Raw genomic sequence first — 461,373 nt, forward strand, 5'->3', positions numbered from 1 at the left:
CGCAATGAGTTTGACCAGTTCATCTCGTGAGGGGGGGGTCTCAAGATAATGAATAACGGTCGGCTCTGACCCGCTGTTGCGGATCATCTCAAGGGTATTGCGTGACGTGCCGCAGTCCGGATTATGGTAAATAGTGATGTTGCTCATATCAGTATCCTCGCTCTAATTGAAAGACAGACGAAGCGCCAGTGCAGCCAGCGTGACAAACAGCACGGGGATGGTCATCACAATCCCCACCCGAAAGTAATAACCCCAGGTGATTTTGATATTTTTCTGCGACAGAACGTGGAGCCACAGCAATGTAGCCAGACTGCCGATAGGGGTAATTTTAGGCCCCAGGTCGCTGCCGATGACGTTGGCGTAAATCATCGCTTCTTTGATAACACCGGTCGCAGTGCTGCCATCAATCGACAGCGCCCCGACCAGCACGGTCGGCATATTGTTCATTACCGATGACAGGAAGGCCGTCATGAAGCCAGTACCCAGCGTTGCCGCCCATAATCCTTTCTCAGCCAGCTGATTCAGCACGGATGAAAGATAATGGGTCAGTCCGGCGTTACGTAATCCGTAGACCACCAGGTACATCCCCAGCGAGAAGATAACAATTTGCCATGGCGCACCGCGCAGCACGTTCACCGTATTAATGACGCGACCTTGTTTCGCTACGGCTAACAGGAGCAGGGCACACGTGGCCGCAACCAGACTGACCGGTACCCCCAGCGGCTCCAGTCCGAAGAACCCCACCAGAAGTAAAAACAGAACCAGCCAGCCGGTTTTAAAGGTATTCACATCGCGTATAGCGTCTTTCGGTTCTTTTAAAAGAGAAACATCGTAAACGGCGGGAATGTCCCTGCGGAAAAAAAGATGCAGCATTACCAGCGTAGCCGCAATGGCCGCCAGGTTAACCGGGACCATCACGGCGGCATAGTCGGAGAAGCCAAGCTGAAAGAAATCTGCCGAGACGATATTCACCAGGTTAGAGACAACCAACGGCAGGCTTGCCGTGTCGGCGATAAACCCTGCGGCCATGATAAACGCTAAGGTTGCCCCACGGCTGAACCCCAGCGCCAGCAGCATCGCGATAACGATAGGCGTCAGGATCAGTGCTGCACCATCATTGGCAAACAGGGCTGCCACCATTGCACCCAACAGAATTATCCAGGAGAAGAGTAACCGGCCCCGGCCATTCCCCCAACGGGCAACGTGCAGCGCGGCCCATTCAAAAAAGCCAGATTCATCGAGCAGCAGACTGATGATGATCACGGCAATAAAGGTGGCGGTGGCATTCCATACTATCTGCCAGACCACCGGAATATCCCCGGGATGAACGACGCCAGTGAGTAATACCAGGCATGCCCCCAGCGAGGCACTCCAGCCAATTCCCAGCCCTCTGGGTTGCCATATAACCAGGACGAGCGTGAGCAAAAAAATAACTCCAGCCAGTAACATCAGAGCCTCCATACATGTGATTATTCGAATGTGTTTATCATTTTCAACAGGAGGAAGTTGTGGTGCGACTGAGCTTAATACGTATGTTTTCTCGTTCACAATTCCAGGCTTTATCAATAATACCGGCAGCCCATGCTGGCATATGAGGCGACAGTCGGTAGTACACCCATTTTCCTTCGCGGCGGTCGATGACCAGCTCCGCCTCACGCAATAACGCCATGTGACGGGATATTTTCGGCTGTGACTCTGTCGTTGTCGCGCAGATATCGCAGACACACATCTCACCAGCCTCTCTGAGGAGCATCACGATAGTTGAGCGCGTATCGTCAGCCAGTAGTTTAAAAAGTTGAACCGGTTGTAACATGTTAAATCCCGTTAAACATAGCCATACAGATATGATATTTCATATGTGTATATTTTAACAGCATCGTTTAAACAACGGCAGGTTTGTATGACGCATTTACCCCTAATCGAATCTGAGTTCGTGCGGGGGGCCATTTTCCGTAAACCTGGCCAGCACCGGTGGGGTAAACAGCCATCCGAGGGGCAGGGAAGTCGCGTTCCTGTGTGAATTCTGGCGTGCCATACCCCTGCGAAAACAGCAGAATTCACGTAGCGCGATCATCTTTTATTTTCATTATTTATGAGGACAGTGCTGTACGGCTGACAGGGCTGATTTTTCTGCGCCTTCAGCACCCGAACATAGCTTTATCAGGCGGGGTAACGCCATGTTGGTTCAACACATAAAAAACTGCAGCGGATGACTGAACAGCGAAGGAATCTTTTTTATCGTCGGGGATGGGTCATAGTCCCGGGCAAACCGCGACGGCTGTTCGTCAGCCCGGCAGCACCGGACTCCCGGAAGCGGTTCATCAGACGCTGCACCTGACGTTCAATGAGATCCAGCTGAGAAGCAACATCATGGCGACGCAGGCGCTTTTCAACAACGGCCTGAATCAGCGGCAAGCGGTGAAGTTATTTATAGGACATGGTTACCAGCATCAGAAGAGTTCTCCCAGAAAGGTGGAAAATGCGCCGTATCTGGGTGACATCATAAACTAGCTAAAAAGTGACATTATCAAATGGGACTTATAACGATGGTGCGCATAATGTATATTATGTTAAATTGCATATCAGATCAGGTACCCGGCTGTGGGCTTTGCTCACGGGTACCTCGCCTTCCTTCTTTGCCGGAGCCCTTCAATCCTTTGCAGGCGTCCCCTGATGGAAACGCATCTGCCAGTGACCGACCTTTGCAGACCAAATCCAGATGGAGGTTCGCATTGTCCTGTTAACTACCATCCCCGTCGCATCCCGTTGCGTACTGGTGTAATTCAACAGTGCCACGCCATCGGCGAGCATGGTCAGTGCAAAATCACCGGCGTCAATCGCAGTCGTGCCACTTTCCGTCGCCAGTGCATCAATGACCTGCTGCCTGGTATAGCGAATGCCTGATCGGCCAGTCTCTGTAAAATCCTGATGCAGCAAAGCGTCAACCCGCTGCGCATCATGCCGAATAGCTGGGTGATGCAGTTCGATTTCCAGCGCCTGAAGGATCAACAGCCGTTCAGATAAATCAGTCAAACTACCTCCGTAAAACACGCTGAATGAATAAATAAGGGATGATTGAAACCGATCGCGCTACGTGAATTCTATGCGCTTATCAGGGGTATGGCACGCCAGAATTCACACAGGAACAGCAAAAAGGCGTACCTCCCTGCCCTCTGATCATGGTTATCTGGAGATCCATTGACTTTACTCCGGATAGGTTGAGAATGTTCTTTGCGTTCAATCCTCAGATAAAACCGGAGCTTATCATCACCCGTTCCCGTCGCATTGCCTCTGCCGCCACCGCGAAAAAAGCCAGCGCTTTCATCGTGGCTGCCGCGCTGTTACTGGCCAGTTGCTCCACCCAGCCACCAAAATCCCTGGTCACGCCGTTTCCCTCTCCGGTTAAACCGCCGGTACCGGGCCAGCCCGCGCAGAGTCAGCAGCCGATGCGTGGCGTCTGGCTGGCGACAGTATCACGCCTTGACTGGCCACCGGTCTCTTCGGTGAATGTCAGCAGTGCGGCGCTGCGTATCAGCCTGCAGCAGAAGGCACTGACCGATAAGCTGGATAAGCTGAAACGTCTTGGCATCAACACGGTATTTTTCCAGGTAAAGCCTGACGCTACCGCACTGTGGAATTCTAAAATTCTGCCGTGGTCTGATATGCTGACGGGCAATATCGGCGATTATCCCGGTTACGATCCTCTGCAGTTTATCCTCGATGAAGCGCACAGGCGCGGCATGAAAGTGCATGCCTGGTTTAATCCCTATCGCGTTTCCGTTAATACAAAATCGTCCACGGTTGCGGAGCTTAACCGGACGCTGTCGCTCCAGCCCGCCAGCGTCTTTGTGCTGCACCGCGACTGGATCCGAACGTCTGGTGACCGCTATGTGCTCGACCCGGGGATCCCGGAGGTGCGGGACTGGATCACCAGCATCGTAGCCGAGGTGGTGGCGAACTACCCGATCGACGGCGTGCAGTTCGATGACTACTTCTATGCAGAGTCTCCCGGTGCTGCGTTGAACGACAGCCAGACCTTCAGGCAATACGGTCAGGGCTTTATCAGCAAGGCCGACTGGCGGCGACACAATACACAGCAGCTGATCGAACAGGTGTCCCGTACTATCCGGCAGCTGAAACCGGGCGTTGAGTTTGGCGTCAGTCCGGCGGGTGTCTGGCGTAATCTCTCGCACGACCCGGCGGGTTCGGATACGCGCGGTGCAGCAGCCTATGATGAATCGTTTGCCGATACCCGCCGCTGGGTGCAGCAGGGACTCCTTGACTATATAGCGCCGCAGGTTTACTGGCCGTTCTCGCGCCAGGCCGCCCGGTATGACGTGCTGACAAAATGGTGGGCCGGTGTGGTCAGGCCGACGAAAACCCGCCTTTACATTGGCATTGCGCTATATAAGGTGGGCGAACCATCAAAGACTGAACCTGACTGGACGGTACAGGGCGGCGTGCCGGAATTGAAAAAGCAGCTCGATTTAAATGAGTCTCTTCCCGGCGTGAGCGGTACTATTCTGTTCCGCGAGGACTATCTTAACCGGCCGCAGACACAGGATGCGGTGCGCTATCTGCAAAGCCGCTGGGGCGAGCAACCTACGTCACGATGACAACTCTCGAAGGATCAGCGGGGTCGTGCCCCGCTGATCCTTTATCCTCGGCAAGATTCTCGCAAAAGTTTCTACCAAACTCAGGCCGGTTTGCATGCAAATCTGTTAACGAACACCGTAAAAATTCCGCATTGTTTTTAGCAAACCCCTTACTCTGAATAACGAAAGCCTGGCGCATGACAGTGCGTTTTTATCTTTCTGCGTCCATCATTGAGTGACAGTGTCACTAACAGGAAATCATTGATATGAAAGTACAAAAAATAGAACAACCTGCCACCATTAAGACAATGGAATCCTGGGGTACGGTTGAGGGGCTGCCTGGCACCGGCACCATTGCGCTATCCGGCATTCAAACAGTCATCCCGGGCAAAGAGCATATTGATACCGGTATTTTTGAGTGCGGAGCGGGCAGCTATCGCCGGGGCGTAAAGCAGGCTGAAGTGATGCATTTTCTCAGCGGCACGGGCTCCTTTACCCCGGACGGAGAAGCCACATTATCCTTTAAAGGGGGCGACAGCTTCTTCTTTGCCGCTAACACCGAAGGCACCTGGGTGGTCGATACGCCGATGCGCAAGCTGTACGTTATTTTTGATGCAGTAGTCTGATACCCCTTTATTGTGATGTCCCTCCCCTTGCCTGCTTGAGGATCAAAGGGACGTCTTATTTAAGTGATAAGATATTGTTAACATCGAAAAATTTTACCAGGTCACGCTGCATTTTACTCCAGGGACGCTGCAGAATTTGGCTCCCTGAAAATACCAGGCCAAAATCAGCAATACGCTCTTTTAACCGATCTCTATCACGGTCAGAACAAGGGCTGTCTTGTTCAATGAAATAGCGATAGTCTGCCAGGATGCTGATAAGTCTGTTAATATTGGCGTACTCTATGTTTGTCTTATACCTCTCTTCGAGTTCTAAATCGGTACACAGTGCATCATCGAAGGCTGAATTTTTGATTATTTTGACGTCATCAACGCTGTGGCCTCTCAACGCGTCGTGGCTGTATGAAAAAGAATAAAGCTCATCAAAATTACGGTCCCAGGGATGGATATGACTGTCCACAGAAAATAATTTATCGCCTTTATGCAGACTATTACAATATTTACAGCATGGGATGTGATTGTAAAAGGACAGTGCCAGATAGGGGTATCTGTTTTTAGGGTAAAAATGGTCCAGGTCAAAATGAAGTGTCGGTTTAGTACCGGGTTTATTCTTCCGCTCAATGATTTTTACAGGGTATTCATTACAGTATGGACATGTCATCTGAACGAAATTCAAACCGATATATAAAGAAGAACAAAAAACTGAGTCACGATAAAGCGCGTATTTAAAGACATTATTAAGAAGGAGATCCGAAAAAGAAGGAATTTTTAATGCATTATAATAAACCGTGTTATAATCTTCATCATCTAATATCTGATTCATTTGATTGATAATGGATTGAAATTGGGAAGGTTTGGCAATGATGATTTGCTTAAGATTATCTGAGGTAAGGATATGATTCATAAATTCCTGATGTCTTTTCGCCGCCTGTTTTCCATACTTAGCAGAATGCGAATCCTCAAACATTGTCACTTTAAACTTTTCCGCGTTTCTTTTAATGCTCTTTTCTGCTGGCTGTTTTTTCTGAGAAAGAAAATTGAGATGCGCCCAAAGGGCTTCGACGGTATCATCAAGAACTTGATCGATACTGGCGTTGGCGTTGGATAAGTGATGTTTGAGATTAATCATTTACCTTCCCCGCTGATACAGCGTCCATCTCCACACTGTCTATCCTTTTTTTAATATGATAGCTCAATAACTTATCACCGATGACCGTCAGGGACTCTTTCAGCTTATCTAACTCTTCACCTGATAACATTCTTTTGTCGAGTATTGCAATAATGGTATTCATATAACTATCAGATACGTTCCCCGTTCTTTGCGTGACCACTTCGAAGGAATGCCGATAGATGTCGTATATGTTGGCGCCGAATGTATGTTTACCGGGAACAGTAATAATATTATCATCCTTGTCTTTCGTTAAGACAGTCACGCATTGAGCAGGTAAGTCTGTGATCAACAGAGGAGAGTGCGTGGTAATGATCAACTGTATTCTACCGTATGAAAGCTGAGGCAATACGTTGATTAACTTCTCTATAAACTCTAACTGAAGTTGAGGGTGTAAATAAAGATCACCTTCATCAATGCAGATTAATATATCCTCGTCGTAACTGCTCCTTCTCTTATTTTTAATTTTATGAATTGCACACCATATTGAACTAAAGAGGTTGATATAAGCGCGCTGACCAGAACTTAACTCAGCCCAGTCTATATCAGCAGAGCTGATATAATTTATTAAGTTAGCCAGTCTTGACAGGTTTTCTTCGTTGGCTTTGTCAAAGCCCACGGTAAAATGAGCTTTATCAACCCTGTATTTCTTCATTTCTTTGAAGCCCATCACTTCCAGATCATTTTCTAGCAGTATTAAACAGGAAACAATCTGATAAAAATGCTCATCTCTGGATATGTAATGATCTGTGTCTCCGCGTTTTAAAACCACGGCAAGTTCCGCAATAAGTTTATCGACATCGATAGTTTCATTATTATCATTCATTAATATTCGATGGAATGTCTCCGTCACTATGGATTCGGTACGTTTGGCATATTCAGAATACAACGCCATCAGTAGTGTGCATTGTATAGTTAAACGCGTTAATGCTATCGGCTCCAGTTGAGAACTCCGATGAAAAATACTCCTCATCAATCTTAATATTTCTTTATGATTATCGTTATAAGTGGAGGTTTCTTTCTGCCAGAAGCGTGTATTTATTCTAACCGATACTTTCTCAGGTGCCGGATACGCCAGAGCGGCAAACCTGTCTGAAGTTAAAAACTCCAACTCCTCAATAAATTTGCCTCGGTTTTTATCACCGAAACCCCCTCGCCGTTCTGAGATCACCCTGTTATTAACCGAAACATCCTCAACATCGTCACCCAGATCGAGCCAGGACTCATCATAGATATTTGAAAAATACACCACACCGAGATCATCCAGAGTCAACCTTGAATGGGCAAGATAAACATCTAACTGGGTTTTTAACGGCGGGAAGTTATCGGAACTCTGATAAAAAAGAGAGCCCTTTTTTTCATACAGGATGAAGTACCTGCTGCAAATCTCTGCTTTCCCTTTTATCGCCAGGCACAGAAGTTCAAGCAGCGTCGTCTTCCCTGCCCCATTCGTACCCAGAATTCCGGTTACCTCCGAGACAGACTCGCCCCAAAAAGAGACGGGCAGTACGGCTTTCTTTTCGCGGGTCAGACTGTTTGTTGTCTCATCATAGTGGTACTGATAGTCACTGGATAAATTAATTGAAAAATCATCCAATTTTTTGAATCGGTCCACCCACAGAAAACAGATTTTCATATTATTGATTGTCCTTATTACTGATCATCTTCCTTACTCCTCCCCTCACTGACGGTAGCGTCAATTAAATCAGCCTTAACCCCGCCAGCACCGCAATCCCTACGCTTATTATTGCCAGCCCACAGTAGTGCAGCCGGTGGGTTTTACGGGTACTGGCCGTGACGTAATGTTGCAGCGCGTTCAGTTGCTCATTCAGAACCTGATGTTGCCGGGTTGTCGTGGCGTGATAGTCGCTTTGCCGGTCGACGAAACTGGCCACCTTCTGCCCCAGTTGTCCGATCTCTTCCAGGCTCCGGTTTAACAACCCAATCTGAATCTGGTGTTTCTCATCATTCCGTCGCCAGGAGTCTGTCAGTTGTCGGAGCAGGTTGTCATGTAATACGCTGACATCCCCATGACTCTCTTTCAGCGAACGGATCAGTTCATGTTGGTGTTTACAATATGCGTCCTGGAAATCATGCAGTTCCTGCTGATAAGTTTCCAGGTTTTCCTTAACGGTGCCGAACTCTGATTCAATACTGCGGTTAGCTTTACCAATAGTCTTATTCAGGTTAAACAGGGCATCACCGGTTATCGTCTCATAATCCTCTTTTTGCTTATCCAGTTCCTGTCTCAGCGTCACGAGAAAAAGCGCCTGGACTAAATCATCAAGCAGCCGCTCTTCGTTGGCGGTCTCAGATGCTACACTCGGGTTATTCAACGTCACGGGTCTCCTCATCCAGGGATTTTACAAACTCGAAATCATTCCTCAGTGCCTTATACATCAATAGCCAGGCCAGACGTTCGCTATGAGTGATCTGTGGCTTCATCATGTGGTGCTTAATTTCGCTTGCACGATGTTGTTTAGCCTCAAGAATAACCTCACGAAATTTTTTACTATCGCTGTAGTGGGTTTTAAACCGTGCTATCTGTTCCTCATGATGCTGCGTAAGGACCGATTTCTGACATTCCGCAGTGATTTTTTTCCTCTCCAGGATGCTTAAAATCAGTGCTATTCTGCGGGACAGCCGAAGATAACGACGCTGTTGCCGCAGTAACGCATCAACGTTCCGCTTAATTTTCTCTGCCTGCAGGCCAGCGGCTCTCTGGTTCAGAGTTTCGGTCGTCGTCCGGCAGGCTGATTGCATCGACGCTTTATCTTTCATGAAATTGTCAGAGCGAAAATATTTCTTGAAAAGATAACTATCAAGATGATTTACAACGTCATTTATTCGATTAAATGGCGGCGGTGAAGTCACAGGTATTGCATTTTCAGCGCACCAGTCGCGCCATACGGAGATGCAATGGAGTTTGTAATCAGTGATAGCGTCTTTCAGGTATTTCGTGGTTTCTGTCAGAGGTTGGGACGGCAGTCGTCGGCCGATTTCTGTGTGAAAATCATACTCACGTCCCACTGCACTTTGGTCCTGCATTGCGGTCAACTGCTGCTGTAAACGCTCCAGATCATATTTATTTTTCTTCTCCCGTTTCTGATATTTTTTTATTGGGTTTACAAGGTAAGCCAGCGCGTTATCAATCCGTGATTTCTCTGCAATATAGGCCTCATTCTCCTCAGTTATCCGCTGTTGGATCATCTGCGGCAAAGCATAGCCGGTACGCAGTCGTGAAAGTGGGTGAGAGGATTGTTGCAGCGACGTCTGGAGATCCGCCAGTATTTCCTGACGTAAGCGCAGACACTGTTGGGCATAGTCATCCTTTTCCGTGATGATGGCCTGCCAGGAATGTCCGCATTCAACAGGATAAATCAGCTGACTGATGCTATCCGGCAGCGCCAGTTCCAGCGTGTTGATCTGCCCAAGCAGGTATTGTTGCAGCGCCACTTTCCCGGGCTGAGTGTTTTTTAAGCGGTGGCAAAGCGTGGCATCGGAATAGCTCCGGGTGAGAATGATTCTGTAACGGTGGGGTTGCCAGTGCCAGTCATTAAGTAGTGCATTGCCCAGTTCTTCCGGTTTCAAAAAATAGAGCGCATCGACCCGTCCTGTCAGCAACACCACATCCGCAGAGGAAAGATAACGGCTGGCAAGATCGTTAACGTATTCCTGCTCATTTTTACTGGTCGAATGGGTACCAGGCAGATCGCGAATCAACAGCCGGTGATTAATCTGGTTTTCAAGATTAAAAAAATAGCGCGGTATAAACACGTCAATGCTGTCAAAAACACTGCAGCCCTGCTCAACCTTCTGACGCAAACGGGTAAATTCTGCCCTGGCTTGTTCATTGCCAAGTGGTTGTTTGCCCTCTCTGATATGGCTGAAATACCAGCTATCGTCTTCCGCAATGCGGTAGCGGTACGAACGCGCAGTAGACATCGTTCCAAGAAGTTGATCACCGCGAAGCAAGCTATTGAGCAGATTAAAATGTTCATCACGCACACCCAGCAGGGTGAGAATAAAGGAAGTTTTGCCCACCTGAGCGGGGCCGTAAACAATCACCGACACCTGATGCGAAGCGTTTTCGTCCGTCTGGATAAGCCTTCCTGCATCAACCCGCTGCAGAATGGCGCTGTAACTTTGTTCAGCCCAGCGATAGCGTTCGCGGCACAGATCAGGCCAGGATTTGTCGGACGTTAGCTTCATATAATTTAGCTTCTTTCTGTACGGCAGCCAGTTTTTTGATAGCAAGCGTGATAGTGCTTCTGTGACTCAGAGAGTCCTCAACACCGTAAATCCGCTTGATATTGCCCTCAATATGCTGGCGCAGATCGGCCATCGTCTCCAGATAATGTGTGACAATGGATTGTTCATTAAAGAAAGCCAGTTCATTCATCAGCCGGTCAATATAATAAAACTGAGCCTTATCACTTTCGCGAATAATCCCAGTCAACTGATAGAGACCATAAGCAAGGCTGGCCACCAGCGCGGCCTTGCCCACCAGCGCCAGCGGTGTAAAGGCACCGCCAGGGTTTTCGGCCGTCGGTTCACCCGGCGTTCCGTCTGACAAATCAGCACCAATAAAGGCCATCATCGCGGTTTTTATCGGATGATAGTTTTCACTGCTGGAAAAAAGCGTGTCTAAAAAGACCTGCGGTAATATTTCGTCAGCGAGTTGGGTGGTACAGGTCGGGTCCTGACGCATGACGATGGCGGCACGGCTGTACTCCAGCGTTAAAGCGGGTAACACGTGCATGACGGCCTGGAGCTCCGTCGGGTCTGAGGGGAGTTGCCCTCGGGGAACTTTGTGAAGTAATACGCTTATCCCCTGCGCCAGTTCCTGATTGACCACTTCTGGTGCTTGCTCTTGCACTTGATAGCCCATCTTATCTGCAAGCGTAATGGCTTTAACCGGCGTTTGCTCAATCTCTGGCAGCAGGCCAGCTCGTGACAGGATAGGATGGTTTAATGCGGTTAAGGCGCTGAAGTTTCTGCTATTAATATCCTGCTCATCAAAAGTCTGGTTCCAGGCCTGAATGACGCGCTGGCGGCGCTCTTCATCAACATCGATCCCGCGCAGGGCGAAACGACGTCCGAGGATCTTCGCATTATTTATGAAGCCCACTTCTTCTTTTTTATAGTGCTCTTTACAGCTGGCCACTGCTTTAATCAGATGCTCATGGGTCTGGCTTTTAATGGCCTTGCGTAATTTATTCTCATAAGCCGTCACCGACTTATCAAACTCGCTAAGGATATCGTCGATAATGCCATCGTGATCCTCTTGGTTACTGCACAGCAAGTGCAGATCATCAATGATCTCAGCGACATCACTTTTTATCAGGTGCATAAAACGGTCGATCGCGACAGCCTCAGAGGCATAACTACTGGCCAGATTATCGATTACAGTTTCGCGTAAGTCACTGATCCAGCGATCGCGATTGCCCGCCCCCGTTGCCACCACATTATTGCGCACAGCGCCAGAGACCGATGAAAAACGTGCCCTCGCGCTGGCTTTGAGCTGATCAATGTCCTCGTCGGTCAGCGCTTCCGTTTTCGATATCACAATCACCGGAGAATGATGATTGAAGTTTTCCCGCAGATCATCGAGTACGGTGGTTTTACCGTCATTCGCCAGCAGCGTCTGATCGGTGACAAATAATACACCGCGCGCATTGACCAGCACATGGCGCATCATCTCCTGCCACTGATGATTACGGCTGGTGATCAGCTCATAGCCAGGCAGCAAGGCCCAGGTGACGTTTTCATTAATAAATGACTGCTGCTGACTGATACGAAGTTTGGGATAAAGTAATTTCAGATGGGCTTTTTCAAAACGTTGTACGCTGCTCCAGTCGCGCAGCACGCTTTTCAACTCCTCTGCGGAAGCGGGCAGGTCTTCAACCTTTCCGCTATCGCGATTAAGGCAGACGAAAACTATTTCTGGTTCACCTGCAGCCATCTCTGCACACTGTTCTATAAACAGTGGAACCTGCTCGCCACGACCGGGATTCCCCGCAAGCCAGCGATCGTCAATATTCAGGATCTCTTTTGCCAGGGTGGTTTTACCCGCTCCCTGCGTTCCGGCGATAGCATAGATGTTGCTTTCCTGAAGCAAGGTAGTCAGTTCGACCTGGCGCAGAACATCAATGATTTTATCTGTATTTTGATGGCCATTCTGGCCTTCTGCGTGCTTTAAGGAGAGGTGAAGTGCGGATAAAAGAGCGGAGCGAAGATTTTCCAGCGTGTGAATATTCATCGACATATGAACACCATCCTTATGATGAGCTTTGGCAAATTCCTGGGCATTGATCTCTTTTAAGTTATCGGCCCGGACCGCGTTTCCTTTACGCTTTTCTCCTCACCCTTGTCTGACATCAGCATTTTCCGCATCCGGTAGTTAATAAACGGCTGACCGCGCACTCCGACCTGCTGTGCCTCAATCATCCGGAAGCCCTGCCGGCTGAAAAACGGTCTGGCGGTGATACTGGCCTCAGTGAAAATGGCCGGTAGCGCCCTGTCGGCCACCGCCTGCTCCAGCCGTTGCAGCAGCGCGGTCGCCACGCCGCAGCGCTGATGCCCGGGATGGGTAAATAACATATCCAGATGCCCGTCAAATTCCACGTTGCCAAAACCGGCAATCTCGTTATGGCGAACCGCCAGCCAGCAGCAGCTTTGCTGAAATCGCTTCTCCCAGCTTATCCGGTCTACCTGTGACCAGGCCGCTATCTGTGCAGGACGGTAATCCTGTGACGCGATCTGTCGGACGGACGCCTGAAACAGCGTAATCACGGCATTGAGGTCACTCACCTGGAATGCTCTGATAGTGATGCTCATCTTCCCCCTCATTTCCTTCTGGCCTGCGGGTCGTAATATCCTGGTCTATGATTGTAATGCCCTGACCGCTATCCATATCCTGAAGACACCTTTACCCGACTGATATCTTACCCCCTTTGCCGGGGTGCCGTCCTGATGTCAGCGATTTTTGCGTACTGGACTAAACGAGGAGACCGAATGGAAACCCGATCATTCCCGAAAAGTTGGGGTGCCGAATTTGTGGCTGCCGACACCGTGCGTTTTCGTCTCTGGGCTTCTGGCCAGAGCGAAGTCACCCTGCGACTTTCCGCGAAAGACATTGAGATGACGCCAACCGGCAACGGCTGGTTTGAAGTTGAGGTCGCTGGCGTCAAGCCCGGCGAGGAGTACCAGTATGTGCTTGCCGACGGCAAGACGGTTGCAGACCCCGCCTCCCGCGCGCAGCGTGATGATGTCGGCGGGCCGTCGCTGGTTATCGACCCTGCCCGCTATGCCTGGCAGAATACCGGCTGGGCAGGCCGTGCCTGGGAAGAAACGGTGGTATACGAGCTGCATATCGGCACCTTTACGCCGCAGGGGACGTTCCGTGCCGCTATCGATAAACTGCCGCACCTCGCCGGACTGGGTATCACCATGATCGAGGTCTTACCCCTCGCCCAGTTTGGTGGCCGTCGCGGCTGGGGCTATGACGGCGTGCTGCTGTATGCCCCTCATGCCGCGTACGGTTCGCCGGAGGACTTTAAAGCCTTTGTCGACGCCGCGCACGGCTACGGTATCTCGGTGGTGCTGGACATTGTCCTGAACCATTTTGGCCCTGAGGGCAATTATCTGCCCCTGCTGTCTCCCGACTTTTTCCATCCGGAGCGGACAACGCCCTGGGGAGCCGCGATTGCCTGGGATGTGGATGCAGTGCGCCGCTACATCGTTGAAGCGCCGCTGTACTGGCTACAGGAATACAATCTGGACGGGCTGCGCTTCGATGCCATTGACCAGATTGAGGACAGCCAGCAGCCGCACGTGCTGATCGAGATCGCGCAACGCATCCGGGCAGAGATACCGCAGCGCCCGATACATCTCACCACCGAAGATTGTCGTAACGTGATCTTCCTGCACCCCCGCGATGCCGACGGCAGTGCCCCGCTGTTTACCGGCGAGTGGAACGACGACTTTCATAATGCGGTACACGTGTTCGCCACCGGTGAAACACATGCCTATTATCAGGACTTCGCTGATCAGCCCGAAAAAGGCGTGGCCCGGGCGCTGACGGAAGGCTTTATCTATCAGGGCCAGGTATCTCCGCAGTCCGGCGAAGCGCGTGGCGTGGACAGCCGGGGGCAGCCGCCGGTGACCTTTGTCGATTTTATCCAGAACCACGATCAGGTCGGCAACCGGGCGCAGGGAGAAAGGCTGATCTCCCTGGCCGGGGCCGACCGCAGCAAAGTGATGCTCGCCATGCTGCTGCTGTCCCCGCACATTCCGCTGCTGTTTATGGGGGAAGAGTACGGTGAGACCCATCCTTTCCTGTTCTTCACCGACTTCCACGGCGACCTGGCCCGGGCGGTACGCGAAGGCCGGGCCAGGGAGTTTGCCGGCCACGCCGGGCATGAAGGTGAAAGCGTGCCCGACCCGAATGCGGAGCAAACCTTTATTGCCTCCAGGCTCGACTGGCACAAACCGGAAACCCCGGAAGGTCAGGCGTGGATGGCACTGACCCGCCAGCTGCTGACGCTGCGTCAGCAGTATATTGTGCCGCTGCTGGCCCGCGCGGACGGCCATAGCGGAAACGTGGTGAAAACGGCACCCGGCTTCCTCGCCGTCAGCTGGACGTTCCCGCAGGGGACGCTGTCGATGGCGGTGAATATCGCTGCCACTCCGCAGCCGCTGCCCGATTTGCCCGGCGAGACGATCTTTGCCTGGCCGGATCGGGGCGGGGATCTGCCGCCGCATTCCATTCTTGTTCGCCTTCTACCGGGAGATGCAACGTGACTATACCTGTCGCCACTTACCGTATTCAGTTTCGCAACGGCATGACCTTTGACCGGGCGGCGGCCCTGGTGCCGTACCTGCAGCAGTTGGGTATCTCGCATCTGTATGCCTCGCCAATCTTTACCGCCACCCGCGGTTCCACGCACGGTTACGATGTGACCGACGCCAACGAGATTGAGCCGTCCATCGGCGGCCGGGCGGGCTTCGACCGCATGGTCAGCGCGCTGAAACAGGCGGGGATTGGCCTGATCCTCGATATTGTGCCCAACCACATGGCCGCCTCGCTGGAAAATGCCTGGTGGCATGACGTGGTTGAACACGGCGAAAAAAGCCGTTATGCCCGGCATTTTGATATCGACTGGTCGCGCCGTCTGACGCTGCCTTTCCTCGGTGATGATTTTGAAACCGTGCTGGACAACGGGGATATTGCGGTTAAAGCCGACCCGGTGACGGGCAGGCCCGCCCTCGCCTGCTATGACGCCTTTTACCCGCTAACGCCTGACAGCTGGCAGGGCCGCGAGGCGGACGTGCTGGCCATCACCGATAAAGCAGACATCATCGCGCTGCACCAGCAGCAGCCGTGGCGGCTGATGTGCTGGCGGGACGCCGCACAGGATCTCTCCTACCGGCGCTTCTTTGAAATCACCGGTCTGGTGGGGGTTCGCGTGGAAGACGAAGGGGTCTTCGAAGATACCCACCGTCTGATCCTTGAGCTGGTGCATTCCGGCGCGGTTGACGGCCTGCGGGTGGATCATGTCGACGGGCTGGCCGATCCACAGGGCTATCTTGACCGTCTGCGTCAGCAGGCCGGAGCGGACTGTTATATCACCGTGGAAAAAATCCTCGGCGAGGATGAACACCTGCCTGACGACTGGCCGGTCTCGGGCACCACGGGCTATGAATTTATGGCCGCGCTCTCCGATGCGCTGGTTGACGGCAGTCAGCTGGCTAACCTGCGTAAAATCTATAATGAGGTGGTCGATCGCCCGGTGAATATGACCGCCGAGCTGCGCGCTGCCAAGCTGCTGATGGCCGATAAGAACTTCGCCGGAGAGTTCTCCACCCTGCTCTCTCTCGCCGTCGATCTGGCCGGGACTGAACGCGCCACGCCAGATGAAAATGCCCTGCGTCAGGCGCTGCGCGAACTGCTGGTTGCCTTTCCGGTGTACCGGACTTACGGTACGGCCAGCGGCATGCCGGACGCCGATCGTCAAAGGCTGCACACCGTGGCCAGCAGAGTCAAAAGCAGCGCCAGCGCGCCCGATCCTGCGGCGCTGGATTTTCTTCTGCGTATCCTGACCGGCGAAGTCTCTGACGCATCCCGCCAGCAGGCCACAACGTTCCGTACCCGCTTCCAGCAGCTGACAGGGCCGCTGATGGCAAAATCCGTCGAAGATACGCTGTTCTTCCGGCAGCACATGTCGCTGGCGCTGAATGAAGTGGGTGCTGAACCGCTGCCGCGTTCGTTCTCTCCGGCGCGTTTTCACCGGGAAATGGCCACACGTCTGGAGCGCCAGCCGGATGCACTCTCCGGCACCACGACTCATGATACTAAGCGCGGAGAGGATGCCCGTGCGCGGCTGTATACGCTGTCGGAAGCGCCGGAACACTGGGCGGCCTGCGTAACGCGCTGGCGCGAGATGAATCAGGAAAAAGTGGCCCATCTGGATGACGGCCCGGCACCCCGGCCCGCCGTCGAGTGGATGCTCTATCAGGCGCTGGCCGGCGTCTGGCCCGCCACGCTGCAACCGGGGGACACGGCGGGTCTGGCCGCGCTGGAAGAACGCTTTCTCACCTACGTGCAGAAGGCGCTGCGGGAGGCCAAACAGCGCACCAACTGGACCGCCGTGAACGACGATTATGAGAATGCGGTGCTCGACTATGCCGCTCACCTGCTCGCGCCGTCAAATCAGGCTTTTCTGCGTGACTTTACCGCCGCGCTTCAGCCATTTATTCGCGCCGGGCTGATCAACAGCCTGACCCAGACCGTGGTCAAGCTGACCGCGCCGGGCGTGCCGGATATCTACCAGGGCAGTGAGACGCTGGACTTCAGCCTGATCGATCCCGACAACCGTCGTGAACCTGACTTTGCCGCGCTGCAACAGATGCTGGCAGAGCACCGGATCCCGCCCGATACCTCTGCGCCGCGCTGGCTGAACGGTCAGCTTAACCAGCATGTGATCGCCAGCCTGCTGCGTTTACGTCAGGCCCGCCCTCAGCTGTTTCGACGGGGAAATTACCTGCCGCTGCACGCGGAAGGCCAGGGCGAAGAGCACATCATCGCCTTTGCCCGCTGTGACAGCGCGGACGCGCTGATCGTGGTCGCTCCCCGTCTGATGCTCAGTCTCAGCGGGAAGCCGGCGACCGCTGGCGATGGCACAATCGCGCTGGATGCGCCTCTCGCCCGGCGTCGTTACCGTAATATTCTTAACGGGGAAGTCACTTTCCTGACGGACCACCTCAGCCTGCCGCCGGACAGTCAGGGCGTACCGCTGATACTGGCCAGTGAATAATGATTTTGAACCATGGACGTCATGCCTTACCGCTGGCGAATCATTCTGCAACAGGATAAAAGAACACCATGTCAGATAATCAACCTTTTGCAATAGAACCGGGACTAAGCCACCAGCTGGGGGCCAACTTTGATGGTGAAGGGGTGAACTTTGCCCTGTTCACCGCGCACGCCGAGCGCGTGGAGCTGTGCCTGTACGATGAGAGCGGTACGCAGGAAATTGCCAGACTGACGCTGCCTGAGTACACCCATGAGGTGTGGCATGGCTATGTACCAGGCCTGCGGCCGGGGGCGCTGTACGGCTACCGGGTTTATGGCCCGTACGATCCGGAAAACGGACACCGGTTTAACCCGAACAAGCTGCTGATTGATCCCTATGCGCGCGAGCTGTCGGGCGACATCGAGTGGAACGAAGCCCACTTTGCCTATGACCTGTACGATGATGATAAAGATCTGACCTTTGATACGCGTGACAGCGCGCCGTTTACGCCCAAATGCCGCGTTATCGACCCGGATGAATTTCACTGGCATGATGAAAACCGCCCTGTCATCCCCTGGTCCCACACGGTGATTTATGAAACCCACCTGAAAGGGTTTACCCAGCTGAATACGGCGGTGCCGGAGGCGCTGCGGGGTACCTATGAAGGCATGGGGCATCCGGCGTCCGTGGAGTATATAAAGAGCCTCGGCGTTACCTCGGTCGAACTGTTGCCCGTTCACTGGTTCCCGGACGATCAGCACCTGCTGGACAAAGGGTTGAAAAATTTCTGGGGGTACAACACCCTGGCCTTCTTCTCACCCGCGTCGCGCTATTTCGGCCCCAACGGTATTCAGGGGTTCCGTGATATGGTGCGCGCCTTCCACGATGCCGGGATCGAGGTGATCCTTGATGTGGTTTACAACCACACCGCTGAGGGTAATGAGCTGGGTCCTACGCTCTCCTTTAAGGGCATCGATAACTTCTCTTATTACCGCACCCTGCCCGATCAGCACCGTTACTATATTAACGACACCGGCACCGGTAATACCGTCAACACCTCCCACCCGCGCGTACTGCAGATGGTGATGGACTCCCTGCGTTACTGGGCGCAATCGATGCATATCGATGGTTTTCGCTTCGACCTGGGTACCATTCTCGGCCGTGAACCGGGCGGCTTCGATCCGCGCGGCGGCTTTTTTGACGCCATCATGCAGGATCCGGTGCTGTCCAAACTGAAGCTGATCGGAGAACCCTGGGATATTGGTCCGGGTGGCTATCAGGTGGGCGCTTTCCCGCCGGGCTGGGCCGAGTGGAACGACAAGTATCGTGATACGGTGCGGGAATACTGGAAGGGAGACAACGTGTCGACCGAATTTGCCGCGCGCCTGCTGGGGTCGGGCGATCTGTACGATCAGCGCGGCCGGCGGCCCTGGGAGAGCGTGAACTTTATTACCGCACATGACGGCTTTACGCTGAATGATCTGGTCTCTTACAACGAAAAGCATAACGATGCCAACGGTGAGGACAATAACGACGGGCATAATGATAACCGGTCATATAACTATGGCGCGGAAGGCCCTACGGAGGATGAAGGCATTAATGCGGTGCGTGAACGTCAGAAACGTAATTTTCTCGCCACCCTGCTGTTCTCTCACGGTACACCAATGCTGCTGGCCGGGGATGAGTTTGGCCGCAGCCAGGTCGGCAATAACAATGGTTACTGTCAGGATAACGAAATCTCGTGGATCCACTGGGACGCGGTGCCGGAAAGTGGTGAAGCGCTGCGCGAGTTTACCCGACAGGTGATTGCGCTGCGCGCTGCACAACCGCTGCTGCGCCGTGAAAGCTGGCGTGATGATATGGAGATCAAGTGGTTCAACGCAGGCGGTGGTTTTCAGCAGCCAGAGCAGTGGGATGAAGGGTCAACGCTCGGGGTCTATATTGGCCGGGCGGATCTGGCCGACCAGGAAGGGATATGGCATGACGTGCTGATGCTGTTTAACCCGTATGAGGGCAATGTGCCCTTCCTGATCCCACAGTTTGGTGAAGGTGGCTGGGTGCTGGAACTCAGCACCTCAGACCGGGCTAAGCCCGGTAAAATCATCACCAAAGAGAAGAACGTCGAACTGGAAGGGCGCAGCATTGCCCTGTACCGCAGGCCATAACGCGTCAGTCGTTTCAATGCACAGGTCAGCTTAGCGGCTGACCTGATGCCCGATCACCCCGCCGATAGCCGCCCCACCCAGGGTACCCCAGGTACTGCCCCCGGTCAGAACAGCCCCGCCCACTGCGCCCACACCCGCACCGATGGCCGTATTTCTGCCACGGTGAGACATGCCACAGGCCGTGACCGAAAGCGTAATCAGTAATACCATGGCTATTGTACCGCTGCGTTTTAAAAGCATCAAAAACCTCGCCACCATCATAGTGATGGAATGCAAAAAAGTGAGTCTTATTGGTTTTTTACCCTTCCCCGGGTAACAACGGGCGTCCTTCGCAGCAGAATATAATCGTTACCCTGGAAATCCGGCAGGTAAATATTCTTATAAAATAGCGCTATTTTTCAGGCCGCACCGTTCTGCTTTACGTGACGTCACCGCGCTGATGTTCACCAACCCTGCCAGACGCAACAAAATGAAGCGTGTTTCACCTGGCTATCTTCGCTGTGAAACAGCTCACGCTCTGATATGAAACCGGTTGCAGAAATGGATCGCACTGATAGCATGAAATCGGTTTCACCCTCTGTTACATCTCTCTCTACCCATATAAAAAGGTCGAAATAAATGGCAGTTATCAGGGATTACAATAAGTTAGCAACTGATATACTTCACGAGGTCGGTGGCGAAAATAATATTAACACCTTCTCACGCTGTGCCACCCGCCTGCGGCTGGTGTTAAATGAAACGCCGGATGGCGCGAAAGAAAAAGTGCAGCGTCTGCCCGGCGTTATCGCCGTAGTGGAGAGCGGTGGCCAGTTTCAGGTGGTCATCGGTACGCACGTGGCCGACGTCTTTAATGCCCTCTCTTCGCTGATTGGCGAGCAGCACGGCGGCGGGCAGGCGAAACAGAAAACGCGCTGGCTGGATGCCGTGATTGGCACCATGTCGGCGGTCTTTGCCCCGATTGTTTATATTCTGGCGGCAGCGGGGATCCTGCAGGGAATATTAATCGTCATCGCCCTGATTGATGCGGATATTAAAACCACCGGCACCTTTGCCATCTTCAACTTTATGTCATGGACGCCCTTCGCTTTCCTGCCGGTGTTTATCGCCATTACCGCCGCACGACACTTTAAATGCAATCCGTTTATTGCCGTGCTCTGCTGCTGTGCCCTGATCAACCCGGAGTGGACCGCGATGGCAGGCCGCATCGCCGGGGGAGAAACCATCAGCTTCCTGTTTATTCCGCTGGCAAAAACCGTCTATACCTCCTCGGTGCTGCCACCGCTGTTCCTCGTCTGGGCGCTGTCATGGCTTGAAAAGCGCGTTGAACGACGGCTGCCCGAGGTAGTCAGCGCGCTGTTTACGCCGCTGATTTGCTTTGTGATCATCGTACCGCTCACGCTTATCGTCATTGGCCCCCTCACCACCTGGGCGGCGATGGGCGTGGCCAGCGGTTATAACGCGCTGTTCGCCTTTGCCCCGGCCGTGGCCGCCGCCGTGATTGGTGGGGTATGGCAGATCATTGTCATTTTTGGTGTTCACTGGGGGATCACCCCGGTGATTATGGCCAACTTCGATACCCAGGGTTATGACTCTTTCCAGGCCTATCAGACCATTGCGGTGATCGGACAGATGGCTGCGGTGTTCGGGGTCTTCCTGAAAACGCGCAACAAAGCGCTCAAGGCGACCTCGCTGTCGGCAGGCGTGACCGCGATTTTCGGTATTACTGAACCGGCAATATACGGGGTGACGCTGCGCTTTAAAAAGCCCTTTATCTGTGGCTGTATTGGCGGGGCGATCGGCGCGGTCGTCGCCAGCCTGTTTGGCTCACTTTACTATGCCTACGCCGCCCTGCCGGGCCTGTTCACCCTGGTCAATGCCATCAGCCCGGATGCGCCCATGTCGTTTATCGGTGAACTGGCAGGCAGTGCGACGGCCATTATCCTGACCATTGTGATGGTACAGTTTGTGGGCTTCGACGATCCGGTGGCTGAAGAGACACTGGCCGAAACGACGACGTCCCCGTCCCCGGCTCCGGCTCCGGCCGCCGCCGTTCCGGCCCAGGCCCGCAGCCTGGAGCTGATGAGCCCGCTGCCGGGTACGGTAATGTCACTGGAAAGCGTTGCCGACGAAACGTTCGCAGGCAAACTGCTGGGCGACGGCATCGCCATTCGTCCCAGTGAAGGCCAGGTGGTGGCACCGTGCGACGCCGTGGTCGCCACGCTGATCGACTCTCACCATGCAATTGGCTTACTCTGCGATAACGGCGCTGAGCTGCTGATCCACGTCGGGCTGAATACCGTTGCGCTGGAGGGCAGGCACTTCCGCCCGCTGGTGAAAGAAGGCGACAGAGTGACTGCCGGCACGCCGCTGCTGGCCTTCGACAGGGCTGAAATTGAAGCGGAGGGCTACGATCTGACCACGCCCGTCCTGGTGGTGAACAGCGATGAATTCCGGCTAAAAAAACACCAGTCGCAGGGCGAAATAGAACCGCTGATGCCGCTGATGAGCCTTTCCTGATGACTTCACGGCAGAGCGCACCCGCTCTGCCGTTTCCTGCCCCCTGCCGGACGCGTCGCGCACGCTTTCTGCTCCTCCCCCTTTATTTTCTCTCACCCTCAGATTTACCATGATCGCGTAAAAGAAAATGCTTATGATAATGATTACCATTGAACTTTAGCTGAGCCGCCCTGTCCCTCCGCGCTTCTCGCCGCCGGAGGACATGATAAAAACGGCCATGCTGCATACCCACCTTATTGAAGGGATTTTTTTATGCCTCTCCGCTCCAGGCTTTCTTCGCCCCGTGAAAGCCGTACCCCGTTGCGCGCTCCGGGTCGCCAGACAGCCCTGTCCGTTTCACTGCTGGCGCTGACGATCCACGCCCTGCTTACACCGGCTCAGGCCCGCGAGACTCCGCTGTCAGAGGACCTGGTGGTCGATGCTGCCGTGGACGACACGGCAACGGAGAATCAGCAGGACTATGCGGTGCAGACCACCCGGGCAGGGACAAAAATGCTGCTCACGCCGCGCGACGTGCCACAGTCATTAAGCGTCGTCACTGAGCAGCGGATGCTGGACCAGAATCTGCAAACCGTGGGCGAGGTGCTGGATAACGCCACCGGGATCGCCTCGCAACTGGTGGACAGCGAACGTTCCAGCTATTTCTCACGCGGTTTCCAGATCACCAACTACACCTTTGATGATATCCCGACGTCGGCGGCAGATAACTGGAACTACGGTGATGCCGGGGAAGACACCGCCATCTATGACCGCATCGAAGTCGTGCGCGGCGCCACCGGGCTAATGAGCGGTGCGGGCAGCCCTTCGGCGTCGGTCAATATGGTACGCAAACATGCGGACAGCAAGACGGTGACCGGCAATCTCAGCGCCAGCTATGGCCGCTGGAATACCCAGCGGTACGTGGCCGACCTCTCTGCCCCGCTGAACGAAGCAGGCACCGTACGTGGCCGCGTTATCGCGGGTTACCAGGATCAGGACGGCTGGCTGGATCGCTACCATAAAAGCAAAAAGTTCCTCTACGGCGTGCTGGATGCCGATGTGACCGACAACACCACGGTCTCGCTCGGCTACGACTATCAGGAGAGCAACACCGGCAACCCGACCTGGGGCGGATTGCCGACCTGGTACAGCAACGGTTCGCGCACCCACTACAACCGCAACCTCAATCCGTCGGCCGACTGGACGCGTTACAGCCTCGATTCGCGTAAGATTTTTGCCAACGTCAAACATGACTTTGATAACGGCTGGACCTTCCGCGTCAATGCCACGCATGCTGAGCAGACTTTTGCTGACAAGCTGCTCTATGTGATGGAGTTCCCCGATTCGGGGACCGGCACAGGAGTCAGCGGCTATGGCAGTCTGGATCGCGGTAAGCGCACGCAGGAATCGATTGATACCTATGCCAGCGGTCCGTTTGAACTGCTGGGGCGTCATCATGAGTTGATGGCCGGCGTCAGCTACAGCCGCCAGCATAACCAGACCTACAGCGTGGACGGTGCGCTGGATTATGCGCAGATGGGCAGTTTTGATAACAACTGGAACGGCAAGGTTCAGGAGCCGGAATGGGGTGACTGGTATCTGAATGCCGATGACGTGATCCGCCAGAAATCGGCCTACACCGCCGCCCGCTTCTCGCTGGCCGACCCGCTGTCGATGATCCTCGGTGCACGTTACACCCAGTGGAGCACCGTTGGCAGCAGTGGCAACATGAACAAAAATAACATCACGCCATACGGCGGCCTGGTGTACGACATTGATGATACCTGGTCCGCTTACGCCAGCTACACCTCTGTCTTCCAGCCGCAGACCTACCGTGGCACTGATGGAGCCTATCTGTCGCCAGTGACCGGAAAAAACTATGAAACCGGCCTGAAGTCTGACTGGTTTGATGGGCGTCTGACCGCCACCTTTGCGGTATTCCGTATTGAGCAGGAGAACGTGGGTCAGGAACTCAGCGGCACCTTTGTGAATGGTTCCAGCGAGCAGGCGTATGTTGCGGCTAAAGGCGCGGTGAGTAAAGGCGCGGAGTTTGAGCTGAACGGTGCCGTCACCGACAACCTGCAAATGACCTTCGGGGCAACGCGCTATGTGGCGCGAGATACCTCCGGCCGCTTCAACAGCAATATGCCGCAGACCTCATTTAAACTCTTCTCCCGCTACCGTTTACCAATGTTGCAGGACCTGACCCTCGGCGGCGGGCTTAACTGGCAGAACCGCACCTTCCAGGACGCCACTGGCCCGGATGGAGAAGTCCAGCGCGTTTACCAGGGAAGCTATCCACTGGCCAGCCTGTTTGCCCGCTATGAGGTCACGAAACAGCTGGCGGTGCAGGCGAACGTCGATAACCTGTTTGACCGCTCTTATTACTCATGGGGCAGCGATTATGTGGTTTACGGCGAACCGCGTAGCTACTCGGTCAACCTGTCGTACGCCTTCTGATAAAAAAGCCCCGGCACGATGCCGGGGCTGATCATGCAGACAGCGCGATGACTGCTGTAATCCCTTTTCTCGTTTACCAGGCCGCGCCTTATCAGCGTGGTAACAATCGATGCGCTGAATCCTTATAACCGACGTGAACACAGTGTGACAGGATGGTGTTATCCGCGCCAATGCGCCCTGTCACCGTCATTAAGGAGTGCCTGTGTCTGCTATCGAATCCCTGGCTGAAGCCACTGAATTTTATGTTAACTCCCCGGAACACTTCGCTCCGCTGCCGCGACCGTCACAACCTGCGCATATCATTACCAGTGATGCTGAAGCGATTGCTGTCGCGGAACGGCTGGCGCAACAGTTTGCACCGGGCGCTGCCCGCCGCGACCGTGACGGTATTTTACCGGTGGCCGAGCTGGACGCGTTCTCCCAAAGCGGCCTGTGGGGCATCAATATCCCACGGGAATACGGTGGCGCAGGTGTTTCCTATGCAACGGTCGCGAAGGTGATTGCCATTATCTCCGCTGCGGACTCGGCGCTGGGGCAGATCCCGCAAAACCATCTGGCGGGGGTGGCTCATCTGCTGGAGGACGGTACGGAAAGCCAGAAGCAGACGCTGCTGGCCGGCGTCTTGTCCGGATTACGCTGGGGCAACGCCTTCTCAGAAAAAGGCACCGCCACGGTGGCCGATTTCAAAACAACGGTGCGCCAGCATAACGGTGAACTGGTAGTGAATGGCGAGAAGTTCTACGCCAAGGGCGCGTTGCTGGCGCATCTGGTGCATACCGTGGCAATAGATGAAGAAGGTCGCGCCAATCTGGTGGTGCTGGATCGCGATGCAGCGGGTCTGACAGTGATCAATAACTGGTCGAGCTTCGGCCAGCGCACTACTGCGTCCGGCACCGTGCTGCTGGACAATGTTCATGCACCGCAGGAACGACTGATTCCCGTCTGGCAGGCATTTGAACGCCCTACTGCCGCGGGCCCGATTTCACAAATTATTCAGGCGGCGGTGGATACCGGCATCGCACGCGGCACGCTGGCCGATACGCTGGCCTTTGTGCGCGAGAAATCACGCCCGTGGATCGACAGCGGCCAGGAACGCGCCAGCGATGATCCCTTTACCATTGCTGCCATCGGCGACCTGCAAATCCGTCTGCATGCCGCCGAAGCGCTGCTGTGGCACGCCGGAGAGCTGATCGATGTTGCTATCACCACACCCAGTGAAGAAACGGTGGCCGCCGCTACCGTCGCCACAGCCGAAGCCAAAGTGCTGTCCACCGAGATCGCCATTCTTGCAGGTAACAAGCTGTTTGAACTGGCCGGCACGCGCTCCACGCTGGCGGAATATCAGCTTGATCGCCACTGGCGCAATGCCCGCACGCACACGCTGCACGATCCAGTGCGCTGGAAGTATTTCCATGTCGGGAACTACTATCTGAACGGCGTTAACCCACCGCGCCATGCGTGGAGTTAATGCAGAAAAAAGCCCGCATCAGCGGGCTTGATGATCAGACGGCGCGTTTCTGACGCAGGGCATTAAGATGTTGCTGTATCCCCTCCTCAAGACAAAACACGCAATTCAGATGTGAGCAGTCTTCCAGTATCTGGAACCGCAGATGAGTGTTGCCATGCTGTTTAGCAAATACCGCCATCGCCTGCGCACTGAACGTTCGCCATCGTCCGGTCTGCATGTGTGGATGTTTCGCGCACGGATGGTATTATCCCTGCGCCGCTAAAAAGTTCAATGGAGTCAAGCATGTCCACACTGCGTTTACTGGTATCTGATTCGTACGACCCCTGGTTCAATCTGGCGGTAGAGGAGTGCATTTTCCGTCAGATGCCGGCGACTCAGCGAGTGCTGTTTTTGTGGCGCAATGCCGAGACAGTCGTCATTGGCCGTTCGCAGAACCCGTGGAAAGAGTGCAATACGCGGCGCATGGAAGAAGATGGCATCCGTCTGGCGCGACGCAGCAGCGGCGGTGGCGCGGTGTTTCATGACCTCGGCAACTGCTGTTTTACTTTTATGGCCGGGAAACCGGAATACGACAAAAGCGTGTCGACCGGGATTATTCTGCGGGCACTGGCGTCACTGGGTATTCAGGCTGAAGCCTCAGGCCGTAATGACCTGGTGGTGAATACGGCCGACGGGGTGCGTAAAATTTCCGGTTCTGCTTACCATGAAACCCACGATCGCGGTTTCCACCACGGCACCATCCTGCTTGATGCCGATCTCTCCCGCCTGGCCGATTACCTCAACCCGGATGTGAAGAAACTGCAGGCCAAAGGCATTACCTCCGTACGTTCGCGCGTGGCGAATCTGGAAGAGCTGGTGCCGGGGATTACCTTTGAAGCGATTTGCAGCGCGGTAACGGCGGCCTTCTTCGACCATTTTGGCGAAGCATGCCAGCCCGAGCATATCTCCCCGACGTCCCTGCCCGACCTGCCCGGCTTCGAGGCGCAGTTCGCCAAACAGAGCAGCTGGCAGTGGAATTTCGGCCAGGCCCCGCAGTTTCAGCATCTGCTGGATCACCGCTTCAGCTGGGGCGGTGTGGAGATCCACGTTGACGTGGAGCGCGGTAAAATCAGCCGCTGCCAGATTTTCAGCGACAGTTTGAACCTGACACCGTTAGAACAACTGGCAGAGCAGCTGCCCGGCACCGAATATCGGCCGGAGGCGCTGGCAGCCCGGGTGGCACGGCTGAGGGAGCCGTTTCCTCAGCAGGCGTTGGAACTGACGGAGCTGGAGTTGTGGCTGGCAGAAAGTGTGCGATGATGAGGCGTCTGGTTAAGATTTTAAGGGCAAGGTCAAGGACGTTGACCTTACCCAGGCCAGCACCACGCTTCTCAACGTTAAACGCCCATCACCACCACGCACTGCCCGGCACGGACCGTCGTCCCGGGCTCTACCCTGACTTCCTCGATCACACCATCGCACGGTGCCAGCAGCGGTATCTCCATTTTCATCGCTTCAATAATCACCAGCACATCCCCTTTCGTGACACTGTCACCAACACGGCCTTTCACCTGCCACAGATTGCCGGCGATCGCGCTTTCCACGGCCAGCAGCCCGGCGGCTAACGGGGCGTCCTCGCTCAACCCGGCGGCGGCCTCCTGGCTGTCAAAATGCGCCTGGCCGCTGGCGATCCAGCGTTCACGTTCGGCGTTGAACGCCGCGCGCTGATGCTGACGGAAATCGCTGATGCCTGTCGCTTCTGCCATCAGAAACTGCTGGTAGTCTGACAGGGCCAGTTCGGTCTGCTCAATGCGTAACGGATAGCGCCCCAGCGGGAAATCGCGGCGAATGCGCAGCAGCTCCTCTGCGGAAACCGGGTAAAACCGGATCTGGTCGAAGAAGCGCAGCAGCCACGGCTTGCCGCCGAAGTCGGCCACCTCACGGTAGCGGTTCCACATCTGCAGCGTGCGTCCGACAAACTGGTAGCCTCCCGGCCCTTCCATCCCGTACACGCACAGATACGCCCCACCAATCCCTACCGAGTTTTCCGCCGTCCAGGTGCGTGCCGGGTTATATTTGGTGGTCACCAGCCGGTGGCGCGGGTCAAGGGGAGTGGCGACCGGCGCGCCAAGATAGACATCGCCCAGCCCCATCACCAGATAGCTGGCGGCAAACACCGTGTCGAAGACCGTGTCGATATCCGGCAGATCGTTAATGCGGCGGATAAACTCCAGATTACTCGGGCACCATGGGGCATCCCGGCGCACCGTGGTCATATATTTATCAATCGCCTGCTGGCAGGCGGGATCGTCCCACGACAGCGGCAGCCAGACGACCCGTGACGGTACGCGCAGATCCTGCAGACCGGTTACCTTCTGCCACAGCCCGTCGATAATGCCGAGCAGTTCCTCCTGCGGCAGACGATCGGGTTGATAGTGGATTTGCAGTGACCGGATACCCGGCGTCAGGTCAATAACAGCCGGATGATTCAGGGCTTCCAGCGCCTGCATCAGCGCGTGGCCGCGAAAGCGCAGCACCAGATCCAGCTCCGGCGCGCCGATTTCCAGCAGCAGGTGGGTATCGCCGGACAGGCGTGCCACCAGGCGAGCATCCTTTTCCCCCCGATCCAGCACCACCGGCGAGGTCAGCGCCGCCGGCTGCCACGCGGGTTCTGACGGAATAAGATCGTCCAGCTCCGCCTGACGCCCGGCGTAAAGCTGCCGGGCAGTGGCGATATCGACCGGCACAAAGCGCAGCCTGTCGCCAGCCTTAAGCTGGCCAATCTGCCACAGGTCGGCTTCGATCACCGTCACCGGGCAGACAAACCCGCCGAGGCTCGGGCCGTCCGGGCCGAGGATCACCGGCATGTCGCCGGTAAAGTCCACCGCGCCCACCGCATAGGGATTGTCATGAATATTGGACGGATGCAGCCCGGCCTCGCCGCCGCTGTCGCGGACCCACTCGGGTTTCGGGCCGATCAGGCGCACCCCGGTGCGGCTAGAGTTAAAGTGAACCTCCCAGTCGGTCGCAAAAAAGGTACTGATGTAATCCGCGGTGAAATACTCCGGTGACGCGTGGGGGCCGTAGATCACCCGCAGTATCCGGCATGCCGGCAAATGTGGCACCAGCGCCGGTGGCAGCGTAACGCCAGCACCGGAGTCAGTCAGGGTAGTGAGGTGCAGGATGTCCCCGGTGCGCAGTGCCCGCCCCGCATGGCCGCCAAACTGACCCAGGGTAAAGGTGCTTTTACTGCCGAGGTAGTCCGGTACCACAATTCCACCGCGCAGGCAGAGATAGCTGCGCACCCCGGCGTCTTCCATACTGCCCAGCGTTAAGGTTGCGCCCGCCGGAATGGCGAACGTGCAGTTCATCGGCAGGGTTTTCCCCTCGAGCATCAGCGTCACCGGCGCGCCGCAGACCACCGCCACGCTGGCGGTATTGAAGCGCAGCGTCGGGCCAGTCAGCGTGATCTCCAGCGCGGCGGCGTCGGGGGGGTTATTCAGCAGGCGGTTGCCAAAGCGCAGCGCCCGGTCATCCATCGGGCCGGACGGCGGCACGCCCACGGCCCAGTAGCCGAGACGACCGGGATAATCCTGTACCGTTGTCTGCGTCCCGGCATTCAGCACCTCGACCGTGGTAGCCTGGTAGCTTAACCCGTCAAGGAAACGCGTCCAGGGTTCGCCGCGGGCAAAGGGCGCTGAGTGGAGGATCTGCCGCAGATACTGACGATTGACCTCCACCCCGTACAGCCGCGTTTCACTGAGTGCGTCATCCAGCGCGGCCATCGCCAGCTCACGGGTAGCGCAGCAGGTGATGATTTTCGCCAGCAGGGGGTCGAAGAACGGCGGGATTTCGCAGCCGGACTCTACCCAGGTATCGATGCGCAGCCGTCTGCCGTCGGCGGGCGGAAAACTGACGTCGGTCAGCAGCCCCGGTGAGGGCTGGAACTGGCGACCGGGATCTTCGGCATAGACCCGGGCCTGAATGGCATGACCCTTAGGTGACAACGTCACTTCCAGCCCCGCCAGCGGCGGCAGTTCCCCCGCGGCCAGGGCAATCATCCAGCGTACCAGATCCACGCCCCACACCTGTTCCGTGACGCCGTGCTCCACCTGCAGGCGGGTATTCACCTCCAGGAACCAGAACTGCTCTGCGGCCGCGTCGTAAACGAACTCTACCGTTCCGGCGCTGCGGTAGCGGACGGCTTTGCCCAGCGTGATGGCGGCGGCACAGAGGGCCTCCGCCATGCCATCGGGCAGGTTCGGGGCGGGGGTTTCTTCCATCACCTTCTGATTGCGCCGCTGCACCGAGCAGTCGCGTACGCCCAGGGCTATCACCTCGCCCTGCCCGTCGCCAAAAATCTGCACTTCAAGATGGCGGGCGCGCGCAATGTATTTTTCAATAAATACCCCGGCATCGCTGAAGTTGTTCTGGCCCAGACGCTTTACCGCGTCAAAGGCCTGCAGCAGGCTGTCGTCATCATGGCAGACGCGCATACCGATGCCGCCGCCGCCGGCGGTACTTTTCAGCATCACCGGATACCCCACCACGCGGGCCGCTGCCAGCGCAGCATCCACGTCATCCAGCAGGTCCGTCCCTTCCAGCAGCGGCACCTGCTGCTGTTTCGCCAGCGCCCGGGCGGTATGCTTCAGGCCAAACAGGCGCAGCTGTTCGGCCGTCGGGCCGATAAAGGCGATGCCCGCCGCTTCACAGGCGTCGGCAAACGCGGCGTTTTCCGAAAGAAAACCGTACCCCGGATGGATGGCCTCTGCGCCACTCTCCCGCGCGGCGGCGATAATCTTTTCCACGTCCAGATAGGTCTGCGCCGCCGGGCCTTCTCCCAGACTGATGGCGCTGCCGGCCTCGCGGATGTGCAGGCTGCTGGCATCCGATTCGGAAAATACGGCAATCCCCGTCACATCCATCTCACGCAGGGTACGTAAAATACGGCACGCAATCGCGCCACGGTTAGCAATCAGCAGTTTTTTGAACATCAGGAAGACTCACACCAGGGCGGGCCGTCCCGCCAGAATCATGGCCGCCTGAGGTCGTCCTCAGGGGATAACAGCGTTTAATCAGCCGATCAGTTCCACACCAGCACTTCGGCAGCGGTCGGGTTCCAGCCGTTGCAGGGATTATTGAGCTGAGGACAGTTGGAGATCAGCACAATGACATCGCATTCAGCGCGCAGCTCGACGTACTTACCGGCGGCGGAAATACCGTCTTCGAAAGTCAGCCCCCCCTCCGGCGTTACCGGTACGTTCATAAAGAAGTTGATGTTGGCGGTAATATCCCGCTTATTCAGCCGCCCGTCGTGCAGGCAGGCGCAGAGAAAATTGTCGCGGCAGCTGTGCATATGCCGGGTCCCGGCGTGGTAACGCACGGTGTTGCTTTCCTGAGAACAGGCACCGCCAAGCGTGTCGTGACGGCCACAGGTATCGGCAACAAGGGTCAGCAGCGGGTTGCCCAGATTGGAATAGAGCACGCTGCCGGTCGTCAGGTAGGCATTGTTCTGGCGGCGCAGGGTACGCTGGGCGTCATAGCGCTCACGCGGGCTGGCCGCGCTGTAGAACAGCGTATCCACCGCCTGGTTACCCTCCAGATCGTGCAGCCGGACGGTCTGGCCTTTTTTCACCTCAAACAGAAAAGGTTCCCCGGCCGGGATGGTGTGGCGATATACCGCCTCAGCGGGCTGTTTTTCACTGGCAGTTAATGTCATCGGGGGGCTCCTTAAAGGGCAAAGCGCGTGATGTTGTCGAAGGCGCGCTGGTTTTCCGAGCGGGACGTTTTGCACCCTGCGGTCACCGCATCGCTGGCATCGTGCAGGCTTATCTGCACCGAGCACGGGCGGTATGCCGGGTTCGGATCCATCGGGTGTGGCAGCGCGGTCAGTACCACCAGCACGTCCATCGGGGCATACAGTTCTACCGTGCTGCCCGGCGCGGAGTGACCGTCGTGGAAGGTGAAGGCGCCCTGCGCATCAACGGTGACCTTGCTGAACAGATTGAGCACCATGTGCAGATCCTCCAGACCGAGGTTCCATTTGCCCATTTCCACCAGCAGGTTATCCAGCCCGTTGCGATGGAAGTCGTTGCGCCGCTCCTGATAGCGCCCCTGGCCGTATTTTTCTGCCGTTTCACTGGCGTTCAGCACGCCGCCGAAGCTGTCATGCCAGCCGCAGGTATCGGTGACAATCGCCGCCAGCACGCGGCCCATATCAGAATAGAGACAGTGCCCGGCCGTCAGTCTGGCGGTGTGCTGCCCTTTCAGCGTGTCCGGCAGATTCAGCCGTTCGCTTTTCTCATGGGCGTTAAACAGCATCAGGCTGACGTTGGCCCCGCCGTCGGTATCAGTGAGGCGCAGAAGCTGGCCTTTTTTTATCACCAGCGAGGTGTGACCGCCGCCGGGTAACGTTTCTTCACAGGGATGGGTCATGGGATATCTCCTGATTCAGGGAAAGGGTCGCCAGTGCCGGGTGTGGGATCACCGTACCGGGCGACTGACGCTGCCGCAGTCGGGTTTCATTCAGCGGCAGATCGTAGGTAATGCGGGCCCCCCAGGCGTTCGGCTCGTGCGGGTCAATACGCACTTTGTCGAACACCAGCAGCCGGGTACCGAGGTTGAACCCCTCTGACAGGTCGTGGGTGACCATAAACACCGTCAGCTGAGTTTCCTGCCACAGCGACAGCAGCAGCGCATGCATATCTTTGCGGATGCCGGGGTCGAGCGCGCCGAAGGGTTCGTCCAGCAGCAGGATGCGCGGGCGCATAATAAATGCCTGCGCAATCGCCAGCCGCTGCTGCATCCCGCCGGACAGCTGGGCAGGGTATTTTTCCAGAGCGTGACCTAATCCCACGCGCACCAGCATCTCCGCCGCCTGCTCGCGCGCCGCTTTTTTGCGCCGGCCAAAAAGACGCCCGATCAGCGGTGCCTGCGACAGTTCCAGACCGATGGCGACGTTATCCAGCACGTTCAGATGCGGAAACACCGAGTAGCGCTGGAAGACCACGCCCCGGCTGGGGTCCGGTTCGGCCTTCAGCGGCTGCCCCTCCAGCAGAAGGCGGCCACGGCTGGGTTTTTCCTGCCCCAGCAGCAGGCGCAGAAAGGTGGATTTACCGCAGCCGGAGGCACCGACAAGGGTACAGAACTCCCCTTCACGGATGCTCAGATTGAGGTTTTCCAGCACCACGTGGTTGCCGTACTCCTGCCACAGCTGTCTGACTTCGATAAAACTCATGATTTTTCTCCCTGAGCCCAGGGGAAGCACAGCCGGTTAAGGCGGCGCAGCCCGAGATCCATCAGCCAGGCCAGCAGCGTGATCCAGATGACGTACGGCAGGATCACGTCCATCGCCATATAGCGGCGCACCAGAAAGATGCGGTATCCCAGTCCGGCGGTGGCAGAGATCGCTTCGGCGGAGATCAGAAACAGCCAGGCGGAGCCCAGCAGCAGGCGCAGCGAGGTCAGCAGCCGGGTCAGTAACTGCGGTAACACCACCCGCAGTACCACCGTCCAACTGCTGGCACCGAGGGTCTGTGCCTTGATCAGGATCTCTGCCGGGATCTCCCGCGCCCGCTGCTCCAGGTCACGTGCCAGCACCGGCGTGATGCCAATGACGATCAGCATGATTTTCGACAGCTCATCCAGTCCGAAGACGATAAACAGCACCGGGAGAATGGCCAGCGGCGGCACCATGGAAACCACCGTCATAAACGACGACAGCGGCGATCGCCACAGCGGAAAAACCCCGGAGGCAATGCCGAAGACCAGCCCCAGAACGGAAGCGATCCCCAGCCCGATCAACAGCCGGCCCAGGCTGACGGCAGTATCCATCCACAGCAGATAGTCGCCGCTGCGTTTATCCGGTGTGAACGCCATACGCTGTACCGCATCAATCATCTGCCCCAGCCCGGGCAGCAGCTTGTCGTGCGGATTGGCGTCCAGCCGCACTGCCGAGCCGATAAAGTACGCCGCGATGACCAGCACGAACGGCAGCAGGACCAGCATCACGTGCATGCCCCGGTCAGGGTGTCGGTTAATTTGCCGCATGGTGCAGGCTCCTCAGGGATGAATTACAGGGTGCCGGCCGCCGCCATTTTCAGGTAGCTGTCGTCAAAGCGCAGTTTGATGTTGCCGCTGTCGCCCTGCGTAACGTTGCCGGGGAAGCTCATGCCGATAAAGTCAGCGCTCTGTGCGCCGTCACCCAGCAGCCCTTTTTCAAAAGAGAAGTCCGCCACGCGCTGCATGGTTTTCACCAGCGCTGCGCCACTGACAAACGCAAGATTATCGGCCGGGGTGTAAAACAGGTGGGTGGTTTTTAACTGCGCCTGGTAGCCGCTGAGGTCAGTGCCGGAGGCAGAGGCCATGGCACTGAGCGCGGCATGATCGCCCGCTTTCATTTGCGCCATCATTTCATACCACGCGCCGGTCAGGGCTTTACCGAGGGCCGGGTTATCTTTCAGCACCGCGCTGTTGACCACCATCATGTCGATCAGCTCGCCGGGCACCTGGGAAGACTCAAAGACCTCGGTGGTATCGGGGGTGTTTTTGATTACTGACAGCTGTGGATTCCAGGCCACGGCGGCCTGCACGCTGTTGGTAGCAAAGGCAGAGACAATATCGGCATCCGAGGTGTTTACCACGGTGACATCTTTTTCCTGCAACCCGGCTTTTTCCAGCCCGCGCACCAGCAGATAGTGGGACACCGACAGCGCCGGCAGGTAGACTTTCATCCCTTTCAGATCCTTCAGGGTTTTACCTTTTCCCTTCAGTACCACGCCGTCGTTGCCTTCGGAATAGCTGCCGAGGATCAGCGCGGTAGAGTCCACGCCCCCGGCCGCCGGAATGGTCAGCGCATCCATATTGGTCATGGTACAGCCGTCAAACTGGCCGGCGGTGTACTGGTTAATGGATTCGATATAGTCGTTAAGCTGGGTGACGTGAATTTTAATGCCGTATCTGGCCGCCCATTTGTCGATGATGCCGGCGCTGGCAATCTGGCCCCAGGGCATCCATCCGGCATAAATGGTCCAGCAGACGTTAAATTCTTTTTTTGCGGCGGCCTGGGAAGGCAGGCTGACCAGCGCCGTCGCGCTGAGAAGGCAAATGCTGAGGATGCGGGCAAGTTTCATTGTAACCTCGGTGTTGGCGGAAAATACGGGGCAGCGCGACACCAGAGGTGTTGCTGTCTCCCGGGCTTTTATCCCGCCGTGTAACCCCAACCGAGGTCGCCAGCTCTCGGACCAGTCATCCACCGTGTGGACCGGAACCCTAGCCTGCTATTGTGATCAGTTATCGGTGTAACGCTGCTGCTGTCAGTAACAGAGCAAAAGTTGTGCCAGAATGCTTTTAGCAGTAAAACAGTGAGTTACCGTTAACGCTTTGCGTAAAACGATCGTCGATGGGGCATCATTTTCTGGCAGAGTGCATCAGAAGTGTGCAGTGTGGAAATAAACGCCCGTCTCATCTTACCTGCAGGCCGGAGAACCATGACACAGTCTCAACAGTTACGAAAAAAAGCGCTGATTGCCGGTGCCGTCGGCAACTTTATTGAGTGGTATGAATTCGCGGTTTACGGTTTTCTTGCCACGGTCATTGCCCGCAACTTTTTCACCCTGCAGGGCGAATCAGCCCTGACGGGCATTATCCTGACCTGGGCCGCCTTCGCCATTGCCTTTTTCTTCCGCCCGCTGGGCGCGATGGTGTTTGGCCGTATCGGTGACAGGATAGGCCGCAAGCCCACGCTGGTGGCGGTGCTGATCCTGATGACGCTGACCACCGCGGCGATTGGTCTGGTACCGGTTTATGCCTCTATCGGCCTGGCCGCCCCGCTGATCCTCACTCTGCTGCGCATTCTTCAGGGGCTGTTTGCCGGCGGGGAGTACGGCGGTGCGGTTTCCCTGATGACCGAGTTCGCCCCGAAAGGCAAACGCGGCCTGTATGGCGCCTGGCAGTCGCTGACTGTCGCCTTTGGCCTGCTGGCCGGGGCGGCGATGGTCGCGGTGCTGACAGCGACCCTGAGCGACGAGGCGCTGCATAGCTGGGGCTGGCGAATACCTTTTCTGACGGCGCTGCCGCTGGGCCTGGTGGCCCTGTGGCTGCGTATGCAGCTGGAAGAAACCCCGACCTTTAATCAGGCAAAAGCGCAGCCTGATGCGCCGCGCGGTGGGCTGGTGTTCCGGGTGATCCTGCTGGGCATTGGCCGGGTGATGGTCTGGTCGGCGGCGGGGTATACCTATCTGGTGGTGATGCCGACCTACTTACAGTCGGTGCTGCACACCGGGCTGAACCAGGCGCTGGTGATTGCCGTGCTCTCGAATGTGGGCTTTGCCCTCACCATCCTGCCTGCGGGGATGCTCAGCGACCGCCTCGGCCGCCGTAACGTGATGGTATTTGCCAGCGTGATGCTGCTGATCTTTGCCTGGCCGCTGCTGAAGGTGCTGCAGATGCCCGACATCAGTTTGCTGGTGAAGTGCCTGGTGGTGATGTTTGCGGGAGGGCTGGTGGGCCTGCTGGCTGGCCCGGGGCCCGCCATGTTGTCTGAGATGTTCCCCACGCACGTTCGCTATACCGGGCTGGGGCTGGCCTATTCCCTTTCTAACGCCCTGTTCTCTGGCTGCGCAGGGTTAATTATCAGCGGGCTGATCAAACAAACCGGTAATAATGATATTCCGGCGTTTTACGTGATGGCGACCGCCGTTGTCAGCATCGCCGCCCTGATGACGCTGCGGGCTGACGACCACCGCCGGTCGCTGGATGAGTGATGGCAGCCGTTCGTTCAGGCAGGCTCTGGCGAACGGCAACATCATTACACCTTTAACCGCCACCGGAGTGCCGTTAACAGCAGAGCGCTGCCAAGGGTGCAGGCGGCCATGCCGAGCACCCGCAGCGGATGATAGGGAAACCACAAGAAAAAGAGGACGCTGAGAATGGATACACAGACCACACTGCCCCAGCGCCAGGGAACAAAAGCCATTATCAGCAATGCCGGGCAGGCAAGGTAATAAAAATAAAAAGAGACAAACATTAATCCCACGCTGCGGTGAGAAACGATCTGATAATGGCTGGCATACCCCATATGTAATGTCTGATAGCCCGCCACCATTAGCACCGCACAGGCAATAAACAGCCCCACCCTGATCGCATGACGTTTCATGACGTAATCCATTTTTCATTCACTGCCGTCAACGCCAGCCGCTGACAGACACCGTGCCGGATTATGCCGGACTTTACCCGGCGAGATCACGCCTGTTTTTTTAACTCAGCGCCGCCGCCGGGACAATATGCTGCCCCGGCGGTGCGTTCAGCGCAGAGGCCAGCAGCGCCCGGGCAATATTTTCCGCCGGGTTAAGCCGCAGGCTTTTGGGCAGGACAGGCCCCGCCACGCTCAGTATGCGCATCATCAGCGATTCCACCGGACGAGGCGCCTGACGCTCACCGCCAATCAGGCCCGGCCGGACCAGCGTCAGCGAGGCAAACCCCAACCGGGCCAGATCGCGCTCCAGCTCCCCCTTAACCCGGTTGTAGAAAAAGCGCGAGTCCACACGGGCGCCAGCCGCAGAGTTCAGCACGCAGGTCGCGGTGCCCTGCGCTCTGACCCGCCGGGCGAAGGCCAGCGGATAGTGATAGTCGACGCGTGTAAACGCTTCACGGCTTTTAGCCTGCTTCATAGTGGTGCCGAGCGTACAAATCATCGCATCAACCTGCCACCAGTCCGCCGCCTCGGGTAAATGGTCGAAATCCACGACCGGGGCCAGCAGCCTGGGATGTGCCGGCAGCGTGCGCCGCACCGGGGCCACCACCGAGCTGACCCGGGCGTCCGCCAGCGCCAGCCGCAACAGGTGCCCGCCCACCAGTCCACTGGCCCCGACCAGCAGCAGTTTCATCTCAGGCTCTCCCGGCGAACTGGCCAATCGCCTGCACCACCGGGGTGCTGCCATCGGTCAGTTCGATGATTTTGTGCGTCACCTGCGGCTGTCCGACCAGGGTTGCCAGGGCGGCAGCAACGTTATCACGAGAAATGTTGCCATAGGGGATGGCCAGTCCGGCGGTGACGTTGCCGTTGCCGGCATCGTCCACCAGCGTGCCGGGGCGCAGGATCACCCAGTCCAGATCGCTGGCAGCCAGATGCACATCGGCCTGCTTCTTCACCGCCATATAGTTTTCAAAGGTGTCCGACCCGGCTTTACCCCGCCCGGCTTCCGGGAAGGCAGACACCAGCAGAAAACGTGCAACACCGGCCTGTGCGGCCGCGGCGACCGCCAGCTCCAGCCCTTTGCCATCGATAGCATTGGTGGTTTCCATACCGCCTTTACCGCCCGCACCGGCGGTGAAGACCACACAGTCGCAGCCGCGCATCAGCCCGGCAAAGTCAGCCACGCTGAGGGCCGTCAGGTCTCCCTGCACGGTATCCGCGCCCAGACTTTTCAGTTGCTCACCCTGTTCGCTATGACGATGAAGCCCCACCGGCTGATGGCCCTGCTCTGCCAGCTGGCTCACCAGACGGCGGCCAATCTGGCCTGCTGCACCAATAATAAATACCTTACTCATCACGATCTCCGGAAAATGAACTTGTCTTACATCTTAGCTTATTCACTGTGACCCGCCTCGCAGTTCGGGGCAATGTAAGCTGGAATGTATCGGCGATCGGCGCTCTGGGTGCCGCAGGATGGAGTGGTGATCGGATTTGATGGCACCGGGGGCACAGGATCTCGCCACCGCTGTCGATAGTTGAGCCGAGGTCGCAGGAGATTAGACGCGAGGCAGTGAGCCTGCTGCTGAAGAAGATGAATGACCCACTGAGTACAGCGCAGAAAACCACCCTACAGTGGCGCTATGTGACTTCCAGATAACAGATGACAAATAAGGCGACGCCGAAACCCGTCCGGCGCCGCTGAGGCAGGTCAGAGGTGTTTTTTCAGCAGTTCGGCCAGCGCCGTCATGCCCCTGATGATTTTTTCATCACCGTGGGTGGAGTAGCTGAAGCGGGCAAAGTTGTCGCGCTGCACGGTCGGGAAGAAGGTGGCACCCGGCACCCAGACCACTTTCGCCTCTGGCACCGCATGCTCCAGCATAAATTTCGCCGTATCAAAACCTTCCGGGAACTCCATCCAGGTAAACAAGCCACCGTCAGGATCGGTCCAGCTGATCCCCTGCGGGAATTCGCTTCTGACCACCGACAGCATGGTTTCTTTCTTACGCAGATACTGCGCCTTGATGGTCTGGATATGATCGTCGATATTGTGCCTTTCCAGATACATCGAGACTGCAGCCATGTTCAGGGTGCTGCACTGCGTATCCGCCGCCAGCTTCAGCAGGCCCAGCTTCTCGGTGATTTCAGCAGAGGCCACTGACCAGCCAAGGCGCAGGCCCGGGGCGAGGATTTTGGAGAAGCTGCCGAAGTAAATCACCCGTCCTTGCGTATCCATGCTTTTCAGCGTGGGCACTTTATCCCCCTGATAGCGGACTTCGCGGTACGGCGAGTCTTCCAGAATAATAAAGTCATACTGGTTGGCCAGCTGGATCAGATGCTGTCGACGCGCCAGCGACAGCGTTATTCCGGTTGGGTTATGGAAGTCCGGGACGGTATACAGCAGCTTAATGCGCTGCCCCTGTTTCAGCTTCTGCTCCAGTACGTCGGTCATCAGCCCCTGCTCGTCCATCGGGATCGCCAGATAGCCCGGCTGGCAGGTATTAAAGGCGATTAACGCGCCAAGAAAGGTCGGGGCTTCGGTGGCGATCAGGTCACCGGGGTTGATCAGCAGCCTGGCCGCCAGATCGAGCCCCTGCTGGCTGCCCTGCAGGATCAGCACCTGATCTTCTTCACAGACGATACCGTCCGCGGCCATACGCTGCGCGATTTGCTGGCGCAGCTTCGGCATCCCGGTGGAATGAGTATATTGCAGCGAGACTTCGCCAGGGCCTGCAAGCAGCTCGCCAAAAATAGCCTGAAGTTCCCGCGCCGGAAACAGGCTGGAATCCGGATAACCGCCGCCGAAGGAAATAATCGTGGGATCTGCACCGAACTGCAGCAGTTGCCTGATGGCCGAAGGCTTCACACCCTCCATTCTGTCCGCGTAACGCGTGGTCATGTTCCGTATTCTCTTTAAGGGTATTGGGCTGGAATAACGTTATGAGAAATCAGTATAAGCTGTCAATTAATTAACTTTTTATTTCAGTTTGATGGAGTTTTTTAACGCCGTTTCTCTAAAAGATAACCGCAGTTCTCGTTCTTCTGCCTGCGTCACCATGGCAGGCCGCCAGCCGCTGAAAGCCTTTTATTTCGCCTGACGCGACCAGAGAAATCGCGGACATCAGGGTGTTTTTTGTGAGCTACGTCACACCCATTTTATTCAACTATTTTGAACGTTAATGGCAATTTATTCCGCTATCAGTTGATTATTAGCAGGCGTAGTATTTATCACATCAAGGCGACACGCCTTACCTTATAAAAATACCCTGAGGAATACATTATGAAAACCATCAAAACTTTCGTCGCTGTTGCTGCTCTGTCTCTGATCTCTTTCGGCAGCTTTGCCCAGAGCGTGACTGCGACGGCCTCTACGCTGTCCGCAGCAGAAGCGCAGATTGCCGCGCAGGCTCAGCAGGCTGGTAGCAGCTACAAAATCACCGAAGCCAACTTTAACAACGGCGTGCACATGACCGCTGAACTGATTAAATAAGTGGCATTCTGATTTAAAAAAAAGCCCCGAAAGGGGCTTTTTTATTGACGTTAAAAAGACAGCGTCACGACTCCGATGCCACCAGTTTTTGCAATACCTTCAGCTGCACCACCGCCTCCTGCATCGCATCCATACCGCTGGTCATCTCATTCAGCTTATCAAGATTGTCACTGATGCTTTTTCGTTCATGCGCCGTCTGACTGCTCATCGCCGCGATGGCGTTGGCCGCATCAATGCTCTCCTGCGCCATCTGGCGGGCGCTTTCCACAGTGTCGACCGCGACCTTACGAATGTTCAGGATCGTGCTGACCGCGTCGCGGATGCTGTGCGACGTTGCCTCTGCCTGATCTTTCGAAGACTGCGCCAGCCGCCGAACTTCGCTGGCGACCACCGCAAAACCGCGACCGGCCTCTCCGGCGCGGGCAGCCTCTACCGCCGCGTTGAGCGCGAGAATATTAGTCTGGAAGGCGATATTACTGATGCCGCTGTTGATGGTGGTGATCCCGGCGGAGATGGTTTCTAACTCATCCAGCCCGGCACTGAGCTGATGCTGGGCCTGCTGGCTGTGTAAGGCCGCGTCGCTGATGGAGCGGATATTACTCTCCGCCGCCGTCAGCGCCTCGCTCTGACTGCGGGTCGCGTTCTCCAGCAGTGGCAGCGACTGCATCAGGGGATCCAGCTTTTGCTGGTATGCCACAACCTGATTAACAATCCGGGTTTGCAGGGCATTCAGCGCCTCCCAGCGACGCAGCGCCCGCTGGGCGTAATGGCTGGCGTAAGCGGCATACTGCACCGGAAAATCCTGCATCGCATCGCAGGGCTGGTTGAAAAAGGCCAGCGCCGAGAGCGTCTGATTGATCGGCACCCCGAGAATTTCACCAAAGCTGGAGAACCCGGCCGACGGGATAGCCGTAAAAAAGTGTGCCTGCGGCAGACGGGCCTGATTGCCGACCCGGCGCAGCACGCAGTCGTTCAGCAGCAGCGCCGCCGGCTGGCCGTAGCGCCCGGTAAATGCCTCCCAGTCCGTGCGGGTGGCGGCGGCAAAGTCGGTCTCCTGCAGCAGGTGCAGACGGTCGCCAAATTCCAGATCGCAGAAAAACTGCAGCCGGTCAGAATGGAAGGTTGCCACTGAGCGGATAAAGTACTCCTCCCCGACTTTCACCGCAAACGTCAGCCCTGCAAGACGGGCCTGCAAACCGGACGGTGTGCACTGCAGGTGCGAACAGAGCGCTTCAATCACATTATGCTGGCGACCGCTGGCGTCGAATAGTGACGTGACGGTACGTGCCACCGGATCCGCGTCGGCCACCAGCCAGCTCTGCGCCGTGGGCGCAAAGTTCTGGCTTTTAAATGGCGCAAAGGACTTGCCTTCCGCCATCTGGCAAAAGACGATCACTGCCTTGCCCTGCAGGATCCGCCCTCCACTGCCGATCCAGGTGCCGTCAAAGTCCAGCGTGCCGCCGGCAGAACCGCCAATTGCCAGGCACGGAAAACGTCCGCTGGCATACCAGGCCTGCATCAGAAAGCCTTCGGAGGCGGATAAGCCGTCACAGAAAATCAGCGCAAAGGTGCGCCCGGCCGACAACGGCATTTTGACGGTCATCCGTTCCAGCTCACGCTGGATAGCATCCACGCGCTGCCGGGCCGTCCGGGTATCCTGCACGTGCAGGTCGATCTCATGCACTTCATGACGGGCGACCAGGCTCTCCGGCAGCCACAGCCAGCTTCCCTGCTGACCTGCGCCATCGCAATAGGTACTGTGCCCGCGGCCGCTGCACAGTGCACCGTTTGAAGAAAGGGTCAGCACGCTGCGGCGCGAACTGTTCAGGCTCTGCCAGGCCTGGCTTACGCGGCTGAATTCAGCCTCAGGGGGAACAAAACTCAGCAGCAGCCCGGCGCTGTGGCGGCTTAAACCCAGCGCGTTCATGCTGGCGGGCGGCCGGCGGGCGTCAAAGACACCGGCACGCGGCTGACGACCGCTCCGTTTTAGCCGGGCGGCTGTGTTCCAGAAAGAAGAATGACTCATTATTGCCTACTCAGGGACGAAAGAGGGGTGACTGGTCTGTGCAATCCATTAGCGATGAAGCGGCCGGAGGAGAAGAGGCCCCCCGCCGCTGTGCACTGGTTATCGGCACGGGCAGCGAAAGCCTTAACAGGGGTTGAGCACCCGAACCGCCCCCGTGCCGGCCCGCTGTTTTTATTGTTCTTTTCGGTACCTCAATAACGCCATCAGGAATGGCCAGTGCCAGCCTTTCCCTTCCTTTTCCAGGCGAAGCTAGCCAGGGAATGGCAGCCAGTACGTTAAAGAATATGTCCCCCCTGTCGAGATCAATCGGCTCAGGAGAGGCGCAGCATGAGGCCATGCTTTATCAGGTCGCCAGACGGACTTTTCTGCACCAGAATAAACAGGGAGATGTGAAATGACGGCGGAGAATGATGATGAGAATAACGATCCTGTTACTGCTTACCTGCCTTTTACCCCAGACACACGCGGCGGCGGACAGCAGCTGCACGCAACGGTGTTACGTTGAAAACAGCCGCTGCGACCGTGACAGCGGCAGCGGCTGCAGCAGCACCCTGCAGCGCTGCCTGCAGACGTGCGGCCGCTAGCGACAGCACCTCAGACGTGATCCCGGCTTAACGGGATCACCAGCGGCGTGCCGTAGAACGGATCGTCAATAATACGGCAGTTGAGGTCAAAAACGGTTTTTACCAGCGCCTCGCTGAGGATCGCCTGCGGTGCGCCTTGAGCCACCACGCCCCGCTGGTGGACGGCGATCAGATGGTCGGCGTAGCGGCAGGCCAGGTTCAGATCGTGCAGCACCATGACGATGGTTTTATTCTGCTGCCGGTTAAGGTCGCGCAGCAGATCCAGCACCTCAATCTGATGGGCCAGATCGAGAAAGGTTGTGGGCTCATCCAGCAGCAGAATGCCGGTGTTCTGCGCCAGCGTCATGGCAATCCAGACCCGCTGCCGCTGCCCGCCAGAGAGCGCTTCAACCGGGCGGTCTGCCAGTGCGGTGGTGCCCGTCCGCTGCAGGGCGGCGTCCACTTCCGCCTCATCCTGCGCTGACCACTGCTGCAGCCAGTTCTGCCACGGGTAACGCCCCAGGCTCACCAGCTGGCGCACGTTAATCCCTTCCGGGGCCACCGGATTCTGCGGCAGGATCGCCAGTTCCTGCGCCACGTTGACTGTGGATTTCTGCTGGATGTCTCCCCCGTTGACCCATACCGAGCCGCTGTGAGGTTTAAGCAGGCGGGCAAATGCGCGCAGCAGCGTGCTTTTACCGCTGCCGTTACTGCCGATCAACACCGTCACTTTGCCCTTTGGCAGCGTAATGTCCAGATCGTCAATAATGGTCTGATTCTGGTAACTCAGGGTCAGACTGCGGGCGGCAATGGCCGTCATAACTCAGTTTCCTTAGTGACGCTGTGCGATCAGCAGATATAAAAAGAATGGCGTGCCAAGCACGGCGACAAAAATGCCCGCGGGCAGATCGGCCGGCAGAAAAAGCACCCGTCCGATCAGGTCAGCCAGCATCAGCACCATGGCACCCACCAGGGCGCTCATCAGCGCCTGTCCGGTAAACCCCGGGGAAACCAGCCGTTTGCCAATGTGCGGAGCAATCAGCCCGACAAACGCCATCGCTCCGCCCCAGGCAATCGCCACGCCGGCCAGCGCCACGCTTACCAGCAGCAGCCCGCCGCGCTGCCACTCAACGCGCACGCCAATCCCCCCCGCCAGGCCCGGATCCAGCTGCTGCACGATCGCCTGTCGTGCCAGCCAGACCAGCAGCGGCAGGATCGCCAGCAGCCACTGTGCCAGCGCTGTCGCCTGTGACCAGGTGGCACCGTAGACGCTGCCCGTCAGCCAGAGGTACGCCGACAGCGTGGTGGTCAGCGGGCTGAAGACCAGCACCAGCGTGGTCACCGCCCCCAGCAGCGCCGAGATACCCACGCCGATCAGCACCAGACGCAGCGGTGAAGCGCCCCGCTTCCAGGCCAGCAGCCAGACGCAGCTGGTTGCCAGCCCGGCTCCGGCCATGACCGCCAGCGGCAGCAGGCCGTCGCCCCACGTCAGGCTGAAAAAGGCCAGATAGAGCACGGCGGCGGTGCCGGCACCGCTGGTGATGCCCAGCAGGTCGGGCGAGGCCAGCGGATTGCGGATAATACTTTGCAGGATCAGCCCTGATACCGCCAGCGCCCCGCCCACCAGTCCCGCCAGCACGATACGCGGCAGGCGCAGCTGCTGAATAATAAACGTCATACCGCCCGGATCGTCGCTGAAAAGCAGCCGCAGGACGGTTAAAGGTGACATTGTCACCTTACCCTGAGTCAGTGACAGCAGCATGACCAGCAGCAGTGCGCCCGTCGCCAGCAGCACACGCCCTGCGGTACTCAGGTTGATCTGCCGGGAGAAACCGCCGCGCCGGAAGGTGATCACTTTATCCATATCGTCCTCCGCGCCGTGCCAGCCAGATAAAGAATGGCGCGCCGAACAGTGCGGTCATCACGCCGACCGGCACCTCCTGCGGCAGGATCACCACCCGCGCCAGCATGTCGGCCAGCAGCAGCAGCAGTGCCCCGCCCACCGCACAGCCCGGCAGCAGCCAGCGGTGGTCAATGGAAAGGGTTCTGCGCACCATATGCGGTACCACCAGTCCAATAAAGCCAATGCTGCCGGCCAGCGCAACGGCACAGCCGGCCAGCACCACAATCAGCCCTGCCAGCAGCAGCCGGATGCGTCCGGCGTGCTGTCCCAGCGCGGTGGCGATGTCGTCTCCGGCGTTCATCACATTCAGCTGCCCGGCAAACAGCAGTGCCACCGCCAGCCCCAGCCCACTGAGCGTCAGAACGGGCCAGACTGCAGACAGCTCACGTTCGGTCAGCGATCCGGCCAGCCAGAACAGCACCGTATCCAGGCCCTGCTGATCGATGACCAGCAGGGCCTGGCTGAAGGCGGTAAACAGGGCGGTGATCGACGCCCCCGCCAGCACAATGCGCAGTGGATTTAAGCTGCCGCGCCCGGCCGTACCGATGGTCCACACCAGCGTGCCTGCCAGCGCCGCGCCGGTAAAGGCGCACCACAGTAAGCTGTTCAGGGAGGCAACGGAAAACAGCGAGCTGCCGAGAATAATCAGGAAAGTCGCGCCGGCATTGATACCAAACAGGCCGGGTGACGCAAGCGGGTTACGCGTCAGCGCCTGCATCAGCGCGCCGGCTACCGCCAGGCTGGCCCCCACGGCCAGCGCCATCAGGGTGCGCGGCAGACGGGAAGTGGTGACGAGGATATGCTGCAGGTTCATGGCATCATGGCGGACCAGTGCGCCCCAGACCTGCGGCAGAGAGATCCAGCTGGCCCCGGTCATCAGACTGAGCACCACCGCGACGGCCAGCAACAGCGTCAGCAGGCCGAGTTTCAGCGCGGGGCTCATGCTGCCGGCTCCGTGAGTAGCAGACGTTCAATGTCGTCCAGCACCGCACTCGCGGCGATTATCCCCCCTGAGAGCACCCAGGTCACGCTGTCCACCTGCCACACCCGGTGATGCTGTGGTGCCTGCATTTGCTGCCACAGCGGATGCCTGACCAGACTTTGGTAGTTTTCCCGCACCACGGCTTTTTCCGCGTGCAGCATCACGAAGAACAGGTCGGCGTTGACCACCGGCAGGCTCTCGCGTCCGCTCAGTTTGATCGACACACCCGTTCCCTGCCGGGCGGCTTCATTCCAGGTGAAACCCAGTTCGCTGAGGATCGTGCCGGGAAAACTCTGCGGCAGATAGCTGCGCAGGTGGTCAGCCCGGATATCCAGCACTGAAACAGTCAGCGGCCAGCGTGCGGCAAAATGCTGCGCCAGCAGGCCGCGCAGCCGGGTGACACGCTGCGTGAAGCGGGTCAGCAGATCCCGGGCACCCTGCTGACGATTGACCGCCGCACCCACGGCGCGGACGGTCTCTCTGAATTCAAACACATTATCCAGCATGACCAGCGGCGCGATCTGTTTCAGCAGCGGTGCCAGTGCCTGATGGCGAAAGCGGGAGGCAATAATCACGTCCGGCCGCAGCAGCACGATATCTTCCAGGCTGGGCTGGGTTTCGAGACCCACATGCGGCACATTCTGCAGTGCCGTACGCAGATAGCGGTAAGTGGGTTTTTCACTCCAGGAGTCCACGACCGCGCAGGGGATCACCCCTAGGGCCACCGCGGCGTCGGTGGCCCCCTGGAACAGCGTGATCACCCTGAGCGACGCAGGTGCGGCGCGGGCCGGGGCCAGAAAACAGGCGGCAATAACCCCTGCCCCCAGCCGCAGCAGATAGCGTCGTTCAGGACAGGGTAACACCTCAGAAATCAACGTTGTAGCCCAGCGTCACCGTGCGTCCACGACCGGAGAAATAGCGGTCAGGCTCCACCAGCGCGCTCTGCGAATAATAGGTCATGTACTGTTTATCAAACAGGTTGGAAACCGCCAGGTTAAGCTGTCCCCGCGGCAGCTTGTAGCCCACGGCAGCATCAACCAGCGCGTAGCCGGTAAAGTCTTTATCTTCCTCATCAAACTCACGACTCAGCGCCCAGTTGGCCTGAATAAACGAGGTCCACTGAGGTGACCAGTTGGCAGACCAGCTGGCAATAATGCGGTCGGGAGAGACGTTCAGGCCGTCGAGTTTCGCATCCAGGCTGCCGTTATCATCGCTGTCATAGCGGCCGCGCATGTGGGAGTAGCTCAATTTCAGACGGTGATCGTCGTTCACCGCATAGCCCAGCGTACCTTCAAACCCATCTATCTTCGTTTTCTCACGGCGCGTGACATACATATCCCCGACGCGGTCAACGCGGCTGCCCAGTTTAGACTTTGACTCGTAGTAGCTGAGTTCAAAGTCAAACGGCTGCTGATCCACGCGGAAGCCGTATTCGGTATTCTCCGTCACAATCGGCTGCAGATTCAGGAAGGTGCCGGCGCTCATGCCAGGCTGATTGATACCGCGCAGTACGCGGCCCACGTCCGGCATGGCAAAGCCCTGCGAATAGTTGGCAAACAGGCTCAGCGGCGCTACCGGCGTCCAGACAGCACCGACGTTGTACAGCGTTTTATCAAAGTCCGGCTTGCCCCCTTCCACCGTGACGCTGTTAGCGCTGGCAATGGTCTGGTAACTGTCGATGTCCAGGCGGGCATACTCATAGCGCACGCCGCCCGACAGCTTGAGCGATTCGACGGGTGTCACTTCCAACTGTAAGAACGGTGACAGGTCGGTGTATTTGATTTCCGGGACATAGGTACGCCCGGTTCCCCACAGATCCTGCTTCGACTGGTCAAACAGGGTATCGAAGCCCAGCGTTACCTTCAGATAGTCGTCCCAGATATCCGCTTTGGTCAGCGCCATCTTGGTACCGTACTTGGTGGTGACCGCACGCGACTGATCGTACAGCGTACCGACAGGCGCAATGCTGGGATCCTGGAATGAACCGGACAGCGCAGAACCGAACAGGGCTTCATAATGCTGATAATACGCCAGCGCCGTCAGCTGCATGCCGGCCAGGTTGTAGTTGTCATAGGTCACCGCGGTGTTCCACACGCTGTTATGCGGCGCATCGCCTTCCGGGGTACCCTTGATCGAGGTGGTGGGAATGCCGCGATCGCGATCCCCTGTGACGCTCAGATAATTATTCTTACCTTTAAGCTGGTAATAGCTGGCACTGAGCTGGATACGCTGATCGTCGTCCAGCCAGTAGCCCACCTTCCCCAGCAGGTCATAGGCGCGTGAATCCATCAGGTCACCCTGGGTGTTATCTACGCCGACCGGACGGTTGTTACCGTCAAGGTACAGGCCCTGATCCTCATAGCTCGCCGAGAACAGGTAGTCGAGATACTCTTCCCGGCCATTCACGCTGTAGGTGGACTTATAGCTCATGGTATCGCCCTTCAGCTGCGAGGTGGGCGATGAGGTTTCGATACCAAAATGCTGATTCAGCGCCCCCGGCTCCGGTCGTTTGGTGATCAGATTGATCACCCCACCTGCCGCGCCGATGCCGTTACTGGCGTTCGCGCCGTGGATCACCTCAATGCGTTCAATCATTGAGGCATCAATGGTATGCATTTCCCGCCCGGTGGGACGCAGCGGGTTTGACTGCGGAATGCCGTCAATCATCACCAGCGGCGTGCGGCCGCGCAGGGTTTCACCGCTGCCGCTCATTTTCTGCCGGCTGGGTGAGAAAGAGGGCAACAGGTTGCTGAGGATCTGCGAGGTGTCAGAGGTGATCTGTCTCTGCTGCTCAATCTGCTGCTTTGTAATGATGGTGACGACCTGCGGCGAATCTTTTTTCTCACTGGCGGTACGGCTGGCACTGACCACCATATCCGCTCCATCGCCCGCCGTCTCTTCTGCATACAAAGGCCCTGCCAGCAGCAGTGGCATCAGCGAATATAGCGCCCTGACTTTCATCTCACGATCCTTTTACCTGGGGAAAACCCGCCCTTCGGGCAGGCTAAATGCGCCTGACGGCACCAGTGAAAATGCGAATGGGATTATTATCATTATCATTTACGGTAACAACCGGAATAATTAGACATTTTTCCTTACGCCTTGCTTACACTGTGAAAGAGAATCGATGCTCCCCTGCACAACCCACTGAATTAAAATAATAAAAAGAGATTCAGCACGCCTTTCTCACTGCCCGGTTCTTGTCTTTCTTTTGCTTTAAAATGTGATCAAGATCACATGTTACCGTCTCAAAATTAGCGTAACAGGGTCTACACGCGCCGGTAAAACAGGCTTATTCCTGACAAAAGCGGCGATTAATGAGTTCAACTCATGACGTCTATATGCCCGGCGCACTCAATTCGCCTGCTGAAATGGCCTAAGATGGAAGCTCACAACACGAGGAAGACGTCATGATTGAGATTATTAAAAGCGGCAGTAAACCTGCTGTCACAGGCCCGGCTGACTATTTTACCGGCACGGTCAGCATCGATGCCCCTTTTAACGCCAGCGCACCGGCCCGTACAGGCGGTGCAACCGTGACATTTTCCGCCGGTGCGCGTACCGCCTGGCACACCCACCCGCTTGGGCAGACACTGATTGTCACGGCAGGTCAGGGCTGGGTGCAGGAATGGGGCAAAGAAGCCCAGGTGATTGCCTGCGGAGATATTGTCTGGATCCGTCCCGACGTTAAGCACTGGCACGGGGCCGGAGCCGATGCCGCGATGACCCATATTGCCATTGCCGAAGCACAGGAGGGCAAAGTGGTGGACTGGCTGGAACACGTCAGCGAGGCGCAATATCCGGGTTAATGCTGCTTTTGCGCCGGGACCCGGCCCCTGCCGCCGGATCCTTTAGCGTCCTGACTTATGAATTTTTCGCATCAGTGAAGGGGAAGGATTACACTGACCCTATTTAGCGAACGGCGTGCCGGGGTAAAGCGTGTTAAAAGAAAACTTTAACGATCTCATCTCTCTGATGGTGGTCGCGCAGGAACGCAGCTTTACCAAGGCCGCAGCCCGGCTGGGCGTATCGCAGTCGGCCCTCAGCCATTCGATCCGCGCGCTGGAGGAGCGTCTGCAGCTTCGTTTACTGACGCGTACCACGCGCAGCGTTGCCCCAACCGAAGCGGGCGAAAAGTTAATTAACGCTATCGCTCCCCGCATGAACGATATCGAATCCGAACTGATCGCCCTGACAGACAGGCGGGCTGTCCCGGCCGGCAACCTCCGCCTGACGGCCGGTGAACATGCCGTCACCACCACCCTGTGGCCCGCCCTGCAGCCCTTTTTAGCGCATTATCCCGACGTCAACGTCGAAATCGCTGTGGATAATACGCTGACCGATATTGTCAGCGGCCGTTTCGATGCCGGGGTCCGCCTGGGTGAACAGGTGGCGAAGGACATGATTGCGGTGCGCATTGGCCCCGACTGGAGTATGGCGGTGGTCGGTTCGCCGGGATATTTTGCGCGACACGGCCGCCCGCAGACGCCACAGGAACTGCAACACCATCGCTGTATTAATATACGTCTGCCCACCCTGGGCGGCCTGTATGCCTGGGAATTTAAGCAGGGCCAGCGCGAAATTCGGGTGCGGGTCGACAGTCAGCTGATCGTGAACAGCATCGAAACACGCATTGCCGCAGCCATCGCCGGCCTGGGACTGGCCTGTGTCCCGGAGGACAGTGTAGAGGCGGCGCTGGCCGGCGGCAGTCTGGAGCGGGTGCTGGTTGACTGGAGCGAGCCGTTTACCGGGTATTATTTATATTATCCCAGCCGTAAGCAGCATACGGCGGCTTTTTCCCGCCTGCTCGAGGCTCTGCGTTATCCACCTCAGGAATAAGCCCTTCCCCCTGCCCGCCTCAGACCAGATAGCGGTTAAACCAGGCGATTGTCCTCTCCCACGCCAGGTCAGCAGCGGCTTTGTCGTATCGCGGCGTCGAATCATTGTGGAAGCCGTGATCCACGCCTTTATACACGTAGCCTTCATACACTTTATGATGCGCCTTCAGCGCGGCCTCATACGCAGGCCAGCCTTCATTAATGCGCGTGTCCCGTTTCGCATAGTGCAGCAGCAGCGGAGCCTTAATTTTTGGCACATCTTCCACTTTCGGCTGACGCCCATAGAACGGCACGGCGGCCGCTAATTCAGGCCAGGCCACCGCTGCCGCATTCGCCACCCCGCCACCATAACAGAAGCCGGTGATGCCTACTTTGCCGCTGGCCTCAGGGAACTGCATCATAAATTCGATCGCAGCGAAAAAGTCATTCATCAGCTTTTCCGGGTCAATCTGCTGCTGCAGCTCACGCCCTTTTTCATCGTTGCCGGGGTAGCCGCCCACGGAGCTTAATCCGTCAGGAGCCAGGGCGATAAATCCGGCTTTCGCCACCCGCCGGGCCACGTCTTCGATATAGGGATTCAGGCCGCGGTTTTCATGCACCACCACCACGGCAGGCACCCGCCCGCTGACCCTCGCCGGACGCACCAGGTAGCCTTTTACGCTGCCGTGGCCCTGGGGTGACGGGTAGTGAATATACGCCGCATGGATATCAGGATCGGTAAATTCAACCTGCTGTGCCAGGGCATAATTCGGCGTCAGCAGTGTACCGAGCGCCGCCGCCGACAGGCCGCCAACGACAAATTTCGCCGCCATATCCAGGAACTCACGCTTGCTGATTTTTCCATGGACGTAGTAATCAAAATAGTTGAGCAGTTCAGGTGGGAAGTCTTTTGCCGTCATACGTGTCATGCGTCAGGCTCCGTACGGTGCAGGTCAGAGGGGCCGTCCTCTTCGGGGCAGCCCGGAAACCGGGAGAACCTTGACAGGCCACCCTGTGTTAAAGGTAGGCCCGGCACGGCTCGGCCGCAACGCTAATCGTCAGCGGCTGCGGAATAAACCGCGCGGCCAGCAGGTCGTCAGCCTGCCGCTGCTGCTCCGACAGCAGCGCCGGCGTGACAGGCTGGAAGCCCGAGGCCTGGTTGCGGATGGCCGCCAGCCAGCGATCCACACCCGGAGAGCCCGGTAAATGCTGATGGATAATCCCGGCGGCCTGCTGGCGGTGCCCGGCTATCCAGCGGTCGTTCTCTGCCAGCACTGACAACAGGACGTCTACCTGCGGCGCCGACTGATGCCGCCAGCGCTCCCGGCACCAGAGCAGGGAACGGTTTCGCACCGCCCCGGCGGGCGGCACAAGACAGCGTACTTTTTTTGCATCCTGCGCGGCAGTGAGCCAGGGATCGATAGCGGCCCACAGATCGACACTTCCCTCGCGCAGCGCGCGCGCAGCATCGCTGCCGTTAAGATCGACCAGGGTGATATCCTCCAGCGTCAGATCGTGCTGCAACAGCAGCCCGGCCAGAAACGGTTCGGTCACGGTTCCCCGCATCCCGGCGATACGGGCCCCCCGCAGCGCCTGCAGGCTGCGGTGCGCCCCGTCTTTCATCGCCAGCAGCGCGCAGGGTTCAGCCCGGTCAGGCGATGCCGCCAGATAAGCGATATCCAGGCCACGACTGTGGGCCAGAACGGGCAGCGTTGAGCCGGTACCGACCACATCCAGTGCCTGCCCGGCCAGCAGAACAGCGCCATCACCGGCGTGATCATAATCTGTCCATGCCACGCCGCCGTGTGCGGCCAGCGCGGCTTCCAGCACCCCGCGATGGCGCAAAATAAACAGGGGGAGAAGATGAGGGTGACTGCCAATACGTAAGGTCATCCGTGGTTGCCCTCCTCACCCTGCGCCTGCACGAGGTCAGCACCGCCGGGCCTGCGGTAAAATCCGTCGATGTCCATGAAGCCTTCCTTCTTTTGTCAGAGGTCAATGACAGCAATAACAAAGCCGCCCTGACAGAACAAAGAAGAAATTGGAGAATGTTCAGCGTGAAATCGCATTTAACCCTCTGACAGCGCCGCCAATCGCCCTGGGCAGGGGTTTATTTTACGCAGCCGATGAGTACAGCGGCCCCTTTAGGGGTACACTTGGGCCTGTTTTTCGCTGTGGAAAGTAACGTTTATTCCCTGAAGAGGTGACCTGCTGTGAGTCAATTACCCGTTGTGACCATACACTACTGTTCCCAGTGCAACTGGATGCTGCGCGCCAGCTGGATGGCGCAGGAACTGCTGCATACGTTCAGTACTGACCTCGGTGCGGTCACGCTGATCCCCGGTACCGGTGGGGTATACGAAATCACCGTAAACCAGCAGGTGATCTGGAATCGTAAAACGGACAACGGTTTCCCGGATGCCGCGGAAATTAAGCGCCGCCTGCGCGCCGTCTGTTTCCCGGAGCGCGACCTTGGGCACATTGACCAGCACGCGAAGCCCGCGGAATAAAGCATAAAACGGGATGACCGGCGTCGGTCATCCCGTGTCAGCGGCTGGCGGCTTTCCCCCCTCAGAAGTCGACGTTCACCCCCAGCTGGAAGTTGCGCCCCGGCATCACCGCCAGCGCACGATCGTTGGCATCGCGGGCGGTGACGTCCGTCAGATCGCGGCTGCTGAGGTAATCCCGGTACTGGCGATCGGTCAGGTTATACACGCCGCCACTCAGCTTAACGTTTTTCGCCACCCTGACCCACGCCGTCATATCCAGCATGCCGTAACCCGGCACGCGGGTATATTCTGTGGTGCTGTCGGCCAGCGCGGTGCCGCTGTTCTGATAGCTGTTGCGGCTGGTGCTCTGCGCCTGCTTGCCTTTGACAAAGGTGGCGGTCAGTGCCGTACCGAAGCGCTGTGCCGGGTCATCCCACGCCACGCCCACGACGGCTTTCATCGGGGCTACGCTGTCGAGGTCGACATACCGGTCGCCGTCATAGCGGGACTTTGCCTGGCCTTTGCTGTAGCCCAGCGCAAAGGTGGTGCTCAGGCCATTCACCTCTTCAAACCAGCTACCATAGTTAATTTTGGTGCTGACTTCCCCGCCCCAGATATAGGCTTTATCGCGGTTTTCCGCCTGATAGATGGTGGCAATATTCGCCGGGACATTGACGAACTTGTCCGGTGCGCCCGCGCGGGTGTAACGGGTGGAGGCAATAAAGTTTTTATAGGTGTTGTAGAACATAGCCCCGTGCAGCGTAACGCCTTCCGTGGCCTGGCCTTTGATGCCCCACTCAACGTTATTGCTGGTTTCGGTATCCAGATCGGTATTGCCTAACAGCGCATACTGGCGGTTACCTAAATAGCTGGAACCGAGGTTCCACGAGCCGTAGAGCTGGCTGGCGTTCGGGAACTGCGCACCGCGCCTGTACTGCACGTACGTCATCAACTGCGGGGTAATGTCGTAGTTAAAACTGATGGACGGTAACAGCTGAGTGTCGCTGTTGGTTTTACCGTACAACTTCTCTGCGTCTTCCGGCGTCAGCACGTCAGTGCCGGCGGCCATATTCCCCAGGTTCTGTGGTTTCGTTTCCTGATGCGCGACGCGCACGCCCGGCACCACCGAGAATGCATGACCATCAAGGTCAAACAGAATACTGTCCTGCACAAAGGCACCCAGCACCAGGGTGCGGCTGTCGCCCTCGGGCTTGGTGGTCATGCCCGTACCGCTCTGTGCCGGTGACTGGCTGAACGGACGTTCCGTTTCCGAGAGGCGTCCGTTGATCCCGGCCAGCAGATCGTGACGGCCCAGGTTTTTTGTCAGCTGTGCCTCATAGCCCCAGGTGTTGACATTGTAGTCAGAGTAAACGCGCTGCATCGCGCCACCGGTCGCTAACGGCATCAGCGTGTTGTCGTGCGCTTCCGTATGCTGGTAGTAAATCTTATTGCTCAGGCTGTCGATCCACGCGCTGGCAGGCGTCCACTCATCTTTCAGACTCATGCCCCAGCGCCGGGTATTGCTCTGCTGGCTGGCAGTGCCGTCAATAGCCGTGCCGCTATTGTTCCAGCTGTCGTAATGGGTGTGATTCACTTTGCTGTAGAAGTCGACCGTACCGGTGAGCTTATGCTCGTCGTTCGGCTGCCAGATGCCCGAGGTTAACAGCGCATCGGAGTGCCAGTTGGCCGGGTAAGCGTCAAACTCATCGCTGTTATTACGCGTCTGCTGGCCATCACGGCGGCTGTACACCACCAGGCCACGCAGCGTGTCATCTCCGGCAGCGGCGGTAATGCCGTTATGCCAGCTGCGGCTGGCGGAGTCATAATCGCTCTGGAAGCCGAAGGCCGTGTGCTTATCCGGGGTGAGATAATCATCAGCAGATTTGGGCAGGAAGGAGACGGTGCCGCCCAGCGCGGTATTGGCGCGCTGTGTGGCCGTGGCACCGGATTCGATCTCAACGCGACCGTAGAGATACGGGTCAATGTAGTCACGCCCGATCCCGAAGGTATTAACCCCGGCACGGCTGGCATAGCTGCGCCCGGTGGCCTCAGGCTGAGGGATCCCGTCGACGTCGAGGGCAACGCGGTTGCCTTCCAGCCCGCGAATGTTATAGCCGGTGTAACCACCGCGATCGAAGCCACTTTTCCCGGTGGAAGAACCACCACTGCTGCCTACCGCACCGATCAGCGGCTGGTAGCGCATGATGGAGCCAAAATCATTGCCACCGCGCTGCTGCATCTCTGCGGCACTGAGGGTCACCGAACTGCCGGCCACATTTTTTACCACGGGCGACAGCACGGTCATCACCGCGTCGTCGTCAGGCGTTGTGGCTGCATTCTGCTGCCGGGCTTTGGCGGTCACCGCGTTACGGTCGCTATCGGCGGCTGCGCTGCCGGAGAGGGTCACGCTGAGCAGGGTCCCTGCCACGAGTGAGGTGTGCAGTAATCCCTGAGGGGATGAAAACTTAATCATGCGAAATACCTGCGATGTTTTTATTGGTATTCGCTCAACAACAGCTTCAGAAATATCAACGAACAAGGCCCTGCAGGCAGGGCAAAAAGCGTTATAATTTGCGACATCATATACAAATGATAATCATTATCAATCATAATATGACAAAAAAAGTCAATTTATTGCAACATAATACCCGCTGTCTCTGATGCTGAAATAAAACAGGCACCCCATCCGGGGTGCCTTTTGGCGATGTGGTCGGACGAAAAAGCGATCAGGACTCCGCGAAGTCCGTCAGCACCTGACCTTCCATGCGGTAGCGTACCCACTCATCCTGGGGCGCAGCACCGATGCTTTTATAGAAGTCGATGGCCGGCTGATTCCAGTCCAGCACGCTCCATTCCAGACGACCACAGCCGCGGGATACCGCCAGCTGCGCAATGTGCCGCAGCAGCATTTTTCCGGCTTTCTGTCCGCGAAAGCGTGGGCTGATGTAGAGATCTTCCAGGTAGATACCGTTTTTTCCCAGCCAGGTTGAGTAGCTGGTAAAAAACACGGCATACCCGGCGGGTTCGCCATCCACCTCACACATCAGCGCCTCAGTGTGCGATTCGGGCGCGAAGAGTGAATGCTCAATATCCTGCTGGCTGGCCACCACTTCGTGCAGCGCTTTTTCATACTCGGCCAGCTCGGCGATCATCGCGAGGATCAGTTTAGCGTCCTGATGCTCTGCGCGGCGGATAACGATAGTCATGATGATTCCCTTTAGGTGACGGTTGATAACCGTCAGCATAACCGCTTCATCCCGCTGACTGAAGTGGAAATCCCCTAGCCCGCCTGGCGTAAATGTTCACGTGCCAGGCTGTAACGGTTAGGCCGGGCCGGGATAGCCAGCCGATCGCGCAGGGTGACATGGGTATCATCCTTGTGCCAGTAACCACGGGCTTCAAGGAGGGGCAGCACATGGCGCACCACATCCTCCAGCGCTTCATTCAGCACCGGACCGCAGAGGATAAATCCGCTGGCGCCGCCCTGTTCCACCCAGCGAATAAAGGTTTCTGCCACCTGCTCCGGCGTGCCAAAGAACTCCCCCTTCGGCAGCGTGGTGCGGAACGCCACTTCGCGCAGCGTCAGCTGCTCTTCTGCCGCCAGGCGCTTTATCTGATCGGTGGTGGAACGGAAACTGTTTTCTCCCAGCGTACCCAGTTCCGGGAACGGGCCGTCCGGATCGTACTGGCTGAAGTCATGATGGTCGAAGAAGCGGCCAAGATAGTTCAGCGCCTGCTCCAGCGACAGCAGTGACAGAAGATAGCGGTATTTTTCTTCTGCTTCTGCCGCCGTTGCGCCAACGATCGGATTGATCCCGGGGAAAATCCCTACCGGGGAGCGGCCCTGCTGCTGCACCTGCCGGTTAAGCTCAGTGGCATAGGTTCGGGCCTCTTCCAGCGTGCGCGCATTGGTAAACACCGCATCCGCCGAGGCGGCGGCCAGCCGGATACCTGATGCCGACGCGCCGGCCTGGAAGATCACTGGCTGGCCCTGCGCAGAGCGCTGGATATTCAGCGGGCCTTCCACTGAAAAATGTGCGCCCTGGTGATTCAGCTTATGCAGTTTGCTGGCGTCGAAGAACTCGCCGCTCTGCCGATCGCGAATGAACGCCCCCTCTTCCCAGGAGTCCCACAGTCCCTGTACGACTTCAATATACTCACGGGCGATCTCATAGCGCTGGCTGTGCTCAGGGTGATCTTTACCAAAGTTACGTGCCGAACCGGCCAGCGGGGAGGTCACCACATTCCAGCCCGCACGCCCGTTGCTTAACAGATCGAGCGATGCCAGCTGGCGCGCGACGGTGAACGGATCGCTGTAAGAGGTCGAGATGGTGCCCGCCAGACCAATACGTCGGGTCACCGCTGCCAGCGATGATAGCAACGCAATCGGCTCGAAGCGGTTGAGGAAATGCGGCAGGGACTTTTCATTGATATGCAGGCCGTCGGCGACGAAGAGAAAGTCCAGTCCTGCCTCTTCTGCCTGATGGGCTAACTGGTGATACCAGCTGACGTTAACGCTGGCATCGGCAGGCACGCTGCGGTGACGCCAGGCGTTCATAAAGCCGCCTGCGCCCTGTAGCATCAGGCCGAGCTTGATCCGCTGTGGGGTTTTCTGGCTCATGGTTCTCTCCCTGTGATGGTGAATATGCCCCCAGATTTTCATAAAACCGCGGCGGAATTAAATACCAATATCCCCTTTGCAATGCCGCATTTTGACTATCCGGCCGGCCTTTTCGAAACCCGGATAGATTCCGGCGGCAGGTTTACATTTTCCTCGCCCGTGCGGCCCGGTATGATGTGGCGCTTTGGTTAACCCGATGTTATTTGACCGCTACTACTCTGGAAGTCCTGCGTTATGATCGTACGTCCCCATCAACACTGGTTCCCGCGCCTGTTCTCCTGGCACGGGGCGGTGTTATCGAAAATTCTGTTCCGCCTCAGCCTTAACCTGTTGATGGCTATCTTCGCCGTGATTTGTTACCAGTGGTATGAAACCCTCGGCGTGCGCCTGACCACCGCCCCGTTCAGCCTGCTGGGGGTCGCCATTGCCATCTTCCTCGGCTTTCGTAACAGCGCCAGCTATGCCCGTTTTGTTGAAGCCCGCACGCTGTGGGGCGGCCTGCTGATCGCCCAGCGCTCGCTGCTGCGCCAGGCCCGTGGCGCACTGCGCCGTGACCCCGCCGCCGTGCGTGAACTTGGCGGCCTGCTGATGGCGTTCAGCTGGAGCCTGAAGCACCAGCTGCGCGGCACCGACGCCCGCGAGGATATCCTGCGCCTGGCCCCCAAAAGCGTACAGGACGAGGTGCTGGCCAGTCCGTTTCGCGCCAACCGTCTGCTGCTGTGTATGGGGAGCTGGCTGGCAGACCGCCGTGACGAAGGCGCAATTCCTGACCTGCTGTATAACGGCATGGATGGCAACCTGAACGATCTGGCGCATATTCTCGGAGGCTGTGAGCGTATCAGCACCACGCCAATCCCCTTCGCCTACAGTCTGATTGTGCACCGTACGGTTTATCTGTTCTGCACCCTGCTGCCGTTTGCTCTGGTGGCCGATCTGCACTACATGACGCCGCTGGTGTCGGTGTTTATCTCTTACACCTTCCTGTCGCTGGAGTCGCTGGCGGAAGAGCTGGAAGATCCGTTTGGCACCGCGCCGAACGATCTGCCGCTGGACGCCATCTGTAACACCATTGAACGCATCCTCAGCGAGATGAACGACCTCACCCCACTGCCGCCGGCACACCAGCCGGACGCCAAATTTAATCTGACCTGATGGCTGACGGGCGAACCGCAGCCGCAGGTTCGCCCGCCCGCCTCCTGCCGATTGATGGGAACCCATCATCAAAGCCGTTCCGCCTGTTCCTGCTGCTGACTATAGTGAAATCATCACCCTACCCCTTATGTCAGGAGCGTTCATGTTTCCTTCGCAGTTACCCCAACCCCGTACCCTTGATGCCAAAACCGTGCCTGTCCTGCGCTGGGGAATTATCGGCCCGGGATGGATCGCCGAACGGTTTGCCAGAGCCCTGAAAACAGGCACCGCACAGCAGCTGGTGGCGGTCGCCTCTCGCTCACAGGAACGGGCTGACGCCTTCGCCCGCAGGATGGCTATCCCACAGGCTTTTGGCAGTGCCGCAGAGCTGCTGGCCCGGCCGGACATTGATGCGGTGTATATCGCCACGCCACACAACCATCACTACCCGGACGGACTGCAGGCGTTACAGGCCGGTAAACACGTGCTGATTGAAAAACCGCTGGCGCTTAACGCCACCGAAGGCCGGGCGCTGGCCGCCCTGGCACAGCAGAAAGGCCTGCTGTGTATGGAAGCGATGTGGTGTGACTTTCTGCCGAAATATGACGTCATCAGCCAGCTGCTGGAAGACGGTGCGCTCGGCGATTTGCATACCCTGCTGGCCGATCACGGGGAGTATTTCACCCCCGATCACCGTATTTTTAACGCCGATCTCGCCGGTGGCCCGATGCTGGATCTGGGCAGCTATCTGATTAGCTTCAGCGTGAAGGTGGCGGGTGCGCCTGCCGCCATTTATGCCACCGGACAGCCAGTGCCTGGCGGGGTGAACGGACAGGCTTCAATGCTGCTGACGCACGCTAACGGAATGCATTCGGTGCTGAATACCACGCTGTTCAGCAATACACCGGGTGGTGCGGTGATTGCCGGGCGCGATGCCTCGCTGAATATTGCCGGATCTTTCTATGCCCCAGGGCCGTTTACGCTGACCGCCAGCCAGGGAGGAAAAGTGCTGCACTTCGACGAGCCGCGTAACCGTTACGATCAGCTGTTTCATGAGGCGGTGCATTTTGCCTGGTGCGTCGGCCAGGGCAAAACCGAATCATCGGTGCGTCCGCTGTCGGCATCGCTGAGCACGTTAACGGCCATGGATGAAGTACGTCGTCAGATAGGCCAGGTGTTTAACGAGGAAAAATAACCTTTCTCCCCCAGCCCGACGGCTGTACCACGACAAAGGGCAGGACACTTTCAGGGGGCCTGCACGGGCCCCCTGCTGATGTTATATCGCCTGCACCTGACAGAAACTGCCTGTTTCCAGCGACTTCACCGCGGCTTCAGCTATCGCCTGCGCCTGCAGTCCGTCCTGCAGGCCGGGAACCGATACTGCCTCGCCGTTCAGTGAGCGCACAAAGGCATCCAGATGCAGATAATAGGTTTCTTTCACCCGGCTAAACCAGTCAGCGTACAGGGCCGGACGGGTAATCCCCTCGGTGGTATAGAGCGTGGCTCCCTGCGGGCTTTGTGCGCCGGATTCCGACATGCCTTTTGACCCCAGCAGGGTAATGCGTTCTTCATAGCCATAACCGGTACGGCGGGTGTTATCCAGCTGTGCCAGTGCCCCGCTGGCCATCTTCATGATCAGCACTGAGGTGTCCACATCGCCAAATGCGCTGATCTCAGGCATCGCCAGCGCCGACCCCAGTGCACCGATGGTGTCGACCTCGTCTCCGGTCAGCCAGCGCAGCAAATCGAAAAAATGGATGGCCTGATCACGCATCTGCCCTCCGGAAGTTTGCAGGTAACTCAGCGGCGGCAGCTCAGAGGCGCGGCAGACCATCTGGATCAGCTCGGCTTTACCCAGCAGGCCCTGCTGCAGATACTGCTTTAACTGATTATGGCTGGGATCAAACCGCCGGTTAAACCCGACGGTGACCGGCACCGGATAGCGGGAGACGTCATCCACCACCCGCCGCGCTTTATCCAGTGACAGGTCAATCGGTTTTTCACAATATACCGCCTTGCCGGCGGCAGCGGCGGCGGTCAGGAACGCCGCATGGGACGGTGTCGAGGTGGCAATCAGCACGCTGTCGATGGCATCACTGTTGATGGCATCCAGCACGGTACCCACCCGCGCGCCGTAACGCGCAGCAACCTCACCGGCGCGGGCGCTGTCCTGGTCAGCCACCATCACCAGTTCAACATCCGGGTGGGCAGCGAGATTTTTTGCATGAACCTGACCGATAAATCCTGTGCCCAGCAGGGCAAACCTACGTTTCTGTGCCATGGTTGCGACGCCTGTTTTGGTTAAATGTTAACGTTTCGTTGCCAGGATAACGTTAACGAATATACTTGCTGAAACGACATTTTGATGGGAAGCCATCATACGGAGTGAAGGGTGAAGAAGATCACGCTGGAAGCGGTGGCAAAGCAGGCGGGCGTCGGCATTGCCACCGTTGACCGGGTTATTAATGAACGGGGCGGCGTGTCTCCGGCCACCACACGCCGGGTGCTGCAGGCAGCAAAAGAGGCAGGCCTGAAGCGCGAGCTGCCTGATGCGCATCGCCAGCCCTGGCAGATTGAACTGCTGCTCAGTAGCAGCGATGCCTTTTTCTTCAGTCAGCTTTCTCAGGATTTCAGCCGGCTCGCCGGGCAGCTGGGCTATGGTCATGTCACCCTGCACCGCACCCTGATCCCTGAAGCCGAGCCGGAAATGCTGGCGGCACATATTGTCCGGGCGGCGGACAGCCGCGATGGCATTATTGTGTTTGCTCATGAACATCCGGCGATTTTTTCCGCGCTGCAGCAGTGCCAGGAACGGCAGGTGCCGGTGATCACCCTGGTGACTGACCTTCCGGGCGCGGCGCGGCTGTGCCACGTCGGGATCAACCAGATTCAGGCGGGACGCACGGCGGGGTTACTGATGGGCAATATGCTTAATGCGCCCGGTGAGATCATTATTATCAGCGGACGCTTCGATTATCTGGCACACCGGCAGCGGGTCGAGGGATTCAGCGCGGTGATTGCCGACAGGTTTCCCCATCTGCGGGTCCACAAGGTGCTGGCTGCCCGGGATGACCGCCACCAGGTCAGTCGTCTGCTGGAAGAGCAGCTTTATCATCACCAGACGATTCAGGGTATTTACAACACCGGGCTGGGTAACCGTGAAATCGCTGAGGTGCTCGCCCGGCACCGTCTGCTGAACACGTCCCGCTTTATTACCCATGAGCTTTATCCCACCACCCGCACACTGCTGGCGGATCACGCTGTGGTGCTGACGCTGGATCAAAATACGCGTGAACATGCCCGCCGGGCAATGACGCTGATGTTAAACCGGCTGGAACGGGAGATGATGCCCACACAATATCAGGACGGGAAAGTCGAGTTGATGTTATATACGCGGGAAAATATGTCCCCCGGGCCGGAACAGGCAGTCCGGGGATCGCATCAGCCCCCCTGAATGATCCGCGGCATCCGCCTGCTGCGAACTATCCACAGGCGTTGTCGTGCAGGGTTAACTTTTATTCATCCATCCTGCGCGACACCATCATGGGCTGTCTTTCCGCAAGCCGGTGCTGGCTCAGAACGACCCCGCGCACTGTTTTTATTAATGCCACAAAGTTACCCTTGCCGCTGCTGACATTGCCCTATTATCCGGTGTTCATTCCGCCATTGAACAATAAACCGGCTATTTCAGGAGCATACTATGCCTGCGAATTCGGCTTCAGCACCCCTTTCCGCCCCAGACGTTGCCTTCCCGCCCGGCTTATTTGCAGCGGTGGTGATACTGGCCGCCGTTTCGCCGGGTGTATTAATGATGGCGCCTGCGGTCGCCACGCAGTTACACAGTCAGTGGCAGCTTTCGACACTCCAAATCGGCCACCTGTTTTCCTGTGAACTGGGCGGCATGAGTGCGGCCACGCTCCCTGCCTGGTGGTGGAGCGGAAGAATCAACTGGCGGAAAATTGCCCTTCTCGCTGGCGTGGTGTTTATTCTGGGTAATCTGTTGTCGGCGCTGACCCTCCGCACCGACCTGCTGATGATCTGCCGCTTTATCGCCTCTCTGGCCGGTGGCACCCTGATGATCCTGAGCATCACCTGTGCCGCCGCCGCCGCCAACACCGGTCGGATTTATGCTTACTGGGTGCTGGGCCAGTTGCTGCTGGGCACCGTCGGCCTGCTTGCCCTGCCGCCACTGTTTAGCCATTTTGGTCTGGCGGTGGTCTACCTGCTGCTGGCCTTCCTGATGCTGTGCAGTCTGCCGCTGCTGCGCTATCTGCCCGCCGGGTTTCACCCCCCGTCGGTCAGCGCCGCAGCACAAATAGCACCCTCAAGGAGGCGTAAACTGTGCGCGATCCTCGCCGTGCTGCTGTTTTACGTCAGCCTGAGTGCCGTGTGGACGTTTATCGGCGAGATTGCCGTCCGCGCCAGCCTGTCAGCGCTGCAGAGCGGGGACATCCTGGCGGTCGCGACGGTGGTGGGCATTATTGGTGCTGTCGGGGCGGCGATGATGGCTGCCCGTTTCCGCCCCGGCACGTTGTTGTGGGTCGGCTATGTCCTGCTGGTACTGGCGATTATGCTGCTGGTCCGGCATCCCATGGCGATCCGCTTCGTGCTTGCCGCCATCATCTTTAAGTTTACCTGGACCTTTCTGGCACCGTTCACGATGGCACACGTTGCCGCGCTGGATAACGATGGAAAGCTGATGAATAACATCAATCTGGTGATTGGCGGCGGTATGGCGCTGGGCCCGTCGCTCGGGGCCACCCTGTTAACCTCTTTCGGCGGGATGGACGCGCTGCTGACGGGTGCACTGGCCAGCGCCGTGCTCTCCGGGCTGCTGCTCGTTGACTTCAGCTGAGGAAATCCCCGCCATCAGGCCCCCCAGCCGCACTCTGCGCCGCGTTCAGGGCGCGGAACAGGGTCAGTAGCGTAACAATCTCGCCCTCCTCAGCCTGAACGCGAGGGTCAACCAGCAGACAAAGTGAGCTGGTGCGACGCTGGCCGCTGCTCAGTGGCAGTGGCTGCAACTCACCGCTTTCGAGCCACGGCGCGATCTGTGACGCCGGCAGCCAGCCATACCCGACCTGATGCAGCACCGCCTCGACAGCGGCCTCAATGCTGGTAAACGTCCAGTTTTCTGCAACAGCCTGCGGGCCATCCTGCTGCCGGTGGCGGTCAAGAATTTCTACCAGCGGAAAACGGGCAAGCGTGCTGTGGGCCAGCGGAGCAGCCAGCGCCAGCAGCGGGTGCTCGCGCTGGGCAACAGCAACAAAGTCAATATCCAGCAGGTTTTCTGCCGGACGCTGGCCACAGCTTTCACGCGTCAGGATCAGTATATCCGCCTGCCGCTGCTGCAACTGCTGTGCACTCTCTCCGCGCAAGACCTCCGTCAGGTGTACCTGGGTTGCCGGGTGGCGTTGCTGAAACTGACGCAGGACTCCAAACAGCACTCCCCGGGGAAAGATACTGTCAACCACAAGGTCAATTCGCGCCCGGCTTCCCGCCTTTAGCGAGGCGGCGCGATTCTCCAACTGAGCAAAACCATCGAGCAAGGGCCGCGCCTGGGCCAGCAGGATTTGACCTTCGGGCGTGAGGACGGCCCGACGCCCCTGCGGCATCAGCAGAGCAATACCCAGCCGCTCCTGCATCAGTCCCAGCTGATAACTGATCGCCGACTGGCTCCGATTCACCCTTTCGGCGGCGCGCGCAAAGCTGCCGCAGGCGATTACTTCCTGCAACAGCTGCCACTGCTCAAGGCTGGTTTTACTTAACATAGACATTATTCATCGAATTTTTAAATTAATATGTCGCAAAATTACCGTTATTAATCGAAAAAATCCAGAGCTACAGTAGGGGCTGACAACATTAAGGAGAAACATCATGACCCGTTTTAATCAGCATGACCTGAGTCAGTTCGTGGGCAAACATCTGGTTTATACCTATGACAATGGCTGGGATTACGAAATTTATGTGAAAAATGCCCATACGGTGGACTACCGCATTCACAGCGGCATGGTGGGAAATCGCTGGGTGAAAGATCAGCAGGCCTTTATCGTCCGCATTGCCGCCGCGGTTTATAAAATCTCATGGCATGAACCGACCGGAACCAGCGTGAGTCTGGTGGTGAACCTGAGCGATAAAATTTTCCATGGCACTATCTTCTTCCCGCGCTGGGTGATGAATAACCCACAGCAGACCGTCTGCTTCCAGAACGATCATATTGCGCAGATGGAGGCCTATCGCGATGCAGGACCAGTCTGGCCGGTTGAAGTGATTGATGAGTTTGCCACGTTAACGCTGATCCGCGACTGTGGAGAGAATAACGAGGAGGTGATTAACTGTGCAGCCAGTGAGTTACCGGCAGATTTCCCGGCGGGATTATAGCAGAAGGGGCGGCCCCGTCAGGGCCGCCCCTTGTCACCGTTATTGACAGTATCGCGGCTTATTTAGCGAGGATATTGTTCACGGCGGCAGCGTGGCCGGTTTTGTCTTTGGCATTCGAGATCACCTGAATCACGGTGAACTTGTTATCTGCCGCAGACAGCAGGGTGGCCTGCTGGACGTTATTGCCATCCATCTTATCGGTAGCTTCGATATGATAGACTTCCAGGCCTTTAACGTTTTCTGTCTTTTCGCTGAGGACCTTATAGTCTGGCGAAGCCTGCTTCTGCTTGTCTTTGATGGATTTCATGCCATTAATGAAATCGGCATCTGTTGCGCCGCGACCGGCCACCGGAATGTCATCTTCACCGATCAACATAACGCGTTTCTGCGCCTTATTGACGTACATTTTGCCCGGGCCGCCGCCTGGAACAGGCTGTACTTCATAGCCTTGCAGATTGAAAGCAAGATGGTCGCCCAACAGTGAGACTTTCTGCGATGCGGCCGCATCTGCAGTGGTCGTTTTCGCTTCTGCCGCCACAGCAATATTTGCAGCACTGCTTAAAGCAACAGCCATACAGAGTGAACCAGCCAGAGTCATTGATTTAGTAAATTTCATTTAATCGACCTTCCATCTTCAAATTAAGTTTTATTGTATTGATATTACCGACAGTGAAACCATCAGATTACTCTCGAAAGAGTCAGGCTATTTGCCCAGCATTTCCCGAAGGCATAATCCTGCGCCAATTAAAAATAAAATTAACGGCCAGTAACGTACAGGAACAAAAAAGAATTTGTGCGTTATCTCTGCCTGATACATCGGACGACTGTCCGTCATCCTGGCGATGAGCAGCAAAACCGATTCTTTTTTAAGGAGATACACAAAAATGGATGACAGTAGCGCAGACAAAATGAAGGTCACGCCTGTCGTCCAGGAGTGGGCTGAATAATAACCGACCGACCATAAAGCATCAAACAGCCATTGACAGATGACGTAGGCAATGGAAATAAACACAGCAATAAAAAAACCGACGCCACTCCAGATCATAATAAAATTTGCCTTAAATAGCCAACCATCCTCACGGTGAATACTGAGTCTATTATATTCTCTCTAAATTGCCATAAAAAAGGGCAGCCCAGGGCTGCCCTTTTATTCTCCGTGACAGAATTACATCTGTACCAGATTTTTGATTTTCACATCAGGATTTACATCCGCGGCATAATCCACGCCGTCCAGGCCGAAGCCGAACAGATGCATAAACTCGGCTTTGTAACCGGCAAAATCAGAGACATCGTTCAGTGTTTCATCGGTCACGCTCTGCCACAGACGGGCCACTTCATCCTGCACTTCCGGCTGCAGCTCTTTGTAATCTGCACGCAGACGTCCGGTGTCATCCAGGATCGGCGAAGCGTTATAGAGACTGTCTTTAAACAAGCCGTAGACCTGCTCAATGCAGCCTTCATGGGTGCCTTTCTCTTTCATCACCTTGAACAGCAGTGACAGGTATAAAGGCATGACAGGGATAGCTGAGCTGGCCTGAGTGACCACTGCTTTCAGCACGGAAACGCGTGCGTCGCCATTGCCGTGAGCAGCCAGGGTATCGCGAATCTTCAGAACACGCTTGTCCAGATCCTTCTTGGCTTCACCGATAGAACCATTCCAGTAGATATCATGGGTGATTTTTTCGCCCAGATAGGTGAAGGCCGTGGTTTTAGCACCGTCAGCCAGCACACCAGCTTCCAGCAGGGCGTCAATCCACATCTGCCAGTCTTCACCGCCCATCACCGCCACCGTACCGTCGATCTCTTCCTGGCTGGCAGGCTCAAGCGCAACGTCGGTCAGGGTTTCTTTATCGGTGTTCAGACCGCGGGTCACCAGCGGCTTACCGATGGGCTTCAGGGTGGAGTTAAAGACTTCACCGGTTTTTGGATGGATGCGGCGGGGCGCAGCCAGGCTGTAGACGACCAGGTCAACCTGACCCAAATCTTCTTTGATCAGTTCAATGGTTTTCTGCTTCACGGCGTCAGAATAGGCATCACCGTTGATGCTTTTCGCATACAGGCCTTTTTCTGTGGCAAATTCTTCAAAGGCCGCAGAGTTGTACCAGCCTGCGGTTGCCGGCTTGGTTTCTTCACCCGGGCGCTCAAAGAACACGCCCAGCGTGTCAGCGCCACAGCCGAACGCAGCAGAGATGCGTGCCGCCAGGCCGTAACCTGTAGAGGCACCAATCACCAGCACTTTCTTCGGGCCGGAGGCGATCGCGCCCTGAGCGGTGACGTACTCGATCTGTTTTGCTACGTTCGCTTTACAGCCCTCTGGATGGGCAGTAACACAGATGAAGCCACGGATACGTGGTTTAATAATCATATTGACCTCAGTATATGAAACGCTAATGACCCGTCATGCTGTGGGTCGTCATTTTTCATGAAATAAGGGCGCTAGAATACCGTTTCTCTCGGTTCAGGCAAAGCCCGGAAACGCGCTTATCACACTGCGTTAGCGTTATCGCCGGCATTTGCTCAGAGATTAAGCGCCTTTTCAGCCTGCATCAGATACTCTGCCCTCTCCTTTTCCGGCACCATGCCGCCGCCCGTGGCCCACACCAGGTGGGTTGCCCCGGCCAACGTACCCATCCCCTGCTCCGCCAGCCGCTGTGGATGGGCGCTGAGACGCCAGGGGCCGCTCATCCCGGCCAGTGCAGAGGGTTCCAGCGCCAGTGATTCATGCTGCTGCATCAGCCCCAGCAGCGCATACATCTCCTGATCACTGACCGTATAAAAAGCACTGATCAATCGCTGCATCGCACGCCCCACAAAACCCGAAGCGCGCCCCACCGCCAGACCATCGGCGGCGGTCAGGTTATCAATACCCAAATCCTGAACGGCTATCCCGTCATGCAGACCGGTGTGGACCCCCAGCAGCATGCAGGGAGAGTGCGTCGGTTCAGCGAAAATGCAGTGTACGTGGTCACCAAAGGCCAGCTTGAGGCCGAACGCGACCCCGCCAGGGCCACCGCCCACCCCGCAGGGGAGATAAACATACAGCGGATGATCGGCATCGACCGTAATCTTCCGTGCCGCAAACTGCTGTTTCAATCGCTCTCCGGCCACTGCGTAGCCCAGAAACAGGTTGCGCGAATTCTCATCATCAATAAAGAAACAGTGTGGGTCGGCGGCCGCCTGGCGACGTCCTTCTGCCACCGCGACACCGTAATCCTGCTGATACTCCACCACCCTGACGCCACGGTCACGCAGCATCTGTTTCTTCCAGGCTCTGGCGTCGGCAGACATATGTACCGTGACATCAAACCCAAGACTGGCGCTGATGATACCGATTGAGAGCCCAAGATTACCGGTGGAGCCGACGGCGATGCGCTGCTGGCTGAAAAGCTGGCGACACGCCGGGCCGGACAGGCGGAGGTAATCGCCAGCGGTGGTCAGCAACCCGGCATCGAGAGCCAGTTTTTCAGCATGGGCCAGTACCTCATAGATCCCCCCGCGGGCTTTAATCGACCCCGAAACGGGCAGATGGCTGTCTTTCTTCAGCCAGAGCCTGCCCGCCAGGGTGTGCCCGTAACGTTTATCCAGAACAGGTTGCAACTGGGGTAGCGCGCAGAGATCAGACTCAATTATCCCCTGCCATGGCCGGGTTTCCGGAAAGGTTTCCATCAGCCAGGGAGCAAAACGCAGGAGCCGCGCACTGGCATCCGCCACTTCCTCACGGGTCAAGCCTACATGAGGGTAGGCCTCTTTTAGCGATGTGGCTCCGGGGTTAAACCAGGTAACCGGTTGTAATGAGCAAAGCTCATTAAGTAGTGGAAAATCCCGCCTGAGCCTTTCAACATCCATTAACATGGTGACTTCTCCTGTCATGGTTCACTAAGCGTACGTTTGCAGGCTGCGGGTCGCTCAACGCCCGCCAAAAGCCAAAGTTTGATCTCTTTCAAATTTTTGAAAAATATAAGAAAAATTCTGATATGCATTTTATCTGCATAATTACCGCCTGCCAACTGTCACCATAGCAGGTCGCTGCGGGGACAGCTGCTAACTATGCAATCAGGCTGTCAAAATCCTTCCACGCACCAGCATTTCACAATATTTTAAAAACTTTGAAACCTTTTTTTGATGTTAAATTATCCGCGACTTAGTGAGATGTACTGAGTCATCCACGGTATTACAGTATTTATAACTAAGCGCCACCCGCCCGCGACGTCATACGCCACACGGACAGGCGCTAAACAAAAAAGGTTTGTTATGGAAAAGCTCTCTTACGTTTCTGAAGGCAGCAAAACGGCCTGGTCAACTTACTTACAACAGATCGATCGTGTCGCACCCTATCTGGGTGATCTGTCGCGCTGGGTGGATACCCTGCGTCACCCTAAACGTGCCCTGATTGTCGATATCCCCCTGCAGATGGACGATGGCAGCATCCGCCACTTTGAAGGTTTCCGCGTACAGCACAACCTGTCGCGTGGGCCAGGCAAAGGCGGCGTGCGTTATCACCCTAACGTCGATCTTAACGAAGTGATGGCCCTGTCTGCCTGGATGACCATCAAATGTGCGGCCGTTAACCTGCCCTACGGTGGAGCGAAAGGCGGCATCCGTGTCGATCCGTTCAGCCTGTCAGAAGGTGAGCTTGAACGTCTGACTCGCCGTTATACCAGTGAGATTGGCCTGATTATTGGCCCACAGAAAGATATTCCGGCACCGGACGTCGGCACCAATTCTAAAGTGATGGCGTGGATGATGGACACCTATTCCATGAACCAGGGCACCACGATCACCGGCGTGGTCACCGGTAAACCCATTCACCTGGGCGGATCGCTGGGCCGTGAAAAAGCCACCGGGCGCGGGGTGTTTATTACCGGCCGTGAAGTGGCGCGCCGCAGCGGCATTGAGATTGAAGGTGCCAAAGTCGCCGTTCAGGGCTTTGGTAACGTCGGCAGTGAAGCCGCCCGCCTGTTTAATGATGCGGGCGCGCGCGTGGTGGTGATCCAGGATCATACGGCCACCCTGTTTAATCCGGCCGGTATTGACCTGGTCGCACTGAGCGAATGGCAACTGGCCAACAAAAAGATTGCCGGCTTCAGCGGTGCAGAAGTGATCGACGATGAGGCCTTCTGGGACGTGGAGATGGATATTCTGATCCCGGCGGCGCTGGAAGGTCAGATCACCCGTCAGCGTGCAGAAAAACTGCACTGCCGGCTGGTGCTGGAAGGGGCGAATGGCCCAACCTTCCCGGAAGCCGACGATGTGCTGGCCTCACGCGGCATCACCGTGGTGCCGGACGTGGTCTGTAACGCCGGCGGCGTCACCGTCAGTTACTTTGAGTGGGTTCAGGATATGGCCAGCTTCTTCTGGAGCGAGGGTGAAATCAACGAACGCATGGATAAGATCATGACGGAAGCGATGGTACATGTGTGGGAAAAATCGCGGGAGAAATCCTGCAGTCTGCGTACCGCGGCCTACATTGTGGCCTGTGAACGCATTCTGATGGCGCGTAAAGATCGCGGTATTTATCCTGGCTGATGCCTCTGCGGGGTGGAACGATCTGCCCCGCTACCCGTACTTATCTGCTTCCTTTCATCCTCTGATAGAACCTATCAAAACCCTCACCTGCTGCCAGCAACCCTTTCATAACTTTGATCCCCTTCAAAGAATTAATGTTTCATTCACATTTTAAATGGAATTTAAATTCCCTTTACCTTACTGTCATCAGCATTGTTAGCGTTAAAAGCGCCTTTTTGTGCGCAACAACCAATCAGCAATGATATTAACCTATCATTACCATTGATAGAAATGAGTGAGTCTGCTGAGAAAGATCGTGATTCCGCTCAGGTATAACGGAGGAAATTAACGTTGTGGCCGGGGAGGATCGCTGAAGCACACGCTGGCGGCTTGACGCACGCGGGATACATTGAAGTAGGGTTGGCAGGATGACTGGCAGGCAACAGATGTTGCCTGCCCTTTTTTTCAGGCTTTGGTGATGCCCGCTTCGGCTTCAGCCTGCTGGTAACGTTGTATGAAGGCTTCGTTCTCCTCCACCAGGCGCAGCGCCGCTTCAATCAGCTCATTCTGCACCAGGGTCGTGGCACCCTCGCTGGTTTTCCAGTGAATGTACATCACACACAGCGCGGCAACCTGCAGTTTATCCCCTTCGTCATTGCTGCCATCAAAGCCATATTCCGCCAGCGACCAGTGGTAAACCGGCACGACAAAGGGCATATCACCGCTTTCGTCCAGCTCCGGCAGCGTCGTGAACAGTGCCACCATCTCCGGCGTCGCCTCATAGTTCTGACGGCCGATGGCATCCATCTGGCGGCCGTGGGCGCGGGTTTTATTCGCCTGTTTCTGCTTAAGTTTGGCGCGTTTGTTACGTTTATCCTGTTTTGTGCTCACACGTTTCTCTGTCTGTAAGAATGATGGCGGCAGGATAGCATATCCGGTCAGGATTTCCCGATCATCAGCGACACCAGGCCTGCAGCAATGAGCGGCCCGACGGGCACCCCACGGAATAAAGAGACGCCTATGATCGTCCCAATCAACAGGCCACCCACGACCGTAGGCTGACTGCTCATCAGTGTCACGCCGCGTCCGCCAACCCAGGAAACGAAAATACCGACGGCAATAGCCAGCAATGACTTCCAGTTCAGGAAAGAGTGCATCAGGGTGGTTGCGGGCAGCGTTCCGCTGGCGATGGGAGCCATCACCCCGATGGTCAGGATAATAATGCCGACGGTTACCCCCTGCTTCTCAATCCAGGGAAACGTCTGTTGTAGCGGCGTCATGCGGATAGCCACCAGCACCAGCAGCGCAATAGTGACCGTCATATTGTGGCTGAAGTAGCTCAGAGCGGCGAGGAATAGCAGTATGGCGAGGGACAGATCGAACATTATCATCTTCCTGATATCAGTGACATAGCATCTTGTGTTAACAGCATAAGCATTTTCCGTAGCGACTCTACTGTTTTTTCCCTCTTTGTCGCAATCCTATACTGCCGCCCGGCCGGTGCGCGTTTTACAGTACCGCCTCCAGCGCAGCCTGCAGACTGACCTGAGGGACGGTAAGTACCGCCAGCGTGCTGTTAACACGTTTCTCCGCGCCGCTCATGGAGGCCTGCGCCAGCACGATGCAACCCAGCGCGCACTCCGGGCGCTGCTGAATATAGTCGGCGATCTGTTGATGGTACCCCTCAATATCTCCCGCGTTAAACCAGGCCCAGGCGCGGGGAACCAGCTCAACATAAAGCCGGTCGCCTGGTATAAAGGCGCTAAACAGATCGGTGGTAGCCGCCAGGGTCGACTGGGCGGTACATAACACCAGGATGGTACCGTGATAGCGCGAGGCCACTTTCGCCAGCGTCGCATCCACCCGTAGCACCGGCTTGCTGAACGCCGCCTCCCAGACCGCCACACCCAGCGTAGTACAGGTGACAATCACCGCATCGGCCTGCTGACACAGCTCTTCAATGGCGCGGCGCGTGGCGGCAATAATGTCTGGCGTGACGCCCTGCTCATCCTGCGTCTGCGCAAACAGATCGGCCTCAACGCGGTGCAGCAGCTGCACATCATCGTAATCCAGCGTGTTCAGTGCCTGTTCGAAGACCTCAATATTACTCCGGGCGGCGTGCAGGCAGGCAATAATGGTCATATCCATCTCTCTGAAGGGGGCAGAAGGTTACTTTGGCAAAAATCACAGAAATTACCAGCGTAACCGTCAACAACTGAACAAAAGTTGCAACGGTTACGCACAAAACCGGTGCACTGCATCATTACAGCGCTGCATCCTGCTGCAACCTTCGTTTCACCCTGCCCGCTGCGCGGTCTGCAACGCCCTTATACCCGTCATCAGAGAGTGGTATGGAAATTGCTTTATTTCCGGGAAAGAGGCGAAGGAGAATCAGATGAAAGCAATCATTATTGGCGCCGGCATCGGTGGGATGTGTACCGCGATCGCACTAAAACGCTGCGGAATCGACAGCGAAGTGTACGAAGCCGTTAAAGAGATCAAACCGGTCGGTGCAGCGATCTCCATCTGGCCTAACGGTGTCAAATGCCTGAATTACCTGGGGATGAAAGAGGCGTTGCGCGCGATTGGCGGGCCAATGCACACCATGGCCTATAAGGATGCTTACAGCGCAGAAACCCTGACGCAGTTCAGTCTGGATCCGCTGGTGCAGGCTGCAGGTGAGCGCCCCTACCCGGTAGCACGTGCTGAACTGCAGGGCATGCTGCTGGATACCTGGGGGCGTGAGCAGGTGCAGTTTGCCAAACGCGTGAGTCACGTGGAGCAGTGTGCAGAAGGTGTCACGGCCTTTTTTGACGACGGTACCCAGGCTCAGGGCGATTTACTGATCGCCTGCGACGGCACCCATTCGGTGATCCGCCAGTCAGTTCTGGGCTACGTTGCCGAACGCCGCTATGCCGGTTACGTCAACTGGAACGGGCTGGTCGAGATTGATGAATCCCTGGCCCCCGGCAATCAGTGGACGACCTTTGTCGGAGAAGGCAAGCGCGTGTCGCTGATGCCCATTGCCGGGAATCGGTTTTACTTCTTCTTTGACGTACCTTTGCCGAAAGGGTTAGCTGAAGATCGCCGCACCCTGCGTGACGACCTGACCCGCTACTTTTCCGGCTGGGCCGCGCCGGTGCAGCAGCTGATTGCCCGGCTTAACCCCGACACCACTAACCGCGTGGAGATCCACGATATCGAACCCTTTACCCGGCTGGTGAAGGGCCGCATCGCGCTGCTGGGCGATGCGGCCCACAGTACCACCCCGGATATCGGTCAGGGTGGCTGTGCGGCCATGGAGGATGCGGTGGTGCTGGCAATGACCTTACAGAGCCACTCGCTGGGCATAGAGGATGCCCTGCTGCGCTACCAGCACAGACGCGCAGACCGGGTCAAAGACCTGGTGCTGAAAGCGCGTAAGCGCTGCGATGTCACCCATGCCAAAGATCCTGCCGTGACCGCCGAGTGGTATGCCGGTCTGAAACAGGAGTCCGGAGAGCGGATCCTGAGCGGGATGAGTGAAACCATCCAGGGTGGCCCGCTGGCGTAACCCTGGTGGCCCACTGCCGGGGGCCTTACTCCCCGTTGCCAATCTGCCAGATAAACGTCGGATCTGTCCCGTTAACCTCCCAGTCTCCGACGTTGCGCATTTTATAAATCACCGGGTTATGGGATGCCACGGTGCGCGCGTTACGCCAGTGGCGATCCAGCGCCTTACTGGTGCGGGTGTCCGACGCGCCCAGCGCGTTAAACAGCTCACTGGCCGCCCGTGGGATCAGCTCGCTGGCAATCACCTGCGCCTGCGCTGACGCCAGTTCAGCCCGCACGTTGGCCTGGCGGATTAGCGCCTCATCAGCGCTGTCATGCACCTCGTAAGCATACTGAAGGGCGTGAGTGGCCTGCTGTGCGCTGGCTTCCACCGCATACGCCCAGCTGGAGATCTGCCCGACCACCTGCAAAACCTGTACGTCGTGTTTCACCTGCGTGGCATTGCCGTGGCTGTAGATCCGTCTGCGGCTGGCAACGCCTGCGGCCGCATCACGCTTCACCGCCCGGCCAATCCCGGCCAGGGTGGCCAGTAAAACATGCTGATAAAACGCAGTCTGATAACGAAAACGTTCGCTGAAGTCATACACGTGGGCCTGCTCCACTTGCGCCTGGCGGAAACGGGTTGTTCCGCTGCCGGTCAGCCGCTGGCCGAAGCCGTCCCAGTCATCCTCACGCTCGACCTCCTGCTGATGGGTGCTGACCAGCGCGATCACATCACGGCCATTGTCTTCCCGCTGCGCGTAAACGTCGATCCAGTCCGCATACAGGGTGCCGGTGCTGTAAAACTTCTCACCGGACAGTTGCCAGCCGCTGTCCGTCGGTGACACGCGGGTCACCACCTCTCCCAGTCTGAGGTTGCCGATCTCCGTCCAGCCACTGCCCACCAGCTCTCCGTCGGCAAAGCGGCGAAACCAGCGTTGCCGCCCTTCGCCGTCCGGCTGATTCAGCCGGTCTTCGACAAAGGCGAAATGGGCCCGCAGCGCCTGCGGCAGATTGGAGTCGGCTTCGGCCAGTTCCGTCAGCAGCTGGAAAAGCTGCGGTAGCGTGGCGCCGAAGCCCCCCTGCGCCTGGGGGATCCGCAGCGTGCCAAACCCGGCTTCCTTCAGCCAGCGGACAGGCTCCAGTGGCAGAGTACGGTTCACTTCACGTGCCACCGCGCCAGCGGCAATGCGGTCAAATACCGGGCGGAAACGGGCGGCAAGGGTCGGGTAATCAGGGGGCAGTTCAGACATGGGCATCTCCATTTTCAGCGGGGTCATCGATGTCCTGCCGGGTCGGCTCGAAGCGGACCGCCAGCAGGAAAATAATCGGAATAATGGCGGCCAGCGAGACAATCCAGAACATATTGGTGCCAAAGGCGGCCTGTAAAATCGGCAGAATAAACAAAGCCAGCGCACTGCCAACGCCGGACAGCGAGCGGCCAAAGCCGACGCCGGTGGCACGAATATGGGTCGGGTAAGAGAGTGCCGGATAGATCATCATCTGCGCCCCCGGGCCAAAGCCCTCGGCAAACAGCCACAGGCCGAGCATCAGAATGGCAAACCCCACGCCGGCGGCGGCCGTCGGGTGCCCCACCAGCGCCAGCGAAATCAGGGCAATAAACTGCAGGCCAAAACCGGCAATGGCCACGTGACGCGACGGATACTTCCACGCCAGCCGCATCCCCAGCAGGCCGCCGGTAAAGGCAAACAGCGCATTCAACCCCAGCGACGCCGACAGGGTTTCAAATACACCCGCACCAAGAAACCGGGCGAGGATCGACGGCAGGAAAAACGCAATCGCGGTGTATTCAAACGAGATACAGATATTCATTACGGCAGTGACCAGCGTGCGTTCGCGGTACGGTTTCTGGAACAGCACGCGAAAACTGACCCTGGGGGGCGTGGGTTTTACCGGTGCCTGCCCGTCCGGTTCAGCCGCGTGGGCGGTAATGCCGTAGGCATCGCGCAGAATGCGTGCTGCCCCCTTCAGGTCTCCCTGATTAGCGGCCCACAGCGGCGATTCATTCATAAATTTGCTGCGTACCGCAATGATCAGTAGCGCAGGAACCGCGCCAAACAGCAGCGAGGCGCGCCACAACCAGTCAGCGTGTTCTGCAGGCAGCAGAAAGTAGAGCGCAAAAATAATGAAGAAGCAGGCGGATGACGCGGCGTACCACATCGGACACCATGCCGCCAGCCGCGCGGCTTTGTTGCCCTTCCCGCTAAATTTTGAGAATTCGGCCAAGTAGGCCATGGCGACAGGCAGATCGATGCCGACGCCAATCCCCATCAGGAACCGTGCCCCGATCAATACCCAGACGTTGGGTGCCAGCCCGGCGGCAATAGCAGAGACCACGAAAAACAGCATATCGGCCATAAACACCGAGTAGCGACCGTATTTATCGGTCAGCCAGCCGCCCAGCAGGTTGCCGGCGATAGTGCCGATCATGATCGATGAAGTGACCAGCCCGGTAATGACTGGCGTCAGACCGAACTCTTTCACCACATCGTCAATACCGTATGACAGTGTGGTCAGATCGTAGGCGTCGAGAAATACGCCGCCCAGCGCCAGAAAAACAATCCAGCGCGCATAACTGTTTTTACGCGTGCTGGAATTAATTAACCTGGCGACATCACTGACGGATCGAACCGGTGTTGAATCGGATGGCGGTAATGTCATGCCATCGTCAATATTTAATGTACTCATATTATCCCCGCTCCCTATTATTTTAATGACAGACAACACAACGTTTATAAAGAGAATGGTGAGTCATAACAAACAAGGAAAAATGATTTCATTGTGCAGTAACGTCATAAGCCTTTAGCGCTGAATTTAACCAACCTTGTCATTAAATAACGTAAATCCCCCTCTATCACTGACATAGGGGGAATATAAATAGCACGACACTGAAATAAATAAGCCGGATAAAAGCTGAAAAACCCCGCATCACCCGCGAAAACATAACCCCTTGAATTAAAATAATTTACAGTGTTGTCATTTTAATGATACGGGAACCAGCACCCCCTGAACTAGCGGATCGCGGGTTTCTTTCAACCACTGCTGAACACGTGGGTCGGCAAACGCTTTTTTTAATTTGATAATATTTTCATCATTTAAATAAGGCGTACCAATCACCAACTGTGAGGCAAACGTCTGCGGCGCCGGCGGGAATAATATGCCTTTACTGCGGGAAACTTTCCCGGCATCAAACTGTGCCACATAACCAATAGCGGCATCCACCGAATTTAAGGCGCGCGGCATGGTTAACAGATCGAGTTCTTTAAAAGTGAAGTGATGCGGATTCTCTTTTATATCTTTCAATTTTGCCGTTCGCGGCTCGACCGCCGGATTAAGACCAATCAGTCCGATACGCTGCAACAGCCACAGCGCCTGGGCCTGGTTAGCGCCGTCGTTCGGCACGACAATGACCGCTCCGTCGGGTAAATCGGCGACTGATGCGTAGCGATCCGAGTAAATGCCAAATGCCCACTGGAACAGCGGCAGGGTTGGGGTCAGAGCGAATTTATTGGCCTCCACCACCTGCTTCAGCCACCACTGATGCTGATAAACTGTGGCGGCGTACTGGCCTTCAGCCACTGCCCGGTCGGCCTGCACCGGATCCTGTAGTCCGACCGCTTCCAGCCTGATGCCATAATCCGGGGCGATATGCTGGCCCACATAGTCGATCAGGCGCTGTTCTCCGGCCATCGCCGGTTCATAGTGAACTTTTAGCGTGGAGCCAAAGGTCACGCTGTGCCGCTGCTGGAAGGTGAAATACCCGACGCCCGCGCCGATCAGCACCATAGCCAGTATCCCTGCCGGCCAGCGCCAGGCTTTCTTCTTTTTCAGTTCAAAATCCGGCTGCGTCATGATGCGTCTTTCCCCTGCCCGTGTTGAAGTGCGGCAACCACGCGGTCGCCAGTAAACTGAATGAGCTGAATCGTGCCGATCAGCACCAGGATGGTGGCGACCATGATGTGGTTGTCGAAACGCTGGTAGCCATAGACCACCGCCAGATAGCCGATGCCACCCGCGCCAATCGTGCCGGCAATCGCGGAATATTCGATCATTGAGATCACGTTGAGGGTAATGGCGGCAACAATCGCGGGCAGCGCTTCACTCAGCTGCGCGCCCGCGATCACCTGCCAGCGTGAGCCGCCGGAAACCAGCCCGACCGCCGTGACGTCAGCGGGCAGCTCTCGCAGCGCATTTTCCACCAGCCGGGCAAAGAAGGGCGTACCGGCAACAATCATCGGGATCACGGCCGCCGGAATACCGATAGTGGTACCGGTCAGCCAGAAGGTGAATGGAATGATCGCGGCCATCAGTACCAGGAATGGCAGAGAACGGCCGATATTCACCAGCCAGCTCAGGCTGCGGTTCAGCCCCGGCTGCGGGAACAGCCCGCCACGAGAGGTATTGAACAACACCACACCCAGCGTTCCGCCCAGGCTGATGACAAACAGCATCACGATGCCGACCATCAGCCAGGTTTCGCCGTAGGCAGGCAGCATCAGCAGATGGATCTCGTTCCAGGGGGTGTCCTGGCTGGTGACATCAATGGCTTTCATCCGGCCTCCTGTAAGCGGGGACGCTCCGCAATGATCTGTGCCCGGATGCCCATGACGGCCAGCGCGTCGATCAGCACCTGCGGGTTCAGCGGGCGCTGGTTAAAGCGCACCGCGATCTGCATCCGTCCCGCCAGCTGCCCTGACACCTCTTCCAGGTGTGCCGCCAGCAGATCCACCTGCAGGTCATAGTGCACGCTCAGTTGGCTGATCCAGTCGGTGGCCAGCGGTGGCGCGCAGGTCAGCCCCAACAGCAGGTCGCCGCGCCCCTGAAGCGGGCGCAGTGGAAACAGCTGGGCGGAAAGCGAAGAGTCTGGGGTACTGAGCAACTGGTGCAGCGGCCCGTGCTGCACCAGCCGGCCGTCGCGGATTTCCGCCACCGCATCGGCGGTGCTGCGCACCACATCCATTTCATGGGTGATTAACACGATCGCCAGACCAAACTGCTGACGTAACTGTTTCAGCAGCTGCAGGATCGCCCCGGTTGCCTCAGGATCCAGCCCTGACGTCGCTTCATCGGCCAGCAGCACGGCGGGCTTCAGCGCCAGGGCGCGCGCAATGCCAACGCGCTGACGCTGGCCGCCCGAGAGCTGCGCCGGATAATGATGTGCTTTGTCCGACAGCCCGACGCTGTCCAGCAGCTCGCCAACATGCCGCTGGATCTGCCCCGGCACCACGCCCAGCCACGCCAGCGGCAGGGCCACATTCTGCCAGGCTGTTTTGCGCTGCAGCAGCGCCGATGACTGAAATACCGTGCCGATAGCGCGCCTTTCCCGCCGCAGTGCAGCACCGGACAGGCGCGACAGATCCTCACCGTTGACGCGGATGCTGCCGGCGTCCGGACGCTCCAGCAGGCTGATACATCTGGCCAGCGTCGACTTCCCGGCTCCGCTCGGCCCTACCACCGCCGTGATGGATGCGGCGGGCACCGTCAGCGAAATCCCCTTCAGCACCTCCGTTCTGCGGCCGTCGGCTCCCTGATAGTGCTTATGCAGCCCGTCAATCTCTATCATGGCGTCACCCCGTCTTTCGCGGTTGTGGGTGATTCGGTACGACGATAAGTCGCTCCGGGGTGCGGTACTTCCAGCCGCGGGCCACGGCCGAACAGCTTTTCGCGCAGGGTCCCCGACTGATACTCTTTTTTATAGACGCCGCGCTTTTGCAGCTCGGGGATCAGATGTGCCACCACGTCACTGAAGGTTTCATGCGTCACCGCGTAGGCCAGGTTAAAACCGTCAACGTCGGTCTCGTCAACCCAGCTTTGCAGCTCATCGGCCACGGTCTGCGCGCTGCCCACCAGCAGCGGACCAAACCCACCGATCCCCACCCAGTCAGCCAGCGCCTGCACCGTCCACTGGCGGTCGGGATCGGCCGTAGAGAAGGTTTCAACCGCCGACTGAATGGCATTGGTATGCAGATGCTTCAGAACCTGATCGGGCTGGTACTGGCCGAAGTCAATGCCGGTCCAGCCGGAGATCAGCGCCAGCGCCCCCTCATAGCTGACGTAGCGTTTGTACTCCTGCCATTTGGCCTGCGCCGCTTTATCCGTCTCATCGACAATCACCGTCTGCAGGTTAAAGATCAGGATGCTGCGCGGGTCACGCCCGGCCGCTGCGGCACGCTGACGAATATCTGCCACGGTTTTTTTCAGCAGAACCTTTGACGGCGCGGCGACAAATACACATTCGGCGTGTCCGGCGGCAAACTGTTTACCCCGGCTGGAGGCCCCGGCCTGATACAGCACCGGCGTGCGCTGAGGCGAGGGTTCGCACAGGTGAATGCCCGGCACCTGGAAAAACGTGCCCTGATGGTTCACCGGGTGGATCTTCGTCGGGTCGCTGAAGATGCGACGCTCGCGGTCGCGCAGGATCGCCCCGTCCTCCCAGCTGCCCTCCAGCAGTTTGTACACCACCTGCAGGTATTCGTCCGCGTAGTCGTAGCGGGCGTCGTGATCGGTCTGCGACTGATGGCCGATATTGCGTGCGCCGCTCTCCAGATAGGAAGTGACAATATTCCAGCCAATGCGCCCGCGGGTGAGGTGATCGAGCGTCGACAGCCGGCGGGCAAAGGGATAGGGGTGCTCAAACGACAGTGAGGCGGTCAGACCGAATCCGAGGTGTTCGGTGACCATCGCCATCGGCGTGATCAACGCCAGGGGATCATTGACCGGGACCTGGGTCGCATTGCGGATCGCGGCGGCGTTATCGCCATTCAGCACGTCATAGACGCCCAGCACATCGGCAATAAACAGGCCGTCGAACCTGCCTCGCTCCAGCAGCCGGGCCAGATCGGTCCAGTAGCTGAGGTCTTTGTACTCCCAGGAGCGATCGCGCGGATGCGCCCACAGGCCCGGCGACTGGTGGCCGACGCAGTTCATATCAAAAGCATTGAGGCGAATTTCACGTTGTGAAGACATAGTACGCTCCGAATTTTACACGGCCGGATCCAGCCCGTCCGCTGCAGGAAATGTTTTATCAGGGGATTAACGTGGCGTTATGGCATCAGGCGGGACATCGCTCCGCCTCTGACCCCAGCAGCTGCCGGGCGACGCTTTCGGCATGCTCGGCCACCTGCGGCAGTCCCATCAGCTCACCAAAATAAGCACGGGCGGCAGGGCCGGCGACATAGAGATGAGGATTGACCCGGCCATCGGCCCGCAGCGTTTGCGACCGGGCATTGACCTGAATGCCCAGCCCCAGCGGATCGGCCCGCACCACGCCTGCGGAGGCCAGCTGGTGCAGCAGCGCATCGCTGTGCAGCAGCCCGCCGTGTGCCGGGCCGGTGGTGATGATCAGGCGGTCAACCGTCAGGCGTTGTACCTCCCCCGCGCGCGGCTGCAGGTGCAGTTCGATTTCGTCCCCGGCGGCCGCGACGGACGTCAGGCGTGCGGCCAGTACGCGCAACTGACCGCACTGCTGCTGCTGGGCCAGCACGGCGCTGACCTGCGGCGCGATGCGGTAACGATGGACATCCCACCACGGACGCAGGTGGCGCAGAAAGCGCTGCTGTTCCTGCAGCGGCAGTGACTGCCAGATGCGCTGACCGTTCAGACGGATATCATCCAGCACCAGCTGCCACGGCAGGCCCTGGCCTGCGGCATCAGCGACCTCGCGGCGAATGCGGCGCAGCCACGCCAGCACAGTGACCGGGTCGCTGTGAGTATATTCCAGCGGCACGGGGTCAAAGGGACCACTAAGATTGGGGCGTGGCAGCAGACCACGGCGGGAGAACGCCACCACCGGCCCCTGGTGTCCGTGACGGTGTAACGTTGCCACCACGTCTGACATACTCAGCCCGCTGCCCATGATCGCCACCCGTTCCCCGGGGCCGATGCCGGCAAGAGCATCCTGCCGCCACGGGTCAGCAATCAGGCCCGCATGGCCTTCCAGCGCCAGGGCCACTGCCCGTGGCAGAGCCGGGGGCGGATGACTGATCGCCAGCACTACCGCGTCTGCATGAAGTCGTTTTCCCAGGGCCGTGTGCACCACCCCGTGCTCCAGTGCCACGGCGCGGTCGCAGAGATGGTGCAGCCGCACCGGCGAGTGCAGCTGCTCACGGGCAAAGCGTTCCGCGACATACGCGCCAAACTGCCCGCGCTGCGGATAGACGCTGCCATCCTGCCAGCGCGCTTCCGGGTCAGACTGACAGGCCGGAGAAGCACGGAACCAGCGGTCAAAATCGCCCTTTTCTGCCGCCGACAGCTGCATACGGTCGGCGGGCACGTTGATGCGGTGCGACGGGTCACGGGTACCGTAAGCCACGCCGCGCGCCAGCTGAGAACGCGGTTCAATCACCGTCACCGTCAGCCCGGCGTGACCGAGCCTGGCCAGATGGATGGCCACCGCGGTGCCGGTAAAGCCGCCGCCGACGATAACGATATGACGTTCAGCCATGATGCTGCTCCCGCTGCTGTTGCTGCTCCAGCTCGCGCACCAGTGGGATCACCTCGCGGCCAAAGAATTCAACCTCTTCCTGAAAATGCAGAAAGCCCAGCAGCATCAGGCTGACGCCAGACGCTTTCAGTGCGACAATGCGCCGGGCAATCTGTAACGGCGTACCGATAAGATTGGTTTTAAATCCGTCGTTATACTGCACCAGATCCTCCAGCGTCGATTTCGCCCAGTTACCTTCCCCTTCCGGCGAGGCACTGCCGGCATTTTTGACTTCGTCCCGGAACCCTTTTACCGCATCCGGGTTGGCCTGGTCGAGGATCTGTTGCAGTACCTGCTGCGCTTCCTGCTCGCTGTCACGGGCAATCACAAAGCCGTTAACACCCACTTTCACCTGATGCCGGTTCTCTGCAGCCTTCTGGCGGATATCTTCCACCTGCAGACGAATGCCCTCCGGCGTATTGCCGTTGGTGAAGTACCAGTCGGACACGCGCGCCGCCATATCCCGCGCCGCACGGGAGCTGCCGCCCTGGAAGATTTCGGGCTGTGGATCCAGCGGTTTGGGTTTCAGGGAATAGTCGCGGTAGCGATAGAAATCCCCGGCGAAGTTAAACACGTCCTCCTGCCAGATGCCGCGCAGGCAGCGGATAAACTCTTCTGAGCGCCGGTAGCGCTCGTCATGATCCAGCCACGGCTCGCCAATCGCGTTGAACTCGCCGCGAAACCAGCCGCTGACAATATTGACGGCGATGCGCGCCCCGGACAGGTGGCTGATGGTGGCAATCTGTTTGGCGGCCAGCGTCGGATTCCAGGGCCCCGGCAGCAGCGCCGCAATCACCTTCAGTTTTTCCGTTGCCCCCAGCAGCGCCTGTGAAAAACTGACCGACTCATGCTGGTTATCCGCCCCGTAGCCTGCGGTAAAGCGGATCTGCGTCAGGGCATAGTCGAACCCGGCTTTTTCAGCTATCTGCGCCAGCTTACGGTTGTATTCAAAGTCCCAGCCGGTGCGCTGAGGGATATGGCTGATCACCAGGCCGCCAGAAACGTTCGGCACCCAGTAGGCAAATTGTATCGGTTGTTGGCTCATCGTCTCTTCCTCAGCGGCTACGTGCCGGGTTAACCGGACGGCGGTCGCCACCGATGGTTTCACCAAACGGCCCGGTATTGATCGTACGCTGGCGCGGATCGCGGTTCGACGCCAGCGGCAGCAGCGGCATCACCAGCTCGGCAAAGCGGTGGGCCTCTTCCAGGTGCGGATAACCCGACAGAATAAAGTTATCAATCCCCAGCGCCTGGTATTCACGGATGCGATCCGCGACCTGCTGCGGGCTGCCCACCAGCGCCGTTCCGGCGCCGCCGCGCACCAGGCCCACGCCAGCCCACAGGTTGGGGCCAATACGCAGACTGTCGCGGGAACCGCTGTGCAGCGCACTCATTCGCGCCTGCCCGGTAGAGTCCATACGGGCAAAAATGGTCTGTGCCGCCGCAATCGTCTCCTCATCAAGGTGGGCAATCAGACGGTCGGCAGCCGCCCACGCCTCCTCTTCAGTTTCCCGCACAATGACATGCAGCCGGATGCCGTAACTGAGCTGACGGCCACGCTGTTCGGCACGCTGGCGCACCACCGCCAGTTTTTCCGCTACCTGCGCCACCGGCTCCCCCCAGGTGAGGTAGGTATCAATCTGCTCTGCCGCCACGTCGATGGCCTCATCGGATGAACCGCCAAAATAGAGCGGCGGCCCGTCCGGCTGCACCGGTGGGAAGAGGATCTCGGCCCCCTCGACGCGAATATGCTCACCGTGGAAGTCGACTTTCTCCCCTTTCAGCAGGCGGGTATAGACCTCAAGAAACTCACGCGTTACCTGATAGCGATCGGCATGACTGAGGAAGATGCCGTCCCCTTTATTTTCCACCGGGTCTCCCCCTGTCACCACGTTGATCAGCAGCCGCCCTTCGGAAAGGCGATCGAGGGTGGCAGCCATGCGGGCGGCCAGGCTTGGCGGCTGCAGGCCAGGGCGAACGGCAACCAGATAGCGCAGGCGTTTGGTGATCGGCGCCAGCGCGGCGGCGACCAGCCAGGCATCTTCACAGCTTTTACCGGTGGGGATCAGCACCCCGTAATAGCCGAGGTTGTCGGCGGCCAGCGCCACCTGCTGCAGATAGGGCAGATCGACCGGGCGCCCCCCCTCCGTGGTGCCGAGATAGCGACCGTCCCCGTGGGTCGGAAGAAACCAGAATACGTTGATATTGTCCTGTGCTGACTCGCTCATTATCCGCTTCCTATATAACTATATCTGAATTTATTCGATAGATGGTTTCTCTTTGGTTATAAAGACATTAGCAGGAAGCATGCCAACCATTTTTTTCTTTAAAATCATTATAAATCAATAGATTGAATTTCATTGTGGCTGACCATTGCTGCTGCATAAGCAGCAGGGGCTGACAGGATGCTGTTGCATTTGCAGCAAACAGAGCGTTCGCCCTCTCGCCACGGGTGCGTTGCCAGGATACGCTTTTCGTCCCTTATACTCCGTGCAGGAAGGACACCATGGCGCATCCCGGCCCGTTACTGATTGACCCGGCTTCTCTGGCTTTTCAGAGCGTACTGGATCGGCTGGCACCGACCGATGCCACCGTGCTGATCGTCGGTGAAACCGGCACGGGCAAAGAAGTTGTCGCCCGTTATCTGCATCATCACAGCCTGCGTCGCGGACAGCCGTTCGTCGCCGTCAACTGCGGCGCGCTGACCGAAAGCCTGGCGGAGTCGGAACTGTTCGGACATGAAAAAGGGGCGTTTACCGGCGCGGCTGACCGCCATCAGGGCTGGTTTGAGGCCGCAGAGGGCGGCACGCTGCTGCTTGATGAGATCGGCGAGCTCAGTCTGCCGTTACAGGTAAAGCTGCTGCGCGTTTTACAGGAACGTGAAGTCACCCGCGTGGGCTCCCGCCGCCCGGTGAAGGTCAATGTGCGGGTCATTGCCGCCACGCACGTCGACCTGGCCCATGCGATCCGTGAACGCCGCTTTCGTGAAGATCTCTTCTACCGCCTTAACGTGGCCGCCGTCACCCTGCCGCCGCTGCGCCAGCGGCGCGAGGACATTCCCGTGCTGACTGACCACTTCCTGACGCTCTATGCCCGCCGTCTGGGCCGGCCGCAGCTGCGGCTCAGTGAAGAGAGTCTGGCCACGCTGATGGAGTATGCCTGGCCGGGCAACATCCGCGAGCTGGAAAACACGCTGCATAATGCCGTCCTGCTGAGTAAGGAGTCGTTGATCTCGCCGCATCAGCTCAGGCTCAACCCCGCCATTGCTGAACGGCAGCCTGCGGGAGAGCGGGCGCTGGATACGTTTATTCTGCAGCAGTTGCAGAGCGACGGCGGGCCGCTGTATCAGCGGATGGTCGACGCACTGGTGCGTAACGCCTTCGCGCTGTGCGGTGAGAATCAGCTGCAGACGGCAGCCCTGCTGGGGATCAGCAGGAACACGCTGCGCACGCATCTTGGCCATCTGGGATTGATAAAAGCCCGGCGCAGCCTGGCCACACCGGGACGGCGTCCCCCCCTGCGCGATGTCGTGCAGGATCGTGAACTGCGTATCGGCTATCAGAAGTTTGGCAACCTTGGCGTCCTGAAAGCCCGGCAGACCCTTGAAATGACCTTCGCCCATCGCGGCGTCAGCGTGCTGTGGAGTGAGTTCCCGGCCGGGCCACAGCTGCTCCATGCCCTGGATAATGGCGAGATCGACTTCGGCACCACCGGCGAAGTGCCGCCGGTATTCGCCCAGGCGGGAAACAGTCCGCTGCGGTATGTGGCCTGGGAACCTGCCGCCCCGCAAAGCGTGGCCCTGCTGGTGGCGCAGAACAGCCCGGTACGAACGCTGGCTGACTTAGGGGGGAAGCGTATTGCGGTAAACAAAGGGTCAAACGTGCACTACCTGCTGGTGCAGATGCTGGATGAGGCCGGGATGACGCTGAATGACGTGCGCGTCGTTTACGCTCCTCCCAAATATCCCCTGACGCCCAGCGATTACCATGCGGTCGATGCCTGGATGATGTGGGATCCACTGCTCAGTGATGCCGAGCAGGATGGCCAGCTGCGGGTGATTGCCGACGGCCGGGGACGGGTGAATAACCACCAGTTTTATCTGGCGCACCGCGACTTTGCCGCCCACTCAGCCGATTTGCTGCACCCGCTGCTGGCCGCACTGGCCGATACCGGAAATTATATTGATGCAAACCGTGCGGAAGCCGCCGCGCTGCTGGCTGCCGAACTCGGGCTGTCGCCGCAGGCGCTCTCTCATGCGCTGCTCCGCCGCAGCCATCAGACCCGGCGCATGGATCTGACCGTGATCCGCGCCCAGCAGACCATTGCTGACCGTTTTTTCGCGCTGCGCTTACTGCCCAGAGCCATTAACGTCAGGGAGGCCGTCTGGTATGAACCCGGCGTGACATAACCGGGGAGCATTTTAGGCTGATCTGCTGAGACAAAATGACCACTTCTGCGTGTGCCCTGCGGGAACAGGGCCATCCGACCGCAGCGAGTTGTTAAAAATCAGAAAGATAACGTAAAGGCGGGTTCGCTGTTAACATCAAATAAACTGATGAATCCGAAGCAGGAAGAGAACACGATTATCCATAACACAGCGGTTAATTCCTAAATAACTGTCGCGCCTCTGTTTACATTTGGAATTACCTTTACGCTGGAGTAAAGTTTATTCGTCGTTACATCCCGGGCAGTCTTGCACCGTGATATGTTCGCGCATTAAAACACCATGGGATCTTTCCCTATAGCAGACTTATAAATTGGCTGTGAACGGCCTCTCTTTGTTTTTATTTTATTTTGGTTATTTTAATTTTACATCCTTGCTATTAATTGATTCCTGGACACATAAAAATCCACGGAGGTTGGCGGTGAAAAACTCAATCCTGTCGATTACCTATCTGCGGGCGGTTGCCTGTATGCTGGTTGTCGTCTGTCATGCGGAAAGTTTTGCAGGAAAATTAAGTCCGGACTTTTTTTCCGGCTTATTTGGCTATGGGGGGGCAATCGGAAAACTCGGCGTCTACCTGTTCTTTATGATTAGCGGTTATCTGATGGCCTGCGTACACTGGGAGGACTTCGGCCAGGGAAAAATGGGGCTGTTTGTCAAAAAACGCCTGGTACGGATCTTACCGATGTATTACTTATTTACGCTGGCCACTATTATGGCCTGGGTCGTCAATCCGGGATGGTTCCCGGCAACGGTATTAACGCCGCTGGATGATATTCTGTCGCTGTTATTTATACCGTCAGTGTATATAAAAGAGCTGGGCACGCTGACCCCGGTATTATCCGTAGGCTGGACATTGTGTTATGAAATGCTGTTCTACCTGATCTTTGCTATTGGCATGATGTTCCGCCGCCGCAGTGGGATGACCTTTATTTTCGTCACTATTTTCGTCTTAATAGCGCTGGGTGCATCCGGTCGTTCGCAGCAGCCTTATTTCCAGTTTTATACCGACAATATCATGCTTTACTTCCTCAGCGGCATTGCCTGCTTTATGCTGCAAAAACGTCTGCGTCAGCGCTATGCCCACAGCGCCCTGTCGCTGACGCTGATTGTCGCGCTGCTGACGGTATCCACGCTGTGGTTACAGGGCTTTCTGCAGTTACTGGTTCTGACGCTCTCCTTCTTTATGCTGACCGGCCTGGAGTTTGCCTCACAGCGACAGACAAGCCTGACGCGGCTGATGACCGGCATTGGCCTGGCGTCGTATTCCATCTATCTCTGCCACCGCCTGTTTATGGGGGCGCTGGAGAAGGTGTTGCACGTCCTGCTGCCTTCGGCCAGTACCGCCACGCAGTATCTGGCGATGCTGGTGTTAACGGCAGCGTCGGCGGTGGTCGGCTATCTGATTTACTGGCTGATTGAAAAACGCGCCACCCTGGCCTTGCGCTTTAAGGCCAGCTAGTACGAAAACCCCCGTGGCCGGATTATCCGGCCACGGGGATGGCTTATCGTCCTACCCGTCGCTGACTGTTAAACAACGCCACCGCACTGAACACCGCCAGCAGCATCAGATAGTAGCTGGGGGCCAGGCTGGAGCCGGTCATGCTGATCAGCAGCGTGCAGATCAGCGGCGCGAAACCACCAAAAATCGTCACTGCCACGTTATAGCTGATTGCCATGCCGCTGGCCCGCGTGCTCATCGGGAACAGATCGGCCATCATCGACGGCACGGTTGAGAAATACACCGACTTCAACAGCGCCATCCAGCCCACCAGCAGGATTAGCGTGGTCGGCGTGGTGTTATTGGCCACCATTCTGAAGGCCGGATAGATGGTCAGCGCCAGCAGGATCAGCGATCCCCACATCAGCGGTACCCGCCCCACTTTTTCCGCCCACAGCCCCATCAGCGGCGTGACCACCGTCAAAATGATCCCGGCTACCAGCGTCGCGGTAAAGGCGGCTGAACCCGGGAGATGCAGGGTTTTCGTCGCATAGGTGGGCACATAGTTCAGCATGTAGTTCACGCCGGTCGAAATCACCATCAATCCCATCGCCAGCAGCAGCAGTGTTTTCTGCCGGCCCATCAGATCCTTCAGCGGCGCGTGGGACTTCGGCTGGGCGACAAAACTGGCAGGCTCATGGACGTGGCGGCGAATATATAAACCGACCGGGCCAATCAGCAGGCCAAAGGCAAAGGGAATGCGCCATCCCCAGTCCTGGATCTGCGCTTCCGTCAGCCAGGCGGTCAGGCCAAGGCCAAACGCCGAGGCCATCAGCGTGCTGGCCCCCTGGGTGGCAAACTGCCAGCTGGCGATAAATGCCCGGCGCTGCGGAAAATGTTCGACCAGGAAGGCCGTCGAGCTGCCAAACTCTCCCCCGGCTGAGAACCCCTGGATCAGGCGCGCCAGCAGAATTAATACCGGTGCCAGCAGGCCGATGCTGGCATAGGACGGCATCACGGTAATCATCAGCCCGCCCAGCATCATCAGGCTGATCGACATCAGCAGCGCTTTTTTGCGCCCCACCCGGTCTGCATAGGCGCCGAGCACCACGGCACCCAGCGGACGGATCAGGAAGGAGACACCAAAACTGCCGAAGGTCAGCAGCAGCGACACCGACGGGTCCTGTGTCGGGAAAAACGCATGGGCGATATAGCTGGCGAAGAAGCCGTACACGGCAATATCAAACCACTCCAGCGCGTTACCGATGCAGGTGGCAAACAGGGTTTTATACAGGTTCGGGGTCACCGCCTGCGGGGACTGTACGATCGGGCTCACTGGCCTTCCCCCTGTGCGCGGTGCGCACGATGACGGGCCAGCAGCGCAGTGCCCTGCTCGCCTAAATCCCAGAACAGTCGGGTCATGATCTGTAATCCTTCCCGGGCGATGGACTTGAGCATATGTTCGTCAACCGCGTGCTGCCCGCAGGCCGGATAGGAGTGCGGGATCCACAGCGTTGGCAGGCCCAGGGTGTGGGCAAAAACATCATTCGGCAGCGAGCCACCCAGGTTAGGCAGCAGCGCCGGTTTTTTCCCGCTGGTTTTGGCGATGACCGCCAGCGCCCAGTCAACCAGCGGATCGCGCGGGTCCAGCCGCGTGGCCGGTGAGCCGCGCAGCACCTCAACGGATACCTGCGGGAACCCGTGGGCATCGAGGTGTTCACGCAGATGCGTGGCAATATTTTCCCAGTCGGTCCCCACCACAAAGCGCAGCTGGCATACCGCCGTGGCACTGCCGGGAATGGCGTTCATCGGTCGGGCCGGATTGCCGGTCAGGAAAGAGAGCACCTCCAGCGTGTTCCAGCCGTACAGCCGCTCGGTTGGCGTCAGCCCTGCCTCACCCCAGTTGGGATCAATCTGCGGGCCATTTTCATCACCCACTTCGATATCACTCAGGATGGATTTCACTGCCGCACTGATGGCGGGCGGCTTCAGCGCGGCCACCTGCAGCTGCCCCTGCTGACTGACCAGGCAGGCCAGCGCATTCGCCAGCTGAGTACCGGGATTAGTCAGCAGTCCCCCCCAGTTGCCGGAGTGATAATCCCGGTCGCGGGCGTGGATGCTGAGGCGGAAGTTGACCGCCCCGCGTGAGCCGAGGAACAGCGTCGGGCGCACCGCGTTGAGGCGGGGACCGTCGGAGGCCATAAAGATATCGGCCTTTAACCGCTCGCCGTGGCGCTGACACAGTTCCGCCAGGCCGGGCGAGCTGATCTCTTCGCCCATTTCAAACAGGAATTTGCAGTTAAAACCCAGACGTCCGCCGCGTGCGGCCACCACCTGCTCCAGCGCAGCGATATTGACCGAATGCTGGCCTTTGTTGTCCGCGCTGCCCCGGGCGTACCAGCGGTCGCCCTCCTCCACCAGTGCCCACGGGGTCAGACCGCTGCGCCAGTTTTCATCGTCGCCAAACACCACGTCGCCGTGGCCGTAACACAGCACCGTCGGCAGCGCGGGGTCTTCGCTGCGGGTGGCCAGCAGAAACGGACGGCGCGGGGCCTGGACATTCTCAATCTGTTCGGTGGTAAACCCCAGCGCCTGCATCGCCGGTACCATCTCCTCCTCCAGGTAGGCCTGGATCACCTCGTCACGATCCTCCCGCTGGCTCTCACTGCGCATCGCCACCCGGCGTGCCAGTACCCGTTTGAATTCGCCACTGTCAAAGTACGCCGTGGCCTGCGCTACCGCCTGTTCACCTGTCATTGTGTCTGTCCATTTTTATGATGTGTGTTTTTTGTCTTTGCCACTCCGTTTTAAGCTAGAATCCTGCCTTGCCACAATTATCAAATAATCAAACTGGCTTTGCCGTAAAAGCAACGCTCCGCTGCACGATAAGTGAACATGCACCCCGAGGAGGCAGACTGATGCACAGCAGTGAGATCCGCTATTTCCTTGCCGTCGCCAACAGCGGCTCGCTCAGTGCCGCCAGCCAGCAGCTGTTTGTGGCAGTCTCCGCTATCAGCCGGCAGATCCAGCGGCTGGAAGCGCGGGTCGGCGCACCGCTGTTTGAGCGGCACGCGCGCGGGATGGTGCTGAATGATGCCGGGCAGATTTTCGAAAACCACGTGCGTAAAAGCATGATGGATATGGAACATGCGATTGCGGAGATCAAAGGACTGAAGGCCATCAGGCGCACCGCCCTGCGCGTCGCCTGTACCGACGGCATGGCGTTCAGCCTGTTGCCGGTGCTGTTCACACAGTTTCGGCTGCTGCACCCGGGCGTCAGCTTTCATCTGACGGTGGGCAGCGCGCTGGAGGTGGCGGAGATCATGCGCCGGGGGGAGTGCGACGTGGCCTTTCAGTTCAGCCTGTACCCGGAGCGCGGAGTGGAAGTGGTCGCCGCCTGGCCCGCACCGGTACTGCTGGTGATGCGGCAGGATCATCCGCTGGCGCAGCAGCAGGTGCAGCTGAGTGACCTCAACGCTTATCCGCTGGCGCTGCCGGATGCCGGAACCACGGTACGCCAGCTGTTCGACCTCTCCTGCCGCATGAGCGGCACCTTTGTTGAACCGGCGCTGACCTGCAATAACTTCAGCACGCTGTATACCTTCCTGCTGCAGACCCCGGCGGCGATCACCATTTGCAGCCAGTTTACGGTGATGTATCAGGCGGTGGAGCATGGGCTGGTGCTGAAGTCGGTTGGCGCCGACCAGCTCAGTCAGCGTTCGTTACAGGTACAGACCGCCATTGGCCGTAAGCCGGGTCCGGCGCTGTCGCTCTTTCTGGAGTTTGTCCGGCAGGAATTAAAGCAAAAAGATGACAGCATCAGGGCGATCTTCGCGTTTTGACAGGGCACGCGGCGGGCGGGAAAAGGTCGCCCCCGACGGGGGCAACCCGGTTTTTTATTTCATCTCCACCTGATAGAAGATGTGTTTGCCAAACGGATCCACTTCGTAGCCGGTTACCTCTTTACGCACCGGTTCGAAAATGGTCGAGTGAGCAATCATCACCGCCGGGGCCTGGTCATGCATGATCTGCTGCGCTTCGCGATACATCACGACGCGCTTGTCATGATCCTGCTCGGCGCGGGCGGCGGTGATCAGCTTATCAAACGGCGCATAGCACCACTTAGACGAGTTGGAGCCGCCGTTAGCAGAGGTGCAGCTGAACAGCGGACCGAAGAAGTTATCCGGGTCCCCTGTCGCCGTGGTCCAGCCCATCAGCGCGGCCTGATGCTCGCCGTTTTTCACCCTTGAGAGATATTCACCCCATTCGAAGCTGACAATGTTGGCTTTAATCCCCACCTTCGCCCAGTCGGCCTGGATCATCTCTGCCATGCGGCGCGCGTTCGGATTATAGGGACGCTGTACCGGCATCGCCCACAGATCGATGGTGGTACCCGGGGCGATGCCCGCCTCTTTCAGCAGCGCTTTGGCCTGTTCTGGCGCGTAATCATAGTCTTTCAGATCCTGATCCGCGCTCCACACGCCCGGCGGCAGCAGGTTTTTGGCCGCCGTGCCGGTGCCCTGGAAGACCGCTTCAATAATCGCGGGCTTGTTAATGGCCATGCTCAGGGCCTGGCGCACTTTGACGTTGTTAAGCGGTGCTTTCTGGGTGTTAAACGCCAGGAAACCGGTATTCAGCCCGGCCTTATGCATCATGGTGATGTTTGGGTTGGCCTCAAGGCGCTTGAGATCGGCGGGATTCGGGAACGGCATCACCTGACATTCGTTCTTTTCCAGCTTGGCCGCACGCACCGAGGCATCCGGCGTGATGGTGAAGATCAGACGGTCGAGCTTCGCTTTCCCCTGCCAGTATCCCGGGAAGGCGCGGAACAGAATGCGGGAATCTTTTTGATACTGGGCCAGTTCAAACGGCCCGGTGCCAATCGGTTCCCGGTCGACTTTTTCCGGCGTGCCGGCTTTCAGCATGGCATCGGCATATTCTGCCGAGAGGATCGAGGCAAAGTACCAGCCCAGGTCGGCAAGGAACGGCGCTTCGGCATGAGCCAGGGTAAAGCGCACGGTGTGATCGTCGATTTTATCGATGCCTTTCAGCAGGGTGCCAAACTCCAGGCTTTCAAAGTTGGTGTAGCTGCCGTTCGAGACCTTGTGATACGGATTGGCCGGATCTTTCTGGCGCATAAACGAGAAGATCACATCGTCAGCGTTAAAGTCTCGCGTCGGCGTGTAGTTTTTATTACTGTGGAACTTCACGCCCTTGCGCAGGTGGAAGGTGTAGACGGTGCCATCGGGGCTGATCTCCCAGCTTTCCGCCAGTGACGGGATCAGTGTGGTGGTACCGGGCGTAAAGTCGACCAGGCGGTTGTAAATGGGTACCGCGCTGGCATCGACGCTGGTGCCGGAGGTGTACAACTGCGGGTTAAAGTTTTCTGGCGATCCCTCAGAGCAGAACACCAGCGTCTTCGCTGAAACCGCTGACGCGACGGTCAGCGCCAGAGCCGCCAGTACCGTGCGTAATACCGCTTTCTTCATCTCCATCCTCGCTTTTTATTTGACATTATCAGGGGGTGGTGCGTAAACCTGTAAATAACCCATTCATGAATAACATGATTTCGCACATTACCGAAATCATGCTGCCCGAGACAAATAAGGAAAGCTTATGACAGATTCACTGGCACGCCAGCTTACTCAACGTTTTTATCGCTACCTGGCCGTTACCAGCCAGAGTGATGCGGCGGCCACCGTCCTGCCCAGCACCCCGGAACAGCATGAGATGGCCCGGCTGCTGGCTGACGAACTGCGCCAGCTTGGCCTGCAGAAGGTGGTTATCGATGAGTTTGCCACGGTAACGGCGGTGAAGCCCGGCAATCGCCCCGGCGCCCCACGCATCGGTTTTATCACCCATATTGATACCGTTGATGTTGGCCTCTCCCCGCATATCCATCCCCAGACCCTGCGCTATGAAGGGGAAGACCTGTGCCTGAATGCTGCGCAGGATATCTGGCTGCGCCGGACGCAACACCCGGAAATCGAGGCCTATCACGGCCAGGATATTATCTTCAGCGATGGTACCAGCGTGCTGGGAGCCGATAACAAAGCCGCCGTCACGGTGGTGATGACGCTGATGGAGAACCTGACCGACGCCCAGCCCCACGGCGATATCGTGGTGGCCTTTGTTCCGGACGAAGAGATTGGCCTGCGCGGCGCGAAGGCGCTGGATCTGAAAAGCCGCTTTGACGTGGACTTCGCCTATACCATCGACTGCTGCGAACTGGGGGAAGTGGTGTATGAGAACTTTAACGCCGCCGCCGCAGAGATTACGCTGACCGGCGTGACGGCGCATCCGATGTCGGGCAAGGGGGTACTGGTCAATCCGCTGCTGATGGCCTGGGATTTTATCAGTCACTTTGACCGTCAGCAGACCCCGGAGCATACCGCCGGACGCGAAGGCTATACCTGGTTTAATGATATGCAGGCCAATGCCAGCGAGGCGCACCTGAAAGCCTCCATTCGTGATTTCGATCTGGCCGGCTTTGAGCAGCGTAAACAGCAGATGCATCAGGTGGCGGAGATCATTCGCCAGGCCTATCCGACCGGCAAGGTCGCCGTGTCGATTTCAGATACCTACAGCAACATCAGCAATGCGATCGGCGACGACAAGCGCCCGATTGACCTGATCTTTGCCGCCATGAAGGCACTGGAAATTGAACCGAAGGTGATCCCGATGCGCGGCGGCACGGATGGTGCAGCGCTGTCGGCGAAAGGTTTACTCACGCCGAACTTCTTTACCGGAGCACACAATTTCCACTCGAAGTTTGAGTTCCTGCCGGTGCCGTCGTTCGTGAAATCCTACCTGCTGGCGGAAAAAATCTGCCTGCTGGCAGCGGAGTAATCGTTAGCAGATTGACTGAAAAGTACCTCCTGCCGTAGGGCTGAAAATCCTCAGTCATTTTTTTGGCTGACAGTTCGCTTTCCGATCTGAGGCCAGTTTGAACACGCCGGATTGGCAAAGTCCGCATCCCTGCGGGCCCCGGCACGCGACGCCCTGTCGCGTGACGCCGGGCTTACCTCAAACTGACCCCATCCCGGCACCAGGGTTGCACGCTGCCGGTGTTAAAACCGGCAACCCGATGTGCCGTTAACGACCGTTACGTCGCTGAGCGACGCTGACCCACCTCACTCCTCATAAACATACACACGCAGACGATGCCCGTCCGGGTCGCAGGCGGTAAAGGTATAGCCGAAATCCAGCGTTGCCGGCGGGTCGGGGATCTCAACACCCCCTTCCTGCCACTGGTTGAAGAGATTATCCACTTCGTCACGACTCTCTGCGGTAAACACAATCTCCGACTGGCTGGTTCCGGCACTCACCGGTGGCGTCACCCCGGAGGCGATCCACAGCCCGAGACGACCGCCAGACGGCAGGATAAACATCGCAAAAGTGGGTGATAATTCGACGGCATCAACGTTCAGTATCCGCTGGTAAAAGGCCGCGCTGTTAGCCGGGCTGGCAACATACAGAATGGTAAAGTCGAGTGCTTTCATTGGCGTATTTCCGTTTCAGTGATTGAACGGTCACAGCCTAAGCGAGGGGAATGACAGTTTCTGTCAGTAGCCAAATCCCTGTGGGGGAATATTATGCCGTTCACGCCACTCTTTCATCAGCTGCGCACGCGCAGGCTGATAACGCTGCGGCATGAGCTGAAGTTGGGTTATACGGTCAACGCGGAAATGGCGGTAATCCGCCCGCGATTCACACCAGCCAACAAGCAGTTGCACGGACTCAAAAAAGCCCACGGCGAGCGGCCAGACTCTGCGCTTTGAGCATGTCCCCTTCAGGTCCCTGTATTCAATATCAATCACATATTGCTCACTGATGGCCTGCCGCAATGCGGCAACGTCAATGTCGATGGCGGGTGCCTGCGCATTTGACCCTACCATCAGCGTCGACAACTCCAGCTGTGAACGCAGATCCCCCGGCAGTACGGCAGCGATCTTGCTCAGCGCGGAGTGCGCTGCCGTCGCCAGTTCATCGTCGGCACGGCGCGTCACCCAGCGTGAACCGAGGACAAGGGCGGCAATTTCCTGGGGGTTGAACATTAACGGTGGCAGCGTATAACCCGGTCGCAGTACGTAGCCCAGACCCGGCTCGCCGACAATATCGGCCCCCTGCTGCTGTAGCGTGGCGATATCCCGGTAAAGCGTTCGCGTGCTGATATTAAATTTGCTGGCAAGCTGCAGTGCCGTGACGGGGAAGCGGTGGTTACGCAGGACTTGCAGAATATCGAGCAGACGTTGGGCGCGTGACATAACGTATCGGTATACCTGATGAGGAAGAGACAGTCCGTCTGGCGCCTTCCTGAAAAAGGAAGGGCTCAGGGCGGGCCAGGTGTTTATCCGGCCCGCCGGAGCGACTTACTTCACCGCTACATCAATACCCGGGAAGAACTTCGCGGCCAGTTTGGTCACGGTACCATCGTTTTGTATCTTAACGATAGCGGCATCCAGCGCTGCTTTCAATTTGGCATCGTCTTTACGCAGACCAAATCCAATGCCGACACCGAGTACCAGCGGATCTTCCACGGCCTTACCGGCGAAACTAAATGCTTTCCCCTGCGGTTTTTCCAGGAAGCCAGACTGACCGGCAGCCGACATCACCAGGGTTCCGTCCAGGCGTCCCGCGACCATGTCGTTGTAAACCTGGTTCTGATCCTGATACGGTGTCACCGTCACACCCTGCGGCTCCCAGTGTTTTTTCGCATAGGTTTCCTGCACGGAACCCTGCAAGACCCCGATGTTCTTGCCCTTCAGGCTCTCCACGGTGGGCAGCAGCCCCGACCCTTTTTTGGCAATCAGCATGTTGGGGATGCGGTAAATCGGCTGAGTAAAGCCGATGCTTTTCATGCGGGCTTCAGTGATGTTCATCGCCGAGTTGATGGCGTCGAATTTCTTCGCCGCCAGTGCCGGGATCAGGGCGTCAAAACTGCTTTCCACCCAGCTGCACTTGAAATTGCCCACCTGGCAAATCGCTTTGCCCAGCTCGATGTCAAAGCCTTCCAGCTCGCCTGAGGCGTTGCGGCTTTCAAAGGGCGGATACTGTGACTCCAGACCGTAGCGCAGCGTATCCTGCGCCAGCGCTGACACCGACGACAGCAACCCGACTGCCACAAACAACGCATTCAGTTTTTTCATTCATTTACCCTCAAGGTGATGCTGTTAGCAAGGCTTGACCTGACAGAGTGCGCGTGCGCCTGCCTGCAAGGTGGCTTCGTCTTTTGCGAAAGAGAGACGGATCAATTTGTTGTCTGTCCCATCGGTATAGAACGCTGACAGCGGAATAGTCGCCACGCCGTGATCAACGATCAGCCGTTTTACCATTTCACTGTCAGACTCGTCACTGAAATCTGCATAGCTGGCCAGCATAAAGAACGATCCCGCCGACGGCAGCAGCGTAAACGGTGAGTCCTGCAGCAGGCAGGCCAGCTGATCACGCTTACGCTGATAAAAGTCGCCCAGCCCCAGGTAGTGCGCCGGTTGCTGAAGATACTCAGCAAAGGCCACCTGCATCGGCGTATCGGCCGAGAACATCATAAACTGATGCACTTTCACCACCTCCTCCATCAGCGCTGCCGGGGCCAGCAGATAACCGATGCGCCAGCCGGTAACGTGAAAGGTTTTCCCGAAGGAGGAGACGATCACACTGCGCTGCGCCAGCTCCGGATGGGTGGCCATGCCGTGATGCTGACGGCCGTCAAACAGGATATGTTCGTATACCTCATCCGACAGCACGACGATATCGGTATGGCGCGTCAGCGCCGCCAGACGGTGCAGATCTTCCGCGCCCAGTACCTGGGCGCTGGGGTTGTGCGGCGTATTGATGATGATCATGCGGGTCTTCGGCGTAATGGCGGCCGCCACCTCATCCCAGTTAATGGCAAATTCCGGCACCTGCAATTTCAGGCCGACCGGGATTGCGCCCTGCAAACGCACGATCGGCGCGTAGCTGTCGAACGCCGGTTCAAAGAAGATCACTTCATCCCCCGGATGCACCAGCCCGGCGATGGCCGAATAAAGCCCTTCACTGGCACTGGCGGTGATCAGAACTTCACTGGCGGCATCATATTTTTGCCCGTAGAGCGTACCGACTTTGGCCGCCAGCACCTCTCTCAGCGCGGGCAGCCCGGTCATGGTCGCATACTGGTTATGCCCCTGCTGCATGGCTCGGGTTACCCCCTCTACCAGCAGCGGATCGCACGGAAAGTTCGGCGCGCCCTGTGAGAGGTTAATGGCGTTATGCAGCGCGGAGAGCTGGCCTATTACTGAAAAAATCGTGGTGCCAACATCCGGGAGTTTAGAACGCTGCTGCACCGCAGAAGTGAGGGTCATGGCGACTCCAGTCGGGAAAAGAGTGATGATGCCAGTTCTACGTGGCGGCACTTGAGGCGACAAGCGAATTGTTGTCATAATAGCTATGACTTTTTCTCATTGCTCAGAGAACCCGATGTCTCAGCGTCCGCTGCCGTTAAATGCTATCCATGCTTTTATTGTGACCGCCCGTCACCTTAATCTGACGCACGCCGCCGGCGAGTTGTGCATCACTCAGGGAGCGGTGAGCCGCAAAATCGCCGCGCTGGAGGCCTGGCTGGGGTTCCCGCTGTTTGACCGCCACGCGCGCGGCCTGCACCTGACGCCGCAGGGGGCCAGCCTGCTGCCCGCGTTGCAGAGTGGTTATCAGCAGATGCACGATGCCGCACAGCAGGCCAGCAGGCAGCACACCACCATCCGACTGAAAGCACCCACCTGTGCCATGCGCTGGCTGGTACCGAAACTGGTCGCACTGGAAAAAGCGCGCCCTGAGCTGCACGTTTCGCTGACCACCACCGTGGATCACCACAGTCAGTTAGCGCATTTTGATGCGGCGATCCTCTACGGCAGCAGCCCGCGCAACAGCGTACTGCTGTTCGAAGAGGCGCTGACGCCGGTGATGGCACTGTCGCTGCTGCCTGCCAGGCCGGCGATCGACACGTTGTCCGGGATGACATTTCTGCATCCCACCGCCGACAGCCGCGACTGGCAACTGTGGTTACAGGCGCAGCAACGCACGCTGGTGATGAAGCGGAATCAGCATTTTTCCACGATGGATCTGGCGATCAGCGCGGCCATTCAGGGATTTGGCGTGACGGTGGCCGATGTGACGTTAATTGCTGAGGATCTGAGAATGCGACGTCTGGTGGCACCCTTTGCGGGCAGTGTGAAAACGGGCGCGGTCTACAGTCTGATCCGACGCCCGTCTGCTCTGTCGCCACCGCTGCTGGATGAGCTGGTGGCATGGTTAAGTCAACCGTCTTAGAAGGAGACCCATTCGTCAGCGGCGCCAGCCTTCGGCGCACCCGAGCTTCTCAGCGGACTTTTCAGCGCCGCTGGCCGGGCAGCCGCATGACCCGCAGGCGCACTGCTGGCTGTCAGGCGGAATTTGGCCACCGACAGCGTCAGCTCTTCCGTCTGGCGTTCCAGCGCACTGGCTGCCGCCGAAACCTGCTCAACCAGCGAGGCGTTCTGCTGGGTGACGCTGTCCATTTCGGAAATCGCCGTTCCGACCTGAGAAATCCCCTTGCTCTGCTCTTCCGAGGCGGAGGCAATCTGCTTCATGATCTCCGTGACTTCTGCCACCGACTGCAAAATATCGTCCATGGTACTGCCCGCATCACCAACCAGCTTAGATCCGGTATCCACGCGGGAGACGGAGTCGGCAATCAGCGTTTCAATCTCTTTTGCCGCCCCGGCACTGCGCTGCGCCAGATTACGGACTTCACTGGCAACCACGGCAAAACCACGCCCCTGCTCTCCCGCACGGGCCGCTTCCACCGCCGCATTCAGCGCCAGGATATTGGTCTGAAAAGCGATGCTGTTAATGACCGTGGTAATTTCAGCGATTTTCTTCGAACTGCCGGCAATGCCCTGCATGGTGCTGACCACTTCACTGACCAGTTTGCCGCCCTTACTGGCGGTTAAAGAGGCATTATCTGCCAGCGAACTGGCCTGGCGGGCGTTATCGGCGTTGAATTTCACCGTCGCAGTCAGTTGCTCCATGCTGGCTGCCGTCTGCTCCAGGGCCGAGGCCTGCTCTTCCGTACGCGAGGAGAGATCGTTATTACCGGAGGAAATTTCTGCGGCACCGCGATGGATATTTTCAGTCCCGCTGCGGATTGAACTGACCGCATCACGCAGGCTGTCCTGCATTGCCCGCAGCAGCGGAACCAGCTTCCCGACGCAGTTGCGGCCGAAATCATTGACGGGCTGGGTCAGGTCACCATCGGCAATCACGCGGAAGTGTTCCCGAATGGTGGCCAGCGGACGCACCAGCATCACCACCAGATAACGATCGGTAAACAGCAGGATCAGCAGTCCGGCAATCACCGCCATCACCAGTACCGCTTTGGTGGTATGGGTCAGATGATCGACCGTGATGCGCGTGGCATCGAGCTTATCGGCAGCGGCGGTATTAAATTTTTCCACACTGGCACCGAAATCGCGGCTGAGGGCTGGCGTCACGCTGGCAGCGTGGCGACGATAGTCATCCGGCGATCCCTGCTGTGCCAGACGCACCTGGGGCGCAACCCCCTCATCCAGCAGCTTCTGCCAGCTGGCAATCGCACTGGCGGCATACTGCGCATCCAGCGGGCCCGGTGACTGTTGTTTGAAATCGGCCAGCAGCGTGGTCATGTTATCCAGCGCTTTCTGCACCGACGCCATGTCCTCCGGTTTTTTGGATTCTGTGGCACGGGATAAACGCGTGATAACGCGGAAATACTGGTCGTTACCTTTGCTTAAGGTGCTCATCTGACCGACCAGATGGCGATCGACGGCATTGCCCTCGCTCAGCTGGTTCAGGGAATAAACGCTGTACAAGCCTACAGCGCCCCAGAGCAGGCAGAAAATGCCCAAAATCCACAATAATACTGCGCGGATTGTATAATTTTTTAAGAATTTCATAGTGACTCCGTGACCTGGTGATACCGATTAAAATGTTGTTATCTGAGGGCTATCACCCTTAGTTATCGGCACGGAAGCAGAGGAAACTCAAAAAATTAACACGACTTATATTGCAGCATTTTTGCCCTTAGTTTTCCCAGGGTAAATCATAACTTATTGCTATGATGCGGTTTTATTGCAGTTTAGGGCATTTTAAATACAGCAGAATATATTAAGTATCAGGCTGGTAATGCGGCGCTATTCATGGCGCAGATGGACAAATGCCTTCATCAGCAGACGAAACACCTGCATTCTGCGTCGCATAAAGCGTTTTTCAATGGCGATCCCCGCCTGGCCATTCTGACCGAAACGCAGGGTGATATCCTGCCGGGGGCGCCAGGCAGGCCAGTCCGTTTCGCCGCTAATCTGGGGTGAAAATACCGTCACATCCCGCGCAAAACGCAGCCAGTATTCACTGACACGCCATGAAAAATCCCGGTCTGCCGCGGTGAACGGGCGGGCACTCTCCGTCGGTTCCATCTGCGCCAGCGTATTCAGGACATAGGGAATTTCATTGCCGTGCCAGGTCCCGTGCGCGTAAAGATCGCGCGCGTTCTCTGATACGTAATCAAAGTAATAGCGCCAGGTTGGTGTGCCTGTGCGGTGCTGGGCCAGCGCCGCCACATAGCCCAGAGTGGTAAAGGTCATATCCCGGGCCACCTGTCGCCCGAGCTCCGCATCATCCCACACGTCACGGTACAGTAACTTGATCAGCCGCAGCGCCAGCGGATGCTTCGTACGCATATCCGCGATCACCTTTGCTGCATCCACGCCAAAAAAGGCCAGCACGCTTGCTTCATCACTGTTGCTGCCAATCATCAGCGGCAGCCGCTGCTGTTGGCCGGAAGCGAAGACGCTGAGCATCGGCTGCGGCAGAACGCAGTCCCCGTGGATCGCCACCGGCCCCAGGGTGAGCGAGCGCGCCAGCGGCCAGAACGCATCTGCTGGCAGGGCGCGCAGTTGCTCCGCGCTGGCATCCTGCAGATCGAAATGACGGGCCAGCGCTTCGCCTTTTTGCAGGGCTTCTGCCCGGGAGACGTCCGGGACGCTGTAGGCACTCTGTACAATCCCCTTATGGAACAGTCCTTTTGCCATCGGTGAAGCAAACAGGGACAGTACGCTGCGGGCACCGCTGGATTCGCCCATCAGCGTGACGTTTTTCGGGTTTCCACCAAAGGCCCGAATGTTGCGCTGTATCCACTGCAGGGCAGCGATCTGATCGAGCAGCGCAAAGTTATTCACCACCTCGCCGTCAGCATACTCGCGGTCCAGCGCCGGATGCGCAAAGAACCCCAGATGCCCCAGACGGTAGTTTAGTGTGACAACCACGGCGCCGCGTGCCGCCAGGGGTGCCCCCAGATAGGGCGTTAACCCGCCGGATCCCACGGTGTAGCCTCCACCGTGGATCCACACCATGACCGGCAGCGGTGTGGATGGCTCTGCGTCCGGCGTCCAGACGTTCAGATACAGGCAATCCTCGCTGAAACCCCCGGGGTCCCCCCCGCCTACCGCCAGACAATATTCCAGGCTCTGCCAGCTGGCAGGCCCCCACGCTGTCGCTTCTTTTTCCCCTTCCCAGGGCGTGACTGGTTTTGGCGCTTTCCAGCGTTGTTCACCCACGGGGGGCGCGGCGTAAGGAATGCCCTTAAAGACGAAGACGTTCTCCTCCCTCTTCCCGCGCAGGCAGCCTTCTGCCGTCATAATCCGTAATGTCTGTTCGTTTTTCATGGGGGCTTCCGTATGATATCCGCGGTAATTATTTGCAGACTAAGAGAGAAAGTCCATCATGCCGTGTCATTTGCAGATTATGCTGATACAAGCACCGTTTGAACGGGTGCGATGATCGCCAGCTGCTGGCGGCAGAGTTCCGCCCTGACCTGCAAGGATCACATTATGTTTACCGCTATAAATAATGGTTTTTCCCGTCTCTGTGACCATCCGGACCTGGGCCGGCTGGTATTGCGCGTGTCACTCGGCGCACTGCTGCTGTTTCACGGTGTATTTAAAATTGAGCACGGGGTCGGCTGGATCGCCCGACTGCTGCATGCACAGGGTTTGCCCGGTTTTATTGCCTATGGCGCTTACATTGGGGAAGTACTGGCACCGGCGATGATTATTGTCGGGCTGATGACGCGCCCGGCGGCGTTTATTATTGCCGTAAATCTGGTGGTGGCGACGCTGCTGGTGAAAAGCGGTGCGGTGTGGGATCGCACCGGGGTCGGAGCCTGGGCGCTGGAAGGAGAAGCACTTTACCTCTTTGGCGCGCTGGCGGTGATGTTTCTTGGCGCAGGCCGCTTTACGCTGGTCAGTAACAGTAGTTTGCAATAGGACGGGCTGACCGGGAAAAAGGCCAGCCACAGACGCTGCAGGGGGCGACCTTTTTATTCGGTCGCCCGGTGCACCCAAATGCTTCTTCAGCTTACCCGCTGGTAGCCGTAGCGGTATTTTGCCACCAGCATCAGCGTAGTCAGCACGGCCGGGATGGCCAGGAAGGAGAAGACGTCGGTGATATTCCAGCCAAGCGACAGCATTTGCGCCCCGGCAAAGGCACTGAGGATGGCGCCGATGCGCCCCACGCCATGCATCCAGCTGGATCCGGTGGCCCGCGCATGGGTCGGATAGTAGCTGGCTGACAGCGCATTCATCCCGGTATTGGCTCCGTTGAGACAAAAACCGCTGCAGAACGCCACCCCGCCCAGCACCCAGACTTCAGCGGGCGCATAACCGATACAGACGGTAGCTATCGCACCGGTGAAATAGATCGCCGCCAGCGCCAGGTTGGCATTAAAACGGTCCATCATCCAGCCCGCAAACAGCGAACCCACCGTGCCGCCCGCCTGATACATGGCGGTCACCAGCGCGGCCTGTGTCACCGTCATGCCCACGTCTTTCACCAGCGATGGCAGCCACGAGCCAATCAGGTAGACCAGGAACAGCCCCATAAAATAGCTGCCCCACAGCATCAGGCTGCCAAACAGATAGCGCCGCGACACCACGATCTTGACGGCCCCTTCACTGCTCGCGGCCTCACTGCGGATGAACACGCTATTTTCATCCACGTGTCCCGGGTGCATGTTCTCCACGATCTGGCGGATCCGGGCTGTCGGGTGGTTGCGGGCAATCATAAAGCGCACAGACTCGGGTAAACCACGCAGCAGCAGCGGTACCAGCATCAACGGCAGCACGCCGCCCATGATCAGCACCGCGTGCCAGCCATAGTTGGGGATCAGCCATGAGGCCGCGAAGCCCCCGGTGGCGGCACCAAAGGTAAAGCCACAGAACACGACGGTGATGAGAAAAGCGCGGCGGCGCTCAGGGGAGTATTCCGCCACCAGCGTGCCGACGTTCGGCATCGCCGCCCCCAGCCCCAGCCCGGTGAGGAAGCGGAAAAGCATCATCTGATCCAGGTTTTGCGAGAACGCCGTGGCCAGCGTCCATAAGCCGAAGAAAAAGACGCTGCTGATAATAATGACGCGACGACCGAAGCGGTCGGCCAGGGGGCCGGCCACCATGGCCCCCAGCGCCAGGCCAATCAGCGCCGCACTGATCACTGCGCCAAGCTGATGGTTGCTTACCCCCCAGGCACTTTTCAGCGCAGGGGCAATAAAGCCCATCAGGGCGATATCCATACCATCCATGGCAACAACGGCAAAACTCAGGGCGATAATGCGTTTCTGATAACGACTCAATGTGCCCTGATTAATCAACGTACGGATATCGATGGCTGCGGTACTGTCCACTTCGCGCTCCATAACAGGCAGTATTAACCCCTGGCGGATAACGATTAGCGCAAAGGTTGGTAGAAAAAGTGTCGGTTATCATAACGGATTGTTATGCAATACTCCTGGGAAAATATGCCTGTCTTGCGCAAAACCCTGCCCCAGGTAAGCCCCCTTTTCTCCGGGAGTTTTCCCCCTTTTGGGTGGGGGATTAATAATCACTGCGTATGGTGCGCATCAGTTATTCCTACCAGAAGTAATGGATACGCCTTAAAACACGCTAAATGTTAATCAAATTTTGCAATAAGGTTAACAAAACAATCACTGAGATCTTGCCAGTCTGTCCGGGCCGTTATTACTCTGCTGTATGGACAAAAAATATCAGTTTAATCAGCGTATTCGGCTGCGCCATTTACATACCTTCGTCGCCGTTGCGCAACAGGGGACGCTGGGGCGTGCCGCTGAAACCCTGTCTCTCAGTCAGCCCGCACTATCGAAAACCCTGAACGAGCTGGAAGAGCTGGCTGGCGTGCGGCTGTTCGAACGCGGCCGTCTGGGCGCGCAGCTGACCACCATGGGAGAACAGTTTCTCACCCACGCGGTGCGTATTCTGGATGCGTTAAACCACGCCGGACAGTCGTTTACGCTGCCGCAGGAAAAATCGCCGGAAGTGATGCGCCTCGGGGTGCTGACCACAGTGGCGCTCGGCATGTTGCCTTCCATTCTTCATCGTTTTCATCAGCAGCAGCCGCAGGCCATTATTCAGGTCGCGACCTTACACAACAATGTCCTGATTGCGGCGATCAAAGCGGGGGAATTTGACGTCGGTATTGGCCGTATGGCCGATCCCGGGCTGATGACCGGGCTGACCTATGAACTGCTGTTCCTGGAGTCATTGCGCCTGGTCGTGCGGCCGGATCATCCGCTTTTAAGTGACAACGTCACGCTGTCGAAGGCCCTCGCCTGGCCGGTGGTGATCTCTCCCGAAGGCACGGCACCGCGCCGTCTCGCGGAGGCGATGCTGAAAGAGCAGGGCTGCGTGCTGCCGGGCACACTGGTGGAAACCTCTTCGACCTCACTGGCCCGTCAACTGGCACTGCGTTATGACTATGTCTGGTTCGTGCCGTCGGGGGCCATCAAAGAGGACTTACTGCACCATTCGCTTGCCGCGCTGCCGGTTGCTTCACACGGGCCGGGGGAAGCTATCGGGATCATGACCCGCTCAGGCGAGAAGCTGACCCTCAGTGCCGAGATCCTGCTGGCGACCATCCGTAAATCACACGCCGGATAATCTCTCAGCGGCTACGTTTGGCATGGCGCTCACGATTTTCCTGCCGGGCCTGCTCGTTTTTTCGCAGGCCCACATAACATGCTCCGCTGCCTCCGTCCTGCGGCGCGGCACAGCAAAAGGCCTGCACCTCCTCAAACTGCGGCAGCCAGCGCATCAGATAGCTGCGTATCACATTGGCATGTGAGCGGTCATCCCGCCCTTTACCATGAACGATCAGCAGATTCCTCAGTCCCTCATGGGAGGTCTGGCGTATAAACAGATAGAGAGACTGGCGGCACTGCTCGACGGAGTGGCGGAGTAAATTCAGGGTCGCCTCCGGCGGATATTTCCCCTGAGACAGTTTGTCCAGGACGCCTTGCTGGATCCCTTCTGCTCTGAATTCCAGCGGCACCGTCAACGGCACGATATCCAGCAGGCCAGTGGTCAGCGGATTATCCCACTGGATATCCGTCGATACGGCCGTTTTCGACGTCGGGGGTTTCAGCCACAGCGTGCTGTCACAGTCTTTCAGCGGCCTGACGTCCTCCATCGCTTGTAGAAACAGTGATTGCTCATCAAGTTTGATGGTCATCATTCGCCCTCTTTCTCTTCACGTATATGGCGCAGAAACGGTGTCGTTGCCGGAGTGAGTTTAGCAAAAAAGTGCCTTTATCATCAGCTCCCCCTACAGGCACAGATCGGTAAGAGCACTTTATTGATTTGATTAAAAAAGTGAGAGTACGTTTAATTCTTCCCTGAAAAATACGAATCTTCCGATCGCGAGGTTATTTTTTACACAAATTTCACAACAGTTTAATTAATAAATAACGTCCACATATTTATTGTGCCTAAAACAAGTCAGATGAGTTCCCTTGACCCGGTGAAAAGTGCTAAATTGATGTCAGTCAATTATCATCGAGCGTACACTATGATTCCGGAAAAGCGAATTATCACAAGACGCATACAATCGGGTGGCTGCGCCATTCACTGCCAGGATTGCAGCATCAGTCAGCTTTGTATCCCCTTCACGCTTAACGAGCACGAGCTGGACCAGCTCGATAACATCATTGAGCGTAAAAAACCGATTCAAAAAGGGCAAACCCTGTTTAAAGCCGGTGACGAATTACGTTCCCTTTATGCGATTCGCTCCGGAACCATAAAAAGTTACACCATCACCGAACAGGGTGATGAGCAGATTACCGGCTTCCATCTGGCGGGCGACCTGGTCGGTTTTGACGCCATCAGCGGCAGTCAACACCCCAGCTTTGCTCAGGCACTGGAAACGGCGATGGTCTGTGAAATTCCCTTTGAAACCCTCGACGATCTCTCAGGCAAAATGCCCAGTCTGCGTCAGCAGATGATGCGTCTGATGAGCGGTGAGATTAAAGGCGACCAGGAAATGATCCTGTTGCTGTCGAAGAAAAATGCGGAAGAGCGTCTGGCCGCCTTTATCTATGGCCTGTCACGTCGCTTTGGTCAGCGCGGATTCTCACAGCGAGAGTTTCGTCTGACCATGACCCGTGGTGATATCGGTAATTACCTGGGGTTAACGGTGGAAACCATTAGTCGCCTGCTGGGCCGCTTCCAGAAAAGTGGGATGCTGGCAGTAAAAGGCAAATATATCACCATCGAAAATCATGAAATCCTTTCAGAGCTTGCGGGCCAGAGCCACACTGCCGCCTGATGGCTGCCGGATCAATATTTCTTATTTTATTGATCCGGCAACAACTTTTTCCTTTCTTCCTTTAGAGCGATTGGGCTATCTTTAAACTGACACGCTCAGTGTAAGGAGAAACCGTTATGGCTCAGTATCAAAACATTCTGGTAGCAATCGATCCGCAACAGGACGACCAGCCCGCTCTTCGCCGCGCTGTCTACCTTAATCAGCGTCTTGGCGGTAAAATTACCTGTTTCCTCCCCATTTACGACTTCTCCTACGAGATGACCACGCTGTTATCGCCTGATGAGCGGGTGACCATGCGGAAAGGGGTCATCAGTCAACGTACAGAGTGGATCCGCGAACAGGCACAGGCTTATCTCGCCGCCGGTGTTCAGATTGATATTAAAGTGATCTGGCACAATCGCCCTTTCGAAGCGATCATCCTGGAAGTGCTGAACAACAAACACGATCTGGTTATCAAGATGGCTCACCAGCACGACCGGTTGCAGTCGGTGGTGTTTACCCCGACAGACTGGCACCTGCTGCGCAAATGCCCGTGCCCCGTTTGGATGGTTAAGGATCAGGTGTGGCCAGAGGGAGGCAAAGCCGTGGTGGCGGTTAACCTGGCCAGTGAAGAACCCCATCACGATCCGTTAAACAGTAAACTGGTGAAAGAGACCCTGGCGCTGGCCGAGCGGGTCAACCATACAGAAGTCCATCTTGTCGGCGCCTATCCTGTCACCCCAATCAATATTGCAATTGAACTCCCGGACTTTGACCCCAGCGTGTACAACGACGCCATCCGGGGACAGCATCTGGTCGCGATGAAAGCACTTCGTCAGTCGTTCTCCATCGATGAAAAGTTTACCCACGTTGAAAAAGGGCTGCCTGAAGAGGTGATTCCTGAACTGGCTGCACATCTTGACGCCGGCGTTGTCGTGCTGGGTACCATCGGCCGTACTGGCCTGTCGGCGGCATTTTTAGGTAATACGGCCGAACAGGTTATCGATCACCTGCGCTGCGATCTGCTGGCCATTAAGCCTGACGGGTTTGTCTCCCCCGTTGAGCTTGACGATGATGAAGAGGATTAACCTGCCGTCCTGATGGGGCAAACCTGCCAGACAGGCTCGCCCCTTTTCTTCCTTCCCTCCCCCTTATGATGCCGTCACCTCTGTCACATCCTTTTTCAGGAACCACAGGATCACGGCCGTCAGCAGTGACCCCGCCGCAATCGCCAGCAGATAGGCCGCCAGGTTGGCGATCACGTTAGGAATAAACATGACAAAAATCCCGCCGTGAGGCGCGCGTGATGCACAGCCCATTGCCATTGACAATGCCCCGGCCAGGCCTGAACCCGCCACAATAGCCGGGATCACCCGCAGCGGATCCGATACGGCGTAGGGAATGGCCCCTTCGGTGATAAATGACAGCCCGAGGATCCACGTCACCTTTCCGGTTTCACGTTCGCTGCGGCTGAATTTATGCCGGAAAAGCACGGTAGCCAGGGCAATTCCCAGCGGGGGCACCATCCCCGCGGCCATACAGGCGGCGATCGGGCCATAGATGCCGCTGGACATCAGGCCGATGGCAAACATGCAGACGGTTTTATTTAGCGGGCCGCCCATATCAAAGGCGACCATCATGCCAAACAGCAGGCCGAGGATAGCGGAGTTAGTCTGCCCCAGAGCATTGAGGAAAGTGGTCAGCCAGCCCAGCAGCAGCTTAATCGGCTCTCCGATCAGCCAGACCATTAACACTCCAGTGATCAGTACGCTGAGCAGCGGCACAATCAGAATTGGTTTCAGACCGGCCACCGCCTGCGGCAGGCGGATATGGCGGACGATCAGCAGCGTCACATAGCCCGCAATAAATCCGGCCAGAAGCGCACCGAGAAAGCCCGAACCGGTATGGATGGCCATCATCCCGCCCACCGCCCCGGAGACAATGCCCATTTTACCGCTGATCGACTGGCTGATCCCCAGGGATAAAATCGGCAGCATCAGCGCAAAGGCCGATCCGCCGCCAATATCAGATAACATTTTTGCGATGGGGCTGAAATGCGCATCACCCGGCGTGGCAGCGGTAATGCCAAAGGAGAAGCTGAGGGCAATCAGGATCCCCCCCGCAACGACAAACGGGATCATCAGATTGACGCCGGTGATCAGATGCACATAGAACGTGGCGTACCAGCGCGTGCCATGGGTCACCGGCACTACATCCCCCTCCTGTGTGGGCGCGGCCTGCCGGTGTGGAATCAGTTCGCCGGTGGTGATCGCGTTCAGCAGGCCTTCGGCGTCTCTGGCCGCACGGGCAACCGGGACCTCAACAATGTTTTTATCCTGAAAACGCGCCATATCCACTTTTTTATCGGCGGCGATCAGAACAATATCTGCGGCAGCAATATCATCCGGGCTGAGAATATATTTGCTTTCAATGGCACCCTGCGTTTCAACTCGCAGGGACAGACCCAGTTTTCTGGCGGCTTTTTTTAAATTACTTTCGGCCAGATAAGTATGGGCCACCCCGGTAGGACAGGCGGTGATGGCGATAATATTCATGGGTATTCTCCGGTAACAAGTAAATAACTCACGGTTCCGGCCGGAGTCTTATCTAACCAGAGGGTGAAAGGGAAAACACTACCAAACCCTGTCCCGGGATCGGGACAAACCCTGTACTACGAGGCAGCAATATTTGCTGTCTTGAATCTTCACTCAATGCTGAAAAGCGTGGCAGAAAATAAGCGCTGACCTGGGCGTGACGAATAATGATCGTTAACATTCCTTGGGAAAATCGCTACACTCTCGCCACCTTTTGATTCTGCTCTGGGTTGACTGTTTGGTCTCATTGTATCGCCTGTCGCAGCGCCGGATACCTGCACTGATCGCTATGTTAGCGGTCCTGTTGCTGTTTATTGCTCCGGATATCTCTCAAACGCTGGAGCATCAGCGGATGTCTGCGTCGGTGGCCTCAGTGAACCCTGCGCTGATGACCATGCATGATATGCCCATGGGCACCCTGTCCCATGACGGTATGCCCCTCCTGCACGCTCACCCGTCCTCCGCTGAACAGGGAGTGCCTTTGGTAATGCCCGGTGGCGGGGGAATGATGGATGATTTCGCCTGCGGCTACTGCCAGCTACTGGTGCATTTACCCTTACTGCTGTACCTGTTTATTCCGTTAATCTGGCTGCTGTTTCGCCTGGCCTCACCGGCACCCGCAGCGCGATACAGTTCCTGGTTTGCGTCCGCTTTTTTCCCCGGCCTGTCACAGCCACGTGCCCCACCCGGCTGCTGTTCGTCGTGATAACGGCGTGCAGAACGTCATCCGCAGTGCCCGTTACGGTTGCGCACAGGGGGATCATTTCCTCTCTGTCAGGCAGTCCACGGGCTGCGCTACAATACCCACCTGCAAACCGCCGAAACCCGGATTAATCCATCAGGCGGGTGGGGATGGGCAAAAAGCGAAGATTACATTTCAGGAAATCGTACAGGAGTACACACCATGTCATTATTCCCTCCCGGCAAGAAACGCCGGAATTTCTTTATCGCCCAGGCCTGTCTGTGGGTCTGCGTGGCGATTGTGATGACCAAAGCGATCATTGGTGGAGCCATCGAAGAGTACAACATGCCCTTCTCGACGTGGCCGGTTGAACTGTATGTCTCTGAGTTCTTCATGATCATGATCTACAGTTCCGTTTTCACCCTGCTGCTCTCTATCCCACTGTGGTACTGGTTTATCGGCGAGCAGGAGCCTGAAAACAAGAAAGGCTGATCACCGTCGGCGATCAGCCTTGTCATGGGCGACCTTTTCTTCCGGTCGCCCTGTTTTTTCACCCTGTCAGCGCAATTATAACGCCTTCAGAATCGCTTCTACGGTCGCTTTCGCATCACCGAACAGCATCTGCGTATTCTCTTTAAAGAACAGTGGGTTCTGTACGCCAGCATAGCCGGTATTCATTGAACGCTTAAACACCACCACATTCTGCGCTTTCCACACTTCCAGCACCGGCATACCGGCGATAGGGCTGCGGGGATCTTCCTGCGCCGCCGGGTTGACAGTGTCATTCGCGCCGATGACCAGCACCGTATCGGTATCGCTGAAATCGTCGTTGATCTCATCCATTTCCAGCACGATGTCATACGGTACTTTGGCTTCCGCCAGCAGCACGTTCATATGGCCAGGCAGACGCCCGGCCACCGGGTGGATACCGAAACGCACCTTAATGCCGCGCTCACGCAGTCTGGCGGTAATTTCAGCCACCGGATACTGCGCCTGCGCCACCGCCATACCATAGCCCGGCGTGATAATCACTGAAGTGGAGTTTTTCAGCAGTTCTGCGGTGCCTGCGGCGTCGATTTCGCGATAATCCCCCATCTCCTCGCTTTCACCGGTCGAACTGCTGTCAGTGCCAAAACCTCCGGCAATGACGCTGAAGAACGAACGGTTCATCGCCTTACACATAATGTAGGAGAGAATGGCACCGCTGGAGCCGACCAGTGCCCCGGTGACAATCAGCAGATCATTGCTGAGCATAAAGCCCGCGGCCGCGGCTGCCCAACCGGAGTAAGAGTTCAGCATAGACACCACTACCGGCATATCCGCACCGCCTATGGATGCCACCAGATGCCAGCCAAAGGCCAGCGCGATCAGCGTCATCACGATCAGGGCAAACGTCTGCGTCCCCACGCTGTCGGTACGCACAAAGATGATCAGCAACGCGAATGAGACCACCAGAGCCAGCAGGTTCAGCCTGTGGCGATGCGGCAGCGCCAGCGGTTTTGATGAAATTTTGCCGCACAGCTTGCCAAACGCCACGATAGAACCGGTAAAGGTCACCGCCCCGATAAAGATGCCAATAAAGATTTCAGTCAGGTGAATATTTTCCATCACCGGCAGCAGTCCCGGGCCGTGGTCAAGATAGCTGTTAAAGCCTACCAGCACCGCCGCCAGCCCGACAAAGCTGTGCAGCATCGCGACCAGCTCGGGCATTTCGGTCATTTCTACTTTTTTCGCCAGACGAATACCGATAGCACCGCCAATCACCATAGCCAGCAGGATCCAGGCGACGTTGCCGGTCTCCGGGCCAAAGATGGTGACGACCAGCGCCAGCGCCATTCCACTGATGCCAAAAATATTCCCCTGCTTCGAGGTTTCATGCTTAGACAACCCGGCAAGGCTGCAAATAAACAGGATCGCAGCAATGATATAGGCTGCAGTCACTAATCCGCCAGACATGGACTACCTCTCAGTTTTTACGGAACATTTTCAGCATACGCTGGGTGACGGTGAAGCCGCCGAAGATATTGATGCTGGCAATCAGCACGGCCACAAAGGACAGGAAGCTGACCCAGCCGCCATGGCCAATCTGCAACACTGCGCCGACGACGATAATGCCGGAGATAGCATTAGTCACCGACATCAGCGGCGTATGCAGCGCATGGCTGACATTCCACACCACGTAGTAACCGACGACGCAGGAGAGCGCAAACACGGTAAAGTGCGACAGGAACTCAGGCGGAGCCACATTAGCCAGCCAGCCAAACAGCACAATGGCCAGCACGATCAGGCCATATTTGCGTAGCGGCGACACAGGCTTCTCTGCCGGTTTTTCCACCGGCCCAGCCGCTTTGGCCGCCTTTGGCGCAGCAGACACCTGAATCGGCGGCGCAGGCCAGGTGATTTCGCCATCGCGGATCACCGTCACGCCACGAATCACCACATCATCAAAGTCGATGGTGATCTCGCCGTTTTTTTCTTTACACAGCAGCTTCATCAGGTTGACCAGGTTGGTGCCATAAAGCTGTGAAGACTGGGTTGGCAGACGGCTTGGCAAATCGGTATAACCAATGATTTTTACGCCGTTGGGGCTGGTGGTAATGGTATCCGCGACAGTCAGCTCACAGTTACCGCCGTTTTGTGCCGCCAGATCGACGATCACACTCCCCGGTTTCATGGATGCCACCATCTCGGCCGTAATCAGCGTCGGCGCAGGTTTCCCCGGGATCAGCGCGGTGGTGACAATAATATCGACCTCCTCCGCCTGGGCGGCAAAGAGTGCCATCTCAGCCTTAATAAAGGCCTCTGACATCACCTTGGCATAACCGTCGCCGCTGCCTGCCTCTTCCTCAAAGTCCAGCTCAAGGAATTCGGCACCCATACTCTGCACCTGTTCTTTGACTTCTGGGCGGGTATCAAAGGCTCGCACGATGGCCCCCAGACTGCGTCCGGCACCAATGGCGGCGAGACCGGCCACGCCCGCACCGATCACCATGACTTTCGCCGGCGGCACTTTACCGGCGGCGGTAATCTGCCCGGTGAAGAAACGGCCAAACTCATGCGCCGCTTCAACGATCGCACGATAACCGGCGATATTCGCCATGGAACTCAGCGCATCCAGAGACTGGGCACGGGAGATACGCGGCACGGCATCCATGGACATCACGGTGACGTTACGCGCCGCCAGCTTAGCCAGCAGCTCGGGATTTTGTGCCGGCCAGATAAAGCTGACCAGGGTGCTTCCGGCGCGTGTCAGCGCGATTTCTTCGTCGGTTGGCGCGTTGACCTTCAGAATAATGTCGGACTGCCAGACCGTCACCGGGTCGGTGATGGTGGCTCCGGCAGCCTCAAACGCTGCATCTTCAAAACTGGCCAGCTTACCTGCGCCGCTTTCCACAGCTACGCTGAAGCCCAGGGCAATGAGCTGCTCTACCGTTTTCGGTGTGGCAGCCGCACGGGCTTCGTTAGGTAACCGCTCTTTGGTGATACCAATAAGCATAATCTTCCCTTTCTTCAGAGAGTACGAAGGTGTGTTCTCCTGTTTCCGGCCTTTATGGCCGAAACACAGCCTGTTTCAAACTGCTAATAACCTACTGAATATACGTAATTCGATCCAGCCGCAGAGGGGGCGTTCGACGACTAACCTATAAAAATTCAGTTCTTACCCCTGCAAGCGATATATTGAGCCTGAATCAAGGGGTTTCGAGCGCATAACGTGCTACGGTAAAATTTAACAATTTAAGATTTTTCACAGTAAAAAACATTGATTAACAAAGCGTTAACGTTATAACTGTTAGCATTTACCACCTTAAGTGGTAAATAAAAGAATAGCGACACGATTCAGCCAGATTTCTTACTTATTCTGAAATCAGGAATGGGGCTGGCGCGCATTCCACACAAAATGGCTGAGACAGCGAACATTATTACATGTAATAATCATCCGCTAATCTGTTACACATCAAGAGTCCAGCACGTTTTCGTACTCATTTTTTGCGTAAGGCGAAGGATTAATTTTTATGAAGCTGAAGAACACCATTCTGGCATCAGCCCTGTTATCACTCACGGCGCTCTCCGCTCATGCAGCACAGGAACTGACGCCGGAGAAAGCCGCTGCGCTGAAACCGTTTGATCGGATCACCATTAACGGACGTTTCAATGCCCTGTATGAGGCCAGTGACGCCGTATCGAAACGTGCTGATGCGCTGGGAGCCGCCTCCTACTACATTCAGGGTATCAATGATACTAACGGCAATGGCGGCAACTGGAATGTGACCGCTGACCTCTATCGTGCCGATGCCCCTGCTGCGCCAAAAAACAAAGATCGCATTATCAACGGCGTGCGCGAGCTGACCAAATCAGAAGCCTTCACCCTTGAGCCTTACGATACCGTCAGCGCGAGCGGCTTCTTCCGTAGCCAGCCTGACGTGAATGACGCCATCACCCGGGCAGCAAAAGAGAAAGGCGCGGCCTCCTTCTTTATCGTGCGTCAGATTGACACGAACAGCGGTGGCAATCAGATGATCACCGCCTATATCTATAAGTCAGATGCGCCTAAACGTCAGGTCCAGTCTCCTGACCTGATCCCGGCCGACTCTGAAGCCGGTAAAGCGGCGCTGGCGGCGGGCGGTGCGGCGGCGAAGAACGTCGAAATTCCGGGCGTCGCCTCCAATGAGTCACCGAGCAAAAATGTCGGACGCTTCTACGAGACGCAGAGTTCCACCGGGAAACGTTATACGGTGACGACGCCTGACGGCAAAAGCGTGCAGGAAGTGAATGCGATTACGGCCGCGCAGATGCAGCCGTATGATAGCGTGACCTTCACCGGCCACTTCAGCACGCCGACGGAGGTTTCTGAAGAAGTAGGCCGCCGTGCGATTGCCAAAGGCGCCAAGTACTATCATGTCACCCGTCAGTGGTCCAGCCAGAACGGCGGCAACCTGACCGTGTCGGCCGATCTCTTCAAGTAAGTCTTTTTTCAGGGCAGCGCATTGCTGCCCTGTCATTCTGAATAATCCCCGTCTGAATTTGCATAGTAAGTCATTGCATCCTGCCGCCGCTGTCCGTAAAATCCCCCGCCACTTTCAGGCGTTTCGTTGCCTTTTTTGACCTGACATCCTGAGTTAAATCCAACATGGTCGTTACAACTGGTATTTTATTCTGTAACCGGAGTTTTTTTTGGACAAAAAGTTAGGTCTCACCGCGCTGACGGCGCTGGTACTCAGCTCAATGCTTGGTGCGGGGGTATTCAGCCTGCCGCAAAATATGGCGGCGGTCGCCAGCCCGGCCGCACTGCTGACTGGCTGGGCGATCACCGGTGTCGGGATTGTCCTGCTGGCACTGGCCATGCTGCTACTCAGTCGCTTAAAGCCCGAACTGGATGGGGGCATTTTCACCTATGCTCAGGCGGGGTTTGGTGAGCTGATTGGTTTTTGCTCAGCGTGGGGATACTGGCTTTGCGCGGTGATCGCCAACGTCTCCTACCTGGTCATTGTCTTTTCGGCCATGAGCTTTTTCACCGATTCGCCGGGCCACGTGATTTTTGGTGACGGCAATACCTGGCAGGCTATTCTTGCGGCCTCGGTGCTGCTGTGGCTGGTGCACGGCCTGGTGCTGCGCGGCGTTCAGACGGCAGCCAGTATTAATCTGGTCGCTACGCTGGGTAAACTGCTGCCGCTGGGGTTGTTCGTCCTGCTGGCCATTGCCGCTTTCCACTACGACCGCTTCTCCTTTGATTTCACCGGTCTGGCGCTGGGTAAACCCGTCTGGCAACAGGTGAAAGACACCATGCTTATCACCCTGTGGGTGTTTATCGGGATTGAGGGGGCGGTGGTGGTTTCCTCCCGCGCCAGAAACCGCCGTGACGTTGGCCGTGCCACGCTGCTCGCGGTCAGCGCCGCGCTGGTGATTTACCTGCTGGTCACCCTGCTGTCACTCGGTATTGTCCCGCGTGCCGAACTTGCAGAAATGCGTAACCCCTCGATGGCCGGTCTGATGACCTCGCTGATTGGCCACTGGGGTAATCTGATCATTGTCGGTGGGCTGATTCTCTCCGTCTGCGGCGCCTATCTCAGCTGGACGATTATGGCGGCAGAAGTCCCGCTGGTGGCCGCGCTGCATGGGGCATTCCCTCGCGCACTGAGCCGTCAGAATGAACGCGGTGCCCCTGCGGCCTCGCTGTGGCTGACCAACGGCTGCGTGCAGGTGTGTCTGATCCTGATCTGGCTGACGGGTTCTGATTACAATACGTTGCTGACGATCGCCTCTGAAATGATCCTCGTGCCGTACCTGCTGGTGGGGGCCTATCTGTTTAAAGTGGCGCGCCATTTACATAAACCGGGCGCCATGATGATTGCGGTGGGGGCCAGCGTCTATGGGCTGTGGCTGCTGTATGCTTCCGGGCCTGTGCATCTGCTGCTGTCGGTGGTGCTGTACACGCCGGGTATGGCGCTGTTCGTCTTTGCCCGGCGCGGAGGGCGCGGCGAAACGGCCCTGCTGAAAAGGGAAAAAATAATGATGGTCATGCTGGGGGTGGCCGCGCTTCCCGCCGTATGGATACTGGTCCGCTGAGGATCAATGTGCCAGCAGCGGGAGCATGACGCTCAGTCGTTCGTCCCGCTGCTCAAGATCGACCGGCCGGGCGTACTCCTGACGGATCGCGATAAGCTGGGTTTCTGACAGGGGATAAGGCAGCTGGATATCAAACGCTTCAATCTGCTGCTGATGCGCCAGGGTAATCAACCGGGCAATATTTATCTCATCGCTGACCTGAGTCGAAATAATTTGCAGCGCCAGATCTTTTAACGGGGCTTCAGACGCCTGGGGTTCGCTGGAGGGTTTGCGGGTAATCATACCAAAAAAGGGGATCACCCCATAAATAGCGTCGACGAAGCTCCAGCGTTTCTTACAGGACGCGGACAGGAATTCGATGTAGTTGAGGCAGATGCGATCACTGTACTGTGCTGAAGCCAGCTTCTCTTCTGACACTCTCTTCTCCTTATCCATTCGACTTAAGCCCCCCCTTGCAGCGGGTTGAAGGGTACGCCTTCGCAGGCGGGGAATATAATGACATATCCGGCCAGGATTGTACTACATTCCCCCTACTATTTAACGCGGATTAATGGTCGTTATGCTCAGGAAAGGATAAGCTGTCGTTCTCTTTAGCCAGATAATCAGCCCAATGAACAAAATTGTATTTGTTGAAGACGATCAGGATGTCGGTGAACTGATTGCTGCCTATCTGGGGCGGCATGACATTGATGTTATTGTTGAAAATCGTGGCGATCGCGCAGAAGAAACCATCGCTGCGGCTAACCCCGATCTGGTGATGCTGGACATCATGCTGCCCGGTAAGGACGGCATGACGCTGTGCCGGGATTTACGCACGCGCCACAGCTGGACAGGGCCGATTGTGCTGCTCACCTCGCTCGACAGCGACATGAACCATATCCTGTCGCTGGAAATGGGCGCAAACGACTATATTCTCAAAACCACGCCACCGGCGGTACTGCTGGCGCGTCTGCGTTTGCATCTGCGTCAGGCAGGGGTCAGCGGACAAAATGAAGAGATTGCGCCAGGTATTGCCGGGCAGAAGGCCCTGCGCTTCGGTACCCTGAGTATCGATCCGATTAACCGTCAGGTGACGCTGTCAGAGGAGATCGTTGCCCTGTCGACGGCAGATTTCGACCTGCTGTGGGAGCTGGCCACCCACGCCGGCTCTATTCTCAACCGCGACGCGCTGCTGAAAACGCTGCGCGGCGTCACCTATGACGGAATGGATCGCAGCATCGACGTGGCCATCTCCCGCCTGCGTAAAAAGCTGCTCGACAGTGCCACAGAGCCTTACCGGATTAAAACCATCCGTAATAAAGGCTACCTGTTCGCGCCACACGCCTGGGATGCGCAATGAAAAAACTGTTTATTCAGTTTTACCTGCTGCTGTTCGTCTGCTTCCTGGTGATGGCCATGCTGGTCGGACTGGTTTATAAATTCACCGCCGAACGTGCCGGCAGACAGTCGATGGACGATTTAATGAAAAGCTCGCTGTATCTGATGCGCAGCGAGTTGCGTGAAATTCCGCCGCGCGACTGGAATAAAACCATTGATAATCTCGACCTCAATCTGTCGTTTAAGCTGCACATTGAGCCGATGAGTAAATATCAGCTTGATCCCGGAACGCTGCATCGCCTGCGCTCGGGCGAAATCGTGGCGCTGGATGATGAATATACCTTCCTGCAGCATATTCCCCGCAGCCACTACGTTCTGGCAGTGGGGCCCATCCCCTATCTGTTTTATCTGCATGAAATGCGCATTCTCGACATTGCCCTGCTGGCCTTTATCGGTATTTCGCTGGCCCTGCCGGTGTTTATCTGGATGCGTCCGCACTGGCAGGACATGCTAAAGCTGGAAAACGCCGCACAGCGTTTCGGTCAGGGGCATCTGGATGAGCGCATTCATTTTGACAGTGCCTCCAGCCTGTTACGCCTGGGCGTGGCCTTTAATCAGATGGCCGATAACATTAATACGCTGGTGGCCAGTAAAAAACAGCTTATCGACGGGATCGCTCACGAACTGCGCACTCCGCTGGTCCGGCTGCGCTATCGTCTGGAGATGAGTGATAATCTTACCGTGGCAGAATCTGCCGCGCTGAACCGGGATATCGGCCAGCTGGAATCGCTGATCGAAGAACTGCTGACCTATGCCCGCCTTGACCGGCCGCAGGTTAATCTCAATTTACAAACGCTGGATCTCGCCCGCTGGTTAGACGAACGGCTGGAGGATATCCGCTCCGTTCATCCGGAATTTGATATTGTCCTGGAAACGCCGCAACGCGAAAATATCGGCGTGGCCGACACCCGCCTGATGGAGCGCGTGCTGGATAATCTGGTCAATAATGCCCTGCGTTACGCCAGTCAGCGGCTGCGGGCCAGCCTGTGGTTTGACGGCGAGATGGCCTGTCTGCAGGTGGAAGATGACGGCCCGGGTATTCCCCTGGATGAACGTCAGCGCGTATTTGAGCCTTTTGTTCGCCTCGACCCCAGCCGCGATCGTGCCACGGGCGGCTGCGGGCTGGGACTGGCGATTGTCCACTCGATAGCCCAGGCCTTTGGCGGCTATGTCACCATCGACAGCAGCCCGCTTGGGGGGGCCAGCGTGCGTTTCTGCTGGCCGGTGACCCCTGATCTCCACTCTTAATCCGTTAATAAGGAATTCTATGTCTTCTGCCTATGCCAACCTGACACGTACCTTCCAGCGCCTCTCCCGCTTTGGCCATCTTTCTGCTATTGCCGGATGGGATATGATGACCATGATGCCTGCCGGCGGCAGTCAGGCACGCGGGGAAGCCCTGGCCGAACTGAGCGTGCTGCGTCATGAGATCCTGACGGCAAAAGAGGTGGGTCTCTGGCTGCAACAGGCACAGCAGGAAGATCTGGATGATGTGGCACAGGCTAACCTGTTTGAGATGCAACGTGCCTGGCAGCAGGCTTCCCTGCTGCCTGCGTCACTGGTTGAAGCCAAATCCATTGCCGGATCGCGCTGTGAACATGCCTGGCGCACACAGCGTCCGGCAAATGACTGGACGGGGTTTGCCGCCAATCTGAAAGAGGTGGTCAAACTCAGCCGCGAGGAAGCGGAGATCCGCGCTCAGGCCAGTGGCCATTCCCGCTATGATGCCCTGCTGGACGTATTCGAGCCCGGTATGACCAGCGATAAGCTGGATAAAACCTTTGGCGACCTTAAGCAGTGGTTGCCTGACCTGCTGCAAAAGATCGTGGATCAGCAGGCGGGCGAAAAAGTTGACCGCCCGGCCGGCCCCTTCCCGCTGGCCTCGCAGCAGGCGCTCGGTCTGGCCATTATGCAGCAGCTGGGCTTTGACTTTAATGCCGGTCGTCTGGATATCAGCGCCCATCCCTTTTGCGGTGGTGTGCCGCAGGATGTGCGTATTACCACCCGCTACAAAGAAGACGAGTTCATCAGCGCCATGATGGGGGTGATCCATGAAACCGGTCATGCCCGTTATGAGCAAAATCTGCCGAAGCAGTGGGCTGATCAGCCCGTGTCGCTGGCACGCTCAACGGCAATCCATGAGTCGCAGAGCCTGTTCTTTGAAAAACAGCTGGGCCGCAGCCCGGCGTTCCTCAGCCTGATCCGCCCCCAGGTACAGCAGTTGTTCGGCGACAGCCCGGCGCTGAAGGAAGACAACTTCATTGCGCTGAATCAGCGTGTTAAACCCGAACTGATCCGCGTTGATGCGGATGAAGTGAGTTATCCGGCGCATATCATTCTGCGTTATGAAATTGAACGTGCTCTGATTGCCGGCGAGATAGAGGTGGACGATATTCCGGCGCTGTGGGATGAGAAAATGCTGGCGTTGCTGGGTCTGGACACCCGGGGTAATTATCGCGACGGCTGTATGCAGGACATTCACTGGACTGATGGTGCGTTCGGCTACTTCCCGACGTATACGCTGGGGGCAATGTATGCAGCACAGCTGTTCCAGGCCCTGAAGCGCGCTATTCCTCAGGTGGACGAGCAGATCCGCCAGGGCGATCTGCAGCCGGTGTTTCACTGGTTGCAGCAAAATATCTGGCAGCATGGCAGCCGTTTCAGCACCCGTCAGCTGATGGAAAATGCCACCGGAGAAGATCTGAATCCGCACTATTTCCGCCAGCATCTGGAAAGCCGCTACCTGAAATAACCGGGAATTTACCCCACCCCCTGTGCAGCCCGCACAGGGGGAGACACCCTCCTCTGCTCGCTTGTACAATCGGTTACACGCCGATACCAATCACTCACGGAAAGCCCTCACTGATTCCCTTATAGTCTTTTCACCGGCCCCAGAGTGGGCTGACACCTGAACTAAACACCTTGAGGGTTTTGCAATGAAAAAATTATTTGCTCTGGTTGTCGCTGCTACAATGGGTCTGTCTTCTGTTGCTTTCGCTGCTGATACAACGGCTGCACCTGCTGCTACCGCTGCACCGTCTGCTGCTACCACCACGACAACGGCTCCGGCTCCAGCGAAAGCCTCTGTTAAACACACCAGACATGTGAAAACGCATAAAAAAGCTGCTGCCCAGAAAGCTCAGGCCGCTAAAAAACATCACAAAGCGAAAAAAGCAGCCGACCAGAAAGCTCAGGCGGCTAAAAAGCACCACAAAGCCGCTAAAAAACCTGTCGCACAGAATGCACAGGCCGCTAAAAAGCACCACAAAGCGGCCACCAAGCCGGTAGCACAGAAAGCTCAGGCCGCTAAAAAGCATCACAAAGCGGCCACCAAACCAGCTGCACAGAAAGCTCAGGCCGCTAAAAAGCACCACAAAGCCGCTAAAAAACCTGTTGCACAGAAAGCGCAGGCTGCTAAAAAACACCACAAAGCTGTAAAGAAAACCGCACCTAAAGCGTAAGACAGACGGACGGGGTGCCCGCCATCCCTCGCACATGAATTAACTTAAACACCCGGTCTTACCGGGTGTTTCTTTAAGGAGTTTCGGATGATGGTGCGTCGCTATTTATTCGAAATCATTCTGACTGTTATGATTATCTGTGGGCTGATTGCCGCCAGTTTTTACTTATAATGGTGGCGTGTAGTGTGCTGATATTTCATATTAATCTCCCTTTTCCAGCACTATCCGTCTATAGTTACGTCTCTAAGATAAATACTGATATCCACGCTTTTTCAGCCTGAGAAAAATATGCGTCTGACCGCTGTGTTATTGATGGGTTGCCTGGCTTTTTCGTTTTACACACACGCTGATGATGATGAGCGGAGCGCCGCCGACACGAAAACGTTGTTCTTCGGTCAGGACGATCGCCTGCCGGTCCGTGATACCGCCTCCGCCCCCTGGGAAGCGATTGGTCAACTGGAAACCGCCAGCGGTAACCTGTGCAGTGCCACGCTGATCGCCCCTCACCTGGCTCTGACGGCGGGACACTGCCTGCTGGCCCCGCCAGGCAAACTGGACAAAGCCGTGGCGCTGCGTTTTATTTCCAGCGAAAAGGCGGGTTGGCGTTACGAGATCCATGACATTGAAGCCCGGGTTGACCCGGCTCTGGGGAAAAAACTGAAAGCTGACGGTGATGGCTGGATCGTCCCCGCTTCTGCGGCCCCCTACGATTTCGGTCTTATCATTCTGCGTAACCCGCCATCGGGTATTACGCCTGTACCGCTGTTTTCCGGTTCGCGAAAAGATCTCACTGCCGCGTTAAAAATTGCAGAGCGACGGGTGACACAAGCGGGTTATCCGGAAGATCATCTTGATACGCTCTACTCTCACAGCGACTGCCTGATCACCGGCTGGGCACAAAAAACCGTCCTGTCGCATCAGTGCGATACCCTGCCTGGCGACAGTGGTTCCCCGCTGCTGTTAAAAGTGGATGGCGAGTGGCAGTTGATTGCGGTGCAAAGTTCGGCCCCCGCAGCCAAAGACCGCTATCTGGCGGACAACCGCGCTATCGCGGTGACCGCGTTCCGGGACAGTCTGGAAGCGCTGGCACAGTAAAAGACGCAGGCGGTTGCCGCCGCACTGGTGGCACCATACCGCCCGGACAATCCCCTGTGACTGACCGGGCCGGATAATGATGACGCAACAGACATCCGTCAACGTTGCCTCCCCGTTCCTCCGGGCAGGCAAAATTTACTGTATCACCTGTTCCATCGCCTGCAGGATGCGTTTTTCTGAGATGGGATAAGGCGTCCCCAGTTGCTGAGCGAAGAAGCTGACACGCAGCTCTTCAATCATCCAGCGGATGTCCTGAACCTCTTCATCATCCTTACGCTCTGGCGGCAGTTTGTTAAACCACTGCGTCCAGGCCTGCTGCACGGACTCCACTTTAAGCATCCGCGCCCTGTCGCTGTGCGGATCGACTGCCAGCTTCTCCATCCTGCGTTCAATCGCCTGCAGGTAACGCAGCGTGTCACCCAGCCGTTTCCAGCCGTTGCCGGTGACAAAGCCGCGATAGACCAGACCGCTCATCTGCGCTTTGATATCCGACAGCGCCAGCGCCATGGTCATATCTACGCGCCCTTTCAGACGCTTATTGATAGCAAAGACTGACGTCAGGATCTGCTCGACCTTTTTGGCGATCTCCACCACCGTATCATTGAGCTCCGCACGCACTTTATCCTGCAGCTGTGTGTAGCCCTGTTCCTGCCAGGTAGGGCCACCAGCCTCAGCGATCAGTTTATCGACGCCACAGGCAATACAGTCATCAATCAGATCCAGTACTTTGCCGTAGGGGTTAAAATAGAGCCCCAGCTTGGCTTTATTCGGTAACTTTTCGTGCAGGTATTTAATCGGCGAGGGAATATTCAGCAGCAACAGGCGTCGTTGCCCGCGCCACATCGCCTTTTGCTGTTCATGCTGAGAGTCGAACAGGCGGATCGCCACGCTGTCCTTCTCATCCACCAGAGCGGGCCAGGCTTTCACGCTGTAACTGCCACGCTTCTGCTCAAAGTGATCGGGCAGGTCGCCAAAGCTCCAGAGATGGAGCCCGCTCTGCTCCAGACCGTCATCTGCCACCTGGGACAGCGTTTCCTGTACCTTACCTTTCAGCTGCAGTTTTAACGCCGAAAGGTCTTTGCCTTCTGCCAGCCTGCGATTATTTTCATCGACGATACGGAAGGTCATTTTAAGATGATCGGGCACCTGTTCCCACTGCCAGGCATCACGATCCAGTGTCACGCCTGACATCCGGCGGAATTCACGCTCCAGGGCATCAAGCAGTGGCAACGCCAGCGGCGTCACACGACCGAGAAAAGCATCCGCATAATTGGGCGCAGGAACAAAGTTACGGCGTAACGGTTTCGGCAGCGATTTGATCAGGGCAATCACCAGTTCACGACGCACGCCCGGGATCTGCCATTCAAAACCTTTTTCCTCGACCTGGTTGAGCAGCGGCAGCGGCACGTATACCGTCACCCCGTCAGCGTCAGCCCCCGGTTCAAACTGGTAGCTCAGGCGCAGCTTGAGATTGCCCTGATGCCAGAAGTTGGGGTAATCAAGCTTGCTGACGTTCTCCGCGCCCTGCTTAATCAGCATTTCACGGGCAAAGTTCAGGCGCTCAGGCTCTTCACGACTGGCGGTTTTCCACCAGTTATCAAAATGCCGGGCGGAGATCACCTCGGCGCCAATGCGCCGATCGTAAAACTCAAACAGCGTTTCATCATCGACCAGAATATCGCGCCGGCGTGACTTATGTTCCAGCTCCTCAACCTCTGCACGCAGTTTCAGGTTGGCCCTGAAGAATGCGTGACGGGTCTGCCAGTCACCCTCAACCAGCGCATGGCGAATAAACAGCTCACGCGACAGCACCGGGTCAATCGGGCCATAGTTCACCTTACGTGCCGCCACGATCGGCAGACCGTAAAGCGTCACTTTTTCAGTGGCCATCACCGCCCCCTGGGCTTTCTCCCAGTGAGGCTCACTGTAACTGCGCTTGAGCAGGTGCTGTGCGACCGGCTCGATCCATTCCGGTTCGATACGGGCGGCAATGCGCCCCCAGAGGCGGCTGGTTTCTACCAGTTCAGCCACCATCGTCCACTTCGGCGGCTTTTTAAACAGACCTGATCCCGGGAAAATGGCAAAACGAGCGTTACGCGCGCCGGTAAACTCCTGCTTGTCGGCATCTTTCTGTCCGATATGCGACAGTAAACCGGTGAGCAGCGCCGTATGGATCTCCCGTATTTCAGCCGGTTCACTGTTGACCGGCAGGCCCAGTTCCCGAACCACCTGGCGCAGCTGCGTGTAAATATCCTGCCATTCACGTACCCGCAGGTAGTTCAGGTAGTCCGTTTTACATAAGCGACGGAAGTGGCTGGATGACAGCGCTTTTTGCTGTTCCTGCACGTAATTCCACAGGTTCACAAAGGCAATAAAGTCCGAGTCTTTATCGGCAAAGCGCTGATGCTTCTCGTCCGAGGCCTGCTTTTTCTCTGCAGGACGTTCGCGCGGATCCTGAATAGACAGCGCGGCGGTGATGATCATCACCTCACGCACACAGCCATATTTCTGCGCTTCCAGCACCATTTTCGCCAGGCGGGGGTCAACGGGCAGCTGCGCCAGCGACCGTCCTGAGGGCGTCAGTTCATAGTGCTGGTTTTCCCGCAGGGTGATGGCCCCCAGTTCTTCCAGCAGGCGCACGCCATCCTGGATATTACGCGGGTCGGGCGCTTCGACAAACGGGAAGGCAGCAATGTCGCCCAACCCCAGCGCGGTCATCTGTAAGATCACCGATGCCAGGTTGGTACGCAAAATTTCCGGGTCGGTAAACGCCGGCCGGCTGAGGAAATCATTCTCGTCATACAGGCGGATACAGATGCCTTCTGAAACGCGGCCGCAGCGTCCTTTACGCTGGTTAGCGGAGGCCTGAGAGATTGGCTCAATCGGCAGCCGCTGCACCTTCGTACGGAAGCTGTAGCGGCTGATACGCGCCGTACCCGGGTCGATTACATATTTGATGCCTGGTACGGTCAGCGAGGTTTCTGCCACGTTGGTCGCCAGCACGATGCGCCGCCCGACGTGAGACTGAAACACACGGTTCTGCTCGGCGTTGGACAGGCGGGCATAGAGCGGCAGCACTTCCGTATGCGGCAGGTCGCGCTTCATCAGTGCATCTGCCGTATCGCGGATTTCCCGCTCACCGCTCATAAAGATCAGAATATCGCCGCGGCTTTCCTGGCCCAGTTCATCCACCGCATCGAAAATAGCCTGCAGCTGATCGCGGTCGGTATCTTCAGCATCTTCCACCACCGGGCGGTAGCGCACTTCGACCGGATAGGTACGCCCGGATACTTCAATTACGGGCGCATTATGGAAATGGCGTGAAAAACGCTGCGGATCGATCGTCGCCGAGGTAATAATCACTTTCAGATCGGGACGCCGGGGCAGCAACTCGCGCAGGTACCCCAGCAGGAAATCGATGTTCAGGCTGCGTTCATGCGCTTCGTCGATAATGATGGTGTCGTACTGCATCAGCAGGCGATCCTGCTGGATCTCCGCCAGCAGGATACCGTCGGTCATCAGTTTGACCTGGGTGGTCTCACCGACCTGATCGTTAAAGCGCACCTTATAGCCGACGCAGCCGCCTAACGAGGTTTCCAGTTCGGCCGCAATGCGATCGGCAACGGTTCGCGCCGCCAGGCGTCGGGGTTGCGTATGGCCAATCAGCCCACGGATACCCCGCCCCAGCTCCATACAGATCTTCGGCAGCTGAGTGGTTTTACCGGAACCGGTTTCCCCGGCCACAATCACCACCTGGTGATCGCGTATCGCCTCTGCGATGTCCTGCTTCTTCTGGCTGACAGGCAGATTTTCCGGATAGCGGATAGTCGGCGTAGCGGCACGGCGGGCGTTGATGCGCTGCTCTGCCGCTGCGATATCCCCTTCCAGCGTCTCGATAAGTGCCTGGAGGGACGCGGGGTTTTTTATTTTTTTTGCCCCGTGCAGGCGGCGCTGCAGACGCTGGCGGTCGCGCAGCATCAGCGTATCCAGCCGGGTAAAGAGCGGCGTCAGGGCAGAATGTGGCATGTCAGACATGGTAGTAAAACTCGCTTTGTCGCCGTTAAAAGGGGCAACATGGATTAAACAGGGGATCAGAATTTTGCGTAGTGTAGCACAGACAACCACTTAGCGTTTTATCTGCCCCCGGCGTCTTATTCAATATTTTCGAACATTGATATCGAAAACTCGCACTTACACTGTCCGGCATTTATCCGTAGAGTGTCTTCCATTGAGCGGAACGTTATCCGCATGACACAACAGGAAAAACGCCATGAGCAAAGTATTAGTACTGAAATCAAGTATTCTTGCCGGTTATTCACAGTCTGGTCAGCTGGCCGACCACCTGGTTTCTGAATGGAAAGCCGCTCATCCGGGCGATGACGTCACCGAACGCGATCTGGCCGCCAACCCAATTCCGGTGCTGGATGGCGAGCTGGTCGGCGCACTGCGTCCTTCCGATGCAGCCCTGACCCCTCGTCAGCAGGAAGCGCTGGATCTGTCTAACGAACTGATTGCTGAACTGCAGGCGCACGATACCATCGTGATCACCGCCCCGATGTACAACTTCAACATCCCGACGCAGCTGAAGAACTACTTTGACCTGGTTGCCCGTGCCGGCGTAACGTTCCGCTATACTGAGCAGGGACCAGAAGGCCTGATCAAAGGGAAAAAAGTCGTGGTTCTGTCTAGCCGTGGCGGGATCCACAAAGATACCCCAAGCGATCTGCTGACCCCTTACCTGACCCTGTTCCTGGGCTTCCTGGGGATGAGCGACGTGCAGTTCGTGTTCGCTGAAGGGATTGGCTACGGTCCGGAAGTGGCTGCCAAAGCGGCCAGCGATGCAAAAGAAGTGATTTCTCAGATTGTCACTGCCTGATAGCGTTCGAACAGGTTGAGCTTACCCTCCTCAACCTGCGTGGTGGCACTGTGTCGGTGCCACCGCTACTTCTGTAACCACTGACCGTTGATTCCCCGTACATACTCCCCTGTTTTCGCCCGCTCTATCAGCTTTTTACCGGCAATACCGGCCACTTCGCGCGTGCTGAGGTTATTTTGCTGCGCCAGTCGTTGATACTGATGTTCACGTCCTTCATTAATTTGCTTCACCAGCGTCAGGGTTTCCGCATCCTGCTGTACGGCGGCAATATAGCCATTCAGCGTTTCCCCTACCCGCCCCTGTTGCCGCGCCTGATCGAGCGTCAGCGCCATCGCCGCTGATGACATCAGCAGACAACCCAGCAGTATGCCGCAGTAAAGTCGTTTCATGGTGGCACTCTCCTCAGAACAACCCGCTCTGGTTTTTTAATAACGCTTCCACGTCTTTATCCACCTTGATATGAATTTCATGTTCAATTTTGACATTCATATTGATGGTGATCGGTTCTTTCGGCGCGGCCAACTCAATGCGGGGGATACACCCACAGAGCAGGATCGCAACGCTGGCGATCCACAGGTTAGTCAGGGCTTTCATCACTGGTTTCCTTTTGCGACGGCAGGGTGGCATTCTGTTCCACCCACGATTGCAGGTTATCGCCAAAGCGCAGGCTCCGCCAGAGCTGGAACAGATTTTCCTGCTGCGTGTAATTGAGCGAAACCCGCTGATTTCTTTGATTGAAACGGCTGGTGCCATCCACTTTGGCGGCCATATTCATCACCCCGAGATTATCGAGGTCAAGGGTGGCCCAACTGCGGGAAATTTCCATATAGCGCAGCCAGTCGATAGCCAACCCGGCGGCCATATTATTGCTGCTGATGGCATCAGCCATGTCTTTATCCATACGCACAGTCAGCGGCCCGTTGTTGGCCACCCAGCCATCTTTAATCAGCCAGCGGGAGTTGTTCAGCCACAGCGGCAGCGCACCGTTGATATGACCGGACATCGCTACCTGCTTCAGCTTCATGGCGGTGACCAGCTCCGACAGGCTGAGGTGCGTTACCTTAATGGTCGCGACTTCTGTCTGCGGCATCTGCAGGCTGGCAAGACTGAGTGTGCCCCCTAACAGATCCAGGCTGACGTCGCTTAACGTTAGCGGATAACGCTCGCTCCAGGGATACCAGCCCTGCAGATCTGCCGCAATATTCTGCATGGCAAACTGGTTTTTAATCTCCCGGATACGCAGCGATACCGGGCCACGGGCCCCAAAATACCAGCGATGATCTTCAAGGCGGAAAGGCAATGAGAAATCGACGCCATCAAATTCATTGTCCGGCAGCAGTGCGCTACCGTTGCTGACCAGCCAGTGCCCACCCGCTTTCAGCCCCTGATCGCTCGCGGCTGAGAACGCCACCTGGGCTTTCAGCGTCCCTCCCTGAATGGCCAGCTTGAGGTCAGGGCTGATCAGCGGCTGAAATACCGTCAACGGTTGCTCCGGCCACCACATCTGGCCGCGCAAGCGGTCGCCATCCCAGCGACCGTTCACCTGCACCGGGCCTATCCGCTTCGCCTGCAGGCTGCCACGGAACAGGAACCACGCGGGATCGCGCCCCTTCACCACCAGCTTCAGTGTCGAGGGAGGCAGGTAGCCTCCACCACCAAAGCGGGTGTCTTTCGCTTTAAGTTTAAGCTGTCCGTTAAAGGAGGGCGCATCCGGATCTCGCTGCCAGCGGATCGGCGTGTCCAGCGACAGCCTCGGAGCAGACATGGTGACGCTGCCGTAGGCCAGCCGATCGAAGCCGGTGGACAACGACGAGAGTTCAATTAACCGATCCTGCCAGCGCCCGTGACCTTTGACATCCCATCTGGCCGCCAGCGGCATCAGATAGCCATCGCCCCAGTAACGCCACAGCCACTGGCCTTTATCCGGCCAGAATGCCTTGGCACGTCCGTCCAGGTGCAGGCGAAAACGTCCCGTTTCTGCATCATGAGCGCTGAGAATGGCCTGCAGGCGGCCCTCGATCCCGGCAGAGGAGATCGAAACGCCCGCCAGCGGCCAGCGAGCCTCATCCACCTCCAGCGTGGACAGCAGTCGCCCTTTCATCCGCAGTAACGCACCCGGCCGCATCAGCACCTGCGGGTCGAGCAGCGGCCCCTGAAGCTCCCCGGGCAGGCCGGCAAAAAATTGCAGTCTGTCCAGTTTGCTCTCCCCAGTCAGACGAAACGGCAGCTGGCTGTTGACCCAGTCCAGACGACCGGGGCCCAGAGAGAGCACCACATTGCCTTTGCCCCCGCGACCCTGAGTCAGCATATTGAAGCGGCCCGCCACTTCCGTTGCCGCCAGCCCCTGCGTCCAGCCGTCGGCCGTTAAGGCGAAACCGCCAGAGAGCGGCTGTCCGGCCCATGGCCAGTTCCACCGCCCCTCACGGACTGAAACTCGTTCGCGGGTAATATGCCAGGGCAACGTCAGCAGCGGCTCAGGCTGTCTGCTGGCCGTTACCACCAACGATCCCTGCTGCTGCTGCCAGCTTAATTTAAAATGCAATGGGTCCGGCACGGCAGTCAGCGCCAGATCGCCCTCCAGCGCCCCGTTTTCAGGCACCGTATCGGGGATCGCTGGCAGGGTCAGCGTACCGCTCAGTCTGACGGGTTCAGGCACGCCAGGGGCCTGCAGGGTAACCGTGTTCAGCGCCAGCTGCTGCCCGTTAAGTTCGGCATCCAGCGACAGATTTTTACCCTGATAACGCAGGTGCTGCCGACGGGGATCCAGTTCGAGCTGGAGCTGACCGGCCCAGGTCTGCCAGGGGTCAATGCTTAACTGGCCGACGGTGACACGGGCGGCAGGTAGCAACTGCTGCCACTGCGCCAGCGTGCGCGGTGCGCTGTCGTCGTCTGCAGTTGCCAGCTCGCTGGCACAGGCCGAGCGTAGGGTCGCCGTATCAACGGCAAGCTGCCAGCGACCCTGGCGATAGCCGAGCGTCACACCCTGCACATCGGCCAGTTCACAGTCGCCGGCGTAGTAATGGATACCCGGCAGATGCAGCGCACCCTTGCGCCAGCGGGGATTACCATCAAGCGAGATGGTGGTATTGGCAGGCAGCCAGATGCCCGCCAGACGGGGAAGCCACTGGCTGACGGTCAGATAAGTACCGATCAGCAGCAGGGCTGTGACGATCAGTACCGCAAGCGTAATTTTCCAGCCCCGGTTCATGGCTGCCACATCCTGTTCACTCCGTGATTATCCTGTGAATGATGGCACGGAAAGCCAGCAGGGTGAAGTTTTTCACCATTAATCAATCGATTCGCTGTTTTTTACATCAGCTAACCGCTCAGCCCCTCCCGCAGGGGAGATAAGTTGTTACACTGCTGTATTACTTACGCACGGCTAAAGGAAAACGGCGATGAAACTTGCGGTATATAGCACCAAGCAGTATGACCGGAAATACCTCACACAGGTCAATGAAGATTACGGCTTTGAACTGGAGTTTTTCGACTTTCTGCTGAGCGATCATACGGCGAAAAATGCCGTAGGCTGCGATGGCGTCTGTATTTTCGTCAACGATGACGGCAGCCGTGCAGTCCTTGAGGAGCTGGCTGAACTCGGCGTTAAGTTTATTGCCCTGCGCTGTGCCGGTTTCAATAATGTCGATCTTGATGCGGCGCGCGAGCTGGGCATCCAGGTGGTCAGGGTGCCGGCTTACTCGCCTGAAGCCGTGGCCGAACATGCAGTGGGAATGATGATGACCCTGAACCGGCGTATTCACCGTGCCTACCAACGCACCCGCGATGCGAACTTTTCCCTCGAGGGTCTGATTGGTTTCAATATGCACGGCCGCACCGCCGGGGTCATTGGTACCGGTAAAATTGGTATTGCCGCCATGCGCATCCTGAAAGGTTTCGGCATGAAACTGCTGGCCTTCGATCCCTACCCCAGCCCACAGGCGCTGGAGCTGGGCGCGGAGTACGTGGATATCAAAACCCTGTTCAGCCAGTCCGATGTCATTACCCTGCACTGCCCGCTGACCGAAGATAATCATCACCTGCTGAACAGCGCAGCGTTTGCCCAGATGAAAGATGGCGTAATGGTGATCAACACCAGCCGGGGTGCCCTGATTGATTCACAGGCGGCAATAGACGCGCTGAAGCAACAGAAGATTGGTTCCCTGGGGATGGACGTTTATGAAAATGAACGTGATTTATTCTTTGAGGATAAGTCTAACGATGTGATCCAGGATGATATTTTCCGCCGCCTGTCCGCCTGCCATAACGTGCTGTTTACCGGGCATCAGGCCTTTCTGACGGCAGAAGCCCTGACCAGTATTTCGCAGACGACCCTGGAAAACCTGCGTCTGCTGGAAAAAGGGGAAGTCTGCGATAACGTGGTCAACGCGGGTTAATCCTTAACCACGCACTGATACCGACGTCAAACTCAGCGATGGATCGCATGCCGACCGGTCAATCCGGTCGGCAGCGGCGCCTCAGACACCGATAAGCTGCGTTACGTCACTCAGCGTGCGCAACTGCCGTTCATCAGCGCACTTTCACCGCAGCGACGCCCGTTTGCCATCTGGCACATTCCGACTGAACTGCCGTCCAACTGACGGGATAATGCCAGCGTACCGCCGGCGTTTGAACAGGCGCTCTCTGCCAGGTCAGCCATGACCACCCGGGTCGGCACATGGGCCGCTGTGGCCTGCTGAGGCGGTTCATTATCACTGTCACTGCTACAGGCTGAGAGTAATAAAGCGGCTGCCGCCAGCAGAAATGTCGCTGCTTTCATCTGGTAAACTCCGGGTAGTGGGCGCTGAAATGCGAAAGCCAGCATATGCTACGTTCCCTGTCAGGTCGATAGTTGTCACGCTTTTTTACAAAATGGTCTTCAACGAAATATCAATAGCCTGCCGTCTTATTTTATAACTAGCTGTTTGAGTGAAGAGAATAAGCGCGGTGAGGGGCCGTTTTATGATTATCGATTTGTTATTACGCATCGCCCTGGCGGGGGCACTGGGCGGCCTGATCGGGCTTGAACGCCAGCTGCGTGCAAAAGAAGCGGGGCTGAGAACCCATATTCTGGTCGGTATTGGCAGTGCCATGTTTATGATCGTCTCGAAGTATGGTTTCGACGACATTCTTGCCCAACATCACGTCGGCCTCGATCCCAGCCGTATCGCCGCTCAGGTCGTCAGCGGTATGGGGTTCCTCGGGGCCGGGACAATTATTATTCAGAAACAGGTGGTGAAAGGCCTGACCACCGCCGCCGGGCTGTGGGTCACGGCCGCCATTGGCCTGGTGATAGGCAGCGGCATGTATGAAATCGGCGTCTATGGCACACTGCTGGCGCTGCTGGTGCTGGAAACGTTCCGCCGCATCAGCTACTGGCTGATTGGCCGTCACCATACGCTGATTTTTCACCTGAAGGCAAAGAGTGTGCCGCTGGTGCTGATGGCATTACAGCATCAGCAGGTGCGCACGGGCCAGGTCTCGGTGGTCAACCGGGATGCCGAAAGTGGGCTGTGTGAGATGATGGTAGATGTGACATTGTCACGCAAACGCGAACCCCATGAGCTCTATGATGCGCTGCTGGAAATCAAAGGGGTGCAGTCAGTAGAAATGCACTGAAGCCTGAAAAGATCATGTCAGCCAGGCAGAATCGTGCCAGGCTGGGAACAATACGTTTGGGTTCGGATGGACACGACGTCATCTGCACCGTTTTTAACTTTGTTACAGGAGAGAAAAATGTCTGATAAATCGATTATGGTGGTGGCCACCTTTGCTGCGGCAACCGGTAAAGGCAATGAACTGTATGACGTGCTGAACCGCTGCGTGGCCCCGAGCCGTCTTGAGGAAGGCAACGTGCATTATGATTTGTACCGCAGCGTGGAAAACAGTGACCTGTTCCTGTTTCACGAAACCTGGAAAAGCGCTGATGCCATTGAGCTGCACGAATCGCAGCCTCATTTTCAGGCCCTGCTGGCAGGTGTAAAAGATCTGCTGGCCGCACCGCCCGTGATCACCAAAATGTAAACGGTGGTGATGTGGGTCGATCGTGACAAACGATCGACCCTTTACTGCCCTTCTTTCCCTTCAGCGGTTTATTTCAGTAAACGCGCCCGGCACGATTTCCCTTTGATCTTCACATCTTTCAGCTGCCCCATCACCTGACGCGCCTGTGACTGACGGATGGCAACATATGCCTGTGTGGGCCCGATATCAATCTTGCCGACCTGATCGCCGGTCAGCCCGCCGTCACCGGTCAGGGCACCGAGAATGTCACCCGGTCGGATTTTCGCTTTACGACCGCCGTCCAGACTCACCGTCACCATCTCTGCCGGCAGCGCTTTCGCTGCAACAGATTTCAGTTCAGCAACGTTACGCCAGACCAGCTTCTGCTGCAGATAGTCTTCCAGCGCATGGGCGCGAACCATCTCATCCTGGGCGACGAAACTGACCGCACACCCTTCCTGGCCGGCGCGGGCAGTACGTCCAATACGATGGACGTGCACCTCCGGGTCAAAGGAGAGCTGATAGTTGACCACCATCGCCAGCGACTTGATATCCAGCCCGCGGGCGGCCACATCGGTGGCGACCAGTACGCGGCAGCTGCCGTTGGCAAAACGGATCAGAACCTGATCGCGGTCGCGTTGTTCAAGGTCGCCGTGCAGCGCCAGGGCGCTGATACTGCCGGACTCCAGCGCATACGCGATATCGTCACATTCCCGTTTGGTGTTACAGAACACCACGCAGGATGCGGGCTGACGGTCACTCAGCAGGCCCGTCAGCGCAGTCAGTTTTTCCCGCGGGCCAGCCTCGTAGAAGGTTTGTTCGATAGACGGTAAATCGGAGACATCGCCGGTTTCGACGGTCAGCGGATCGCGCTGAATGCTCTGGCTGATCTGGGCGATACCCTGCGGCCAGGTGGCGGAAAACAGCAGCGTCTGGCGGGCCTGCGGACAGTGGCGAATAATACTGTCGATATCGTCGCGGAAGCCCATCTCCAGCATGCGGTCGGCTTCATCCAGCACCAGCATATTGATGCCATCCAGCTTCAGGGTTTCACGCTTCAGATGGTCAAGAATACGCCCGGGCGTGCCGACAACAATCTGTGGGGCATGCACCAGCGAATCACGCTGCGCGCCGACCGGCTGGCCCCCGCACAGGGTGAGGATTTTGATGTTGGCGGTAAAACGCGCCAGACGGCGCAGCTCTTTAGCGACCTGGTCGGCCAGTTCGCGGGTCGGGCACAGCACCAGCGCCTGAGTGACGTACTGGCTGGCATCCACGCGATGCATGACACCCAGACCAAAGGCGGCGGTTTTACCACTGCCGGTTTTCGCCTGCGCGCGCACATCCCGCCCCGCAAGAATAGCAGGTAGCGATTCAGCCTGAACAGGCGTCATGTCGAGGTAGCCCAGTTCGGTAAGATTTTCGATCTGGCTGGCGGGAAGTTGGGTCAGGGTAGAAAAAGCAGTCACGGAAGAACTCTCTGATAAAACGGACAGGATTATTGGCGCTGATTGTAGCAGATAACCGCAGGGGACGGGGAGAAAAGCGCTGGCGATAACGTCGCGCAGCGCTGTGTATTTTGTAGTCCGACTAAGATAAAACCAACGCGATTAACAGCCAGAAGATCAGACAGGCTGCCACCATCGCAATCCAGGTATTTCTCCGGTTCCATTTCATATGTATTCCTTCTCCTTCGTTTCGTTCTTAGCCGTCATGTCGACATATTCACGGCATAAGACGAAAGTCTCGGCGGCAATTATAGTAAAGCCTGGCCCTGAATGTCGCCTGTTTATTCGTATTCCGGGCGTAAGTTAAGGCTCAGGGAGTTTTCCTGACGGGCAGGCGCTCTGAGAAGAAAAAATTAGCACTGACGCTTACGGTGTTAACGGCATCCGGGCAGGAAACTTGAGGGATTTAATCAATTTCATCCTCGGATAAGGTTGCGGGGAGTAATATTTAGCGAGAGGGTGCCAACAGCGGAACCCCGTCCTGTCAGCGGATGTGACAGGACGGGTGACTGACAGGATTAACGATCGTTGAACGGATCTTTTTTATCGTCGTCGCTGTCATCCCGCGTGCGCGGAATTTCACCGTGCTCGTTGGGATTATCCCTGGCCGGATGCGGATCTTTTTCCGGTTTGGTTTTTGATTTATCCTCTGACATTACGCCCTCCTCTTGCCTGGATAGAGTAAGCGTAGTTGATAGCGCGCCGCTCTTCAATTAACGCAGGTCTATGAATGCCTGCGTCAGCGATTACAGGTTAGCAACATCTATATAGAGCGATTTATCTATATTGGTCGACGAGACGGTAGCTTCAGTAAAGGCATACTCTGCTCTGTCACCACTGCGATCCAGCGGCAGGGCCTCGAAATCGAACAGTTCCCTGTCGGCTAACTGGCTTGGGCTGATGTTCTGGATCGACTTAAAGACGCTGTCGACCCGACCCGGCGTTTTTTTATCCCACTCGGTCAGCATAGCTTTGATCGCCTGCCGCTGAAGATTCTCCTGAGAACCGCACAAATTGCAGGGAATGATCGGAAAATCTTTATATTCTGCCCAGGCAATCAGATCTTTTTCCCGGCAGTAGGTCAGCGGACGAATAACGACGTTACGTCCATCGTCAGAACGCAGCTTGGGCGGCATCGCTTTCATTTTCGCGCCGTGGAACATATTGAGGAACAGCGTCTCAACAATGTCATCCATATGGTGGCCAAGGGCGATTTTGGTCGCGCCAATTTTCTCGGCAAACGAGTACAGCGTGCCACGCCGCAGACGTGAACATAAACCACAGGTGGTTTTTCCTTCCGGGATCTTTTCCTTCACCACGGAATAGGTATCTTTATCCACAATGTAATAAGGGATATCCAGGCTGTCGAGATAGGCGGGTAAAATATGTTCCGGGAAGCCAGGCTGTTTCTGATCCAGATTAACCGCAATCACCTCGAATTTGATCGGGGCCACTTTTTGCAGGGCGAGCAAAATATCCAACATGGCGAACGAGTCCTTGCCTCCGCTCATGCAGGCCATCACAACGTCATTCTCTTCAATCATGTTGTAATCAGTGATGGCAAGGCCAACATTTCTTCTTAGACGCTTCTGGAGCTTATTCATCTCCAGGGTTTCTTTTCGTACATCGACTTGATTCATAAATACTTCTCTGGACCCTGATGGCTTTAGAACGACGTAATTCTGATTACAGTTTAAGGGGGGACATTATACGGAAGTTTCCCAGCCCGGGAAACATGAGAAATAGCGGGAAAATCTCGCTGTCCGGCGCAGGCGGGTGATGTTCTCTTCCCGCCGTTAAGCCAAACCGGGCCGGGTCACCGCTTACTGATAAGGTGGCGGATCAATAATCGGATGGGGATCGGGCGGCGGCGGATCGGGTAATGGCTGAGGTACCGGCGTCGGGCCCGGTACGGGAACGGGGTCGCTTAGTGGTTCTGACAGGCGAATCGACGTTTTCAGGTCAGTTAACATGTCTTCCTCCTCATACGTTGTAGGAATAGTAAGCGTAGGACATCTGACGGCGCTGGCAAACGCGCAAAAAAAAGCCGGCTGATAGCCGGCGTCGTGCGAATCAAATGTGCTATGCATTAATTCAAAAAAGGAAGTAAGACAATATGGAGCGCAACGCCCATCGCTTGACGTTGCATTCACCTGCGAGAAAGAGTTTGCCCTGATCGACGCCAGCATTTATTGACGTCGATCAGCTTTCATCGCGTTATTGCGCCCCGCTCCCTGACTCATTCTTATTAATCACAACCATTTACGTTTACGTAACCACCAGGCAACGCCGATGACCAGCAGCATCAGTAACATACAGAAAGCGGGAAAACCGTAGCGCCATTCACCGCCTGGAATCCCCCCCAGATTGACGCCAAACAGCCCGGTAAGAAAGGTCGTCGGCAGGAACACCATCGCCAGCAGGGACATAGTATAGGTTCTGCGGTTCATGGCCTCGGCCATTACGGTGGTAATTTCATCGGCCAGCACGCCGGTGCGTGCCACGCTGGCATCCAGATCGTCCAGCCCGCGCCCTAAACGATCGGCGATATCCTGCATCCGGCGGCGATCGTCGTCACTCATCCACGGCAGGCGCTCGCTGGCAATACGGGAAAACACGTCACGCTGGGGGGCCATATAGCGGCGCATGATAATGAGCTGTTTACGGATCAGGGCCAGTTCACCGCGCGGCGGCACCTGCTGATCCACGACCGCATCTTCCAGATCGATAATTTTGTCATGCAGTTCCTCAATAAACTCGCTGGTATGGTCGGTCAGCGCATCACAGACATCCACCAGCCAGCTGCCGCCATCCACCGGGCCAATCCCGTTCTTCAGGTCGGTGAGCACTTCATCAATGGCAAACACCTTGCGCTGCCGGGTGGAAACGATCAGCTTTTCGTTGATGAATACGCGGATCACCACCAGCTGCTCCGGCCGCGATTCGCTATTGAGATTAATACTGCGCAGCGTAATCATCGTGCCGTCGCTCAGGCGGTTAACGCGCGGGCGCATACTGTCTCCGCCCAGCGCGTCACGCACCGAGTCAGGCAGAAGTGGGGTCGAGGCCAGCCAGTCCGCGCTTTCACTGTGGGTATAATTCAGGTGCAGCCAGCATGGCTTGTCACAGGTCAGCACATCGCTGTCGTCAATCGGGATTAACCCGCCCTTCCCATCCAACTGACACGAAATGATCGCATCAGAGACCTGCAATGATTTACCCGCAATGACGTCCACGTTTGTATCACCCTTAGCCTAATCAATGCGATACAGTCTAGCCTGAAGGAGGCCAGTTGCAAAACGTCCCCTCTCCAAAAGCTGCAGGCCCTCAGTCATCAGGCGTGCCATCAAAAAGTCGATCCCCGTCACGAAAAAAAGTTATTCCCTTCCTCCCCCCTTGCTAACTGGCTGAGAACAGGGAAATATCGCTGCAGCATAAACAGGATTGCTACTGATTCTCAGGCAAAACCTAAACCGCTTTAATGCGCCTTTCTGGCGATGTTGAAGCGGTTTAGGTTTTTTTTTGGCCTGAATTCACTAACAGGCCACAGACAACGATGTCGGAACCAGGAGCATACGATGACGTACCAGCTTTTATCAGAAGAGATCCTGCAGGGAGTGGGCGGCAAAGAGAACGTCACTTCCGTCATGCACTGCGCTACCCGCCTGCGCTTTAAACTGAAAGACAGCCGTAAAGCCAACACTGCCGCGCTGAAGGCCAATGCGGGTGTGATTATGGTGGTGGAAAGCGGTGGTCAATATCAGGTGGTGATTGGCAACCATGTCAGCGACGTGTATCAGGCACTGATGTCCAATGCCGGCCTGAGCGAGGGGAGCGAAGGCTCCCTCAATACGGAGGAAAAGGGGTCACTCTTCGCCCGCTTTATTGACATCGTTTCCGGGATTTTCACCCCGTTTGTCGGTGTGATGGCGGCGTCCGGTATTCTGAAGGGACTGCTGGCACTGGCGCTGGCCTGCGGAGTGATGACAGACACGACCGGCACCTATATTACCCTCTCGGCGGCCGGAGACGCGGTGTTCTACTTCCTGCCGATTCTGCTCGGCTACACCGCCGGGAAGAAATTTGGTGGTAACGCATTCACCACGATGATTATCGGTGCTGCTCTGGTTCACCCGATGATGATGGCGGCGTTTACCGCTTCTCAGGCAGGCAGTCCTCCGCTGCACTTTTTCGGCATCCCGATGATCCTGATTAACTACAGCTCTTCCGTTATCCCGATTATCTTCGCCGCCTGGTTCTCCTGCCTGATCGAGCGTGTGGTGCATAACCGCCTGCCGGGTGCAGTGCGAAACTTCACCACGCCGCTGATTTGTCTGGCTATCGTCGTTCCAATCACCTTTATGCTGATTGGCCCGGTCGCGACCTGGGTAAGTCAGATGCTGGCGGCGGGTTATCTTCATGCCTACAGCTTCAGCCCGACCTTCGCCGGGGCCTTTATGGGCGCTTTCTGGCAGGTCTGTGTGATCTTCGGCCTGCACTGGGGTCTGGTGCCGATCATGCTCAACAATCTTGCCGTTCACGGGGCAGATACCCTGCTCCCGCTGCTGATGCCGGCGGTACTGGGCCAGGCCGGAGCAACGCTTGGCGTGCTGTTGCGTACCCGGGATGTCAGGCTGAAAGGGATTGCAGCATCCGCCTTTAGCGCCAGCCTGTTCGGGATTACCGAACCTGCGGTGTACGGCGTTACCCTGCCGAACCGTCGTCCGTTTATCTTTGGCTGCATCGGCGGCGCGCTGGGTGCCGCTGTGCTCGGCTTCTTCCACACCACCAGCTATTCATTTGGCCTGCCCTCGGTGTTTACCTTCAGCCAGGTGGTGCCGAAAACCGGTTTTGATGCCAGCGTTGTCGCCGCTATCGTCGGCGCGCTGATTGCCTTTATCTTCGCGGCCCTCGCTACCGCGCTGTTTGGGCTGTCGGTGGTGAAAGAGACGGAGGCAGTGACACCGGATCTTCCCGCTGCTGCCGTCAGTCCCGATCTGCTGCATAAGCAGACGCTGTCCAGCCCGATGAGCGGTGCTGTCGTGGCGCTGGAACAGGTGCCGGATGAAACGTTTGCCAGCGGGCTGTTGGGAAAAGGCATGGGGATCCAGCCGACTGAAGGCCGTGTACTTTCTCCGGTCAACGGTACCGTGGCATCCCTGTTCCGCACCCGCCACGCCATTGGTCTGGAAGCGGAAGACGGTGCTGAAATCCTGATCCATGTCGGCATCGACACCGTCAAACTCGATGGCCTGCATTTTACGGCTCATGTCAGCCAGGGCGACAGCGTTCGCGTCGGTGACCTGCTGCTGGAATTCGATATCCCGGCCATCCGTGCGGCGGGCTATGACCTCACCACGCCGGTACTGATCAGCAACAGCGACGACTACATTGATGTGCTGCCCGCCAGCTCACGGCACGACGTGGCCGCTGGCGAGCCGCTGCTGACGCTGATTAAATAATCATTTATAAGGAGAGCACAATGACACAACGTTTCCCTCAACATTTCCTCTGGGGCGGCGCCGTTGCCGCAAACCAGGTCGAAGGCGCATGGCAAACCGATGGCAAGGGTGTTTCCACCTCAGATTTACAGCCTCAGGGTATTTTTGGTCAGCGTGTCACGCGTCAGGAGGGTGATTTTGGTATCAAGGATGTGGCCATTGATTTCTATCACCGCTATCCGGAAGATATCCGCTTATTCGCCGAAATGGGCTTTACCGTACTGCGGACCTCCATTGCCTGGACGCGCATTTTCCCCGAAGGGGATGAAACGCAGCCGAACGAGGCCGGACTGGCCTTTTATGATCGCCTGTTTGACGAGATGGCGAAATACAATATCGCGCCGCTGGTTACTCTTTCCCATTACGAAATGCCGTATGGACTGATTAAAAAATACGGCGGCTGGGGCAATCGTAAAACCATCGACTGCTTCGTACACTATGCCGAAACGGTCTTCGCCCGCTATAAAGATAAAGTGAAGCACTGGCTGACCTTTAATGAGATCAATATGTCGCTTCACGCGCCGTTTACCGGCGTGGGTCTGCCGGAAGACAGCGATAAACAGGCGGTCTATCAGGCCATCCACCACCAGCTGGTGGGCAGTGCGCGTGCGGTGAAGGCCTGCCACCGGATTATTCCGGATGCCAAAATCGGCAATATGCTGCTGGGGGCCATGCTCTATCCGCTCAGTCCACTTCCGGCTGACCTGCTGGAGACGCAAAAGCAGAACCGTGACTGGCTGTTCTTTGGCGATGTCCAGACGCGCGGCTACTATCCCGCCTATATGACGCGCTACTTTAAAGAAAACGGCATCCAGCTGGAGATAACGGAGCAGGACAAACAGGACCTGCGTGAGCCGATCGACTTTATCTCCTTCAGCTACTATATGACCGGCTGTGTGACCACCAATGAAGAACAGAATCATAAAGCGCGGGCCAACATTCTGAATATGGTGCCGAATCCGCATCTGGCCAGTTCAGAGTGGGGCTGGCAGATTGATCCGGAAGGGCTGCGTTTTCTGATGAACGAGCTGTACGACCGCTACCAGAAACCGCTGTTTATTGTGGAGAACGGTCTGGGAGCCCAGGATACCGTCGAGGCTGACGGCAGTATCAATGATGATTACCGCATTGCTTACCTGAACGATCATCTGGTGCAGGTCCGTGAAGCGATTGAAGACGGTGTTGAAGTACTGGGTTACACCTGCTGGGGCCCGATTGATTTGGTGAGCGCGTCGAAGGCCGAGTTCTCCAAGCGATACGGCTTTATCTATGTCGACCGTGATGATCAGGGAAATGGCACCCTTGCGCGCAGCCGTAAGAAGAGTTTCTTCTGGTATCAGAACGTGATTAAAACGCACGGCGAATCACTGAAGTAATTCGCCCGGGATCATCCCCTGCCGTTGAGAAGGGGATGATCCCGCCGCCGTTATAAATCCAGCGCGGTCAGATCAATATAGTGCGCCAGGTCACGCGTTTCCGCCCGGGGCAGATAGGGTAACTCCCCCAGCAGAGGGGCCGGAATTTTATCCCGCAGCACATCAATAATTTCGGCATAGTGCGCCAGGCCGGGGTTAATCCGGTTAGCCACCCAGCCTAAAAGTGGCAGCCCGTCATTGATCACCGCCTGAGCCGTTAGCAGCGCATGGCTGATGCAGCCAAGCTTAATACCGACCACCAGCACCACCGGCAGCTGTTCCTGTACCGCCCAGTCAGACAGCGGGCGCAAATCGTTCATCAGGCTTCGCCAGCCGCCCGTGCCCTCCACCACAATATAATCAGCCTGATCGTTCAGGGCATGCAGTCCGTGGCTCATTGTTGCGTGGCTGATCGGGGTAATACTGGTACTGATTTCGTCATCGAGCAACGTGATGGGATTAATCGCCTCATAGGGCAACTGTACTGATGAAGAGCGCTGAAGCACCAGAGCATCCTTATTTCGTGGTCCCTCTTCCGTTTGCTGGCTGCTTTTCGCGACCGGCTTGTAGCCTACGGCGTGTTTACTGTTTGTCGCCAGCTTTTGTAATAACGCACGCGATACCACCGTTTTTCCTACTTCAGTATCGGTTCCAGTGACAAATAAACGTTTCAACATGGTATGACTCCGACAGGCACAGCCTGGCCTCATTGATAATTTTCATACTCGGTAAATGAGCGAAAATTGTAGGGGAGTGCCGCAGGTCGGAGATTGCGTTAGCGCAATGTTTAGTGGATTTATCAGCCTTGTAGCAATTTGATTAATAATGACCCGTTATAGAGCGCATCTTTCACCAGTGCCGCCCCCGGCATGGTGCCAAGGTTAATAAAGGCGGTGGGCTCCACACTGACCTGTTTGCTGTAACTGGGTAAGGACTGTTGGCGAATACAGGTCGCAATGGCCGGATAAAGGATAGTTTGCGCGCGGTTAAGCGGCGACCCGATGAGAATTTTTTGCGGATGGAACAGGTTAACCATCACCGCCACAATACGGCCTACGCTATTACCTACGCCGGAAATGACATCGCAGGCCAGTTGATCCCCTGCCAGCGCGGCATCACAGAGCGCATCGATGGTAAGCGGCTGATTATGCAGCGTGGAACTCATGGACGCCTGCATCCGCTGTGTGACCAGTTCCAGCATACTGTCTGTGCTGGCTACCGTTTCCAGGCATCCGTGATTACCGCAGTAGCAGCGCTTGCCCCACGGATCGACCTGGGTATGGCCGATCTCCACCAGCGTGCTGCTGCCACCGTGCAACAGACGTCCACCGGTGATCACCCCGGCCCCTACGTTATGGTCAATCACCACCTGGAGAACATCACGGGCATCCTGCGAGGCACCAAACAGCGATTCGGCCATCGTCCAGGCACAGATATCATGCTGTATGTAGACCGGCAGACCGGTATGGCTGGCCAGCGAGGGCCCGAGAGGCATATCGTCAACATCATAATAAGGCATGCGGTGTACGATCCCGGTCTGGCTGTTCATAATGCCAGGCAGCGTGATAGCAATCGCAGTCAGGCGTTCCAGTTTATGCTGATGATGGATAAAGAACTGGTCGATCTGCCGGATGATACGGGTCAGCAGCGGAAGGGCATCTTCTGCAGGCAGGGAAAACTGCTGCTCTACCACCATTTTACTGCTGAGGTCACGCAGGGCGAGTGTGATGTCACCAGCGCCAATACGTACGGAGAGAAAATGCCAGGCCTGTGTGTCGAGCAACAGTCCGACGGCCGGGCGTCCACGGCTTCCTGGCTCCTGGAACTCCGTCTCCTGAACCAGGTGAGCTTCCAGCATCTCACGCACGATTTTTGTGATACTGGCCGGGGCCAGCTGCGCTTTTTTTGACAGCTCAATACGCGAGATGGGGCCAAACCGATCAATCAGTCTGTACACCGCTCCGGCATTAGTCTGTTTAATCTGGTCAATATGGCCAGGCTGACTGTCCGCAATCACACCCTACTCCCGCTTAATACCGTCAAAAAAGGCCTTTGTCACTCTTCTCAACCGGCCGACAGTCGTCAGAGGATGACGATGAGGGCCGCCCGAGCGGCGCTTATTTTCGCGCTTCAAAATAAAGCATCCGGCTCATGGTGAAACACTTATCAGATGGCGTCAAATATTTGATTCGATATGTGATTTGCCGCACATAAACCCTGTCTGGCTGCTCATGTTTTCCGCTATTTTTGTTGTGGGAACGGCAATAAGAGTTTCATCATCGACGCGACCACCGCCGGCATCTCCCGCTGCCGGGACCACACCAGCCACACTTCAGATTGCGCATCCTGTTCGGTCAGCGGTATCCACACCACGTCACTCAGGCGCACGCGGCGAAATGAAGCGGGAAGAATTGAGACCCCCAGTCCGGTTGAAACCAGTCCAATAATGGTCATCGCTTCGCCCACTTCCTGAGCGATATCGGGCTGGATCTGGTAACGCCCCAGCAGGGCCAGAATTTCGCCATACAGCGCCGTCCCCACCTGCGGGTCAAAGAACACAAAGGGCTCCTGCGCCAGCTCGCTCAGTGCGATACCCGGCCTGTCGGCCAGACGGTGGGCGCGATGAACCAGCGCGTACATCGGCTCGCGCAACAGCAGCTGATGATCGAGGTTTTCCGGCAACAGCGTGTTGCGCATGACGCCCAGGTCAAGACGTCCTTCGCTGAGCGGGGCCAGTTGCTGGCGGGTGTTGATCTCCTGCATCTGGATATGTACTGCCGGGAAGCGCTGGCGAAAGGTGAATAACGCATCGGAGACCACGGTGATAAACGGGGCCGAGGAGGTGAAGCCAATACGCAGCTCCCCTTCATCTCCGCGATGCAGCCGGGAGGCTTTATCCGCAGCCTGTTCGACCTGCTGCAGGATATGACGGGCATCCTGCAGAAACTGCTGTCCGGCGGCCGTCAGTTGCACGCTGCGGTTGGTTCGGGCCAGCAGGCGAGCGCCGGTTTCCTTTTCCAGATTCTGAATTTGCTGACTGAGTGGGGGCTGAGAAATATTCAGCCGCTGGGCAGCCCGGCCGAAATGCAGTTCTTCCGCCACGGCGACAAAATAGCGCAGATGGCGCAGCTCTATATTCATAGGTTTAACATATCATTCGAGATTATTAATATATTAGACATCATAATCTCAGTTTCTTACCCTTTACAACGTCATCCCCCATGAACTTGCTAAGGAACCGTTGTGAACCGCTCATTGCCTGCCGTCAGACCGCCCGCTTCCGCTGACCGGGCCACTCCCGCCCTCCCCGGCCAGCCAGCCGCCGATAAGAATCTCATGATCAAACGCGGAACCCCTCAGTTTATGCGCGTCACGCTGGCGCTGTTCTCCGCCGGTCTGGCGACCTTCGCCCTGCTCTACTGCGTACAGCCAATCCTTCCCGTGCTGTCGCAGGAGTTTGGCGTCTCACCGGCGGCCAGCAGCATTTCCCTGTCGGTTTCAACGGGGATGCTGGCACTGGGTCTGCTGATCACCGGCCCGTTATCCGATGCGGTCGGACGTAAGTCGGTTATGGTCACCGCACTGATGCTGGCAGCGATTTTCACCCTGCTTTCTGCCACCATGACCAGCTGGCACGGCATTCTGCTGATACGTGCACTGATTGGACTCTCCTTAAGCGGCGTGGCCGCTGTGGGCATGACCTACCTGAGCGAAGAGATCCACCCGAGCGTGGTGGCGTTCTCCATGGGTCTGTACATCAGCGGGAACTCGATTGGCGGCATGAGCGGTCGATTACTCAGCGGGGTGATTACCGACTTTACCAGCTGGCGGATTGCGGTGATGGCGATCGGCTGCTGCGCGCTGGCCTCCGCGCTGATGTTCTGGAAAATTCTGCCGCCCTCCCGCCATTTTCGCGCGGCGTCGCTCAGGCCCCGCAGCCTGCTGATCAACTTTCGCCTGCACTGGCGTGACAGCGGATTACCGCTGCTGTTTGCCGAAGGTTTTCTGCTGATGGGGGCGTTTGTCACCCTGTTTAATTATATTGGCTACCGGCTGCTTTCCCCACCCTATTCATTAAACCAGGCAGTCGTCGGGTTGCTGTCGGTCGTTTATCTCACCGGATCATGGAGCTCACCGAAGGCGGGGGCGATGACGGCAAAATATGGCCGCGCACCGGTTCTGCTGTTTTCAACCGCGCTGATGCTGACCGGATTACTGGTGACGCTGGCGACGAGCCTCTGGCTGATCCTGCCGGGCATGATGCTGTTTACCGCCGGCTTTTTCGCGGCGCATGCCGTCGCCAGCGGCTGGATAGGTGTTCGGGCGCGCCGGGCCAAAGGCCAGGCGTCCTCACTCTATCTGTTCAGCTATTATCTGGGTTCCAGCGTGGCGGGAACGCTTGGTGGCGTGTTCTGGCATGACTTCGGCTGGCACGGCATTACCGCTTTTATCTCCATAATGCTGATCCTGGCGCTGCTGGCAGGCACCCGCCTGCACGGTAAAAAACTCTGATCCCATTCACCGTAGCGGTTCGGGAGGACAGGCTCTCCCGACAATCTCCGCTAAAAAGTCCATCACCCTGATCGCCGCCGCTGAACGCCTGACTTCCGGGTAAGCGGCCAGCCAGATATCCCTGGCGGGGCCGGGTGACACGACCGGCAGAGAAACTAGCGCAGCATCGGCCTCGCCCATGAAACAGGGCAGCACCACGGCCCCCAGGCCCGTCCGGGCAGCCTGCTGCTGTGCCATCAGATCGCTGGCACGAAATACCACGGTGCGGCCTGCCAGCAGGGTGTTCAGCCATTGTTGCTGGGTCACGTAGTCGAGCCGATCCTCATAGGCGATAAACGTCCAGTGCTCCGGTGAAATGGCACTGAACGCGGGGGCCGCATACAGTCCAAAGCGCATCGTGCCAATACGCCTGATGAGCAGATCAGGATCTTCAGGCCGCGTCAGACGAACGGCAATGTCGGCTTCGCCCTTATCCAGCTGTGCATGATGGGACACACCGGACAGAGACAATGTTATCCCCGGGTGCTGCTCCGTAAAACGCGCCATTTCAGGGGCAATCAGCCGGGCGGCGACGGCGGGTGACGCACTGACCCTGACCACTGTCTTTGTCGTCGCAGCCAGAGATAGAGCCTGAAGCTTCACCCGGTCGGCCATCCTGTTCATGTCCCCGGCAACGGCGGCGATCATCTGACCGTGTGCGGTCAGGGTGGTACGCCGCGGCAGCCTTTCCGTCAGCCGCAGTCCGAGGTCTTTTTCCAGCGAGGCGATACGGCGGCTCACCGTGGCATGGTCAACGTTCAGCACTTTTGCCGCTGCCGACATTGATCCATGACGAACCAGGGCCAGAAAATACGCCAGATCCTGCCAGTCCATCTCCGACTCCTGGTGCAAAAATTCACGTATATGGAAGTTTTATACGCGTATTTTCGCATGATAAACAGTTTTACACTGCTCTTTCGCAAATTGTGAGGAAGAGAATATGCCCATCGCTATCAGTATCAGTCAGCCCGGAGGCCCGGGGGTATTAACGCCAATCGAGGTGTTTCCGGCAGACCCGGGGCCGGATGAGGTGCAGATCCGCCACGCCGTCATTGGCGTCAACTTTGTTGATATTTATTACCGCTCCGGCCTTTATCCCCTGCCGTCCTCTCCTGCGATACCCGGTTTTGAGGGCGCTGGCGTGGTCGTTGCCAGCGGGCGTAACGTTAAGGGGTTTTCTCCCGGCGATCGCGTTGCCTATACCGGTAATCCCATGGGCGCATATTGTGAATGCAGAAATATTCCTGCCGGGCGGCTGATTAAGATCCCGGCGGGAGTGGATATGCGTACCGCAGGCAGCTCAATGTTGCGTGGCCTGACGGCACATATGCTGCTGCATAAAGTCTGGCACGTACAACCGGGCGAGTGGCTTCTGGTTCATGCCGCTGCCGGAGGGCTGGGTCAGTTGGTCACACGCTGGGCAACCCTGAAAGGCGCACGGGTCATCGGTACCACCAGCTCGCCAGCCAGAGCCGCGCACGTGTCGGCCGCCGGGGCGGTCAGTGTGCTGCTGCATACGGATCCCAACTGGGTCAGTAAGCTACGTGAAATCACCGGGGGGCCCGGCGTACATTTTGCCGTGGACGGTATCGGCGGAAATATGCTTTCCGCAACGCTCGGCGTGGTGCGCCCCTTTGGTATGGTGGCCAGTATGGGCCAGCCGGCGGGCCCGATCCCCCCGGTAGCGGTGGAAGAATTAGGTTTCAGCCGATCCATCGCCCTGATGCGCCCCAGTTCGATAGCCTACGCTGACGATGCGGATCTGTACCGGCAGGGAGCCGACGATCTGATGACCGCCCTGCAAAACGGGCTGGTCAATCCTGTCGGTGCCGAGTACGCCCTGACGGAGGCGGAACAGGCCCATGCCAGCCTCGAAGCAGGCCATACGACAGGCAGCGTTATCCTGACGGTCTGACAGGCGCATCATTTTACCGGGTAGTGCCCGCCGGCAGTACTACCCTTTTCACCTCTACGGGCTTCCCCTGGTGGTAATGAAGGTTCTTTTGCTGCTGACGCAAAAAACGCGGTTGCTGATGTTCATCTCCGGTTTCTCCTGCTATAGTCATTAGTATGTTGTAACTAATGGAGGTCTCATGACTCGTTACGATGCCGTTGATCAACTTCATCACTGTGTTGGTCAGTTGGAACAGGAGCTGGCGGTATTGCAGCAGCAGATCCTCGCCCTGCGGTTACTGGCCGCCCGGGTGTTTGAACTGCCAGGAGTGGAGAAAGGAAAAGAGCACGACCCGCTGACCCAGGTGGCCGTGACACAGCTGACCGGCGCGAAGGCGCTTGAACGGACCCTGACGCATTACGGCCGTCTTTTTATGCAACACCAGTCGGAGAAACTGAGTACCAAAGCCGCTGTGCGCCTGCCTGGTGCCGTCTGTCTTGAGGCCGATGCCGATCAGGCTGACCTGCTGCACCAGCAGGTGGCGACGATCAATCAGCTAAAACAGCGGCTGGAGCACATTATCACCGTGGAATCTGGCCTGCCCGCCGAAGAGCGTTTTGAGTTTGTCCACCGCCATCTGCGCGGGCTGATCACGCTGAATGCCTACCGCTCGCTGACCCTGCTGGATGCGCCGGACTCCGTGCGCTTTGGCTGGGCCAACAAGCATATTATCAAGAATGTCAGTCGCGACGAGATGCTGGCAACGCTGCAAAAAAGTCTTAAGGCCGGACGCGCTGTTGCCCCGTGGACGCGCGAGCAGTGGGCAGAACGCATCGCTGAAGAAATAGACGCGGTGAAATCGCTGCCCGCCGGGGCGGCGCTGAAGATCAAACGGCCGGTGAAGGTTCAGCCGATTGCGCGGGTGTGGAACAGCCGGGATCGAAAACAGACGCAGCTGGCCTGCCCTTCTCCCCTGCTGGTACTGTGCCCGGACGCCAATAGCGTACCGAAGCTGGGGGAACTGTTAAATTATGACGCCGCCAGGGTGACGCATCGCTATAAACCCGATGCCCAGCCGTTATTTTTGCTGATCCCGCGCTTGCATCTGTATACCGATCGGCTGGTGTAACATGAAAAAAAGCGGGACGACCGATAAGCCTGTCGTCCCGCCGGCGCAGAGTGGATATCCGGTGTTACACCTTCATACTGCCGACCATGGCTTCCGGGCGCACCCAGGCATCAAACTCCTCTTCCGTCAGATAGCCAAGCTTCAGCGCCGATGCTTTCAGCGTCAGCCCCTCTTTATGCGCTTTCTTGGCAATTTCTGCCGCTTTATCGTAGCCGATATGGGTATTCAGCGCCGTCACCAGCATCAGTGACTCATTCAGCAACTGACTGATGCGGTCACGATTTGGCTCAATACCGATAGCGCAATGGTGGTTAAAGCTGTCCATACCGTCAGCCAGCAGACGCACCGACTGCAGGAAGTTATGGATCACCATCGGGCGGTAGACGTTCAGCTCGAAGTTACCGGATGCGCCACCGATATTCACTGCCACGTCGTTACCCATCACCTGACAGCAGAGCATGGTCATGGCTTCACACTGGGTCGGGTTGACTTTACCCGGCATGATCGAACTGCCCGGCTCGTTTTCCGGAATGGCAATCTCGCCGATGCCGCAGCGTGGGCCGGACGACAGCCAGCGCACGTCGTTGGCGATTTTCATCAGCGAGGCTGCCAGGCCTTTCAGCGCACCGTGGGCGTGCACCAGCGCGTCGCAGGTCGCCAGGGCTTCAAATTTGTTCGGCGCGGTGACAAAGGGTTGTTTTGTCAGCTCAGCCAGCTCTTTTGCCACGCGGACGGCATATTCCGGGTGCGTATTCAGTCCGGTACCCACGGCGGTGCCGCCCAGCGCCAGTTCAGCGACGTGGGGAATGCTCTGCTCAATGTGCTTCAGATTGTGGTTCAGCATGGCCACCCAGCCGGAGATCTCCTGGCCCAGAGTCAGCGGTGTGGCATCCTGCAGATGGGTACGGCCAATTTTCACGATGTCTTTATAGGCTTCTGCTTTTTCATTCAGCGTTTTATGCAGTTTTTTCAGTTCGGGGAGCAGGTGTTCCTGTACCGCAACCACTGCCGCCACATGCATGGCGGTCGGGAAGACGTCATTCGAACTCTGGCTTTTATTGACGTCATCGTTCGGATGCACCAGGCGCGACATGCCGCGTTCACCACCGAGGATCTCGCTGGCACGGTTAGCCAGCACCTCGTTCATGTTCATATTCGTTTGCGTACCGGAACCGGTCTGCCAGATGGCCAGCGGAAACTCCCCCTGATGCCTGTCGGCCAGCACTTCATCGGCGGCCTTGATAATGGCCCCGCTGCGATCGTCCGGTAACAATCCGAGGTCATTATTCACTTTGGCCGCCGCACGCTTGGTCAGCGCCAGAGCATACACCAGCTCAACCGGCATTTTTTCTGTGGAGATTCGGAAGTGTTCCAGCGAACGCTGCGTTTGCGCTCCCCAGAGTTTGTCGGCAGGGACATCAATCGGTCCCATTGAATCTTTTTCAACGCGGTTGGCAGCCATTCCTGTCTCCTTTAGTACAACGTATAATATGGGGCGCGCTTTGCCCGTCACAGCGGTCAGAAGCGCGGCAATAGTCTGACACAGAGAGGGATACGATTATGCGACTCATTCGCGTTTATTGCATCCCGATTGTCCTTCCAGTGTAGTTTTCTGCTTTAATACTGCCAGTAACCGCTGAATGGCAAGGGAGAAAGAATGCAAAAGTTAATCAATTCGGTGCAACATTACGCCTGGGGCAGTAAAACGGCGCTGACTTCGCTTTACGGTATCGCTAATCCGACACAGCAACCGATGGCGGAATTATGGATGGGGGCGCATCCTAAGAGCTCGTCTCAGGTGATGGTGGAGGGCCAGCCGCGCGCACTGAGCGATCTGATTGATACTGACAAAGCGGGTCTGTTAGGTGAAAGCGTTGCCCGGCGTTTTGGTGAGCTGCCCTTTTTATTTAAAGTGCTGTGCGCCGATCAGCCGCTGTCAATTCAGGTGCATCCCAGTAAAACCGCTGCTGAAGCCGGTTATGCCCGCGAAAATGCCGCCGGCATTCCGCTGGATGCCGCCACGCGCAACTACAAAGACGCCAATCATAAACCTGAACTGGTTTACGCCCTGACGCCGTTTAAAGCCATTAACGGCTTTCGTCCCCTGTCAGAGATTGTCTCGCTGCTGCAGCCGTTAGCCGGGGCGCATCAGGCGATTGCCCACTTTCTGAATCATCCCGATACGGCCTCCCTTTCCGCGCTGTTTGCTGCCCTGCTCTCGCTGGCGGGAGAAGAGAAATCGCTGGCGCTGGATATCCTGCAGACCACCGTCGCCAGCCAGCACGGCGAGCCCTGGCAGACGATTGCCGACATCGCCAGTGTGTATCCCGATGACAGCGGTCTGTTCGCCCCCCTGCTGCTGAATGTCATCACCCTACAGCCTGCTGAAGCGATGTTTCTTTTCGCTGAAACACCGCACGCTTACCTGCACGGCGTGGCGCTGGAGGTCATGGCTAACTCGGATAATGTGCTGCGCGCCGGGCTGACACCGAAATACATTGATATACCGGAGCTGCTGGCCAATCTGCGATTCGACTCCCGCCCCGCCGATACGCTGCTGACCACACCGCAGCAGGAGGGTGCCTCGCAGCACTTCCCCATCCCGGTGGAGGATTTTTCTTTTTCCATTCATGCACTCGATAGCCAGCCGCTCACCGTCAGCCAGCAGAGCGCCGCGATTATCTTCTGTATCGACGGGCAGGCGACACTGAACTGTGGCGGGCAGACGCTGCTATTACAAGCGGGTGAATCCGCCTTTATCAGTGCCCGCGAGCCATCGCTTACCCTGAGCGGAAAGGGTCGCGTGGCCCGGGTATTTAACGAACTGCCGAATTGCGGCTGACGCCGCTGGCCATAATTGCTAATATTATTCCCGAATTATTAAAAAAACGCCGTCAGGCGTTTTTTATCGCCGAAAGGTAACCTGCAGGACCTGCACAGGTTTGCGGTGTTTGTGAACAGTAAAAGGATGCGATTACAGATGAAAAAAACAAAGGTTGCTGTGGGTGTGGTTATCGCTCTTGGCGTAGTCTGGACTGCAGGTGCCTGGTTTACCGGCAAGCAGTTAGAAAAAAACATGGATCATTTTGTTCAACAGGCTAACGCACAGATTCAGAATAGCGCACCGGAAAGCCGGCTGAAATTGAGCTATCAGGATTTTCAGCGTGGCATCTTTAGCAGCCATGCGCGCTTTGTGTTGCAGTCAAGCTCACAAACGGAAGATAACTCCCTGCTGAAACCGGGACAGAGCATTATCTTCAGCGAAAATATCGATCACGGTCCTTTCCCTCTGGCTCAATTGAAAAAATTCAATCTGATCCCGAGTATGGCCTCTGTTCACACCGAGCTTGAAAACACCGAGGCGGTGAAGAAGCTGTTTGAAATTACCAAAGGGAAATCCATTATTCAGGCTGAAACCCGCATTGGTTACGGCGGCAGCACTGACTCCGCTATCACCCTGCTGCCTGCAGACTATAGCAAGCCTGAAGCGGGTGAGCGTTTTGCCTTCGATGGTGGCACCCTGAACATCAGCGCGGATGGGGAAGGCAATAAAGTCGACTTCAGCAGTGACATCAACAGCCTGGTGATGTCCTCCCGGAATGAGCTGGATATGCCGGTTCTGGTCACGCTTAACGGCCTGAAGGTCGATGCCAACACCCACCTCAGCCCGGAAGGTGTGCGCATAGGCGATCAGACGATTAATCTGACAAAGCTGACTGCGGCGGTTGACGGTAAAGAAGCGATGGTAGCCGAAGGGCTGAAAGGGAAATCAAACTTTGATTCCACTAACAACCGCGTTTCAGGTCTGATTGACTACACCCTTGACGGACTTAAGCTGCAGGGCCAGAGCTTTGGTCAGGGCAAGCTGGCGATTAAGCTGGACGGGTTTGATGGTAAGGCGTTGAAAACCTTCTCTGAAACCTATAACCGTCAGGTGCAGGCACTGACCAGCGACCCGGCGCTGCAGGAGAACCCAGAGTTGTATCAGCAGCGCGTCTCCGAACTGCTGACGCAAAACGTGGCACTGCTGTTGAAGGGGTCGCCTTCCGTCAGCATCGCGCCGTTTAGCTGGAAAAATGACAAAGGTGAAAGTAGCTTCAACCTGAATGCCCAGTTCAAAGATCCGGCCGCCACCACGGCTCCCGCGCAGAATCTGGGTCAGCAGGTGGACAGCGTGCTGAAATCGCTGGATACCACGCTGACCATCTCCATGCCGATGGCCACTGAAATGATGACTCACGTCGCCATGTCAGAAGGTTACAAGCAGGAAGATGCCGCGAAGCTGGCCGATCAGCAGGTGAAAGGTCTGGCTGCGATGGGACAGATGTTTAAACTGACCACGCAGAAGGATAACAACATCACCACCGGCCTGCAGTACAGCACCGGACAGGTCACCATGAACGGTGAAAAAATGCCGCTGGAACAGTTCCTCTCCCGCTATATGCTGGGTGGCGGTATTGCACCGGAAGGTATGCCGCAGTAAACCGCGTTAATGAACGGGCCGCTTCTGCGGCCCGTTTCTTTTACAGTGCCTGGGGGTCAGATTCTAACAGCACCCCGGTACCAAAATCTGGCAGCGAATGCTGGCGCAGATAATCCGCAAAGGATACCCGCGAATTCTCTTTTTCCCATGCTGCCTGTAGCTGACCGAGCAAATCGGTTGATTTCGCCGTCTGTTGCGGCGTGGTCGTATCCGACGCCAGCCAGCCTTTCACATACTTTTGCTCACGGGTTGAGGTTGTCGCTGACTGATCCAGCATGGCCGACACCAGAGCGCCCTGACGATACTGCACATCAGTGGTGCTTTCCGCTTTGTCATCAATCTGAGTAAAGAGGTAATTCTGCGAGTTTCTGTCCGTCGTCAGATTGAGCGACGATCCGGCCGTTAACGGTTTATGGTAGCTGGCCGTCAGATGCGACTGTTGTTTCTGCGTAAAATGACGATTCTGATCGCTGGTGCCCGTGATCGTCGTGGCCTGAGATACGCTGTAAGAGAACGTGTTAACCTCGTTCACCCGCATCGGGTTAGGGGTGGCCGGCGCTTGCGTCACGGAAGCCTTAAAGTCTGCCAGACCGGTCAGCATAGTTTTATCTGAACGCGTCAGTGAGATAAAGAGGGTCTGCTGACTGTTTCTTGAGGGAGAGGCACTGTCGCTGTAATGCGTATTCAGCGCAGTAAACGCATCCCTGAACATGGTCATCAACGTACTGTTACCTGCTCCGCGACTTTGCGCACGGTCAAACTGCGTCAGATACTGACTGAGCGCGCGCTGTTGCTGGCTCTCGCTGCCGTGAAGCTCACGTTTGCTCATGTCCACGCTGATATCAACAGTGCCCAGGCTGCCGGTCGATTTTACCGAACGGGTCTGGCTGTCTGCGTGGAAATCCAGCGTCAGTTTATTCTCGCCCGAGACGGACGCATGCAGATCCACTGATGTCAGTACCGAGGTGTTAAATTTCGTCAGCGCACTGAGATCCAGCTTTGGCGGCTGAGCCGTCAGGCCATCCAGGGCTTTCTGGAAACTGTCAGACAGTTTTTCCAGTGCAGCCCGCTCAGCCTCGGTGAGCGTTCCCTCTTTCACGGCGATCTGCATACCGGATCCCTTGCTACCGGGCGTCAGTTCGACCAGCGCACCGCTGGCCGTTTTGACACTCAGGGTACCCTGACTCTCACTGGTAGCGGGGGCAACAAACAGGCGCCCGGGGGAATAGACCGGTGCGGCAGGCGTGGTCTGCCCCAGCGTGACGGCCGTCGAAGAGGGCGTCGTCGTCGCCTGAGGGGGTTCTGCCCCAGAAGCGGTTCTGGTGAGCGTCGTCGTATTGAGCAACGACGTGTTTAACGATAAGTTTCCAACCGATGAAATAACAGTCATTGTGCACAATCCCTTTGTTTACGCCAGCGCGTCACAGTTGATGAGGTACTTCTTTGACTATTTTCGGTAAAACATCAGAAAACTTTAATGATTGATGCCTCAGACAGGGAAGGAACCGGAGGTGACAAACGCTACGCCATTAACTGTGGCGATAAAATGATGTGCTGGGGCGCATCATCCGGGTGAGCTATTTTTTGCAAAAGCCGCGCCGCCGCACTGCGGCCAATATCCCGCGCGGTGCTGCTGACGAAGGTCAGTGCCGGATCATTCAGCGCGGCATCGGCGACATCGCTAAAGCCCACCAGCGCCATCTGCCGGTCGTAATAGCTTCCCACCGCGTCTTTACTGATAGTGCGCCCGCTGCGCTGCACGCCTAAATAGCAGCCGAGCGTGACGGCGGCGTTATGACACAGGATGGCGGTAATGCCCGGATACTGCAGCAGCAACTGCTCCGCCTGCGCCGGGATCTCACGCGGATGGGCACATCCTTCAATAATCCACTCACTGCGAAAAGGCAGCCCGAACTGCAACAGCGTGGCGCAGTATCCGCCAATGCGTTCTGCACGGGTTAATGACGCGCCAGAGCCGCCCAGCAGCGCAATGCAGCGGTGCCCGCGAGCGATCAGGTACTCCGTCGCCATTTTTGCCGCCGCATGATTATCCGGCCGCACCGAATCAATCTGTTCCAGACTGCTGGCGCGCGATGCACAGAGAACGGCGATATTTTTCTCCTGCGCTTTGCGGATCAGTGGGCCGGTATCGCCGCCGCCGCCGCCCAGAACAATGCCTTCCACGCCCTGCTCCACCAGCGAATCAAAACAGCGCTCAAGATGCTGGCCCTGCGCACCACTTTGCGTCAGAAACAGTACTTTTCCCTGCTGCTCCAGCGTCTCACTCAGCCCGGCGGTCATTTCAGCGTAAAACGGGTGGCAGATATCGCGCACGATCAAACCCACGACGCCGCTTCCACCGCCGCGCAGCATGCTGGCTGAACGATTACGCACAAACCCCAGCGCTTCAGCCGCGCGGTTAACGCGCTCGGTCGTAACGGCAGAGATCCGCCCCTTACCGGACAGCGCCAGCGAAACCGTCGTCACCGACACGCCGGCTTCGGCGGCTACATCATGAATGGTGATTTTCTTCTGAGACATCATTTTCTCATGGAATGGGTTCAGCCGTGTGCGAACAGCAGGAACGCTAAAGGTAAAACGTGACAGGCCGATTGTCGCAGAGAAAAGGTTCCCTCGCCAGAACCCTGTGATCTGTCACTCGTTTTTAAAAGGTAAAACGTTTTATCTTATTTTACCTCAGCAGCCGCTGAGCATGAATTCGCCAGGAGAGCGTATGTCCGCCACACGTCAGAAAATTACGGTTTGGGAATTTTTTCAGAGCCTCGGGAAAACCTTTATGCTCCCCGTTGCCCTGTTATCATTTTGCGGCATCATGCTGGGTATCGGTAGCTCCTTAAGCAGCCACGATGTTATCACGCTGATCCCCTTCCTCGGCGAACCGCTACTGCAGCTGGTGTTCACCTGGATGAGCAAAATCGGTTCATTTGCCTTCAGCTATCTGCCCGTGATGTTTGCCGTCGCTATTCCTTTGGGGATGGCGCGTAATAATAAAGGGGTGGCGGCGTTCTCCGGCTTTGTCGGCTTCGCCGTGATGAACCTGGCGGTTAACTTCTGGCTGACGGCCAAAGGCATTCTGCCCACCACCGATGCGGCTGTCCTTAAAGCCAATAACATTCAAAATATTATTGGTATCCAGTCCATCGATACAGGCATTCTCGGCGCGGTGATCGCCGGGGTCGTGGTGTTTTACCTGCACGAACGCTTCCACGATATTCGCCTGCCGGATGCCCTCGCCTTCTTTGGCGGCACGCGATTTGTGCCCATTATCACCACGCTGGTGATGGGCCTCGCCGGACTGGCGATCCCGCTGATCTGGCCGTGGTTTGCCAAAGCGATTGCCGGCCTGGGCTGGGTGATCAATAGTGCGGGGGATTTCGGCCCGATGATCTTCGGCACCGGCGAACGCCTGCTGCTGCCCTTTGGCTTACAGCATATTCTGGTGGCGATCATCCGCTTTACCGATGCGGGCGGCACGCTGGACGTGTGCGGTCACAGCGTCAGCGGTGCCCTTACCATCTTCCAGGCACAGCTTTCCTGTCCAACCCCGGGCGGCTTCGCTGAGAGCGCCACGCGCTTCCTGTCCCAGGGGAAAATGCCGGCCTTTCTCGGAGGGTTACCCGGTGCCGCGCTGGCCATGTATCACTGTGCCCGCCCGGAAAATCGCCATAAAATTAAGGGGCTGCTGATTTCCGGCGTGGTCGCCTGCGTGGTCGGCGGAACCACCGAACCGATTGAATTTCTGTTCCTGTTTGTGGCACCGGTTCTCTATCTGATCCACGCCCTGTTAACCGGTCTGGGCTTTACCCTGATGGCGGTATTAGGGGTCACGATAGGCAATACTGACGGCAATATTATCGACTTCGTGGTGTTTGGTGTTCTGCACGGGCTGCAAACCAAATGGTACTGGGTTCCCGTGGTCGCGGCTGTCTGGTTTGCCGGCTATTACCTGATCTTCCGCCTGGCCATTACCCGCTTCAATATCAAAACGCCAGGACGTGAAATTGACACCGTTAACGTCAGCAGCCCGGCACGTGAGGTCAGCGGTAAGTCGGGGTATAACACCCCTGCCATTCTGGCGGCACTCGGCGGGATCGACAACATTACGTCACTGGATAACTGCCTGACGCGCCTGCGGTTATCAGTGAAGGATATGAGCCTGGTTGACGATGCCGCGCTGAAGGCCCATCGGGTAATCGGTGTCATCCACCTCAGCCAGCACAATCTGCAGGTAGTGATTGGCCCGCAGGTTCAGTCGGTAAAAGATGAAATTGCCACGCTGATGCCGGCCGCTTCCGCATAAACCGGGAACCGTGCTGCGGCACAGACTGAGGATGACACAATGTTTGATTTTGACCGGGTGATCGATCGCCATGGCAGTTGGTCCACCCAGTGGGATTTCGTTGCTGACCGCTTTGGTCATGACGATCTGCTGCCCTTCACCATTTCCGATATGGATATTCCCACCGCCCCGGCGGTGATAGCGGCGCTGCAGCAGCGTGTGGCGCACGGTATTTTCGGCTACAGCCGCTGGCAGCATAGTGATTTTCTCGAGGCTATTAGCGGCTGGTACCAGCAGCGTTTTGCAGAAAAGGTCGATCCCCGGCAGATCGTTTACGGCCCGTCGGTGATTTATATGGTGGCACAGATGATCCGCCACTGGTCGCAGCCCGGTGACGGGGTGCTGATCCATACCCCGGCCTATGATGCCTTTTATAAGGTGATTGAGGGCAATCAGCGTCGGGTAATGGCGCTGCCGCTCAACCGCTCACAGGGCCTGTGGCAGTGTGATATGGCCGCACTGGACGCGTTACTCGCCGATCCGCAGTGCAAAATTCTGTTGTTGTGCAGCCCGCACAATCCAACCGGCAAAGTCTGGCATCACCGCGAGCTGGAACAGATGGCGCAGCTTTGTGCACGCTACCAGGTGCGGGTGATCAGCGATGAGATCCACATGGATATGGTGATGGGCGATGCGCAACACGTACCCTGGAGCCGCGTGGGTCAGGGACGCTGGGCGCTGTTTACCTCGGCATCAAAAAGTTTCAACGTTCCGGGCCTGACCGGGGCCTATGGCCTTATTAGCGATGAGGTGGATCGGGACGCGTGGTTTCAGGCACTGAAAAACGCCGATGGTCTCTCCTCCCCGGCGCTGCTGGCCGTTGCGGCGCATATTGCCGCTTACCGGCACGGCGCAGAATGGCTGGACGCGCTGCGCATCTATCTGCGGGATAATCTGCACCATGTAGCCCGCCGTCTGAATGCGGCCTTCCCCGCGCTGAACTGGCAGCCGCCGCAGGCCACTTACCTGGCCTGGATCGATCTGAACCCGCTGCATATTGATGAACAGCGGCTGCAGCAGGTACTGACGGAGCAGTACAAAGTTGCCATTATGCCCGGATCGACCTATGGGCCGCAGTGCAGGGGCTGGCTGCGCTTTAACGTCGGCTGTCCCCGCAGTAAGGTCGATGAGGGCCTCAACCGGCTGATTGCGGCACTGCAGTGCTGTTCAGCGTGCGATTAAGCAGCAGTTAACATCGGCAAACCCCGCTTGTTGCGCAATTTAGTGGCATTGTTGCGCAATAAGTTTTTATAATGCTCCGCACTTTATTAAAAAAACAGAGAGTGCCGACATGATCGATTCCCAGCTTCCCCTCACCGACATTCATCGCCATCTTGACGGCAATATCCGCGCACAGACCATTCTTGATTTAGGCCGTGAGTTTAACCTCGCGCTGCCCGCCACCACGCTGGATACGCTGCGCCCGCACGTGCAGGTGATTGACGCCGAGCCGGACCTGGTCAGCTTCCTCAATAAGCTGGACTGGGGGGTCAAAGTGTTGGGTTCCCTTGATGCCTGCCGCCGCGTTGCGCAGGAAAACGTTGAAGACGCCGCCCGCGCCGGTATTCACTATACCGAGCTGCGCTTTTCGCCGGGCTATATGGCCATGACCCACAACCTGCCGATTGCCGGCGTGGTGGAAGCGGTGATTGACGGCATTAAAGCCGGCTGCAGCAATCACAATATTGACGTGCGTCTGATCGGTATCATGAGCCGCACCTTCGGCGAAGAGGCCTGCCTGGATGAGCTGAACGGCCTGCTGGCGCACCGCGACAGCATCACTGCCCTGGACCTGGCAGGCGATGAGCTGGGCTTCCCCGGCAGCCAGTTCCTCAGCCACTTCACCCGCGCCCGCGATGCCGGACTGCGCATTACGGTTCACGCCGGAGAGGCCGCCGGTGCTGAGAGTATCTGGCAGGCCATTCGTGAACTGGGTGCGGAGCGTATCGGTCACGGGGTGAAAGCGGTGGAAGATCCGGCGCTGATGGACTTTATGGCGAAGCACGGCATTGGCGTTGAATCCTGCCTGACCTCGAACATTCAGACCAGCACCGTGGCCTCACTGGCGCGTCACCCGCTGAAAACCTTCCTGGATCACGGTATTCTTGCCACCATTAACACGGACGATCCGGCGGTTCAGGGGATTGAGATTGGTCATGAATATGCTGTTGCCGCCCCCGCTGCCGGGCTGAGCCTGGCGCAGATGCGGGTGGCGCAGGAAAACGGCCTGAAGATTGCCTTCCTCAGTGATGCTGAGCGCGCCGCCGTTCGGGCACGCGTCGCAGCCTGATATCCACCCGGGCGGGTGATATCCCGCCCCAGGCGGTATGGACATCGGTCAAACCCGGGCGAGCTAAAGCGTTGCCCCTTTTGACAGGAGCCCACGGATGTCGCAGGGGCTGACCTTGATGTGTGGTCAGCCCGTTAACGGCTTATTTCAGCGACATCGTCTGGCGTTTTTCAGCCGACTGCAGACCCAACTCGATCAACTCCATCACCTGAATCGCCTCTTCTGCTTTCACCGGGTTTTCCCCGACGCCGTTCACCGCATCGCGGATCGCCGCGTAGTAAGCCGGATAGTTGCCAGGAATGGTCAGCAGCGTCTTCTCCACCATACCGTCCCCCTCGGCCAGCGTCAGGACGCCGTCGCGCATATCATAGCCCCAGTCTTCCTGCGGCGGCCGCGCCCCGGACTTCAGGCGGTCTTCCTGCGGATCCAGACCGTATTTCACGAAGCTGCCGCGCGTGCCGTGTATCTGATAGCGCGCCGACTCCGCGGCCACCAGCATACTGCCGTGCAGCACCACGCGCCGCTGCGGATAGATCAGGGTGGCGTGGAAATAGTCGGTGGTCACGGCTCCGGGACGCAAATCGGCCGTATCCAGGTTGATCGCCACCGGAGAGCCAAACAGCTGCAAAGCCTGGTCAATGACGTGCGGCCCCAGATCGTACCAGATGCCGCTGCCCGGCCCCTGCTGCTCGCGCCAGCGCTGCTGTACCTGTGGACGGAAACGGTCGAAGTGCGATTCAAAATAGCGCACCTCACCCAGCGTCCCTTCCGCCAGCAGTGATTTGACCGTGAGGAAGTCGCTGTCCCAGCGGCGGTTGTGAAACACCGACAGCAGCAGACCTTTGGCTTTCGCCAGCGCATCCAGTTCGCGTGCCTGTGACAGTGTCACGGTAAACGGTTTATCCACCACCACATGCTTACCGGCCATCAGGGCAGCCCGGGCTAATGGGAAATGGGTATCATTTGGGGTAGGGATAACAATCAGTTGCAGCGTGGGATCGTCAAACAGCGCCTGGGGATCGGACACGACCTGTACCGACGGCCAGTCCGCATGAACCTTGCCCGCATCGCTGCTGGAAATGGCCGACAGCACCATTTCAGATGTCCCGGCAATTAATGGCGCATGGAAGGTTTTGCTGGCAAAGCCGTAGCCGACCAGCCCGACACGAATTTTATCACTCATTTTAATCCCTCTCGTGGTTACCCGTTGATTTAAGACGATCAACGGGGCAACCACAAGGAGGATTTGCCCGAAAAGCTATTCGTTGGCACGGCGAGGCAAATGCCACGTCTCCTGCGCCACCAGCGCATCGTGCGCATCAAGGCTGCGGCGGCGGAAGTCGCTGGGGCTGACTCCGGCACGCTTGCGAAACACACGGGAGAAGTAAAGCTGATCGTCATAGCCCACTTCGCGGCCGATACTGGCAATCGGCTCCTGAGTGGTCTGCAGCAGCAGCTTGGCGCGGATCACGCGCTGATCTTCCCGCCAGCGCAGCAGGTTGACGCCCATCTGCTCGCGAAAGAGATGCGCCAGCCGCGATGGTGACAGGCAGACGTGCCTGGCGACCTCTTCAATTTTCACCTCCGCAGCCAGATTGTTGGTGACGTACTGGCAGGCCTCCACCACGCGGGCGTCGCGGACCTGCTGCTGGCTGCGCGGATCTTCCTGCACCGCCCGCAGCAGCAAACGTTCCAGCAGATTCATCGCCAGTTCTTCAGCAAACGGACGGCCGGAGTTATGCGTGTGTTCAATATTGGCAAACAGGCGGTCAAACTCCCCGCGCAGCGACTCCGGCAGGCGCAGGCGCCCCACGCCCTGCGCTTCATCCTGCCACTCCAGCCAGTCGCTCCAGTAGGCGCGGGGGCGGAAATAGACCCAGCGGTGATACCAGCAGTCACTGTCCGGCAAACGGCCGTAGTAATGCGGCGTTTTCGGCTGAAACAGCAGCAGATCGCCAGGCTCACAGTCGAACGCCGCCTCACCGTCAAACACCCGCCCGCGGCCTTTGATGGTCAGGTTAAGAATGTAGCCTTTCATGCCGTGCGGGCGATCGATAAAGAAATCGAGCGGCCCTGCCGCATTAATCGGCGTCAGCCCGGCCACCAGCCAGGCGCTGAAGGGATACCCGGGAAGTAACGGGTTGGACTGCGCCACCGGCGCCAGACGATGATACATAACGCCTCCTGTCAGACCGCTTTCGCTTTTTGTTTGTACCGGTCAAAAATAACCGCTGCTAACAATATCAGACCGCGGACAACGTACTGTGAGAAAGGCGATATATTCAATAAATTCATCGCATTTTCCACGGTGCCAAGGATCAGTACCCCGGCGATAACATACGAAATTTTACCGATCCCGCCCTTCAGGGAAACGCCTCCCAGCACACAGGCTGAGATCACGATCAGCTCGTAGCCCAGGGAGGTCATCGGCTGGCCGCTGGTCATTCTTGAAGCCAGAATAATCCCGGCCGCAGCGGAAACCAGCCCGGAGAGAATAAAGATAATAATCCGCGTGCGCACCACCGGCACCCCGGCCAGACGTGCTGCTTCTTCATTGCCACCTATCGCCAGCGTGTTACGGCCAAAGGTGGTTTTATTCAGCAGGAAGGCGAACAGCGCCAGGGTAATAATGGTCAGCCACACGGGAGCCGGCACGCCCAGCCAGCTGGCATAGCCGAGCGCAAAGAAGCGCTCATCTTCGATCCCTACCGCTTTACCGTCTGAGAAAATATAGGCCAGCCCGCGGACGATCTGCATGGTCGCCAGCGTGGTGATCAGCGCATTGATCTTCAGTTTAGCGATGACAAAGCCATTGACGAAGCCGCAGGCAACCCCCAGCACCAGACCGGCAGCAATGCCGATCCACAGGCTCTCCGTCATATTGATCACCACGGCACACACCACGCCGGCGCAGGCAATGACCGAGGCCACCGACAGGTCAAAATCTCCCGAGGCCAGGCAGAACAGCATGCCGCAGGCGACCATGCCAGACATCGACATCGCCAGCCCCAGACCTTTCATATTGATCAGTGAACCGAAGTTCGGTACGAATACCGTACAGGCGATAAACAGGGCAGCAAACACCACCAGCATGCCAAAGTTGTCCCAGATTCGGCCCAGGCTGAAGCGGGACGGCGCAGCGGGTGTAACGGATGAGGTCGTTGACATAGGTTTCTCCTGCATATTCAGGCCACGTGTGTGGCGGGTTTGGCGGTTTTCGGCATCGCCAGACTCAGCGTCAGGGCTTCCGTGGCGTCGTTGTGATCCAGCTCTCCGGCTATTTCACCCTCGCGCATCACCAGAATGCGGTCGGCCAGCCCCATGACTTCGGGCAGGTCGCTGGAGGCAAACAGCACTGCAATCCCCTGCTCTGCCAGGGCATAAATCAGCTGATAAATTTCGTTTTTCGCCCCGACATCAATACCGCGCGTCGGTTCGTCCAGCAGGATCACCTTCATCTCTTCTGACAGCCAGCGGCCAAGGATCGCTTTCTGCTGGTTGCCACCGGAAAGGTTCATGATCAGCTGGTCCGCGGAGGGGGTTTTGATATTCAGGGAACGGATATGCACGCCAGCGTTGCTGGCTTCCCAGCCGTTGTTAATCAGGCACCCCGCCTTCAGATTATTCCGCCTGGCGCTGATATTGATGTTGTCACGCACGGAGTGTACCGGGATGATGCCGTCTGCCTTACGATCTTCAGGGCAGAGCATGATGCCAGCGCGAATGGCTTCTATCGGCTCTTTGATGCTGATTTTTTTCCCGTCCAGCCACAGCTCGCCGCCGATCAGGCGCGTGGCACCAAACAGCCCTTTCATCAGCTCACTGCGTCCGGCACCGACCAGGCCAAACAGCCCGACGATTTCTCCGGCACGCACGCTGAAGGACACCGGGCTGCGTACGCCTTTGGCGTGCACGTTGTTGAGCTGCAGTCGGATCTCGCCCTGTTCGCGGGGGCGGTAACCGTAGATATCACCGATTTCACGGCCGACCATGGCCTGAACCAGCTCGTCGTTGCCGGTGGTCGCCATATCGGTGAAGGTGCGCACATAGCGGCCATCTTTAAACACCGTGATCGCATCACTGAGGGCAAAGATCTCCTCCATGCGGTGGGAGACATACAGCACCACGCGCCCCTCAGCGCGCAGCTGGCGGATAACGCGGAACAGCTGGTCAATCTCACGTGCTGACAGTGAACTGGTCGGTTCATCAAAGGCGATCACCTGAGCATTACGGGTCAGCGCCTTGGCGATCTCCACCATCTGCCACTGGCCCAGAGAGAGGTATTTCAGAGGCATGTCCGGGTCAATATCCATCCCCAGCGCTTTCAGCTGGCGGCTGGCCTCCGCACGCAGGCGGGAACGATTGACCAGTCCCGCGCGCTGCGGCAACTGACCTAAAAAGATATTTTCTGCCACCGACATTTCCGGCACCAGATGCAGTTCCTGATAAATAATCGCCACCCCGGCGTTGAGCGCATCGGTGGTGTGCTGGAAGTTTACCGGCTGCCCCTGCAGGCGAATTTCGCCGCCGCTGGCCTGATAGCTTCCGCTGAGAATTTTCAACAGTGTCGATTTACCCGCGCCATTTTCCCCCATCAGGGCATGGACCTGGCCGGCATAACAGTCGAAGCTGATGTCCTGAAGTGCCTTCACGCCAGGAAAGGTTTTGCTGATGCCGTGAAAGCTCAGATACGGCGTTTGTGAAGTCATGGTGTCTCCTGCGACATAGGCCATCACTGCGGGCGGACCGGAAAAAAGGGCCGCCCCGATAAATAGGCTGGCATCGCCTTTCGGGCGGACCGGAAAAAAGGCCCGCCCCTGCGCCAGTGCCTTACATCAGGCCTTTTTTCGCCAGTTCAGCTTTGAAGTTATCGCGGGTAATCAGCACCACGTCGGTCACTTCGGTGAATTTGGCTGGCTCAACATCTTTCGTTACCCAGTCATGCAGCATCTGAATGCTGCGGTAGCCGTGGACATCCGGGCTGGGCAGCAGAGAGCCGTAGAAGCCGGTTGCCTGGCCCTTCGACAGTTCGCTGACCGCATCCACGCCGTTGATACCGATGCCGATCACGTTCGGCGCTTTAAAGCCCTGACCTTCGGTGGCCCGCACGCCGCCCAGCACGGTGTTATCGTTCATGCCCACAATCAGCCAGTTTTTGACTTCCGGATGCTGCACTAACAGTGAGTTACCGGCATCGAAGGCACCGGGGATATCGTTTGATTTGGTAGGAACCTGATAGATCTGTTTTTCCGGGAATCCGGCCGCTTTCAGTGCGTCAATTGACCCCCCGGTACGACGGCGGGCGGTGTCCAGCTCATTGGCGGTGATCGCCATCACGGCGGTGGTTTTCACATCCCAGCCGCGTTTCTGCATCTCTTTGTACAGCTCCTGGCCCTGACGCTCGCCGATTTTGGTCGCCGCCATCATCACCAGCGGCACGGTGTCCATCGGTTTGCCTTTCGCAGTGACGAACTGGTCATCGACCGCGATCACTTTCAGGCCATAGCTGCGGGCTTTGGCTACAATCGCCGAACCGAGTTTGGGATCCGGCGTACAGATAACAAACCCTTTCGCCCCGCTGGCGGCCAGACTGTCGATGGCATTCAGGGTTTTTTCACCGTCCGGCACCGCGATTTTGATCACTTCAAAGCCAAGATCTTTACCGGCCTTGTCGGCAAACTTCCATTCCGTCTGGAACCAGGGTTCTTCCGGCTGTTTCACGAGGAAACCGAGTTTCATGGTTTCCGCCATAGCGGATTGTGACATAACGGCAGCAAGGCCAATCGCGGCCAGCGCTTTAGTGAATTTGTGCATGAGGCTCTCCGGCTCAGTGCCCGCCTGGGGCGGGATTGTGTAAACGGTAACAATCGGTTGTTGAAAAAATTAAAAGCATTTAAACAAGACCTTACCTGAGCACTGACGTCTTAACAGTGGCGGTAGTCCGCTAGTTTTACCTGCAAGTGCGTGAAAATTTGTAGAGCGCTATCACACGCTGAAATTACAGTTGTTTTGTCCATCTTTTCAGCCAATTTAACCGATACGCAACATTTGAACCCCATCACACTCCCACCCCTGATGACAGAAAAGTGCATATATGCAGCCAGCCGCACCTAACCACTCTGCCGCCATGTTTCCAGGATAGAGGAACATTACTTAAGCCTGTTCTGAACATAACGGAGAGCAACTATGCACAAGGGTGCGATTACCCTCGGTCTGGATTTCGGCAGCGATTCGGTGCGTGCGCTGGCCGTGGAGTGCGCCAGCGGCCGCGAACTGTATAAGCAGGTGGTGGCCTATCCGCGCTGGAAAGCCGGACGCTTCTGCGATGCGGCACATAACCTGTTTCGCCATCATCCTCAGGACTATATTGACGCGCTGGAGCAGGCGATACGTGACGTTGTCACTCAACTTACCCCTGAACAGCGGTTAAATGTGGTGGGCATCGGCGTGGATTCGACAGGATCCACCCCTGCCCCTGTAGACCGTGAAGGACGGGTACTTGCCCTGCGCCCGGAATTTGCCGAAAACCCCAACGCGATGTTCGTGCTGTGGAAAGATCACACCGCCATTGAGGAGGCTGAAGCTATTACCCGCCTGTGTCACAGCGGTGACTATCAGGACTACTCACGCTTTATCGGCGGCATTTATTCCTCAGAATGGTTCTGGGCCAAAATTCTGCATATCAGTCGCCAGGATGCGGCGGTACGCGAGGCAGCGGTCTCGTGGGTGGAGTTGTGTGACTGGGTGCCGGCGCTGTTAAGCGGTACCACCGCCCCTGCGGACATGAAACGCGGCCGCTGTGCAGCTGGCCATAAGTCACTCTGGCATCCGGTCTGGCAGGGGTTACCTGAAGCCCGGTTCCTGAATGCTCTCGACCCGCTGCTGACCACCGATCTCGACTACCCGATGTTTACCGATACCTGGACCGCCGATATTCCGGTCGGGCAGCTCAGTGCCGAGTGGGCGGCGCGTCTCGGTCTGCCCGGCAGCGTGACCCTATCCGGCGGGGCATTTGACTGCCATATGGGGGCCGTCGGTGCCGGAGCCCAGCCCTATACGCTGGTGAAAGTGATCGGGACGTCGACCTGCGACATTCTGATTGCTGATGCCGATCGCGTAGCCGATCGTGCGATTAAAGGGATCTGTGGTCAGGTGGATGGCAGCGTCGTACCCGGAATGATTGGCCTGGAGGCCGGACAGTCGGCATTTGGCGATATGTATGCCTGGTTTGGCCGTCTGTTGAGCTGGCCGCTGGTGCAGGCGGCACAGCAGCAGCCAGCGCTGAAAGCCGAACTTGAGGCCATACAGCACGGCATGCTGGAACAGTTAACCGCCGCCTGGGCCGCCGATCCGCAGCTCGATCATCTGCCGGTGGTCCTCGACTGGTTTAACGGCCGCCGCACGCCTTTTGCCAACCAGCGCCTGAAAGGAGTGATCACCGATCTTAACCTTGGCACCGATGCCCCGACGCTGTTTGGGGGCTTTATTGCGGCCACGGCGTTTGGTGCCCGCGCCATTATGGAGTGCTTTGAACAGCAGGATATCCCGGTACAGCAGATCCTCGCTCTGGGCGGAATTGCCCGCAAGTCACCGACCATTATGCAGGTGTGCTGTGACGTGATGAACCGTCCGCTGGACATTGTTGCCTCCGACGAATGCTGTGCGCTGGGGGCCGCCATCTTTGCCGCCGTGGCCGCTGGTGTCTATGCCGATATCCCGTCGGCACAGGCGCAGATGGCCAGCCCGCTGGATCAGACGCTGCAGCCGGATCCGGTTCGCGTCGCCCGCTTCCAGCAGCTTTATCAGCGTTATCTTCAATGGTGTGAGCTGGCGGAACCGCAGTTTGCCCCACAACCTTCATCAGTCAGTTAAGGAATCGCTTTATGACACAGTTAAACGCCCGCAGCGTATGGTTTGTGATTGGTACCCAGCATCTGTACGGTGCGGAGACGCTGCGCCAGGTCGAACAGCATGGACAGCAGGTGGTGGAAGGCCTGAACCGGGCGGGTAAACTGCCCTTCTCTTTACAGCTTAAACCGCTGGTTAAAACACCGGATGAGGCACTGTCGCTGTGCCGCGAGGCGAATCACGATCAGAGCTGCCTGGGCATTATCACCTGGCTGCACACCTTCTCCCCGGCAAAAATGTGGATTGGCGGCCTGTCGATTCTGAATAAGCCACTGCTGCAGTTCCATACTCAGTTCAATGCGGAGATCCCATGGGACAGCATGGATATGGACTTTATGAACCTGAACCAGACTGCACACGGCGGCCGTGAGTTTGGCTTTATTGGCGCGCGTATGCGTCTGCCGCATCAGGTGGTGACCGGCCACTGGCAGGATGAACGCTCACAGCAGCGCATCGGACAGTGGATGCGCGGTGCCGCCGCCCTGCAGGCCAGCCAGCAGCTGAAAGTGGCCCGTTTCGGTGACAACATGCGCGAAGTGGCAGTGACAGAAGGCGATAAAGTCGCGGCACAGATCCAGTTTGGCTACGCGGTGAATGGCTGGGGTGTAGGCGATTTGGTCGAGGTGATCAACCAGGTCAGCGACGGCGATGTCAGTGCACTGATTGATGAATACGAAAGCAGCTATGAATTTAGCGCAGCGGCGGCCGTGAACGGTGACAAACGGCAGAACGTGCTGGACGCCGCCCGGATTGAACTGGGGATCAAGCGTTTCCTGGAAAGCGAAGGCTGCCGGGCATTCACCACCAATTTCCAGACGCTGCACGGTATGACACAGTTGCCGGGGCTGGCGGTACAGCGCCTGATGCAGCAGGGATACGGCTTTGCCGGTGAGGGAGACTGGAAAACCGCGGCACTGCTGCACATCTTCAAACAGATGGCGGGGGATCTCCCGGGGGGTACCTCGTTTATGGAGGATTACACCTACCACTTCGCGCCGGGCAATGACCTGGTGCTGGGTTCACATATGCTGGAGGTCTGCCCGACCATCGCCCGTGAAGCCAAACCGCTGCTCGACGTGCAGGCGCTGGGCATCGGCGGCAAGGCCGATCCGGCTCGTCTGATCTTCTCCGCCCCGGCCGGACGTGCAGTTAACGCCAGCGTGATTGATATGGGTGACCGTTTCCGCCTGCTGGTTAACGTGGTGGACGCTATCGAACAGCCGCAGGCGCTGCCGAAACTGCCGGTGGCCCGCGCCCTGTGGCGGGCACAGCCGTCGCTGGCGACAGCATCTGAAGCGTGGATTCTGGGCGGTGGTGCGCATCATACCGTCTTCAGCCAGGCACTGACCGTCGACGATATGCGGCTGTACGCCGAGCTCACCGGGATAGAGGCGCTGGTAATCGATGAAGAAACCACGCTGCACGGTTTCCGTGATGCGCTGCGCTGGAATGAAGCTTACTACCGTCTGAATCAACGCTAACCGCTAACGCCCCCTGACGGGGGCGTTTTCTCCTCTTACTCTGGGTTACCCTGCCCCCAACGCCACTGGCTGACTTCCGGCATGTCTTCACCGTGTTCCCGCACATAATCATGGTGATACGCCAGACGGGCCTGCAAGGTGTCGATAACGTGACCCTGAGTGGCGGCCAGATGGGGAACATGTGTGATGGCCGCCAGCGCCAGATGATAGCGATCCAGTTTATTAAGCACGGTCATATCAAACGGTGTGGTGGTGGTGCCCTCCTCGCTGAATCCCTGTACGTGAAAATTCTGATGATTTCGCCGCTGATACGTCAGCCGGTGGATCAGGCTGGGATATCCGTGAAAAGCAAAGATGATTGGTTTATCCGCCGTGAACAGCGCTTCAAACGCCGGTTCCGGTTTACCGTGCGGGTGCTGCTCCTGGGTCTGCAGTGCCATCAGATCTACCACGTTCACCACGCGGACGTTCAGCTCAGGAACCAGATCGCGTAACAGTTGCACGGCCGCCAGCGTTTCAATGGTGGGAACATCCCCGGCGCAGGCCATCACCACGTCAGGGCTGGTATCGTCATCCGTATTGCCCGCCCAGGACCATATCCCCATTCCGGCTTCGCAATGTTTTGCCGCGCTGTCGCGATCCAGCCACTGCGGCGAGGGCTGCTTACCTGCGACAATGACGTTGATGCGATCCCAGGTTTTCAGACAGTGATCGCCCACCCACAGCAGGGTATTGGCATCCGGCGGTAAATAGACCCGGACGATGTCGGCTTTCTTATTCGCCACGTGATCGATAAAGCCCGGATCCTGGTGACTGTAGCCATTATGATCCTGACGCCACACGTGTGATGAGAGCAGATAATTCAGCGAGGCGATCGGTGCCCGCCAGGGAAGCTTGCGTGACACCTTCAGCCATTTTGCATGCTGGTTAAACATTGAATCGATAATGTGAATAAAGGCTTCGTAACAGTTGAACAGCCCGTGCCGGCCGCTCAGCAGATACCCTTCCAGCCACCCCTGGCAAAGATGCTCACTGAGGACTTCCAGTACCCGACCATCCGGGGCCAGCTGCTCGTCATAGGGTTCGCGTTCGCCCATCCAGCGGCGTGCGGTCACCTCAAACACCGGACTCAGCCGGTTAGAGGCGGTTTCATCCGGCCCAAAAATCAGGAAATTATTGGGATTTTTCTGCACAATCTCGCGCAGATAATGACCCAGCTGCTCCGTCGCCTGCCCCTGTATCGCGCCGGGGGTGGACACGTCCAGCGAGAACGCGCGAATATCAGGCGTGTTTAAGGGCTGCCTCAGCCTGCCGCCGTTCGCCCAGGGACTGGCTCCCATGCGCCAGTCGCCCTGCGGGGCAAGGGCCTGCAGTTCAGGGCGTAAACGTCCGCTGGCATCAAACAGCTTTTCCGGCTGATAACTTTTCAGCCACTGTTCAAGGATGCGTCGATGTTCATCGTTTTCACGACAGCCTGAGACCGGCACCTGGTGAGCCCGCCAGAAATCTTCCACTTTCTTACCGTCGACACTTTTGGGCCCGGTCCATCCCTTCGGGCTACGTAACAGAATCATCGGCCAGCGTGGCACTCCGGCCGGCGGTTTTTCCTGACGGTACTGCCGCTGGATCGCCGCAATCTCGTCGAAGGCCTGATCCAGCACCATCGCCATCTGCGTGTGCATCAATGCCGGATCACTGCCTGTCACCACGCGCGGTGCATAGCCCATGGCCCGGTAGAGGTGGACCAGTTCTTCATCGCTGGTGCGTCCGGACAGGGTAGGATTGGCAATCTTATAGCCGTTCACGTGCAGTATCGGCAGTACCGCCCCGTCACGCTGTGGATTAAGGAATTTCAGGCTTTGCCAGCTGGCAGAGAGCGGCCCGGTTTCCGCCTCCCCATCGCCAATAATGCACGGAACAATCAGCTCGGGATGGTCGAATGCGGCACCGAAGGCGTGCGCCAGCGAGTAGCCCAGCTCTCCGCCTTCGTTAATCGAACCCGGGGTTTCTGCCGCCGCATGGCTGGGTATCCCTCCCGGAAAGGAAAACTGCTTGAACAGCCGTTTCATGCCGGCGATGTCCTGGCTCACGTCAGGATAAATTTCGCTGTAGCTGCCTTCCAGCCAGGTGTTAGCCACCATCCCAGGCCCCCCGTGTCCCGGCCCGCAGACATAGAGTAAGTTCAGCTTGCGCTGGCGAATGATGCGGTTGAGATGGACATAGATAAAATTCAGACCGGGTGTCGTCCCCCAGTGGCCCAGCAGTCTTGGCTTGATGTGCTCCGGCTTCAGCGGTTCGCGCAGAAGCGGGTTATCCATTAAATAAATCTGGCCTACAGAAAGGTAATTGGCTGCCCGCCAGTAGCGATCGATTAATATGCATTCGCTGTCAGTGAGAGAGTCTGCCACGCGATATTCTCCTCTTGATTCGCTGATTCCTGTGTTGTTATTCCTGCGTTGTCTGTCATGGGGGCGGGTTCGCCAGGGTGATTAGTCCGCCGTTTTCAACTGCTCACCTAAGGCTTTTTCGCAGCCCGCCGGCGTGTTAGCCTGGCGACGCTGTTCCGGCGAGAGCGCCAGCCAGCCGTCAACGACCTTCCCGGCCACCTCGCTGTCAAAATCGGTTTTATTCAGCGAGGAAGAAGAGTGACTGCGCATGTGCATATCGTTGAGCTGTTGCAGGTAGGCGTCACGGGAAGCGTCCGGCTGGGCAGACGCGGTGGTACACAGCAGGCTGACATAGCGGGCCTCCTCAGAGGGGGTGCCTGTCTCAGCCGCGATGGCTGTGCCCGCTATCATCAGTGTGGATAAAAGCAGAATGATTTTCATAATGGCTCCTTACCTAAAAGAGTAAGGATAGAAGAGATAAACCGCTTTTGCTGGCCGTCCGCTCCGGGCAACAGTTGCGCCGCCGCCGGGGGAACGGAGCGAGCCGGCCCCAAGGCCGGCTCGCTCCGTCTGACATCAGACCAGCCGCTTGACCGGCGCATTTTGCTGGCGATCCCACATCACCGTCAGCAGGCGCTGCAGCGCAATAAACGCAAACAGCAGCACGCCAATGGCAATTTTGGTCCACCAGGAACTCAGGGTGCCGTCAAAGTTAATCCACGTCTGGATCAGCCCCTGAATCAGCACACCGAACAGCGTACCCAGTACGGTGCCGACCCCGCCAGACAACAGCGTACCGCCGATCACCACCGAGGCGATGGCATCCAGCTCCACGCCCATTCCTGCCAGCGCATAGCCTGCAGAGGTGTAGATGGAGAACACAATACCGGCCAGCGTCGCCAGCCCTGAAGAGAGCATATAGATACGCACCGTGGTACTGCGGGTGGAGATGCCCATCAGGCGGGCAGAGGTCGCATTCCCACCGATGGCATACACCTGATTACCAAAACGGCTGCGGTGCGCCAGTAAAATGCCCAGTGCCACGACCGCCAGCATAATCACCGCCAGCAGACTCAGCCGCCCGCCGCCGGGAATTTTCCACGCCATCGATGACAGCGTGGTATACAGCGGGTGGTCGATAGGTAAGGAGCTTTCCGCTACCAGATAACTGCAGCCGCGCAGGAAGAACATACCGGCCAGGGTAATAATAAATGCCGGGATCTTCAGCGCATCGATCAGCCAGCCCATAAAGGCCCCGAACGCCGTGCCCAGGGTCATCACCAGGGCAAATGCCAGCCAGGGGTCAACGTGGAAGTCGCCAATCAGACGCGCCAGAAACACCCCGGTAAAGGCAATGACCGCGCCCACCGACAGATCGATGCCGCCGGAGAGGATCACAAAGGTCATCCCGACGGCGATAATGCCCAGAAAGGCATTATCCGTCAGAATATTGGCAATCACCCGCGTGGATGCAAAGCCAGGATACTGGCTGAGGCAGAACAGATAACCTGCGACAAACACCAGCAGGGTGATCATTAACGGCAGATGGCGTTTAATCACGGCGATGCCCTCGTTTGAACAGTTGAATAAAGCGTGGAGACTGCAGCAACAGAACCAGCATCACGACCACCGCCTTCACCACCTGATTCAGTTCGGGGGGGAAACCGGAGAGTAAAATCCCGGTGTTCATGGCCTGGATAATCAGCGCGCCGATCAACGACAGCATCAGGTTAAAACGCCCCCCCATCAGCGACGCCCCGCCGATAACCACGGCAAGGATGGCATCCAGCTCCAGCCACAGCCCGGCATTGTTGGCGTCGGCACCGCGAATATCTGCAGCGACGATCAGCCCGGCCACTGCCGCGCACAGTCCGCTTAATACGTACGTGCTCATCACCACCAGCCAGCCATTGACGCCCGCATTGCGTGCTGCGCGCAGGTTGATGCCGACCGCCTCGATAAACATGCCCAGCGCGGTTTTACGCGTCAGCAGCCACACCAGCAGTGCCAGCGCGAGGGTGATCCATACCGGTACTGGCAACAGCAGGAGCGTCCCGCTGCCCAGACGTGCCAGGGCATCGCTGTCGAAGGTGACAATCTGCCCCTGAGTAATCAGCTGCGCAATACCGCGCCCCGCCACCATCAGGATCAGCGTGGCCACAAAGGGCTGGATTTTCAGCAGTGCCACCAGCACGCCGTTCCACAGCCCGCAGAGGATGCCGCTACCGAGCGTCACCAGGATGATCACCGGCAGGCTGTGCCCGGCAACGGTCAGGGTGGCGGCAGTAGCCCCGGCAATGGCCATCACCGCCCCTACCGACAGGTCAATCCCCCCGGTGGCAATCACCAGCGTCATACCAATCGCCAGAATCGCCACCGGGGCCGCGCGGTTCAGAATATCAATCGGGCTACCGAACAGACGTCCATCCTGCAAGTGGATGGCAAAGAAGTTATTCGCCACCAGGCTGTCAATCAGCAGCACCAGCAGCAGTGCGCCAATCTGCGGTAAACCGGGCGGTAGTTTTCGTTTTAACATCGGTGATTTCCCCGCCATCAGATGCGATTCAGGCATGTTGTTCTCCCCCTGCGGCTATCGCATTCACGATCGCCGCGACGGAGAGCTGTTCCAGTGGTATTTCAGCCACCTGCTGCCGATCGCGCAGGATCACCACGCGATCGGCATAGCCGACCAGTTCCTCCAGCTCTGAGGAGATCACCAGCAGCGCCAGACCGTCGGCGCACAGGGTTTCAATCAGGCGGATGATCTCGGCGTGGGCCCCGACGTCGATACCGCGTGTCGGCTCATCCAGGATCAGGAACTGGGGCTTTGTCACCAGCCAGCGCGACAGCAGGACTTTTTGCTGATTGCCGCCGGAAAGGAGTTCCACCGGCTGTTCTGCATCCGGGGTACGGATGCCGAGGCTTTTGATAAAGCGGTCTGCCACCTGCTGCTGTTCTCGCTTCGGGATCGGACGCAGCCAGCCGCGCTGGGCCTGCAACGCCAGAATGATATTTTCCCGCACGGAAGCGGCACCGATAATACCGTCCGTTTTACGATCTTCCGGACAGAAGCCCATCCCCAGCCGCGAGGCCTGGGCAGGTGAGCGAATGGTCTGAGGCTTTCCCTTGATGAAGGCACGGCCGCTGTCGGCCCGTTTAATGCCAAACAGCAGTTCTGCGGTCTCCGTACGCCCGGAACCCAGCAGGCCCGCCAGTCCGACGGCCTCACCGGGGCGCACACTGAGGCTGAAGGGTTCAATCGTCCCTTTCTTGCCATAGTCTTTAAATTCCACCACCGGCTGATGGCTTTTCAACGTGCTGCCCGCGCGTTGCAGTGCGGTTTCCAGCAGTTCACGTCCCAGCATCAGTTTAATCAGTTCGATCTGTGGCAGGCTTTGCGTGTCGCGCGTGGCGATAAACTGCCCGTTGCGCAGCACGGTAATGCGGTCCGTCACGCGGTAAACCTGGTCGAGGAAGTGAGTGACAAAAATCAGCCCCATGCCTTTGGCCTTCAGCTGTTCCATCAGCGTGAACAGCATGGTGACTTCGCTGGCATCGAGACTGGCGGTCGGTTCGTCAAGGATCAGTACTTTTGCCGACAGATCGACCGCCCGGCAGATAGCAATGATTTGCTGCATGGCCACCGAGTACTGTCCCAGTGGTCGGGTGACATCCATTTCAAAACCGTAATCTGCCAGCAGTTTTACCGCCCGCTTATTCAGAGTCTTACGATCAATCAGGCCAAAACGCTTAGGCTCACGGCCAATAAACAGATTGTCAGCAACAGACATATTCGGCAGCAGATTCACTTCCTGATACACCGTGCCAATGCCCAGCTGCTGCGCCTCGGCCGTATTGCGCGGATGAATATTCTGTCCGCCGAGCATCAGGGTACCGCCATCACGCTGATAAACGCCGGTCAGCACCTTGATCAGCGTGGATTTCCCCGCCCCGTTCTCCCCAAGTAATGCCATTATTTCGCCAGCGCGCAGGTCAAACGAGACATTGTCCAGCGCCCGGACGCCGGGAAAGGATTTGCTGACGTTGCTGATGGTCAGCAACGCAGGCGTAGAGGTTTCGATGGTCATACGCGTGCCTCAGACAAATAGGTAACCGCCCCGGGCGGGGCGGCGCGGGGATCAGTAACCCATTCCTTTTTTGGTATCTAGCTGCGCCTGCGCATCGGCTGGCAGGAACAGTCGGGTTTCCGTTTTGATAATTTTTGGCGGCATGGTGCCGTCTTTTTTCAGTTTTTCCAGTGCATCAAACGCCGGGCCAGCCATATTTGGCGTCAGTTCCACGTTGGCGTTAGCTTCTCCGGCCAGCATTGCTTTATAGATATCCGGCACGCCATCAATGGATCCGGTTAAAATATCTTTACCCGGTTTAAGTCCGGCCTCTTTTATCGCCTGAATAGCCCCGATCGCCATATCATCGTTATGTGCGTAAACCATACAAATATTCTTGCCGTTGTTTTCCGCCTTAATAAAACTTTCCATCACTTCTTTACCCTTGCTGCGGGTAAAGTCACCGGACTGTGAGCGAATGACTTTAATATTGGGTGTATTGGCAATGGCTTCCGCAAACCCTTTTTTACGATCGATAGCCACACTGGCCCCGACGGTTCCCTGCAGTTCCACCACGTTACAGGGTTTGCCGGCCTGATGTTTCACCAGCCAGTCGCCAATAAGCTTGCCTTCATAGACGTTATCCGCTGTCACCACGGCCTGGTAGAGGGATTTGTCTTTGACCACGATGGCGCGATCCAGCAGGAAGACCGGAATTTTGGCGTCTTTAGCTTCAGAGAGCACCGGTTCCCACCCTGTCTGAACGACAGGTGCGATGAATATCGCATCGACCCCTTGCGCGATAAACGAGCGCACTGCTTTGATTTGGTTCTCTTGTTTTTGCTGGCCGTCCGCGATTTTCAGCGTAATACCCCGTTTCTGAGCTTCACTTTTTGCCACGCTGGTTTCTGCTGCGCGCCAGCCTGATTCCGAGCCAACCTGTGAGAATCCGACGGTCATTGATTCGGCCAGCGCAGGTGCAGACAGGCTGGCTCCGATAAGGGTGGATAAGAGTAAACGCTTCCACATGATCATTTTTCCTCTGATGGGATTTTATCGTATAGGGTTAAGAGCCACATAAGCCTGGCCTATTCGCAGGAAAACATTTACGACAATGCTCACAAAATTCAATAATTCAAAGAGGTTACGCTACCCTCACAGGCTGTGAGCACAATTGGTGATATGGAAAAAACGCGTATTTACAGTAAAAACCAGGTTAAATAAGTGTAATAAACATAAGCGTTTGCGGCAGAACCATTTGGAAGCGATTACAGCACTGCGTGAAGTTCTGTCGTCGGGACTGGATAGGTAACCGGCCAGGGAAAACTACGAATATGTGATCTATCGCACATTCTAAAATGTCGCGACCTGTCGCGCTCCCTTAAGCTTAAGGGAGTAATACCTTTGAGAATCATCTGAACCCTGCAGAATAGAAAGCGGGCAACGCGAGTGCGCATTCTGCGTCGGGTTGCCGGCAGCAATCAGTGTTTATCTCTGCCGCTAACTCATACTGAATTTTCTTATTTTTACAGGACGGGATGAAAACAAAGTGGCATCTTTTACCCTGCATCATATACTGCCTGCTCTTTATTTCTAACTGGATGGCTGCAATGACCGTTCAAGACTATCTGTTAAAATTTCGTAAAGTTAATTCGCTGGAAAGTCTGGAAAAACTTTTTGACCATTTGAATTATTCTCTCACCAGTGATGCTGACATTATCCTGATGTACCGGGCAGCCGATCATCGTCGTGCTGAACTTGCCTCTGGCGGCCGCCTGTTCGATCTGGGTTGCGTGCCCAAAACCGTCTGGCACTTCGTGGTCTGATCTTAAGCGTCATCGCCCTGATGACCTGCAGTGTGATAATCCGTATACTCCTCTCCCTCATGCGTGTGGCCCCGTGCGATGCGCCTTGCCCTTTCGGTTGAAAAAGGACACTTCGTGCCTGTTGATTCTAAACCACGTATCGCCGGCTGGCTGCTGGTCCCGCTGGCCTGGCTGATTATTGCCTTACTGGCGTCGGCACTGGTCATGACGATGTATATCGGCGCACTGGCCGGACCGGCCATCCGAAATATATCCTGGCACTCCCCGGAGCCTGCGCTGCTGCAGTGGGGGGCGTCTTTGCTCACGTCCGCGATCATGCTGGTCTATACGGCGTGGATAACCTGGCTTTTCTGCCAGCGCTCAAGGCGTCTGCCGCGGCATTATCTCATCTGGCTGTTGCTGAATGTCGTCCTGGCGCTGAAGGCCTTTGTCTTCTCTCCGGTGGCCGATCAGCTGGCGATGCGCAATTTGCTGTTCGCGCTGCTGGCCGCCAGCGTTCTGGTGCCCTATTTCAAGCGTTCTCAGCGGGTTAAAAACACCTTTGTCGCGCCCTGATGTTGAAAAAAGCGTCAAAAATTTAATCGTGAGTGCGCTATTAAAAAACCGCTAAGACTGGGCGGTTGTGGTCAGGGCTGCAATGCCGGATAATAGACCGCTTTCACTATTTTTCAGGCGTATCAATGACCGAATACCTGCTTCTTTTTATTGGCACCGTGCTGGTGAATAACTTCGTGTTAGTGAAGTTTCTCGGCCTGTGTCCCTTTATGGGCGTTTCCAAAAAACTGGAAACGGCAATTGGCATGGGACTCGCCACGACGTTTGTCATTACGCTCGCCTCTATCTGTGCGTGGCTGGTTAACCATCTGATCCTGCTGCCGCTGGATCTGGTTTACCTGCGCACCATGGCCTATATCCTGGTGATCGCCGTCGTCGTGCAGTTCACCGAGATGGTCGTGCGAAAAACCAGCCCCGACCTCTATCGCCTGCTGGGCATCTTCCTGCCGCTGATCACCACCAACTGTGCGGTGCTCGGCGTGCCGCTGTTAAGTGTCAATCTTAACCATACCTTCCTGCAGGCCGCCCTTTACGGTTTCAGTGCGTCACTCGGTTTTTCGCTGGTGATGGTGCTGTTTGCCGGTATTCGCGAACGTCTGGTGCTGGCCGATGTTCCCGCGCCGTTTAAAGGGTCGTCGATTGCCCTGGTGACTGCCGGTCTGATGGCACTGGCCTTTATGGGCTTTACCGGACTGGTCAAGTTCTGATGAGTGCGATCTGGATTGCCGTTGCCGTATTAAGCGCGCTCAGCCTGATTTTTGGTGGCCTGCTGGGCTATGCCTCCCGCCGTTTCAAGGTGGAAGAAGATCCGATTGTTGAGCAGATTGACGCCATACTGCCGCAGAGCCAGTGTGGCCAGTGCGGCTATCCCGGCTGCCGCCCCTATGCAGATGCCGTGGGTAACAATGGCGAGATGATCAATAAATGCGCCCCCGGCGGAGAGCAGACCATGCTCAAACTGGCGGCGTTGCTCAACGTCGATCCCCAGCCGCTGGGCGACGAAATGCCGGGCGAACCCGAGCGTAAGGTGGCCTGGATTGATGAAGCCAACTGTATTGGCTGCACCAAATGCATCCAGGCCTGCCCGGTCGATGCTATCGTCGGGGCCACGCGCGCGATGCATACGGTATTAAGCGATGTCTGCACCGGCTGCGATCTGTGCGTTGCCCCCTGCCCGACCGACTGCATTGAGATGCGTCCGGTTGCTCCCACAACTGCCAACTGGAAATGGGACCTGAACACCATTCCGGTGCGGGTCATTCCTGTAGATAGCCATGTTTAACCTGCTTAATTTCTTAAAAAAAGACCGCCTCTGGGATTTTAAAGGGGGGATCCACCCGCCGGAAATGAAAACCCAGTCAAACGGTACGCCGCTGCGCGAACTGCCGCTGCCGGCACAGTTTATTCTGCCCCTGAAGCAGCATATCGGCCCGGAAGGCGAACTGGCCGTGCGCCCGGGAGATCGCGTTCTGCGTGGTCAGGCGCTGACCTTTGGCAGCGGCAGGATGCTGCCGATCCACGCGCCCACCTCCGGTACGGTAACGAAAATCGCACCACATATGACGGCTCACCCGTCGGCACTGGCCGAGATGTGTCTGTTTATGACGCCGGACGGAGAGGATCGCTGGGTTGAGAAGCGTCCACTCAGTGATTATCGCAGCGTTGAGCGCAGCGAGCTGGTGGAGAAGGTTCATCAGGCCGGCGTCGCGGGCCTGGGCGGGGCCGGTTTCCCGACCGCCACCAAGCTGAAGGGCGGCCTGCGCGGCGTGAATACGCTGATTATCAATGCAGCTGAGTGTGAACCCTACATCACGGCCGATGACCGACTGATGCAGGACTGCGCCCGGGAAGTGCTGGAAGGCAGCCGCATTCTGGCGTTTATTCTGCAGGCAGAGCAGGTGCTCATTGGTATCGAAGACAACAAACCTCAGGCGATTGCCGCGCTGAAACAGGCGCTGGGCAGTGATACTGACCTGCAGATCCGCGTCATCCCGACCAAATACCCGTCGGGCGGGGCCAAACAGCTGACCAAAATTCTCACCGGTAAGGAAGTGCCACACGGCGGTCGCTCAACCGATATCGGCGTGCTGATGCAGAACGTCGGCACGGCATTTGCCGTTAAGCGTGCGGTGATTGACGGCGAAGCGCTGACCGAACGCGTGGTCACGCTGACCGGCGGTGCCGTGGCGCGCCCCGGAAACGTCTGGGCACGCCTGGGTACGCCGATCAGCCATCTGCTGCAGCAGGCAGAGTTCAGCCCCGGCGCTGAACAGATGGTGGTGATGGGCGGGCCGCTCATGGGCTTTACTCTGCCGACGCTGGATGTGCCGGTAGTGAAAATCACCAACTGTATTCTGGCCCCCGCCGCCAGTGAAATGGGCCAGGACGAACCTGAACAGAACTGCATTCGCTGCAGTGCCTGCGCGGATGCCTGTCCGGCCGCCCTGCTTCCTCAGCAGCTTTACTGGTACAGTCGCGGAGGCGATCACGAGAAAGCGCGTGAACATAATATTGCCGACTGCATTGAGTGCGGTGCCTGTGCCTATGTCTGTCCGAGTAATATCCCGCTGGTGCAGTACTACCGCCAGGAGAAAGCAGAGATTCAGGCCATCGATCTGGAGGCGGAACGCACCGCACTGGCTAAAGGGCGTTTTGAAGCGCGCCAGCTGCGCCTTGAGCGCGAAAAAGCGGCGCGCGATGCCAGACATCAGCAGGCTAAACGCAGCGTTGCTGCCAGCGATGCTGATGCGATTGCCGCTGCACGTGAAAGGGTAAAAGCGAAGCAGGCGGATCCGTCCGCCGCAGAAACCGCCGATCGCGCTGTCAGACAGGCGGAGCGTGAAGCCCGTCGGGCGGAAGCGCGCGTGCATCAGGCCGAGCAGCAGGCGGTGAATGAACCGGTTACCCGACAGGCCACCGACCCGCGTCAGGCGGCGGTGGAAGCCGCTATCGCCCGTGCCAAAGCGAAGAAAGCCGCACAGGCCAGCGCCAGCGCACCAGCCGAATCCGATACGTCGCCTGCCGAACCGCCGGTCGACGTCCGCAAGGCCGCGGTAGAAGCCGCCATCGCCCGTGCCAAAGCGAAGAAAGCCGCGCAGGCCAGCGCCAGCGCACCGGACGAAACCAACGCGTCGCCTGCCGAACCGCCGGTCGACGCGCGCAAGGCCGCAGTCGAAGCCGCTATCGCCCGCGCCAAAGCGAAGAAAGCGGCGCAGGCCAGCGCCACCGCACCGGCCGAAACCAACGCGTCGCCTGCCGAACCGCCGGTCGACGCGCGCAAGGCCGCAGTCGAAGCCGCTATCGCCCGTGCCAAAGCGAAGAAAGCGGCGCAGGCCAGCGCCAGTGCACCCGACGAATCCGATACGTCGCCTGCCGAACCGCCGGTCGACGCGCGCAAAGCCGCAGTGGAAGCTGCCATCGCCCGCGCCAAAGCGAAGAAAGCCGCACAGGCCAGCGCCACTGCACCCGACGAATCCGATACGTCGCCTGCCGAACCGCCGGTCGACGCGCGCAAGGCCGCGGTGGAAGCTGCCATCGCCCGCGCTAAAGCGAAGAAAGCCGCGCAGGCCAGCGGCAGTGCACCCGACGAATCCGATACGTCGCCTGCCGAACCGCCGGTCGACGCCCGCAAGGCCGCGGTGGAAGCCGCCATCGCCCGCGCCAAAGCGAAGAAAGCCGCGCAGCGCCGGGAAACCGACGATGATAATGATGAAGCGCCCGCCGCTTCAGACGATGCACGTAAAGCAGCGGTGGCCGCGGCCATTGCGCGCGTAAAAGCGCGTCAATCGCAGCAGCCTTCAGCTCAAGAGGATTAAATGGCTTTTCGTATTGCAAGTTCACCCTACACGCACAACCGCCGCAGTACCGGCACCATTATGCTGCTGGTACTCCTCGCTGCCGTGCCCGGCATGGCTGCTCAGTGGTACTATTTCGGTTGGGGCAACCTGATTCAGGTGCTGATTGCCGCCGTGGCCGCCGTGGGTGCGGAGGCCGCTATCCTGCGGCTGCGTAAGCTACCGCTGGCTGAAACACTGAAGGACAACTCGGCGTTGCTGACCGCCCTGCTGCTGGGCATCAGCATTCCCTCCCTGGCCCCGTGGTGGTTGGTGGTGATCGGCACGCTGTTTGCGGTGATTATTTCAAAACACCTTTACGGCGGCCTGGGGCAGAATCCGTTTAACCCGGCGATGGTCGGGTATGTGGTCCTGCTGATCTCCTTCCCGGTGCAGATGACCAGCTGGCTGCCGCCAGACAGCTTGCAGGGCATCACGCCCGGCTTCGGCGACACTCTGAGCATAATCTTCCATTTCCATACGCTGGACGGTCACACCATGCAGCAGCTGCAGGTAGGCATTGACGGCATCAGCCAGGCGACGCCGCTGGATACCTTCAAAACCGGCCTGCGTGCCGGACACAGCGCAGAGCAACTGCTGGCCCAGCCTATTTACAGCGGCGTGCTGGCCGGGCTGGGCTGGCAGTGGGTCAACGTGGGTTTTCTGCTGGGCGGGGCCTTCCTGCTAATGACGCGCAGTATCCGCTGGCATATTCCGGTCAGCATGCTTGTTTCCCTGGCATTCTGCGCCACGCTGGGCTGGCTGATTTCGCCCCAGAGTTTAGTATCGCCGGTGATCCACCTGCTTTCCGGGGCAACGATGCTGGGCGCATTCTTTATTGCCACCGATCCGGTGACCGCATCCACCACCAATAAAGGTCGCCTGCTCTACGGTGCACTGATTGGCCTGCTGGTCTGGCTGATCCGCAGCTTTGGCGGCTACCCGGATGGCGTGGCGTTTGCCGTGCTGCTGGCTAACATCTGCGTGCCGTTGATTGACTACTACACGCAGCCGCGCGTCTACGGCCACCGGAAGGATAAATAATGCTGGATGCCATTCGTAAAAACGGTGTCACGCTGGCCGTTTTCGCCGCCATCACTACCGGCCTGACGGCCATAGTGAATACCGTCACCAAACCGACGATTGCTCATCAGACCGCGCTTCAGCAAAAAGTCCTGCTGGACCAGGTGGTGCCGCCGGAGCTGTACGATAACGCCATTCAGCAGGAGTGCTACCTGGTCAGCAACCCTGCACTGGGTAACGGCAGTCCTCACCGCCTGTACCTGGCACGTAAAGGGGATAAGCCGGTGGCCGTAGCGATGGAAACGACGGCCCCTGACGGTTATTCGGGAAATATCCAGATGATTGTAGGCGCCAGTTTTACCGGGACGGTATACGGCACCCGGGTGGTGGAACACCACGAGACACCCGGCCTGGGCGATAAAATTGATCTGCGTGTTTCTGACTGGATCAACAGCTTCAACGGCAAACGGGTCAAAGGCCCTGACGACGGTCAGTTTGCCGTGAAGAAAGACGGCGGCGAATTTGATCAGTTTACCGGGGCCACCATTACTCCGCGAGCGGTGGTGAATGCGGTGAAGCGCACAACGCTGTATATTGAAACCTTACCGGGGCAGCTGTCCTCGCTGCCAACCTGTGGAGATGACAATGAGTGAAGCAAAAACCCTGCTGGTCGGCGGGCTGTGGAAGAATAACTCTGCGCTGGTGCAACTGCTGGGGCTCTGCCCGCTGCTGGCGGTGACGTCTACCGCCACCAATGCCCTGGGTCTGGGTCTGGCGACCACGCTGGTGCTGACCTGTACTAACAGCGCCATCTCTCTGTCGCGCCGCTGGGTGCCGTCTGAAATCCGCATTCCTATTTATGTGATGATTATTGCCGCGGTGGTGAGCTGTGTGCAGATGTTGATCAATGCCTATGCCTACGGCCTGTATCAGTCACTCGGCATCTTTATTCCACTGATTGTGACCAACTGTATCGTGGTGGGCCGCGCAGAGGCGGTGGCATCGAAAAGCAGCGTACCGCTTTCGGCGCTGGACGGCATGGCCATCGGTCTGGGGGCCACCAGCGTGATGGTGGTGCTGGGTTCGATTCGCGAAATTATTGGCAACGGCACGATATTTAACGGCGCCGATCTGCTGCTTGGCCCCTGGGCGAAAGCCATGCGTATTGAAGTGGTTCACTTTGACTCGCCGATGCTGCTGGCCATGCTGCCGCCCGGGGCCTTTATCGGGCTGGGGATGCTGCTGGCGGCCAAATATCTGATTGATAATAAAATGAAACAACGTGCCGCCCTGAAAGCCGAAAGAGAGGCGCAGGCGCTACCGGATGGGAAAACAGGTGTACTGTGAATAAGGATAAGCGTCAGGAGATTTTAACCCGGTTGCGGGACAATAACCCGCATCCCACGACAGAGCTGATGTTCACCTCGCCGTTCGAGCTGTTAATTTCTGTTCTGCTCTCCGCACAGGCCACAGACGTCAGCGTCAATAAGGCCACGGCAAAGCTTTACCCCGTGGCCAATACCCCTGCGGCCCTTCTTGCGCTGGGTGTGGATGGGCTGAAAACCTATATCAAGACCATCGGCCTGTTTAACAGCAAGGCGGAGAACGTGATTAAGACCTGCCGGATTCTGCTGGAGCAGCACGGCGGCGAAGTGCCGGAAAACCGTGAGGCGCTGGAAGCCCTGCCCGGCGTGGGGCGGAAAACCGCTAACGTGGTGCTGAATACCGCCTTTGGCTGGCCGACTATCGCCGTTGACACGCATATTTTTCGCGTCTGCAACCGTACCCGTTTTGCCCCGGGTAAGAACGTGGAGCAGGTGGAGGAAAAACTGCTTAAAGTGGTGCCAAAAGAGTTCAAAGTTGACTGTCACCACTGGTTTATCCTGCACGGCCGCTACACCTGTATTGCACGTAAACCGCGCTGTGGCTCCTGCCTGATTGAAGATTTATGCGAATATGATGCTAAAGTAGAGGAGTAGGCGCTAAGACATACCTGCACAAGCCCTTAAAAAAAATACTTTTATCCTCTTTATGACGGCACGTCGCGGTCATTATTCAGAATAGAGAGTTTGCTATGCAACATATTATTGAAGGTTTTCTTAACTTCCAGAAAGACATTTTCCCACACCAGAAAGAGTTATTCCGCAGCCTTGCGTCAAGTCAGAATCCTAAAGCGTTGTTTATCTCCTGCTCCGACAGCCGTCTGGTGCCAGAACTGGTGACCCAGCAGGATCCGGGACAGCTCTTCGTGATCCGTAATGCCGGTAACATCGTTCCTTCCTTTGGCCCTGAGCCTGGCGGCGTTTCCGCCACCATCGAATACGCCGTGGTAGCACTGGGTGTGACGGATATTGTGATTTGCGGCCACTCTAACTGTGGCGCGATGAAGGCGATTGCCACCTGCCAGTGCCTCGATCCCATGCCTGCCGTTGCTCACTGGCTGCACTATGCCGATGCCGCAAAAGCCGTGGTCGATAAAAAGACCTACAGCAGCGAAGAGGAAAAAGTGAATGCGATGGTGCAGGAGAATGTCATTGCGCAGTTGAACAACATCAAGACCCACCCTTCCGTCGCCGTGGGCCTGCGTAACAATGCGCTGCGGCTGCATGGCTGGGTGTACGACATTGAAAGCGGGGCTATCCGGGCGCTGGATAAAGACAGTAAAGAGTTTGTGCTGTTGTCAGAAAATCCAAACGTCTGCTTCGAATAATTCTGCCATTACGGGGCGACCAAAAAAACCGGTCGCCCCGACGTAACAGGAAATGGCAGGGGCTGAACTGACGTTCCGGTCAGCCCGCCTGTCATTAACGAGGTAACTGATAATACGCTGCTTCTGACAGTGGCAGCGGGGCTTTGCCACGGATCGCGTCAGAAATTTTCTCGGCAATCATCACCGTCGGAGCATTCAGGTTACCGGTGGTGATCTGCGGCATAATGGACGCATCCACCACGCGAAGATGGTGCATCCCATGGACACGCCCTTCTGCATCAACAACGGCCATCTCATCCGTCCCCATGGCACAGCTGCCGCACGGGTGATAGGCAGTTTCCGCATGTTCACGGATAAACGCATCAATCTCTTCATCGCTCTGCACGTTAATACCCGGCTGTAGCTCCTCACCGCAGTATTCTGCCAGCGCAGGCTGACGCATAATTTCACGTGTCAGACGCACCGCATTACGGAACTCTACCCAGTCGCGCTCTTCAGACATATAGTTGAAGAAGATTGACGGCGCCGCGTACGGGTGTTTAGAGGTCAGCTTGATGCGGCCCCGGCTCATCGAGCGCATGGGCCCCACGTGTGCCTGGAAACCGTGCTGTTTCACCGGGCTGCTGCCGTTGTAGTTGATTGCTACAGGCAGGAAGTGATACTGCAAATCGGGCCAGTCGGGCTGGTCATCGCTACGGATAAATCCGCCCGCTTCAAACTGATTGCTGGCACCCACGCCGGTTCCGTTAAACAGCCACTCGGCACCGATCGCCGGCTGGTTCCACCACTGCAGGGCCGGATACAGACTGACCGGCTTCTTACAACCGTACTGCATATACACTTCCAGATGATCCTGCAGGTTACGGCCGACGCCCGGCAGCGCGTGAACGACATCAATATCCAGCTCGCGCAGCCACTCTTCCGGGCCCACGCCGGAGCGTTGCAGGATCTGCGGAGAGTTGATGGCACCGGCGCACAGCAGCACTTCCCGGCGCGCCTGAGCCTCTTCCTGCCGGCCGTTGCGCAGCCAGGTGACCCCGGTGGCGGTTTTACCCTCAAACAGGATGCGGTCGGTCTGTGCGTGGGTGACGATAGTCAGGTTCTGACGCTGCTTCGCCACATCCAGATAGCCGCGTGCGGTGCTGGAACGGCGGCCTTTCGCCGTCACCGTCCGATCCATCGGGCCAAAACCGTCCTGGCGGTAGCCGTTCAGGTCGTCGGTTTCATGGTGTCCGGCCTGCTTCGCCGCATCAATGAACGCCCGATACAGCGGATTATTTCCCGCTTTCGGGGTGGTCACGCTGAGATAGCCTTCTCCCCCGTGCCAGTCGTTTTCGCCAATGTCCCGTTTTTCCGCACGACGGAAATACGGCAGGCAGTTCAGATAGGACCAGTTTTCCAGACCCGGCTTACTGGCCCAGTTATCGTAGTCCATCGCATTACCGCGAATGTAGCACATGCCGTTGATCAGCGAAGAACCGCCCAGCCCTTTACCGCGACCACACTCCATGCGGCGGTTGTCCATGTGCGGTTCAGGATCGGTTTCAAATGCCCAGTTATAGCGTTTACCCTGGAGTGGATAAGCCAAAGCGGCTGGCATTTGGGTACGGAAGTCCCAGCGGTGATCTTTACCGCCTGCTTCCAGTAACAGTACCGATACGTCAGCATCCTCAGTCAGTCGGGTTGCCAGCACGTTGCCTGCGGAACCCGCCCCAATAATGATATAGTCAAATTTCTGCATTAAACCTCCGGAAAACGGCCGCGACGCAAACGCCGCGGCGAAAAATCAGAATGCGGATGGATAGTCGCCCATCTCAATCAGAACAGATTTTGTTCGGGTATAGTGATGCAGTGTTTCCAGGCCATTTTCCCGACCGACACCGGACTGCTTATAGCCACCAACCGGCATCGGTGCCGGTGATTCACCCCAGCTGTTGACCCAGCAGATCCCGGCTTCGAGTTGATGGATCACCCGATGTGCGCGGTTCAGTGAGGTCGTGAATACGCCGGCAGCCAGGCCATACTCGGTATCATTGGCGCGACGGATCACTTCCTCTTCATCGTCGAATGCCAGGATACTCATCACCGGACCAAAAATCTCTTCCCGCACGATACGCATGTCGTCGGTGCAGTCGGTGAACACCGTTGGCTCAACGTAGCAACCTTTCGCCAGTGGGCCTTCGGTGATGCGTGAACCGCCAGCCAGCAGGCGCGCGCCTTCCTGCTTACCCACTTCCAGGTAAGAGACGACTTTCTGGCAATGCTCTTCACTGACCAGCGGGCCAAAGTTCACCGCCGGGTCAGTCGGATCGCCACAGTGAATGCCCGCCATTTTTTCCTGCAGGCGCTGTTCAAAGGCCGGCAGTAGCGAACGCTGCACAAAAACGCGCGTACCGTTGGTACACACCTGGCCGCTGCTGTAGAAGTTCGCCATCATCGCACCATCGACCGCGCGTTCCAGCTCGGCATCGTCAAACACCACCAGCGGGGACTTACCCCCCAGTTCCATGGTCACAGACTTCAGGTTCGCCAGGGCCGCATCGGCCATCACGCGCTTACCGGTGTTCACTTCCCCGGTGAAGGAGACTTTAGCAATGCCGCTGTGCTGGCTCAGGCCCTGACCGACGGCCCCTGCGCCCTGCACCACGTTAAATACGCCATCCGGCAGGCCTGCCTCAGTAAAGATTTTAGCCAGTTCCAGCACGCTCAACGGCGTCACTTCACTCGGCTTAAAGATCATCGCGTTACCTGTCGCCAGCGCCGGAGCACTTTTCCACATCGCAATCTGGATCGGATAGTTCCAGGCGCCGATGCCCGCGCAGACGCCCAGCGGTTCGCGACGGGTGTAAACCAGCGCGGTATCACGCAGTGGAATTGACTCCCCTTCAACGGCGACCGCCAGACCGGCGTAATACTCCAGCACGTCGGCCCCGGTGACGATATCGACCACAGAGGTTTCACTGATGGGTTTACCCGTGTCCGCCGTTTCCAGCTCTGCCAGCGCCTGGTTGCGCTCACGCAGCAGGGCAACCGCTTTCAGTAATACGCGGCTGCGCTCTACCGGCGTATAGCTGCGCCAGATGCGCTGGCCGGCCTGGGCAGAGGCGACGGCGTCATCAATATCCTGCGGGCTGGCAGCGGTGATTTCAGCCAGCACGTCGCCGTTGGCAGGATTGACGGTGGTGAACAGTTCGCCATTACCCGGCACTTCGCGTCCGTTGATGTATAAACCGTGGCGTTTCATATCGGCCATGTCTCCTCCTTTCAGGGGGTGGGTGCGCTGTTCAGCCACAGCGCAAGATTTTGATAACAAAGCGTGCGGGCCTGCTCCAGGCCCTGTTCCATCGGCTGCGGGGCCAGCGTCATACGCAGCCACACGCCATCGATCACTGCCGCAAGGCTTGCGCCGGCGGCACGGGCCTGATGCTCAGGCAGAACACGACGGAAATGCACCGTCAGATTGGAATAAAGGCGGCGGTCATTCATCCGCTGCAGGCGGTGCAGATTAGGCTGATGCAGGCTGTTAGCCCAGAATACCAGCCAGGTTTTCAACACCGGTGCGGCTATCTGCGTGACATCAAAATTCGCATCGATGATAGCCCGGATTTGTGCAGCCGGATCAGGCGTCGCTTTATGCCGGTGATGCTCTAATGCTACATAGAGATCGGACATAATCTGGCGCATACAGGCATCAAGCAGACCGTGTTTATCACCAAAATAGTGACTGACGATCCCGGTGGAGACGCCGGCCTCTTTCGCTATCACGGCCAGACTGGCCTCTGCCAGCCCAACCCGGTCAATCACGGTCAGCGTTGCGTTAATCAGCTGCGCCTGACGAATTGCCTTCATTCCTATTTTTGGCATCGCTTCATTGGTTTTAACTATTGAATGAGACCTAGTGTAGTGTTTTTATATTGAACGTTCAATCAATAAAAAAATAAGACGCTAAAATGGTTCATTTACAACGAGAATTATCATCCTTTATGTGATTTTAATCACATAAAGCGCTTTTATCTGCATTCACTGCGTCTGCGCCCGGGTAATAACCTGATAAATCACTCTATTTTTTTATAAAAGCAGCCCATACAACTAACAATTCACCAAAAAGCAGAATTTATAATTGCACCGCAATGAGTCAGGACGATCCTCCTCATTCCGTGCAAATTCACCACAATGTTAAATATATTTATCTGCTAAAAAAATAAAAAATAGCATCTATCACTATAAGTTTAGCAAAACCCTGCTATTAAGGCTGTTATTGTCACCGACAGCGATATTGAAAAAATGCTTGCCTCAGCGCCAACAATCAGCGAAATTATTCGGCGTTTTTCCCTTTCTTATAACTATAAGGTGAGCGCACGTCCCGCGTTACACCGACTTATTTCCTGTCTCGAAACAGGTCCTGAATTCAGAGGTACTAGTGTCAACTGCAAACAAAAAACCTGAGGCTGCAAGCCTCAACGCGTTTAAGCAACCGCGGTCGTTTTATCTGATCTTCTCCATTGAGTTATGGGAGCGTTTCGGTTACTACGGTCTGCAGGGAATTATGGCCGTCTACCTGGTGAAAATGCTGGGGATGTCCGAAGCGCAGTCGATCACCCTGTTCGCCTCGTTCAGCGCACTGGTCTATGGTCTGGTGGCCGTCGGGGGCTGGCTGGGTGATAAGGTGCTGGGCACGAAGCGCGTTATCGTACTGGGTACCCTGGTGCTGGCGCTGGGTTATGCCCTGGTGGCCTGGTCGGGTCATGATGTCAGTCTGGTCTACATCGGTATGGCCACGATTGCGGTCGGTAACGGCCTGTTCAAGGCGAACCCGTCTTCTCTGCTGTCGACCTGTTACGATAAAGATGACCCTCGCCTTGATGGTGCATTTACCATGTACTATATGGCGATCAATATCGGTTCCTTCTTCTCGATGCTGGCCACACCATGGCTGGCGGCAGAGTTTGGCTGGAGCACCGCTTTTGCGCTGTCGTTCGTCGGGATGCTGATCACCCTGGTGAACTTTATGTTCTTCCGCAAATGGGTTAAAAATCACGGTTCTAAAGCGGACTTTGCCCCGCTGAATATTGGCAAGCTGCTGGCAACGCTGGCCGGGATTGTGGTGATGATTACCCTGGCGACCTGGCTGCTGCACAATCAGGACATTGCCCGTCTGGTGCTGGCGGTGATCGCTATCGGTATCGTGCTGGTGTTTGCCAAAGAAACGTTTGCCCTGCACGGCCACGCACGCCGTAAGATGATTGTGGCCTTTGTGCTGATGGTGCAGGCGATTGTATTCTTCGTGCTGTATATGCAAATGCCTACGTCGCTGAACTTCTTCGCCATCCGTAACGTTGAGCACACTATTCTGGGTATTACCTTCCAGCCCGAGCAGTTCCAGGCCCTTAACCCATTCTGGATTATGATTTTCAGCCCGCTGCTGGCGGCGCTGTATAACAAAATGGGTGACCGCATGCCAATGCCACATAAATTTGCGCTGGGCATGCTGCTGTGCTCTGGTGCCTTCCTCGTGTTGCCGTTGGGGGCGTCACTGGCTAATCAGATGGGTATCGTGTCGGTCAGCTGGCTGATCCTCAGCTACGCGCTGCAGAGCGTGGGAGAGCTGATGATTTCCGGGCTTGGCCTGGCCATGGTGGCCCAGCTGGTTCCTCAGCGTCTGATGGGCTTTATTATGGGCTCATGGTTCCTCACCACTGCAGGTGCTGCGATGGTGGCCGGTAAGGTGGCGAACCTGATGGCCGTTCCGGAAAACATTACCGATCCGCTGCAGTCCCTGCACGTTTATGGTGACGTCTTCCTGAAAATTGGTATTGTCACCGGCGTGATCGCCGTGCTGATGATGCTGACCGCACCGATGCTGAACCGGATGACGCAGGGCGAAGCCGCTGCGCCAGAGAAAGCCAGCGTCTGACCACTGCGGGCAGAATGAAAAAAGGGCGACAGTGATGTCGCCCTTTTTTTATCATGAGGAAACAGAACGCGCGTTATCGGCGTATTCTACGGCGGTCCCGGCGGCAGGAAGCAACTGCCGCAGTCGCAGGATACGCTGCGGTGTCACCGTCCAGTAACGCTCAGTCCGCCCTTGGCCGGCCGGCTGCCAGACGATTTCGGCCTGTCCCTGGATATGCAGTGCTGCCCCCTGATGAAAGTCCATAATCAGCAGTGCACAGCGGGGCTCCAGCAGCAGGTTCCCCAGGGTATTCATGTAGCGATTTCCTGCATAATCCGGGATGAACAGTGTTCCCTCCCGGAGCGCAATAAACCCCGGCATACCTCCCCGGTGTGAGATGTCTGCCCCACCCGTCTCCTGCTGGCGGGGCGCATAGCTGGCTACAAAGAAGGTATCGGCTGCGGCGATCAGATAACGGGCATCTGCATCCAGCACCGCCAACGGCTCCACCAGTACCTCCCGGCGGCATGACTCTGACGGCAGTAAGCGCCGCTGAATATACTGTGGGCAGTTGCCAAAACTCTCCTGCACGCGCAGCACCACCCGGTCGTCACTGAGGGTGTCCACCACCCCGTTGACCCGGTTACGGCGGCGGCTGGCCAGGTCGATTCCCAACCCCCCTACGGCCATGCCCGGCCGGAGTACAGGTAGCCAGGGCAGCGCCCCGACGGCCTCACGTTGCAGGCAGAGGTCATGTGCATTCGGGGTGGTTAACAGCCCCGGCCCGCCGTGGATCACGCCGGCAACCGGGTAGCCGCTGTCATCCAGCACGCTAAGATAAAAGGTCTCCAGTCCCTGAAAAAACAGGCGGTGCTGTGCCGGCATCTGCGGGTATACCGCGGCGTTGACTCCCGCGTAGCCAGCCTGCTGCTGCGCCAGCCTTTCCCCCGGATGAAACATATTATCCCTCCGCAGGCAGGGGCAGCGGCGGTAAGCCAACAAACCCCGGCAGAGCCTCAACCTGCCGCAGCCAGGCCCGGATCGCCGGCCAGTTCTGCAGGCTTATCCCCCCCTCCGGCGCACAGGCAACGTAGGCATAGCAGGCTACGTCGGCAAGCGTTGCCCGCTGCCCCACCAGCCACTGACGATCGCTGAGGTGCGACGCCAGCTGGGGCAAAAACTTCATTGCCACATCGTGAGCGCTGGCATAGTTTTCCGCTGTGCTGAACTGCCTGATCAGGCGCGCAGACGCCACGCCATAGCGGATTTCTCCCGCCGCTTTAGCCAGCCACTGATGAACCTGAACCTCTTCTGCCAGATCCTGCGGCAGCCAGCCGCTGTCCGGCGCATAGCGTTTCACCAGCCAGAGCAGAATCGCGTTGCTGTCGCTAATGACCGTACCGTTATCCACCAGCACCGGCACCTGTCCGAGCGGATTCAGCGCCAGAAAATCCGGGCTTTTTCTCACCCTGGCATCGGCCTCAACCCAGTCGGCTTTCAGCCCCAGCAGACTGAGCAACAGCCGCACCCGGTGGACGTGCCCGGACAGTCCGGTGCCATACAATGTTAATGAATGCATTATTACCTCCTGTTTTTAGTCAGCATACTCTTGCTGAAAACGAGGTAAACAGGCAAAAATAGCAATTCATAATTTCAATTTCTGGAAGAATCATGGACAGGCTGGATGAGATGGCGGTTTTTGTGGCGATTGTGCAACAGGGGAGCCTGGCCGCCGCCGCGCGAGTGCTGCGGCGCTCTCCCCCCGCCATCACTCGCGCGCTGACCGCGCTGGAACACCGCCTCGGCGTTATGCTGGTCGAACGAACGACCCGCCGGCTTTCGCCGACCGCCGCCGGGCTGGCACTCTTTGAGAGCGCAAAGAGCCTGCTGGAGGATTATCAGCAGGTCATGCTGACCACCACGCGCAATACGCTCAGTGGTAAAGTGTGCCTGACCGCGCCGGTACAGTTTGGCCGCCAGCATATCGCCCCGCTGGTCATGACGTTTCTCGAGCGGTACCCGGATATTGAGATTGAGCTGCTACTCAGCGACAGCTACCAGGATCTGATTGAACAGGGGCTGGATATGGCGATACGTATCGGGCAACTGCGTGATTCATCGCTTGTCGCCACCGAGGTGGGACAGGTTTACCGCATGCTGGTCGCCAGCCCGGCCTACCTCATGAGGCACGGCCACCCGCAGCGCCCCGCCATGCTGACTCAGCATCACCTTATTGCCGGAAACACCCCCTCTGTGCAGAGAGAGTGGCGCTTCGGTTCTGATTCACAACAGGAAAGGGTACGCATTACACCAAGACTGAGCGTGAATGAAGTGGAAACACAGTTGATGACCGCCCGTGCGGGTCAGGGCATTGCGCGACTGCTCTCGTACCAGGTCTATGAAGACCTGCGGCGTGGAACGCTGTGCGAAGTGCTGACGGATTATCGCCCTCCTCCGGTACCGGTACAGCTGGTGGCGCAGAATGTGAAGTATATGCCGGCAAAAGTGCGGGCGTTCTGGGATCTCGCCCGTGCCACCCTACCTGAGCTGGAAAGCCTGCGGGAACAGACTTTGCGCCCGGTTAAATAATCAGCAAAAAACCTGTTCCGGATGGCGCAGTTGCGCTGACTTTTCGCGCCCGGGGCAGTAAGCTAAAGACACTGTCAGTCCATGTAAGGAGCAAGCCATGAAGCTGTTCTGTAAACCGGGTGCCTGTTCACTGTCACCCCATATTGTCCTGCGCGAATCCGGTTTTGATTTCACCCTGGTGACGGTTGATACCCAATCGAAGAAAACAGAACAGGATGAAGACTACCTGCTGATTAACCCCAAAGGACAGGTGCCTGCACTGCAGTTGGATGATGGCTCAGTGCTGACCGAAGGGGTGGCGATTGTTCAGTACCTTGCCGATCTGAAACCCGATCGCCAGCTGCTGGCCCCTTCCGGTAGCCTGACACGTTACCATACTCTGGAGTGGCTGAACTTTATTGCCACGGAACTGCACAAAGGGTTCAGCCCGCTGTTTCGCCCCACGACGCCGGAGGAATATAAGGCTATAGCCCGGGAGCAACTCGAGCAGAAATTCCACTACGTGAATACCGAATTAAAAGAGAAGCAGTGGCTGATGGGGTTGCGATTTACGGTGGCGGATGCCTATCTCTTTACCGTTACGCGCTGGGCACACACGCTCAGGCTGAACCTGAGTGAACTGGAGGCATTAAACGCATGGTTTGAGCGGGTTGCCGCGCGTCCCGCCGTTGCGGCTGCACTGAGTGCCGAAGGGCTGAACTGAGGGGTAACGGGCAGGCCTGAAACACACCTGCCCGTGGTCAGAGCGGCTGATTTACAGTTTTTCTGCGGCAAAAAACTGTTGCGGTTCGGCAATGGCCTGCTGTGCCGCCACCAGCTGCAGTTCGTATTCGCCCATCTGGTGAGTCTTCAACATCACTTCATACACGGCGGCGGTCACGTGCTCCAGTGCCTGCTGCAGAGACAGCCCGTGCAACAGATCCACCAGCAGCAGGCCGCTGGTCAGGTCACCCACGCCCACCGGTTGACGCACGCCAAAGTCAATCAGCGGACGGGCAATATGCCAGGCCTCATCCGCCGTCACCAGCAGCATCTCAAAGCGGTCGCTGCGATAGCCCGCACGTGCCAGATGTTTCACCAGCACCACTTTCGGCCCTCTGGCAATCAGCTCACGCGCGGCGGCAATCGCCTGTGCCACATCGCCCACCTGGCGACCACTGAGCATTTCCAGCTCCAGCAGATTTGGCGCAATAATGTCACTGGCCGGTAAGGAAGCGTGGGCATGAAACTCTGCCACGCCGGGCGCCACGATACAGCCCTTTTCAGGGTGACCCATTACCGGGTCGCAGAAGTACCAGGCATCCGGGTTAGCGGCTTTAACCATACGCACGATCTCAAGGATCGCCTCTCCCTGTTCGGCCGACCCCAGATAACCACTTAATACCGCATCACAGGTCTTCAGGCGGTCAATATCACCAATGCCTCGCGCAATCTCTGTGAGATGGCTGGCCGGCATCACCGCACCTGCCCACTGGCCGTACTGCGTATGGTTGGAGAACTGTACAGTGTTCAGCGGCCAGACGTTTGCGCCCAGCCGACGCATCGGAAATTCTGCCGCGCTGTTTCCGGCATGGCCAAATACCGTATGCGACTGGATGGAGAGAATGTTTTTCATCGTGCTAACCGACCTTCCTTGCCATTAAAAAAGCCGGCGTTAACCGGCTCCGGGACGGGGCTTAACCTCGCCCACTCATTTTTATTTCCAGCTGATTAAGCTGTAGTTCTTTTTACCACGGCGCAGCAATGTGTATTTGCCGTAGAGGCGATCGCCGTCACTGAACGCATATTCTGCATTGGTTTGCAGACTACCGTTAATGCTGACCGATTTGGCGTCGATCAACTTACGTGCCTGGCCGCGGGAGGGTGCAAGTTCAGAGTCTACCAGCGCCTGCTGAAGATCCTGACCGCTTTCCAGCTCAACGCCTGGCATACCGTCCTGCGCCAGTTGTGCCAGGTCCTGTTCAGTCAGGTCACTCAGCGCCCCCGAGAACAGGCTCTGGGTGATGCGCTGTGCCGCCACCAGACCGTCATCGCCGTGGACCAGTCGCGTGACCATTTCGGCCAGTACATACTGTGCGCGTGGGGCTTTGCCACTGTTTTTGTCTTCCTCTTCCAGCGCATTGATCTCGTCCAGGCTCAGGAAGGTGAAAAACTTCAGGAAGCGGTAAACATCCGCATCGGCGGTATTGATCCAGAACTGGTAGAACTTGTAAGGACTGGTTTTTTTCGCGTCCAGCCAGACGGCGCCGCCTTCGGTTTTACCAAACTTGGTGCCGTCAGACTTGGTGATCAGCGGCACTGTCAGGCCAAATACCTGGTTCTGATGCATACGGCGCGTCAGGTCAATACCGGAGGTAATGTTCCCCCACTGGTCAGAACCGCCAATCTGCAGAACGACGTCATGACGCTCATTCAGGCAGGCGAAATCATAACCCTGCAGCAGATTATAAGAAAACTCAGTGAAGGAGATCCCCTGATCGTCACGATTCAGACGCTGCTTCACCGCTTCTTTATTGATCATCTGGTTGACCGAGAAGTGCTTACCAATATCACGCAGGAAGGTGAGCACGTTCATGCTGCCAAACCAGTCGTAGTTATTGGCGGCAATGGCACTGTTGCTGCCACAGTCAAAATCGAGGAAGGGAGCCACCTGATGGCGAATTTTTTCCACCCATTCATTCACGGTGTCGCTGGTATTCAGCTTACGTTCGGCCGCTTTAAAGCTCGGGTCACCAATGAGTCCGGTCGCGCCACCCACCAAAGCCACTGGCTTGTGTCCGGCATCCTGAAAACGTTTCAGGCAGAGTAACGGCACCAGATGCCCCAAGTGCAAGCTGTCGGCAGTCGGATCGAAGCCACAATAGAGAGCGATTGGGCCCTGTGCCAGCCGTTCTGCTAACGCCTCTTCATCCGTTACCTGGGCGACAAGGCCCCGCTCTTGCAATTGTTTGATCAGGTTACTGCTGGCCATCTAAGACTCCATGTGAAAAGTCTGCACCTATGCTGGTACACAGCTTTCCGCTGAAACGCGGAGAAAAAATAAGGGGTATAGAATAAAGGGCCGGACGGCTCCGATCCAGCCATTCAGGGCATTATTTCCTGTATCAGGGTGCCAGACGATCAATTTTCCACGCGTCACCTTCGCGCTGGTAGAAAAAACGATCGTGCAGGCGGTGCGCCCCACCCTGCCAGAACTCCATGGAGTCCACTTTTATCCGGAAGCCGCCCCAGAAACTCGGCAGTGGGATTTCACCCTGCTGGAACTTCTGCTTAAGCTCGAGGAATTTGCCTTCAAGAATACCGCGTGCAGAGATGCGGCTGGACTGTTTTGACACCCAGGCACCCAGTTGACTGTCACGTGGGCGGCTGTGGAAGTATTTCAGTACCTCCAGCGTAGAGAGACGCTCAACACTGCCCAGCACCATGACCTGGCGCTCCAGCATATGCCACGGGAACAACAGGCTGATTCGGGGATTTTTTTCCAGCTGCTGTGCCTTACGGCTGCCGAGATTGGTGTAAAACACCAGGCCCTGGGAGTCGAAGTGTTTCAACAGCACAATACGCTGATACGGTTGCCCCTGCTCATCCACCGTTGCCACGCTCATGGCCGTCGGGTCAGGTAACTGTGCTTCAACCGCCTGGTTGAGCCAGTGTTCAAATAGTGTCAGCGGGTCAGCGGGAAGATCCTTACGGCGCAGGCCGCCCCGGGTATATTCACGCCGCAGGTGGGCAATTTGTTGCAGATGGTCGCTGTCTGTCATCGCTCTGGCTTCTGATGGGTGGGGATAAGGCATTGTGCGCCGTACCCCACAATTGTTCAATGGGTTAACTCGCTGGCTGCTGGAGCTGGCAGTCGTTGATAATGACCTTGTCATTGCGTTCAATAAAGGCGCTGTCACCTTTCGACCAGAACACGTAATGACCATCCCCATAACGCGCGCCGGACGCCGCTGGCAATTGCTTCAGCACCAGCGGCTGCCCATCGAGGATCAGTTTCACTTCACTTTTGCTGTTATCCAACTGAACCGTTAATGGCAGCGTGCCACAGGTATAGTGCAGCGTGCTGACCTGCTCCTCTGACCCTGTCTGAAAATGGCTGCACCCTGACAATGCCACCATCATTCCTGCGATATACCACTTTTTCATTGTTCATTCCTTGTAAGTTACGTCGGTCTGCCAAGGTTAAAACGTCACTTCAGGGGATGCAATCAGCGCAGGGGACGATTTGCCGGGAATATTGCCCCGATGACACTGGCTTCACGCGCGCCTGTCACCGACGGGAGATTGCCCGGCAGACCGCACAGTGTGCACCAGGCGAGCCAGGCAAAAGCCAGCGCTTCCATATCGTCTCCGCTGATACCCGCTTTGTCGGTGCTCATCACTTCTGTTCCTGCCAGCAACGCGGCCAGACGCGCCATCAGCTGAGGATGGTGAGCCCCTCCGCCACACACCATGAGCCGATCGCAGCCGCCACTGAGTTGTACCTGTTGTGCAATGGTAGTGGCCGTCAGCTCGACCAGCGTAGCCTGAACATCCTGCGCAGGCAGGCCAGGCCAGGCTGACAGCTGTTGTTCCAGCCAGCTCAGATTGAAATATTCCCGTCCGGTGCTTTTTGGTGCACTCAGTGCAAAGTAGGGATCGCTCAACATTTGCTGGAGCAGTGGCAGGATGACTCGCCCCCCGGCACCCCATGCGCCGTCTTTATCATAGGGTTTGCCCTGCTGACGCCAGACCCACGCATCCAGCAGCATATTGCCGGGCCCGGTGTCAAAACCGCGCAGGCTCTGTCCGGGTAACAGCAGGGACAGGTTAGCAATGCCACCGATATTTAACACCATGCGCCGTTCTGTTGGATGCATCAGCACCGCGTGATGAAAAGCAGGTACCAGTGGGGCACCCTGGCCACCCAGCGCCATATCGCGACGGCGAAAGTCACCCACGACGGTGATACCGGTAGCCGCCGCAATCTGGTTGTTATCCCCAATTTGCAGCGTATTCGGTGCATCTCCCTGCGGTTCGTGCCAGACAGTCTGACCGTGACAACCTATCGCGGTAATGTCTTCACTGGTTAATCCCTGCTTTTTCAGCAGCCCCTGCACCGCTTCAGCAAACAGCCGTCCGAGACGGGTGTCCAGTTGCCCCAGCTCTGACAGCGTTAGTGACTGTCCCTGACAGATGGCCAGAATCTGCTGACGTAATCCCGGTGGGATCGGATGACTGTAACTGGCCTGCTGCGCCACAATCTGTTTATCAATCACTGCCAGCACCACGTCAATGCCATCGAGGCTGGTGCCGGACATTACGCCAATAAAACGCCCTGATTTCATGCCTGTGCCTTATCCCCGCTGCGGGGCGTCAATGTCATTTTGCCAGCCTGGCAAAATTACCCTGGCAATTCTATGATTTAGTGATCTTTTATTCATCCGAATAACGATCCGGCACTTTTTGTTTGTGATTGAATCGATGTTTAAGTGGCATGGACTATCTTTCTGCGGTGGTTTTTCAAACTAATAGTGAGAAACGCAGGTCTTGTACCTTATAATAGCGTTATCGACCGCTGCCCGATGCGCAGCAGCACCTGCTACACATAGGAGTTTTAATAATGATGATGCGTTTATTAGTCGTGGCGCTTGCCGGGATAACGCTGGCTGGTTGTGTGAATGACAATACACTGTCAGGTGATGTTTATAGCGCCTCTGAAGCCAAGCAAATTCAGACCGTGACTTACGGTACGCTGGTGTCTGTTCGTCCGGTGCAGATTCAGGGCGGTGATGACAGTAATGTCATTGGTGCGATTGGCGGTGCCGTACTGGGTGGCTTCCTCGGTAATACCGTCGGCGGTGGCGCCGGGCGCAGCCTGGCCACGGCGGCAGGTGCTGTAGCCGGTGGCGTGGCAGGCCAGGGTGTTCAGGGCTCGCTGAATAAAAGCCAGGGCGTAGAGCTGGAAATCCGTAAAGATGATGGCAACACCATCATGGTGGTACAGAAACAGGCCTCAAGCCGTTACGCCGTTGGCCAGCGCGTCGCTATGGCGTCAAACGGCAGTCAGATCACCGTTTCACCGCGTTAAAAAGCAAAACTACCTGTAAAAAACCGGCTTCTGATGCCGGTTTTTTTATTCATCTCTTCCCTGAAGCTCCAGAATATTTTTTTCCAGCCTGGCGATAAGCGTGACCATTTTGTCAATTTCGGGCTGGGAAATACCGGCCAGAATATCGTCACGCGTGGCATCAATCACGTGCTCGACCTGATTGATAATCGGTTCCGCCTGTGCAGTGAGGCCAATACGCTTGGCTCGGCGATCGTTAGCGCAGGTGCTGCGCGTAATCAGCCCTTTCTCTTCCAACTGATCGAGGGTACGCACCAGTGACGGTTGTTCAATCCCAATCGCCTTCGCCAACTGGATCTGTGACTGCTCGGGAGGTAACTGGTGGATGTTATGCAGCGTCACCCAGTGGGTCTGCGTCAGTTCCAGCGGTTTTAATCTCTGATCAATTAATGCGCGCCAGATCCGCACAAGCCTTGCCAGGTCCGTTCCCAAAGGCGTATCCAATTTCCACTCCTTATAATTAGCTTGCTAGCTATCAAGCATGATTTTAGACTATTCTGCGAGTTTACAGGACAAAATACAAATTCATCATCTGTGATGGACGTATTCCGTTTGCCCTCGCTTGCGAAGCGCTGACCATAAGGATTGAGTGTGTGATAACGTCGATATTGCCTGCTACCAGCCCCATTACCGAACTGGTTTTCGGGGATTCTCTTTTTTTTCCACCGCTGTTCAAATCCGTTCTCCTTGGTTTTTTCTTCTGGCTATTGATTCACCCGCTGCTGCGCGACTGGATGTATTCAGGTGAGATTTGGCATCCCACTTTATTAGACCTCTCCGTGTTCATTCTTTGCATCGCCGCCTCGCTTGGGCTGCTCATCATCGGGTAACTACATGAAACTTAGCTCATTAAAATATTTTTCTACGCTGATTTTCTTCACGGCAGCCCTCCTGGCAGGCTGGTGGCTGTGGAATTTCTACATGCAATCTCCGTGGACGCGTGACGGGAAGGTCCGCGCCGAACTGGTGAATATCACCCCTCAGGTTTCGGGGCGTATCACCCAACTGCTGGTGGAGGATAACCAGTTTGTCACGAAAGGAACGCGCCTTTTTACCCTGGACGATGAGCCCTATCGTATCGCCATACTGAATGCAGAAGCCCAGCTGGCAAAGGCACATTCAGACTTAATCAAAGCGCAGCATGAGGCGCAACGACGTCAGAATCTGCCTCGCAATGTGATTTCAGCCGAGGATCTGGATGTTGCCGTGCTAACGGTCAGGACGATGGAAGCCACAGAGAAGGCGGCAAAAGCAGAGCTGGATCGCGCGCGCTGGAACCTTTCTCAGACAGAAGTCTTTGCGCCTACGGACGGCTGGATAAACAATCTTGAAACTCGTGTCGGCAACTACGCCAGCACCGGCGCGCCCCTCTTTGCACTGGTGGACAGCCACTCCTTTTACATCATGGGCTATTTTGAAGAGACCAAGCTGCGCCACATCCAGGCAGGCGCCCGCGCAGACATTAAGCTTTACAGTACGGATGAACAGTTGACTGGCACAGTGCAAAGCATTGGCCGCGCCATTTATGATCAAAGCGTGGAATCCGACAGCGGTCTGGTGCCGGATATCAAACCCAACGTCCCCTGGGTCCGGCTGGCACAGCGTGTGCCGGTACGCATTCGTCTGGATCCCATTCCGGGAAATATGACCCTGGTCGCCGGAACAACCTGCACAATTTCTGTCCGCCAGTGAGGAATCAATGAATCTGAGCTGGCTGGAATGGCAGCATCTGCCGTGGGTGAAAGCAACCGGTGCACAGTGGCGCTATGCCCTGCGTAATACCATTGCCATGTGCCTTGCGCTTAGCATTGCTTATGGCCTGCAACTGGATGAACCCTACTGGGCAATGACCTCTGCCGCAGTGGTCAGTTTCCCCACGGTTGGGGGGGTGATCAGTAAAAGTCTGGGACGCATTGTCGGCAGTATGCTCGGGGCCACCGCCGCCTTAATTATCGCCGGCCATACGCTGGACGAACCCTGGCTGTTTGTCGTGTCAATCGCGGCCTGGCTGGCAATGTGTACATGGGTGTCAAACCACTATCAGAACAACGTTGCGTATGCCTTCTCGCTGGCCGGTTACACCGCCGCGATTATTGCCTTTACCAGCGTAAACCAGGTGGAAATTGACAGTATCTGGACCATTGCGCAGGCGCGCGTCTGTGAGGTGATATCCGGTATCCTGTGCGGTGCCCTGATGATGATGATCCTGCCCAGTACTTCCGATGGCGATGCATTAATTCATTCACTGAAAGAGATGCACACCAAACTCCTGCACCATGCCATGTTGCTGGTCAACCGTGAAGACACCACGACCATTCGCCACGCACATGAAAATGTGATTGGTGAGATCCTCACCATGAACCTGCTGCGTATACAGGCCTTCTGGAGTCACTACCGGTTCCGCCGTCAGAACAACGTGCTGAACTACATTCTGCATCAGCAACTACGCCTGACCAGTGTTATCTCCAGCCTGCGGCGTATGTTGCTCAACTGGGAGAATCCGCCCGATCATCTGTTCAGTGTGATGCAGGATCTGCTCACGGCCATCGAACGCGGCGAGACGGACAAGTATTATCTGGCGCGCATCCTTTACCGGGCGGTGCCTGACGATCGGGCCGATTACCGGCACCGCGCCTTCTGGGAACGGCTACGCTATTTTTGCTGGCTCTATCTGAATATTGCCCGCTGGATACGGCAATTTGAGCGTGCAGACAGCCAGACCTTTCTCGTGCCCCCCACGGTCCCGGCGCTGGCACGCCAGTCAGACGGTGCTGAATCAGGCTGGAATGCGCTGCGAACGTTTAGCGTGATCTTTATCGGGTCAGCCTTCTGGGTCTCCACCCAGTGGGATTCCGGAGACTCGGCGCTGACGCTGGCGGCGATCAGCTGCGTGCTGTATTCATCCGCCCCCTCTCCGGTTAGCAGTGTCTCATTGCTGCTGAAAACTCTGGGGCTGCTTTCTCTTTTCAGCTTTGTGATGAAATTTGCTTTGATGGTGCAGGTCACCGTGCTGTGGCAGTTTCTTATTGTGCTTTTCCCTCTTCTCATCACTATGCAGCTCTTTAAGTTACAACAAAAGAAACGCGCTGCATTGTGGGGGCAATTGATTGTTTTTATGGGTTCATTTTTGTCTGTCACCAATCCCCCTACCTACGACTATCAGGGATTTATCAATGATAATCTCGCCAAGGTGTGCGGGGTGATGTTTGTCTGGCTGGCATTTATGATTTTGCGTCCCAGCTCGGATAAGCGTCGCAGCCGACGGCATATTATCGCTTTGCGCCGCGAGTTTATCGATCAGTTAGGAAGACATCCCCGCCACAGTAAGAATGTCTTTGAGTCGATGGTCTATCATCGTATCAACCAGCTTAAAAACAGCCGTGACGAACAGGCCCAGCTGTGGTTAATGCGCTGGGGAGTGGTATTGCTCAACTGTTCACACATTGCCTGGACATTGCGCGACTGGAAAACCCACTCGGCCGCTCTGGCCGCGATGCGCGATGCAGTCTTACGTGATTTGCAGAGCATTATCAGCGATCGCGGCATTCATCATGTTTCTCTGAACGATACGCTGAAAACGCTGCAACAACGAATTGACTTACTCAGTGAAGCGAAAAAGGATCAGGAAATCGAACTGTCGGGCATTATCTGGCGGCTGTTCTGCTCTTTGTCGCAATTAAAAGTGGCATCGACTTAACTCAGCCATGACCTTCGCCACGGGCATTTCAGCCCTGCTGGCGAAGGTATTTCAGGCAATTTCACGCGCTTAAGGCACATCAAAACCCAGTGCGGCCTTGCGAATACGGAACCACTGCTGACGCGTAAGCGTCATATTGACGGCCTTTGCTGCCGCCCTGACCCGTCCGATTTTACCGCTACCGATAATGGGCAGCGGCTTTGAGGGCAGCTGCATTATCCAGGCATAGATCAGCTGTTCAATACTTTCAGCGCCGGTCTCCTGTTGGATCAACAGCAGTTCATCACGCAAAGGCTGATATTCCGGGGCGGTCATCATTACCCCGCCCGCCAGACAAGACCATGCCATCGGTCTGATGCGCATCTGCTGGCACTGATCCAGGGTACCGTCCAGTAGCAACGGCTGATGTACAGGCGAAATCTCCACCTGATTGGTGGACAGCGTGAAAGGTAAACGCGACTGCAGTAGCGAAAACTGTGAGGGTGTGAAGTTAGACACGCCAAAATGCTTCACTTTCCCACTCTGATGAAGCTGCAGAAAAGCGCTGGCAACTTCATCGGCATCCATTAAGGGATCGGGGCGGTGGATCAGGAGCAGGTCAAGATAGTCGGTGTGGAAATAGCGCAGCGAATTTTCAGCGCTGTGGATAATGTGCGCCGCATCCGTGTTGTAGTGCCCCAGCGCGTGGCGGGGATCGGCCGTTGTCGCAATACCGCATTTTGTCACCAGCTCAAGGCGCTGACGCAGAGAAGGTTGCAGACGCAACGCCTGACCAAAAGCCGCTTCACACTGATAGCCACCATAGATATCCGCATGATCCACCGTGCTGATACCGCACTCGAGGTGCTGCTCAATAAATTCAACCAGTTGCTGCGGGGTCATTCCCCACTCCATGAGGCGCCAGTATCCCATCACCAGAGGAGAGAATAAGGGTCCCTGAGGCGCAATCTGTGCACGTTGTAGCATCGTATAACTCCCGTTGGCGTAATCACTGACCGCATAATACGCCATCAGCCCAGCGCAATAACAGGACAGGGTCAAATTCCCGTTTAAAACAGCGTGGGCTGCTCGGGATCATCCGGCGCATCTGAAGGGTTGCCCCGCTGCTGACGCTGAATACGCTGTCGGCACAAACGCAACACCTCACGCTTCTGTGCATCGCTGTAGCTCATCCAGTTGAAACGTTCCTCACGGCTACGCAAACAGCCACGGCAATAGCCGCGCTCGTTGACCTGACAGATCCCCCGACAGGGGCTGGGTACCGGGAAAAACTCTAATTGTTCCGCCACTACGACTCCAGGTTAATTCGCCCTTTCTTCATTGAAGACGCCTCACCCCATGTCCGCAAGCCTGACCCGGTGATTTTTACTAAAATAGTCACGTAAAGCACGCAATGCCTGCTGACTTTTCTCTGGCAGGACGCGTTCAAGAGTAAGCGCCGTCAGTTTGAGCGGACTGGCGCGCCATTCGGGCAGTAAGACCATCAACTGCCCGCTACGCAGCTCTTCCTGAATCTCCTGCAAGGGTTGCAGAGAGAGCCCCATGCCGGCGATGGTGAAGGCGCGCATCACGTTCATGCTGTCGCTGACGACCTGTCCTTCTGCCAGACGCAGGGTCAGCGCACCGTCTTGCGGATGATGAAAATCAATATGCCTGTGGGTACTGTGCCCATGTATCCAGCGGTGGCCAGAGAGCGCCTGCGGCGTTTCCGGTACGCCGTAACGGCTCAGATAAGCAGGCGCCGCACAGATCACCATCGGCCACTCCGCCAGCGGATGCGCGATCATTGCCGTGTCGCTTAGCTGGCGGCTGAAGCGCAGCGCGATATCAATACGGTGTTCAATCATATCAAGGACATTATCGGTGGCGATGATCCGCAGTTTCAGCCCCGGATGCTGCTGTAACAGCGGCGACAATGCACTGCACAAAGGCTGCCCTCCGATGCCCACGGTCGCACTGATACGCAGTTCACCGCTGAGGGTATCGCGCATTTCAGCCAGACGCCTTTCCGCCTCCAGCGCATGGGTGAGCATCGCTTCACACCCCGGATAAAAGGCGGCCCCGGCTTCGGACAGTGTCAGCTTACGAGTGGAACGGTGGAGTAACGGGACACCCACCGCCTGTTCAAGGGCCCGCAGATGCTGACTGACCGCCGACGGTGACATCCCCAACCGTCGGGCAGCTGCTGCCAGCGAGCCTTCGCTGACGACCGTGGCGAACACGGCCATGCGATTGAGTTTTTCCATCGTTCGTAAGCCTTACTTCATTATGAAAGCGAAAATATGCCACTTATCAGCGCAACTGTTAAGCAGTAAAGTTTAATCCACACTTTACAGAGGAATGAACGCATGAAAATCACCATCATTGGTGCAACCGGTTTTGTGGGTCCTGACGTGGTAAAAGAAGCACTGGCGCGGGGCCACGAAGTGACGGCTGTTTCCCGCTCAGGTAAAACACTGCCTGCCGACGCCCGTCTGAGCGTGGCAAAAGGCGACATACATGACAGTGTCTGGCTGGCAGGGGTGCTCAAAGGTCAGGATGCAGTGATCAGCGCCTATAATCCGGGCTGGGAAGAGCGCGATCTGTTCGAAAAATTCACCCGTGGCAGTCAGAAAATCCTTGAGGCGGTTAAAAACAGCGGCGTGAAGCGCCTGTTAGTGGTGGGCGGCGCGGGCAGTCTGGAAGTGGCACCCGGCGTGGAACTGGTTGATACCGAAGCCTTCCCTGCCAATATCAAACCGGGTGCGCTGGGCGCACGTGCGCTGCGTAACCAGCTCCAGGCTGAAGAACAGGCGCTGGACTGGACTTACCTTTCTCCTGCTGCCCTGCTGCAGCCAGGCCCACGCACCGCACAGTTCCGTCTGGGCACCACGTCGCTGCTGATGGAAGGTGATAAACCAGGCTCCATCAGCGTCGCTGATCTTGCCGTGGCCATTATAGATGAAATCGAGCAGCCTCAGCATATTCGTCAGCAGTTTACCGTTGCCTATTAAGTTGCGTGGCCCGTCCCTGACGGGCCGTCATTTCGTTAAACTAAGTTAAGGTTTATTTAATGTTTCCCGGCTACTATTGAATAAGATTATTCTGATGCCGGACAACCATGAAAGCCCTGAAAAAGTTACGTTGTAACGAAATTATCTTCAATATTTATGCTGCTCTGTTTTTTACCCTGATCCTTAATGGTCTTTTTATCGCACGGGCGTGGAAACTTATTCCTTATCAGGGTCTGCACGATTACCTGTATGCGGCCACCCTTCCCGTCGTCCTGTTCTGCGCCTTTCTACTGATTTTCAATGTTGTTGCACTTCCCTGGATACGTAAACCTCTGTTGCTGGTCCTGATCATCGCCAGCGCCGCCGCTAATTACTTTATGTACAGCTTCGGCACGGTGATTGATACCAATATGATCCAGAACGTGTTCGAAACCGACCTGCAGGAAGCCACCGCCCTGTTCAGCATAAAGTACATGCTGTGGATGCTGTTGCTGGGCTTACTGCCGGCTGCGCTTATGGTACTGACGCGGATTGAAAATAACCGTCCCTGGTGGATGTCGATCACCTGGCGACTGGTGACGTCTCTGGCTGCCATTCTCCTGGTGCTGCTGATCGCGGCGCTGTTCTATAAAGACTATGCCTCAATGATCCGCAATAATAAGGGCCTGGTGAAGATGATAACCCCGCCTAACGTGGTCAGCAGCATCGGGCACTACGCGGACAACCGCTGGTTTGCCGGCAGCCAGGCGTTAGTCAGAATTGGTCTGGATGCACGCAAAGGTCCGGTGTTAGCCGGCGAGAAAAAGAAAACGCTGGTGATTTTTGTCCTGGGTGAGACGGCACGGGCAGAAAACTTCTCCCTGGGAGGCTATGCCCGCGAGACTAATCCGAAGCTGAAGCGTGACAATGTCATCTATTACCGCAACGCTACCTCCTGCGGCACCGAAACAGCGATCTCCGTTCCCTGCATGTTTTCCAATATGACGCGTCAGCAATATAACGCCAACCTGGCGCACCATCAGGAAGGGTTGCTGGATGTGATGGCCCACGCTGGCGTCAATGTGCTGTGGCGAGAAAATGACGGGGGCTGTAAAGGGGCCTGCGACCGCGTACCTCATACGGATATGACCCAATGGCGGGTGAGCGAATTATGTAAAACGGATTATTGTCTTGATGACGTTTTGCTGCACCGCCTGAACAATTATATTGGCAGCGTGAAAGATGACACGGTCATTGTTCTGCATCAGATGGGCAGTCATGGCCCGGCTTATTACCTGCGTTATCCTGCGGAAATGCGACAGTTTACGCCAACCTGTGACAGTAATCAGATTCAGGACTGCGACCCTCAGGCACTGGTTAACACTTACGACAACTCCATTCTCTATACGGATTCGATGCTGGACAGCACCATCAGTCTGCTGAAATCCTGGGGTGATAAGTACAACGTGGCGCTGATTTATCTGTCCGACCACGGTGAGTCACTGGGTGAGCACGGTATGTATCTTCATGGTACGCCTTATCTCTTCGCCCCGAGTCAGCAGACTCATATTCCCTTTCTGCTCTGGATGTCAGCGGATTACGCGACTGCGTTTGGCATTGATCAGCAGTGCCTGCAGAAGCAGGCCCAGGGGGATGAGGTGTCTCAGGACAACATTTTTCATACCCTGCTGGGCATGATGAACGTGCAAACCCGGGAATATCAACCGGGACTGGATATGATCCGATCGTGTCGTCAAAACCATTAAGGCTTGAAACCGACCGTTCGGTCTAGTACTCTGCTGCGATGAATAAAACGACCCGCTTTGACACACGTGAACATCTGCTTGATACCGGTGAACGGCTCTGCCTTCGGTCCGGTTTTAACGGCATGGGGCTCATCGCTCTGCTGAAAGAAGCAGAGGTGCCAAAAGGGTCGTTCTACCATTACTTTCCGTCAAAAGAAGTGTTTGGCGTGGCAATGCTGGAACGCTACTTTGCGCGCTATCACCTGCGCCTGCAGGCGTATCTTGACGACCATCAGGGTAACTCCCGTCAGCGCGTGCTGGACTATTATTCCCAGTCGCTTTCTCACTGCCAGGAGAGTCACTTTGCCGGCTGTCTGTCGGTCAAGTTATCTGCTGAAGTCTGCGATCTGTCTGAAGCGATGCGGAGTGCACTTCATGCCGGTTCTGCGCCGCTGATTGCCACACTGAAAAATGCTCTGGATAAGGCCCAGCTGCAGGGAACCCTGTCACGCAAGATCGATTGTGCTGCCTGTGCACAGACACTGTATATGCTGTGGCTGGGAGCCAGTCTGCAAAGTAAAATCTGCCGTGACAATGCGCCGCTGCAGAATGCATGGCAGGAAATGACACGAATTCTTCGTGAAGATTAAAAAAAACACCTTAACTAGTCGACCGGTCTACCAGGAGTAAGTTATGAAACTGAACACGCTGTTTACCCCGCTGAAAACCGGTGCCATTACCGTGCCTAACCGCATCTTTATGGCACCACTGACGCGTTTGCGTAGCATTGAACCCGGCGATATCCCCACCCCGCTGATGGGTGAATATTATCGTCAGCGCGCGACCGCCGGGCTGATCATTACTGAAGCCACCCAGATCAGCTTCCAGGCAAAAGGGTATGCCGGAGCACCCGGTCTTCATTCTGCTGAACAAATCGGCGCCTGGAAAGCCATCAACGAGGGGATTCATCAGGAAGGCGGTCACAGTGCTGTCCAGCTGTGGCACACCGGCCGTATTTCTCACAACAGCGTACAGCCTGACGGCAAAGCCCCGGTTTCCGCTTCGGCAATCAACGCGGAAACCCGCACTTCTCTGCGAGATGCAGAGGGCAAGGCCATTCGTGAAGCCACATCAACACCGCGTGCGCTGACCACAGAAGAAGTGGCAGGTATCGTTAATGACTTCCGTCAGGCCGTCATCAATGCCCGCGAAGCCGATTTCGATCTGGCGGAGCTTCATTCGGCTCACGGCTACCTGATCCATCAGTTCCTTTCCCCGGCATCCAATCAGCGTGATGACCAGTATGGCGGCAGCATCGAAAATCGCACCCGCTTTGCGCTGGAAGTGGTTGATGCCGCCATTGATGGCTGGAGCGCGGATCGTATTGGCATTCGCATCTCTCCGCTGGGGCCGTTCAACGGTCTGGATAATGGTGAAGATCAGGAAGAAGCGGCACTGTACTTTATTGCTGAACTGGCAAAACGTCAGCTGGCTTATCTGCATATTTCTGAGCCAGACTGGGCAGGCGGTAAACCTTATACTCACGAATTCCGTCAGGCGATCCGCGCTGTGTATCCGGGCGTGATTGTCGGTGCCGGCGGCTACACGGCTGAAAAAGCGGAAGACCTGATTGAGCAGGGTCTGATTGATGCGGTAGCGTTTGGCCGTAGTTATATTGCTAACCCAGATTTAGTCGCCCGCCTGAAAACAGACGCACCGCTGAACGAACCGAAGCCAGAAAGCTTCTACGGCGGTGGGGCGGAAGGTTACACTGACTATCCTTTCCTCGGTTAATTGCCCCAAAGGTACGCAGCGGCAGGCATTGCCGCTATACTGCATTTTTCCGTCATCGTCTGATGACGCCGGTAAAAGAGGATGTTATGCGTTTACTTCACACCATGCTGCGCGTTGGCGATCTGCAACGCTCCGTTGATTTTTATACCAAAGTGCTGGGCATGCGCCTGCTTCGCACCAGTGAAAACACTGAATATAAATACACCCTCGCCTTTGTCGGCTATACCGAAGAGAGTGAAGGAGCAGTGATTGAACTGACCTACAACTGGGGCGTGGATAGCTACGACCTGGGTGACGCTTACGGACATATTGCACTGGGTGTCGATGATGTCGCCGCGACCTGCGATCGTATCCGTAACGACGGCGGTAACGTCACGCGTGAAGCCGGCCCGGTTAAAGGCGGCACCACGGTCATTGCGTTTGTTGAAGATCCCGATGGCTACAAAATTGAGCTTATCGAAAACAAACACGCCGGTAACGGTATCGGCCAGTAATTATTTCGGGTGCCTTTTGCGCACCCGACTTCCCTCCCTGCTGCATCCCCCGACAAAATTTGCCATAATGCGCGCTGCCTTTTTTCCCCAGTGAGAAGCTGATGTCTGAATCGAATGACCTGAATACCCTTAGCAGCCGTTTTCGCGGTTTTTATCCAGTCGTTATTGATGTTGAAACTGCCGGTTTCGATGCCAACACTAACGCGTTACTGGAAATCGCAGCGGTGACGCTAAAGATGGATGACAACGGCTGGCTGGAAAAGGATGAGACACTCCATTTTCACGTCGAGCCTTTTGTCGGTTCAGTTCTGCAACCTGAGGCGCTGGCATTTAACGGTATCGACCCTGACAACCCGCTTCGCGGGGCGGTCAGTGAATATGAAGCGCTGCACGCTATTTTCAAACTGGTGCGTAAAGGCATCAAAGAGAGCGGTTGTAGCCGGGCCATTATGGTGGCACACAACGCTACATTCGACCTGAATTTCGTCAATGCTGCTGCCGAACGCGCCAGCCTGAAACGTAACCCCTTCCATCCCTTCGTGACTTTTGACACGGCGGCCCTGAGCGGGCTGGTGCTGGGGCAAACGGTTCTGGCGAAAGCCTGCACCGCAGCGGGAATGCCGTTTGATAATGCTCAGGCACACTCTGCTCTGTACGACACCCTGCAGACCGCTGATCTGTTCTGTGAGCTGGTGAACCGCTGGAAACGGCTTGGCGGCTGGCCGCTGCCCGTCGAGCCGGCAGGCGACGACAGCGCGGGGTAACCCCCCTTAGCGATAAAAAAAACCGGGCCCTTTCAGGGCCCGGTTTTTTTATGCTGTCATGCTGTCTGACTTACTCAGCGGCATCGGACGGATATTTCTGCGCCGTCTCTTTGATGAGCTGCTGCAGTTCGCCGCGCTGATACATTTCAATGATGATATCGCAGCCACCGACCAGCTCACCATCGACCCACAGCTGTGGGAAGGTTGGCCAGTTAGCATATTTTGGCATCTCTGCGCGGATGTCAGGGTTCTGCAGAATATCAACGAACGCGAAGCGCTCACCGCAGGCAGACAGTGCCTGAACGGCCTGAGCAGAAAAACCGCAGCTTGGCAGTTTCGGAGAACCTTTCATGTACAACAGAATAGGGTTTTCAGCGATCTGGCGTTGAATTTTTTCAACAGTACTCATAAATGTCTTCCTCAATACGATACTTCATGTGTAGGCTAGGCGCAGCCTGCTTATTGTAGCGATTCTGTTCGGGTAGTGAAAACGACATTTTTACAGGGCGAAAGGGTAAAAATGTGACCTGAGAACAAAACAGGGATACAAAATAACATTTTCTTATCATCGTTGCTGTACGTGTTGTGGCCTGATTTGTTTTCATTGCTGCGATAAGCAACTGATACCGTTTAATTTATCGCCATTTACTTGATCTGTATTATTGAAACAAAAAAGACCTTACCCTTTGTTAAGAAGTTAGATTAGAATTGCCCTAACCTTCTGCCTGACCGCAGAAATGCCTTTTCTGACTCCGTTGCGACCTTTTGCAGCGCACAAACTGTTAATGGGAACGATGCGTTTACTCATCACGCTCTTCATACTGGCTTTCACCCAGTTATTTTTCAATATGGCGCACGCATCGCCACATGCCCCTATAAATGCGAATCAGCAAAAAGCCGATCGCACCACCGCGCGTGAAGACGACCGCCGTAAGCGCCGCCCGGTCAAGTCCGCCTCCACGAAAAAAGTAAAAGAACCGGTCAGTAAAAAAACAAAAGAAACCGCTAAGAAAACCTCCGCTAAAACAGCTCGTCTGGCTCCGGCAAAAAAAATCAAAGAAAAAGCAAAGAGCAAGGTGGCGGCAAAACCGTTGCGCACGGCTAACGTGACGAAAAAACCTTTAAGCCGAAAAATCGCTGCCAGTAAAAAAGCCGATAAAAAGCATTATGGTCGCGATCGCGCCGGGCGCAAAGTGGCGCAACGCAACGAAGCGCAGCTTTCTGCCCCACTCAAACTGAGTAAAGCCCACCGCGCCCGCTATCAAAAAGCGCGCGAGACGGCGATGACAAAATTGATGGGCCAACTGGGTAAACCTTATCAGTGGGGGGGAACCTCACCGAAAACCGGATTCGACTGTAGCGGGCTGGTCTGGTACGCCTATAAAGATCTGGTGAAGTTTAAGATCCCCCGGACAGCAAATGAAATGTACCACCTGCGTGATGCGGCCTCCATTAAGCGTGACGAGCTGGAAAAAGGCGATCTGGTCTTCTTCCGCATCAATGGACGCGGTACGGCTGACCATGTCGGTGTCTATCTGGGTGGAGGCAAATTTATTCAGTCGCCACGTACCGGTAAAGATATCCAGGTGAGCGCATTAAGTGAAGATTACTGGCAGGAGCATTATATTGGTGCACGCCGCGTGATGACGCCTAAAACCATTCGCTAGCGGGACGGTATGGGAGGAGACGCCTCCTCCCGATAAACTCAGTGCATGACAGCAGTAAAGCTAAACGCAATAATCATCAGCAGTGACCCAACAACCGCCAGAGCCGTCATCTTCATATCAGTGTTCATTTGTTCTCCTTAATAACCCTGCTATTAGTAAGCCAACAGATTTTCCCATACTTGCCCGTAAAAATCTCGTTTTCTGCGCGCAGCCTTGTTAGAATTATTTCTTTCCGTTGCGCAACACGCCCGGAAACGTTTCAAGTCAGCGCTGCATGTCACTCTACGGATGATTTTACCCCTTCCTACCCCTTTTGAGACGGCACCCCAGTTCATTCTCGTCGGCAGGAATGGCGGCGCGCAGGCAAACGTTTAACCCATTTGTTATCAGTACGTTAGTGATAGCCCCAGGAGTACGATTTTAATGGCAACAATTAAGGATGTGGCAAAGCGCGCCGGTGTCTCCACCACCACGGTGTCCCATGTCATCAACAAAACGCGCTTTGTAGCCGAAGAGACGCGCGAAGCGGTATGGGCGGCAATTAAAGAATTACATTACTCGCCCAGTGCCGTTGCCCGCAGTCTTAAGGTAAACCACACCAAAACCATTGGGCTTCTGGCCACGTCCAGTGAGGCCCCCTATTTTGCCGAAATCATTGAAGCGATTGAAAATCGCTGCTTTGCCAAAGGCTATACGCTGATCCTGGGCAACGCGCACAACGATCTGCAAAAGCAACAGGCCTATCTGTCGATGATGGCTCAGAAGCGTGTCGACGGCCTGCTGGTCATGTGCTCAGAATATCCTGACACCCTGATTGCTATGCTGGAAGACAACCGTAACATTCCCATGGTGGTCATGGACTGGGGCGAGTCGCGCGGAGACTTTACCGATACCGTGCTTGATAACGCCTTTGAAGGCGGCTATCTGGCGGGGCGTTACCTCATCGAACGCGGCCATCGTGATATCGGCGCAATCCCGGGACAGCTGGAACGCAATACCGGTGGCGGCCGCCATGCGGGCTTCCTGAAAGCGCTGGCTGAAGCCGGGATTACCCTGCGTGATGAATGGCTGGTGCAGGGGGACTTTGAACCGGAATCAGGCTATCGCGCCATGCAGCAGATCCTGTCACAGAAACAGCGTCCAACAGCGATTTTCTGTGGTGGGGATATTATGGCGATGGGGGCGATTTGCGCAGCAGATGAGATGGGTTTGCGCGTCCCGCAGGATATTTCGGTGATCGGTTATGACAATGTGCGCAACGCCCGTTACTTCACCCCGGCGCTGACGACCGTACACCAGCCAAAAGAGCGTCTGGGGGAAACAGCCTTTGATATGCTGCTTGACCGCATCACCAGCAAACGTGAAGAGCAGCAGACCATTGAAGTGCATCCTTCACTGATCGAACGCCGCTCCGTTGCCGACGGCCCCTTCCGGGACTATCGCCGTTAATGTCCGCGCATCAGCTCCCGGGCTGCTCACTCAGCCATTCTGCATTCAGCGTTTCGGTATTGCCAAGATAGGCAAGCAGCCAGTTCAGCGCCGGTGAGGCGCTGTGTTCAGACCAGCTGAGGTAGCAGGGACTGTCGGGAAACGGCGAGGCCAGCGTCAGCTCACCCAGCACCTGCTGTTGCAGCCAGGGCTGGGCGAAGTGCCCCGGCACCATCCCGACGCACAGTCCGGCACGCAGGCAGTCGAACGCACTTTCCCAGTCCGGCACCACCAGCCGCCGCTGATTGTCCAGCGTCCAGGTTGTCCGCTTCGGTAGTGCCCGCGAGGTATCCTCCAGCACCAGCGAGGGCCACTCGCGGATCAGGGCTTCACTCAGCGCGCCCTCGTAACGATGCAGCGGATGCCGGGACTGTACTACGCAGCGCCAGTTCAGACTGCCCATATCGCGAAAGGCAAAACGCCCCCGAACGGGAATGGCCTGAGTTGCGCCTATTGCCACGTCCACGCGACCGTCAGCCAGCGCATCCCAGACGCCGTTAAACACCTCCGGCATGATATGCAACTCCATGTCCGGAAAATGGCGGTAGAAATCCACCACCAGCTGCCGCGTGCGCGCCGGGCGTACAATGCGGTCCACCGCAATGTTAATCTGCCCGCGCCAGCCGTTTGCCACCTGCTGACAGCGGGTGCGAGTGGCAAGCATTTTTTTGATAACAGCCCGCCCCTCTTCACTGAATACGCGACCCGCTTCGGTCAATACCACATCGCGATGCCGGCGTTCGAACAGACTGACGGCCAGCCACTCTTCGAGTTGTCGAACGGTATAACTGACCGCAGATGGCACGCGATGAAGCTCTGCTGCAGCGGCGGTAAAGCTGCCCGTTCTGGCGACGGCGTCAACCACTTCAAGAGAATATTCAGACCACATAAGTTGCCTTCAAATTATTTCACTGCAAGAGACGAATAATAGCGTTTCACAGCTCATCAGGCACGGGATTACACTGCGCACGTAAAAAAATTGTCTAATAAGAGTTAAAAAATCATGCGTTCCAAAGGATTTATGTTTTATCTGGCCATACTGAGTATGTTGGGTTTTCTTGCCACGGATATGTACCTCCCCGCTTTTGGCGTGATGCAACAGGATCTGGGCACTGAAGCGGGCGCCATCAGCGCCAGCCTGAGTATCTTCCTTGCCGGTTTTGCCTGTGCGCAGCTGGTCTGGGGGCCGCTCTCTGACCGCATCGGTCGTAAGCCCGTGCTGGTCATGGGGCTCAGCCTGTTTGCCGTTGGTTGCGCCGCCATGCTCTGGGTGGAATCAGCGCCCTGGCTGCTGGCTATGCGTTTTGTGCAGGCTGTCGGCGTGTGTGCGGCGGCCGTCAGCTGGCAGGCGCTGGTCGTGGACCGCTACAGCGGTGCGCAGGCCAATCGCGTTTTTGCCACCATTATGCCGCTGGTGGCACTGTCTCCCGCGCTGGCCCCTTTGCTGGGCGCCTGGCTGTTACAGCACTTTTCCTGGCGCGCTATTTTCGTCGCGTTGCTGGTGATAAGCGTTATGCTGCTGATCCCGACGCTCCGCCTGCCATCGCCTTCACGCGTTGAAAAAGAGATGGTGAAAACGCCCGCTCCGGGCTTTTTCACCCTGCTGAAATCCCCCCTTTACAGCGGGAATGTGGCGATTTATGCCGCCTGCTCCGCCAGCTTCTTTGCCTGGCTCACCGGGTCGCCCTTTATTCTGGGTAAATTAGGCCTCTCCCCCGGTGATATCGGTCTGAGCTACGTGCCTCAAACGGTGGCGTTTTTGATTGGAGGTTTCAGCTGCCGCGCTCTGCTTAATCGCTTTGCCGGACGTCAGTTACTGCCCTGGCTGCTGGCGTTTTACAGCCTGAGCATTGCGGCTATTTATCTGGTGGCGTTACAGCCTGAGCCTTCGCTGTTTGCCCTGCTGCTGCCCTTCTGCGGAATGGCAATGGCGAATGGCGCTATCTATCCTATTGTGGTGTCCAGTGCCCTGCTGCCTTTCCCTCATGCAACAGGTAAAGCGGCAGCACTGCAAAACATGCTCCAGTTGGGTCTCTGCTTCCTGGCCAGCCTGATTGTATCGACGTGGATTGGGTCCGCTCTGTATACCACCACGCTGGTCATGGCAGGCACGATTTTCCTGGCCATCGCAGGTTATCTTGTCCAGCGAAGCGCAGAGCAAAAACAGGCCTGGCAGACGGCGGAAGAACCCCACTAAACCTCAGATAACATTTAGTTAGCACCCTAACAATAATGCGTTGAATATTCCCCGGCCTGCGCCTATAATTTACGGCGCATTATAAAACAACAAATACACAACATTTTCGAAGCAGGCGATGACCTCTGGTCATCGCCTGCTGTTGGATACTGACAGGGTCGTCAACGTGTTCTTCCGCGTGACATTTTTACGACCTCTGCTAATTTCAAATCAAGCCTCTTTTAACGTCGGATATCAGACTGTGGCATTAGCCACACGTGCTCTCACAAACCTGCAGGAAAGAGGATTCTTTTTTTCAGGTTTCAATCACACAGGGTGATGGGGAAGCTATGAGTTCATCGTGCATAGAAGAAGTGAACCTGGAAGATAATCAGTGGTATCGCATCGTCCAGGAAATGTTGAGTAAGGCAGATATCGAAATTAACGGAACCCGCTCATGGGATATCCGTATCGCTACCCCCGACTTTTTTAAACGCGTCTTGCAGGAAGGTTCGCTGGGGTTAGGTGAGAGCTACATGGACGGCTGGTGGGAATGTGACCGGCTGGATATTTTCTTCCAGCGCGTTTTGTCCGCAAAACTCGATCAACAACTCCCCCACCATTTTCGCGACACCCTTCGCGTCGCTGCTGCCCGCCTGACGAATCTGCAATCACGCAAACGCGCGTGGATTGTCGGTAAAGAGCATTACGATTTGGGTAACGATCTGTTTACCCGCATGCTCGACCCCTATATGCAGTACTCCTGCGGCTACTGGAAGCAGGCCAGCACGCTGGAAGAAGCCCAGCAGGCGAAGCTGCAGATGATCTGCGAAAAGCTTCAACTTGAACCGGGTATGTTGCTGCTGGATATCGGCTGCGGCTGGGGCGGGCTGGCGGAGTATGCTGCCCGTCACTTTAACGTCAGCGTGGTCGGGGTGACCATTTCAGCCGAACAGCAAAAACTGGCTCAGGCGCGCTGCGAAGGTCTGGATGTGACGATTCAACTGCAGGATTATCGCGATCTCAACCAGCAGTTTGATCGTATTGTCTCGGTCGGCATGTTTGAGCACGTCGGTCCAAAGAATTACGCCACCTATTTTGATGTCGTCAACCGCAATCTTAAACCTGACGGTATTTTCCTGCTGCATACCATCGGGGCGAATAAAACGGACAATAATGTTGACCCGTGGATTGATAAATATATTTTCCCCAACGGTTGTCTGCCTTCGGTTCGCCATATTGCGGATGCAAGTGAACCGTTTTTTGTGATGGAAGACTGGCACAATATTGGCGCTGATTATGATCTGACGCTGATGCAGTGGTATCAGCGTTTTCTGGATGCGTGGCCAGAACTGTCAGATAAATATGGCGAACGTTTTAAACGTATGTTTACTTACTATCTGAATGCCTGCGCCGGTGCGTTTCGCGCCCGTGATATTCAGCTCTGGCAGGTGGTCTTTACCCACGGTAAACAGGGCGGATTACGGGTAGCTCGTTAAACCGGCCTGTGAAGACAGGGCGACGTTTGTCGCCCTGTTACTTTGCTAATCCTGTTGATTCTCATCCCGCAGCTCGCTGGCGGCGGCCGCCAGTAATGAAGCCTCACGCTGTGCCAGCACCCGCTCCACGGTTTCCACAATCGCCTGGGTGTGCGGATCGATTTCAATATTGACACGATGTCCAAGTCGCTTGCTACCCAGGGTGGTACGCATCAGTGTTTCAGGGATCAGGTGCACACAGAATTTTGTCCGCGTCACTTCACCGACCGTCAGGCTGATGCCATCAATGCCGATAAACCCTTTATGCAGAATGTATTTCATCTGGCTGGCATCCAGCGGCTTAAACCAGATCTCACGGTTGTTTTCAGACGTCAGTATTTTACTGATTTCGGCGGTCGTCATGATATGACCTGACATCAGGTGCCCACCGATCTCATCGCTGAATTTCGCTGCACGCTCGACATTCACCGTATCCCCCACCTGAAGATCGCCCAGATTGGTTATACGCAGCGTTTCTTTTACCAGGTCAAAACTGACGCGATCGCCCTCTACCTCGGTCACGGTCAGACAGCAGCCGTTGTGCGAAACAGACGCGCCCAGTTCCAGCCCGGGCAATAACGCTTCCGGCATTTTAATCACATGGGTACGAAAATTAGGTTTCTCGTCAATTGCCAGCACCTCTGCGGTGCCCTGCACAATACCGGTAAACATAGCTGTTGCCTCAATCAATGTATTTTTCTGCCCTTAGTTTGCCCTGGCATCGTAGCAAAGCCAAATAAAGCACCGCATAATTGCGTGACACAAAGAGCTATTCTTTTGTCAGAACATTGGCTATTTACTCTGCTATCACTAAACTGGGGCGCCTGCCCTGCTGATATCATCGCTAAAAGCCATTTTTCTTAAGCAGAGTCATGAATAAAACCATTACCGTCCTGACGTTACGCCGTCACTCGCCTGCGTGAACAGGGACGGAAAAAATTAAAAAGGTGTATGTGTGCAGAAGTACCTCTCAGAGGCGCGTCAGTTATTAGCCCTGGCTATTCCGGTCATCCTTGCGCAGGTTGCGCAAACGTCCATGGGTTTTGTCGATACAGTAATGGCCGGTGCCGTTAGCGCCACGGATATGGCCGCCGTTGCAGTGGGAACCTCTGTCTGGTTACCCTCCATTCTTTTTGGGCACGGTTTGATCCTTGCCCTGACGCCGGTCGTCGCCCAGCTTAACGGCTCTGGCCGTCGTGAACGGATTGCCCACCAGGTCCGTCAGGCTTACTGGCTGGCGGGTATGGTGTCCGTACTGATTATGGTGGTGCTGTATAACGCAGGATACCTGATTGGCGCCATGCATAATGTTGACCCGGCGCTGTCGGCGAAGGCTATTGGCTATCTTCACGCTCTGCTGTGGGGCGCGCCGGGCTATCTGTTCTTCCAGGTGGCACGTAACCAGTGTGAAGGTTTGTCCAAAACCAAGCCCGGGATGGTCATGGGGTTCCTTGGTCTGCTGGTCAACATTCCGGTCAACTATATCTTTATTTATGGTCATTTCGGCATGCCTGCTCTGGGTGGGGTTGGCTGCGGCGTGGCAACGGCATCAGTTTACTGGGTGATGTTTATTGCCATGAAGGCTTGGGTTAATCGCGCCAAATCCATGCGCGATATTCACCTGCCGGTGCGTTACAGCCCGCCGGACTGGAAAGCTCTGCGCCGCCTGGCCGGACTGGGTCTGCCAGTTGCCCTGGCGCTGTTCTTTGAAGTGACTCTGTTTGCTGTGGTGGCTCTGCTGGTGTCCCCGATGGGGATTGTGAAAGTGGCCGGGCATCAGATCGCCCTGAACTTCAGCTCCCTGATGTTTGTTCTGCCGCTGTCTCTCGGCGTGGCCACGACCATCCGCGTCGGTTTCCGTCTGGGTCAGGGGTCGGTTGAGGGTGCCCGGGTAGCGGCATGGACCGCTCAGGCGGTGGGTATTGGCATGGCCTGCCTGACCGCTCTGTTCACCGTCACCTTCCGCAAGGAGATCGCCCTGCTGTATACGGATAACCCGGAGGTGATCACGCTGGCCGCGCAACTGATGTTCCTGGCGGCGATTTATCAGTTCTCGGACTCGATTCAGGTGATTGGCAGCGGTATCTTGCGTGGCTATAAAGACACGCGGTCGATCTTCTTCATCACCTTTGTTGCCTACTGGGTGCTTGGCTTACCCAGTGGCTATGTGCTGGCAATGACGGACTGGGTGGTACCGGCTATGGGGCCCGCCGGATTCTGGACAGGCTTTATTATCGGTCTGACCTCTTCCGCCATCATGATGATTTGGCGTATGCGCCGCCTGCAACGCCAGTCCGCAGACGTCATTATGGCCCGCGCAGCACGTTAATTTTTGGTGTTTTTATCGCTAAGCTGATTAAAATTGCTGCGCTTCGCACAGATGCGCAGCAATCAGAGGGAAAAATCATTTTTTCTCCTTGCCAGCCGCGCACGGTGTCGTTAATATTCGTCCCCGCTGTCACCCAGACAGCACAGTGCGTCTGTAGCTCAGTTGGTTAGAGCACCACCTTGACATGGTGGGGGTCGATGGTTCGAGTCCATTCAGACGCACCAATACGTTGCTGAAGCAGCCAACAGGCTGGCAGCGTAAAAGATCAAGAAACGCGTTCTTAGCTCAGTTGGTTAGAGCACCACCTTGACATGGTGGGGGTCGGAGGTTCGAGTCCTCTAGAACGCACCACTCTCCCTGGCAGCGACTTCTCCCCCGGCTTTAAGATTAACCTTACCCCCTTGGCAGTTTGCGCAACGAACTTGATGCGTATCATTCCTGCGTGCTATTTCGCGCTTTTTAATTGGTTTTCGAACACTTAGCGACTATAATACGGGACGTTGTTTCACTTGAATGGTTTCAGCGTATGGTTGCCCCTCATTTTAAAACGAGTACCTGTTGCGCAACACTTTATTGCGCCTGCGCCGAAACCGCGTCTTCACTTACCCTGCACGCTTTAATTCTGTCACCTATCCTTACTCTGTATCACCATTCTCAACACACCAATTTTCTCCTCCGGTGGATCCACCGCCGGGATACATCTTTAATCATCCATCACAACTTAATAGATAAATCGTCATGAAAAAGACTAAAATCGTTTGTACTATCGGTCCAAAAACCGAATCTGAAGAGATGCTGACCAACCTGCTTGATGCCGGCATGAATGTGATGCGTCTGAACTTCTCCCACGGGAATTATGAAGAACACGGCCAGCGCATTACCAATCTGCGCTCAGTGATGAGCAAAAGCGGCCATCAGGCGGCAATCCTGCTCGATACTAAGGGCCCTGAGATCCGCACCATGAAACTGGAAGGCGGTAACGATGCCTCCCTGAAAGCGGGCCAGACCTTTACCTTCACCACCGACCAGACCATCATCGGTAATGCCGATACGGTGGCGGTAACCTACCCGGGCTTTGCTGCTGACCTTAAAATCGGTAATACCGTACTGGTTGACGATGGTCTCATCGGCATGGAAGTGATCAACGTGACTGAAAGCACCGTGGTATGTAAGGTGCTGAATAACGGTGACCTGGGTGAGAATAAAGGCGTTAACCTGCCGGGTGTGTCAATCCAACTGCCTGCGCTGGCAGAGAAAGACAAACTGGATCTGATCTTTGGTTGTGAGCAGGGTGTCGATTTTGTCGCTGCCTCGTTCATCCGTAAGCGTTCAGACGTGCTGGAAATTCGTGAACACCTGAAAGCGCATGGCGGTGAGCATATCCAGATCATCTCTAAAATCGAAAACCAGGAAGGCCTGAACAACTTCGACGAAATCCTTGATGCCTCAGACGGTATCATGGTCGCTCGTGGTGACCTCGGCGTTGAGATCCCGGTTGAAGAAGTGATCTTCGCGCAGAAGATGATGATCAAGAAATGCAACCGTGCACGCAAAGTGGTGATCACCGCCACCCAGATGCTTGACTCCATGATCAAAAACCCGCGCCCTACCCGTGCGGAAGCCGGTGACGTTGCTAACGCCATCCTGGACGGAACCGATGCGGTGATGCTCTCGGGTGAAAGCGCTAAAGGGAAATACCCGCTGGAGTCCGTCACCATCATGGCGACCATCTGCGAGCGTACTGACCGTGTGATGAAAAGCCGTATCGACTCCCAGCATGACAACCGTAAAATGCGCATCACCGAAGCAGTCTGCCGTGGTGCGGTAGAAACGGCTGAAAAACTGGAGTCTCCACTGATTGTGGTCGCGACTGAAGGGGGCAAATCGGCGAAGTCCATTCGCAAATACTTCCCTAACGCAACCATTCTGGCGCTGACGACCAACGAACAGACGGCACGTCAGTTACTGCTCAGCAAAGGTATCATCACCACTGTAGTAAGTGAGATTGCTTCCACTGACGATTTCTACCGTCTGGGTAAAGAAGCGGCTGAAGCAAGCGGCTACGCGCTGAAAGGCGATGTGGTGGTCATGGTTTCTGGTGCGCTGGTACCAAGTGGAACCACCAATACCGCTTCAGTGCATGTTCTGTAATTAAAGATTACGCCTTGTAGTCAAAAAGCGCCCTGAGTGGCGCTTTTTTTACAACTTGCGTCACGCCTCATCACATCACGTCCAATCGAAATTAACGATTTAATCACCCTAAAAGTGACTGACCTGCTGATTAAAATCGCCTGTTTTCGCTTCGTTTTTTGTAAAATAGCGGAAATAAGATGCTTCTTTGAGCGAACGATCAAATTTAAGCACGTTCTCATCAAAAAATTATTCTCATTAGAAAATACTTTGTGTAATACTTGTAACGCTACATGGAGATTAACTTAATCTAGAGGGTATTAATAATGAATCGTACTAAACTGGTACTGGGCGCGGTAATCCTGGCTTCAACTATGCTGGCTGGTTGCTCAAGCAACGCTAAAATCGATCAGCTGTCTACCGACGTGCAGACTCTGAACGCTAAAGTTGACCAGCTGAGCAACGACGTGAACGCAATCCGTTCTGACGTTCAGGCTGCTAAAGATGACGCAGCACGCGCTAACCAGCGTCTGGACAACCAGGCTCACTCTTACCGTAAGTAAGAGTTCTGGTTTTAAAAATGGCGCACATTGTGCGCCATTTTTTTTGCCTTTAATCCACTCAGGGGCTAACCCCCTTCCTGAACGCGCCAGAACCCTCTTCCAGCGACGCCGAACCCTGAAACAGGCTAGGAGGCAGGTTTATTCTCCACCGCCTCTGCGGACTGCTGAAGCACGCTGGCGGGCACTGCCCCATCCTGCCCCACCTTTTCCCCTTCGTTAACCAGCACCGGCATTCCCGAGCGCCGTTCAATCGCCGCTTTAATCACCGCATGGTCACTCTTATCACTGCGGATAAACTTCTTCGCAGCAGCAGTCAGCGCAATCGGCAGGGTTTGTGGGTCATCCTTTTCACTGTGGGATAAGGGCTGATGAACTTCCAGATAGCGCTTGCCGTCCGGTTCGACCGCATACTTGATCGGCTGATTGATGATTTGTACGCGGGTGCCTTTGGGCACGCTGTTGAACAGCGCCTCAATATCATCCGGCCGCAGGCGTATGCAGCCCGAGCTGACGCGCATGCCGATACCGAAATCAGCGTTAGTACCGTGGATCAGATAATGCTGCTGACCGTAGGCCAGGCGCAGCGCATACAGTCCCATTGGGTTATCCGGCCCGGCAGGCACCGTTCCCGGCAGGGTTTTCCCCTCTGCGGCATAGCGCTTGCGAATATTGGGTGTGGGCGTCCAGGTGGGATTCGGGATTTTCTGGCTGATGCTGGTGACCATCGCCGGGGTGTTGGCACCAAGCTGACCAATACCGATAGGATAGACAATCACCTTGTTCTCGCCTTTCGGATAGTAATAGAGCCGCAACTCGGCCACGTTGACCACAATCCCTTCGCGCTTAGTATCAGGCAGCAGCATCTGGGTTGGGATGGTCAGTTGCGTGCCTGCCTTCGGTAGCCAGGGATCCGTGCCAGGGTTGGCTTCAAGTAGTCCCAACAGGCCCACCTGATACTTTACCGCCACAGCCTCCAGCGGGTTGCCATCATTAGGGACAACCCAGGTGGTATTTTCGCCAATCAGGCGGCTGTTATCGGGGGGAAGGGGATACTCGGTTGCACTGGCAGCCTGCATTCCGGCAAGAAAAGTAAGAACAGAAATCCCGGCTATGCGGTAAAAAAGTTTCATGCACATTTCTCGGTTTGAGTGAATAACACCCCACCTTAGCGCAGCGGGGTACTTACCGGGAAGTGTAGCAACTCACGCCTGGATGAGAATCAGCGCTTTCTTACGTATAGCACGTATCATCGCTTCCAGACCCTGCGAACGCGAGGGGGTCAGCTGTTGCGTCAGAGAGAGATCGGCAAACCAGGGACGCACGTCGAAATCAACAATCTCCTGCGGCGTCATATTTTGGTAAAGCGCAAAGACGATGGCAATCAGCCCTTTCACCAGCGCGGCATCGCTGTCGCCCTGCAGGGTGATCCGGTTCTTATCATCAGTGCCGACGACAATCCATACCTGGCTCTGACAGCCTGGAATGATGTTTTCCGGCTGCTGTAACGCGCCACCGGCATCGTCCAGGCGTGCGCCAAGCTCAATAATGTAAAGATACTTCTCTTCCTGATTAGCGCAACGATTAAAGTTACGTACCAGTTTGTCTTTGTCTGGCAGAGTTGCCATTGCTTCCTCACTATGAATCTGTTTCTGAGACGACATTGCCTGAAATGTGACAAGGGCGAGGCAAGCCTCGCCCTCAGGGCTGTATTGCTTAAAACGCGGTCAGCGTCAGCCCAGCAAACGGTGAATACGGGTGAGGCCAGCCGCCAGGCGATCAACCTCTTCTTCACTATTATACAGAACAAACGAGGCCCGACACATGGCCGGCACCTGATATCGATGCATCAGCGGCATTGCGCAGTGGTGACCGGTACGAATGGCGATGCCATATTGGTCAAGGAAGCTGCCCACATCAAACGCATGGTGCTTACCCAGATTGAACGCAATAACCCCTGCGCGCTGCTGCGGCCCGTAAATCACCATATCCGGTACGGCTGCCAGCTTGTCCAGCGCATAGCGCATCAGCTGCTGCTCACGCTCTGCAATCACATCCAGACCAAGCTCGCTGATCCATTGGATAGCTGCGCCCAGCCCGACAATGGCACCGGTATTGGGTGAGCCAGCCTCAAAGCGCCACGGTGCCGCAGCATAGGTAGTACCTTCTGTAAGGCTGACGGTGGAGATCATCGCGCCGCCGCCTTCCCAGGGTGGCATGTTATCCAGTAACGCCTTGCGGCCGTAAAGGATGCCGATACCGGTGGGCCCGTAAAGCTTGTGCCCGGAGAAGACATAGAAATCACAGTCCAGGTCCTGCACATCAACGGTGTGATGCATGACAGCCTGAGCACCGTCGATCAAGGTGATGACGCCCGCAGCTTTCGCCTGTGCCACCAGCGCCTTAACCGGATTTTCCGTCCCCAGCACGTTGGAAACGTGGGTGACGGCCAGCAGACGGGTCCGGCTGTCGATCAGCGCTGGCAACTGAGCGAGATCCAGCTCACCGTCGTCGGTCAGCGGAATAAAACGCACCTCTGCCCCGGTACGCTGCGCCACCATCTGCCACGGTACGATATTGGCATGATGCTCCATCTCCGTGATGATGATGTTATCGCCCGGCTGCAGCTGACTGCCGCCCCAGCTGTTGGCGACCAGGTTTATCGCCTCAGTGGTGCCTTTGACGAAAACAATCTCTTCAGCGGAGGCGGCATTGATGAAATGGGCAGCCTGAATGCGCACATTTTCCATTTCTGTGGTGGCTTCCGCACTCAGCGTATGGATCCCACGGTGTACGGCCGCATAACCGTGCTCATAGAAACGACTTTCTGCGTCAATGACCGCCTGTGGCTTTTGCGCGCTGGCCGCACTGTCGAGGTAGGCCAGCGGTTGCCCGTTGACCTCACGCGCCAGCAGCGGGAACTCCGCCCGAACGCGGGCCAGGTCAAATGTCATTGCAGGCCTCCTGGGAAACGCTGTGCAATACGCTGCATTACGGCTTCTTTCAGCGTTTCATCGGTAATAGCTTCGGTTAACTCTGCTGCAAACGCATAAATAATCATTCGCTGCGCGGCCGCTTCGTCAATACCGCGTGAGCGCAGATAGAACATCTGCTCTTCATCGATACGACCGATGGTTGCACCGTGACCGCACTTCACGTCATCAGCGTAGATTTCCAGCTGTGGCTTCGTATCCACTTCCGCCAGACGTCCCAGCAACAGGTTGTTATTGCTCATCTGACCATCGGTCTTCAGGGCATATTTCGCGACTTTGATATGACCGTTAAACACCGCACGGGCGCGATCGCGGACAATGGTTTTATGCCGCTGACGACTCTGACAGTAACCTTTGTTGTGCTCAAGATAAGTGCGGCTGTCGCAGACTTCTTTATCCAGCGGAAGCATCAGGCTGTTAATCACCAGATCGCTGCCCTCGCCTTCCAGCACGCTGCTGGTATTGTGGCGGGTCAGACCCGCACCCAGCAGGAAGCTGTGGCTCTGAACACGCACATCCCGACCCAGCGTCAGGTCATTGTGTGAAAAGTGGTAGCTGCTCTGATCTTCAAAACAGAGATTGTAATGGGTCAGCGCGGCGTTATTCCCGACGTCCGCCGTGAAGCGTGCCCCGGTAAAGTGCGTGGCGCCATTCAGGGTGAGGTAATGCTCAATCACCGTGGCTTCCGCCGCTTCATCCAGTTGCAGATGATGACGATAGTGAGAGGTATTCATCTCGCCGGTCGCACTGCCACTGCTGATATGCAGCAGGTACAGTGGGCGCGCGGCGGCTTTGCCACGCGGCAGCTGGATGGTCGTCACTTCTTCCGCCAGACTTTCCGTCAGGTGCAGGAAAACCTCGGGCTGAATAGGGGCACTCAGTTCGCGACGTTCTGCAGCCTGCGTGACCTGAATACTGAACAGATCGTGATCGGTGTCGCTCAGTGAAGACACAAAGCGGCCATCGACGAACACCAGACGTACGGCATCAATGGCCAGTGCAAGATTGTCGATCGCGGCACGGTCAAGAACCGCAGGCTGCGGCAGGACAAACTGCTGACCCAACAGGGTATCCAGCGGCGTGTACTTCCAGTTTTCCTGCTTGCGCGTCGGCAGACCTAAGCGCAGCAGCTGCTGCCAGTGCTGTTGGGCCTGCAGCGAACGGCTGTCACCCCGTGTTTCAAACAGGTGATGCCACTGCTGCAGTGCATTATCACTCTTGGTCGGTAAGCCAGCCATAGCCTTGCTCCTCTAACTGTTTAACCAGTGAGAAATCACCTGATTTCACAATTTTGCCCTGATACAGCACGTGGACAAAGTCCGGCTTGATGTAGTCAAGAATACGCTGGTAGTGCGTGACGATGATGAATGAACGTTTGCCATCGCGCAGATTATTCACGCCGTTGGCCACAATTTTCAGGGCATCAATATCCAGACCCGAATCCGTCTCATCGAGGATACACAGATCCGGCTCCAGGGCGGCCATCTGCAGAATATCATTACGCTTTTTCTCACCGCCGGAGAAACCGACGTTGACGGAGCGGGTCAGCAGATCTTCAGGCATTTTCAGCATCTGGATTTTATCTTCGATAAAGTCCTGGAAATCAAAGCGGTCCAGCGCTTCCTGCTCACGGTATTTACGCACCGCATTCACAGACGTTTGCAGGAAAAACTGGTTGCTGACCCCTGGGATCTCAACCGGATACTGGAAAGCCATAAAGATGCCTTCACCGGCACGATCTTCCGGGGACAGTTCCAGCAGATCTTTGCCTTTGAACTCAACGCTACCGCCGGTCACTTCATAATCTTCACGCCCTGCCAGTGTGGCAGAAAGGGTACTTTTCCCTGAACCGTTTGGCCCCATGATGGCATGCACTTCTCCGGGCTTGATCTCCAGATTCAATCCACGCAGGATAGCTTTGTCTTCAACGCTTACCTGTAAATCTTTGATGCTTAACATAATGTTTCCTTCGCAGTGCATTCCGGCACCATGTCAATTCTTTGCGTGGGTTAACCCACGCTATGTTCAAGGCTGATGGCCAGCAGTTTCTGCGCTTCCACGGCGAATTCCAGCGGCAGCTCTGAGAAGACATCCTTGCAGAAACCATTAACGATCATGGAAATGGCATCGTCTTCACTGATCCCGCGCTGCAGGCAGTAGAACAGCTGATCTTCACCAATACGCGATGTCGTCGCTTCATGCTCCAGCTGCGCAGTGTTGTTGCGCACTTCCACATACGGGAAAGTATGTGCCCCACATTCAGCGCCAATCAGCATGGAATCACACTGGGTAAAGTTACGGGCGTTGGTGGCAGTTGGCATGATTTTGACCAGACCACGATAGGTGTTCTGGCTGGTGCCGGCAGAGATCCCTTTCGAGATAATGGTCGACTTGGTGTTTTTACCAATGTGGATCATCTTGGTGCCGGTATCTGCCTGCTGACGGCCGCTGGTCAGCGCCACGGAGAAGAACTCACCAATGGAGTTATCACCGCGCAGGATGACGCTGGGGTATTTCCAGGTAATCGCTGAACCGGTTTCAGACTGGGTCCATGACATCTTGCTGTTCTCGCCTTCGCACAGCGCGCGTTTCGTCACGAAGTTGAGAATACCGCCTTCTGAATCACCGCCTGAGAACCAGTTCTGCACCGTAGAGTATTTCACTTCAGCATCTTTGTGGATGATCACTTCCACTACCGCCGCATGAAGCTGGTAGGTGTCACGCACGGGTGCGGAACAACCTTCGATGTAGCTGACGTAGCTTCCTTCATCGGCGATCAGGATGGTACGCTCGAACTGGCCGGTCTTCGCCGCATTGATGCGGAAGTAGGTCGACAGCTCCATCGGGCAGCGCACGCCTTTTGGGATATAAACGAAGGTGCCGTCCGATGCGACGGCAGAGTTCAGCGCCGCAAAGAAGTTGTCGTTTGCCGGCACAACCGTGCCCAGATACTGTTGCACCAGCTCCGGATGTTCGTGAATAGCCTCGCCGAAGGAGCAGAAGATAATGCCCTCTTTCGCTAGCTTATCGCGGTAAGTGGTGGACACTGACACCGAGTCAAAAATGGCATCAACAGCCACTTCCTGCCCTTCGCGTACCGGTACACCCAGCTGTTTGAAGGCGTCTTCCACTTCCTGGGTCAGATAGTTCGGCGCGTCGATGCCAGAAGCCTGCGTGGCACCCGGCTCAGAAGCGCAACTGTCATCACAGTTACCGCAGGATGGGGCGGAATAGTAGCTGTAATCCTGATAATCGAGCTTTTTGTAGTTCGCCTTCAGCCAGTGTGGTTCTTCCATTTCAAGCCACGCGGCAAATGCCTTCAGGCGGAAGTCGAGCATCCACTGAGGTTCGTTACGTTTGGCCGAAATGGCGCGCACCACATCTTCGTTGATGCCGTGCTCAAATTCTTCGGTTTGCAGTTGGGTAAAGAAGCCCTCTTTATAGTTCTGAGGGCTGCCTTCCCAAACCTGTACATCATCAGATGTGTCAGTATTACTAGGCATAAAGTTCACTCAACGCCAAAGCTCTCACCACAGCCGCAGGCGTGTTGAGCTTTAGGGTTATTAAATTTGAAAATCTGATTCAGGCCTTCGCGCACGAAATCAACTTCCGTGCCGTCGATGTAGGGCATCGCCTGGAGGGGCACGATTAATACCGCGCCGTTATGGCTGAACACCAAATCATCCGCCGCTGATTCTTTCGCCATATCCATGGTGTAACCAAAGCCGGCACAGCCGGAAGTCTTCACTCCCAGCTTCAGGCCCTTAATCTCCGGGTCACCTGCAGCCAGGCTGATGATTTGTTTTGCTGCGCTGTCAGTGAGCGTCAGCCCTTTCCAGATAAAGTCCTCTGGAGAAAAAGTGGCAGGATTTGCTGATTGCATAATTTACCTCACGATACGATAGCCCTTCGGGCTAGTGTCCCTATGTTAGTGATAACCTGAACCACTTCAACCTCTTGTTTTGCAGGGATAAAGGCTTCAGGTCCATTTTAGAGACGCTTTTCTAAGTTTAGACCCTGTAAAACAGATTGCGCGTTGGCGAAAAGCAGCCCGACATGAAAAGATAAACGGTTGAAAACAAAATGTTTATATTTTGTTATCTGCAACTAAATCATACGTTCTGTAATTTTAGCTTTTTCTCATGCCGCATTTATCGGTATCACCAATTTTTCTGAGAGGTGGCATGTATCGATAAAAATTCCCTCTCAGTGATTGAATATTAACGCAGTTATAATATGATAATGATTATCATTAGCGCGAGTGGAACCCGTCATGAATCTGTCGATGAGTGCATGGCTGCAACATAAAATTGATGAATATAAGTTTTCCGTCCGTGATATCACCGTCGATTTCTATATGGCTCAGGCCAAATTAAACCGGCCTGAATGTTCTATTGAACAACTGCGTAAGTTCAATGACACCTGCCTGGATATGGCCGAGCTCTGCCAGTTAAACGGCGACGATCAGAGTTATCTGCACGCTCTGGGTAAACTTCATCAACGTCTGATTGTTGAGTTGAGCAACACCTCCCGCGAACGGCTGTACCGGATGCAGGCCTGGCAACTGGCGCGCCATTCCCTCAGTCGCTTATGTCATCAACTGGCAATGAACGGCGAATGGGATAAAGCCACCGTGTTGCAAAGCGAATTCGTTAAGCACGCGTCGTGGATTATGTGATCCTGAGGGGATTATACCGCGTGCTACGGATACGAAAAACCCCGTAAAAAACAGGGTTATCGCTCAGATTACCGCAGTAGTGAGACGGGACGTACAGCACAGGCGGTTCTGATCATCGAAAATTTCTATTTGCCACACCTGATGCCGCCGGCCAATGTGCACCGCCCGACAGACCCCACGCACTTCTCCTTCCCGGGCGGCACGCAGATGATTAGCATTAATTTCCAGCCCGACCACCTGCTGTTCGCCTGCGGTACAGAGGTAGCCTGCCATCGAGCCCAGAGTTTCTGCCAGTACCACCGAGGCGCCGCCGTGCAGCAGGCCAAACGGCTGCTTCGTGCGCCGGTCAACCGGCATCACCGCCTCAATCCTGTCTTCCGCCAGTACGGTAAAACATATGCCGATATGCTCAACCAGGGTTTCTTTACTGCCCTGATTAAGCTGTTCAAGCGTTGCCTGACGTTGCCAGATAGACATCAGATGATCTCCAGTAGTGCCTGCAGAGGATGGCGTATCCCGCTCCCTTCAACACGCTTCACCTGACTTCGGCAGGAATAGCCTGTCGACAGACAGCGCTGACGGGGCAGTTTTTGTAATGCCTGCTGCCAGGACAGAGCATAAATTCCCAGCGAATTATCAAGATTTTTGGCTTCGTGCCCGTAGGTTCCGGCCATGCCGCAGCACCCCACGCTGATGTTTTCAAGTGTTGCACCGAAGCGGGCAAAGATAGTTTCCCACTGTTTGACCGACCCGGGCAGTGCGGTCACTTCCGTACAGTGACCAAACAGATACCAGGCCTCCCCTTCTGCCGGCGACGGCGTTCGGACGGACACAACCGTCTGCAACCACTCATGAACCAGCTGAACATGGAAATCACCACGTTTTTCGCCCAGCACCTGCTGGTATTCATCGCGATAGCACAACACCAGCGCCGGATCGACGCCCACCAGCGGAATACCCAGTCTGGCCACGCGGTTGAGGAATTCTGAGGTCTTCCGCGCCGTGCGGGCAAACTGCTGCAGGAAGCCCTTAATATGCTGTGCTTTTCCGTTGGGTGAGAACGGCAGTACCACCGCCGTATAGCCCAGCTTTTCAATCAGCCGGACAAAGTCTGCAATCAGCTGGGCTTCGTAGTAACTGGTAAAGGGATCCTGCACCACCAGCACGCACTGCGCGCGCTGTTCCGCACTCATCAGTTCCAGATCGTCCAGCGTGGTGCCCAGCGCACGGTGCCCCGCCAGCTGCTGCTTCAGCGTCGGAGACGATAGCAGCGGCAGGTCAACCATACCGATATGCCGCTGACTGAGCGATTTCACCCACGGCTGACGCAGGAAGAAGTTAAAGGTTTTCGGCGCCTTCGCCATCAGCGGTGCATAACTTTCTACTGTTGCGACAAGGTAATCGCTGGCGGGTCGCAAATAACGGGTGTGGTACAACTGCAGGAAGCGTGAGCGGAAGCCCGGAACATCAATTTTAATCGGGCACTGTGTCGAACAGGCTTTACACGCCAGACAGCCCGACATCGCCTCTTTGACCTCATGTGAAAAATCATACTGGCCGCGTTTTGCCTGCCAGCTGTTGCGGGTTCGCTGGATCATCCCACGCAGGCTGATCCCTTTCGACGGCAGTTGCTGCTCCAGCACCTGCGGATCGACGCCCTGCTCTGCCAGCAGGCGCAACCATTCACGCGTGAGCGTGGCACGTCCTTTTGGCGAGTGCATCCGGTTACTGGTGATTTTCATCGACGGACACATGGGGCTTTTCACGTCAAAGTTAAAGCACAAACCATTGCCGTTACACTCCATCGCCCCCCGCCAGTCGGTGCGAACGTTAACCGGGATCTGGCGATCCCAGGTTCCGCGTTTGTCTGCATCGACTTTCAGCATCGGGTCTTCAACCCCAAGGGGCGCACAGATTTTGCCAGGATTAAGCCGGTTAGCCGGGTCGAAAGCAGCCTTAATACGGCGAAGTTCGCCGTAAAGCGCATCGCCGAAGAACGACGGGCTGTATTCAGCACGGAAACCTTTACCATGCTCCCCCCACAGCAGGCCACCGTAGCGTGCCGTCAGTGCCACCACCTCATCGGAGATCTGCTTCATCAGCCTCTCCTGCTGCGGGTCACACATGTCCAGCGCCGGACGCACGTGCAGCACGCCGGCGTCGACGTGGCCGAACATGCCGTAGCTCAGGTTATGTCCGTCGAGTAGTGCGCGGAATTCCACAATATAGTCAGCGAGGTTCTGCGGCGGTACACAGGTGTCTTCAACAAAGGGAATCGGCTTGGCACGCCCTTTGGCGTTACCCAGCAGGCCCACCGCTTTTTTACGCATGCCATAGATACGTTCAATTCCGGCGACATCGTTACAAAGCTGGTAACCGATGACCCCACCCTCCTGCTGCACCATCAGGGCGTCCAGACGCTGGCACAGCGCATCCACCTGACTGTCGATCAGCGTTTTATCGTTCCCAGCAAACTCAACCATATTCAGGCCGAGCATCTCTTTATCAGGGATATCTGTGATCAGCTCGCTGACGGAATGCCAGACGATATCTTCCCGCGCCAGGTTCAACACCTTTGAGTCCACAGTTTCGACCGACAGGGCATTGGCTGCCACCATGAAGGGGGCATTGCGCAGCGCTGAATCAAAGGAGTCATATTTGATATTCACCAGCCGCCGTACTTTCGGTATCGGGGTGATATCCAGCGTGGCTTCAGCGATAAACGCCAGCGTCCCTTCGGCACCGCACAAAATGCGCGTCAGATCGACCTGCTGCAGATCATCGCTCAGGACATGGCGCAGATCGTAGCCGGTGAGGAAACGGTTAAGTTTGGGAAATTTTTCGATAATCAGGTCGCGCTGCAGACGGCAACGGTCCAGCACGACGCGATAAATCTGACCCTCTTTACCCGGCTGCTCTGCCCGTTTTTCTGCTTCACTGACCGGTATCGCGCAGGTATCCAGCACCTCCCCACCCAGCAGGACCGCTTTCAGCCCCAGCACATGATCAGAGGTCTTACCATAGACCAGCGACCCCTGACCGGATGCATCGGTGTTGATCATCCCCCCCAGGGTGGCACGGTTACTGGTAGACAGTTCGGGCGAGAAAAAATAGCCGAAAGGCTTGAGGTAAGCATTGAGCTGATCTTTGATCACGCCAGCTTCAACCCTCACCCAGCCCTCTTCAACATTAATCTCCAGAATCCGCTTCATATGGCGTGACATATCCACCACAATGCCCTGGTTCAGAGACTGGCCATTGGTGCCGGTGCCGCCGCCGCGCGGTGCGAAAACCAGCGAGGCGAAGCGGGTCTCCGCGGCCAGGCGCGCAATCAGCGCCACGTCAGCAGTGGAGCGGGGAAAAATGACCGCGTCCGGCAGCAGCTGATAGATGCTGTTGTCGGTGGACATGATCAGACGGTCAGCATAGCTTGTCGCCGTATCGCCAGTAAAACCATCCTGTTTTAAGGCATCCAAAAAACTCAGCACCAGCGGAACGAGACCCGGCGCCTGGGAAATCTGTGGGATCATTATCGGGTGACCAAAATGTTAGGTGAATCGTTTGCGTTGCTTATACTGCGCAGTTATCCGTTTTATCACATTTTTTTATGACCTGCCGTTATTTCAAAAAACGAAGCAAAAGAATAACCTGTTGTCTCTGTCACCAAAGCGTTTCATGCGTCATGATGAAAACGTCAGGGTCAGCCGAATCAAAGCGTCTGCGCTGCTTTTAAGCGTGAAATCGTATTTTACCTGAGGTCATTATTAGTCGATGAAGAACCCGCAAACTGGTTGGGATCTACCGCAAATCGTGTTTTTACTGCTGTTTATCAGCCTGACGATCGTGGCGTGTTTCTGGGTTGTACAACCCTTTATTCTGGGATTTGCCTGGGCCAGCATGGTGGTGATCGCCACCTGGCCCCTGATGATTAAAATTCAGGGCTGGCTCTGGGGCCGCCGCGGACTGGCGGTACTGGTGATGACCCTGCTGCTGATTCTGGTGTTTATTATCCCTGTCGCCCTGCTGGTCAACAGCCTGATAGAGAACAGTGCTCCGCTTTTTGCCTGGCTCAGTTCCGGTCACGTACAGATGCCGGAGTTACACTGGCTGAGAAGCACCCCGCTGGTAGGCAGAAAACTCTATTCGGCTTACCACAACCTGGTGGCGGGAGGGGGCTCGGCGCTGATTGCACAGATACAGCCTTATATAGGCCGCACAACCGGATTCTTCTTCGCCCAGGCCGGTCATTTTGGCCGTTTTATGATGCATATCGGCCTGATGTTGCTGTTCAGTGTGCTGCTGTACTGGCGCGGTGAACAGGTCGGTCACGGCATCCGCCACTTCGCTTTTCGTCTGGCGTCACGTCGGGGTGACGCTGCCGTGTTACTGGCGGGACAGGCGATTCGTGCTGTCGCTCTCGGAGTGGTGGTCACGGCGTTGGTTCAGGGTGTCCTGGGGGGGATTGGTCTCGCCATCTCCGGTATTCCTTATGCCGCCATCCTGACGGTACTGATGATTCTTTCCTGCCTGGTTCAGTTAGGACCCTTGATTGTCCTGGTTCCGGCCATTATCTGGTTGTACTGGAGTGGCGACACCACCTGGGGCACCGTACTGCTGGTCTGGAGCTGCGTCGTTGGCACGCTAGACAACGTGTTGCGGCCGATGCTGATCCGTATGGGGGCAGACCTGCCGCTGATCCTGATCCTCTCTGGTGTCATCGGGGGTTTAATCGCTTTTGGCATGATTGGATTGTTTATCGGGCCGGTGGTACTGGCTGTGTCTTACCGTCTGGTTTCCGTCTGGGTGCATGAAGCGCCCGCCCCCGATGAGGATCCCCTGGCAGTCGTGGAAGAACTGGCGGAAATTGAAGCCGAATCGTACCATTCTAAGCCATAGTTTCCTGTCGTTTGCAGCCGGTTTTCCGGCTGCAAACATTAATATCTGGAATATTTCTTTTTCTGAACATCGGATTCCTATTAGTAGAATTTATCACTAAACCGCTGTTTTTAGCCTTTCAAGGCTACACTTCGCTTCATTGCTGATGTTTTGTTCGCCTTCCGTCGTTAAAAATCCCCTTCTGCGTGAAAAAGTATTATGAGTTTTAAACTAATGAGATGATTCTTAAAGACGTCAGGAACGCGGTTGCATAGTATGGCTATCAAGTTTGAAACCAGACCAACGGTTTCTGAACAAAGTATTCCCCTGAGTAAAGAATTGCTGTGTGTAGTCTTTGCCCATCCCCTGTGATGGGCTTTTTTTTGCCTGAAATTTGTCAAAAAAAAGACGCCCCCTGAGAGGACGTCTGTAAGAGAAGATCGCGTTTTCTGACAGCGTTGCAGCTTACTTTTTCAGTTCTGCCAGACTCAACCAGGTTTGCACGACGGTATCCGGGTTCAGGGACAGACTGTCAATCCCCTCCTCCATCAGCCATGCGGCAAAATCCTCGTGATCGGATGGGCCCTGCCCGCAAATACCTACGTACTTGCCCTGCTTCTTCGCGGCGCGGATCGCCATCGACAGCAGTGCTTTCACCGCATCATTACGCTCGTCGAACAGTTCTGAAACCACGCCGGAGTCGCGGTCAAGGCCCAGCGTCAGCTGAGTCATATCATTTGAGCCGATGGAGAAACCATCAAAATAGTGCAGGAACGCTTCCGCCAGCAGAGCGTTTGACGGGATTTCGCACATCATGATGATTTTCAGCCCGTTTTCACCGCGCTTGAGCCCCTGACGTTCCAGCTCTTCAACGACTGCCTTCGCCTGAGCCACGGTGCGGACAAACGGCACCATGATCTCAACGTTGGTCAGCCCCATCTCATTACGTACCCGCTTCACCGCTGCACACTCCAGCGCGAAACAGTCGCGGAAGCTGTCGGCCACATAGCGCCCGGCCCCGCGGAAGCCCAGCATCGGGTTCTCCTCTTCAGGCTCGTAGTGCTCGCCGCCCACCAGGTTAGCATATTCGTTAGTTTTGAAATCAGACAGACGCACAATCACACGCTTAGGGGCAAAAGCCGCACCCAGAGTGGCGATCCCTTCCGTCAGTCGGCCCACGTAAAATTCCACCGGGTCATCAAAACCTTTCATCAACGAACGGATCTGCTGCTGCAGTTCCGGGGTCTGCTTATCGAACTCCAGTAGTGCTTTCGGATGCACCCCGATCATACGGTTAATGATGAACTCCAGACGCGCCAGCCCCACGCCCTCATTGGGCAAACAGGCAAAGTCAAAAGCACGGTCAGGGTTGCCGACGTTCATCATGATCTTCAGCGGCAACGACGGCATTTCGTCTACCTGCGAACTTTTGACCTCAAAGTCGAGCAGTTCATTGTAAACGTAACCGGTGTCCCCTTCGGCACAGGAAACCGTCACCTGATGCCCGTCTTTCAGGATATCGGTAGCATTCCCACAGCCTACCACCGCCGGAATACCCAGCTCGCGCGCGATAATGGCAGCATGGCAGGTACGTCCCCCACGATTGGTGACAATGGCAGAAGCCTTTTTCATGATCGGTTCCCAGTCCGGATCGGTCATGTCGGTGACCAGCACATCCCCTTTTTCAATGCGGTTCATTTCGCTGATATCGTGAATAACTTTCACCTCACCGGCACCGATACGATGGCCAATAGCGCGTCCTTCGACCACTACACTGCCTTTACCCTGCAGCGTGTAACGCTCCATCACCGACCCGTTAGAACGGACCGTCTCCGGGCGCGCCTGCACGATAAACAGTTTTCCGGTATGCCCGTCTTTAGCCCACTCAATATCCATCGGCCGCTGATAGTGTTTTTCAATCTGCACCGCCTGTGCCGCCAGCGCTTCTACTTCGCTGTCAGTCAGGGAGAATCTGTCACGATCGGCTTCAGGCACATCTTCAATTCTGACCTGCTCACCATGTTCCCTGGAATCGGCGTAAACCATGCGAATTTTTTTCGATCCCATGTTACGACGCACGATCGCCGGACGGCCTGCGGCCAGAGTCGGCTTATGCACATAAAATTCATCCGGGTTTACAGCCCCCTGCACCACCATTTCTCCTAACCCCAGCGCAGAGGTGATAAAGACCACCTGGTCGAACCCTGACTCGGTATCAATGGTGAACATCACTCCAGAGGAGGCGAGGTCAGAACGCACCATCCGCTGAACCCCGGCGGAGAGCGCTACGCCGCGATGGTCATAGCCCTGATGGACGCGATAAGAGATGGCACGATCGTTAAATAACGAGGCATAGACATGCTTCACCGCCACCAGCACTGCATCATACCCCTGAACATTCAGGAAGGTCTCCTGCTGTCCGGCGAAGGAAGCATCGGGCATATCTTCGGCCGTGGCAGAAGAGCGAACCGCGAACGACGCCTCGGCATCATCAGCAGAGAGCTGGTTATAGGCTTCGTGAATCGCTTTTTCCAGCTCAGGCGTGAATGGCGTTTCGACTATCCACTGACGGATCTGTTTACCCGCTTTTGCCAGTTCATCAACATCATCAATATTGGTCTTATCCAGCAGCGCATAGATACGCTGGTTGACGCCGCTTTGATCGAGAAACAGGTTGAACGCTTCTGAGGTTGTCGCAAAGCCGTTAGGCACGGAAACGCCCAGTGACGACAAGTTAGTAATCATTTCACCCAGAGAGGCATTTTTCCCCCCCACCCGATCTACATCGTTCATGCCAAGCTGGTTATACCAGAGCACAAGCGGCAATTCGCCTTTATTGGACATTGAAGCAATCCTTGTAAGATTTAATTAAGAATATTAGGGACACAGCATTGCTTTCTGAGACTCGCACATATAGGCAGGATTGATAAAGTGTTGAATCGTTCAAGCAACGGCTAAATTTATTTTTTAAGAATACTCCGCCTTAAAAACCGCGTTGCGCAACATAGAAGATGATTAACCACCCTTAATTTTCAAGTAGATACGATAAAATCATTATCGTCGGGTTAATATAACTTGCGCAACAAAAAAGGATTCCCTGCGCGAATGTTTTAAAATGAAAGGGCGGTAAAGATGAATAGTAAACAGAAACGTGATTTCATTTTAAGTCACAATCTGCGATTCGTCTTATTTTATAAAAATAAAAAGTTCATATCATTAGTTAATGGTTTTTTTGTTTTATTTTGCAGGCGAAATCACGATTTGCTTTATTGATGCAGATTAATTTAGTCTGCTATGCCCCCTCGTAAGCGGAGAGAAAATGGACGTGAACGCTGAACGCAGTGTTTTTTATATTTCCGACGGCACGGCGATTACGGCCGAGGTGCTGGGCCATGCCGTACTGTCTCAGTTTCCTGTTGCTACCCAGAGCGTCACCCTGCCTTTTGTCGAAAATGTGCAGCGTGCTCAGGCCGTGAAAGCACAAATCAATGCGCTGTATCAGCAGAGTGGCGTGCGGCCACTGGTATTTATTTCGATTGTCACGCCAGAAATCCGCGACATCATCTTAGAGAGCGATGGCTTCTGCCAGGATATTGTTCAGTCTCTGGTGGCCCCACTCCAGCAGGAACTCGGGGTTGAACCGGATCCTATCGCTAACCGTACGCACGGACTGACGGCCGGAAATCTCGGCAAGTACGATGCCCGTATTGCCGCCATTGACTATACCCTGGCGCACGACGACGGGATCTCGTTACGCGGGCTGGAAGCGGCTCAGGTGATCCTGTTAGGCGTATCGCGCTGTGGCAAAACTCCGACCAGCCTCTACCTGGCAATGCAGTTCGGCATCCGCGCGGCGAATTATCCCTTTATCGCTGACGATATGGATAACCTGAAGCTTCCCCCGGCGCTTAAGCCCTTCCAGAATAAACTGTTCGGACTGACCATTGATCCGGAACGCCTTGCGGCTATTCGCCAGGAAAGGGCAGAAAACACCCGGTATGCATCAATGCGCCAGTGCCGGCTTGAGGTGGGGGAAGTGGAAGCCCTGTTCCGCACCCATCAGATCCGTTACCTTAACAGTACCAATTATTCGGTTGAGGAGATCGCCACTAAAATCCTCGATATCATGGGTCTTACAAGACGTATGTACTGATTTTCCCACCTCCGGCGCGGCTCACTGGCGCCGGAAATGCGATAACCCTGCTGTTTTGCGGTTGAAATCATCGCGGTTTGGTTTAAGGTGAACGCCATTACTTCCCGGTATTCCTGCCGTTGCGAAGACAAATTTTAGAGACCGCCATGAACAAAACAGATGAACTGCGGACCGCGCGCATCGACAGCCTGGTGACGCCTGCTGAACTGCAGGATCGCCTGCCGATCACGCCAGCCATCGTCGAGAACGTCACCACATCACGTCAAAAGATCTCCCGCATCCTGAACGGTGAAGATAAGCGCCTGCTGGTGGTGGTTGGCCCCTGCTCGCTTCACGATCCTGCCGCCGCACTGGAGTATGCAGAGCGTCTTAATGCCCTGCGGGATAAGTATCATTCCCGTCTGGAAATCGTTATGCGTGCCTATTTCGAAAAACCGCGCACGGTGGTGGGCTGGAAGGGATTGATTTCCGACCCTGACCTGGACGGCAGCTTCAGGCTCAATCACGGGCTGGCAGTGGCGAGAAAGCTACTGCTGGATATTAATGCGCTGGGCATGCCCACTGCCACCGAGTTTCTGGATATGGTGATCGGGCAGTTTATTGCCGATCTGATTAGCTGGGGAGCCATTGGTGCCCGCACCACGGAAAGCCAGATCCATCGCGAAATGGCCTCCGCCCTCTCCTGTCCGGTCGGTTTTAAAAACGGTACCGATGGCAATACACGCATTGCCGTCGATGCTATCCGGGCAGCGCGCGTCAGCCATATGTTTCTGTCGCCGGATAAGCACGGTCAGATGACCATTTATCAGACCAGCGGGAATCCGTCCGGGCATATCATCATGCGTGGTGGTAAAACCCCCAATTACCATGCGCAGGATATTGCGGATGCCGTCGCCCATCTGCGTGAATTTCACCTGCCTGAGCAACTGGTGGTCGATTTCAGCCACGGCAACTGTCTTAAACAGCACCGCCTGCAAAAAACAGTATCCGACAGCATCGCACAGCAGATCCGCAGCGGATCGACGGCCATTGCCGGTGTGATGATCGAAAGTTTTCTGCAGGAAGGGACGCAGAAAGTGATCCGCGACACTCCGCTGGTCTATGGCCAGTCGATTACCGACCCCTGTCTGGGCTGGGACGACACGGCCAGTGTCCTGCAGCAGTTGGCAGACGCTGTCGACAGCCGCTTCTGATTGCCTGAGCCGGCCCCTTGCGGGTCGGCTTTTTCCGCTTCATCCCCCCTTTTGCGCAAACTGTTTCCTCAACGTTAATTTTTGCTTGCACACCGCCGCCTTTCATTGATAATGATTATCATTATGATAATGAATCCCTTTTCCTTTTAGCAACTTCCTTGAGGACACAGCATTGACGGCACACTACCCGCACTACTGCGAATTAAAACAACAGCACCCGGAAAAATACGCCCGCGACCTGGCCGCAATGATGGGGATCAGTGAGGCGGAACTGACATTCGCCCGTATCGGACATCAGGCCCGGATGCTGCGCCCTGCTATGCGTGAGTTGCTGCATGCGCTGGAAGCGGTGGGAGAAACCAAATGCATCACCCGCAACGACTATGCTGTGCACGAGCACCTCGGCGTATTCAGCAATATTCATCTTAACGACCACGCAGGTATCGTGCTGAATCCGCGTGCGCTGGATCTGCGGGTATTTGTTAATCAGTGGGCCAGCGTTTTCCATCTGCAGGAGATGACCGGCCACGGCGAACGTCAGAGTATTCAGTTTTTTGACCTGCACGGTGATGCAGTGCTGAAAGTGTATACCACCGAAAATACCCACATGGATGCCTGGCAGCAGCTGATTGCCGGCTACCGGTCAGAATCGCCAGCGTCTTTCAGCGTGACCACCGCCATCCCCCCCACCTTTGCCGGTGAGATTGACGCGGCACGAATTGAGTCTGAATGGCGGGCGATGACGGATGTGCACCAGTTTTTCCGCCTGCTGAAAAAGCATGATGTCTCACGGCAGCAGGCCTTCCGTGCCGTCAGCGACGATCTGGCCTGGCAGGTCAGCAATCCGTCGCTGGCCAGGTTACTGGACCAGGTCTGTCAGGATGGCAATGAGATCATGATATTTGTCGGAAACCGTGCCTGCGTACAGATCTTTACCGGTACGATTGAAAAAGTCATGCCGATGCGTAACTGGCTGAACATCTTTAATCCGGCCTTCACCCTGCATCTTCAGGAGGAGCAGATTGCTGAAAGCTGGATCACCCGCAAGCCGACTGCCGATGGGATGGTCACCAGCCTGGAGCTGTTTGCCGCCGACGGGACACAGATTGCCCAGATCTACGGTCAGCGCAGCGAAGGCCAGCCGGAACAACCGCGCTGGCGTGAGCAGCTGGCGGCTCTCAGCGTGAAAGGAGATAATCTGTGAAAGCCGCCCTGTTCGCCCTGTTCGCCCTGCCGCTGGCGTTCACCGCCGCCGCGACAGAGCGCATTGTCAGTATCGGTGGCGATGTCACTCAAATCATCTATGCCCTTGATGCCCAGCAGGAACTGGTCGCACGCGACAGTACCAGTCTGCATCCGGCCGTGGTCAAAAAACTGCCTGACGTCGGCTATATGCGCCAGTTAAATGCTGAAGGTATTCTGGCGCTGAAACCCACACTGGTGATCGCCAGCGAACTGGCCAAACCGACACTGGCCCTGCAGCAGGTCGCGCAAAATGGTGTGAAAGTTGTGGATGTCACGGGAAGAGCCGATATCGCCGCCATCAGTGAAAAGATTGCGACAGTTGCCGCCACCCTGCATCGTGAAGAGGCCGGAAGCGCTTTACAGGCCCGGGTAAAAAAACAGCTGGCCAGCATCCCGGCTAAACCGCTGCCGGTCAAGGTGCTGTTTATCCTCGCTCACCAGGGAATGGGCACCATGGCAGCCGGCAGCGAGACCTCCGCCGATGCGGCGATCAAGGCTGCCGGTTTGCAGAATGCGATGGCCAGTATCCGTCGCTATCAGCCGCTGTCGCAGGAGGGCGTGATCGCCAGCGCCCCGCAGTTAATTGTGGCAACGCGCGACGGTATTAAAACATTGGGCGGTGAAGCGAATCTCTGGAAACTGCCGGGTATCGCACTGACGCCGGCAGGCCAGCATCAGCAGTTGCTGGTGGTGGATGATATGGCGCTGCTCGGCTTCGGTATCGATACCCCGGGTGCGATCCTGAAACTGCGTCAGGCGGCGGAAGCCCTGCCGTGATGCCGGTAAGAACGCTGCGCTGGCTGGGCGTCCTCTTTATGCTGTTAGTTGTCCTGGCCTTCAGTGCGGCTAACACCGGGGCGATGTCGCTGACCCTCCCCGCACTATGGCGGTCCGGGTTTGATGGCAGTCTCTGGCAAATCTGGTTTACCATCCGTCTGCCCCGGGTTTTGCTGGCGGTGATTGTAGGCGGCGCGCTGGCCCTGTCCGGATGTGTCATGCAGGGGCTGTTTCGCAACCCCCTGGCCGATCCCGGTCTGCTCGGCATCAGCAGCGGCGCAGCACTGGCCGTCGCGATTTCTATCGTCCTTTCGCTGTCATTACCCGGCGTGCTGATGCTTTACCTGCCCTTACTGGCGGCCTTTCTCGGCAGTCTGGCCGTTACGCTGGTGATCTTTCTGCTGAGTCGACAGGGTCTGACCGGTCTGAGCCGTCTGCTGCTGGTGGGCATTGCCATTAACGCGCTTTGCGGCGCGGCGGTGGGGGTACTTTCCTGGCTGAGTACCGACCAGCAGCTGCGACAGTTGTCACTGTGGGGGATGGGCAGCCTGGGTCAGGCGCAGTGGCCTACCGTTCTGGTGTGCGCCTCGGTCGTCGTGCCCTGCATGGTGCTGGTTCAGCGGCTGGCAATCCGTCTCAATCTGCTCCAGTTGGGTGAAGAAGAGGCGCACTATCTGGGGGTGGACGTGGCGCGCACCCAGCGCTATTTGCTGGTATTGAGCGCCTTTCTGGTGGCCTCTGCCGTTGCCGTCAGCGGCGTGATCGGTTTTATTGGCCTGGTCGTGCCGCATCTGATGCGTTTCTGGCTGGGCGGCGATCACCGCTGGCTGCTGCCTTCATCACTGATGAGCGGTGCGATCCTGCTGCTTCTGGCCGATACTCTGGCGCGTACCCTCGTCGCCCCGGCGGAAATGCCGGTGGGTCTGCTGACCAGCCTGATCGGCGGCCCCTGGTTCCTGTGGCTAATCCTGCGCCGCCGTGGAGGTCTTAATGGCTGATGAACTGCGTGCCAGCGGGCTGAGTTACCAGCGGGACCAGCGCTGGCTGATTGACGATGTATCCCTCACCCTTAAACCCGGTGAGCTGGTTTCACTGATTGGCCCAAACGGTGCGGGGAAGTCAACGCTGTTACGCCTGCTGACCGGGTTTATCCCCCCTCACCGGGGTCAGTGTCTGTTAAACGGCGAGCCGCTGGCGCAGTGGTCGGCAGCACGACTTTCACGGCAGCGCGCGGTTATGCGCCAGCAAAGCAGCATGGCTTTTCCACTCAGTGTGTTTGATGTGGTGGCAATGGGCCGCGCGCCCTGGCATGGCCCGGTGCAGCTGGTCGTGGAAGCGGTGATGGCATTAACCGGCTGCGACGGGCTGGCCCGACGCGACTATCTGCAACTTTCCGGCGGAGAACAGCAGCGGGTGCAGCTTGCCAGGGCGCTGGCCCAGCTATGGCGGCAGGATGGGCCTTATGGCTGGCTGTTCCTGGATGAACCGACATCAGCACTGGATCTTTATCATCAGCAGCACCTGTTGCGTTTGCTGTCGCAGCTGACGCAGCGATATGCACTCAACGTCTGCTGTGTTCTGCACGATCTGAACCTCGCTTCGCTATGGTCCGACCGGGTGATGCTGCTGGCTGAGAGCCGGCTGGTGGCGCAGGGCCGGCCAGAGGAGGTGCTGAATGAAGCCACACTGAAGCGCTGGTATCACGCTGATGTGCTGGTGCACCCCCATCTGACCGAGGGGGTACCCCAAATCGCGCTGCGTCGCTAGCTGGAGCAGCTCACTTCCAGCTTTTTACCCCATTCCGGCGGGCGACGCGTCAGATCAGCAAACTCTGGCAGGTCATCAAACGGACGCAACAGCGCCTGATGCAGTCGGGTCAGTGCGCTGATATCCTCCTGTTCTGCCTGTTCTATCGCCTGCTGCGCCAGGTAATTGCGCAGAACCAGCGCCGGATTGGCCAGCCTCATCGCCTGCTGCCGTTCATCGTCGCTGCGCTCCTCCTGTAACAGGCGCTGACGGTAGACATTGTACCAGTCGTCAAACGCCTCCCGATCGATAAACTCATCGCGCAGCGGCGAGCGGGACGCCTGCTGTTCCGTCTGGCTCAACTGCCGGAACGTGCGGGTATAGTCACTGCCCTCTTTCGTCATCAGCGACAACAGGCCTGTCAGAATATGATTATCGTCTTTACCGGCCGTCAGCAGGCCCAGCTTCGCGCGCATTTTTTCACCCCAGCAGCGCATCAGCTCTGTTTCGTATCCTGAAAGCGCCTGTTTTAACTGTTCGGTGCTCATCAGGCCCGACAGCGCGTGTGCCAGACGATTAAGGTTCCACAGACCGATCATCGGCTGATTTTCAAAGCTGTAACGCCCCTGGTGATCGGAGTGGTTACAGATAAAGCCCGGCTGATAGTCATCCAGGAAGCCATAAGGACCATAGTCCAGGGTCAGACCCAGAATCGACATGTTGTCAGTGTTCATTACGCCGTGCGCAAATCCCACGCTCTGCCAGCCCGCAATCAAACGGGCGGTGCGTTTCACCACGTCGCTAAACCACAGCAGATACTTATCCGGTTCCTGCTGCCACTGCGGCCAGTGGTGACGGATAACGTAGTCGGCCAGTCGGGTAACATTGTCCTGCTGGCCGAGATAATAGAAGTGTTCAAAGTGGCCGAAACGCACGTGGCTCTCTGCCACGCGCAGCAGCATGGCACCAGGTTCGGCCGTTTCGCGGTAAACCGGCTCATCGCTGGTGACCACCGTTAGCGCACGCGAAGTGGCAATGCCCAGCGCATGCATCGCTTCAGAGGCGAGGAACTCACGCAGCGTGGAGCGCAGTACAGCCCGACCATCCCCCATTCGCGAATAGGGGGTCAGTCCGGCTCCTTTCAGGTGCCAGTCAACTTTACGGCCATCAGAGAGCTGTTGCTCCCCCAGTAACAGGCCACGACCGTCACCCAGCTGCCCCGCCCAAACGCCAAACTGATGCCCACTGTAAACCTGGGCCAGCGGTTGCATACCCGCCAGACGCGTCTCACCGCTCCACAGGCCGACATGCTCCGCGCTGAACAGGCTGTCATCAAGGCCCAGCTCCTGCGCCAGCGGCGCACTGTGATACAGCAGTCGGGGATTTTTTAACGGCGTTGGCTCTACAGCGGTGTAAAAACCACTCAGCTCCTGATACCAGGTGTTATTGAATTGCATGGCGCCTCCATCAGTGCCATTGGGAACATCCCCGCTGACGCATACAGTGTAGTGCGCGGCGAGGCTGGCAAACACAGAGATTTTTCAGGGTTATTGCAACACGCGTTCCCAAAGTGGCTCGGGAGGGGCCGTCAGGAGAATCAACTCGTCTTCACAGACGGAGGGGAAGAGTGCACTTTGAATACCATCAAAAGCATAGTCACGTATCGTTTGCAGTCCGTTTAAGTCATCCACCCCCTGCACCACAACTTCCTGGCAGTGGGGTTTGATATGATCGAGGATAGCGCTGATAAAGGGATGGAAAGATAACCGTTTAATATTATGCTGGATAAAGACCCTATCCAGTTTAATACGATAAAAGAGATCGTCAAAAACCGCCTTTGACGTCGACTTTCCCGCACCATAATTACTCAGACTTAAGCTAAATTTCTCACTCAGTGCCTGCAGAGTATTATTATCTCTGCCTGCATTTAAACCAGGAAAGCTTTCGCTGATTTCCAGCTCAATGCAATCAATCTGGCACATCCTTTTCAGAAGAAACTCACTGCCGAGGATAGTCTCGGCAAGTGGCATATCAATATTAATAGCCACTTTAATGCCATGGTTACTGAAAAATTCGTAATGTTTTTCCAGCACATTAATTTGTTGCTGCAACAAAAGGACACGCTGCCGGTCATTTAATAATACCGTCAGGATCTCCTGTGGCATGGCAACATTAGCGCTTGCATGGGTAAAGTGAGTTAACATTTCAACAGACGATAATCGCCCGCCAGGAGTGTATACCGGGCAGAATGCTGTGTAAGTTTGACAATCTGCTTCCAGAAAGATGTTCATCTTATTTCGCCATTATTAAGCGGCACTCACCGCATCCTATATCAACAAAATAGGACAAGCAACAGTGTAAAGAGACCGTCACTTTGCGGAAATTCAATTGCAGTGTGCTTTTGCTTCTAATCCAGAACGTTAAGCTAACACAAAACTGACATAAACGTTGCTTTTCGCTATCACTCATCTGGCAGGAGAAATAAATTCTGTGGTTTCTTTTTAGCTCTTTTTTACTAAAAAGTGGTCAGATGTCACCTGAAAAGCGACTTAAGGACAATTATCAGTAAAGATGTATTTTAAATCCATTTCATGATTTTAAAGCTTCCTTCCACTATTTACAGGCAAAAAAACGTTGTCTCCGGGGCTGATTAAATACGCCTTGCCTGCCAGAATACTTTTCGCCAGTAAACATTATCCAGTGACGAACGCGTCACGCCCTGACTGGTGGAAGCATGGATAAACTGATTGTCTGTGTCGTAAATTCCCACGTGCAGACCATTTTCTCCACTGCCCGTTTTGAAGAAAACCAGATCGCCAGGTAATAACTGTGATTTGTCGATGCGGGTCCCGATATCGGTCTGCGCAGAAGTGGTGCGGGGTAGCTGCATATTAAAACGATCGCGAAAGGTCAGATAAACAAAACCTGAGCAGTCAACACCACCGCGACTCATGCCGCCATAACGATACGGGGCACCGCGCCACTGCCCCAGCTGATCGTTAAGCTGCGCTATAACGGTGATTGAATCAGAAAGCCGGCCATCTGGCGCCGGAGCACGGCTACTACAACCTGCCAGCATGATCACTAACAGCAGAAACCAGTAACGCATAACACATCCCTCAGTAGCAACATCAGTAACCTGACGGCAGTCTTCAGATAAGGCTGTTCAGCACAGCGTGGTCAACAACGACTGGCCTTCACTCTTCAGCAAACGAAACGACACGCCATACAGCGCGCTGAGATGTTCAGGCGTCAGTACCTGGCCCGGATGCCCCTGTAATGCACTCTGCCCAGGCCGCATCAGCCAGATGCTGTCGGCATAGCGCAGGGAGTGATTGATATCGTGGCTGCTCATAATGACACTCACACCTTTTGCCGTTATCGCCGGAAGAAGAGTGTCGAAGGCCACCTGCTGGGCTATATCCAACCCGGTTAACGGCTCATCGAGCAGCAACAGTTTACCTTCCGGTTGGCTAATCTGTAAAAAGACAGCGGCCAGCCGTACGCGCTGCCATTCACCCCCGGAGAGTTGAGTGAGTGGCCGGGCAAGTTTATCGTCCAGCAGTAACGCCTTAGCCAGTGACTGCAGCATCTGTTGCGATTCAATACCCTGTTGCTGCACATGCATCATAAGGTAATGCCAGACCGGCATCTGCCCCGGAGGCTGCTGCTGTTGTGGCAGATAAGCGCGCTGGCGAGCCAGATGCCGTCCAGGCCATGCCCCCACCGGGAGCCCCGCCAACGTCACGTTTCCCTCACAGGGGAGCAGTCCGGCTATAGCGGTCAGGAGTGAGCTTTTTCCCGCGCCATTAGGCCCCACCAGATGAATAACCTGCCCGGCTCCGACGCGAGCGCTGAAAGGAAACAAGCGCCCTTCCAGCGCAACGCCTGTTAATTCCAGCAGCATACGTTATGCCAGCGCCTTGTGGATAAGCGCGACCAGTTGCGGGTCGTTGGGTGCGGTATCCGGCGAGAAACGCTGCAGCACCGTACCATCACGCCCAATAATAAACTTTTCAAAATTCCACAGGATATCTCCTGGCTGCTTCGGCGCACGTCCTTTACTGCTCATACGCGCCAGGAAGCCACTCCCCTCGGGCGCTGTCGCCTGAGGCTGTGCCGCCACCAGCTTTTCATAAAGCGGATGACGCTGCGGGCCGTTAACTTCTGTCTTGCTGAACATGGGGAAAGTGACACCATAAGTAGTACTGCAGAAAGTTTTAATTTCAGCCTCACTGCCGGGCTCTTGTTCCAGAAACGCATTACATGGGAACCCCAGCACCGTCAGCCCCTGTCCATGCAACTCTTTTTGCAATTTTTCCAGTTCTTCATACTGGGGTGTCAGTCCACACTTTGAAGCCACATTGACGACCAGCAACACATCGCCCTGCCACTGAGCAAGGGTTGTTTTTTCACCATCCAGCGTCACCAGTTCTGTATCGAAAATACTCATCGTTTTTTCCTGTTTTAACGTAGGGATATAAACAGCCTCAAGGCTGTCAGCGGTTGCTCAATAATAACCAGATAAAGACCGGCGCGCCCAGCGTTGCCGTGACCACCCCGACAGGCAGTTCTGCAGAAGTTAATGTGACACGGGCTATAATGTCAGCGGCCAGCAGTACACCGGCTCCCGCCAGCGCACAACCGGGAAGCAGGATACGATGGTCGCTCAGCCCCTTCAGACGCAGAAGATGCGGCACGACCAGCCCCACAAATCCTATTGCGCCCGCCAGCGCAACACTGACACCCACCAGCCAGCCGATAGCGATCACCAGAAGATTACGCCACAGTACCAGTGGCAGGCCCAGCTGTTGCGCGGAGATCTCCCCCAACGCCAGCAGATTAAGCACCCTGGACTGGCAACTCAACCAGAGCAGAACCGGGATCAACGCCAGCATCAGCCAGCTATAGCGCCAGTCGAGTCCACTAAACCCCCCCATCATCCAGTACATGAGCTGACGCAAGTCCATACTGCTGCTGAAGTAGACAGCCCACGTCATCCCGGCACTACAAATAATGCCCAGCGCCACACCCGCCAGCAGCAAGCGGCTGCTGGACAGATGCTGGCGCGCAAAGCGCAGTAGGATCAGCGTCACCAGTAGCGCCCCGAGAATAGCACTCAGGCTCATCAGCCAGGGATTACTGGTACCCGCGAAAATACACAGCACCAGCCCTACGCCCGCGCCTCCAGATACACCCAGGAGCCCGGGTTCAGCCAGGGGATTGCTGAACAATGCCTGCATAGCTGCTCCTGCAACCGCCAGTGACGCGCCCACCAACATGACGGCCAGGCTACGGGGCAGACGCAGCTGCCAGACAAAGAGTTGAGCATCGGGAGTGAACCACTCGGTCGGAGATAGCCAACGATCGCCCGCGCAAAGACTCACCAGCAACAGTGACAGGCAAAAGATCAACAGCCCACAAAGCCAGAAGCCCGATCGCCGTTGAACAGAAGAAATCTGTTGGGAGAGCACAGTCATCACAAGTGTTTTTCAGAGAAAACAGAGGGTTAATTGTAGAGGGAAATTAGCAAAAAGAAAGTGCCAGCCACACCGCTGCTGTAAGCAATCGTGATATTGCCCGCTCGCTGCCACGATATTTGAATACGCTCGGGTCATTAAACACTGCAGAGATAAGGTTTTTTTTAAACAGAGACATTGACGATGGACATGAAAAAGGCCGCTTGCGCGGCCTTTTTGATTGGCTGAAATCAGTCTTCTTTTGGTGAAGCGTTCTCAACCCGGCTTTTTAGTTTCTGGCCCGGTCGAAACGTCACAACCCGGCGAGCCGTGATGGGAATGTCTTCACCCGTTTTAGGGTTACGTCCCGGACGTTGATTCTTGTCGCGAAGGTCGAAGTTGCCAAATCCTGACAGTTTAACCTGCTCACCATTTTCCAAAGCACGACGCACTTCTTCAAAAAACAGTTCAACCAGCTCTTTGGCATCCCGTTTGCTAAGACCAAGCTTCTCAAACAGGTATTCAGACATTTCAGCTTTTGTAAGCGCCATAGGTTCAATCCCTCAAGGATGCTTGGAATCGCTCTTTCAGTGCCTCTACGCATTTCGCAACGGTAGCGGCAATCTCCTCTTCTTCGAGTGTCCGGCTGGTATCTTGCAAAATCAGGCTGATAGCGAGGCTCTTAAAACCATCATTTACGCCCTTACCACGGTACACGTCAAACAAGTTTACGCCAACTACCTGATTTACGCCAACTTTCTTACACTCAGTGATAACATCTGCTGCTGGCACGTTTTCAGCAACCACAACAGCGATATCACGACGGTTTGCCGGGAAGCGTGAAATGCCGCTGGCATCAGGCAGGACGCGGTCTGCAACCTTGTCCCACAGCAGTTCAAACACCACGGTGCGGCCGTTAAGATCCAGTTTACGTTCAAGTTCCGGATGGACCACACCCATAAATCCGATAGGTTCACCGCGTAAATAAATCGCCGCGCTCTGGCCCGGATGGAGTGCAGGATGGGACTCTGCCACAAACTGAATGTCATCGAGTTTGCCGGTTAACTCCAGCAGGGACTCTAAATCACCTTTTAAATCATAGAAGTCTACCGGACTGCGCGCCAGATCCCAGTGCTCTTCATGACGATGGCCACTGATCACACCAGCCAGCATAACGTCCTGACGGATCCCCAGGTTTGCCTGTGTATCAGGCACAAAGCGCAGACCGCTTTCGAACAGGCGCACGCGAGACTGCTGACGATTCTGGTTGTACACTACCGCGCCCAGCAGACCACTCCACAGCGACAGACGCATCGCGGACATTTCAACGGAGATCGGGCTGGGTAAGACCAGATTTTCTTCACCCGGATGGAGCAGGGCCTGAATTTTCGGGTCAACGAAGCTGTAGGTGATGGCTTCCTGGTATCCTTTGTCGACCAGTAGCGCTTTCACGCGCTTCAGCGACAGAGTGGCTTCCCGGTGCTTCGTCATCACCAGACCGGCCTGTACCGGCACATTTGGAATGTTGTCGTAGCCGTAGACGCGAGCCACTTCTTCCACCAGATCTTCTTCAATCGCGATGTCAAAACGCCACGACGGTGCGACCGCCTGCCATTCGCCCTGACCTTCCGTCACGTCACAGCCCAGACGGCGCAGAATGTCGCTCACCTCAGCATCCGCAATCACGTGGCCGATCAGACGGTCCAGCTTTTCACGGCGCAGGGTGATAGTGGCACGGACAGGCAGCATGGCTTCATCAGTGACATCAATAACCGGCCCGGCTTCGCCGCCACAGATATCCAGCAGCAGACGTGTCGCACGCTCCATTGCCTTATGCTGCAATGCCGGGTCAACACCACGCTCGTAACGGTGTGAAGCATCGGTATGCAGACCATGACGGCGTGCACGGCCGGTAATGGATAGCGGGCTGAAGAAAGCGCATTCGAACAACACGTTTTGGGTTTCTTCGTTTACACCAGAGTGCTCACCACCGAAGATCCCGCCCATGGCCAGCGCTTTTTTCTGGTCCGCGATCACCAGCGTATCACTGTTCAGCCTGGCTTCGTTGCCATCCAGCAGCGTCAGGGTTTCGCCCTCTTCCGCCATACGCACCACAATTCCCCCGTCGAGGCGATCGAGGTCAAAGGCGTGCATCGGCTGGCCCAGCTCCAGTAGAACATAGTTGGTGACATCAACAACCGGATCAATTGAGCGGATCCCGCAGCGACGCAGTTTTTCTTTCATCCACAGCGGCGTAGCGGCTTTGACATTGATGCCTTTAACAACACGTCCAAGATAACGTGGGCAGGCCGCGGTGGCCTCGACGCGAATCGGGAAGCTGTCCTGCACGGTTGCGATAACCGGTGCGATCTCAGGCGCGGCCAGCGGCAGCTTGTTCAGCACGGCAACATCACGTGCCACACCGATAATACCCAGACAGTCGGCACGGTTTGGCGTGACACTAATCTCAATGGTGCTGTCATCCAGCTTCAGATAATCACGGATATCTGTCCCGATGGTGGCATCCAGCGGCAGTTCAATAATACCGTTATGGTCGTCGGAAATACCCAGTTCAGAAAAAGAGCACAGCATCCCTTCCGACGGCTCGCCACGCAGTTTAGCCGCTTTGATTTTAAAATCACCCGGCAGTACCGCACCCACAGTCGCGACAGCCACTTTCAGCCCCTGACGGCAATTCGGTGCGCCACAGACGATATCCAGCAGACGGTCGCCACCGACGTTGATTTTCGTCACGCGCAGTTTATCGGCGTTCGGGTGCTGGCCGCACTCAACCACTTCACCGACGACGACGCCATGAAAAGCACCGGCTACCGCTTCCACACCGTCTACTTCCAGACCGGCCATGGTGATTTGATCGGACAGGGCTGCACTGTCAATGGCCGGGTTGACCCATTCACGTAACCAGAGTTCACTGAATTTCATTGGTTTTACCCGCCCTTATTTAAACTGTTTGAGGAAACGTAAATCATTTTCGAAGAAGGCACGCAGGTCGGTCACGCCGTAACGCAGCATGGTCAGGCGCTCCATTCCCATACCAAAAGCGAAGCCCGAGTACACTTCCGGGTCGATGCCGACATTGCGCAGCACGTTCGGGTGAACCATGCCGCAGCCGAGCACTTCCAGCCATTTACCATTTTTACCCATCACATCCACTTCTGCAGAAGGCTCGGTGAACGGGAAGTAAGACGGACGGAAACGCACCTGCAAATCTGCCTCAAAAAAGTTGTTGAGGAAGTCGTGCAGTGTGCCCTTCAGATTGGTAAAACTGATGTTTTTATCGACGATCAGCCCTTCCATCTGGTGGAACATGGGGGTGTGAGTCTGATCGTAGTCATTACGATACACCCGGCCCGGGGCAATAATGCGGATTGGCGGCTGCTGTTCTTTCATTGTGCGGATCTGAACGCCAGAAGTCTGTGTACGTAACAGACGGGTCGCATCAAACCAGAAGGTGTCGTGATCGGCACGGGCCGGGTGATGGCCGGGAATATTCAGGGCATCAAAGTTATGATAATCATCTTCGATTTCCGGGCCGGTCTCTACAGAGAAGCCGAGCTCACCGAAGAAGGTTTCGATACGATCGATAGTGCGGGTCACCGGGTGCAAACCGCCGTTTTCGATGCGACGCCCCGGCAGGGAAACATCAATGGTTTCCTGTGCAAGGCGTGCGTTCATAACCGCAGACTCCAGCGCATGCTTCTGCGCGTTCAGCGCTTCCTGTACTTGCTGTTTGGCTTCATTGATCACCGCACCGGCTGCCGGGCGCTCTTCCGCAGGCAGTTCACGCAAGGAGGTCATCTGGAGCGTAAGATGCCCTTTTTTACCCAGGTATTCGACGCGAACGTTATCTAACGCGGCGACATCCTGAGCATCATTGATGGCGGCTTTCGCGCTCGCCACCAGGTCTGCGAGATGTGACATGCTTTCCTCTTCTTCCAGCCACGCAGGCTGGTCTGTTTTTTCAGGACGAATGGCCGCCCGGTCGTTATTTTTAAGGTACTGAAACGAAAAAAGCCTCCACGAGGGAGGCTTTCAGCGCGATTTTTCGTTTCTTTTCTTTGCGCTAAAGCCCCCGATGATCAGGCGCTAAAGTAAAAAAAGAAACGAAAAATAGCAGTATTCATGATTAGCTGACCTTGATGCAGTTTCTGACCGCTCTATTGAAAGGCCGGAGGAAAAAATTGTCAATCTTTTCAGGCAATAAAAAAGAGGGAGACCAGCTCCCTCTTCAATCTGGCTTACGCCAGAGCTGATTTCGCTTTTTCTACCAGAGCAGCAAATACTGCTTTGTCGAATACTGCGATGTCAGCCAGAATCTTACGGTCGATTTCAATCGAAGCCTTTTTCAGACCATTGATGAAACGGCTGTAAGACATGCCGTTAGTGCGGGCTGCAGCGTTGATACGCGCAATCCACAGCTGACGGAACTGGCGCTTCCGCTGACGACGGTCACGGTAAGCATACTGACCAGCTTTGATAACAGCCTGGAAAGCAACACGGTATACACGTGAACGTGCACCGTAGTAGCCTTTAGCTTGTTTTAAGATTTTCTTGTGACGTGCGCGAGCAACTACACCACGTTTTACACGAGCCATTTAGCTCTCCTATGTATATTCTGAATGAATTAAAAAATTACTTATGCGTACGGCAGGCAGGCAATAACCAGACCCAGATCGCCTTTAGACACCATACCTTTAGGACGCAGGTGGCGTTTACGCTTAGTAGATTTTTTAGTCAGAATATGACGCAGGTTAGCGTGTTTACGCTTGAAGCCGCCACCGGCGGTCTTCTTGAAGCGCTTGGCCGCGCCACGTACAGTTTTAATCTTTGGCATTTAAAAACATCCACTTCGCATTGTTAATAAAATGAACCAGACAGGCGAATTTCGCCGCGCACCGAAGTACGCGGCAGAATTACTTTAGGGCCTACTGTTTCTTCTTGGGTGCGAGCACCATAATCATCTGACGACCTTCAATCCTTGTAGGGAATGATTCGACCACTGCCAGATCAATATCTTCACACAGATCTTTACGGACGCGGTTAAGCACTTCCATACCGATCTGCTGGTGCGCCATTTCACGACCGCGAAAACGCAGCGTGATCTTGGCTTTATCGCCATCTTCCAGAAAGCGAATCAGGTTGCGTAGTTTTACCTGATAGTCGCCATCATCGGTACCAGGACGGAACTTAATTTCCTTAACCTGGATGATCTTTTGCTTCTTCTTCTGTTCTTTAGAAGATTTGCTTTTTTCGTAAAGGAACTTGCCGTAATCCATTATACGGCAAACGGGCGGCTCGGCGTTGGGGCTGATCTCTACCAGATCCACGCCCGCTTCTTCAGCTTTTTCCAAAGCTTCATTCAGACTGACAATACCAATCTGTTCGCCATCGACGCCAGTCAGACGAACCTCAGTAGCGCGAATTTCTCTATTTATGCGATTAGGACGCGCCGGTTGAACTCGTTTTCCGCCTTTAATACTTTATTCCTCCAATTGATGAAGATTGCGACTGCGGATTTCACCCTGCAGTTTCGCGATCACTTCGTTTACATCCATGCTTCCCAGGTCTTTACCGCGGCGGGTGCGAACGGCCACTTTGCCAGCTTCCACCTCTTTATCACCACAGACCAACATATACGGGACACGACGTAAAGTATGTTCACGGATTTTAAAGCCAATCTTCTCGTTTCTCAAGTCCGCTTTTGCACGAATGCCCGCATTTTGCAGTTTTCGGGTCAATTCTGCAACATATTCGGACTGACCATCGGTGATATTCATCACCACAACTTGTACTGGAGCTAACCATGTTGGGAAGAAACCGGCATATTCTTCGGTTAAAATCCCGATAAAGCGCTCCATGGACCCCAGGATTGCCCGGTGAATCATCACTGGCACCTGACGTTCATTACTTTCGCCGATATAAGAAGCACTCAGGCGGCTCGGCAGTGAGAAGTCGAGCTGAACGGTGCCACACTGCCATGCACGGTCGAGACAGTCATGTAGCGTAAATTCAATTTTAGGGCCGTAAAAGGCACCCTCACCCGGCTGATAATCAAACGGGATATTGTTCTCTTTCAGTGCAGCGGCCAGATCAGCCTCTGAACGGTCCCACAGGTCATCACTACCGATACGTTTTTCAGGACGGGTAGAGAGTTTCACCACGATTTTTTCAAAGCCAAAAGTGCTGTACATATCGTACACCATCTTAATACAGCCATTGACCTCATCACGGACCTGATCTTCAGTACAGAAGATATGGGCATCATCCTGGGTAAAACCGCGCACGCGCATCAGGCCATGCAAGGCACCTGACGGCTCGTTGCGATGGCAGCTGCCAAACTCTGCCATACGTAACGGCAGGTCGCGGTATGATTTTAGCCCCTGATTGAAAATTTGCACGTGGCCAGGGCAATTCATTGGCTTAATGCAGTACTCACGGTTTTCTGAAGAAGTGGTAAACATCGCCTCTTTGTAGTTTTCCCAGTGCCCGGTTTTTTCCCACAGCACGCGGTCCATCATAAACGGACCTTTCACTTCCTGGTACTCATACTCTTTCAGTTTGGTGCGGACAAACACTTCCAGCTCGCGGAAAATCGTCCAGCCATCGTTATGCCAGAACACCATGCCAGGCGCTTCTTCCTGCATGTGATAGAGGTCAAGCTGCTTACCGATTTTACGGTGGTCTCGCTTCGCCGCCTCTTCCAGACGCTGCAGATAGGCAGCGAGCTGTTTTTTATCGCCCCAGGCCGTACCGTAGATACGCTGCAACATTTTATTGTTGCTGTCGCCACGCCAGTAAGCGCCAGAAATTTTCTGCAGCTTGAAGTGGTGGCAAAAGCGCATGTTAGGCACGTGAGGGCCACGGCACATATCCACGTATTCTTCATGATGGTACAGGCCAGGACGGTCATCATGACTGATATTTTCATCAAGGATGGTGGTTTTGTAGGTCTCACCCCGTTCAGCAAAGGCGTCACGCGCTTCCTGCCAGCTGACTTTCTTCTTGATAACGTCGTAATTCGTCTCAGCTAACTGGTGCATACGCTTTTCCAGCAGCTCAATATCTTCCTGCGTCAGCGTGCGGTCAAGATCGACGTCGTAGTAAAAACCGTTGTCGATAACAGGACCGATAGCCATTTTGGTATCTGGCCACAGTTGCTTGATCGCGTGCCCTAACAGGTGGGCGCAGGAGTGACGAATAATTTCCAGACCCGCTTCGTCTTTGGCGGTGATGATTGCTACGCTGGCGTCTTCGGTGATCGGATCAACCGCATCCACCAGTTCGCCGTTCACACGGCCGGCAATACAGGCTTTCGCCAGGCCAGGACCGATGTCCAGAGCAATATCCATCACGCTAACGGCGTGGTCGAACGAACGCTGACTTCCATCAGGAAGAGTAATAACAGGCATGAAACGTCCTTAATTGCAGTGGTAACCCACACGTAAGATTACATGCAAATTTAAATTTTTCTTTATACAACAAGCACTTTGCACTTGAAACCGACTCACATTTGCCGGTTTGGTACACTGCCTGGTACACATTATCGAAAGTGTTTGTTTTACCAGTCACTTACGAAGGAGAGTCATCTTACACGCCATCAGTCGAAATTGCACGGATAGCCGGGTTAAACGGCGTGAGCCGCGATGCTCGCGGGGTCAGCTTCCCTCCTCCAGCCCGGCGTGAAGAAAATCGGCCCTACGGCAGAAAAAAACCGCCCGAAGGCGGTTAATGTGAGTCAGGTTTATCGCCGGACTCGGGGGCAGAAGTGGGATCGTCCTTCCCTTTTTTCTGGGGTTTTTGTTCAGGCTTTCCATTGCCATGATGGGGTTCATAGTCGGGATGATCACCCTCCACGGGACGGTCTGACATAACTCCTCCTGTATGAATGACATTCATTACAGAGTGTAGTCACCGCTGTTGCCTTAAGCCTAACGGAGCCTGTGTGGTTTGACTGCGGACTCTTATCCTGGGGTCGATCCACTAATGAGGCGATCGGTGCATCTGAGCCGTTGAGAGGGAATGGGCTGTCTGGCAAGGGAAAACGAGCCGCAGGGTGCGGCTCGTGCAAAAGATTACATCGCGTAGGAAAGCGTAATCGTCGTTTTGGTATCGGTATGATCCGGCGCCGATTCCGGTGGATTCTGGTTCCACGTGACGTTATAAGCCATTTTCAGCGCGAAGTGATCGTTGATAGCCACCTGCAGGCCCGTTTCGGAGTTGACGGTGGTATCGTCGCTACCCAGTACGGAAACGCCCTGAACGAATTTGGTGGTGTCGGTCAACTGCCACTGATAGCTCAGGGCACCGTAGGCCAGCGCCTGCGTTTCATGACCGCCTTCGTGGTAGTCGTCATAACGCACACCGGGACCGGCTTCAATACGCAGCGAGTGCACCGGGCCATTCAACAGCTGGCGACCATAACCGGCAGCGAGAATAGAACGGCCGTCATAACCGTTGAAGCGGTCACTCAACCAGCTTGCCTGACCAAACAGATAATCAGCAGTGTTCATGTTGTAACGCGTACGGCCACCGACCTGATAGGTCTCTGATGAGCGCTCATCATTGGAAGATGTATTGCTGGCGTTGCCCCACAGGCTGTAGGCGAAGCTGGGCGTATACCAGGTCAGGTTGGTATTTGCGGTCGCTGAAGAACTGGTGGTGTTGCCAGACTGCGCCAGATAACCGGCGGCGGCATTACCTTCAAAATCTTTTTTCGCCGTAGAAGGATCATCCATAACCGTGAAGACGTTATTATCCGCCAGGGCTTGATGACAGAATGCTCCCCCGGAGAGCAACAGAACTACAGACAGCTTATTAAGCGCTTTCATTTAAATGTGACCCGTACGACAGTTTTTAAAAGAGTGAGTCTGAAGCGTTTTGAAGGACGATCAACGCATTTTACGCTTATAATCGTAACAATTTGTTAATTCGCTCTTTTTCCAAAGCATCATGACAAAAAGAGACCGTGAATGAGAAATTTCCCATTAACGCGGCGCATTATAGAGGGTATTGAGTCAGAAAACACCTGGATGAAAATAACAATTATCGTTAACCACAGCGATATTGTGGCTGAAAAATGTCAGCAATGTGACCGAATGTAAATGACAACCGATCGCTCCCCTGCCTTCCTCTCTGCTCTTTCAGGGTCTGAAGAGCCAGCGCGCACAATTGCGTTAATCATATCTTCCGCTCTCCGATATTCTGATTTCGCTGATCCCCAGACCGGGATGGGCTACGCTAAAGAAATGTTTATTAACGCTGTTTTTCTAACCACGAGGTGAAGAATGAGTAATCACGGGATCGGTCAGTATGTGGTGACGTTTCATTATAACGAGAAGGGATTATCTGACCTGCTGGAGTTGAGTAGTGCACTGGTCAGCGGCGGATTTTCTACCACGCTCAAAGATGAAGAAGGTCAGCCCCATGAGTTAGGGACGAACAGCTTCGGCATCATCACCACACTATCGGAAGAGGAGATCCGCCAGCAGGCGGTGGGAATTGGCGAACTGATCCTGGGTGTAGCGCCGGACATTGATGTTCAGCCCTGGGACACATACCGGAAAAAAAGCGACCAGAATTTGTAAAGACAAAGCCTTAACGTGCGCAAACGCAAATATTGGTTATTCTTTAAGCGTTACCATAGTGAAATCACAGCGAAAAGAGGAGTGTCCTATGTGGTCAGCCATCAGTCGTCTGTTGAGTGAACAGTGGGGACCCGCAGAGATAACCGGGCGTACCGAATTGCCCGGTGGGGATGTCCACCCTGCCTGGCATCTGCGCTACGGAGAGCACGACGTCTTCGTCAAATGCAATCAGCGTGACATGCTGGATCTGTTTACGTGGGAGGCTGACCAGTTGCAGCTCCTGGCACGCAGCCAGACGGTACGCGTGCCAGCTGTCTACGGCGTGGGCAGCGACCGGGAAACCAGCTTTCTGCTGCTGGAGTATATCCCGGTCAGGCCGCTGGATGCGCACGGCGCTTTTCAGCTTGGACAACAGCTGGCACGCCTGCATCAGTGGAGTGAGCAGCCACAGTTCGGGCTGGACTTCGATAACAATATTACCACCTCCCTGCAGCCAAACAGCTGGCTCAAGCGCTGGTCGGTCTTCTTCTCAGAGCAGCGCATCGGCTGGCAGCTCCAGCTTGCCTCAGAAAAAGGGATTCTGTACGGTGATATCGATCTGATTGTGCGCTGCGCTCAGAAGATGCTGGAGTCACATCATCCCGAGCCCTCCTTACTGCATGGCGATCTCTGGCCAGCCAATTGCGCAGGCAGCGACAGCGGGCCCTGGATTTTTGATCCTGCCTGTTACTGGGGCGATCGTGAATGCGATCTGGCGATGCTCTCCTGGCATCCGGACATTCCGGCACAGGTGTATGATGGCTACCAGTCAGTGTGGCCACTCCCCGGTGATTTCCTGCAGCGGCAACCGATCTATCAGCTTTATTATCTGCTGAACCGGGCAAATGTCTTCGGCGGGCACTGGCTGGCAGAAGCGCAGCGGGCAGTGGGAACATTACTGGATGGCGATGAACTGGGAAAACGTCACGCGCGCCCGGCCTGACGCCATGCGCACGCGACCTGACGCGAGTTTAATAGATAAACCCGGCCAGTTTCAGGACAAAATAGCCCGCGACAATGATGATAACCGGCAGGATATACAGCGGGAAGATTTGCAGAAAAATGGTGTGGCGCGGCACCACTATCTTCGCTTCCAGCTGTTCCCGGCTGTGTCCTTCTGTTCCGCGCGCACGCTCAAGGATCATCTGATCTTCAATGCTTTCACGCAGAAAGCGCGTCTGCCGCCACATCCTTGCACCGGAAGCCTGAAGAGCAAGCCCGATGAAAATCAGCGCATAGATCACCCAGAAAAGAATATTCGTGCCGTGATTAAAGTCCGGAACGGGCGAATGCGTCCAGAAACCGGAGAGAAAACCGGTGTTAAAGCGCACCATATCAATCATGACATGGGCGAAATCCTGCATCACCGCATTGATACCGTCACGTTGCTCACGGCTCTTTTCGAGAAAACCAAGCAGTGAGATAAGCGTTGATAACAACGCGGGAATAAATATAACCCAGCCCAGAATGCGTTTAATAATCGCAACCCTGCCAGCCTGTTGATACGTCATGCGTTCTCCTGTCCTTCCGATGTCTGCCAGTCAGTTTACCTGCAGTGATACAAAAGCGCCTGTAAAATACAGACTTAATCACCGCTTTGCACAAAGCGGCCCGTCGGATGATACCTTTTCCCTCACCGCTTCGTGGTAAACTGCCACAAACTGTCAAAAGGAGCCGTAGCATGTCTTATCACCGCCCCGTACTTGCCGCCATTTTTGATATGGATGGCCTGCTGATCGATTCAGAGCCGTTATGGCAACAAGCCGAGCTGGATATTTTTACTTCTCTTGACGTTGACCTGAGCCGCCGCGGTGAAATGCCAGATACGCTGGGACTGCGCATCGACCAGGTGGTGCGCATGTGGTATGAAACCCTGCCGTGGAAAGGGCCTTCCCAGGCGGAAGTCACCCAGCAGATCATCAACCGGGCGTTAAGCCTGGTAGATGAGAACCGACCGCTGCTGCCCGGCGTTAAGCAGGCGCTTGAACTCTGCCGGTCAGAAGGGCTGAAAATTGGCCTCGCCTCCGCCTCTCCGCTGTTTATGCTGGAAAGCGTGCTGGAGATGTTCAGCCTGCGCGACTACTTTGAGGTACTGGCCTCAGCGGAATCCCTGCCTTACAGCAAGCCGCACCCGCAGGTTTATCTGGATGCCGCTGCCCGCCTGGGCGTGGATCCGCTGAACTGTGTCACGCTGGAAGACTCCTTTAACGGCATGATCGCGACGAAAGCAGGACGGATGCGATCCATTGTGGTTCCCGATGCCAGCCATGCCGCCGATCTGCGTTGGTCACTGGCAGATGTCAAACTCAGCAGCCTTGAGGAACTGACCGCACAGCACCTGCACGGGCGCTGAGTGAATGCCGGGCGCTGCAGAAAGCCGCCCGGCGCTTTACCCCGGCGTCACCTGTCCGCGATATTTTACCGCAGCCACAAAGGCGGCAAAGGCCGGAGAGATGTTTCTTCTGTTGGGGTAGTAGAGGTGAAAACCCTGAAAATAGGGGCTCCAGTCAGCCAGTACCTCGGTCAGGCGCCCGTCCTCAATATGAGGCCTGGCCATAAAATCAGGCACGTACGCCAGCCCGACCCCATCCAGTGCCGCGTTCAGGACTGGGAGAGTGCTGTTGGACATCAGTTGCCCTTCTACCCTGACATTCATCTTCTGCCCCGCTTTCTCAAATTCCCACGCGTAGATGCTGCCCCCCACGCTATGGCGGAGGTTAATGCAGCGATGATCGGTCAGATCCCTGGGATGCGTCGGGATCGGGTGCTGTTTAAAATAGCCGGGTGACCCGACGACCGACAGTCGCCAGTCGGGCCCCAGGCGGACGGCGATCATATCCTGACTGATCGACTCCCCGAGGCGTATCCCGGCATCAAAGCGTTCACTGACAATATTGGTGAAGCCGTAATCAATACAGATTTCGACATTCACGTCAGGATACTGGCGGAAAAAAGCCGGCAATACCGGGCGCAGTAGCTGTTCAGCAGCGTCATCAGAGCAGGTCAGCCGGAGGCTTCCCGCCGGTTTTTCCCGCAGCTCCCCCATGCGTTCAATTTCAGCATTGATCTGCTCGAACAGCGGGCCGACAGACTGCATCAGTCGCTCTCCGGCATCGGTGGGGGCAACGTGGCGCGTTGTCCGCGCAAGCAGCCTGACCCCCAGTCTCTCTTCCAGTTTTTTCACGGTATGGCTGAGTGCAGAAGGGCTGACGCCCAGCGTGAGTGAGGCTTTAGTGAAGCTTTGCTCGCGGGCGACGGCCAGAAAAGCCAGGATATCATTCATACGGCGCTCGTCTGATTGATGAATTTTATTCAAAAGTACATCAAAATTACCCCACCTTATCAGCGTACTCAAAGCGTTTTATTCTCTTTCACTGATATGAAAGGGAACAGCATCATGAATACCATTATGAATAAATCCACGAACCGCGCTTATCAGCATGCCCCGTCAGCATGGGGGGCCGTATTTTCGATGGCCCTTGGCGTCGTTGTGCTGATCGCCTCAGAATTTATGCCCGTCAGCCTGCTGACGCCGATTGCGCAGGATCTCGGCATCAGCCAGGGCAGTGCAGGACAGGCCATCTCGGTATCCGGTATGTTTGCCGTGGTGACCAGCCTGCTCAATACCCCCCTCACCGGCCACTGGGACCGGAAAAAAGTGCTGATGAGCTTCACCTTCCTGCTGATTGCCTCCGGTGTGATCGTTACGCTGGCAGCCGACGGTATCACCTTTATGGTGGGCCGCGCGCTGCTGGGGATGGCTATCGGCGGCTTCTGGTCAATGTCGACCGCCACGGTGATGCGCCTGCTTCCCGCCCATTCGCTGGCAAAAGGCCTGGCGTTAATCAACGGCGGCAATGCGCTGGCAGCGACGGTCGCCGCGCCGCTGGGCAGTTTTCTCGGGCAGTATACGGGCTGGCGTGGCGCCTTCGTTATCGTGGTACCGCTGGCGGTGCTGGCGTTTGTCTGGCAGTGGCGCAGCCTTCCGCTGATGCCAGCGGATCGTCCGCGCAAACCTGTCACCAATCCTTTTTCCCTGCTGCGTCACCCTCAGGTGGCGCTGGGCATGGCGGGGATACTGTTTCTGTTTATGGGGCAGTTTGCCCTTTTCACCTACCTGCGCCCGCTGCTGGAGGAGGTCACGCGGGTATCGGTCACGCAGCTTTCGCTGATGCTGTTCGCCCTGGGGGGATTCGGTCTCGTCGGTACGTGGCTGATGGGCCCCTTGCTTAAGCACGGGCTCTACGCCTGGCTGGCGGGCATTCCGCTTGCCATGGCCCTGATCGCCCTGTTGCTGATTGTGCTGGCTGACGCGATGGTTCCCGTCAGTGTGCTTCTCGCCCTCTGGGGCCTGATCGCCACACCGGCCCCAATCGTCTGGGGTGTCTGGCTCAGCAAAGCGCTGGCAGAGAATGCCGAAACCGGCGGTGGGCTGATGGTGGCCACCATCCAGTTGGCCATTACCGCCGGCGCCGGACTGGGCGGCATCCTGTTTGATGCCTCAGGCTGGTGGAGCCCTGTCGTGCTGGGCGCAGGTTTACTGCTTGCATCAGCCGGCTTCGCCCTGGCAGCACAAAAGAACAGGGACGCCGTCTGAGCGCGAAGGCGAAGTGCTGCCCTCGCCTTCTGACGATTTTCGACAGGCCATGTTAAAAATAATAAAACATCGTTTCATTTTTGTTGTAATCCTTTCTCCATCTGCTTATGCTTCCTGAACCGGCCCGCGCGATCACGTTCTGCTGTTTTCACTGCGCGTGCCCACTTACCTATAAGGAAGCCAGGATGATCCTCAACGCATTTAATCTTGAAGGCAAAGTGGCCATGATCACCGGCTGCAATACCGGTCTCGGCCAGGGAATGGCGCTGGGTCTGGCCCAGGCAGGGTGCGATATTATTGGCGTCAATCGCTCCACTGCCAGCGAAACGGCAGAGAAAGTCGCCGCGACCGGACGACGTTTCGTCAGTATTACGGCCGATCTGTCCGACAGCCGCTGTATTGACGGGGTGATGGCGCAGGCGCTGGCCGCTTTCCCCAGGCTGGATATTCTGGTCAACAATGCCGGGATCATTCGCCGGGCAGACGCGATCGACTTCAGTGAGACTGACTGGGATGAGGTGATGAATATTAACAGTAAGACACTGTTTTTTCTGTCGCAGCGGGTCGCCCGTCGTTTTATCCAGCAGGGACATGGCGGTAAAATCATCAATATCGCCTCCATGCTGTCATATCAGGGCGGTATTCGCGTCCCTTCCTATACTGCATCGAAAACCGCCGTACTCGGGCTGACGCGCCTGATGGCCAATGAATGGGCAGCGCACGGGATTAACGTTAACGCCATTGCTCCTGGCTATATGGCCACCAATAACACTGAACAGCTGCGCGATGATGAAGAACGCAATCAGCAGATCCTGGCGCGCATACCTGCCGGGCGCTGGGGCCAGGGCAGTGATATGATGGGGCCTGTGGTGTTTCTCGCCTCTTCCGCCTCGGACTACGTCAATGGCTTCACTCTGGCAGTAGATGGCGGCTGGCTGGCGCGTTGAGCGCTCTGTCTGTACGGGAGGGAAAAAAGCCCCTCTCCGTACCGCTTACGATCAATAACACTTTATTTATCTTTCGTTACAGCGTCACATATTTATTCTACTGTATATATTCCCTATACTGGATGCATTGACAGTTATGTAGCCAGGTATCCCCATGACGGCCGAAGGCCATCTTATTTTTGCCATTGCCAGCGCTATTTTCGCCAAGCGTGCTGAACTGACGCCGGTGCTGGCCAGCGCCGACTGGTGGCATATTATTCCGGCCACGCTGCTCACCTGCCTGCTACCGGATATCGACCACCCCAAATCCTTTCTCGGGCAGCGGCTTAAATGGCTGTCGCACCCGATTGCGCGGGCGTTTGGTCACCGGGGCTTTACGCATAGTTTGCTGGCCGTTGTCGGTGGCGTTGCCCTGCTGCAGTTAAAACTTCCTGCCAGTTGGCTGATCCCGGCCGATGCCTTCCAGGGAATGGTGCTGGGTTATCTCAGCCACATTGTTGCCGATATGCTCACACCTGCCGGGGTGCCACTGCTCTGGCCCTGCCGCTGGCGCTTTCGCCTGCCCCTGCTCAGAAGCCAGAAAGGAAATCAGCTGGAACGCACCCTGTGCCTGGCGCTGGTCGGTTATGCCATCTGGTTCCCCCCCGGCGCGCTGCCTTTTGGTGCATCAGACTGGACCAGTCAGGTGGTTAACTCAGCGCAACATCACATCGAACGGTTTATTAACAAACAATAGGATGAATTATTAAACAAATATGAGCAAAAAATTATAAATAATTCCGTTTGGATATAAGGTCGCACCAACAGTAACTGATACCATTCCGTCACTGGTTTACTTACTGCGCAACAGAAATTAACTGCCGCAGGCATGACTACGACGTAGTCCGTATTTTTTTGGAGATATTGGGAATGAATTTTCCACTGATTATTAACCTGGTGGTGTTTGTTGCACTGCTGCTGCTGGTGGCCAAAGCCAGCCGTACGGGCTGGAGTCTGTCGAAAAAGGTGCTTGTTGGCCTGGTGGTCGGGGTCCTTTTCGGTCTGGCGCTGCATATCTTCTATGGTGAAAACAGCCCGGTGATTAAAGAGTCGGTAAGCTGGTTTAACCTGGTGGGTAATGGGTATGTTCAGCTGTTGCAGATGATTGTGATGCCGCTGGTCTTTGCCTCGATTCTCAGCGCCGTTGCCCGCCTGCACAATGCCTCATCGCTGGGCAAAATCAGCCTGCTCACCATTGGCGTACTGCTGTTCACCACGGCCATTGCGGCGGCGGTCGGGGTGTTCGTCACCTGGCTGTTCGGTCTCAATGCCAGCGGCCTGGTGCAGGGTGCGCAGGAAACCGCGCGTCTGGCTGCCATTCAGAGCAATTATGTCGGCAAAGTGGCCGACCTCAGCGCGCCGCAGCTGCTGCTGTCGTTTGTGCCGAAAAATCCGTTTGCCGATCTGACCGGAGCCAGTCCGACGTCAATCATCAGCGTGGTGATCTTTGCCGCGTTCCTCGGTGTCGCCGCCCTGCAGCTGCTGAAGGATGATGTTGAGAAAGGTCAGCGCGTGCTGAAAGCCATCGATACCCTGCAGGCCTGGGTGATGAAGCTGGTTCGTCTGATTATGAAACTGACCCCTTACGGCGTGCTGGCACTGATGACCAAAGTCGTTGCCACCTCCAACCTCAGTGACATTATTAAGCTGGGGAGCTTCGTGCTGGCCTCCTACCTCGGTCTGGCCATCATGTTTGCCGTCCACGCTCTGCTTCTGTCGGTCAACGGCGTGAACCCGCTGCGCTTCTTCCGCAAAGTGTGGCCGGTGATTACCTTTGCCTTTACCAGCCGTTCCAGCGCAGCCACCATCCCGCTGAGCGTGGAAGCACAGACCCGTCGTCTGGGCATCCCTGAGTCGATTGCCAGCTTCGCCGCCTCCTTTGGAGCCACTATCGGTCAGAATGGCTGTGCCGGCCTGTACCCGACGATGCTGGCGGTGATGGTCGCCCCCACCGTGGGCATCAACCCGTTCGATCCTATGTGGATTGCGACGCTGATCGGTATTGTCACCCTCAGCTCTGCCGGTGTGGCCGGCGTCGGCGGCGGTGCCACCTTCGCTGCGCTGATTGTGCTGCCGGCGATGGGCCTGCCGGTCACGCTGGTCGCGCTGCTGATCTCCATCGAACCGCTGATTGATATGGGCCGTACCGCGCTCAACGTTAACGGTTCGATGACGGCCGGTACGCTCACCAGCCAGTGGCTGAAGCAAACCGACCGCCAGATCATGAACACCGATGCGGATAACGAAGCCGAACTGGCCCACCGTTAATCCGTTGCTGACGGGCCGTCAGGATGACGGCCCGTTTCTTTTTCTCTCCCTGATTCGCCCATATCCCTTCATTTCTCAGGCGTATACTGCTCACTGTTCTATAGTTACTGGTGTCTTAATGCGGTCACCGGAGCAATCAGCATGTCAAAAAATACGCAACACCCCGATCAGCCACAGCCTTCCTGCCCTGTGAATAGCAAAGTAGAGGCCCTCGAACCCTTCCGTAAAGGCGGTAAAAACCAGCCGCTGACCACCAATCAGGGAACGCGAATTGCAGACGATCAGAACTCGCTGCGCGCAGGCACCCGGGGTCCGACGCTGCTGGAAGACTTCATCATGCGTGAAAAAATCACGCACTTTGACCATGAGCGCATCCCGGAGCGCATCGTACATGCGCGGGGTTCGGCGGCACACGGTTACTTCCAGCCCTATCGTGATATGAGCCAGGTCACCAAAGCGGGTTTTCTGGCCTCACCTGACACCATCACCCCGGTTTTTGTGCGCTTTTCTACGGTGCAGGGCGGAGCCGGATCGGCAGATACCGTGCGCGATATCCGCGGTTTTGCCACAAAATTTTATACTGAGGAAGGCGTGTTCGATTTAGTCGGGAACAACACGCCGGTGTTCTTTATTCAGGATGCCCATAAATTTCCGGATTTCGTCCATGCGGTTAAACCTGAGCCCCACAACGAAATGCCTCAGGGCGGGAGCGCCCATGACACCTTCTGGGATTACGTTTCCCTGCAGCCGGAAACATTGCATAACGTCATCTGGGCTATGTCCGATCGCGGTATCCCCCGGAGCTATCGCACCATGGAAGGCTTTGGCATCCATACCTTCCGCTTTATCAATGCCGAAGGCCGCGCCACCTTTGTCCGTTTTCACTGGAAGCCCGTGGCGGGTAAAGCCTCACTGCTCTGGGACGAAGCACAGAAGCTGAGCGGGCGCGATGCGGATTTCCACCGTCGCGACCTGTGGGAATCAATCGAGGCCGGTGACTTCCCTGAATACGAGCTCGGTGTACAGCTCATTGAGGAAAGCGACGAATTTGCCTTCGACTTTGATCTGCTGGACGCGACCAAACTGATCCCTGAAGAACTGGTGCCGGTGGAGCTGATTGGCAAAATGGTGCTCAACCGTAACCCGGATAATTTCTTCGCGGAAACAGAACAGGTCGCCTTCCATCCGGGTCATATCGTACCGGGGCTGGACTTTACCAACGATCCCCTGCTGCAGGGGCGACTGTTCTCCTATACCGATACCCAGATCAGCCGGCTTGGCGGGCCTAACTTCCATGAGATCCCGATTAACCGTCCCGTGTGCCCGTACCACAATTTCCAGCGCCAGGGGATGCATCGTATGGATATCGATACCAACCCGGCGAACTACGAGCCAAACTCGATCAATGATAACTGGCCGAGAGAAACGCCTCCTGCCGCCCGCCACGGCGGGTTTGAGAGCTATCAGGAGCGGATTGAGGGGCATAAAGTCCGTGAGCGCAGCCCCTCGTTTGACGAACATTACTCGCAGCCGCGCCTCTTCTGGCTGAGCCAGACCCAGGTGGAGCAGCAGCATATTATTGATGCTTTCTCCTTTGAACTGAGCAAGGTGGGTCGCAGCTATATCCGTGACCGGGTGGTCGATCAGCTGACGCATATCGATATTTCCCTCGCGCACAGCGTGGCAGAAAACCTGGGTATTACGCTGACGGAAGCGCAGATGCAGACGGCACCGCCGAAGGATGTCAACGGACTGAAGAAGGATGCCAGCCTCAGCCTGTATGCGGTCCCCAGCGGTAACATTAAAGGGCGGCAGGTCGCGTTGCTGATCAGCGACGGCGTTGATGCTGCTGATACGCTGGCCATCTTACAGGCGCTGAAAACCCAGGGCGTCCATGCGAAGCTGCTCGCCCCCCACATGGGCCAGGTGCGAGCCAGTGACGGCTCACAGCTGACGGTTGATGCCACCTTTACCGCGCTGCCCTCTCTTGCCTTTGACGCCGTCATTGTACCGGAGGGGAATATTGATGCCCTGCTGTTACGCGGTGACGCCTGTTACTTCCTGCTGGAAGCCTACAAGCATCTGAAGGTCATTGGTCTGAGCGGTGGCGCACGCCGTTTTGCCGCGCAGTTTGGTCTGGCGGATGACGAGCAGGAGGAAGGCGTGATTATCGACAGTAAGGCGGAAGGCGTGCTGATGAGCGAGTTCCTGGCCGCCATGGCCGCTCACCGCATCTGGTCACGCAGTCAGAAAGCGCTAAGCGTTCCGGCATAATTCACCCGACAGCACAGACACCCACCGGTCAGCGCCGGTGGGTCTTCAGCGCGGCAGGAAAAGCATGCAAAAAAAACGGCCACTGACGTGGCCGTTTTAATTTCGAAACAGGTATCAGTTACTGATTAACCTGCGGGTCGGTGTCGTAATCTTTACAGCTCTGGAAGCCGTAGTTCATCACGCGACCGGTATCAGAGTAGCTGACAAAGTAGGTCTGCTGCTTACCGTCACGCTCACCAATGACATAAGTCTGGCAGGTACCACGAGCATGAACCATGGTAATTTCTGTTGACGGTGGCCCGGCGATGTCACGAACCTGCTGGCGGGTCATTCCTTTTTTCACATCCTGTACCACGGGCTTAGTCGCATAACTTTCAGCGCGATCGTATGCCGTACATCCTGATAACACAGCCAGTGCCACTGCAGCACCCATTAATCCCGTTAATTTACGCATTTATTCTTCCTCGTGTCATTTCCGTCAAAGCATAAGCCTGGAATAGAAATGCAGATTTTTCAACTTTATGCCGTCAAATTATTATCAGTTTATCTCCGTGATGCCTATAATTCGGGACTGAGAATGAACATTCGCATTGCAGGCCGCATCAGGATGAAGCTGCGAACGCGTCACGACAGCGAATAGCGGAGCGACAATGAGCCAACAGACAGAAGCCCGCGATGCCCGCCATCGCCTGCGTCAGGATGAAATTATTACTGCCGCCCGTCGCTGTTTTCGTCAGCACGGCTTCCACGCGGCCAGCATGGCGCAGCTTGCCAGCGAAGCACACCTGAGTGTCGGCCAGATTTATCGCTATTTCAGCAGTAAAGACGCGATTATTCAGGAAATCGTCAGGCGGATTATTGATTCCCGCCTGCAGGAGATGCTCAGTACCAGCAGTAATGTCCACCTGCCCGAGCTGCTGGCCTGGCGCGAGGTGAATAATGAAGAAGACGAGGCGCTGATGATGGAGGTGGCGGCAGAAGCCACCCGCAGCCCCCGTGTGGCAAAAATGATGGTTGAAGCGGATGAACGTATGTTCAGCCACGCCTGCCAGAAAGTCGCCCGTATGTACCCCGGTTTCAGCGAGGAGCGTATCCGTGCCAGTGTCGAGATCCTCGCCGTGATGGTTGAAGGTACTGCCTGCCGGCGCATTACGCCTCAGAAAGCCTCGCCAGAACGTCTGCATATCCTGTATCAACACATTAGCGACCTTCTATTTAAATCAGAGGAATCATGACACCTGTTCACTCCCGCCGTCTTGGCTATGCCATCACGCTCGGCCTGCTGGCGGCCCTCGGGCCGCTGTGCATCGATCTGTATCTGCCCGCCCTGCCGGAGCTGGCCCGCGACCTGAACACGCCCACCGCCACCGCACAGCTCAGTCTGACCGCCGGGCTGCTGGGACTGGGACTGGGTCAGCTGTTTTTTGGCCCGTTAAGCGATAAGTATGGGCGTATCCGCCCGCTGCTCCTGTCACTGGTGTTGCTATTGATTGCCTCTGTCGGCTGCGCGCTGGCCCAGGATATTCACCAACTGCTGCTGGCCCGCCTGTTTGAAGGGCTGTCCGGCGCGGGGGGCGCCGTGCTGTCACGCGCTATTGCCCGTGATATGTACAGCGGCCATGAACTGACCCGCTTCTTCGCTCTCTTAATGCTGGTGAACGGGCTGGCACCGATTGCGGCCCCGGTGATGGGGGGCGCACTGATGGCGTTCCTTGACTGGCGCGGCCTGTTTATGGTCATCGCCCTGATCGCCCTGATGCTGTTTATTCTGGCCCGCGTCAAACTGCACGAAACCTTGCCGGTAGCGCGACGGAGTCAGGGCAGTATTTTTTCCGCCTGGGCCGCGCTGGGCCAGGTCATTATGCACCGTCCGTTTATGGGCTTCTGCCTGACGCAGGGGTTTATGATGTCAGGGATGTTTGCCTACATTGGCGCGTCCCCCTTTGTACTCCAGCAAATTTATCAGCTCTCCCCGCAGGCGTTCAGCTTCTGCTTTGCCGCCAACGGCGTGGGTCTGATTATTGCTTCGCAGGTCAGTGCGCGTCTCTGCCCGCTATGGGGCGAGTATCGCGTACTGAAAGGCGGTCTGACGCTGGCGTTGATTTCATCGTCGAGCCTGCTGCTGGCCGGATTAACCGCCGCGCCGCTGCCGCTGGTGCTGGTTGCCCTGTTTTTCACCGTCGCCAGCAACGGCGTTATTTCGGTGACCGCCTCCTCACTGGCGATGCAGAGCCAGGGCCATCGCGCGGGCAGCGCGTCAGCCGTGATTGGCGTCACCATGTTTACGCTGGGCGGTATCAGCGTGCCGGTGACCGGCATCGGTGGCACCTCGGTGCTGACCATGACCGCCACAATTTTCGGCTGCTATATGCTGGCCATTCTGATGTTTACCGTGCTGGCGCAAAAACCCAAAAAAGAGTGAGCCTTTAACGCGTGGCGCGGAGAATAACGGATTGAATGTTGTTGTTTCGCGCCAGGCGCGTTAGCTTTAAGAGATATACATCGCGTGTCGCCGTTTGCCGGCGCTGAATCTGAGGAGAGGTCAATGGCTTTGCAACAGGAAATTATCGCGGCGCTGGGCGTCAAACCCACAATTGATGCCCGTGAAGAAGTTCGCACCAGCGTCGAGTTTCTGAAGTCGTATCTGAAAACCTATCCGTTTCTGAAATCACTGGTGCTGGGGATCAGCGGCGGTCAGGACTCCACTCTGGCCGGCAAACTGTGCCAAACCGCCATCAATGAACTGCGTGAGGAAACGGGCGATCGGGGCTATCAGTTTATTGCCGTACGTCTGCCGCACGGTGTGCAGGCGGATGAACAGGATTGCCAGGATGCGATTGCGTTTATTCAGCCGGATCGCGTCTTGACGGTGAATATCAAAGCGGCCGTGCAGGCCAGCGAGCAGGCGCTGCGTGACGCCGGGATCGCCCTTTCTGATTTTATTCGCGGCAATGAAAAAGCGCGTGAGCGCATGAAAGTCCAGTACAGTATTGCCGGTATGACCTCAGGCGTGGTGGTCGGCACCGATCATGCGGCCGAAGCAGTGACCGGGTTCTTCACCAAGTATGGCGACGGCGGCACGGACATCAATCCCCTTTTCCGCCTCAATAAAGGCCAGGGCAAGCAGTTGCTGAAGGCGTTGGGCTGTCCGGAGCATCTGTATCTCAAGCACCCCACGGCCGATCTGGAAGACGATCGTCCCGGCCTGCAGGACGAAGTGGCTCTGGGGGTGACCTATGAGATGATTGACCGCTATCTGCAGGGGGAAACTATCGATCCTGCAGCGGCCGCCACCATCGAGAACTGGTACCTGAAAACCGAGCATAAGCGTCGTCCCCCGATCACTGTTTTTGACGATTTCTGGAAAAAATAACCTGCCGGGGCGAACTGAATTCCCGGTTCGCCCCGCAAAATTCCTCTGCTATACTGTATATCTGACCAGTTAGCGGAGTTGTGAGTGACAAGAAAAGCAGCCAGCCATCGCCTCGAATTCGAGGCTGAAGCCATCTATCAGTATCCCGAACAGCTACGTCCGTGGATCGCTGACCTACCCAACCTGCCCGGTGTGTACATCTTTCACGGTGAGAGCGAAAGCCTGCCACTGTATATTGGCAAAAGCGTCAATATTCGCACCCGTGTCATGTCGCATCTGCGCACCCCGGCAGAGGCGCGGATGCTGTATCAGGCCCGCCGTATCAGCTTTATTCCCACCGCCGGAGAAATGGGTGCCCTGCTGCTGGAAGCACAGATGATCAAGTTGCAGCAGCCGCTGTTCAATAAGCGCCTGCGTAAAAACCGTCAGCTTTGTTCTCTGCTGCTCCGGCACGACCGTCCGGAGGTGGTGTACGCCAAAGAGGTCGACTTTTCCCATACGCCGAACCTCTTTGGCCTCTACGCTCACCGTCGGGCGGCGCTGGCCACCCTGCAGAAAATTGCCGATGAGCAGCAGCTCTGCTTCGGCCTGCTGGGGCTGGAGCCGTTAAGCAAGGGGCGGCCGTGCTTCCGCTTCAGCCTGCGCCGCTGCGCCGGTGCCTGCTGCGGGAAAGAACCGACGGAGGCACATTATCAGCGTCTGCTGGCCGCGCTGGAGGCCGTCCGGCTTCAGTGCTGGCCGTGGCCGGGAGCCATCGCGGTGGTGGAAGAAGGCGTGATGCAGAAGCAGATCCACGTGATCAATAACTGGCTCTATCTGGGATCCGTCAGCGAACTCGCTGATGCGGCCGCGCTGTGTAGCACTCCGCCTGGCTTCGACAGTGACGGTTATAAAATACTCTGCCGCCCCCTGCTGTCAGGGAAACTGCCGGTGATCCCCCTGCCCGTTCCTGCAGCATAAAAAAACCGCCGACGCTGACCACCGCCATTCTGGCAAGGTGGGCAACGTCGGCGGTCTCTGGTTAATCAGCGACTTTTAGTCTTCTGCAGGAGGCATTTTACCTTCATGCTGCGGTTTTTCTGTCAGACGTTTCTCAAAGTTCTGATTAAACTGTTTTTTCTGCTCAGGCGTCAGGACGTTGTACAGCTTGTTCTGCGTTTCCAGCATCGACAGCGCGCGGGCTTTGCCGTTGGCCGACATTTCAGTCGCCTGAGCCTCTGCCTTACTGCGGTCAAAGGTGTCCGCCGCAATAATTCTGTGTACGGCCCGGCGCTCTTCCAGAGAAGGACGCTTCATCTCTTTGTGTGATGCCTTCATGATGGTGCGCATCTGCTCTTTCTGCGCATCGGTCAGATTCAGCCCTTTGAACATTTCGTGCATCCCACCGTGACGCGGCGGCTTGTGCATCATAGGTTTGTCAGCGCCCGCTGGCGGCGGTGTTAAAGTGTCCGCTGCGGCATGAACAATACCCGCAGTGCCAAGCGCCAGTGTAGCGGCAACAACAAAAGAGGTTAATTTACGCATAATATTGTCCTTGTGGTTCAGTCTGTTGCAATTCAGTTGTCGTGATGTCGAAATCAAGTCTACGACGCTGAATGTCAAGTACCCAGAGCCTGGGTAAAGCCCTGAAAGCATAAAAGACAATTTGACGCCAATCATGGAGAGAATGCGAAGGATTGTGTGAGGAATTGAAAAAAAATATGAATTTACAGAGGTTTGTGCAGAAACTGTGGAGGAGTGTAATACGCGCGCAAGGAGAGCGAAAGAGAAAAGTGAAGGTTTCGATCGGGGAAAAAGGAAAATGCGGCCGTCCACCGGCCACAGCGTAAATTCAGGGATTCGTGTTACAGCGTCGACCCCAGCGCTTCGTTATGCGCAGTATCTTCCACCAGCATCAGACCGGCACGCAGGCCGCTGGCTACGTGCGGATTCGGGAACAGCACGAACTCGTGTGCCTGCTGCACATAGTAGCGTTTGTCGCCATCTTCAGCGAGCAGAGCGCCCTGCGGGAAGACGGTAAAGTTCAGCGTGTCATCGCTCATGTGCAGCACAAACCGATCGGTATGCCGGGTGATCTGCTGTGATACCCGATACCGCCGGGGCGCTTCGGCCACTTCAGGCAGCGTCCCCCCGCTGATCAGTGCGTCCAGCGCCCGCACTGCCGCACTGAACTGGCTCAGGTCGTTATCCCCAAACGGCAGCGCCTTGCCCAGCTCCAGCGTGCAGCTGGCCGCCTGAAAATGCTGGCTGCTGTAATGGGTAAAGGTGCCACCCGGTGAGCGGTGAAACACCAGCGCTTCCAGCCCGGCAGCGGCCAGCCAGTCCATAAATGTTTCCGGCCACGGCGTATCGCGCTGCGGCATAACGCCAAAGCGGGTATGGTACGAGCCGCGAATGGCGGTGTGCATATCGATATGCCAGCGCACCTCTTCATACTCTCCGGCCTGCCAGAAGTTTTCCATTGCCTGCTCAAGGCGCCAGGCGCGGCGGGCTTCCGGGCAGTCTTCATACTGCTGCCAGCGGCCGCCAAACATCCGGTTCATATCCCCATGCAGATAACGTTTGTTCTGCCGCAGCGCAGCCGGGTTGCCGTAGATCACCAGCAGGCGGGTTAACAGCGGTCGCTCGCCGCGCAGCAGCGAGTCCACCATCTGCTCGAGGATCTCGACCGGTGCCGTCTCATTGCCGTGTACGCCCGCCGAAACCACCAGCGCCATAGAAACGGTCTCTGGTGGGGTAATTTCAAGAATGCCCACGTCAATCCAGCGCCAGCTCAGATGCTCATTGCGTCCTTCTGGCTGCGCAGGGATCTGCCCGTTGAGGGTTAAGGTGAGGAAATCCTGCATTGCTACTCCTTACATCAATCGCCGTTCAGCCCTGACAGGCCGGAGAACGTCTCCGGCCCTGCGATCATCGCGTTACTGCTGAAAACGGTAAACATTGCCTAAGTTTAGCAGCTTAGTGAGCTCATCGAGAGCTTCACGTCCTTCCCGCAGCAAATGAGGGTCGGCGAGGTCGGCCTGCGACAGGCGATCGCGGTAGTGCCGCTCCACCCAGCCGTTAAGGGTGGCAAACAGCGTATCATTCATCATCACGGCCGGATTAACGGCCGCCTGCTGTGTGGCGTTCAGCACCACGCGCAGGCGCAGACAGGCCGGGCCGCCGCCGTTACACATACTTTCACGCAGGTCGAAGACCTTCAGTTCATCGATGGGGCCGCCGCTGGCCGCCAGCTCGCTCAGATAAGACCAGACGCCCGGGTGACGGCGCGCCTCATCGGGCAGAACCAGCAGCATTTTCCCGTCGGGCTTGCTTAACAGCTGGCTGTTAAACAGATAGGTCGCCACCGCATCGGCGACGCTGACGCGATCGTCAGGCACCACGATGGGCGTAAAGCCAGGAACCTTCTCCGCCAGTCCGGCCAGCAGCGCCGGCTGGTTTAAAAAGGCCTGCTGATGACAGAACAGCACCTGCTGATTGCTGACGGCAATCACATCATTATGGAAAACCCCCTGGTCAATCACCGCAGGATTTTGCTGGGCAAAAACGGTCCGCGCGGCATCAAGCTGATGCAGGCGGCTGACGGCTTCGCTGGCTTCGCGGGTCTGCCGTGCCGGGTAGCGAGACGGTGCCACGCTGCCGTCCAGTTCGCTGCGACCATAAACAAACAGCTGTATCCCCGCCTCCCCGTAGTGCTGGCCGAAACGGTTATGGTTAGCCGCCCCTTCATCACCAAACATGGCCACCTGCGGCAGTGCATCATGCACGCTGAAGTGCTGAGGATCGCGGAATATCGCCCGCAGCAGTGCCCCGGTGGTCGGCGCCTCCATCGCGCGGTGGAATTTATTATTCAGGTTGGCGACGGTCAGGTGCACCCGGCCATCGGCACTGTCAGCAGAGGGCGACACGGTCGCGGCATTGGCCACCCACATAGCCGAGGCGGAACTCACGGCAGAGAGCAGTGCCGGATTCTGTTTCGCTGCCTGTGCCAGCACCTGCTCGTCGCTACCGCTGAAGCCGATTTGCCGCAGCGCATCAATGTTAGGGCGCTCGTGTGGTGGGATCACTCCCTGCAGAAACCCCCTGTCCGCCAGGGCTTTCATTTTCATCAGTCCCTGAAGCGCCGCCAGCTTAGGATTAGACACCTGGTGCTGATAGCGTGTTGAAGCCTCATTACCAAAGGAGAGGCCCGCATAATGGTGAGTCAGGCCGGGCAGTCCGTCGAAATTCACTTCAAGGGCTTTCATGGCGTCTCTCCCTGCGCGCTAAAATCCAGACCCGGGGAGAGCGTGGCGGGCAGCGACAGGTCAGCCGACTCCAGCGACGCCATCGGCCAGGCGCAATAATCGGCGGCATACCAGGCGCTGGCGCGGTGGTTGCCTGACGCGCCCACGCCGCCAAACGGTGCAGTACTGGCCGCCCCGGTCAGCGGTTTATTCCAGTTGACGATACCAGCACGCGCCTCAATCAGCAGGCGCTCAAACTTCTCCCGCTGCGGTGAAATCAGTCCGCAGGCCAGGCCGTAGCGGGTGTCATTGGCGATGCGGATCGCACTGTCAAAATCGTCATAACGGATCACCGACAGCAGCGGGCCAAAGACTTCTTCATCCGGGAGCGTCTGCAGACCGGTCACATCAATGATGCCTGGCGTCAGGATCGCGCTGCTGCGCTGCGGCCATTGCATGGCCAGCAGCACCTGGCCGCCGGCATCCACGCGCGCCTGCCATTCACTGAAGATTTTTTCAGCCGCCTGCACGGAAATCACGCTGCCCATAAAAGGCTGCGGTTCAGCATCCCAGCGGCCGGTACGAATGCGGGCGGCCACCTCTACCAGCCGCCTCAGAAAGGCATCCCCCGCGGCACCGCGCCTGACCAGCATGCGCCGGGCACAGGTGCAGCGCTGTCCGGCGCTGATAAAGGCAGACTGGATGGCAATATGGACGGCCCCTTCGATATCATCGGGATCTTCCACAATCAGCGGGTTATTTCCCCCCATTTCCAGCGCCAGCATTTTTTCCGGCTGCCCGGCAAGCTGACGGTGCAACTGATAGCCGGTGGCGGCACTGCCGGTAAACAGTACGCCATCGACCTGGGACGCCTGCGCCAGCGCCTGACCGGTGTCCCGTCCGCCCTGCACCAGGTTGAGCACGCCATCCGGCAGTCCGGCACGCTGCCACAGCCGCACGGTCAGTTCGGCAGTCATCGGCGTCAGTTCACTGGGTTTAAACACCACGCCGTTACCGGCCAGCAGCGCCGGAACAATATGGCCGTTCGGCAGATGTCCCGGGAAATTGTAGGGCCCAAACACGGCCATCACCCCGTGCGGACGGTGGCGCAGAGAGCTGTCACCTGTACTCTGCTCCCCGGTACGGGCATGCCATGCGCGCACGGAAATCCCGACCTTATTAATCATTGCCTGCACTTCAGTCTGGGTTTCCCAGCGGGGTTTTCCCGTTTCGCGCGCGATAGTTTCGCTCAGTTCCACTTTATTTTTTTCCAGCAGCGCGGCAAACGCTTCTGCGATGGCCTGGCGTTCAGCGAACGGACGGCGGGCCCAGGCGGGGAACGCTGCACGCGCCGCTTCGCAGGCGGCAGTCACCTGCGCGGCAGTGGCGGTGTTACCCTGCCATAACGGCTCCCCGTCCAGCGGGCTGGTTTTACTCAGGATCTCACCGCCACCGGTCAGCCACTGACCATTAATACAGTGCGTCATGCTTTTTTCTCCTCGCGACAAAGTGTCACTACCCGCAGGTTGTCCCCCGGCTGGCAGCCTAAAATTTCGGCCTGCGCCGCCGTAACCGCGACGGTGTCGCGCTGCGGATCGGCAGGCAGCAGCATCACCCGGAAGTGATGATAGTTTTCATTGGAAACCAGGCACAGCGGCAGCGCATCATCCTGATGCTCACTCAGAGAGACGCCCATCAGGCGGCTTTTACGGATAGCGCGAACCCGGTCAATATCACACTCGAGCGTCGGGCCACCGTCAAAAATATCGACATAATTCTGGAAGTGAAACCCTTCTGCTTCCAGCACGGCACGCGCCGGGGCGGTATGCGGATGCACCTGACCTATGACCGCCTTCGCCTCTTCCGACAGATAATCGATATACAGCGGATGCTTTGGCATCAGCTCAGCGATAAACGCCTTTTGCCCGGTGCCACACAGATAATCGGCATCGGAAAATGACATAGAGAAAAAACGACTTCCGACGCTGTCCCAGAAGGGTGAGCTCCCCTGCTCATCAATCACACCGCGCATTTCAGCGACCACTTTCTGCATAAAGTGCTGGCGAAAACCGGCCATAAACAGAAAGCGCGACTTTGACAGCAGATAGCCGTTTTTACCGTTGCGGTAGTCGGGATCGAGGAACAGCGTACAGAGCTCACTGCTGCCGGTATGGTCATTACTGAGCGACAGCGTGGGCAGCATGTTGTAGACGTTCAGCTCTTTGGAGGCATGAACCTGGGTGCCTACGCGAAAGTTGTACCACGGGTCCTGCAGACCCACGGCCACTTCAATGGCACAAATGCCCACCGCTTTTTTGCTTTCACTGTCTGCCAGCACAAAAACGTATCCCTGTTCCGCATCCGGCAGTTTGCCCTGCCAGGTTAACAGCGAACGATCGATACGTGCTGACAGCGTGTCGCTGTCGGCAGGCAGCGAGGTCAGGCCCCCGCCGGTTTTCCCGGCGAGGTGCAGTAACTGCGCGAGATCGTCTCGTTCAACGGGACGAATGAACATCATACGCGGGCTCCTTCAGTGACGGCGCGGCAGGCGCGTTCGAAGCGTGCCAGCCCCTCTTCCACTTCCTGGCGGGTGATAATCAGGGAAGGCGCGAAGCGCACGACACTGGCCCCGGCGATCAGCACCATCAGGCCCTCAGCGGCGGCGGCCTGGTTGATCAGTTTGGCTTTACCCTGGTAATCCTGATTCAGCACGCAGCCGATCAGCAGGCCCAGACCACGAATTTCGCTGAACAGCTGCAGACGCTGGTTGATCGCCGTCAGACCGTCAACAAACCACTGATGGCGTTCAGCGACCCCGGCCAGCACCTCCGGTCGGTTAATTAACTCCATCACTTTACCGCCGACCGCACCGGCCAGCGGGTTGCCGCCGTAGGTGGTGCCGTGGCTGCCCACATTCAGATGGGCGGCCAGGGTTTCGGTGGTCAGCATCGCCCCGATCGGGAAGCCGCCGCCCAGCGCTTTCGCTGTGGTCAGCACGTCCGGCGTCACACCGTAGTGCATATACGCGTAAAGCGAACCGGTGCGGCCGACGCCGCTCTGCACTTCGTCAAAGATCAGCAGTGCACCGTGACTGTCACACAGCTCGCGCAGGCCGCGCAGAAAGCCAGGTTCCGCCGGCACCACACCGCCTTCCCCCTGAATAGGTTCGACAATCACCGCACAGGTCTGGTCGTTAATCAGCGCAGCCGCTGAGGCCAGATCGTTATAGACCGCATGCTGAATACCCTGCGGTAAGGGGGCAAAATCTTTCGAATATGCCGGCTGCCCCCCGGCAGAAACGGTGAACAGCGTGCGACCGTGAAAGGCATTTTTGAACGCCACAATACCGTTTTTCTGCGGTTGCTCGTTATCCATCGCCACTTTACGCGCCAGTTTCAGCGCGGCTTCGTTGGCTTCTGCCCCGGAGTTACAGAAAAATGCCCGGTCAGCAAAGGTGGCATCGACCAGCTGTTTCGCCAGGCGCAGGATCGGTTCATTGGTATAGCCATTGCCGGTGTGCCACAGCAGAGCAGCCTGCTGCTGTAAGGCGCGTTGCAGCTCGGGATGCGCGTGCCCGAGCGCATTGACCGCAATACCCCCGGCAAAGTCGATGTACGACTTCCCTTCCTGATCCCACAGTGTCGAACCCTCTGCCTTCACCGGCACAAAGCTGGCCGGGGCATAGGTGGGAACAATCCATTGATCAAAATTTTCACGGGTAACTGACGGTTGCATGGCGGCCTCGTTATTCACATTCCCCTGCGCAGGCAGGGTGAATTAAAAGTTTAATTAATGTTAATGAAATGATTCATTGCAGCTCTACTGTAGATTGCACGCCGCGTGCCAGCCAGAGAAAAAAATGCATAAACCCGGGTCAGATACCGTATATCAATGAGTTACGCCAGGCTGCTATTCATCGTTAATGCATAGAAAGTGAATAACAATCTGAACAACGGGGCTTTACAGCAGAATAAAAAGCAGAATTATGCAGTGGCAAAATAAAATATCGAATGTGTGATCGAAGCCGGAATTTGGTTTTAAAAAGAGGCAGTTAACGCCTTGAAAAAGGTCAGGCGCACCAGGGGGGTGCACCCGAACCGTGCCAGTGGCGGTAATGAGGAAGGCGTGAGTGGGGGCAGATAACCGGGCAACCGCCCGTGCGTCAGGTCAGCCGGTAACGACTGTCCGGGCGTGGGGTGTCCGGCAGATCCTCGTCCAGATTCATTTCACGCAGGTTGATCTCAATATTGGTACACATGGCATCCAGCGGCAGGTGGTTTGTGGCCAGGCCGAACGGCATTTCCAGCTCCTCTGCCAGCGTATCCAGCGACAGGAAGGTATAGGCGATAAACACCGAAACCAGCGGCGTCATATAATGCAGATCCGGGACCAGGGCAAAAGGCAGCAGCGTACAGAACAGATAGACGGTTCTGTGTAACAGCAGCCCGTAAGCGAACGGCACCGGCATGCTGGCCAGCCTTTCACACCCGCCCAGCACCTGGGAGAGCTGATTGATATTGCTGTCCATGTGCATATACAGGATATCGGAAAGATTCCCGCGACGGCGCTGATCGGCCAGCCACTGGGAGAGCTGCAGCTCAATAAAGTTAGTCGGCGAACGCCGTTTCAGCACCTCATCCGCCTCCTCCCCCAGATAGCGGCGGAGATCTTCGCGCGCGTCGCTGTGGCGCAGCTGGTGTTTCAGACTGTAGGAAAAGGCCAGCAGCAGGGAGGTGACGCGCGGCGCATCGGCGGGAGAAATGGCCAGCGCAAGGCGCTGTAGCGTGCGGCAGGCGATAAGCAGGTTACCCCAGAACATACGGGCTTCGATAAAACGACCGAAGCAGACGCTGTTACGGAACCCGAGGAACACCGCGATGGAGACCCCCAGCAGGCTGAACGGCGCCAGCGTCAGCTTAATGCCCAGCGTTTCGTACCAGTCGAGACAAAAAATGGCGATCAGGGACATCAGTAAATTCAGCGACAGACGGAACCAGATGCCCGGCAATACCGAACCGTGCCAGGCGAACAGGCGGATAAACCAGTGACTCTCAGGGCGGATGATCATGATGTGCAGTTGAGTGGGATTTTCCGCCGATTGTGCAGAAAATCCCCGTGCCTGAGAAGCGGTATTTTGTGACTTTGATCACCTTTATTTCAGGGCGGCATATTGACAAAACCCGCCCGATCGGCGGTCAGCACAATCCGCTGAATTCAGGGTGCCATCAGGTCGAAACTCCCGTCGTCAGCGGGCTGTAGCGTGACCGGCGGGGCCAGCTTCAGGGTGATCCAGTTTGACGTTACCCGCTGCTGCCGGCTGTCCTCCAGCGTCACCGACAGATGATACTCATTGCTGGCCCCTTCACTGCTGTCCCAGGCCGGAATAATAATGCTCCAGCCCTTAACGCTGGCATTCTCGGCCGGCGGCGTCAGGCTCAGGGCCTGGGTATCGCCCTGCCAGCTGACCGCCCTGATCGGGTTGCTGTTGCGCACCTGTAGCTTCAGCGCCAGGGTTTCACCCGGCTGTACCTGCCACGGCGGGGTGGCGAGGAACACTGACAGCGTTTTCCGCTGGCGGAACTCCATCACCGGGGAGTTATTACGATTGACTTCATCATAACGGCTGCCGCTGAGGGACTTCGCTGCCGCGACATTGCTGGCCGAAAGCTGCTGCCTGAGGGAGACGCCGATGCGGTAATTCATTTTTAAGGCAAACTGATCCTGCGACTCACCGCTATCCCCCTCTTTATGGCTGGCCGACAGGGTGAACAGGGGGACAGGCGTATAATTGACTCCCAGCGACACGGCGGTGGGATTTGACATGGCGTTGCCGCTGTTAAACAGATCGACCCGATTGCCCAGGTACTGTTCATAGCTCAGGCTGACCCCCAGCTGGCGGTAAAACGGTAAATACCCCTGGGTGGTGATGTCATACCCCCGCGCCATGCGCATCTGTGAGGTACTGTTGCGATTTTGCCAGCCGGTCAGGGGATGGTAGTAATTGGCCGAAAACCGCAGGTATTCCCCCCAGGCTTCCGCGCCCAGTGAGCCACGCTGCTGATGAGATTCGAACAGATCATCGACAAACGCGTTGTAGCCGACCCGCCAGCTCCCGGCGATCCAGCGCTGCCCCACGCCGGCATTGCCCACCGTGCCGTAGTCGGTCTGCTGGACGCCGAGCTGGCTGAAGGTCAGATACTGATAGTTATCCTGCCATGGCGTAAAAAGCTGGGCTGAGGTGCCATTGAAACTGCCTTCGTCATCCACCGCCAGCGACACGCTGGCACGGCCATAGGGGGAGAGCAACTGCTCCCCCTCGCTGGCAGCACGCTGGGTGGCCGCATCACGAAACTGATTAAACGCCCACTGGCCGGCCTCCTGACGCAGCGATTTATCGCTGTCGTTGTTCATACTCGCTTCACCGATGCTTTTCGCTGCCTGGGCGATTTTAGCCGCCAGCCCGCTGTCGGTATCGGTGATCCCCATTCCCGGCAGTTGCTGCTGCATCTGACGGAAACGGGCGGGATCGTCAAACGGCGTATCCGGGACGCGCGTTGCCTCATCTAAGGCCAGCGCAGGGGCCAGCGGCAGGCCACAGAGGGCCAGAGAAACCAGCAGGGATGACGAAGGAGAAAACCAGTGGCTGAATCTGTTCATAACCTCAAAAGCAATTTTTTTATCTGTGTAAGTGTGAGTTGCTTCACAAAATCATACCGCTAACCTTAGCACAGAAAAAGCCACGGAGGCGACAGGCCGGCCACCTGCCTCAGCGCAGCCGACGCGGCACTTTTACAGTGACCGCCAGATGGCCACCGCGATACCGCCAAACAGCAGCCATTTGATCGCGTAATAGATCGGCTTGTTCCACGCCTTCAGGCGTTTGCCCACCTTACGCACTGCATAGAGGTATCTGAATACCCGGTTGATGCTGCCGACCCGGTCACTGTCGCCGTTCGGTGCCGCAGCGGCCCCAACCAGATGTCGGCCAAACCAGTGATTCACTGCCTGTGCCCATCGCCCGAGCATGGGCCGCTCAATATCACAAAACAGGATCAGGCGGGGCTGCCCGCTGGTATTTTCAGCATAGTGGATATAAGTTTCATCAAAAATCACCTCCTCGCCGTCGCGCCAGCTGTAGCGCACACCATCGACCTCAATAAAACAGCGGTCATCATTGGGCGTGATCAGCCCCAGGTGGTAACGCAGCGACCCGGCATAGGGATCGCGATGGCGCGGCAGGCGACTGCCGTCCGGCAGCGAGGCGAACATGGCGGCTTTGACCGAGGGAAGGCCACGCAGCAAGGCGGTAGTGTGGGGACAAAGTGTGGCCGCTGAAGGGTGCGCCTCGTCGTACCATTTCAGATAAAAGCGCGTCCAGCCGGTTTTGAAGAAAGAGTTAAAACCTGCGTCGTTACAGCGATCTGACGCTTTGATCTGCTGCAGCGCCAGCAGCGCCTGCCCCTCATCGCGAATAGTCAGCCAGTGTTCTCGTAGCGTCTTCAGCTCGGGGAACTGCGTCGGAGGAAGAAAAGGCGTGGTGGGAATGCGGGAAAAGAGATACATAAAAACGTTGAGAGGAGCGACAAAGGACGAATGGTCGGCCAGCTGTCGCCAGAATCCGTAGCGAACTCTCCCTCTCAGATGCACATACAATACGGTTAAGATCCAGATAATTAACACGAAATATTTCATTATTTTGCCCGTCAGTTGACCGGGATCGTCCAGATGATCCCGCCGGTAAATGTCAGCCTGCGTTATGCGGATGAAAAGAACCTTTCACCGAAAAATCCATAACTGGAGCGAGTATAAAGACTTTTCAGCCGGGCAAAATGGCTGGGGCACGAAAGGCACCGTGAACCGCATCAGGACATAATCAGTCCGCCGTCCACATTGATCGTCTGTCCGGTAATATAGCGGGCATCGTCGGAGGCGAGGAACGCCACCAGCCCGGCGACATCCTCCGGCAGTCCGGCCCGTTTAAGCGGGATCCCCTGCACCCACTCGGCCATCAGCTCCGCTTTACCGTATTTTTTTGCCCCGGTGCTGAGGATCTCTCCCCACACGCGGTCGTTGTAGTCCCACATTTCGCTGTCGATAATCCCGGGACAGAAAGCGTTAACGGTAATATTCCAGGGGGCCAGCTCCTGCGACAGGCTCTGGGTAATGCCGATCACCCCCATCTTGCTGGCGGCATAATGCGGGGTATAGATAAACCCCTGCCTGCCCTGCCCCGACGATGTGTTGATCAGGCTCCCGGAATGCTGCTTTACCATGTATTTTGCCGCTTCACGACAGCACAGCCAGACGCCGGTGGTGTTCACCGCCAGGATTTTATCAAAGTCGGCCTTCGGCATTTTGTCGAAGGTATCAATGGTGATCACCCCGGCGTTCTGGATCGAAACATCGATACGACCAAAACGCGCCGCCGCCTCACGGTACATCGCCTGTACCTGAGCTTCATCGGTGACATCAACCTGTAAGGCAAGGACCTCACTGCCCCACATTGCCTTTATCCGGTCTGCGGTGGCCAGTACACGTTCGTCATTCGACACCATCACCAGGTTCGCGCCGTCGCGGGCAAAACGTTCGGCAATACCGGCACCGATACCGCGACAGGCACCTGTAATCACCACGGTCTTACCACTAAAATCACGATTCATCTGCTGCTCCTTAAGATTGAATGGGGGTGGCAGGCTGCCAGAGAGTGCGTTGTACCGCCTCCTGCCAGCCCTGCCAGCTCTGCTGACAGGCCTCATGCCGCTGCAGATCTGGCTGCCACAGATCGTGCTCGGGCATCAGCGCCAGTAACTGCCGATCGTTCAACTGACCCAGGGTGCGACGGGCCAGCAGCCCGGCCCCTATTGCCGACAGCTCCGGGGTGCTGCTGCGTGCCACCGGGCAGCCCAGCAGGTCTGCCTGGAACTGCATCAGCCAGGGGTTTTGCGTCGGGCCACCGTCCACCATCAGCGTTTCCAGACGGAAGCCCGGATGCTGGCGCATGGCCTCAATCACGTCGGCAATCTGGTAGGCGATGGCCTCCAGCGCGGCGCGGATCAGGTGCGCGGGCGTCACCCCACGGCTCAGACCACAGATCACACCGCGCGCCTGGTCGTCCCACCAGGGGGCACCGGTGCCGGTCAGCGCAGGGACAAAATAGACCCCCAAAGTCGAGTCAATGCTGGCGGGCAGCTCGTGCAGCGCCCGGCTGAGAACCTGCCCCTTCCCGTCCGTCAGACCGGTGGCCTGCGCCATCCACGCTACGCCATCCCCGGTATGGGGAATATTGCCTTCCAGACCGTAAACCAGCCGCTCACCGTCGTGCCAGGCCACCGTGGTTGCCAGCGAAGTGATGCTGGTGTCGGGTGTATCCAGCGGGGCCATCACCGACGAGCCCGTTCCGTAGGTGGCTTTAACCCCCCCCGGTGCCCCCAGCCCATGGCCGTAAAGCGCGGCGTGGGAATCACCCACCATCGCCATCACCGGCAGGCCATCCGCGATCCCCGCCAGACCGCGGGTAACCCCAAACAGGCTGCCGGAGGGGCAAATCTCAGGCAGGGCCGCACGCGGAATGCCAAACAGGGCCAGCATCGACGCATCCCAGTCACCGCTTCGCAGGTTCAGGAGCTGGGTGCGTGCGGCATTGGAGGTATCGCAGCGGAACTGCTGGCCGCCGGTAAGGTTCCACAGCAGCCATGCGTCAATCGTCCCCAGGCAGAGTTCACCGCTCGCTGCCCGCTGGTGGCCATCCGGGGTGTTATCCAGCAGCCAGCGCATTTTCGATGCGGAGAACAGCGGTGCCACCGGCAGCCCGGTGACGGAGCGGATAAGGGTCTCCTGATGGTCGCGCTTGAGCTGCTCGCAGAAGGCCCCCGAGCGGGAGCATTGCCAGGTGAGCGCCGGGCCTGCAGGACGCCCGCTCTGGCGTTCCCAGCCGATGGCCGTCTCACGCTGATTGCTGATCGCCAGCGCCGCCACGCGGTGTTCACCCACCGTGTTCAGCACCTCCCGCAGTACCGTCATTGATGCATTTAACAGAGTCAGCCCATCCTGTTCGACCCAGCCTGGCTGCGGCGTGGCCACGGTCAGCGGCCGTGAGGCTTTCGCCACCAGCTGACCGCGTGCATCCAGCGCCACCGCTTTGACATTGCTGGTGCCTTCATCCAGGGCAACAATCAGATCTCTAGCCATGGCTGACCTCAGAGAGCGGCGCGGCCGCCTGCTTTTTTTCATGGCGACGCATCAGCACCACTTTGCTTTGCAGCTTTTGCTGGAACTGGTCGATGACCACGGCGGTGACGATCACCAGGCCCTTTATCACCATCTGCCAGAAGTCGCTGACGCCCATCATCACCATGCCATCAGCCAGGAAGACGATGACAAAAGCACCGATTATCGAACCGGAAACGCGGCCACGGCCACCCGCCAGCGCGGTGCCGCCGAGTACCGTGGCACCGATGGCGTCCATCTCAAACATATTGCCGGTCATCGGATGTGCGGTTTGCAGCTGCGACGCCACAACCAGCCCGACCAGGGCGGCACAGAGTCCTGAGAAGGCGTAAACAAAGATTTTTACTTTAATAATCGGCACCCCGGCCAGGCGGGCCGCAGACTCATTTCCCCCCGCCGCATAGATATAGCGGCCCAGGGGCGTTTTACGGGTGATATACAGTCCCGTCAGCAGGAAGCCCACCATCAGCCAGATCGGGAAATAGATCCCCAGGAAGCTGCCGGAGCCAAGCAGGGAAAATCCGGTGTTGCCCAACTGAGGCACGCCGACCAGGTTGGCGTAGGTGCTGCCGTCGTTAAACAGCAGCGCGGCACCTCGGGCGATATACATCATGCCGAGGGTACAAATGAACGGTGCGACGCCCAGACGGGTGATCACCGTGCCGTTGATGAAGCCGAGCAGGATGCCAAATACCGCCACCGCGAGGATCACTTCCGGCACGTTGAGGAACAGCACCTGCCCGCCCCAGATCGGTACGCCGCTGGTCAGCAGCGCTCCCGCGACCATACCGCAGATCCCCGCAACCGCCCCCACTGACAGATCAATGCCACCGGTGAGGATCACCAGCGTCATCCCAATCGCCAGCAGGCCGGTGATCGCCACGTGCTGGGTCATAATCAGCAGGTTCGACAGGGTGAGAAAGTTCGGCACCATTACGCTGAAAAAGCCCACCACAATCAGCAGCGCGATAAAGGTTCTGGCCTTCAGCAGGTACATATAGAGCAGATATTTTTGATTCATTTTGTCTTCCTCAGGCCCGCTTATTCATGCGGTGTTGACGCAGTGATTAACGTTTCGCGCGTAACATCGGCGCGCAGGAGATCGGCAGTGATACGCCCGTCGGCCATCACCAGAATGCGGTCGGCCAGGGCCATCACCTCATCCAGTTCTGACGATGAAAACATCACGGCCAGTCCTTCCTGGGCCATTTTGCCGATCAGCTGATACACGTCGGTTTTTGCCCCCACATCAATACCGCGCGTCGGTTCATCCAGCAGTACCACTTCCGGCCCGGTCATCAGCGCCTTACCCAGCACCACTTTTTGCTGATTACCGCCGCTCAGAGAGGTGATCGGCAGGTCGGTATCGCTGACTTTGATCGCCAGACGCTGCACCATCTCGTTCACCTTTTCCGTCTCTTTCTGCGGGCGCAGCAGGCCCAGCGCCCGGCGGAATCCACGCAGGCTGAGATCGCTTAATGTCATATTGGTTTTCACCGACATCATGCCAATCATCCCCTCGCCTTTACGATCTTCCGGTACGAGGGCAATGCCTTTTTTCAGCCGGTACTGGAAATCCCGTTTATCGAGGCATTCGCCGTTCAGCGAAACCGTGCCGTGCTCGCAGCCCATCAGGCCGATCAGGGCTTTGAACAGCTCGGTGCGCCCGGCACCCAGCAGGCCATAGATGCCGACCACTTCACCCTTACGCAGGCTGAAGCCGACGTCATTCAGCTTGTAGCCGCCATCCTGACGCAGCGCCGTCAGCCCGCTGACCTCCAGCACGACGTCCCCCTGGCGGGCCGGGGCATAGTCAAACTGTTTTTTCTTGTCGCCAACCATCTGGGCGATGATCCACGGCACACTGGCGTCACGCACCTCACGCTCACTGATAAACTTCCCGTCGCGGAAAATGGTGATGTGGTCGCCAATCTCCATCAGTTCTTCCAGACGGTGCGAAATGTAGATGATGGTGACGCCGCGCCGTTTTAGCGCGGCAATCACGTTGAACAGCACTTTGACCTCGGACTGACTGAGTGCCGAGGTCGGTTCGTCCATAATCAGTACCCGGGTGTCTTTTGACAGCGCACGCGCAATTTCCACCAGCTGCTGGTGGCCAATGCCCAGTTCCCCGAGCGGCGCATAAGGATCGACATCCAGCTCCAGCCGTTCCAGCAGGGCTTTCGCCAGCTGGTACTGATATTTCTCATTAATCCGGCCGCGCTGGAAAAACTCATTACCGATAAAGATGTTGTCCATCACGTTCATATTCGGGAACAGGTTCAGTTCCTGAAAAATGATGCTGATGCCGTGCTTTTCTGCCTGCTGTGTGGAGTGCAGCGAGACGGCTTCCCCCTCAAGGAAAATCTGCCCGGAAGACGGCACTTCCACCCCGGCCAGCATCTTCATCATGGTCGATTTACCGGCCCCGTTCTCCCCGATCAGCACGTTGACCTTGTTGCGATAGACGCGGTAGTTCACCTGGTCGAGCGCAGTGACCCCGGGATAGACACGTGAGACATTGCGCGCTTCAATCACCACCTCTGACTGCTGTTGACGTTGCGGCAGTGGGTCGATTTGATACTCAGCCATCATGCCCCCTTTACTTACGTACCACGTGGGCCGGCGTAACGTCCGGCGGCGTTTGCGGCACATCCCAACTGCTGAAGACGCCGTCAACCTCGACGTTATCGCCCACTTTCGGCTGCAACTTTTGCACCTCAGCCGAGGCCTGGTTATTGATGGCGCGCCCGTAGTCGCCAAACAGCACCTGATCGTTGAAATCCTGATAGCTCGCGCCCTGATAAGCATCCCGTAGCGCGGTGCCGCGAATAATCGGGCCAATCTGCACCACCACCTCCTGGCCGCTGACGTCTTTCACCGTCATTTTCCCGCTGCGTGAGGTGGTATTCACCGCGGTCACCGCCCCCTGAATTTTCACACTGAACACGCACGGGTTTTCATCCTGACTGCGATATCCCGAAGCCTTGCAGGCGGCGTCAAAATCTTTTGCCGCCGCCAGCGATGCCATCATCTCGCCCAGGGGTTTTGCCGTGCTCACTATCTGCGGCACAATCTTTTGCTGCCAGGTAGCGGTGACGTTTGCCATCGCCGGGTTGGGCGGATTTTTTAAATCGGCCAGCTCCTGCTGCGACACAATGCGGCAGCCTCCGAGGGCTAAAGTGGCCATGGTCAGCCAGACTCGCCTGGACATAATTCTCTCCTTTGCGCCCCCGCAGGGGCGCAGCAACATTATGTAAAAACGTTAACTCAGGATTTGAAATTAAAGTCCTGCACTTTGTCTGCGTTGCCCTGGTTGATCAGGATGCCGCGGAACATAACGCGCTGTTTTTCTGGCTTGATACCTTTCTGCAGGAAGTTGTCGATATCCGTCACGCCCTGGGCGGCGATGGCCTGCGCCTGTAACATCACGGTGGCTTTCAGCGTCCCGGCTTTGACCGCATCGCGTTCGTCATTACTGCCGTCAATGCCAACCACGATCACGTCGTCACGTCCGGCAGCCTTCAGCGCGGCGATCGCTCCCAGCGCGACCGGCCCGTTACCACAGATCACGCCTTTGACATCCGGGTGTGCCTGCAGAATGCTGTCCATGATGCGCTTACCATCGATCAGGGTGCCTTTGGCATCCTGTCGGGCGATGCTTTTCATTTCCGGGTACTGATCCAGCACCTGGTGGAAGGATTTAGAGCGGGTGACGCAGTTATTGTCGGCGAGATTACAGGTCAGTTCGGCATAGCTTCCTTTCTCGCCCATCTTTTCGACGAAGACGTTGGCGACATCGGAACCTGCCTGGAAGTTGTTATGGGTGATCTGCTCCAGGGCGACGTCATCCACAGGTATTTCACGGTTAATCAGTACCACCGGAATACCCGCGTCTTTGGCTTTTTTAATGGCGGCGACGCTGGCGGTAGAGTCGGCGTTATCGAGGATAATGCCCTGCACCTTTTTGCCGATGGCGGCATCTATCAGTTCGCTTTGCTTCTTCACATCTTCACCGTGGGACAGGACGGTGGTTTTATAGCCCAGCGCCTGAGCCTTCACATTAGCGCCTTTCGCTTCAGAGGCGTAATACGGGTTATCCAGGGAGTTCACCAGGATCATAATGGTGCCTTTCTCTGCCGCAAACGCGGCGTGGGAGAAGGTACAGGCGGTCGCAACGGCTAACAGCGTTAAACGCATTTTCATATTGATGTTCTCGCAATTTGTTATGTTGTTATGTGTAGGTACAGCGTTTGATTCTCAGCGTCTCTGGTCTGGGCGAAGCAGGTCTGAAGTCTTACCAAATAGTGAAACCACCATCGATCATCAGATCGGCTCCGGTGATCATGTCGCTGCCGTTGCCGGCAAAAAACAGCACGGCGGCGGCAATTTCGTCCGTGTAGGCAAAGCGTCCCATCGGGATCAGCTGCTTCATCGCCTCCCCTTTTTCACCACGCCAGGCTTTCTCGCCCATCGGCGTCAGCACCACGGTCGGCGACAGGGTGTTTACATTGATTTTGTGCGGCGCAAACTCTTTCGCCATCACTTTGGTCATGCCCAGCAGTCCCGCTTTGGCCGAGGTGTAAGCCACATGGTTATCAATGGCAATGGAGGCCGCCTGCGAGGCGATATTGATGATCTTTCCGCCTTTACCTGCTTTCACCATGCGTTTTGCCACCGCCTGCGAACAGAGGAACGGCCCGGTCAGATTGACAGCGACCTGCTTCTGCCATTCACTAAAGTCAGTTTCCAGCACCGGCTGTAACATCACGTAGCCCGCGCAGTTCACCAGAATGTCGATCTGTCCGTAGTGTGCTTCAACCTGTGCAATTGCCTGCTCGACAGCGTCCGGGTCGGTCACATCACACTGGACAAACTGCACGCGATCGGCGGCAAATTGCCCGGCAACCTCTGCCACTTTGCTCTGTTCAAATGCCGGGTACAGCAGCGCCAGCTTCGCCCCTTTTTCCAGCAGCATCTGGTTGCTGGCCATGGCGATCCCACCGAGCCCACCGGTAACAACGGCGACCTTACCGCTCAAATCGCCGTTAATGTCTACGCCGTAGCGCAGGTTGACGTCATATTCGTGACTCATTTTTCATTCTCTCCTTACGCGGCAACCAGGTTTTCTAACGTAGCTCGCAGACCGTCGGCATCGATGCGAAACTGGCGACGCAGGGCGGCACGGCTGCTGCTGTGGGTAAATTCATAAGGGGGAATACCCAGCGGAACAAAGCGCTGGCGCAGGCTGTGCTGAAGCAGCAGCTCGCCGATAATGCTGCTCAGTCCACCACTCAGGACATGCTCCTCCATGGTGATGACCTGACGGTGGGCGGCGATCAGGGCCACGACGGCCGCTTCGTCCAGCGGCCACAGGGAAGGCAGCGAGACGATAGTGATGCTGTCGTCCTTCGCTGCCAGCGCTTCATGAGCCAGCGTGCCCAGGCAGAACACCACGGTGTCGGTTCCCTGCTGCAACACTTCCGGTTTTCCAGGAACAAACTGATAGTCCGCGTCGTGCAGCAGCGGCACTTTGTCGCTGTCCATGCGGATATAGACCGGCCCCTGATGGCTGATGGCGTGGCGGGCGATGGCGCTGGCCTGGATTGCATCCGCCGGCGCGAAAATCTGCAGATTCCCCATCGAGCGGGCGATGGCGATATCATTAGTACAGTGGTGGGTTGCCCCCAGTGGGCCGTAAGCAAAACCGGCATTCAGGCCGAGCATTTTGACGTTGGTTTCGGAGTAGCAGACGTCATTTTTCAGCTGCTCGTTTGATCGGGCGAACAGGAACGGGGCCGCGTTAGCGGTAAAGACGGTGCGGCCGCTCAGTGCCACTCCCGCCGCCATTCCTACCATATTCTGTTCGGCAATACCGACGTTGATCACCCGATCAGGAAAGGCTTTCTCGAACGGGGCAATTTTTGACGTAGAGGTGGAGTCGGCCACCATCACGCTGAGGTCTGCTCCCTCATTCTGGGCTTGCACCAGCGTAGCAATCACGGCGTCGCGTAAGTCTTGCATGTTTAATCCTCCAGCTCGGCCAGCCCAAGGGCCAGCTGTTCATCGTCAGGTACGGCGTGATGCCAGGCCGGGACGTTGGCCATAAAGGAGATACCGTGCCCTTTTTCGGTATTGGCTAAAATAACGCGCGGTTTACCGATGCCCGGCTGGTTCACGGCGGCGGCTATCGCTTCGGGATCGTGGCCGTTGCATTCGAGCACTTCAAAACCAAAGGCCAGCCATTTATCGGCCAGTGGCTCCAGCGGCATAATGTCCTCTGTTTTACCGGCCAGTTGCAGGCGGTTGCGATCGACAATGGCGACCAGATTTTCCAGCCTGAATTTACTGGCCGACATGGCGGCTTCCCAGTTCGACCCCTCCGCCAGTTCGCCGTCGCCCAGCAGGACAAAGGCCCTGCGATCAGCACGACCAGAAAGTTTGTTCCCCAGCGCCAGGCCGACACCGATCGACAGGCCGTGGCCTAATCCTCCGGAGTTAATTTCCACCAGTTCAGGCAGCTTCTGGTGGATGGGATGCCCCGCCAGCAGCGTATCGTCGCCCATAAACTGGTCAAGGATCGCCGGGTCTATCAGCCCCATCGCCGCCGCGCTGCAGTAAAGTCCGCCAGCGCCGTGGCCTTTTGACAGGATGAAACGATCCTGATCCGGACGCGGACGGCTGCGATCCATCACCGCCATAAACAGGGTGCAGATGATATCCACCTCTGAGAGGTCGGCGCCGGTGTGCCCTTTGCCTGCCCGATGATTCATTTGCAGTACGTAGCGCCGGGCCTGGCGCGCCGTCTGTTTGATTGCCTGAAAATCCATCATTACCTCTTCATCTGTGACGCCGCGGGCGGGATAGCGTGCTGATATGACAGTCTGCTGCGGCAATTTCGTTTTCGAATAAAAATATACGCTATCGTTTGTTATCATATTGTGGGGTTGATCATATTTCAAACAAAAGCACAAAAATAACATAACATCATAATAATCAATAAATTAAGCATTAAAGATGACAATTCAATCCAGTTTCTTAACGTTAAAAGCCAGTTAAATCAACAAAATGACCATTTGTGACTTTCATTCGAAAATGAAAAGTCCCCTTCGCTATCCTCGCAATTGCTCCGGTCGGGGGTTACTATTTAGCGCAGCAGCCCGGCTGGCGGCCCTGCGACCCGCTTTCAGGTAAAGGGAGTGACTGACGTGAAAAACAAAAATGAACAGCTGGCTGATATGCAGCAGCGGCGGGAAAAAATCCTGGAAATGATCCGTGAGGATGGCACCGTCACGGTGAAAAGGCTGAAAGAGACGTTCGGCCTGACGGAGGCGACGCTGCGCACCGACCTGCGGATATTACAGAAAGAGGGGCATGTGCAGCGCTATCACGGCGGCGCCACACTAATGACCGGCAAGCAAAATACCGGCGCGCTGCTGCTGGAACGGCAGACCCATATGGAGGCGAAAGATGCCATTGGCCGGCTGGCAGCCCGACATATCGAAAACGGCGATACGGTGATTTTCGATTCCGGCACCACCACCACCGCTATCGCCAATCATATGGCACATATCCGGCGGCTGTCGGTGGTCACAAATGCGGTGAATATCGCCCTGAAGCTGGGCGGGGAGCCGGGGATCAATATTCTGCTCACCGGCGGTACCTTTAAGTTTCCGACCCTGTCCACTTCGGGTGAAAAAGCCGCCAGCTTTTTTGAAAACGTGCTGGCAGAAAAGCTGTTTCTGGCGACGGCCTGTATCTCCCCCCGTCTGGGCCTCAGTTTTCCCAGCGAAACCGATATCAAAGTGAAAAGTGCGATGATCCATTCAGCCAGCACGGTTTATGTGGTGGCCGATTCCAGCAAAATCGACAAAGTCTCGATGTTTGCGCTGCCGTGTGACTGGAGCAAAATCCACTATCTGATCACCGACAGCGGCATCAGTCAGGCGTCGATCTCGGCCTTTGAAGCGCTGGGGATCACCGTACTGGTGGCGACCTGAACGGCGTCGGGGCGATAAAGGCTCACTACTTCGCCCACAATTAACAGACTGGGTGACTGCGGCTGGTGCAAGGCCACGGCCTGCGCCAGCCGGTCAAGACGGGTGATCAGGGTGCGCTGGTCTGCCCTTGTTCCCCGCTCGACGATCGCCACCGGGGTAGCGGCATCACGCCCGGACAGGATCAGCTGTCCGCTTAAGGCTTCACACCAGGTCAGCCCCATATAAAACACCAGCGTCTGACGTGCGTCGCGCAGGCTTTCCCAGTCAAGTCGCGGTTTCCCGTCACGCCCGTGACCGGTAATAAAGCGCACAGACTGAGCCAGGTCACGGTGAGTCAGCGGGATGCCGCTGGCGGCAGCACAGCCGGTGGCAGCAGTAATACCGGGCACAATATGGCAGGTAACTCCGGCTTTTTGCAGCCACACCATCTCCTCACCGCCCCGGCCGAAGATAAAGGGATCCCCCCCTTTCAGCCGGACAACCTGCCGCCCGGCGCGGGCCAGATCTTCCAGCAGCTGGTTAATCTGCGACTGTTTCATCCCGTGGAAGCCCGGCGTTTTTCCGACGTCGATGCTCAGTGCACCAGGCGGGATCAGCGCAAGGATCTCCGGGCTGACCAGCCGGTCATAGACAACCACTTCCGCCTGTTCAATCAGACGCAACGCGCGAACCGTCAGCAGATCAACGGCACCCGGGCCGGCTCCTACCAGCCATACGGCCCCCTGCTGGCCGGGAACCATATTCCCGGCCAGCAGTTTATCAAGAGAAGGAATTTTCGCAGTCATCGGTTACCCTCAAGCGGTGATCGTTTTTCCGGCCTGCACCATTGGCGTGCTGGCGACCCATACCTGTCCCTGCTCTACTTTCACCGGCCAGCAGCGCTGTGAGAGGGCCGGATTATCCAGGCTCTGCCCGTCCCGCAGGCGGAAACGCTGTTTGTACAACGGCGAGATCACCAGCGCATCACCACCGCTGTCCCCGAGCAGACCGCGCGACAGCACGTTGGCCCCGGTTCCCGGCTCCAGATCGTCCAGCGCGTAAACCTTATCGTCCAGGCGGAACAACGCAATCGGCTGTGAGCCCAGCCGGGCACCTATCCCTGCCTGCGGTGGAATGTCCTCGATCTGGCATACGGCATTCCACAGCGAGGTGGGTTGCACCTCGTTGACCGAACGACGGAACAGCGCCACGCGATCGGGGCTGGCCAGCGTGGTCTGCCATTCACACTGGTAGCTGTCGACCACGCGCTGCATATCCGCTTCCAGCTCGGCGGCCACGCCGAGGACGTCATCAATCACCACCTGACGCAGATAGGTCAGGCCCCCTTCGAGGTTATCCATCCATACGCTGGTGCGCTGCAGGCGGTCAGCGGTACGGATGTAAAACATCAGCAGGCGGTCGACGTAACGCAGCAGGGTTTCATCATCCAGATCGCTGGCAAACAGATCGGCATGACGCGGTTTCATTCCCCCGTTGCCACAGACGTAAAGGTTCCAGCCTTTGTCGGTGGCGATCACCCCGATGTCTTTACTCTGGGCTTCGGAGCACTCCCGCGTACAGCCGGACACCGCCATTTTGATTTTGTGCGGTGAGCGCAGGCCCTTGTAACGGTTCTCCAGCCGGGCGGCAAAGCCCGTAGAATCCTGTACGCCGTAGCGGCACCAGGTGGAGCCCACGCAGGACTTCACGGTGCGCAGCGATTTGCCATAGGCATGGCCGGTCTCAAACCCGGCGGCCAGCAGCTTCTGCCAGATTTCGGGCAGTTGCTCCAGCTGGGCACCAAACAGATCGATACGCTGCCCGCCGGTGACTTTGCAGTAAAGGCCATATTCACGGGCTATTTCACCCATAGCAATCAGTCCTTCGGCGCTGACCTCACCGGCTGGCATCCTGGGCACGACCGAGTAAGTACCATCCTTCTGGATATTGGCAAAATAGCGGTCATTGGTGTCCTGAAGCGGTAGCAGAGCTGGCGTCAGCAGATACTCGTTCCAGCAGGAGGCCAGCATCGACCCCACCAGCGGCTTACAGATCTCACAGCCGCAGCCGCGCCCGTGTTTAGCCAGCAGCTGTTCGAAGCTTTTGATGTTGCCGACGCGGATCAGCGAATAAAGCTCCTGCCGTGACCACGGGAAGTGCTCGCAGATATCTTTCTTCACCTCCACGCCCAGATCGGCCAGTTGATACTCCATCACCTGTTTAACCAACGCGGCGCATCCTCCGCAGCCGGTGGCGGCTTTGGTGCTGGCCTTCAGCGAGGCCATATCACTGCACCCGGCTCTGACTGCGGCGCAGATGTCTCCTTTGGTCACGTTATGACAGGAACAAACCTGAGCACTGTCCGGCAGTGCCGCCACGCCCAGCGCTTTCGATGGTGCTCCAGCGCTCTGCGGCAGGATCAGGGTTTCCGGTGCATCCGGCAGGGCCATGCCGTTGAGCATCATCTGCAGCAGAAGGCTGTATTCGCTACTGTCTCCGACCAGCACGCCACCGAGCAGCGTTTTACCATCGGCGGACACCACAATCTTTTTATAAATTTCATGGGGTTCATTGGTCCAGTAATAGCTCTGGCTGCCCGGGGTGGTGCCGTGGGCATCCCCCATTGAAGCCACTTCCACCCCCAGCAGTTTGAGTTTGGTACTCATATCTGCACCGCTAAAGGCGCCCGCTTCCCCGGCCAGGGTCGCGGCCAGCACGCGTGCCATCTGGTAGCCGGGGGCGACCAGACCATAGAGATTGCCCTGCCAGACGGCACACTCACCGATGGCGCTGACGGCGGGATCGGAAGTCTGGCAGCGGTCATCAATGACCACGCCCCCGCGCCGCCCCAGGGTCAGCCCGGCTGAGGCTGCCAGGTGATCGCGCGGGCGGATCCCCGCCGAAAACAGCACAAGGTCGGTTTCCAGTTCGCTGCCATCGGCAAAATTGAGCCGCAGCGTGCCGTCTTTCTGCACGTCAATGCCCTGACTGGCCTTGCCGGTCAGTACCTTAACCCCGAGCGCCTCGATTTTACGGCGCAGCATCGCAGCCCCGCCCTCATCAAGCTGTACCGCCATCAGCCGTGGAGACAATTCCACGACTGATGTCTCCAGCCCCAGCGTCTTCAGCGCATTGGCCGCTTCCAGCCCCAGTAATCCGCCGCCGATCACCACGCCGCGTTTTGCCGTGGCTGCCCTGGCTGCGAGGGAATCCAGATCGTCCAGTGTGCGATAGACAAAGCAGGACGCGTGCTCACTGCCGGGGATTGGGGGCACAAACGGGCTGGAACCGGTCGCCAGCACCAGCCGATCATAATTTTGCACGCGCCCGTCGGCTTCGCGCACCTGCTGTTGCTGGCGGTCGATAGCGACGATCTGACGCCCGGTGCGCAGTTGTATGCCGTTCTGTTCCATGAATCCCGGTGGCACCAGCGACAGTTCGGCGTGCCCCTTACCGGCAAAGTATTCCGACAGGTGGACGCGATCATAGGCGACATAGCGCTCCTCGCCGTACACGACAATCTGATACTGCTGATGAAGCGCCAGGCTGACCATCTGCTCCAGAAAGTGCTGGCCGACCATGCCATGCCCGATGACCACCAGCGTGGGTTTGCCGGCGGCTTCAGCCGCGTTGCCCGGGGCGGGTACTCTGCTTTGTGAATTGCTCATCATTGTCACTCTCTGAAAAACCCAAAAAAAAAGCGCCCACCCCCCTGCCTGATGCAGGGAGCTGGACGCCGTTATCCGAAGAGGGGTTTCACCGCCATTGGCGAAACCGCTCCGTTTTATGTTGTGTTACCTTTGCGCAGGCGACTACTTTTTCGCAGGTTCAAACGCAGAAGCCACCGCCATCAGCGCGCTGGCAATTTCCACCATGCGCTTGTTCTGGTTCATCGCCATTTTACGTAATGCCTGCCAGGCCTGTTCTTCACCGTAGCCGTGATGGTGCATCAGCAGTACCTTAGCGCGATCGATCTGCTTACGATCTTCAATGCTGGCGCGCAAAGCAGCCAGCTCGTCATCCTGATCCTGTAGCCGTTTTGACTGCTGCTGGATCATCGCCAGCAGCGACCGTCCCAGCCGTGGGGTGAGAGCATCGGCCTCCAGCGGCTCTGCCGGGGACGTTTTCTGCCAGTCCTCCGCGGCGATAAAGACGCTCCACGCCGGCTCATTTGCCCGGTTTTGCATCTGCTGCTGGAGCAGGTCGTCTGTCAGGCTCTGACCCTGCGCCTCGGCATGTGCAATACTCTGCCGGCAGCGCTGCATCACGGCACGCGCCAGCCTGTCCTCGACAGTTTTCATACCGTCAATTCGCCGTGTCAGGCACTGATGCCAGCGCAGCGCCATTGCTGCATCCGGCTCATCCTGACATAACGTGGTACAGGCAATACGCCTCAGTCGCTCGATGTCGCTCTCTTCCTGCGCCACCTGCTGCCAGCGTTGCAGACTGTCATCGTCTGCAAAACCGACAAAATGGCTAAAACAGCGTTCCTGGGCATCTATCAACGCCACAATCTGCTGGCTCAGCGCCATCGTCAGTCTTCCTGAGGCAAACCCCGCCGCCCCCATGGCGCGCTCCTGACCGGCCAGTTCTTTACCCTGCATAAAGCTGAACATAGCAATCAGCGCGCGGGAAACACCGGGGTCAGAGGCTGTATCTACCATCTCAAATATCAGGTTCAGGAGCTGGCGAATAATATGGTTAAACTGCGCCATCGCCGCATCATGGGAGAGGGTACGCTGCTGTACCTGCTCGCGCAGAACGTCCCGTTCACCCAGCGCCTGTAGCGCTGTAGCAATCCGGCTATACAAGCGGCTGGAGACCAGCCCGTCGCTGTCGTCCTCTGGCAACGCAGGCAACAGGGCAATGACCTCGCTCTGGCTGTGTCTGACACGACGACTGCACTGTGACAGTTCGTCACCGAACATCTGCCCTGTCGTACAGAGCCACAGATTACTGGCCCCGCGCTCCCGCTGGATTTCATGGATCAGTTGACTGACCTCTGTGGTCAGTCGGCCCTTCTGTAAAAGGGAGCGCAGGCTGGCGATTTCCCGCTGACGCGAAGCCAGCAGGTACGCCAGCGGAGAAGGATCACCCCCGCTCATCGTTCATACCCTGCTTTTTTTTCATCGACCTGACACTCCCCCTCTCGTCGCGCACCGCATGGATACCGCCTGGCACTTCCCTGAAAAAGGGCGCGCCGACGGAGGTCATTAACCGGCTGCAATCAATCAGTCATGCTGCTGCGTTCGCGTATGTTAATGTCAGGCATCGCGTGGTTTTCAGGCGGACAGCATAGCGCAGGACGGAATACTGATTATTGATACTAATCAAATTGCCGTTTTGTCACCTTTCAGGCAAACTCTGTCACGCCCGCCGCCCGCATTAACATGTTCATCCGGCGTCCGCAATGGTTTCCATTCCCAAAAGCGTCAGGTAAACTGACGTAAGAATTATCTTTATGTAAACCTGTGAATTTTCCTCCCGGAACGTACAGGCCACACCGCGTTTAATCACGCGTTCCTGGAGTCGCTCAGAGTCGCCCTGTCGCATCTGAAAAGAACCCGATTATTTGATGATATTCACGAGGACTAAAGTGAAAATTAGCATCGCGTTTACCCTGCTGGCCGCGCTCACGTTATCAGGGTGCAAAACGCCCCCTCCTCCGGTCAATGATGATACGGTCATGACCAGTGTCGTCGATGGCGCGACGCTAACACATCGACATGCGGTGAAAGCGCCTACGTCCTTCACGCCTGTGAATGAGAACTATCGCGCGCTCTACAATGCCTCCGTCATGACCAGCCCGGACTATGGCGGCAAAGTGGTGCGCTATCTGGAAAACGGCAAACCTTTTCTGGTACTGGGTGAAGTGGAGAACCGCTGGTTTGCCATTGCTGACGTCGATCAGCAGCAGCTGATTGGTTACGTACCGCTGAAAGCCGGTGTGAAAAGTGAGCTGTACGACGCCACAGTGCGCAGCGATCGTCCACGGCCGCGTAAAAACAGCAAAAAAGTATGCGTCGATGTTGGCGGCAAGAGTAAAGCCTGCCGCAACAATAATACGGCGACCTGGATTCTGGAGTAACGCGCTTATTAAGGCACTGTGCTGCCAGGGATGGCAGCCAACGCGTTTCTTCTGCGTCTGGTAAAGTTTCCTATTTGCCTCCTGGCATACAGCCGAGAATAACACATCCTCATGACGTCGGAATTCCCTGTTGACCCCGCCACTCCGGTCAACCAAGACAATGCCTTGCTGGTCGCTGCCTCGCCGTTGCTTAATGCGATTGTACAGATCCGCCTGGCGGCTACCCATGACGACCCGGCCGGTTTACGCCATCAGCTGATCGATGAAATGCGACAGTTTGAGGCACGCTGTAAACAGGCGGGGATGCCCTTTGAAATGATTATTGGTGCCCGCTACTGCCTGTGCGCCGTGCTGGATGAAGCCGCTGCGCAAACGCCGTGGGGCAGCCGTGGCGTCTGGTCTGCAAATGGCCTGCTGGTAACCTTTCACAATGAAAGCTGGGGCGGCGAAAAAGTCTTCCAGCTGCTGTCACGCATTTCACAGAATCCTGCCCAGCATCTCTGGCTGCTGGAAGTGATCCATTTTTGTTTACTGCTGGGCTATGAAGGTCGTTACCGCAGTATGGATAATGGTCGCCTGCAGCGTGATGCCGTTCGCACCCGTCTGGCCCAGCTGATTCGGGATGTGCGTGTCGAAGAAGTACAACCGTTACCACAAACGTCCATTGCCGCCGGGCAAAGTACGCTGTGGCGTCCGCCGGTTCCTCTTTGGGTCTGTTTTTCCCTCGCCACCCTCATCGGCTGCGTCTTTTTTTCCACGCTCAACTGGCGGTTAGGCAATGCCGCTGAACCTCTGCTGCGGCAAATCTGGCAAACCCCATTGCCAAAAGTGGTGACCGGACAACGCGCGACCGCCCCACAGGCTCTGCTGGACTTACGTCAGCGCCTGAGCGACCTGATTATTGAGCGCAAACTCGACGTCGCGGACAGTAATAACGGCAGTAAAGTGATTTTGTCCGCTGACCGGCTGTTTGAACCTGCCACAACCGGACTCTCCCAGGAGGGGCGTGCGCTGATAGCCCGCGTAGCCACGGCCATGGAGTCGGCTAAAGGCACCATTCTGGTGAGCGTTTTCACCGATGATCAGCGGGTGCTCTCACGTCGCTTCCCGTCAAATTATGAATACTCTGCCGCCCAGGCGCGTGCCATCAGCACCATGATGGCTGAGATGATGTCCCAGCCGGGGATCAGCGTTCACGCTCAGGGACGGGGCGACAGCGGCGCGCTGTTACCGAACGACAGCACAGAGAATCGTGCGCAGAACCGCCGTGTTGAAATCACCCTGTTCGCTGCTCCTGAGTCAGACGACAGCCACTCTACGGGGAAAAAATGATGCTAAAGACCTTCTTTTCACTGCTCTCCAGCCGCCTGCTCTGGGGACTCATTGGCGTCACCGCGCTCTCTGCGCTCATCTGGATGGTCGGCCCCCTGCTCTCACTGACCCCACTGCAGGGGCTGGACAGCCCGCTGAACCGTCAGTTGTTAATCGGCCTGACCTACTTTTTATGGATACTTTTTCAGCTTATCCCTCAGCTTTACCGCGCCTGGTTTAATAGCAAGCTGCTGACGCGCCTGCAAATCAGCAACATCGATCATGCGGAGCTTCAGGCGACGGGTGAAATGCTGGATAACCGCTTCAGTGAAGCGGCCATGCTGTTAAAGAAAACGCAATTCGGCAGGCGTAAAGGCTGGCTGCGACGCTTCAGCGCACAATATCTCTATCAGTTACCCTGGTATCTGATTGTCGGCGCGCCCGGCGCAGGAAAAACGACGGCGCTGGTCAACTCCGGTCTGGAATTTCCGCTCAGCGATACACTCGGTAAAAGCGCCCTTCGCGGCATTGGCGGTACCCGTCACTGCGACTGGTGGTTTACCGACCAGGCCGTGCTGCTGGATACGGCAGGGCGCTACACTCTGCAGGAGAGTCAGCGCGCACGCGATGCCAGTGAATGGCAGACCTTTATTACCCTGTTGAAACGTTATCGCCCACGCCAGCCGATTAATGGTGTGATCATGACCATCAGCGTCGCCGACCTGTTGAGTGACTCCGCCGAAGTGCGTCATGCGCAGGCCAGCGCACTGCGTCAGCGCATGGCTGAACTTCATCAGCAGACCGGCATCGCCTTCCCCGTGTATATCATGGTGACTAAAACCGACCTGCTGAAGGGATTTCTGTCCTATTTCGCCCGGCTCGATAAACAGCAGCGAGAAGATATATGTGGGTTCACCTTCCCGTGGGAACCAGGACGTCAAAACGATCGACGCCTGAACACGCAGTTTGAACAACGCTTTAAGCAGCTCTCTTCCCGACTGATGGCCGGTCTCAGCGACAAGATGGCGCAGGAAAGCGATCTGACTTTGCGCGCAGAATGTTTCCAGTTTCCGCAGGAATTTAGCGCGTTGCGTCCTCTGCTGGCCGAATACCTTGATATTGTTTTTTCACCGGAACACAGCGAAACCCCCTGGGCCGCACGGGGTCTGTTCTTTACCAGCGGCACTCAGGAAGGCCTGCCGTTTGACCGGGTGATGGGCGAACTGTCGCGTAAACTGCAGCTACCCCAGCCGCAAGGGCAGTCTATTGCCAGCTGGGATACCGTGAACCGTAGTGCCCCCATCCCGGCGAATAAAGGACAAAGCTTCTTTATTCATGGCCTGCTCTGCGATGTGGTGTTTAAAGAGAGCCGGCTGGCAGGCAGCGATCGTCGCTGGGAAGATCGTAACCGCTTGCTACACAGGACAGGCTATGTGGCACTCGCCGTCGCCCTGCTGGGAACGTCGGCGCTCTGGTTGACCAGCTATATGAAAAATCAGGATTACCTGCAGGAAGTGGCCGCGCGCCTGCCCGCGGTGACGCAGCAGGCAAAACAACTCACCCGGGATAACCACGGTGATATCCTGGATCTGCTACCCTTCTTAAATACCCTGGTCGCCTTGCCGCAAAGTCGCCATTTTTCGCTGGCGTCGCCACCGCTGACTCTGCGGGGTGGGCTTTACCGTGGCGATCAGATTAGTGATGCGACGTGGGGGCTGTATCAGGGGGCGCTGAAATCATTGCTTCTGCCCAGGGTCGCTCAAATCATCACCTACACACTCCGTAATGACGATGGGAAAGATGCTGAATTTAGTCGTAATGCCCTGCGCGCCTATCAGATGCTGTATCAGCCGCGCAGCTACGATGGTGAGTTTCTGCGGGGTTGGGTGATGCAGAACCTGCAGCGCAAGCTGCCAGCCAGCGTGACAACGCGTGAGCTACAACAGCTCGACTGGCACTTAAGCCAACTGCTGGACCGTCAGATTCTGAGTTCTCCCTTCGTGCGCGATAATGCGCTGATGGTGAAAACATTAGCGCTCAATCTGGACAATTCCGGGCGTCAGGCCACTGCGACAGCCTCTGCCGAAATGCACACTTTTGATGCGGGTCGCCTCAACCCCGTTCACTGATAGGGTCATCACTATGGCAGCGAGAAATGACCTGGGATGGTATGGCAAACTGCCCACGGCGGGTGACTTTTTGCATCGCCGTATGCCGGAAGGGCTGATTGACAGCTGGTCGAACTGGTTTCAGCTTGGCCTGGCTCACTGGCACCATCATCATGATGGGACGACAGACCCGTTCAGCCGGGCACCGGTGTGGAACTTCGCCCTGCCCGCCACCCTGGGGGTTCAGCGGGTACAGATCGGTTGCCTGATGCCGTCGCGCGACAGAGTGGGACGGGCATGGCCCCTGCTGGCGGTGCAAAGTGTTCCGGTGAGTGCCTGGCATCCCGCCCAACTGGCCATCTCCGGGGAGTGGTTTCAGGAGTTGGGTGCCACGCTTAATCAGTCCGTTCAGCAGTTACACTCTGTAGACTGGCTTGAGCAGGCGCTGCGCGGCATGTCGCCCCTGTCGTTACCGGATACCGGGCGCTCCGATATTATGGATGTGATTGGCTATCAGGACCTGCCCTGTACGCTGGCATGGCGGGAAGTGGCGCTCCATTTTGATCCACTGCAGTACATCAGTTACTGGTGGACCAATCAGAGTGACGGGTATCCCCTGACCAGCCACAAACATAGCGGGAATCTGACCGCACAGCTCTTTTCGCAATTATTTCATCCGGCGGCCGGGTTAAAGCCGGGCCGTCACGGACTCTATCCTCCGATGTTTGAATAGCGTGTTTTGGCCATCGGCTTTATTGCAGGAAAAACGCATGCGATTGACCATTTTACAGAACCAGGACGACATTCCGATCGTCGCCTGCGATTTTGTACCACCGGGCGGCACGATTGGCCGCAGCGTTGATAACGACCTGGTGCTGCCGGATCCTGAGCGGGCGATCTCGCGCCTGCAGGCGCTGGTACATGTGGCGGCTAACGGCGACTGTCGCCTGACCAACCAGGGTAGCGTCATTGCGGTGATCCACAACGGCAATGAACTGATGCGCGGCAGTCAGGTCACCCTGGAACACGGTGACACACTGGCTATCGGCCCTTATCAGATTGACGTCAGCGATCCGCAGCAAGTCAGCATGGCGACACAGGAACAGGTTGACCCGTTGTCATTATTTGGTGACGAGGGGGGCAACAGCGACGATCCCCTGCAGATGCAGAGTCCCGCGCACGAGCCTGCTCCGCTCCCGACAGAAAGCCCTGACACCGGGGCAGCCGATATGCGGACGGCCCGTCAGACCGTGGCCCGTCTGGGAATTGACCCGATAAGCAACGATACGTCCTCCACCGCCCATGACGCCCCGGAGGGGGGTAATCGTGAGCAGCGTTTGATGGCCGCACTGCTGGAAGGCATGGGGCTGGACACCACGCTGGATAAAACGCCGCTGACAGAAGATCAGATGCGTATTACCGGGCGTATGCTCAGTCTGTTTTCACAGGGTACTGTTGCGCTGCTTTCATCGCGTTCGATCCTGAAACGGGGAGTGAAAGCGGAAATGACGATGATCCTGAATGAGGCCAACAATCCGTTCAAAATTCTTCCCTCAGGTAAAACGGTGCTGATGCAGATTTACCAGAGCCAGATGCCAGGTTTTATGCCGCCAGAGCAGGCGGTGCGCGATGCCCTGGTGGACCTGCAGGCCCATCAGTTAGGGATGATTGCCGGTATCCGCGCGATTATTGCCGCCATGCTGCAATCCTTTAACCCGCAGCGTCTGGAAGAACATGCCCGCCGCGACGGCGTACTACCGCGAATGGCGTTACCCCGTTGCAAAAAAGCTGCACTCTGGGACTATTTTATGCGTCACTATCAGAGCACGTCGGGTGAAATAGAGGATGATTTCCATACTCTGTTTGGCGAAGCCTTCCTGCACGCCTATGACATCGAAGTGAATCAATATAAAGATTCACAGACCCGCCCGGAAGACTTATGAATATTACGTATTCCACCACCAGTCAGAAAGGTGCCCGTGAGAGTAATCAGGACACCATCGGGGCCCTGCTGGGGCAGCACGCCGCCTGCTTTATGGTCTGTGACGGTGTCGCCGGCTCATCGGGCGGTGAAATGGCGGCCACAATTGCCCGTGATACCCTGCTGGCCCAGCTTGACGTCGATGCCCCTCTTCAGCCCGACCGCACGGCGGTACTGATTGAAAATACCGAGCAGGCCATTCTCAGCGCGCAGAGGAATAATCCGAATTTTCGGCAGATGAGTACCACGCTTGCGGCACTCTTTATCGATCGGGATAACCTGCATGCCTGGTGGGCTCACGCCGGTGACAGCCGGGTATATCTTTTCCGGCGGGGCGTTGTACATAGCGTCACCCGCGACCACAGTCTGGTGCAGCAGTTACAGGATGCGGGATATGAAAACACGGGCATTAACAGCAGCTTACTCTATAATGCCCTGGGTGCTGATGTGGCGCATCCGCACGGTTTCAGTGAGGTCGTGACGCTCCAGGATGGTGATGCCTTCCTGATTTGTACCGATGGTTTCTGGAGTCATCTCACCCCCGTCGAGATGGAACAGGCACTCCGGATGGTCAGTTGTCCGGAAGAGTGGCTGGCGCTGATGCAAAAAGCCATCGACCGCGGCGTAAAAACAGATAATCTGAGCGCCGTGGCGGTATGGGTCGGTTCACCCCAGGAGACCACGCTACTCTTCTCCATGGCGGACTCTGCTCGCTTTCTTCCGCCACGCGATTAACACCAAGGAATGTTATGAAATTTTGGTTGCCAGCTACGTTGACTCTGTTGTTCGCTACCACGACCCAGGCGGCGGACTACCGGGTCGTTTATTCCCCCAGTCTTGAGCTGGAAGTGTTTATCGATAATGTTTCCAGCAATGCGCCCGCTGCCTGGTGTCAGGAGACGTTGAACCTGCGTATTGTCTCCGGTAAAAGTACCGAGTCAGATGTTCTGACCCCTTTCTTACCGCGCGTGGGCAATTTGCTGCAAAATCAGTGCGGCAAACTGCTGGAGCTGCCGTGGCAGATGACTAACGCCCGGGGCGCGGTACTGGCCACGGGAACAGCAGCAAAGGAGCAGAGCTGGCGTCCTATTGTGACGGCAGATGCCACCGCGACTGCAACGGCCAGCAACGCCTCGCCGCTCGATTTGTCGCAGCCAGCGAATGCCGAACCTCTCCAGCATTTTGATCTGCCAGGCGGCTGCCATTTTCGAACCTGGTGGGATGATAAGGGTAAATCACTCTTTATCCCGGATGATAAGAACATGAACTGCTCAACGGAGGGCTGGCTCGATGGTCAGAGTACACTGACCATGGCCCATGGCGACAAGAGCGAATCGCTGGCAGTAAACTTTTATCAGGGTTATCCGCTGGCCCATTTGCACCCGACCGGGGCGTCTCTGGATGTCGTATCGGTTAACAACCAGCGTATGGTGCTCGCAAGAGATGATGCCCCTGACAGCTGGCTGGTATTGCCCTTTAACAATAGCCTGCACGTCTGGTCGTTTGACGGCACGTTGCTGGTAAAAATGAGTAAAACTCAGGCCCGCGAGGGCGCCGCGTTGAAAACGGAAGTCGATGCTGTGCGGAAAACCTGGTCAGATAGCATTGATGCAGGTGTGAAAGTGAATGTGCTGCTGGTGGATGACCTGCACGCCGATCTGGCCGACCCGGCGATTGGCGCCTGGCGTACCGTTAACTAATATCCCGCTCAACAGGGCGCCATGAGAGTTTCACTATGTCGGCTAATGACCAACAAAAAAATGTACCTAACGCACTTCCCGCTGGCTACCGGTTTAACGAGTTTGAAATCAAAGAAGTGATTGGGGGGGGCGGATTTGGCATTGTCTACCGTGCCTGGGATCATCTTCTTGAACGCACGATTGCGATTAAAGAGTATCTGCCGGTCTCGCTGGCCAGCCGCAACGAGGATCTGGCCATCAGTCTGCGCGGCGAGCGCTATCAGCGCCTGTTTAATGCCGGTCTGAACAGTTTTATCCAGGAAGCGCGTCTTCTCGCCCGCTTTAATCACCCGGGTCTGCTGCACGTTCTGCGCTTCTGGGAAGAGAACGGAACCGCCTACATGGGCACGCTGTTCTACAGCGGGATGACGCTGAAAGCGTGGCAGCAGACCAGCCCGGAGAGTATTAACGAAGCATGGATACGGCAGCTTTTGCCGCCGTTGTTTGGTGCTATCAATACCATTCACCGCGCCGGGTATCTGCACCGTGATATTTCACTCGATAATATTCAGATCCAGGATAACCAGTTACCCGTGCTGCTCGACTTTGGCTCAGCACGCAAAGAAATCGGAAACCTTTCCGATGAAATGGAGATCATGCTCAAGCCCGGCTATGCGCCCATTGAGCAGTACAGTGAAGAGGGCGACAGCGATCAGGGCCCCTGGACCGACATTTACGCGCTGGGCGCGGTACTGCATACGCTGATCACCGGTAATCCCCCGCCGGTCAGCGTGGTACGCTGCATTGAAGATCGCTATCAGCCCCTGAGTACCCTGCGCCCCGAAGGGTATTCATTGCCGTTATTGCACGCGATAGACCGGGCTCTGGAAATGGATCCCCGGCAGCGACCACAATCCGTGGATGAGCTGGCAGCCCTGATTGACCTGCCGGTCAGTGAGATAGAGGAGCTGGTCGCCTCCCTGGACGTTGCACAGGAGGAACAGCCCGCCCTTCCCGACCCTGAACCCGTGGTGCTGGCCGTTAATCCGGCCGCGGGCGCTGCCGAGCCGGTAATGGCACCGCGCGTGGTAAAGCGTCTGTCGCGACCGCTGCTGTTACTGAGCGGCCTGGCCGTCGCCGCTGTCGTGGCACTGGTCTGGGGGCTTAACCATGAGGACAGCGCGGTTCCGGAGCACTCTGCAGCGGCCAGCAACAGCACCGCAACCCCTTCCCCGGCGGTGCCTCCTGCCAGTGCGCCAGCGATGGCCACCGTGTATCTGAAGTTAAGCAGCGACGACGTGTTATTACTGAATGGCAGCGTGGTGGAAGTGAAACCGAATACTAGCGGTTATGCTTCGCTTAATCTGGCGGCAGGGGACTATCAACTGGAAGTGCAAAACGCCAGCGGCGTTCGCAGCCAGCAGTTGAAGATCGATCGGCCAGGAACCTGGCTGATTAATCCGGGACGCTGAGTTTCTGTTTCTGTCCGGGGGGCGGTTGAGCGATCACCCCGGACGGACGCCTATCCCACCAGTCCGTTATGATATTCCTGCAGCTCACGCACCCGTTGTACCAGATCGGTCAGACAGTCGTCATACATCCCGCGCTGCTTTAGTTCCGTTTCCAGTGAAAAAAGATACTGCGCATTGGTGCCCAGCGGCCCTTTAGCCTGGGCAATCAGTGGGGCAATGGTTTTCGGGCAGGAATCTGGCTCGTACAGCGCGTGGCGAGGATCCATGACAAACACCAGCGCCGTCACCGTACGACCGTCATCCAGCGCCAGATCACACCAGGTCGGCAGATAGCAACCGGTAATCATTTCCCGTTTCCACAGCAGTTCAAGCTCTTCATGCAGCCTGGCTTCAGGCAGACAGAAGGCCAGTCCGGTGGTCTGCCCCCCCTCTTTCAGCGCCAGCATACGCCCGGGCTGGCTGGCCGTGCCGCGGCCGGCTGTCAGGCGCAGGCAGAAAGCGCGGTGCCAGCCTTTCAGCGTTCCGGCAGCGACTTCATCCGCTTCAAAAACCGGGTTCCACATCAGTGACCCATAGCCAAAAATCCATACCGGGCTGTTATCCGGACGACAGGCCAGGGCCGCCGCCAGCGAGGCGGCACGCTGCTCGCAGGTCCACAACAGCGTTTCTTCAATATCACCAAAGGCCGTTTTGCAGTCCGCCTTTAATAAAAAATCTCGTGTTAACATTGCCACCTCCACACCACTGCTTAACATCCACGCTGTTCTGACTGCGTCCCTCAACGGTCTGATTTTCGCAAAAAAATGAGTGCGATGAATGACCTTATGCATTTCCGCGTGCGCAATCAAGTTTGAAGGCGATCACAAAAGAAAAAAAGTTTCACTTAAGTTTGTCGGCAGCCGGCGCGAAATCTTTACCCCCTGCACCGTCCTTCCACCACAAAGTGATAAAAAGAACTTTGATTTTTTTGCTAAACCAGTTTAGCTTTTCGGCAGATAATCACTTAAGGATAATGATGATGAGCAATAAAATCTGGGTACTGGGCGACGCAGTGGTAGACCTGCTGCCCGAAGGTGAAACTCACCTGCTGAAGTGCCCCGGTGGCGCCCCGGCCAACGTCGCAGTGGGTATTGCCCGCCTGGGTGGAAACAGTGGTTTTATCGGCTGTGTCGGCGACGACCCGTTTGGACGCTTCCTGCAGCAGACGCTACGCGATGAGAACGTTGATATTGAGCAGATGTATCGCGCGCCGGGCCAGCGTACATCAACCGTGCTGGTCAGCCTGGATGCACAGGGCGAACGCCAGTTTACCTTTATGGTGCGTCCCTCTGCTGACCTGTTTCTCACCGCTGACCGCCTGCCGGCGTTTCGTGCCGGTGAAGGCCTGCACCTGTGCTCCATTGCCCTGAGTGCTGACCCCTCCCGCCGTGCGGCCATGCAGGCGATGCGGGCGATTAAAGCGGCAGGAGGCTGGGTCAGCTTCGACCCAAACCTGCGTGAGGATCTGTGGGCGGACCCGGCAGAGATGGACACCGTGCTGGCCGGCGCCTTTGCGCTGGCAGACATTATCAAACTGTCAGAGGATGAACTCGCCACGCTGACCGGCCATGCCAGTCTCACCGACGGCATCGCGGAATTTACCGCCGCGTATCAGCCCTCCCTGCTGCTGGTGACCTGTGGCAGCGAGGGCGTCAGCCTGTGGCAGAACGGAACGGTACAGCACTTCCCCGCCCCGTCGGTGGAGGTGGTCGACACCACGGGAGCGGGCGATGCGTTTGTTGCCGGGCTGCTGGCAGCACTGGCCACTGAAACCGATGCGCTGGCCCCCGCCCGCCTTGAGCAGGCCATCCAACAGGCGCAGCGCAGCGGTGCGGCCGCGACCACCGCTAAAGGCGCCATGACGGCCCTGCCACACGCCGCCGACCTCGCCCGATTCTGATCCCTGCCCCGCACAAATTGCCAACCCGGTCACACTTCCTAAACCGGGTTAGCAAATCTGATTGAACAGGACATTCCTGTTAGCTTACTCTCTGCATCGAACCGGTTTAGCAAAAACAAAACAATCACACTGGGAACCGTGCAAATGATCACACCTCGTAGACTGGCTGTCGCCATCAGCCTCGCCTTAGCCACCCCGGCGGTCAGTTTCGCCGCCCCCACGCTCACCAGCCTGGAAGAGCGACTGATGGCGATGGAACAGCGACTGCAAAAAGCCGAAGATCGTGCGGCCACGGCCGAAAACCGTGCCGAGGCGGCAGAAAAGAAAATTGTCAGGCTGGAGGCCCGCTCTCAGCAGCAGCAAGCGCAGCAGGTAACGGCCCCCGTCGCCGCGACCGCCAGCGTGGCGCCACCCGCCGCCGCGCCGGTGGCCACCAGCAGGATCGCAGATGGCTTTGAGTTTCACGGTTATGCGCGCTCCGGCCTGATCATGAATGACTCGGCCGCCGGTACGCAAAGTGGCCCCTTCATGACGCCCGCCGGTGAAACCGGCGGAGCCGTGGGTCGTCTTGGTAATGAAAACAACACCTATGTTGAGCTGAACTTTGAGCACAAGCAGCAGCTGGCTAACGGCGCAACCACGCGCTTCAAGGCGATGCTGGCCGACGGACAGCGTGACTATAACGACTGGACCGGCAGCACCTCAGAGCTGAACATCCGTCAGGCGTTTGTCGAGCTGGGCAATCTGCCGACGTTCACCGGTGCGTTTGATAACAGCACCCTGTGGGCCGGTAAGCGTTTTGACCGCGATAACTTCGACATCCACTGGCTGGATTCCGACGTAGTGTTCCTCGCCGGGACCGGCGGCGGCATCTATGACGTGCAGTTGACCGACGGTCTGAAGAGCAACTTCTCGCTGTATGGCCGTAATTTTGGTGATATTGAGGCGATTGATAACACCATTCAGAACTACATTGTCACCAGCAATAACTTTGCCGGTCCGTTCCAGCTGATGGTCAGCGGCCTGCGCGCAAAAGATAACGACGAGCGCCTGAACCCCAGCCGTGAGAATGATAATGCGGGCGATACGGGCGTTCATGCCATGCTGGCCCTGCATAACGACAGTTTCTGGGGCCTGCGCGAAGGCACGGCGAAAACTGCCCTGCTGTACGGTCGCGGACTGGGTGCCGAAGTCAAAGGCGTGGGTTCTGACGGCAATCTGACGCAGCAGGCGGAGACCTGGCGTCTGGCCAGCTACGGCGTGACGCCGCTGAATAAGACATGGAGTTTTGCCCCGGCCGTGCTGGCCCAGACCAGCAGCGACCGTTACGCCGCTGGCGATCACTATCGCTGGGCCACCGTTAACGCGCGGCTGATCCAGGAGATTAATCAGAACTTCGCCCTCGCGTACGAAGGCAGCTATCAGTATATGGATCTCGATCCGCAGGGGTACAAAGATCGTCAGGCCGTGTCCGGCAGTTTCTGGAAACTGACCGTCGCTCCGACCTTCAAAGTGGCCGACATTGGCGACTTCTTTACCCGCCCGGAGATACGCGTTTTTGCCAGCTGGATGGACTGGGACAGCTCACTTGACCGCTACGCCAGCGACGACTCTTTCGGCAGCAGCGGCTTCAGCGCTGGTGGCGAATGGAACTTTGGTGTCCAGATGGAAACCTGGTTCTGACGGCTTCATCACAATAATGAAAAGGTGACATGATGAATTTTGAAAAAACAGCCCGGGAACTTCTGCCCTTACTGGGTGGAAGGGAAAATATCGCCAGCGCCGCGCACTGCGCTACGCGCCTGCGTCTGGTGATGGTCGATGATGAACTCGTGCAGAAAGAGGCCATTGAAGCACTGGAAGGGGTGAAAGGCTGCTTCCGCAATGCCGGACAGATGCAGATCATTTTCGGCAGTGGCATCGTGAATAAAGTCCATGCGGCATTCGTGAAAGAAGCGGGCATTAACGAGTCCAGCAAGAGTGAAGCCGCCGATATTGCCGCGCAAAAGCTGAATCCGTTTCAACGCATAGCGCGCGTGCTGTCGAATATCTTCGTGCCGATTATCCCGGCCATTGTCGCTTCAGGCCTGCTGATGGGCCTGCTGGGCATGGTGAAAACTTACGGCTGGGTCGACGCCAGTAGCGCCCTGTTTATCATGCTGGATATGTGCAGCTCGGCGGCGTTTATCATTCTGCCGATCCTGATTGGCTTTACCGCCGCACGTGAATTCGGTGGTAACCCTTATCTTGGGGCGACCCTGGGCGGCATACTGACCCACCCCGCGCTGACCAACGCGTGGGGCGTCGCCAGCGGTTTCCATACCATGAACTTCTTTGGTCTGGAAATTGCGATGATTGGCTATCAGGGAACGGTTTTCCCGGTGCTGCTGGCCGTCTGGTTTATGAGCCACTGTGAGAAACGACTGCGCCGCGTGATACCCGATGCGCTGGATATCATTCTTACGCCGTTTCTGACGGTAATTATCTCCGGCTTTATCGCCCTGCTGATCATCGGCCCGGCGGGACGGATGCTGGGTGACGGCATCTCACTGGTTCTCAGCACGCTGATCGCCCATGCTGGCTGGCTGGCCGGGCTGCTGTTCGGCGGGCTGTACTCGGTGATTGTGATCACCGGGATCCACCACAGCTTCCATGCTATTGAGGCCGGGCTGCTGGGCAATCCGTCAATTGGCGTTAACTTCCTGCTGCCAATCTGGTCAATGGCCAATGTGGCCCAGGGGGGTGCATGTCTGGCGGTGTGGTTTAAAACCCGGGACATCAAGGTGCGCAGCATCGTGCTGCCCTCGGCATTTTCTGCCATGCTCGGTATTACCGAAGCGGCTATTTTCGGCGTTAACCTGCGCTACATAAAACCTTTCATTGCCGGACTGGTCGGTGGTGCGCTGGGCGGGGCCTGGGTAGTGACAATGCACGTCAATATGACTGCCGTTGGCCTGACTGCCCTGCCGGGGATGGCTATTGTGCAGGCCAGCTCCATGCTCAACTATCTGATCGGCATGGTGATCGCCTTTGGTACGGCATTCGTGCTGTCGCTGCTGCTGAAAATCAAATTTGAGGTGAAAGCATGAGTGAAGCCCACCTGTTAAAACAGGCGCTGCGGTCGGTACTCTCCGGCCAGCAGCGTGCCGCGGCGGATCGCCACCGCCCGGCATGGCACCTGGCCCCACCGGTCGGGCTGATGAACGATCCGAACGGCTTTATTCACTTCGATGGCCGCTACGTGCTTTGCTACCAGTGGAACCCGATGGCCTGCGCGCACGGAGCCAAGTTCTGGGGCCAGTGGAGCTCAGAGGATTTGGTGAACTGGCGACACGAGCCGGTCGCGCTGGTCCCGTCTGAACCGTGGGAGAGTCACGGCTGTTATTCCGGCAGTGCGGTGGATAACGCGGGTGTACTGACGCTGCTTTACACCGGTAACGTTAAGTTTGCCGACGGCAGCCGCACCGCCTGGCAGTGTCTGGCCACCCGCGATGAGCACGGCGAGTTTCAAAAACACGGGCCGGTACTGGCACTGCCGGAGGGATACACCGGCCACGTGCGCGACCCGAAAGTGTGGCAGCACGAAGGCCAGTGGTACATGGTGCTGGGCGCGCAGAATCAGCAGTCTGAAGGGAAAGTGCTGTTGTTCCGCTCCCCCGACCTGCACCAGTGGACGTCGCTGGGTGAAATCGCCGGCAGCCGGCTTAACGGGCTGGATGATTTTGGCTATATGTGGGAGTGCCCGGACCTGTTTGAACTCGACGGCACCGCCGTGCTGGTGGTGTGCCCGCAGGGCCTGCCTGCAGAAACCTGGCGCTGGCGTAATACTTTCCAGAGCGGCTATTTTTGCGGACGTTTTGACTACGACAGCGCGCAGTTTCAGCACGGCGAGTTTCACGAGCTCGACCACGGCTTCGAATTCTACGCACCGCAGACCTGCCTCAGTGCCGATGGTCGCCGTCTGATGATCGGCTGGATGGGGATCCCCGACGGGGATGAGTTCTTCCAGCCGACCCGCGACAGCGGCTGGATGCATACCATGACCTGCCCGCGTGAACTGACACTGCGCGGCGATCGGGTGTTTCAGCACCCCGCCCGCGAACTGCAGCAGTTGCGGTCGCGTGAAAGGAGCCTGACGGGGCGGGCGGCAACGCTGCCACCACTGGACATTGACAGTGCCGAGATAGAAATGACGATCAGCGGTACGTGCCAGGCGGATTTTGCCGGCGCCCTGCATCTCAGCATTAACGCACAGGGGTTAACGTTACAACGTCACAATTTACGCAGTGGAAAACCGGAAGAGCGTTACTGGCGGGGAGAGGTACAGACTTTGCGTATCCTGTGCGATCGCTCGAGCGTGGAAATCTTTGTCAACGAGGGTGAGGCCGTGATGTCGTCGCGCTATTTCCCCTCCCCACAGCCGCAGCTGCGCTTCGACGGTACGGGGCAGATCGGGCTGCGTCACTGGAGCTTGCGGCAATGCATGATAGAATAGGCTCATGTACCATCACACCTAAGCCACTGTGACTAAAAACAAACGCATCACCATTAATGATATTGCCCGGCTGGCGGGCGTCTCAAAATCCACCGCCAGTCTGGTGCTCAATGGCCGTGGGAAAGAGCTGCGCGTGGCTGAAGCCACCCGCGAGCGCGTGCTGGAAATTGCCCGTCAGCAGCACTATCAGCCGAGTATTCACGCGCGCGCCCTCAACTCCGCCCGCAGCCATACCCTCGGGCTGGTGGTGCCTGAAATGACCAACCAGGGCTTTGCCCGTTTTTCGCACGAGCTGGAGATGCTTTGCCGGGATGCCGGCCTGCAGCTGTTAATCGCCTGCACGGCGGAAAATGCCAGTCAGGAAACCCTGGCGGTCAACAATCTGATCCAGCGACAGGTCGATGGCCTGATCGTAGCCTCCAGCCAGTTGAACGATACCGAGTATCAGAAAATTAACCAGCAGCTGCCGGTGGTGCTGTTTGACCGCCATCTGGGCGAGTCCAGTTTGCCGCTGGTGATCACCGATGCCACCGGGCCTACCGCCACCCTGATGGAGGGGGTAGCGCGCCTGGGCTATGAAGAGATCTACTTCTTTGGCGGGCAACCGCGCATCTCCCCCACCCGCGACCGTCTGGCAGGCTTTCGCCTGGGGCTGGAGCGTGCCGGCGTAGCCGTGAAGCCGGAGTGGATCATGCACGGCCATTACCACGCCAGCTCAGGCTATGAGATGTTCGCGGAACTGTATGCGCGGCTGGGCCGCGTGCCACAGGCGCTGTTCTGCGCCGCCTGCGGCCTGCAGGAGGGCGTGCTGCGCTACCTCAGTCAGCATGACCTGCTGAACACACCGATGCATCTGAGCAGCTTTGATGACCACTATCTGTATGACGCTCTGTCGGTGCGCATTGATACCGTGGCTCAGGATGAGCGGATGCTGGCCTGGAACTGCTTTGAAATGGTCACGCAGCTGATTGATGAACAGACGCCAGAAGTGACACAGCGCTGGTTGCCAGCCCGCCTGAAATGGCGGCGAGCTGTTTCAGCCGTCTGACTTCCGGCCAGCGGGCGCACACCGCAGCGGACGGCGCCCTCACTTTTTATGCCACTTATCGTCATCCCCCTTCTGGTACTGGTGTTTTACCGCCGCCCAGGCGACCTTGTGCGCCACCTCTTCTCGTGAATCATCACCGCGTCGATCCTCGCTCTCTTTATACTGATCCCAGGCGCTGTTAAACGCTTCCAGATAGATGTCCTGGGCATGGGCGGGCAGCACATGTCGGACGCTGTCGGGTAAGGCGCTGCGATTGTTATAAGGCATGGTTTCTCTCCTCTCAGTGTCTGATCTAAGCCTGGTACAACTGCCCTTTTTTTCAAGGGCGGACTTTACACCGCAATATAGCATTCTGACGCTATAAAGCCTTATTTCAGGCTTTATCACATTGAGTTAACGTACCTTCCTGCTTACTTTAATTTTTTTATTCTAATAAAGTCGGATGTTTTTCATTACGATAGGCACTAAAGAGGAATAAATAGCGGGTATATGAACTTTTCTAAGTCAAACCGTAAAAGGACGTAAATTTCTTCAGTTTTGGCGAAAAAAAGGTTATACTTTCGCCACTTGTCTTTCATATTGTCAGACTATGTTTAACAGACCCGTGGCAGAATCTGCTATTTCCGGGTCCACAGGATACAAGATAAGGAGCGTTTGCCTATGAGTGCGCAAGAGAGCAGTAAAACCCGCCACACCGAGTATTCCCTCATCTTACCTGTCGCTGCATTAATCATATTATGGTTCTGGGGTAACACCGCTACCTTCTCCCTGGTCGTCGTCATTAACCTGATTGCCCTCGTTGCGATCCTCAGCAGCGCCTTCAGCGTCGTCCGCCACGCTGACGTACTGGCACACCGCCTGGGCGAACCCTACGGCTCCCTGATCCTCAGTCTTTCCGTTGTAATCCTTGAAGTCAGTCTGATTTCCGCCCTGATGGCCACCGGTGACGCTGCCCCGGCGCTGATGCGCGATACGCTTTATTCGATCATTATGATTGTGACCTGCGGACTGGTGGGCGCAGCATTGCTGCTCGGCGGGCGAAAGTTTGCCACACAGTATGTGAACCTGGCCGGGGTTAAACAGTACCTTATCGCTATTTTCCCACTCGGGATTATCGTCCTGGTGTTCCCGAACGCGCTGCCCGGCGGTAACTTTACGGTCATGCAGGCGCTGCTGGTTTCCGGGATTTCCGCTGCGATGTACTGGGTTTTCCTGCTGATCCAGACCAAAACGCACCAGAGCCTGTTTGTCTATGAGCATGAGGACGAGGGGGACGACCCGCACCACGGTAAACCGTCGGCCCACTCCAGTACCTGGCACACCGTCTGGCTGCTGGTTCATCTGATTGCGGTGATTGCGGTCACCAAGATGAACGCCAATACGCTGGAGTCGCTGCTGACCGAACTGAAAGCCCCGGAGCAGTTTACCGGCTTCCTGGTGGCATTACTGATCCTCTCCCCTGAAGGGCTGGGCGCGATTAAGGCGGTTCTGGCTAACCAGGTGCAGCGTGCGATGAACCTGTTCTTCGGTTCCGTACTGGCCACCATCTCACTGACGGTGCCCGCCGTGACGCTGATCGCCACCCTGACCGGGCAGCAGCTGATCTTTGGTCTTGAGCCGCCGCAGATGGTGGTGATGATTGCCGCGCTGCTGCTGTGTCAGATTTCGTTCTCCACAGGACGTACTAATGTACTGAACGGTGCGGCGCACCTGGCGCTGTTTATTGCCTACCTGATGACCATCATGCTGTAAGTCTTCGTGGCATAAGAAAGGGGCGGGCCGGTCGTCAGACCGGCCCGCCCCCGTTAACACATTCTGATTACTGGGCCTGATATTCCAGCGTATGCCCGCTACCCGACAGCGTCAGCGTCATTCCGCTCAGCCTGACCTCCGCACCCCGGGTCAGCACCGTGGATAACGTCTGCTCCCACTGGTTAAGCTGCGGATCGCTACACATCATACGCGTCGAGGCCAGTTGCGGTACGCTCAGACGCCCCTGCTCCAGCTTACCCTGCCCGAAGAAGCGATTACACATCACGCCACTCACCTTCAGATCCTCAGCAAAACCTATCCCCGGCTTCATTCCCTGATGTGGGGTGACGGCCTTCCCATCTACGGCACTCAGCGTAAACAGGCGGTTAGCTAACCGGGCGGCGTCCGGCGCATCAGCGGTCGTCTGAGCGTTGCTGCATCCGTTCAGTGCCAGGGCGCCGGCGAGTAGTAAGATGATTTTTTTCATAGAAACTCCTTAGATTACCTTTCCATTGTAGGTCAAAAAAAGCGGTGGATTCAGGCGGGGTGGGGGCAGAAAAAAGGCGGGTCCGTTGACGGGCCCGCCTGGGGATAAGGCAAAGTTAGTTGCTGGTATCCAGTTCAGCAAAACTTTTAACCAGGTCATCAATGGCTTTCATCTGTACCAGGAACGGTTCCAGTTTGTCCAGCGGCAGCGCAGAAGGACCGTCGCATTTTGCATTGGCCGGGTCCGGGTGAGCTTCAATAAACAGACCGGCAATCCCGACAGCCATACCGGCACGCGCCAGCTCGGAGACCTGCGCACGGCGGCCACTGGAAGCGGCCCCCATCGGATCACGGCACTGCAGAGCATGCGTCACATCGAAGATCACCGGGCTGCCGTTAGAGACCTGCTTCATGACGTTGAAACCCAGCATGTCAACCACCAGATTGTCGTAACCGAAGTTAGCGCCACGATCGCAGAGGATGACTTTATCATTCCCGCCTTCTGCGAACTTATCCACGATATTGCCCATCTGACCCGGGCTGACGAACTGCGGTTTTTTGACGTTAATCACCGCGCCGGTTTTCGCCATTGCTTCTACCAGGTCGGTCTGACGGGCAAGGAAAGCCGGAAGCTGGATCACATCCACTACGTCAGCTACTGCCTGCGCCTGACTGGCTTCATGCACGTCAGTGATGATTTTCACACCGAATGCCTGCTTAATCTCCTGGAAGATCTTCATGCCCTCTTCCAGGCCCGGGCCACGGTATGAATGAATAGAGGAGCGGTTGGCTTTATCAAACGAGGCTTTGAACACGTAAGGAATACCCAGTTTCTGGGTAACAGTGACGTAGTGTTCGCAGATACGCATAGCCAGATCGCGAGATTCCAGCACGTTCATGCCACCAAACAGGACGAACGGCAGATCGTTTGCGACCTTGATATCACCAATGCTAACCACTTTTTGTTTCATATCTTCGCCTTTATAGAGTTCACTTCAGTTAGTGAAGGGTAATCTGTTTCTGTTCTATTGAGTGAATCTGCACTTTGATCATTTCACTGATCGGATCTTCCGGGCACTGCTCAACGAAGTAGGTCAAATCGTTGAGGGCCACGTGCTCACACTCCAGCTGGGCAAAAATCAGCCCCCGATCGCGAATTTCATACGGGTCTTCCGGATCCATCTGCACCAACACCTGGCTGACGTGCAGCGCCATCTCCATCTGTTTCTCATCCATCAGGGCAGACTTCAGCGTATCCAGCATCTTACGCAAGACCATTAGCGGTTCGGCCTCCTGCAGATCGTCATCATAGAGCTCTGCAACCGGCCCGATATTGCCCTTCAGCCACACTTCCAGCGTGTGTTCATCCAGGGTTTCACCATCGAAAGGGTTAATTAACCACATATCTTCATCGACCCATTCAGCACGCAGAATCAACTGAGTGGGGAAGATCACCGGGAACAGCGGTAAATCCAGCTTATCGGCGATATGCAGGAAAATCACCCCCAGCGAGACAGCCGTTCCCTGACGGCTCCTCAATACGTTATCCAGCCACAGCGTATCAGAGAGGCGATAGACGCCACTGGCACCGCCAAAACCCCAGCGGCCCCAGAACAGTTCAATCAGTTGTTCAACCTGTAAATCTGCAGCAAGCTCGGACGGGATTTCCGCTCGAGCTTCGGTCACCAGCGCCGATAACTGCTTTCTGACATCTTCAGCCGGGAAATCGCTGCGAATAGCCAGCGATGCGGTAATCACCGCCTCACTCAGCGGCGCTGCGGTAAAATCAAAATCAGCGACAGACGTCATACAAACCCCAGCAATGGCATTTTAGTTGTGGCGAGATACACGATGGCCACAATGGCGACTAACGCCACAATGAAGGCTATCCAGCGCACTTTTTGCGCGCGTGGGCGACGCCCTAAAGCAATAAAACCCAGCACGATATAGATAATAACGCCAAACAGCTTCTCAGTCAGCCAGTTACCTTGTGGGGTAAAGGGATAAAAATGGGTGATTGCCACCAGCAGCGCGCCTGACAGCAGCAACAGCGTATCATTCAGGTGGGGAACAATCCGCACCCAGCGGCGCTGCAGCAGCGCAGAATGTGTCTGAAGCCAGTAAAAGCGCAGCACAAACATCAGCAGTGTGATCGCAACGGTGAACAGATGAAACTGCTTGAGCGGAAGATACCAGCCAGCCATAAATTTCCTTATTTACCTTGATGTTGTCCGAATGTCACACGGTCATTACCGCCATAATCCTGACAGGTTTCCACCGCATGGAAGTGGTTGTCACGCAAAATGTTTCGCACTTGCTCCCCCTGCTGCCAGCCGTGCTCCAGCAGCAGCCAGCCATTCTGAAACAGGTACTGGCCCGCCTGTGCGGCAATTATTTTAATATCGGCCAGCCCCTGATCGTCAGCCACCAGCGCGCTGGCGGGTTCAAAACGCACGTCACCCTGCGACAGATGGCCATCGGCGGCATCAATGTAAGGGGGATTACTGACAATCACGGCGAACTGCTGCCCGGACAGCGCAGAAAACCAGTCACTTTGCAGGAAAAGGGCGTTGGGCAGCGCCAGTTTGCGGGCATTATGCTGTGCCAGCGCCACAGCCGCAGGAATGCGATCCACGCCGGTGATCTGACAGTCGCGACGTTCGCTGGCCAGCGCCAGCGCAATCGCCCCCGTACCGGTACCCAAATCGAGTACCTGACAACCTCCGGCGGGCAGCCGCGCCAGGGCCTGTTCTACCAACACTTCGCTGTCCGGGCGTGGGATCAGGGTATCGGGAGACACCGTCAGTGACAGTGACCAGAACTCACGCTCTCCGGTCAGGTACGCTACCGGCTCACCCACGGCGCGGCGGGCAAGCAGCGCATCCAGCTGCGCCAGCTGCGCTGCTGTCAGCACCTCATCGTCAAACGCGATTAACCAGGCGCGGGATTTACCGGTCACTTTTTCCAGCAGGATCTCCGCATCCCGCTTTGGGCTGTCGCTGTCAGGCAGCTGAGCGATGGCCTGGCGCCGCCAGGCGCGGATCTGCACTAGTCGTTCCCGGCAAGGGCAGCCAGCTGATCGGCCTGATATTCCTGCACGATCGGCTCAATCAGCGCATCCAGTTTACCTTCCATTGCCTCGTCGAGACGATAAATGGTCAGGTTGATACGGTGATCGGTCACACGCCCCTGGGGGAAGTTATAGGTGCGGTTACGGTCTGAACGATCGCCGCTGCCCAGCAGGTTACGGCGCGTTGACGACTCCTGTTCCTGGCGGCGCGCCATCTCTGCGGCACGAATACGCGATCCGAGCACGCCAAGCGCCTTCGCTTTGTTTTTATGCTGGGAACGTTCGTCCTGGCACTCCACCACAATGCCGGTCGGCAGGTGGGTAATACGAATGGCAGAGTCGGTGGTGTTAACGTGCTGGCCACCGGCGCCGGATGAACGGAACGTATCAATTTTCAGATCGGAGGGGTTAATTTCCGGCAGTTCGGCTTCCGGAACTTCCGGCAGAACGGCGACGGTACAGGCTGACGTGTGAATACGTCCCTGGGACTCCGTTTCCGGTACGCGCTGCACGCGGTGACCGCCGGATTCAAACTTCAACCGGCCGTAAGCGCCCTCACCGATCACTTTGGCAATCACTTCTTTATAGCCGCCGTGTTCACCTTCGTTGGCGCTCATCACTTCCACCCGCCAGCGGCGCGATTCCGCATAACGGCTGTACATGCGGAACAGATCGCCGGCAAAGATGGCCGCTTCGTCACCGCCGGTTCCGGCGCGAATTTCAAGATAGCAGTTACGCTCATCATCCGGGTCTTTTGGCAGTAACAGCACCTGTAACTGTTGCTCAAGCGCTTCGCTGGCCGTACGTGCTTCTTTCAGCTCTTCCTGAGCCATCTCGCGCATTTCCAGGTCATCGAGCATCATTTCAGCGGTCTCGATATCTTCCTGGGTTTGCTGCCACTGACGGAAACACTGACTGACGTCGGTTAGCTGGGCATATTCACGGGAGAGCGCACGAAAACGATCCTGATCGGCAATCACGCCGGCATCACCCAGCATGGCCTCCACTTCTTCGTGGCGCTCCTGCAAGGCTTCCAGTTTGGCAACAATAGAAGGCTTCATTCGTATTATTTTACCTTGTAAAAAAGAGGCTTGAAACGCTATTCCAGCCCGAGGCTGTCGCGTAAAATTTGCAGACGTTCGCCATCACCATCACGGGCGGCCTGCTGAAGAGATTTGGTTGGGGCGTGGATCAGACGGTTAGTCAGTTTGTGGGCCAGGTCACGCAGCACGTCTTCGGCATTGCCGCCCTGCTGGAGGGCAGCAATGGCCCGCGCTTCCAGTTCAGCCCGAACCTGCTCCGCCTGTGAGCGGTAATCGCGGATGGTTTCAACGGCGCTCTGCGCCCGCAGCCAGGACATAAATTCGCTGCTTTCCTGCACCACGATGGTTTCAGCCTGCACCGCGGCAGCCTGACGCTGCGCCATGTTGCTTTCAATAATCGCCTGCAGGTCATCCACGCTGTAAAGGTAGGCGTTGGGCAGTTTGCCCACTTCCGGCTCTACATCTCGCGGGACGGCAATATCGACCAGCAGCATGGGCTGGTTACGGCGCTGTTTTAGCGCCCGCTCGACCATTCCTTTACCAATAATCGGCAGCGGACTGGCGGTAGAACTGATAATAATGTCGGCTTCAGCCAGGCGGGAGTCAATGTCCGGCAGGCTGATCACCTCTGCGCCCACTTCATCGGCCAGCACCTGCGCGCGTTCACGGGTTCGGTTGGCAATCATCAGCTTCTTCACTTTATGCTGATGAAGATGTCGGGCGGCCAGTTCGATCGTTTCACCGGCCCCTACCAGCAGTACGCTCACGGTCGAGAGAGATTCAAAAATCTGCCGCGCCAGCGTACAGGCGGCAAACGCCACCGACACGGCGCTGGCACCGATTTCAGTTTCGGTACGCACGCGTTTAGCAACGGAGAAGGATTTCTGGAACATCCGCTCCAGCTCACTGGACAGCGAGTGGCCGCGCTGGGAATCAGCAAAGGCTTTTTTCACCTGACCGAGAATTTGTGGTTCACCCAGTACCAGCGAGTCCAGCCCGCTGGCGACACGCATCAGATGGCTGACCGCATCGTTATCATGGTGCCAGTAAAGGCTTTTACGCACTTCATCAACACTCAACTTATGGTAATCACACAGCCAGGTGACCAGTTGCTCTTGCAGGTTTTCCTGCTGCTCGACGCTCAGATACAGCTCGGTTCGGTTACAGGTAGACAGCACAACGCCGCCCTGTACCAGCGGCTGCGCCAGCAGGCTGTTCAGCGCCTGTTCCAGCGTGTCCGGCGAGAACGTTACACGTTCACGCAGCGCCACAGGTGCCGTTTTATGATTGATGCCGAGAGCCAGTAACGTCATGGTACCAGGTTGGGGTTATCCCACAGTTGATAGGGTTTTGTGAGGCGCATTCTACAAGATGCGCGGGATCAATAAAAGCCATGGTTGGCCTATCCCTGTAACAAGATATACCTCTTGTCGATCAAATGAGACAATTTGCACATTGACGCCGCCGTTTTAGCTGGTTAGCGTGGTCGGTTGATGACGGCATCTATGCCGAACCGAGTCTGAGGAGCTGACCCTGATGTTGTTAATGCCGAATCGCCGCCTGCTGCGGCTTCTTCCCCTGGCTGCCGTGGTACTGGCCGGCTGTGTTACACCGGATTCCGCACAGAAACCCGGGCAGAGCCCTGCGTCACCCCAGTGGCGTGAACATCAGCAGGCCGTGGAAAAAATCAGCCAGTATCAGACGCGCGGGGCCTTTGCCTACCTCTCTGACCGGCAGAAAGTTTACGCCCGCTTTAACTGGCAGCAGACCGCCCCCGATCGTTACCGCCTGCTGCTGACCAATCCGCTGGGCAGTACCGAACTGCAGCTGGATCAGCAGGGCCAGGTGGCACAGATTGTCGACAACAAAGGCAAACGCTACGTCAGCAATGATGCTGCGAAGATGATCTCTCAGCTCACCGGCATGAGCATTCCGCTGGATAACCTGCGTCAGTGGATCCTCGGCCTGCCTGGCGATGCGAAGGATTTCACCCTCGACGACCAGTATCGTCTGCGTGAAGTGAACTACAGCCAGGACGGGAAACAGTGGAAAGTCACCTATCAGGGCTATGACCGTCAGCAAACCCCGCCGCTGCCGTCAAATCTTGAACTGCGTGAAGGCGATCAGCGTATCAAACTGAAGATGGACAGCTGGACCGTAAAATGATCACAACCTGGCCTGCCCCGGCAAAGCTGAATCTTTTTCTCTATATCACCGGCCGTCGTCCCGACGGCTATCATGACCTTCAGACCCTGTTTCAGTTTCTCGACTACGGCGATACGCTGACGATTGAAGCCAACAATAGTGGCGAACTGCAACTGCTGACCCCGGTTAACGGCGTGCCCGATGCACAGAACCTGATTGTCCGGGCGGCAGAGCTGCTGCGCGATCAGGCCAGGGCACAGGGTGTGCTTCCGGCAACAGCAGGGGCCACGCTGGGCGTGGAGAAACGTTTACCCATGGGCGGTGGTCTGGGGGGCGGTTCCTCCAATGCAGCGACGGTACTGGTGGCGCTCAACCATATCTGGAACACCGGCTTCAGTTTTCAACAGCTGGCGGAATGGGGACTGCAGTTGGGCGCAGACGTCCCGGTTTTTGTGCGGGGGTTCTCGGCTTTTGCGGAAGGCGTTGGCGAACAGCTCACACCCGTTTCCCCGGCGGAAAAGTGGTATCTGGTGATGCACCCCGGGGTCAGCGTGGCAACCCCGCTGGTGTTTAACGATCCTGACCTGACCAGAAATACGCCGAAACGCGAAATCAGCGCGTTATTAACCACCAATTTCCGCAATGATTGTGAAGCAGTAGTAAGAAATCGTTTTCGCGAGGTTGAACAGCTTGTTTCCTGGCTGCTAGAATACGCGCCGTCGCGCCTGACTGGAACGGGTGCTTGCGTGTTTGCTGAATTCGACACCGAGTATGCCGCACGCCAGGTGCTTGAGCTGGCCCCGAAAAATCTGCAGGGGTTTGTTGCGCGAGGTGTTAATATCTCGCCGCTGCACCGCAGACTTACAGGGCAATTGAGCTGATGTGACAGCGTCACTCCTGTTCCGGACGCTGCACAGCTGCTCTATATGACACACACCCGTATGAAACCGTAAGCGGTATTCCGCCCAGTGCCGCTAACGATATTTCATTCTCTGGACGCAAAGCCTGAGGTTCCTCTCGTGCCTGATATGAAGCTTTTTGCTGGTAACGCCACCCCCGAACTAGCACAACGTATTGCCAACCGCCTTTACACCAGCCTGGGCGACGCCGCCGTCGGTCGTTTCAGCGATGGTGAAGTGAGCGTACAAATTAACGAAAATGTACGCGGTGGTGATATTTTCATCATCCAGTCCACCTGTGCCCCCACCAATGACAACCTGATGGAACTGGTTGTGATGGTTGACGCCCTGCGCCGTGCCTCTGCGGGTCGTATTACTGCCGTTATCCCTTACTTTGGCTATGCACGTCAGGACCGCCGCGTGCGCTCTGCGCGTGTCCCCATTACGGCTAAGGTCGTTGCTGACTTCCTTTCCAGCGTGGGTGTTGACCGTGTTCTGACTGTGGATCTTCACGCGGAACAGATTCAGGGCTTCTTTGACGTCCCGGTTGATAACGTATTTGGTAGCCCGATCCTGCTCGAAGATATGCTGCAGATTGGCCTGGTGAACCCGATCGTGGTTTCCCCGGACATCGGCGGCGTGGTACGTGCACGTGCTATCGCTAAACTACTGAACGACACCGATATGGCGATTATCGATAAGCGCCGTCCGCGTGCCAACATATCTCAGGTGATGCATATCATCGGTGATGTTGCTGGCCGTGACTGTGTGCTGGTAGACGATATGATTGATACCGGTGGTACCCTGTGCAAAGCAGCGGAAGCGCTGAAAGAGCGCGGTGCGAAACGCGTATTTGCCTATGCGACTCACCCTATCTTCTCGGGCAACGCGGTTGAAAACCTGCGCAACTCGGTGATTGATGAAGTCGTGGTCTGCGATACCATCCCGCTGCCGGAAGAGATTAAAGCCCTGCCAAACGTGCGTACCCTGACCCTGTCAGGCATGCTGGCTGAAGCGATCCGTCGTATCAGCAACGAAGAATCGATTTCTGCGATGTTTGAGCACTAATCCCGGCCTGACCTGGCGGGTTGACCTTTAGTTTCGGTCGGCACGTAAGGTCAACCCGCCTAAAAGAGGACAGGTCACACCTGTCCCCTTTTTTTATTTGCTTAAAGCGATATGCTCTGCCAGGTAATCAATCAGTACCCGCAGCTTAGGTAACAGGTGCCGGTTTCCTGGCCACAGCAGCGAAAACTGCCCGCCCGCACCAATGTGATCCTCCAGCACGCTGCACAACTCACCGCATCGCAGCGCGTCCGCCACGGCAAAGTCCGGCACATAAATCAGCCCCAGACCGCGACGGGCAGCAGAAATTTGCGCTTCCAGGTTATTGAAAACCAGCGGTCCGGCGGGCGTTTGCACATGCCCTTCCCCCCCGTCAAACTGCCACGGCTGGATCTGACCATTGCCGGCAAAACGATAAAGCAGACAGGTGTGTTGTGCGAGGTCGGCAGGAACACGCGGGATGCCATAATCACGGAAATAGCGGTCAGACCCGACGACACGAAAACGAAAGCCGCCCATCCTGCGTGCCTTTAGCCGGGAATCAGCAAAGTCCCCGCTGCGCAGCACCGCGTCGTAGCCCTCTCCGATCACATCGACCAGACGGTCGTTAAAATCGAGATCCAGTTCAATTTCGGGATACTGCCGGGTAAAACCGGGCAACAGAGGCAGCAACAGGTGATAACCAATCGCCGGGAAACTCAGACGCAGGCGGCCACGGGGTACGGCCATCAACGTCGACAGCTCCTGTTCCGCTTCCTCCAGTTCCGCGACGATGCGCTGGCTGCGCTCATAGAACATCTGCCCTTCCTCGGTCAGGCTCAGACTGCGCGTGCTGCGATTAAACAGGCTGACGCCGAGACTGCCCTCCAGTCGGGCGATACTCTTACCAATTGCCGACGCCGACACGCCGAGCCGTTCAGCAGCCGCCACAAAACTGCCCAGCTGCGCGGCTTTCACAAATGCATTAAGACCGCTCAGACTCTCCACGCTACTCATTCGATACTTTTTGTCCTTTATCTGTGGCCATCTGGCCTGTTTATCGACGGATAACGCCAATCTATCCTGCTTCTCTGTCTGAATAAAGCGGAGTATGACCGATGAGTATCCTGACACTGTCGTCACCACGTGGCCGCCTGAGTCTGCTGGCCGTATGCAGCGCCGCGATGATGCTGCCCCTGAGCTTTTCCGCCGGCGTCATTGCCACGCCGGCCATCGCCCTGCAGCCGGGGGCATCGCCTCTGGTTCTCAGTTGGATCACCAATGCCTTTCTGCTCAGTTTCGGCAGCCTGCTGATGGCGGCAGGAACCCTGGCCGATCGCTACGGCCGTAAGCGCCTGTTTATCAGCGGAGTCAGCTTATTTACGCTGCTGTCGCTAATCACAGGCTGGGTGCCCTCCGTTGTCTGGCTGGATGGGGTGAGAGCGCTGCAGGGGGCCGCCGCCGCCGCGGCACTGGCCGGGGGTGGCGCGGCGCTGGCCAGTGCGTTTGACGGGAGTGAAAGGGCGCGGGCCTTCAGCCTGCTGGGCACCAGCTTCGGCATCGGTCTGGCGGCCGGGCCGGTGATTGCCGGTGGGCTGATGGCACTGGCAGGCTGGCGCAGCGTCTTTCTCTGCTGCGCGCTGTTTGGCGTGCTGGCCCTTGTCACTGGCATACGTGCCCTGCCTGAGTCACGGAATCCTCATGCGCACGCGCTTGACTGGCCCGGTATCGTCACCTTCAGCGCCATGCTGACGCTGTTCACGTGGGGAATGCTTCAGCTGGCTGATGGCAGTAGCGATTATCTGGCACCCGGTTTATTGCTCGCTTCCCTGGCGGCAGGCCTGCTGTTTATTCATTTTGAACGGCGCAGCGCCAGGCCGATGCTCGACCTCACGCTGTTTCGCTACGGACGCTTTGTCGGGGTTCAGCTGCTGCCGGTAGCCACCTGCTACTGTTTTGTTGTCCTGCTGGTGCTGCTGCCGCTGCGCTTTATGGGATATTACGGATTTGACGCCCTGACAACAGGCCTGCTGATGCTGCCTCTCTCCCTGCCGATGCTGGTCATGCCGTCCCTTGCCGTCACGCTGTCCCGGCGGGTTTCGCCCCGTACTCTCTGCTGTGCGGGGCTGGTACTGGCCGCTGCGGGCATTGGCCTGCTTTCTCTGGTCACCCCGCAAAGTTCGTTGCTGCTGACGCTACTGGCCATGCTGATGACCGGCATCGGCAGCGGTTTGCCCTGGGGACTGATGGATAACCTTTCGGTCAGCGTGGTCCCGCCAGAGCGCGCCGGGATGGCAACCGGCATTTTCAGTACGGTACGCGTGGCAGGTGAAGGGGTGGCGCTGGCCAGCGTCAGTATGCTCTTCAGTCAGTTGCTCCTGCATCAGTTGGCTGCCAGCGGCGGATCGCCGGACAATGTTCGCCTGCTGGCCAGTTACCATCTTACCAGCGCGCCCCTGCTGCCGCTGGCCGAGCAGGCTTTTCAGCAGTTGCTGTGGATGCTGATGGCCCTCACCCTGATATGCACTGTCGCTATCTGGCGCTGCCTGTTACCTGCCCGCCAGGCATTTTCCGGAAATGATTAATTTTTTACTGGAACGCTTCAGCCCCCCCTGTTGGTGAGTATTTATTAGTGATATTTTGCTGTCATTGCTCACCCAGGAATAATCCTAAAATGCGTCTTGATGTTTATACGCTGTTTATTTGCGAACTCTATGTACTGGCTTTCCTCAGTATTATCATGGTGTTTGCCTGGCGTGGCGCACAGTACAACCGGGTTCTGGGGTTTAATTGTTTCTCACTGCTGTTGAGTATTGTGGCGGTCGCTCTGAGCAGCCTGCGCAGCTCCGGCATGATGTTTCTCCCCATTGTGGTGGGAAATCTGCTGATCCTTTGCGCGTATGGACTCCAGCTGAATGCATTCCGGGCGCTGCGGGGAGCCCGCTTCAGCTGGTTGTGGATCCTGAGCCTGGCGACATGGGCCGGGCTGTGCCTGCTGCCCGGCTTCTATTATTCCCTGTCGTCACGCATTCTGCTGAGCTCCCTGCTGTGCATACTGTTCACCTCTGCGATGATTTATGAGCTGCAGCGTGCGCGCCTGCTGCTGCCGGTAACCTGGTGGCCCGCACAACTGCTGCTGGCTATCCACCTGAGCTTTAACGTGACGCGGGGGCTGCTCGACGGCGGCATCCCCAATCCACTGCACGGCGCGATTGGGGGCTCAACCTTTTCGGTTTATGTGATTCTGGAGTCCATCCTGGTGGTCATTGGACTGAGCTTTACGATGATGGCGATGGTCAATGAGCGCACGCAGATTATCTATCGCCAGGCCTCACTGCTTGATCCGCTGACCGGGGTATGGAACCGGCGGGCCCTGTTCGAAAAAACCAGTCAACTGGCCGGCAGCTGGCACTGCAGCCAGCAGCTGTTGTCGGTGATGCTGTTTGACCTTGACCATTTTAAAACCATCAATGACCGGTTCGGTCATTCACAGGGCGATCGGGTACTGAAGGACTTCTGCCGTCAGGTGGCCGGACAGCTGCCGCCGGGCAGTTATTTTGCCCGCCTTGGCGGTGAAGAGTTTGCCGCCGTCGTGATGTGTTCTGAGGAAGAGAGCCTGCAGGTGGCGGAGCGTATCCGACAGGGGGTCGAGCATTCCTGCCCGGAGAACGTCAGTTACAGCGTCAGCATTGGGATCGCGGGCTGTGAACCCGGGTGTGACGATATTGAGCATCTGATGGCCGCAGCCGATGAAGCGTTGTATCAGGCGAAGGCGGCAGGAAGAAATCAGGTTAAGATCTTTGACAACGCATTTTCCGGGCTGGAAAAGCGGGCACGGGTGGGACAGGAAGGCAGGCCTGACCCCGGTTTGCCGGCGTCAGGCACAGGAAATATCAGCGATGAGGCTGATGACCGGAACCCTGACGACAACGCTTGTCTCCGCAGTGACGCACCCAGTAATAACGATCGGCAATTTTTTCCCGGCCGCTGATTCTGGCCCCGACCAGCCACAGCAGCGCGCCAATAAAGATGCTAAAGATGGCACCATGGACCATAAACTGCGGCAAGTTGAGCTGTGGCATCTGATTCAGTACCGAGTAGCCTACTCCACCTATCATCACCACCAGACCTAATACCATCAGGGCATTACCCATCATGTGTGAATGTTTACGTTTCATTGCGCACCTCCAGTCAGTATTGAAAGGCAACTCCGTTGCCAGATGCAGATAGTCTAGGCAATCTTCAGTATCTCTGATGAGTGGATGATCACATTTATAGCTAAAACTTTGACAAAACTTTACGTCTAACCGGCTGTTTTTATATAGAAAACGTATTATCACCTGGCTGTATTATTGTGATTTTTATCACAACGGTGGCAGATCTTTGAGTTATCGCTGCCGCTTCAGTAAACTAGCCGTTTTCACCCCGCACGCTTCAGGAAACCCACTCGTGAGCAGCATCAAACTGATCGTTGGCCTTGCCAACCCCGGCGCTGAATACGCCGCTACACGCCATAACGCCGGTGCCTGGTATGTTGACCTGCTGGCTGAACGTCATCATCAGTCATTAAAAGAAGAGAGCAAATTTTACGGCTATACCGCACGCTTAAACATTGGCGGTGAGGATGTGCGCCTTCTGGTACCGACCACCTTTATGAACCTGAGCGGTAAAGCCGTGGCGGCGATGGCGACCTTTTATCGCATTGCGCCCGAGGAGATCCTCGTGGCTCATGACGAACTGGACCTTAACCCTGGCGTGGCAAAATTCAAGCAGGGCGGTGGGCATGGCGGCCATAACGGGCTAAAAGATATTATCAGTAAGCTGGGTAACAGCCTGGATTTCCATCGCCTGCGCATTGGCATTGGCCATCCTGGCGACCGAAATAAAGTGGTGGGTTTTGTGCTGGGGAAACCCCAGGCAGCAGAACAGACGCTGATTGATAACGCGATTGACGAAGCGGCACGCTGTACCGAAGTGTGGCTGAAAGAAGATCGCCTGAAGGCGATGAACCGCCTGCACAGTTTTAAAGCGGTCTGACGGTATCCGGCCAGGCCTGTTGTCGCTGCGGGCTCTGCCCGCGGTTAGCGGTTTTCACAGCGGCGGTGGTCCTGGTGTTCCAGACCCGCCAGCGTCAGTGAGGGGCTGAAATAGCCCTCAACTCCCCAGACTTTGCTTTTACGCAGCAACGCCAGCTGACTGTCCCCCGCAGCGCCACCGACAATGACCCGGTTAGTGTATTCCCGGATATGATTAATCAGCACGGTGAAGAACGGCTTATTGACGTTTTCCAGATAGAACTGGCGATCGAGCTTCACGGCTTCGAACATATTGGACTGCAGCGCGTTCAGATTCGCATCCCCCGCCCCCAGATCGTCCAGCCACAAAATATTTAACTGTTCAATCAGGGTACGCAGCAAAGGATTATTCATTCCATCGTGCAGATTAGGAAAGTCTTCCGACAGCTTCAGCCGCACAAAAGGAAGCTGGCTGAGGATCTGCTGAATAAACGATGACTCTGATACCGCGCGCGCCAGCTGAAAATCAATGGCGACACTGCACATCAGACCCTGCTGGCGAAAATAATCACCCTGCTCTTCGACGATCAGCAGCTGATTCAGCAGCCGATCCTGGGGAGTCAGTGACGTTACCGGTGGCCCGCTATGAGCACCCGGCTGTGGCCGATAGCTGAGATCAATGGCGATTAGCTCGCCACTGAGCGTATGGACTGGAATACAAAGGAAATCGTTTTTCATGCTGCCGGGCCAGTTAACGGGCATCCTGCCAGTGAATAAAATCGCCGTACAGATAAACTATAGAAGTTAACTCTGCCTTCGCCGTCGTAAAACGACGATTTTTATGTTATCGGCAGGCCCGGCCGTTGCTTTATGGTTCAGGCATCGTTGCTGGCAACTTTATAATCAGGGTCGTCAAGTTCATGGCTGCAGAACGGTCCGGCCTGCTGTAACAGGCTGATGCAATCTTCACTCAGGTGGCGCAGACGCAGGGTTTTACCCGCTTCGAGATAGCGCAACGTCAGCTTATCGATGGCTTCGACGCCGCTGGAATCCATCACCCGGGTGCGGGCAAAATCAATCACCACGCTATCCGGGTCCAGCTCCGGGTGGAACAGCTCCTGGAAACTGGCGGTGGAACCAAAGAACAGCGGCCCTTCCAGCTGATAAGTCTTCTGCCCTTCCTGCTCTGACTGCGCCAGAATGGTAATGCGGGCATGTTGCCATGCGAACACCAGCGCCGAGATAATCACCCCGCAGATCACCGCCATCGCCAGATCGGTAAAGATGGTCACCAGCGTCACCGCCACCATGATCACCGCATCGGCTTTTGGCATACGCTTCAGGCGGCGCAGGGAGCTCCACTCAAAGGTATTAATGCACACCACAAACATGATCCCGGCCAGCGCAGCCACCGGCAGCAGTGCGATGTAGTCCGACAGGCTGATCACAAACAGGATCAGCAGCAGCGCGCCGACCAGATTAGAGATACGCCCGCGTCCTCCTGAGGTGAAATTGATAATGGACTGACCGATCATCGCACACCCTGCAAAGCTGCCGAAGAATCCGCAAATCGTGTTGCCGATGCCCTGCGCCACACACTCCTGGTTTCCTGAGCCTTTTTTACTGCCCATTTCATCGAGTACTGCGAGGGTCAGCAGCGATTCAATCAGCCCCACCAGCGCGATCACCACCGCGTAAGGCAGCACAATCTTCAGGGTTTCCCACGTCAGGGGGGCCGTGGGCAGGTGGAACTGCGGCAGCGTCCCGGCGATATCGGCCAGGTCACCCACGCGCTTGGTGTCCAGCCCCAGGCCAATTGCCAGCGCACTGACGGCAATTAACGCGGCCAGCGACCCCGGAATGGCTTTTGTCAGCTTAGGGAACCACCAGACTATCAGCATCGCCAGAGCCACCAGCGCATACATTACCGGCCCCTGCCCCTTAATCATCGGGAACTGCGCCAGCATGATGACTATCGCCAGGCCGTTAACAAAACCGTAGATCGCCGGTTGTGGCACCAGACGGATAAACTTACCGAGGCGCAGTACGCCGATGGACAGCTGGATCAGTCCGGCAAGAATGGTCGCCAGCAGCACGTACTCATAGCCATGCTGGGTTATCAGACTGATCAGCACCACGATGATCGACCCGGCCGCCCCGGAAATCATGCCGGGTTTACCGCCGAAGAAGGCCGTCACCAGCCCGAGGATAAAGGCGGTATGTAAACCGATGGTCGGCGACAGCCCGGCCAGCAGAGAGAAGGCGGTCGCTTCCGGGATCAGCGCGACAGACACCACGGCACCGGCCAGCACGTCATTTTTAACGTGACTCGCCCTGAAGTTGCTCAGGTTAAACATGGTCATTCCATAATTTTTTCATGTGATCGACTTTCTGCGCCACAGAGTACGGGCACAGCTGGCTCGTCAGAGTGACGAGTGGCGGCAACAGGCGTTGCGCTGGAGGGAAGGGCTTAAGGTGGCGTAAGCAGGAAGCGATGCATCTGCAGGGTTCTCCGGTTTCTGTAAAGACACGTCAGTATGGGAAAATGTGAGCACGATCTCAAGGAATAACTTCACCCCCCTTCCGGAAATCAACCGCCGCCAGGCTAAAATTACGTGTATAATGCGCGGAAACTTTTTAGACAACCGTCTGTAACACTATCAGGGCACGTAATAGTGCGTTGATTATCAAGAAATTAAGGTGATTCAAACATGGGATTCAAATGCGGTATTGTGGGCCTGCCAAACGTCGGGAAATCCACCCTGTTCAATGCGTTAACCAAAGCGGGCATCGAAGCAGCTAACTTCCCGTTCTGTACCATTGAGCCGAATACTGGCGTGGTGCCCATGCCTGACTCCCGTCTCGATCAGCTGGCGGAGATTGTCAAACCGCAGCGCATTCTGCCCACCACCATGGAATTCGTCGATATCGCCGGCCTGGTGAAAGGCGCGTCTAAAGGCGAAGGCCTGGGTAACCAGTTCCTGACCAACATCCGTGAAACCGAAGCCATTGGCCACGTGGTGCGCTGCTTCGAGAACGATAATATTATCCATGTGAATAATAAAGTCGACCCGGCTGATGATATTGACACCATTAATACCGAACTGGCGCTGTCTGACCTGGACACCTGTGAACGTGCCCTGCAGCGCGTGCAGAAGAAAGCCAAAGGCGGCGACAAAGATGCGAAAGCGGAACAGGTTGCCCTGGAGAAGTGTCTGCCGCACCTGGAAAAAGCCGGGATGCTGCGTGCGCTGGATCTGAGCGATGATGATAAAGCCGCCATCCGCTACCTGAGCTTCCTGACCCTGAAACCTACCATGTATATCGCTAACGTGAACGAGGACGGTTTTGAAAATAACCCGTACCTGGACATCGTGCGTGCGATTGCCGAGAAAGAAGGCTCATTGGTGGTGCCGGTCTGCGCAGCGGTGGAGTCTGATATTGCCGAGCTGGAAGATGGCGACCGCGAAGAGTTTATGGCGGAACTGGGCATTGAAGAGCCGGGTCTGAACCGCGTGATCCGCGCCGGTTACGCCCTGCTGAACCTGCAGACTTACTTCACCGCAGGCGTGAAAGAAGTCCGTGCATGGACGATCCCGGTCGGCGCTACCGCCCCGCAGGCCGCCGGTAAAATCCACACCGACTTCGAAAAAGGCTTTATCCGTGCTCAGACCATCGCCTTTGATGACTTCATCACCTACAAGGGTGAACAGGGTGCGAAAGAGGCCGGTAAAATGCGTTCAGAAGGGAAAGACTACGTGGTCAAAGATGGCGACGTGATGAACTTCCTGTTTAACGTCTGACCCGTTCTTCTGACTGATGGGGCGAGAAAACCCCCTCTTCAAGGCAGACTGCGACAATCAAACCCACGCCACGGCGTGGGTTTTTCATTTTATGTCGCACAGCCGCAGCGAATGACGGGTTATGGCCCCGGCGACTCCTCTCTCCCCTTGCCAGTGTCAGACGCGGATCCTTATTCCTTTTCCGACCAGACAATGCGGTACCCCTCACCCGCCTGACGCACCCGGGCAAATCCCGAACGACCTAAGTGCATTCCTGCGATGAGGAGATTTTCTCTTACCGCTTGTGCCAGGATTTTTTTCCGCGTTTCTCTGGCCTGAACGGGGTCACAGTCAAAGACAATTGAAACCTCAGGACGGGCTGTCTGAATATGGGGATAATGGACAATATCACCCCAGATCAACAGGCATTTACCCTTTGAATCGATGCGAAATCCCGTATGGCCGGGCGTATGACCCGGCAACCACACCGGGAGAATGCCCTCAGTCACCTCGCCTTTGCCAGTCAGTTGCAGCTTACGGGCATACGCGTCTACTGTCCGGCGGACGAGAGTAAAATTGCGCTGTCCGCGCTCATTCGCCCTTTTTCGTTGTTCATCATCCTGCCAGTATGCCGCCTCAAGAGGATGAAGATAAAGGTCTGCCTGCTGAAATACCGGCTGACCTTCAGCATCCAACAGGCCACCAATATGGTCAGGATGAGCATGCGTCAGTAATACGGTATCCACATCATCCGGGCTGATAGCCGCAGCAGCCAGACTCTCTCTAAGCTGCCCGCCGATGTTATTGAGGCCTCCTGCACCCGCATCGACCAGAATGGTGCGCCCCCTGCCCTGAATAAGATACCCGTTGATATGGATATTGCCGGGTTCAGCGATCTGCGCATTGTCCTGAATCGCCGCCGCTTCTGCTGTCTCAATGCCTGACAGTAAGTCCAGGCTGGCTGACATGGTGCCATCGCTCAGGGCTGACACCAAAAAATCCCCAATCTGACGGGTGGGTAAACACGGAATGCTCATAGTGACCTCGGGATAATGATGCTTAGTGACTTTTACTCACCCTACAGACGCTGCTTACGGTGATAAATCGATATTATTTCAATAAATAGTGACATTATGTCACTGACGGCTCGTCACGCCGATTAACAGGGCATTTATCCATGCGCAGTAAAATCCCCAGCACAGCGTCACTGAAAGCCTTTGAGGCCGCAGCCAGGCACGGTCATTTTGCCCGCGCCGCAGAAGAGTTATCCCTGACGGAAGGTGCCATCAGCCGACAGATTGCCCGCCTGGAGTCTCTGCTCGGTTGCAGGCTGTTTGACCGGACGGGCGCCCGGGTAAAGCTGAATCCCGTGGGGGCTCGCTATGCCCATCACGTGCGGCAGATCCTTGAACGACTCGAACGGGATACCCAGTACGTAATGGGAATGCCCGAAGGCAGCAGAATGCTGGAAATTGCCGTTCTGCCGACGTTTTGCAGCCGCTGGCTTATCCCCCGCCTCACTGGCTTTCACGCGTTATACCCGGACATCATGCTGAATATCGCGGCAAGAACCGATCCCTTCATTCTCACCGGGAGTGGCTTTGACGCAGCGATACATTTTGAGCATCCCGCCTGGGCAGGCATGCGCATGCACGTTCTGTTTGAAGAAAAACTGGTGCCGGTGTGCCGCCCCGAGCTGTTAACAGACAGCAATATTTTCAGTCAGTTAAATGCACTGCCCCGCATTCACCGGCGGCAGAATCCGGAAGCGTGGCCCCGTTATGCCGGGCAAAGCGGCATTGCTATTGATAATCCGGCGCAGGGTGTCCGGTATGATCTGCATGACATGGCTATCGCTGCCGCCTTAGCGGGACAGGGGGTGGCGATGGTTCCTCGCATATACGTTGAACAGGAGCTGAAGCGCGGGACCCTCGTTGCGCCCTGGCCGCCATCAGAACATCTGAGCAAGCGATTTTGTCTGGTAAAGACGGTTGAAACGGGGATCAATGAATCGGCCCTGCATGATTTTGAACGCTGGTTGCAGGCAGAATCATTACTTATGAGATGACCGGGTGGATAGCGTTGTAAGAGGGACAGCAGTCAGTATCATCCCGCGTCGGATATCATCACGACGCCTTCAGGTCAGGGGCCAGAAGTTTGAATAAGGCATGCATATCGTTAACTGAGAGGTCGGAAAGCGTCTTTTGAAAAACCGGCCTTTATCGACCCACCCGCACAAGGCCAGGTCGCCCTCACTTTCGAGCACAACCATGGTTTTTCTTCTTTTTCGCCGCCGGACAATTGTGCCCACTTCAATCATGTTGATGCCTTAATCGAAAGATCCGTGTCATTAACAGAGGCGTTCGAAAGCACTGATCTGACAATAAACTCGTTACACCTTCTGAGGCCGTTAATATCAGGCTGAATTTTTCCGTATACACGCATCCCTTCCAGCATCATAAAAATACTCATTGCCATGACGCTGGCATTTTCGTCCTGACGAAAGATTTTCTGTGTCTGACCTTTGCTGAGTATTTTTTCTAACTGATTAATTATGCTGTTAAATTTACAGGAAACCTTGTATCTGATCTCTTCATCACCCGGTAAAAGTTCACTGGCCGCGGCGATGGTAAAACAGCCCTTCTCTCCGTCCGGAGCAGAAGATAACAGAGCCACAAACCCAAGCATTTCACGCAGCGCAGCCTCGGGTGATAAATGAGTATCACGCGTCACGCCTCTGGAGGCACCCTCATCCATATAGTGCTGCAATGCGGCAAGATAGATAGCGCGTTTATCCGGATAGAGTTTATAAATGCTGGCACTGGCCAGGCCCGATGCGTTCATAAGATCGGACATTGACGTCCCCCGATATCCTTTCAGCCAGAAGCATTCCAGCGCAGTATTGAGAAAGTCTTCAGGATCAAATTCCCTGGGTCTGCCAACCGGTGTTTTCATCAGATTCTCCTGTGGTGAAAATCAATTGTAGATCGAACAATCTACAATTAACAGCACCAGCACTGAATCTGCTTTAATATCCAGCCTGACTGCGCTGCATTGTTGTCAACACTACACAGGCAGCTCAGTTTTTCGCTCATGCTGTCACTGCCCGCTTCAGGCTGCGCAGGATCATGAGCGGCCCCTGCAGATGTCGCGGTGCCTTAAACTTTGAAAAGCGGAGCGGGCGAGAAATCATCGCATGATGCACAATGAGATGAAGTAAGATTAACGGTTTCAGGGAGGGGATTATGGATGCAGAGCACGCGGTTGACGTAGTCTGTGCACGGCTGCTTGGGGAAAACGCCATCCCGCTAAAAATTCGCAGCAGAAAAGGCGTGTCCGCGGCGGAAGTCAGCGAGCTGTTTTTGGCTATCGATGTGCTGACTGGTCATTACCGAGGACAGGATACGATCCCGAAAAAGCTGGCACTGGCCTTTGTCGATGTCTATGTGGGATTCAGTGTTGCCGATACCTTTTATGATCAGGATGAGCTTGAGCGATATGAGGCTATCGGCATTGCGCTTCAGGATAAAGCCTGCGCGTTATTCGACGGGGCCTGAGACGGGCCGGCGGGCCTCTCTTCAGCCTGGCAACCTGCCGGACCGGGGTCGGTTTCACCGCAGGTGATCCCCCTGTCTGAGCAACCGTTGACCTTTAACGGCGCCGGGGATGGCACCCATACAGGTTCCGGTAAGGCTTATTGAAATCGGCCAGGTTGTCATGCACGATTCGGTTGCAGCAGCGCTGGGTTAAACGGTGCAGGTACAGGTTTGATACAAGGGTAAGCCATGAGAAGGGAACATCGGATTTATTTTGAAGAGGAGCTGCAAAACGAGCTCAAACATATCGGGTGTCACGCACTGGCCGTCACCGCCGTTAAGCGGGGCCTGAAATTTCGCTTTGAAAAAAAGCTGGTGGCGGAGCTGTCTTTGCAGTATCTGGTCAAGGCGCACGCCTTTGTCCTGCTCGGGCATGTCTTTGGTGGCCCGCTGTTTGACAGCCTGTCCAAAATAGAAATGCCTTATAAAAGTAACCTGGGCAGTGATGCCTGCTTTTCTTTTACCACTTCAGGACGGCAGGATAAAAAGTTCAGTCCCGATATTTACGGGGCGATCGCGGTGCCCCGCCCTGAGCAAGCCAGTGAGGTGTCTGAGCACATCCGGCGCGTCCTTGAGGAGTACTATATCCCTGTCGTTGTCGGCTGCATCCTGCCTTCAGAACGAACGATTGAGGACGTGCTGTATTCCCCGAGAGACTACTCCTATCCGGCTGCATTTATTCACTGTGCTCTCACCAGCAACCCGTCCTTATATCATGATGGTATAAGAGAGAAGTTGAGAACCAATAAGAAAATCATTAAAAATAAAGCTTTTGATTTTGCGCTTTTAGGTATTGAACCCCCGCAGAAGCGTTAATGCCGCTTACGCGGCATGAAGAGGCCCCCTGCCCGCGTCAGGATCGGTTCAGGCAGACGCGGGAGGCAATGGGGTGGCGATTTCTCGTGACCGCAGCGTGATGCGTACCGGAGCCGATTTATAAGACGGCGTACCGCTTTCCCTGTCGATGTAATCAAGAGGGATTAGCACGTTCGCTTCAGGATAGTAGGCCCCGATCGATCCTCTGGCGATGGCATAGCGGATCACCGTCATGCCTTCCAGACGCATACTGTAGCCCTTCACTGCTGACGCCAGGTCCACCACATCGCCGTGTTCAAGCCCCAGGCGGTCAAGATCATCGTCGCACATAAACAGCACATCACGACGGCCAAACACCCCGCGATAGCGATCGTCAAGGGCATAGATGGTCGTATTGTACTGGTCGTGGCTGCGCAGCGTGATGAGACGCAGCACGTTGTCACCCGGCACAGACAGGTCTTCATGCGTCCCCTGATAAACCGAAAATATCGCTTTACCGCTCGGGGTCGGCCAGATGCGATCCCGGGGCGGCAGCGGCATCTGGAAGCCGCCGGGTTCCCGTATACGCGCGTTGTAATCCTCAAAGCCGGGAATGGTTTTTTCAATCAGATCGCGGATAAGACTGTAATCGGCAGTCAGCGCATCCCATGCCACTTTCGTGCCCGGCAGCGCCGCTTTGGCCATTCCGGCGACAATGGCCGGTTCCGATCGCAGCAGCGGCGACGCTGGCTTCAGCTTGCCAGAAGACGCATGCACCATAGACATGGAGTCTTCCACGGTGACGGACTGGCGGGTGCCGTCCTGCTCATCAAGTTCGGTGCGCCCGAGGCAAGGCAGCAGCAACGTTTCTTTCCCGGTCAGAAGGTGCGTGCGGTTCAGCTTGGTGCCGATGTGCACGCTGAGTTCAAGCTCCCGCATCGCCGGGAAGCTCACCCCGGAATCGGGCAGCGCCACGGCAAAATTGCCGCCGAGGCAAATCAGCGCTTTAGACCGCCGATCCACGATGGCCTTCATTGCCTGCACCGCATCGTGACCGTGGTGCGACGGGGGAGTAAATCCGAACACCTTCTCAAGCTTACTGAGAAAATCAGCAGAGGGCTTCTCCGTGATCCCCACCGTGCGGTTACCCTGCACGTTGGAGTGACCGCGCAGCGGACAGACCCCGGCGCCGGGCTTGCCCATGTTGCCGCGTAACAGCAGCAGATTAACCAGCAGACGCACGTTGTCGGTGCCACGGTTATGCTGAGTGATGCCCATTCCGTAGGTCAGGATGGTGGCATTCGACTTCACGTAAGCCTGGGCCACCTGACTGAGTTCCGCCTGCGTCAGGCCCGACTCAAGCTCCACCGAAGCCCAGGACGTGGCCTCGATGTCGGCCGCAAACTGCGCAAAACCGTCGGTATGCTCGCGGATAAAGGCGTGATCCAGCGCCGCGCCGGTCGCGTCCTCAATCGCCAGCACGGCTTTGGCGATGCCCTTCAGCGCGGCCGAGTCACCACCGGCGCGAACCAGATAGTACGTGGAGGCAATATCGGTTGAACTGTTGGTAGCCATCTCCATGACATTTTGCGGATCGGCAAAGCGCTCCAGCGCGCGTTCACGCATCGGGTTGAAGACGATGATGGGGACGCCACGGCGCGCCAGCTCGTGCAGCGTCCCCATCATGCGCGGATGATTGGTCCCCGGATTGTGTCCAAAGGAGAGGATCAGCTCTGCGCTGTCGAAGTCGTCCAGGGAAACCGTGCCCTTGCCGATACCAATCGACTGAGGCAGGCCGACGCTGGTGGCTTCATGGCACATGTTTGAGCAATCCGGGAAATTGTTGGTGCCGTACTCGCGGGCAAACAGCTGAAACAGATAAGCCGCCTCGTTTGACGCCCGTCCGGAGGTGTAAAACTCCACCTCGTCCGGCTGCAGCGCCGCCAGTTTTTCAGCAATAATCGTGAAGGCGTCATCCCAGCTGAGCGCGTTAAATGTATCGGCGTCGCGGTTATAGCGCAGCGGCGTGGTCAATCTGCCGTACCCTTCCAGCTCAAAGTCTGTCCGTGCCAGCAGCGATGTCACGGTATTTTCAGCAAAAAACGCCGGCGTAACGCGTTTAGTCGTGGCTTCCCACGTCACAGCTTTAGCGCCATTTTCACAGAACTGGAAGGTGGATTGATGATCCTTATCTGGCCAGGCGCAGCCGGGGCAGTCAAAACCATCAGGCTGATTGGTGCGCATCAGCGTAGGCGGGGCTTTCAGGGTATCCATCTGATTTTTTACGGCAATGGCCGTCGCTTTCAGGGCGCCCCAACCGCCTGCGGGGCCATCATAGGGATGGACGCCTGGCACGGTACGGTGTGTTTTTTTGCTCATGACGACTCCGGGCTCACATAAAGGAAATCAACGGCGCTACCGCGCCTGCGGGTGTGGTGACCTGAGAAAAACAATGTCAAAAGTGAAGCCTGGGCCTGAATACGCCTTCTTCTGATGTTGAATTTGTAAATTAAAAGTAGCAAAAAAAAACCGATGGCCGGCTCTGGTTAGCAACTGGTTACGTTTTTCTTCCTTTTGAACGGGAAGAGAGACGACGCTGGAAAGCACCGTTCGTTATCTGGGTATTAAAGCCGGTGATGCGGGGCATTTTCTGAACCGATTGCCGTCCAGGCATCAGGGCTGCTTCCGCAGCCCTGTGCCAAAACGGGTCAGTGATGACGTTATGTTGTGTTAATCCACCGTGCGCAGAGCATGGGCATCCCAGGCTTTCATGGCGGCCGATACCGCAGCATCAAGCTCTTCACCCGGCGTCCCGTCGCGTGCTTCTGTGGAGAGTCCGGTTTCAAAACTGTGCAGACAGGCGGCCAGCGGGCTTGCATTGGTGTCCGCAGCCAGTTCACCCGCCTCTTTTGCTCGCCTCACACAGCGCAGAAACCCCTCCCTTGTGCGTGCGCGTCGTCCTGCCAGAAGCTGGCGGATATGCTCGTGCCCCGGCGAACAGGTGTTAACGGATAAGGCGATAAGACAGCCGCTGGGATGCCCCGGTTCTGTCTGCATTTTTGCTGAACAACGCAGCGCCCGTTCCACGGCCTCGCGCGGGCCAAGCCTGTCGTCCCACAGACAGTCGTTAACCTGACCATAGGTCGACATATAGCATTCAATCACCTCTTCAAACAACGCTTCTTTAGAGCCAAACGCCGCATAAAAGCTGGGTGCGGTGATGCCGTTGCCGAGGTTCGCCTTCAGCAGGGCAAGCGAGGTGGACTCGAAGCCGTGCTGCCAGAAAAGGTACATCGCCTGACGAATTGCCTCGTCCCGGTCGAAGGTACGCGGACGTCCCATCTGTGCCATATCGCTTCCTGATTTTGCCAGTGTCACATAAATACTAATCGATACAGATATCCTTGACAACCTGCACACTGACCTATAGCGTTACACATAAATACCAATCGGTATATATATAATAGCAGAAACACCCTGTATGGACTGTTTCCGCTATTTTTAGTCATCCCAAGAAGGACTCAACGTGTACGCTGAAACAAAATCATCTCCAGACACAGCACCACGGCAGCTGCCTCTGGCTCCCCTGCTGGCGTTTGCCATGACAGGCTTTATTGCCATCCTGACCGAAACCCTTCCGGCGGGGCTACTTCCGGAAATCGGCGAGGGACTTGGTGTTTCCCAGGTAATGGCGGGCCAGCTGGTGAGTATTTATGCCCTGGGTTCACTGCTTGCGGCGATCCCCCTGACGGTGCTTACCCGTGGATGGCGGCGTAAGAAAGTGTTGTTACTGGCCGTCGGGATCTTCCTGATTTTTAATACCATCACCACCGTGTCAGCCAGCTACTGGCTGACACTGATGGCCCGGTTTATGTCGGGCGTGGCTGCCGGACTGGCATGGGGGATCCTGGCCGGTTATGCGCGCCGCCTTGTGCCTGCTGATTTGCAGGGTCGTGCGCTGGCCATTGCTATGGTTGGCATACCGGTTGCCCTGTCGCTGGGAACCCCGGCCGGGGCATGGCTGGGCGGCATGATGGGATGGAGAGTCCCGTTTGGGCTCATGGCCGGACTGGCGGTTATTTTGTTTATCTGGACGCTGGTTGCGGTGCCTGACCTGCCTGCAGAGCCGGCTGAGCGCCGCCTGCCCGTGTGGCAGGTCTTTCTGTTACCGGGTGTCCGTCAGGTTCTGGCGGTGATCTTTCTCTGGATGACGGCACACAATATTCTTTATACGTTTATCGGCCCGTTCCTGGCACTGTCGGGCCTGACCGCACACGTTGGCCTCATCCTGCTGGTCTTTGGGCTTGCTGCCCTTGTTGGCATCTGGATGACCGGAACGCGGGTTGATCGCCACCTGCGCCCTCTCGTTCTGTTCAGCCTTGCGGCGCTGGCTATGGTTTCTCTGATGCTGGCAGCGGGCATGCGGGAGCCGATCGTGGTATTGCTGGCCGTCATCGTTTGGGGCTGGTCATTTGGTGGCGCCTCCACGCAGATGCAGACGGCGGCAGCCGATGCGGCACACCATAATGTTGATGTCGTTCAGGCGATGGTGACCACCGCGTGGAATCTGGCTATCGCCAGCGGTGGCGTTGCCGGCGGGCTGCTTCTTAATAATGCTGGTGCAGTATCCTTTCCCTGGGCAATCCTGGTCTTAATGGCTGTCGCGTTTTTTATCGCTTATACCGGTAAAAAACAGGCTTTCAGACCCGGTGCCAGAAAGAACCAGGGCTTGGGGCCTCGCCCTGGCGGGTAAATTCCGTGATAAAAGCCGATACGGTCAGCCTGACAGGCGTGTGACAAACAGGCGATACCGTACAGTACCCTTCGATTTGGTATTAACATCTTCATCAAAGTCGATTTTTTACCGGTTTTTTGGTGTTAATTCTGTCAGACCGCTCATTATTTCATAAACTCATGTACGTTAACCCTTTGATCCGTTGCTCAGTGAGAGGACAGCGGCTCCTGATTTTTTTACTGTTCTGACAACTCCAGGGTTGTTGGCTGAAGACAAGGAAAAAGAATGCTAATGCTATTCGGTGAGTTCTCTGGTGCGCCGTCATGGGTGCCTGCGGTATTGCTCGTCACACTTTCATTTGCACTGGGTTTCCTGGCGCGATTTATACTTCTCAGGTTCATCCGCTACTGGCAGAGTCGTGACCGGAAGCTGTTCAAATCACTTGAAAAGCATCTTCGTGGATCGATGTTTCTTTTTATCCCCTTACTGATGATCAGTGTGGGCGTTAATTACCTTAATATTCACCCTGAAGCCCTCTCGCTGATCACCACCGTGGTCAATATATTTATTATCTTATCGTTCTGCTCTGTTTTAATTCGGCTGACTAATGTGGCGCAGGATATGCTTTTTATACGCTACGATATTAATCTTTCGAATAACCTTCGTGCGCGTAAAATCCGAACGCAGATCATGTATGTCAAAAAGGTTGCGATCGTACTGCTCGTCCTGTTCTGCCTTTCGCTGGTTCTGCTCAGTATCCCCGGCGTGCGAAAATTCGGCACCACCATTCTGGCGGGTGCAGGGGTGGCCGGGATTATCATTGGTTTTGCCCTGCAGAAGTCGCTGGTTAATCTGTTTGCCGGCATTCAGATCGCCTTTACGCAACCAATAAAAATTGATGATGCGGTAGTGGTTGAAAATGAATGGGGCTGGATTGAAGAGATTAACCTGACGTACGTGGTTGTGCGTATCTGGGATCTGCGCCGGCTGGTTCTGCCCATTACCTACTTTACAGAAAATGCTTTCCAGAACTGGACACGTAATAACGCACAAATATTAGGTTCTGTTTTTCTTTACCTGGATTATTCCATGCCACTGGATCCCCTGCGTAAGCATTTCGAAAAAGTACTCAGTGAGACAAAACTCTGGGATCAACAGACTCAGGTGCTCCAGGTCACTGATACCACGGATAAAACCATGACGATCAGATTACTGATGACGGCACAGAACTCCCCCACAGCCTGGGATTTACGCTGTCATGTGCGGGAAAAGATGATTGAGTTTATTCAGCAAAATTATCCACAGAGCCTCCCTCACGTCCGGGCGACCCTGACCGGGGCTGATGGGTGACAGTCTGTCATGGACGTCATGAATCACTGGCATTTTTAACTGAACTCAAACAGGGGAACGAACCGTTCTCACGCCTGAACCGGCACGGTGGCCGCCGTTGTCACCGCGCAATCTGCACGCCGTTTGTAACCGCAAGCGTCAGCCACGGTATCGGCTCGCAACGGGCAGGATGTCCGAAAAGCGGGAGATGATCATTCCAGAGCCTGGGTCAGTTTCTGCCGCAGCGCGGTAATCCGCGCAGTCAGGTCAGACAATTCTTCATACGGCGTATCCATCACCGAGACCATATCTGCCGGCACGCCAGCCGCTTTCACCCTGAGCTGGTGTCCCTGCTCCGTTAGCGAAATAAGTACCCGGCGCTCATCGCCGCCCAGGTCACGTTTCCTGGCGATCAAACCCGAGGCTTCAAGTCGCTTCAGCAACTGACTGAGCGTACCGGAATCCAGACAGACGCGTGCGCCAATGTCTGAAACCGTGACATTGTCTGTTTGCCAGAGTGCCAGTAAAACCAGGTATTGCGGGTACGTCAGCCCGAGGGGCTTCAATCGTGACTGATAGAGTTTGGTCATCGCCAGTGAGGCAGAATACAGCGCAAAGCAGAGAAACTGATCGACTGTCGCAGGCGCATCGGTGCCAGGAGGAGACCCGCCCGTTTCATCTGTGTCATTGTTCACATCGTTATGCATTGAGGATCCGAATCTGATAGCGAGCGGAGAGTCTTTCTGCTGAAGAAAGTGACCGGCTGACACCCGAATGAGACGCCATGTTAACCGGCCCCTGTCCGAAAAGACATGATGGCGAAAGTCGTTCTCCTCGCCCGGATAGAAGCGAGCGCAGTATTGAACCAAGTTTATATGATGTCAATTTTTATTCATCAGAACACGTCCCTGTTTTCTGACAGATAAGTGCAGATAAGAAGGGCGAAAGCGGGGGTAATATGACGCCCGCCGTAATACGTTATTTGCCCTGCTTTGCCGCACAGCGCAGGAAGTTGTTCATGACCTCAATGATACGCCCCACTGCCATCAGGTCTGCCGCCAGCAACAAATCGGTGCGTACCAGAATGTCCATTAGTTGAGCGTCATTCATGTGACGCTGGATACTGGCGTACAGGCGCATCAGATGCACCCAGTTGTTTGCAAAGGTGTCGAGACTCAGGTACTCCCCTTCACTGAGCTGCTTCATCAGAAAATTCACGTCAACTCTGAGCGCACAGATACGTGAGAGAAGGTCTCCTGACGATGAAGAGGCCAGAATCGCTGAGGACCTCATACGCGAAAGGTTTCCACCATGCCGCGCAGCGCATGTGCCTGTGCAGAGAGGGACTGCGATGCGGTCGATGATTCCTCCACCAGGGCCGCGTTGCTCTGTGTAACGCCATCCATTTGGCTCACCGCAACGCTGACCTGCGAAATCCCCTGCATCTGCTCACCTGAAGAGAGTGAAATGTTGTCCATTGCGTCGGCCAGTTCGCTCACCATACCCACTATTTTCAGAATACTTTCTCCGGTGCCGGTGGCCACTGTCACGCCGTTTTCTACCTGGTTTACCGCCTGTTCAATCAGGGCCTTAATGTCACGCGCCGCGTTAGCGCTGCGTTGCGCCAGCGTTCTTACCTCACCGGCGACGACGGCAAATCCCCGACCCTCTTCCCCCGCGCGGGCGGCCTCAACGGCCGCGTTCAGCGCCAGAATATTGGTCTGGAAGGCAATGCTCTCAATAACGCCAGTGATGTCGCGAACCTTCGTCGCACTGAGGGATATTTCATTCATTGTCAGCGACATGCGCTGTACGTCTTGCTCCCCGTTGCGGGCCAGCGTCGCCGTTGTCCGGGCCGTATCCGCCGTCTGCTGCGCACCCGCCGCGTTACTTTTCACCGTCGCGGTAAGCTGTTCAATGCTGGCGGCCGTTTCCTGCAGAGCCGCAGCCTGCTGCTCAGTTCGCGAGGACAGCTCGGTATTACCCTGCGATATTTCGTCTGCCGCCAGGGCAACAGAGACCGATGAATCCCTGATGTCAGAGACCAGACTTCGCAGGCTGGCCTGCATGGTGGCCAGCGATGCCAGCAGGCTGCCCTTATCGTGCCGACGCAATGTGACCGGGTAAGTGAGATCGCCGCCGGCGATAGCGGCAGCCAGCGCCTGTGCCTGAGCAGGTTCACCGCCCAACTGGCGCATCAGTATGCGAACCGTCAGAAAACAGGTCGCCGCCGCCAGCAGGACGGACAATGCAGTAATCGCCATCAGAAGAGAGGCCGTACGTGAAGAACGGGCGCTGTTTTCAGCCACCGTATCGCGGCTCAACTGCATTTGAACATCGGTCAGTTCGTTCAGCGCTTCGAGCAGTTCTTTCTGAGCAGGACGGGCGGTGATCAGCAAATAGGTTGTGGCTTCGTTCTTATGGTTTTCCAGCCCCAGTTTTCCTGCCGTCATCAGGGTAGACAGTGCCGCGGATTCTGCAGATAAAGTCCGTTCCAGCGCCACCTTCCCGCGGGCAGAGACATTGACAGACATACTTTTTTCCAGTGCCTCACGTTTCTGGATATAAGCTTCACGCTGTTTAACCAGGCGCTGCCACTCCGGCTGCATCTGCTCCGGGTTCGTTATCAGAGCCAGGTTGCGTACGGCAATCGCCATATCACGCGCACTCCCCCGCATATCCAGCACCAGCGCGAAACGCTTCATCTTCACGTCAACGGTATCATTCATGCCATCACGGGCATGCCAGAGCGCTTTAATGGCGATACCCGTGCAAATAATAAAAAGAAAAATAATCAGGCCAAAGCCTGCGGTCAGTCGCGTTGCAATTTTCATCAGTTATCCCTGGACATTTAACGTAGTGAACCTGTATCGGCAGGAACAGCGCACAACATAAGGGTTGAGCAAAATTAAATTGAACACACTCTATTTTCACAAACAGCTTCACCACTGCCCCTCCCGGGGGGAGAATTTCTGACTGCGCCAGTTCAGCCAGAGGGGACAGCGGCAGCAGAGCAGCCTGCTTTGTTGCGTCCCTGCCACTGCGGATGCCCAATCACCCCGCATGGCTGAACTTAACGCCGGCAGAATACGGGTTGATTGACGCTGTTTAAAAAATAACGCACCTTTACCGGAGTACGCCGGGCTGGCGGGATGCACGTCGCGATACCACGCTGGCTGAAGCCAGCCGGGGCGGTGCGCCTGAGCCGGCTTTAATGCTGCCGTGTGAAAAGGAGATAAAGACATGTCTGTGCCCGTGCTAAGAACTGAGCGCCTGCTATTAAAACCGCTAGTCGCTGAAGATGCCTTTCAGATTCAGACGATCTTTCCGCGCTGGGAGATTGTGCGTTATCTGGTGGCCTCGGTTCCCTGGCCCTATCCTGAGAAGGGGGCCGAGCACTACGTCAGTCATGTCGCGCTCCCGGCGATGGCCAAAGGGGAGGCCTGGGTCTGGACGATACGGTGCAGCAGTGATCCCGATAAGCTGATAGGGCTTATCTGCCTGGATGACGAGAAAGATAATAACCGGGGTTTCTGGCTGGTGCCGGAATGGCAGGGTCAGGGATTAATGCGCGAAGCCAGTATTAAGGTAACAGATTACTGGTTCAATACTCTGAACAGGCCGCTATTGCGGGCACCAAAAGCCGCCGAAAACCATCGTTCCCGGCATATTTCTGTCGGCAGCGGTATGCGACTCGTCAGGACGGAAGAAAAGGAGTATGTCTGCGGACGAATGACCTCTGAGCTGTGGGAAATCACCCGTGATGAGTGGAACGCTCAACGCCGCAGCTGATCCTGTTGGCCGATACGCGAACCGCTGCAGATAACAAAGATACCTTATCCTTCGGACTCAGCACGTTAAGGCATGCTGTGGCTTTGCAGCCATGCCCTGACGGCAGCCTTGTAGACGCCCGGCAGTCACGCAGTGAATGAGCCTGTGCCGCTACTGGCGCATACAGCACGCGATGCCGTTAAAGTCGCTTTTCATACACCCGGTAACGCTTATAAGCCACCGCACCAATACGCTCCAGCATCGTACGCATTCCGCTGTTCGCCTCTAAAATCCACGACATCTCCAGCGCATCAATGTTACGCCGGGCAAAAGGGTCGCGCAGCGCCTCAATGAGCAACAGCGCCATGACGGGCCCACTGCGGCTGAACTGATATTCCTGCCGCACCCCCATCAGCGGTACCCGGGCCGTGCGCACGCCACTGACCTTCAGCCGCCACAATAGTTTTGCCCAGCCAAAGGGCAGCATGCGCCCTTTTAAACCGGTGATAGCTTCATTAATATTGGGTAAGCCGACGATAAAGGCGCAGGGATTGCCATTCACTTCAGCAATATAAATCATATCGTCAGGGACCAGGAATTTAAGCTGGTCGCCCATGACGGCAAACTCCCGTTCGGTGAAAGGTACAAAGCCCCAGTTATTTTGCCAGCCGGAATTGAAAATCTGTCGCATAATCTGCATTTCCTCGCTGAACTGCTTGCGATTAAGGCGACGAACAGTGACTTTCTGTCGCATTTTATCCATCAGTCGGCGCAATGAAGGGGAAAAATGCAGGTCGGTGCGGCGCATCCAGTAAGCCAGCAGGTCGGTACCTTTTGTATACCCCTGTTGTTCTAACGCGGCAGCATAATAGGGTTTACCGTGAGGCATCATCGCTGACGGCGGCGTTTCAAAACCGTCAATCAGCAGACCACTTTCCTGATTGATATTCAGGCTGAAAGGGCCGCTTATATGGGTCGCGCCTTTCGCTTTTAACCACTCTTCTGCCGTGCGGAATAACAAGCTGAACACCGCCGGATCGTTAATGGCCTCAATCATGCCAAAGTGGCCGGTATCCTCACCATATATTTCACGATGTAATGTATCAATTTGTGCCGTAATTCGCCCAACGACTTTCTCTCCGGATCTCGCGATCCAGGCCTGCCATTCAATATGTTCCTTTGCCGGATTTTTATCAGACAGATGTTCTGCGCGCTCCATGTATAAGGGATCAATCCAGTGAGCGTCATCAGCATAAAGGGTGGATGTAAAAAAAATAAAGTCCTTAAGCTGCTGTCTTGAATCAACTTTTTCAATGGAAATCATAACAACCTTAAAACTGTTTATTCACGAAAAAATACAATAAACGGGCTAATGCTACAGATTAACCCGTTTATTGCCGTATTACCCCGACAAATCTATAAATGAGGAAATAGATAATGGATAAAAACAGAACCCTTTCCCACTCGGTTATTTTTCACTTTCAGCTTAAGCGCTTTTAGCGCTACCCGGAACAATAGCGTGAATATCTCGCAAATAATGCATCATTATTTCTGACAGTGTCATTACCTGGCCATGCCTTATACGACATTCAATATGTTACAGAAATTATCCGAATTGACATGGCTATTTTTACCACTAAATGCGTTTAACGACACACCTATAAAACTAACCATACACATTTAAAAAACTAAGCGTCATAATAATCCCACAATATTAACCGGGAAGACTTTCATGTACAGGGATTATCCGGCCAATCGAGATATTATTATATCAATGGGCCTCTCCCCCACACATCGGTATGCGGTTGCGCACCTGCGGATATAGGTATCCGTGTAAAACTCGCGCGAGGCCTGCGGGAGGTTAACTATTAAAATTACAATTGAATACATATTTTAATCTAAAGTCACTTTAGACACATTATTGCGATTTTTTTACAAAGACCTCTATTCCCCGTAGCTATCTGTACTTTTTGGCGGTTTTTAATCTATGGCTTTATCGTATATATCGGAAACAAGTTCAATCCATTCTCTTCCCATGCGCCATGCTGACTTTTCCACTCTGGTCGAGGCGTTAGACTACGCCGCCGGGGGAAGTACCGGGATGAATTTTTACGACAGGCGTAATCAGCTGGCAGATGTGCTGGAATATCGGCGGCTCAGGCAGCGAGCTATCACTGATGCACGGCGTCTGCTGTCGCTGGGCCTGAAAAAAGGCGATCGCGTCGCGCTGATGGCCGAAACCAGCGCGGGTTTCGTCGAAGCCTTCTTTGCCTGTCAGTATGCGGGCTTAGTGGCAGTGCCGCTGGCTATCCCGATGGGGATGGGCCAGCGTGACTCTTACATTACCAAGCTTCAGGGCTTACTCAAAAACTGCCAGCCCGTCGCGATTATCAGCAGTGAGGAGTGGCTGCCGCTGATCCGTTCTGCCAGTGCGGATACCCCCGGTATCCATACCCTCAGCAATGGTGACCTCGCAGCCCTGCCGGACAGGGATATCGCGCTGCCGCCCCCTTCACCGGAGGATATTGCCTATCTGCAATATACCTCTGGCAGCACGCGCTTTCCGCGTGGCGTGATCATTACCCACCGGGCAGTGATGGCGAATCTGCGGGTCATCAGTCATGACGGCATCAAATTACGCGCGGGTGACCGCTGCGTTTCGTGGCTGCCGTTCTATCACGATATGGGACTGGTGGGCTTTGTGCTGACCCCGGTCGCCACCCAGCTTTCCGTTGATTATCTGCGTACGCAGGATTTTGCCATGCGGCCCATGCAGTGGCTGAAGCTGATCGGTAAAAACCGCTGTAGCGTATCTGTCGCGCCGCCTTTTGGTTACGACCTGTGTTTACGGCGGAGTAGCGACAAGGAGCTGGCCAGTATTGATCTCTCCAGCTGGCGTGTGGCGGGCGTCGGGGCCGAACCCATTCCTGCACTGCTGCTCGACCAGTTTGCGCAACATTTCAGTAAAGTGAACTTCGACCGTCGCGCGTTTATGCCCTGTTACGGGCTGGCGGAAACCACGCTGGCGGTCAGTTTTTCTCCGGCCGATGGCGGGACACAAGTGGATGAAGTCGACCGGGGTATTCTGGAATATCAGAGCAGGGCCGTCGCGCCAGGCGAAAAAACCCGGGCAGTGTCGACCTTTGTTAACTGCGGCAGTGCGCTTCCGGGCCACCGTATCGAAATTCGTGATGAAGCGGGTCAGGCCCTGCCTGAGCGTGAGGTCGGCCATATCTGTATCTCCGGCCCCAGTTTAATGAGTGGCTACTTCCAGGATGCCGCCTCACAGCAAAGAATACAGGAGACAGGCTGGATGGATACCGGTGATTTAGGCTATCTGCTGCAGGGCAACCTCTTTGTCACGGGCCGCAAGAAAGACCTGATCATCATTCGCGGTCGCAATATCTGGCCCCAGGATATTGAATATGTCGCCGAACAGGAGCCGGAGATTCATTCCGGCGATGCGATAGCCTTTGTCACCCCGCAGGATCGGGAAGAAGGGGCACGCATTATCTTACAAATCCAGTGCAGGTTCAGTTCCGAAGCGCGCCGGGAACAGATCGTTCACGCGCTCACCGCCCACATTCAAAGCGAATTCGGCGTCGCCGTCGAGATTGAACTTCTGCCGCCGCACAGTCTTCCGCGCACCTCCTCAGGGAAACCTGCCCGTGCCGAAGCCAGAAAACGTTACCTCAGGGCGCTGGGGGCTTCCGTCAGCCCACGGGCAGAACTGGCAGGCCAGACGCCATGACCTCTACGGTGGCGTTAACCGGAGCAACAGGCTTTATCGGCAGGCATATTGCCGACAACCTGCTGGCGCGGGGATTTACTGTCAGGGCACTGACCCGCCGCCCTCAACGCCCCGTGGATAATCTGACATGGATTACCGGGACGCTGGAGCAGAGCTGGGCTCTGAATGAGTTAGTGCGCGGCGCTGACTTCGTGGTGCACTGTGCCGGGAACGTGCGCGGACGCCGGGAGGACGCCTTTATGCAGACCAATGCCTGTGGCAGCCAGCGACTGATGCAGGCGGCGAAAGCGAGCGATTCGTGTCAGCGTTTTTTGCTGATGTCGTCTCTGGCAGCGCGCCACCCTCACCTCTCCTGGTATGCCCATTCAAAATATGTTGCCGAGCAGCGCTTAACCCGCATGGCAACCGGGATTGCCCTGGGTATATTTCGCCCAACGGCGGTGTACGGACCGGGAGATAAAGAGCTGAAACCGGTTTTTCGCTGGCTGCTGCGCGGGCTGCTCCCGCAAACCGGACCTGCGGATGCGCGGCTTTCCTTTCTTCATGTCAGCGATCTGGCAAACGCCGTGAGTCAGTGGTTGACGGCCCCCCGACCTCCAGAGGGCCCTTGTGAACTCTGCGATGGCGTTGAGGGAGGCTACAGCTGGTCATCGTTACAGGCAACCGGCGCAAAGGTGCGTCAGGGTTCCGTGCGACGGATCGGCATCCCTCTGCCGCTGCTGAAGGTGATGGCCGATCTCAGCACGCTGGCCAGTTGTTTAACCGGCAAAGCACCGATGCTGACCCGCAGCAAAGTCCATGAGCTGACCCACCAGGACTGGTCTGCAAACAATTTGCGTTTATCTGAATATACCGGTTGGTTACCCACGGTGACGCTGGAGCACGCTCTGCGTGCAGGACTCTTTTGATACTGTGAATAAAGGGAAGTTGAGGATTTTATGCTGAATCAAAACGCGGTAATGGACTATATCCTGGCATGTTTACGCGGCATGGTGGCCAGTGACGTTGACATAGAACCAGACAGCGATCTTGTTGACGAGCTGGGTCTGGAATCGATCAGGGTAATGGATTTGCTGATGATGTTAGAGGACAGGTTTGATATCCCTATCCCTATCAATATATTGCTGGATGTCAGGACTCCGGTACAGCTGCGGGATGCGTTACTCCCCTTCCTGGAGAAAACCTATGGGCCTTTATGATCGCTTTGCCCGTCTTAATCATCACCGGGAACAGTTCCAGTCCAGTGGCCTTAACCCGTTTGGCACTTGCATTGATGAAGTTTACTCGGCAACCGAAGGCCGCATCGGGAATAACCGGGTGGTGCTGGCCGGAACCAATAACTATCTTGGCCTGACATTTAATCCGCAAGCCATTGCACAAGGCCAGGCCGCGCTGGCGGCCCAGGGGACGGGGACCACCGGCTCACGTATGGCAAACGGCAGCTATCATTCGCATCTGGCACTGGAGCGCGAGATTGCCGCCTTTTTTGATCGCCCCACCGCCATCGTTTTTCCAACGGGCTATACCGCTAACCTGGGCATCATCAGCACCCTGGCCGGACATGATGCCGTGGTGTTACTGGATGCCGACAGCCATGCCAGCCTCTATGATGCCTGTGCGCTCGGAGGGGCAACGATCATCCGCTTTCGCCACAACGATGCCCGCGACCTGGAGCGCCGCATGGTGCGCCTGGGTGAGCGTGCGCGCGAGGCGATCATTATCGTTGAGGGCATTTACAGCATGCTGGGAGACGTGGCGCCCCTGGCAGAGATCGTTGACATCAAACGCCGTCTGGGTGGTTATCTTGTGGTGGATGAAGCTCACTCGTTCGGCGTGCTGGGTGCCACTGGCCGCGGGCTGGCTGAAGCTCTGGGCGTTGAGCAGGAGGTGGATATTATCACCGGCACCTTCAGCAAAAGCCTGGCGTCAGTCGGCGGGTTTGCCGTCGGTGCAGAGGCGATGGACGTTCTGCGCTACAGCAGCCGCCCTTATATCTTTACCGCCTCATCCTCGCCCTCGGTTATCGCCTCAGTGCGTTCGTCGTTAAACACCATTGCGCATCATCCTGAGCTGCGGGAAACCCTGTGGAATAATGCCCGCCGTCTTTACAACGGGCTGGAACGCCTGGGTTACGCGCTGGGGGCACATATCAGCCCGGTGGTACCGGTCATTATCAGCTCGAAAGAGGAAGGCCTGCGCCTGTGGCGCGCGCTGATCGAACGCGACGTTTATGTCAACCTGGTTCTGCCGCCCGCCGCACCGGCAGAGATGACGCTGCTGCGCTGCAGCATCAATGCCGCCCACAGCGAAGCGCAAATCGACAAAATTATTCAGGCCTTCGCCGATCTGAAACGCTGAACAATCCGCAGACTCTGCGCGGCGGCTCTCCGCTTTACCGCTGAGCCGCTGCGCCCTCCTGCTCTCCGTGTCTCAGTGCTGCCGGTCAAACCGGTACACCAGTGCCACCGCCAGCAACAGCAACAGCACGGGCGGACCCAGGGTGGTGAGCACCACATTGAGGGAAAGCAATAGCCCGAGGTTAACGATGATCTGATCGCTGATATAGGTCACCAGCCCCACAATTACGCCGGTGGCCAGACGGCTGCCCATGCCCGGCGAACGGGGAATGCTGAACGTAAACGGGATCGCCAGTAAAATCATCGCCAGCGTTAACACTGACCGTCCCAGCTTCTGCCACAGCGCGATCTGAAATTCCGTGCCGGGCTGGTTAGTATCATGCAGGTAATGAATATAGCGGCGAAGCTGTCCGATCGAGAAGCTGGCCGCTGGCAGGGTCAGCTCTTTCAGGCTGATGCGGGTGAACAGGGATCGCCACGGCAGGGTTGCCCGCACCGTGACCGTCTCTTTCTGGTTCAGCCACTGCTTTTGATTCACGCCGTGCAGCATCCACATGCCGTTGCCCAGCACAGTGGCCTTCTCCGCATAGATATAGGCCGCCAGCGTCAAATCAGGCCGGTAGTAGAAAATTTCCACCCCCACGGGTTGATAGTGCTTGTCCAGCCTTCTGACCGTGGCAAATTCATTTTTATCTCTGGCCCACAGGGCATTATTGACGCCCTCACCGTCATCATCCAGCGCCGCAGCGGCGCTTTTCAGCGTCATCGCTCGCTGCTGTAACGGTGAGGCCACCCACTCATCGAGCACACCAGAAGCGAGTGTTAACATCACCCCGGCGGCCACGATAGCCATGGCAATACGCAGGACAGAAAAACCTGCCGTTCGCATGGCGGTTAACTCCAGGCTTTTCGACAACTGCCCCAACCCGACGATGCCGCCGAGGAGCGCGATAAAAGGCCCGAGGTCAACCAGACTACGGGGTAATGTCATCAGAACCACCGCCACGGCCTGTGTCCAGCGATAACCGCCGGGGCTGACGTCATCAAGCTCATTGATCAGGTTAAACGTGGTAAACAGCGGGATCAGGAGTCCTGCCGCGGCGGCAAAGCCGATAAACACGTTGCGGACGATATAGCGGCTGAATATGTTCATCGGAAGCGTGCCGGCAGCAGCGCCAGATCGCGGGCGATAAGAAGTACGACACCTGCCAGCATCACCAAAGGCACACACCACACGCCAGGAATCAGCGGTAACGCGCCATTGGCTACCAGGGTGCGGGAGAGATTTCCTCCGTAAAAGATCGCGGTAAACACTGCGGTCAACGGTAATAACGTGGTAAAGCGCCCCTGCCGGGGTTTGATGCGACTCAGCGACACCGCTAACATCGCCATCAGCACGGCGCTGACTCCCCGGCTCTGCCGCCACTGGCGCTCAGCCTGATCTGCGGGGTCCTGCGAGCCGGCGAGCGCGGTAAGAGAGGCCGACTTACGCCGGGTATTGTTACTCTGGGGCATCGGCGCCAGCTGCAGATTAAGGTGACGATATATCGTTTCGCTGTCCTCGCTACCCTGATGATCGAGAGTGTATGAGGTGCCGGACTGCAGCAGAACCGAGGGACTGGCGGGTGAAGGATCGGTGACGCTGACCGTCCTGGCGCGGTATACGCTGCTTTTCATCCCGGATGAGGTGTAAATAAGGACATCGGACAGGATATGGGTGATGGGATCAATGCGTGCCGCCAGCACCATTCTGCCACTGTCATTCACATTAAACCGTCTGGCCACCAGCCGTTGCGTATCCAGTTCGGACTGCGACTGCTGTTCAAGCTGATAAATCTGCCCGTAGGCCCAGGGCCTGGCGTACATCGACAGCAACATCACCATCAGACCCAGCGGCACGGCAAGCAGCATCGCCGCCTTATACAGCCGCAGCGGGCTGACACCGGAGGCAAACATCGCAGTGATTTCTGCATCGCTGTAAAGCTGACCCAGCGTAACACCGACCGCGACATACAGTCCGACAGGCAGCAGCATTTCAAGTGCGATCACCACTTTGTAGAAGACAATGTCGAACACAACCGTCAGGGCTAATGTACCGTTGGCCGCATCGGTCAGATAGCGCTGGGCTGAATAGCTGGCAAAAATAAAAATAAGAAAGCCCAGCAGAGTCGCCACTAACCGGTGAGTTTGCATCAGAATGTAGCGTTCAATCAGCAACATAAACCGCACGCCTTTTGTCATTATTGCTGCTGATCGAGCAAATGATGCACCTGCTCAATCACCCGGGCGACCTCATCCTGTGTCAGGGCACCATCCTTCACCCACTGTATACGTCCCTGCGCATCCAGCACCAGGATGGTTGAACTCTGCGGTTGCACCTGCCACGCGCGCCGGGCGAGGCCATCGCTGTCGATAATGAACTGCGCCCAGGGATAACGTCGTTTATTCTTCTCTATCTTTCTGCGCACAAAAAAGCCGGAACCGGGGATAACATCATCCGTATTAATAATGGTCGTCGGCTGGAAGCGGTCGGCCGGAAACATGGCGCCCTTAATGGCCTGGATCAGCAGTGCGTTTTTATTTTTTGCCGACGTGCGTCCGGCAATGTACTGCACCACGCGAATTTTGCCCGCCAGATCTGCACTCTTCCAGGGCACATAGCGGATCTGTCCATGTTCCAGTCGCAGCTCCCCTTTATCTGCAATGAGAACAGGGGGGACACGGTGTCCGATAGCGAAGCTGTGCGCGGCGGCCAGTACCGGCAGTAACAGACCCAGAATGGGCAGAAATCTGCATAACCTCATCGTGCTTCCTTTCTGACGGATATTACTGACCGGCACCAAGCGGATAGCGTTCAATAAAGTGTTCCAGCCGCTGGCGGATACCCGCATCCAGGGGCTCGGGAGCGTTATAATCACGCTGTCCCGCCAGGTTACCGGACACCATTTCATCGTGTCGATCACCCATTAAACCGTTTATCGCGGCTAAGTATCGCGAGATCTGCCGGGCCGCCAGATCATCAGGGTCAAGGGCACGCCGGGTGTCATAATAGGACACCTGCTGACTGACTATTTTTCGCACGGCGTGAAACTCCCGTCCTGTCAGCCTTGGCTTTGCGATGAATGCCTGTAACTTTCGCATCTCCTGTTGGCAACAGGCGATAAAGTCACTTTCACCGGTCAGGGGAAAATGACGCAGCGCGTGATCCACCCACCGCCAGACCGGCGTGCTCAGACAGACGCTCAGTATCCGCCCATAAAAAGTAACATGGCTTATGTTTTCGTTACGGAACGCATCCTGAAAACGTCCGAGGAAGACGGTGGTTTTGCTCAACCCCGCGCTGCACACGTGTTGCTGACCATAGAGCCGCTGAGCAAAGCGCAGATGCTTGTAACGGGAGCGAATATATTTGTACTGCCTGCGCTCCTGCTCTGACAATGTTTCCCCCTGCACGACGCGGGTGACAAGACTCAGTAGCTCTGCCCGCGTAAAACCTTCCTGCCAGTATTGCAGGCACAGGGCGTAATTATCACGGATGCTCTCTGCGGAACAGGAGAGATCGATTGCCTGTGGCAGGCTGACACTGTCATCAACACAATCGTCCTCGTCCACTGCCGTAAACAGTAAATCGACGGTCTCAGGAGGATACTTACGCCACAGTTGTCTGGTGGTCATGGGGAACGTCTCCGGGCTGGCTAAAATGGAGTAAATGGCGATGGCGGTAAGCACGCAGCGTAGGAATGAATGACAACAGCACGTCCAGGCACTGTCCTCCTGCATAGCCAAATGCGGCCCCGTACACACCAAAGAAGTGCGATAATCCGACCAGCAGCACCATACTGGCGACGGAAGAGATCGCCTGTGCTACGAGAAAAGCACGCTGTTTTCCTGCCATCAGCAGGAGTGACTCCTGGGGAAAGCCCATCATCGACACGACAACGGCAAAGAGTATCACCTGAATTAAGTCACAGGCTGCAAGATACTGTTGGCCAAACACGAGGGTGACTAAGGGTTTACCGACCATCAACACGACCAGCGCCACCACAAGCCCGACGCCCCCTGCTAACAACGCTGATTTCAGCGCCAGCCACCAGGGTCTTTTGGTACGTGGGTCCAGTCGCATAATCTCGGGGTAAAAGCTTTTTTCCATCAGACTTGCTGGCGCGCTGGTGGCCGATAAAAAGGTCATCGCGATTTTAAACAGTCCTGCCGCGGCAGGCCCTGACACAATCCCCACTAACACCGTGCTGCCGGAGTTTCGCGCCGCCCAGATGGAGTGAGCAATATTCGTTGCCCAGACAAATCCCCAAGCCCCGTGCAGATTCCGGGCAGCATGCAGTAAACGGGGCCGGAAAGCGCGATGAATGCCCCGGCGACGCAGTTCGCGGGCAGCAAACCACCAGTAGAGCATCCCCCCCATCAGATCAGAGACATACCAGGTCAGCATAAAACCGGCAAAGCCAAAATCCCCTGTGTAAGAGATCACGCTGCCTGCTGCCCGCAGAAAGGGCCGGACCGCCTGTTGGATCGCAATCAGATCGAAGCGGTCGAGCGCCCGTAAAATGCCGGTGGGCGTGGATGCCGCCATGGAAGGGATCAGCGTGCAATAAACGATTGCCAGCCAGAAGCTGTGCGCATCCAGTCCTAACGCGTGTGCGAGGAAGGGAAGCAGCAGCATACCTCCGACAACGGCAGCAGCACCGCTGGCAATATCCAGTCCCAGCGAAAATGAAATTACCTCGCGAAACTGCGGCACGTTATTGTTCGCTAAAGCGGGCGTGCCGTACTGCACCACTAACTGCCACGTCTGAAATTTCATGACGTCGCTTATCGTTTTCGCATAGGACTGAATAACCACCAGCACACCAAACATCGCCGGTGACATCCCCTTTCCTGCACAGGAAAGGGCCAGCAAGCCCAGCAACGCGCTGGCAACATTACCTGATCCTAAATACGCCGTATTGCGCAGAATAGTGCGAAAAACACCATCCGAAAACCCGTTTTTCATGGTAGTAAACCAGCCATATTCACAAAGCCCGAGAGACCGTGAATGATATTTAACGCATCAATAAAAAGAGTAGCCATTAAATGTCACTAACTGAAACATCAATAAATCGTCGCTTCAGAATGATCGTTAAAATTGGAATGGGAATAAAACACGCCGATCACGCTGAAAATAAAATCGCACTAAAAAACAAACATTATGAATGTTGGTGCTCATGGGCAATTTCCAACACGGCATTCAGCGAAGCTCTTAATATTTCGTCATAAGGTTTTCGTGAGTCCAGTTCCAGAACAGAAGCGTGATTGTAATGAATGTGCTCCATGACAGAAATTTTATCCTGCAGCTCATCATAATCGTGGTCGGGCTTACGGGAAAAAGCGGTATCAATATCAATATCGAGTCGAATAACTAACTGAGGACGATATAACGCCATTTCCTGATATAACCGCTTTTCACGTTCCGCCAGCCGTGTCATCAGCCAGCCCTTTACCCGCTCGACACCAATGCCGGGGCCGTCATAATGAAAACCCGAAATCTCAGCCTGTGGGTAACGATCGCTGATAACCATCACCCCGCTATTTGCCAGGCGCTTAACCTTGCGCAAATTTGCCCTGCGGCGCAGCGAAAAACCGTACATGATCAGGGCCGCCCACAGCGCAGGCGAGCGCGTACTCATACTTTGGGTCCGGGAAGACTTCGCCGCCAGACGCCGCTCAAGCCAGATACCAATGAACGGCAGCCGCTTTATTTTGTCGCCGTCTTCTCCTGAGATGAGCCCTAAATAACGCCGCTCTGTCCTGCAATACTTTTTCATGCTTTTCGCTAAGTCAGCGGTTAATGTTGATTTTCCGGTACCGTCGCAGCCAACGACGGCCACCAGCCCGGCAATATATGTTGGAGGGGTACTGTTTTCGTTCTGCACGTTATCGTCCACCGCTCACATCAGAATTCATCATCATCACATACCCGATGGAATGAGGACGAAAGGGAGCTTTGTACTGCCTGCCGCGAGGCATGAAAGATCTTATCGGCAGGATCACAGCCATTTAAATCCACAATATGCGCTCCATTGAAAGTCAGCTGAGGGATGACCGCCGTTTTTTCACGCAGTACGCTACGTGGATGGTCAGGCTTGCGTTGGTGTGCTGTCTCTGCATCAATATTCAACCTGATTAATAGCACCGGAGGATAAGAGGCCATCCACTGATACATTTTTTCCTCCCGCTTTCGCAGTGCACGCACCCATAAGCTGCCCCCCTCTGTTTTCGCCAGCTGCGGACCGTCAAAGCGAAACCCGGCAACTTCGGTCTGAGGATAACGGTCGGTAAAGAGTAAATACCCCTTTTTACACATACGTAACATCCGGCTAAATTTATAGGTTCGCCAGCATGAAAGTAAATAGATCACCAACGCCGTCACCGCACCAGGGGGTATCGCTGGTTTTTCATGAATACGGCGGGCCTTAGATTTTAAATAGCCCCCAAAAGGAGCCCCAATAAGTGGAAGGTGAGTTATCCATTCTGCGATATGGCCTGACGACTGCCCAAGATACAATAATTTTGTGGGTTCATCGGCAGAAAAATATTGGGTCAGACAGGAGGCCAGTGTTGATTTCCCTGCACCATCACAACCGGCGATAGCAATAACTCTTACAGGGGCATGATGGGGAAATGCGGTCTGTTGATTCACACAAAAACCATTAAGAAAAAAATGAATAAGTGAATGATAATTCACCTTCCCCTGGGGACATTTGCGGTAAAGTGCGGTGGCATTGCGCTTTTATGAATTCATGGCATTTAAAAAATTTGGCGTTGAGGAAAAAATAAGATCAGCGTATTTTTGCGCCATTAATTTAAAAAGAGCCTTTGTATGCAATCGAAAACCCCACCGCTCATCGCGATTATTGGCAGCGATGGTTCGGGAAAGTCCACGGTCTGTGAGCATTTAATTCATTATATTAATAAATACGGTCCGGCCGTCAGAGTTCATCTGGGAAAGCAGGCAGGTAACGTTGAGCGTTCGGTCATTAAGCTGCCGCTGCTCGGGCATATCCTGGATAATGCCATCAAGCGTAATAAAGTCGTTGCGGCTAAAAAGCTCCCCGGCCCGGTACCCGGCCTGGTTATTATGTGTTTTGTCCTCCGTCGTCTGTGGCGTTTCAGATATATGCTGGCCTGCCGTCAGCGGGGGCTGATCGTATTAACCGACCGTTTTCCCCAGGTACAAATCCCCGGCACTTACGATGGCCCGGTATTTCCGGCACATGTGCCGGGAGGTCGCTTTGTCCGCTGGCTGGCAGATCTGGAGCGGCGTGCTTTTCACTGGATGGCAAAACAAAAACCGGACTTAGTCATCAGGCTTAATGTTGACCTTGATGTCGCCTGTGCCCGTAAGCCCGATCATAATCCTGAATCGCTGGCAAGAAAAATTGCCGTCACACCGCAGCTGACCTTCGAAGGCGCTCAAATGGTGGATATTAATGCCAATCAACCCCTGGCTGAGGTGCTTGACCTGGCCCGGCAGGCCGTGACGGTACTGATGCACTCGCGTGGATATCCGGCGATCCACGACGAAAAACAATAAACGATGCCCCCCGCTCACCCATGGAACAGCAACAAGTAGCGGCCTGTATTGGAGCGCTGATTTATGGCTGCAAACTCTCCGGGGCCCCGCTAACGATATGGCTCATTATGATGTAGCAGAGTGAGAGTGGCTTTAAGCGGCATAAACCTGATCAGGGCTAAGTTTTTATGCAGATTACTCAATTTAATTGCCTGCTATTAATTTCATACGGACTTGTTTAGTGGGTTATAACCCTGAAAAATATTCCAGGAAACATCTGAATAATCCACAATACCCCTGTCTTGTTACAAGCTGAAAAATAAATAGCACCCTGCTTACAACAATCCAAAAACACCTTTTTTAACATTATTATCAACAACTTAAAATAACATTAATATTATTAAATTGTTTGTACCTATCAATAAAAATGATGAAACTTGCAGGGACACCCGGCTATATCTGTTGAGATGGTTTATAATTACCCGGCACGCGAAAATAAGTGAGTCTTGAGAAAACTTATCTGGAGGTATTTTTTGTCTATTTCTGATGAAGATGATAAACAGCATGTTGTAATCGGTGAGGCTGCCATGAATCTTATCTTCAGCAGGGAGGAAGTCAGTCTTGGATCTCTCATTAATCAGTTACAGAGTATGGCACGAGCAGAAGAGGATGAAGATCGTCTGTTGAGGATCAACGAAGCACGTACATGGTTGCTGGAATACAAAAAAGGCCGGACAACCCCGCTTGCGGGCAACCACTGGCTGGCCTCTCCTGGCCACCAAAACGATCCGGTCAGCAAAGAGTCTGACATCACCATGAACGTTTACAGCGATACCGATAAACCGAAACGCTGAACCGGGCTTCTGCCCTACAGGCCGGTGTCATGACATCGGCCTGACTCGTAAAAAACATCGCAGCCCTACCCACCCGTTCTGAAATTCAGAGTTTTTTACCTTTTCCTCCTCACGGAGGCAGGTATTATCTCTGCCTGCCTATCCCGTAACCCGATGATATTAAACATTTAGCATTTTTTGCACAAATCTACGCGGGATCAGAATTCACTATTTCTGTACAAATCATTTATAGATGTATAACTTTAGTGCGGAAATTTTGACTTAATGAACTTTACGACTGAGGGACATTCTTATGCGTCAGGACGGTTCCAACCCGAAGATTGAAAATGACATCAGCCGTTATTTTAGCGAGGCAGTGATGCCTTCTCAGCAGGAAACGCTTGGCCAGATTGTGGTTGAGATCCTGCGTTCAGGCCGTAACCTTAACCGCAAGTCTATCTGTTCAAAGCTGCTGACGCGCCTTGAGCTGGCATCAGGCCCTGAGCAGGAACGGCACTATCAAGAACTGATTGGCTTACTTTTTGGCCGCAGTGACTGAGTTTTAAAGCAATTTTTGCTGATTGAACACTTATAAGTGCGCATTACGTCACGACTCAGTCCGACAATCTGACCATCCCTGCCTCCAGTATTCGCTGTTTGATGGCATCAGGATGCAGGTTTCTGCGGGTATTTAGCTCTGCCCGCATCACTGATTCAGAGAAGTTGGTATGTACAGAAACGAAGACGAAGAACTACTTTCCGATATTATTTTAGGCGAAGCCGTTATGGTATTGCTGAAAGCCGATGCGGCCATCAGCAGTTCAGCCCTGATCCGTCAGTTACAGTCGATGGCAGCAGCAGAAAAAGAGCTGTACCGACAGCGCGCCTGCAGACGGGCAATTGCTGAGGTGAGAAATTACCAGGCGCCCGAGCGTCATAGCGATACCCGGGAAATTCGTGACAGGGATAATGTCACCCATCTGTTTACCAGTGAAGGTCCGGCAGACGGAACAAAAAAACACTGATGGTTCTGGCTGGATGTACTACGCTCAATCCAGGGCGTTGTGCTATCGCGTTTATCTGACAATATCGGCGTCACTGGCTGTACCTCAAGAGCGTGCTTAAACCGCCCGCAGGCACTGCCGATGAACAGTTGTTATACTTTTAGACTCAACGTATTCCGCCTTGCCTGCATTGCGGAAAACATATTTTGCTGGCCCAGAGCATTTTTTCTATTTTTTACAAGGTCATTATCATGCAGCAGATGTCATCAGAATCCGAAATCCTGAGTTACTTCCAGGGTGGCGGTGAGAAGTTTTCGCAAGAAGCTCAGGTTCTTGGTGCTGTGATAAAGGAACTGGCGACCGGGGGCAGACATGTCAACAATAAAGCCATTATTCTCAAGCTTATTGAGAAGCTGGAGACCACGTCGGACGTTATCCAGCTCGACGTTTATCGCCAGGTACTCGAAGTGGTGGTTGGCATGACCCCCGATGACGCATAACCCGTTTGTTTAAAGGGAATAGTTTATTTCATGATGACGCACACCTGACTTTGCTGCAGGTGTGCTGTACTTTCCGGCGTTATTTCAAAATATGAAATTGAACTGGCTGGGCAGTAAAAAATGTGATTTATGTCTGCCAGATGACACGTGCTTTCACTGGCAGCAAAGTTAGAAGAAGATGACGTAATTAGTGAAAGCTTTCCAGCAGATAACGAAATGCCTTCCTGTAAATACCCTGCAGGTCAGCATCAGTTGTTCTTGTGCTGTGAGCCTGAAGCATTATGAGAACGCTCTTCTTGTCGAGAGGCTGGCTCGCAGCAATCAGCTCTGAGACTGCCCGCCCAATAACCGCATAAATCTCTCTCGGATATTCCTCGTTATTATCGTGCACATGCACCCCTTATCTGGCTGTATGTACTTTAATATTAACATTTCACCATGAATAATGCACATCTGTGTGTCAAACCGCCCTGCAATATTGTTATTGTGAGACTAAAATCATTTTCAACGCATTGATTTAAATCAAATTTAAACTTATCAACTGTACAACAGCGACTTCCTTTGCCGTTGTGACAAAGCAGCAGAATAAAAAAGTTAAAAAAAGGCAAGATATATACTAACTTTTAAGACTAATCTGCCAGCATGTACAATCCAGGTTGAAAAATTGTAAATCCTCCGCGTTGTGAAACATATTTTTGGTGTTTAATAGCAAAATCGAAAACCTGTTCTATAATTGAAGTGAAGGTTTAGTAAAGATATCTATAAGGAAATCCCGATGAAAGTCACCCTGTTTAAGTCAACATTTATTGCCGCATTGTCACTGCTGATGCTGGCAGGTTGCACCTCCAATCAGTCTATACAGACGACGGATGGTAAAACGATTGTTACTGATGGCAAACCGCAAGTCGATGATGAAACCGGACTGGTTTCTTTTAAAGATGCCAGCACGGGCAAAACCCAACAGATTAATCGTGAACAGATTAAAAACATGAGTGAACTCGACAATTAATAAAAAGGAATCCCTATGAAAAAGATTATGGCCGTATCTCTGGCAGCCCTGTTCTGCATCACCGCACTCTCAGGCTGTACCCGCAGCAGCTATGCTATTCACACCAATGATGGCAGAACCATTATCAGCGATGGCAAACCGAAAGAAGACGCGAAAACGGGTATGATTGGCTATACCGATGCGAACGGCACTGAACAGCAAATTAACAAAGGTGACGTTAAAGAGCTCAGTGAGCTGCCAAATTAATCCTCTGAGCCCCCTTCGGGGGCTCTATTGCGATCCCTCCTCCCGGCTGTTACTGGCCTTGTCGTAACAAAGTGCCCTCTTTTTCCTGCTAAAACATCCTGTTCAACCGCTTCACGCGCTATATTAGCGGCAGTTTAAACCGCTTTCCTCTGTTTCAGGAGCCCCCATGAGTGACCCGCAGCTGACGCCCCCTGTGCGTAAGCGCCCGATGAAGCTCAGCACTTCCGTCAGCCTGATGGTCAGCGCCGTGATTGCGACGGTATTACTGATAGTGCATCTGTTCTACTTTTTCCAGATCAGCCACGTCACCCAGGAAAGCGTCAGAGATAAGGCACTGGCGGTGGCACGCACGCTGGCCGATTCACCGGAGATCCAGCGCGCACTGCAGTTGCCCCCCACCCAGGGGATTATTCAGCCGATTGCCAGCGCCGTGCAGGAAAGCAATGACCTCCTGTTTGTGGTCATCACCAATATGAACGGCATCCGTTATTCTCATCCCGATGCCAGTCTGATCAACCAGCACTTTATCGGGGATGATCTGCAGCCTGCACTGCGGGGCCAGGAAAATATGGCCGTCAATCACGGCAAACTGGCCGAAGCGCTAAGGTTATTTACGCCGGTATATAACAGCCAGCAGCGGCAGGTCGGCGTAGTGGCAATCGGTATCTCATTAAGTGAAGTGGCCAAACAGATTAACCAGAGCCGCTGGAATATTTTCTGGTCTGCGCTGTTTGGGATTCTGGTGGGCGCGATTGGGACGTTCCTGCTGGTGAACGCTGCCAAGCGCATCCTTTTCGGGCTGGAACCCTATGAAATTTCCACCCTGTTTGAACAGCGTCAGGCTATGTTGCAATCGATGAAAGAGGGGGTGATCGCCGTAGACGATCATACTCAGGTTACGCTGATTAACCGGGCGGCACGTCAGCTGCTGCGTGACGCAGGGATTCAGCAGGCGGTAAACAGTGACATCGGCGAGACGGTCGCCGCCTCCGGTCCGCTGATCGCTAACCTCCGTAACGTGCTGAGCAATGGCCTGCCAAGGCGGGATGAAGAGATCAACCTGAGAGGCCGCATCCTGCTGTGTAATACCATGCCCGTTCGCAGTAACGGCGTCATTATCGGTGCTATCTGCACGTTCAGGGATAAGACTGAGGTCAGCCAGCTGATGCAGCGTCTAGACGGTATGGTCAGCTATGTCGATGCCCTGCGTGAGCGCTCCCACGAATTTATGAACAAACTGCATGTGATCCTTGGCCTGCTGCATATGAAAAGTTACGGAAAAGTTGAAGATTATATTCTGAAAACAGCTAATAATTATCAGACTGAAATCGGATCGCTGATGGGAAAAATTAAGTCACCGGTTATTGCCGGCTTCCTGTTAAGCAAGATTAACCGTGCTTCCGACACCGGCAATCATCTGTTGATCAGCGATGACTGCATGCTGCCGGACAGTGGCAGTGAAACGCAGGTAGCGGTGCTCATCACGGTGCTGGGCAATCTGATTGAAAATGCGCTGGATGCTCTCGGGCCCAGCGCTGAAGGCGAAATCAGTGTGCTGCTGCACTATCAGAACGGCTTCCTCGCCTGTGAGGTCAGTGATGACGGTCCCGGTATTGCAGCCGACCAGCTGGAGGCGATTTTTGAGAAGGGTTTCTCTTCGAAAGGCGATGAGCGCGGCGTCGGGCTGTTTCTGGTAAAACAACAAACCGAGAGCCTTGGCGGGAAAATTATTGTAGAGTCCGAGCCTGGCGTTTATACGCAATTTTTTGTACAACTGCCCTGGGATGGAGAGAATAAAAACGCATGATCAATGTTTTAGTCGTCGATGATGATGCGATGGTCGCAGAACTGAACCGTTGCTATGTCGCTCAACTGCCGGGGTTCACCTGCTGCGGCGTGGCGTCAACCCTGCAACAGGCAAAAGAGTGGGTGCTGCACAGTGAAATACCGATCGACCTGATTCTGCTGGATGTCTATATGCAACAGGACAACGGACTGGATCTGTTGCCGGAACTTCGCGAGTCCGGACGCCATGTCGATGTGATCGTGATCTCTTCTGCCGCCGACGCGGCAACGATCAAACAGTCCCTGCACTATGGCGTGGTGGATTATCTGATCAAACCCTTCCAGTTCTCCCGCTTCGAAGAGGCGCTGACCGGATGGAAACAGAAAAAGACCCTGATGGACAATCACCCGTTCTACGAGCAGGCGGATGTTGACCAACTGCTGCACGGCAATCCACCGGCCGTTGAAGATACCAAACGCCTGCCGAAGGGGCTGACCCCGCAGACGCTGCGCACCCTGTGTCTGTGGATCGATGCGCATCCAAATGATGAATTTTCAACGGACGATTTGGCCGTTGCCGTCAATATTTCCCGCGTTTCCTGCCGTAAATACCTTATCTGGCTGGCGCACAGCAATATTCTGTTTACCAGCATTCACTACGGTGCCACCGGCCGCCCGGTCTATCGCTATCGCCTGCAGCCGGAACATACGGCGTTGCTTAAGCAGTATTGTCAGTAAGACAATAGCTATCGTCTAACAGCGTGAAGCGGTAAGCGCGCTGTGAGGAACAGATCACCTGATGGTCCCGGGTGACAAAAATGGCCTCGATGTCGGGCGTATCGCGCAGGACACTGAGGCTTTTTTCTACCCCCATGCCATACAGCAGCGTGGTCCAGATATCCCCGTCAATCGAATCCGCAGAGATGATGGTCACACTCAGCAGTTCGTTATCCAGCGGGGTCCCCGTGCGTGGGTCAAGGATATGATGGTAACAGCGTCCGTCGTGTTCAAAGTAACGTTCATAGATACCGGAGGTCACCACGGACTGATGAGTGACGTCGATCACCCCAATCAGAGTATCAGGTTGAGCAAACGGCTTTTTCAGACCAATACCCCAGCCCTGCGCACCCGGATGCCCCAGCGTCTGGACGTTACCGCCCAGGTTGATCAGGGCACAATCGACGTGCTGCTGATGCAGATAGTCCCGCACCACATCTGCAATATAGCCTTTGGCGATTGCCCCCAGATCTATCTCCATACCGGCCTGCTGCAGAAAAACTGAGTGTGCGGCATCATCCAGTACCACCTGATGCGGGTCGGTCAGCGCCAGTAACGTCGTCAGTTCGCTTTCAGGCGGCACCGTATGCCCCTGAAAGCCAATTTTCCAGCGTTTGACCAGCGGACCGATAGCAAAGTTAAAACTGCTGTCAGGCAGCCTGCTGACCTCACTGGCCCGCCTGATCAGCTGATAGACTGGCGGGCTGACGACCACAGGATGCCGCCCTGCCGCATGGTTAATCGCCATCACTTCAGACTGAGCACGGTTAACCGTCAATAAATTTTCCTGGTGCTTAATAAGACGAAACACCTGACCGGCGAGTGCTTCATTGTGTTCAAACAGTTTGAGCAGGATGGGTGACCCCATCAGGACGGCGGAATAGGCGTACACGCCTGTTTCTGAGGACAATGTCATGCAGGGATTCCTCAATGCGGGACGACCAGAAAACCGGTCGCCCGGGGTGGAAGAGGCCGACTGGCCGGGTCTGTGCCGGGCTGACGTTTTTCCGGTCAGCCCGTTCATACCTCGTGACCGTTAGCGCCGGGCGTAAGCCGCAGCGTTACGGCCGGCCAGGGTACCGAAGATGATGATATCGGCTACGGCATTTCCACCGATGCGGTTAGCACCGTGAATACCGCCGGCCACTTCCCCTGCCGCCCAGGCCCCGGGGATAACCTTTTTCTGCGCATCCAGCACCGATGTATCGGTGTTGATGGTCACGCCGCCCATGGTGTGGTGAACGCCCGGGGCGATGCGGATGGCGTAGTACGGTCCTTTATTCAGCGGATGGCGCAGGGCAGTGGTACGGCCAAAATCTTCATCCTTCTGCTGCGCCACAAACCCGTTATAGCGGCCCAGCGTGGTTTGCAGTGTTTCCTGATCCATATTCAGTTTCACCGCCAGCTCGTGCGGCGTGGGTGCGCTGATCACGAAGCCTTTGGCGATATACTCATCGGCCGCTTTGTTATTGCTGCGAACCTGATCGTCGAAGATAATCCAGGCGCTCTTCTCTGGCAGGGCAATAATCTCAGCAGACACTTTGTCGCGGGTTTCCATTTCGTTGTAGAAACGGTGACCAGCCTGGCTGACCAGGATGGCACCGCCGCCGCGAATCGATTCGGAAATCAGGTATGAGGTGGTCTGCTCCACGGTCGGATGGATCTGAATTTCGCCCATATCAACGGTATCCGCGCCGATGTTCTGCAGCATGGCAATCCCGCTGCCGGTGGCACCTTTATGGTTGGTGGTCACAAAGCCGTCCAGCTCAGGACGGTATTTCACCACCATTTCGCGGTTGGCGCTGAAGCCCCCGGTGGCGACGATCACGCTTTTCGCATTGAGGATACGGGTGTCATTATACTCATCCACCACTCTCACACCGCTGACCGCCCCATTCTCCATCAGAATTTCAGCGACAGAGGTTTCCAGCAGCACTTCAATATTGCGCTGGTTAATGTTCTTCACCAGTCCACTGATCAGGAAACCGCCGACGGCTGAACGGTCTGCAGGACGGTGCGTACGGTCAATGCTCATGCCGCCGGTGATGGTGATATCGTTGAGTTCGATACCGTTGCCCGCCAGCCACTCAATGGCTTCCGGGGCCAGGTTAACGAATTCACGCAGCAGTTCCGGGTTGTTTTTAAACTTGCCGCCTTTCAGCGTCTCGTCATAGAACAGCTCTTTGCTGTCTTCAATGCCTTTCAGTTTCTGGAAGCGGGTTTCTGCGGCATTCATACCGACGGAAGCCTTAATGGTGTTCCCGCCGATGGTCGGCATCTTCTCGATGATCACCACATGCGCCCCGGCATCACTCGCCTCGATCGCCGCAGCCAGACCGCCACCGCCGCTGCCGACCACAACCACATCGTAATTCTGGGGAGCCTGCGGATTACCGCCCTCTTCGATCACGTGCTCCTTGCTGGAGGTGGTCATCGCACGGGAAACGGCTTTTTTCAGCGCCTCACTCTGGGTGGTCGCACCGGTTACCGCGTCCACATGGGGACTGTTGGCCACCAGCATACGGGTACGCAGGCTTTCAAAGGTGGTGGTAAAGTCAACGTCAAGGCTGTCGTCAGGGATCAGCGAGATGTCGGTAATACGGTCGGTATCCAGCGTGACGTTGATTTTCAGCTTCAGCGCTTCGGCTTCCACTTTCTCCTGATACACACCTGCTTTATATTTGCGGCCGCTGGTGCTGACATCGCGGATCATGGCGTCAACCAGCGAGAAGCGCCACAGCGGTTCAGGAATATTCAGCGCTTCACGCTGGGTGCTGTCGATAAACAGCTCCAGATGATCGTTTTTAATGATGCGGTCTGCCCAGTCCGGGTAGGCGATACAGGCTTTACCGATCGCCACCAGATCGTAACCGGACTCCAGCGCCATCTCGGCATCGGCTTTGTTCACCACCCCACCCACGCCAATCACCGGCACTCTGGCCAGGGTTGCTGAACGCGCGGCGAGGTATTTGGTGATCAGCGGGGTCGGATCTTCACGATCGACAATAGAGGAACGCAGCAGCTGCCCCACCGAGAAGTGAACGTAATCCAGTCCGCGTGCGGCCAGTTTTTCCAGCAGGTACAGCGTATCGTCAAAGCGGATGCCCGGGACTTCAATCTCTTCCGGGGAGAAGCGGTAGCCGATGATAAAGGACGAATCGGCGAAACGTTCCACCATCTTATGGGTGATCTCCAGCACTTCCAGCGGGAAGCGGGCACGATTATCGCGGCTGCCGCCCCATTTATCGTCGCGCTGGTTAGAGTTCGGAGAGTAAAACTGCTGGATCAGATAGGTGTTAGCGCCGTGGATCTCCACGCCATCGAAACCGGCCTTAATTGCCCGGTTTACGGCGTCACCAAACTTGGTGATCATCACTTCCACTTCTTCGGCTGTCAGCGCCTGTGGCGTGGTCGCCCCTTCTCGCGGAGCGGCAATGGCACTCGGTGCGACCGGGGTACGCCCCCCAATCAGTTCCGGCTCGACCATACGGCCACCGTGGTAGATTTGCAGGATAGCCTTAGAGCCTTCGGTCTTGATAGCGTGAGCAATTTTGGCGAGACCCGGGATTTTGTTATCGCTGTCGATAGCGATAGCTCCGGGGAAGGCCGGGCCTTTCGGATCGATGAAGCAGCACTCAACGATCACCGTACCAATGCTGCCCGCACGATCGCGGTAATATTCAACCAGTTCACTGGTGACGGTACCATCATAAAAACCGGTACAGGTGGTCATCGGTGCCATCAGCAGACGGTTTTTCAACACTGCGCCGTTAGGCAAAGTCAGCGGATTGAGAATAGGGGTTAACGTATTCATAAGGTGGACTCCAAATTAAAAGTTCTGAATTCTGTTGCGGACAGCTATTTATTATTTATATGAATGGTCCGATGTCATGGCGTTAATATAGCAATTTCTTTAGCTATATAAGCGATAACTTTAATTATTTAACTTTTGAATAAACAATTGCTTTTTATTACCTTAAAATGATATAAATACTTTCATTAATTGTTAACTAACAAGAACAAAAAATCAACTTATGGTTTACAATAAAATAAAAAACATTAAATTCAGTCACTTGCAAGTCAAAACACCTCTTTTACTGGAAATAAAAATGCCCTTATCAGGCATAATGAGCGGTTAAAGTGAACTTCGCTTATACTAATTCAAACGCATTTGTTAAAAATAAAAGGGTCCTTTAATTTTTCTTGATCTAGATCAAAGTCTATATTTAAGGAAGTCGCATTATATTTATATCAAGCCGATAAATAATGACGTCCCCTGGCAGGGACAGGCGAAAAAAGATTCAGGTATCACGGTAAAAAAGCGCAATAAACAGAAAAGAAAGTAAAAAAAAACCGCTATAACGCACCGGGATACTTAACGCATTCTTATTAACTTGCAGACAAAAACTATGAAACAGACATCGATAGTAAGTGAACCCGCAAAGGCCCCTCCTGCCCCCGCGGCGCAAAAAAAACGCCTGCTTATGTTGTTCCTGCCGGTTCTGGTGGCGGTACTGCTGCTGCTGGTGCCGGTTCCGCAAGGCCTGGAACCTCACGCGTGGCACTTCTTCGCCATCTTCGTTGGGGTCATTGTCGGTTTGATCTTTGAACCACTGCCGGGGGCAGTTATCGGCCTCACCGGCGTGGTGGTGATCGCGCTGTTCAGTCAGTGGCTGCTGTTCAGCCCGGCTGAACTGGCCGATCCGAAATTCAAAACGGCAGCTCAGGCCTTTAAATGGGCGGTGAGCGGGTTTGGTAACTCTACCGTCTGGCTGATCTTCGGGGCATTTATGTTCGCTGCGGGCTACGACAAAACGCAGTTTGGCCGTCGTCTGGCGCTGATTCTGGTGAAATACCTGGGTCGCCGCAGCCTGACCCTGGGTTACGCTATTACCTTCGCTGACCTGCTGCTGGCCCCTTTCACTCCGTCCAATACCGCGCGCAGCGGAGGCACTATCTACCCGATTATTGCCAACCTGCCGCCGCTGTACGGTTCAAAACCTAATGACCCCAGTGCCCGTAAGATTGGTTCTTACCTGATGTGGGTGGCCATCACCGCAGCCTGTATCACCAGCTCCATGTTCCTTTCCGCGCTGGCCCCAAACCTGCTGGCCCTGGCTCTGGTGAAAAGCGTTGTGGGCTTCGATATCTCCTGGGGTATGTGGTTCCTCGCCTTCCTGCCGCTGGGTCTGATATTGCTGCTGACCATGCCGCTGCTGGCCTACTGGCTCTATCCACCGGAAGTGAAATTCAACGATGAAGTGCCGCGCTGGGCCATCAGTGAACTGGAAAAACTGGGTAAGCTGTCCCGTAATGAAATCCTGCTGCTGGTGTTCGTGGTCTCGGCCCTGCTGATGTGGATCTTCGCTACCGCATGGATTGAACCGGCCATGGCTGCCCTGCTGGTGGTGGTGCTGATGCTGTGGACCGGCGTCCTCAACTGGAACGACATTACCAGCAACAAACCGGCCTGGAACACCTTTGCCTGGTTTGCCACTCTGGTAGCGCTGGCAGACGGCCTGGCTCGCGTCGGCTTTATTGCCTGGCTGGGTAAAGAAGGGGGAATGCTGCTGCAGGGCTATGATCCACAGGTTTCAGCCGTCGTGCTGATGATTGCCTTCTTCCTGCTGCACTACCTGTTCGCCAGTACCACAGCACATACCACCGCGCTACTGCCGGCCATGCTGACCATCGCGGCATCAATTCCGGGCATTAATATGCCGGTATTCTGCCTGATGATGTGTACCTCACTGGGTGTGATGGGCATTATCACCCCTTACGGTACCGGCCCAAGCCCGATTTACTACGGTAGCGGCTACCTGCCCACCAAAGACTACTGGCGTCTGGGCACCATCTTCGGTGCTATCTTCCTCTGCGCACTGATGCTGATTGGCTATCCGTGGATGGTGATGATGTTCTGATGCGGACTTAACGGTTAATTTCGCACTCAGGCATGCAGATGTTGCAACAATGTTATACCATTCCTGACCTGCCGACCCGAGCCCGGGCCGGCAGGACAAAAAAATAAAACAGATATCGCCATTAATGTTGCCGGGCCTCCGCGTCAGAGAAGGATGGCAGCACATCATTAAGTGAGAGCACAATGTCGAAAAAACCTTTCCATTATCAGACCCCGTTCCCTCTTGCCAAAGAGGATACCGAATACTACCTGCTGACCCGCGACCACGTTTCCGTGACCGAATTCGAAGGACAGGAAATTCTCAAGGTCGAGCCACAGGCGCTGACGCTGCTGGCACAGCAGGCCTTCCATGACGCCTCATTTATGCTGCGCCCTGCCCACCAGCGTCAGGTGGCAGCGATCCTTGCCGATCCCGAGGCCAGTGAAAATGATAAGTATGTCGCCCTGCAGTTCCTGAGGAACTCTGAAATCGCCGCCAAAGGCATTCTGCCGACCTGCCAGGACACCGGCACCGCGATAATCATGGGTAAAAAAGGCCAGCGTGTCTGGACCGGCGGCGGCGATGAAGCCGCCCTGGCCCAGGGCGTGTACAACACCTATACAGAAGATAACCTGCGCTATTCGCAAAATGCCCCGCTGGATATGTACAAAGAGGTCAATACCGGCACCAACCTGCCCGCGCAGATCGACCTCTACAGCGTTGACGGCGATGAGTATAAATTCCTGTGCATGGCAAAAGGCGGCGGTTCAGCCAACAAAACTTACCTGTATCAGGAAACCAAAGCGCTGCTCACCCCGGGTAAACTGAAAGATTACCTGACTGAAAAAATGCGCAGCCTCGGCACGGCCGCCTGTCCACCGTACCATATTGCCTTTGTCATCGGCGGCACCTCGGCTGACAGCACGCTGAAAACCGTCAAGCTGGCCTCCACGCACTATTATGACGAGCTGCCGACCGAGGGTAATGAACACGGTCAGGCGTTCCGCGACGTTCAGCTGGAACAGGAACTGCTGCTGGCTGCACAGCAGCTGGGCCTCGGAGCGCAGTTCGGCGGCAAATACTTTGCCCATGATATCCGCGTGATCCGCCTGCCGCGTCACGGCGCATCCTGTCCGCTGGCGATGGCCGTCTCCTGCTCCGCTGACCGTAATATCAAAGCGAAGATCAACCGCGACGGGATCTGGATTGAGAAACTGGAAGAGAATCCGGGCCAGTACATTCCGGTTGAACTGCGCCAGCAGGGTGAAGGCGATGTGGTGCAGGTTGACCTGAATCGTCCCATGAAGGCAATCCTTGCCCAACTGTCGGCATACCCGGTGTCGACCCGCCTGTCGCTGAGTGGCACCATTATCGTTGGCCGCGATATTGCCCATGCCAAACTGAAAGAGCGCATTGACAGCGGTGACGGCCTGCCGCAGTACATCAAGGATCACCCGGTCTACTACGCCGGCCCGGCCAAAACGCCTGAAGGGTATGCGTCCGGCTCTCTCGGCCCGACAACCGCCGGACGTATGGACTCTTACGTTGACCAGTTGCAGGCCAACGGCGGCAGCATGATCATGCTGGCAAAAGGCAACCGCAGCCAGCAGGTTACAGATGCCTGCCACAAGCACGGCGGTTTCTACCTCGGCAGCATTGGCGGCCCGGCTGCCGTGCTGGCGCAGCAGAGCATCAAGAGTCTGGAGTGCATTGAGTACCCTGAACTGGGGATGGAAGCCATCTGGAAGATCGAAGTGGAGAACTTCCCGGCCTTTATTCTGGTCGATGATAAAGGCAACGACTTCTTCCAGCAGATCCAGCAAAACCAATGCGATAAGTGCGTAAAATAATCGCGTAACCCGGTATTCCCCTCCCGCTGCGGAGGGGATGCCATTGTCACGAAAACGTCATAAACCCCCCTTCCTTTTACAGATCAACCTGTTAGTCCCTACTCTCTTCGTTTTTCCCTTTCCTGCCGATTAAAGTCACTGCCGATTGGGTCGATACCACTGGCGTATGTGACCTTATTGATTTTTTTAACCGGGAAATCCTGACGCTATGAAACTGAATCACCTCTCCATCGGACAGCGACTGAGCCTGCTGGCGGCTATCTTACTGCTGGCCACCCTGTTTACCGGCCTGCGTGGTCTGATGATCAACGCTGATGGACTGAGACAGAATCAACATATTTTGGCCACGGAAGCGACCATCGCAGAGAGTATCGATACCGCACGCAACGCGCAGGTACAGTTTAAAATCCAGGTTCAGGAGTGGAAAAATACCCTGCTGCGTGGCACTCAGGGTCAGGAAAAATTCGATCAGTATCGCACGGCCTTTATCGCCCGCAGTCAGAACACCCAGCGCCTGCTCACTCAACTGAGCAGCATGCTGCCACAAATCGGCCTGAGTAATGCGGAGGTGCTGAAAACACGGACACTGCATGCCGCACTGGAAGCGCACTATCTTTCCGCTCTGCAGCAGTATGACCTGCGGGACAGCGGCAGCGCCCACCGTGTCGACCGTCTGGTGACGGGCATCGATCGTGAACCCACCCGGATGATTGATGAAGTGGTCAGCACCACGCTGAAGCAGGCAATGCTGCTGCGTCAGCAGAGTGAAGCGCGCAACCTGCACCAGTACCAGCAAACCCGCCTGATGCTGCTGCTGGCAATGGGCCTGACGCTGCTGGCCGGGACGCTGATCACCTGGTGGCTGATCCGCAGTATTACCCGCCCGCTGGCTCAGGCGGTTTCTGTCGCCCGCGCCGTGGCCTCCGGCGATTTGCAGACGACTATTGTAGTCAGCGGTCGTGATGAAACGGCCGGGCTGATGCATGCCCTGCACGACATGAACGGCAATCTGACGCGCATTGTCTCCGGCGTACGTGCCGGAACGGAGACCATTGCCTCGGCCTCCGCTGAGATCGCCACCGGCAGCCGCGAGCTGTCCACCCGCAATGAAGCCCAGGCCAGCGCGATTGTGCAGACAGCAGCCTCGATGGAAGAACTGACTTCGGTGGTAAAAAATAACGCAGAAAATTCGCGCATCGCCAGCGATATCTCCATTGAAGCCTGCGCCGTCGCCAGCCAGGGCGGTGAAGTGGTTGAACAGGTGGTTCAGACCATGAGTGAGATCCACCAGTTCTCTACCGAAATCAGCAATATTATCGGGGTCATCGACAGCATCGCCTTCCAGACCAATATCCTGGCGCTCAACGCGGCGGTCGAAGCTGCACGCGCCGGCAGCGAGGGACGGGGTTTTGCTGTGGTGGCGGCCGAAGTCCGGGCGCTGGCACACCGTTCTGCCATGGCGGCAAAAGAGATCGGCACGCTGATCGATCGCTCTGTGACGCGCATCAATGCGGGAAATTCGCTGGTGAAGGTAGCAGGCAGCGCCATGGAAGAGATCGTCAGCAGCGTGCAGCGCGTCAGCCAGCTGGTGGAAACCATCTCGATGGCCAGCGGCGAGCAGAGCAGCGGGATTGACCAGGTGAATGTCGCGGTGGTGCAGATGGATGCTGCCACCCAGCAGAACGCCACGCTGTCTCAGGCGTCGGCAGCAGCGGCTCAGGCCATGCAGCGGCAGGCAGAACAGCTGCTGGAGATGGTGCGGGTCTTTAAGCTTCGCGAAGTGTAACCACCAACAGAAGCCTGCCCGCTGGCGTCAGTACACCGTCGGGCAGGTCAGCGGCTCAGGCCTGCGCAGGTTCCGGCACAACGCTTTTTTTGCAGCAGAGAACGATCATGATCACCAGCGGCACCCAGCCGAGCAGCACCGACAGCACCATCTGTCCGTAGATAAAGGTTTCCGGTGTGGCGAAACCGCGCAGGATCGCCGTCAGCAGCTTAAACAGGCCGGAGGTAATGAAGATGGCACCGAACCACCAGCCCGACCGGTTGATATCGTGCATGCGGCGAATACCGACGGCGATAAACGGCAGCAGAAACAGCAGGGAGAACAGCGACTGCGCCATTGAGCCATAAAACATCGCGGCACGCGAACCGGCCAGCGCCAGCAGAGACATCACCAGCACGCCCAGTAGCAGCGACACCAGGATATTAATGCCAAGAAATACCCAGAATTCCTTTCTGCCCGCCCGCCCCTGAAAGTTGACATACCCTTTCCAGCCGCGCAGGTAACACTGCCATACCGTCATGCCTGTTCCCCTGAACTCTTTAATTTTACCGGCATCATAGCGGGATAACGCCTGTCGCGTCATCCTGCAGCAGACGATTAACGACGGCAAAGCCATTGAAGCGTGATCTGCTTTCGGCTTACTATTCGCGGGCTCATCAACGCTCCATTACCTACCGGAAAGGATTATGCGTAAATCAAGGATTGCCCTCACCGTCCTGGCGTCACTGACCGTCAGCGCTCAGGCGTTCGCGTCTTCGGATATTCAGAGCTGCCAGTGGGGCAGCAGCGACTGTTTTATCGTCAGCCCGCCGGTGCTGGACGTGACCAATGACACCCGTGACAATCTGTTGCGCCTGGTGAGTGAAAAGATGCCGCCCTCTCTGCTGGCACAGCCGGTGCCACAGGACATGACGCGTAGCCGTTCGTTCTATTTTGGCTACCATGACGAGGCGACGACTGCCCCCACCAGTCCGGCGGTCATGGACGATCCCCTCTCTGCGACGCTGCTAACGCAGATTGCCGCGCTGGGTCTTAACGACAACATTCTTAAGGTCACACCGATGGCGCCAGGCGAAGAGGAAAATCGTTTTGTCTCTTACACGCTGAGCACCGTTTCCCAGTTTTTCGCTGCGCTGCTGGCCGATACCACGCTGGACGCAGAACAGCGCAAGGCGCTGGCCACTGCCCGCATGTCACTGTCCGACAGTGCCGAATACCGCCAGCAGACAGCAGCGCTGCCCGGTCCTGAAGGTTCTGCGGCTCAGGCCTTCCGTGACTACCTGCTGGCCGCCAGCTTCTTCTATCAGGGTGACTATCCGGCCGCCGGACAGGCATTCACCTCACTGGAAAAATCCACACAGCCCTGGGTTGCGGAAACGGCCAGCTATATGCTGATGCGCACGGCGTTGAATCAGAGTAGTCAGAACGCCAACGGTGAATATGGCGAGTTCGACGTTAAAAAAATCGACAAACAGGTCGCAGCCACTGCGATGACTGCGGCCCGTGCCTATCTGACGGCCTGGCCAAAAGGACAGTATGTGGCCTCGGCAGAGGGGATGATGCGCCGTATTAACTGGTATCTGGAAGACTGGGACTCGCTGGCAAAACAATATGAGCACTCCCTGACGCAGGCCACCCGCACGGATGACGTTATCGCACTGATCGCTGAAAACGATCTGAAGCTGCAAAGCAAAGATCAAAGCGGCGATGCGATATTCACCAGTGCCACCGGCGCCCCGCTGCTGACCTTTACTCAGACGCTGCGTCTGATGCGCAGTCAAGACTGCCCGTCACGCCAGCCCTGCGTTGATGCGGCTTATCTTGAAAGCATTAAGCCGATTTTCGACCAGGCCGGCCGGCTGCCGCTGTGGCACTATCTGACCCGGATGCAGGCATTCCGTCAGGGCGACTACCCCGCCGTGATCGCCGCGATTAAACCGGCAGACACCCTGCCCGCGCACGATATCCTGACATTCAGCGAACAGGTCCTGTACGGCGATGCACTGATGGCCCGCCAGCAGTGGCCGGCTGCCCGTGACCACTGGTCACATCTGTTAACCCTGAGTCAGGATGCAGAACAGCAGCAGTTCCTGCAGGCACGGCTGGCCGCCGCGCTGGTTTCTGGCGATGAAACAGCAAAAATCTTCGCCGCGGACAGTCAGGTAACAAACCTGCGTTACCGTTCGCTGGTGCTGAAGACCCGGGCTACCCCCGCTCTGCTGCGTCAGCAGGCCAGCACGGGGCCCAATGATGAAGAACGTACCATCGCCCTGCACACCCTGCTGGTGCGGGATCTTACCGAAGCGCGCTACAACGACTGGCTGCAGGACCGGACGCTGGCCGGGCATATCACCACGCCGGTGGTGACCGCAGCCTTTGACGATGTGCAGCTCAGCGCCTTCGACTGGAGCGGGGAAAAGACTGAAAAAGGCTATGCCTGCCCGTCGCTGCAGACGGTCGTTACTCAGTTGGCCAGTCAGCGTGACAACAGCCATGCGCTGAACTGTCTGAGCGAGTTCTTCCGTACCACCGGTGTTGCGGTCAGTCTCGCGGCCGACAGCGGCGGTAACGGCACGCTGGATACGACGGTGACGGAAGGCAAACGGCCCGGACGGCCGGACCGTCAGCACTACTACCAGCAGGTGATTGGCAACAGCAAAGCGGAGCCGGAAGATAAAAGCTACGCGCTGTACCGCGCCGTGATGTGCTACGCCCCGTCGGGCTACAGCGACTGCGGCGGTGCAGAAGTCGATAAGTCCCAGCGTCAGCGCTGGTTTACGCAGCTGAAAAAACAGTATCCGGGAAGCACATGGGCCACAAAGCTCAAGTATTACTGGTAAGCCTGGCGCTGGCACTGCTGTCCGCTCTGCCGGTCAGGGCCACGCAGCAGGTTATCGCCAGCGACGCTCAGGCATTCTGGCTGTGGTCCGGCGTCCGGCCGGGCCCTGAGCTGCGCACTGCGCGCACTGTCTATCTGCATCAGGGCGAGGTGATCTCCCGGCAGGGTCAGGCAGCGTTTATCCGTATGGGTCTGCCGGTCAGCCGTTTAACCTTTCCACAGATATGGATCACCGTGCGTATGGAAACGCTGGCGGTGCCGGACGCCATGCTGGAGCGCACGGTTCAGCTGGCGCGGCGCTGGCAGCAGGCCGGTAATCACGTGGCCGGGGTGCAGATTGACTTTGATGCAGCCACCCACCGTCTGGATCAGTACAGCCTGTTTCTGCAGCGGCTGAGAAAAGTCCTGCCGCCAGAGTTCTCTCTGGGGGTGACCGGGCTGCTCGACTGGGCAAAAACCGGCAACGTCGCCACGCTGAATGCACTGCCGGTGGATGAGCTGGTGATCCAGAGCTATCAGGGACGTCAGACGGTCAGCCGTTATGCGGACTATCTTCCGGCGCTGGATGGCCTGCGCATCCCCTTTCGCCTGGGACTGGTACAGCACGGCCAATGGAATCAGCAGGATGAGCAGCGCCTGCTGGCCTCGCCGTGGTATCGCGGCAGCGTGATCTTTTTACTCAATTCCGACAAATGACTTTTTATGCAAATTAATCAGATAATCAGTCATTTTTTATTGTTCTCACGGCCTCCTTCCCGCATACTCTGACACTACTGTTTTTTCACTTATTCAAGGCAAAGGGCTGTAATGAGTCAGAAATATCGCGTGTTTATCGACGGTCAGGCGGGCACCACCGGCTTGCAGATCCAGCAGCGGTTAGCCCGTCATCCCCGGATTGAAATGCTGCACATTGATGAGGCGCAGCGCAAAGAGGCTGGCGCCCGTCAGGCGCTGATGAAACAGGCTGATGTCAGTATTCTTTGCCTGCCCGATGCGGCTGCGCGTGACGCTGTCGCGCTGGCCGATGCTGTAGGTGCGCGCGTACTGGATGCCAGCTCCGCCCACCGCGTTGACGCAGGCTGGGTTTATGGCCTGCCGGAACTGGCTGCCGGCCAGCGTGAAAAAATCCGTGCGGCCAGCCATGTTTCCAATCCGGGTTGCTATGCTACCGGGGCCATTGCCCTGCTGGCCCCGCTCACGCAGTGCGGTCTGCTTAAGGCCGATCAGCCGCTGGCGATCAATGCCGTGTCCGGCTACAGCGGCGGCGGTAAAGCGATGATCGAAAAATACCAGCAGACTGGTACCGGCTTCGCCGCCTACGGTCTGGGGTTTGATCATAAACACCTGAAAGAGATTCAGGCCTGGGGAGGGCTGACCAGCAGACCTATCTTCCAGCCAGCGGTGGGTGATTATGCCCAGGGGATGCTGGTCTTTATCCCGGTGAATAACAGCGACGGCGCGGCTTTCCAGCAGGCGCTGGCCAGCTTCTATGCCGGTCAGCCATTTATTCAGGTGCACGCGCTGAATCACCTGGATGAGGAGACATCGCCGTATCTGCTGCCGGAAGCGCTGAACAATACCAATAATATGGAACTGTTCGTCTTCAGCCATGCGCAGCAGCGTCAGAGTATTCTGGTCGCCAGGCTGGATAATCTGGGTAAAGGTGCGTCCGGCGCGGCGGTACAGAACCTGAACCTGATGCTCGGTCTGCCAGAAGATCTCTGCGTTAACCTGTAAGGTCACTCAACGGGGGCGCATGCCGCCCCCGTCGCTTCCCCGGATCCCTGTTACCAGAACCCTCCATCGCGCTAAAATCCTTACCTGACTCACATTTTATCCCTTCGCTTCCTGATCATTTCGTCAAAATCGACTAAAGTTTTAATCTGCTCAACTACTTACAGATCAAGCACGGTCTGGACATGGAGAATGGCCAATGAGAAGAGTCGAACAACGTCAATGGAACACCCGCCTGTTTACGCCCTTATTACTGACTGCAGCGCTGGCGGCCAGTTTCTCGCTGCAGGCAGAAGAGAGCCAGCGGATGCTGAGTAGCAATCCCCAGCCGCCTGATGTGCGCCTGGGGCCGTTGTTCCACGCGGTACAGGCAGCGAAGTTGTATCCCGACCAGAAAACGTTTGCCGACGCCGTGCCTAAGCAGGATCCAACCGCTATTCTCAGCGACTGGCAGATGCAGAAACAGCAGCGCAACTTCAATCTGAAGCGCTTTGTTGAAACCAACTTCACCCTGCCCGCGGCTGGCGAAAAATATGTTCCTCCGTCCGGGCAGAGCCTGCGGGCACACATTAACGGCCTGTGGCCGGTGCTGACACGGTCGGCCAGCCAGGCGAATCAGTGGGACTCGCTGCTGCCGCTGCCAAAACCCTATGTGGTGCCGGGCGGCCGCTTCCGCGAAGTCTATTACTGGGACAGTTATTTCACCATGCTGGGGCTGGCGGAGAGCGGGCACTGGGATCGCGTGCAGGATATGGTCGACAACTTCGCCTCGGAGCTGGATAAATACGGCCATATCCCTAACGGCAACCGTAGCTATTACCTCAGCCGTTCTCAGCCGCCGTTCTTCAGTATGATGGTCGATCTGCTGGCGAAGCACGACGGCGAAGCCGTTTACAGCAAGTATCTGCCTCAGTTGGAGAAAGAGTACAACTACTGGATGGCCGATGCAGACAGTCCGTCGTTAGCCGCCGGTTCAGCCAGTAAGCGGATTGTTAAGCTGAAGGATGGCACCCTGCTCAACCGCTACTGGGATGCGCGCGACGTACCGCGTACCGAATCTTATATGGATGATATCGCTACTGCGGGGAAAGCGCCGGATCGCGACAAAGCCGGGCTGTACCGTGACCTGCGTTCCGGGGCCGCCTCGGGCTGGGATTTCAGCTCGCGCTGGTTCGACAAGCCGGGCGATCTGGCCACGATTCACACCACGCGCATCGTACCGGTTGACCTCAATGCCCTGATGTTCCATCTGGAAAAAACTCTGGCTCACGCTTATCAGGTGGCGAAAAATGAGGACGCCAGCAAACGGCTGACCGGGCGCGCCGAGCAGCGTCAGGAGGCGATTAACCGCTATCTGTGGGATGAAAAACAGGGCTGGTACGCCGACTATGACTGGCAGAAAGCTCAGGTCCGTCCGCAGCTGACGGCCGCTGCGCTGTTCCCGCTCTATCTCCAGGCAGCCACTGACGATCATGCCAACCGCACCGCTACGGCAGTGAAGGCACAGCTGCTGAAGGAAGGAGGACTGGTGACGACCACGGTGAACAACGGACAGCAGTGGGATGCACCTAACGGCTGGGCTCCCCTGCAGTGGGCCGCTGTCGAAGGGCTGAACCACTACGGCAAACAGGATCTGGCAAAAGAGATTGGCATGCGCTTCCTGCAAAACGTGCAGGCCACCTATGATAAAGAGCATAAGCTGGTGGAGAAATATGTGGTCGAAGGGAAAGGTTTGGGCGGCGGTGGCGGCGGTGAATATCCGCTGCAGGATGGCTTTGGCTGGACCAACGGCGTCACACTGAAACTGATGGATCTCTACTGTCCGAAGGACACGACCTGTAATAACGTCGGCGATATCAGCGCCGCCAGACCGGCGAAATAACACCGGTTATACGCAACAAAAAAGGGAGGCCGCAGCCTCCCTTTTTAAACAGGCGGCTTTAGCTCCGCACTTTACGGTAGATCCACAGCACCACAATGGCACCCACCACCGCGACAACGAAGCTGCCGAAGTTAAACCCGTCTACCCTGCCGAAGCCGAACAAGGTGCTAATCCAGCCACCGACAACGGCACCCACCACCCCAAGCACGACGGTGATAATGAAGCCGCCGCCATCTTTACCCGGCATGATCCACTTGGCGATAATACCGGCGATAAGACCAAAGATGATCCATGAAAGAATACCCATTTCTGACTCCTTAATATCTTCTGATTTAACGCTTCACCTAATAAAACGCACTAAGTATAGGCGAGGTTTCTAAGTCTGTGATTTAAATCTAAACTTTCTTAACAACTTTCGTAAGATAATTGTAAAGGGCGCGATACCGGTGCCGATAACCGTTACAGGGCCGCTAACGCGCATGATGTGGTATTCGACTGGAGCTGGATGTGAAAGAGGACGACAAAGAGCAGTATCTGAAACGTGGGCCGCTGGCCGTACTGGCCGTCCTGCGGGATCTTCTGGAAAACCAGACGCCGGTGATGGTGTCCCACGCGCGTGGCCAGTTTATCACGCGACTGCTGTATGCCGACAAAGAAAGCATGGTGCTCGATTTCGGCAGCAATGACCATGACAATCAGCTGGCCAGAGAGGCTGATAACCTGCACATCACGGCTGAAACCCGGGGTGCCAAGGTCGAATTTGCGCTGCACAGGCTGGGGACGGTTGAGCATGACGGGCTGCCGGCTTTTTCTGCCGACCTGCCGGAACTGCTCTGGATGATCCAGCGCCGCGAATTCTTTCGCGTAAACGCCCCGCTCAATCCGGTGTTTTACTGCCATATTCCCTGGCCTGACGGCTCCGGTGAAGGCCGGCTGCGCCTGCAGGACGTATCTCTGGGCGGCGTGGGCGTCCTTTCGGACAGCGCGCTGCCGGAGACACTGAAAACCGGTGACAGCATCAAAAAACTGCGCGTTGAGATGGGGGACTATGGCCGTTTTGAAGTGGATGCGCAGCTGATCACCATCGGTAAACGCAGCGTGGTGGGCAGTAAAAGTGAAACGATTGTCACCCCCCGTCTGAGCTTTCGCTTCCTGTCGCTGAATGCAGCACAGGAGCGGGCGTTACAACAGGTGATCTTTTCGCTGGAACGGCTGGCGCGCGATAAAGCCAACCGTTTCCAGTAAATATCAGATGGTGCGGTAAGCGGTAGTCACTTTCCACAGGTAGCGCGGCGCCTGAGCCGCCGGATGTTTATTCTGCACATGCTGATAAAACGCTTCCGGAGTCATCGCATTAATCATCGCAATCGCCCGATCGCGATCGCGGGAGAACGTGCGGAGTAACGCCCCGGCCCCGTTGGCATAGGAGACGATGGTGGCATAGCGCAGGGTTTTCGGGTCCCGTATACCCGCCAGCTGCTGCTCCTGCAGAATGCGCAGATACGCGGTGCCAATGTCGATATTCTTCACTGGATCGCGCAGCTCTGATTTCGTCGGCTGCCCGCGCAGGCCCTGAGAACGATACACCTCACGACCGGCCGTTGAAGCCTTTATCTGCATCAATCCAACGGCATTCGACCTGCTGACAACCGTTGGATTGCCGCCCGATTCCACGGCAATGATCGCTTCAACCAGTTTTTGATCGACGCCATTCCGCTGTGCCGCCTGCTCGGTCATCATGGACCAGGCACTGGCCACCTGTGAAGGCGGAGCCTGTGTTAAGGGGGTGTCGGTCTGCCGGACAATGTTTCTGTGGGGTTCACTGGCACAGCCTGCCAGCAATAATGCTGCGATGATCGCCGCTGTTTTCACGCTTTTTCTCACGCTTATATTATCCTCTGAGCCTTAGCTTCATGACTATCATACGGAATTGCCACTTTCAGGAAATTGCCGTCACTCTTAAATTGTGCGGCCTACGGATGACTTCACGGCAGCAATTCGTCATCATCGACGTTATTCGACCGCACTGAATTACCATTAATTCACTGCGCACGCATAAAAAATCATCAAAGTGAGCGTTATGTCAACAATTCCACGTACTATTCATCTGGTTGCCCCTTCTGGCTACTGCCACAATCCTGCTGCAGCGGCGCGCGGCGTCGCCCGGCTGGAAGCGGATGGCCATCGAGTGAATAACAGCGGCATTATTGCCCGCCGTGAACAGCGTTTTGCTGGCAGCGATCGTCAGCGTCTGGCCGATATCAACGGATTAGCAACGCTTGACGTCTTACCCGACATTGTTCTGGCCGTGCGCGGCGGCTATGGTGCCACGCGCTTGCTGCCGTTTATCAATTATTCGGCCCTTCATGAGCGCCTGCTGGACGCGCCCCTCGCCCTCTGCGGTCACAGCGATTTCACCGCGATTCAGCTGGCACTGCTGGCACAAAACGGGCTACCCAGTTTCAGTGCACCGATGCTGGCGGGCAATTTCGGCTCTGAGGTTTTGTCTGATTTTACCGTCGACCACTTCTGGCGGGCGCTCACTTCGCCACAATTAACGGTAAACTGGACGACAGTATCACAACAGGTTCAGGTCGCTGGCACCGTCTGGGGCGGTAACCTGGCGATGATTGCCTCGCTGATTGGCACCCCCTGGATGCCTGATATTCAGGGGGGGATTCTGGTGATCGAGGATGTTAATGAGCACCCTTTTCGCATTGAACGTATGCTGCTGCAACTGCATCAATGCGGCATTCTCTCCCGCCAGAGTGCCATTGTTACCGGCAGTTTTAGCGGAACCACTTCGACGGATTACGACAACGGCTACGATTTCAACAGCGTCTGGAACCTGATACGCGATCTGACCGGCCTGCCAGTGGTCACTGGTCTGAAGTTTGGTCACAGTGCCGATACCGTCACTCTGCCCCTGGGCTCCCCAGGCCTGTTGACGGTGGAGGATACCGCGGCCTCGCTTCAACTATCAGGACATCCCGTGCTGCGCTGATCGTGGGGAGCACAATAATAATGAAACAGTTGTATGAAGATCTCTGGGTATCCACCCCCGAGTTTCCCGCCAGTGAGGATGAACCGGTCCAGGTTATGCACGGTTTTTTATTGCAGCATTTACGCGGGAATTTACTGATTTCGCGGGTGAGCAGCGCGGAAGACCAGCAGGCGATTGCCGATCGCGGCGGCCTCATCCGTCATTATCTGACCCACTGTCATGAGGCCTGCCCTGCCACGCGAACATTACAACAGCGGTTTAATTCAGCGCTGTACTGCCATGCACGGGCGTTAGGCCAGGTCAGCCACTTCGCCGAAGCCGATGCCACCTTTCATACGGCTGAGGTTCACTGCGGCAGTTTTCATGTGGTTCCCACTCCCGGGCACACCCCCGGCAGCACCAGCTATCTTTATGCGTCACCCTATGGCAAGACCTACCTGTTTGTCGGTGACACTGTCACTTTACACCGGGGGCGCTGGGTGACGGTGCTGGTGGAGGAGAGTAATGAAAACGACCTGCGGCAGACACTGGAATTTTATCGGGCGTTACGCCCGGATGTGATACTGATGGGAACCACTCTCGGCCACCAGGCGTGGCAGGAGGTGGATGTGCGCCAGTGGCTGGCACTGCTGGATGAGGCAGAGAATAACGTGCTGGATCTGCGCCATTCCGCGCAGCATACCAGCATCCACTGATCAGGCTTTGGGCCGGGTGACCGCCATAATAAACAGCATTGGCCGCTCCTGTTCTTCTGCCAGCGCAGGTTGCTGCGCGATCTGCTGCGGCGTGGGGCCCCACTCGTTGAGCGAATCAATGGTAAACCCGGCGGCAACAAGGTGATTGATCCAGCTTCCCAGTGTGCGGTGCTGCTTGATAACCCCGTCGGCAAACCAGTTAGTCACCCGCTGCTCTTCGCGCTGATAGTCACTGAGCGGCCAGCATTTCTGCTGTTCTCCGCTACTCAGCCAGCCCGGGTTACGGGGAGCCGTGTAGATCGGATGTTCGGCGGTGAAAATGAACTGCCCGCCGGGTTTCAGGGAGGCAAATACCGTCTGCAACAGCGCCGGCAGCGCTTCCACGTAATGCAGCGCCAGGGCACTCCATGCCAGATCGTAGCGCTGCGGGGGCAGGGTTAATGTTTCCAGATCCGCACGCCGCCAGTCAATCGCCGGGTTATCCCCCAGCGAGACCGCTTTCGCCAGCATTTTTTCCGACACATCGATTGCCAGTACGGCGTCGGCCCCCTGCTGACAGGCATAGCGGCTAAACCAGCCATAACCACAGCCCAGGTCGACCACCTGACGCTGTTTTAACGGGGGCAGGATCGCCTGTACCGCAGGCCACTCCGGGGCGCCTTCCAGGCCCAGTGTTGAGCGATTCAGCGTGGCATAACCGGCGAAAAAATCCGGGTTATCATAAATATTTTGTGTCATTGCTGGTTTCCTTTGCGTCAATGCTTCCGGTACTGAAGCCGTTATTTTAGCCCCGCCAGAAAACCAAAAGAACCCTCTTTTCAGCCCGTTCCCCGTCCCGTCAGGCTGTTTGCTGCCTTTATTGACCTCAGATAAGAAATAATGTTGTACCTGGCCTGAGATACCTGTATTTTTATCCAGCAAAAATGCACAAGGAGAAAAAATGTTTGTTGAACTGATTTATGACAAGCGCAATGTAGCCGGTCTGGCCAATGCCGAGCAGCTTATCCTTAATGAACTGGAAAAACGCGTACAGAAAGTGTTTCCTGACGCCGTGGTCAAAGTGAAACCCATGCAGGCTAATGGTGTGAAGAGTGACGCCAGTAAGAGTGATAAGTCCACGCTGTTGCGCATCATCGAAGAGATGTTTGATGAAGCCGATCAGTGGATGGTATCCGAAGAATTCTGATGCAAATATCGCTGGATGGGTCAAAAAAATTGATGAAAGGGCAGGATGATGAGGATGGTTTACTGGCATTCGCTGGAAATCATCCTATCCTTTAACTCATCAATTTCCCTGGTGTTGGCCCGCACTCAAGCTCTTAGCGGGCTTTTTTTTGTCTGAAATCGCCTTTCCTGTTGTCAGCCACGACTCTACCTTGCCTCTGCGCCTAAAGTTTCCCCGTCAGCTGCCGAAAAATTAACCAGCACAATAATAAGGTAATCATCGGGACAACTATGGCCACTATCTATATACCTTCACTTATGGGATTACTCAGTGATGCTGAGCGGCAGAAAGGGACGAGACTGACACGAGAAGAGGTGGAAACGCTGCGCGATTCTGTTGTCTGTGTAACCATTCCCGATACGATTGCCAGCGCGCTCGATCGCTCACAAAATTTTAGTGATACCGACCCGGAACACTGCTGGGAGGAGTGGTCACGCTACCGTTATCAACGGGAAGCCGCGCAGCGGTAAGTCAGTCAGGTCAGCAGACTTTAACGGCGGGCGTTCGCTGCCAGCTCTTCAGTCAGCAGATCGTGGACTTTTGCGGCAAACGCCGAACTGTCATGCAGCATCTGAATGGCTTCTTCAAGGGTTTGTGGTGGCATCTGCCCCACAATACGCCAGCCCAGGGCAATATTTTTGGCTTCTTCAAGCCGTTCAAATGGGTGTTCGCCAGATACAGACTCAGACACGATCTTCTCCTGATTTAACTTTTGGATCTATTTTACGTAGCCTGATGACGTCATCACAACCCCACCTCAGGATTTAAATTATTATCATGTTGTCTTTCAATAAGTTAATTATAAAAAAAGCGTAAGATCAGGCCATTACAGAAGACGGGCAGTATAAAATACATCCAGTTATTTCCAGAAAACCGCCTGCGCGTCCGGAATGCCCCTGCTTTTTATGGTTCTACTGGTGCGGTAATGACCCGCTCTGCGGCGGGTTTATCTGTCTGCACGCGAAGACGCTGTTCTTTCCCCCTTTCCTTTCAGCGCCGTGGACGCAGCACCTCGAAAACCTGGGCGACATTGCCTTTTGCCCGCCAGACAGCGGCACAAAATATCATGTTAATCGTCACCGCAGCCCAGTGCGTATGGGCATAAACGTCAAACAAAAAGCGGAACGGTACAGAGGCATACGCCAGAATAATCAGGTAGGCCAGCCACGACGCCCAGCGCTGATGCCTGGCTCCTGCCTTATAGAAAAACATCAGCCGCAGCACAATGGCCGAACACACCACCACATTAATGATGACCATAGGATCACTTGTTACCATGATGCCCTCCTTTCCAGCGTGCAAGCCAGCTTGCCGGATCCTGCTGGCTGAAAAATGTCAGCGTTTTTATCGCCAGGGCTGACAGCAGCACCGCCCCCAGACCATCCAGTGGCTTATCGCTGTAACCCAGGAGCTGTGCCAGCTTCGCTCCCACCAGACCTGCCCCATAGATACCCACGATCCACGACACCAAAAAGTATGCAGCGCGACGAATAACCTGGATATCCGCCGCCGTCGCCACATAAAACACCGCACCCGCAAACGCGCCGAACATGACACCGTAATCGGTTGTACCGATAAACCCGACCAGACTGGATCCCGAGGTCACCGCGGCTCCCAGACTCACTGCTGTGAATGTTGCTACCATATAGCCCCCTTTGCTGCACCCTCTTACCGATTCAGGGATAAAAAAAACCCGGCCAAAGCCGGGCTGAAAAACGATTACCGCCGATATGCCAGTAACGCTGTTTTATCAAGTTAACTCAGGTTTTGCGTACGCGTGAGCCGGGCCACAAAAACAGCATCACAAGTTGTGATCGCGATCAAAACAACATTGCTGGCACTGGAACAGCATAAACCCGGTGCTATTAACGGATCGTTAAGGAACAGTATGAACGCCGCATTACTCTTTGCTCTGTTGCTGATGGGGGGGCCACTGGTGGCTTTTCTGGTGATTATCAGCCTTTGTTTGCCTGGCATTGTGCTGGCGCGATGGCATCAACGGGACGCCCGTATCCCTCTGCCCTGACGGTAGCGCCGGCCGGTGGAAATCAGACGCCCTGCTGGCTGGCAAATAGCGCGGAAAACCAGTCGATAAAGACCCTGACCTTAGGCGAAAGGTAGCGCCTGTCCGGGTATAAAATGGACACCGGTTTCGTCACGGCGGCGTATGGCGTCAGCACCTCTTGCAACCGGCCGGTAGCGATAGACGGTTCCAGAGCGGTGCGTAGCGCATGAAGCATTCCTAACCCCGCCAGACCACAGGAAAGCAGGACGTCTGAATTGTTGACCAGCATACTGCTGGCAGGACGTCGCGCCACCGTCTCGCCGTCGACGACAAAATTCCACGCCATCACTTCACGACTGTGTTCGCTGAAAAAGTTAACCGCCTTGTGGTGTATCAGGTCGTCTGGCGTCAGCGGCGTACCGTATTTTTCCAGATACGAGGGCGCGGCGCAGGTGGCCATCCGCACACGGCCTAACCGCCGGGAGATAAAGCTGGAATCATCCAGTTCGCCGAGGCGGATTGCGCAGTCAATCCCCTCAGCGACCAGATCTGCCTTGCGGTCAGAGGCGGTCAGCACCATCTCTATATCAGGGTAAAGGCTCTGAAAATCAGCCAGCGCAGGCACCAGAATGCCATGCGTCAGGGCAAGCGGCGCGTCGATACGTAAACGTCCCCGGGGCGGCTGCGTGGGGGAAAATGACGCCATGAGATCGCTGACCTCAAGCAGCAGCAGCCTGGCCCGCTGATAAAACGCCTCCCCCTCTGCCGTCAGGCTCAGGCTGCGCGTGGTGCGGTGCAGCAGCTTAACGCCCAGATCCGCCTCAATCTGCTGGATCGCCCGGGTGACCGCAGGGCGGTGAAGTTGCAGTGCATCCGCAGCTTTGGTAAAGCTGCGCAATTCGACGACCTGAACAAACACCTTCATTGAATCAAGCATAGTGGGATGCATCATACCTCTTCACCTTCCTGATGAACCGACATCGCGCGACGCCTTTCACACATTATACCCGGGATCGCGTGCCCCGCTGGTGAGCATTGTTTCACTAACAGTAACACTGAAGTATCCGGGCGCCTCTTTTTCCCGCCCCCTGCCGTGACTATCCTGACCGGCAATGGGTGGCTCAGGAGTCTGACCGGGGCTGAATGTTTCAGCCCCCTCCCGACACCGATGATTAAGAGGAAGCACAACGATGAAAGCATGGTTACTGAAAGATTTTGGCCTTAACAACCTCAAGCTGGAAGACGTTCCTGTTCCGACGCCAGGTCCGGGTGAACTGCTGGTGAAGGTAGGTGCAGTGTCACTGAATTTTCGTGATAAAGCCATTGTGGAGGGATTCTACGAGCCTCACCGGGTACCCGCCTCCCTCATCCCCGTCTCTGACGCCGCCGGTACGGTCGTGTCAACCGGAGAAGGTGTTACCCGCTTCGGCATCGGCGATCGCGTGAATTCCCATCTCTACTCACGCTGGCTTGACGGCGAACCCGCCGCGGATGAGCCCGACTGGTGTACAGGAATGCCTCTGCCCGGCGGCCTCGCTGAATACATGATTATTCATGAAGACAGCGCGGTACAGGCCCCGGAGAATATGACGGATGAGGAAGCCTCAACGCTGCCGATCGCCGCACTGACCGCCTGGTATTCGCTGATGGAGGCGGGAAATCTGCAGCCGGGTCAGACCGTGCTGGTCCAGGGGACGGGCGGCGTATCGGTGTTTGCCGCGCAAATCGCCCATGCTTACGGCGCACGGGTGATCGCCACCTCCAGCAACGATGAAAATCTTGCCCGCATTAAAGCGCTGGGCGCTGATGAAGGCATCAACTATAAAACCCATCCCGACTGGGAAAAGAAAGTCCTTGAACTGACCGGCGGTAAAGGGGCTGACATCACGGTTGAAGTGGCTGGCGGTAACGGGATCAACCAGTCCGTTCAGGCAACAAAAGTGGCCGGCACGGTGGCCCAGGTGGGTTTCCTGACGGGCCAGACCGCAGAGCTGGATCTGATGTCAGTGATTTTCCGTCAGACCACCCTGCGGGGCATTGCCGTGGCGCCGCGCGCCGCATTTGACCGCATGAATCCGTTCCTGAACCAGCACAATATCGTGCCGGTGATTGAAAAGGTGTACCCCTTCAGCGAGGCGATTGAAGCATTTGAACATCTGTCGCGCGGCGCATTCGGTAAAATCGTGATCAAAATTGCTGATTAGCGCCAGATAAGAGCGCTCATTTCGCCACCGGCAGATCGGCGTAGCGGGTTGTATAAGCGGGCGATAGCATCTCCCGCTTCATCGCCCAGGCTTTTTCAATGCCCTGTCCGGCAAACCACACTTTGCCTTTTCCTGACTGATTCAGTCTGTCAATGACCCCCATCAGCACTTCGCTGTTGAGGGGCGACGGGGAGGCGTCAAACAGGTTCATCTGCGCCACCCCCTGCGAGAAAAAGTCCCCCAGCATCACCCCGGCTTTCATATAACGATGCCCCTCAACCCAAATCCGGTCGAGTGCCTCCGTTGCCACGCGAAGGATATCCCGCGTGTCGTTCGAGGGCGTCAGCAGCGTGCCAGAGGCCTGATTACCATAGAACACTTCGCCTTCCGCATGGGGGCTGGTACGCAGAAAAACGCTGATAAACCGACAGTACTGGCCATCTTCCCGCAGCTTTGCGGCCGCGCGTTCGGCATAGGCGCACACGGCCTGCCGCATCTCGTCGTATTCCGTGATGCGTGAGCCAAACGATCGTGAACACATGATTTGCTGCCTGGCGGGCGCCAGATCCTCCAGCGTCAGGCACGGCTCACCGCGCAGTTCACGCACGGTTCGCTCCAGTACCACATTGAAATGTTTGCGAATGGTGCTGGTACTTTGCTCCGACAAATCTTTCGCCGTGATGATGCCCATCGCATTCAGCCTCTTACTGATGCGCCGCCCCACGCCCCACACATCTTCGACCGCGACTAACCCCATCAGCTTCCGCTGGCGCTCAACATCCGACAGATCCAGCACCCCGCCGGTCTTCGTCCATTTTTTGGCTGCGTGGTTGGCCAGTTTGGCTAAGGTCTTGGTAGGCGCAATGCCCACCCCCACCGTCAGATGCGTATCCCGCTTCACCCGCTCCCGTATTTCCCGGCCGAACTCGTCAAGGATCCGACACTGGCGGACGCCCGTCAGGTCCATAAAGGCCTCATCGATGGAGTAAATTTCGATAGCGGGAGCCATCTGCTCAAGGGTAGTCATCACCCGGTGGCTCATGTCGGCATACAGCGCATAGTTAGAGCTGAAGACGTGGATATTATGCTGTTTTATCTGGTCTTTAAGCTTGAAATAGGGAGCGCCCATCGGGATGTTTAACTTTTTGACTTCGGCACTGCGCGCAATAATACAGCCGTCGTTATTACTCAGTACAACTACCGCTTTGCCACGCAGATCGGGCCGGAATACGGTTTCGCAGCTGGCGTAGAACGAATTGACATCCACCAGGGCAAACATTAGCGGTGTATCGTCTTAATGACGTGCTTCACCACGCCAAAGATCTCAAACTGATCGGGGTCAGCAATGGGAATAACGGAATACGCCGGGTTCATCGGCCTGAGGGAAAGAGAGGGTGTGGTGATCAGCTGCTTGACGGTGAACTCGCCCGATAAGGCAGCGACAATGATGTCCCCGTGCACGGCATTCAGTGCGCTGTCAACGACCAGCATATCGCCATCGTTTATCCCCGCGCCAATCATTGAGTCCCCGCTGACCCGGATAAAATAGGTTGAACTTGGGTGAGCAATAAGCAGATGGTTCAGATCCAGACGCTGCTCAACATAATCCTGGGCCGGAGACGGAAATCCGCACGGCACGCGCTCAATAAACAGGGGTAACGCGACAATCGCGTGAATATCGGCAGGCTTAAAAAACATCATGACTGTCTTCTCATTATTTACTGTGTTTATATACAGTATTATTGATCGACCAGCGCAATCAAGTTGATTCATGGGAATTTTGGTAAAGCCGTTGGTGGAAAAGAAGATTTAGTTGGCAGCTGCGACATGCTATGAGGTCAACGTGAGTAAGTTATGCCGCCGAAAACCTCCGGGCATACAGGGTATAAGGATATGGCTGCCGTAAACAGCGCAGCCGTAAGGCTGAAAACTACGGGCTGACAGTCTAATGTCGTTACGCGTTGTCGTTATTTGTCGCCTATGCCTCATGTCGCGGTGAAGTGAGTCGTCGCTTACAGAAGCTGTTCGCGACGACGCTAATGAGTCTGCTTTTCGCTCACAGCAGACGGCTTGTCCCGTTAGTCTGTCTGCCTGGTGCCGAAAGCGGACGTTAACAAGGCGTGTTATAGCGTGAGCTCTCAGGGGAAAATTAAAAACATGATAGCGTGTAAACTCAAGCCGGACTCCAACGTTTATGCAGTCTTTTCGCAAGGATCCCCACATGTTTACTCATATGCGTATTGCCAGACCCGTCACTAATCTTGAGAGATCTTTTCTTATGTACAGTCAGGGGCTGGGTTTGCACAAAATTGCTGAATTCAACGATCATCACGGTTTCAATGGCGTTATGTTAGGGCGGGAAGATTTAGACTGGCATATAGAATTCACTTTTTGCCATCACCATTCTGTTCACCCTTTGCATACTGAGGAGGATTTACTCGTTCTTTATTACCCGGATAAAGATGAATGGATACATGCTTGCGAAAGAGTGAAAAATGCCGGTTTCAGAATGGCAAAGTCATTTAACCCATACTGGGATGTGAACGGAAGGACATTTGTTGATTCCGACAGATACAGGGTGGTTCTGCAAAACAAGGGATGGGCATAAGCTCAAGAAATATAAGTTGCCACCTTCTTGCTGCAAGCTAAACATCTGCTTCTTGCTCACAGCAGACGACTTGTCCCACTCCGCCAGGTGCCAGAAGCGGACGTTGCTCCCGTTATATGCATTTTTGGAAACAGAGCTGTGCAAGGTGGTCAATATTAGCCAAACTCTGGCACTAAGATAAGGAAAAATAATGATGACACAGCAAGCACCTCAACTTGAAACAGAACGCCTGATTTTAAAGCAATTTACACTTGATGATTTCCCGGCACTCAGAGAGTGCTGGGCGACGCCTGAAATGGCGAAGATTAATGGCGGAGAAAATCCAACGCCAGAAATGGTCTGGACCCGCTTATTACGTTATATCGGGCACTGGCAGGCGTTAGGGTATGGCTACTGGGCAGTGTTTGAAAAAACGACAGGCCGTTATGCTGGTGCGTTTGGATTTCAGGATGCGCATCGTGATATCACGCCTGAGTTGCAATACCCTGAAGCTGGATGGACATTGATTCCAGAAGTTCGTGGCAACGGTTATGCGTCTGAAGCACTGGCCGCAGTTTTACTATGGGCCGACAGGACATTCTCCTCTCCGGTGTGCTGTATTATTGATGAAGAAAACAAACGTTCAAATTATTTAGCTGAACGCTTTGGTTTCCAGTTTCAAAATCATGTTAACTATCGTGGTAAGCAGGTACGCATGCTTGTACGCGAGCAACCAGCCAGACCATAAACCCCCATTTCAACCTGTTCATTTGATCAGACCGCCTTTGAAAAACTCCGTCGCCTGCCAAAAGTAACTGATTGATTTTAAAAAATAAGAATAAAGAGGCTTCATATCATCACTGCACATCTTGCCAGCATCGCTAACCCGACAATACAATCGCATTTTTCATGGATGGGCAGCAAAGCCTGGCCCCGAAGATTCGCTGTGCAGCACACCTTCCATAAGAAGAACAAAACCTCACCTGCTTTACAAGAAAACCAAGCATCACCGGCTGCTCCAGCTTCTGTTGGGCCATAAGAAACTGGAGAGCACAGTCCGTTATCCGGGCATTGCAGTCTACGATTTTTTGGGCTGTAACAGCAGCCCTGCGCCAGAAGCGGACATGGCATACTTTACACTATGCTAATCAGGGTTGAGCATTCACAGTAGAATGGTATGGTTGTGGCCTGTTCCTTTTCAAAAAGGCCATCGGCATGAGTCATCTGGTAAGAAAAAATTACAGTGCGTTAGGTGAAGTAAAAGCGCCGTACGTCCATTCAGTAAAGCATGGCAACACGCTCTATATTTCCGGCCTGACTGCGTTTGGCACAACGGCACAGCATGAAGGTATTGTTGAGCAGGCTGAAGAAATATTCAGCCAAATCAGGAAAATTGCCAGCGCAGAAGAGACAGATTTTTCAGCACTAATCAAAGTAACTATATTCATCACCTCTTTTGAGGAGATAGACGGGCTACGCAACGTGCTGTACCGAAATTACGGTGATCACCTGCCCGCCAGCTCGCTTGTAGAAGTCAGCCGCCTCTTTTCACCTGACCTCTCGATAGAAATTGAGGCTATATTCGGCCTTTGATTGATTGCTCATCGCCGGATAATGATAACTGTTCGGATCGAACGCCATTTTATCAAACCTTCTCTAAGACATAATGTCCGCTCTTCGCTCTAAGCGGACATTCCGGCAGGACGGGGGGCAGCTGTATGCAGGTTATAAGCCCGTCACCGGCGCTCCGGAAGCGACAGCAGGGGGTTATTCGTCCTGCTCTGCCAAATCCTCCTCACGCTCTCATCCGTTAAGCCCACAGATCCGTTTTCTGTAAGATCCGGAGGCCACCCGCTACCATGTGGTTATGCTCAGTCCTCTTCAACAACTGCTTTGATCAATGCATCAAGGGATGAAAAAACCTTTGCATCTTCAATGAAAGGATTTCCCGAGTCCTGTAGGTAAAATCGAGGCTCTGCCGTACGCTCCATTAATACTAAGCGACCGCCAGAGTCGTCACCAATCAGCAGGTGATCAGGAAACGACGCCGATATATCGTAGGCCTGTTGGCGTTCAACGATGGAGTCCGTGGAATGAATAATCACAAGGTCTTCGATCATCGCGCCGTCGCACTGCGCCCAGAATCGGATTATCCATGCGTCCGGTTTTATATCGCACTTCTGCATAGCCATAGCGATGTCTTCAGCACTTGCAGGCGGATTTTTGTAGTTGTAAAGCTGGCTCATTGGAGTACACCCGTTAAGTTGAATGAAAAGCCCGGGGCGGCAACGAATACAAGTGGGCAGCCTGTTTCAGGGCAAAAACAATCTGTTCTTCGGTGAATCGTGACTTTTTCACCGGCACCACCTCCGTTCAGGGGAGTATTTATCATGCCGGGATTCTGTTTCTGAATGGAGCAGGATGTTGGATCAGGGTCAGACTGGTGATCTCCCTGGTTTCGCCCAGGCGGAACTGGGTAAAGCGGTTCTGCATGCCGACAAAGTAAGGGACAAGATACGGATTAAAATGGACGCTGTAGACGCCCCGTGCGGGACTGTGTGCGCTGGATGAACCACGGAAAGGATTCATTTATTGTTAATAGCTCAGCTTCAGTTAATCAGATTTGCTTGTTGGGATTAGGCAGGCTTTCTATCAGGAAGAGACCAGAAGTACAGGCTTCATTTTTCCCATCAAATCAATGAAGACGTCCTCAGATACTTTTGCCGCCTCGCTTTCCTGAACAGACTGGAGACAGGTAAAACCGGACCTGATCAAAGCGCTTACGACCATCCGGCTCAGGGATTTGGCATGATGCAGCATATAGTATTCCGTGGCATCAGATACCATACATTCAAATATTTCCAACTGGCGTGAGAACAGTGCGGGTGTAGCCCGTATAAACGCCTGGACTTCTTCTTCGTGGTGACTGGTGAAGAGCAATGTGCACTGAACTATTGAATTTTTCATTGCTTCCCAGATGTCCTCGACGGTCAGTCTTTGAAAGAAAGCATCCAGGAAAACCACTTTGAAATTATGCGTTGTCTCCATAAGAACGTCTTCTTTGGTAGGAAAATACCTGAAGTAATTTCGTGTGGACATTCCAAGCGCAGCAGAAATAGCTCTTACCGTAGTTTTCTCATACCCGTTTTCACGGAACATTTCATAAGCAGTCTGCGCGATTTGTTCCCGGAGTGCCTTTCTCGCTGTGGCTCGTGAGTTCATTTTTATACTCTGAAATTGGTTTTGATAAACCTGTCACTTGGTGACATAATTGTCACAGAGTGACACTCACCCGTCAAATGTAACAGTCATTGGTTTCTATCGTTCAGTCTGTTTAAGACCAGCTGTACTAAAGCATTTCTGCTGACTCCCTACAACAATTGCTGCAAAAAAATAAAAGTCGTTCTGTCCTGCAGTAAGTCAGTAAAACATGGTGCTGTTGCCAGTAAAACCTCCTCATGTCTGGTGAAAGCAGTAGAGAATGAAGATTAGGCCACAGCTATGTAACTTCCCTTTAACTTTTATATGTGAGCAAATCATGCAAGTGAGTAGAAGACAACTTCTCCATATCTTTACAGGTGCCGCTGCCATGACAATTTTGGGGACCGGCATCTCGTCAGCAAAAAGCAAAGCGGGCAATCAAATGAAATATAAAGGTGTTGTTTATGATGTTGGTCTTAGGTTTGTGGAAGGCAATCCCCCCTCTGTCGAACCATTTAACGCTGAGCTTGCCAGATATGATATGCAGACAATTGCAAACGATTTATACGCGAACTCTGTGCGTGTCGAGGGAGAGGAAATTGAACGCCTGGTAACAACTTCCCGTCTGGCGCACGAGGCCGGGCTAACAGTTTTTTTTAATCCATGGAAAATGAATGTTTCTGTCGATGAGCTACCTGAATATTTTCATCAGGCTGCCAGGGCCGCCGAATCACTCAGGAAGGAAGGTATCGAAATTATATTCGTTTGCGGATGTGAAATTTCCTTATTCAACAGCGGCATATTCCCCGGTAACTCGGTAAATGAGCGCATATCGTGGATGATCTCTCAGGCTCAGAAAACAAACTCTTCTGATCCTGAAGCCCTGTTTTCAGACGAGTTTAAAAAACTAAACAAGCTTCTGAAGGAAATCTCTGGAAAAGTACGTAGTGAATTTGGCGGCCTGATAACGTATGCATCCGGTAGCTGGGAGTCTGTTGACTGGTCTTGCTTTGAAATCACAGGTGTAGACTATTACCGTAACGGTGAAACAGCTGAGAAATATGTAGAAGGCATTAAACGTTACCGGACCGAAAAACCTTTCGTTGTGATGGAAGTTGGCAGCTGTACATATGAAGGCGCTGCTGAAAAAGGAGGTGCCGGCTTCATGGTTCTTGAGGGGCAAAATCCTGACGGTAGCGGAAAGTTTGCCGGTGGCGTGACTCCGGTTCGCAGCGAACAGGAACAGGCGGATTATGTCGGTGAGCAACTTAATCTTTTGTATAATGCCGGAGTAGAGGGCGTTTTTATCTTTATCTTTTCTTTCCCAGCATATCGTCTCGGTGAAGGAGATAAAGACCTTGATATGGTAAGTTACTCTCTTGTAAAAACTTTCCCGGATAGCGATCCTCGTTCAACACAACTGCCCCCCTGGGCTCCTAAGAAAGCTTTCAATCGTGTAGCCAGTTTTTTTAAAACTCACTAACTGTATGTATCCTTACTGTTTCTTCAGGAAGATATGTATTGCGACAGCAAAAAAAGAAGTCGTCTGGTTTATATTGTCGTGAGCAGGACTTACTGTTCTGTTTCATCAGGCACATCATTGCTGTTACCTTCAAAGGCATTAAAACCTGACAACGCAGATGCGATGCCTGTTCATACGGTACGTTGTGGCGCACCGGCGCGCAGCCCCGCCATAACAATGTTTATGAGCCAGGTAAGCCGGGGCCGCCAGTCGTCATTAAAATCAAGCTGCCATACCCCGGCAATTGCCAGGAAAAAATCGTCCGTGGTTACGCCTGCGTGGGTGGTTCCCGCTTTCTTATTTGCATCAAGCAGCGTCTGTGCAGCATTAATCACTGGAGCATAACCCGTATTCCCCGAACAGTTCCCGCCAACAGCTAGCGATACCCCCCGAATAGCATCAGCCAGGCCGGCTTTGGTCATAGCATACTCAGCAAGACGGATTATCCATTCACGCAATGCCTGCTCGGGCGTACGCGTTTTGAGCAGAAACTCTGCATACTGAGTGACCTGCAGCATTTCATAGCGGTAAACCTCCATCACCAGTACCTCCCTTGACGGGAAGTGTCGATAAAACGTTGCCTGTCCGACGCCAGCCCTTTTCGCGATCGTCGATAGCGGGACGTCAGCTGAAACAGTCAGTTCCTGGAGCGCAACAGTCAGAATACGTTCGCGATTCTGCTGTGCATCAGCGCGTGCCGGACGCTCCATTTTTTCTTTAGGTGCCACAACTCCCCCCATTCGGATGATTAAAACCTTGCTATACGGACAGTTGTCCGGTAATTTTTGTGAATCGGACAGTTGTCCGTTTATTATTCTACTCTTTTTATCTACTCGGAGAAACACATGAAAACTTCAGGTAATACGATCCTCATCACGGGTGCCACATCGGGTATTGGGCTGGGCCTCGCGGTGCGTTTCCATGAAGCTGGCAATAAAGTCATTGTGGCAGGTCGCCGTAAGGCATTACTTGATAAAATGACAGCCGACTATTCGGGTATGGAAGCAATCGAACTCGATGTTGCTGACGCCGAATCCATTATCCGGGCAAGCAAAATTGCAGCAGAGCGTTACCCTGAACTGAACGTTGTCATCAATAACGCAGGCATCATGTTGAGCGAAAATGTACTGGATCCGGACTCAGTGGACATTGCACAGCAGACCGTTGATATTAACCTGTTGGGCACCATCCGTATGACATATGCGTTCTTACCCCAACTGGTTAAAAATAACGACAGCTTCATCATTAATGTCAGCTCTTCTCTTGCGTTTGTTCCGTTTCCGATAGCCATGACCTATAGTGCCACAAAGTCTGCCGTACATGCGTTCACGGCGGGCTTGCGGGTACAACTTAGCGACACTCCCGTACGCGTTATTGAGTTGGCTCCTCCGGGGGTACGCACTACATTGTTCGGACAGGAAAATGACGAACATGCCATGCCCCTGGATGAATTCCTTGATGAAGCGCTAGGTCTCTTGTATGCCGATCCCACGCCTCATGAAATTATCGTTGAAAATGCCAAATATTTACGCACTGCTGAAGCGACAGGTAACTACGAAAGCGCACTTGAAATGCTTTCTTCATGGAAGGCTCCGGATTGATAATGCCGGGCAGAGCATACTCTGTGTCGTAAAAGCTGAGCGAAATGCTTGATCAGCGTTGGAAAAGCGGTTTCCTGTTATTGTCAGCAATATCCTGGGGGGAAGTGTTGAATCTGCTTTAGCGATAGTAGCGAACCATCGCTATTAGGAATAAGGAAGGGACGAGAAAGCAATATATATCAGGCTGTAAGCGGCTACGTCGAGCTTACGGCGCAGTCAGATACTTTACCCTGCTCTGACATCATCTGGCCCCTGAATGCCCCTTTAGCCATATTCAGGGGCTGCTCGCCTGCCTGGTTTACTTCAGGCCTACAGGGGAGCAACGGCCAGGGCCTTATCCAGAGCTGCTATTGCAGCGGTGATTTCACCGGCGATGGCTGTCGTATCAAACAGCGTGATCCCCCCTACGCCATTAACGGGTACAGCGATGGCCGGCATCCCGAACACGCTGAGGGTTTTCCCGTCAGAGGATAAAGCATTCCCGCCACTGCCATTCTGACCACCGTTGTTTCCATTGCCACCGACAGGCTGGCCATAATTGCCCCCTCCGGGAGCACTCACGTTTATGGTTTCTTCACTGTCACTCATAAAAGCATCCTCGTAAAAATGGGTGATAAGCTCACTTACACAATTTTCACTGGCTTTATAAACAGTAGTGAAAGCCTGAAGTCATTTTTAACAAGGGGCAATTCAGAGGAGCACCACACAACAAGGCATGATAACTGAGTGGAGATTACGGTCTGGATCAGACCGTTGTTATGTTCACCGCGATTAAATACATTGGAGCGAGCTATCTGATGTTTCTGGGTGGGAAAATGTTGTTAGGAACATTCATAAGCAAAAAAGGGGTCAGTTGGGAGATCGGAAATTATTGTACGTTAAGGTGGTTTTTTGTACCTCTGAGCTGTAGTAGAGCTTGACCACTTTGACAGGCAGCTTTGAGCGAGGAGCGGACCTTACGCATCCCTGCTAACATTGGCTCTGAACAGTCGGAATTGAACTTAGCGATTCATTGTGAATTCCCGACCGCCTTTTCAGCCAATCTGATTCACCGTAACTTTTGAATTACTGATCCTCATTAGTCTTTCCACTGTTGTCATAGTGGTGAAAAACATGAAATTGGAAACCGGGTTCATGGCCATGAATCACGGCCTTGTTCCCCACACAGTAATCGTATGAGGTCTTTATGCTGATAGCGCAGATTTCAGACATTCACGCCTCACCCGAAAATGATCATCTGTTTCGGTTTGACCAGGTACTAAATTGGCTTACGCATCTGAAACCGGATGTACTGATACTTACCGGTGATATTACGGATGGGCATTGGCAGGAAGGTTATAAACAGATAGCCGACCGCCTGAATCAGCAAAATTATCCTTCGTTGATCCTGGCAGGTAACTCTGACGACCGCAGTATGATGCGTTCTGTTTGGGGTGAGAATAGGTGGGCGCACGATGCCCAAGGAGAGGCTCTGCACTTTGTCCATGACACTGGAGGCATTCGCCTGATTGGTCTGGATTCGACGATTGATTATAAGGATTACGGCAGTGTGGCTGACCATCTGGAATGGTTGGATAATCAACTTAGCGACGCAGACAGCCCTCCGTCATTGCTGTTTCTGCACCATCACGTGTTTGCATCTGGCATACCAACGCTAGATGAAACGATGTGCAGAGGTCTACCTGAGATGGAAGATTTGATTAGATGCGCCCCGGGCAGATTACTCGCCATTTCTACAGGCCATGTCCACAGACCAATAGCTGGTAAGTTTGCGGGCATACCTGCCTACATTTGTGGCTCCGTCTGCCCGGCTAATCCTGTCTGGTTTGGAACAGTAAATGTTCCTCCTGCGAATGACCCGCCAGCATTGGTGATTCACCGCTATGTCAGTAACTCTCTTACCAGTCACAACGTTTGCGTTTAACTGGCATTCAGAAAACGTATCGGTCTACTAAAGAACGACCTGATCCCCAGTGATTAACGCATAATGTTGCAAGAGAACAATATCCGCTGTTGGCACACAGTGGACATCGCCCTGCTTGCCAGTCTGCTTCGTGCCAGAAGCGGACGTTACAGCGGTAAAATTACGCTAATTTAGCATCAGTATGTCGCAGGTATTTCACGGCCAGGAATATAAGATTGCAGAGTCAGCCCTGCTGAAAGGATGTGTTTGACGGTATATTCGCGCGCACCGGCTGGGTCGCTCTGCTGACAGGCGCTTAAAATATGCTCATGTTCTACCTGAAATTTAAGGGTATCCGACACTAAACGAAGTTGAAAAACCTCATATCTTTCAATTTGTTGTTGTAACTCATTTATCATCTTCAGCAGACGCTGATTTTTACACTTTCGGTACAGTAATTCATGAAACTCCCGATTATATAAACCTTGCTGTACGGGGTCCGATGTACGCCCCAGAAATTTATGGACAAGCTCTGCTCGTTTAATCGTTTCAGAGTCGATGTACTGCATACTTTGAAAAATAGCCTCACCTTCCATCAAAGCCCGGAGCTGGTAAATTTCATCCACATCGGTGACAGAAAGTGTTTTTACTACCGCTCCACGGTTTCTGTAAACCTCAACTAAACCTTCCCGCTGAAGCTGCTGTATAGCCTCCCTCAACGGAATACGGCTGACAGAAAACCGGCTGGCAAGGTCCCTTTCAACCAGCCGATCTCCATCCTGCAATGAACCGTTGTTAATTAAACGTCTAAGCTCCTGGGCAAGCATGTCAGCGGTTGATAGAGAAACTATGCTCATTGAGTCTACTTTTTATAAAATAAATGGTATACCATTATTCCATAAACTCAGCTTTTATGACAACCTTGTAGGCAGATGCCCGTATCGTTCATTACGAATCAAGAAAAGTGGCCGATGCTTCGCAATTTTGAATGTATGGCTTCATCATTTAGAGAGGTTCGGCAAATTAATGGAACATGTTTATACGTCACATATCTCGTGGACAGGGAATTTGGGCACGGGCACATCGGGCTATAAGTCATATGCGCGGACATGGGATATCGCCATAACCGGAAAGGAAACCATTCATTGCTCAAATGACCCACTGCTGGGCGGCGACCCTGGTAAAATGAACCCTGAAGATCTCCTGATATCCTCTCTTTCTGCCTGTCATATGCTGTGGTATCTGCATCTCGCCTCAGATGCTGGCATCACTGTGCTGGATTATGAAGACTCACCGGTAGCCACAGGTGAGGTTTTAAAAGGGGGGGCAGGTCGCTTTATTTCAGCCATACTCAGGCCAAAAATTACGGTTCAGGCCGGTATAAATCTCGATGCTGCAACGGCTATTCACCATGAAATTCATAAAGTCTGTTTTATTGCAAGATCAGTTAATTTTCCTGTTTTTTATGAACCTGAATTTATCATCAGTCATTTACCTTCCAGTTGAACACGATTCCTTAGTGATGCTTATGCCTGCTCAATAAAAGGGAATCAGCAACACTGAGAGGCGTGTAGCTGAATCAACGTGATTAGCGAGGCAAAGACTAATAGTTTTTGTGCCAGCCTGATGTCCGCTCTTCGCGCTAAGCGGACATCCCGCAGGTGTATACCTGCCTTGTGCCAGGAACTGATGCTGCTGAAATTGCGATATGCTAATTTATGAGAAGCCGATTGGCTTCCTTTTATTAGGGTTGATTAAGAATTCTTTCAAAAACAAGGGGATGATGATGTATATCAAAGCTGGGGCGTTGTTAATCGTAGCACTCATTCCATTGACATCGGTTGCAGCAAAAGGCGATTTTGATTTTTCGATCTCAGGGGAAAAGACGTCCTTCGACTTTGGATGTGTAGAGTCCATTGAATATGTTGAGGCAGATGAAGTGGACAATGAGAATATCATCATGCGATTCACCGATGAATGTGGGAAGAAATTATCGACCATGACCCGGCAGAACATCGGAAAGCAGATGACCATTGCCTATGACGGTAACAAACTTACCTCCGCTATTATTGCCTCGCGCCTGAGCACGAGTTTCAGAATCTCCGCAAAAGGAATACCCAGGGTGCTGTTGATGAAAATATTTAATGATTATGGAACAGTTATTCAGTGACTGGGACAGAGTGGAAAATAGTCTGGAACAGACTCATCGTCTAAAGAGCCCCAGGAAATTTAACGTCCACTCTGCGATCAACGCGGGTCAACACGCCTTGATGATCGCTTGTCACCAGTCGCGGCCCCCCTCCCCGCACATGTCAGCCTGATTGTCAGCCAGTCCGTCGCAATCCGCGAAGTAGCAGGTTCAGCGCGGTAATGCCCTGTGTCAGCTTCGTATTGCTCTCATCACCGTCAGCAATCCAGAATGCCGCTTCTGCCAGACTCCCGTAAATCAGAGAGGCCAATCCCTCTGGGTCGACATCTTCCACCACACCTTGCTGAACCAGATCGTGAATCAGGCCCCGCATGGACGCCAGGCAATGACGCTGTGATTCAGGGGAAGCCCCCCCCAGCACCGCTTTGGCATCACGCAGCACAATACGCTGAAATTCAGGCTCCAGCGCCATCTCGAGGTAAGCCCGGCAGCGGTTGCAAAACCCCTCCCACGCATCGTCTGCATCACTGGAAATCGTCTGCAGGCGTTGGTCCATCTCGTCATCGATCTGTTCCACAACGGCCGCCAGCAAGCCTTTTTTGTCACCAAAATGATGATAAAGCGCACCACGGGTCAGTCCGGCCTGCGCCGTCAGGTCATCCATTGAGGTATCAGCGTAGCCATATTCACGAAAAACCTTACGGGCAGTGGCTAACAATGTGGCTCTTGTCTCTTCCATTTCAGCGCGGGTCCGGCGAACCATACTTTGCTCCTTACATACGACATGAATGATTATTTACAAACACTCCGTATGAATATACGATTGGATTCATACGCGTTGTATGTATTGTCGCTTTGTCACCGCATTGTGGCAAGCAAATGCTACCGGAGAAGATGATGGCTAATCTGTATCGAGACCTTTTTACTGCGCCTGGCGCGGCACATTTTGCTATGGCGGGTCTGCTCGCACGCATCCCGTTGCCGATGACAGGCATCGGAATTATTACTCTGTTTTCGCAACAGTACGGAGGCTATGCGCTGGCGGGAGCCCTTGCCGCCACCTTTGTTCTGACCTACGCCCTGCTTTCACCGCAGATTTCCCGCTATGTGGATCGTTATGGGCAGCACCGCGTTTTGCCTGCAGCTACGGCGATCAGTGTTGCTGGCTTTGTCATCCTTATCGCCTGTTCCTGGTGGCGTGCTGCCAGCTGGGTCCCGTTTACCGGCGCATTACTGGCGGGGTTTATGCCCAGTATGTCGGCCATGGTACGGGCACGCTGGACGCTGCTATACCGGGGCCAGCCGCGTTTGCAGACAGCCTATTCGCTTGAAACAGTGCTGGATGAACTGACGTTTATTGTTGGCCCGCCCCTCTCGATTGGCCTTTCCCTCACGCTGTTTCCCCAGTCGGGTCTGCTGCTCGCCGCACTTTTGCTGTTTTCAGGGGTGTTTGCCCTGGTGCTACAGCGCGGAACGGAACCCCCGGTAATGACCGTCTCCTGCGGCAAAATGGCCCCGGGTTCGGTCATCAGGATGACCAGCGTACGGCGGCTGGCGCTGCTGATGGTGGCGATGGGCGTCATTGTCGGCACGGTGGATATCGTGAGTGTCGCCTGGGCTGTAGAACGGGGGCACCCGGCGGCGGCCAGCCTGGTGTTATCCGCCTATGCCGTGGGTTCGTGTTTATCCGGATTGATCTATGGCTCGCTCAAACTGAAGACCCCACTCCACCGGCTGTTGTGGCTGGGCGGGCTGGCAACGGCCACGACCACGGTCCCACTGATACTGGTCACCCATCTTACCGCGCTGACGGCAGCCGTGCTGGTGGCAGGCCTCTTTTTCGCCCCGACCATGATCGTGGCCATGTCACTTATTGAACGCCAGGTTGCTGAAAGCCAGCTCACAGAGGGCATGACCTGGCTGCTGGCCGGGCTGAATGTAGGCGTTGCGCTGGGCGCGGCCCTCGCCGGTCAGGTTGTCGACAGCGGGGGAGCCCGGGCGGGGTTCTGCGTCGCCTTAGGTGCCGGCACCGTGGTGCTGCTTATGGCCTTTTTAAGCTATTTAACCCTGCACAAACAGGATTATCGCGCCTGATTGCGTGCGCTTTTTAGGATCTGAATGATGAATACATGTTCTGCCATGCAATGCGTTCGCAACCCCTGGACAGCGGTTATCGCCGTTGGTCTGGCGACGTTCTCTGTGGTGACAACAGAAATGCTCCCGGTGGGTTTGTTGACCGCCATCGCCGGTACGCTCAACATGACCACAGGAAGCGCAGGTCTGATGATCTCCCTGCCCGCCTTGCTGGCCGCTTTATTTGCGCCATTCGTCGTCATTGCATCGGGTGGAACAGATCGCCGGTGGATACTGTGTGGCCTGCTGGCGTTGCTGGTTGTGGCAAACCTTGCCTCCGCGCTGGCGCCTAATCTGATGGTGATGCTCGTCGCCCGCATCCTGCTCGGCTTCTGCATGGGTGGGATATGGGCCATCGCGGGGGGGCTTGCTTCGCGTCTGGTTCCGGAGAAGGCTATTGGCCTGGCAACCGCCATCATCTTCGGTGGTGTTGCTGCTGCATCGGTATTGGGCGTCCCCCTGGGGGCGTTTATTGGCGATGTTATGGGCTGGCGCTGGGCATTCGGCATCATGACCCTTTTCAGCGCACTGGTGCTGGCACTCCACCTTGCGGTGATTCCGTCATTGCCCGTTACGGGTTCGGCTAACCTTAGCCAGTTCATTGCTCTGCTTGGCAACCGCAAAATACAAGCGGGCGTGTTCCTGACCTTACTACTCGTAACAAGCCATTTCGTCGCCTTTACCTTTGTGCGCCCGCTCCTGATCTCAGTATCAGAATTTGATACGCAGGGGATAGGTGCCATCCTGTTTGCCTACGGTATCGCTGGCGTTGCAGGTAACTTTCTGGCGGGTATCACCGCAACACGCTATACGATATTCACCCTGATAGTGATGGCGGCAGGGCTGGTGTTAACGCCGTTACTGTTCATTACCGCCGGGCAATCGGTCACGGGAGGAAGTGGTGTGGTCATCTTCTGGGGGCTGGCTTACGGTGGGCTTTCGGTCGGACTGATGACCTGGATGATGAAAGCCGCCCCCCGCGCCGTGGAGATTGCCGCTGCGCTGTATGTCGGGGTATTCAATGCCGGGATTGCGCTGGGAGCCTGGATCGGGGGGCTGATCGTCGATAGGTTGGCCCTGACAGATACACTCTGGCTGGCCTGTGGGCTGGCGGCGGCCGCGTTACTTCTGGCCGTGGCTGCTGGCCTGAATCGGGGAAATACGTAATAAGGTCAGCTCCTGCCATGGCGGAGGAGAAATAATTAGAGGTTTGTCATGACATTAATACGTCTGCAAGACATGTATCGTTCTGCAAACGAGAACACCATCGCAACGTGGACGAAAAATGCCGGGATCGGAGAAATCAGAGAAGAAAACGACTACGATCCGGTAAAACTGGCCCTTGCAGCAGGCATACGGCCGCCTTTGTCCTTGTCTGTCTCACGTCTTATGGATGAATTGAAACGACTGACAAAGGAGGATCCGCTTGCCGATATTCTGCCAACACACGGTTTCCATTTCACCTTCTTACCCCTGACGCTGCCGCTGTATAACGTTAACGAGCGATTGCCCGCGAAGGTGGATCAATTAACACATATCTGGACTGAATTTCATGCGAAAAAAATTGTTATCAGGGATCTCCGACTAGTTGCGTTACCCAGGCAGTTGTTGCTTGCGGGCATTCCAGAGCATCCTGCCACAACCATGCGCCAGTCATTCTGCGAAAGGATTCTGGATTCTCAGTGGAAAAATGAGGTGCTGATGCGTCATACCGGCAGCCCATTACCGGCCCCCTTCTGGCACAGCACTCTTCTACGTTACGGTGCTGCTTATTTACCCGCAACGGTACGTCACTTTTTTATTGAACGTCAGGCTATTAATTTTGGCGATGTTGCCGGGGAATTGACCTTAGCAAGGGTCAACTACAACTGGACAAAATGTTATCCATTAAACGATTAACTGAGCGAGGTGATGACATGTCTAAGGATGCTCATGTATTCCACTGCCAGCACTGGCGTAAACGCCATTAAAGCCGAATGAACTCAGGCCCTTTTCCACTCAATCTGCCCGTCAACGCCTGACTCCGTTAACGCGGCAGAGCCTGAATCAGCAACGCAACCAGTCGCCAAAGTGAAGGCGAACAGCGTCCCTGTCATAGCGATCTTCCCCACGCCATGCAGCGGCCGCCGCTGACCAGTCGCTCTTGCCGTGAACCGGGCGGTCGAATGATGCAGGCCTGAGCACGTCCAGACTGCCCAGGATATTGATGATGGTACGTCGCTCGTTCTTTGACGATTTAACGGCGGCCGCCAGTCGCTTTTCGAGCGTACCGGCATGATCGCCCGGCTGGCTTGATGCGATCGTCGAGAGGATGCGCTCAAGGATCATGATGTCCTCATCCGTCGGGTCGGGAATGTCAGCACCGTCCAGTGCGTGCAGATCAAACCACGTATAGATCAGTTGGCCGTGACGGACACCGCCCCACTTCAGTCGTTCGAAATTGAGGATGTTGAGGTCCTCATTCGTATACCGTTCATCACCCATCGTCAGCCCGGGGACGACATCCCGGCACACGGAGCAGGTATGGCTCGTGTTGCATATGGCACCGTCCGGGCTAAAACTTTGCCCGCTGACCACCGGCGTGTATTGATGTGGGCTCATTTGACGGGCGAGATGGTATGAGGCGACACCTGACCGCCAGTCGAGTCTTTTTGTGGACAGGCTGGACAGAAAGGCGTGCGACGCTTTGATGGGCGGCATCCGTTTCGCTATGGCCAGGATTGTCTGCAGACAGTCGTCGTGGGTCACGTTGACCGGATCGAACATCACGCCCCGGGCCCTGGCATACACAAAGTCTTCGGGATCGGTCTTATATTCAGAGAGCCAGCCGCTGCTGCCCCAATACGTTTTGAAGAGAATGTTCCTGGCTTTCTTATCCATAATGGCTTCCAAAAAGTGTGTCGTCGGGCCTGCACCAGAGCAAAGGGGGCATTCTCACCTCAGAGACAATGGCGGGACACCTGTTTTTTTAAGTGGGTCAGGTTCACAGAACCTCAACCACCTCAAATTCTTCTGTGATCAGCTCCATATCATCAGCAAAATAACCTTCCCGGGTAAAAAATCGCTGATGCTCTTTCCGCCAGTGTTCGAGGCTTAAATCGCCCTCGCCCTCTTTTCGGGCAAACGCCTCGGTAACATCACAAAAACGCACCAGTCGCATCGAAACCAATCGGATAACGCATACCGGTACATTCTGACCATTCAGGATAATGTTATAACTCCCCATTTTCGGGGCAGGTTCTTCCTGCTGATAAGAGGCAAAAGATCCACATGAGGCCGTTTTAATCCCTTTTATAATAAGGGTGGCGAGTTCATCAGCCAGTTCAGGGCTGTCACCCATTTGCCAGCTATTCGCGCCGGGATATTTCGCCTTTAATTCATCAATCCTGTCCATTAAGAGCCCTTTATCATTGAAAAAATTTGCTGATCATCGAATATTTCCGGGCATTTATAGTGATGCTCTTTTGGTAATCCCAGCCCGCTCCCGGCCACAGTGGGAAGTCGCTCTCAAAACACCGCCGTATGCAAAAAGCGGACGTTTAGGCAGTGAGTTTCAGGCACGTTAAAAGGGATGCCAGCGACGCAACAGGTCCAGCGTGGACACGGTGTGAGCGGGTTTCATCCCAGGGCCTTGCATCATCAGTGCAGAAGTCTCCTGCACATTCCATTTCAAGACGTTCGTCAATTAAACCAACAGGGATCCAGACATAAGGTACGTCTCGCAGAGTATTAGGCACCGTTGAGCCGCATACATTGCAAAAGTCTGTACGGTAGCCTGTTGGCTTAGACCATGAAGCGATACAGTTTTCTCCTTTAATCCAGCGAAACTCACTGTCTTTAACGAGTGTGGCGAGATTGTAACCTACCCCACTCTGCTTTCTGCATAGCGAGCAATGACAACGATAAAACATTACAGGTTTTTGAGTGAGTTCAAATTCCACTGTTCCACACAAACACGATCCCTTCATTTCAACACCTTTCCTGCGCGGCATGAGATATTTTATGAAACATTATCATCTTTTTAGTACTGAATAAGAGCGCTTGTTTTGGTCATTCAAAATCAGCCCTCACTCGGGTTGGATGTCCCCTTCTCGCGGGTAGCGGACGTGCATCGTTGACAACGTCTGGGTAATGAAAGCAGTGGCGGTGACCTCCCTGCCAGGGATCAAGGAAACAGCGCCTGGCGCCGGGGCTTTCTTATAAAAGCGATGCAATCCGGTTAACTTTCAGTCAATTCTGATGATAACCAGGACAACCGGCAATGAAACTGTCACCAACCGGTACTATTCATCGTGTAAGCTGAACGCTCTGAATTCGTCACCGATAAAGAGACATCTATGCCCTATATCCTTCTGTTAATCACATCGTTAATGATGGCTGGCTCTGTATTCGCCGCCTCCTCAACCGCCAGTGCCATGTCTTCGCTGACGGCGGCGATGAATCAGCGCATGCTGGATATGAAAGAGGTGGCGAGCTACAAAGCCACCCACCACCTGCCCGTTGAAGACCGGGTCAGGGAAGAAAAGGTTCTGTCGCTTGCTCAAAAACAGGCGGAGGAGGCCCAACTGGATCCGGCCTCGGTGATGCCTTTTATTCAGGCGCAAATGGATGTCGCCAAAGCCATTCAGTATCGTTATTTCGCAGACTGGTTATCTCAGCCGGGCTCTGCCACCCCGTCCCGAAGCCTGGAGGAGGTCAGAACGTCGATCTCCGTTCAGGATAAACGCATACTGGAGGCGATCGCGCAGCGTCTGCTGGCCGGGGGATTTAGCGGTGAAGATCGGGCCGTAATTGCCACGTTACTGCATGCCCCGCACCTGACCGATGCTGATAAAGCGCGGCTGACTGACGCACTTGTCTTGATTCGACGCAGCAGTAAAGCCGCCTGACAGAGAGCAGGCGTGGCCGGCAAGCGCGTCCCACGGGCCGCGCTTGCCGTGACGGCCTATACGGACAGACCATCCCAGGGGGTGGCCTTCTCGTCCGGATCAATCTCCAGCGTCTCAAGGAATCGTGCCGTCATCATATAATGTCCAATCAGCAGCGTCAGTTCAGCGAGCTGCGTGTCGTCATAGAATTCCGCCACGTGACGGAACGTGCTGGCGGACACTTTGACCTGGTTAACACACTCCTCGACAAAACTGAGAATGGCACTGTTTCTGTCGCCGTTCACCACCCCGCGTTCAATATTGTGAATCTCTTCCTCACTCCAGCCCGCTTTTAATGCTAGCGGATAGTGCTGCATACGCTCGTAGGGGCTATGGCTCAGCGCGCCGACGCGCATAATCACCATCTCGCGATCTTTGTCCTCCAGTTTCCCGGCAGGAAAAGACGCGCCGAGGGAGAGATATCCTCCGACAGAGGAGGTGGTTCTTAATAACCCCAGCGTCAGATTGGCCGGAAAGCGGGCGTACTGTTCCCGCTCAGCCGCGGTTAAACGATCAACGCTGGATAAGATAATACGTGACATCATTTTCTCCCTGGAATTAGATAATAGCGATGGTACGCGTCCAGCCTGCGGACGCTTTATACACCTTGACCGGTAAACTGATGACGGTGAAACCACGCGCAGGCAGCCGAACGAGGTTAGCCAGTTTTTCAATCTGACAGTAAGGCCGGACGCTGCCCGCAAAATGCCCTTCCCAGATCAGAGAAACATCCCGCGTCTGGCGAACGGTTTCCGCCGTATGGCAGAAAGGCGCATCCCAGCTCCATGCGTCCGTGCCCACCACGTGAACCCCGCACCCGGTCAGAAACAGTGTCGCTTCCCTTCCCATCCCGCAGCCTGACGACAGGAAATCAGGCTGGCCATAGCGCCCTCCTGCAGCGGTGTTCACCAGCACGATATCCCCGGCGGCCAGGACGTGTCCGATGCGGTTCAGTTCCGCCCTGATATCCTGGGCAGTGACTACATAACCGTCTGGAAAATGACGAAAATCGAGCTTCACACCCGGGCCAATGCACCACTCCAGCGGGATCTCATCAATAGTTTTAGACGCCGTGCCATCCTCCATATGCGAATGATAATGGTAAGGGGCATCCATATGCGTGCCCGCGTGCGTGCTCATGCGCACAAACTCAACCGCCCACCCCTCGTGCTGCGGCAGGTCACCGGGCTGCACACCCGTAAACGAGGCAGCCAGCTGCACCGCACCGGCTTTATGATCCACATAGTCAATTTCCGGCAGGAACATCGGCGGGTCTGAATGAATTCCACTCATCAGGGGTACAGACAGGTCAATCATTTTTCCAGACACAGGTTTCTCCTCGCGGATAAATAAAACTCACCTGTACAGCATAACGCCGGGCATATTTAGATAAATGCCGCAAACAGGACTGCCTGTTATGATTAGCGGCCATGTCATTTCATCACTGCCGAGGTTCAGGATGGGTACGGAGTCATTTTTTTCCGGGATGCCACCGAAAACAATCTGGTTTCGCCGCAAGTTCTGGCCTGCAGGAACGGTATTTCCTGAAAAGTGTCTTCCCTGGGGAAAGGTGATGTATGCCATTAAAGGTGTGGCCGAGATCCGCGCGTCTTCACTGATTTATTTATCCACAGCGGAATATGCCTTATGGCTGCCCCCCAATACTGAACATGCCTCCGTCGCAAAAACAGATATACATTATATTATCGTGAATATTGCGCCGCCTTTATGTTTGTCATTACCTGAAAGAGCGACCGCACTTAAACTGAATCTGATTGCCAGTGCGGTGATTCACGATTTTTCTCTGCGGGAGATCGGCCATCCGGTCAGCAGACAGGATCGCTCGCTGGTGAAGGTCTTTATTGAGCAGCTGGCATTATGCGATGAGTTCACCTGCTATCTGCCCATGGGATCGGGAGACGATCCGCTGGTCACGCTGATGACCGCCGAAATGACCCAGGATGAGGGTACGCTCTGCTCTCTGAAACAGTGGTCACAACGGCTGAGCCTGAGCGAACGGGCACTCTCACGACGTTTCACTCAGGCAACGGGTATTTCATTCAACGAGTGGAAAAGCCGAAAGAAAATTATCATGGCGCTCCGTCTGCTGCAGGAGGGGCGAAGCGTAAAGTACGTCTCTGCACAGCTGGATTACCACGATCCCTCTGCGTTTATTGCCATGTTTCGCCACAGAATGGGGATGACGCCGGCAGATTTTAGTCACACAGGGGGGATGCGGGACGGCGGATGAGCGACCTGCTCACGCCGCCTTAAAGCAAGAGCGGCGGTGCACAGCAAAATACAGCCCGCCGCCGGCCTGTTTAAACGGACTCAGGCCATGCGACCGGCATCAGCCCCTTTAGTACGGGCGGTGCAAAGAGGTCGCCCTGAAAACTACTGACGCCAGCCGCTTCCAGCCACATCCATTCTTCGGGTTTCTCCACGCCTGCGGCGGTCACCGCGATCTCCAGTGCCTGGCAGCTACGCAGCAGGCCCTGAATAATCGCCTGTTTCGGCCCACTGGCGTGAACGTTACGCACCAGTTCAGCGTCGATTTTTATTCTCTCAGGCTGCAGGCGGGCCAGCATTTGCAGCCCGCCCGCACCAGACCCGAAATCATTGATGGCCAGGCGCATCCCGGCCGAGCGAAGCGCCCTGATCGCGACGGACAGCGCAGCGGTATCCGTGACGACTTCATTCTCCGTGATCCCCACAACGATCTGTTCCGGTATCAGCCCGTGCCGTTTCGCCGCGCTGAGTAAGAAATCTGCGGCGCCCGCCTGGGTTACCAGGGCCAGTGAGGAGACGTTCACGCACAGGCTTTGACTCTCCAGGACAAGTGATTTTGCCAGACGAAATGCCGTCTCCTTCGAGGCGAGATCCGCCTGGCACATCGCCTCTGCCGTCATGCCTGCAAAAAAGTGTTCCGCGCCATGACCATCGGGTGTACGTAGCAGGGCTTCCACATCGGTGACCCGCTGCGAGAGAGGATCGGTGACCGGCTGAAAGGCGAATGTCCGGTCTTCGTCAGCCTCATCAGGCAGCATGACGGCTCCCCCTTCTCTGACAAACTTCCATGACCCTTCCGGCGGCAGCTCAAAGTAGTTTTCCCTTTCGTGTGAACAGACGAACGTCCGCAAAAAATGTAAGGCTCGGTCGTGATAATTAAGCTGGTGAAGTGAGGTGCCACGTTCGAGTACCGCCTGAAGCACATCCCCACGAAAGTGTTTCCGTAAATCAAACAGCTCCATGCCGGTATTGCCAAAACGCCTTGAGGGGGCGTAGTCCCGCATAAGTTCAACCACGTTGTGATGACGTTTGTCTGAGCAGATGCCGTCGAACAAAGCGATAACCGCCTGCTCTGGTCCCTCAAGTAGCTGGAAAAAATGAGTGCCGTTGAACAGTAACATCCCGGTGATATCCAGTGACTGGTTAACACGATTGGCCTTTTCAACCATGCGTTCTATATCGTTATGGGGAAAACTGTCTGCAACGTGGCTACGGTAAACGAGGGTGAATAGCATGTACGCGGTTCCGTCTGAGGGTGCTGGTAACTGTGTGAGGTTAAAATCAAGAGTCATCATAACGATCATGACGAAAAGCCATCAATCTGTTGAACGGGATGGCACAGTTTAGGCTCTGATTTTTAATATGAATGAGAATAGTCACGTACAGGAGGAAAGCAAGGTATATTGTTTTAAACGTTCGACTTATTTGCCTGGGCCTCAGGAGCCTCACTCCCGACGCTCACGCTGGGTTAACCCCCTTTCAGACACCCACCAACAGGCATGCTATGTTCAATTATCCGGCATCATTTTCCTATGACGAAGAAAGCGATGCATATGAGATCAGCTTTCGTGACTTCAACACCCCAGGCGCAATAACTTTTACGGAGGAAGATATTGAGCTTGAAGCCAGTGAGGCATTAACGGCAGCCATTGGCGACTGCATCGATGCCCATCAGCCCATCCCCGTCCCCTCTGTCGCCCAGGCGGGAGAATTTATCGTTCATCTTCCCGTTCTGACCTGCCTGAAAGCAGCATTACATCAGGCCATGATCCAGACCAACACCCGCAAAGCTGACCTTGCACGGAAACTCAGCATGAAGGGGCCGCAGATAGACAGACTATTGGATGTGGAGAATGCCTCAAAGATCGAGGTATTAGAGCAGGCACTCTATTTACTGGGCCGGAATGTATCTGTTTCGGTGACACAACTCTGACAGATGTCGGGTAATCGGGGTAGGCACGAGATTTAAAAGCCACCCCGTAATAACAGACTGGCCGCCCCTGTCTTTCTTAAAGAAAGAATCACTCCTCTTTTCTACCTCCTCATGGCATTTAATTAATCTCAACACATTGTTCTTAACAATAAATGCCAACGCCTTGAAAAAACCCTAATAAAAACATTGCCGGGTAAAAAAATGCCATTTATCCACCAGACTTACGGGCTGGCATGAAATAAACACTGTGGGTTTCTATTGTTGACTCTTTATTTATCACCCGCCGATTAATATGCAGGGAGTTTTCATTACGATGAAAACGTCTCTCTACGATCCTGTACTGATAAATAGGTGTAAGTATGACAACCAGGCTTTCTCACGAAGATAATGGTGCCCTTCCCTGGACCATTTTATGTGATTTCGACGGAACGGTTAGCCCTGAAGATATTACGGACATCCTGCTGGAACGCTTTGCGCTGCCTGGCTGGGAAACGCTGGAACAGCAGTGGCAGGCTGGGGAAACCGGCTCTGCTGAATGTATGTCAGGACAGATTGCGCTGCTGGATATGACGCGTGAAGAGCTGGATAGCTGCCTGAGCAGTATCCGCATCGACCCGGCCTTTAAACATTTTGTCGCCTTAGCCCGGCGCCGTGCGATTCCCCTGACTATCGTGAGCGACGGGCTGGATTACGCTATTCAGCATATTCTCAACCGTCACGAGCTGGGCCATTTGAGGGTGATCGCTAACCACCTGGAACAGCAGAGCGAGCGCCGCTGGCGACTTCGCCTTCCAGTGGCCGCCCCTGACTGCCAACGTGCCAGCGGAGTGTGCAAGTGCGCCGTGGCTAAAACGGTTAAGGGCCGGGTACTCATGGTAGGTGACGGGCGCTCTGATTTTTGCGTTGCCGGGCAGGTTGACCATGTGCTGGCGAAAGGAGAATTAATTGATGAGTGCCGCCGCCAGGGGATTGCCTGTACCCCGTTTCACGATTTCAGTGATGCGGTTCCGGCGTTGTCACGCTGGCTTAATGATTCTGCCAGCCCAGGCGGATACCGTGCCTTTAACCCGCTGATGCCGTGGAGAACGCATGACTGAACAACATGGCTTTGTACTGCACGGTACCAGAAGGATCGGCGTGCTGCTGATCCACGGACTGACCGGCACACCCAATGAAATGCGCGGTATCGCGCGTGAACTGAATCAGGCGGGCCACACGGTTTGTGCCGTACAGCTGGCGGGCCACTGTGGCAGCGCAGATGATCTTATCTCCACCTGCTGGCAGGACTGGTATCAGAGCGTCATTGACGCCGCTAAGCGACTGCGACAACAGGTGGATTGCCTGATCGTGGGGGGACTGTCGATGGGGGCTTTACTGGCGCTAAAATATGCCTCCGATTTTCCGGTAAACGGCGTGCTGGTCTACAGTGCAACGTTCCGCTATGACGGCTGGAGCATCCCCCCTGTTTTACGATGGATTGCGCCCTGCCTGCTGCCGCTCGCCGGGCTACTCCATCTGGGCCGGCACCGCATGTTCAATGAGAAAGAGCCTTACGGGGTCTGTAATGAAACGCTGCGTCGCCGCATCGCCAAAAGTATGCAGGAAGGCGATAGCGCGGTCGCCGGGCTACCGGGAAATCCATGGCCTTCACTGACTGAAATGATGGCGCTGTCGCGTAACGTACGCCGGGCGCTTCCGCGTGTTGTGGCTCCCTGCCTCGTACTGCACGCTGAAAATGACGATATTGCTCACCGCCGTAATGCGTTGCTGATCCGCGATAGTGTCAGTGGCGAGGTGGAACTGGCGTTGTTAAGAAACAGCTACCATATGATCACTATCGATAACGATCGCGCAGAACTGATCACCCGCACACTGGGTTTTATAAAGCGGCAGAACGGAACGCAGAACATCAGAAGGTCTGCCCCCTTACCTTTACCGACAACCGTCAGCACCCCGGCGTGATATGAGCCAACTCATGCTGCTGTTATGGCTGTTGAGCGTGCTGGTCGATACCTGCGGCCAGCTCTTCTTTAAAGCCGCCACGCATGACAGTGCACGCTATAGTGGCCTCGCCTTCTGGCGCCATATGATCGGCCGTGGCTGGATCTGGCTGGGCGCAGGCTGTTATGCGCTGCAGTTTATCTTCTGGCTGGCTTTTTTAACGCTGGTACCGCTGTCTGTTGGTGTCATGCTCGGGGCCATCAATGTGGTGGTGATTATGGTAGCAGGCAGAGTGTGGTTTAAGGAGCGCTTAAGCCCGTGGCGCTTAATCGGCATGCTACTGATTGCGCTGGGCGTACTGGCCGTGGGAACAGGATGATGAAACGCTTTTACCTGCTGGGATTTTTCGTGCTGATGATGTTTGATACGCTGGCACAGGTGAGTTTTAAATACACGGCCATCTCCGCCTCTCCCCTGACGCTGGATGCAGCATGGCTCTACCGCCTCTTTACGCATGTCTGGATCTATATTGCCTTTGCAGGCTACGCGGGCGCTTTTTATACCTGGATGACGCTGCTCAGACAGGCCCCTGTCGGCCCTGCGTTTGCCGCATCACATCTTGATATTGTCTCCGTGACGCTGATATCAATCTGGCTGTTTAACGATCACCTCACACTGACAAAAGCCCTCGGCGCCGTACTGATCCTGCTGGGTATCCTGTGTCTGGCGAAAGATGCTGATGTCCGGTCACGGCGTGTTGGCCACTGATGTTGAGGGGTTTTTACTGCGAAGCATACAGACAATGCGCCCCGTAGAAACGGGGCGCAGATAGCGGGCGTTTTACTGCTCTTTTTTAGCACGCGTCAGCAATTGATCCAGCAGTTCAATCGCCTGATAGATTTCAGCACGGCTGATCTCCAGTGAGGGAGCAAAGGTGATGACATTCTTATAGTACCCCCCTACGTCCAGTACCAGGCCTGTTTTCTGCCCCTGATATTCCAGCGTACCTGACAGTCCGATATCCACCATTTTATCCAGCAGCGCCTTATTGGGGGTAAACCCATCTGCTGTACAGAGCTCAGCGCGAAGGGCCAGACCCAACCCGTCGACATCACCGATTTCAGGGTGGCGCAGCTGTAATGACTTCAGACCGTCAAGGAAGCAGGCTCCGCTTTCCATCACCTGTTTCTCGTAGTCTTTCTCCGCCAGCATGTGCATCACTTCCAGTCCTACTGCGGTTCCAAGAGGATTAGAAGCAAACGTAGAGTGGGTTGATCCGACCGGGAAGGTCACGGGATTAATCATCTCCTCACGCGCCCAGATACCGGCAAGCGGGTTCAGGCCGTTGGTTAACGCCTTCCCGAACACCAGGACATCAGGCGTAATACCAAAATGCTCAACTGACCACAGTTTTCCGGTACGGTAAAAACCCATCTGGATTTCATCGACCACCAGCAGAATCCCATGCTCGTCGAGCACTTTTTTAAGCCCTTTATAGTAATTACGCGGCGGGATCACATAACCACCGGTTCCCTGCACCGGCTCGATATAAAAAGCGGAAAACTCAGACTGGCTGGCTTTAGGATCCCATACGCCGTGATATTCGTTTTCAAACAGGCGCGCAAAATCGGCGATGAGCTTTTCAGCATACTCTTCTGCCGTCATTCCTTTCTGCCGCCGGAAGGGATAGGGGAAAGGAATAAACTGGGCACGCTCGCCAAAGTGGCCAAAACGACGCCGGTAGCGATAGCTGGAGGTGATGGATGACGCCCCCAGGCTGCGCCCATGATACCCCCCCTCAAAGGCAAACATCCGGCTTTTACCGTTGCAGTAATTACGCACCAGTTTCAGCGAGTCATCAATGGATTGTGACCCTCCCACGTTATAGTGAACGCGCCCGGGAAGGCCAAACTTACGCTCCATATCCTGCGCGATGACTTTACTCAGTTCGATCTTAGTCGGGTGCAGGTACTGGCTGGCAATCTGAGGCAGCACGTCAATCTGTCGTTTGAGGACACTGTCCAGCCGGGGGTTGGCATAACCAAAATTCACTGCGGAATACCACATCTGAAGATCGAGATATGGCGTTCCTTCCGCATCAAAGAGGTAGCTCCCCTTGCAGTGATCAAATATTTTTGGCGTACTGACATAATGAACCGTATCACCATGTGAGCAATATTTCGCTTCATCTGATAATAGTTTTTCTTCATACGGGGTCATAAAGAGTCCTTCCTTTAGCTTGATGAGAACGCTGATATTATCAGCACCCTCTTATCCCGTGACCGCCATTTTTTGACTGTATGGACTTTATTTTTACTTATTATAGGTAATGTTTAACTTCCCGGGTAAAAACCTTAATCATTCATCAACAACATTATGTTAATTGGGCATGACGTCAAAATCAGCACGAATATACTCATCACTCTTTAATTCAATACGGCATCAGGGTATGGACCGAACGTCATCGCGCTGACAGTCAGCGCGGTGGTTTACCCCCCGATTAATCCCTCACCTTAAATGAAATTGATAGCAATCAGGAAGATGTTACATCTTGCATTGAAAAAAAAGTAAAAACTTTAACGAATCTACCCAACAGAAAAGGCGAAATTAACGCAAATAATTAGAGAGATATCACCAAAAACCAGGATAAATCATAAAAATAAACCTCATGAATCCCATAAGATGAACGATCGTTTGGTTTGAATTCATGACAGGAAAAAACCCGTAAAGGGATGCCAAACTAACCACGACAAATTAATATTATCCTTTACTCACAGCGAATCTTCACGGTCAGAGCGAGATGGGGAACATCTGCCTTCGAGGTATTTCATTGCAGCACCATTCATTTAAAGATAGGGAGGATTAAATGAAAAGATTTTTAATAGAGGCAAACCGTTTTCTGTTCAGCTATCCGGAGAAACTTATCATTAAAGACAGTGCTTATCATGATATGCAGCTTATTGAGTATCATAGTAAGAGTTACTCGTACAGAAATTATTTTACCGAAGGACGGAATGTTTATGGTCAGATAATTATTACCAAAAATAAAACACCCGTATGGTGCATGCAGTTTCAGGGCGGCGTTGTCAATGAACAGCTGGATGAAAGAACCGCCCGCCATCTTAAGTATGTTGCCAGAAAAAACCGCAGTTTGTCAGACGAGCGCTACCCTATACGCGGCCCCCGGGAGGCGACTTTCGCTGACCTGCATTATCAGAATGATATATTTGGTGACCTGAGACGATTCCAGGGGCAGGAAATCATTCAAAAAGAGGAGAACACCTTGTTTATGATGAAGCTGTCAGGCGGCGAATTAACCTGATCGTGAAAAAAACGTGGTGTCTTCCTCTCAGTTTTTCAAAAATGAAACGATAATGTCTTCTTTGATAAATAAAACAGCTAAGATTTGGACGATTTTTTTAATACGGTAACCTTTCAAACAGGTTAACTGACTAAGGAGTGGGTGTGTTTCAGAAAACAAGAAAGACGGTATTGCGCGGAATGTTAACAACGGCACTTTTGTTGCCATTAGCCGGCTGCGACCAGAGTAAAACCGCAGAGGAAAAGCCGGTGCAACCGGCAGGATCCGCGGCCCTCAAGGAAGATGCCAACGCGCAACTGGCGACCAAGTTAAACGCCTATGTGAGCTGCTTCAATACCGCCGATGGCGCAGCCCGTCACAGCGCGCAGCGCTATGTCAGCTGGATCCATGACCTCGATAAGGGACCAACGGGCAAAGAACGCACCGTCAACGTGCCGGGGGATTTGACCGCTTACGAACTGGACAGCTGCACCAAAGCCATTGGCGAGGCCTCCAGCGCGAAACCCGCCCTGCCGGCGCTTGACAGCGCAGCGGTACAGTACCTGTCCGATCTCACTGCACTGGTGCCGCTGGCATCACAGGCTCATCAATACTACAGTCAGGAAGACTACAAGGATGATGGCTTCGCCAGAGGCAAGCAAATGCATCAGCCGCTAATGATGGCCTACGGGCGCTTTATCAAGTCCAGCGATGTCTACGGGGATGAAGTGGAAAAGGAAACGGTTAAACTGACCGACGCGCAGCTTGTTGAGATAGAGAAAACGCAGGGACGGCACAGCCCCTACTACCGCCTGGCATTAGTCAGCCAGGGCAAACGGTTAGCCGCCCAATTGAGTGCTGACGCCACCGACGTTGCCGCAGCAACAAAGGCAATCGAGGCGTACGGCGCACTGGTGGATGAATCAGATAAAGCCACCGCCAGCGAGCCCGGCAAACCGGTGAGCTGGTCAGTCTTCCAGACCAGCGCCAGCACGTTCCTCAAAGACTGTAAAGACCGGATGCGTCGCGTACGCGACAAAACGCCCTACAGTCGTGGCGAGCAGGGACTGATGGAAAACAATGGCAGCAGCGCCGGTTGGACGGTCACCGGTTCACCGATGCGCGTACTGAAATCCTACAACGACCTGGTTGAAGCCAGTAACCGGCTGTAATCCGGCGGGCCCCCCTTCCTTCAGCTATCACCGAAACAGGCAGCTCTTCAAAATGGCTGCCTTCACACTATTTTTCGACAATTTCCTTCACATCTTTCTGATGAATTTGATGGGAGTTACCGTCAGTATCTTTATAGGAGATCAGACCGGTGTCTTTATCTTTAACAGGCTTGCCATGCGTCGTAACCATGTGCCCGTCATCCGTTGAAATAACATAATCACTTGAACAGGCGGTCATGCCTAATACAGCTGACATGATAATACCCACTAACGTGCATTTTTTGGCTGATACGGACAGTTTCATTAACTTTTCTCTTCTCTATTTGCGTTTCGACGGGATAAACAGATGCTGTATCTTCGTACTTTCACCCTAAACAGAAATACAATGAGGAGTTCAGAACATTCGCAATAAATGTTAAATTTGATTTATATCATTTAATTGTCATTGAATGAGTGAAAAGGAAAAGACTTTTTTTTCGATTCAACCCCCGCGATTCCCTGATGTCTTTTTTTACTAACTACGCCTTTCATAATAAATAAAAAACCAATAATTTCAATTATTTATAAATAAAAAATGAAATTTCAGCAGGCAACCTTACTTTGACGGGAGAGAGTAATGGGATACTTTCCCCCGATTGTTCGGCGCTTAACCCAGCCCGGCCCCTGGTGACAAGTCCCATTCGGGAACGGATGACAGAAAGCCTAAAAAATAAACAAAAAATACTTTTCATCCGGTGTTTTGGTTCATTTTGTTCCACAAAAAGTTTTCCGTTTTAACACCTTTTCCTGCCACACTTTTCTCAAAAATTTAAAATACGGCCCCCCTGAGTCGCAGCAACTGTCTTTAAAAAAATATTACGCCCTTTAAGATTTCGTTAAGAACTTTCCTGTAATTTACCCAGACACGATATTTACAAGGAAATAAAATCATGAAAAAAGTCATCTTAATTACCCTATTGGCTGGCCTTTCATTCGGCGTTGCCGCACAGCAGCAAGGTTTCATTACCCCTGAAGGACAGAGCTATTCTCAGGGCGGCTTTAAAGGCCCTACACCGGGTTTATCTTCCGTTGCAGAGGCTAAAACGTTACGTGATGATGCCTGGGTTGTTCTTGAAGGTAATATCGTCAGGCAGGTGGGTCATGAACTTTATGAGTTCAGTGACAGCACCGGCACCATTAATGTGGATATCGATGATAAGCGCTGGCAGGGTCAGGCCGCCTCACCGGGAAGCAAGATCCGGATTGAGGGTGAAATCGATAAAGACTGGAACAGCGTTGAGATTGATGTAAAAAATCTTCGCGTCCTGAAGTAACCTGCAATGGAGTTCTGGCCGGTTAGACGTGGTGATTCCGTCAGCCGTGGTATAAATTCAGGATTCAATTTGAGTGAACGAAGGCGCAGGCATGTCGCAAAATATACCCGATATTAACGTGTTGTTTGTCGCAGGATTTGGGCCCGTCGCGCAGAATAGTGCTTCCAGCGCCAGCTTTTATGTGCAGGCGCTCGGTTTGCCGCTTAAGCCTTTAGAGGGTAACGGCGATTACCTGGTTTCTGAAGAGGGTCTGTTGAAGGGCGTTAAGCATTTCGCCGTCTGGCCACTGTCACAGGCCGCACATTCCTGCTTTGGCGCTGACCAGTGGCCAGCTGAACACCCGATACCACAGGGATGGATTGAATATGAGGTACGGGATCTCGATGCTGCTACCCGTATCCTGCGCGAAAAAGGGTATCGCCTCCTGGTGGCTAACCGCACCGAACCCTGGGGGCAGACAGTCACACGCCTGCTGAGTCCTGAAGGGTTGCTTACCGGGCTGACGATCACCCCCTGGCTGCGTGACTAAACGAAGCAGCCAATAAAGACCATGATGACAGGGAAAAGATAGGATGATTGTAACGGTATAAATTGAGTGGTTTCTTTTTTACAGTCCTGGGGAAAGGTTTTGGGGAAGGGTTTTGGGGAAGGGTTTTGGGGAAGACTTTCTGTGGTAGAGAAATGAGGGCGGGAGCACCAGGCCCCCGCCAGCAAACACACTTACATGTGTTTGATCATTGCGTCGCCAAACTCTGAAGCTTTCAGCAACTTAGCGCCGTCCATCTGACGTTCAAAGTCATAGGTCACGGTTTTGGCAGCAATCGCGCCTTCCATGCCTTTCACAATCAGGTCAGCGGCTTCGAACCATTCCATATGACGCAGCATCATTTCTGCTGACAGGATGATGGAACCTGGGTTCACTTTATCCTGACCGGCATACTTAGGTGCTGTACCGTGGGTGGCTTCAAACAGAGCACATTCGTCACCGATGTTCGCGCCCGGCGCAATACCGATACCGCCAACCTGCGCCGCCAGGGCGTCAGAAATGTAGTCACCGTTCAGGTTCATACAGGCGATGACGTCATACTCGGCCGGACGCAGCAGGATCTGCTGCAGGAACGCATCGGCGATCACGTCTTTAATGACGATCTCTTTGCCGGTGTTCGGGTTCTTCACCTTCATCCACGGGCCGCCATCGATCAGCTCGCCGCCGAACTCTTCTTTCGCCAGCTGGTAACCCCAGTCTTTGAAAGCGCCTTCGGTGAACTTCATGATATTGCCTTTGTGAACCAGCGTTACAGAATCACGGTCGTTGGTGATCGCATATTCGATGGCTGCACGCACCAGGCGTTGGGTGCCCGCTTCTGAGCATGGCTTAACGCCGATGCCGCACTGTTCAGGGAAGCGAATTTTCTTCACGCCCATCTCATCACGCAGGAACTTGATGACTTTATCTGCTTCCGGCGTACCCGCTTTCCATTCGATACCTGCATAGATATCTTCGGAGTTTTCACGGAAAATCACCATATCGGTGTCTTCCGGGCGTTTCACCGGGCTTGGAGTGCCGGTGTAGTAACGGACAGGACGCAGGCAGATGTATAAATCAAGCTGCTGACGCAGGGCAACGTTCAGGGAACGAATACCGCCGCCGACCGGGGTGGTCAGTGGGCCTTTGATGGCTACGCGATATTCTTTAATCAGGTCGAGGGTTTCTTCTGGCAGCCAGACATCCTGGCCGTAAAGCTCTACCGATTTCTCACCGGTGTAAATTTCCATCCAGGAAATCTTACGCTCACCGTTGTAAGCTTTCTGCACAGCGGCATCAACAACTTTGATCATCACTGGAGACACGTCAACGCCAATGCCATCACCTTCGATAAACGGGATGATCGGATTGTTAGGTACGTTGAGTTTTCCCTGGTCCAGGGTGATTTTCTGACCTTCCGCCGGAACAACTACTTTGCTTTCCATTAACCTCTCCTTCGAGCGCTTTTTTTTGTTAATGACTTGTAAGATGCGCGTCAATACTACTTGAATATTGACGCCGCGCCAATCATCTCCGGATTGCGGTATAATGCGCTCATTGTTATCAAGTGCAAAGACCATGCGAAAATCTTCCCTGACCAATCATCATTCCGGGCGTTCCACCGCCCGTCGTGCGGCCAAACCGGCTGCCAGAGGCCCGCGTTGCGTGGTGCTGTTTAATAAACCCTTCGATGTGCTGCCCCAGTTCAGCGACGAGGCAGGCCGGCGTACGTTGAAAGATTATGTACCCCAGCCGGGAATTTATGCCGCAGGGCGGCTTGATCGCGACAGCGAAGGACTGATGGTGCTGACCAATGACGGCGCACTGCAGGCGAAACTGACCCAGCCGGGCAAACGCACCGGGAAAATTTACTATGTGCAGGTGGAAGGGGAGCCGCAGGAAAATGATCTGCACCCGCTGCGAACGGGCGTCGACCTGAAAGACGGCCCCACCCTGCCCGCCGGGGTCGAAAAGGTGGCCGCGCCCGACTGGCTGTGGGAACGCCAGCCACCGATCCGCGAACGTAAAGCGATCCCAACCTGCTGGCTGAAAATCACCCTGTACGAGGGGCGCAACCGCCAGGTGCGGCGAATGACGGCACATATTGGTTTTCCTACCCTGCGGCTGATCCGTTTTTCCATGGGTGCGTTACAGTTACAGGGTCTGGCGCCCGGCGAATGGCGCGATATCAGTAACGAAATCTGACTTTTATTGCGCAGCAAACTGCGCACATTAACCGAATGGAGCACACTATGTTCAAACCGCATGTCACCGTCGCCACGGTGGTTCAGGCAGAAGGACAGTATCTGGTTGTCGAAGAGCGTGTGCGTGGCCGCACCACCTGGAATCAGCCGGCGGGGCATCTGGAAGCCGATGAAACCCTGCTCCAGGCGGCGGTACGGGAACTGTCGGAAGAAACCGGCATCGATGCGGTTCCCCAGGCTTTTTTACGCCTGCATCAGTGGATCGCCCCGGATAACACGCCGTTTTTGCGCTTCCTGTTCGCACTGGATCTGCCAGAAGCGGTGGAGACTTACCCGCAGGATCGCGATATCGACCGCTGCTGGTGGCTGCCGCCTCAGGACATTATCACCTCGAAAAAGCTGCGTTCACCGCTGGTTGCGGAAAGTCTGCAGATTTATCAGACCGGGCCACGTTACCCACTGGCTATCCTCAGCGCCTTCCAGTGGCCATTTAGCGAGAGTGCGCAGATCGTTGACGCATGATAGAATGCGTCGCAATTTTATCAGAGTCGCCTTTAACGGCTCCTTAAAGTCGGACAAGCAATGTTGAACAATTCGAATAGCCAGAAAAAAGTGATCGTCGGCATGTCCGGCGGTGTTGACTCCTCCGTTTCCGCCTGGCTGCTACAGCAGCAGGGTTATCAGGTTGAAGGCCTGTTTATGAAAAACTGGGAGGAGGACGATGGCGAAGAGTATTGCACCGCCGCGGAAGATTTAGCCGATGCGCAGGCCGTCTGCGACAAGCTGGGGATCCATCTGCATACGGTCAATTTTGCTGCCGAATACTGGGATAATGTGTTTGAACATTTCCTGGCTGAATACAAAGCGGGCCGCACGCCCAACCCCGATATTCTCTGTAACAAAGAGATCAAATTTAAAGCCTTTCTGGAATTTGCCGCTGAAGACCTGGGTGCGGACTATATCGCCACCGGTCACTACGTGCGTCGCCAGGACGTGAACGGCAAAAGCCGCCTGCTGCGCGGGTTGGACGGTAATAAAGATCAGAGCTACTTCCTCTACACTCTCGGTCATGAACAGATTGCCCAGAGCCTGTTCCCGGTGGGTGAACTCGAAAAACCAGAAGTTCGCCGCATTGCAGAGCAGCTTGAACTGATCACCGCGAAGAAAAAAGACTCCACCGGTATCTGTTTTATTGGTGAGCGCAAGTTTACCGAATTCCTTGGCCGCTACCTGCCCGCCCAGCCGGGTCCGATAATCTCCGTGGACGGGGATACGGTCGGTCAGCATCAGGGGCTGATGTACCACACGCTGGGCCAGCGCAAAGGGCTGGGTATCGGCGGAACCAAAGATGGTAACGAAGAACCCTGGTACGTGGTCGATAAAGACGTGGCCGGTAATATTCTGGTGGTCGCACAGGGCCATGAGCACCCTCACCTGATGTCAGTGGGCCTGATCGCCCAGCAACTGCACTGGGTCGATCGCGAAACACTGGCCGCACCGCTGCGCTGCATGGTGAAAACCCGCTATCGTCAGGAAGATATTCCCTGCACCGTGACGCCAATGGATGGGCAGCGTATTGACGTGCGCTTTGATCAGCCGGTTGCTGCGGTCACGCCCGGCCAGTCTGCGGTCTTTTATCTGGATGAAGTCTGCCTCGGCGGCGGCATTATCGAACAGCGTACGCCGCTGGTTAACGCGTAATTCGGGCCGTATACAGGAGTAAACGTGGCGAAGAACTATTATGATATCACTCTGGCGCTGGCAGGTATCTGCCAGGCCGCCCATCTGGTACAGCAGCTGGGGCACCAGGGCCAGTGCCCTCCCGATGCGTTTAAAACATCGCTGAACAGCCTGCTGGATCTCAATCCGGCCTCTACGCTGGCGGTGTACGGTAACGATGAAGCGAATCTGCAGTTCGGACTGGAAACGCTGCTGGCCGTACTGAACAGCAATAGCCGACAGGGTCTTGGCGCGGAACTGACGCGCTATACCCTGAGCATGATGGTGCTGGAGCGTAAACTTAATGCCAGCAAGACGGCAATGAGTACCCTGTCTGACCGAATCGCCCAACTCGATCGCCAGCTGGCGCACTACGATCTGGAGTCTGATACGCTGTTAGGTGCCATGGCGGGGATCTATGTTGATGTGATCAGTCCGCTCGGTCCACGCATCCAGGTGACCGGCTCCCCGGCCATCCTGCAGAACAGCCAGGTTCAGAATAAAGTTCGTGCCACACTACTGGCGGGTATTCGTTCAGCGGTGCTGTGGCAGCAGGTCGGCGGTGGCCGACTGCAGCTGATGTTTTCCCGTAACCGCCTGGTGAATGAGGCCAGAGCGATCCTTGCCCGCCTTAACGGGACCCCAACCTGATTTTTTTAACCGATCCTGGAGCAGCAACAATGGAATTATCCTCTCTGACCGCCGTCTCACCTATAGATGGCCGTTATGGCGACAAAGTCAGCCCACTCCGTGGTATTTTCAGCGAATATGGCCTGCTGAAATTCCGCGTTGAGGTTGAAGTTCGCTGGTTACAAAAACTGGCTACCTGCGCTGCGATCAAGGAAGTTCCTGCATTTGATGCCGACGCAAACGCTTTCCTTGATGGTATTGTCAGCGGTTTCAGTGAAGAAGATGCTGCGCGGATCAAAACTATTGAGCGTACCACTAACCACGATGTCAAAGCCGTGGAGTACTTTCTGAAAGAGAAAGTGGCACCGGTGCCCGCCCTGCATGCCGTATCTGAATTTATTCACTTTGCCTGCACCTCAGAAGATATTAATAATCTGTCACACGCGCTGATGCTGGAAACCGCACGCCGCGAGGTGATTGTGCCTTACTGGAACAACATCATCGCTGCGGTCAAAGACCTGGCAGTGCAGTACCGTGATATTCCGCTGTTGTCACGCACGCATGGTCAGCCGGCCACGCCATCCACACTGGGTAAAGAGATGGCGAACGTCGCCTACCGCTTTGAACGCCAGTTGCGTCAGCTGGAACGTATTGAAATGTTGGGTAAAATCAACGGTGCCGTCGGTAATTATAATGCCCACATCGCCGCGTATCCGGAAGTGGACTGGCATGCGTTCAGTGAGTCGTTTGTGACCTCGCTGGGCGTGACCTGGAACCCGTACACCACGCAGATCGAACCGCATGACTACATCGCCGAACTGTTTGACTGCATGGCGCGCTTTAACACCATCCTGATCGACTTCGATCGCGATATCTGGGGTTACATTGCGCTCAACCACTTCAAGCAGAAAACCATTGCGGGCGAAATTGGTTCATCGACCATGCCGCATAAGGTCAACCCGATTGACTTCGAAAACTCCGAAGGCAATCTCGGCCTGGCGAACGCCATGATGCAGCATCTGGCCAGCAAACTGCCGGTATCACGCTGGCAGCGTGACCTGACCGACTCCACCGTACTGCGTAACCTCGGCGTGGGCGTCGGTTATGCGCTGATCGCCTATCAGTCGACGCTGAAAGGCATCTCCAAGCTGGAAGTGAACCGCGCCCGCCTGCTGGACGAGCTGGATCACAACTGGGAAGTGCTGGCCGAACCGATCCAGACAGTAATGCGCCGTTACGGTATTGAAAAACCTTATGAAAAACTGAAAGAGCTGACGCGCGGCAAACGCGTCGATGCGGAAGGCATGAAAACCTTTATCGACAGCCTGGCACTGCCAGAAGAAGAGAAAACCCGTCTGAAGCAGATGACCCCGGCCAACTATATTGGCCGCGCTATCCAGATGGTTGACGATCTGAAATAACGCCCGCCAACGGGCCGGCTCAGTCGGCCCGTGTTAACCTGTTGTTTACCTCTTCTCCTCTATACTTATCGCCAGTTTATGCCCTGATCAACGCAAGCGACCGCTTACCCAGTTGCACCCCGACGCATTCCAGGGCTATGTTGATGTCTCTGGCAGTTTGATCTTATTTAAGGATTCGGTTATGCGTGTGTTAGTTGTGGAAGATAACCCACTGCTGCGTCATCATCTGGCGGTGCAGCTGCGGGAGATGGGGCACCAGGTGGATGCCGCCGAAGACGCCAAAGAAGCCGACTATTTTCTGAATGAGCATACGCCGGATATCACGCTGGTCGATCTCGGTCTGCCTGATGAAGACGGTATGACACTGATCCGCCGCTGGCGCGGTCAGGAAGTCCGTCAGCCAATTCTGGTGCTGACCGCACGAGATGGCTGGCAGGCAAAGGTCGAAGCACTGGAAGCCGGAGCCGATGATTACGTCACCAAGCCCTTTCATATAGAAGAAGTGGTGGCCCGGATGCAGGCGCTGATGCGCCGCAACAGCGGACTGGCGTCGCAGATCATCACTCTGCACCCTTTCCAGATTGACCTGTCGCGCCGCGAACTGACCATCAACGAACAGCAGATTAAACTGACGGCGTTTGAGTACACCATCATCGAAACCCTGATCCGCAATGCCGGGAAAGTGGTCAGCAAAGATTCACTGATGCTGCAACTTTATCCCGATGCGGAACTGCGCGAGAGCCACACCATTGATGTGCTGATGGGCCGTTTACGTAAAAAAATCCTTGCTGAATATGCGCAGGAAGTGATCACCACGGTACGCGGTCAGGGCTACCGCTTCGATATTTGAGCATGTTCAACTGGCGTCGCAGAAAGCCACTTTCGCTGCGGGTACGGTTCTTACTGGCCACCGCAGCGGTCGTACTCACCATGTCGCTCTCCTACGGAATGGTGGCCGTGATCGGCTACGTGGTGAGCTTTGATAAAAATACCTACCGCGTGTTGCGCAGCGAAAGTAATCTGTTTTTCACTCTTTCTCAGTGGAATGACGGCAAACTCAGTATCGTCCAGCCTGAACGCATGACGCTGAACTTTCCCGCCCTGGTGTTTATCTATGACGACAACGGTAAGCTGCTGTGGCAACAGCGTGACGTCCCGGATATACGCAGTAAGATCCGCCGTGAGTGGTTAAATAAGTCTGACTTTTACGAAATCGACACCAATAATCACACCAGTCGTGAGGTGCTCGGTAATGACCGCGTGGCACAGAATAAGCTCACCGCCTATGACGACGATGGCAACGACACCTTTACCCACTCGGTGGCCGTGAACCGCTATGAGGCAACGTCTACACTCCCTGCCCTGACTATCGTGGTGGTCGACTCTATTCCACAAGAACTTCAGCACTCAGATGTCGTGTGGTCGTGGTTCAGCTATGTGCTGCTGGCAAATCTGCTGCTGATTATTCCGCTGCTGTGGCTGGCGGCACACTGGAGCCTGCGCCCGATCGGCGCGCTTGCCGCCCAGGTGCGCGAACTGGAAGCCGGAACCCGCGAAACCCTCAATCCAGCCCCGCCGCAGGAGCTGAAGGGGCTGGTACGTAACCTGAACCTGCTGCTGGATAATGAACGGCAGCGCTATACCCGCTACCGCACCACGCTGAGTGACCTGACCCACAGCCTGAAAACCCCGCTGGCCGTGCTGCAGACCACCCTGCGGTCACTGCGCGGCGGGCGTAACCTGTCCATCGAGCAGGCCGAGCCCATTATGCTGGAGCAGATCAGCCGTATCTCGCAGCAGATTGGCTACTACCTGCACCGGGCCAGTATGCAGGCCGATCACCACGCGTTGAAGCGGGATGTGCATTCGGTGCCGGCCCTGCTCGACGGGCTGTGCTCAGCACTGAATAAAGTCTACCAGCGCAAGGGCGTGGTGCTGACGCTGGATATCTCACCAGAAGTCATTTTCGTTGGCGAACAAAATGATTTTATGGAAGTGATGGGCAACGTACTCGATAACGCCTGTAAGTACTGCCTGGAATTTGTTGAGATCAGCGTGCAGCAGACGGAAAAAACGCTGTTGCTGATCGTGGAGGACGACGGTCCAGGTATTCCGGAAAACAAGCGCGATCTGATCTTTATCCGCGGGCAGCGCGCCGATACACTGCGTCCGGGCCAGGGGCTGGGCCTGTCGCTGGCCCGGGATATTATGGAACAGTACGCGGGTGATATTCATGCCAGTACCAGTCAGCTGGGCGGGGCGCGCATGGCGGTAGAGTTTCAGCGCCAGGAGATCCTGCACAAACACGAGTAGGCGTTATCCCCGACTTTTCACGGCAGTGGTACACACCCACTGCCGTGCGCTGTTATAATCTACTCACTTTCGCGTTTCAGGAAAACATCATGGATTATCAGCTCGATCTCAACTGGCCCGACTTTATTCAGCGCTACTGGCAGAAACGCCCGGTAGTCCTTAAGCGCGGTTTCAAAAACTTCGTCGACCCCATTTCTCCCGACGAACTGGCCGGTCTGGCCATGGAAAACGAAGTTGACAGTCGTCTGGTCAGCCACCAGGACGGTCAGTGGCAGGTCAGCCATGGCCCGTTTGAGAGCTTTGATCATCTTGGTGAGAATAACTGGTCACTGCTGGTTCAGGCAGTCGATCACTGGCATGAGCCTTCCGCCGCGCTGATGCATCCCTTCCGGATGATCCCTGACTGGCGCGTGGACGATCTGATGATCTCCTTCTCCGTGCCCGGCGGCGGGGTTGGCCCGCACTTTGACCAGTATGACGTTTTCATTATTCAGGGTACCGGTCGTCGTCGCTGGCGCGTGGGGGAGAAAACAGAGCTGAAGCAGCACTGCCCGCATCCCGATCTCCTTCAGGTCGAACCTTTTGAGGCCATTATCGACGAAGAGCTTGAGCCGGGTGATATTCTTTATATTCCACCGGGGTTCCCGCACGAAGGCTACTCACTGGAAAATGCCATTAACTACTCGGTCGGCTTCCGTGCGCCAAGCGGACGCGAACTGATTAGCGGTTTTGCCGATTACGTGCTGGCACGTGAGCTGGGCAGCCGCCGCTTCAGCGATCCGGACGTCCAGCCCCGTGAGCACAATGCAGAGATCCTGCCCGACGAACTGGAGGGGATCCGCGCCATGATGCTGGAGGTGATTAACCAGCCTGAGCATTTCAATCAGTGGTTCGGTGAGTTTATCTCGCAGTCACGTCACGAGCTGGACGTGGCCCCTCCGGAGCCGCCGTATCAGCCGGATGAGATCTACGATGCGCTGCAACAGGGCGATCGCCTGTCACGCCTGGGCGGTCTGCGCGTGGTGTCCATTGGTGACGCGGTGTTTATTAATGGTGAGCAGGTCAGTTCTCCGCATCGTGCGGCACTGACCGCGCTGGCGAACGATTTGACCCTCGGACACGACCAGTTCGGCGATGCGCTGGACGACCCGTCCTTCCTCGCCCAGCTGGCGGCCCTGGTCAACAGCGGTTACTGGTACTTTGACAGCGAAGATTAAGCCTGCTGATAACGGCAAGGGGCGACCGGAGTGACAGGTCGCCCCTGCGGGCATAACGGCATCTTCATTTTCTTCAGGTTTTTGCCTGCTCCGCCGTTAATACGGCAATCCGGGTAATCACCTTCACCGCCTGCTCCATATTGTCCAGCGAAGCAAACTCATGTTTGCCGTGATAGTTGTAGCCACCGGTAAACAAATTTGGACAAGGTAGTCCCATAAATGACAGCTGCGCCCCATCCGTCCCACCGCGAATCGGTTTCACCTTCGGCGTAATACCGCAGTCACGCATCGCCGCCAGCGCCAGTTCGATACTCTGCGGGCACGCTTCGACCTGCTCACGCATATTGTAATAGCTGTCTTCCACCACCAGCTCAATAGCAGCAGGTGAAGGTAAAGTCCGTTGCAGATGGGCAGCAATATCCGCCAGCCTTTTTTTCCGCTCTTCAAAACCGCTGCGCGTAAAATCGCGCACGATGTAGTGCAGTTCAGCACGATCCACGCTGCCTTTGATCCCGTGCAGATGCCAGAAGCCTTCATAGCCCGAGGTTTTTTCCGGCACCTCATCTTCCGGGACTTCCCGGTGGAAACGCATCGCTGCATCCAGGGCATTGACCATCACTCCCTTCGCACTGCCGGGATGCACATTATTACCGGTGATTTTTACCGTGACGGAGGCGGCATTGAAGTTTTCATATTCAAACTCTCCCATCCCGCCGCCGTCCACGGTATAAGCCCATTCAGCCCCAAAGGCCGCCACGTCAAAATGCTGAATACCGCGACCAATTTCCTCATCGGGCGTGAAGGCCACGCGCACTTCGCCATGCGCAACCGTACCGGATGTAAGATGTGCCAGCGCGGTCATGATCTCTGCGATACCGGCTTTATCATCTGCGCCGAGAAGGGTTTTCCCGTCGGTGGTGATCAGGGTGTGTCCGGTCAGCTCATGCAGCACCGGAAACATCACCGGCGACAGAATCTCATCCCCCATGCCCAGGGCAATATCCCCCCCGCGATAGTTTTCAATCACCTGCGGGTTCACGTTCTTTGCCGTAAAATCCGGTGACGTATCCATATGGGAGATAAAGCCGATAACGGGCACAGGCCAGCTGACATTCGATGGCAGGGTGGCCATGACAATACCACGCGCGCTGCAGCTGACATCACTCAGCCCCATGGCGCGCAGCTCATCACACAGCCTCTGCGCCAGACGGAGTTGCCCCTCAGTGCTGGGGACCTGACGAACATTCCCTTTAGATTGCGTATCGAAAGACACATAGTGTAAGAAGCGATCAAGTAAATTATTCATCTGTCTTCCCTTTGGATGCCAGCGCTTATTATGGATAGCACTATCATGTTAAATATTGTTTCAGGTCAGTTTAGTACGCAGGCGCTGAATTAACGTGGCGGATAATGGATGAGATCATGAAAACGCACCGGCACATTACCGGGATTACGATACGCATGAGGCCGGTCAGCCTGAAAACGCAGCCCTTCGCCCGCGGCCAGCGACTTCCAGCCTCCCTCCACCTGCACGTCCAGTGCCCCTTCAATCACAATAACATGCTCAACCACCCCCGCCTCATGCGCGGCGGACTCACTGCAGGCACCAGCGGCAAGATCAATCACCAGCATTTCAAAATTCAGCGCGGGGTCAAACGGGAACAGCGGTACCGCCTGCATGACGCTCTCCGCTGGCGGGTAGCCACGCAGTTGCCGACGCGGTGCCGTTACGTCTGCGGCCTCTGGCGCGATAAAGACCGAGAACGGCAAATTAAAGCCTGTGGCAATTTTCCACAGTGTGGCGATGGTCGGGCTGGATTCCGCACGTTCAATTTGCCCGAGCATCGCTTTACTGACGCCGGTTTCCTGCGCAGCCCGGGTCAGGCTCCAGCCCCGTTCGCTGCGCCGGACTCTGAGCACGTTCGCCAGATGGTGTTGTAAACTGTCCACGTCGTCATCTCCCTTCAGTCTGCGGACAGTATAACCCCTTGTGCGTTATAACGCACAGTGATAGCTTGTGCGTTATAACGGTCAACACTCTGCCACGGGATCTCCCTATGCGTCCATCTGTTACCCTGCGTCATCTGACGTTTCCAGCCGTCGTGGCCGGATTTGTCGCCGTACTGGTTGGCTATACCAGCTCTGCGGCGATTATTTTCCAGGCCGCCGGGGCGGCGGGTGCTACCGTCGCACAGACGGGCGGCTGGCTGACAATGCTGGGGCTGGGGATGGGCATCACCTCTCTGGGGCTGTCCCTGTGGTATCGCACGCCGGTGCTGACCGCGTGGTCGACGCCGGGTGCGGCTCTGCTGGTCACCAGTCTGCCGGGGACGTCGCTGAATGAAGCCATCGGGGTGTTTATCTTCGCCTCGGCGCTGATCCTGATTTGTGGGGTGACGGGGTTGTTTGCCCGCCTGATGAACTACATACCCCAGGCGATCTCTGCGGCAATGCTGGCCGGTATTTTGCTGCGCTTCGGCATTGATGCCTTCGCCGCCCTGCAGGTCAACTTTGCCCTGAGCGGTACCATGTGCCTGGTCTATCTGCTGGCCCGCCGGCTACTGCCCCGCTTCGCCATCGTGCTGACCCTGCTGGCCGGCCTGATGGTCGCTCTGATGCAGGGTAATGTTCACGTCGCCCACACACAAAGCCTGATAATGCCGGAATTTATCCCTCCGCACTTTACGCTCTCCTCCCTGCTGGGCGTCGGTATTCCATTCTTTGTCGTCACCATGGCATCACAGAATGCCCCCGGGATTGCCACACTGAAAGCCCATGGCTATGCGCTGCCGGTATCGCCGCTGATCGCCTGGACCGGACTGACCGCGCTGCTGCTGGCCCCTTTCGGAGGGTTTACCGTGTGTATTGCCGCCATTACGGCGGCTATCTGTATGGGCCCGGAGGTGCACAGCGATCCGCAGCGGCGCTATTGGGCAGCCGCCGCAGCCGGGGTGTTTTATCTGCTGGCGGGGGTGTTTGGCGGGGCGATCAGTGGACTGTTTACTGCACTGCCGCAGGCGCTGATCCATACCATTGCCGGGCTGGCACTGCTGGGGACGATTGCCGGGAGTTTGCAGCGGGCGTTAAGCGATGAGCAACAGCGTGATGCGGCGGTGATCGCTTTTCTGATCACCGCCTCCGGCGTCACCCTGCTTGGCATAGGTGCCGCCTTCTGGGGGTTAATCGGTGGCGTTATCGCCCACCTGATCTTCTCGCTGGCCAAACGCTGACGGGGCATCATCGCCGGTCAGCGCCGGACGGGCAATATTCGCCAGCAGATCCTGCACCCACTCCGGCACCACTTCACTGGCCAGTCCGTACTGTTTTTCTTCAAACTCACTGCCGACCTGGCTTGGCTCCAGGTTCAGTTCCACGGTGTGGGCTCCCTGGATGCGGGCCTCATGAACAAAGCCCGCCGCCGGGTAGACATGCCCGGAGGTGCCAATTGCCACGAAATAGTCAGCCTGCGCCAGCGCCTGATAAATCTCATCCATTTGCAGCGGCATTTCACCAAACCACACCACGTGCGGGCGCAGCACGGAGGGGAACTGACAACAATGGCAACGGTCGTCAGGTTTCACATCCTCGCTCCAGTGCAGGATCTGCCCGCTGACGGGACAGCGCACCTTAAGCAACTCACCGTGCATGTGGATCACGTTACGGTTTCCGGCCCGCTCATGCAGGTTATCAATGTTCTGCGTGACCAGCAGGAAGTGGTCACCCAACGCGGATTCCAGCTCGGCCAGCGCCCGGTGCGCCGCGTTCGGCTGGATATCAGCCTGCTGCAGCTGTCGGCGGCGGGCATTGTAAAACGCCTGCACACGCTGCGGATCGCGTGCAAACCCTTCCGGCGTCGCCACATCTTCCACTTTATGCTCTTCCCACAGACCGTCTGCGGCGCGGAAAGTCCGAATGCCGGACTCGGCGGATATGCCCGCCCCGGTCAGCACGACCACGCGTGGCAGTGGATGGCGGGCAATTTCAATATTACGATCGCGTTCGAAAATGCGCTGACGGAAACGCTGATGAACCTGGCGTCGGGTCTTTTTGTAGCGTGCCAGCCTGAGGCGGCGACGGGGAGTGCGCATCATCAAATACCTCTAATCCTTAATATGCAGGAGTGCAGCACGGTGCACTCCGCCAGGGAGTGTGTCCCTGATAATAACGGGTGATCGTCCCGGGTGCACTGAGAGTCTGCCGCTAAACCGGCTGACGGGGCAAAAAAACCGTTCCCGCCAGACCCCCTCGTGCCTCCCGGCTTACTGACCGCTCAGTACTCGCGCCGGGTCGATACGGCTGGCACGGCGTGCCGGATACCAACTGGCCAGCAGGCTGAGCAGCAGCGAGGTCACCAGCACAATACCCACATCACGCCAGTGCAGCTCCGACGGCAGGAAATCAATAAAATAGATATCCCCGGAAAGGAAATGATACCCGGTCAGCGCTTCAATCGCATGAATGATAGGTGTCAGATTGAGGGCCGCCAGCACGCCCACCACTACGCCGCTGACGCTGCCCACCAGCCCGGCCAGCAGGCCATACCAGACAAAGATGGCACGGATCAGCCCGTCTTTTGCCCCCAGAGTGCGCAGGACGGCAATATCGCTGCTTTTATCTTTCACCGCCATCACCAGGGTCGAAACGATATTGAAACAGGCCACGCCGATCACCAGCACCATCGCCAGATACATGATGGCGCGGATCATCTGTATATCGCGATACATGTAACCGTAGGTTCCCACCCAGCTGCGAATATACACATAGGCATGGGTGACCTCCCCTGCCTGACGCACCAGGCTGACGGCGTTGAACGGATCGGCTGCTTTAATCGCGATGCCGGTGACACTTTGCCCCATTCCCAGCAGTTGCTGGGCATCGACCAGCGGCACCAGCGCCAGGCTGTGATCAAGCATACCGCTCAATTTCAGGATACCGGCCACCTGTAAGCGCACGCGCTTAGGCTGTAACAGTTTATTCCCGGCGTCGCTGTTAGGGATCATAATCGTCAGCCAGTCACCCTGCCTGACCTTCAGGCTGGTCGCCACACCCTGCCCCAGCAGGATTTGCTTCTTGCCGGCAGCAAACGTTTTCCAGGCACCGCCCTGCACGTAGGAGGGCAGCGCACTGAGGCGGCTCTCCTGCTGCGGATCAACGCCCTTCACCTGAACTGCCTGCAGCTTACTGCCGCTCTCGATCAGCCCGGTGAAATTAATGTACGGTGCCGCTGCGGCGATCCCGGGAACCTGTTCAATTTTTGGCAACAGCCCCTGCCAGCCGGTAAACGGCTGGTTGACCGGCTCAATTTCCCCGTGCGGCACCACGGCCAGAATGCGGTTATTCAACTCACGTTCAAAGCCGTTCATCGCACTGAGGCCGACAATCAGCACTGCCACACCCAGCGCAATCCCGACGGTGGAGATCACCGAGATCAGTGACACCATCCCTCCGCGCCGGCGGCCACGGCTGAAGCGAAGTCCAAGCAGAAGAGAGAGAGATCCCGCCATCAGAAGCTACCCGCCGGTTGCGCCTGGTCACTGAGCTGGCCGTCGCGCATTTCCATCTGACGCGACATTCGCCGGGCCAGGTTGAGGTCGTGGGTCACCACCAGAAAAGCCGTGCCCTGGCGCTGATTAAGTTCGTTCAGCAGATCAAAAATGGCATCCGCATTACGGGCATCCAGATTCCCGGTGGGTTCATCGGCCAGCACCAGACGCGGATTATTCACCAGGGCGCGGGCGATGGCCACGCGCTGACGTTCCCCGCCGGACAATTCAGACGGGCGGTGAGCCGCACGGTGATCCAGACCGACCGCTTTCAGCATGGCGATGGCTTTTTCCTGTGCCTCTGACTTAGCCGTTTTACCAATCAGCAGCGGCATGGCCACGTTTTCCAGCGCGCTGAAATCGGGCAGCAGATGATGAAACTGATAGATAAAGCCCAGCTCACGGTTACGCAGCCCGGCTTTAGCCGCTGAAGACATGCCGTTCAGCGACTGCCCGTCAAAGACCACTTCGCCGGAAGTGGGCGTATCCAGCCCGCCCAGCAGATGCATCAGGGTGCTTTTACCCGAGCCGGAGCTGCCGACTATTGCCATCATCTCACCCGGCTTAACGGTGAAGGTCACGTTGCGCAGGACATCGGTCTGCACGCTGCCTTCCTGATAGCGTTTACACAGGTTGTCGCACTGCAACAGGATCGTGTTACTCATAACGTAAAGCCTCAGCGGGTTGAACGGCGGCCGCGCGCCAGGAAGGGTAAAGCGTTGACAGCAGCGCGACGACTATCGCCGTCAGGGTAATTGTCGCCACCTGCGTCAGGGAAATAGCCACCGGTAATGCGGCACCATCGAGGAATGCCCCAATCACTGGCATCAGGTTATTCAACTGGCTGGCCAGTAGCACGCCCAGTAACGCGCCCACCAGTGCGCCCACAACGCCTGCCGTTGCGCCCTGTACCATAAAGACAGCGACAATCTGACGGCGCGTCAGCCCCTGGGTTTGCAGGATTGCCACTTCCCCCTGCTTTTCCATGATCAGCAGGCCAAGCGAGGTGACAATATTAAACGCAGCCACAGCAACAATCAGGCTTAACAGCAGCCCCATCATATTTTTTTCCATTTTAACGGCCTGGAATAACTCGCCTTTACGTTCGCGCCAGTCTTTCCACACCGTGCCTGGCGGCAGAGTCTGCTGGCTGACGCTGTCCACCTGAAGGGGTTTATCCAGCCACAGACGCCAGCCGGTAATGTTGCCCGCCGGGTAACGCATCAGGCGCGAGGCATCCTGCTGATTGACCAGAATCTGATAGCCATCCACATCGCTGTTAGAAGCGAACGTACCGATTACGGTAAAAAGGCGCTGGCTGGGAATACGTCCCATCGGTGTGAACTGGCTGGCAGAAGGCACCATCAGACGCACCTGATCGCCGCGTTTGAGGCCCAACTGGCCAGCCAGCTGTTCGCCGACGATGACATAATACTGACCCGACTGCAGCTGCTGCTGGCGCACGCTGACCAGGAAAGGGGTTAACGGGTCGGCTTCATCTGGGTTAATCCCCAGCATGACGCCCACACCCACGCTACGCGCACTCTGCATGACCACCTCTCCGGTGGTCAGCGGCGTGATACGGCTGATACCGGAGAGCTGCAGGCTGCTGGCGGGCAGTTTCTGCGGGTTGATCGACCCCGTTTCGCCGGTAATTAACGCCTGGGGCATAAGACCCAGGGTGTTTTTTTCCAGTTCGTGCTCAAGGCCGTTCATCACCGACAGTACGGTAACCAGCGCCATAACGCCCAGCGTAATACCGACAGCGGAAAGCCAGGAAACAAACCGGCCAAAGCGGTCTGAACCACGCCCGCGCATATAGCGCAGGCCTATAAATAAGGCGACAGGCTGATACATGACATCCGTCTTTCTAAGGGCAGAAAACAATTGGGAAGGATAATAAAGGTTAGCTCCGCGTTATGGAACCACTAAGCTACTGAGTCTGCACATTGTTTTGTCAATGGCTGAAACACTTCGCACGGTTTATCCCCCGGCCCCCGTCCTTATCGCCTGCGCAGAAGCGGGTTTCCTGAGCCTTCATTAGCCCGGCTAAACGCGATGGTGCACCGGCGCTGCGTTACGTCTGGCAGACTTTTACGCCGTAAAACAGGGGGTTTTATGATTACGGTCAGTGAGTTAGCAAGACCAGGATTTTTCCCAAACCCATCAGAAGTGTGATTTTCTATTCGATAACGGCTCACTTTTACGCTATACGTGGCAACATATAACGGTCATGCAGGTGAAAACGATTAGTTTTCCTTAACTGAATTTGCGACACCCGTGAAAGCCAATGTTCACCCGACTCACACGGCTTATCCTTGCGCCTAGGAATAATCCGAATAAATTGCTTTCACCCGGGTTGTCACGTATGTTGTGTGCGTCATTTTGCACCAACCCCCTGATATCGATCTGTTATCAACCAAAATCAGCCTGTCAACCTGACTGTCTCGTGAGTGACCCGTTTTCATCGTCCTGAGCTTAAAGATGCCAAACTATAAATATAATGTTAACCGGGTCATCATCTTATTCGCCCTTGCCATGCTGCTGTCAACCATCGGGCTGGCATCGCGCCATTTTGCCTCACTGTCACTGTTCTGGCCCAGTAACGCCATCCTTCTTGGCCTGCTGATTCGTTTTCCTTCGCTGGACAAACCCAGCACGCTGGTCGTGCTCTTTATGGGAATGTGGAGCGCCGATGTGCTCTATGATACGCCCGTGTTTGTTGCCATGGGCCTCGATGCCGCCAATATCCTGTTTATTGCTACCGCCCGCTGGGCGTTGCTGAGTGATCATTTTTCGCGCGGACACCCCCGCCGCCTGCAGGCGTTGCTGCATGTTTTTCCGGCCTCACTGCTGGGAGCGGCAGTGTGTGCGCTGGCAGGCGCCATGGTCAGTGAACGCTACTTTGAAGATGAGCTGTTTAACGCCTGGTTTTCCTGGTTCTCAGAACAGATGTCCACCTCTATTCTGCTGTTGCCGCTGGTGATCAGCCTGCCCCGTCGCGATGAGCTGGCACAGCTGGCGTCTGCCCTGCGCGACAGCACGGTGCTGCCGGTCATTGCGCTGGTGCTCACCACTGTCACGGGCATCTGGGTAGGCGGCGGTGGCAGCCTGCTCTTCCCTTTACCGGCCCTGCTGTGGTGCGCTATCAGCTATCCCCTGTTTATCACCTGTTTCCTGACGCTGGTGACCGGCATCAGCGAGATTATCCTCGTGGCGGGCAACGTGCTGAACATTCAGGGCAAGGACGATCTGTTCCGCATCGACAGCCTGTCATCTGCCCGACTGGGCGTGGCCGCGATGCTCATCAGCCCGCTGATTGTGGCACTGAGCACCGCGTCTAACAGAAAACTGGTGGCGCGCATTACCAAACGTGCCGACTATGATTTTCTCACCGGCGCGCTGACGCGCAGCGGGCTGTCATCCAGACTGGAGACGCTGGTGACTCCGCGCCACCGGCCTCAGGGCTTTTTCGGTGCCGTTTTCGTCATTGATATCGATCGGTTTAAGAGCATCAATGATACCTACGGTCACGCCAGCGGCGACTATGTTCTGGAAAAAACGGTGGAATGCATTCGTCAGCGTCTGCCGCCGTCAGCGATGTTGTGCCGGATGGGGGGAGAAGAATTTCTGGTTTTAATAGAGGGAATTTCTCAGCCGCGCGCCTTTTTGTTAGCGAATCGCCTGCGTCACAGCATCGAAGAAAATATTATTATGCTGAACGGTAACAACCTCAGCGTCACGGTGAGCATTGGCATCAGTGCGCTGAATATCAACAACGTCAACAGCCTGGATGAGTCAATTACCCGCGCCGATGAGCAGTTGTACATCGCCAAAAGCAGCGGGCGAAATCAGGTTCGCCCGGAGTTTGTACTGTAGGAAAATAAGGCATGGCCTGTTCAGGCCGGGGCCGACCGGAGAGGCCGGCCCTGAAGCGTCAGGCTTCGTTTTCGATGCGGTTAGCTTCGATTTCAAAATCCTGGATGGCGGTATCAAGCTCATCCAGCAGGCCACCTTGCTGAGTCAGTAACTGATTAATTTTCTCTGCAAAGCCCGCGTCTTTGTACTCCCCCTGATCGAACGCCAGCCACTGTGCGGACAGCGTTTCAGTATTACTCTGAGCGTAATGGCGCATTTCTTTTAGCTGCGAAGTCACGTCACGTAAGTGTTCAGTCTGCGATTTGCTTTCGTTATCACTCATGGATATTTCCTTTCGTCATTAAAAGAAGCCTACCCCTTTTGTGACCGGGCGACGCGGTGAAAGTTCACAATCCTTTTCCCTCGCGGTGGAAACGACAAAAAAAAGCCGGGTTTCCCCGGCCTTAAGTGATTGATTAATAGTAAGCAATTTTTCTGTCCGTGCCGTTAACGTTAACGGTGATATAGCCGACAGCGGTCGTCGTTATGGGGGGAACTGCGTCAGTGGTCGCCACCGTCAGCACCCCTTTCTCATTGGCCCCCACCCCCGCCAGCCCGTTGTGCAGGCTCATCCTTGCCGCAGGCGACACCGTCCCTATCGTCGTGAGGTCGGTGACTTCGTTCAGATCCGGTGTGAACAGGGAGCACTCCCCGGACTCAAAACGCGTAGGACCGGTAGACTTGAGGTTAAACATCGTATCGCCGCTGGCGGCCTTCAGTTTTACCCAGATCTCCGAGGTCGTGGTGCCTATGCGATTGAATTTAATATCCAGCACCGCCGGTGAGCCATGATGGCGGATATCACCATAAATTGCCGTTGCACAGCGTGATATCCCCAGATAGCTGGTACCGGATGAGACCGCGCTGACCGGGTTGCCCGCCGTGCCGGTGACGGCATCGTTAGACACTTTACTCACCATTTCAATGACCCATTGCTGGTTGTCACGAGGCATAAACACCTTGCCCAGTTTGTACCATTTGTCGCTGGTGGAGGTGTTATTAATTTTATACCCGCTGTGCCAGCCGACGCGCAGGGTACCGGACATCTGCGTGCCGAAGCTCTCATCCCGACGCCAGCCGGTTTCATAGCCAGAAAGCCAGCGCCCCGGGGCCGTATTAAGGCTAACCGTCGCGCCTGCCTGCAGGTTAAGCTGGCGGATCTGCATCCGGGCGTTATCCATGTTCAGCGGGTTAACACAGTTTTCCAGACTTAATGCCTCCACCAGCCACTGCCCGTTGCTGAGATCCCCGGGGTTGCGGGTATGTTCAATCCAGACATTACTGATTAACCCCTGGGTGACCCGCGGCATCATCAGCGTGGCGTCACCGTAACCGCTCTGGAAGTTAGCGTTCGATAGCTCAATGGCGGTGGAGTGGTCCCAGACCCCCTTCACCGTATCGGACCAGCCGATATCAAACACCCGTGCATAGGTATTAATGGAATAGATTTGATCGAACTTGCTGTCCAGCGTATCCAGCAATTTGATCGCCGTCCCCCCGTTATTCTGCACGCGGAAGCAGGTGATCAACACGGTCTGCCCCGCGACCATGATATTTTCAAAAAAAGGCTGCTGGTTCGTGCACATCTCGGCGGTGATCGCCCCTTTATTCGCCGTGATATCCGCCGATGCCTGGCCATTCCAGCTAATGCCCTTGATGGTCGTCCGCCGGGCGTTGACCCTGAACACCGGCGAGGATGATTTATTCGATACAATCGTCGTTCGCGGCATCCCTCCCTGAGGATTGTCATCCCCGTAGAGATAGAAGCAGGGGATCTCACTGGCGGAGAGGTCAATCGGATTGATAAGGAACTTACCACCGGGGAAGCGCACCCCCAGATTGCGGCTACTGGTGTTTACCGTCTGTGCCCAGTTCAGCATCAGTTTAAAGGCTCCGCTGTCATCGGTGACACCATCGCCCTTACCACCGAAGTGATAGATATTCAGCTCGTCCAGACTGTTCACCACCCGTTTCCAGAAGAAACCCGCCCCAACCGCATACGTGCCGCCGTCATCGACCGGCAATGCGGTGGTGATAAAACCGACGAATGTGCCGCCACCGCGAAACGTGGAGTCTTTATCGTAATAACGCTTCAGCAGGGCAAAATCTCCCGCTTTAACCGGCGCGGTGGTTCGTAATTCAGCAAAAGAGTTAACTTCAATCATAATAACCTCCGGGCAGCGTGCAGACGTCAGCCGCCTTATTCAGGATTAATAAAGGGAATTGAGGGAAAGAGACATGACACAAAGAACGGCCTGACACCTCCTTAATTTAATTTATTCATAGGGTTTATTTTTTATTACCCTCACACAGCGATGACCAAAGATCGTTATGAATATTAATCTGCCTGACGGTGCGAATATCCATTAACTGTGCATCCTGCCCGTGTGTGTAGAGGGGAGAAAAAAGAGTACAGGACGAATCCGTCATTAATTCACTGCCGCCCGTCGACATTGAATCGTGACTGCTGCAACTTACGACGAGCGTCAGCATCATTAAGGACAGCGTTAGCCGTTTGTACATTTTTTGCCTCCTCACTGTTATCCGCCTGTTTTTTTGCCACGGCAGCCATTTGCGTGACTTTATTTTCTGCCGCCGCGACCTGCGCCTGTTGACGGGCTTTTCCCACCTGTTTACCGCCGAACCAGGCGGCACCCAACGCTACCAATAGTCCCCCCACCGCCAGCAGGGCCTGCCAGCCGCCGTTCAGTAAAAAAAGAAATGTGCTCATAGCTTGCCTCCGTTTAACTCATCACGCTGATCGTTAAGTTTTTTCTGGCGAATAAACTGCGCCATGACCGCCATCGCGACCATAAAGGCACCGATCATCCCGAGAAAGTTGTGCGGCAGACAGGATTTCACGTCCTCCGGCAGCGCCCCCCAGGCATTCAGTGCGGCATCAGGAAACGACTGAACCCACGCGGTGAGTGCCGATCCTCCTGACGCCAGCCAGACTGACCAGGTTTTCACCAGCAGTCGCGCATGATCCACCAGCGCCACACGCCCAGACCGCGCTAACAGGCCGATAACCAGTGACACCGCCGCCACCAGCACGACAAAAAGGGTAAATTTCACAGGACCTCCTGATAGCTTTTATAGGTTCCACTGCGCATCACTTCAGCATGACGCCGTGCCCGCCCGGGCGTTTGTCGTGCCCACAGACTGTCGAGCATCGATTCGGCTGCACCGGCAAAATCTCCGTCGGCCACCCTTTGCAGGGTCTGTTTAAAAGCAGACAGGCCCTGGGTACCCAATTGATAGGCCATGCTGTACAGCACATCAGCACGCGGCGGGCTGCACTGCCGCAGCGCAGCCTGAATCGCGGGTTGCCTGAGCATCTCGTCATTCTGGCGATCCAGCAGGGCCTGCATCCAGACCTCTCCGACCTTTCGTGGTACAGCGAAGAGATAATTATTGAGTGCGGCACCGGCAGGCCCGATCTTTATTCCGCAGCCCACCGTTGGAAAACCTTCCGTATCGCGGTAAGGGCGCTCTTTATAGCCTTCTTCAAACAGCAGAATCTGAATAATTTTACTCACGGCTCACCTCGCTGACAGAGAATTAAAAAAGCGTGCTGACGCACCCGACTGAATAACAGCCGTTATTAAAGACATTTTCAGTAAAAAGAAAATAAATAAGAGGAATTAAAAACTGGAATATTAACAGTGTGGATCAGAAAATGCGTACGCAATACATAGAGGGATATTATTTTTTCGCTTGCCTTCAAACTGTGCTTATTCACTCACCTTCAGTCTGTTATTTCACACTCAAGCCGGCACTCCAGCGCGCTTAATACGCCACAGACAAATCCTTCAGCCGTCTGAATTTGTTTACGCACGGTGCCATCCGCGCAGCGGCGGCGGCGGGCAATCGATCGCAGGGAAATTTGATAGAGGTAATGGGCGACCAGAATATCGTGCTGTTCTTTATTCACCTTCATCAGCCTGCTGATACAGCCGTCGAGGATCATACCGTCGTTATCGCTACAGACGGGACGTTTCACACCACGGGCATGGACCAGCCCCCTGAAACCGGCAGCAACCGATGCGTAACCCAGCCCATGCTGACCTGCCGCCGCCCACCCTCCCCAGCGCTCCAGTAGCATTTTGATATCTCGCATTATCTGCTCCTCTGTATTGATCAGGATCCGCACTGACGCGTTGCCAGCCTGTTTCATCAGTTAACACCACGACACTGACTGCCTGATGAAAGCTGGCAGCGAGTGAATAGCGTCACCTGACGTTCGTCTGGAGGGCGTACATCCCCCCCTGAAAAGTGAGCCAGCGATTAGGCTGGACGGCCTGATTGATAAAGAGCGGTGAAATAATTTCGCCAGGACAAGGCAGGCAGGGCCTTCCACTGCCACACTATCGTTAAATATCGCATTTAAAATGGCCCTGATCCTGCGTCAAATGAAGGGGAGTTCAGGGCCATTCGCAACACACCCTGCCCCCTTTCACACCAGACGACCTCACGGTTTTCGGCAGGATGAGAAATCGAATCAATACTAATAGGTATAGATTAAACATAATTAATAGCAAATGTTATTACACAAAATAATAGCAAAGCGTGTTTGACGAAAAATACGCGTCGCTATAAATTCTGGTATATGAAACCGAATACACTTGCCTGGCGGCTAAACATGGCGATGACCATGATGGGAATTACACAAGGTGCTCTGGCCAAAGCATCGGGCGTGTCACAGCCTACAATATGGCGCTTGACGAAAGGTGAGGCTGAGGGGTCCCGCAAGCTGGTGGATATTGCCAGGGCGCTGGATATCAACGTGGAATGGCTGGCTAACGGCACGGGCGAGATGCGTGGGACGGCGGTTTCAGGCCCCGCAGATAAAGTGAAAAGTGGCACTACGGTGCCCCTCTGGGATGCGGGCGGAAAAACCAGTGAACAGGTTAGCGTCCCTAACGGCGTTAAGGCGAAAAAAAGCTGGCGAGCCTATGTCCTTGACCGCAACAGCGGTTGCGCAGAAGCCACCGCTGGCAGCATCGTGATTATCGACTGCGATGTACCAGTTGAATCTGGAGATTTAGTCATTGCTCTGGTGAATGGCCGCCTCTCCGTTTACCGTTATCTTGAAGGCCCTTCCAACGGTTTTTTAACCGTCGACGACCCCCGACTGCCCGCTGTAGAACTGTCCGGTGACGTCCTGCTTATTGGCGTCGCTATCTTCCTGATCCGCGATTTACGGCGGTAATCACTGACATCCTGCTCCGGCAGGATCGTCTCCTCGTAGTGACCGCCAGACACCCTGAACAACACAGATACCATCAGTTTTTCCTCGCGGTAAACCATCAACGCCCTCACATCATGACCCTGACAGTGTTCGTCTATCGATATAACTGAATAGATTAGTAAAGCTTTTGACATCTTCGCCATTAAACTGACAATTAATGACAATAAAATATTTAAAATCAACGTTTTCAATACAATGCAACGATAGCACAGGTTATTTAACTCATAACCATTGATATTGATAATAACCCTGGCTATCGTTTTTAAAGGCGTAAAACATCAGCAGTGCTTAGGGGACGCTCCCCATCACCCACCGGGGATCAGATCGCTGCTTCCTGTCACGGAGGTTTTTATGGCAACAATATTCTGGAAAACGGCGGCCCCCTTCGGAACCTGCCGCAGCCGTTATAAAGCACGACGAGCGGAAGTCGTTGCCGCCCGACAGCGTGAAAAAAAGCTGCTGCGGAAAATCGGGGCACTGCTGAGTGAACAACCCGGGGTGACGTTAAGCCAGAAAATGCGCGGGACATGTGCAGAGGGAAACCGCTGCCCTCACTGCGACCTACCCGCTACGCATAACCGGACGGCCTGCTCATTTTGCCGGGCGGCAATGAAGATCATCAAGGAAGCGTAGAAAGCAGGTGAGCGGTTCAGTCTGGTGATACGGCAGATGCGGAAGATTGGGGTAATCGCTATGCGCTGATGAAGAAACGGCCGTCCGGGAGTGCGATAATTTCCCTGAAGCGATACCTGCTGTCACTGCAGGATTTTTCAGACGGGTTACAGACATATCACCCCCGGATAGAGGGGTGTACGCTTTCAGAGCAGGGAGGGGAGCCTGCTGCTGGCCTCCCCGCCCTGCTAAAAATAATCAGTACACCGCGTCTTCCAGCACCTGATGGATCACCGCTGAAAGCTGACTAATCTCAAATTTAGCCACATAACCGTTCGCGCCGACCTTACGCACGTGGTCTTCGTTAGCACTTCCTGAAAGAGAAGAATGGATGACCACCGGCAACCCTTTCAGGTTGTGATCGCTTTTGATATTACGGGTCAGCGTAAAGCCATCCATCTCCGGCATTTCAAGGTCGGTTAACACCAGCGCAATTTTGTCATGGATGGAGATGCCCTCCTCCTGCGCTTCACGATAGAGTTTTTTAATTTTTTCCCACGCTTCCAGGCCCGTAGTGTGCATCTCTGCCGGGATGCCCATGGCTTTCAACCCCTGCTCCAGCATCTGTCGAGCCACCTTCGAGTCTTCCGCTACAATGGCAATCGCCCCCGGCTTCAGCTTGAAGGTTTTCACCTTGATGTCATCTTCTTTCACTTCGCGAACAGAAGGAATGACATCATGCAGGATCTGCTCAACGTCCAGCACCATCGCCATGTTGTTGTCGTTATCAAGGCAGGCGATACTGGTAATGTTGCGCGTGCTGACGCCGGACTCCGCCGCATGGACCTGGCTCCAGTCCAGACGAACAATATCGTCCACAGACTCCACAGCAAACGCCTGCGTGCTGCGCGCATACTCAGTGACCAGCAGCAGATTCAGCCCGGTAGTCGGCGTACAACCTGCCACTGCTGGCAGGTCGATGACCGGGATCAGCTGGCCGCGGATATTGGCCATACCAAGCAGGGGTGACTTCATACCTGCTGCGCGGGTAATGGTGGTCATCGGCACAATTTCACGCAGCTTGAATACGTTAATGCCGAATAACTCGGGCTTATCTTCCTGATGAGCAGACCCCAGACGGAATAACAAAAGTTCGAACTTGTTCGATAATGCGAGATTCGCTCTCTCGTCTATCTCTTTTTGAAAGTTATCCATGTCTACCTCAAGGTGATGATTCATTGTTATCAGCCGGCGCGGGACAGCACGCGCTCAGGAACGCTGTTGAAAGTTATCGGCAGTGGCAGGGAAAAATACAGGGGCATTTTGCAGGATTTGTGACCGGGGGACCCTGACCCAAAATCCTGTTCCATTCAGAAACAGAATTCCGGCATGATTAAAACTCCCCTGAACGGAGGTGGTGCCGATGAAAAAGTCACGATTTACCGAAGAGCAGATTGTCTTTGCCCTGAAGCAGGTTTAGCTGGGGATGTCCGTACCGGATGTCTGCAGCAAGCTGGGCATTTCGGATGCCACTTTCTATACGTGGCGTAAAAAATACGGCGGTATTTCTCCTTCGGAGCTGAAGCATATGCGGCACCTGGAAGAGGAAAATCTGTGGCTGAAGAGGCTGGTTGTTGACCTCAGCCTCGACAAGGCGATGCTGCAGGACGGGCTGGCAAAAAAGAGCTGACGCGGGCACGCCTGCGCGAATGGGTCAGGGATTTGCAGGCCCGCTACGGTGCCAGTGAGAGACAGGTCTGTTTTGCGCTGCGGGTCAGCCGCAGCTCGTTTCGATATCGTTCTGTGGCCGCCGACGAAAGCGCACTGCGGCTACGCATCCGTGAGATAACCGGAACCCGGGGCCATTACGGGTACTGCCGGGTACACGTGATGCTCAGGCGGGAAGGCTGGCGCGATAATCATAAAAGAATCTACCGCCTCTACTTTGAGCAGGGTCTGTCGCTGCGCCTCAAACGGCCATGCCGCAATAAATCGGCCCAGCGCCGGCAGCCGCAGCCTCAGGGTCTGTATCCGAATCACGTCTGGGGCATGGATTTTGTCTCTGGTGCGTTGTTTGACGGGCGACGACTGTGCCTGCTGACGGTTATCGACCTGTACACCCGAGAATGCCTGGGGATCTGCGTGGGGCATAATTTGCGTTTAACAGAAGTGGCAGAAATGCTGAACAGCATAGCGCTCAGACGTCCTTTACCTCAGTTGCTGAAAACCGATAATGGTTCTGAATTTGCAGGGAAAATGCTGGGCAGATGGGTACAAGAAAGAGGCATCAGAATCGACTTCTCACGCCCGGGAACACCGACGGACAATGCGACGGTGGAGTCCTTCAATGGCAGGTTACGGCAGGAATGTCTGAACGAGAACTGGTTTATGTCTTTGGAGGATGCATGGTGCAAAATCGAGGCCTGGCGCATACACTATAACCAGAGGCATCCCCACTCTGCGCTGGGCTGGATGACCCCGTCAGAATTTGCTGAGAAGTCTGCCGGTTGCCAGAATACACAACCAACATGAAGCCGGTTATTCCTGATTATGACTGGATCATATTCGGGGTCAGGGTCAATCCATCTGGTCAATCTCAACCAGGCGTCGAAGCACATAAGCAGCATCGGTGCTTACTTGCTCATTGCGCTACGCTTTGAGTTCGGTGATTCTGTTCTGAATGTCAGGTTTAGACAGGTTTTCAGATGCGGTTCTGTTTGCGGTCTTATCGCTGTACCCCGCTCTGATAGCCGCTTGCGTGGCATTCAAATTAATGAGGAACTCTCGACAAAACATTTCTTGTTTGTCGGTGAGTGTCATTTAAACCCCTATCAAGGATAGATTATGAATCCAGAAATTTTTTCATCCAAATTCATGATGAATGAACAAACTTGGTCTCGCCTAGCTACTACGCTAAGTAGCGAAGATGATATCGGTGTCGTCTTGCGCGCCCATTTGATAACAGAAACTATGATTGAGGCGTTTTGTTGTGCTGCAGTTAACAATCGTGATCTTTTTGATGGTTTCGGTGAAAATCTTACGGTCACATACGCAGCGAAATTACAACTAGCCGCAAACTTAGGACTGAACGAGCACTCTGTCGCTGAGTTGAAGCGCATAAATAAAATTAGAAATGCTCGCTCTCACCAGATTGATAACTCCGCAATAACTGATGCTGAGATTGAATCGCTTCGAGCTTTCATTTCTAGAGGAGGACAGGGGGATCTTGTCTCTCTACACAACTTTGGATTGCGCGTTGGCAGCTCCGGTATGTATTTGAACCATCCCGACTCATCAAACAGAGAAAAATTCTTGGCGATTTTAGGTGCCATTATTTATCGTATGACGCGTCAAGTTGGGATTAACTAACATTATGTGAGCAAGCTCTTGGTAAAATTCAATTTTCTGGCACGTATTCCATCTTGAGCACGTCATCCGGCGCGAGGTAAACCCATGCGCCATCTTAATTTACAATCCCAATGAAGCCGTTAACTACTTCAGGCTGCGATCCGTTCATCAGGCCTTCATGGGTTTCGCCTGACTTAGTGGTTGACCTGCTCCCCGTTGATTAGTACACCCCGATATTAGTAATGTCTTCATAAGCCACATGAGGACATCCCCATGAAGAAGCGTTTTTCCGACCAACAAATCATCAGTATTCTCCGCGAGGCCGAAGCCGGGATATCCGCCCGTGAACTCTGCCGTAAGCACGCCATTTCCGACGCCACCTTTTACACCTGGCGTAAGAATTATGGCGGTATGGAGGTGCCCGAGGTTAAGCGCCTGAAGTCGCTTGAGGAAGAGAACGCCAGGCTCAAGAAGCTGCTTGCCGAAGCCATGCTGGATAAGGAGGCGCTTCAGGTGGCTCTGGGGCGAAAGTACTGTCGACGGGCCAGAAGCGGGAAGCCGTGGTGTTGATGTGTGATGCGACCGGTCTGTCACAACGTCGTGCCTGCAGGCTTACAGGTTTGTCCCTGTCGACCTGCCGTTATGATGCTCAGCGTCAAGCTGCTGATGCACATTTATCATGGCGCATCACTGAACTGGCACTGGAGCGCAGGCGTTTTGGCTACCGTCGCATCTGGCAGTTGCTGCGCCGTGAAGGGCTTTATGTTAATCATAAGCGCGTGTACCGGCTTTATCACCTCAGTGGCCTGGGCGTAAAACGCAGAAGACGTCGTAAAGGGCTGGCAACAGAACGTCTGCCGCTGCTCCGTCCGGCGGCGCCCAATCTGACCTGGTCGATGGATTTCGTCATGGACGCATTGGCCACCGGTCGCAGGATCAAGTGCCTTACCTGCGTGGACGACTTCACGAAGGAGTGTCTGACGGTCACCGCTGCTTTCGGTATTTCAGGCGTTCAGGTCACGCGTATTCTGGACAGCATCGCGT

Annotated in this window: 425 protein-coding genes, 2 tRNA genes, 1 other RNA gene, 6 pseudogenes, 1 riboswitch and 1 other annotated feature (2 of these 436 only partly in view); of the genes and pseudogenes, 203 read left to right on the forward strand and 231 right to left on the reverse strand. The window is 55.8% G+C overall.

The features are described from left to right. The 5 genes and pseudogenes from arsC to K6L24_RS10990 all read right to left on the reverse strand — a co-directional run. Positions 1–147: the beginning of a glutaredoxin-dependent arsenate reductase gene (gene arsC, locus K6L24_RS10970; protein WP_118664128.1), read on the reverse strand. The gene continues 279 nt to the left of window position 1, outside the view; only the first 147 of its 426 coding nucleotides appear in the window; the start codon lies at positions 145–147; its stop codon lies beyond the left edge, outside the window. A gap of 15 nt (positions 148–162) precedes the next feature. Beyond that, positions 163–1,449, reverse strand: a complete 1,287-nt coding sequence (locus K6L24_RS10975; protein WP_062743270.1) for an arsenic transporter — start codon at positions 1,447–1,449, stop codon at positions 163–165. A 43-nt stretch (positions 1,450–1,492) separates the two neighbouring features. Then, entirely contained in the window at positions 1,493–1,813 is a 321-nt protein-coding gene (locus K6L24_RS10980; RefSeq protein ID WP_222681448.1) for a metalloregulator ArsR/SmtB family transcription factor, read from the reverse strand. Between the two features lie 446 nt (positions 1,814–2,259). After that, a pseudogene (locus K6L24_RS10985) lies at positions 2,260–2,415 on the reverse strand (ISNCY family transposase); the annotation flags it as partial. A gap of 234 nt (positions 2,416–2,649) precedes the next feature. After that, positions 2,650–3,033, reverse strand: coding sequence for a nuclear transport factor 2 family protein (locus K6L24_RS10990; protein ID WP_222681449.1), 384 nt, complete (start codon positions 3,031–3,033; stop codon positions 2,650–2,652). A gap of 191 nt (positions 3,034–3,224) precedes the next feature. On the opposite strand from K6L24_RS10990, the gene K6L24_RS10995 reads away from it, so the two are divergent. Both K6L24_RS10995 and K6L24_RS11000 read left to right on the forward strand, forming a co-directional pair. After that, positions 3,225–4,616 carry a glycoside hydrolase family 10-like protein gene (locus K6L24_RS10995; protein ID WP_062743274.1) on the forward strand — a complete coding sequence of 464 codons (1,392 nt, stop codon included), beginning with the start codon at positions 3,225–3,227 and terminating at the stop codon, positions 4,614–4,616. A gap of 245 nt (positions 4,617–4,861) precedes the next feature. After that, positions 4,862–5,221, forward strand: coding sequence for a cupin domain-containing protein (locus K6L24_RS11000; protein ID WP_062743275.1), 360 nt, complete (start codon positions 4,862–4,864; stop codon positions 5,219–5,221). 55 nt (positions 5,222–5,276) lie between these two features. Here K6L24_RS11000 and K6L24_RS11005 read toward each other — a convergent pair whose 3' ends face one another. The 6 genes from K6L24_RS11005 to K6L24_RS11030 all read right to left on the reverse strand — a co-directional run bounded on the left by K6L24_RS11005 (position 5,277) and on the right by K6L24_RS11030 (position 13,226). After that, a complete protein-coding gene (locus K6L24_RS11005) occupies positions 5,277–6,347 on the reverse strand; it encodes a hypothetical protein (protein WP_118664132.1) in 1,071 nt (356 codons plus the stop codon). Beyond that, the gene (locus K6L24_RS11010) at positions 6,340–8,022 is read right to left on the reverse strand and encodes an AAA family ATPase (protein ID WP_118664133.1); all 1,683 of its coding nucleotides are present in this window, start codon (positions 8,020–8,022) and stop codon (positions 6,340–6,342) included. The genes K6L24_RS11005 and K6L24_RS11010 overlap by 8 nt, the downstream gene beginning before the upstream one ends. 64 nt (positions 8,023–8,086) lie before the next feature. Then, a complete protein-coding gene (locus tag K6L24_RS11015; RefSeq protein ID WP_118664134.1) occupies positions 8,087–8,722 on the reverse strand; it encodes a hypothetical protein in 636 nt (211 codons plus the stop codon). Then, on the reverse strand, positions 8,715–10,598 hold the full coding sequence (locus K6L24_RS11020; RefSeq protein WP_222681450.1) for a hypothetical protein: 1,884 nt from the start codon (positions 10,596–10,598) through the stop codon (positions 8,715–8,717). Before K6L24_RS11020 ends, K6L24_RS11015 begins: the two co-directional genes overlap by 8 nt. Continuing rightward, the gene (locus tag K6L24_RS11025) at positions 10,567–12,654 is read right to left on the reverse strand and encodes a hypothetical protein (RefSeq protein ID WP_062743280.1); all 2,088 of its coding nucleotides are present in this window, start codon (positions 12,652–12,654) and stop codon (positions 10,567–10,569) included. The genes K6L24_RS11020 and K6L24_RS11025 overlap by 32 nt, the downstream gene beginning before the upstream one ends. 53 nt (positions 12,655–12,707) lie before the next feature. Continuing rightward, positions 12,708–13,226 carry a GNAT family N-acetyltransferase gene (locus K6L24_RS11030; RefSeq protein WP_191928119.1) on the reverse strand — a complete coding sequence of 173 codons (519 nt, stop codon included), beginning with the start codon at positions 13,224–13,226 and terminating at the stop codon, positions 12,708–12,710. Between the two features lie 177 nt (positions 13,227–13,403). On the opposite strand from K6L24_RS11030, the gene treZ reads away from it, so the two are divergent. The 3 genes from treZ (at position 13,404) to glgX (ending at position 19,848) form a co-directional block, all read left to right on the forward strand. Next, positions 13,404–15,191 (forward strand): malto-oligosyltrehalose trehalohydrolase, encoded by a 1,788-nt coding sequence (gene treZ / locus K6L24_RS11035; protein WP_222681451.1) that lies wholly within the window; start codon positions 13,404–13,406, stop codon positions 15,189–15,191. After that, entirely contained in the window at positions 15,188–17,704 is a 2,517-nt protein-coding gene (gene treY / locus K6L24_RS11040; RefSeq protein WP_191928121.1) for a malto-oligosyltrehalose synthase, read from the forward strand. The genes treZ and treY overlap by 4 nt, the downstream gene beginning before the upstream one ends. 68 nt (positions 17,705–17,772) lie before the next feature. Next, positions 17,773–19,848 (forward strand): glycogen debranching protein GlgX, encoded by a 2,076-nt coding sequence (gene glgX, locus K6L24_RS11045; RefSeq protein ID WP_222681452.1) that lies wholly within the window; start codon positions 17,773–17,775, stop codon positions 19,846–19,848. Positions 19,849–19,878: 30 nt separating this feature from the next. Here the strand turns inward: glgX and K6L24_RS11050 are convergent, their stop codons facing one another. Then, positions 19,879–20,088, reverse strand: a complete 210-nt coding sequence (locus K6L24_RS11050; RefSeq protein WP_062743284.1) for a glycine zipper 2TM domain-containing protein — start codon at positions 20,086–20,088, stop codon at positions 19,879–19,881. Between the two features lie 378 nt (positions 20,089–20,466). Here K6L24_RS11050 and K6L24_RS11055 point away from each other — a divergent pair, with 378 nt between their 5' ends. From K6L24_RS11055 to lplA, 4 genes are all read left to right on the forward strand, one after another. Beyond that, positions 20,467–22,365, forward strand: coding sequence for a beta-glucoside-specific PTS transporter subunit IIABC (locus K6L24_RS11055; protein WP_222681453.1), 1,899 nt, complete (start codon positions 20,467–20,469; stop codon positions 22,363–22,365). A 252-nt stretch (positions 22,366–22,617) separates the two neighbouring features. Next, on the forward strand, positions 22,618–24,804 hold the full coding sequence (gene fhuE / locus K6L24_RS11060) for a ferric-rhodotorulic acid/ferric-coprogen receptor FhuE (RefSeq protein WP_222681454.1): 2,187 nt from the start codon (positions 22,618–22,620) through the stop codon (positions 24,802–24,804). 211 nt (positions 24,805–25,015) lie between these two features. Next, positions 25,016–26,272, forward strand: coding sequence for an SfnB family sulfur acquisition oxidoreductase (locus K6L24_RS11065; RefSeq protein WP_425333071.1), 1,257 nt, complete (start codon positions 25,016–25,018; stop codon positions 26,270–26,272). A gap of 282 nt (positions 26,273–26,554) precedes the next feature. Continuing rightward, the gene (gene lplA, locus K6L24_RS11070) at positions 26,555–27,571 is read left to right on the forward strand and encodes a lipoate--protein ligase (RefSeq protein ID WP_222681455.1); all 1,017 of its coding nucleotides are present in this window, start codon (positions 26,555–26,557) and stop codon (positions 27,569–27,571) included. A 77-nt stretch (positions 27,572–27,648) separates the two neighbouring features. On the opposite strand, the gene uca is transcribed toward lplA, so the two are convergent. The 6 genes from uca to K6L24_RS11100 form a co-directional block, all read right to left on the reverse strand. Next, positions 27,649–31,245, reverse strand: a complete 3,597-nt coding sequence (uca, locus tag K6L24_RS11075) for an urea carboxylase (protein ID WP_222681456.1) — start codon at positions 31,243–31,245, stop codon at positions 27,649–27,651. Positions 31,246–31,334: 89 nt separating this feature from the next. Next, positions 31,335–31,970 carry an urea amidolyase associated protein UAAP2 gene (locus tag K6L24_RS11080; RefSeq protein WP_062743289.1) on the reverse strand — a complete coding sequence of 212 codons (636 nt, stop codon included), beginning with the start codon at positions 31,968–31,970 and terminating at the stop codon, positions 31,335–31,337. An 11-nt stretch (positions 31,971–31,981) separates the two neighbouring features. Next, on the reverse strand, positions 31,982–32,686 hold the full coding sequence (locus tag K6L24_RS11085) for an urea amidolyase associated protein UAAP1 (RefSeq protein ID WP_222681457.1): 705 nt from the start codon (positions 32,684–32,686) through the stop codon (positions 31,982–31,984). Then, positions 32,670–33,488, reverse strand: a complete 819-nt coding sequence (locus K6L24_RS11090) for an ABC transporter ATP-binding protein (protein WP_062743291.1) — start codon at positions 33,486–33,488, stop codon at positions 32,670–32,672. Before K6L24_RS11090 ends, K6L24_RS11085 begins: the two co-directional genes overlap by 17 nt. Further along, positions 33,485–34,300 (reverse strand): ABC transporter permease, encoded by an 816-nt coding sequence (locus K6L24_RS11095; RefSeq protein ID WP_191928127.1) that lies wholly within the window; start codon positions 34,298–34,300, stop codon positions 33,485–33,487. Before K6L24_RS11095 ends, K6L24_RS11090 begins: the two co-directional genes overlap by 4 nt. 23 nt (positions 34,301–34,323) lie before the next feature. Further along, complete coding sequence (locus tag K6L24_RS11100) at positions 34,324–35,382, reverse strand: putative urea ABC transporter substrate-binding protein (protein ID WP_118664149.1); 1,059 nt, start codon at positions 35,380–35,382, stop codon at positions 34,324–34,326. A gap of 55 nt (positions 35,383–35,437) precedes the next feature. Continuing rightward, positions 35,438–35,536: riboswitch (guanidine-I (ykkC/yxkD leader) on the reverse strand. Positions 35,537–35,739: 203 nt separating this feature from the next. Between K6L24_RS11100 and K6L24_RS11105 the strand changes: the two genes are divergently transcribed. Further along, positions 35,740–37,014 carry an MFS transporter gene (locus K6L24_RS11105; protein WP_118664150.1) on the forward strand — a complete coding sequence of 425 codons (1,275 nt, stop codon included), beginning with the start codon at positions 35,740–35,742 and terminating at the stop codon, positions 37,012–37,014. A gap of 44 nt (positions 37,015–37,058) precedes the next feature. On the opposite strand, the gene K6L24_RS11110 is transcribed toward K6L24_RS11105, so the two are convergent. From K6L24_RS11110 to K6L24_RS11125, 4 genes are all read right to left on the reverse strand, one after another. Next, complete coding sequence (locus K6L24_RS11110) at positions 37,059–37,406, reverse strand: hypothetical protein (RefSeq protein WP_137268606.1); 348 nt, start codon at positions 37,404–37,406, stop codon at positions 37,059–37,061. A 100-nt stretch (positions 37,407–37,506) separates the two neighbouring features. Next, entirely contained in the window at positions 37,507–38,136 is a 630-nt protein-coding gene (locus K6L24_RS11115; protein WP_222681458.1) for a Rossmann-fold NAD(P)-binding domain-containing protein, read from the reverse strand. 1 nt (position 38,137) lies between these two features. Continuing rightward, positions 38,138–38,800: an NAD(P)H-binding protein gene (locus K6L24_RS11120; RefSeq protein ID WP_222681459.1), complete on the reverse strand. Its 663-nt coding sequence runs from the start codon at positions 38,798–38,800 to the stop codon at positions 38,138–38,140. A 353-nt stretch (positions 38,801–39,153) separates the two neighbouring features. Beyond that, positions 39,154–40,341 carry an aminotransferase-like domain-containing protein gene (locus K6L24_RS11125; RefSeq protein ID WP_222681460.1) on the reverse strand — a complete coding sequence of 396 codons (1,188 nt, stop codon included), beginning with the start codon at positions 40,339–40,341 and terminating at the stop codon, positions 39,154–39,156. 381 nt (positions 40,342–40,722) lie between these two features. On the opposite strand from K6L24_RS11125, the gene K6L24_RS11130 reads away from it, so the two are divergent. After that, positions 40,723–40,932 carry a YdgH/BhsA/McbA-like domain containing protein gene (locus tag K6L24_RS11130; protein WP_062743301.1) on the forward strand — a complete coding sequence of 70 codons (210 nt, stop codon included), beginning with the start codon at positions 40,723–40,725 and terminating at the stop codon, positions 40,930–40,932. A 64-nt stretch (positions 40,933–40,996) separates the two neighbouring features. Here the strand turns inward: K6L24_RS11130 and K6L24_RS11135 are convergent, their stop codons facing one another. The 6 genes from K6L24_RS11135 to K6L24_RS11160 form a co-directional block, all read right to left on the reverse strand. Continuing rightward, on the reverse strand, positions 40,997–42,958 hold the full coding sequence (locus K6L24_RS11135; protein ID WP_245006682.1) for a methyl-accepting chemotaxis protein: 1,962 nt from the start codon (positions 42,956–42,958) through the stop codon (positions 40,997–40,999). A 594-nt stretch (positions 42,959–43,552) separates the two neighbouring features. Beyond that, a complete protein-coding gene (locus tag K6L24_RS11140; protein WP_137268601.1) occupies positions 43,553–44,341 on the reverse strand; it encodes an ABC transporter ATP-binding protein in 789 nt (262 codons plus the stop codon). A 12-nt stretch (positions 44,342–44,353) separates the two neighbouring features. Further along, positions 44,354–45,385 (reverse strand): FecCD family ABC transporter permease, encoded by a 1,032-nt coding sequence (locus K6L24_RS11145; RefSeq protein WP_222681461.1) that lies wholly within the window; start codon positions 45,383–45,385, stop codon positions 44,354–44,356. After that, on the reverse strand, positions 45,378–46,367 hold the full coding sequence (locus tag K6L24_RS11150; RefSeq protein ID WP_062743305.1) for a FecCD family ABC transporter permease: 990 nt from the start codon (positions 46,365–46,367) through the stop codon (positions 45,378–45,380). Before K6L24_RS11150 ends, K6L24_RS11145 begins: the two co-directional genes overlap by 8 nt. Further along, positions 46,364–47,269 carry an ABC transporter substrate-binding protein gene (locus tag K6L24_RS11155; protein WP_245006683.1) on the reverse strand — a complete coding sequence of 302 codons (906 nt, stop codon included), beginning with the start codon at positions 47,267–47,269 and terminating at the stop codon, positions 46,364–46,366. Before K6L24_RS11155 ends, K6L24_RS11150 begins: the two co-directional genes overlap by 4 nt. Before the next feature lies 1 nt (position 47,270). Beyond that, complete coding sequence (locus K6L24_RS11160; protein WP_191928136.1) at positions 47,271–49,367, reverse strand: TonB-dependent receptor; 2,097 nt, start codon at positions 49,365–49,367, stop codon at positions 47,271–47,273. Positions 49,368–49,819: 452 nt separating this feature from the next. Between K6L24_RS11160 and K6L24_RS11165 the strand changes: the two genes are divergently transcribed. After that, positions 49,820–50,215 (forward strand): (R)-mandelonitrile lyase, encoded by a 396-nt coding sequence (locus tag K6L24_RS11165; RefSeq protein WP_202939964.1) that lies wholly within the window; start codon positions 49,820–49,822, stop codon positions 50,213–50,215. Between the two features lie 130 nt (positions 50,216–50,345). Then, positions 50,346–51,245, forward strand: a complete 900-nt coding sequence (locus tag K6L24_RS11170) for a LysR family transcriptional regulator (RefSeq protein WP_062743308.1) — start codon at positions 50,346–50,348, stop codon at positions 51,243–51,245. Between the two features lie 19 nt (positions 51,246–51,264). On the opposite strand, the gene yghX is transcribed toward K6L24_RS11170, so the two are convergent. Together yghX and K6L24_RS11180 are read right to left on the reverse strand one after the other, a co-directional pair. Continuing rightward, positions 51,265–52,152: a YghX family hydrolase gene (yghX, locus tag K6L24_RS11175; protein WP_222681462.1), complete on the reverse strand. Its 888-nt coding sequence runs from the start codon at positions 52,150–52,152 to the stop codon at positions 51,265–51,267. A gap of 88 nt (positions 52,153–52,240) precedes the next feature. Continuing rightward, positions 52,241–53,116, reverse strand: a complete 876-nt coding sequence (locus K6L24_RS11180) for an ABC transporter substrate-binding protein (protein ID WP_222681463.1) — start codon at positions 53,114–53,116, stop codon at positions 52,241–52,243. Between the two features lie 2 nt (positions 53,117–53,118). On the opposite strand from K6L24_RS11180, the gene K6L24_RS11185 reads away from it, so the two are divergent. Then, the gene (locus K6L24_RS11185; protein WP_161975941.1) at positions 53,119–53,304 is read left to right on the forward strand and encodes a hypothetical protein; all 186 of its coding nucleotides are present in this window, start codon (positions 53,119–53,121) and stop codon (positions 53,302–53,304) included. Between the two features lie 132 nt (positions 53,305–53,436). Next, complete coding sequence (locus K6L24_RS11190; RefSeq protein WP_062743311.1) at positions 53,437–53,733, forward strand: Rdx family protein; 297 nt, start codon at positions 53,437–53,439, stop codon at positions 53,731–53,733. Positions 53,734–53,794: 61 nt separating this feature from the next. Here K6L24_RS11190 and K6L24_RS11195 read toward each other — a convergent pair whose 3' ends face one another. The 3 genes from K6L24_RS11195 to K6L24_RS11205 all read right to left on the reverse strand — a co-directional run bounded on the left by K6L24_RS11195 (position 53,795) and on the right by K6L24_RS11205 (position 58,333). Next, positions 53,795–56,185 (reverse strand): TonB-dependent receptor domain-containing protein, encoded by a 2,391-nt coding sequence (locus K6L24_RS11195; RefSeq protein WP_062743312.1) that lies wholly within the window; start codon positions 56,183–56,185, stop codon positions 53,795–53,797. A 253-nt stretch (positions 56,186–56,438) separates the two neighbouring features. Further along, a complete protein-coding gene (locus tag K6L24_RS11200) occupies positions 56,439–56,918 on the reverse strand; it encodes a GNAT family N-acetyltransferase (protein ID WP_062743313.1) in 480 nt (159 codons plus the stop codon). A 74-nt stretch (positions 56,919–56,992) separates the two neighbouring features. Beyond that, the gene (locus K6L24_RS11205) at positions 56,993–58,333 is read right to left on the reverse strand and encodes an LLM class flavin-dependent oxidoreductase (protein WP_062743314.1); all 1,341 of its coding nucleotides are present in this window, start codon (positions 58,331–58,333) and stop codon (positions 56,993–56,995) included. A 234-nt stretch (positions 58,334–58,567) separates the two neighbouring features. On the opposite strand from K6L24_RS11205, the gene K6L24_RS11210 reads away from it, so the two are divergent. Then, a complete protein-coding gene (locus tag K6L24_RS11210; RefSeq protein WP_118664161.1) occupies positions 58,568–59,485 on the forward strand; it encodes a bestrophin family protein in 918 nt (305 codons plus the stop codon). A 142-nt stretch (positions 59,486–59,627) separates the two neighbouring features. Then, positions 59,628–60,659 carry a Gfo/Idh/MocA family protein gene (locus tag K6L24_RS11215; RefSeq protein ID WP_062743316.1) on the forward strand — a complete coding sequence of 344 codons (1,032 nt, stop codon included), beginning with the start codon at positions 59,628–59,630 and terminating at the stop codon, positions 60,657–60,659. 81 nt (positions 60,660–60,740) lie between these two features. Here the strand turns inward: K6L24_RS11215 and K6L24_RS11220 are convergent, their stop codons facing one another. Further along, positions 60,741–61,745 (reverse strand): Gfo/Idh/MocA family oxidoreductase, encoded by a 1,005-nt coding sequence (locus tag K6L24_RS11220; RefSeq protein WP_062743317.1) that lies wholly within the window; start codon positions 61,743–61,745, stop codon positions 60,741–60,743. A gap of 111 nt (positions 61,746–61,856) precedes the next feature. Here K6L24_RS11220 and K6L24_RS11225 point away from each other — a divergent pair, with 111 nt between their 5' ends. Then, positions 61,857–62,918, forward strand: coding sequence for a LacI family DNA-binding transcriptional regulator (locus K6L24_RS11225; RefSeq protein WP_222681464.1), 1,062 nt, complete (start codon positions 61,857–61,859; stop codon positions 62,916–62,918). Between the two features lie 246 nt (positions 62,919–63,164). Further along, on the forward strand, positions 63,165–64,319 hold the full coding sequence (locus K6L24_RS11230; RefSeq protein ID WP_187509191.1) for an MFS transporter: 1,155 nt from the start codon (positions 63,165–63,167) through the stop codon (positions 64,317–64,319). Here the strand turns inward: K6L24_RS11230 and K6L24_RS11235 are convergent. Further along, positions 64,312–65,235 carry a LysR family transcriptional regulator gene (locus tag K6L24_RS11235; RefSeq protein ID WP_062743320.1) on the reverse strand — a complete coding sequence of 308 codons (924 nt, stop codon included), beginning with the start codon at positions 65,233–65,235 and terminating at the stop codon, positions 64,312–64,314. The genes K6L24_RS11230 and K6L24_RS11235 overlap by 8 nt on opposite strands. 106 nt (positions 65,236–65,341) lie before the next feature. Here K6L24_RS11235 and K6L24_RS11240 point away from each other — a divergent pair, with 106 nt between their 5' ends. Continuing rightward, positions 65,342–65,845: a phenolic acid decarboxylase gene (locus tag K6L24_RS11240; protein WP_118664164.1), complete on the forward strand. Its 504-nt coding sequence runs from the start codon at positions 65,342–65,344 to the stop codon at positions 65,843–65,845. Between the two features lie 58 nt (positions 65,846–65,903). On the opposite strand, the gene K6L24_RS11245 is transcribed toward K6L24_RS11240, so the two are convergent. From K6L24_RS11245 to K6L24_RS11260, 4 genes are all read right to left on the reverse strand, one after another. After that, complete coding sequence (locus K6L24_RS11245) at positions 65,904–66,461, reverse strand: hypothetical protein (protein ID WP_118664165.1); 558 nt, start codon at positions 66,459–66,461, stop codon at positions 65,904–65,906. An 87-nt stretch (positions 66,462–66,548) separates the two neighbouring features. Then, positions 66,549–66,890 carry a hypothetical protein gene (locus K6L24_RS11250; RefSeq protein WP_062743323.1) on the reverse strand — a complete coding sequence of 114 codons (342 nt, stop codon included), beginning with the start codon at positions 66,888–66,890 and terminating at the stop codon, positions 66,549–66,551. A gap of 120 nt (positions 66,891–67,010) precedes the next feature. Then, a complete protein-coding gene (fabV, locus tag K6L24_RS11255; protein ID WP_222681465.1) occupies positions 67,011–68,210 on the reverse strand; it encodes an enoyl-ACP reductase FabV in 1,200 nt (399 codons plus the stop codon). A 152-nt stretch (positions 68,211–68,362) separates the two neighbouring features. Next, positions 68,363–69,697: a D-serine ammonia-lyase gene (locus K6L24_RS11260; protein WP_425333066.1), complete on the reverse strand. Its 1,335-nt coding sequence runs from the start codon at positions 69,695–69,697 to the stop codon at positions 68,363–68,365. Positions 69,698–70,096: 399 nt separating this feature from the next. Between K6L24_RS11260 and K6L24_RS11265 the strand changes: the two genes are divergently transcribed. After that, positions 70,097–71,371, forward strand: coding sequence for a Glu/Leu/Phe/Val family dehydrogenase (locus K6L24_RS11265; protein ID WP_062743325.1), 1,275 nt, complete (start codon positions 70,097–70,099; stop codon positions 71,369–71,371). A 444-nt stretch (positions 71,372–71,815) separates the two neighbouring features. Here the strand turns inward: K6L24_RS11265 and K6L24_RS11270 are convergent, their stop codons facing one another. From K6L24_RS11270 to K6L24_RS11280, 3 genes are all read right to left on the reverse strand, one after another. After that, positions 71,816–72,241 carry a hypothetical protein gene (locus K6L24_RS11270; RefSeq protein ID WP_062743326.1) on the reverse strand — a complete coding sequence of 142 codons (426 nt, stop codon included), beginning with the start codon at positions 72,239–72,241 and terminating at the stop codon, positions 71,816–71,818. A gap of 47 nt (positions 72,242–72,288) precedes the next feature. Continuing rightward, positions 72,289–72,735 carry a DUF441 domain-containing protein gene (locus tag K6L24_RS11275; RefSeq protein ID WP_062743327.1) on the reverse strand — a complete coding sequence of 149 codons (447 nt, stop codon included), beginning with the start codon at positions 72,733–72,735 and terminating at the stop codon, positions 72,289–72,291. Between the two features lie 124 nt (positions 72,736–72,859). Then, on the reverse strand, positions 72,860–73,492 hold the full coding sequence (locus K6L24_RS11280; RefSeq protein ID WP_062743328.1) for an aspartate/glutamate racemase family protein: 633 nt from the start codon (positions 73,490–73,492) through the stop codon (positions 72,860–72,862). Between the two features lie 253 nt (positions 73,493–73,745). Here K6L24_RS11280 and hpxO point away from each other — a divergent pair, with 253 nt between their 5' ends. Beyond that, a complete protein-coding gene (gene hpxO, locus K6L24_RS11285; RefSeq protein WP_118664167.1) occupies positions 73,746–74,903 on the forward strand; it encodes an FAD-dependent urate hydroxylase HpxO in 1,158 nt (385 codons plus the stop codon). Positions 74,904–74,928: 25 nt separating this feature from the next. Here the strand turns inward: hpxO and K6L24_RS11290 are convergent, their stop codons facing one another. From K6L24_RS11290 to ssuD, 9 genes are all read right to left on the reverse strand, one after another. Continuing rightward, a complete protein-coding gene (locus K6L24_RS11290; RefSeq protein ID WP_062743430.1) occupies positions 74,929–76,134 on the reverse strand; it encodes an acyl-CoA dehydrogenase family protein in 1,206 nt (401 codons plus the stop codon). Further along, positions 76,127–77,590 carry an MFS transporter gene (locus K6L24_RS11295; protein ID WP_137268589.1) on the reverse strand — a complete coding sequence of 488 codons (1,464 nt, stop codon included), beginning with the start codon at positions 77,588–77,590 and terminating at the stop codon, positions 76,127–76,129. Before K6L24_RS11295 ends, K6L24_RS11290 begins: the two co-directional genes overlap by 8 nt. 288 nt (positions 77,591–77,878) lie before the next feature. Beyond that, a complete protein-coding gene (locus K6L24_RS11300; protein WP_118664168.1) occupies positions 77,879–78,754 on the reverse strand; it encodes a MetQ/NlpA family ABC transporter substrate-binding protein in 876 nt (291 codons plus the stop codon). After that, positions 78,751–79,455 carry a methionine ABC transporter permease gene (locus tag K6L24_RS11305; protein WP_062743332.1) on the reverse strand — a complete coding sequence of 235 codons (705 nt, stop codon included), beginning with the start codon at positions 79,453–79,455 and terminating at the stop codon, positions 78,751–78,753. Before K6L24_RS11305 ends, K6L24_RS11300 begins: the two co-directional genes overlap by 4 nt. Further along, complete coding sequence (locus K6L24_RS11310) at positions 79,452–80,465, reverse strand: methionine ABC transporter ATP-binding protein (RefSeq protein ID WP_222681466.1); 1,014 nt, start codon at positions 80,463–80,465, stop codon at positions 79,452–79,454. The genes K6L24_RS11305 and K6L24_RS11310 overlap by 4 nt, the downstream gene beginning before the upstream one ends. After that, positions 80,462–81,868, reverse strand: coding sequence for an LLM class flavin-dependent oxidoreductase (locus K6L24_RS11315; protein ID WP_062743334.1), 1,407 nt, complete (start codon positions 81,866–81,868; stop codon positions 80,462–80,464). The genes K6L24_RS11310 and K6L24_RS11315 overlap by 4 nt, the downstream gene beginning before the upstream one ends. A gap of 85 nt (positions 81,869–81,953) precedes the next feature. Continuing rightward, the gene (locus K6L24_RS11320; protein ID WP_222681467.1) at positions 81,954–83,345 is read right to left on the reverse strand and encodes an FAD/NAD(P)-binding protein; all 1,392 of its coding nucleotides are present in this window, start codon (positions 83,343–83,345) and stop codon (positions 81,954–81,956) included. After that, positions 83,338–84,429: a dimethylsulfone monooxygenase SfnG gene (gene sfnG, locus K6L24_RS11325; protein WP_187509198.1), complete on the reverse strand. Its 1,092-nt coding sequence runs from the start codon at positions 84,427–84,429 to the stop codon at positions 83,338–83,340. Before sfnG ends, K6L24_RS11320 begins: the two co-directional genes overlap by 8 nt. Positions 84,430–84,439: 10 nt before the next feature. Next, positions 84,440–85,612, reverse strand: a complete 1,173-nt coding sequence (gene ssuD, locus K6L24_RS11330; RefSeq protein ID WP_222681468.1) for an FMNH2-dependent alkanesulfonate monooxygenase — start codon at positions 85,610–85,612, stop codon at positions 84,440–84,442. A 278-nt stretch (positions 85,613–85,890) separates the two neighbouring features. Here ssuD and K6L24_RS11335 point away from each other — a divergent pair, with 278 nt between their 5' ends. After that, on the forward strand, positions 85,891–87,792 hold the full coding sequence (locus tag K6L24_RS11335) for an aliphatic sulfonate ABC transporter substrate-binding protein (RefSeq protein WP_222681469.1): 1,902 nt from the start codon (positions 85,891–85,893) through the stop codon (positions 87,790–87,792). A 457-nt stretch (positions 87,793–88,249) separates the two neighbouring features. After that, a complete protein-coding gene (locus K6L24_RS11340; RefSeq protein WP_137268585.1) occupies positions 88,250–89,290 on the forward strand; it encodes an acyltransferase family protein in 1,041 nt (346 codons plus the stop codon). Between the two features lie 43 nt (positions 89,291–89,333). Here the strand turns inward: K6L24_RS11340 and K6L24_RS11345 are convergent, their stop codons facing one another. Continuing rightward, positions 89,334–90,605, reverse strand: a complete 1,272-nt coding sequence (locus K6L24_RS11345; RefSeq protein ID WP_118664175.1) for an MFS transporter — start codon at positions 90,603–90,605, stop codon at positions 89,334–89,336. After that, positions 90,602–92,026 (reverse strand): M20 family metallopeptidase, encoded by a 1,425-nt coding sequence (locus K6L24_RS11350; protein ID WP_222681470.1) that lies wholly within the window; start codon positions 92,024–92,026, stop codon positions 90,602–90,604. Before K6L24_RS11350 ends, K6L24_RS11345 begins: the two co-directional genes overlap by 4 nt. Before the next feature lie 161 nt (positions 92,027–92,187). Here K6L24_RS11350 and K6L24_RS11355 point away from each other — a divergent pair, with 161 nt between their 5' ends. Further along, on the forward strand, positions 92,188–93,111 hold the full coding sequence (locus tag K6L24_RS11355) for a LysR family transcriptional regulator (protein WP_062743342.1): 924 nt from the start codon (positions 92,188–92,190) through the stop codon (positions 93,109–93,111). 54 nt (positions 93,112–93,165) lie between these two features. Here K6L24_RS11355 and K6L24_RS11360 read toward each other — a convergent pair whose 3' ends face one another. Beyond that, positions 93,166–94,758: an ABC transporter substrate-binding protein gene (locus K6L24_RS11360; protein ID WP_062743343.1), complete on the reverse strand. Its 1,593-nt coding sequence runs from the start codon at positions 94,756–94,758 to the stop codon at positions 93,166–93,168. Between the two features lie 127 nt (positions 94,759–94,885). On the opposite strand from K6L24_RS11360, the gene pepT (K6L24_RS11365) reads away from it, so the two are divergent. Then, positions 94,886–96,118 (forward strand): peptidase T, encoded by a 1,233-nt coding sequence (pepT, locus tag K6L24_RS11365; protein WP_118664178.1) that lies wholly within the window; start codon positions 94,886–94,888, stop codon positions 96,116–96,118. Between the two features lie 284 nt (positions 96,119–96,402). Here the strand turns inward: pepT (K6L24_RS11365) and K6L24_RS11370 are convergent, their stop codons facing one another. The 4 genes from K6L24_RS11370 to K6L24_RS11385 form a co-directional block, all read right to left on the reverse strand. After that, positions 96,403–96,771, reverse strand: coding sequence for a VOC family protein (locus tag K6L24_RS11370; protein WP_118664179.1), 369 nt, complete (start codon positions 96,769–96,771; stop codon positions 96,403–96,405). A 63-nt stretch (positions 96,772–96,834) separates the two neighbouring features. Continuing rightward, a complete protein-coding gene (locus tag K6L24_RS11375; RefSeq protein WP_222681471.1) occupies positions 96,835–97,536 on the reverse strand; it encodes a helix-turn-helix transcriptional regulator in 702 nt (233 codons plus the stop codon). A 105-nt stretch (positions 97,537–97,641) separates the two neighbouring features. Then, the gene (locus K6L24_RS11380) at positions 97,642–98,418 is read right to left on the reverse strand and encodes a transporter substrate-binding domain-containing protein (protein ID WP_062743351.1); all 777 of its coding nucleotides are present in this window, start codon (positions 98,416–98,418) and stop codon (positions 97,642–97,644) included. A gap of 24 nt (positions 98,419–98,442) precedes the next feature. Beyond that, on the reverse strand, positions 98,443–99,612 hold the full coding sequence (locus K6L24_RS11385) for a methionine aminotransferase (protein ID WP_222681472.1): 1,170 nt from the start codon (positions 99,610–99,612) through the stop codon (positions 98,443–98,445). Positions 99,613–99,727: 115 nt separating this feature from the next. Between K6L24_RS11385 and K6L24_RS11390 the strand changes: the two genes are divergently transcribed. Continuing rightward, positions 99,728–100,576 carry a LysR family transcriptional regulator gene (locus K6L24_RS11390; protein WP_222681473.1) on the forward strand — a complete coding sequence of 283 codons (849 nt, stop codon included), beginning with the start codon at positions 99,728–99,730 and terminating at the stop codon, positions 100,574–100,576. Here the strand turns inward: K6L24_RS11390 and K6L24_RS11395 are convergent. Together K6L24_RS11395 and K6L24_RS11400 are read right to left on the reverse strand one after the other, a co-directional pair. After that, the gene (locus K6L24_RS11395) at positions 100,573–102,219 is read right to left on the reverse strand and encodes a methyl-accepting chemotaxis protein (RefSeq protein WP_222681474.1); all 1,647 of its coding nucleotides are present in this window, start codon (positions 102,217–102,219) and stop codon (positions 100,573–100,575) included. The genes K6L24_RS11390 and K6L24_RS11395 overlap by 4 nt on opposite strands. Positions 102,220–102,456: 237 nt before the next feature. Beyond that, complete coding sequence (locus tag K6L24_RS11400; RefSeq protein WP_222681475.1) at positions 102,457–103,986, reverse strand: carboxylesterase/lipase family protein; 1,530 nt, start codon at positions 103,984–103,986, stop codon at positions 102,457–102,459. A gap of 165 nt (positions 103,987–104,151) precedes the next feature. On the opposite strand from K6L24_RS11400, the gene K6L24_RS11405 reads away from it, so the two are divergent. Then, on the forward strand, positions 104,152–104,586 hold the full coding sequence (locus tag K6L24_RS11405) for a DoxX family protein (RefSeq protein ID WP_062743431.1): 435 nt from the start codon (positions 104,152–104,154) through the stop codon (positions 104,584–104,586). Positions 104,587–104,672: 86 nt separating this feature from the next. On the opposite strand, the gene K6L24_RS11410 is transcribed toward K6L24_RS11405, so the two are convergent. Beyond that, positions 104,673–105,998 (reverse strand): MFS transporter, encoded by a 1,326-nt coding sequence (locus K6L24_RS11410; RefSeq protein ID WP_222681476.1) that lies wholly within the window; start codon positions 105,996–105,998, stop codon positions 104,673–104,675. Positions 105,999–106,344: 346 nt separating this feature from the next. Here K6L24_RS11410 and K6L24_RS11415 point away from each other — a divergent pair, with 346 nt between their 5' ends. Then, complete coding sequence (locus K6L24_RS11415; protein WP_222681477.1) at positions 106,345–107,268, forward strand: LysR substrate-binding domain-containing protein; 924 nt, start codon at positions 106,345–106,347, stop codon at positions 107,266–107,268. 4 nt (positions 107,269–107,272) lie between these two features. Here the strand turns inward: K6L24_RS11415 and smrA are convergent, their stop codons facing one another. Then, positions 107,273–107,833, reverse strand: coding sequence for a DNA endonuclease SmrA (gene smrA / locus K6L24_RS11420; protein WP_118665782.1), 561 nt, complete (start codon positions 107,831–107,833; stop codon positions 107,273–107,275). A gap of 342 nt (positions 107,834–108,175) precedes the next feature. Here smrA and K6L24_RS11425 point away from each other — a divergent pair, with 342 nt between their 5' ends. Both K6L24_RS11425 and uspE read left to right on the forward strand, forming a co-directional pair. Further along, on the forward strand, positions 108,176–108,931 hold the full coding sequence (locus K6L24_RS11425) for a fumarate/nitrate reduction transcriptional regulator Fnr (RefSeq protein ID WP_062743357.1): 756 nt from the start codon (positions 108,176–108,178) through the stop codon (positions 108,929–108,931). A 116-nt stretch (positions 108,932–109,047) separates the two neighbouring features. Next, a complete protein-coding gene (gene uspE, locus K6L24_RS11430; protein WP_062743358.1) occupies positions 109,048–109,998 on the forward strand; it encodes a universal stress protein UspE in 951 nt (316 codons plus the stop codon). 63 nt (positions 109,999–110,061) lie between these two features. Here uspE and K6L24_RS11435 read toward each other — a convergent pair whose 3' ends face one another. Then, positions 110,062–111,465 carry a PTS fructose transporter subunit IIC gene (locus tag K6L24_RS11435; RefSeq protein WP_062743359.1) on the reverse strand — a complete coding sequence of 468 codons (1,404 nt, stop codon included), beginning with the start codon at positions 111,463–111,465 and terminating at the stop codon, positions 110,062–110,064. Positions 111,466–111,742: 277 nt separating this feature from the next. On the opposite strand from K6L24_RS11435, the gene K6L24_RS11440 reads away from it, so the two are divergent. Beyond that, positions 111,743–112,210, forward strand: a complete 468-nt coding sequence (locus K6L24_RS11440) for a DUF2946 domain-containing protein (RefSeq protein WP_244634616.1) — start codon at positions 111,743–111,745, stop codon at positions 112,208–112,210. Positions 112,211–112,408: 198 nt separating this feature from the next. Continuing rightward, complete coding sequence (locus K6L24_RS11445) at positions 112,409–112,678, forward strand: DUF2534 family protein (RefSeq protein ID WP_062743361.1); 270 nt, start codon at positions 112,409–112,411, stop codon at positions 112,676–112,678. A 75-nt stretch (positions 112,679–112,753) separates the two neighbouring features. Here K6L24_RS11445 and pntB read toward each other — a convergent pair whose 3' ends face one another. Further along, complete coding sequence (gene pntB, locus K6L24_RS11450) at positions 112,754–114,142, reverse strand: Re/Si-specific NAD(P)(+) transhydrogenase subunit beta (RefSeq protein WP_062743362.1); 1,389 nt, start codon at positions 114,140–114,142, stop codon at positions 112,754–112,756. Positions 114,143–114,152: 10 nt separating this feature from the next. After that, on the reverse strand, positions 114,153–115,682 hold the full coding sequence (gene pntA / locus K6L24_RS11455; protein ID WP_062743363.1) for a Re/Si-specific NAD(P)(+) transhydrogenase subunit alpha: 1,530 nt from the start codon (positions 115,680–115,682) through the stop codon (positions 114,153–114,155). Positions 115,683–116,199: 517 nt separating this feature from the next. Between pntA and ydgH the strand changes: the two genes are divergently transcribed. Then, a complete protein-coding gene (gene ydgH, locus K6L24_RS11460; RefSeq protein ID WP_062743364.1) occupies positions 116,200–117,150 on the forward strand; it encodes a DUF1471 family protein YdgH in 951 nt (316 codons plus the stop codon). A 208-nt stretch (positions 117,151–117,358) separates the two neighbouring features. Further along, positions 117,359–118,750 carry an amino acid permease gene (locus tag K6L24_RS11465; protein WP_062743365.1) on the forward strand — a complete coding sequence of 464 codons (1,392 nt, stop codon included), beginning with the start codon at positions 117,359–117,361 and terminating at the stop codon, positions 118,748–118,750. A gap of 3 nt (positions 118,751–118,753) precedes the next feature. Here K6L24_RS11465 and K6L24_RS11470 read toward each other — a convergent pair whose 3' ends face one another. Further along, the gene (locus tag K6L24_RS11470; protein ID WP_174522406.1) at positions 118,754–119,185 is read right to left on the reverse strand and encodes a hypothetical protein; all 432 of its coding nucleotides are present in this window, start codon (positions 119,183–119,185) and stop codon (positions 118,754–118,756) included. 175 nt (positions 119,186–119,360) lie between these two features. On the opposite strand from K6L24_RS11470, the gene rstA reads away from it, so the two are divergent. The 6 genes from rstA to K6L24_RS11495 all read left to right on the forward strand — a co-directional run bounded on the left by rstA (position 119,361) and on the right by K6L24_RS11495 (position 124,683). Next, entirely contained in the window at positions 119,361–120,089 is a 729-nt protein-coding gene (rstA, locus tag K6L24_RS11475) for a two-component system response regulator RstA (RefSeq protein WP_187509203.1), read from the forward strand. After that, the gene (gene rstB / locus K6L24_RS11480) at positions 120,086–121,375 is read left to right on the forward strand and encodes a two-component system sensor histidine kinase RstB (protein ID WP_062743368.1); all 1,290 of its coding nucleotides are present in this window, start codon (positions 120,086–120,088) and stop codon (positions 121,373–121,375) included. Before rstA ends, rstB begins: the two co-directional genes overlap by 4 nt. A 19-nt stretch (positions 121,376–121,394) precedes the next feature. Then, positions 121,395–122,879 (forward strand): carboxypeptidase M32, encoded by a 1,485-nt coding sequence (locus K6L24_RS11485; protein ID WP_222681478.1) that lies wholly within the window; start codon positions 121,395–121,397, stop codon positions 122,877–122,879. 184 nt (positions 122,880–123,063) lie between these two features. Next, positions 123,064–123,588, forward strand: a complete 525-nt coding sequence (asr, locus tag K6L24_RS11490) for an acid resistance repetitive basic protein Asr (RefSeq protein ID WP_137268573.1) — start codon at positions 123,064–123,066, stop codon at positions 123,586–123,588. Positions 123,589–123,678: 90 nt separating this feature from the next. After that, positions 123,679–123,759, forward strand: a complete 81-nt coding sequence (gene ydgU / locus K6L24_RS22540) for a small membrane protein YdgU (RefSeq protein WP_455580261.1) — start codon at positions 123,679–123,681, stop codon at positions 123,757–123,759. A 117-nt stretch (positions 123,760–123,876) separates the two neighbouring features. Continuing rightward, positions 123,877–124,683: a trypsin-like serine peptidase gene (locus K6L24_RS11495; RefSeq protein ID WP_062743371.1), complete on the forward strand. Its 807-nt coding sequence runs from the start codon at positions 123,877–123,879 to the stop codon at positions 124,681–124,683. A gap of 135 nt (positions 124,684–124,818) precedes the next feature. Here K6L24_RS11495 and hrpA read toward each other — a convergent pair whose 3' ends face one another. After that, positions 124,819–128,718 carry an ATP-dependent RNA helicase HrpA gene (gene hrpA, locus K6L24_RS11500; protein WP_222681479.1) on the reverse strand — a complete coding sequence of 1,300 codons (3,900 nt, stop codon included), beginning with the start codon at positions 128,716–128,718 and terminating at the stop codon, positions 124,819–124,821. A gap of 235 nt (positions 128,719–128,953) precedes the next feature. On the opposite strand from hrpA, the gene K6L24_RS11505 reads away from it, so the two are divergent. Then, the gene (locus K6L24_RS11505) at positions 128,954–129,559 is read left to right on the forward strand and encodes an FMN-dependent NADH-azoreductase (protein WP_062743373.1); all 606 of its coding nucleotides are present in this window, start codon (positions 128,954–128,956) and stop codon (positions 129,557–129,559) included. Between the two features lie 65 nt (positions 129,560–129,624). Here the strand turns inward: K6L24_RS11505 and K6L24_RS11510 are convergent, their stop codons facing one another. Genes K6L24_RS11510 through K6L24_RS11520 form a run of 3 tightly spaced genes read right to left on the reverse strand, consistent with a single transcriptional unit; the run spans position 129,625 to position 132,767 of the window. Further along, positions 129,625–129,948 carry a YdbL family probable chaperone protein gene (locus K6L24_RS11510; protein WP_062743374.1) on the reverse strand — a complete coding sequence of 108 codons (324 nt, stop codon included), beginning with the start codon at positions 129,946–129,948 and terminating at the stop codon, positions 129,625–129,627. Between the two features lie 13 nt (positions 129,949–129,961). Next, positions 129,962–130,153: a YnbE family lipoprotein gene (locus K6L24_RS11515; RefSeq protein ID WP_062743375.1), complete on the reverse strand. Its 192-nt coding sequence runs from the start codon at positions 130,151–130,153 to the stop codon at positions 129,962–129,964. Next, on the reverse strand, positions 130,137–132,767 hold the full coding sequence (locus K6L24_RS11520; protein ID WP_222682324.1) for a YdbH family protein: 2,631 nt from the start codon (positions 132,765–132,767) through the stop codon (positions 130,137–130,139). The genes K6L24_RS11515 and K6L24_RS11520 overlap by 17 nt, the downstream gene beginning before the upstream one ends. Before the next feature lie 190 nt (positions 132,768–132,957). On the opposite strand from K6L24_RS11520, the gene K6L24_RS11525 reads away from it, so the two are divergent. Continuing rightward, on the forward strand, positions 132,958–133,953 hold the full coding sequence (locus tag K6L24_RS11525) for a 2-hydroxyacid dehydrogenase (protein ID WP_062743377.1): 996 nt from the start codon (positions 132,958–132,960) through the stop codon (positions 133,951–133,953). A 110-nt stretch (positions 133,954–134,063) separates the two neighbouring features. Here K6L24_RS11525 and K6L24_RS11530 read toward each other — a convergent pair whose 3' ends face one another. After that, positions 134,064–134,336 carry a putative hemolysin gene (locus K6L24_RS11530; RefSeq protein ID WP_062743434.1) on the reverse strand — a complete coding sequence of 91 codons (273 nt, stop codon included), beginning with the start codon at positions 134,334–134,336 and terminating at the stop codon, positions 134,064–134,066. A gap of 182 nt (positions 134,337–134,518) precedes the next feature. On the opposite strand from K6L24_RS11530, the gene K6L24_RS11535 reads away from it, so the two are divergent. Both K6L24_RS11535 and K6L24_RS11540 read left to right on the forward strand, forming a co-directional pair. Next, positions 134,519–135,175, forward strand: coding sequence for an MgtC/SapB family protein (locus tag K6L24_RS11535; RefSeq protein ID WP_062743378.1), 657 nt, complete (start codon positions 134,519–134,521; stop codon positions 135,173–135,175). Positions 135,176–135,292: 117 nt separating this feature from the next. Beyond that, complete coding sequence (locus tag K6L24_RS11540) at positions 135,293–135,580, forward strand: putative quinol monooxygenase (RefSeq protein ID WP_062743379.1); 288 nt, start codon at positions 135,293–135,295, stop codon at positions 135,578–135,580. Between the two features lie 68 nt (positions 135,581–135,648). Here K6L24_RS11540 and dbpA read toward each other — a convergent pair whose 3' ends face one another. From dbpA to zntB, 5 genes are all read right to left on the reverse strand, one after another. Continuing rightward, entirely contained in the window at positions 135,649–137,028 is a 1,380-nt protein-coding gene (gene dbpA / locus K6L24_RS11545) for an ATP-dependent RNA helicase DbpA (RefSeq protein ID WP_222681480.1), read from the reverse strand. A gap of 557 nt (positions 137,029–137,585) precedes the next feature. Further along, positions 137,586–137,723 carry a hypothetical protein gene (locus K6L24_RS11550; RefSeq protein ID WP_162900971.1) on the reverse strand — a complete coding sequence of 46 codons (138 nt, stop codon included), beginning with the start codon at positions 137,721–137,723 and terminating at the stop codon, positions 137,586–137,588. Positions 137,724–137,813: 90 nt separating this feature from the next. Then, positions 137,814–138,707, reverse strand: coding sequence for a tRNA 2-thiocytidine(32) synthetase TtcA (gene ttcA, locus K6L24_RS11555; RefSeq protein WP_062743381.1), 894 nt, complete (start codon positions 138,705–138,707; stop codon positions 137,814–137,816). A 183-nt stretch (positions 138,708–138,890) separates the two neighbouring features. Further along, a complete protein-coding gene (gene ynaL / locus K6L24_RS11560) occupies positions 138,891–139,040 on the reverse strand; it encodes a proline-rich small protein YnaL (protein ID WP_167550578.1) in 150 nt (49 codons plus the stop codon). A gap of 279 nt (positions 139,041–139,319) precedes the next feature. After that, a complete protein-coding gene (zntB, locus tag K6L24_RS11565; RefSeq protein ID WP_137268570.1) occupies positions 139,320–140,303 on the reverse strand; it encodes a zinc transporter ZntB in 984 nt (327 codons plus the stop codon). 342 nt (positions 140,304–140,645) lie between these two features. Here zntB and bglF point away from each other — a divergent pair, with 342 nt between their 5' ends. Next, on the forward strand, positions 140,646–142,529 hold the full coding sequence (bglF, locus tag K6L24_RS11570; RefSeq protein ID WP_222681481.1) for a PTS beta-glucoside transporter subunit IIABC: 1,884 nt from the start codon (positions 140,646–140,648) through the stop codon (positions 142,527–142,529). Positions 142,530–142,549: 20 nt separating this feature from the next. Then, complete coding sequence (locus K6L24_RS11575) at positions 142,550–143,944, forward strand: glycoside hydrolase family 1 protein (RefSeq protein ID WP_222681482.1); 1,395 nt, start codon at positions 142,550–142,552, stop codon at positions 143,942–143,944. Between the two features lie 50 nt (positions 143,945–143,994). Here K6L24_RS11575 and bioD read toward each other — a convergent pair whose 3' ends face one another. The 3 genes from bioD to K6L24_RS11590 all read right to left on the reverse strand — a co-directional run bounded on the left by bioD (position 143,995) and on the right by K6L24_RS11590 (position 147,124). Beyond that, positions 143,995–144,660: a dethiobiotin synthase gene (bioD, locus tag K6L24_RS11580; RefSeq protein WP_222681483.1), complete on the reverse strand. Its 666-nt coding sequence runs from the start codon at positions 144,658–144,660 to the stop codon at positions 143,995–143,997. 122 nt (positions 144,661–144,782) lie between these two features. Beyond that, the gene (gene mlc, locus K6L24_RS11585; protein ID WP_062743386.1) at positions 144,783–146,000 is read right to left on the reverse strand and encodes a sugar metabolism global transcriptional regulator Mlc; all 1,218 of its coding nucleotides are present in this window, start codon (positions 145,998–146,000) and stop codon (positions 144,783–144,785) included. Between the two features lie 224 nt (positions 146,001–146,224). Then, positions 146,225–147,124: a LysR family transcriptional regulator gene (locus K6L24_RS11590; protein ID WP_062743387.1), complete on the reverse strand. Its 900-nt coding sequence runs from the start codon at positions 147,122–147,124 to the stop codon at positions 146,225–146,227. Between the two features lie 102 nt (positions 147,125–147,226). On the opposite strand from K6L24_RS11590, the gene K6L24_RS11595 reads away from it, so the two are divergent. Then, positions 147,227–148,495: an MFS transporter gene (locus K6L24_RS11595; protein ID WP_392389191.1), complete on the forward strand. Its 1,269-nt coding sequence runs from the start codon at positions 147,227–147,229 to the stop codon at positions 148,493–148,495. Between the two features lie 6 nt (positions 148,496–148,501). Here the strand turns inward: K6L24_RS11595 and K6L24_RS11600 are convergent, their stop codons facing one another. Next, positions 148,502–149,368 carry a LysR family transcriptional regulator gene (locus K6L24_RS11600; RefSeq protein WP_222681484.1) on the reverse strand — a complete coding sequence of 289 codons (867 nt, stop codon included), beginning with the start codon at positions 149,366–149,368 and terminating at the stop codon, positions 148,502–148,504. A gap of 106 nt (positions 149,369–149,474) precedes the next feature. On the opposite strand from K6L24_RS11600, the gene K6L24_RS11605 reads away from it, so the two are divergent. Both K6L24_RS11605 and tus read left to right on the forward strand, forming a co-directional pair. Further along, on the forward strand, positions 149,475–150,449 hold the full coding sequence (locus K6L24_RS11605) for a quinone oxidoreductase family protein (RefSeq protein ID WP_222681485.1): 975 nt from the start codon (positions 149,475–149,477) through the stop codon (positions 150,447–150,449). A 178-nt stretch (positions 150,450–150,627) separates the two neighbouring features. After that, on the forward strand, positions 150,628–151,557 hold the full coding sequence (gene tus / locus K6L24_RS11610) for a DNA replication terminus site-binding protein (protein WP_062743391.1): 930 nt from the start codon (positions 150,628–150,630) through the stop codon (positions 151,555–151,557). A 64-nt stretch (positions 151,558–151,621) separates the two neighbouring features. On the opposite strand, the gene fumC is transcribed toward tus, so the two are convergent. Then, positions 151,622–153,019, reverse strand: coding sequence for a class II fumarate hydratase (fumC, locus tag K6L24_RS11615; RefSeq protein ID WP_187509213.1), 1,398 nt, complete (start codon positions 153,017–153,019; stop codon positions 151,622–151,624). Between the two features lie 195 nt (positions 153,020–153,214). Between fumC and manA the strand changes: the two genes are divergently transcribed. Both manA and K6L24_RS11625 read left to right on the forward strand, forming a co-directional pair. Then, positions 153,215–154,399, forward strand: a complete 1,185-nt coding sequence (gene manA / locus K6L24_RS11620) for a mannose-6-phosphate isomerase (RefSeq protein ID WP_222681486.1) — start codon at positions 153,215–153,217, stop codon at positions 154,397–154,399. Between the two features lie 138 nt (positions 154,400–154,537). After that, positions 154,538–156,040, forward strand: a complete 1,503-nt coding sequence (locus K6L24_RS11625) for a YdgA family protein (protein ID WP_062743394.1) — start codon at positions 154,538–154,540, stop codon at positions 156,038–156,040. Between the two features lie 40 nt (positions 156,041–156,080). On the opposite strand, the gene K6L24_RS11630 is transcribed toward K6L24_RS11625, so the two are convergent. Next, entirely contained in the window at positions 156,081–157,430 is a 1,350-nt protein-coding gene (locus tag K6L24_RS11630; protein WP_222681487.1) for a hypothetical protein, read from the reverse strand. Positions 157,431–157,561: 131 nt separating this feature from the next. Beyond that, entirely contained in the window at positions 157,562–158,581 is a 1,020-nt protein-coding gene (gene malI / locus K6L24_RS11635; protein ID WP_280638597.1) for a Mal regulon transcriptional regulator MalI, read from the reverse strand. A 193-nt stretch (positions 158,582–158,774) separates the two neighbouring features. Between malI and malX the strand changes: the two genes are divergently transcribed. From malX to add, 3 genes are all read left to right on the forward strand, one after another. Beyond that, a complete protein-coding gene (malX, locus tag K6L24_RS11640; RefSeq protein WP_222681489.1) occupies positions 158,775–160,361 on the forward strand; it encodes a maltose/glucose-specific PTS transporter subunit IIBC in 1,587 nt (528 codons plus the stop codon). A 39-nt stretch (positions 160,362–160,400) separates the two neighbouring features. Further along, the gene (locus K6L24_RS11645) at positions 160,401–161,582 is read left to right on the forward strand and encodes a MalY/PatB family protein (protein ID WP_062743398.1); all 1,182 of its coding nucleotides are present in this window, start codon (positions 160,401–160,403) and stop codon (positions 161,580–161,582) included. Between the two features lie 109 nt (positions 161,583–161,691). Beyond that, the gene (add, locus tag K6L24_RS11650) at positions 161,692–162,690 is read left to right on the forward strand and encodes an adenosine deaminase (RefSeq protein WP_118664198.1); all 999 of its coding nucleotides are present in this window, start codon (positions 161,692–161,694) and stop codon (positions 162,688–162,690) included. Between the two features lie 142 nt (positions 162,691–162,832). Here add and K6L24_RS11655 read toward each other — a convergent pair whose 3' ends face one another. The 5 genes from K6L24_RS11655 to K6L24_RS11675 all read right to left on the reverse strand — a co-directional run bounded on the left by K6L24_RS11655 (position 162,833) and on the right by K6L24_RS11675 (position 168,504). Beyond that, entirely contained in the window at positions 162,833–163,873 is a 1,041-nt protein-coding gene (locus K6L24_RS11655) for an oxidoreductase (protein ID WP_062743400.1), read from the reverse strand. Positions 163,874–163,948: 75 nt separating this feature from the next. Beyond that, positions 163,949–164,866, reverse strand: coding sequence for an arabinose operon transcriptional regulator AraC (araC, locus tag K6L24_RS11660; protein ID WP_062743401.1), 918 nt, complete (start codon positions 164,864–164,866; stop codon positions 163,949–163,951). Between the two features lie 11 nt (positions 164,867–164,877). Next, positions 164,878–165,858 carry an L-arabinose ABC transporter permease AraH gene (gene araH / locus K6L24_RS11665; RefSeq protein ID WP_062743402.1) on the reverse strand — a complete coding sequence of 327 codons (981 nt, stop codon included), beginning with the start codon at positions 165,856–165,858 and terminating at the stop codon, positions 164,878–164,880. A 17-nt stretch (positions 165,859–165,875) separates the two neighbouring features. Then, positions 165,876–167,399 carry an L-arabinose ABC transporter ATP-binding protein AraG gene (gene araG, locus K6L24_RS11670; RefSeq protein WP_062743403.1) on the reverse strand — a complete coding sequence of 508 codons (1,524 nt, stop codon included), beginning with the start codon at positions 167,397–167,399 and terminating at the stop codon, positions 165,876–165,878. 121 nt (positions 167,400–167,520) lie between these two features. Beyond that, positions 167,521–168,504, reverse strand: coding sequence for an arabinose ABC transporter substrate-binding protein (locus K6L24_RS11675; protein WP_062743404.1), 984 nt, complete (start codon positions 168,502–168,504; stop codon positions 167,521–167,523). Between the two features lie 372 nt (positions 168,505–168,876). Between K6L24_RS11675 and K6L24_RS11680 the strand changes: the two genes are divergently transcribed. Continuing rightward, positions 168,877–170,562, forward strand: a complete 1,686-nt coding sequence (locus K6L24_RS11680) for a ribulokinase (protein WP_118664199.1) — start codon at positions 168,877–168,879, stop codon at positions 170,560–170,562. Positions 170,563–170,573: 11 nt separating this feature from the next. Next, on the forward strand, positions 170,574–172,079 hold the full coding sequence (gene araA / locus K6L24_RS11685) for an L-arabinose isomerase (RefSeq protein ID WP_062743406.1): 1,506 nt from the start codon (positions 170,574–170,576) through the stop codon (positions 172,077–172,079). 35 nt (positions 172,080–172,114) lie between these two features. Here the strand turns inward: araA and K6L24_RS11690 are convergent, their stop codons facing one another. The 6 genes from K6L24_RS11690 to ytfQ form a co-directional block, all read right to left on the reverse strand. Continuing rightward, positions 172,115–174,487 carry a phosphoketolase family protein gene (locus tag K6L24_RS11690; protein ID WP_137268555.1) on the reverse strand — a complete coding sequence of 791 codons (2,373 nt, stop codon included), beginning with the start codon at positions 174,485–174,487 and terminating at the stop codon, positions 172,115–172,117. A gap of 81 nt (positions 174,488–174,568) precedes the next feature. Next, positions 174,569–174,907, reverse strand: a complete 339-nt coding sequence (locus tag K6L24_RS11695; protein WP_062743408.1) for a hypothetical protein — start codon at positions 174,905–174,907, stop codon at positions 174,569–174,571. A gap of 135 nt (positions 174,908–175,042) precedes the next feature. After that, complete coding sequence (gene yjfF, locus K6L24_RS11700) at positions 175,043–176,026, reverse strand: galactofuranose ABC transporter, permease protein YjfF (protein WP_118664203.1); 984 nt, start codon at positions 176,024–176,026, stop codon at positions 175,043–175,045. Then, on the reverse strand, positions 176,019–177,038 hold the full coding sequence (gene ytfT, locus K6L24_RS11705) for a galactofuranose ABC transporter, ATP-binding protein YtfT (RefSeq protein WP_062743410.1): 1,020 nt from the start codon (positions 177,036–177,038) through the stop codon (positions 176,019–176,021). The genes yjfF and ytfT overlap by 8 nt, the downstream gene beginning before the upstream one ends. Next, positions 177,031–178,554, reverse strand: coding sequence for a galactofuranose ABC transporter, ATP-binding protein YtfR (gene ytfR / locus K6L24_RS11710; RefSeq protein WP_118664204.1), 1,524 nt, complete (start codon positions 178,552–178,554; stop codon positions 177,031–177,033). The genes ytfT and ytfR overlap by 8 nt, the downstream gene beginning before the upstream one ends. A 51-nt stretch (positions 178,555–178,605) precedes the next feature. Then, entirely contained in the window at positions 178,606–179,562 is a 957-nt protein-coding gene (ytfQ, locus tag K6L24_RS11715; RefSeq protein WP_062743412.1) for a galactofuranose ABC transporter, galactofuranose-binding protein YtfQ, read from the reverse strand. A 581-nt stretch (positions 179,563–180,143) separates the two neighbouring features. On the opposite strand from ytfQ, the gene ydgT reads away from it, so the two are divergent. The 10 genes from ydgT (at position 180,144) to K6L24_RS11765 (ending at position 188,480) form a co-directional block, all read left to right on the forward strand. Next, positions 180,144–180,359, forward strand: a complete 216-nt coding sequence (gene ydgT, locus K6L24_RS11720) for a transcription modulator YdgT (protein ID WP_062743413.1) — start codon at positions 180,144–180,146, stop codon at positions 180,357–180,359. Between the two features lie 78 nt (positions 180,360–180,437). Further along, positions 180,438–180,914, forward strand: a complete 477-nt coding sequence (locus tag K6L24_RS11725; RefSeq protein WP_062743414.1) for a DUF2569 domain-containing protein — start codon at positions 180,438–180,440, stop codon at positions 180,912–180,914. A gap of 125 nt (positions 180,915–181,039) precedes the next feature. Continuing rightward, positions 181,040–181,621, forward strand: a complete 582-nt coding sequence (rsxA, locus tag K6L24_RS11730; protein WP_062743415.1) for an electron transport complex subunit RsxA — start codon at positions 181,040–181,042, stop codon at positions 181,619–181,621. Beyond that, positions 181,621–182,196: an electron transport complex subunit RsxB gene (gene rsxB / locus K6L24_RS11735; protein ID WP_062743416.1), complete on the forward strand. Its 576-nt coding sequence runs from the start codon at positions 181,621–181,623 to the stop codon at positions 182,194–182,196. Before rsxA ends, rsxB begins: the two co-directional genes overlap by 1 nt. Further along, positions 182,189–184,729: an electron transport complex subunit RsxC gene (gene rsxC / locus K6L24_RS11740; RefSeq protein ID WP_222681490.1), complete on the forward strand. Its 2,541-nt coding sequence runs from the start codon at positions 182,189–182,191 to the stop codon at positions 184,727–184,729. Before rsxB ends, rsxC begins: the two co-directional genes overlap by 8 nt. Then, positions 184,730–185,791, forward strand: coding sequence for an electron transport complex subunit RsxD (gene rsxD, locus K6L24_RS11745; RefSeq protein WP_222681491.1), 1,062 nt, complete (start codon positions 184,730–184,732; stop codon positions 185,789–185,791). Further along, positions 185,791–186,423: an electron transport complex subunit RsxG gene (gene rsxG, locus K6L24_RS11750; RefSeq protein ID WP_222681492.1), complete on the forward strand. Its 633-nt coding sequence runs from the start codon at positions 185,791–185,793 to the stop codon at positions 186,421–186,423. The genes rsxD and rsxG overlap by 1 nt, the downstream gene beginning before the upstream one ends. Next, entirely contained in the window at positions 186,416–187,117 is a 702-nt protein-coding gene (locus K6L24_RS11755) for an electron transport complex subunit E (RefSeq protein ID WP_062743437.1), read from the forward strand. The genes rsxG and K6L24_RS11755 overlap by 8 nt, the downstream gene beginning before the upstream one ends. Next, entirely contained in the window at positions 187,114–187,749 is a 636-nt protein-coding gene (gene nth, locus K6L24_RS11760) for an endonuclease III (protein ID WP_062743438.1), read from the forward strand. The genes K6L24_RS11755 and nth overlap by 4 nt, the downstream gene beginning before the upstream one ends. Positions 187,750–187,844: 95 nt before the next feature. Beyond that, a complete protein-coding gene (locus K6L24_RS11765; RefSeq protein WP_062743439.1) occupies positions 187,845–188,480 on the forward strand; it encodes a carbonic anhydrase in 636 nt (211 codons plus the stop codon). Positions 188,481–188,574: 94 nt separating this feature from the next. Here the strand turns inward: K6L24_RS11765 and betA are convergent, their stop codons facing one another. Genes betA through betI form a run of 3 tightly spaced genes read right to left on the reverse strand, consistent with a single transcriptional unit; the run spans position 188,575 to position 192,344 of the window. Next, the gene (betA, locus tag K6L24_RS11770; RefSeq protein WP_062743440.1) at positions 188,575–190,221 is read right to left on the reverse strand and encodes a choline dehydrogenase; all 1,647 of its coding nucleotides are present in this window, start codon (positions 190,219–190,221) and stop codon (positions 188,575–188,577) included. Positions 190,222–190,266: 45 nt separating this feature from the next. Then, the gene (betB, locus tag K6L24_RS11775) at positions 190,267–191,724 is read right to left on the reverse strand and encodes a betaine-aldehyde dehydrogenase (protein ID WP_062743646.1); all 1,458 of its coding nucleotides are present in this window, start codon (positions 191,722–191,724) and stop codon (positions 190,267–190,269) included. 20 nt (positions 191,725–191,744) lie between these two features. Then, a complete protein-coding gene (gene betI / locus K6L24_RS11780; protein ID WP_062743441.1) occupies positions 191,745–192,344 on the reverse strand; it encodes a transcriptional regulator BetI in 600 nt (199 codons plus the stop codon). A 556-nt stretch (positions 192,345–192,900) separates the two neighbouring features. On the opposite strand from betI, the gene dtpA reads away from it, so the two are divergent. Further along, positions 192,901–194,394 (forward strand): dipeptide/tripeptide permease DtpA, encoded by a 1,494-nt coding sequence (dtpA, locus tag K6L24_RS11785; RefSeq protein WP_062743442.1) that lies wholly within the window; start codon positions 192,901–192,903, stop codon positions 194,392–194,394. Between the two features lie 51 nt (positions 194,395–194,445). Here dtpA and K6L24_RS11790 read toward each other — a convergent pair whose 3' ends face one another. Together K6L24_RS11790 and K6L24_RS11795 are read right to left on the reverse strand one after the other, a co-directional pair. Then, complete coding sequence (locus tag K6L24_RS11790; protein WP_137268550.1) at positions 194,446–195,333, reverse strand: pyridoxamine 5'-phosphate oxidase family protein; 888 nt, start codon at positions 195,331–195,333, stop codon at positions 194,446–194,448. A 1-nt stretch (position 195,334) separates the two neighbouring features. After that, positions 195,335–195,952, reverse strand: a complete 618-nt coding sequence (locus K6L24_RS11795) for a glutathione S-transferase (protein WP_062743444.1) — start codon at positions 195,950–195,952, stop codon at positions 195,335–195,337. 92 nt (positions 195,953–196,044) lie between these two features. Here K6L24_RS11795 and K6L24_RS11800 point away from each other — a divergent pair, with 92 nt between their 5' ends. Both K6L24_RS11800 and gstA read left to right on the forward strand, forming a co-directional pair. Then, positions 196,045–196,962, forward strand: coding sequence for a LysR family transcriptional regulator (locus K6L24_RS11800; RefSeq protein ID WP_222681493.1), 918 nt, complete (start codon positions 196,045–196,047; stop codon positions 196,960–196,962). A gap of 97 nt (positions 196,963–197,059) precedes the next feature. Then, the gene (gene gstA, locus K6L24_RS11805) at positions 197,060–197,665 is read left to right on the forward strand and encodes a glutathione transferase GstA (RefSeq protein ID WP_062743446.1); all 606 of its coding nucleotides are present in this window, start codon (positions 197,060–197,062) and stop codon (positions 197,663–197,665) included. 51 nt (positions 197,666–197,716) lie between these two features. Here the strand turns inward: gstA and pdxY are convergent, their stop codons facing one another. From pdxY to anmK, 5 genes are all read right to left on the reverse strand, one after another. After that, a complete protein-coding gene (gene pdxY, locus K6L24_RS11810) occupies positions 197,717–198,577 on the reverse strand; it encodes a pyridoxal kinase PdxY (protein WP_118664209.1) in 861 nt (286 codons plus the stop codon). An 81-nt stretch (positions 198,578–198,658) separates the two neighbouring features. Beyond that, positions 198,659–199,933, reverse strand: a complete 1,275-nt coding sequence (gene tyrS / locus K6L24_RS11815; protein ID WP_062743448.1) for a tyrosine--tRNA ligase — start codon at positions 199,931–199,933, stop codon at positions 198,659–198,661. A gap of 133 nt (positions 199,934–200,066) precedes the next feature. Then, positions 200,067–200,723, reverse strand: a complete 657-nt coding sequence (pdxH, locus tag K6L24_RS11820) for a pyridoxamine 5'-phosphate oxidase (RefSeq protein ID WP_062743449.1) — start codon at positions 200,721–200,723, stop codon at positions 200,067–200,069. Positions 200,724–200,787: 64 nt separating this feature from the next. Then, positions 200,788–201,108 carry an MliC family protein gene (locus K6L24_RS11825; protein WP_187509223.1) on the reverse strand — a complete coding sequence of 107 codons (321 nt, stop codon included), beginning with the start codon at positions 201,106–201,108 and terminating at the stop codon, positions 200,788–200,790. A gap of 62 nt (positions 201,109–201,170) precedes the next feature. Continuing rightward, complete coding sequence (gene anmK, locus K6L24_RS11830; protein WP_222681494.1) at positions 201,171–202,289, reverse strand: anhydro-N-acetylmuramic acid kinase; 1,119 nt, start codon at positions 202,287–202,289, stop codon at positions 201,171–201,173. Between the two features lie 275 nt (positions 202,290–202,564). Here anmK and slyB point away from each other — a divergent pair, with 275 nt between their 5' ends. After that, entirely contained in the window at positions 202,565–203,032 is a 468-nt protein-coding gene (gene slyB, locus K6L24_RS11835; RefSeq protein ID WP_062743452.1) for an outer membrane lipoprotein SlyB, read from the forward strand. Positions 203,033–203,077: 45 nt separating this feature from the next. On the opposite strand, the gene slyA is transcribed toward slyB, so the two are convergent. After that, positions 203,078–203,515 carry a transcriptional regulator SlyA gene (gene slyA, locus K6L24_RS11840; protein ID WP_062743453.1) on the reverse strand — a complete coding sequence of 146 codons (438 nt, stop codon included), beginning with the start codon at positions 203,513–203,515 and terminating at the stop codon, positions 203,078–203,080. Between the two features lie 149 nt (positions 203,516–203,664). Here slyA and K6L24_RS11845 point away from each other — a divergent pair, with 149 nt between their 5' ends. The 3 genes from K6L24_RS11845 to K6L24_RS11855 are packed head-to-tail and all read left to right on the forward strand — an operon-like array spanning position 203,665 to position 206,768. After that, on the forward strand, positions 203,665–203,901 hold the full coding sequence (locus K6L24_RS11845; RefSeq protein WP_118664211.1) for a DUF1656 domain-containing protein: 237 nt from the start codon (positions 203,665–203,667) through the stop codon (positions 203,899–203,901). Between the two features lie 4 nt (positions 203,902–203,905). Continuing rightward, entirely contained in the window at positions 203,906–204,763 is an 858-nt protein-coding gene (locus tag K6L24_RS11850; RefSeq protein ID WP_062743455.1) for an efflux RND transporter periplasmic adaptor subunit, read from the forward strand. Positions 204,764–204,770: 7 nt separating this feature from the next. Further along, complete coding sequence (locus tag K6L24_RS11855) at positions 204,771–206,768, forward strand: FUSC family protein (RefSeq protein WP_222681495.1); 1,998 nt, start codon at positions 204,771–204,773, stop codon at positions 206,766–206,768. Between the two features lie 69 nt (positions 206,769–206,837). Here K6L24_RS11855 and K6L24_RS11860 read toward each other — a convergent pair whose 3' ends face one another. From K6L24_RS11860 to K6L24_RS11870, 3 genes are all read right to left on the reverse strand, one after another. Further along, positions 206,838–207,734, reverse strand: coding sequence for an aldo/keto reductase (locus K6L24_RS11860; RefSeq protein ID WP_137268547.1), 897 nt, complete (start codon positions 207,732–207,734; stop codon positions 206,838–206,840). An 83-nt stretch (positions 207,735–207,817) separates the two neighbouring features. Further along, on the reverse strand, positions 207,818–208,057 hold the full coding sequence (locus K6L24_RS11865) for a DUF1289 domain-containing protein (protein WP_062743457.1): 240 nt from the start codon (positions 208,055–208,057) through the stop codon (positions 207,818–207,820). A 42-nt stretch (positions 208,058–208,099) separates the two neighbouring features. Continuing rightward, positions 208,100–209,014: a LysR substrate-binding domain-containing protein gene (locus tag K6L24_RS11870; RefSeq protein WP_162900972.1), complete on the reverse strand. Its 915-nt coding sequence runs from the start codon at positions 209,012–209,014 to the stop codon at positions 208,100–208,102. Positions 209,015–209,116: 102 nt separating this feature from the next. Here K6L24_RS11870 and K6L24_RS11875 point away from each other — a divergent pair, with 102 nt between their 5' ends. From K6L24_RS11875 to rnt, 6 genes are all read left to right on the forward strand, one after another. Continuing rightward, positions 209,117–209,761, forward strand: a complete 645-nt coding sequence (locus K6L24_RS11875) for an NAD(P)-dependent oxidoreductase (RefSeq protein WP_118664213.1) — start codon at positions 209,117–209,119, stop codon at positions 209,759–209,761. Between the two features lie 107 nt (positions 209,762–209,868). Beyond that, positions 209,869–211,506 (forward strand): phosphoethanolamine transferase EptA, encoded by a 1,638-nt coding sequence (gene eptA / locus K6L24_RS11880; RefSeq protein WP_222681496.1) that lies wholly within the window; start codon positions 209,869–209,871, stop codon positions 211,504–211,506. A 38-nt stretch (positions 211,507–211,544) separates the two neighbouring features. After that, positions 211,545–212,135 (forward strand): TetR/AcrR family transcriptional regulator, encoded by a 591-nt coding sequence (locus K6L24_RS11885; protein ID WP_222681497.1) that lies wholly within the window; start codon positions 211,545–211,547, stop codon positions 212,133–212,135. Between the two features lie 43 nt (positions 212,136–212,178). Next, a complete protein-coding gene (gene nemA / locus K6L24_RS11890) occupies positions 212,179–213,279 on the forward strand; it encodes an alkene reductase (protein WP_062743462.1) in 1,101 nt (366 codons plus the stop codon). An 86-nt stretch (positions 213,280–213,365) separates the two neighbouring features. After that, positions 213,366–213,773 carry a lactoylglutathione lyase gene (gene gloA, locus K6L24_RS11895; RefSeq protein ID WP_062743648.1) on the forward strand — a complete coding sequence of 136 codons (408 nt, stop codon included), beginning with the start codon at positions 213,366–213,368 and terminating at the stop codon, positions 213,771–213,773. A 101-nt stretch (positions 213,774–213,874) separates the two neighbouring features. Next, positions 213,875–214,537, forward strand: coding sequence for a ribonuclease T (gene rnt / locus K6L24_RS11900; protein WP_062743463.1), 663 nt, complete (start codon positions 213,875–213,877; stop codon positions 214,535–214,537). A gap of 70 nt (positions 214,538–214,607) precedes the next feature. Here rnt and K6L24_RS11905 read toward each other — a convergent pair whose 3' ends face one another. Beyond that, complete coding sequence (locus tag K6L24_RS11905) at positions 214,608–214,946, reverse strand: Grx4 family monothiol glutaredoxin (RefSeq protein ID WP_062743464.1); 339 nt, start codon at positions 214,944–214,946, stop codon at positions 214,608–214,610. Positions 214,947–215,331: 385 nt separating this feature from the next. On the opposite strand from K6L24_RS11905, the gene K6L24_RS11910 reads away from it, so the two are divergent. Further along, positions 215,332–216,204, forward strand: a complete 873-nt coding sequence (locus K6L24_RS11910) for a C40 family peptidase (protein ID WP_118664218.1) — start codon at positions 215,332–215,334, stop codon at positions 216,202–216,204. A gap of 38 nt (positions 216,205–216,242) precedes the next feature. Here the strand turns inward: K6L24_RS11910 and cydH are convergent, their stop codons facing one another. Next, positions 216,243–216,332, reverse strand: coding sequence for a cytochrome bd-I oxidase subunit CydH (gene cydH / locus K6L24_RS11915; RefSeq protein WP_118664219.1), 90 nt, complete (start codon positions 216,330–216,332; stop codon positions 216,243–216,245). A gap of 295 nt (positions 216,333–216,627) precedes the next feature. Here cydH and purR point away from each other — a divergent pair, with 295 nt between their 5' ends. Further along, complete coding sequence (gene purR, locus K6L24_RS11920; protein ID WP_062743466.1) at positions 216,628–217,653, forward strand: HTH-type transcriptional repressor PurR; 1,026 nt, start codon at positions 216,628–216,630, stop codon at positions 217,651–217,653. 10 nt (positions 217,654–217,663) lie between these two features. Here the strand turns inward: purR and punR are convergent, their stop codons facing one another. Further along, positions 217,664–218,581, reverse strand: coding sequence for a DNA-binding transcriptional activator PunR (gene punR / locus K6L24_RS11925; RefSeq protein WP_062743467.1), 918 nt, complete (start codon positions 218,579–218,581; stop codon positions 217,664–217,666). Positions 218,582–218,695: 114 nt separating this feature from the next. Here punR and punC point away from each other — a divergent pair, with 114 nt between their 5' ends. Together punC and cfa are read left to right on the forward strand one after the other, a co-directional pair. Beyond that, positions 218,696–219,889, forward strand: a complete 1,194-nt coding sequence (gene punC, locus K6L24_RS11930; RefSeq protein ID WP_222681498.1) for a purine nucleoside transporter PunC — start codon at positions 218,696–218,698, stop codon at positions 219,887–219,889. A 329-nt stretch (positions 219,890–220,218) separates the two neighbouring features. Further along, complete coding sequence (cfa, locus tag K6L24_RS11935) at positions 220,219–221,367, forward strand: cyclopropane fatty acyl phospholipid synthase (protein WP_062743469.1); 1,149 nt, start codon at positions 220,219–220,221, stop codon at positions 221,365–221,367. A gap of 45 nt (positions 221,368–221,412) precedes the next feature. On the opposite strand, the gene K6L24_RS11940 is transcribed toward cfa, so the two are convergent. Continuing rightward, positions 221,413–222,078, reverse strand: coding sequence for a riboflavin synthase (locus K6L24_RS11940; protein ID WP_062743470.1), 666 nt, complete (start codon positions 222,076–222,078; stop codon positions 221,413–221,415). Positions 222,079–222,361: 283 nt separating this feature from the next. On the opposite strand from K6L24_RS11940, the gene K6L24_RS11945 reads away from it, so the two are divergent. The 5 genes from K6L24_RS11945 to K6L24_RS11965 all read left to right on the forward strand — a co-directional run bounded on the left by K6L24_RS11945 (position 222,362) and on the right by K6L24_RS11965 (position 226,428). After that, positions 222,362–223,735 (forward strand): MATE family efflux transporter, encoded by a 1,374-nt coding sequence (locus K6L24_RS11945; RefSeq protein WP_118664221.1) that lies wholly within the window; start codon positions 222,362–222,364, stop codon positions 223,733–223,735. A gap of 147 nt (positions 223,736–223,882) precedes the next feature. Further along, a tRNA-Val gene (locus K6L24_RS11950) sits at positions 223,883–223,959 on the forward strand. Between the two features lie 50 nt (positions 223,960–224,009). After that, positions 224,010–224,086 (forward strand) — tRNA-Val (locus tag K6L24_RS11955). A gap of 387 nt (positions 224,087–224,473) precedes the next feature. After that, positions 224,474–225,886: a pyruvate kinase PykF gene (gene pykF / locus K6L24_RS11960; RefSeq protein WP_062743472.1), complete on the forward strand. Its 1,413-nt coding sequence runs from the start codon at positions 224,474–224,476 to the stop codon at positions 225,884–225,886. A gap of 305 nt (positions 225,887–226,191) precedes the next feature. Further along, a complete protein-coding gene (locus tag K6L24_RS11965; protein ID WP_034895178.1) occupies positions 226,192–226,428 on the forward strand; it encodes a major outer membrane lipoprotein in 237 nt (78 codons plus the stop codon). 125 nt (positions 226,429–226,553) lie between these two features. Here the strand turns inward: K6L24_RS11965 and K6L24_RS11970 are convergent, their stop codons facing one another. The 7 genes from K6L24_RS11970 to sufA form a co-directional block, all read right to left on the reverse strand. After that, positions 226,554–227,558 (reverse strand): L,D-transpeptidase family protein, encoded by a 1,005-nt coding sequence (locus K6L24_RS11970; RefSeq protein WP_187509228.1) that lies wholly within the window; start codon positions 227,556–227,558, stop codon positions 226,554–226,556. A 72-nt stretch (positions 227,559–227,630) separates the two neighbouring features. Beyond that, positions 227,631–228,053 carry a cysteine desulfuration protein SufE gene (sufE, locus tag K6L24_RS11975; RefSeq protein WP_222681499.1) on the reverse strand — a complete coding sequence of 141 codons (423 nt, stop codon included), beginning with the start codon at positions 228,051–228,053 and terminating at the stop codon, positions 227,631–227,633. Positions 228,054–228,158: 105 nt separating this feature from the next. Next, positions 228,159–229,379 carry a cysteine desulfurase SufS gene (gene sufS / locus K6L24_RS11980; protein ID WP_062743475.1) on the reverse strand — a complete coding sequence of 407 codons (1,221 nt, stop codon included), beginning with the start codon at positions 229,377–229,379 and terminating at the stop codon, positions 228,159–228,161. After that, positions 229,376–230,656, reverse strand: a complete 1,281-nt coding sequence (sufD, locus tag K6L24_RS11985) for a Fe-S cluster assembly protein SufD (protein ID WP_062743476.1) — start codon at positions 230,654–230,656, stop codon at positions 229,376–229,378. Before sufD ends, sufS begins: the two co-directional genes overlap by 4 nt. Further along, the gene (sufC, locus tag K6L24_RS11990) at positions 230,631–231,377 is read right to left on the reverse strand and encodes a Fe-S cluster assembly ATPase SufC (protein WP_062743477.1); all 747 of its coding nucleotides are present in this window, start codon (positions 231,375–231,377) and stop codon (positions 230,631–230,633) included. Before sufC ends, sufD begins: the two co-directional genes overlap by 26 nt. 50 nt (positions 231,378–231,427) lie before the next feature. Then, positions 231,428–232,921, reverse strand: coding sequence for a Fe-S cluster assembly protein SufB (gene sufB, locus K6L24_RS11995; RefSeq protein WP_222681500.1), 1,494 nt, complete (start codon positions 232,919–232,921; stop codon positions 231,428–231,430). Positions 232,922–232,926: 5 nt separating this feature from the next. Continuing rightward, a complete protein-coding gene (gene sufA / locus K6L24_RS12000; RefSeq protein ID WP_062743479.1) occupies positions 232,927–233,301 on the reverse strand; it encodes a Fe-S cluster assembly scaffold SufA in 375 nt (124 codons plus the stop codon). Positions 233,302–233,691: 390 nt separating this feature from the next. Between sufA and K6L24_RS12005 the strand changes: the two genes are divergently transcribed. Then, positions 233,692–234,096: a hypothetical protein gene (locus tag K6L24_RS12005; RefSeq protein ID WP_062743480.1), complete on the forward strand. Its 405-nt coding sequence runs from the start codon at positions 233,692–233,694 to the stop codon at positions 234,094–234,096. A gap of 63 nt (positions 234,097–234,159) precedes the next feature. On the opposite strand, the gene K6L24_RS12010 is transcribed toward K6L24_RS12005, so the two are convergent. Next, positions 234,160–234,573: a hotdog fold thioesterase gene (locus tag K6L24_RS12010; protein ID WP_062743481.1), complete on the reverse strand. Its 414-nt coding sequence runs from the start codon at positions 234,571–234,573 to the stop codon at positions 234,160–234,162. Next, entirely contained in the window at positions 234,573–237,626 is a 3,054-nt protein-coding gene (ydiJ, locus tag K6L24_RS12015) for a D-2-hydroxyglutarate dehydrogenase YdiJ (RefSeq protein ID WP_062743482.1), read from the reverse strand. The genes K6L24_RS12010 and ydiJ overlap by 1 nt, the downstream gene beginning before the upstream one ends. A 241-nt stretch (positions 237,627–237,867) precedes the next feature. Between ydiJ and ydiK the strand changes: the two genes are divergently transcribed. Next, positions 237,868–238,992: an AI-2E family transporter YdiK gene (gene ydiK / locus K6L24_RS12020; protein ID WP_062743483.1), complete on the forward strand. Its 1,125-nt coding sequence runs from the start codon at positions 237,868–237,870 to the stop codon at positions 238,990–238,992. Positions 238,993–239,256: 264 nt separating this feature from the next. Then, positions 239,257–239,358, forward strand: an RNA gene (gene rprA / locus K6L24_RS12025) — antisense sRNA RprA. Between the two features lie 78 nt (positions 239,359–239,436). On the opposite strand, the gene ppsA is transcribed toward rprA, so the two are convergent. Next, positions 239,437–241,815 (reverse strand): phosphoenolpyruvate synthase, encoded by a 2,379-nt coding sequence (ppsA, locus tag K6L24_RS12030; protein ID WP_118664225.1) that lies wholly within the window; start codon positions 241,813–241,815, stop codon positions 239,437–239,439. A gap of 475 nt (positions 241,816–242,290) precedes the next feature. Between ppsA and ppsR the strand changes: the two genes are divergently transcribed. The 6 genes from ppsR to K6L24_RS12060 all read left to right on the forward strand — a co-directional run bounded on the left by ppsR (position 242,291) and on the right by K6L24_RS12060 (position 248,106). Beyond that, on the forward strand, positions 242,291–243,124 hold the full coding sequence (gene ppsR / locus K6L24_RS12035) for a posphoenolpyruvate synthetase regulatory kinase/phosphorylase PpsR (RefSeq protein ID WP_062743485.1): 834 nt from the start codon (positions 242,291–242,293) through the stop codon (positions 243,122–243,124). Positions 243,125–243,270: 146 nt separating this feature from the next. Beyond that, positions 243,271–244,317 (forward strand): 3-deoxy-7-phosphoheptulonate synthase, encoded by a 1,047-nt coding sequence (locus K6L24_RS12040; protein ID WP_222681501.1) that lies wholly within the window; start codon positions 243,271–243,273, stop codon positions 244,315–244,317. A gap of 172 nt (positions 244,318–244,489) precedes the next feature. After that, positions 244,490–245,521, forward strand: coding sequence for a hemin-degrading factor (locus tag K6L24_RS12045; RefSeq protein ID WP_062743487.1), 1,032 nt, complete (start codon positions 244,490–244,492; stop codon positions 245,519–245,521). Beyond that, positions 245,518–246,339, forward strand: coding sequence for a heme/hemin ABC transporter substrate-binding protein (locus tag K6L24_RS12050; protein WP_118664226.1), 822 nt, complete (start codon positions 245,518–245,520; stop codon positions 246,337–246,339). The genes K6L24_RS12045 and K6L24_RS12050 overlap by 4 nt, the downstream gene beginning before the upstream one ends. After that, on the forward strand, positions 246,339–247,337 hold the full coding sequence (locus K6L24_RS12055) for a FecCD family ABC transporter permease (protein ID WP_062743489.1): 999 nt from the start codon (positions 246,339–246,341) through the stop codon (positions 247,335–247,337). The genes K6L24_RS12050 and K6L24_RS12055 overlap by 1 nt, the downstream gene beginning before the upstream one ends. Continuing rightward, positions 247,330–248,106: a heme ABC transporter ATP-binding protein gene (locus K6L24_RS12060; RefSeq protein WP_222681502.1), complete on the forward strand. Its 777-nt coding sequence runs from the start codon at positions 247,330–247,332 to the stop codon at positions 248,104–248,106. The genes K6L24_RS12055 and K6L24_RS12060 overlap by 8 nt, the downstream gene beginning before the upstream one ends. Here the strand turns inward: K6L24_RS12060 and K6L24_RS12065 are convergent. The 15 genes from K6L24_RS12065 to K6L24_RS12135 all read right to left on the reverse strand — a co-directional run bounded on the left by K6L24_RS12065 (position 248,103) and on the right by K6L24_RS12135 (position 262,393). Next, positions 248,103–249,542, reverse strand: coding sequence for a protein adenylyltransferase SelO (locus K6L24_RS12065; RefSeq protein ID WP_062743491.1), 1,440 nt, complete (start codon positions 249,540–249,542; stop codon positions 248,103–248,105). The genes K6L24_RS12060 and K6L24_RS12065 overlap by 4 nt on opposite strands. Positions 249,543–249,632: 90 nt before the next feature. After that, the gene (locus K6L24_RS12070) at positions 249,633–250,376 is read right to left on the reverse strand and encodes an EAL domain-containing protein (RefSeq protein ID WP_062743492.1); all 744 of its coding nucleotides are present in this window, start codon (positions 250,374–250,376) and stop codon (positions 249,633–249,635) included. 359 nt (positions 250,377–250,735) lie between these two features. Beyond that, positions 250,736–251,194 (reverse strand): NlpC/P60 family protein, encoded by a 459-nt coding sequence (locus tag K6L24_RS12075; RefSeq protein ID WP_062743493.1) that lies wholly within the window; start codon positions 251,192–251,194, stop codon positions 250,736–250,738. Between the two features lie 57 nt (positions 251,195–251,251). Further along, positions 251,252–251,992: a vitamin B12 ABC transporter ATP-binding protein BtuD gene (btuD, locus tag K6L24_RS12080; RefSeq protein WP_062743494.1), complete on the reverse strand. Its 741-nt coding sequence runs from the start codon at positions 251,990–251,992 to the stop codon at positions 251,252–251,254. Positions 251,993–251,995: 3 nt separating this feature from the next. Beyond that, entirely contained in the window at positions 251,996–252,538 is a 543-nt protein-coding gene (locus K6L24_RS12085) for a glutathione peroxidase (protein ID WP_062743495.1), read from the reverse strand. A gap of 46 nt (positions 252,539–252,584) precedes the next feature. Continuing rightward, complete coding sequence (btuC, locus tag K6L24_RS12090) at positions 252,585–253,568, reverse strand: vitamin B12 ABC transporter permease BtuC (protein WP_062743496.1); 984 nt, start codon at positions 253,566–253,568, stop codon at positions 252,585–252,587. A 227-nt stretch (positions 253,569–253,795) separates the two neighbouring features. Then, a complete protein-coding gene (ihfA, locus tag K6L24_RS12095; RefSeq protein WP_017802142.1) occupies positions 253,796–254,095 on the reverse strand; it encodes an integration host factor subunit alpha in 300 nt (99 codons plus the stop codon). Between the two features lie 4 nt (positions 254,096–254,099). Further along, a complete protein-coding gene (gene pheT / locus K6L24_RS12100) occupies positions 254,100–256,487 on the reverse strand; it encodes a phenylalanine--tRNA ligase subunit beta (RefSeq protein WP_118664230.1) in 2,388 nt (795 codons plus the stop codon). Between the two features lie 15 nt (positions 256,488–256,502). After that, entirely contained in the window at positions 256,503–257,486 is a 984-nt protein-coding gene (pheS, locus tag K6L24_RS12105) for a phenylalanine--tRNA ligase subunit alpha (RefSeq protein WP_062743498.1), read from the reverse strand. 83 nt (positions 257,487–257,569) lie between these two features. Then, positions 257,570–257,693: a sequence feature (Phe leader region), on the reverse strand. Next, entirely contained in the window at positions 257,645–257,689 is a 45-nt protein-coding gene (gene pheM / locus K6L24_RS12110) for a pheST operon leader peptide PheM (protein ID WP_133845469.1), read from the reverse strand. It overlaps the preceding feature by 45 nt. A gap of 110 nt (positions 257,694–257,803) precedes the next feature. Continuing rightward, complete coding sequence (rplT, locus tag K6L24_RS12115) at positions 257,804–258,160, reverse strand: 50S ribosomal protein L20 (protein WP_062743499.1); 357 nt, start codon at positions 258,158–258,160, stop codon at positions 257,804–257,806. 41 nt (positions 258,161–258,201) lie between these two features. Then, positions 258,202–258,399, reverse strand: a complete 198-nt coding sequence (gene rpmI, locus K6L24_RS12120; protein WP_005968897.1) for a 50S ribosomal protein L35 — start codon at positions 258,397–258,399, stop codon at positions 258,202–258,204. Between the two features lie 91 nt (positions 258,400–258,490). After that, complete coding sequence (gene infC, locus K6L24_RS12125; protein WP_072277407.1) at positions 258,491–259,042, reverse strand: translation initiation factor IF-3; 552 nt, start codon at positions 259,040–259,042, stop codon at positions 258,491–258,493. 3 nt (positions 259,043–259,045) lie between these two features. Further along, a complete protein-coding gene (thrS, locus tag K6L24_RS12130) occupies positions 259,046–260,974 on the reverse strand; it encodes a threonine--tRNA ligase (RefSeq protein WP_062743501.1) in 1,929 nt (642 codons plus the stop codon). A gap of 663 nt (positions 260,975–261,637) precedes the next feature. After that, on the reverse strand, positions 261,638–262,393 hold the full coding sequence (locus K6L24_RS12135) for a DUF481 domain-containing protein (protein WP_062743503.1): 756 nt from the start codon (positions 262,391–262,393) through the stop codon (positions 261,638–261,640). A 456-nt stretch (positions 262,394–262,849) separates the two neighbouring features. Between K6L24_RS12135 and ghoS the strand changes: the two genes are divergently transcribed. Continuing rightward, complete coding sequence (gene ghoS, locus K6L24_RS12140) at positions 262,850–263,149, forward strand: type V toxin-antitoxin system endoribonuclease antitoxin GhoS (protein ID WP_222681503.1); 300 nt, start codon at positions 262,850–262,852, stop codon at positions 263,147–263,149. A gap of 88 nt (positions 263,150–263,237) precedes the next feature. After that, positions 263,238–264,131, forward strand: a complete 894-nt coding sequence (locus K6L24_RS12145; protein WP_062743505.1) for a fructosamine kinase family protein — start codon at positions 263,238–263,240, stop codon at positions 264,129–264,131. A gap of 28 nt (positions 264,132–264,159) precedes the next feature. Here the strand turns inward: K6L24_RS12145 and K6L24_RS12150 are convergent, their stop codons facing one another. Continuing rightward, positions 264,160–264,699 carry a YniB family protein gene (locus K6L24_RS12150; protein WP_062743506.1) on the reverse strand — a complete coding sequence of 180 codons (540 nt, stop codon included), beginning with the start codon at positions 264,697–264,699 and terminating at the stop codon, positions 264,160–264,162. A 170-nt stretch (positions 264,700–264,869) separates the two neighbouring features. Here K6L24_RS12150 and hxpB point away from each other — a divergent pair, with 170 nt between their 5' ends. Further along, positions 264,870–265,541, forward strand: coding sequence for a hexitol phosphatase HxpB (gene hxpB, locus K6L24_RS12155; RefSeq protein WP_062743507.1), 672 nt, complete (start codon positions 264,870–264,872; stop codon positions 265,539–265,541). 36 nt (positions 265,542–265,577) lie between these two features. Here hxpB and K6L24_RS12160 read toward each other — a convergent pair whose 3' ends face one another. After that, complete coding sequence (locus tag K6L24_RS12160; RefSeq protein ID WP_062743508.1) at positions 265,578–266,471, reverse strand: LysR family transcriptional regulator; 894 nt, start codon at positions 266,469–266,471, stop codon at positions 265,578–265,580. Between the two features lie 114 nt (positions 266,472–266,585). Here K6L24_RS12160 and K6L24_RS12165 point away from each other — a divergent pair, with 114 nt between their 5' ends. The 5 genes and pseudogenes from K6L24_RS12165 to katE form a co-directional block, all read left to right on the forward strand. After that, a complete protein-coding gene (locus K6L24_RS12165; RefSeq protein WP_062743649.1) occupies positions 266,586–267,785 on the forward strand; it encodes an MFS transporter in 1,200 nt (399 codons plus the stop codon). A 185-nt stretch (positions 267,786–267,970) separates the two neighbouring features. After that, positions 267,971–268,732, forward strand: a complete 762-nt coding sequence (kduD, locus tag K6L24_RS12170) for a 2-dehydro-3-deoxy-D-gluconate 5-dehydrogenase KduD (protein ID WP_118664232.1) — start codon at positions 267,971–267,973, stop codon at positions 268,730–268,732. Positions 268,733–268,886: 154 nt separating this feature from the next. Beyond that, positions 268,887–269,468: a metal-dependent hydrolase gene (locus K6L24_RS12175; RefSeq protein ID WP_062743510.1), complete on the forward strand. Its 582-nt coding sequence runs from the start codon at positions 268,887–268,889 to the stop codon at positions 269,466–269,468. 173 nt (positions 269,469–269,641) lie between these two features. Next, positions 269,642–271,039, forward strand: coding sequence for an L-cystine transporter (locus K6L24_RS12180; protein WP_222681504.1), 1,398 nt, complete (start codon positions 269,642–269,644; stop codon positions 271,037–271,039). 198 nt (positions 271,040–271,237) lie between these two features. Continuing rightward, positions 271,238–273,313: pseudogene (gene katE, locus K6L24_RS12185) on the forward strand (catalase HPII); the annotation flags it as partial. A gap of 118 nt (positions 273,314–273,431) precedes the next feature. On the opposite strand, the gene osmE reads toward katE, so the two are convergent. Next, positions 273,432–273,767 carry an osmotically-inducible lipoprotein OsmE gene (gene osmE, locus K6L24_RS12190; protein ID WP_062743513.1) on the reverse strand — a complete coding sequence of 112 codons (336 nt, stop codon included), beginning with the start codon at positions 273,765–273,767 and terminating at the stop codon, positions 273,432–273,434. Between the two features lie 196 nt (positions 273,768–273,963). Between osmE and K6L24_RS12195 the strand changes: the two genes are divergently transcribed. The 4 genes from K6L24_RS12195 (at position 273,964) to cho (ending at position 277,646) form a co-directional block, all read left to right on the forward strand. Beyond that, positions 273,964–274,548, forward strand: coding sequence for a TetR/AcrR family transcriptional regulator (locus K6L24_RS12195; protein WP_062743514.1), 585 nt, complete (start codon positions 273,964–273,966; stop codon positions 274,546–274,548). After that, positions 274,545–275,735 (forward strand): multidrug effflux MFS transporter, encoded by a 1,191-nt coding sequence (locus tag K6L24_RS12200; protein WP_062743515.1) that lies wholly within the window; start codon positions 274,545–274,547, stop codon positions 275,733–275,735. Before K6L24_RS12195 ends, K6L24_RS12200 begins: the two co-directional genes overlap by 4 nt. Before the next feature lie 123 nt (positions 275,736–275,858). Next, positions 275,859–276,686 carry an ammonia-dependent NAD(+) synthetase gene (gene nadE, locus K6L24_RS12205; protein ID WP_062743516.1) on the forward strand — a complete coding sequence of 276 codons (828 nt, stop codon included), beginning with the start codon at positions 275,859–275,861 and terminating at the stop codon, positions 276,684–276,686. 84 nt (positions 276,687–276,770) lie between these two features. Further along, positions 276,771–277,646 carry an excinuclease Cho gene (cho, locus tag K6L24_RS12210; RefSeq protein WP_062743517.1) on the forward strand — a complete coding sequence of 292 codons (876 nt, stop codon included), beginning with the start codon at positions 276,771–276,773 and terminating at the stop codon, positions 277,644–277,646. A 75-nt stretch (positions 277,647–277,721) separates the two neighbouring features. Here the strand turns inward: cho and spy are convergent, their stop codons facing one another. From spy to K6L24_RS12300, 18 genes are all read right to left on the reverse strand, one after another. Continuing rightward, on the reverse strand, positions 277,722–278,210 hold the full coding sequence (gene spy / locus K6L24_RS12215) for an ATP-independent periplasmic protein-refolding chaperone Spy (protein ID WP_222681505.1): 489 nt from the start codon (positions 278,208–278,210) through the stop codon (positions 277,722–277,724). 320 nt (positions 278,211–278,530) lie between these two features. Continuing rightward, positions 278,531–279,532 (reverse strand): succinylglutamate desuccinylase, encoded by a 1,002-nt coding sequence (gene astE, locus K6L24_RS12220; RefSeq protein ID WP_062743519.1) that lies wholly within the window; start codon positions 279,530–279,532, stop codon positions 278,531–278,533. Between the two features lie 72 nt (positions 279,533–279,604). Further along, positions 279,605–280,933: an N-succinylarginine dihydrolase gene (gene astB, locus K6L24_RS12225; protein ID WP_118664238.1), complete on the reverse strand. Its 1,329-nt coding sequence runs from the start codon at positions 280,931–280,933 to the stop codon at positions 279,605–279,607. Beyond that, complete coding sequence (gene astD, locus K6L24_RS12230; protein ID WP_062743521.1) at positions 280,930–282,399, reverse strand: succinylglutamate-semialdehyde dehydrogenase; 1,470 nt, start codon at positions 282,397–282,399, stop codon at positions 280,930–280,932. Before astD ends, astB begins: the two co-directional genes overlap by 4 nt. Further along, on the reverse strand, positions 282,396–283,430 hold the full coding sequence (gene astA / locus K6L24_RS12235) for an arginine N-succinyltransferase (RefSeq protein ID WP_118664239.1): 1,035 nt from the start codon (positions 283,428–283,430) through the stop codon (positions 282,396–282,398). The genes astD and astA overlap by 4 nt, the downstream gene beginning before the upstream one ends. Continuing rightward, a complete protein-coding gene (locus K6L24_RS12240) occupies positions 283,427–284,647 on the reverse strand; it encodes an aspartate aminotransferase family protein (protein WP_062743650.1) in 1,221 nt (406 codons plus the stop codon). Before K6L24_RS12240 ends, astA begins: the two co-directional genes overlap by 4 nt. A 427-nt stretch (positions 284,648–285,074) precedes the next feature. Beyond that, complete coding sequence (locus tag K6L24_RS12245) at positions 285,075–285,980, reverse strand: bestrophin family protein (RefSeq protein ID WP_062743523.1); 906 nt, start codon at positions 285,978–285,980, stop codon at positions 285,075–285,077. A 146-nt stretch (positions 285,981–286,126) separates the two neighbouring features. Then, on the reverse strand, positions 286,127–287,569 hold the full coding sequence (locus K6L24_RS12250) for a YchO/YchP family invasin (protein WP_062743524.1): 1,443 nt from the start codon (positions 287,567–287,569) through the stop codon (positions 286,127–286,129). A gap of 132 nt (positions 287,570–287,701) precedes the next feature. Further along, positions 287,702–288,604: a lipid A hydroxylase LpxO gene (gene lpxO / locus K6L24_RS12255; RefSeq protein ID WP_187509238.1), complete on the reverse strand. Its 903-nt coding sequence runs from the start codon at positions 288,602–288,604 to the stop codon at positions 287,702–287,704. A 170-nt stretch (positions 288,605–288,774) separates the two neighbouring features. Continuing rightward, complete coding sequence (locus tag K6L24_RS12260; protein ID WP_222681506.1) at positions 288,775–289,572, reverse strand: glucose 1-dehydrogenase; 798 nt, start codon at positions 289,570–289,572, stop codon at positions 288,775–288,777. A 10-nt stretch (positions 289,573–289,582) separates the two neighbouring features. Further along, positions 289,583–291,100: an FGGY family carbohydrate kinase gene (locus tag K6L24_RS12265; protein ID WP_222681507.1), complete on the reverse strand. Its 1,518-nt coding sequence runs from the start codon at positions 291,098–291,100 to the stop codon at positions 289,583–289,585. Next, positions 291,093–292,160, reverse strand: a complete 1,068-nt coding sequence (locus K6L24_RS12270; protein WP_222681508.1) for an ABC transporter permease — start codon at positions 292,158–292,160, stop codon at positions 291,093–291,095. The genes K6L24_RS12265 and K6L24_RS12270 overlap by 8 nt, the downstream gene beginning before the upstream one ends. 20 nt (positions 292,161–292,180) lie before the next feature. After that, on the reverse strand, positions 292,181–293,731 hold the full coding sequence (locus K6L24_RS12275; RefSeq protein WP_118664243.1) for a sugar ABC transporter ATP-binding protein: 1,551 nt from the start codon (positions 293,729–293,731) through the stop codon (positions 292,181–292,183). Between the two features lie 10 nt (positions 293,732–293,741). After that, on the reverse strand, positions 293,742–294,353 hold the full coding sequence (locus tag K6L24_RS12280; RefSeq protein ID WP_222681509.1) for a DUF2291 family protein: 612 nt from the start codon (positions 294,351–294,353) through the stop codon (positions 293,742–293,744). 56 nt (positions 294,354–294,409) lie between these two features. Further along, positions 294,410–295,345 (reverse strand): D-ribose ABC transporter substrate-binding protein, encoded by a 936-nt coding sequence (locus tag K6L24_RS12285; protein ID WP_062743531.1) that lies wholly within the window; start codon positions 295,343–295,345, stop codon positions 294,410–294,412. Between the two features lie 91 nt (positions 295,346–295,436). Then, a complete protein-coding gene (locus tag K6L24_RS12290) occupies positions 295,437–296,234 on the reverse strand; it encodes a GolD/DthD family dehydrogenase (protein ID WP_062743532.1) in 798 nt (265 codons plus the stop codon). 14 nt (positions 296,235–296,248) lie between these two features. Beyond that, positions 296,249–297,163 (reverse strand): transketolase family protein, encoded by a 915-nt coding sequence (locus tag K6L24_RS12295; RefSeq protein ID WP_222681510.1) that lies wholly within the window; start codon positions 297,161–297,163, stop codon positions 296,249–296,251. A 2-nt stretch (positions 297,164–297,165) separates the two neighbouring features. After that, positions 297,166–297,969: a transketolase gene (locus tag K6L24_RS12300; protein ID WP_062743651.1), complete on the reverse strand. Its 804-nt coding sequence runs from the start codon at positions 297,967–297,969 to the stop codon at positions 297,166–297,168. 378 nt (positions 297,970–298,347) lie between these two features. Here K6L24_RS12300 and K6L24_RS12305 point away from each other — a divergent pair, with 378 nt between their 5' ends. Further along, positions 298,348–299,139 carry a DeoR/GlpR family DNA-binding transcription regulator gene (locus K6L24_RS12305; protein ID WP_062743652.1) on the forward strand — a complete coding sequence of 264 codons (792 nt, stop codon included), beginning with the start codon at positions 298,348–298,350 and terminating at the stop codon, positions 299,137–299,139. Here the strand turns inward: K6L24_RS12305 and cobA are convergent. From cobA to K6L24_RS12320, 3 genes and pseudogenes are all read right to left on the reverse strand, one after another. After that, positions 299,082–299,924: a uroporphyrinogen-III C-methyltransferase gene (gene cobA / locus K6L24_RS12310; protein ID WP_118664246.1), complete on the reverse strand. Its 843-nt coding sequence runs from the start codon at positions 299,922–299,924 to the stop codon at positions 299,082–299,084. The genes K6L24_RS12305 and cobA overlap by 58 nt on opposite strands. A 9-nt stretch (positions 299,925–299,933) precedes the next feature. Beyond that, positions 299,934–302,810: pseudogene (gene nirB / locus K6L24_RS12315) on the reverse strand (nitrite reductase large subunit NirB); the annotation flags it as partial. Between the two features lie 120 nt (positions 302,811–302,930). After that, entirely contained in the window at positions 302,931–304,223 is a 1,293-nt protein-coding gene (locus K6L24_RS12320; RefSeq protein WP_222681512.1) for a nitrate regulatory protein, read from the reverse strand. Positions 304,224–304,693: 470 nt separating this feature from the next. On the opposite strand from K6L24_RS12320, the gene K6L24_RS12325 reads away from it, so the two are divergent. From K6L24_RS12325 to K6L24_RS12360, 8 genes are all read left to right on the forward strand, one after another. After that, positions 304,694–305,206, forward strand: coding sequence for an SH3 domain-containing protein (locus K6L24_RS12325; RefSeq protein ID WP_118664249.1), 513 nt, complete (start codon positions 304,694–304,696; stop codon positions 305,204–305,206). A gap of 111 nt (positions 305,207–305,317) precedes the next feature. Further along, positions 305,318–306,538 (forward strand): type IVB secretion system protein IcmH/DotU, encoded by a 1,221-nt coding sequence (gene icmH / locus K6L24_RS12330; protein ID WP_118664250.1) that lies wholly within the window; start codon positions 305,318–305,320, stop codon positions 306,536–306,538. After that, the gene (tssM, locus tag K6L24_RS12335) at positions 306,538–308,646 is read left to right on the forward strand and encodes a type VI secretion system membrane subunit TssM (protein ID WP_222682325.1); all 2,109 of its coding nucleotides are present in this window, start codon (positions 306,538–306,540) and stop codon (positions 308,644–308,646) included. The genes icmH and tssM overlap by 1 nt, the downstream gene beginning before the upstream one ends. A gap of 13 nt (positions 308,647–308,659) precedes the next feature. Further along, a complete protein-coding gene (gene tagF / locus K6L24_RS12340) occupies positions 308,660–309,358 on the forward strand; it encodes a type VI secretion system-associated protein TagF (protein ID WP_062743538.1) in 699 nt (232 codons plus the stop codon). A 37-nt stretch (positions 309,359–309,395) separates the two neighbouring features. After that, positions 309,396–310,568, forward strand: a complete 1,173-nt coding sequence (tagH, locus tag K6L24_RS12345) for a type VI secretion system-associated FHA domain protein TagH (RefSeq protein ID WP_222681513.1) — start codon at positions 309,396–309,398, stop codon at positions 310,566–310,568. Further along, a complete protein-coding gene (locus K6L24_RS12350; RefSeq protein ID WP_062743540.1) occupies positions 310,565–311,341 on the forward strand; it encodes a PP2C family protein-serine/threonine phosphatase in 777 nt (258 codons plus the stop codon). Before tagH ends, K6L24_RS12350 begins: the two co-directional genes overlap by 4 nt. 14 nt (positions 311,342–311,355) lie before the next feature. Beyond that, positions 311,356–312,306: a hypothetical protein gene (locus K6L24_RS12355; RefSeq protein WP_062743541.1), complete on the forward strand. Its 951-nt coding sequence runs from the start codon at positions 311,356–311,358 to the stop codon at positions 312,304–312,306. A 35-nt stretch (positions 312,307–312,341) separates the two neighbouring features. Beyond that, on the forward strand, positions 312,342–313,757 hold the full coding sequence (locus tag K6L24_RS12360) for a serine/threonine protein kinase (RefSeq protein WP_222681514.1): 1,416 nt from the start codon (positions 312,342–312,344) through the stop codon (positions 313,755–313,757). A 50-nt stretch (positions 313,758–313,807) separates the two neighbouring features. On the opposite strand, the gene K6L24_RS12365 is transcribed toward K6L24_RS12360, so the two are convergent. Then, positions 313,808–314,485, reverse strand: a complete 678-nt coding sequence (locus K6L24_RS12365; RefSeq protein WP_062743543.1) for a gamma-glutamylcyclotransferase — start codon at positions 314,483–314,485, stop codon at positions 313,808–313,810. Positions 314,486–314,775: 290 nt separating this feature from the next. Here K6L24_RS12365 and K6L24_RS12370 point away from each other — a divergent pair, with 290 nt between their 5' ends. The 5 genes from K6L24_RS12370 (at position 314,776) to K6L24_RS12390 (ending at position 321,239) form a co-directional block, all read left to right on the forward strand. After that, entirely contained in the window at positions 314,776–315,696 is a 921-nt protein-coding gene (locus K6L24_RS12370) for an aminoimidazole riboside kinase (protein WP_222681515.1), read from the forward strand. A gap of 144 nt (positions 315,697–315,840) precedes the next feature. Further along, positions 315,841–317,379: a carbohydrate porin gene (locus K6L24_RS12375; protein ID WP_062743545.1), complete on the forward strand. Its 1,539-nt coding sequence runs from the start codon at positions 315,841–315,843 to the stop codon at positions 317,377–317,379. 32 nt (positions 317,380–317,411) lie between these two features. Next, positions 317,412–318,785, forward strand: a complete 1,374-nt coding sequence (locus tag K6L24_RS12380; RefSeq protein ID WP_062743546.1) for a sucrose-specific PTS transporter subunit IIBC — start codon at positions 317,412–317,414, stop codon at positions 318,783–318,785. Next, complete coding sequence (locus K6L24_RS12385; protein WP_118664255.1) at positions 318,782–320,191, forward strand: sucrose-6-phosphate hydrolase; 1,410 nt, start codon at positions 318,782–318,784, stop codon at positions 320,189–320,191. Before K6L24_RS12380 ends, K6L24_RS12385 begins: the two co-directional genes overlap by 4 nt. A gap of 28 nt (positions 320,192–320,219) precedes the next feature. Further along, complete coding sequence (locus tag K6L24_RS12390) at positions 320,220–321,239, forward strand: LacI family DNA-binding transcriptional regulator (RefSeq protein WP_062743548.1); 1,020 nt, start codon at positions 320,220–320,222, stop codon at positions 321,237–321,239. 39 nt (positions 321,240–321,278) lie between these two features. Here the strand turns inward: K6L24_RS12390 and chaB are convergent, their stop codons facing one another. Next, positions 321,279–321,506: a putative cation transport regulator ChaB gene (gene chaB / locus K6L24_RS12395; RefSeq protein ID WP_062743549.1), complete on the reverse strand. Its 228-nt coding sequence runs from the start codon at positions 321,504–321,506 to the stop codon at positions 321,279–321,281. 393 nt (positions 321,507–321,899) lie between these two features. Here chaB and chaA point away from each other — a divergent pair, with 393 nt between their 5' ends. Continuing rightward, entirely contained in the window at positions 321,900–322,991 is a 1,092-nt protein-coding gene (gene chaA / locus K6L24_RS12400) for a sodium-potassium/proton antiporter ChaA (protein WP_062743550.1), read from the forward strand. Positions 322,992–323,058: 67 nt separating this feature from the next. On the opposite strand, the gene K6L24_RS12405 is transcribed toward chaA, so the two are convergent. The 7 genes from K6L24_RS12405 to hemA all read right to left on the reverse strand — a co-directional run bounded on the left by K6L24_RS12405 (position 323,059) and on the right by hemA (position 328,903). Then, a complete protein-coding gene (locus tag K6L24_RS12405; RefSeq protein WP_062743551.1) occupies positions 323,059–323,478 on the reverse strand; it encodes an META domain-containing protein in 420 nt (139 codons plus the stop codon). Between the two features lie 115 nt (positions 323,479–323,593). After that, positions 323,594–324,448, reverse strand: a complete 855-nt coding sequence (kdsA, locus tag K6L24_RS12410) for a 3-deoxy-8-phosphooctulonate synthase (RefSeq protein WP_062743552.1) — start codon at positions 324,446–324,448, stop codon at positions 323,594–323,596. Between the two features lie 28 nt (positions 324,449–324,476). Further along, positions 324,477–325,286: an invasion regulator SirB1 gene (gene sirB1 / locus K6L24_RS12415; protein ID WP_062743553.1), complete on the reverse strand. Its 810-nt coding sequence runs from the start codon at positions 325,284–325,286 to the stop codon at positions 324,477–324,479. Beyond that, positions 325,283–325,681: a SirB2 family protein gene (locus K6L24_RS12420; protein WP_062743554.1), complete on the reverse strand. Its 399-nt coding sequence runs from the start codon at positions 325,679–325,681 to the stop codon at positions 325,283–325,285. The genes sirB1 and K6L24_RS12420 overlap by 4 nt, the downstream gene beginning before the upstream one ends. Before the next feature lie 8 nt (positions 325,682–325,689). Next, positions 325,690–326,526: a peptide chain release factor N(5)-glutamine methyltransferase gene (gene prmC, locus K6L24_RS12425; RefSeq protein ID WP_118664256.1), complete on the reverse strand. Its 837-nt coding sequence runs from the start codon at positions 326,524–326,526 to the stop codon at positions 325,690–325,692. Continuing rightward, complete coding sequence (gene prfA / locus K6L24_RS12430) at positions 326,526–327,608, reverse strand: peptide chain release factor 1 (RefSeq protein ID WP_062743556.1); 1,083 nt, start codon at positions 327,606–327,608, stop codon at positions 326,526–326,528. The genes prmC and prfA overlap by 1 nt, the downstream gene beginning before the upstream one ends. Before the next feature lie 38 nt (positions 327,609–327,646). Continuing rightward, a complete protein-coding gene (gene hemA, locus K6L24_RS12435; protein WP_062743557.1) occupies positions 327,647–328,903 on the reverse strand; it encodes a glutamyl-tRNA reductase in 1,257 nt (418 codons plus the stop codon). 226 nt (positions 328,904–329,129) lie between these two features. On the opposite strand from hemA, the gene lolB reads away from it, so the two are divergent. The 3 genes from lolB (at position 329,130) to prs (ending at position 331,702) form a co-directional block, all read left to right on the forward strand. Continuing rightward, entirely contained in the window at positions 329,130–329,756 is a 627-nt protein-coding gene (gene lolB / locus K6L24_RS12440) for a lipoprotein insertase outer membrane protein LolB (RefSeq protein WP_118665792.1), read from the forward strand. Then, a complete protein-coding gene (gene ispE, locus K6L24_RS12445) occupies positions 329,753–330,616 on the forward strand; it encodes a 4-(cytidine 5'-diphospho)-2-C-methyl-D-erythritol kinase (protein ID WP_118664257.1) in 864 nt (287 codons plus the stop codon). The genes lolB and ispE overlap by 4 nt, the downstream gene beginning before the upstream one ends. A gap of 138 nt (positions 330,617–330,754) precedes the next feature. Next, a complete protein-coding gene (gene prs / locus K6L24_RS12450; RefSeq protein ID WP_222681516.1) occupies positions 330,755–331,702 on the forward strand; it encodes a ribose-phosphate diphosphokinase in 948 nt (315 codons plus the stop codon). Positions 331,703–331,795: 93 nt separating this feature from the next. On the opposite strand, the gene K6L24_RS12455 is transcribed toward prs, so the two are convergent. Further along, a complete protein-coding gene (locus tag K6L24_RS12455; protein WP_191927307.1) occupies positions 331,796–332,686 on the reverse strand; it encodes a LysR family transcriptional regulator in 891 nt (296 codons plus the stop codon). A 110-nt stretch (positions 332,687–332,796) separates the two neighbouring features. On the opposite strand from K6L24_RS12455, the gene K6L24_RS12460 reads away from it, so the two are divergent. Further along, positions 332,797–334,263, forward strand: a complete 1,467-nt coding sequence (locus K6L24_RS12460; RefSeq protein WP_062743559.1) for an MFS transporter — start codon at positions 332,797–332,799, stop codon at positions 334,261–334,263. Positions 334,264–334,352: 89 nt separating this feature from the next. After that, complete coding sequence (locus K6L24_RS12465; RefSeq protein WP_072277409.1) at positions 334,353–335,669, forward strand: GGDEF domain-containing protein; 1,317 nt, start codon at positions 334,353–334,355, stop codon at positions 335,667–335,669. Here the strand turns inward: K6L24_RS12465 and ychH are convergent. After that, entirely contained in the window at positions 335,572–335,856 is a 285-nt protein-coding gene (gene ychH, locus K6L24_RS12470) for a stress-induced protein YchH (protein ID WP_072277410.1), read from the reverse strand. The genes K6L24_RS12465 and ychH overlap by 98 nt on opposite strands. Positions 335,857–336,127: 271 nt before the next feature. On the opposite strand from ychH, the gene pth reads away from it, so the two are divergent. After that, positions 336,128–336,715, forward strand: a complete 588-nt coding sequence (gene pth, locus K6L24_RS12475) for an aminoacyl-tRNA hydrolase (RefSeq protein WP_062743560.1) — start codon at positions 336,128–336,130, stop codon at positions 336,713–336,715. A gap of 44 nt (positions 336,716–336,759) precedes the next feature. Here the strand turns inward: pth and K6L24_RS12480 are convergent, their stop codons facing one another. Beyond that, positions 336,760–337,431, reverse strand: coding sequence for an EAL domain-containing protein (locus K6L24_RS12480; RefSeq protein WP_222681517.1), 672 nt, complete (start codon positions 337,429–337,431; stop codon positions 336,760–336,762). A 137-nt stretch (positions 337,432–337,568) separates the two neighbouring features. Continuing rightward, the gene (locus tag K6L24_RS12485; RefSeq protein WP_062743562.1) at positions 337,569–339,050 is read right to left on the reverse strand and encodes a SulP family inorganic anion transporter; all 1,482 of its coding nucleotides are present in this window, start codon (positions 339,048–339,050) and stop codon (positions 337,569–337,571) included. Positions 339,051–339,404: 354 nt separating this feature from the next. On the opposite strand from K6L24_RS12485, the gene ychF reads away from it, so the two are divergent. Next, positions 339,405–340,496, forward strand: a complete 1,092-nt coding sequence (gene ychF / locus K6L24_RS12490) for a redox-regulated ATPase YchF (RefSeq protein WP_222681518.1) — start codon at positions 339,405–339,407, stop codon at positions 340,494–340,496. A 170-nt stretch (positions 340,497–340,666) separates the two neighbouring features. Here the strand turns inward: ychF and K6L24_RS12495 are convergent, their stop codons facing one another. Beyond that, entirely contained in the window at positions 340,667–341,512 is an 846-nt protein-coding gene (locus K6L24_RS12495; protein ID WP_137268514.1) for an MBL fold metallo-hydrolase, read from the reverse strand. A 140-nt stretch (positions 341,513–341,652) separates the two neighbouring features. Between K6L24_RS12495 and K6L24_RS12500 the strand changes: the two genes are divergently transcribed. After that, a complete protein-coding gene (locus K6L24_RS12500) occupies positions 341,653–342,543 on the forward strand; it encodes a LysR substrate-binding domain-containing protein (RefSeq protein ID WP_062743565.1) in 891 nt (296 codons plus the stop codon). 248 nt (positions 342,544–342,791) lie between these two features. On the opposite strand, the gene K6L24_RS12505 is transcribed toward K6L24_RS12500, so the two are convergent. Continuing rightward, a complete protein-coding gene (locus tag K6L24_RS12505) occupies positions 342,792–343,430 on the reverse strand; it encodes a TetR/AcrR family transcriptional regulator (RefSeq protein WP_222681519.1) in 639 nt (212 codons plus the stop codon). 290 nt (positions 343,431–343,720) lie between these two features. Between K6L24_RS12505 and K6L24_RS12510 the strand changes: the two genes are divergently transcribed. Next, positions 343,721–344,032, forward strand: coding sequence for a hypothetical protein (locus K6L24_RS12510; RefSeq protein WP_118664262.1), 312 nt, complete (start codon positions 343,721–343,723; stop codon positions 344,030–344,032). Positions 344,033–344,260: 228 nt separating this feature from the next. Then, complete coding sequence (locus tag K6L24_RS12515) at positions 344,261–344,887, forward strand: hypothetical protein (RefSeq protein WP_118664263.1); 627 nt, start codon at positions 344,261–344,263, stop codon at positions 344,885–344,887. Between the two features lie 48 nt (positions 344,888–344,935). Here K6L24_RS12515 and K6L24_RS12520 read toward each other — a convergent pair whose 3' ends face one another. Together K6L24_RS12520 and K6L24_RS12525 are read right to left on the reverse strand one after the other, a co-directional pair. Then, the gene (locus K6L24_RS12520; protein WP_222681520.1) at positions 344,936–347,245 is read right to left on the reverse strand and encodes an FdhF/YdeP family oxidoreductase; all 2,310 of its coding nucleotides are present in this window, start codon (positions 347,243–347,245) and stop codon (positions 344,936–344,938) included. A 351-nt stretch (positions 347,246–347,596) separates the two neighbouring features. Then, the gene (locus K6L24_RS12525) at positions 347,597–348,217 is read right to left on the reverse strand and encodes a TetR/AcrR family transcriptional regulator (RefSeq protein ID WP_222681521.1); all 621 of its coding nucleotides are present in this window, start codon (positions 348,215–348,217) and stop codon (positions 347,597–347,599) included. A 250-nt stretch (positions 348,218–348,467) separates the two neighbouring features. Between K6L24_RS12525 and K6L24_RS12530 the strand changes: the two genes are divergently transcribed. Next, positions 348,468–349,619, forward strand: coding sequence for an MFS transporter (locus K6L24_RS12530; RefSeq protein WP_084344165.1), 1,152 nt, complete (start codon positions 348,468–348,470; stop codon positions 349,617–349,619). Positions 349,620–349,886: 267 nt separating this feature from the next. Beyond that, positions 349,887–350,951 (forward strand): mechanosensitive ion channel family protein, encoded by a 1,065-nt coding sequence (locus tag K6L24_RS12535; protein WP_062743573.1) that lies wholly within the window; start codon positions 349,887–349,889, stop codon positions 350,949–350,951. Positions 350,952–351,142: 191 nt separating this feature from the next. On the opposite strand, the gene K6L24_RS12540 is transcribed toward K6L24_RS12535, so the two are convergent. The 3 genes from K6L24_RS12540 to K6L24_RS12550 all read right to left on the reverse strand — a co-directional run bounded on the left by K6L24_RS12540 (position 351,143) and on the right by K6L24_RS12550 (position 353,764). Next, positions 351,143–351,637 carry a MarR family winged helix-turn-helix transcriptional regulator gene (locus K6L24_RS12540; RefSeq protein ID WP_062743574.1) on the reverse strand — a complete coding sequence of 165 codons (495 nt, stop codon included), beginning with the start codon at positions 351,635–351,637 and terminating at the stop codon, positions 351,143–351,145. A gap of 271 nt (positions 351,638–351,908) precedes the next feature. Further along, entirely contained in the window at positions 351,909–352,136 is a 228-nt protein-coding gene (locus K6L24_RS12545) for a hypothetical protein (RefSeq protein ID WP_240043743.1), read from the reverse strand. 83 nt (positions 352,137–352,219) lie between these two features. Continuing rightward, positions 352,220–353,764, reverse strand: a complete 1,545-nt coding sequence (locus K6L24_RS12550) for a methyl-accepting chemotaxis protein (protein WP_137268509.1) — start codon at positions 353,762–353,764, stop codon at positions 352,220–352,222. Positions 353,765–354,173: 409 nt separating this feature from the next. Here K6L24_RS12550 and K6L24_RS12555 point away from each other — a divergent pair, with 409 nt between their 5' ends. Continuing rightward, positions 354,174–354,722, forward strand: coding sequence for a GNAT family N-acetyltransferase (locus K6L24_RS12555; protein WP_062743577.1), 549 nt, complete (start codon positions 354,174–354,176; stop codon positions 354,720–354,722). A 178-nt stretch (positions 354,723–354,900) separates the two neighbouring features. On the opposite strand, the gene K6L24_RS12560 is transcribed toward K6L24_RS12555, so the two are convergent. After that, positions 354,901–356,025, reverse strand: coding sequence for a hypothetical protein (locus K6L24_RS12560; protein ID WP_062743578.1), 1,125 nt, complete (start codon positions 356,023–356,025; stop codon positions 354,901–354,903). Positions 356,026–356,688: 663 nt separating this feature from the next. On the opposite strand from K6L24_RS12560, the gene K6L24_RS12565 reads away from it, so the two are divergent. Genes K6L24_RS12565 through spt form a run of 4 tightly spaced genes read left to right on the forward strand, consistent with a single transcriptional unit; the run spans position 356,689 to position 360,810 of the window. After that, positions 356,689–358,452: a fatty acyl-AMP ligase gene (locus tag K6L24_RS12565; RefSeq protein WP_062743579.1), complete on the forward strand. Its 1,764-nt coding sequence runs from the start codon at positions 356,689–356,691 to the stop codon at positions 358,450–358,452. After that, positions 358,449–359,360, forward strand: a complete 912-nt coding sequence (locus K6L24_RS12570; RefSeq protein WP_222681522.1) for an NAD-dependent epimerase/dehydratase family protein — start codon at positions 358,449–358,451, stop codon at positions 359,358–359,360. The genes K6L24_RS12565 and K6L24_RS12570 overlap by 4 nt, the downstream gene beginning before the upstream one ends. Positions 359,361–359,390: 30 nt before the next feature. After that, positions 359,391–359,651, forward strand: a complete 261-nt coding sequence (locus tag K6L24_RS12575) for an acyl carrier protein (RefSeq protein WP_062743581.1) — start codon at positions 359,391–359,393, stop codon at positions 359,649–359,651. Beyond that, positions 359,638–360,810: a serine palmitoyltransferase gene (gene spt, locus K6L24_RS12580; protein WP_062743582.1), complete on the forward strand. Its 1,173-nt coding sequence runs from the start codon at positions 359,638–359,640 to the stop codon at positions 360,808–360,810. Before K6L24_RS12575 ends, spt begins: the two co-directional genes overlap by 14 nt. Before the next feature lie 72 nt (positions 360,811–360,882). On the opposite strand, the gene lptG is transcribed toward spt, so the two are convergent. From lptG to K6L24_RS12615, 7 genes are all read right to left on the reverse strand, one after another. After that, positions 360,883–361,962 (reverse strand): LPS export ABC transporter permease LptG, encoded by a 1,080-nt coding sequence (gene lptG, locus K6L24_RS12585; protein WP_222681523.1) that lies wholly within the window; start codon positions 361,960–361,962, stop codon positions 360,883–360,885. Next, a complete protein-coding gene (gene lptF, locus K6L24_RS12590) occupies positions 361,959–363,029 on the reverse strand; it encodes an LPS export ABC transporter permease LptF (protein WP_222681524.1) in 1,071 nt (356 codons plus the stop codon). Before lptF ends, lptG begins: the two co-directional genes overlap by 4 nt. A gap of 20 nt (positions 363,030–363,049) precedes the next feature. Further along, complete coding sequence (locus K6L24_RS12595; RefSeq protein ID WP_222681525.1) at positions 363,050–363,613, reverse strand: YtfJ family protein; 564 nt, start codon at positions 363,611–363,613, stop codon at positions 363,050–363,052. 22 nt (positions 363,614–363,635) lie between these two features. Beyond that, on the reverse strand, positions 363,636–364,469 hold the full coding sequence (locus K6L24_RS12600) for a hypothetical protein (protein ID WP_174522409.1): 834 nt from the start codon (positions 364,467–364,469) through the stop codon (positions 363,636–363,638). Then, positions 364,459–365,817, reverse strand: a complete 1,359-nt coding sequence (locus tag K6L24_RS12605; protein ID WP_222681526.1) for a lipopolysaccharide biosynthesis protein — start codon at positions 365,815–365,817, stop codon at positions 364,459–364,461. Before K6L24_RS12605 ends, K6L24_RS12600 begins: the two co-directional genes overlap by 11 nt. A 193-nt stretch (positions 365,818–366,010) precedes the next feature. Then, a complete protein-coding gene (locus K6L24_RS12610) occupies positions 366,011–366,748 on the reverse strand; it encodes a nucleoside/nucleotide kinase family protein (protein WP_118664272.1) in 738 nt (245 codons plus the stop codon). Between the two features lie 8 nt (positions 366,749–366,756). Continuing rightward, positions 366,757–367,503: a nucleoside/nucleotide kinase family protein gene (locus K6L24_RS12615; protein ID WP_222682326.1), complete on the reverse strand. Its 747-nt coding sequence runs from the start codon at positions 367,501–367,503 to the stop codon at positions 366,757–366,759. 180 nt (positions 367,504–367,683) lie between these two features. Between K6L24_RS12615 and K6L24_RS12620 the strand changes: the two genes are divergently transcribed. The 9 genes from K6L24_RS12620 (at position 367,684) to dcuR (ending at position 374,491) form a co-directional block, all read left to right on the forward strand. Further along, a complete protein-coding gene (locus K6L24_RS12620; RefSeq protein WP_222681527.1) occupies positions 367,684–368,397 on the forward strand; it encodes a dTMP kinase in 714 nt (237 codons plus the stop codon). A gap of 512 nt (positions 368,398–368,909) precedes the next feature. Beyond that, the gene (locus K6L24_RS12625; RefSeq protein ID WP_062743589.1) at positions 368,910–369,230 is read left to right on the forward strand and encodes a hypothetical protein; all 321 of its coding nucleotides are present in this window, start codon (positions 368,910–368,912) and stop codon (positions 369,228–369,230) included. 292 nt (positions 369,231–369,522) lie between these two features. Next, positions 369,523–369,768 (forward strand): regulatory protein YcgZ, encoded by a 246-nt coding sequence (ycgZ, locus tag K6L24_RS12630; protein ID WP_062743590.1) that lies wholly within the window; start codon positions 369,523–369,525, stop codon positions 369,766–369,768. Positions 369,769–369,937: 169 nt separating this feature from the next. Next, positions 369,938–370,234, forward strand: a complete 297-nt coding sequence (locus K6L24_RS12635) for a hypothetical protein (protein ID WP_062743591.1) — start codon at positions 369,938–369,940, stop codon at positions 370,232–370,234. A gap of 185 nt (positions 370,235–370,419) precedes the next feature. After that, a complete protein-coding gene (locus tag K6L24_RS12640) occupies positions 370,420–370,713 on the forward strand; it encodes a biofilm/acid-resistance regulator YmgB/AriR (RefSeq protein WP_338121640.1) in 294 nt (97 codons plus the stop codon). A 775-nt stretch (positions 370,714–371,488) separates the two neighbouring features. Then, on the forward strand, positions 371,489–371,722 hold the full coding sequence (locus K6L24_RS12645) for a YgdI/YgdR family lipoprotein (RefSeq protein ID WP_062743593.1): 234 nt from the start codon (positions 371,489–371,491) through the stop codon (positions 371,720–371,722). A gap of 15 nt (positions 371,723–371,737) precedes the next feature. Further along, the gene (locus K6L24_RS12650; protein WP_222681528.1) at positions 371,738–371,968 is read left to right on the forward strand and encodes a YgdI/YgdR family lipoprotein; all 231 of its coding nucleotides are present in this window, start codon (positions 371,738–371,740) and stop codon (positions 371,966–371,968) included. 166 nt (positions 371,969–372,134) lie between these two features. Then, complete coding sequence (locus K6L24_RS12655) at positions 372,135–373,775, forward strand: sensor histidine kinase (protein WP_222681529.1); 1,641 nt, start codon at positions 372,135–372,137, stop codon at positions 373,773–373,775. Next, complete coding sequence (gene dcuR / locus K6L24_RS12660) at positions 373,772–374,491, forward strand: two-component system response regulator DcuR (RefSeq protein WP_062743596.1); 720 nt, start codon at positions 373,772–373,774, stop codon at positions 374,489–374,491. The genes K6L24_RS12655 and dcuR overlap by 4 nt, the downstream gene beginning before the upstream one ends. Here dcuR and K6L24_RS12665 read toward each other — a convergent pair. Both K6L24_RS12665 and K6L24_RS12670 read right to left on the reverse strand, forming a co-directional pair. After that, the gene (locus K6L24_RS12665; protein WP_222682327.1) at positions 374,472–375,440 is read right to left on the reverse strand and encodes an FAD:protein FMN transferase; all 969 of its coding nucleotides are present in this window, start codon (positions 375,438–375,440) and stop codon (positions 374,472–374,474) included. The genes dcuR and K6L24_RS12665 overlap by 20 nt on opposite strands. A 126-nt stretch (positions 375,441–375,566) precedes the next feature. Continuing rightward, complete coding sequence (locus tag K6L24_RS12670; RefSeq protein WP_062743597.1) at positions 375,567–378,344, reverse strand: flavocytochrome c; 2,778 nt, start codon at positions 378,342–378,344, stop codon at positions 375,567–375,569. Positions 378,345–378,939: 595 nt separating this feature from the next. On the opposite strand from K6L24_RS12670, the gene K6L24_RS12675 reads away from it, so the two are divergent. The 3 genes from K6L24_RS12675 (at position 378,940) to K6L24_RS12685 (ending at position 384,066) form a co-directional block, all read left to right on the forward strand. Beyond that, entirely contained in the window at positions 378,940–380,451 is a 1,512-nt protein-coding gene (locus K6L24_RS12675; protein ID WP_062743598.1) for a DASS family sodium-coupled anion symporter, read from the forward strand. A 182-nt stretch (positions 380,452–380,633) separates the two neighbouring features. Beyond that, positions 380,634–382,280 (forward strand): class I fumarate hydratase FumA, encoded by a 1,647-nt coding sequence (gene fumA, locus K6L24_RS12680; protein ID WP_062743599.1) that lies wholly within the window; start codon positions 380,634–380,636, stop codon positions 382,278–382,280. A gap of 208 nt (positions 382,281–382,488) precedes the next feature. Next, positions 382,489–384,066, forward strand: coding sequence for a methyl-accepting chemotaxis protein (locus K6L24_RS12685; RefSeq protein ID WP_137268501.1), 1,578 nt, complete (start codon positions 382,489–382,491; stop codon positions 384,064–384,066). Between the two features lie 55 nt (positions 384,067–384,121). On the opposite strand, the gene K6L24_RS12690 is transcribed toward K6L24_RS12685, so the two are convergent. After that, the gene (locus K6L24_RS12690) at positions 384,122–384,586 is read right to left on the reverse strand and encodes a DUF805 domain-containing protein (RefSeq protein WP_062743601.1); all 465 of its coding nucleotides are present in this window, start codon (positions 384,584–384,586) and stop codon (positions 384,122–384,124) included. A 166-nt stretch (positions 384,587–384,752) separates the two neighbouring features. Here K6L24_RS12690 and K6L24_RS12695 point away from each other — a divergent pair, with 166 nt between their 5' ends. The 4 genes from K6L24_RS12695 to treA all read left to right on the forward strand — a co-directional run bounded on the left by K6L24_RS12695 (position 384,753) and on the right by treA (position 390,521). Continuing rightward, positions 384,753–386,906 (forward strand): PA5441 family protein, encoded by a 2,154-nt coding sequence (locus K6L24_RS12695; protein WP_137268500.1) that lies wholly within the window; start codon positions 384,753–384,755, stop codon positions 386,904–386,906. Then, positions 386,876–387,601, forward strand: coding sequence for a DUF3142 domain-containing protein (locus tag K6L24_RS12700; protein WP_137268499.1), 726 nt, complete (start codon positions 386,876–386,878; stop codon positions 387,599–387,601). Before K6L24_RS12695 ends, K6L24_RS12700 begins: the two co-directional genes overlap by 31 nt. Positions 387,602–387,712: 111 nt before the next feature. After that, a complete protein-coding gene (gene argC, locus K6L24_RS12705) occupies positions 387,713–388,642 on the forward strand; it encodes an N-acetyl-gamma-glutamyl-phosphate reductase (RefSeq protein WP_137268498.1) in 930 nt (309 codons plus the stop codon). Positions 388,643–388,838: 196 nt separating this feature from the next. Continuing rightward, the gene (treA, locus tag K6L24_RS12710) at positions 388,839–390,521 is read left to right on the forward strand and encodes an alpha,alpha-trehalase TreA (protein WP_137268497.1); all 1,683 of its coding nucleotides are present in this window, start codon (positions 388,839–388,841) and stop codon (positions 390,519–390,521) included. Positions 390,522–390,579: 58 nt separating this feature from the next. On the opposite strand, the gene K6L24_RS12715 is transcribed toward treA, so the two are convergent. Beyond that, the gene (locus K6L24_RS12715; RefSeq protein ID WP_049851133.1) at positions 390,580–390,828 is read right to left on the reverse strand and encodes a GlsB/YeaQ/YmgE family stress response membrane protein; all 249 of its coding nucleotides are present in this window, start codon (positions 390,826–390,828) and stop codon (positions 390,580–390,582) included. Positions 390,829–391,028: 200 nt separating this feature from the next. On the opposite strand from K6L24_RS12715, the gene K6L24_RS12720 reads away from it, so the two are divergent. Further along, positions 391,029–391,766 (forward strand): flagellar brake protein, encoded by a 738-nt coding sequence (locus K6L24_RS12720; RefSeq protein WP_222681530.1) that lies wholly within the window; start codon positions 391,029–391,031, stop codon positions 391,764–391,766. 3 nt (positions 391,767–391,769) lie between these two features. Here the strand turns inward: K6L24_RS12720 and emtA are convergent, their stop codons facing one another. Further along, the gene (gene emtA / locus K6L24_RS12725) at positions 391,770–392,405 is read right to left on the reverse strand and encodes a membrane-bound lytic murein transglycosylase EmtA (RefSeq protein WP_084344162.1); all 636 of its coding nucleotides are present in this window, start codon (positions 392,403–392,405) and stop codon (positions 391,770–391,772) included. Between the two features lie 196 nt (positions 392,406–392,601). Between emtA and ldcA the strand changes: the two genes are divergently transcribed. Together ldcA and K6L24_RS12735 are read left to right on the forward strand one after the other, a co-directional pair. Beyond that, positions 392,602–393,525 (forward strand): muramoyltetrapeptide carboxypeptidase, encoded by a 924-nt coding sequence (ldcA, locus tag K6L24_RS12730; protein ID WP_062743607.1) that lies wholly within the window; start codon positions 392,602–392,604, stop codon positions 393,523–393,525. 20 nt (positions 393,526–393,545) lie between these two features. Next, positions 393,546–394,220 (forward strand): MBL fold metallo-hydrolase, encoded by a 675-nt coding sequence (locus K6L24_RS12735; protein ID WP_062743608.1) that lies wholly within the window; start codon positions 393,546–393,548, stop codon positions 394,218–394,220. On the opposite strand, the gene K6L24_RS12740 is transcribed toward K6L24_RS12735, so the two are convergent. Further along, positions 394,221–394,958: a class I SAM-dependent methyltransferase gene (locus tag K6L24_RS12740; RefSeq protein ID WP_222681531.1), complete on the reverse strand. Its 738-nt coding sequence runs from the start codon at positions 394,956–394,958 to the stop codon at positions 394,221–394,223. A 202-nt stretch (positions 394,959–395,160) separates the two neighbouring features. Here K6L24_RS12740 and K6L24_RS12745 point away from each other — a divergent pair, with 202 nt between their 5' ends. Together K6L24_RS12745 and K6L24_RS12750 are read left to right on the forward strand one after the other, a co-directional pair. After that, complete coding sequence (locus K6L24_RS12745) at positions 395,161–395,406, forward strand: DinI-like family protein (RefSeq protein WP_062743610.1); 246 nt, start codon at positions 395,161–395,163, stop codon at positions 395,404–395,406. Positions 395,407–395,675: 269 nt separating this feature from the next. Next, positions 395,676–395,915, forward strand: a complete 240-nt coding sequence (locus K6L24_RS12750) for a hypothetical protein (RefSeq protein WP_062743611.1) — start codon at positions 395,676–395,678, stop codon at positions 395,913–395,915. Positions 395,916–395,935: 20 nt separating this feature from the next. On the opposite strand, the gene K6L24_RS12755 is transcribed toward K6L24_RS12750, so the two are convergent. The 3 genes from K6L24_RS12755 to K6L24_RS12765 all read right to left on the reverse strand — a co-directional run bounded on the left by K6L24_RS12755 (position 395,936) and on the right by K6L24_RS12765 (position 397,090). After that, a complete protein-coding gene (locus tag K6L24_RS12755) occupies positions 395,936–396,136 on the reverse strand; it encodes a hypothetical protein (RefSeq protein ID WP_062743612.1) in 201 nt (66 codons plus the stop codon). 299 nt (positions 396,137–396,435) lie between these two features. Then, a complete protein-coding gene (locus tag K6L24_RS12760; RefSeq protein ID WP_062743613.1) occupies positions 396,436–396,723 on the reverse strand; it encodes a phage holin family protein in 288 nt (95 codons plus the stop codon). Then, the gene (locus K6L24_RS12765) at positions 396,710–397,090 is read right to left on the reverse strand and encodes a putative holin (protein ID WP_062743614.1); all 381 of its coding nucleotides are present in this window, start codon (positions 397,088–397,090) and stop codon (positions 396,710–396,712) included. Before K6L24_RS12765 ends, K6L24_RS12760 begins: the two co-directional genes overlap by 14 nt. A gap of 243 nt (positions 397,091–397,333) precedes the next feature. Here K6L24_RS12765 and K6L24_RS12770 point away from each other — a divergent pair, with 243 nt between their 5' ends. After that, on the forward strand, positions 397,334–397,471 hold the full coding sequence (locus K6L24_RS12770; RefSeq protein ID WP_157075995.1) for a hypothetical protein: 138 nt from the start codon (positions 397,334–397,336) through the stop codon (positions 397,469–397,471). A gap of 22 nt (positions 397,472–397,493) precedes the next feature. Here K6L24_RS12770 and K6L24_RS12775 read toward each other — a convergent pair whose 3' ends face one another. Next, positions 397,494–398,399: a LysR family transcriptional regulator gene (locus tag K6L24_RS12775; RefSeq protein ID WP_222682328.1), complete on the reverse strand. Its 906-nt coding sequence runs from the start codon at positions 398,397–398,399 to the stop codon at positions 397,494–397,496. Between the two features lie 241 nt (positions 398,400–398,640). Between K6L24_RS12775 and K6L24_RS12780 the strand changes: the two genes are divergently transcribed. Then, complete coding sequence (locus K6L24_RS12780; RefSeq protein ID WP_222681532.1) at positions 398,641–399,654, forward strand: zinc-dependent alcohol dehydrogenase family protein; 1,014 nt, start codon at positions 398,641–398,643, stop codon at positions 399,652–399,654. A 16-nt stretch (positions 399,655–399,670) separates the two neighbouring features. On the opposite strand, the gene umuC is transcribed toward K6L24_RS12780, so the two are convergent. Both umuC and umuD read right to left on the reverse strand, forming a co-directional pair. Next, positions 399,671–400,933, reverse strand: a complete 1,263-nt coding sequence (gene umuC / locus K6L24_RS12785) for a translesion error-prone DNA polymerase V subunit UmuC (protein WP_062743616.1) — start codon at positions 400,931–400,933, stop codon at positions 399,671–399,673. After that, the gene (gene umuD, locus K6L24_RS12790) at positions 400,933–401,355 is read right to left on the reverse strand and encodes a translesion error-prone DNA polymerase V autoproteolytic subunit (RefSeq protein ID WP_062743617.1); all 423 of its coding nucleotides are present in this window, start codon (positions 401,353–401,355) and stop codon (positions 400,933–400,935) included. Before umuD ends, umuC begins: the two co-directional genes overlap by 1 nt. A 520-nt stretch (positions 401,356–401,875) precedes the next feature. Between umuD and K6L24_RS12795 the strand changes: the two genes are divergently transcribed. The 4 genes and pseudogenes from K6L24_RS12795 to K6L24_RS12810 all read left to right on the forward strand — a co-directional run bounded on the left by K6L24_RS12795 (position 401,876) and on the right by K6L24_RS12810 (position 403,834). Then, the gene (locus K6L24_RS12795; RefSeq protein WP_062743618.1) at positions 401,876–402,262 is read left to right on the forward strand and encodes a VOC family protein; all 387 of its coding nucleotides are present in this window, start codon (positions 401,876–401,878) and stop codon (positions 402,260–402,262) included. 190 nt (positions 402,263–402,452) lie between these two features. Continuing rightward, entirely contained in the window at positions 402,453–402,989 is a 537-nt protein-coding gene (locus K6L24_RS12800; protein ID WP_137268494.1) for a GNAT family N-acetyltransferase, read from the forward strand. A 136-nt stretch (positions 402,990–403,125) separates the two neighbouring features. Beyond that, a pseudogene (locus K6L24_RS12805) lies at positions 403,126–403,389 on the forward strand (site-specific integrase); the annotation flags it as partial. Positions 403,390–403,456: 67 nt separating this feature from the next. Further along, positions 403,457–403,834, forward strand: coding sequence for a RidA family protein (locus K6L24_RS12810; protein ID WP_137268493.1), 378 nt, complete (start codon positions 403,457–403,459; stop codon positions 403,832–403,834). A 278-nt stretch (positions 403,835–404,112) separates the two neighbouring features. Here K6L24_RS12810 and K6L24_RS12815 read toward each other — a convergent pair whose 3' ends face one another. The 3 genes and pseudogenes from K6L24_RS12815 to K6L24_RS12820 all read right to left on the reverse strand — a co-directional run bounded on the left by K6L24_RS12815 (position 404,113) and on the right by K6L24_RS12820 (position 405,463). Next, on the reverse strand, positions 404,113–404,487 hold the full coding sequence (locus K6L24_RS12815; protein WP_191927123.1) for a hypothetical protein: 375 nt from the start codon (positions 404,485–404,487) through the stop codon (positions 404,113–404,115). Between the two features lie 193 nt (positions 404,488–404,680). Then, a pseudogene (locus K6L24_RS22475) lies at positions 404,681–404,828 on the reverse strand (replication initiation protein RepE); the annotation flags it as partial. Between the two features lie 65 nt (positions 404,829–404,893). Next, positions 404,894–405,463, reverse strand: a complete 570-nt coding sequence (locus tag K6L24_RS12820; protein WP_222681533.1) for a TetR/AcrR family transcriptional regulator — start codon at positions 405,461–405,463, stop codon at positions 404,894–404,896. Positions 405,464–405,830: 367 nt separating this feature from the next. Between K6L24_RS12820 and K6L24_RS12825 the strand changes: the two genes are divergently transcribed. After that, complete coding sequence (locus K6L24_RS12825) at positions 405,831–406,925, forward strand: glycoside hydrolase family 113 protein (protein WP_222681534.1); 1,095 nt, start codon at positions 405,831–405,833, stop codon at positions 406,923–406,925. A gap of 170 nt (positions 406,926–407,095) precedes the next feature. Here the strand turns inward: K6L24_RS12825 and K6L24_RS12830 are convergent, their stop codons facing one another. Next, positions 407,096–407,692 (reverse strand): TetR/AcrR family transcriptional regulator, encoded by a 597-nt coding sequence (locus K6L24_RS12830; RefSeq protein ID WP_157075996.1) that lies wholly within the window; start codon positions 407,690–407,692, stop codon positions 407,096–407,098. A 117-nt stretch (positions 407,693–407,809) separates the two neighbouring features. Between K6L24_RS12830 and K6L24_RS12835 the strand changes: the two genes are divergently transcribed. Further along, positions 407,810–408,565, forward strand: a complete 756-nt coding sequence (locus tag K6L24_RS12835; protein ID WP_118664285.1) for an SDR family oxidoreductase — start codon at positions 407,810–407,812, stop codon at positions 408,563–408,565. A 309-nt stretch (positions 408,566–408,874) separates the two neighbouring features. Here K6L24_RS12835 and K6L24_RS12840 read toward each other — a convergent pair whose 3' ends face one another. Continuing rightward, positions 408,875–409,153, reverse strand: a complete 279-nt coding sequence (locus K6L24_RS12840; RefSeq protein ID WP_187509687.1) for a hypothetical protein — start codon at positions 409,151–409,153, stop codon at positions 408,875–408,877. Between the two features lie 598 nt (positions 409,154–409,751). Between K6L24_RS12840 and K6L24_RS12845 the strand changes: the two genes are divergently transcribed. Continuing rightward, a complete protein-coding gene (locus tag K6L24_RS12845; protein WP_062743624.1) occupies positions 409,752–410,489 on the forward strand; it encodes a metallophosphoesterase in 738 nt (245 codons plus the stop codon). Positions 410,490–410,665: 176 nt separating this feature from the next. Here K6L24_RS12845 and K6L24_RS12850 read toward each other — a convergent pair whose 3' ends face one another. Then, positions 410,666–411,325 (reverse strand): GntR family transcriptional regulator, encoded by a 660-nt coding sequence (locus K6L24_RS12850; RefSeq protein ID WP_222681535.1) that lies wholly within the window; start codon positions 411,323–411,325, stop codon positions 410,666–410,668. Positions 411,326–411,494: 169 nt separating this feature from the next. Between K6L24_RS12850 and K6L24_RS12855 the strand changes: the two genes are divergently transcribed. Both K6L24_RS12855 and K6L24_RS12860 read left to right on the forward strand, forming a co-directional pair. Then, complete coding sequence (locus K6L24_RS12855) at positions 411,495–411,974, forward strand: OsmC family protein (RefSeq protein ID WP_033768219.1); 480 nt, start codon at positions 411,495–411,497, stop codon at positions 411,972–411,974. Positions 411,975–412,176: 202 nt separating this feature from the next. Continuing rightward, positions 412,177–412,638 (forward strand): SecDF P1 head subdomain-containing protein, encoded by a 462-nt coding sequence (locus K6L24_RS12860; protein ID WP_222681536.1) that lies wholly within the window; start codon positions 412,177–412,179, stop codon positions 412,636–412,638. 154 nt (positions 412,639–412,792) lie between these two features. On the opposite strand, the gene K6L24_RS12865 is transcribed toward K6L24_RS12860, so the two are convergent. Further along, the gene (locus K6L24_RS12865) at positions 412,793–413,380 is read right to left on the reverse strand and encodes a TetR/AcrR family transcriptional regulator (RefSeq protein ID WP_118664288.1); all 588 of its coding nucleotides are present in this window, start codon (positions 413,378–413,380) and stop codon (positions 412,793–412,795) included. A 134-nt stretch (positions 413,381–413,514) separates the two neighbouring features. Between K6L24_RS12865 and K6L24_RS12870 the strand changes: the two genes are divergently transcribed. The 3 genes from K6L24_RS12870 to K6L24_RS12880 are packed head-to-tail and all read left to right on the forward strand — an operon-like array spanning position 413,515 to position 416,649. Next, positions 413,515–414,711, forward strand: coding sequence for an MFS transporter (locus K6L24_RS12870; RefSeq protein ID WP_062743628.1), 1,197 nt, complete (start codon positions 413,515–413,517; stop codon positions 414,709–414,711). A gap of 27 nt (positions 414,712–414,738) precedes the next feature. Next, entirely contained in the window at positions 414,739–415,917 is a 1,179-nt protein-coding gene (locus K6L24_RS12875) for an MFS transporter (protein ID WP_222682329.1), read from the forward strand. Positions 415,918–415,965: 48 nt separating this feature from the next. Further along, entirely contained in the window at positions 415,966–416,649 is a 684-nt protein-coding gene (locus K6L24_RS12880) for a hypothetical protein (protein WP_222681537.1), read from the forward strand. Positions 416,650–416,796: 147 nt separating this feature from the next. Here K6L24_RS12880 and K6L24_RS12885 read toward each other — a convergent pair whose 3' ends face one another. The 3 genes from K6L24_RS12885 to K6L24_RS12895 all read right to left on the reverse strand — a co-directional run bounded on the left by K6L24_RS12885 (position 416,797) and on the right by K6L24_RS12895 (position 418,718). Then, positions 416,797–417,630, reverse strand: coding sequence for a hypothetical protein (locus K6L24_RS12885; protein ID WP_222681538.1), 834 nt, complete (start codon positions 417,628–417,630; stop codon positions 416,797–416,799). Positions 417,631–417,733: 103 nt separating this feature from the next. Further along, positions 417,734–418,144 carry an ASCH domain-containing protein gene (locus K6L24_RS12890; RefSeq protein ID WP_222681539.1) on the reverse strand — a complete coding sequence of 137 codons (411 nt, stop codon included), beginning with the start codon at positions 418,142–418,144 and terminating at the stop codon, positions 417,734–417,736. Positions 418,145–418,289: 145 nt separating this feature from the next. After that, a complete protein-coding gene (locus tag K6L24_RS12895; RefSeq protein ID WP_072277412.1) occupies positions 418,290–418,718 on the reverse strand; it encodes a GFA family protein in 429 nt (142 codons plus the stop codon). 369 nt (positions 418,719–419,087) lie between these two features. Here K6L24_RS12895 and K6L24_RS12900 point away from each other — a divergent pair, with 369 nt between their 5' ends. Further along, positions 419,088–419,639, forward strand: a complete 552-nt coding sequence (locus K6L24_RS12900; RefSeq protein ID WP_222681540.1) for a chorismate mutase — start codon at positions 419,088–419,090, stop codon at positions 419,637–419,639. A 56-nt stretch (positions 419,640–419,695) separates the two neighbouring features. On the opposite strand, the gene K6L24_RS12905 is transcribed toward K6L24_RS12900, so the two are convergent. Together K6L24_RS12905 and K6L24_RS12910 are read right to left on the reverse strand one after the other, a co-directional pair. After that, positions 419,696–420,220: a carboxymuconolactone decarboxylase family protein gene (locus tag K6L24_RS12905; protein WP_187509681.1), complete on the reverse strand. Its 525-nt coding sequence runs from the start codon at positions 420,218–420,220 to the stop codon at positions 419,696–419,698. A 16-nt stretch (positions 420,221–420,236) separates the two neighbouring features. Then, a complete protein-coding gene (locus K6L24_RS12910) occupies positions 420,237–421,007 on the reverse strand; it encodes a cyclase family protein (protein ID WP_245006684.1) in 771 nt (256 codons plus the stop codon). Between the two features lie 244 nt (positions 421,008–421,251). Here K6L24_RS12910 and K6L24_RS12915 point away from each other — a divergent pair, with 244 nt between their 5' ends. After that, complete coding sequence (locus tag K6L24_RS12915; protein ID WP_245006685.1) at positions 421,252–421,929, forward strand: AraC family transcriptional regulator; 678 nt, start codon at positions 421,252–421,254, stop codon at positions 421,927–421,929. Positions 421,930–421,999: 70 nt separating this feature from the next. Here the strand turns inward: K6L24_RS12915 and K6L24_RS12920 are convergent, their stop codons facing one another. After that, positions 422,000–423,202 carry a diguanylate phosphodiesterase gene (locus K6L24_RS12920; protein ID WP_062743635.1) on the reverse strand — a complete coding sequence of 401 codons (1,203 nt, stop codon included), beginning with the start codon at positions 423,200–423,202 and terminating at the stop codon, positions 422,000–422,002. Between the two features lie 269 nt (positions 423,203–423,471). Between K6L24_RS12920 and K6L24_RS12925 the strand changes: the two genes are divergently transcribed. The 5 genes from K6L24_RS12925 to K6L24_RS12945 all read left to right on the forward strand — a co-directional run bounded on the left by K6L24_RS12925 (position 423,472) and on the right by K6L24_RS12945 (position 426,609). After that, positions 423,472–423,900: a type II toxin-antitoxin system HicB family antitoxin gene (locus K6L24_RS12925; RefSeq protein ID WP_062743636.1), complete on the forward strand. Its 429-nt coding sequence runs from the start codon at positions 423,472–423,474 to the stop codon at positions 423,898–423,900. 359 nt (positions 423,901–424,259) lie between these two features. Then, a complete protein-coding gene (locus tag K6L24_RS12930) occupies positions 424,260–424,997 on the forward strand; it encodes an MtnX-like HAD-IB family phosphatase (protein WP_062743637.1) in 738 nt (245 codons plus the stop codon). Next, entirely contained in the window at positions 424,990–425,862 is an 873-nt protein-coding gene (locus tag K6L24_RS12935) for an alpha/beta hydrolase (RefSeq protein ID WP_222681542.1), read from the forward strand. Before K6L24_RS12930 ends, K6L24_RS12935 begins: the two co-directional genes overlap by 8 nt. A 1-nt stretch (position 425,863) precedes the next feature. Continuing rightward, positions 425,864–426,220 carry an EamA family transporter gene (locus K6L24_RS12940; protein WP_062743639.1) on the forward strand — a complete coding sequence of 119 codons (357 nt, stop codon included), beginning with the start codon at positions 425,864–425,866 and terminating at the stop codon, positions 426,218–426,220. Beyond that, the gene (locus K6L24_RS12945; RefSeq protein WP_222681543.1) at positions 426,217–426,609 is read left to right on the forward strand and encodes a DMT family transporter; all 393 of its coding nucleotides are present in this window, start codon (positions 426,217–426,219) and stop codon (positions 426,607–426,609) included. Before K6L24_RS12940 ends, K6L24_RS12945 begins: the two co-directional genes overlap by 4 nt. 72 nt (positions 426,610–426,681) lie before the next feature. Here K6L24_RS12945 and K6L24_RS12950 read toward each other — a convergent pair whose 3' ends face one another. Next, the gene (locus K6L24_RS12950; RefSeq protein ID WP_062743641.1) at positions 426,682–428,061 is read right to left on the reverse strand and encodes an aspartate aminotransferase family protein; all 1,380 of its coding nucleotides are present in this window, start codon (positions 428,059–428,061) and stop codon (positions 426,682–426,684) included. Between the two features lie 646 nt (positions 428,062–428,707). Between K6L24_RS12950 and K6L24_RS12955 the strand changes: the two genes are divergently transcribed. Further along, positions 428,708–429,163 carry a DUF5680 domain-containing protein gene (locus K6L24_RS12955; protein ID WP_240343602.1) on the forward strand — a complete coding sequence of 152 codons (456 nt, stop codon included), beginning with the start codon at positions 428,708–428,710 and terminating at the stop codon, positions 429,161–429,163. A gap of 143 nt (positions 429,164–429,306) precedes the next feature. Beyond that, complete coding sequence (locus K6L24_RS12960; protein ID WP_245006686.1) at positions 429,307–430,314, forward strand: YiiG family protein; 1,008 nt, start codon at positions 429,307–429,309, stop codon at positions 430,312–430,314. Between the two features lie 67 nt (positions 430,315–430,381). On the opposite strand, the gene K6L24_RS12965 is transcribed toward K6L24_RS12960, so the two are convergent. Beyond that, positions 430,382–430,618, reverse strand: a complete 237-nt coding sequence (locus K6L24_RS12965) for a YgdI/YgdR family lipoprotein (RefSeq protein ID WP_137268486.1) — start codon at positions 430,616–430,618, stop codon at positions 430,382–430,384. 625 nt (positions 430,619–431,243) lie between these two features. Between K6L24_RS12965 and K6L24_RS12970 the strand changes: the two genes are divergently transcribed. Both K6L24_RS12970 and K6L24_RS12975 read left to right on the forward strand, forming a co-directional pair. Beyond that, on the forward strand, positions 431,244–431,627 hold the full coding sequence (locus K6L24_RS12970; protein WP_118664295.1) for a YgiW/YdeI family stress tolerance OB fold protein: 384 nt from the start codon (positions 431,244–431,246) through the stop codon (positions 431,625–431,627). 91 nt (positions 431,628–431,718) lie between these two features. Then, positions 431,719–432,156 carry a VOC family protein gene (locus K6L24_RS12975; protein ID WP_062743645.1) on the forward strand — a complete coding sequence of 146 codons (438 nt, stop codon included), beginning with the start codon at positions 431,719–431,721 and terminating at the stop codon, positions 432,154–432,156. Between the two features lie 191 nt (positions 432,157–432,347). Here the strand turns inward: K6L24_RS12975 and icd are convergent, their stop codons facing one another. Continuing rightward, the gene (gene icd / locus K6L24_RS12980; protein WP_118664296.1) at positions 432,348–433,598 is read right to left on the reverse strand and encodes an NADP-dependent isocitrate dehydrogenase; all 1,251 of its coding nucleotides are present in this window, start codon (positions 433,596–433,598) and stop codon (positions 432,348–432,350) included. 103 nt (positions 433,599–433,701) lie between these two features. On the opposite strand from icd, the gene rluE reads away from it, so the two are divergent. The 8 genes from rluE (at position 433,702) to K6L24_RS13020 (ending at position 441,657) form a co-directional block, all read left to right on the forward strand. Further along, entirely contained in the window at positions 433,702–434,358 is a 657-nt protein-coding gene (gene rluE / locus K6L24_RS12985; protein WP_062743667.1) for a 23S rRNA pseudouridine(2457) synthase RluE, read from the forward strand. Positions 434,359–434,405: 47 nt separating this feature from the next. Next, positions 434,406–434,879, forward strand: a complete 474-nt coding sequence (locus K6L24_RS12990) for an NUDIX domain-containing protein (protein ID WP_222681544.1) — start codon at positions 434,406–434,408, stop codon at positions 434,877–434,879. 60 nt (positions 434,880–434,939) lie between these two features. Next, positions 434,940–436,058 (forward strand): tRNA 2-thiouridine(34) synthase MnmA, encoded by a 1,119-nt coding sequence (mnmA, locus tag K6L24_RS12995; protein WP_062743669.1) that lies wholly within the window; start codon positions 434,940–434,942, stop codon positions 436,056–436,058. Between the two features lie 24 nt (positions 436,059–436,082). Beyond that, the gene (hflD, locus tag K6L24_RS13000; protein ID WP_062743670.1) at positions 436,083–436,727 is read left to right on the forward strand and encodes a high frequency lysogenization protein HflD; all 645 of its coding nucleotides are present in this window, start codon (positions 436,083–436,085) and stop codon (positions 436,725–436,727) included. Between the two features lie 29 nt (positions 436,728–436,756). Beyond that, positions 436,757–438,127, forward strand: coding sequence for an adenylosuccinate lyase (purB, locus tag K6L24_RS13005; RefSeq protein WP_062743671.1), 1,371 nt, complete (start codon positions 436,757–436,759; stop codon positions 438,125–438,127). A gap of 181 nt (positions 438,128–438,308) precedes the next feature. Then, complete coding sequence (gene phoP, locus K6L24_RS13010; RefSeq protein WP_062743672.1) at positions 438,309–438,977, forward strand: two-component system response regulator PhoP; 669 nt, start codon at positions 438,309–438,311, stop codon at positions 438,975–438,977. A gap of 2 nt (positions 438,978–438,979) precedes the next feature. Continuing rightward, a complete protein-coding gene (gene phoQ, locus K6L24_RS13015) occupies positions 438,980–440,440 on the forward strand; it encodes a two-component system sensor histidine kinase PhoQ (protein ID WP_062743673.1) in 1,461 nt (486 codons plus the stop codon). An 89-nt stretch (positions 440,441–440,529) separates the two neighbouring features. Continuing rightward, the gene (locus K6L24_RS13020; protein ID WP_062743674.1) at positions 440,530–441,657 is read left to right on the forward strand and encodes a ribosomal protein uL16 3-hydroxylase; all 1,128 of its coding nucleotides are present in this window, start codon (positions 440,530–440,532) and stop codon (positions 441,655–441,657) included. Between the two features lie 73 nt (positions 441,658–441,730). Here the strand turns inward: K6L24_RS13020 and pepT (K6L24_RS13025) are convergent, their stop codons facing one another. Next, the gene (pepT, locus tag K6L24_RS13025; RefSeq protein ID WP_137268845.1) at positions 441,731–442,963 is read right to left on the reverse strand and encodes a peptidase T; all 1,233 of its coding nucleotides are present in this window, start codon (positions 442,961–442,963) and stop codon (positions 441,731–441,733) included. Positions 442,964–443,052: 89 nt separating this feature from the next. After that, positions 443,053–443,607 (reverse strand): helix-turn-helix domain-containing protein, encoded by a 555-nt coding sequence (locus tag K6L24_RS13030; protein ID WP_137268846.1) that lies wholly within the window; start codon positions 443,605–443,607, stop codon positions 443,053–443,055. Between the two features lie 107 nt (positions 443,608–443,714). Here K6L24_RS13030 and K6L24_RS13035 point away from each other — a divergent pair, with 107 nt between their 5' ends. Next, positions 443,715–444,887 (forward strand): benzoate/H(+) symporter BenE family transporter, encoded by a 1,173-nt coding sequence (locus K6L24_RS13035; protein ID WP_222681545.1) that lies wholly within the window; start codon positions 443,715–443,717, stop codon positions 444,885–444,887. Here the strand turns inward: K6L24_RS13035 and cobB are convergent. From cobB to lolC, 4 genes are all read right to left on the reverse strand, one after another. Further along, complete coding sequence (cobB, locus tag K6L24_RS13040) at positions 444,837–445,745, reverse strand: Sir2 family NAD+-dependent deacetylase (RefSeq protein ID WP_137268914.1); 909 nt, start codon at positions 445,743–445,745, stop codon at positions 444,837–444,839. The genes K6L24_RS13035 and cobB overlap by 51 nt on opposite strands. 171 nt (positions 445,746–445,916) lie before the next feature. After that, positions 445,917–447,161 carry a lipoprotein-releasing ABC transporter permease subunit LolE gene (gene lolE, locus K6L24_RS13045; protein WP_222681546.1) on the reverse strand — a complete coding sequence of 415 codons (1,245 nt, stop codon included), beginning with the start codon at positions 447,159–447,161 and terminating at the stop codon, positions 445,917–445,919. Beyond that, entirely contained in the window at positions 447,161–447,865 is a 705-nt protein-coding gene (lolD, locus tag K6L24_RS13050; RefSeq protein WP_137268848.1) for a lipoprotein-releasing ABC transporter ATP-binding protein LolD, read from the reverse strand. Before lolD ends, lolE begins: the two co-directional genes overlap by 1 nt. Next, positions 447,858–449,057 carry a lipoprotein-releasing ABC transporter permease subunit LolC gene (gene lolC, locus K6L24_RS13055; protein ID WP_222681547.1) on the reverse strand — a complete coding sequence of 400 codons (1,200 nt, stop codon included), beginning with the start codon at positions 449,055–449,057 and terminating at the stop codon, positions 447,858–447,860. The genes lolD and lolC overlap by 8 nt, the downstream gene beginning before the upstream one ends. A gap of 627 nt (positions 449,058–449,684) precedes the next feature. Here lolC and K6L24_RS13060 point away from each other — a divergent pair. Beyond that, positions 449,685–451,079 (forward strand): GGDEF domain-containing protein, encoded by a 1,395-nt coding sequence (locus tag K6L24_RS13060; RefSeq protein ID WP_222681548.1) that lies wholly within the window; start codon positions 449,685–449,687, stop codon positions 451,077–451,079. 58 nt (positions 451,080–451,137) lie between these two features. Here the strand turns inward: K6L24_RS13060 and K6L24_RS13065 are convergent, their stop codons facing one another. The 6 genes from K6L24_RS13065 to K6L24_RS13090 form a co-directional block, all read right to left on the reverse strand. After that, positions 451,138–451,401 (reverse strand): hypothetical protein, encoded by a 264-nt coding sequence (locus K6L24_RS13065; RefSeq protein WP_062743683.1) that lies wholly within the window; start codon positions 451,399–451,401, stop codon positions 451,138–451,140. Positions 451,402–451,534: 133 nt separating this feature from the next. Beyond that, positions 451,535–453,283 carry a hypothetical protein gene (locus tag K6L24_RS13070; protein WP_062743684.1) on the reverse strand — a complete coding sequence of 583 codons (1,749 nt, stop codon included), beginning with the start codon at positions 453,281–453,283 and terminating at the stop codon, positions 451,535–451,537. 269 nt (positions 453,284–453,552) lie between these two features. Next, positions 453,553–453,849 (reverse strand): hypothetical protein, encoded by a 297-nt coding sequence (locus K6L24_RS13075; protein ID WP_062743685.1) that lies wholly within the window; start codon positions 453,847–453,849, stop codon positions 453,553–453,555. After that, the gene (locus K6L24_RS13080) at positions 453,846–454,169 is read right to left on the reverse strand and encodes a DUF7940 domain-containing protein (RefSeq protein WP_425333072.1); all 324 of its coding nucleotides are present in this window, start codon (positions 454,167–454,169) and stop codon (positions 453,846–453,848) included. The genes K6L24_RS13075 and K6L24_RS13080 overlap by 4 nt, the downstream gene beginning before the upstream one ends. A gap of 20 nt (positions 454,170–454,189) precedes the next feature. Continuing rightward, complete coding sequence (locus K6L24_RS13085; protein WP_062743687.1) at positions 454,190–454,657, reverse strand: glycoside hydrolase family protein; 468 nt, start codon at positions 454,655–454,657, stop codon at positions 454,190–454,192. Between the two features lie 209 nt (positions 454,658–454,866). Then, the gene (locus K6L24_RS13090) at positions 454,867–455,238 is read right to left on the reverse strand and encodes an antiterminator Q family protein (RefSeq protein WP_062743888.1); all 372 of its coding nucleotides are present in this window, start codon (positions 455,236–455,238) and stop codon (positions 454,867–454,869) included. Between the two features lie 534 nt (positions 455,239–455,772). Here K6L24_RS13090 and K6L24_RS13095 point away from each other — a divergent pair. Both K6L24_RS13095 and K6L24_RS13100 read left to right on the forward strand, forming a co-directional pair. After that, positions 455,773–456,330: a helix-turn-helix domain-containing protein gene (locus tag K6L24_RS13095; protein WP_137268849.1), complete on the forward strand. Its 558-nt coding sequence runs from the start codon at positions 455,773–455,775 to the stop codon at positions 456,328–456,330. Between the two features lie 390 nt (positions 456,331–456,720). Further along, positions 456,721–457,002, forward strand: a complete 282-nt coding sequence (locus K6L24_RS13100) for a hypothetical protein (protein WP_222681550.1) — start codon at positions 456,721–456,723, stop codon at positions 457,000–457,002. A 237-nt stretch (positions 457,003–457,239) separates the two neighbouring features. Here K6L24_RS13100 and K6L24_RS13105 read toward each other — a convergent pair whose 3' ends face one another. Continuing rightward, positions 457,240–458,196 (reverse strand): chemotaxis protein, encoded by a 957-nt coding sequence (locus K6L24_RS13105; RefSeq protein WP_062743689.1) that lies wholly within the window; start codon positions 458,194–458,196, stop codon positions 457,240–457,242. A gap of 265 nt (positions 458,197–458,461) precedes the next feature. Here K6L24_RS13105 and K6L24_RS13110 point away from each other — a divergent pair. After that, a protein-coding gene (locus tag K6L24_RS13110; protein WP_425333073.1) for an IS3 family transposase occupies positions 458,462–459,513 on the forward strand; the annotation gives its coding sequence in 2 pieces (ribosomal slippage) (positions 458,462–458,657 and positions 458,657–459,513; 1,053 coding nt in all). Positions 459,514–459,561: 48 nt separating this feature from the next. Here K6L24_RS13110 and K6L24_RS13115 read toward each other — a convergent pair. Continuing rightward, positions 459,562–459,801: pseudogene (locus tag K6L24_RS13115) on the reverse strand (terminase small subunit); the annotation flags it as partial. Between the two features lie 24 nt (positions 459,802–459,825). Between K6L24_RS13115 and K6L24_RS13120 the strand changes: the two are divergent. Both K6L24_RS13120 and K6L24_RS13125 read left to right on the forward strand, forming a co-directional pair. Continuing rightward, positions 459,826–460,350 (forward strand): hypothetical protein, encoded by a 525-nt coding sequence (locus K6L24_RS13120; RefSeq protein ID WP_137268850.1) that lies wholly within the window; start codon positions 459,826–459,828, stop codon positions 460,348–460,350. A gap of 252 nt (positions 460,351–460,602) precedes the next feature. Next, positions 460,603–461,373, forward strand: a protein-coding gene (locus K6L24_RS13125; RefSeq protein WP_222681551.1) for an IS3 family transposase whose coding sequence is annotated in 2 segments (ribosomal slippage) — positions 460,603–460,861 and positions 460,861–461,373 — 1,122 coding nt in all (it continues 350 nt past the right edge of the window). Because the reading frame shifts where the segments join, the coding sequence is not laid out codon by codon here.

It is taken from the genome of Erwinia persicina, from assembly GCF_019844095.1.
GTDB lineage: Bacteria > Pseudomonadota > Gammaproteobacteria > Enterobacterales > Enterobacteriaceae > Erwinia > Erwinia persicina.

Excerpts from the sequence above, each read along its gene's own strand:
- K6L24_RS10975 (WP_062743270.1), bottom strand. The coding sequence starts at position 1,449 with ATGTTACTGGCTGGAGTTATTTTTTTGCTCACGCTCGTCCTGGTTATA.
- K6L24_RS10980 (WP_222681448.1), bottom strand. The coding sequence starts at position 1,813 with ATGTTACAACCGGTTCAACTTTTTAAACTACTGGCTGACGATACGCGC.
- K6L24_RS10995 (WP_062743274.1), top strand. The coding sequence starts at position 3,225 with ATGTTCTTTGCGTTCAATCCTCAGATAAAACCGGAGCTTATCATCACC.
- K6L24_RS11000 (WP_062743275.1), top strand. The coding sequence starts at position 4,862 with ATGAAAGTACAAAAAATAGAACAACCTGCCACCATTAAGACAATGGAA.
- K6L24_RS11005 (WP_118664132.1), bottom strand. The coding sequence starts at position 6,347 with ATGATTAATCTCAAACATCACTTATCCAACGCCAACGCCAGTATCGAT.
- K6L24_RS11010 (WP_118664133.1), bottom strand. The coding sequence starts at position 8,022 with ATGAAAATCTGTTTTCTGTGGGTGGACCGATTCAAAAAATTGGATGAT.
- K6L24_RS11020 (WP_222681450.1), bottom strand. The coding sequence starts at position 10,598 with ATGAAGCTAACGTCCGACAAATCCTGGCCTGATCTGTGCCGCGAACGC.
- K6L24_RS11025 (WP_062743280.1), bottom strand. The coding sequence starts at position 12,654 with ATGTCGATGAATATTCACACGCTGGAAAATCTTCGCTCCGCTCTTTTA.
- K6L24_RS11030 (WP_191928119.1), bottom strand. The coding sequence starts at position 13,226 with ATGAGCATCACTATCAGAGCATTCCAGGTGAGTGACCTCAATGCCGTG.
- treZ (WP_222681451.1), top strand. The coding sequence starts at position 13,404 with ATGGAAACCCGATCATTCCCGAAAAGTTGGGGTGCCGAATTTGTGGCT.
- glgX (WP_222681452.1), top strand. The coding sequence starts at position 17,773 with ATGTCAGATAATCAACCTTTTGCAATAGAACCGGGACTAAGCCACCAG.
- K6L24_RS11050 (WP_062743284.1), bottom strand. The coding sequence starts at position 20,088 with ATGCTTTTAAAACGCAGCGGTACAATAGCCATGGTATTACTGATTACG.
- K6L24_RS11055 (WP_222681453.1), top strand. The coding sequence starts at position 20,467 with ATGGCAGTTATCAGGGATTACAATAAGTTAGCAACTGATATACTTCAC.
- fhuE (WP_222681454.1), top strand. The coding sequence starts at position 22,618 with ATGCCTCTCCGCTCCAGGCTTTCTTCGCCCCGTGAAAGCCGTACCCCG.
- lplA (WP_222681455.1), top strand. The coding sequence starts at position 26,555 with ATGTCCACACTGCGTTTACTGGTATCTGATTCGTACGACCCCTGGTTC.
- uca (WP_222681456.1), bottom strand. The coding sequence starts at position 31,245 with ATGTTCAAAAAACTGCTGATTGCTAACCGTGGCGCGATTGCGTGCCGT.
- K6L24_RS11080 (WP_062743289.1), bottom strand. The coding sequence starts at position 31,970 with ATGACATTAACTGCCAGTGAAAAACAGCCCGCTGAGGCGGTATATCGC.
- K6L24_RS11085 (WP_222681457.1), bottom strand. The coding sequence starts at position 32,686 with ATGACCCATCCCTGTGAAGAAACGTTACCCGGCGGCGGTCACACCTCG.
- K6L24_RS11090 (WP_062743291.1), bottom strand. The coding sequence starts at position 33,488 with ATGAGTTTTATCGAAGTCAGACAGCTGTGGCAGGAGTACGGCAACCAC.
- K6L24_RS11095 (WP_191928127.1), bottom strand. The coding sequence starts at position 34,300 with ATGCGGCAAATTAACCGACACCCTGACCGGGGCATGCACGTGATGCTG.
- K6L24_RS11100 (WP_118664149.1), bottom strand. The coding sequence starts at position 35,382 with ATGAAACTTGCCCGCATCCTCAGCATTTGCCTTCTCAGCGCGACGGCG.
- K6L24_RS11105 (WP_118664150.1), top strand. The coding sequence starts at position 35,740 with ATGACACAGTCTCAACAGTTACGAAAAAAAGCGCTGATTGCCGGTGCC.
- K6L24_RS11110 (WP_137268606.1), bottom strand. The coding sequence starts at position 37,406 with ATGAAACGTCATGCGATCAGGGTGGGGCTGTTTATTGCCTGTGCGGTG.
- K6L24_RS11115 (WP_222681458.1), bottom strand. The coding sequence starts at position 38,136 with ATGAAACTGCTGCTGGTCGGGGCCAGTGGACTGGTGGGCGGGCACCTG.
- K6L24_RS11120 (WP_222681459.1), bottom strand. The coding sequence starts at position 38,800 with ATGAGTAAGGTATTTATTATTGGTGCAGCAGGCCAGATTGGCCGCCGT.
- K6L24_RS11125 (WP_222681460.1), bottom strand. The coding sequence starts at position 40,341 with ATGACCACGCGTTACGCGGACAGAATGGAGGGTGTGAAGCCTTCGGCC.
- K6L24_RS11130 (WP_062743301.1), top strand. The coding sequence starts at position 40,723 with ATGAAAACCATCAAAACTTTCGTCGCTGTTGCTGCTCTGTCTCTGATC.
- K6L24_RS11135 (WP_245006682.1), bottom strand. The coding sequence starts at position 42,958 with ATGAGTCATTCTTCTTTCTGGAACACAGCCGCCCGGCTAAAACGGAGC.
- K6L24_RS11140 (WP_137268601.1), bottom strand. The coding sequence starts at position 44,341 with ATGACGGCCATTGCCGCCCGCAGTCTGACCCTGAGTTACCAGAATCAG.
- K6L24_RS11145 (WP_222681461.1), bottom strand. The coding sequence starts at position 45,385 with ATGGATAAAGTGATCACCTTCCGGCGCGGCGGTTTCTCCCGGCAGATC.
- K6L24_RS11150 (WP_062743305.1), bottom strand. The coding sequence starts at position 46,367 with ATGAGCCCCGCGCTGAAACTCGGCCTGCTGACGCTGTTGCTGGCCGTC.
- K6L24_RS11160 (WP_191928136.1), bottom strand. The coding sequence starts at position 49,367 with ATGAAAGTCAGGGCGCTATATTCGCTGATGCCACTGCTGCTGGCAGGG.
- yghX (WP_222681462.1), bottom strand. The coding sequence starts at position 52,152 with ATGACACGTATGACGGCAAAAGACTTCCCACCTGAACTGCTCAACTAT.
- K6L24_RS11180 (WP_222681463.1), bottom strand. The coding sequence starts at position 53,116 with ATGACCTTACGTATTGGCAGTCACCCTCATCTTCTCCCCCTGTTTATT.
- K6L24_RS11195 (WP_062743312.1), bottom strand. The coding sequence starts at position 56,185 with ATGATTAAGTTTTCATCCCCTCAGGGATTACTGCACACCTCACTCGTG.
- K6L24_RS11200 (WP_062743313.1), bottom strand. The coding sequence starts at position 56,918 with ATGACTATCGTTATCCGCCGCGCAGAGCATCAGGACGCTAAACTGATC.
- K6L24_RS11205 (WP_062743314.1), bottom strand. The coding sequence starts at position 58,333 with ATGAGCCAGAAAACCCCACAGCGGATCAAGCTCGGCCTGATGCTACAG.
- K6L24_RS11210 (WP_118664161.1), top strand. The coding sequence starts at position 58,568 with ATGATCGTACGTCCCCATCAACACTGGTTCCCGCGCCTGTTCTCCTGG.
- K6L24_RS11215 (WP_062743316.1), top strand. The coding sequence starts at position 59,628 with ATGTTTCCTTCGCAGTTACCCCAACCCCGTACCCTTGATGCCAAAACC.
- K6L24_RS11220 (WP_062743317.1), bottom strand. The coding sequence starts at position 61,745 with ATGGCACAGAAACGTAGGTTTGCCCTGCTGGGCACAGGATTTATCGGT.
- K6L24_RS11230 (WP_187509191.1), top strand. The coding sequence starts at position 63,165 with ATGCCTGCGAATTCGGCTTCAGCACCCCTTTCCGCCCCAGACGTTGCC.
- K6L24_RS11235 (WP_062743320.1), bottom strand. The coding sequence starts at position 65,235 with ATGTTAAGTAAAACCAGCCTTGAGCAGTGGCAGCTGTTGCAGGAAGTA.
- K6L24_RS11240 (WP_118664164.1), top strand. The coding sequence starts at position 65,342 with ATGACCCGTTTTAATCAGCATGACCTGAGTCAGTTCGTGGGCAAACAT.
- K6L24_RS11245 (WP_118664165.1), bottom strand. The coding sequence starts at position 66,461 with ATGAAATTTACTAAATCAATGACTCTGGCTGGTTCACTCTGTATGGCT.
- K6L24_RS11250 (WP_062743323.1), bottom strand. The coding sequence starts at position 66,890 with ATGATCTGGAGTGGCGTCGGTTTTTTTATTGCTGTGTTTATTTCCATT.
- fabV (WP_222681465.1), bottom strand. The coding sequence starts at position 68,210 with ATGATTATTAAACCACGTATCCGTGGCTTCATCTGTGTTACTGCCCAT.
- K6L24_RS11260 (WP_425333066.1), bottom strand. The coding sequence starts at position 69,697 with ATGTTAATGGATGTTGAAAGGCTCAGGCGGGATTTTCCACTACTTAAT.
- K6L24_RS11265 (WP_062743325.1), top strand. The coding sequence starts at position 70,097 with ATGGAAAAGCTCTCTTACGTTTCTGAAGGCAGCAAAACGGCCTGGTCA.
- K6L24_RS11275 (WP_062743327.1), bottom strand. The coding sequence starts at position 72,735 with ATGTTCGATCTGTCCCTCGCCATACTGCTATTCCTCGCCGCTCTGAGC.
- K6L24_RS11280 (WP_062743328.1), bottom strand. The coding sequence starts at position 73,492 with ATGACCATTATTGCCTGCCTGCACGCCGCCCGGAGTAATATTGAGGTC.
- hpxO (WP_118664167.1), top strand. The coding sequence starts at position 73,746 with ATGAAAGCAATCATTATTGGCGCCGGCATCGGTGGGATGTGTACCGCG.
- K6L24_RS11290 (WP_062743430.1), bottom strand. The coding sequence starts at position 76,134 with ATGTCTGAACTGCCCCCTGATTACCCGACCCTTGCCGCCCGTTTCCGC.
- K6L24_RS11295 (WP_137268589.1), bottom strand. The coding sequence starts at position 77,590 with ATGAGTACATTAAATATTGACGATGGCATGACATTACCGCCATCCGAT.
- K6L24_RS11300 (WP_118664168.1), bottom strand. The coding sequence starts at position 78,754 with ATGACGCAGCCGGATTTTGAACTGAAAAAGAAGAAAGCCTGGCGCTGG.
- K6L24_RS11305 (WP_062743332.1), bottom strand. The coding sequence starts at position 79,455 with ATGAAAGCCATTGATGTCACCAGCCAGGACACCCCCTGGAACGAGATC.
- K6L24_RS11310 (WP_222681466.1), bottom strand. The coding sequence starts at position 80,465 with ATGATAGAGATTGACGGGCTGCATAAGCACTATCAGGGAGCCGACGGC.
- K6L24_RS11315 (WP_062743334.1), bottom strand. The coding sequence starts at position 81,868 with ATGTCTTCACAACGTGAAATTCGCCTCAATGCTTTTGATATGAACTGC.
- K6L24_RS11320 (WP_222681467.1), bottom strand. The coding sequence starts at position 83,345 with ATGGCTGAACGTCATATCGTTATCGTCGGCGGCGGCTTTACCGGCACC.
- sfnG (WP_187509198.1), bottom strand. The coding sequence starts at position 84,429 with ATGAGCCAACAACCGATACAATTTGCCTACTGGGTGCCGAACGTTTCT.
- ssuD (WP_222681468.1), bottom strand. The coding sequence starts at position 85,612 with ATGAGCGAGTCAGCACAGGACAATATCAACGTATTCTGGTTTCTTCCG.
- K6L24_RS11335 (WP_222681469.1), top strand. The coding sequence starts at position 85,891 with ATGGCGCATCCCGGCCCGTTACTGATTGACCCGGCTTCTCTGGCTTTT.
- K6L24_RS11350 (WP_222681470.1), bottom strand. The coding sequence starts at position 92,026 with ATGACAGGTGAACAGGCGGTAGCGCAGGCCACGGCGTACTTTGACAGT.
- K6L24_RS11355 (WP_062743342.1), top strand. The coding sequence starts at position 92,188 with ATGCACAGCAGTGAGATCCGCTATTTCCTTGCCGTCGCCAACAGCGGC.
- K6L24_RS11360 (WP_062743343.1), bottom strand. The coding sequence starts at position 94,758 with ATGAAGAAAGCGGTATTACGCACGGTACTGGCGGCTCTGGCGCTGACC.
- pepT (WP_118664178.1), top strand. The coding sequence starts at position 94,886 with ATGACAGATTCACTGGCACGCCAGCTTACTCAACGTTTTTATCGCTAC.
- K6L24_RS11370 (WP_118664179.1), bottom strand. The coding sequence starts at position 96,771 with ATGAAAGCACTCGACTTTACCATTCTGTATGTTGCCAGCCCGGCTAAC.
- K6L24_RS11375 (WP_222681471.1), bottom strand. The coding sequence starts at position 97,536 with ATGTCACGCGCCCAACGTCTGCTCGATATTCTGCAAGTCCTGCGTAAC.
- K6L24_RS11380 (WP_062743351.1), bottom strand. The coding sequence starts at position 98,418 with ATGAAAAAACTGAATGCGTTGTTTGTGGCAGTCGGGTTGCTGTCGTCG.
- K6L24_RS11385 (WP_222681472.1), bottom strand. The coding sequence starts at position 99,612 with ATGACCCTCACTTCTGCGGTGCAGCAGCGTTCTAAACTCCCGGATGTT.
- K6L24_RS11390 (WP_222681473.1), top strand. The coding sequence starts at position 99,728 with ATGTCTCAGCGTCCGCTGCCGTTAAATGCTATCCATGCTTTTATTGTG.
- K6L24_RS11395 (WP_222681474.1), bottom strand. The coding sequence starts at position 102,219 with ATGAAATTCTTAAAAAATTATACAATCCGCGCAGTATTATTGTGGATT.
- K6L24_RS11400 (WP_222681475.1), bottom strand. The coding sequence starts at position 103,986 with ATGAAAAACGAACAGACATTACGGATTATGACGGCAGAAGGCTGCCTG.
- K6L24_RS11405 (WP_062743431.1), top strand. The coding sequence starts at position 104,152 with ATGTTTACCGCTATAAATAATGGTTTTTCCCGTCTCTGTGACCATCCG.
- K6L24_RS11415 (WP_222681477.1), top strand. The coding sequence starts at position 106,345 with ATGGACAAAAAATATCAGTTTAATCAGCGTATTCGGCTGCGCCATTTA.
- K6L24_RS11425 (WP_062743357.1), top strand. The coding sequence starts at position 108,176 with ATGATTCCGGAAAAGCGAATTATCACAAGACGCATACAATCGGGTGGC.
- uspE (WP_062743358.1), top strand. The coding sequence starts at position 109,048 with ATGGCTCAGTATCAAAACATTCTGGTAGCAATCGATCCGCAACAGGAC.
- K6L24_RS11435 (WP_062743359.1), bottom strand. The coding sequence starts at position 111,465 with ATGAATATTATCGCCATCACCGCCTGTCCTACCGGGGTGGCCCATACT.
- K6L24_RS11445 (WP_062743361.1), top strand. The coding sequence starts at position 112,409 with ATGTCATTATTCCCTCCCGGCAAGAAACGCCGGAATTTCTTTATCGCC.
- pntB (WP_062743362.1), bottom strand. The coding sequence starts at position 114,142 with ATGTCTGGCGGATTAGTGACTGCAGCCTATATCATTGCTGCGATCCTG.
- pntA (WP_062743363.1), bottom strand. The coding sequence starts at position 115,682 with ATGCTTATTGGTATCACCAAAGAGCGGTTACCTAACGAAGCCCGTGCG.
- ydgH (WP_062743364.1), top strand. The coding sequence starts at position 116,200 with ATGAAGCTGAAGAACACCATTCTGGCATCAGCCCTGTTATCACTCACG.
- K6L24_RS11470 (WP_174522406.1), bottom strand. The coding sequence starts at position 119,185 with ATGGATAAGGAGAAGAGAGTGTCAGAAGAGAAGCTGGCTTCAGCACAG.
- rstA (WP_187509203.1), top strand. The coding sequence starts at position 119,361 with ATGAACAAAATTGTATTTGTTGAAGACGATCAGGATGTCGGTGAACTG.
- rstB (WP_062743368.1), top strand. The coding sequence starts at position 120,086 with ATGAAAAAACTGTTTATTCAGTTTTACCTGCTGCTGTTCGTCTGCTTC.
- K6L24_RS11485 (WP_222681478.1), top strand. The coding sequence starts at position 121,395 with ATGTCTTCTGCCTATGCCAACCTGACACGTACCTTCCAGCGCCTCTCC.
- asr (WP_137268573.1), top strand. The coding sequence starts at position 123,064 with ATGAAAAAATTATTTGCTCTGGTTGTCGCTGCTACAATGGGTCTGTCT.
- ydgU (WP_455580261.1), top strand. The coding sequence starts at position 123,679 with ATGGTGCGTCGCTATTTATTCGAAATCATTCTGACTGTTATGATTATC.
- K6L24_RS11495 (WP_062743371.1), top strand. The coding sequence starts at position 123,877 with ATGCGTCTGACCGCTGTGTTATTGATGGGTTGCCTGGCTTTTTCGTTT.
- hrpA (WP_222681479.1), bottom strand. The coding sequence starts at position 128,718 with ATGTCTGACATGCCACATTCTGCCCTGACGCCGCTCTTTACCCGGCTG.
- K6L24_RS11505 (WP_062743373.1), top strand. The coding sequence starts at position 128,954 with ATGAGCAAAGTATTAGTACTGAAATCAAGTATTCTTGCCGGTTATTCA.
- K6L24_RS11510 (WP_062743374.1), bottom strand. The coding sequence starts at position 129,948 with ATGAAACGACTTTACTGCGGCATACTGCTGGGTTGTCTGCTGATGTCA.
- K6L24_RS11515 (WP_062743375.1), bottom strand. The coding sequence starts at position 130,153 with ATGAAAGCCCTGACTAACCTGTGGATCGCCAGCGTTGCGATCCTGCTC.
- K6L24_RS11520 (WP_222682324.1), bottom strand. The coding sequence starts at position 132,767 with ATGAACCGGGGCTGGAAAATTACGCTTGCGGTACTGATCGTCACAGCC.
- K6L24_RS11525 (WP_062743377.1), top strand. The coding sequence starts at position 132,958 with ATGAAACTTGCGGTATATAGCACCAAGCAGTATGACCGGAAATACCTC.
- K6L24_RS11530 (WP_062743434.1), bottom strand. The coding sequence starts at position 134,336 with ATGAAAGCAGCGACATTTCTGCTGGCGGCAGCCGCTTTATTACTCTCA.
- K6L24_RS11535 (WP_062743378.1), top strand. The coding sequence starts at position 134,519 with ATGATTATCGATTTGTTATTACGCATCGCCCTGGCGGGGGCACTGGGC.
- K6L24_RS11540 (WP_062743379.1), top strand. The coding sequence starts at position 135,293 with ATGTCTGATAAATCGATTATGGTGGTGGCCACCTTTGCTGCGGCAACC.
- K6L24_RS11550 (WP_162900971.1), bottom strand. The coding sequence starts at position 137,723 with ATGTCAGAGGATAAATCAAAAACCAAACCGGAAAAAGATCCGCATCCG.
- ttcA (WP_062743381.1), bottom strand. The coding sequence starts at position 138,707 with ATGAATCAAGTCGATGTACGAAAAGAAACCCTGGAGATGAATAAGCTC.
- ynaL (WP_167550578.1), bottom strand. The coding sequence starts at position 139,040 with ATGTTAACTGACCTGAAAACGTCGATTCGCCTGTCAGAACCACTAAGC.
- bglF (WP_222681481.1), top strand. The coding sequence starts at position 140,646 with ATGACGTACCAGCTTTTATCAGAAGAGATCCTGCAGGGAGTGGGCGGC.
- K6L24_RS11575 (WP_222681482.1), top strand. The coding sequence starts at position 142,550 with ATGACACAACGTTTCCCTCAACATTTCCTCTGGGGCGGCGCCGTTGCC.
- bioD (WP_222681483.1), bottom strand. The coding sequence starts at position 144,660 with ATGTTGAAACGTTTATTTGTCACTGGAACCGATACTGAAGTAGGAAAA.
- K6L24_RS11590 (WP_062743387.1), bottom strand. The coding sequence starts at position 147,124 with ATGAATATAGAGCTGCGCCATCTGCGCTATTTTGTCGCCGTGGCGGAA.
- K6L24_RS11600 (WP_222681484.1), bottom strand. The coding sequence starts at position 149,368 with ATGGACTGGCAGGATCTGGCGTATTTTCTGGCCCTGGTTCGTCATGGA.
- K6L24_RS11605 (WP_222681485.1), top strand. The coding sequence starts at position 149,475 with ATGCCCATCGCTATCAGTATCAGTCAGCCCGGAGGCCCGGGGGTATTA.
- tus (WP_062743391.1), top strand. The coding sequence starts at position 150,628 with ATGACTCGTTACGATGCCGTTGATCAACTTCATCACTGTGTTGGTCAG.
- fumC (WP_187509213.1), bottom strand. The coding sequence starts at position 153,019 with ATGGCTGCCAACCGCGTTGAAAAAGATTCAATGGGACCGATTGATGTC.
- manA (WP_222681486.1), top strand. The coding sequence starts at position 153,215 with ATGCAAAAGTTAATCAATTCGGTGCAACATTACGCCTGGGGCAGTAAA.
- K6L24_RS11625 (WP_062743394.1), top strand. The coding sequence starts at position 154,538 with ATGAAAAAAACAAAGGTTGCTGTGGGTGTGGTTATCGCTCTTGGCGTA.
- K6L24_RS11630 (WP_222681487.1), bottom strand. The coding sequence starts at position 157,430 with ATGACTGTTATTTCATCGGTTGGAAACTTATCGTTAAACACGTCGTTG.
- malI (WP_280638597.1), bottom strand. The coding sequence starts at position 158,581 with ATGTCTCAGAAGAAAATCACCATTCATGATGTAGCCGCCGAAGCCGGC.
- malX (WP_222681489.1), top strand. The coding sequence starts at position 158,775 with ATGTCCGCCACACGTCAGAAAATTACGGTTTGGGAATTTTTTCAGAGC.
- K6L24_RS11645 (WP_062743398.1), top strand. The coding sequence starts at position 160,401 with ATGTTTGATTTTGACCGGGTGATCGATCGCCATGGCAGTTGGTCCACC.
- add (WP_118664198.1), top strand. The coding sequence starts at position 161,692 with ATGATCGATTCCCAGCTTCCCCTCACCGACATTCATCGCCATCTTGAC.
- K6L24_RS11655 (WP_062743400.1), bottom strand. The coding sequence starts at position 163,873 with ATGAGTGATAAAATTCGTGTCGGGCTGGTCGGCTACGGCTTTGCCAGC.
- araC (WP_062743401.1), bottom strand. The coding sequence starts at position 164,866 with ATGTATCATCGTCTGGCGCCGGTGGCGCAGTCCAACCCGTTACTTCCC.
- araH (WP_062743402.1), bottom strand. The coding sequence starts at position 165,858 with ATGTCAACGACCTCATCCGTTACACCCGCTGCGCCGTCCCGCTTCAGC.
- araG (WP_062743403.1), bottom strand. The coding sequence starts at position 167,399 with ATGACTTCACAAACGCCGTATCTGAGCTTTCACGGCATCAGCAAAACC.
- K6L24_RS11675 (WP_062743404.1), bottom strand. The coding sequence starts at position 168,504 with ATGCACAAATTCACTAAAGCGCTGGCCGCGATTGGCCTTGCTGCCGTT.
- K6L24_RS11680 (WP_118664199.1), top strand. The coding sequence starts at position 168,877 with ATGCACAAGGGTGCGATTACCCTCGGTCTGGATTTCGGCAGCGATTCG.
- araA (WP_062743406.1), top strand. The coding sequence starts at position 170,574 with ATGACACAGTTAAACGCCCGCAGCGTATGGTTTGTGATTGGTACCCAG.
- K6L24_RS11695 (WP_062743408.1), bottom strand. The coding sequence starts at position 174,907 with ATGAAAATCATTCTGCTTTTATCCACACTGATGATAGCGGGCACAGCC.
- ytfT (WP_062743410.1), bottom strand. The coding sequence starts at position 177,038 with ATGCCTGAATCGCATCTGATGGCGGGGAAATCACCGATGTTAAAACGA.
- ytfR (WP_118664204.1), bottom strand. The coding sequence starts at position 178,554 with ATGACCATCGAAACCTCTACGCCTGCGTTGCTGACCATCAGCAACGTC.
- ytfQ (WP_062743412.1), bottom strand. The coding sequence starts at position 179,562 with ATGTGGAAGCGTTTACTCTTATCCACCCTTATCGGAGCCAGCCTGTCT.
- ydgT (WP_062743413.1), top strand. The coding sequence starts at position 180,144 with ATGACCGTTCAAGACTATCTGTTAAAATTTCGTAAAGTTAATTCGCTG.
- K6L24_RS11725 (WP_062743414.1), top strand. The coding sequence starts at position 180,438 with ATGCGCCTTGCCCTTTCGGTTGAAAAAGGACACTTCGTGCCTGTTGAT.
- rsxA (WP_062743415.1), top strand. The coding sequence starts at position 181,040 with ATGACCGAATACCTGCTTCTTTTTATTGGCACCGTGCTGGTGAATAAC.
- rsxB (WP_062743416.1), top strand. The coding sequence starts at position 181,621 with ATGAGTGCGATCTGGATTGCCGTTGCCGTATTAAGCGCGCTCAGCCTG.
- rsxC (WP_222681490.1), top strand. The coding sequence starts at position 182,189 with ATGTTTAACCTGCTTAATTTCTTAAAAAAAGACCGCCTCTGGGATTTT.
- rsxD (WP_222681491.1), top strand. The coding sequence starts at position 184,730 with ATGGCTTTTCGTATTGCAAGTTCACCCTACACGCACAACCGCCGCAGT.
- rsxG (WP_222681492.1), top strand. The coding sequence starts at position 185,791 with ATGCTGGATGCCATTCGTAAAAACGGTGTCACGCTGGCCGTTTTCGCC.
- K6L24_RS11755 (WP_062743437.1), top strand. The coding sequence starts at position 186,416 with ATGAGTGAAGCAAAAACCCTGCTGGTCGGCGGGCTGTGGAAGAATAAC.
- K6L24_RS11765 (WP_062743439.1), top strand. The coding sequence starts at position 187,845 with ATGCAACATATTATTGAAGGTTTTCTTAACTTCCAGAAAGACATTTTC.
- betA (WP_062743440.1), bottom strand. The coding sequence starts at position 190,221 with ATGCAGAAATTTGACTATATCATTATTGGGGCGGGTTCCGCAGGCAAC.
- betB (WP_062743646.1), bottom strand. The coding sequence starts at position 191,724 with ATGAAACGCCACGGTTTATACATCAACGGACGCGAAGTGCCGGGTAAT.
- betI (WP_062743441.1), bottom strand. The coding sequence starts at position 192,344 with ATGCCAAAAATAGGAATGAAGGCAATTCGTCAGGCGCAGCTGATTAAC.
- K6L24_RS11790 (WP_137268550.1), bottom strand. The coding sequence starts at position 195,333 with ATGTTTCATCCGGGGGAAAGGCTGGCGCAGCAGCAGGCTGGCTACGCG.
- K6L24_RS11795 (WP_062743444.1), bottom strand. The coding sequence starts at position 195,952 with ATGCATTCATTAACATTGTATGGCACCGGACTGTCCGGGCACGTCCAC.
- K6L24_RS11800 (WP_222681493.1), top strand. The coding sequence starts at position 196,045 with ATGGACAGGCTGGATGAGATGGCGGTTTTTGTGGCGATTGTGCAACAG.
- gstA (WP_062743446.1), top strand. The coding sequence starts at position 197,060 with ATGAAGCTGTTCTGTAAACCGGGTGCCTGTTCACTGTCACCCCATATT.
- pdxY (WP_118664209.1), bottom strand. The coding sequence starts at position 198,577 with ATGAAAAACATTCTCTCCATCCAGTCGCATACGGTATTTGGCCATGCC.
- tyrS (WP_062743448.1), bottom strand. The coding sequence starts at position 199,933 with ATGGCCAGCAGTAACCTGATCAAACAATTGCAAGAGCGGGGCCTTGTC.
- pdxH (WP_062743449.1), bottom strand. The coding sequence starts at position 200,723 with ATGACAGACAGCGACCATCTGCAACAAATTGCCCACCTGCGGCGTGAA.
- K6L24_RS11825 (WP_187509223.1), bottom strand. The coding sequence starts at position 201,108 with ATGAAAAAGTGGTATATCGCAGGAATGATGGTGGCATTGTCAGGGTGC.
- anmK (WP_222681494.1), bottom strand. The coding sequence starts at position 202,289 with ATGAAATCAGGGCGTTTTATTGGCGTAATGTCCGGCACCAGCCTCGAT.
- slyB (WP_062743452.1), top strand. The coding sequence starts at position 202,565 with ATGATGATGCGTTTATTAGTCGTGGCGCTTGCCGGGATAACGCTGGCT.
- K6L24_RS11850 (WP_062743455.1), top strand. The coding sequence starts at position 203,906 with ATGAAACTTAGCTCATTAAAATATTTTTCTACGCTGATTTTCTTCACG.
- K6L24_RS11855 (WP_222681495.1), top strand. The coding sequence starts at position 204,771 with ATGAATCTGAGCTGGCTGGAATGGCAGCATCTGCCGTGGGTGAAAGCA.
- K6L24_RS11860 (WP_137268547.1), bottom strand. The coding sequence starts at position 207,734 with ATGCTACAACGTGCACAGATTGCGCCTCAGGGACCCTTATTCTCTCCT.
- K6L24_RS11870 (WP_162900972.1), bottom strand. The coding sequence starts at position 209,014 with ATGGAAAAACTCAATCGCATGGCCGTGTTCGCCACGGTCGTCAGCGAA.
- K6L24_RS11875 (WP_118664213.1), top strand. The coding sequence starts at position 209,117 with ATGAAAATCACCATCATTGGTGCAACCGGTTTTGTGGGTCCTGACGTG.
- eptA (WP_222681496.1), top strand. The coding sequence starts at position 209,869 with ATGAAAGCCCTGAAAAAGTTACGTTGTAACGAAATTATCTTCAATATT.
- K6L24_RS11885 (WP_222681497.1), top strand. The coding sequence starts at position 211,545 with ATGAATAAAACGACCCGCTTTGACACACGTGAACATCTGCTTGATACC.
- nemA (WP_062743462.1), top strand. The coding sequence starts at position 212,179 with ATGAAACTGAACACGCTGTTTACCCCGCTGAAAACCGGTGCCATTACC.
- gloA (WP_062743648.1), top strand. The coding sequence starts at position 213,366 with ATGCGTTTACTTCACACCATGCTGCGCGTTGGCGATCTGCAACGCTCC.
- rnt (WP_062743463.1), top strand. The coding sequence starts at position 213,875 with ATGTCTGAATCGAATGACCTGAATACCCTTAGCAGCCGTTTTCGCGGT.
- K6L24_RS11905 (WP_062743464.1), bottom strand. The coding sequence starts at position 214,946 with ATGAGTACTGTTGAAAAAATTCAACGCCAGATCGCTGAAAACCCTATT.
- K6L24_RS11910 (WP_118664218.1), top strand. The coding sequence starts at position 215,332 with ATGCGTTTACTCATCACGCTCTTCATACTGGCTTTCACCCAGTTATTT.
- cydH (WP_118664219.1), bottom strand. The coding sequence starts at position 216,332 with ATGAACACTGATATGAAGATGACGGCTCTGGCGGTTGTTGGGTCACTG.
- purR (WP_062743466.1), top strand. The coding sequence starts at position 216,628 with ATGGCAACAATTAAGGATGTGGCAAAGCGCGCCGGTGTCTCCACCACC.
- punR (WP_062743467.1), bottom strand. The coding sequence starts at position 218,581 with ATGTGGTCTGAATATTCTCTTGAAGTGGTTGACGCCGTCGCCAGAACG.
- punC (WP_222681498.1), top strand. The coding sequence starts at position 218,696 with ATGCGTTCCAAAGGATTTATGTTTTATCTGGCCATACTGAGTATGTTG.
- cfa (WP_062743469.1), top strand. The coding sequence starts at position 220,219 with ATGAGTTCATCGTGCATAGAAGAAGTGAACCTGGAAGATAATCAGTGG.
- K6L24_RS11940 (WP_062743470.1), bottom strand. The coding sequence starts at position 222,078 with ATGTTTACCGGTATTGTGCAGGGCACCGCAGAGGTGCTGGCAATTGAC.
- pykF (WP_062743472.1), top strand. The coding sequence starts at position 224,474 with ATGAAAAAGACTAAAATCGTTTGTACTATCGGTCCAAAAACCGAATCT.
- K6L24_RS11965 (WP_034895178.1), top strand. The coding sequence starts at position 226,192 with ATGAATCGTACTAAACTGGTACTGGGCGCGGTAATCCTGGCTTCAACT.
- K6L24_RS11970 (WP_187509228.1), bottom strand. The coding sequence starts at position 227,558 with ATGAAACTTTTTTACCGCATAGCCGGGATTTCTGTTCTTACTTTTCTT.
- sufE (WP_222681499.1), bottom strand. The coding sequence starts at position 228,053 with ATGGCAACTCTGCCAGACAAAGACAAACTGGTACGTAACTTTAATCGT.
- sufS (WP_062743475.1), bottom strand. The coding sequence starts at position 229,379 with ATGACATTTGACCTGGCCCGCGTTCGGGCGGAGTTCCCGCTGCTGGCG.
- sufD (WP_062743476.1), bottom strand. The coding sequence starts at position 230,656 with ATGGCTGGCTTACCGACCAAGAGTGATAATGCACTGCAGCAGTGGCAT.
- sufC (WP_062743477.1), bottom strand. The coding sequence starts at position 231,377 with ATGTTAAGCATCAAAGATTTACAGGTAAGCGTTGAAGACAAAGCTATC.
- sufB (WP_222681500.1), bottom strand. The coding sequence starts at position 232,921 with ATGCCTAGTAATACTGACACATCTGATGATGTACAGGTTTGGGAAGGC.
- sufA (WP_062743479.1), bottom strand. The coding sequence starts at position 233,301 with ATGCAATCAGCAAATCCTGCCACTTTTTCTCCAGAGGACTTTATCTGG.
- K6L24_RS12005 (WP_062743480.1), top strand. The coding sequence starts at position 233,692 with ATGAATCTGTCGATGAGTGCATGGCTGCAACATAAAATTGATGAATAT.
- K6L24_RS12010 (WP_062743481.1), bottom strand. The coding sequence starts at position 234,573 with ATGTCTATCTGGCAACGTCAGGCAACGCTTGAACAGCTTAATCAGGGC.
- ydiJ (WP_062743482.1), bottom strand. The coding sequence starts at position 237,626 with ATGATCCCACAGATTTCCCAGGCGCCGGGTCTCGTTCCGCTGGTGCTG.
- ydiK (WP_062743483.1), top strand. The coding sequence starts at position 237,868 with ATGAAGAACCCGCAAACTGGTTGGGATCTACCGCAAATCGTGTTTTTA.
- ppsA (WP_118664225.1), bottom strand. The coding sequence starts at position 241,815 with ATGTCCAATAAAGGCGAATTGCCGCTTGTGCTCTGGTATAACCAGCTT.
- ppsR (WP_062743485.1), top strand. The coding sequence starts at position 242,291 with ATGGACGTGAACGCTGAACGCAGTGTTTTTTATATTTCCGACGGCACG.
- K6L24_RS12040 (WP_222681501.1), top strand. The coding sequence starts at position 243,271 with ATGAACAAAACAGATGAACTGCGGACCGCGCGCATCGACAGCCTGGTG.
- K6L24_RS12055 (WP_062743489.1), top strand. The coding sequence starts at position 246,339 with ATGCCGGTAAGAACGCTGCGCTGGCTGGGCGTCCTCTTTATGCTGTTA.
- K6L24_RS12060 (WP_222681502.1), top strand. The coding sequence starts at position 247,330 with ATGGCTGATGAACTGCGTGCCAGCGGGCTGAGTTACCAGCGGGACCAG.
- K6L24_RS12065 (WP_062743491.1), bottom strand. The coding sequence starts at position 249,542 with ATGCAATTCAATAACACCTGGTATCAGGAGCTGAGTGGTTTTTACACC.
- K6L24_RS12070 (WP_062743492.1), bottom strand. The coding sequence starts at position 250,376 with ATGAACATCTTTCTGGAAGCAGATTGTCAAACTTACACAGCATTCTGC.
- K6L24_RS12075 (WP_062743493.1), bottom strand. The coding sequence starts at position 251,194 with ATGCGTTACTGGTTTCTGCTGTTAGTGATCATGCTGGCAGGTTGTAGT.
- btuD (WP_062743494.1), bottom strand. The coding sequence starts at position 251,992 with ATGCTGCTGGAATTAACAGGCGTTGCGCTGGAAGGGCGCTTGTTTCCT.
- K6L24_RS12085 (WP_062743495.1), bottom strand. The coding sequence starts at position 252,538 with ATGAGTATTTTCGATACAGAACTGGTGACGCTGGATGGTGAAAAAACA.
- ihfA (WP_017802142.1), bottom strand. The coding sequence starts at position 254,095 with ATGGCGCTTACAAAAGCTGAAATGTCTGAATACCTGTTTGAGAAGCTT.
- pheT (WP_118664230.1), bottom strand. The coding sequence starts at position 256,487 with ATGAAATTCAGTGAACTCTGGTTACGTGAATGGGTCAACCCGGCCATT.
- pheS (WP_062743498.1), bottom strand. The coding sequence starts at position 257,486 with ATGTCACATCTCGCAGACCTGGTGGCGAGCGCGAAAGCCGCCATCAAT.
- rplT (WP_062743499.1), bottom strand. The coding sequence starts at position 258,160 with ATGGCTCGTGTAAAACGTGGTGTAGTTGCTCGCGCACGTCACAAGAAA.
- rpmI (WP_005968897.1), bottom strand. The coding sequence starts at position 258,399 with ATGCCAAAGATTAAAACTGTACGTGGCGCGGCCAAGCGCTTCAAGAAG.
- thrS (WP_062743501.1), bottom strand. The coding sequence starts at position 260,974 with ATGCCTGTTATTACTCTTCCTGATGGAAGTCAGCGTTCGTTCGACCAC.
- K6L24_RS12135 (WP_062743503.1), bottom strand. The coding sequence starts at position 262,393 with ATGAAAGCGCTTAATAAGCTGTCTGTAGTTCTGTTGCTCTCCGGGGGA.
- ghoS (WP_222681503.1), top strand. The coding sequence starts at position 262,850 with ATGAGTAATCACGGGATCGGTCAGTATGTGGTGACGTTTCATTATAAC.
- K6L24_RS12145 (WP_062743505.1), top strand. The coding sequence starts at position 263,238 with ATGTGGTCAGCCATCAGTCGTCTGTTGAGTGAACAGTGGGGACCCGCA.
- K6L24_RS12150 (WP_062743506.1), bottom strand. The coding sequence starts at position 264,699 with ATGACGTATCAACAGGCTGGCAGGGTTGCGATTATTAAACGCATTCTG.
- hxpB (WP_062743507.1), top strand. The coding sequence starts at position 264,870 with ATGTCTTATCACCGCCCCGTACTTGCCGCCATTTTTGATATGGATGGC.
- K6L24_RS12160 (WP_062743508.1), bottom strand. The coding sequence starts at position 266,471 with ATGAATGATATCCTGGCTTTTCTGGCCGTCGCCCGCGAGCAAAGCTTC.
- K6L24_RS12165 (WP_062743649.1), top strand. The coding sequence starts at position 266,586 with ATGAATACCATTATGAATAAATCCACGAACCGCGCTTATCAGCATGCC.
- kduD (WP_118664232.1), top strand. The coding sequence starts at position 267,971 with ATGATCCTCAACGCATTTAATCTTGAAGGCAAAGTGGCCATGATCACC.
- K6L24_RS12175 (WP_062743510.1), top strand. The coding sequence starts at position 268,887 with ATGACGGCCGAAGGCCATCTTATTTTTGCCATTGCCAGCGCTATTTTC.
- K6L24_RS12180 (WP_222681504.1), top strand. The coding sequence starts at position 269,642 with ATGAATTTTCCACTGATTATTAACCTGGTGGTGTTTGTTGCACTGCTG.
- osmE (WP_062743513.1), bottom strand. The coding sequence starts at position 273,767 with ATGCGTAAATTAACGGGATTAATGGGTGCTGCAGTGGCACTGGCTGTG.
- K6L24_RS12195 (WP_062743514.1), top strand. The coding sequence starts at position 273,964 with ATGAGCCAACAGACAGAAGCCCGCGATGCCCGCCATCGCCTGCGTCAG.
- K6L24_RS12200 (WP_062743515.1), top strand. The coding sequence starts at position 274,545 with ATGACACCTGTTCACTCCCGCCGTCTTGGCTATGCCATCACGCTCGGC.
- nadE (WP_062743516.1), top strand. The coding sequence starts at position 275,859 with ATGGCTTTGCAACAGGAAATTATCGCGGCGCTGGGCGTCAAACCCACA.
- spy (WP_222681505.1), bottom strand. The coding sequence starts at position 278,210 with ATGCGTAAATTAACCTCTTTTGTTGTTGCCGCTACACTGGCGCTTGGC.
- astE (WP_062743519.1), bottom strand. The coding sequence starts at position 279,532 with ATGCAGGATTTCCTCACCTTAACCCTCAACGGGCAGATCCCTGCGCAG.
- astB (WP_118664238.1), bottom strand. The coding sequence starts at position 280,933 with ATGAAAGCCCTTGAAGTGAATTTCGACGGACTGCCCGGCCTGACTCAC.
- astD (WP_062743521.1), bottom strand. The coding sequence starts at position 282,399 with ATGACGCACTGTATTAATGGTCAGTGGCTGACCGGTGGCGGTGAGATC.
- astA (WP_118664239.1), bottom strand. The coding sequence starts at position 283,430 with ATGATGTTCATTCGTCCCGTTGAACGAGACGATCTCGCGCAGTTACTG.
- K6L24_RS12240 (WP_062743650.1), bottom strand. The coding sequence starts at position 284,647 with ATGCAACCGTCAGTTACCCGTGAAAATTTTGATCAATGGATTGTTCCC.
- K6L24_RS12245 (WP_062743523.1), bottom strand. The coding sequence starts at position 285,980 with ATGATCATCCGCCCTGAGAGTCACTGGTTTATCCGCCTGTTCGCCTGG.
- K6L24_RS12250 (WP_062743524.1), bottom strand. The coding sequence starts at position 287,569 with ATGAACAGATTCAGCCACTGGTTTTCTCCTTCGTCATCCCTGCTGGTT.
- lpxO (WP_187509238.1), bottom strand. The coding sequence starts at position 288,604 with ATGAAATATTTCGTGTTAATTATCTGGATCTTAACCGTATTGTATGTG.
- K6L24_RS12260 (WP_222681506.1), bottom strand. The coding sequence starts at position 289,572 with ATGAATCGTGATTTTAGTGGTAAGACCGTGGTGATTACAGGTGCCTGT.
- K6L24_RS12265 (WP_222681507.1), bottom strand. The coding sequence starts at position 291,100 with ATGGCTAGAGATCTGATTGTTGCCCTGGATGAAGGCACCAGCAATGTC.
- K6L24_RS12270 (WP_222681508.1), bottom strand. The coding sequence starts at position 292,160 with ATGAATCAAAAATATCTGCTCTATATGTACCTGCTGAAGGCCAGAACC.
- K6L24_RS12275 (WP_118664243.1), bottom strand. The coding sequence starts at position 293,731 with ATGGCTGAGTATCAAATCGACCCACTGCCGCAACGTCAACAGCAGTCA.
- K6L24_RS12280 (WP_222681509.1), bottom strand. The coding sequence starts at position 294,353 with ATGTCCAGGCGAGTCTGGCTGACCATGGCCACTTTAGCCCTCGGAGGC.
- K6L24_RS12285 (WP_062743531.1), bottom strand. The coding sequence starts at position 295,345 with ATGAAAATGCGTTTAACGCTGTTAGCCGTTGCGACCGCCTGTACCTTC.
- K6L24_RS12290 (WP_062743532.1), bottom strand. The coding sequence starts at position 296,234 with ATGAGTCACGAATATGACGTCAACCTGCGCTACGGCGTAGACATTAAC.
- K6L24_RS12295 (WP_222681510.1), bottom strand. The coding sequence starts at position 297,163 with ATGCAAGACTTACGCGACGCCGTGATTGCTACGCTGGTGCAAGCCCAG.
- K6L24_RS12300 (WP_062743651.1), bottom strand. The coding sequence starts at position 297,969 with ATGGATTTTCAGGCAATCAAACAGACGGCGCGCCAGGCCCGGCGCTAC.
- cobA (WP_118664246.1), bottom strand. The coding sequence starts at position 299,924 with ATGACTGCGAAAATTCCTTCTCTTGATAAACTGCTGGCCGGGAATATG.
- K6L24_RS12320 (WP_222681512.1), bottom strand. The coding sequence starts at position 304,223 with ATGAGCGGGGGTGATCCTTCTCCGCTGGCGTACCTGCTGGCTTCGCGT.
- K6L24_RS12325 (WP_118664249.1), top strand. The coding sequence starts at position 304,694 with ATGATATTCACGAGGACTAAAGTGAAAATTAGCATCGCGTTTACCCTG.
- icmH (WP_118664250.1), top strand. The coding sequence starts at position 305,318 with ATGACGTCGGAATTCCCTGTTGACCCCGCCACTCCGGTCAACCAAGAC.
- tssM (WP_222682325.1), top strand. The coding sequence starts at position 306,538 with ATGCTAAAGACCTTCTTTTCACTGCTCTCCAGCCGCCTGCTCTGGGGA.
- tagF (WP_062743538.1), top strand. The coding sequence starts at position 308,660 with ATGGCAGCGAGAAATGACCTGGGATGGTATGGCAAACTGCCCACGGCG.
- tagH (WP_222681513.1), top strand. The coding sequence starts at position 309,396 with ATGCGATTGACCATTTTACAGAACCAGGACGACATTCCGATCGTCGCC.
- K6L24_RS12350 (WP_062743540.1), top strand. The coding sequence starts at position 310,565 with ATGAATATTACGTATTCCACCACCAGTCAGAAAGGTGCCCGTGAGAGT.
- K6L24_RS12355 (WP_062743541.1), top strand. The coding sequence starts at position 311,356 with ATGAAATTTTGGTTGCCAGCTACGTTGACTCTGTTGTTCGCTACCACG.
- K6L24_RS12360 (WP_222681514.1), top strand. The coding sequence starts at position 312,342 with ATGTCGGCTAATGACCAACAAAAAAATGTACCTAACGCACTTCCCGCT.
- K6L24_RS12365 (WP_062743543.1), bottom strand. The coding sequence starts at position 314,485 with ATGTTAACACGAGATTTTTTATTAAAGGCGGACTGCAAAACGGCCTTT.
- K6L24_RS12370 (WP_222681515.1), top strand. The coding sequence starts at position 314,776 with ATGAGCAATAAAATCTGGGTACTGGGCGACGCAGTGGTAGACCTGCTG.
- K6L24_RS12375 (WP_062743545.1), top strand. The coding sequence starts at position 315,841 with ATGATCACACCTCGTAGACTGGCTGTCGCCATCAGCCTCGCCTTAGCC.
- K6L24_RS12380 (WP_062743546.1), top strand. The coding sequence starts at position 317,412 with ATGAATTTTGAAAAAACAGCCCGGGAACTTCTGCCCTTACTGGGTGGA.
- K6L24_RS12385 (WP_118664255.1), top strand. The coding sequence starts at position 318,782 with ATGAGTGAAGCCCACCTGTTAAAACAGGCGCTGCGGTCGGTACTCTCC.
- chaB (WP_062743549.1), bottom strand. The coding sequence starts at position 321,506 with ATGCCTTATAACAATCGCAGCGCCTTACCCGACAGCGTCCGACATGTG.
- chaA (WP_062743550.1), top strand. The coding sequence starts at position 321,900 with ATGAGTGCGCAAGAGAGCAGTAAAACCCGCCACACCGAGTATTCCCTC.
- K6L24_RS12405 (WP_062743551.1), bottom strand. The coding sequence starts at position 323,478 with ATGAAAAAAATCATCTTACTACTCGCCGGCGCCCTGGCACTGAACGGA.
- kdsA (WP_062743552.1), bottom strand. The coding sequence starts at position 324,448 with ATGAAACAAAAAGTGGTTAGCATTGGTGATATCAAGGTCGCAAACGAT.
- sirB1 (WP_062743553.1), bottom strand. The coding sequence starts at position 325,286 with ATGACGTCTGTCGCTGATTTTGATTTTACCGCAGCGCCGCTGAGTGAG.
- K6L24_RS12420 (WP_062743554.1), bottom strand. The coding sequence starts at position 325,681 with ATGGCTGGCTGGTATCTTCCGCTCAAGCAGTTTCATCTGTTCACCGTT.
- prfA (WP_062743556.1), bottom strand. The coding sequence starts at position 327,608 with ATGAAGCCTTCTATTGTTGCCAAACTGGAAGCCTTGCAGGAGCGCCAC.
- hemA (WP_062743557.1), bottom strand. The coding sequence starts at position 328,903 with ATGACGTTACTGGCTCTCGGCATCAATCATAAAACGGCACCTGTGGCG.
- ispE (WP_118664257.1), top strand. The coding sequence starts at position 329,753 with ATGATCACAACCTGGCCTGCCCCGGCAAAGCTGAATCTTTTTCTCTAT.
- K6L24_RS12460 (WP_062743559.1), top strand. The coding sequence starts at position 332,797 with ATGAGTATCCTGACACTGTCGTCACCACGTGGCCGCCTGAGTCTGCTG.
- K6L24_RS12465 (WP_072277409.1), top strand. The coding sequence starts at position 334,353 with ATGCGTCTTGATGTTTATACGCTGTTTATTTGCGAACTCTATGTACTG.
- ychH (WP_072277410.1), bottom strand. The coding sequence starts at position 335,856 with ATGAAACGTAAACATTCACACATGATGGGTAATGCCCTGATGGTATTA.
- K6L24_RS12480 (WP_222681517.1), bottom strand. The coding sequence starts at position 337,431 with ATGAAAAACGATTTCCTTTGTATTCCAGTCCATACGCTCAGTGGCGAG.
- K6L24_RS12485 (WP_062743562.1), bottom strand. The coding sequence starts at position 339,050 with ATGTTTAACCTGAGCAACTTCAGGGCGAGTCACGTTAAAAATGACGTG.
- ychF (WP_222681518.1), top strand. The coding sequence starts at position 339,405 with ATGGGATTCAAATGCGGTATTGTGGGCCTGCCAAACGTCGGGAAATCC.
- K6L24_RS12495 (WP_137268514.1), bottom strand. The coding sequence starts at position 341,512 with ATGAGCATTCCGTGTTTACCCACCCGTCAGATTGGGGATTTTTTGGTG.
- K6L24_RS12500 (WP_062743565.1), top strand. The coding sequence starts at position 341,653 with ATGCGCAGTAAAATCCCCAGCACAGCGTCACTGAAAGCCTTTGAGGCC.
- K6L24_RS12505 (WP_222681519.1), bottom strand. The coding sequence starts at position 343,430 with ATGAAAACACCGGTTGGCAGACCCAGGGAATTTGATCCTGAAGACTTT.
- K6L24_RS12510 (WP_118664262.1), top strand. The coding sequence starts at position 343,721 with ATGGATGCAGAGCACGCGGTTGACGTAGTCTGTGCACGGCTGCTTGGG.
- K6L24_RS12515 (WP_118664263.1), top strand. The coding sequence starts at position 344,261 with ATGAGAAGGGAACATCGGATTTATTTTGAAGAGGAGCTGCAAAACGAG.
- K6L24_RS12520 (WP_222681520.1), bottom strand. The coding sequence starts at position 347,245 with ATGAGCAAAAAAACACACCGTACCGTGCCAGGCGTCCATCCCTATGAT.
- K6L24_RS12525 (WP_222681521.1), bottom strand. The coding sequence starts at position 348,217 with ATGGCACAGATGGGACGTCCGCGTACCTTCGACCGGGACGAGGCAATT.
- K6L24_RS12530 (WP_084344165.1), top strand. The coding sequence starts at position 348,468 with ATGACAGGCTTTATTGCCATCCTGACCGAAACCCTTCCGGCGGGGCTA.
- K6L24_RS12535 (WP_062743573.1), top strand. The coding sequence starts at position 349,887 with ATGCTAATGCTATTCGGTGAGTTCTCTGGTGCGCCGTCATGGGTGCCT.
- K6L24_RS12540 (WP_062743574.1), bottom strand. The coding sequence starts at position 351,637 with ATGCATAACGATGTGAACAATGACACAGATGAAACGGGCGGGTCTCCT.
- K6L24_RS12545 (WP_240043743.1), bottom strand. The coding sequence starts at position 352,136 with ATGAAGCAGCTCAGTGAAGGGGAGTACCTGAGTCTCGACACCTTTGCA.
- K6L24_RS12550 (WP_137268509.1), bottom strand. The coding sequence starts at position 353,764 with ATGAAAATTGCAACGCGACTGACCGCAGGCTTTGGCCTGATTATTTTT.
- K6L24_RS12555 (WP_062743577.1), top strand. The coding sequence starts at position 354,174 with ATGTCTGTGCCCGTGCTAAGAACTGAGCGCCTGCTATTAAAACCGCTA.
- K6L24_RS12560 (WP_062743578.1), bottom strand. The coding sequence starts at position 356,025 with ATGATTTCCATTGAAAAAGTTGATTCAAGACAGCAGCTTAAGGACTTT.
- K6L24_RS12565 (WP_062743579.1), top strand. The coding sequence starts at position 356,689 with ATGGCTTTATCGTATATATCGGAAACAAGTTCAATCCATTCTCTTCCC.
- K6L24_RS12570 (WP_222681522.1), top strand. The coding sequence starts at position 358,449 with ATGACCTCTACGGTGGCGTTAACCGGAGCAACAGGCTTTATCGGCAGG.
- K6L24_RS12575 (WP_062743581.1), top strand. The coding sequence starts at position 359,391 with ATGCTGAATCAAAACGCGGTAATGGACTATATCCTGGCATGTTTACGC.
- spt (WP_062743582.1), top strand. The coding sequence starts at position 359,638 with ATGGGCCTTTATGATCGCTTTGCCCGTCTTAATCATCACCGGGAACAG.
- lptG (WP_222681523.1), bottom strand. The coding sequence starts at position 361,962 with ATGAACATATTCAGCCGCTATATCGTCCGCAACGTGTTTATCGGCTTT.
- lptF (WP_222681524.1), bottom strand. The coding sequence starts at position 363,029 with ATGTTGCTGATTGAACGCTACATTCTGATGCAAACTCACCGGTTAGTG.
- K6L24_RS12595 (WP_222681525.1), bottom strand. The coding sequence starts at position 363,613 with ATGAGGTTATGCAGATTTCTGCCCATTCTGGGTCTGTTACTGCCGGTA.
- K6L24_RS12605 (WP_222681526.1), bottom strand. The coding sequence starts at position 365,817 with ATGAAAAACGGGTTTTCGGATGGTGTTTTTCGCACTATTCTGCGCAAT.
- K6L24_RS12620 (WP_222681527.1), top strand. The coding sequence starts at position 367,684 with ATGCAATCGAAAACCCCACCGCTCATCGCGATTATTGGCAGCGATGGT.
- ycgZ (WP_062743590.1), top strand. The coding sequence starts at position 369,523 with ATGCGTCAGGACGGTTCCAACCCGAAGATTGAAAATGACATCAGCCGT.
- K6L24_RS12635 (WP_062743591.1), top strand. The coding sequence starts at position 369,938 with ATGTACAGAAACGAAGACGAAGAACTACTTTCCGATATTATTTTAGGC.
- K6L24_RS12645 (WP_062743593.1), top strand. The coding sequence starts at position 371,489 with ATGAAAGTCACCCTGTTTAAGTCAACATTTATTGCCGCATTGTCACTG.
- K6L24_RS12650 (WP_222681528.1), top strand. The coding sequence starts at position 371,738 with ATGAAAAAGATTATGGCCGTATCTCTGGCAGCCCTGTTCTGCATCACC.
- K6L24_RS12655 (WP_222681529.1), top strand. The coding sequence starts at position 372,135 with ATGAGTGACCCGCAGCTGACGCCCCCTGTGCGTAAGCGCCCGATGAAG.
- dcuR (WP_062743596.1), top strand. The coding sequence starts at position 373,772 with ATGATCAATGTTTTAGTCGTCGATGATGATGCGATGGTCGCAGAACTG.
- K6L24_RS12670 (WP_062743597.1), bottom strand. The coding sequence starts at position 378,344 with ATGAATACGTTAACCCCTATTCTCAATCCGCTGACTTTGCCTAACGGC.
- K6L24_RS12675 (WP_062743598.1), top strand. The coding sequence starts at position 378,940 with ATGAAACAGACATCGATAGTAAGTGAACCCGCAAAGGCCCCTCCTGCC.
- fumA (WP_062743599.1), top strand. The coding sequence starts at position 380,634 with ATGTCGAAAAAACCTTTCCATTATCAGACCCCGTTCCCTCTTGCCAAA.
- K6L24_RS12685 (WP_137268501.1), top strand. The coding sequence starts at position 382,489 with ATGAAACTGAATCACCTCTCCATCGGACAGCGACTGAGCCTGCTGGCG.
- K6L24_RS12690 (WP_062743601.1), bottom strand. The coding sequence starts at position 384,586 with ATGACGGTATGGCAGTGTTACCTGCGCGGCTGGAAAGGGTATGTCAAC.
- K6L24_RS12695 (WP_137268500.1), top strand. The coding sequence starts at position 384,753 with ATGCGTAAATCAAGGATTGCCCTCACCGTCCTGGCGTCACTGACCGTC.
- K6L24_RS12700 (WP_137268499.1), top strand. The coding sequence starts at position 386,876 with ATGGGCCACAAAGCTCAAGTATTACTGGTAAGCCTGGCGCTGGCACTG.
- argC (WP_137268498.1), top strand. The coding sequence starts at position 387,713 with ATGAGTCAGAAATATCGCGTGTTTATCGACGGTCAGGCGGGCACCACC.
- treA (WP_137268497.1), top strand. The coding sequence starts at position 388,839 with ATGAGAAGAGTCGAACAACGTCAATGGAACACCCGCCTGTTTACGCCC.
- K6L24_RS12715 (WP_049851133.1), bottom strand. The coding sequence starts at position 390,828 with ATGGGTATTCTTTCATGGATCATCTTTGGTCTTATCGCCGGTATTATC.
- ldcA (WP_062743607.1), top strand. The coding sequence starts at position 392,602 with ATGTCAACAATTCCACGTACTATTCATCTGGTTGCCCCTTCTGGCTAC.
- K6L24_RS12735 (WP_062743608.1), top strand. The coding sequence starts at position 393,546 with ATGAAACAGTTGTATGAAGATCTCTGGGTATCCACCCCCGAGTTTCCC.
- K6L24_RS12740 (WP_222681531.1), bottom strand. The coding sequence starts at position 394,958 with ATGACACAAAATATTTATGATAACCCGGATTTTTTCGCCGGTTATGCC.
- K6L24_RS12745 (WP_062743610.1), top strand. The coding sequence starts at position 395,161 with ATGTTTGTTGAACTGATTTATGACAAGCGCAATGTAGCCGGTCTGGCC.
- K6L24_RS12750 (WP_062743611.1), top strand. The coding sequence starts at position 395,676 with ATGGCCACTATCTATATACCTTCACTTATGGGATTACTCAGTGATGCT.
- K6L24_RS12760 (WP_062743613.1), bottom strand. The coding sequence starts at position 396,723 with ATGGTAACAAGTGATCCTATGGTCATCATTAATGTGGTGGTGTGTTCG.
- K6L24_RS12765 (WP_062743614.1), bottom strand. The coding sequence starts at position 397,090 with ATGGTAGCAACATTCACAGCAGTGAGTCTGGGAGCCGCGGTGACCTCG.
- K6L24_RS12770 (WP_157075995.1), top strand. The coding sequence starts at position 397,334 with ATGAACGCCGCATTACTCTTTGCTCTGTTGCTGATGGGGGGGCCACTG.
- K6L24_RS12775 (WP_222682328.1), bottom strand. The coding sequence starts at position 398,399 with ATGCATCCCACTATGCTTGATTCAATGAAGGTGTTTGTTCAGGTCGTC.
- K6L24_RS12780 (WP_222681532.1), top strand. The coding sequence starts at position 398,641 with ATGAAAGCATGGTTACTGAAAGATTTTGGCCTTAACAACCTCAAGCTG.
- umuC (WP_062743616.1), bottom strand. The coding sequence starts at position 400,933 with ATGTTTGCCCTGGTGGATGTCAATTCGTTCTACGCCAGCTGCGAAACC.
- umuD (WP_062743617.1), bottom strand. The coding sequence starts at position 401,355 with ATGATGTTTTTTAAGCCTGCCGATATTCACGCGATTGTCGCGTTACCC.
- K6L24_RS12795 (WP_062743618.1), top strand. The coding sequence starts at position 401,876 with ATGTTTACTCATATGCGTATTGCCAGACCCGTCACTAATCTTGAGAGA.
- K6L24_RS12800 (WP_137268494.1), top strand. The coding sequence starts at position 402,453 with ATGATGACACAGCAAGCACCTCAACTTGAAACAGAACGCCTGATTTTA.
- K6L24_RS12810 (WP_137268493.1), top strand. The coding sequence starts at position 403,457 with ATGAGTCATCTGGTAAGAAAAAATTACAGTGCGTTAGGTGAAGTAAAA.
- K6L24_RS12815 (WP_191927123.1), bottom strand. The coding sequence starts at position 404,487 with ATGAGCCAGCTTTACAACTACAAAAATCCGCCTGCAAGTGCTGAAGAC.
- K6L24_RS12820 (WP_222681533.1), bottom strand. The coding sequence starts at position 405,463 with ATGAACTCACGAGCCACAGCGAGAAAGGCACTCCGGGAACAAATCGCG.
- K6L24_RS12825 (WP_222681534.1), top strand. The coding sequence starts at position 405,831 with ATGACAATTTTGGGGACCGGCATCTCGTCAGCAAAAAGCAAAGCGGGC.
- K6L24_RS12835 (WP_118664285.1), top strand. The coding sequence starts at position 407,810 with ATGAAAACTTCAGGTAATACGATCCTCATCACGGGTGCCACATCGGGT.
- K6L24_RS12840 (WP_187509687.1), bottom strand. The coding sequence starts at position 409,153 with ATGAGTGACAGTGAAGAAACCATAAACGTGAGTGCTCCCGGAGGGGGC.
- K6L24_RS12845 (WP_062743624.1), top strand. The coding sequence starts at position 409,752 with ATGCTGATAGCGCAGATTTCAGACATTCACGCCTCACCCGAAAATGAT.
- K6L24_RS12850 (WP_222681535.1), bottom strand. The coding sequence starts at position 411,325 with ATGAGCATAGTTTCTCTATCAACCGCTGACATGCTTGCCCAGGAGCTT.
- K6L24_RS12855 (WP_033768219.1), top strand. The coding sequence starts at position 411,495 with ATGGAACATGTTTATACGTCACATATCTCGTGGACAGGGAATTTGGGC.
- K6L24_RS12860 (WP_222681536.1), top strand. The coding sequence starts at position 412,177 with ATGCTAATTTATGAGAAGCCGATTGGCTTCCTTTTATTAGGGTTGATT.
- K6L24_RS12865 (WP_118664288.1), bottom strand. The coding sequence starts at position 413,380 with ATGGTTCGCCGGACCCGCGCTGAAATGGAAGAGACAAGAGCCACATTG.
- K6L24_RS12870 (WP_062743628.1), top strand. The coding sequence starts at position 413,515 with ATGGCTAATCTGTATCGAGACCTTTTTACTGCGCCTGGCGCGGCACAT.
- K6L24_RS12875 (WP_222682329.1), top strand. The coding sequence starts at position 414,739 with ATGAATACATGTTCTGCCATGCAATGCGTTCGCAACCCCTGGACAGCG.
- K6L24_RS12880 (WP_222681537.1), top strand. The coding sequence starts at position 415,966 with ATGACATTAATACGTCTGCAAGACATGTATCGTTCTGCAAACGAGAAC.
- K6L24_RS12885 (WP_222681538.1), bottom strand. The coding sequence starts at position 417,630 with ATGGATAAGAAAGCCAGGAACATTCTCTTCAAAACGTATTGGGGCAGC.
- K6L24_RS12890 (WP_222681539.1), bottom strand. The coding sequence starts at position 418,144 with ATGGACAGGATTGATGAATTAAAGGCGAAATATCCCGGCGCGAATAGC.
- K6L24_RS12895 (WP_072277412.1), bottom strand. The coding sequence starts at position 418,718 with ATGAAGGGATCGTGTTTGTGTGGAACAGTGGAATTTGAACTCACTCAA.
- K6L24_RS12900 (WP_222681540.1), top strand. The coding sequence starts at position 419,088 with ATGCCCTATATCCTTCTGTTAATCACATCGTTAATGATGGCTGGCTCT.
- K6L24_RS12905 (WP_187509681.1), bottom strand. The coding sequence starts at position 420,220 with ATGTCACGTATTATCTTATCCAGCGTTGATCGTTTAACCGCGGCTGAG.
- K6L24_RS12915 (WP_245006685.1), top strand. The coding sequence starts at position 421,252 with ATGTATGCCATTAAAGGTGTGGCCGAGATCCGCGCGTCTTCACTGATT.
- K6L24_RS12920 (WP_062743635.1), bottom strand. The coding sequence starts at position 423,202 with ATGCTATTCACCCTCGTTTACCGTAGCCACGTTGCAGACAGTTTTCCC.
- K6L24_RS12925 (WP_062743636.1), top strand. The coding sequence starts at position 423,472 with ATGTTCAATTATCCGGCATCATTTTCCTATGACGAAGAAAGCGATGCA.
- K6L24_RS12930 (WP_062743637.1), top strand. The coding sequence starts at position 424,260 with ATGACAACCAGGCTTTCTCACGAAGATAATGGTGCCCTTCCCTGGACC.
- K6L24_RS12935 (WP_222681542.1), top strand. The coding sequence starts at position 424,990 with ATGACTGAACAACATGGCTTTGTACTGCACGGTACCAGAAGGATCGGC.
- K6L24_RS12940 (WP_062743639.1), top strand. The coding sequence starts at position 425,864 with ATGAGCCAACTCATGCTGCTGTTATGGCTGTTGAGCGTGCTGGTCGAT.
- K6L24_RS12945 (WP_222681543.1), top strand. The coding sequence starts at position 426,217 with ATGATGAAACGCTTTTACCTGCTGGGATTTTTCGTGCTGATGATGTTT.
- K6L24_RS12950 (WP_062743641.1), bottom strand. The coding sequence starts at position 428,061 with ATGACCCCGTATGAAGAAAAACTATTATCAGATGAAGCGAAATATTGC.
- K6L24_RS12955 (WP_240343602.1), top strand. The coding sequence starts at position 428,708 with ATGAAAAGATTTTTAATAGAGGCAAACCGTTTTCTGTTCAGCTATCCG.
- K6L24_RS12965 (WP_137268486.1), bottom strand. The coding sequence starts at position 430,618 with ATGAAACTGTCCGTATCAGCCAAAAAATGCACGTTAGTGGGTATTATC.
- K6L24_RS12970 (WP_118664295.1), top strand. The coding sequence starts at position 431,244 with ATGAAAAAAGTCATCTTAATTACCCTATTGGCTGGCCTTTCATTCGGC.
- K6L24_RS12975 (WP_062743645.1), top strand. The coding sequence starts at position 431,719 with ATGTCGCAAAATATACCCGATATTAACGTGTTGTTTGTCGCAGGATTT.
- icd (WP_118664296.1), bottom strand. The coding sequence starts at position 433,598 with ATGGAAAGCAAAGTAGTTGTTCCGGCGGAAGGTCAGAAAATCACCCTG.
- rluE (WP_062743667.1), top strand. The coding sequence starts at position 433,702 with ATGCGCTCATTGTTATCAAGTGCAAAGACCATGCGAAAATCTTCCCTG.
- K6L24_RS12990 (WP_222681544.1), top strand. The coding sequence starts at position 434,406 with ATGTTCAAACCGCATGTCACCGTCGCCACGGTGGTTCAGGCAGAAGGA.
- mnmA (WP_062743669.1), top strand. The coding sequence starts at position 434,940 with ATGTTGAACAATTCGAATAGCCAGAAAAAAGTGATCGTCGGCATGTCC.
- purB (WP_062743671.1), top strand. The coding sequence starts at position 436,757 with ATGGAATTATCCTCTCTGACCGCCGTCTCACCTATAGATGGCCGTTAT.
- phoP (WP_062743672.1), top strand. The coding sequence starts at position 438,309 with ATGCGTGTGTTAGTTGTGGAAGATAACCCACTGCTGCGTCATCATCTG.
- phoQ (WP_062743673.1), top strand. The coding sequence starts at position 438,980 with ATGTTCAACTGGCGTCGCAGAAAGCCACTTTCGCTGCGGGTACGGTTC.
- K6L24_RS13020 (WP_062743674.1), top strand. The coding sequence starts at position 440,530 with ATGGATTATCAGCTCGATCTCAACTGGCCCGACTTTATTCAGCGCTAC.
- pepT (WP_137268845.1), bottom strand. The coding sequence starts at position 442,963 with ATGAATAATTTACTTGATCGCTTCTTACACTATGTGTCTTTCGATACG.
- K6L24_RS13035 (WP_222681545.1), top strand. The coding sequence starts at position 443,715 with ATGCGTCCATCTGTTACCCTGCGTCATCTGACGTTTCCAGCCGTCGTG.
- cobB (WP_137268914.1), bottom strand. The coding sequence starts at position 445,745 with ATGCGCACTCCCCGTCGCCGCCTCAGGCTGGCACGCTACAAAAAGACC.
- lolE (WP_222681546.1), bottom strand. The coding sequence starts at position 447,161 with ATGGCGGGATCTCTCTCTCTTCTGCTTGGACTTCGCTTCAGCCGTGGC.
- lolD (WP_137268848.1), bottom strand. The coding sequence starts at position 447,865 with ATGAGTAACACGATCCTGTTGCAGTGCGACAACCTGTGTAAACGCTAT.
- lolC (WP_222681547.1), bottom strand. The coding sequence starts at position 449,057 with ATGTATCAGCCTGTCGCCTTATTTATAGGCCTGCGCTATATGCGCGGG.
- K6L24_RS13060 (WP_222681548.1), top strand. The coding sequence starts at position 449,685 with ATGCCAAACTATAAATATAATGTTAACCGGGTCATCATCTTATTCGCC.
- K6L24_RS13065 (WP_062743683.1), bottom strand. The coding sequence starts at position 451,401 with ATGAGTGATAACGAAAGCAAATCGCAGACTGAACACTTACGTGACGTG.
- K6L24_RS13070 (WP_062743684.1), bottom strand. The coding sequence starts at position 453,283 with ATGATTGAAGTTAACTCTTTTGCTGAATTACGAACCACCGCGCCGGTT.
- K6L24_RS13075 (WP_062743685.1), bottom strand. The coding sequence starts at position 453,849 with ATGAGCACATTTCTTTTTTTACTGAACGGCGGCTGGCAGGCCCTGCTG.
- K6L24_RS13090 (WP_062743888.1), bottom strand. The coding sequence starts at position 455,238 with ATGCGAGATATCAAAATGCTACTGGAGCGCTGGGGAGGGTGGGCGGCG.
- K6L24_RS13095 (WP_137268849.1), top strand. The coding sequence starts at position 455,773 with ATGATGGGAATTACACAAGGTGCTCTGGCCAAAGCATCGGGCGTGTCA.
- K6L24_RS13100 (WP_222681550.1), top strand. The coding sequence starts at position 456,721 with ATGGCAACAATATTCTGGAAAACGGCGGCCCCCTTCGGAACCTGCCGC.
- K6L24_RS13105 (WP_062743689.1), bottom strand. The coding sequence starts at position 458,196 with ATGGATAACTTTCAAAAAGAGATAGACGAGAGAGCGAATCTCGCATTA.
- K6L24_RS13120 (WP_137268850.1), top strand. The coding sequence starts at position 459,826 with ATGAATCCAGAAATTTTTTCATCCAAATTCATGATGAATGAACAAACT.